A 461373-nucleotide genomic window follows, 5' to 3' on the forward strand; every position below is an offset into this window, starting at 1 on the left:
CTTTCACTCTATTATCCATTACCCCAAAGAAAAAGCCGCAGGCAAGCCTGCGGCAAATCACGACAATGAATCATAACGTAGCCGTTACGAGGAAGTCCGGAATACGAGGCTGACTCTATCGCACTCTTGCCGGGAGGAGAAATGCCCATTTCGGCAATAGGTTGTTGAAAATAAGCTATTCATGGCGTGTCGCGGGGAAATGATTTCGTCCGCCGTGGCTTCTGGATACAATAGCCACACCTTTTGTAATGCTACTGGATAAGCCCGATAGAATGCGCCAGCAGAACGCTCATCTTGAACTCCTCAGTCCGGCTCGTGATACGGCTATTGCCCGCGAAGCCATTCTCCACGGTGCCGATGCGGTTTACATTGGCGGGCCGGGTTTTGGTGCCCGCCATAACGCCAGCAATAGCTTGCAGGACATTGCTGAACTGGTGCCGTTTGCCCACCGTTATGGTGCCAAAATCTTCATCACCCTGAATACCATTTTGCATGATGATGAGCTTGAACCCGCGCAGAAGCTGATTACAAACTTATATGAAACCGGTGTTGATGCGCTGATTGTGCAGGACATGGGGATCTTACAGCTGGATATTCCACCTATCGAACTGCATGCCAGCACCCAGTGCGATATTCGCAGCGTTGAGAAAGCAAAATTCCTCTCCGATGTTGGATTTAGCCAGATTGTGTTGGCGCGGGAACTGAATTTATCGCAAATTAACGCCATCCATGATGCCACTGATGCCACCATTGAATTCTTTATTCACGGTGCGTTGTGCGTGGCGTATTCCGGTCAGTGCAATATTTCCCACGCGCAGACCGGGCGCAGCGCCAACCGGGGGGACTGCTCGCAGGCTTGCCGACTGCCATACACCCTGAAAGATGATAAGGGGCGCGTGGTTGCTTTTGAAAAACATCTGTTGTCGATGAAAGATAACGATCAGAGTGCGAATTTGGCTGCACTTATAGACGCAGGTGTTCGCTCCTTCAAAATTGAAGGACGATATAAAGACATGAGTTACGTAAAAAACATCACCGCGCATTATCGTCAGATGCTGGATGCGTTGATTGAAGAACGTGGCAATCTCATGCGTTCTTCAGCCGGGCGCACCGAGCATTTCTTTATTCCATCCACGGATAAAACCTTCCATCGCGGCAGTACCGACTATTTTGTTAACCAGCGGCAGATGAATATCGGTGCGTTCGATTCACCAAAGTTTATTGGTTTACCGGTAGGTGAAGTCCTGAAGGTCAATAAAGATACGCTGGATGTTGAAGTGAGCGAACCGTTAGCCAATGGCGATGGACTGAATGTGCTGATTAAGCGCGAAATTGTCGGTTTTCGTGCGAATACGGTGGAATTAATCGGTAAAAATCGTTACCGCGTTAAGCCCAATGAAATGCCCGCCGATCTCTACAAAGTTCGCCCAAATCAGGTACTGAATCGCAACCTTGACCATAACTGGCAACAAGCGTTACTCAAAACGTCCAGTGAACGACGGATTGCGGTTGATATCGCGCTGTCTGGCTGGCAGGAACAGCTCGTCCTGACGATGACCAGTGAAGACGGTGCATGCGTGACTCATAGCTTAGAAGGTGATTTTGCGACGGCCAGCAATGCTGAAAAAGCATTAAGCCAACTGCAAGATGGTCTCGCAAAACTGGGGCAAACGCCGTACTACGCCCGCAACGTGGAAGTGCTATTGCCGCAGGCGCTGTTTGTACCAAACAGTATGCTCAATCAACTGCGACGTGAAACGGTTGAAATGCTCTGCCTGGCGCGACTGGATCGCTATCAACGCGGCAGTCGTAAGCCAGTAACCCATCCAGCGCCGGTTTACCCGGATAGCCAACTGAGCTTCCTCGCCAACGTCTACAACCACAAAGCGCGCGAGTTTTACCATCGCTACGGTGTACAACTTATTGACGCGGCTTATGAAGCTCACGAAGAGAAGGGCGAAGTGTCGGTGATGATCACCAAGCACTGTCTGCGCTTTGCCTTTAATCTTTGCCCGAAACAGGCGAAGGGATCGATTAAGAGCTGGAAAGCTACGCCGATGCAGTTGATTAACGGCGATGACGTGTTGACGCTGAAATTTGATTGTCGGCCCTGTGAAATGCACGTCATTGGTAAAATGAAAAATCACATACTAAAAATGCCGCTGCCAGGAAGCGTCGTGGCCTCAGTGAGTCCGGATGATTTGCTTAAAACGTTGCCTAAGCGCAGAAGCTAATCCAGAGCTACAAACGGCCGGTAAGCGAAAGCGTTTCCGGCCGTGTATTCACGTTATTCAGGATTTAAAGCCCGCGGCGGTCATTAATACTCGAAACAGACCGCCCACTACGGTCAGCGCCAGCACGCTGCCGCCCCATAAGATAACCAGCCACATCAGACGCGATAACCAGATATTTTTCATCAGTGATACCCCTCATCTTGCGGAACTTTGCCGCGAAATACGTAGTAGCTCCAGAAGGTGTAAACGAGGATGACCGGGATAATAAACAGCGCGCCAATCAGCATGAACTCCTGGCTTTGTACGGGCGCAGCGGCCTGCCATAGGGTGATTGAGGGCGGTATAATCGCCGGCCAGATGCTGATCCCTAATCCACTAAAGCCGAGGAAAACCAGTACCAGCGTCAGAATAAACGGTTGTGCGTGGCTGACTTCTTGTCCCAGATGCCGCCAAAGCAACGCGCTGGTGGCGACGACAAGCAGCGGAACCGGAAGCAAGTAATAGAGATTTGGCAGACTAAACCAACGCCTTGCAATTTGGCTGTGTAGCAGCGGCGTCCACAGGCTGATGACGGCGATAATGGCTAATAATGCCAGCAGCAGAGAACGGGCGTTTTTGCGCATCGTGTTTTGCAGCGCAGATTCGCTTTTCATCACAAGCCAGGTCGCCCCTAATAGGGCATAAGCGACAACCAAACCTACGCCGCAAAATAAGGTAAATGGCGTGAGCCAATCGAACGGGCCGCCACTAAAACTGCGCCCGCTCACCTGGAAGCCATTAATCACTGCGCCCACCACGATACCCTGGCAGAAGGTGGCCAGTATGGAGCCGCCCATAAAAGCCTTATCCCAGAACGGGCGATGCGATGGCGTTGCGTTAAAGCGAAACTCAAAGGCCACACCGCGGAAAATCAGACCGACCAGCATCAGCGTCAGTGGGATCGTCAGCGCATCAATAATCACCGCATAAGCTAGCGGGAACGCACCGAACAACCCCGCACCGCCAAGTACTAGCCAGGTTTCGTTACCGTCCCAGACGGGTGCAACGCTATTGACCATCAGGTCTCGCTGCTGGGCATTGCGGGTAAAGGGAAACAGGATCCCAATTCCTAAATCGAACCCATCCATGACGATATACATCAGCGTGGCAAATACGATAATGACGAACCAGATAACGGATAAATCGAGAGTCATGAGCGGTTCTCCAGTTGTTCATTCGGGGTGATTGCCGCAGACAACGGACGGGATGGCGTGCCGTGAGGAGGCGGCGTGAACGGCTGAGGGCCTTTGCGAATCAGGCGTACCATGTAGCTGTACCCAACGCCAAATACCGAGGTGTAGACCACGAAAAACGTCAATAAGCTGATACTCATATGCAACGTTCCGTGGGCCGAAACGGCATCGGCCGTCCGCTGAAGTCCATACACTACCCAGGGTTGGCGGCCCACCTCTGTTGTGACCCAACCGGCAAGGATAGCGATCAGACCCGATGGCCCCATCAGCAACGCAAACCACAAGAACGGACGTGAGGTATACAGCGTTTGTCGCGAGCGTAGCCAGAGCGCCATCACGCCTAACAGCAACATCAACATGCCCAACCCCGCCATAATGCGGAATGACCAGAAAACGATGGTGGAGTTAGGCCGGTCTTCTTTGGCGAATTCTTTTAATGCCGGAACCTGTTTATCCAGGCTATGAGTGAGGATCAGGCTGCCGAGAGCCGGGATCTCCAGTCCATAACGTGTGCGTTCCTGTTCCATATCCGGCCAGCCGAATAGCAGTAACGGTGTTGGTTCACCGGGCTGATTCTCCCAATGTCCCTCAATTGCCGCAATTTTTGCGGGTTGGTGTTTAAGCGTATTCAGCCCGTGCATGTCGCCAACCATCGCCTGAATTGGCGCGACAATAAGTGTCATCCATAGCGACATTGAGAACATAATGCGCACGGCGGGAGTCTGATTGCCGCGCAGCAGATGCCACGCTGCCGACGCACCGACAAACAGTGCGCTACTCAAAAATGCGGCGATGGACATATGGAACAATCGATAGGGGAATGATGGATTAAACACCACCGCAAACCAGTCAACCGGCACCACCTGACCGCCCACAATTTCATATCCTTGCGGTGTTTGCATCCAGCTGTTTGAGGCGAGGATCCAGAATGTCGAAATAATGGTGCCCAGCGCAACCATACAGGTCGCGAAGAAGTGCAGCCCCGGCCCGACACGATTCCAGCCAAATAGCATGACGCCCAGAAAACCCGCTTCGAGGAAGAAGGCAGTCAGCACTTCGTAAGTTAACAGGGGGCCGGTAATGCTGCCTGCAAACTGGGAGAAACCACTCCAGTTGGTACCAAACTGATAGGCCATCACCAGGCCGGACACCACGCCCATACCAAAGTTAACGGCAAAAATCTTCGACCAGAACTGGTACAAGGAACGCCAGACCGGATTGCGGTTTTTTAACCATAAGCCTTCCAGCACCGCCAGATAACTGGCAAGACCGATGGTGATGGCGGGGAAGATAATATGGAATGAAACGGTAAACGCAAACTGAATTCTTGCGAGGTGAAACGCATCAAGACCTAACATGCAAACTCCGTGGAGATGAAAAACTCGGCCTGATTTTAAGCGGCTGGGGAAGTAGGGGGGAGAGACAGTCGGGCAGTATTAAGTGATAACAGTTGGGGAGTTTGGGATTTAGCAGGAAACATTGTTTGCACTGCGTAGAAATATTGCACGATTCAGTCCCCTCTCCCTGAAAAAGGGAGGGGGGGCGTCAGTAGCTAGAGGAATGGTTCAACAAACGTAATGATCAGTCGTCTTCTTCGTCATCCATCTCGACAGGCGTCTGGTAGTCATTCGGCTTAATCACCAGCAGATCACAACGCAGGTGATCAATGACCTGTTCTGCCGTGTTGCCAAGGAATGCCGCAGAAATCCCGGTACGGCCAACGGTACCCAGGACAACAATACCTGCATCAAGATGTGCCGCAAGGTCAGGGATCACCTCTTCCGGTAAGCCTTTTTCAACGTGGGTGAATTTCTCATCGATGCTGAATTTTTGACGTAGCGACTTCATCGCTAGCAGGTGCTGTCCGCGAATCGCATCGTTATAAACACTTGGATCAAAATCAGGCAGTTCAATGGCAATATTGATTGGCGTAACCGGATAGGCGCCAATCAGGTGGACTTCGGTATGGTTGACCTGATCGGCAAGTTCCAGTGTCTCTTTGACCAGTTTTTCATTCAACGCATTGTGGTATGTCTCTTCGCTGGCAAGGTTAACCGCAACCAGCGCCTTGCCACCTTCCGGCCACGGTTGGTCTTTTACCATCCACACCGGACATGGGCATTTACGCAACAGGTGCCAGTCGGTTGGCGTGAAGATAACCGACTCAAGCTTATCGTGCTGGTGTGCCATTTTCAGCAGTAAATCATGACCTCCGCTGATGACTTCCTGGATAATGGCTTCGAACGGACGGTTGTGCCAAACCACTTTGATATCAAGTGGTATACCGGCATCCAGATAATATTTCGCCTGCTCGCGGATCCATGCGGTGCGCTGGCTAATGACGCCCTGACGCATTGCGGTGCGTTCGTCAGGAGAAAGAAGGGTGGTCATCTCATAGGAAAAATCATAGATCGGCAAAAATGCCTTGATGCGACCGCCAATCCGTTGATGTAGATAAACAGCGCGTCGCAGCGCGGGTTGATCGTCCTGATTGGGATCGATAGCAACGAGCATGTTCTGATACTTGGCCATACAGGGTCTCCTTACAGCTGTAACCACAGTTTGTCAGTAAAAGATAACTCATATAATGCGATTGAAACAGGGGGGAATCATTGCCAGATCAATAAATCAGGATAAATACTCATTGAGCAGAATCTGTTTAATGGGCAAAGCTTACGGCATTCTGAAACGGTGAGGAAGAGGGTGACAGGAGAATCAGCGGGGCTGGAAGACGCATTTTTCTGGCAATAAAAAACCCCGAATTACCGGGGTTTTTTGCACACTGACAGTAAGCGAGAATCGTTATGCGACGTTGCGAGAATGTCCCGCCAACACCGCCAGCGCATCGCTATTTTCAATAGTGATGTATTTACCTTTCACCGCCAGCATGCCGCTTTTCTGGAAACGCCCCAACAAACGGCTGATGGTCTCAACGGTCAGACCGAGGTAGTTGCCGATATCGCCACGAGTCATTGTCAGACGGAATTCACGCGGAGAGAAGCCACGCTGAGCAAAACGACGAGACAGGTTATAGATAAATGCCGCCAGACGTTCTTCCGCATTTTTCTTCGACAGCAAAAGGATCATATCCTGATCGCCTTTGATCTCACCGCTCATCAGACGCATCATCTGCTGACGCAGATTTGGCATTTTACCGGAAAGGTCATCCAGCGTTTCAAATGGAATTTCGCAAACCATTGAAGTTTCCAGCGCCTGCGCGAAACTCGGGTGATGTCCGGTGCCAATGGCATCGAAGCCCACCAAATCACCTGCCAGATGGAAGCCGGTAATTTGCTCATCACCTTGCTCGGTGATGGTATAGCTCTTGATCGTACCGGAGCGAATCGCGTACAGAGATTTCAGTTCATCACCGGCTTTGAACAAGGTCTGCCCTTTCTGAATGGGCTTTTTGCGCTCGATAATATTATCCAGCTGATCAAGCTCATGCTCATTAAGAGTGAACGGGATGCAAAGCTGACTGATGCTGCAATCCTGACAATGGATAGCGCAACCGCCAGACTGAATGCGTCGTATAATTCTCTTTTCCGGGATCATAGGTTTGCTCAAGCCGTAATTGATATTAGTCAATTTTAACATCTTTTTGGTGAGCAAGTAAGTCTCGGCGTGGGGATTCACCCAAGATTAAAAAGGGATACTCTTTTTTGGCATGTATACATTTGATATATATCAAAAAATCCAAAAGCGCATCATAAACCCACGTTGCAGATCGCGGCGAAAAGGGCACAGAACATCAAAGTAGCAAGTAGCCTTCATGACGTAAAAGCCACTCTTTACGCTGCACGCCACCCGCATAACCCGTCATTGTACCGTTGCGGCCAATGACGCGATGGCAAGGCACCACGATACTCACCGGGTTCGAACCATTCGCTGCGCCCACGGCCCGCGCAGCACCGGGACGTCCTAACTGCTCGGCAAGCTGACCATAATGCATCACCTGACCGCAGGGAATCGAACGCAGTGCTTGCCATACTTCGCGCTGGAAGGCGGTTCCCGCAGTCGCTGTCGGTAGCGTTTCAATAATTGCCAGATCGCCCTCAAAGTATTGCGCTAATTGCTGGCTTAAATCCCCCGGATTGCTGGAGGCTACTCGCGTGTATCCCTCAGCACGATAATGGATATCCAACAATTGTTCCATACGATCGCTATGCTCTTCCCACTCCACGGCACGGAGATGGTAATCTTCATCACAAAGGATCCACAGCGGCCCAAGCGGAGTGGCAATTTTATCTTCGAGCAACGTCAACATGCGCATTCTCATTCGGTTAAGCGAAATATTCTTGCCTGACACCTTATCACGCAAAGGGACGTCGGCCCTATACCTCAAACGTATAACCTTATAAAAATAACGGAATTATTATAGCTTTATATCAATGACAACAATTAAATTTAAAAATAAACAATATGAAATAAGGTTATCGAATAATGGTTAATTAACAGGGTTTTTGAATTAACAGGTTGAAGTGCAGAGGAAAAATAGGTTTCTCAATAATAAAAAAACGAGGCCTGTCGACATCGCCAGACCCCGCAGCAACCACACAGTTGTATCCGTCCCATTTCCCACATTTTGCTCCGCACAGCGGGTATTACTATTTATAACGGTTCTTTGCGTAATTTCCAGATAAATCTAAGTGATATATTTCACGAAGTTGTCAGACAGGACTTATTTTAATGAACGGTTTATTATCTTTAAGCGGGGGTTAATATATTCGCTTTGAAAATATCCCTTGTGGTGCTTTTTTGACCATCGGCAAAACGAATTGAGCGAGTCTTACTACGCGGCTATAGTATCGGTCAGTTGTTACGGGGGATCTCACATGAATTTTGACGAAAAATCACTGTTTCTCGATGCCATGGAGAATGTCCAGCCGCTGAAGCAATGCCATGATGTTCATTGGCAGCCTGCCCGTAACCTTCGCACTCGTCAGCAGATAGATTTATTACAGCTGGATAATTTCCTCACCACCGATTTTCTGGACATCATACCGTTGGGTACGCCGCTCGAATTTAAACGTGAAGGGCTGCAAACTGGCGTTCTCGACAAACTGCGCTTGGGTAAGTACAGCCAGCAGGCCAGTCTTAATCTGGTGCACCTGCCGGTTGAAAAGTGCCGCCAGCAGGTGTTTGCGTTTATCCATCAGGCCCAGTGCGATAGCTTACGCAACCTGTTGATTATCCATGGTAAGGGCAGGGAGGATGGTTCGCATGCCAATATTATCCGCAGCTATCTGGCCCGCTGGCTAAGCGAATTTGATGATGTGCAGGCCTTCTGCTGTGCCCTGGCACATCATGGCGGCAGCGGAGCGTGCTATGTCGCGTTACGAAAATCGGCGGCCGCCAGTCAGGAAAATGGCGAGCGGCACGCCAAACGCAGCCGCTAACGCATTAACAATGTCAATTCAGCGGCCGCTTTTTGCAGCTCTGGTAGCACCCGCTCCAATAGCTCGGCAGCGGAAACTTGCCCGGCGTGAACGCCCACGTTGAGGGCAGCCTCCACTTGTCCCTGCGTATTAAAAAGCGGTACCGCCAGCGAACGTAAACCCATCTCCAGCTCTTGATCATTCAGCGCATAACCCTGCTCGCGCACGGTTTTTAACTCACTGCGCAACTTGCTGACGGACGAAATTGTCTGTGGGGTATAGCGGATCATGGTTACGCGGGCCAGCATATCGTTGAGTTTTTCTTCGGGTTGGTGACTTAATAGAACGCGTCCCATCGAGGTTGACCATGCGGGCAGGCGGCTGCCGATATCCAGATCAATGGTCATAATGCGCGAGCTGGATGCTCGGGCAATATAGAGAATATCGTCGCCATCAAGTGTGGCAATTGAACATGATTCATTTAGCATTTCGCTTAAATGTTTGAGTACCGGCTGGGCCGAACGCGCCAGCGGCGTAGAGGCCAGCCAGGCATGACCAAGCGCTAAAATACGTGGGCGCAGCTGAAAATTCTTGCCGTCTTCTGCATAGACAAAACCGAGTTTACCCAGCGTATACAGGCAGCGGCGCACCGCCGCGCGTGGGATCCCGGTCTTCTGACTGATCTGTGAAATCGACAGTACCCGACGCTGCGGGGTAAAAGCCTGGATAACCTCAAGCCCCCGTGCCAACGAGGCCATATAGTTAGGATCGCCTTTAAACGGGTCTGTATCGCCCGTCAAAATATCATCAGGATGCTTCTCCATTTTTCTCTCCGTTTATGCTGCCGATCACATTCTTACGCTAAACATACATGATGTTCGATTATCGCACCATATTTCGATTATCGCCCTTGACCGACATCGTTAAGCGGGTCACATTTTGTGCGAACAACGAAAATTAGTGCGATAACCGCACATCAAGGAGCACCTGATGATTGATAAAAGTGTATCGACGCTGGCGGATGCCGTCGCCGGAATCAACGATGGAGCCACCGTCATGATTGGTGGCTTCGGGCCTGCGGGGCAGCCGACACAGCTTATCGACGCTTTGATTGAACAGGGCGTGCGTGACCTGACCATTATCAATAACAATGCGGGCAATGGTGAGATTGGTCTGGCGGCGCTACTGAAAGCCGGGCGAGTACGCAAGATGATCTGCTCGTTTCCCCGTCAGGTCGACTCGCAGATTTTTGATGCGCTTTACCGTCGTGGTGAAGTTGAGTTGGAGCTGGTGCCGCAAGGTAACCTTGCGGCACGGATTCAGGCCGCTGGCGCAGGACTTGGCGCTATTTTTACCCCCACAGGCTACGGTACTCCGCTGGCAGAAGGCAAAGAAACGCGCGAAATTGACGGTCGCCACTACGTGCTTGAATATCCGATTAAAGCCGACTTTGCGCTAATCAAAGCCCATCAAGGCGATCGCTGGGGCAATCTGGTGTATCGCAAAGCGGCGCGCAACTTTGGCCCCATCATGGCCACCGCGGCGACAACCACCATTGCTGAAGTGACTAATCTGGTCACCCTGGGCTCTCTGGATCCGGAAAATATCATCACGCCTGGCATTTTCGTCCAGCGCGTTTTCTCGCTGGAGTCTCTCACTTGCCAGGCGTTGCGCGCCTAAGGAACCTATGATGCAAAAACTCTCTCGTGACGACATGGCCAAGCGTGTGGCTCAGGATATTCCGGAAGGCGCTTACGTCAATCTGGGCATCGGGCTGCCAACGCGTATTGCGAACTACCTGCCGAGTGATAAAGAAGTATTCCTGCACAGTGAGAACGGTCTGCTGGGAATGGGGCCAAAACCGTTGCCCGGCGAAGAAGACCCGGAGTTGATTAATGCGGGTAAGGAGTACGTCACGCTGTTAGAAGGCGGCTGCTATTTCCACCATGGTGATTCTTTCGCCATGATGCGCGGTGGTCATCTGGATATCTGCGTGCTGGGGGCCTATCAGGTCTCGGCGATGGGCGATCTTGCTAACTGGAGCACTGGCGCACCCGATTCCATTCCCGCAGTAGGCGGGGCGATGGATTTAGCGGTGGGCGCACGACAGGTATTTGTCATGATGGATCACCTGACCCGCGATGGCGAATGCAAACTGGTTGAACACTGCACCTATCCGTTGACCGGCGTCGGCTGTGTAAGTCGTATCTATACTGACCTCGCGGTGATTGACATTACCGCCAACGGCCCGGTGGTTCGCGAAATCTTTAATGGCCTCTCTTTTGAAGAATTACAACGCATCACACCTGTGTCTCTGTCCTATGACGCCGTGGCGGAAACCGCTTAAGGAACTATGATGAATCAAGCATTTATCTGCGACGCAGTGCGCACCCCTTTTGGTCGTTTTGGTGGTACGCTGGCAAATGTTCGTGCCGACGATCTGGCGGCATTGCCGTTGAAAGCATTACTCGAACGTAATCATGGGCTGGATCCCGCACGTATCGACGATGTTATCTACGGCTGCGCCAATCAGGCCGGGGAAGATAACCGTAACGTCGCACGAATGGCGTTGTTACTGGCAGGCCTCCCGGACACGGTGCCAGGCAGCACGGTAAACCGTTTATGCGGTTCTAGCCTTGATGCCATTGGTATCGCGGCGCGGGCCATTAAAAGCGGTGAAACGCAGTTGATGATTGCCGGTGGTGTTGAAAGCATGTCACGTGCACCGTTTGTGATGGGCAAAGCAGAAAGCGCCTTTAGCCGCAGCATGAAAATGGAAGACACCACCATTGGCTGGCGCTTTATCAATGCGCAAATGAAAGCCTTGTATGGCGTTGACTCCATGCCGGAAACGGCAGAAAACGTCGCCACGGATTTTGCGATTTCACGTGCTGACCAGGATGCATTTGCCGTGCGAAGCCAGCTGCGTACCGCGCAATCACAGGCGGCAGGTATTTTTAATGATGAGCTGATCCCGGTGTGGATCCCGCAGCGCAGAGGTGAAGCGCTCTGTTTTAGCCAAGATGAACATCCGCGTAGCACGTCCCTTGAGGCGCTCGCAAAACTCAAAGGCGTGGTACGCCCAGATGCTACTGTCACCGCAGGAAACGCCTCTGGAGTCAATGATGGCGCATGCGCGTTGTTATTAGCGAGCGAACAAGCGATGGCGCAAAACGACCTCCAGCCGCTGGCCCGCGTGGTCGGTATTGCAACGGCAGGCGTTGCCCCACGCATTATGGGCTTTGGCCCGGCACCGGCGGTGCGCAAAGTTCTGGCGCAAACCGGGCTGACGCTGGCGCAGATGGACGTGATTGAACTGAACGAAGCCTTTGCGGCTCAGGCGCTGGCGGTGCTGCGAGATTTGGGCCTGCCGGATGATGCGGCCCACGTTAACCCACACGGGGGCGCAATTGCTCTGGGGCACCCGCTAGGCGCATCCGGTGGACGGTTGGCGATGAGCGCGGCCTATCAGCTGCGTCGCAGCGGGGGCCGTTATGCGCTATGTACCATGTGCATCGGTGTCGGTCAGGGGATCGCGCTGATTATTGAACGCGTTTAAGGAGCTTGAATGAGTTTATTGACCCCGCTGTTGCGCACCCATGCTCTGACCGATTTTTTTAGCGATAAGCAAAGCGTACAGGGGATGCTGGATTTTGAAGCGGCGCTGGCCACGGCACAAGCGCAATGTGGTGTCATCCCTGCGTCAGCGGTCAAACCCATCGTTGATGCCTGTCGGGCAGAGACCCTCGACTTTACCGCGCTTGCCAAAGCAGCGGCTAACGCGGGCAACCTGGCCATCCCGCTGGTTAAACAACTTACACAGAATGTCAAAAAGCAGGATATGGACGCCGCCCGTTACGTACACTGGGGCGCGACAAGCCAGGACGCCATAGATACCGGCATGATTTTACAGCTGCGCAGCGCGCTGGATGAAACAGAACGTCGCCTTCAACAGCTAGTACAGGTGTTAGCAGAGCAGGTGGTTTGTCATCAGCATACGCTGATGCCGGGTCGTACCTGGTTGCAGCACGCGCTGCCGATTACCTTTGGTCTTAAACTGGCGGGTACGCTGGATGCGTTATTGCGCTGGCAACAGCGGTTAAGGGAAATGCGTCCGCGCGCACTGGCGCTACAGTTTGGTGGTGCCGCAGGTACGTTGGCGTCGCTCAAAATGGCAGGCCCAGAAGTCGCGCAGCATCTGGCGGTGACGTTGAATTTAACCCTCCCCGATACCCCCTGGCACAGTCAGCGCGACCGCCTGATTGAAGTGGCGGGCTGGTATGCAGGCGTGTGTGCAACGCTTGGCAAATTCGCCAATGATTTTTCGCTCCTGATGCAAACCGAAGTTGCGGAGGTGAGTGAACCAATTGCCGAAGGGCGCGGTGGCTCATCTGCGATGCCGCATAAGCGTAACCCGGTGAGCTGCGCCGCGATTTTGGCTGCGGTACAACGCACGCCAGGCTTGATGGCGACGCTATATGCCAGCCAGATTCAGCAACATGAGCGTGCGCTTGGTGGCTGGCAGGCGGAATGGGAAACGCTGCCGCAATTGGTCATGCTGGCGGGCGGCGTGCTGGAAAATAGCCACGACTTGCTGCGCGGTATGCAGGTTAACACGCAGAAAATGCGTGCTAATTTAGATATAACCCATGGTTTGATTATGGCGGAGTCGGTGACTCAAGCGCTGGCTTCCTGTATTGGTAAAGCCGATGCCCATCATCAAATTGAGCAAATTTGCCACCGGGCAATCGCGCTGGAATGCCCGTTACAACCGCTGCTGGAAAACGATCCGCTGGTGAGTCAGCATCTTTCTTCAGCGCAAATCACGCAGTTGCTGGATCCGGCGAATGCTATCGGCAGCACGGACTATTTTGTGCGTCAGGTTTTGGCGCGCTTTCAGGAGCAGGGAAATGAATATCCACTATCGTCTTGATGGACCCGAAAAGGCACCGGTACTGGTGTTATCAAACTCGCTGGGCACAACGCTAACTCTATGGGATGCCCAACTCTCTGAATTAACCCAACGTTTTCGTGTTCTGCGTTATGACACCCACGGTCATGGGCAAACGACTAAACGCGGAAAGGTGACGTTGTCACAATTAGGTGAGGACGTTATTACGTTGCTCGATCATCTGAATATCGAGAAGGCCCACTTCTGTGGTATTTCAATGGGTGGTTTGACCGGCCTGTGGTTGGCTCGTTTTGCCCCAGAACGTTTCTACTCCATTGCGGTGGCCAATACCGCAGCCAGGATTGGCGAGCAAGCGAACTGGCTTTCACGGGCGCGGACGGTGCGTAATGAAGGGATGGACGTGGTGGCAGCTGGCTCGGTCGATCGCTGGTTTACCCCAGATTACCGTCAACACCAACCCGCAACGGTCGAACAATTGTGCCATCAACTGGCACACTCAGACGCGCAAGGTTATGCCGAGTGCTGTGAGGCATTGGCGGCGGCAGATTTGCGTGCAGAAGTGGCGGCTATTACGCTACCGATGCTGATTATTGCGGGTGAACACGATCCTGTGACTACCGTGGCGGATGCGGATTATCTGCATCAACAAATTAATGGATCTTTCCTCATCGAACTACCCGCGTCACACCTGTCAAACGTGGAGGCCAGTGACGAATTTACCGCGGCAATAGTTGCATTTTTTTGGAGAGAGCATGAGCAATAATGAACGCTACCAACAAGGTATGGCGGTGCGGCGCAAAGTGTTGGGTGATGCCCACGTTGAGCGCACGCTGGAAAAATTATCGCCGCTGAATGAAGAATTTCAGGACTTTATCACTCGTTATGCGTGGGGAGAAACCTGGACCCGTCCTGGACTCGATCATCACACGCGGAGCATGATAACTATCGCCATGCTGATTGCGCTAAACCGTGAGGCCGAGCTGAAAATGCACCTGCGTGCCGCATTTAATAATGGCGTCACTCGCGATGAACTCAAAGAGTTGATTATGCATTCGGCACTGTACTGCGGACTGCCTGCGGCGAATGCCACGATGCATCTGGCTCAACAGGTCTTTGATGAGCTTGACGCAGAGAAAGCGTGATCGCCAGGTTATAAATTAAAATCTAGTTCCATTATTATCGGTTCTTTGTTTCTATTTTGAGAAAGCCCAGGCATCGTCATTATTGATGTCAACTGGGTAGACTTTAACGTGGTGAATGGAGATCCGATGATAAGACTACCTTTCCTGGGCATGTCGACCTTGCTTTGTATGCCGTTAGTGCTGCAAGGCTGCGCGGCGCCCTTATCAACAGGAACGGCAAGCAGACCACTGCTGACGGCACAGGAAGCGGCACCTTATACCGTTGAAAACTACTTTGCGCAGGGCGGTTTATTGAGCCGTCCGAAAGGTGCGTGGCAACCCCCTGTAATCGAACTGACTCATATTGAAACCCCATGGCGCGTGGCACCGACCGGCGCTCCGTTTACCCGAGTCCAGCAAGCGGTTGATGCCGCACTGGCTCAGCATCAGGGTAACGAACGTATCTATATCCGCCTTGAACCCGGCGTTTATACCGGCACGGTTTACATCCCCGATGATGCGCCGCCTATTACCCTTTTTGGCGCCGGAGCTCAGCCGGAAGCGGTTCGAATAGAACTGGCGCTAGACTCACAATTTAGTCCAGCACAGTATCGCCAGACGGTCGATGCCAGCCACTATCCTCCAACGTCCCCAGCCTATTATCTGTATGCGCTGTGTGCTGGCAAAACGACGGCGCTGATTGGCACTAACTGTGCCGCCGTCGTCTGGTCACAGAGCAACGATCTCCAGTTGGTTAACCTAACCATTGCCAACAGCTTGCTGGACACGGTTGATGGCGGCACGCATCAGGGGGTAGCGCTGCGTACCGATGGCGATCGTATCCAGTTGCAAAATGTGCGGCTTTTAGGACGTCAGGATACGCTGTATCTCAACGTGAGCAACCGTCATAACGATGCGCTGACCGACAGAGTTCATCGCGTTCACGTGCAGGATAGCTATATCGAGGGTGATGTCGATTACGTTTTCGGCCGTGCCAACGTGGTGTTTGACGGTGTGCATTTCCATACGGTATCCAGTCGACAATCGCCGGAAGCATACGTCCTGGCGCCGAATACGCTGCCGGACAATCCGTACGGTTTCCTGGTGATAAACAGCCGCTTTACAACCGACGAGGGTTACAAGGGCACGTTCAAAGCTAAGCTGGGACGAGCCTGGGATCAGGGGGCAGGGAAAACCGGTTATCTACCGGGTAAAACAGCGAATGGGCAGGTTTTGATTGTGAACAGCTCAGTCGATAGCGGCTATGACAGCCTGTCTCCGTGGGGTGCAGCGGCCACTACCGGTAGACCGTTTAAAGGGACTATCGATAGCGCGCGCCAACTAAACGATGTGCATTATAACCGCCTCTGGGAGCGGTGACATACCACTTACAACGGTCTATAGCAGGGTTGCCCGGCAGATCAACGCGACGCCAGGAAACCCTTACACCGCATTTAATTCCGGACTCCAGCGACTCGCTTTGATCCCCCTGAAGATCAGCATCCATGCCAGCACGATAGCCACCATCATAATCGGGAATAGCGTCATCGGCGGGAAATGCGTCAGAATTTGCCCGGTCAGCAGCGGATTTAGCGCCGCACCCAGCCATCCCAACGCTTGTGCAGAAAAGTAGCTGGCCTTCATACCCGGCGGCGCGATGTTATCGATAAGCATATATTCGCCCGGGGCATAGATAATCTCGCCAATCGTGAAGACCGCCGCCGCAAGCCCCCAGAAAATGAGGTTGTTGCCTGACATCATAAATCCTGCCAGGCCAATAACATAACACACGGTGCCAAAGGTCATTAACGGACGCAGGTTGTTAGCCGTCAGTTTCCGGCCAATGGCATATTGCAAGGAGACCACCACGGCGGCGTTAACCGGCAAGATCACCGCCACCACTTTCTCGGCAAAGGTGCTATCGCCAATGGTCAGCACGTACTGTGACAAACAGGAGGCAAACGAACCACCCACGAAGGAAGCCAGCAGCCCGGAGAGCGTAAACCACTGCAATGCCCGGTCGTGCAGCAGCACCGATGGCGACCACGCGACGGGTTTTTCCGTCATCTCGCCGGGCGTCACGCGCTCGACATATCGCTGGATAAACCACAGCGGGAACGCCGCACACAGCGCCGCCAGCCAGAATGGCAGATTGATGCTCTGCATTACCAGCAGCGTGCCGATAGGAGGGCCGATCGTCCAGCCGATATTTAAGAAGGAATAGTTAAGTGAAAAAACGCGCGCTTTCGTACTGGCCGCCAGGGTATCGGAGAAATAGGCCTTCAGCACGGTTGAGAAAACCGAATATGAGCAGTTAATCAACGAGAAAAAGAACACCACCAGCGTCACGCTGTTGACTAAAGGAATCGCCACAAAACCACAAATAAAGAAGGCGATGGCAATCAACATATAGCGTTTTTTATCGAACTTATCCGCCAGAATGCCGAAGCCGAGACTGAAGATGACGCCGATGACTAAGGCAATCGACATCGCGTAGCCAATGGTGTCCACCTTCATGGCATATTGACGTGTCAGGTAGATGGTCATGAAAGGGAGAGTCGCGCCGCGGCCGATAGTTAACAGTAAAGACGATACCAGCAGCGCAATCGTGGATCGTCTGGTCGTTGGTTTCATTTTCTTGCCCAGTTGTGTCGTTGTATTTGTTTTTGTTATCTCTTTCACAAATATCACGCCATCGGAGGCTTGTATAGGCGTTGTCGTGTCAGTTTATGCGATTTCGGCCTGCCAAAAATAATGATCTATTCCTGGCGTGATTTTTTCGTTACTTTGAATGTGTTTACATAAATTTAAAAAACATTGAGGCGAGAATGACGCGTAAAGATGGGCTACTGGCATTGCTGGTCGTGGTGATATGGGGGCTGAACTTTGTAGTCATTAAAGTGGGTTTACACGGTATGCCACCGCTACTACTGGCCGGGCTACGCTTTTTGTTTGTCGCCTTTCCCGCGCTCTTTTTTGTACCGCGCCCACGAGTGCCGCTCTCACTGCTGCTGGGTTACGCGCTAACAATTAGTTTTGGTCAGTTTGCTTTCTTATTCTGCGCCATTAATTTCGGCATGCCTGCTGGACTTGCTTCCCTGGTCCTGCAAGCACAAGCATTCTTCACCATCATTCTTGGTGCTTTCGTCTTCGGTGAACGACTACAGCGCAAACAGCTGGTGGGTATTTCACTGGCGGTATTTGGTGTCCTGGTGCTGGTAGAAACCAGTATGGGTGGGCAAAACGTTAAGCTACTCGGCTTTGTGCTGACGTTAGGGGCAGCGATGTGCTGGGCGTGCGGCAATATCTTCAATAAAAAGATTATGCTTCATCCGTCAAAAACGGGCGTGATGTCGCTGGTTGTCTGGAGCGCTCTGCTGCCGATTATTCCTTTCATGCTCAGTTCGTGGATTTTTGAAGGCCCACAGGTGATGGCGCAAAGCCTGATTCATATCGACACGTCAACGGTGCTGTCGCTGGCCTATTTATCCTTTATGGCGAGTATTGTCGGCTATGGTATTTGGGGATCGTTATTAGGGCGTTATGAAACCTGGCGGGTCGCACCACTTTCTTTACTGGTGCCGGTGGTTGGGCTGGCAAGCGCTGCGCTGCTATTGGGAGAGACGCTGTCGATAATGCAACTTGCCGGAGCGCTGCTTATCATGGCGGGGCTGCTGATTAACGTCTTTGGTTTTCGTTTACCGGGAATGCGCCGGGCGGTGAAAGGGTAAAAAAAAGCCCCGCGCAAGCGGGGCAATGCTAATTAGCGATTATTCTCGTTGTAATATGCGACACCCAACTCATCAGATTTATCGCTACCGGCGGCCATGTGATTAAAATCAAACGGGGCCTGATTACTAACCGATGGCATCAGCATGGTCTGTTGGGTGTGAGTTTGTGCTGGAAGTTGCTCCGCGTAACTCGAACTTGAGGCCATCGCCAGCAGGGCGAAAGCAACGCAAGCGAACAGTTTCATTATTTCCTCGATACGTCTTATTGCAGGCGATTAACAAACACAGTGATCAATGGGATGCAGGTAGCGGGATTCCCCGCGCATATTGGTAACGCGATACTTATGCGGCGGCACGTCGAAGTAGTTTTTAAACGTGCGCGTCAGCGTCTGCTGTGATTCAAAACCGTAACGCTCGGCCAGATAGAGAATCGGTTCGTTGCTCTCTTTTAATTTCTGGGCAATTTCCGTCAGCTTACGGGTGCGGATGTATTGACCTAATGAATGACCGGTCTCTTTTTTGAACATCCGTTGCAGGTGCCATTTGGAATAACCAGAACGCTCGGACACTTTCTCAAGTGACAGCGGGGATTCCAGGTTATCTTCGATCCAGCCCAAAATGCTATGAATTGTAATAGCGTCGGTGTTGCGTCTGGACATCGTCTTACCTCTTCTTCTGTTTACGGCAATATTTTTTTAAGGAGAAGTTCGAGTGTTGCAACTTCATTTGCCGTTAAGTTTTTTGTTAATTCCTGGTGCAGGTTTTGCCCAACAAGCTGATGACATTGCTCACATATCGCCGCGCCTTCGGGTGTTAGCTGAATCAATACTCCACGCTTATCGTTTGGGTTAGGTAACCGGGCGATCCAGCCCCGACACAGCAAACGATCGAGCATGCGAGTCAGTGCGCCTAAATCCACTGACAAGGTTTTTTTCAATTCCACGGGCGTGATACTGCCCTGGCAGCGAATAGAGCACAGGACGCGGAATTGTGAGGCGGTAATGTCTTCAGGCGACAGATGCTCGTTGAGTAAGCGATCTTTTTTCTGGTTAACCATGTGAATTAAATGCCCAAGTGGAATCATTTCATTGAAGAGATTGCTTGTGCTGTTCACAATGGTTGCCCTGGCAAGTACTTTAGTTGCTGAGGATATTATTTCTCACGCAATCATAAGTCAACTGAATGGATCGTGAGATGCCACGAATTGCTAAAACGCTTCGGCTGGCGGTAAATAGGATATCCTGTACTCAGCCGTATAGAGCAAGAGATACGGTGCTGAACGGCTATCCCTTGTATTCAGCACATTTTTTTCGTTAAACAGACAGGATTTTTGAGCGCTTATGAAGGAACTTTTTCAAGCAATAGGGCTTGGGCTGGTGGTATTGCTACCGCTGGCGAACCCGTTAACCACCGTCGCCCTGTTCCTCGGGCTGTCGGGTAATATGAACAGCGCCGAGCGAAACAGGCAATCGCTGATGGCTTCTGTTTATGTGTTCACCATCATGATGGTGGCGTACTACGCGGGCCAGGTGGTGATGAACACATTCGGAATATCAATACCTGGGCTGCGTATTGCCGGGGGGCTGATCGTGGCTTTTATTGGTTTTCGCATGTTGTTCCCGCAGCAGAAGGCGCATGAGTCGCTGGAAGCGCAAAGTAAATCGGAAGAGTTAAAAGAAGAACCTACGGCCAATATCGCCTTTGTCCCGTTAGCAATGCCAAGCACTGCGGGGCCGGGGACGATAGCGATGATCATCAGTTCGGCATCGACGGTAAAACATGGCGCAAATTTCCCGGATTGGGTGATTCTGGTGGCGCCACCGATTATTTTCGCGCTCGTCGGCGTCATTCTTTGGGGCTGCTTACGAAGCTCCGGGGCGATTATGCGTCTGGTGGGGAAAGGGGGGATTGAGGCTATTTCCCGTCTGATGGGCTTCCTGCTGGTATGTATGGGCGTGCAGTTTATTATTAACGGCGTGCTGGAGATTATCTCGACCTATCACGCATGATGTTTCCCGGGGCGGCGTAAACGCCTTGGCCGGGCTACGACTGTGTAAATGTAGCCCGGCCAAGCGCAGCGCCGCTGGGACGCTTTTAATGCCGCTGTGCCTGTGCGCCTAAAGACGCATCGGGCCAACGGCGGAAAATAACCACCGACCAGATAAGCGCCGCGACCGCAGGCACCGCGCCAACATAACCAATCGACGACATCGACAGATGTGTACTGATCTGGCTGCCCAGCAGCGCTCCCGCCCCAATCCCGATATTGAAAATCCCGGAGAACAGTGACATCGCCACGTCGGTGGCATCCGGCGCCAGCGCCAGCACCTTAACCTGCATACCCAGGCCAATCACCATGATGGCAATTCCCCAGAAGATACTGAGTATCGCCAGATGAGTGACGTCTTGCGCTGCGGGCAGCAGTAATAACAAGCAGGCCAGCAGCAGGCCGATTGCCCCGCTGATTAACCCGGAAGCATGTTTATTACCCAGCTTACCGAATAGCACACTACCAATAATTCCTGCGCCGCCAAGAATAAGCAGCAATACGGTCGCCATATTGCCACTGAGTCCGGCAACGGTTTGTACGAATGGCTCAATATAGCTGTAGGCGGTGTAATGGGCGGTCACCACCACCACGGTCAACAGATAGATGCTGACCAACGCCGGACGACGGAACAGCACCGGCAGGCTTTTCAGTGAACCAGAATGTTCGCTTGGCAGACGTGGCAGCAGTTTAACCAGCGCCAGCAGCGTAATCAGCGCGCCCACACCAATCGCGAAGAAGGTCGTGCGCCAGCCGAAATACAGCCCGACAACGCGACCAATAGGAATGCCAAAGACCATGGCCAGCGCGGTACCGGTGGCTAAAAGGCTCAGGGCCTGAGCGCGTTTTCCAGCTGGAGCCATACGAATAGCCAGCGATGCCGTGATTGACCAGAAAACCGCGTGGGCGAAGGCAATCCCGATACGACTCGCGACAAGCACGGTAAAGTTCCACGCCAAAAACGACAATACATGGCTGGCAATAAACAAAATGAACAATCCAATGAGCAACTTGCGTCGCTCCATCTGGCTGGTCAGCAGCATAAACGGCAGCGACATCAACGCGACAACCCAGGCATAGATGGTCAACATAATACCGACTTCAGCGGTTTTCATGCCGAAGCTGTTGGCGATATCTGACAGTAAGCCCACCGGCACGAATTCAGTGGTATTAAAAATAAAGGCAGCGATAGCCAGCGTGACTACCCGAAGCCACGCGACCCGACGAGAGACCGTGTTTGTTGTCATATATAAGGAACCAGGGGCGTAAAAGGACAGGGTGATGGATGATCTTAAAGCTATTAATGCTGCAAATACAATCATTATGTGACCAATCTCTCACTTTTCATATGGGTGACAACGTCACGTATAAATAGCAAAGAAACTTGTCGCTGTTCATTTTTTATGTCAGTTTGCCTAAAAGCATATAGAGGGTTGGTGGGACATGCACGAGATTGATTTTTATATGGTTGATGCCTTTAGCCGCGACGCTTTTGGCGGTAATGCGGCGGCCGTTTGTCTTCTTAATGACTGGTTACCTGATGAGATGCTGCTTAAAATGGCGCGTCAGCATAATCAATCAGAAACGGCTTTTATGGTGAAGCAGCAAAGCGGCTTTGCGCTGCGCTGGTTCACCACCCAAAACGAAGTCAATCTCTGCGGTCATGCCACGCTTGCCAGTGCGCATGTTGTGTTTAACCATCTTGACTACCCGGATGCTCGTATCCATTTCGACACCCTCTCCGGGCGTCTCACCGTCACGCGGGCCGGCGAATGGATGACGCTGGATTTTCCTGCCTGTGATACGAAAGCCGCGACGCCACCGCCGGAAATGTTGCAGGCGTTGGGCATTAACCATTATCTCAGTGCGCATAAAGGTCGCGCATGGGTCATTGAGCTGGAAAACCGTCAACAGGTTGAAGCGCTGGCGCCGAATATCGGTGCCATGACGCCTGGCGAACATAAAGTTTCGATCACCGCTAAGGGGGATGGTGAGTATGATTTTGTCAGCCGATTCTTCTCACCGGGTGAAGCCGTCTGGGAAGATCCGGTCACCGGCTCCGCGCATACCATGCTCATCCCATACTGGGGGGCGAAACTGGGTAAAACACAGATGCTGGCGCGGCAGGTATCAGCGCGCGGCGGCGATATTCGCTGTGAATGGGTGGGTGATAGGGTGCTGATGAGCGGGACGGCGAGAACCTATTTGCAGGGGAAAGCGCGGCTGGGATAATCCGGAAGCAGGGCTGCATCTGGTTTAGGTGTCGCCGACAGTCGTATAAGCGCTGCTACGGCAGCAGCGTAATATTGTTTTTGATAACCTCAACGGAATGGGCGAACTTCTCACGTTCCTCAGGCGCTAGCTGCAACTCAATGACCTGCTGAACGCCATTTTGCGCCAGTACCGCGGGCACGCCAATAGCCACACCCTCGACACCGTACTCCCCGTCCAGAATGCAGGAGATCGCCAGCGCCCGATGACTGCCGGTGAAAATATTGCGGCAGATTTCGGCGATGGTGCCCGCAATACCGTACTCGGTACAACCTTTGCCCGCATAAATCTCAAACCCAAGTTTACGAACCTGGTCGGCCATTGCCTGACGGTCAAGACGTTTCCCTGTGCGGTGTTGATAAACCTGCTCGATGGGCGAACCGTATACCGAAGAGTGTGACCACACCGGGAACTGGCTGTCGCCGTGTTCGCCAAGAATAAAAGCATCGATGCTCTGAGCGCCAATATCCAGTTCCTGCGCTAGGGTACGACGAAGACGTGTGGTATCAAGCCACACGCCGGTACCGATGACCTGGTGACGTGGTAGGCCAGAAAGCTGCCAAACCTGCCAGGTGATAATATCGCAGGGGTTAGTGGCTATCAGGAAAATCCCGTTAAACCCGCCGGCCATCATCTGCGGCACGATGCTGTGAACAATGTTGGCAGTGCTTTTCAGCTCATCAAGGCGAGTTTGACCGGGTTTGAGCGCGCCTCCGGAAACGGTGATGACAGCAATATCGACGTCCGCACAGTCGCTCGCCTCGCGGCAGGAGATGTTTATCATACCAGGCATATAGGCTGCGGGATCGCTCAGATCCTGAGCGTGGGCCTGTGCGCGCGTCGTATTCAGATCGACCAGGATCAACTCTTCACAAATCGTCTGGTTTAACAACGCATAGGCAGCCGACGCGCCGACATTACCGGCACCGATTATCATCACTTTTCGAGCTTTGGTGTTCATGCTGATTCCAATTAATGGGCAAAAAACTGCTGATAAAGTTACTCGTTAACAAGGTGTTATCGCAAGAGATTGCCCATATTATAAGTTAATGCTATGAGACAACACGTCGGGGAATACTCGAGTTGATTAATTTCCACTGAGCGGGAACTGCCAATGCATTTATGATGAAACCGCTTGTTCATCGAGCAGTGCGATAAATGCTTCCAGTTGTCGGCTCATTGCCCCGCGACGCCATACCAGCCAGGTGGTTAACCAGCGCCATTGCTCCGCCAGCGGCCATGCACGAACCTGATGATGTCCGGGCATACTTTCCAGCATACTGCGCGGAATCAGCGCCAGACCGGCACCGGCGACCACACAGGCGAGCATGCCATGATAAGACTCCATTTCGTGGATCCGCCCAGGGGTGGCTTTATCCGCATGGAACCAGCTTTCGAAATGACGACGATAAGAGCAATTGGCGCGAAAGGCGTAAATGCTCGCGCCATTCACCTCGCTCGCGCGGGTAATAGGTGGGTGTCCAAGCGCTGCGACAATCATCATCTCCTCCGGATAGACCGGCATACCGTCAAGCCCCGGGTGCACGACCGGCCCGTCAACGAAAGCCGCGCTAAGTCTACCTTCCAGCACGTCATCGGTCATGGTGCCGGATGGCCCGGTGGCTAAATCAAACTGGATGCGCGGGTAGAGCTGGTTATAGCGTGCCAGGGTCTGTGGAATACGGACGGCAGCGGTACTTTCCAGCGCGCCGAGTGAAAACAATCCCTGCGGCTCATCACCGGCGACGACCATTCGGGCTTCATCAACGAGGGCCAGGATCTGCTGGCTATAACGCAGAAAGCTATGTCCAGCGGGCGAAAGACGCAGGCGCTGGTTCTCGCGGATAAACAGATCGACGCCGAGATCGGCTTCAAGCTTGCGGATGCGTGTCGTCAGATTTGAGGGGACACGATGCACTATCTGCGCCGCTTGCGTAATACTGCCCGTCTGGGCGACAGCGTTAAACATTTCCAGTTGCGTTAAATCCATGTCTTTCTCATATCGTGAATGGTTCGGTTAATATTATTCAGTTTTCATAAACGAAAGAATAGGCCAGGATGATATCACTGCGCAATCGACAAGAGAGAAAGTCTATGAACTTACCTGCAACCCATGCCAACTCTATTAATCCTGCTAACGGTGAAACGATCGCTTCGTTGCCGTGGGCGACGACCGCAGAAGTTGATGCAGCCATGGTGCTGGCACAAAGCGGTTATCGTCAGTGGCGCAAAACCGCGGTGACGCAACGTGCCGACGCGCTGCGTGCTATAGGTCGTGTGCTGCGGGAGCGGGCTGAAGAGATGGCGCAATGCATCACTCGCGAAATGGGAAAACCAATTAATCAGGCGCGCGGGGAAGTGACCAAATCAGCCAATCTGTGCGACTGGTATGCGCAACACGGCCCCCAAATGCTGGCGACTGAAGCGACTCAGGTTGAAAATAATCAGGCGGTTATTGAATACCGTCCACTTGGCCCCGTGCTGGCGATAATGCCGTGGAACTTTCCGTTGTGGCAGGTGCTGCGTGGTGCGGTGCCCATTATGCTGGCGGGTAACAGCTATATTCTCAAACATGCGCCGAACGTGATGGGCTGCGCGACGTTGATTGGCGATATCATCACTCAGGCAGGTATTCCGGCGGGTATCTTTAACGTAGTGAATGCCACCAATGAGAGTGTTTCGCAGATGATCGACGATCCGCGTATTGCGGCGGTGACCGTCACCGGCAGCGTGCGCGCCGGGAAGGCGATTGGTGCTCAGGCCGGTGCCGCGCTGAAGAAATGTGTGCTGGAACTCGGTGGCTCCGATCCGTTTATCGTCCTTAACGATGCAGATATCGAGATGGCGGTTCAGGCGGCGGTTACCGGACGTTATCAGAATACCGGGCAGGTTTGCGCCGCCGCCAAGCGTTTTATCGTGGAAGCGGGCATTGCCGAACAGTTTACCGCCAGGTTTGTCGCGGCGACTGCTGCGCTGAAAATGGGGGATCCTCGTGATGAAGCAAACTATCTGGGGCCGATGGCGCGTTTTGATTTGCGCGACGAATTGCACGGTCAGGTGATGGCGACGGTCAATGAAGGCGCTACCTTACTGTTAGGCGGAGAGATGCATAGCGGTGAGGGTAATTATTATCCGGCGACCGTGCTGGCGAATGTGACGCCTGAAATGACGGCATTCCGCCAGGAAATGTTTGGCCCGGTGGCGGCAATTAGCGTTGCTCGTGATGCAGAGCACGCCTTAGCGCTTGCTAATGATAGCGAGTTTGGTCTGTCTGCGACGGTCTTTACTGCCAACAATGAACAGGCTCAACGTTTTGCCGATGAGCTGGAGTGTGGCGGTGTGTTCATTAACGGCTACAGCGCTAGCGATGCCCGAGTGGCGTTTGGTGGCGTGAAGAAGAGTGGGTTTGGTCGAGAATTATCGCATTTCGGCCTGCGTGAGTTCTGTAATGTACAGACAGTGTGGAAAGATCGTCACTAAGCAAAACACCTGGCCGCTGCGCTCTGCTATAATCCCAGGCCGAAAATGCCTGTGGGCAAGGAGTGTAAGTGGCTACGGTTATCAATAATGCCATGCTGGCGTCGATTCTTAACGACGTCCGACCGTTGATTGGGCAAGGTAAAGTGGCGGACTATATTCCGGCGCTGGCCTGCATCAGCGGCAATAAATTAGGGATCGCTATCAGCACCGTGGACGGCCAGCATTTTTGCGCTGGCGACGCCCAGGAACGATTCTCGATTCAGTCAATCTCAAAAGTCCTGAGTCTGGTGGTGGCGATGAACCACTATCAGGCTGAGGAAATCTGGTCACGAGTCGGGAAAGATCCTTCCGGTCAGCCGTTTAATTCTCTTTTGCAATTAGAAATTGAACAGGGCATTCCGCGTAACCCGTTTATCAATGCCGGGGCGCTGGTGGTCTGTGACATGCTGCAAGGGCGATTAAGCGCGCCGCGTCAGCGAATGCTGGAGATCGTGCGTAAACTCAGCGGCGTAGATGATGTTGGTTATGATCTCGCGGTGGCGCGTTCTGAATTTGAACATTCGGCGCGTAATGCGGCGATTGCCTGGCTGATGAAATCTTTTGGTAATTTTCATCACGATGTCGCTACCGTACTGCAAAACTATTTCCATTACTGCGCGCTAAAGATGAACTGCGTAGAGTTAGCGCAGACTTTCTTGTTCCTGGCGAATCAAGGTCGGGCAGCTCATCTTGATAACCCCGTGATTTCGCCGATGCAGACACGACAAGTCAATGCGCTGATGGCGACCAGTGGGATGTATCAGAATGCTGGGGAGTTTGCCTGGCGCGTGGGTCTGCCCGCGAAATCGGGTGTCGGCGGTGGCGTGGTGGCCATTGTGCCACATGAAATGGCTATTGCCGTGTGGAGTCCGGAACTTGATGACACCGGGAACTCGCTTGCTGGCGTCGCGGTGCTTGAGAAACTTACGCAACAAATAGGACGTTCAGTCTACTGATGGACACTCTGGAAGGTGTATTTTTACGTTTGCAGCGCTCCCCATTTCGCAGCCGGTTTCGGCTTGGCGTGAAAGAGCGGCAATACTGCCTGGATAAAGGGGCTGAGGTGATTGACCGACATGCGGCGGATTTCGTTGCCGGTCGTCTGGCCCCGGCGTTACCTGTTAATGATGGGAAACAAACACCTATGCGCGGACACCCGGTGTTTATTGCTCAGCATGCCACGGCGACGTGTTGTCGCGGCTGTCTGGCCAAATGGCATCATATCCCGCAAGGGGAAGCGTTGAGTGAGGCACAGCAGCAGTATATCGTGCGTGTGATCCATCACTGGCTGGTTATCCAGATGAACCAAAAGGTTTAGGTATAATCTGAAAAACTATCTATTTTGATAGCTTGCCGAGACTGTCGCCTCTGAATATGATATGGCGGGCGACGTATCGGAATAAATTGTGTTATGAATGGTTTTGGCAAACTAATTGCGAATAATGGGGTGGCGGGAACCCGGTTTGTCAGACGAATGTATCTGATGCGGATCCTCGGCACCTTTCTGTGTTTCCTGCCTATCTTTTCTGTCCTTGTTGAGCGTCAGCAGCCGCTTTTTTTAATGATACTGCTCGGCGTTAATGCGTTTATCTGGCCTACAGTGGCTTTCCTGCGTGCTCGTCGTGCGCCGATCCCCCGGCAGGTTGAAGAACAAAATCTCCTCATTGATGCGGCAGTCGGTGGCTTCTGGATTGCGATGATGGCATGCAACCCACTGCCGTCGGTGACGATCGCGACGATCCTTCTGACGGATAGGCTATCGGCGGGCGGTATGCCGCTGATGCGTAAGGCCGCGGGCATGCTGCTGGCAGGCTTTGCCGTGAGCTGGGCGTTGACCGGTATGCCATTTGAAGCCTTTGTTTCTCAGCGCACCATGCTGGCAACGTTACCGCTTATTTCGGTCTATGTGCTGGCGCTGAGCCTGCTGACCGACAATATTGCCGTGAAACTGCGTATCAAAAGTCAGGAGCTTGAGCGAATCGCCATGTTAGATCCGCTGCTGGACATCGCCAATCGGCGCTTACTTGAGCAACGCATAGACTGGGAACTTATTCGCCTTAAGCAACATTGCGGACATTCACTCCTGATGTTTATCGATCTGGATAATTTCAAAGAGGTCAACGATCGGTTTGGCCACAAAGTGGGTGATGTCATGCTCAAAACGGTTTCACAAATTATGCAGATGGCGACCCGCCCAACGGATACGCCTGCGAGATTAGGTGGTGATGAGTTCGTGATCCTGCTTCCTGATACTTCACTGGAAGAGGGGCGCTCTATTGCCCAGCGTATTATGGATGCCACCGCCGTGGTTATCGAACGACCGGATATTCAGCAGACCTTGACGCTCAGTATTGGCATTGCGAACGCACAACCAGAAATGTTTGAAGTGGCTGATTGGCTTTCTGCTGCGGATAGCGCGCTGTATGAAGCCAAGCGTCGCGGTAAAAATCAAATCTTTGCCCATTGAGGCATAAGAAAACACAATGATTAAGTCAGTTGTGTTATCAAATAGTTAAAGTGATAGTGGTCTCTTCAATCTCTGGAGAGCAAGATGAGCGCATCCTTTACCCTACATACTTTTTCCGATGCCGATATTCTGGCAAATCTTGATGCCTTAGCTGATGTATTAAGCAACTGTGTAAATGGCGGTGCATCAGTGAGCTTTATGCTGCCATTTTCAACTGAGTCCGCATTAGCATTCTGGCGACGTACGGCACAAAGCGTTGCGCGCGATGAGCGGGTGGTGCTGGTGGCAAAAGATGCCGGGCAGCGGGTCGTTGGCACGGTGCAACTGATTACCGATCAGCCTGAAAACCAACCGCATCGCGCCGATGTCGCCAAGCTGTTGGTACATGAATGTGCTCGCCGCAGCGGTATTGCTCGGGCGCTGATGCAGCGCTTAGAAGAGGTGGCCTCAGATGCACATAAAACGGTATTGGTGCTGGATACCGCAACCGGAAGCGGGGCTGAACATTTCTATCAGCAGTGTGGCTGGCAGAAAGTGGGAGAGGTGCCACGTTATGCGTTAATGCCGGATGGCGCGTTAACGGCGACCTCCATTTTTTACAAATTTTTATAGACTCGCTATTTATTGTCGCACTCTTGATCAAAACACGGTTTCATAAGCGGAAAATCTGATAAGTTATTAGACCAATTTAGCAGGTTGTATGACTAATCCAGAAAGGAACCCATTGTGAAAACACTGAACCGCCATGATTTCCCCGGTGCCCAATACCCTGAACGCATTATTCAGTTTGGCGAAGGCAACTTCCTGCGCGCCTTTGTTGATTGGCAGATCGATCTGCTCAACGAGAATACCGATCTCAATTCCGGTGTGGTCATCGTGCGTCCAATCGCAAGCGACTTCCCGCCGTCACTCAGCACTCAGGATGGTTTGTACACGACGATCATTCGTGGCCTGAATGAGAAGGGTGAAGCAGTGAGCGATGCGCGCCTGATCCGTTCAGTAAACCGTGAAATCAGTGCATACAGTGATTACGCTGAGTTCCTGAAGCTGGCACACAATCCAGAGATGCGTTTTGTCTTCTCGAATACCACCGAAGCAGGTATCAGCTACCATGCCGGTGACAAATTCGACGATGCTCCGGCGGTAAGCTATCCGGCAAAATTGACCCGTCTGCTGTTTGAGCGTTTTAGCCACTTCAACGGTGCGAAAGATAAAGGCTGGGTGATCATCCCTTGCGAGTTGATTGACTACAACGGTGAAGCGCTGCACGAACTGGTGATTCGCTACGCGACAGAGTGGGCGTTACCGGCAGAATTCATGACCTGGTTGAATGAATCTAACGCCTTCTGTTCAACGCTGGTGGACCGTATCGTGACCGGTTATCCGCGCGATGAAGCGGCAAATCTTGAAGCTGAACTGGGCTATAAAGATGGTTTCCTCGATACCGCAGAACACTTCTATCTGTTTGTTATTCAGGGGCCAAAATCACTGGCAAGCGAGCTGCGTCTGGATAAATTAGCGCTTAACGTGCTGATTGTTGACGACATCAAACCGTATAAAGAACGTAAAGTGGCCATCCTTAATGGCGCCCATACCGCTCTGGTTCCGGTGGCGTTTCAGGCCGGGATTGATACTGTCGGCGAAGCGATGAATGACGCTGAGATTTGCGCCTTTGTTGAGAAAGCGATCTATCAGGAAATCATTCCGGTATTGGATCTGCCAAAAGACGAGCTGGAATCGTTTGCCAGCGCAGTAACAGGGCGTTTCCGTAACCCGTATATCAAGCACCAATTGCTCTCTATCTCTCTGAACGGGATGACCAAATTCCGTACCCGTATTCTGCCGCAATTGCTGGCAGGGCAGAAGGCGAGCGGCAAACTGCCTGCCCGTTTGACATTTGCACTGGCAGCGCTGATTGCTTTCTATCGCGGCGAGCGTGACGGTGAGTCCTACCCGGTACAAGATGATGCGCACTGGATTGAGCGCTTCCAGCGGTTGTGGTCTCAGCATCATGACAACGTCATCAGCACCACCGAACTGGTAAAAGACGTTCTGGGTGTGAGCGAACATTGGGAACAAGATCTTACACAGGTTTCGAGATTGGTCGAACAGGTTTCTGCTGACCTCGACGCTATTTTGGTTAATGGCATGCGTAAAGCCGTACAACCTCTGTGTTAATCGTCATATTTTAATGTTGAACCCGGCCCCGGCCGGGTTTGTTGTTTCAGCGCAGTGAGATACTCATTCCACAAACCACATCGTGCTCTTTATTAGTTACAACATCCATAATATGTATTGTGGTTATCCCAATGAAACCTCGTGCAAATACGCGTAGTCTGGCATTAAAGAGGGGCCTGAAGTGTATCACCAGCTCGCTAGCCGTGCTTGAATACATGATGAAGATCACGTTTAATACACAACTCGTTAACCAGATTGAAAAAAACATGATCGTTCGTCCTCACCAACATTGGTTGGCCCGCATTTTTGTATGGCACGGCTCCGTACTGCCGAAGATTTTCTCCCGCTTATTGCTCAATTTCCTGCTATCGATAGTGGTCATTTTGATCCTGCCCTGGTATTCATCACTGGGTTTTAAACTTACCGTTGCGCCATTCAGTATTCTTGGTGTGGCTATCGCTATTTTCCTCGGTTTTCGCAACAATGCATGTTATTCGCGCTATGTAGAAGCAAGGCAGTTGTGGGGGCAATTGATGATTGCTTCGCGTTCGTTACTGCGGGAAGTCAAAAATACGCTGCATAATGATACGCATCTTAATGAGTTTGTGGATCTGCAAATCGCCTTTGCCCATTGCCTGCGGCTGACCCTTCGTCGTCAGCCAACGCGCGCGGTGATGGCAAAGTACCTTTCTGAAGAGCACTTGGCTCAGGTAATGGCGGCGCAATCGCCGGCTAACCGTATTTTGTTAATCATGGGCGACTGGCTGGCGGAGAGAAGACGGGCAGGGGAACTGTCGGATATTTTGTATCACAGCTTGAACATCCGTCTTAACGACATGTCCATCGTGCTGGCAGGGTGTGAACGTATTGCCAATACACCGGTGCCATTTGCCTACTCGCTGATACTGCATCGTACCGTTTATCTATTTTGCATCATGTTACCGTTTGCCCTGGTGGTCGATTTGCATTACATGACGCCGTTTATCTCGGTATTGATTTCGTACACCTTTATTTCGCTGGATACGCTGGCAGAAGAACTTGAAGAACCTTTCGGTCTGGAAAATAATGACTTACCGCTGGATGCTATCTGTAATGCCATCGAGATTGATTTGCTACAAATGAATGATGCGCCGCAGATTCCCACCCGCATTACCGTCGATAAGTACTACCAACTCAGCTAAGAGGTGTCACGTGACCGTAAAATTTCGTTCCCTGGATAAACAAGATAAGACGCAATGGTTGTCATTGTGGAAAGGATATAACGACTTTTACGGTAGTGAATTAGCCGACGAGGTGACGGAGTATACCTGGACGCGGCTGCTTGACCCGGCTTCATCCATGTTTTGTCGTGTCGCTGTGCTGGACGGTACGGTGGTCGGTTTTGCGCATTGCGTGCTGCATGAAGGAACCTGGGTCACCTCACAGATGTGTTATCTGGAAGATCTGTTCGTTGACCCTGCCTGGCGTGGCAAAGGGATCGCCCGTCAGCTCATACAATTCGTGCTAAATGAAGCTAAAGAACAAGGATGGTCTCGTTTCTACTGGCATACTCGTATTCATAACCCGGCGCGTAAGCTTTATGATGAATTTGTCGCAGCCGATGATTTCGTAAGATACTGTGTTAGTCTTTAAGCGCTAACGCAGAATAAATCATTAAGGTTTTCCGTGTTTAATGGTTTTACCGACATAGGGAGAATCAAAATGGAAAAGAGAATCGAAACGGCCGTTAATATTATTGTCTTCATTTCGCTGTTTGCGACCGCCTGGGATTTATCACTGGTACGTGCTTTCAATTGGTAAGCATCAGGTTAGGCGCAGATGACTGCTGCGCCTTTAAGCTGACCTTCAATCCTCGCGTCATCAACGACTTTTAGGCCTATTATCCACAGGGTTGCGCACCGTTTCTGTGGATAACATTTCAGGAATCCACGCTCATCATTCCCTGAAACGTTCGGCGCCATTCAAGTGGGCTAACGCCGAATTTCTCGCGAAAGGTCTGTCGAAAGGTGATGGCGGACTGAAATCCTGACTCTTGTGCAACCCGTTCTATCGAGAGTGAACTCGTTTCCAGTAATGCCTGACTACGGCGTAACCGCTCGGTGGTTATCCATTCGCCTATCGTTAAGCCGGTAGCCTTGTAAAAATGGCGGGTCAGCGTTCGGCGACTCATGGCGGTTCGTGTCGCCAGTGATTCAATGCTGTGCGGCTGGTGTAAATTTAGCTGGAGATATTCCAATAACGAGTTGATGCGGTTATCACTGGTGCTGTGCGGCACGACGTGTTCAATGTATTGCGCCTGACCGCCTTCGCGGTAGGGCGGCGTCACCATCCGCCGGGCTACCTGATTCGCCATTTTTGCACCGAAACGTTTGCGAATAACATACAGGCAGCAGTCCAGCGCCGCAGCCGTACCGGCCGATGTAATCAGACCACCGTCATCGGTATAAAGTACATTGAGGTCAAGGCTGACCTTAGGAAAAAGCTGCTGGAAGGCTTTCTCATATTCCCAGTGCGTAACTGCCCGGCGGTTGTCCAGTACGCCGGCGTAAGCCAGCGCAAAAGTGCCCAAACAAAGTCCAACCAGGGTTGCGCCATTTTCGCGAGAGCTGACCAAAGCCTTCAGCAGGGCCGGTGATGGTTTTTCGTCCACTTGCCGCCAGAAGGGCACAATGACAATATCGCACTGGGCTAGCGTGGTAAAATCGTGGGTTGCCTGAACAGCTGTTCCTTCCTTTGACCACACCAGCCCCGGTTTTTCCGCACAGATGTAGCGCGTAAATTTCAGCTGTTCGTTGGCGGTATCACCAAATAAAATCAACGGCACAGAGAAGTGAAAAGTGCTGAATCCTTCGCTGGCGACGATCGCAACGGTAGTAGACATAGCCGGATTTCCCCGTTAAAACGTGACGCTGTCACCATCTTCTGGTGCGCTAACAAACGCCTGAATTTCATTATCGTGCGCATACTCCAGCAGTTCACGACGTGTGACCAGACAATGGTTTACCGCTTCCATATGGGTGGCGACAATTTGGGCCTGCGGCAAAATATTGTGCGCTTTTAGTACATCTTCTTTACTAAAGATAATTGCGCCAAAACCTAACAGATGTGCCCACCCGGTATTCATGATCACTACGCCGGGCTGATAGTAGCGCATATTTTTAGCAACGCCATCAATCCAGATTGAGTCACCCACCAGATAGAGCGTTTTTTCTGTGGGATGGTGGAAAATAACACCGCAGGCTTCCCCAAGCCGCTCCGCCAATTGGGGGACAGCATAGGCCTCATCGGAACCATGCTGACCATCCGTTTTAATGAGCGCAATGTCTTCAAAGTGGCTATCGGCCGACAGCTGGCGCAATTGCGTAAACCCTTGTTCACGCAGAATGGCTTCGTCGCCTTCGTTCTGCACATAAATCAACATCGATTTTGGTATTAACGTTGCAGCAGCATCATCCCAATGATCAGAATGCGTATGGGTCACAATAATGGCATCAACATCCAGTAGCGTGTCGATATCAACCGGCAGTTCAACCATCGGGTTACGAATATGCGATCGCGCACTACCGCTGAAGCCCGGCCAGGCGTTTTTATTTGATAGCATGGGGTCAACCAGGAAACGTTTTCCGGCATAGGTGATGACCTGGGTGGCATTACGAATTTGAGTGATGTTCATGGCAGTGTTCCTGTCAGTTATTTGCGATAACAACAGTATGCGGCAATGACAATTTTACGCCGCTGACCAAAAGACAGCTTTCGATGAGAATGGGCCAATATCGATTGATGGCCCTTTAATAACCCGAGGGGGGAACCCCAAACGCCTGACGAAAAGCGTAACTAAACGCCGCCGTGCTGGAATAACCCACTTCCAATGCCACAGCCGTAACATTTTTGTTCTTTTTCAGGATCATCACGGATTCCAGAATACGCATTTTCTGCTTCCAGGCGCTAAATGGCATTCCGGTCTCTTTTTTGAAATGGCGAGAAAACGTACGGGCAGACATACCAAGATGGCTGGCCCACAGTTCCATTGAATGTTCCAGTCCTGGTGACTCCTGGATTGTCCGGCATACCTTCATTAGCGCCGCGTTTTGTGGCCATGGCAGCACCAGTTCCACTTCTGGCAATTTGAGAATGACATCAAGTAATACGCTAACCAGTTGTCCCTCTTTGCTATTGATATCGTAATGGGCTGGCGTATTAGTGGTGGCGTAGTGAATAAACTCGCGAACAAAATCACTGATGGCGACGACCCGGCATTCATCAATCGGTTGTGGGATAAAATCTGGCTCAATATCGAGGTTTTCCAGATACACATCATCCAGCGCCCATACCGCATGGGCGGTATTATGCGGGATCCATATGCCGTAATGCGCGGGAATGACCCAGCATTTTCCCGCAACATCAATACGCATACTGCCTTGACGGGCAAAATGGAACTGAGCAAATGTATGGCTATGCTGGTCGACATGATTGTTTGCGGCAAGCACGAAGGAGCGAAAATAGACCGATTGCGGCAGCTCTTTCATCGAGTCATCTTGCGATGAAATCCACTGTTTCGCCTGCGCGGTCGTAAAAGAAGGGCGATCGTCCATCATTATGACGTCTATTCGATAAATATTGTCCTCACATCATAATACATACCATCACGTTATCAATAATAATCACAGTCAGATTATACTGACTCAATTATGGATAGGGATCATGGCAACGGTTTGTTCAGACGTAATAAGTTTTGAAGAATTAAATGATAACTGGTCCCGGATGGGTAATGATCTTCTCCTCCAGGCAGATATTAAAATTAACGGAACCCGACCGTGGGATATTCAGATTCACCATGCCGATTTTTTCAAACGCGTTTTCCAGCAAGGCTCTTTGGGATTGGGTGAGAGCTATATGGACGGTTGGTGGGATTGTGAACGTCTGGATATCCTGTTTTATCGAATTCTCAAGGCTAAACTGGACAAGCAAATGCCAGGAAACCTGAAAGATATTTTACGAATTGCCAGCGCCCGTCTATTTAACCTTCAAACTCGCCAGCGTTCATGGATTGTTGGGAAAGAACATTACGATATTGGTAACGATCTCTTTACCCTGATGCTCGACCCACATATGCAGTACTCCTGCGGCTACTGGAAAGAAGCACAAACGCTGGAAGCGGCGCAGAATGCTAAGCTTAAAATGATCTGTGAGAAGCTTCAGCTAAAGCCAGGCATGCAGTTGCTGGATATTGGCTGTGGCTGGGGTGGGCTCGCAGCCTATGCAGCACGTCATTATGGCGTGAGCGTGGACGGGGTGACTATTTCTGGCGAGCAACAAAAATTGGCTCAGCAGCATTGTGAGGGCCTGAATGTTTCTATTTTACTGCAGGACTATCGCGATCTGGATAAAACCTACGATCGCATTGTTTCAGTAGGGATGTTTGAACACGTCGGCCCCAAAAATTACGACACCTATTTTAGCGTGGTTGACCGCTGCCTGAAATCGAATGGATTATTTCTATTACATACCATCGGTAGCAATGAAACTGGGGTTAATGTCGATCCATGGATTAACAAATATATTTTCCCAAACGGTTGCCTGCCGTCTATTCGCCAGATAGCCAATGTCAGTGAATCACGGCTTATAATGGAAGACTGGCACAACTTTGGCACTGATTATGATAAAACACTGATGGCGTGGCACCAGCGTTTTAACGCCGCATGGTCAACGCTTGCGCCAAACTACACGCTACGTTTTCGGCGGATGTTTAACTATTATCTTTGTGCCTGTGCAGGTGCGTTCCGCGCCAGAGATATTGAACTTTGGCAGGTGCTATTTAGCCGGGGGCATGAAGGTGGGTTGTATGTGTACCGCGGATAATATGCATGGGCTGGCAGCCCTTGTGGCTTAACTCAATAAGTCGTCATTTTCAGCCAATAATAGACTGGCGCCGCCCCGGCAGCGCCATAGTCAGCGATTATTCACCGCTTCTCAGATAACTTATTTTCCCCAGCGATCTCGTAGATAATTGACGGCATCCTGAGTCTGCGGCTGCTCAAGATAACCTTCGCGGAACAGAATCGTACCGTTAATGTTCGATACCGATTCATTAAGATCGATCTGTTTTTTCAACTCCGGCACGCCACCTTCAATCATCCAGTCCGGTTCGTTCTTCGACGGTTCACCGATTTTATACAGTGCAATACCAATATAAAGGCGGGTGTTTGTCGGCTTCACGACATCGGCCCACCATTTTGCGAGCACATCATAACGCGCCGCGTCGCGGGCGAACGGCCAGTATAGCTGTGGCGCAATATAGTCCAATAGACCTAGCTGCACCCACTGACGGGTATCGGCATATGACTCATCATAAGCGGCCGCGCCACGGGTATCGGAACCGGCAGGATCGTGCGAGCGGTTGCGCCAGACGCCCGCCGGGCTGACGCCAAATTCTACATTGGGATTAAGCTGCTTTATGGTGTGCGAAACCTGCGCAATCAACTGTTGGGTATTGTGCCTGCGCCAATCGGCTTTTGAAGCAAAACCTTGGCCGTACTGACGGAAAGTCGCATTGTCGTTGAGGGCTGAGGTGCGCGTTTCGGTATAGAAATAATCGTCAAACTGCACGCCGTCGATAGGGTAGCGAGACACTACTTCCGCAACAATGCTGGTTATCCAGTCACGCGCCTCTGGGATGCCCGGGTCGACGACAAAACGATCGCCTGACGTGCGAATCCAGTCGCGATGCAGGACGTACACGCTAGAAAGTGTTTGCGTGAGCGTATTGTTGAGTGCCGTAATCGTCGACGGTTTAATGTTCACCGAAACACGATAAGGGTTAAACCAGGCGTGAACTTTCATGCCACGCTTGTGGGCTTCATCCAACACGAACTGTAACGGGTCGTAGCCCGGGTATTCACCAATATTTCCGGTCATCATATCCGACCACGGCAAAATGTTTGATTGCCACAGCGCGGTGCCATCGGGCTTAACCTGGAAAAAGATCGTATTGATGCCAAGACTTTTGAGTTTATCGAGCTTAGCGCGCATCGCAGTTTGCTGCTGATTAACCCGTAGCGTTGTGCTACCGGCGTTAATGGAGCTTATCGGCGGCCAGTCCAGACGCGAAACCGTGGTCAGCCAGACGCCGCGCATCGGCTCATTGCTGTGTTCAGATTTGCCCGGCGTTGAGGTGGACGGTGATTTAACCGGCGTCTTTGAATCGCAGCTGACCAATAACAGCGCAGCCACGATCAGCGCGCTGGCTTTCTTCATTTTCGACATGCGGGAAAAGCTAAAAGAACTGAGAGTCATAAGTGCCGTTGTTCGGGTTGTCACGAGTGGAGAACATTTTCGTACTATTGGCGGCGAAGTCAATCGGTTAGCTAACTAGGTATGGGTATTGCCACGCTTTATCATCGCAAGATCAAAAAATACGATCTGATCATCGCTTAGATCCTGGGGTAGGCGGGGTAGGGATCCTTCGCCTATGCCCATATCTGGCTGCGCTGAAGTGTTTGTAAGTACTTACTATTTACTGTGAATACAGTGTGAGAGTAAGCGATTTACTTTCAACACAGATTTAAAGCGTCATGCTACTTCTTCATCCGGCTGTTAGCCCACGGGTCAATGTCCGTTTCGCCGGCTTTATCCGCAGTAAAATCTTCAAGCGAATCCAGATAAAGAGCTTCAACCTCCGCGCGAGCCCACGGGGTACGACGCAAAAACTTTAGGCTGGATTTCACACTGGGGTCTTTTTTAAAGCAGTTGATACTGATGATCTTTCCTAACTTTTCCCAACCGTAATGCGCAACCAGTGCGTTTATCTGCATCTCAAGCGTTACGCCATGCAGAGGATCTTTGGAACTTTGCGCTGTCATATTGGGTCCGTGTTTTCAATTTCTTTGGCTAGGGAAGATTACAAGAAAGTCAGATCGCCAGCAATGATGAAGAGGCATTTTTGCCTCTTTTTTGGCGCTTGTACGTGAAATCTGACGCACAGTGACGCTGCTGAAATAGTAGAATTTACGTAGATCACGATTATTCAATAAAGTTTTTATAAATCATATTGTTGAATAGATACTTGATGCGCTATATGCAAAGTTTAGAGCGAGCGATTCGCCTGGCACGTGAATAACGGGGAAAATGGAAGCCTTCGGTAACGCGCTGGAAGTTTTTTGCCCCTAGGAACAGGCATCGGAAATGTCGACCAAAATATATGTGTGCAGATTCGCCACCCACAGCATGATGTGAATAGTGTCTCGGAAAGAAATTGGTCTGATAGCTAATGCATTAGAGGATAGGGAAGTCTGATATTTCAACTTGTCGATTTGTGAGTTCGAGGAGGTGATTCATGGATTTATAATCATAATATTAAATTTAACATAATATACATTATGCGCACTAATGTTGTAGTAGCAAAGTTGTAATGTCCGATAATGGCTAAGTTAAGATGTCCGGCGTGTATAATCAAGTAAGGATTACCATGACGGCTCTCGCAGCGGAGTTTTTCACATTGGATGAAGTTAACCGACTCAAAATCATTCAGGATGTCATCGACCGGCGTCTGACAACACAAATGGCAGCTCAGCGGCTTGGTATCTCCGACCGTCAGTGCCGTCGTCTGCTTGCGCGTTATCGTGAAGATGGTCCGATTGGCATGACCAGCCGCCGTCGTGGTAAATCCAGTAACAACCAGTTGCCTCAGGGACTGGCCGCATACGCGCTGAACATTATTCGCGAACGCTATAACGATTTCGGTCCGACGCTGGCCTGTGAAAAACTGTCTGAGGTGCACGGTGTTCATCTTTCCAAAGAAACCGTCCGTAAGCTGATGACTCAGGCCAGTCTGTGGGTCCCACGTAAGCAACGTGCGCCAAAAATTCAGCAACCTCGTTACCGCCGTGCCTGTGCCGGTGAACTCATACAAATCGACGGCTGCGACCACCACTGGTTTGAAAATCGGGGACCTAAGTGTACGGCACTGGTTTACGTTGATGACGCAACCAGTCGTTTAATGCAGCTTCTTTTCGTGAAATCTGAGTCTACTTTCACCTATTTTGAAGCGACCCGGGGCTATATTGAAAAACATGGCAAACCGCTTGCGCTGTACAGCGACAAAGCCAGCGTATTCAGGATCAACAATAAAAATGCAACCGGCGGCGACGGCGATACCCAGTTTGGCCGTGCGATGCATGAACTGAACATTCAGACCATTTGTGCAGAAACCAGTGCTGCCAAAGGCCGCGTTGAACGGGCGCACCTGACGCTTCAGGACCGACTGGTCAAGGAGCTCAGGCTCCAGGGCATCAGTTCCATGGAAGCTGCGAACGCATTTGCCGAAGAGTTCATGAACGATTACAACCGTCGTTTCGCAAAAGCGCCTCGCCAGGAGTTTGATGTTCATCGGGAACTGGATGTCGATGACGATCTTGATATGGTATTTAACTGGCGTGAAGCTCGTAAAGTGTCGAAATCACTCACAGTGCAATACGACAAAGTCCTTTATCTGATTGAAGACAGCGAATTCAGTCGTCGGGCGATTGGTAAATACATCGATGTCTGGCATTACCCGGATGGACATAAAGAGCTCCGGCTTAATGGCGTATCACTTCCCTACTCCACCTATGACAAGCTTTCTGAAATCGATCAGGGGGCCATTGTGGATAACAAACGTCTGGGGCGGGCCCTGGAAATGGCGCAGCTGGTCCAGGCCGAGCGGGATAATAACCGGTCGCAATCCGTACCATCCGGAGACGGCCCTTCTCGCAGGCGTAAAGCTCCCACGACGAAGAAATCCCAGCGTTCCCTGGATCAGGACGATATGTTCAATGCCCTGGTGAAACTTCAGTCACGCTCTGAAGAGATATTTGGGAAGAAACCGATTTAAAGCCCGGTAATCCATCCGGGCATGCCTGGCTGTCAGATTTTGGCCTGATTGACCCGTGCCGCGAGCTCCTGATGACTCTCTTTCCTTTCGCTGTAGCGGTCGGACAGGTAGGCTGTGTGCCCTTTCAGGAGTAACGTCATTTTGAACAACTCTTCGGTAACGTCGACAATCCTGTCATACCAGGGTGAGGGTTTCATGCGCCCTTCATCATCAAATTCCTGCCATGCCTTTGGCACTGACGACTGATTGGGGATGGTGAACATCCGCATCCAGCGGCCAAGTATCCGCATCTGATTGACCGTGTTAAACGACTGTGAACCACCACAAACCTGCATGACGGCCAGCGTTTTACCCTGGGAAGGACGAACAGCACCTTCACTCAGGGGTATCCAGTCAATCTGGGCCTTCATCACCGAGCTCATGGCGCCATGTCTTTCCGGAGAACTCCAGACCATTCCGTCACACCACCTGACCAGCTCGCGGAGTTCAAGCACTTTGGGGTGACTTTCGGGCGCATCATCGGGTAACGGCAGACCGGATGGGTTAAATATTTTCACCTCAGCCCCCATCTTTGCCAGCAACCGCCCGGCCTCTTCCGCTGCAAAACGACTGTAGGACCGCTCTCGTACTGAACCGTACAGGATGAGAATTCGCGGCATGGTTTCGTTGTTGCCCGTAAGTTTGCTGGCAAGCGCATCATCAAAATAAGCCGGTTCGATTGCTGGTAAGTCGGTCATAAAAAATCTCCATTTCATAAGCTATGCTTTAAAAGTTATCACATATGAAATACCATATGTATTGTTATTTTTTTACGAGGTTAAGCATGCTACAGCCTGTTCAGCTTTTTAAACTGCTCGCCGACGAGACCCGTTCAACTATCGTGATGCTTCTCAGGGAGTCCGGTGAAATGTGCGTCTGTGACATCTGTGCGGCAACCGCAGAGTCTCAGCCAAAAATTTCTCGCCATATGGCCCTTTTACGTGAAGCCGAGCTGGTCATCGACCGTCGCGAAGGAAAATGGGTGCATTACCGACTGTCGCCACACATGCCAGCATGGGCTGCGGGTATTATTGATACAGCCTGGAACTGTGAACGAGAAAACATACGCAACAAGCTCAGTAGCGTGGCATCTGTCTCCTGCTGATGGCGATATATATATCCGAATAAACAAATGTGAATGGAGTTTCTGATGTTACTGGCTGGTGCTATCTTTTTATTCACGCTCGTCCTGGTTATCTGGCAACCCAGAGGGCTGGGGATTGGCTGGAGTGCCTCACTGGGCGCAATTCTGGCATTGCTGACTGGCGTCGTTCATCTGGGGGATATTCCGGTGGTCTGGCAGATAGTGTGGAATGCGACCGCCACCTTTATCGCCGTGATCATCATCAGTCTTCTGCTCGACGAATCCGGCTTCTTTGAATGGGCCGCGCTGCACGTTGCCCGTTGGGGGAATGGCCGGGGGCGGCTGCTCTTCACCTGGATCGTCCTGCTTGGTGCGATGGTTGCGGCACTGTTTGCCAACGACGGTGCGGCACTGATCCTGACACCTATCGTTATCGCGATGCTGCTGGCGCTGGGATTCAGCCGGGGGGCAACCTTAGCGTTTATCATGGCCGCAGGGTTTATCGCTGACACGGCAAGCCTGCCACTGATTGTCTCAAACCTGGTGAATATCGTCTCGGCGGATTTCTTTAAGCTTGGTTTCTCAGAATATGCCGCCGTGATGGTCCCGGTTAACCTGGCCGCGATTGCGGCTACGCTGGTGATGCTGCATCTGTTTTTCCGTAAGGACATTCCCGCCGTTTACGACGTTTCTCTGTTGAAAGAACCGAAAGACGCTATACGTGATGTGAATACCTTTAAAACCGGCTGGCTGGTTCTGGTGTTGCTTCTGGTGGGATTCTTCGGACTGGAGCCGCTGGGCGTACCGGTCAGTTTGGTCGCAGCCGCTGGTGCATTGCTTCTGTTTGCTGTTGCGAAAAAAGGGCATGCCATTAACACCGGTAAGGTGCTGCGTGGTGCGCCCTGGCAAATCGTTATCTTCTCGCTGGGGATGTACCTGGTGGTCTACGGCTTACGAAATGCCGGTCTGACCCACTATCTCTCTTCCTTGCTGAATCAGCTGGCAGAGCAGGGATTGTGGGCGGCAACGCTGGGTACGGGCTTCCTGACGGCCTTCCTGTCATCAGTGATGAACAATATGCCGACCGTGCTGGTCGGGGCGCTGTCGATTGATGGCAGCACTGCGACCGGTGTTATCAAAGAAGCGATGATTTACGCCAACGTCATCGGCAGCGACCTGGGGCCAAAAATTACCCCTATCGGCAGTCTGGCAACGTTACTGTGGCTGCACGTTCTGTCGCAGAAAAATATCAAAATTACCTGGGGATATTACTTCCGGGTGGGCATTGTCATGACAATCCCCGTGCTGTTTGTCACGCTTGCAGCACTGGCGCTTCGTCTGTCTTTCACTTTGTAATGAGATACTGATATGAGCAACATTACCATTTATCACAACCCGGCCTGCGGCACGTCACGCAATACCCTTGAAATGATCCGCAACAGCGGTACAGAGCCGACCGTTATTCATTATCTTGAAACCCCACCATCACGAGCTGAGCTGGTAAAACTCATTGCGGATATGGGGATCACGGTACGAGCGCTGCTGCGTAAGAATGTCGAACCTTTTGAAGCGTTAGGGCTGGCGGAAGACCGCTTTACTGACGAGCAGTTAATCGATTTTATGTTGCAGCACCCTGTTCTGATCAATCGCCCTATCGTGGTAACGCCGCTGGGTACCCGGCTATGCCGCCCTTCTGAAGTCGTGCTGGATATTCTTCCCGATGCGCAGAAAAGCGCGTTCACGAAAGAGGACGGTGAGAAGGTAGTTGATGAAAAAGGTAACCGGCTGAACTAAACGTGTTCTTGTGACGAAGGGCGAGAGAACTCGCCCTTTTTTATTTAAGATAATCAGTGCTAACGGAGGATAAGAAGCGGTTGTTGCGTCTTTTGCAGCATTTCGGAGGTATGACTACCGATAAAGAACTGCCGCAACCTGGAATGACCGTAGGCCCCCATCACTATCAGATCGACAGCATTTTCCTCGGCGTAACGAATAAGCGCGTCCCCGACTGATTGCCCGGTAAGATGTGTTGTGCTGTTTTCTATATCCGCGTCACGTAAAATTTGCTGTGCGGTCAGCAGCTCTTCCTTCTTACCGTTTACCATGACAAGGTGGCACTCCAGCCCCCTGAGTAAGGGACTCATCGTCAGACGTTCCAGGTTACTCCTGCTTTCTTCACTGCCATCATAAGCCAGCATGACTCTGGAAGGCACTGAGTAGTTCTCCGGAACAACCAGTAGGGGTTTCTTTTGCAGACGAATAACGCTTTCCAGATGAGAGCCTACCGGATGCTGGCTACCCCGACGCCCCAGCACCATGAGACGAAGGTCGCTCAGCTCTGCCAGAACTTCATCCGGTGTACCGTGTTTTTGCATCAAAAGCACATCCGGGCTTCCCTGTTTTTGAAGCAGTTCAGCACAACTTTCCAGTATTGCTTTCCCCTGGGCCATCAGCAGGCGATTACGTTGCCCTTCAATTTCTACCAGCTCATCGGTCAGCAATTGCTGACTGTCTATGCCGAGAGTGCCGGTCAGGTCTGACACTACCGGGGTGCTGTCTTTTTCGATAACGTGCAACAGTGCTAGCTGTGATTGCAAAGTGCGGGCTGCCCACGCCGCATATTCACACACTGACCGCGTTGAAAGTGAACCGTCCACACAAGCTGTAACAGTATTATTCATAGTTTTCCCTCCAGTCTGTTAATGACCGCCCATCAGTTTTTCGACTTCTTCAGGTTTATCGTGAACACCAAACCGGTCAACGATGGTGCGGGTGGCTTCATTCATCCCACGTATTTCAACCCCGGCGCCCTCTCTGCGGAACTTAATGACCACCTTATCCAGGGCGCTGACGGACGTGATGTCCCAGAAATGGGCATGTGAAACGTCTATCACCACATTCTCAATCGCTTCACGGAAATCAAAGTGGCTCGTAAAGCGGTCTGCTGATGCAAAGAATACCTGGCCGGTGACGGTATACGTCCGGCTCGTCCCCTCCAGAACTGAGGTTACACGCATGAACCGGGATACTTTAGTGGCAAAATTGAGCGAAGCAATCAGTACACCGGTCAGCACACCGAAGGCCAGATTATGTGTTGCCACCACAACCGCTACGGTGGCAAGCATGACCACGCTGGTTGAAAGGGGGTGTGTCCGCAGGTTGGCAATGGAGCGCCAGGAGAATGTCCCGATGGAAACCATAATCATCACCGCGACCAGCGCTGCCATCGGAATTTGGGAGACCCAGTTGCGCAGGAACACAATCAGGCAAAGCAGCACCACGCCCGCCGTGAGGGTTGAAAGTCGTCCGCGTCCACCGGATTTTACGTTGATAACAGATTGCCCAATCATCGCGCAGCCTGCCATTCCTCCGATAAAGGATGTGCAGATGTTCGCGATGCCCTGAGCTTTGCACTCCCTGTTTTTGTCGCTTGGCGTGTCGGTCATGTCATCCACGATAGTGGCGGTCATCATCGACTCAAGCAGGCCAACCACCGCAAGCCCCGCAGAATATGGCAGGATGATGAGCAGCGTCTGAAGATTTAAAGGCACGTCCGGGAGCAGGAAGACCGGCAGACTGTCGGGAAGTTTCCCCATATCCCCGACGGTTCGCACATCCAGATGCAGCCACATGGCAATCCCAGTCAGCACCACGATGCACACAAGCGGTGAAGGAATGGTTTTGTTGATATAAGGGAAGAGATAGATGATCCCCAGCCCTGCCGCAGTCATGGCATAAACATGCCATGTCACATTGGTCAGCTCAGGCAACTGGGCCATAAAAATCAGTATTGCCAGTGCATTAACAAACCCCGTGACCACTGAGCGTGAAACAAAACGCATCAGCCCGCCAAGCTTCAGATATCCGGCTATCAGCTGGAATACCCCGGTCAGTATGGAGGCAGCCAGTAAATACTGTAAGCCATGATCTTTCACCAGCGTCACCATCAGGAGAGCCATTGCACCGGTGGAGGACGAAATCATCGCCGGACGTCCGCCAAAGAAGGCCATAACGAGAGGAATACAGAACGCCGAGTAGAGGCCCACCTGGGGATCAACACCGGCGATAATGGAAAAGGCGATCGCTTCTGGAATGAGTGCGAGCGCGACAACAATACCGGCCAGAACGTCACCACGGACGTTACCCAGCCAGTCCTTACGCGTCGAGGACAGCAACATAGTAATTTCTCAGTTTTTAGATACAGTCAGCCCTGGAGGGCTACATTTTTACGTACGGTAAAGCACATCCGCAGACGGGATGTTATTGAGTGCGTGCTGAGGCTTGCTCAGTACGACAGAGGAAGGAAAAACTCAGGGTGGCGTAATACGCATAGCGGTTGTCAGATTCTCCATAGCGGATGTGTATATATTGTCGGCTCTGTTGTCAGGAAGAACTTACAGAACACGTCGCGTTTGAACATGAAACACTTCAAAGCAGCCCAATACTACAAATAAAGCGAATACGGGGTCAACCCAACAAGGTACTCAAACGAAGAGGTTAAGATGCGATTTTTATCCAGGAATTCAATATTATCAAAGGACATTTGAACTTTGCCCCACCCCGGACATCTCTACTTAGCCTTGACAATGTCATCCCAGATAGAATCCGCAGTTTTTCGGTCATACTGCTGATGATCCCCGTAAGCTCTTTCCCCAGCGCAGACACCATCACGTTGGCATCTCAGTTGTTCGTGTCATTCTGCTTTCTTAGATTATCGTCACCGGTCCGACTTTGCCGTGCGATTATGTCCATCAGTTATCCGATACTTTCACATTTTCGCATGCAAAAAATCATACGGGATTCGACGGAGAACAATGGCCTTTTCACCCACCCAATTCTCAGCCAGAACGCCACTAAACACGGTAAAAGTGTTGCTTATCCAGCGCAATATCAGCGTGATGCAAACTGAACGTATCCGCCCGAATCTAGATATCTTCTCTTTCAGCCTGTCTCAAAATGATTGAAAAATTGAGACCGGTGAATGTAGCTCGGTTTAGCGTCAGCATGGCTGGTTTTAGTCCGATTACTGCCAGCGAAAAAAAAGTCCAATTCCACTCGCCGATATCTTGCATGAGAATCTCCCTCATTTTGCCCTTATCTCACCCCAAATCTGGTAGGCCGATCCACACAGAGTTTTATTGTAAATGGTTACCATTCCCATTATCATCTTTCTTTGTAAAATTTTGCAAAGGAAACTTACATGTCTACAAAAACCGTACAAAAAACGGCATTACGCGCCCTCGCCCTTTCTTTGGCAATCAGCTCCTGCTTCGCACTGGCCAAAGACTTTACCGAGAAGGATTTTCAGTCTCAGCCTCTAGGTCATGGGGTTTATGAACTGGCCTACGATAAAGGACAGCAAGCAATTTACGCGGCGTCCGCTCCCTCCTTTGATAAAGATAAAACAGCGGGAATGGTCTATTTATTGAATGCTCACACCCTGCAAATTAATGACAAAATCGCGACAGAACGCCGCACGTTTGCCGTTTCTCTCGACGAAGAAAATCATATTCTCTATCTGGGAAATGCCCTTGATGGATCGATTGCACTGCTGGATACACGCACTAACAAGGTTATCAATACTATTCAGTTAAGTGACAGTTCTGACCCGAAGAAGACCGCTCATGTTCGAGAAGTGGTGTTGGATAAGAAACATCATCGACTATATCCCTCCGCACATCAGAGCTACTTAAAATAATTTCCAGATCAGGATGGGACTGATAAAACGCCGGTAATTGGGGAACCACAATTTGACGGGCAAAGGCAATGGGCATATCGACACGAAGCTGGCCATTTAAGGGGCGTTCCGGGGCAAAAGACTCCAGTAAATCGTCAGCTTGCGACAGCAACGGTTTGCTGCGGCGATAAAATTCTTCACCTTCCGGCGTCAAATAAAGCCGGCGTGTTGTGCGTTGTAATAGACGAACTCCGCTTTGCTGCTCCAGTTGCTGGAGTGCTTTTGTGACCGCTGGCCGATGAATCTGCAAGTTCTCTGCTGCCTGAGTGAAGCTCCCTGAATCGACGATCTCGATAAAAATTTTAATATTTTCAAACAGATTCAGTTGCATGATGCGTTTCCTGACAAAGCGATCAAGATGATTATTATCAATTTAATAATAGTGAAGAATATTATTCACTATTTTTCTGACTAATAAAGCCCTCTACACTGCATGCAATCCAGCACACTCCTGCTGCAACAAGGTAATAACATCATGAAAACAAATCGTATTTGTCAGATTTTAGGTATTGAAAAACCCGTTATTCAAGGGCCCCTCTCGTGGCTAACCGACGCACGCCTGGTTGCCGCCGTAAGTAATGCCGGTGGACTAGGTGTGCTTGGACCAAATGCCGGATTAACTGCACAAACGGCGGTTTCTACCCCTGAGGCTACAGCAGAAAAATTGCGTGAAGAGATCCGTAAAACCAAGCTGCTGACGGAGAAACCCTTTGGCGTGAATCTAATCCCTACGGCTCAAAACGATATCTGGACGCCACCTATTCTCAAGGTTATTAAGGAGGAAGGTGTTAAAGCGGTGGTCTATACCGGCTACGGTGAAGGGGCAATTATCCCCGCATTGTTCGATGAACTTAAGACTGCCGGAATTACCATAATCTATCGTGATATTAATCCGACGCCTGCCAACACGCGCGAAGCGGAACGCTCCGGTGCCGATATCATTGTGGCCACCGGGTTCGATGAAGGCGGAACGTTACCAGGAACCGTCCTGGGGACATTCTCTATTGTCCCCATGATCGTGGATGCGGTTGAAAATGCGCCAGTGCTTGCCGCTGGCGGCATCGTCGATAAACGCACCGCCAGTGCCGCTCATGCACTGGGCGCGGAAGGTGTCTTTGCCGGTTCTGTATTTATCGGCACTCTGGAAAACCGCGTGCCACAGTCGATAAAAGATAAAATCGTTGCGGCCAACGGACTGGACTTAAGCTTGTTCCGCACCCTTCCCGACTTTTACCGTTCGCTGCCAGGAAAACTGACCGACAAACTGGTGGAAATGGATAAAGCGGGCGCCAGTAAGGAAGCCATTGACCAGGCAATGGGTGGATTGCGAGGGTTACGTCTTGGTATGCTTGAAGGCAATACTGACGAAGGCTATATCTCACTAGGCACCGGCATTGGCGGGATCAAGCAAATTGCCAGTGTTGCTGATGTCGTTTTGCAACTCTCAGTTTAAAATAGCGGGCAGCGTCGGTTGCCCAAAATCGTTTAGCATCACGCACCTGACTTTTCAGGAACCAGCATAATCATCTTTAACGCCCGATTACTCGCCAACTGCCAGCTCAATTGTCGATAGACTAGATCCCCTTTTTCAGCATGATGAAAAAGTCGTTGTCCTCCTTCACGCACAATGACCTGCTGTTGTGACCAGAAATCACGGAAATCAGGACTGTTATCGCTCATCTGCTGCACAAACGCGTTCAGAATATTGTCATTGGGATAATGAACAGCATCGGAACGCAGCTCGGCAACGATGCGTCGGGCGCGCGCTTCCCAGTTATCAACTAACTGACGTGCCAGCGGATTCTGGAACATAAAGGTCATCATATTCGGTGAATCTTCGCTGCCCAGCCAGCCGGAAAATAAAGCTTCAGCGCCTTTGTTCCATGCCAAAACTTGCCAGGTCAAATCCAACAAATAACAAGGTTCAGAAACATGATTAACCGCTGCCAGAATTGTCGGCTCAACGGCAGGAACCGACTCGTTTAAAGGATCGCTCTTATGCGCCAGTAAAAACAAATACTCCCGCTCTGCTGCGGTTAACTGCAACGCTAACGCAATACCTGATAGCGTCTGTGCGGAAACAGTGATATCTCGGCCCTGTTCAAGCCAAGTATACCAGGTAGTGCTGATAGCACTCATCTGCGCCACTTCCTCCCGGCGCAATCCTTTTGTACGGCGGCGGGAAATAATCGGAATCCCCACCCTTTCTGGCGAGGTATTCTCTCGTTTCACGCGTAAAAATGCGCCCAACGCCTGTGGCCCATTCAACCCTGACTTTTCCATGGTAGTTACTCTATATACCAGTATAAATGGCAATATTGTACCCGTATTAATCCCGGCGTATAGTCCGTTTTAACAAGAACATAACAACAGAGGAAGACCGGTATGAGCAACCATCATGAAGCCTTAGTCAAGTCACAGTTTAGCGGTCAGGCGGCAGCCTATTTACAGAGCAATGTTCATGCGCAAGGCGCTGATTTACAACGTCTGGGAGAGTGGTTAGCTGACGATAAGCACGCAAACCTGTTGGATATCGGCTGTGGCGCAGGACACGCCAGCTTTACAGCCGCACCCAGGGTCGCAAAAGTAACGGCTTACGATCTTTCAGAAGGCATGTTGGCAGTCGTTGCCGAAGAGGCCGAAAAACGAGGGCTGAGTAATATCAGCTGTACTCAGGGGCCTGCGGAAGTTTTGCCATTTACCGATAACAGCTTTGATATCGTCATCAGCCGTTATTCGGCGCACCATTGGCATGATATTCAAGCGGCACTGATGGAAATCCGTCGCGTACTGAAACCCGGTGGCCGTTTCATCATGATGGATATTGCGACACCAGGAAAAGCGATTTTCGATGTCTGGTTGCAAACCATCGAAATGCTGCGCGATCCTTCGCATATTCATAACTATTCACAGGGGCAATGGCTGACGATGGTCAACAGTCGTGGGATGGTGGTTGAGAAACTGGTTGGCGATAAACTGCACCTGGAGTTCTCTTCCTGGGTCGCGCGAATGAAAACCCCGGAAAATATCGTTGAGGCGATTCGCTATCTGCAAAGTAAAGTTTCAGATGAGGTAGGCGCGCATTTTGCTATTGCTGATGATGGCAGTTTTGTAAGCGATACCATCATGTTTGAGGCACGATAATAAAACGTAGCCCGGCCGAGCATGGCGACGCCGGGATTTGACGTGACAACGTCACCTAAAATCCCTTGTAGAACTTTCATTGGTGAAATTACCATCATTCGCACGCTTTTTTGTGCCCTTACCTCCAATTTGTCACCATCGTGTTAATCGTTGCTCTATAATCTTGCGCGCTGCAGTTTCTGACAGCCCCTACGGGGTCTGAAGTGAAGACAACGGAGTTAACGTAAGATGTTATCAGGCAATAAAAATCGTTCCCTTTATATCCCCTATGCGGGGCCGGTTCTGTTGGAATTTCCCCTGCTGAATAAAGGCAGTGCGTTCAGCATGGAAGAACGCAGCAACTTCAATCTGCTTGGGCTATTGCCTGAAGTCGTCGAAAGTATTGAAGAACAGGCCGAGCGCGCCTGGATCCAGTATCAAGGTTTCAAAACTGAAATCGATAAGCACATCTATCTTCGTAATATCCAGGATACCAACGAAACGTTGTTCTACCGTTTAGTGGAGAGCCATCTCGATGAGATGATGCCGGTCATCTATACCCCAACCGTTGGCGCGGCCTGTGAACGCTTCTCCGAAATTTATCGCCGGGCGCGCGGTGTCTTCATTTCCTACCAGAATCGTCACAACATGGACGATATTCTGCAAAACGTTCCAAACCATAACATTAAAGTGATCGTGGTGACCGACGGTGAACGTATTCTCGGTCTTGGCGACCAGGGCATCGGTGGCATGGGAATTCCTATCGGTAAGCTGTCGTTATATACCGCCTGCGGCGGTATTAGCCCAGCGTATACGCTGCCGGTGGTGTTGGATGTTGGTACCAATAACCAACAGTTGCTCAACGATCCGCTGTATATGGGCTGTCGTAACCCGCGTATCAGCGATGATGAGTATTATCAGTTTGTTGACGACTTTATCCAGGCAGTAAAACAGCGCTGGCCAAACGTGCTGTTACAGTTTGAAGATTTCGCACAGAAAAACGCTATGCCGTTGCTTAATCGTTATCGCGATGAGATTTGTTGCTTTAACGATGATATTCAGGGCACAGCGGCTGTCACCGTCGGCACGCTGATTGCCGCCAGCCGCGCGGCGGGCAGCCAACTCAATGAGCAGAGGGTTGTCTTCCTTGGCGCAGGTTCTGCCGGTTGCGGTATCGCCGAACAGATTATTTCGCAAATGCAACGTGAAGGGCTCAGCGAAGAGCAAGCACGCAGTCGCGTGTTTATGGTTGACCGGTTTGGTCTGCTGACCGATCAAATGCCTAACCTGTTAGCTTTCCAGAGTAAACTGGCGCAGAAGCAGGAAAAAATTGAGTCCTGGGAGCATGAGAACGACGAAATCTCCCTGCTCGATGTTATTCGTAATGCGAAACCGGATATCCTGATTGGCGTTTCTGGCCAGACAGGTTTGTTCACCGAAGACGTTATCCGTGAAATGCACAAGCATTGCCCACGTCCTATCGTGATGCCGTTGTCTAACCCGACTTCGCGCGTTGAAGCCACCCCGCAAGATATCATTAGCTGGACTGATGGCCAGGCACTGGTCGCCACCGGTAGCCCATTTGCGCCGGTGGTCTGGAAAGATACGGTGTACCCTATTGCACAGTGCAATAACTCGTATATCTTCCCGGGAATCGGGTTGGGCGTGATAGCATCTGGTGCTTCACGTATCACCGACGAGATGTTGATGTCCGCAAGTGAAACGTTAGCGAAACACTCACCGCTTGCAACCCACGGCGAAGGTTTGGTGCTACCGGAGCTTAAGGATATTCACAAAGTCTCGCGGGCAATTGCATTTGCGGTCGGCAAAATGGCCCAACAGCAAGGTGTCGCGACGAATACGTCAGCGGATGCGTTGCAAGAAGCCATTGATGATAACTTCTGGCAGCCGGAATACCGTAACTACCGTCGAACCTCCATCTAACGAGTCGGCAATGTGCGCGCCATCAGGCATAGCCGCGCACATTGCCGGATGGCGGCGTTTCCTTATTCGGCCTACGACCGGCTGAGCGAATGCGACGCCGGTTTATTTCCGCTTCACCCCACTATTGAGTCTTTTTAAGCACGATGCTTGAGGTGACGATATTAAAAACCCATAACATGTATGTTGTAACTAATACTTTTCTTTTCTGGCGAAATAACATCCGCAACGCTACACTGCATTCAACGTTCAACCTGACAACAAAATAAGGAGGCTAATTATGCTGTACTGTGAAAATATTAATATTTCACATACCCTTGGTGATCGCACCAGCTCAAGCGTTATCGATATCGTGCTGCGATAACTTCGGCTTGAGCGAAGACACCCACTCTTAATCCCTTCCCTCGGGCTTACAAGGTTATCGTCAGCTATGTTTGACGAGGCATTCTTATGCCAGTAACTCTTGAGTAAGCAAATGAGCACATTACTAACGGCACAATCTCTTCACGTTGAGACGGCGTTCGGCCCTCTTTTCACCCAACTCTCCTTTACCCTGAAAAAAGGCGACCGCATTGGCCTGATTGGTTATAACGGCTGCGGGAAAAGTACCTTATTACAGGTGCTTGACGGTACCATTGCCCCCTCTTCAGGCGTAGTGTCTCTTGCCGGTCACTGCTTAATGGCTCGTGTAGAGCAGCACTTGCCCCAGGCATTGCTAAATCAATCACTGATGCAAGCCGTTTTAGCGCAGCTCCCGGTTTCTGCTCGCGAAAGTCAACGCTGGCAGGCTGAGCGACTATTACTGGAAATGGGCTTCATCCCCGCCGAGCGAGAACAAACGGCATCAACGCTAAGCGGTGGGCAACACACTCGCCTGCTGCTGGCTCGCGCGCTGATTCTGCAACCGGATCTCCTTTTGCTTGATGAACCCGGCAACCACCTCGACCTGCCGACGTTGTTATGGCTGGAAAGTTTCCTGAATGGCTGGAACGGCAGCTTTGTGCTGGTGTCGCACGATAACACCTTGCTGGATGCCGTCACCAATACCAGCTGGATTTTACGTGATAATACCCTGCACGCCTTTTCTCTTCCGTGCAGCGCGGCACGGCAAGCATTAGAGATTCAGGATGAAAGCGATACGCTACGCCATAAGGCAGAGCAAAAGGAAATCGACCGCGTCACCGCCAGCGCTAAGCGGCTCGCTACCTGGGGCCGGGTGTATGACAACGAAGATCTCTCACGTAAAGCCAAGCAGATGGAAAAGCAGGTATCGCGCCTAAAGGAAAGCCAGACCGAACTCACTCAGGGAACGCCTTGGAAACTGGCGCTAAACGGCGATGTTCTACGCGCAGACAGATTACTTGAAATGGAACAGTTGCCTGTCCCACCGGCCCCTGGCTTAACGCCGTTGTTTACCACGGGAGTAGCGAGGTTACAAAGCGGCGACCGTGTGGCCATTATGGGGCGCAACGGCGGCGGAAAATCGTCATTACTGCGTCTATTATGGCGGCAGATGCGACAAGGTGTGGACACTGCTGGGCTACGACTCCATCCCCGTCTGAATCCCGGTTATTACGACCAAACGCTGCATCAATTATCAGATAATGCCTGCCTGCTTGATGCACTGGAAGCATTCGAGCCGTCGACAGAAATACGCAAACGGGCGCTTATTTCTTCGGGATTTAACTGGGCACGTCACGGGCAAAAAATCAGCACACTCAGCGGCGGCGAACGCTCGCGCCTGCTGTTCGTGGGATTATCTCTTGCCCGTTACAGCCTGCTGTTACTCGATGAGCCGACCAACCATTTGGATATGGACGGTAAGGAAGCGCTGGCGCAAACGCTGTGTGACTATCCTGGAGGGTTACTGCTCGTCAGCCATGACCGTCAGTTAATTAGCCAAAGCTGCAATCGTTTTTGGTTAATCGATGACAACGGACTTAGCGAATGGCACGACGCAGATGAGGTTTACGCACAACTCAGAAATACCGTTCGCCACCCTGTTGTTGATGAAACGCCCACGCTTGCCGCAGAGAATAACCTCAATGGCGATGATCTCCTTGAGCGGTTGATTAGCCTGGAACAACTGTTAGCGGAGGACATGGCGCGTAAACCAAAACATCAAAAACGGCATTTACAGCAGCAATGGCAAAAGGAGATTGCAGAGCTTAACCACCAGTTAAGTTAACCCAAACAAAGCTAAACCGATCCCGGCCGAGCATCGCGACGCCGGGATAATACTGAGCATCAGAATTTATTCCTGGCGATAAGACCATGATGAACAGAAGGTAACCGTTTAATGGCATATTTATGAACGGTTAGCGCTATTTAACTGTAAACCCACCAGATTATCCCCTCTTGCTACCTTGCAATTTTGCCCTTAATGACTAATCATTAATGAGTATTATTATCAAATACATAATCCAGGAGTAAGGCTATGAAGGCTGCTGTTGTCACTCACGATCATCAGGTTAACGTTACCGATAAAAAGCTGCGTCCTCTTCAGCACGGTGAAGCCCTGTTAAAAATGGAGTGTTGTGGTGTCTGTCACACCGATTTGCACGTTAAAAACGGCGATTTCGGTGATAAGACCGGTGTCATTCTCGGCCACGAAGGTGTCGGCGTTGTCACTGAAGTCGGCCCAGGTGTGACCTCACTTAAAATTGGCGACCGTGCCAGCGTGGCGTGGTTCTTCCAGGGCTGTGGTCACTGTGAATATTGTAATAGCGGTAACGAAACCCTTTGCCGCTCTGTCATCAATGCCGGTTACACCGCAGATGGCGGGATGGCAGAAGAGTGCATCGTGACCGCTGACTACTCGGTCAAAGTGCCGGACGGTCTTGACTCGGCCGCCGCGAGCAGCATCACCTGCGCAGGGGTTACCACCTACAAAGCGGTGAAGATTTCCGGTATCAAACCGGGACAATGGATTGCTATTTACGGTCTTGGTGGACTGGGCAACCTGGCGCTGCAATACGCCAAAAACGTCTTTAACGCCAAAGTTATCGCGCTGGATGTCAACGATGCACAGCTGGCGCTGGCAAAAGAGATGGGCGCCGACCTGGTCATCAACTCACGCAGTGAAGATGCCGCCAAAATCGTGCAGGAGAAAACCGGTGGCGCACACGCTGCGGTGGTAACAGCCGTTGCGAAAGCCGCATTCAACTCTGCGGTTGATGCCGTTCGTGCCGGTGGCCGCGTGGTCGCCGTGGGTCTGCCGCCAGAATCGATGAGTCTGGATATTCCACGCCTGGTGCTGGACGGTATTCAGGTCGTTGGTTCTCTGGTAGGTACTCGTCAGGATCTGATCGAAGCCTTCCAGTTTGCCGCTGAAGGCAAAGTAGTACCAAAAGTCACGATGCGCCCGCTTGGTGACATCAACGCCATCTTTAAAGAGATGGAGCAAGGCCAGATCCGTGGCCGTATGGTTATTGATTTACGCCATTAATGCTCAGCGCCTCTCCCGCTACGGGAGAGGCTTTATTCCTTTAAACACACGGCCCCGTCGCACAACCATACATCATCACCAAAGGGAAAACTGGCAGTAACAGCACGCCAGCATACGGTGACATCACCTTCGTCTTATCATTAATGCTGACCACAATCGGCGATTTTAGCTTGTAGCTATCATCGAGTTCCTGTGGCGAAATCTCTGTCCAAAAACCGTCGGTCTTGAACAATACGCCAAAGTAACCCTGATCCATTTTCGTGGCTTTATACACGCTCGTTAACTGTGTACGTTGTGTATCATCCAGTCGTCGCCCATCGACAATCGCCGTATATTCCGCCACCACTTCGTGATTGGTCACGTTGAAATTGACCCGCACACCCAGGATTTGCTGCTGAAAACTCTCATAGAAGGTTTTATAGCGCTGAAATTCGGTACGTAGGCCCGTGCGAAAAAATCGATAACTGTACTTGTCGGAGTTGGCAACAATACTGCTGTCGCTCGTCTTAATTTTGACGATAGTATCGGTGGTAGGTAATGAGGGTTGGCTGACGCAACCGGCCAGTAAAACCACCAGCGCGACGATCGTAGATTTTAACATGCCGATCCTTTGTCTTTAAACACGACGCAATTGTCAGCGTTAACGGTACTCGTCATCGGCGGTCAGGTTAAATACCAAATCTGGTAGGGTTAGACGGCTGGCGAATGCTCTCCACCAGCCGTCATATTCAGGCTACCGCCACGCGTTGCTGGTAACGGGCGTAAAGCAGCAGTGACGACATCGCCAGAAACGACAGCGCTGCCGCTGGTAACGCCACCGAATTCCAGCCAAAATTGAGCGTAATCATCAAACCACCAAAGAAGGCACCAATCGCACTGCCGAGGTTAAAGGCAATTTGCCCTCCCGCCGCCCCCAGCATTTCGCCGCCCTTCGCATTTTGCAGCAACATAATCTGCAATGGTGCCGACAGCGCAAACAGCCCAGCGCAGCAGATAAACGCCAGCGTCAGAGAAGCCACTTTCATGCCACCGAGCAGAAAAATCAGCAGCAATGCCACAACGATAACGCCGTCAGTGGTCGCCGCAATTCGCAGTGGGCTGTAACGCCCTGACAGCTTCCCGCTGAGAATATTACCGAGAACCATCCCCAGCCCCACCAGCATCATGATGAACATCATCGCGCCCTCCTGAAAACCGGACACATTCATCATAAATGGCTTGATATAGCTAAACCACGCAAAGACCCCGGCGTTACCGAACATGGTCGCGGCGAAAATCAGCCACGGCGCTGGGCTTTTCAGGAAGTGGAATTGTTCACGCAGTCGGGCGTCTGACTTATCAAACAGCGTCGGCACCCAGGCAACAATCGCCACCAGCACCGCCACATCAAAAATGGCAATGGCGAGGAAAGTATAACGCCAGCTAAACTGATGCCCCAGCCACGTACCGGCAGGAACCCCCACCAGATTGGCTACCGTCATACCGGCAATCATCCCGGCAACGGCCGCGGTCACCCTTCCTCGTGGCGCAATCTTTGACAGAATAATCGCCCCGACACCAAAGAAAGCGCCATGGGGAAATCCCGACACCAGTCGGCCCAACGCCAGCATCGTATAGCTTGATGAGAGCGTGAAAATCGCATTGCCGAGAATACACAGCGCAGCCAGCAACAGCATGATAGATTTCAAAGAAAAGCGCGTTGAGAACAGCGCGATAATCGGTGCGCCAATCACCACGCCAAAGGCATACCAGGAGATCATATTACCGGCCGCCGGGATCGAAATCCCCACATCATGCGCAAGTTCGGGTAACACGCCCATAATGCCAAACTCAGCCATTCCCAGCCCAAAAGTGCCAAGCGCCAATGCAAAAATTGTCTTTTTCATCCCTCTAATCACTTGTTTATGTTGCCTTTGCGGGATGGCATTATTGACCATTCGTTAAAGGCAGACCAGACAAAATCTCCCGACAACATGTTTATCCATAAAGACAGTATGAATAACCCATGTCTTCACAACTTTGACGAGTGATACGAGAATTGAGGTGACGTGATAGCGTGTATTACGACGCTGTTAAGGCTAATTCCAGTTGGTTCACTAAAGATGCAACCCGCTCATCATTGTGGTAAACACTTACAGTGCTTTGAACTAAACAGGCATTTTCAGGATCCGGCGTTAATTCGATGTTGAATCGCAAAACACTCCCAGCCCCGATAAGTTTATCCGCCGACAACTGCGTTTCCTGTACGCAGAAACGTGTTCCGGCACCATATTTTCTCACCAGTAATTCGCCGGTCACCTGAAATGCGGTTTGCGAAATAATAGCGACCGGCCAGCATGGATAACCTGCAAAATGACCCGCACATTGGGAAGGAGACAAAGGACCTGCATAGGCATCGAGCGTATCATGCTGGAAATTAAGGTTATAAATAGGCACTGGATGTTGATAAGGAGAATGGATGTGTGCTGACGGGCTATCATCCGTGTAGTGTCGGAAGTTACGTTGAAATAACGCTGGAGAAAGAATGGTATACTCGCATATCAGTTCTGCCACCGGCTCCTGGTTCCATACCTGCGCCGTCACTTTCAACGAGCGTTTATCAATATTCAAAACCCTGGCGCTGGCATGAAAAACATCGAGCACCGTGGCCTGGTTATTTTGCTTGCGCGTAAAATGCGCTTTGGTTGCAAGATAATAACCCTCAGGCCCATTATGGAGTGCAACGGCTGTACAGCTTCCCAGAATCGCCATATGCCTTCCCAGTTCACCCGCCGTGATGAGACCATTTTCATAGACAAGAGGCTGTTCAGAAGTAAACGTCCCCGTCAATGAATCGTCATCAAGCCAAAGTTGCTGAAAAGCAAAATAGGGCTTTTCAACATTAACGCGTTGAGATATTTCAGTAATATCAACCAACTGCTTTTGATGTTTATTGTCCATATTCCCCCTCCGTACTGCGAAGCCAGAACCAACTTAATAAAGACAACCTAATCATAGTTGGGCTTTATGACGTTGCGACGTAAAGTATTAGAAGGGTTAGTTATGGTATGGGCGATTTAAACAGGTCGATTAGTTGCGTTTTGTGGTCAAAAAAAAGCGGTTCAACGTTTCCTGAATGGAAATGTCAAACCGCTCTCTGTTCTCAGAAAAGAACGTTACTTAATACCTTCCTGATTCTCTCTCTTCGCCTCTTCGCGCTCAACTTCACGATACCAGCGAGGATGGTGTTTCTGCGCCCAGCGACGACTCACCTTGCCCTCAATCATCCCTTTAATCGACCCTTTGACCCAGAATGCCATATACATATGGATGAGGATCGCATGGATCAGAATGATTGCCGTCGTAGCATGAATCAGTAATGCGTAGCGAATGACCTGAATCGGGAAATACGGCGCAAAGTAAGGACGCCAGATAATCACCCCGGTCACCAGCAGCACGAAAATCATGCTCATAATGGTCCAGAACATCATCTTTTGCCCGGCGTTATATTTGCCGACCTTCGCGACCTTATGCTCGTTGCCTTTCAGCACTTCAACAATCCCCAATACCCACGGAATATCTTTCTTATCCGGAATATTGTGGTGAACGAAGCGGACGAACATAAACATCAGCACCACGAAAATCAGTACGCCGAAGAATGGGTGCAGAATACGCCCCATCTGCGGTGTCCCGAAGGTTTCGGTCAGCCATTGCAGCGTCGGGAAGAAGAACGAAATCCCCGATACCGCCACCAGGAAGAAGCAGATAACCACCGTCCAGTGACAGGCGCGATCGACAAACTTAGTGCGCACAATCATTTTCGACTTACTCATGGCCATCCTCCTCTTCGTCATCGTCCACTTCTTTGTTCGGGCCAATACCAATGTAGTGATAGATAAGCCCGGCAAAGGTGGCGATAAAGCCAGCGGCAGACAGCGGCTTCAGCGCGCCCTTCCACAGGTTGATGCTGGTATCGATAGCCGGATCTTTTGGCAGCTTATGATAAAGCTCCGGTTGATCCGCATGATGCAGGACATACATCACGTGTGTGCCACCCACCCCTTCGGGGTTGTAAATACCGGCATTCGGATAGCCGCGTTTTTTGAGCTTATCCACGCGTTCCTGCGCCACGTCCAGCATCTCTTTCTTAGTACCGAAATGGATGGCACCAGTCGGACAGGTTTTCACACAGGCCGGTTCCATACCCACGCTAACGCGGTCTACACACAGAGTGCATTTATAGACGCGGTTATCCTCTTTATTGAGGCGCGGAATATTAAACGGACACCCGGCAATGCAGTAACCACAACCGATACAGCTATCCTGCTGGAAATCGACGATCCCGTTGGCGTACTGAATAATTGCCCCGGCGGACGGACAAGCTTTCAGGCAGCCCGGATCCTCACAGTGCATACAGCCGTCTTTACGAATCAGCCATTCCAGCTTACCGTTCTGTTCGGTTTCACTAAAGCGCATCACCGTCCAGGATTTGGCGCTCAAATCGGCTGGATTATCGTAAACCCCAACGCAATGCCCTACCTCGTCGCGGATATCATTCCACTCGGAGCAGGCCACCTGGCAGGCTTTACAGCCCACGCAGGAGGAGACGTCGATAAGCTTGGCAACTTCTTCCTTATAATCCCGCGCACGAGGCGCGGGTGTAATCGGGTTCGTTGCAGAGCGTTTGATAATGTCTTGTGTTTCCATCGCCATTTAAACGCTCCTTACGCTTTCTCGATGTTAACCAGGAACGCCTTGTACTCTGGCGTTTGCGAGTTGGAATCGCCGACGTTTGGCGTCAGGGTATTGGCGATATAGCCTTTACGCGCCACGCCTTCATAACCCCAGTGCAGCGGGATCCCGACAGTTTCCACCTGCTGACCGTTAACGTTCAGCGTTTGCAGACGACGAGTTACCACGGCAACCGCGCGGATAAAGCCACGCTGGCTGCTGACGGTCACGCGATCGCCATTAGCAATGCCTTTCGCCTTCGCCAGCCCTTCGCTGATTTCAACAAACTGTTCCGGCTGTGCAATCGAGTTCAGACGCGCATGCTTGGTCCAGGTGTGGAAATGCTCGGTCAGACGATAGGTGGTACCCACGTACGGGAACTTATCTTTTTTACCCAGACGCACTGCATCTTCTTCATACAGACGTACAACCGGACTGGAGATAACGTTCGGGTGCAGCGGGTTAGTCCCCAGCGGCGTTTCCATCGGCTCGTAGTGTTCCGGGAACGGCCCTTCTGCCAGCTTATCGATGGCAAACAGACGACCCAACCCTTCTGGCTGCATGATAAACGGCATGGTAGCGCTACCCGGAGGCGCGGTATTAAAGTCCGGGATATCGTTACCCGTCCATTTACTGCCGTTCCACTGGATGAGCATCCGTTTTGGATCCCACGGTTTACCATTCACATCCGCAGATGCGCGGTTATACAGCACGCGACGGTTGAGCGGCCACGCCCATGCCCAACCCAGCGTATTCCCCAGACCTGACGGATCCGAGTTATCGCGGTTAGCCATCTGATTACCCTGCTCAGTCCAGCTACCGGTATAAATCCAGCAGGAAGATGAGGTGGTACCGTCATCACGCAGCAGTGCGAAGCTGTTCAGCAACTGACCTTTCTTCGCGACCAGCACGCCGTTGGCATCATAGATATCGGCCAGTGCATAGCCGTTATTCTCTTTTGCCACTTCTTCGGACTCTGGATGGTCAGGTTGCTTATAGTTCCAGCCCATTTTCAGCAGCGGCTCAACACCTTTACCGCCTTCGTTGCGATACATCTCGCGCAGACGATGATAAATACCGGCAATGATCTCGCCGTCGTTACGCGCTTCACCTGGTGCATCCTGACCTTTCCAATGCCACTGCAACCAGCGACCGGAGTTGGCAATAGAGCCATCTTCTTCCGCAAAGCAGGTGGACGGCAGACGGAAGACTTCGGTCTGAATGGTTGACGAGTCGACATCGTTTGATTCGCCGTGGTTCTGCCAGAAGGTCGAGGTTTCGGTCACTAATGGATCGATAACGACCATGTACTTCAATTTACTCAGGCTACGGACAACTTTGTTTTTATCCGGGAACGACGCAACCGGGTTAAAGCCCTGGCAGATGTAGCCAGTCACTTTGCCGTTATCCATCATGTTGAAGTATTTAATAACGTCATAGGCCTGATCCCATTTCGGCAACCAGTTAAAGCCCCAATCGTTATCTTTATTCGCCGCATCACCGTAGAACGACTTCATCAGGCTGACGAAGAACTTAGGATAGTTACCCCAGTAGTTCACCTGGTCGGCCATCGTCGCTTTCGGTGTATTGGCGGTCAGATAGGTTTGCAGGTCAGCCTGTTTTTCTGACGGCAGCGTCAGATAACCCGGAATGCTCGTCGACAGCAGACCTAAGTCAGTTAAACCCTGAATGTTAGAGTGGCCGCGCAAGGCGTTCACACCGCCGCCTGCCATCCCCATATTGCCCAGCAGCAGCTGAATCATCGCCATGGTACGGATGTTCTGCGCCCCGACGGTATGCTGAGTCCAGCCCAGCGCATACAGGAAGGTGGTGGTACGGTTAGCGGCACTGGTTGAGGCCAGCACTTCACACACTTTCAGGAAATCGGCTTTTGGCGTCCCGCAGATGTTTTCAACCACATCCGGCGTATAGCGAGAAACGTGCTCTTTGAGCAGGTTCCACACACAACGCGGGTGAGTCAGCGTTTCATCGCGTTTAGCATAGCCGTTTTCGTCGAACTGATAGTTCCACGACGACTTGTCATATTGACGTTTTTCGGCATCGTAACCACTGAACAGACCGTCATCGAAAGCAAAATCATCCCGCACCAGTAGCCCGGCGTTGGTGTAATGCTTCACGTATTCGGCGTTGATCTTATTGTTTTCGATAAGATACAGCAGCACGCCCGACAGGAAGGTAATGTCGGTACCGGAACGAATCGGCGCATAAATATCCGCCACCGACGCCGTACGCGTAAAGCGTGGGTCGACAACAATCAGCGTCGCATCGTTATTGTTTTTCGCTTCCATCGCCCAGCGGAATCCCACTGGATGGGCTTCAGCGGCGTTACCGCCCATCACCATCACGACGTTTGCGTTTTTGATATCAACCCAGTGGTTGGTCATCGCACCGCGACCAAATGTTGGAGCAAGACTTGCTACCGTTGGTCCGTGTCAGACGCGCGCCTGGTTATCTACCGCCAGCATGCCAAGTGAGCGCACAAACTTCTGCGTCAGCATACCGGTCTCATTACTTGCCGCAGATGCACACAGCATCCCGGTGGAGAGCCAGCGATTAACCGTTACGCCCTGTTCGTTCTTTTCAATAAAGTTGGCGTCGCGGTCGGCCTTCATCAATTTCGCAATGCGATCGAAGGCATCATTCCAGGAGATACGCTGCCATTTGTCAGAACCCGGGGCACGATATTCCGGATAACGCAGCCGGTTTTCGCTATTCACATAGTCCAGCAACCCAGCGCCTTTTGGACACAGAGCACCACGGCTTACCGGATGATCCGAATCGCCTTCAATGTGGTAAATCGCTTCACGGGTATTTTTCGCCCCATCACCCAGGCTATACATCAAAAGCCCACAACCTACGGAGCAATATGTGCAGGTATTACGAACTTCTTTGGCGCGCAGTAATTTAAAATTACGCGCCTGAGCCAGCGCTAATTTTGGGGCAAACCCCAGCGCCGCAGCCGTCGTCCCAGCCATACCGCCCGCGCAGATTTTAAAAAACTTTCTGCGGCTGACGTCCATTGTTTTCCTCATTGTATGGATGTACTTCGGGGGTGAAACTAACAGCAATGTCCCTGATTTTTTTGCGTCAAATCAATGTCGAAAACGGTGGCCCCCTTAATAGTCAGGGGTGGCGATTTTTACTAACCCTTAAGGGTTAGACAGCAAAGAGAAATATCACCGACCGCAAAGAAAAAATGCTATAAACACAAATTCGTTTGTAAAAGCATCAGGTTAGACATGGATAAGAAACGAGCCACGCTCATTGGACTCACCGCCATTGTGTTATGGAGCACCATGGTGGGATTGATTCGTGGCGTCAGCGAAGGGCTGGGCCCGGTGGGCGGCGCGGCAATGATTTATAGCCTCAGCGGTTTGCTGCTGATCTTCACCGTTGGATTCCCCCAACTGCGTCAAATCCCCCCGCGATATTTAGTAGCAGGCAGCGTGTTGTTTGTCAGCTATGAAATCTGTCTGGCCCTCTCGTTAGGCTACGCAGGTAATCGCCAACAGGCGATTGAAGTGGGAATGGTGAATTACTTATGGCCGAGCCTGACCATTTTGTTTGCCATTGTGTTTAATGGGCAAAAAACAACCTGGTTAGTTATCCCGGGATTATTATTGTCACTGGTTGGCGTGGTCTGGGTATTAGGCGGCGAACACGGCCTTGATGTTGACGAAATTACCCGCAACGTTATTTCCAGTCCACTGAGTTATATTCTGGCGTTTGTCGGTGCTTTTATCTGGGCGGCCTACTGTACGGTCACCGCTAAATATGCCGAAGGTAAAAACGGCATTACGCTGTTCGTTTTGTTAACGGCACTGAGCCTGTGGGTGAAATTCCTGGCAAGCGATCAACCGCCGATGGCCTTTAGCTGGCCGGTTGTGATTAAACTGGTGATGTGCGCACTGTCTTTAGGATTAGCCTATGCGGCATGGAATGTCGGGATTTTACACGGCAACGTCAGCTTACTGGCGGTGGCATCCTACTTCACGCCAGTACTGTCATCGGCATTGGCCGCTATCCTGCTAAGCGCGGCACTGTCGTGGTCTTTCTGGCAAGGTGCGGGGATGGTCTGTGTGGGCTCCCTGCTATGCTGGCAGGCAACCCGGCGTTAAATGAGTTCAGGGGCAATGAACGTGCTCATTGCTCCCTCTAAGCGTCATGCCCCATCGCCGTACAGCTTAATACTCAGAATGTTGATAATCGCCCGTCCATTCCAGTGATATTCCAGATGTTCAGCCTGCACCACGTTTTTCACCAGACAGGGGCGATAAAGCACATAGCAGGTATGGTCGGTATGGCGAACAGAACAGTAGTGAATACCATCCCTGCTCTCTGATTTTTGCTTTTGTGCAAAGACCTTAGACTGGCTGTAATCGGTCGCATGGTAGAGTGCTGAAGACACGAAGGGTTCGTGGGTGATATCGGCTAAGGTGGCATCAAATTGGGTAAACAGCACGCGCATTTGCACTTTTTGCGCCGGTTCGTTGGTGTAACCGAAAATACGCTCCTGATGGTACACCGTCTCTTTAATCGCAGTATCCAGCAAGGGTGCGCAGTAATAACCGCCAAAATCACCGGTCGTGAACCGCGCCCCTTCCGGATTAATGTGCGTAAAGGCGGCCATCACATAGCTGCTGCCATTAAGCCCAACAAGCCAGTCTTCTTTGGGTACGCGCATCAATTCACCCGCGTATTCCATTAACCGCTCATTGGTCAACGCTTCAACCGCCCAGACCGCCTCTAGCTCATCGCTGCTAGCAACATCTTCAAAGAGACAAATGGTCGGATAACGGCTGGGGATGATGCGATACGCCGTTGCGCAATTGAATGCCACCAGCGGCGGAGTTTCTGTACTCACGCCATTCCTCCCCGCCAGGCCTGCAGACGCGTCGCAACCTCATACAGGTCGGCCACACGGCCGCCGTTCATCACGTCCATTGCTGAACGTCCGGCAAAGAAAGGATGGGAATTCGGTTTGCGAACCCAGCCATAGATGCTGTCGTCGGCAGAGAACAGAATACGCAGGCATTTGTGGATATTCAGGATATAGCTCATCCGTTCCTGGATATCGACGTTCAGACGGATCCCACCCTTCGACTCTTTGTATTTGTTCAATGTTGAACGTGAACTAATACCTAACAACCTTAATTGTTCATCTGTGTTGCACTGCCACTTCTCGAGGATCCGGAAGACCACCGGCAGCGCTTTGCTGGTGTCAATATTCCCGTCGAGATGACTTTGTTGTACTGTGGCCATATTCCCTCCCGTCTCGTGCCTTTGTGCATCACCTGGCATTCTGGGTGCGTGCATTTACTGACAATATTAGCGTAATTGTTCAATAATGTACACACCCAGGAGAAAGGCTCATCGCTGCACAAGTGGCTGTCGGGTTCACCTATTCCACGGATTAAATGGCATCAGGGACCTTTGCCAGACCGCGCCAGATTCCCCCGGCCAACAGCAGCAGTAATACCCCAGCCGTCCCCAGCGCCACGCTATGCGCGCTGATAAATGCCGTCTGCGCCGCTTCAACCAACGCACGGGCCGGAATAGCCGGTAATGACTGCGCAAGCTGCATCGCTTCGCCAATTGATGACGCAGCGCGAGTCGCGGCTTCGTTATCCAGAGTCTGCGGCAATACAATTGCAGCACCGTAGCTACGGGTAAGGATAAGACCAAACAACGCAATCCCTAACCCTGCCCCCAACTCATAGGCCATCGTTTCAATAGCCCCTGCCGCCGCTGCTTTCTCTTTTGGTGCCGCCGCCATAATCGCTGATGTTGATGCTAATAAAGCGCTAGCAGCACTAAAGCCCAGCAACGCCATCAGTCCCCAGGCCTGCCATTGTTGTGTACTAAAATCAGTGACCGACAGACCAAGGAAGCTGAATGCGCTTAGCAACATCCCACCGGTCGCCACCTGGCGCAGACCAAGACGCGAGACCAGGATCCCAGCTATTGGCCCACTAAAACCGCTCGCCACCATCACCGGCAGCATAAACATTCCGGCTTCAAACGGCGTTTTCTGGTGCACAAACTGAAGCTCCTGCGCCATCAATAACTCAAAACCGACCAGCGTGATAAGCGCGGTCATGGCCATGACTACGCCGCTTAAGATGATGCGATGCGTAAACAGACGCATATCGATCATCGGTCGGGTCGCCGCCAGTTGTTGACGGACAAAGGTCACTAACAGCGCCATACCGAGTAGCGCAACCAGGCCGACAATCCACAGCGCCATCTGCCCTTTCAAGGCTGATTTTGCGCTATAGACCAGCATCAGGATCGCCGCAATCAACATTAATGCCTGTGTCAGATTTAAAGGTTGCTCTCGACGAGCCGGTTGCCGTGGAACCAGGCGCGCGCTAAAGACCATCACCACCAGCACAATCGGCACGTTAATCAGGAATACCGATCCCCAGTAGAAATGCTCCAGCAGCAAACCACCGACTAATGGGCCAAATGCGGCCCCGCCGGAACCCACTGCCGCCCACAGGCCCAGCGCCATATTACGGTGTTTAACTTCAGCAAAAGTGCTGCGGATCCCCGCAAGGGTCGCCGGAACAATCATCGCCGCGCCCACCGCCAGCAGCGAGCGGGAAGCGATAAGCGTCAGCGCCGTCGGCGAGAACGCCGCCGCCAGCGAAGCGATACCAAAGATGCCGCTGCCGATCAGCAGCAGACGTTTAAAGCCGATTTTATCGCCGAGCGCACCCATCGGCAGTACCATACCGGCCATCACTAATGAGTAAATATCAATGATCCACAGCAGTTCATTACCGCTGGTACCCAGCGCGACACTCAGCGTCGGTGCCGCAACGTGCAGCACGGTCGCATCAATCGCCACCGGAATATAGACCATCAAAATTGCCATAAGCGTTAACCATTGGCGTGACATTGTTTCCTTCCTCATATTCTCAATACTGGACACCTGTCCAGGAAAAGGATCCTGCCGGAATGTTGAACGCATGTCCAATTTTTTGTTATTCTCATCTAAACCCCACTTAAACGAAGCGATATGAACTATTTATCAAGGGACGAACGGCGAGAAGTGATTCTGAAAGCAGCGATGCAGGTCGCATTGGCCGGCGGCTTTAATGCGATGACCGTGCGTCATATTGCGACCGTTGCCGGTGTCTCTAGCGGTCAGGTACACCACCACTTTACTTCCGTCGGCGAACTTAAAGCCCATGCGTTCGTGCGACTTATCCGCGAAATGCTGGATATGCCTCTGGTGTCAGATGACGCCAACTGGCATGAACGCCTGTTTGCGATGCTGGGCAGCGACGATGGGCGCCTTGAGCCTTATATTCGACTTTGGCGGGAAGCCCAACTGTTAGCCGACAGTGACCACGACATTAAAGGCGCTTACCTGCTGACGATGGACATGTGGCACAAAGAAACCGTCACGCTCATTTTGCAAGGCACGGAAGCGAATCAATTCCGACCAATTGATAGTGCAGACAATATTGCCTGGCGTTTAATTGCACTGGTCTGTGGACTCGACGGTATTTACGCTCTTGGCATGAGCGAAATAAGTGATGAGGTCTTTACTCGCTATATACAACATTATATTACCCTCGAACTCAACCCCGCTTAATTTACATTTAGTAACAATTAACAACGTTTTATTCACAGCGCGTTTTCTTACAACGCGTTTTTTTTATCTATTCTTCAACGATAAAGAGATAAAACGGCCAGGCGACATTTATTCCTCACTCCTTACTTCGCTGTTTTTCCTTACTTTATTTTATTGACGCATCTTTCGAGGGTATCATGGTAAATAATGAGAAAGAGAATCATTATCTTTTAAAAGAATGGAAACCGGAGAATCCTGCTTTCTGGGAAAATAAAGGGAAAGCCATTGCAAGACGGAATCTATGGATCTCTGTGGCGTGTTTATTGCTCGCGTTCTGCGTCTGGATGTTATTTAGTGCCGTTGCGGTCAATCTCAATAAAGTGGGTTTTAATTTTACCACCGACCAACTCTTTTTATTAACCGCACTCCCCTCTCTTTCAGGGGCAATATTACGTGTGCCCTACTCCTTTATGGTACCCATGATAGGAGGCCGTCGCTGGACGGTCATCAGCACCATCATCATGGTGGTTCCCTGTATCTGGCTTGGGATCGCCATTCAAAACACCGCTACTCCATACTGGGTATTTATTACCATCGCTCTCCTGTGCGGTTTCGCTGGAGCCAACTTTGCGTCCAGCATGGGTAATATCAGCTTCTTCTTCCCGAAAGCCAAACAGGGCAGCGCACTCGGGGTGAACGGCGGGCTGGGTAATCTCGGCGTGAGCGTGATGCAAATGGTGGCACCGGTGGTGATTTTCCTGCCCATGTTTACCTTTATCGGCATTCAGGGTGTGACTCAGGAAGATGGCTCGACGCTAGCACTCAGCAACGCCGCCCTGATCTGGGTACCGCTATTAGTGATTGCCACACTCGCGGCCTGGTTTGGCATGAATGACATCGCCAGTTCAAAGGCTTCCGTACGCTCTCAATTGCCGGTGTTAAAGCGTCCGCATATGTGGCTGCTGAGCTTACTCTACCTGGCAACGTTCGGTTCATTTATCGGCTTTTCAGCCGGCTTTGCGATGCTGGCGAAAACCCAGTTCCCGGACGTTAATATCCTCAAACTGGCTTTCTTTGGGCCATTCATCGGCGCGCTGGCACGTTCATTTGGCGGCGTGATTTCCGACCGGCTGGGCGGTGTAAGAGTTACTCTGGTGAACTTTATCCTGATGGCACTATTTACCGGCCTACTCTTCCTGACCTTACCGGGCAGCGGCTCCGGCAGTTTCATCGCCTTCTACGCGGTATTCATGGGACTGTTCCTGACCGCCGGGCTGGGAAGCGGCTCCACCTTCCAGATGATTGCGGTGATCTTCCGCCAAATCACCATCGACAGCGTGAAAAAACGCGGGGGTACCGATGAACAAGCTCAGCACGAAGCGGTGACCGACACTGCCGCTGCACTCGGTTTCATTTCGGCCATCGGCGCTATCGGCGGTTTCTTTATTCCAAAAGCCTTTGGCACCTCTTTAGCAATGACCGGTTCCCCGGTCGGCGCGATGAAAATTTTCTTTGTCTTTTACGTTGTCTGCGTGCTGGTGACCTGGCTGGTCTACGGCCGTCGCCAACCGACGTCTAAATAAACACATCTTTGCCGGATGGCCGCTAACGCCCAATCCGGCCTACGGGATCGTGCAGCCTTGTCAGCCGGATAAGACGCGCCAGCGTCGCCATCCGGCAACGGCATGATGCCAGACATAATTGAAGCAGGAGGAATGTCATGAGTAAACTACTGGATCGCTTTCGCTACTTTAAGCAGAAAGGCGAGACTTTTGCCAACGGTCACGGACAGGTCTATGACAACAACCGTGATTGGGAAGATAGCTACCGTCAGCGCTGGCAGTTCGACAAGATTGTCCGCTCGACGCACGGGGTGAACTGTACAGGCTCATGCAGCTGGAAGATTTATGTCAAAAATGGCCTCGTCACCTGGGAAACCCAGCAAACCGACTACCCACGTACCCGCCCCGACCTGCCCAACCACGAACCTCGCGGCTGCCCGCGCGGTGCAAGCTACTCCTGGTATCTCTACAGCGCTAACCGCCTGAAATATCCGCTGGCGCGCAGAAAGCTGATTGAGCTGTGGCGCGAGGCGCTGGCACAAAACCCGGATCCGGTACTGGCCTGGGACAGCATCATGCAAAGCCCGGAAAAGACGCTGAGCTACAAACAGGCTCGCGGAAAAGGCGGTTTTGTCCGTTCGTCGTGGAAAGAGCTCAATCAGTTAATTGCCGCTGCCAACGTCTGGACTATCAAAAACTTCGGCCCTGACCGCGTAGCAGGCTTCTCACCTATCCCGGCCATGTCGATGGTCTCCTACGCCGCCGGGACACGTTATCTGTCGTTGATTGGTGGTACCTGTCTGAGTTTCTACGACTGGTACTGCGACCTACCGCCCGCCTCGCCAATGACCTGGGGCGAACAAACCGACGTCCCGGAATCGGCCGACTGGTACAACTCCAGCTATATCATCGCCTGGGGATCCAACGTTCCACAAACCCGTACGCCTGACGCCCACTTCTTTACCGAAGTGCGCTACAAAGGCACTAAAACGATCGCCATTACCCCCGACTTCTCCGAAGTCGCCAAACTCAGTGACCAATGGTTAGCGCCAAAACAGGGTACCGATAGCGCGCTGGCGATGGCCATGGGCCACGTTATCTTAAAAGCGTTCCATCTTGATAACCCAAGCGACTACTTTATCAACTACTGCCGCCGTTATACCGACATGCCGATGCTGGTGATGCTCGATAGCCGCGACGACGGTTCTTACACCGCGGGTCGAATGCTGCGCGCCTCCGATCTGGTCGATGGCCTGGGCGAGAGCAATAACCCCGAGTGGAAAACCGTGGCCTATAACAGCGCAGGCGAGCTGGTGGTGCCAAACGGCTCTATCGGATTCCGCTGGGGCGAGAAAGGCAAATGGAACCTCGAAACGCTGGCAGCCGGTAACGAAGCTGAGCTGACGCTTTCGCTGATGGAGAATCGTGATACCGTCGCGGGCGTGGCGTTCCCCTACTTTGGCGGCAATGAAAACCCGCACTTCCGCAGCGTGAAGCAAGACCCGATTCTGGTGCGTAAACTGCCCGCCAAAACGCTGACCTTTGCCGATGGTAGCAGTCGTCTGGTCGTCAGTGTTTATGACCTGGTACTGGCAAACTACGGGTTGGATCGCGGCCTGGATGATGAACTGGCAGCGAAGAGTTTTGACGAAGTGAAAGCCTACACTCCGGCCTGGGGTGAACAAATCACCGGCGTATCGCGCCACCATATCGAACAAATCGCCATGGAATTCGCCGACACCGCGCACAAAACGCACGGTCGCTCGATGATCATCCTCGGTGCCGGGGTCAACCACTGGTACCACATGGACATGAACTACCGTGGCATGATCAACATGCTGGTGTTCTGCGGCTGCGTCGGTCAAAGCGGCGGTGGCTGGGCGCACTACGTGGGCCAGGAGAAGCTGCGTCCACAAACCGGCTGGTTGCCGCTGGCATTCGCCTTGGACTGGAACCGTCCACCGCGCCAGATGAACAGCACCTCCTACTTCTACAACCACGCCAGCCAGTGGCGTTACGAAAAGCTCACAGCCAAAGAGCTGCTCTCACCGCTGGCTAACGCGGAAAAATACACCGGCCATCTGATCGACTTCAACGTTCGCGCCGAACGCATGGGCTGGCTACCGTCCGCACCGCAGCTCGACATGAACCCGCTGAGCGTCAAAGCGAAAGCCGATGCGTTGGGAATGACCCCACAGGAATACACCGTTCAGGGGCTGAAATCTGGTGATATCCGTTTTGCCAGCGAACAGCCGGATAACGGCAAAAACCACCCGCGCAACATGTTTATCTGGCGCTCCAACCTGCTGGGTTCATCCGGTAAAGGCCATGAGTACATGCTGAAATACCTGCTCGGTGCCGACAGCGGGATCCAGGGTGAAGAGTTTGGTTCGACCGAAGACGTGAAGCCGGAAGAAGTGGAATGGCAGACCGCAGCACTTGAAGGCAAGCTCGACCTGCTGGTGACGCTGGATTTCCGCATGTCCAGTACCTGTCTGTTCTCCGATATCGTCCTGCCGACCGCCACCTGGTATGAAAAAGACGATATGAATACCTCGGATATGCATCCGTTTATTCACCCACTTTCGGCCGCGGTTGACCCGGCATGGGAATCCAAAAGCGACTGGGAAATCTACAAAGGTATCGCCAAATCTTTCTCAGAAATTTGTCAGGGCCATCTGGGCACCGAAACGGATGTGGTGCTGCAACCGTTGCAACACGATTCCCCGGCAGAACTGTCTCAGCCATTTGATATCCAGGACTGGCGTAAAGGCGAATGTGACCTGATCCCAGGTAAAACCGCGCCCAACATTATTGCCGTTGAGCGTGATTATCCGGCGACCTACGAGCGCTTTACCTCGCTCGGCCCGCTGCTGGACAAACTGGGTAACGGCGGCAAAGGCATTAACTGGAAAACCCAGAGCGAAGTCGACTTCCTCGGCAAACTCAATTACATCAAGCTGCACGGCCCGGCAAAAGGTCGCCCTTGCATTGAGACAGCAATTGACGCTTCAGAAGTGATCCTCGCCCTCGCCCCGGAAACCAACGGCCAGGTGGCGGTTAAGGCCTGGCAAGCGCTGGGCGAATTTACCGGTCGCGACCACACCCATCTGGCGATCAACAAAGAAGACGAGAAAATCCGTTTCCGCGACATCCAGGCGCAGCCGCGCAAAATCATCTCCAGTCCAACCTGGTCAGGTCTAGAAGATGAACATGTCTCTTACAATGCAGGCTACACTAACGTCCATGAGCTTATCCCATGGCGCACCGTGTCCGGGCGTCAGCAGTTGTATCAGGATCACCCATGGATGCGCGATTTCGGTGAAAGTCTGGTGGCCTATCGTCCGCCAATCGACACCCGCAGCGTCAGCCACATGAAGGAAATTCCGCCTAACGGTTTCCCGGAAAAAGCGCTGAACTTCCTGACGCCGCACCAGAAATGGGGTATTCACTCGACCTACAGTGAAAACCTGCTGATGCTAACCCTATCGCGCGGCGGCCCTATCGTCTGGCTTAGTGAAACTGACGCCAAAGAGCTGGGCATTGCCGATAACGACTGGATTGAAGCGTTCAACGCCAACGGTGCACTGACCGCACGTGCGGTGGTCAGCCAGCGTATTCCGCCGGGGATGACCATGATGTACCACGCCCAGGAACGCATCATGAATATTCCAGGCTCGGAAATCACCGGACGACGCGGCGGGATCCACAACTCCGTCACCCGCATCTGCCCGAAACCAACCCACATGATTGGCGGCTATGCGCAACTCTCTTACAGCTTTAACTACTACGGAACGGTCGGTTCGAACCGTGATGAGTTCATTATGATCCGCAAAATGAAAAACATTAATTGGCTGGATGATGAAGGCAATGATCAGGTACAGGAGGCGTCAAAATGAAGATACGCTCACAGGTTGGGATGGTTTTGAACCTCGACAAATGCATTGGCTGCCACACCTGCTCGGTGACCTGTAAAAACGTCTGGAGTAGCCGTGAAGGCATGGAATACGCCTGGTTTAATAACGTCGAAACGAAGCCGGGTATCGGTTTTCCGAAAGATTGGGAAAATCAGGAAAAATGGCAAGGCGGCTGGGTACGCGGGATCAGCGGCAAGCTGACGCCACGCATGGGCGGCCGCCTGGGCGTGCTGTCTAAAATCTTCGCCAACCCGCTGATTCCGGGCATTGACGATTATTACGAGCCGTTCACCTACGATTACCAGCACCTGCACAATGCGCCGGAAGGCAAAAACCTGCCCACCGCCCGCCCGCGTTCGCTGATTAGCGGTCAGCGGATGAACAAAATCGAATGGGGCCCGAACTGGGAAGAACTGCTCGGCGGCGAGTTTGAAAAGCGCGCTCACGACCAGAACTTTACCGCCATGCAAAAAGAGATGTACGGCCAGTTTGAAAACACCTTCATGATGTATCTGCCGCGCCTGTGCGAACACTGCCTGAACCCAAGCTGTGTCGCCACCTGCCCAAGCGGCGCCATCTACAAGCGTGAGGAAGACGGTATCGTACTGATTGATCAGGACAAATGCCGCGGCTGGCGTATGTGCATCACCGGCTGTCCGTACAAAAAAATCTACTTCAACTGGAAGAGCGGCAAATCAGAAAAATGCATCTTCTGCTACCCACGAATTGAATCCGGCCAGCCAACCGTCTGCTCGGAAACCTGCGTGGGGCGTATTCGCTACCTCGGCGTACTGCTTTATGATGCCGACCGTATCGAAGAAGCGGCCAGCACCGAGCATGAAACCGATCTCTATGAGCGCCAGTGCGACGTGTTCCTCGACCCGCACGACCCAGCGGTCATTGAAGAAGCGCTCAAACAAGGCATCACCCAGAACACCCTCGACGCCGCCCAGCGTTCACCGGTGTACAAAATGGCGATGGACTGGAAGCTGGCGCTGCCACTGCACCCGGAATACCGCACCCTGCCGATGGTCTGGTACGTGCCGCCGCTGTCACCGATTCAGTCAGTAGCCGATGCTGGTGGTCTGCCTAAAACCGACAGTATTCTGCCTGCGGTCGAAAGCCTGCGCATCCCAGTGCAGTATCTGGCGAACATGCTCAGTGCGGGCGATACCGGCCCGGTTCTGCGCGCGCTCAAACGCATGATGGCCATGCGCCACTATAAACGCTCACAAACGGTAGAAGGCGTCACCGATACCCGTGCGATTGAAGAAGTCGGGTTAACTGAAGAACAGGTAGAAGAAATGTACCGCTACCTGGCGATCGCCAACTACGAAGACCGCTTCGTTATCCCAACCAGCCACCGTGAAATGGCGGAAGATGCCTTCCCGGAAAGCAAGGGCTGCGGTTTCACCTTCGGCGACGGTTGTCACGGGTCGGACACCAAGTTCAACCTGTTTAATAGCCAACGCATCGACGCCATCAACATCGGGGAGAAAAACTAATGCGGATCCTGAAAATCATCGGGCTGCTGCTGGAATATCCCGATGAGCTAAGCTGGGAGAACAAAGACGAACTGTTCTCCCTTATCGACAGCGACGCTCCGGCGCTGCGTCCGTTCCTGGAACAGCATCTGGCAGTGTCACTACTCGATAAACAGGCCGAATGGTGTGAAATCTTCGAGCGCGGACGCGCCACCTCGCTACTGTTATTTGAGCACGTGCACGCGGAATCCCGTGACCGGGGTCAGGCAATGGTGGAGCTGATGGCGCAGTATGAGCAAAATGGTTTGCAGCTGGATTGCCGCGAACTGCCCGATCATCTTCCGCTGTATCTGGAATATTTGAGCATTTTGCCAGAAGACCAGGCGCGGGAAGGTTTACAGAATGTTGCGCCGATTCTGGCGCTGCTCGGCGGCCGCCTGAAACAACGTGAAGCGCCGTGGTATCAGCTGTTCGACACCCTGCTGATGCTGGCTAAAACTTCGCTATCAAGTGACAGTGTCACGAAACAGGTGGCGGGTGAAGAACGCGATGACACCCGCCAGGCGCTGGATGCAGTATGGGAAGAGGAACAGGTGAAGTTTATCGAAGATAACGCCACCGCCTGCGACAGTTCTCCGCTGCAAAGCTATCAACGACGCTTTAGCCAGGACGTGGCGCCACAGTATGTGGACGTCATTGCGGGAGGCCCGAAATGATACAGTACCTCAACGTCTTCTTTTACGATATCTACCCTTACCTGTGCGGTACGGTTTTTTTGCTGGGCAGTTGGCTACGCTACGACTACGGTCAGTACACCTGGCGTGCTTCCTCCAGCCAGATGCTCGATAAGCGCGGGATGGTGTTATGGTCCAACCTTTTCCACGTCGGTATTCTGGGGATCTTCTTCGGCCACTTCTTCGGCATGTTAACGCCGCACTGGGTGTATGAATCCTGGCTGCCGATGGCGCAAAAACAGATTATGGCCATGGTCTTGGGCGGAATTTGTGGCGTGTTAACACTGGTGGGCGGTGCGGGTCTGCTGATTCGTCGGCTTACCAACCCGCGCATTCGCGCCACCTCAAGCACCGCCGATATTCTGATCCTCAGCATTCTGCTGATTCAGTGCTGCCTCGGACTGTCCACCATTCCGTTCTCTGCCCAGCATCCGGACGGCAGCGAAATGTTAAAACTGGTCGATTGGGCACAGGCAGTGGTCACCTTCCACGGTGGCGCGTCCGCGCATCTTGACGGTGTCGCCTGGATCTACCGCGTGCACCTGGTGTTGGGGATGACCATCTTCCTCATCTTCCCGTTCACCCGTCTGGTACACGTCTGGAGTGCGCCGATAGAGTATCTGACGCGCCGCTACCAGGTGGTACGTTCAAGGCGCTAAGACACCTGGCGGCTATTTACCGTCATGACCGCTCTTCGAATCTAGCCCGGCCAAGCATCGCGCCGCCGGGTTTTTTATCCCGCAAAGAAAATACTAAACCTAATCTCAACCACTTTATCTTTTGCCACCAAAATTAAAAATACCACGCTATATTACGCCCGTTGAATTTATCTTTACCGCGTAGGAAAAATAAATTCACACTGCATCGTAATTAATAATCTTGTTAAGGCGAGGCTCCTGAATAAACATAAGTTATCGCCCTGATGGTATCGAGAGAGACCATAACAGGGAAATACAGGCATCCATCGAATCAAGGTGTTGCCAAGATAACTTCTGACGGTTCAATACCGGGCAGATACGTTGTTCAGTGCTAAAACCGGGACGTAGGGATTCATCTCAGATCTTCCAGTTTTGTTCGCCCTATAAGCGTATTTTTCTATAGGGAAATCCAATGTCACACATCAATGCAACCGTACCGTACTACCCAAACGACCAATACGCTGGGGATAATATCTTAGGCTATATGTCACGAAATTTTATTTCTCTGCCTGAGCACCTGAATGTAAAAGAGGCCCGAGAACTCTTCTTACAACAATTAAATGACGATCATTTCCCCTGCGCCGTATTTGTCGTTTCCGGCGATAACTTGCGTGGAATATTATCGACACGCAAACTGTTGCAGGCACCCGATGATAATCATCCTATGTCGCAGCTTATGGATACGGCGTTCTATCACGTTAGCCCAGATGACGCTCGTGATGTGGCCGCTGGGTTAATCGGCAAACACCATCTGACGCTTCTCCCGGTCATTGAAAACGGCAAACTTATCGGCTGTCTGAATGAAAAAGAGATAGACCAGATGTTAGCCGATGAAGTCACCGAAGACGCACAGCTCCAGGGCGCCACCCTACCGCTGGAAAAACCGTATCTGGAGATAAGCCCGGTTACGCTTTGGAAAAAGCGTGCCGTCTGGCTGCTGCTGCTGTTTATCGCCGAGGCTTACACCAGCACCGTGATCCAGCACTTTGAAGAAGCGCTGGAGTCGGCTATCGCGCTAGCATTCTTTATTCCACTACTGATTGGCACCGGGGGCAACAGCGGTACGCAGATCACCTCAACGCTGGTGCGCGCCATGGCGCTGGGTGAAGTGGGTATGCGCGATATTGGGCGTATTCTGCGAAAAGAGATGTCGACGGCGATGCTGGTCGCCATCACGCTGGGCGCGGCAGGCTGCCTGCGTGCGTGGATGATGGGCATTGGCCCGGAAATTACCTTTATCGTCAGCCTGACGCTGGTCTGCGTGACAATCTGGAGCGCGGTGGTGTCATCAGTGATCCCACTGGTCATTAAGCGCCTGGGCATCGACCCGGCGGTTGTCTCCGCACCCTTTATTGCGACACTGATTGACGGCACCGGGCTCATTATTTACTTCAAAATCGCCCAGCATTTCTTAGGCTTAAACTAACGCGCAGCCTCCCATTCCGTAGCCCGGCTTCGCTGCGCGCCGCCGGGGTTTGGCATCTTGCTCATTCCCGGCGGCGCGCAGCGAAGCCGGGCTACAGGATAAATGTGTCGCCGGTTGCCGGAGAGAGAACCTCCGGTAACCACAGTTTGCCCCACGCGCCGGTGCAGTGGCAGCCCATGATTTTATCGGGTTTTAGCTGCTGCAAAAACTGCCTGACCTGCCAAAGCGTGCGCGGTGAAGCGCTACGCAGATGAAAGCCACCGATGAGCGCATGAACCCTCTCGATGCCGGTGATCCTCTGGCAGTGCCGCACAATGTTAACGATCCCCCGATGCCCGCAGCCGGTAATAATTACCAGCCCACGCTCCGACAGATAAATCAGCACGCCTTCATCAATCACGTAATCCGTTTTATCGCCCGTTACGCCGTAGGCTTTGGGGTTATCAACAGCAATCTCACCTGACCAGATAAAACGCTCGCTAATTTGCAACGGCGCACGGGTGTATTCCATGCGGTGACGCGCGTAATCAATATCCAGTGAGAGTTTTTTGATTTTATGGCTGCGCCCCGCCACCTTTAGTGCGGCGTAGCGCGCGTTGCCGATGGTCGGGTGACAGATAATGCGGCTGTTGTCCGGCAGCGAGGGGACACCGCCGCAGTGGTCGTAATGACCATGTGAAAGCACCGTGGCGGTAAGGTTATCCAACGAAATCCCCATCCGCGCGGCATTATGTTGAAAACTGTCATCGGGGCCGGTGTCGAATAGAATAGAGGTGCTTTCATCCTCAAGCAGCAAACATAATCCGGCTTTAGCGCGCAGCCCGCTGTCTGCACTGCGGGCAAGCTGGTTTTCAAGTAACACGCGAATCGTTAATGCCATGTCATCTCATCCCTGACAGTTTTGTAGCCCGGCCAAGCGCAGCGCCGCCGGGGTTTGGCTCCTGGCTGCCCCGGCGGCGCTGCGCTTGGCCGGGCTACCGGTACCGGTTATTTTCCGGCATCTGGATGGGTATCAAATGCCGCCATCACCGCCGCTAACTCAGCCACGCTAAAGCCATATTTCGGATCGTCCACGCCAAGCCCAAAACGGCTTTGCAGCGCCTCATACAGTGCAGGAACGTCCTGAAAATCCACCTTTTCTACCACGTGGTTTTTATCCCAATGGGTAAAATGGAAATTGGTCAGCGTCATCTTACCGCCGTCAGGCAGATGGCGGCACATCAGCAGATGATGACGGAAATGTGACTGCGGCCAATGTGCTGACCAGAAGTTGCCCATCACATAATCCGACGCGTACTGGCGACCTAAATCAAAATGGTACATCGACTGCCAATGATCGTGGTGACTGAATTGCAGGATCCACTCCTGGTTCTCATACAGCAGACGATAATCGCCGTGCGGCGTCGACTGCGTAATATCCGCCAGCAGCTTAATGGGGGCGGTCAGGGTCTGGCCGCCGAAACCGACATCCGCAATCCAGCGTTCGCCGTCCACTTCCACCAGCAACAGTCGGTGGGTACGCGGCGGCATCTGCGGCGGATGCGCCAGCACCACGCGCCCCAACAGGCTACGGACATGAAAACCTATTTCGCGTAACGCACGCTCAAACAAGCCATTTTGCTCAAAGCAGTAACCGCCGCGACGGGCATTGACCAGCTTGTCTTCCAGCGCCCTGTCGTCAAGATGCATCTCACGCGGCAGAAGCACGTCGAGGTTCTCAAACGGAATCGCGCTATTGTGATGAATATGCAGGCTCCGCAGCGTCTCAATGGACACATCCGGCGTACCCGTCCAGCCCAGACGGGCAAAATACGCATTTAAAAAGGGGGTCATCAATGGCTCCAGCATTTGGTTTGCGTTCTTTATAGCGTATTTTTGCCCCTGCACTGACTGTTTTGTGCGATCGGTTGAGGTATTGATTACGTTTATATTGCGATTTAATGTGTTGCCAGACACACGCCCTTCTACACTAAGGATCCTCCATGAGCCGTTTTCGCCCCGTCGAACTACAGCACGCCAGCCGTTTACTTAACCACGGCCCGACTATTCTGATAACCAGTTATGACGCGGATTCAAAGCGCCGCAACGTGATGGCTGCCGCCTGGTCGATGCCGGTCGAATTCGATCCGCCGCGCATCGCTATCGTGGTGGATAAAGGGGCATGGTCGCGGGAGATTATCGAGCGCAACGGCACATTTGGCATCGTGGTGCCGGGCGTAGCAGCGGCGAGCTGGACCTACGCCGTCGGCAGCATCAGCGGACGCGAAGAGGATAAATTTAACGCCTACGGTATTCCGGTCATCACCGGGCCGGTGCTTGGCCTGCCACTGATTGAAGAGAAATGTCTGGCGTGGATGGAGTGCCGTTTACTGCCCGCCACGGCAGCGGCAGCCCAATACGATACGCTGTTTGGCGAAGTGGTTGCGGCATCCGCCGATGCACAGGCGTTTGTCGCCGGTCGCTGGCAGTTCGACGACGATAAGCGCAATACTCTGCATCATCTCGGCGCGGGAACGTTCGTTGCCAGCGGCAAGCAGATCCGCGCGAATACGCCAGATTAATGCAAAGCGTTGTAGGCCAGATAAAGCGAAGCTGCCATCCGGCAATCTGCACGCCTGTGCCAGATGGCGCTATGCTTATCAGGCCTACAGGGGGGATCGCTAAAGCGGATTACATGCTATAACCTGGTTTCTTGATTAGCGTATCCATCTGCGGCGCAATTTCATTATCCCACACCTGCTGCCAGTCGCTTTCCTGCACTTGATTAAGCGCCACGCTGACCGAGCGGTCTTTGGTGCTGAGATGACGGATGAGCACTTCGGTGATGTCCGCCGCCAGCGCGGTTTTCTGTTCTTCACTCAGCTCGCGGGGGAAACATTTAATATCAACGTGTGGCATGGGCAGGACTCCTTATGATTAGAGTCTTAAAGCTACCATAGCATGGCAAAAACGGCTGTCATTTCGTGCGCTAATCCCACGAATTATTTCACTTTTTCGGCCAACAAATTCGCCAAAAACGCTTTGGTCTCCCGCTGGTTTTTTAGCCGTACAAAACGGATATGCTGCCACTGTGGATCGTGCATATCACGTAGATAACGTTCACGGTTTTGCCGCCAGGTTTTTAACGTCCACAAAATGATTGAATCGCGGCTGGCAAACGAACGGCGGAAGCTTTCCCGGTTGCCCGTCCCAGGCCACAACTCCTGATGCCGTAAGGCTCTGGACGCCGCGCGGCAGACCGCCTGCCGCAAAGTGCGCCAAAAGCTGTAATCCACCCACACCACCATATCCACGTCGCGCCACTTCACCGGGCGGCTGCGATTATAATTGCCGTCCAGCACCCAACCCGGGGCAACGGTCGCCAGGCGGATTTTCTCGAACAGTTCGTCATCGGGCGTACCCTGCCAGTTTGGCCGCCAGTAGAGCGTATCCATTTCGATATAAGGCACAGACAACGCCTGCGCCAAACGTCGCGCAAGCGTCGACTTACCGACACCACTGGTTCCTACTACGTTGATTTTCATCGCTGACTCGCTTGCGTTTAAGGAGTTGCATCTAAACCTGCGACTATTACACTAAATTAATCAACTAAATACCATGAACCAGATTTATCAATGGCCACCATTACATGCTGAAAGACAATATTAACGATCTCATTTCATTCATGGTCGTCGCCCGCGAGCGCAGTTTTACCCGCGCCGCCGCACAGCTTGGCGTGTCGCAATCGGCATTGAGCCACGCGATGCGCAATCTGGAAAGCCGCCTCGATGTGCGTCTGTTGACCCGCACCACACGTAACGTTGCGCCGACCGAAGCGGGTGAAAAGCTCTATCAGCGTCTCAGCCCGCTTCTGCAGGATATTGATCTGGAGCTGGCTGCACTGCGCGATACGCGTGACCGCCCGGCGGGCAATATTCGCCTTACCGCTGGTGAACATGCGATGGATACCGTGCTGTGGCCGCGCATTAAGCCGTTTATGCAAACCTACCCGGATATCAATATTGAGGTTACCGTCGATAACGGTCTTACCGATATTGTCGACGAACGTTTTGATGCCGGTGTGCGGTTAGGCGAGCAGGTGGCGCGAGATATGATTGCCGTGCGCATTGCGCCGGATATGTGCATGGCGGTAGCGGCTTCACCGGCGTATCTGGCGGCCAACGGTATTCCCGAAACGCCGCATGATCTCCAGCAGCATCGCTGTATCAATATGCGTCTGCCTACCCGAGGCGGGCTGTATGCTTGGGAGTTTGAGCGCGATGGTGAACCCTTACGTGTACGGGTTGAAGGTCAGTTGATCCTTAACTGCCTACCCCAGCGGATAGATGCCGCCGAGGCCGGGTTGGGGCTGGTTTATGTACCGGAAGATTCGGTCAGCGAAGCCATTGCTGCCGGACGATTGCAGCGCGTACTGACCGACTGGTGTGTACCGTTTCCGGGGTATTATCTCTATTACCCGAGCCGTCGCCAGCACACCACGGCGTTTGCATTACTGGTCGAGGCGCTGCGCTATTCTGACGCTAACTAGCCGACTTCGGCTTCAAATCTTCATCAAACTCCAGCCGCTTACGGTCGGGCTCCGCCTCGGTCAGCGGTTGCACTTCAGAAAGCGTGTTTTGGCAGCGCTCTACCAGTACCTGGTACTCACGTGTGCCCTGCTTTTTCCACGTCAATTCTTGCTCGGTTAAGGTGCGAATCGCTTTTGCCGGGCTACCGACAATCAGATGGTTGGCGGGCATCTCAGCCCGGGCTTTCACAAACGCCGACGCGCCGACAATACTGTTTTCACCAATCGTCGCCCCGTCGATAATTACTGCGCTCATACCGACCAGCGCATTACGACCAATCACACAACCGTGCAGAATGGCACCGTGGCCGATATGCCCGTCTTCTTCCACCACCGTGTCCTGACCCGGAAAACCGTGCATCACGCAGTTATCCTGAATGTTGGCCCCATCTTTCACCACGATACGACCAAAGTCGCCGCGCAAGCTGGCGTTAGGGCCAACGTAAACCCCTTTGCCGAGGATCACGTCACCGATCAGTACGGCGGTCGGGTGAACGTAGCTTTCGTTAGGTACGACGGGGATCATTCCGTCCATCTGGTAAATCGGCATGGCTTCTCCTGTATTGGCGCGGTGTGCTCCCTCTCCCCAAAGGGGCGAGGGAACAGTGCGGCAATGTTTTCTCTTACAGTGCAAATAGTTGGCATCTTTTTTAGACTAATCCACCAAAGCGTTGGTAATAGAGCAGCCCCGGCGCGGGCAGTTCGCCCACCGAACTTTCGCCTTTTTCACTGACGAAAATCTGCGCACCGGGAGCAACGCGTTGATAGATGTTGATACACAGCTGACGCGCGGTTTGCCCCAGCCAGTGAGCAGGCAGCAGCTCCTCCGGCAACAGCGGATCTTTTAGCACCACGCGGCGATAAAAATGAATCAGCAGTAAACGAATCTGGAAGCAGCGTTCCGGCGTAAGATCTTCCGGCTCAGCATCACGTAGCAGCGGCAACAACGGACGAAACAGGGTGATAAACGCCTCGTACATGGCGTTCTGTTCGGTCAGATGCCAGCACTCTTCCACCCGCTCACGCAGCGCTGCACGGGAAAGCGCCAGCGGCGAGTGGGCTTCAAAGCAGATAACGTTTTCCGCCACGCCCGCTTCATGCAGCAACGATTGCACGTCCGCCAGCTTTTGCGACGGCGAGGCCAGCAGACTTGGCGCGAGGACGCCGAAACCCTGCCAGATCAACTGCTTTTTGACCTCAGCGAGGGTGTTTTTCTCCAGCCCTTCCGAGAGTAACAGCAGCCAGGTGCCGTCCCATTCGGGCGCACTGGCGCGATAAATTTTGTTCTCGGCGCGGCGCGTCAGGCGCAGACCTTTGTCGCTCAGGCGATAGAAGCTGCGGCGGCCAATGCGCACCACGTCCAGCCACTCTTCTTTGTTGAGGCGAAACAGCGCAGTGCGTACAAAGCGCTCGCCAAAGCCGAGTCCTTCAAGCAATGCCGCCACGCTGCCGAGCCACACTTCGCCGCCGCGCTGGGATAAGCAGTCGCCATATAACGAAGCGATAAGCGAGGTGCCGCTAATGGGCATCGCGGTCACCGCCTGCTGAATAAAGCTGTCGAGTTTGTCCATATGATTCATTCTGTTGTTATTTTTGTCCTTTTTGAATCATAGCACAGGAAATCCCGGAGGCGGTGCTACGCACCTGTCCGGGCTATGGGCTTGAGGCATCGGGTAGCCCGGACAGGCGCAACGCGCCGCCTCCGGGAGAAGGTGTTAACCATTAGCGGCGGCTTTACGCAAATCAAACACCCGGCACGCTTTGCCTTCGGAGCGTGGAATGCTGCCGCAGTTAACGATGCTGACATCGGTAGAGATCCCAACCATCGACTTAATACGGTGACGCAGATGGTGGCAAATCTGGCAGCGCTGCTCGTGGCTCAGCGCCAGACCGCTCTCTTTTAGCTCCACGCGCACGGAAAGTGAATCAAGATGCCCGCGGCGATCCACCTCCAGCTGGTAATGCGGCGCCAGATGTTCAATCTTGAGGATCTCTTCCTCCAGTTGCGATGGGAAGACGTTAACGCCGCGAATAATCAGCATGTCATCGCTGCGCCCGCTGATGCGATCCATCCGGCGCATGGTGCGGGCGGTGCCCGGCAGCAGGCGCGTCAGGTCGCGGGTGCGATAGCGGATCACCGGCAGCGCTTCTTTGGTCAGGGTGGTGAACAGCAGTTCGCCGTGCTCGCCGTCGGCCAACGGCGTGCCGTCTTCCGGGTTAACCACTTCCGGGAAGAAATGATCTTCCCAGATAGTCGGGCCGTCGCCGGTTTCAATACATTCCATCGCCACGCCCGGCCCCATCACTTCAGACAAGCCGTAAATATCCAGCGCGGTAATGCCGAGGCGACGTTCAATTTCGGCGCGCATTCCCGCCGTCCACGGCTCGGCGCCAAACACGCCGGTACGCAGCGAGCAGCCGCGCGCGTCGCCGCCCATCTGGCGTTCGAGTTCTTCAATCAGGTTCAGGCAGTAAGACGGCGTCACCATAATCATGTCAGGCTTGAAATCACGAATCAGCTGCGCCTGTTTCTCGGTTTGCCCGCCGGACATCGGGATCACCGTGGCCCCTAAACGTTCCGCGCCGTAATGTGCGCCCAGGCCGCCGGTAAACAGGCCATAGCCGTAGGCGACGTGGATTTTGTCTTTCGCCGTGCCGCCCGCCGCCCGCAGGGAGCGCGCCACGATATTGGCCCAGGTATCGATGTCGTTTTGCGTATAGCCAACGACGGTCGGTTTGCCGGTGGTGCCGGACGACGCGTGGATACGCACCACCTGCTCCATCGGCACCGCGAAGGTGTCGAACGGATAGTTATCACGCAGGTCCTGCTTGGTGGTGCAGGGAAACTTGCTTAGGTCACTCAGCTCACGGAAATCATCCGGATGAACGCCCGCCGCATCGAACTTACGGCGATACATCGGCACATTTTCATAGGCGTGTTTTAACGTCCACTTCAGACGTTCGGTTTGCAGAGCCTGTAATTCGTCACGCGATGCAGTTTCAATCGGATCTAATGTTGTTGTAGTTGTCATTTTGTAGGGTATCCGCAGGTCAATTAGCTCACACTCGCTCGAGGATCAGGGCAATGCCCTGGCCCACGCCAATACACATCGTACACAGCGCATAGCGTCCATTGCGTCGTTCCAGTTCCAACGTTGCCGCCAGCGCTAACCGCACGCCGCTCATTCCCAGCGGGTGGCCTAAGGCGATGGCGCCACCGTTGGGATTCACGTGTTCAGCATCATCTGCCAGACCGAGCTGGCGCATCACGCCCAGCGCCTGAGCGGCAAAGGCTTCGTTCAGCTCAATCACATCCATATCGTTAATATTCAGCCCGGCACGCTCCAGCACTTTACGCACTGCCGGCACCGGCCCCAGCCCCATAAACTTCGGCTCCACACCCGCCGTCGCCATCGCTACGATGCGTGCTCGCGGCGTCAGCCCCTGTACCTTTGCCTGTTCTGCGCTGGCAATAATCATCGCCGCCGCACCGTCGTTCACGCCGGAGGCGTTCCCGGCGGTAATTACGCCGCCTTTACGGAACGGGGTTTTCAGTGAAGAGAGTTGTTCGAGGGTGGTTTCCGCACGCGGATGTTCATCATCACGCACCGCGCTGACCGCGCCCTTCTTGCCGATAATCTGCACTGGCACAATTTCCTGCGCCAGAATGCCGTCGCGCTGAGCTTGTGCCGTGCGCTGCTGGCTGCGATAAGCAAAGGCGTCCTGGTCTTCGCGGCTGATATTTAACAATTCAGCTACATTCTCCGCCGTTTCCGGCATGCTGTCAGTTCCAAATTGTTGCTGCATGAGCGGGTTCACAAAACGCCAGCCGATGGTGGTGTCAAACATCTCCGCCTGACGCTGAAACGGCGAGGTGGCTTTGCTCATCACAAACGGCGCGCGGGACATGGATTCCACGCCACCGGCAATCAGCAGATCCGCATCACCGGCTTTAATCGCCCGAGCGGCAAAGCCAATCGCGTCCAGCCCGGAACCACACAATCGGTTGATGGTGGTGCCCGCCACAGAGTGCGGATAACCCGCCAGCAGCGTCGCCATATGCGCCACGTTACGGTTATCTTCCCCCGCCTGATTGGCGCAGCCGAAGATCACATCGTCGATGGCGCTGGCATCCAACTTCGGATTCCGGTTGAGTAATTCCCGCAGCGGAATGGCAGCCAGATCGTCGGCGCGAACGCCGGCCAGCGCGCCGCCGTAGCGACCAATCGGGGTACGAATGCCGTCACAAATAAACGCGTCACGCATTAGACTTCTCCTGTAATAGTGCCGCCGATGCGGTGCGATTTGCCGCGAAACAGGGCCACGATTTTTTGCTGCTGATTGATAATTTCAATGTCGTAAACGCCGGTCAGTTTGCCCTGCTGCTTGACCCGCGCGGTGGCGGTCAGCAGTTCACCAACAAAGGCCGGACGCAGGAAATCGATACTGGCGGCAGACGCCACCGCCGCCAGCCCCTGACTGTTGCAGGCGTAGGCGAATGCGGTATCTGCCAGCGAAAACAGTTGTCCGCCGTGGCAGGTTTGATGGCCGTTCAACATATTCGGTGACACCGCCATGGTCATCTGCGCGTAGCCTTCGTCCATTTCGATAATCTTGATACCCAGCGTTTTGGCGCAGGTATCGTTCTCATACATGGCGCGGGCGTTGCGCCAGGCTTCATTACTCATGACGCATCTCCAGTAGCGCTTTTTCGCGCAGCAGCGCACTCGGGCGATAGCGTTCTTCGCCGTAATGCTGTTGCAGGTTCTCCAGCAGACGCAGGACGCGCCCCCATCCCAATGAGTCACCCCAGCCAATCGGGCCGTGCGGGTAATTAACGCCCAGACGCATGGCGGTATCGATATCCTCGGCGCTGGCAACGCCTTTTTGCAGCGCGTCCAGCGCTTCATTCGCCAGCATCGCCACCGTGCGCCACACCAGCAGGCCGGGGTAATCGGCGATGTGCAGCACCTTTTTGCCCTGCTGCTGGAAGAAATAAACCGCTTTATCGGTGGCGGCTTGTGGATTGGTGGCAGCACTCGCCAGCACCACCGTGTCGCCCGCCGCGTAGTCGTACACCACCACCGGGCGGTTGTGCTGCACACTTAAGGCCAGCGCGGTTTCACCCGTGGTTTCCAGTAGCAGCACATCGTCTAATTCAGTGACAACGTCACGCTTGATATTTTCCGCAGCACAGTGCGCTGACACCACAGCCAGCGCCAGTTCCGGCTGTGCTTCAACAGGCCAGCGATAAACACCGTGACCGCTTTTCTTACCCAGACGCCCGGCAATGGCCAGCTCCTGTTGCAGCAGCGACGGCAGAAAACGTCGGTCCTGCCAGAAAGCGTTAAACACCGAACAGGTCACCGCAAAATTCACGTCCTGGCCGATAAGGTCGGTCAGCGCCAGCGGCCCCATCGGGAACCCGCCGCCGTCGCGCAATGCGGCGTCAATCACTTCAGGCGCCGCCACCTGCTCTTCCAGCGCTCGCCAGGCTTCGGCGTAAAACGGCCGCGCCACGCGGTTGACGATAAAGCCCGGCGTTGAACGACAGCGCACCGGCTGTTTACCCCAGGCGCTCACACACTGGCACAGTTGCTCAACCACTTCGGCTGAGGTTGCCAGCCCGCTGACCACTTCGACCAGCTTCATCACCGGTGCCGGGTTAAAGAAATGCAGACCCGCTACGCGCTCGGGGTGTTTAATGCCAGCGGCAATGGCGGTAATGGAAATCGACGAGGTATTGCTGGTCAGCAGCGTCGACGGGGAGCAGATCTCCGCCAGCTGGCTGAACAGCGCCTGTTTGATCTCCAGACGCTCGGACGCCGCTTCAATCACCAGTTGCGCATCCGCAAGCTGATTCAGTTCAGTTGCCGGAGTAATACGAGCCAGCAGCATCTGTGCTTGCTCGGCGCTGATTTTCCCGCGACTGATGCGGGAATCCAGACGCTGGGCAATACCGTCGATGGCGCGAGTAATCGCGTCGGCGGAAATGTCATACAGCAGCACCGAATGCCCGGCGCTGGCAGCCACTTCAACAATGCCCGCGCCCATGGTGCCGCCGCCAATCACGGCGACGGTGTGGAGTGTTTGCGTCATGAGTTATTTCCCGCTGAACTGTGGAGGACGTTTGCCGAGGAAGGCGCTGACGCCCTCGCGATAGTCGTCGCTGCGCCCGGCAAGGCGCTGGAAATCGCGCTCAACGTCAAGCTGGTCATCCAGGGAGTTGGTTTCCGCCAGCTGCAACGCTTTCTTGATGAGCCCTAAACCGTAGGTGGGCTGAGAGGCCAGATGGCGCGCCAGCGTCAGGCTGGTGTCTTTCAGCTCTGCGTCATCCACCAGTTGCCAGATCATGCCCCACTGCGCGGCTTGTTCTGCGCTCAAGCTGTCGCCCAGCAGCATCAATCCCATAGCGCGGGCGCGGGTGGTGACGCGCGGTATTACCCAACTTCCGCCGCAGTCCGGTACCAGGCCTAGCTTGCTGAAAGCCATCACAAATTTCGCAGAACGCGCCGCCAGCACGATATCGCAGCCCAGCGCCAGCGTGGCACCGGCACCTGCCGCTACGCCGTTGACCGCGCAAATCACCGGTTTCGGTAACGCAGCTAAGCGGCGCACCAGTGGGTTATAAAAACGCTCCACCGACATGCCTAAATCCGGTGCGGGGCCGCTTGGGTCAACGTTACGATCGTTCAGATCCTGTCCGGCACAAAAACCGCGCCCGGCACCGGTAATCAGCAGGCAGCGAATGGTCTCGTCGCGTTCAGCCTGCTTCAGGCAGTCGGACAACTGCTGGTGCATGGCGTCGTTAAAGCTGTTGAGTCGGTCCGGGCGGTTCAGGGTGATGGTCATCACGCCCTGGTCGATATCGCTAAGAATGAATGCGTCCACGGTTAACGTCCTTTGAAGGCTGGGGTGCGTTTTTCTAAAAAGGCAGCGATGCCTTCGCGACGGTCTTCGGTGGCGCTCAGCACGGTAAACAGCTGGCGCTCCTGGGTTAGCCCGGCCTGCAAACTGACCTCCTGCGCCAGACGTAACGACTGTTTGGCGGCACGCAGCGCCAGCGGTGAGTGACGGGCGATGGTCGCCGCCAGTGTCAGCGCGTATTCGTCAGAAAGGTTGGCTGGATGGATATCGCTGACCAGCCCGGCCTGCTGTGCCCGCTGGGCGTCAATGCTTTCACCGCTGAGCACCATGCGGCTGGCCAGCGCTTTTCCGACGCTACGAATCAAACGCTGGGTGCCGCCCGCCCCCGGCATGGTGCCGAGGGTGATTTCCGGCAGACCAAAGCGGGCGTTATCCCCGGCAATCACCAGGTCGCACAGCAGCGCCAACTCGCAGCCCGCGCCCAGCGCGTAGCCGTTGACCACCGCAATCAGCGGCTTGTTAAAGGCATCGATACGCGCCCATAAGCGCGGGCGAATATCATCAAAAGTGGCGGGCAAATCTTTTTCTGCCATTTCGTTGAGATCGGCACCTGCCGCGAAATAACGGGTATTACCGCTAATCACGCAGACACTAATGCTCTCGTCCGCCGCCGCACTTTCCAGCGCCTCGGCAAGCTGGGTCAGCATCGCGTTATTCAGCGCATTACGCGCCTGCGGACGGTTTAGCGTCAGTTGTAAAACGCGGTCGTGACGGGTAATGAGGAGTTCGCTCATGCCATCCCCCGCGCATCAAAATCCACCACCACATCGCCGCTGGTTGGCAGCGCCTGACAGCTCAGCACATAGCCCGCCGCCAGTTCGTCGGCTTCGAGGCTGTAGTTGGCGGCCATCGCCACTTCGCCGCGCACCACTTTGCATTTGCAGGTGGCGCAGACGCCGCCTTTGCAGGCGAACGGCAGGTCGGCCCCCTGGCGCAGTGCGGCGTCGAGGATGCTGTCGTCTTCGGCAGAGAGTGAAATCAGACGCTCGCGACCGTCCTGACGCAACGTCACCGTGCGCCCTTCGGCCTGTACGCCGGTGGCGCGCTTGACGCTGGTGCCTGGCGTATTGAAACGCTCCAGGTGAATGGCTTTTTCCGGCATTCCCAGCGCACGCAGCGTGGTTTCAGCATCGTCCATCATCGCCGACGGGCCGCAGATAAAGGCGTCGTCAAAGCGGCTAAAATCGAGCAGATGCTCAGACAGCGCGCGCAGTTTGTCGCCGTCGATGCGCCCCTGTAACAGGTCACTGTCCATCGACTCCTGGCTGAACAGATGAATCACTTGTAAACGCTGCGGATAGCGGTCTTTCAGATCGGCCAGCGCCTGACGGAACATCATGCTGTGGCTGCTGCGGTTGCCATAGATCAGGGTGAAGCGGCTGTCGCTTTCCATCGCCAGCGTGGTTTCGATAATCGCCATCATCGGCGTGATCCCGGAACCGGCGGCGATCGCCAGATAGTCCGCGCTGCGATCGACCTGTGGCTGGTAGCCAAAGTGACCCTGCGGCACCATCACCTCAAATTCCATGCCCTGCTGGATATCGCTCTGGGCGAAGCGTGAAAAACGGCCACCGTCGATGGCTTTCACCGCCACGCTAATTTCTGCCGGTGAGCGGCTGCGGCAGATGGAGTAGCAGCGACGCAGTTCTTCGCCACCAAGACGGGTTTTCAGCGTCAGATGCTGGCCCGGACGGAAGGCGTAGGCGCTGCGTAGCGCGTCGGGTATGGCAAAGGTGATGGTCACCGCATCGCGGGTTTCCGGCTCAACATTTGCCACGGTAAGCGAATGAAATGTTGTCATCGCGACCTCAAATACATTTAAAGTAATCAAAGGGTTCACGGCAGCTTTCGCAGCGATACAGCGCTTTGCAGGCCGTGGAACCGAATTCGCTAATCAGCGAGCTGTGGGTGCTGCCGCAGCGTGGACAGAGCACATCCTTCGGCATTTCGTCGGCGTGACAGGCGTGGGCCTGCGGCGGGCTGATGCCGTACTGGCGCAGGCGCTCGCGGGCGTCCGGGCTCATCCAGTCGGTAGTCCACGGCGGGTCAAGCTGCAACACAATGTGCACCGGGGTGTAGCCGTGCTCGGTCATCACCGCGCGAATTTCACCTAACAGATGTTCGGTTGCCGGGCAGCCGGAATAGGTTGGCGTGAAGCCAATCACCCAGCCGTCGCCGTGACGATCTACACTGCGGACCATGCCGAGGTCGGTAATGGTCAGCACCGGGACTTCCGGGTCGGGGATGGCGCTTAGCAATCCCCAAACGGTATGCACCTCAGCGGGCGCGATGGTGGCAAGACGTTGCATAGCGACCTCCGTTTACCACTGCTGACCGGGGTAAGCACGTTGCAAGTACTGCATCTCTGCCAGCATCGGCCCCAGATGTTCACTGTGCAGCCCCTGTTTCCCGCCGCTACGGAACGCCGCTTCTTGCGGGATCTGCAAACCGGAATCGAGCAGCGCGGTGTGCACCGTCGCCTGCCATTCGGCCTGTAGTTCACGCGGATCGACGGCGATCCCCTGCGCAATTAATTCGATCTCTAGCTCATCGGCCTGGAACAACTCGCCGGTGAAGCGCCACAGGCTGTCCACCGCTTGTTGCATCAGGTTTGCCGAGTGTTCGGTGCCGTTACCCAGACGCTCCAGCCAGCCGCGGCTAAAACGCTGGTGATAGCGCACTTCTTTCAGCCCTTTGGCGGCGATAGCGGCAAGCTGCGCGTCACGGCTGTTGACCAGGCGGCTGAACAGCGCCACGTGCCAGACGTCGATAAAGAACTGACGGGCGATGGTGTCGGCAAAGTTGCCGTTCGGCTGTTCGACCAGCAGCAGATTGCGGAACTGACGTTCATCGCGACCAAAGGCCAGCGTGTCTTCGTCGCCGCTGCCGTTGAGTTCAGCGGCATAGCTGAGAAAATTGCGCGACTGACCCAGCAGGTCGAGTCCGATATTAGCCAGCGCCAGGTCAATCTCCAGCTCCGGCGCATGACCGCACCACGCGCCTAAACGCTGGGCCAGCACCAGGCCGTTATCGCCCAGACGCAGGGCATAGGTGGCAACGGGATTCAGGTTATTCATCGTTGCCTCACATATGTTCCATGCCGTCCGGCACGGTGTAGAACGTCGGATGGCGGTAGACTTTGCTCTCTGCCGGGTCGAAAAACGCACCGCGTTCTTCCGGTTGCGAGGCGACAATTTCGCTCGCCTTCACTACCCAAATCGAACAACCTTCGCTGCGACGGGTGTAGGCATCGCGCGCGTTTTCCAGCGCCATCTGGTCATCGGCGGCGTGCAGACTGCCGACGTGACGGTGAGACAAACCTTGTTTGCTGCGGACAAACACTTCGTATAACGGCCAGTATGTTTTGCTCATCTTTATTCTCCTTAGGCGGCGCTGCGGGCCTGCTGTTTTTCGGCATGCGCCAGCGCGGCTTCGCGCACCCATGCCCCCTCTTCCCAGGCTTTGCGTTTTGCGCCCAGACGTTCGTGGTTACAGATGCCACGCCCGTTGATGACTTCATTAAGTTCCTGCCAGTCAATTTCGCCGTAGCGGTAGTGACCGGTAGCTTCGTCAAGCGTCAGGTCAGCGTCCGGCACCTGCATGCCGAGGATTTCCACCTGCGGCACGGTGTTGTCGACAAAGCGCTGACGCAATTCGTCATTCGAGTGCAGTTTGATTTTCCACGCCATGCTGCGGGCGCTGTTCGGCGAGTTGTCATCGCTCGGGCCGAACATCATCAGCGCTGGCCACCAGAAGCGGTTGATGGCGTCCTGCAGCATCTGACGCTGTTCTTCGCTCCCTGCCGCCAGCGCCATGCAGGCTTCAAAACCCTGACGCTGGTGGAAGCTCTCTTCTTTGCAGATTTTGACCATCGCCCGGGCATACGGGCCGTATGAGGTGCGGCACAGCGCCACCTGATTGACGATCGCAGCGCCGTCGACCAACCAACCGATGACGCCGATATCCGCCCAGGTCAGGGTTGGATAGTTAAAAATGGAGGAGTACTTCATCTGCCCGTCGAGCATCTTCTGATACAGATCTTCACGCGCGCAGCCGAGGGTTTCGGCGGCGCTGTAGAGGTACAGGCCATGTCCGGCTTCGTCCTGAACTTTCGCCAGCAGAATCGCTTTGCGGCGAAGCGTTGGGGCGCGGGTTACCCAGTTACCTTCCGGCAGCATGCCAACAATTTCCGAATGCGCATGCTGACCAATCTGACGAATCAGCGTTTTGCGGTAGGCATCCGGCATCCAGTCCTGCGGTTCGATGGCGGTATCCTGCGCGATGCGCTGGTCAAAGCTATGTTCTTCTGTCACGTCATCACCTTATGATTCCGATAAATTCAACAAATCAATTTTTGCGAATCACTTTGTTTTATAAAAGTTACATCTTAGTTAAATAAAACCACAAATTTTGTTTGTGAATTTTGTGATGAGTACCGCAAAGGGTTTTATTAATCCTTTTATAAACAGGCTTGTATCACTATCAGGGATAGTGTCCTCGATCGCATTGTTAACAAATTATTAAAATCAGGCTTGCATTTTATGATTCAGAAAAGAACTATTTATAGCGAGATTACGTAACATATCTGGAGAATAACCATGCAGCAGTTAGCCAGCTATTTATCCGGCGCCTGGCAGACCGGCCGGGGCCGCACCCGCACCATTCATCACGCCATCAGCGGAGAAGCGCTGTGGGAAGTCACAAGCGAGGGGCTGGATATGGCGCAGGCGCGCCGGTTCGCCATCGAGCACGGCGGCAAAGCGTTACAGGCGATGACCTTTATTGAACGCAGCGCAATGTTAAAAGCGGTGGCGAAACATCTGCTGGAGCTGAAGGCCGATTTCTACGCGATTTCCGCCGAGACCGGCGCGACGCGTGCGGATAGCTGGGTGGATATTGAAGGCGGTATCGGCACCCTCTTCACCTACGCAGGTCTCGGCAGCCGTGAACTGCCGGACGATACCCTGTGGCCGGAAGATGAGCTGATCCCGCTGTCCAAACAAGGCGGCTTTGCCGCGCGTCACGTGCTGACCTCCAAATCCGGCGTGGCGGTGCATATCAACGCCTTTAATTTCCCCTGCTGGGGCATGTTAGAAAAGCTGGCCCCCACCTGGCTTGCCGGGATGCCCGCGATCATCAAACCGGCCACCGCCACCGCGCAGCTAACCCAGGCGATGGTCAAAGCGATTGTAGATAGCGGGCTGGTGCCGGAAGGCGCGATCAGCCTGATTTGCGGCGGCGCGGGCGACCTGCTCGACCAGCTTGATCATCAGGACGTGGTGACTTTTACCGGCTCAGCAAAAACCGGGCAGCAATTGCGCGTGCATCCAAATCTGGTGGCGAAATCTGTTCCCTTCACCATGGAAGCGGACTCGCTGAACTGCTGCGTGCTGGGCGAGGATGTGACGCCGGAACAGCCTGAATTTGTGCTATTTATCCGTGAAGTGGTGCGTGAGATGACCACCAAAGCCGGGCAAAAATGTACCGCTATTCGCCGGATTATCGTGCCACAGGCGCAGGTGAAAGCGGTGAGCGAAGCGCTGATTGCGCGTCTGCAAAAAGTGGTGGTCGGCGACCCGGCGCAGGAAGGCGTGAAGATGGGCGCGCTGGTCAACAGCGAGCAGCGTCAGGACGTGCAGGACAACGTGAATCGTCTGGTGGACGCCGGATGTGAAGTGCTGCTGGGTGGCAAAGCCGATCTCAATGCTGCCGGGGCATTCTTCCCGCCGACGCTGCTGTTCTGCGCGCAGCCGGATGAAGTGGCGGCGGTTCACGCTATTGAAGCGTTTGGCCCAGTGGCGACGCTGATGCCGTATCAGAATAGCGAGCATGCGATGCAGCTGGCACGCGCCGGTGAAGGTAGCCTGGCGGGAACGTTAGTGACGGCAGATGGTGCACTGGCGCGTGCGTTTATTCTCGGTGCTGCCCGCGCCCACGGGCGAATTCAGGTGCTGAACGAAGAATCTTCCGTCGAATCTACCGGCCACGGTTCACCGCTGCCGCAGCTGGTACACGGCGGCCCGGGACGTGCGGGCGGCGGCGAAGAACTCGGCGGCCTGCGGGCGGTAAAACACTACATGCAGCGCACCGCGATTCAGGGCAGCCCAACCATGCTTGCGGCTATCGGCCAGCAATGGGTGCGCGGCGCGCAGGTGGCAGAAGACCGCATCCACCCGTTCCGCAAATATTTTGAAGAGATCCAGCCCGGTGACAGCCTGCTGACCCCACGCCGCACGCTGACCGAAGCGGATATCGTCAACTTTGCCTGCCTGAGCGGCGATCACTTCTACGCTCACATGGACAAAATTGCCGCCGCCGAGTCGATTTTTGGCGAGCGCGTGGTACACGGTTACTTCCTGATTTCTGCCGCCGCGGGGCTGTTTGTTGACGCGGGCGTCGGCCCGGTTATCGCCAACTACGGCATGGAAAACCTGCGCTTTATCGAACCGGTAAAACCGGGCGATACCATCCAGGTGCGCCTGACCTGCAAGCGCAAAACGGTGAAACGCCAGCGCAGCGCCGAGGAGAAAGCCACCGGTGTGGTGGAATGGGCGGTGGAGATTTTCAACCAGCATCAGCAGGCGGTGGCGCTGTACTCCATTTTGACGCTGGTCGCGCGTCAGAACGGGGATTTCCCCCAACAGTAACTCGAACGGGCGCCCCCCTTGTGGACCCTCTCCCTTTTGAAGGGAGAGGGTTACGGCTTCATAATTAAAAAGAGTTTTCTTCATGTTTATATCCTGCCAGCCCCCTCACCCTAGCCCTCTCCCCAAAGGGGCGAGGGAATCGTACTGTGCACCGAGTTAGCACCTTCATTGAACCCGTAAAAATAACTGGCATAACTGACCAATAACCTGGCAAGCGTGAGCAAACGTATCGTGACGTTTGGCTGTTAGGTTAAGAGACTGGAACCGAAAAGCCTGGCACGGCACAACATAACGATAAGATGAGGTCACAATGTCTAACGCTTTGATTCAAAAGACACGCAAAACCGCACTGGCGCTGGCTATCGCCCTGTGTTGCGTCGGGACTGGCCCCGCGTTCGCCCACGGTGGCGAAGCGCATATGGTCCCTATGGACAAAACGCTGCAGGAGTTTGGCGCTGACGTTCAGTGGGATGATTACGCGCAGGTGTTTACCCTGATTAAAGACGGTGCCTACGTGAAGGTGAAGCCGGGCGCGAAAACCGCGATCCTCAACGGCAAATCACTGAACTTACAGGTGCCGGTAGTGATGAAAAACGGCAAAGCGTGGATTTCTGAAACCTTTATCAACGACGTTTTCCAGTCCGGGCTTGATCAGACTTTCCAGGTCGAAAAAGTCCCTCACCCGCTGAACTCGCTGTCATCAGCAGAGATTGGCGAAGCGGTCACGATTGTTAAAGCCGCACCGGAGTTCCAGGCCAATACGCGTTTCACCGAAATCTCCCTGCATGAGCCGGATAAAAAAGCCGTATGGGATTTTGCCCTCAACGGTACGCCGGTTAACGCCCCGCGCACCGCCGACGTGGTAATGCTCGACGGCAAGCACGTGATTGAAGCGGTGGTCGATCTGCAAAACAAAAAGATCCTCTCCTGGACACCGATCAAAGACGCCCACGGCATGGTGCTGCTTGATGATTTCGCCAGCGTGCAGAACATCATTAACGCCAGCACCGAGTTTGCTGACGTGCTGAAAAAACACGGTATCCAGGACACCAGCAAAGTGGTCACCACCCCGCTCACCGTCGGTTACTTCGACGGTAAAGACGGCCTGAAACAGGACGCACGCCTGCTGAAAGTGGTCAGCTACCTCGATACCGGCGACGGCAACTACTGGGCGCACCCGATTGAAAATCAGGTCGCCGTCGTTGACCTTGAGCAGAAAAAAATCATCAAGATTGAAGAAGGTCCGGTGATCCCGGTACCGATGCAATCCCGTCCATACGATGGCCGCGACCGCGTCGCAAAATCGGTGAAACCGCTCGAAATTATCGAACCGGAAGGCAAAAACTACACAATCACCGGCGATATGGTTGACTGGCAGAACTGGGACTTCCACCTGCGCCTGAACTCGCGCGTCGGGCCGATTCTCTCCACCGTGACCTATAACGACAACGGCAAAAAACGTCAGGTGATGTACGAAGGATCGCTCGGCGGGATGATCGTGCCTTACGGCGACCCGGATGTGGGCTGGTACTTCAAGGCGTATCTGGATTCCGGCGATTACGGCATGGGCACCCTGACCTCGCCAATCGTGCGCGGCAAAGATGCGCCGTCTAACGCCGTGCTGCTGGATGAAACCATCGCCGATTACACCGGCGCGCCGTCCACCATTCCACGCGCCGTCGCCATCTTCGAACGCTACGCCGGGCCTGAGTATAAACACCAGGAGATGGGCAAACCGAACGTCAGCACCGAGCGCCGCGAACTGGTGGTGCGCTGGATCAGCACCGTCGGTAACTACGACTATATCTTCGACTGGGTGTTCCACGAAAACGGCACCATCGGCATTGACGCCGGGGCCACTGGCATTGAAGCGGTGAAAGGCGTGCTGGCGAAAACCATGCACGACCCGAGCGCCAAAGACGATACCCGCTACGGTACGCTGATCGACCATAATATTGTCGGCACCACCCACCAGCATATTTACAACTTCCGCTTAGACCTCGATGTCGATGGCGAAAATAACAGCCTGGTGGCGATGGACCCGGAAGTGAAGCCAAACACCAGCGGCGGCCCGCGCACCAGCACCATGCAGGTGAATCAGTACAGCATTGAAAGCGAGCAGAAAGCGGCGCAGAAGTTTAACCCGGGCACCATCCGCCTGCTGAGCAATACCACGAAAGAAAACCGCATGGGCAATCCAGTGTCCTACCAGATTATCCCTTACGCAGGCGGCACGCATCCAGCAGCGACCGGCGCAAAATTCGCCCCTGACGAGTGGATTTATCACCGTCTGAGCTTTATGGATAAGCAGCTGTGGGTCACCCGCTATCATCAGGATGAGCGTTACCCGGAAGGGAAATACCCGAACCGCTCGATTCACGACACCGGTCTGGGGCAGTATGCGAAGGACGATGAGTCGCTGGATAATAATGATGATGTGGTGTGGATCACTACCGGTACCACCCACGTGGCGCGCGCCGAAGAATGGCCGATTATGCCGACGGAATGGGCGCATGCGTTGTTGAAACCGTGGAACTTCTTTGACGAGACGCCGACGCTGGGTGAGAAGAAGAAGTAAGGTGATTTGAGCGCTAAACGGCGATAAATCCGGGGGATGGGTTTATCGCCGTTTTTTTGTTTGAGGGGCTGGTTTGTGCCAAGAGCGGACGTAGATTGAAGCTAGCCTGCAAAAATGACTTTTATCCTTTTAGTTAACTTAACGTGCCGTATTGCTTGTTGAAGAACAATGTTTACGCAAAAAATGAATGAGCGTTCATTCATATCTGAGTTATGATTCACTCAATTCAGTCTGTTATCAAAGCAAACAAAGGCAAATTATGACCAGTACAACGCTCAGACTTTTATTTCCTCAATGGCAAGGAGGCAATAATCCCCCCTATCATCTTGGGTCGCTTCTTCTCTCGTATCTTTCCCCCGGATCGGATGGCCCTATTGAGTCTGTTCCGGTCGATGAGCCCACAACGGAGCCACAGCCCGTAGTGGATGGCATTACCGCTAAACCCCAAATTATCAGGCAACTCAACGATGCAGCCACTCTGATTGAGAAACATAATCCCGATTCAATTGTCGTTTTTGGTGGCGATTGCCTGGTATCACTGGCTCCTTTTGCCCATCTGCTTAATAAATACGGTGATAAACTGGGTGTGCTCTGGATTGACTCTCATCCTGATGTGCAGACTGCAAAACAATATCCGAATGCCCATGCCCATGTTCTTGGAGCGCTAATTGGAACGGGTGATAAAGATTTAGTTGCTCATGTATCAACCAGACTCAACCCTTCAAAAATAATGATTGCAGGTATCCACGATCCACTGCCTTATGAAGCTGAATATCTTGCTAGTCATAGCATTGAGACGGTAGGTCCTGAAAAGGTTAAAAACGACGCGAACGATGTCACTGAATGGATCGAGAGAGAAAATATTGAACATCTGGCAATACACATTGATCTGGACGTTCTCGATCCGTCACTTTTCCGTTCGGTTCTTTTCGCCAAGCCTGGCAGAGGAGAACATGACTTTGGTGACGTCGCAGAAGGTAAACTATCCATGGAAGATGTTCTAAATCTGATAGATCAGGCAACCTCAAAAGCGGAAGCTGTCGGCCTTACGATTGCGGAACATCTGCCGTGGGATATGCTGAATCTCAAGAATATGCTCAGTGCGTTACCGCTGATGAAGTAACATCTGATTCCTGGAGCCAGACTACCGAGTTCAACACTGGCTCCAGGAATAAAAGCGCGCTACAGTCCGGATACCAGATTAAACATAATAGTCAACATGTTAAAGAAAACCGAAACCTACCGTAAACTGATTACCGCTGCTGCTGCCTGCTTTGCAGAAAAAGGCTTTAGTGCGACAAGCGTGCGTGAAATTTCTACCCGGGCTGGGATCAGTCAGGGAGCGATGTACACGTATTTCAAAAGCAAGGATGACCTCATCAAGGCAATCGTTCTTGAAGAGCAAAATTCTGCATTAACAGCCCATAATGCTCCTTATAACGGCACTTATTTCGACCGCCTTTGCGAGCAGATTACTTCGTGCATAAGCGATGTAGGATACCCAGTCACGCATCAACTGTGGGTTGAAATCATGGCGGAGTCTGCGCGGAACCCTGAATTGCAAAAAACGTATATTTCCAGTGATACCATCATGCGGCAAAGTATTGCAGGGATTATCGCAGAAGGTATTGCTGCGGGAGAGTTTCGCCGGGGCATTAGCCAGGAAGAAACCACGATTATACTTTTTGCCTTTATCGATGGTTTAATCGCACGCAAAGCCATAAACGCGTCCTTCTCTTTTAGCCGTGACCTGCCTATGTTTTTTGAGCTAATGTCAAAATTATTGAAATAATGCCAAACAGGTTTAGTCAAAACGATAACCCACGAATCGCAAATGTCTGTTCCTAGCTCATAGCAGACCTTCAGCGCCACGAGTTTGTCTGCTGTGTGCCAGAAGCTGACATCACTGCTTTACGGCTGCAGCAGCAACGTCGACTTGATGTGCAAACATGCCTTATTTATTTAAGAATGACTGAACCGCGCTGGAAAACCGTTCTGGCTGATCAAGCATGATAAAGTGAAAACTGTCATCGATTCGTGTGAAATGGATATCGGGCGTATTGGTATAGGCTCGACGGTACATTTCATCCACGCCGGATGCAGGCACCCCGAATAAGGCGTCATACGCATAAACGATCTCAATCGGTGCTTTAATGCGGCCAAGTTCGGGGCGCAAATCGGTAATCATCAATTCATACACAGCATCTGCAATGGTTCTGCGATCGGAACTGAGCCCGGCAGCCACCAGAGCAGGCCTCACCGCCTCGGTCCTGGCTAAACGGGCTATGGATGTTTTCTGAAACGCTACAAATTCTTCCGGCGATTGCGCCAGTATCCAGTCCCTTGTAGCAACAGCACGCTGGGAAGCTGTTTCGCTGGTCGCCGCAGGGTCAATCATTAACGTATAGAACGGCAAAGCATCGACAATCATTAAGCGACCAACCAGGTCAGGATGCCGCGCACCTAACATCAATGCAATCTCCCCGCCAAGTGAATGACCAATGATCGCCGGAGCTTTGATGTGTTGGGTGCGGATGTATTCAGCGATGGCGTCAACGACTGGAGCGATGATTTTACCGTCCCGGTTGGAAATAGCAGGCGTACTCGCAAAGCCCGCTAGCTCTAAAATGTGAACGCGGTGGCTCAACTGTAAACCTGATACTAAATCGGTCCAGATTGCGCGAGACGACGCCAGCCCTGGAATCAATATGACATCCGTTCCTGAGCCTTGCGTTTGAACGGAAATAAGCTGCAAGTTCGGATGTTCTGATGATAGGGGCAGAGATTGAGCTTTGACCATCGGGATGAAGACAGACGCCAATAATAAAGCCCCTCCGAGCATCGCACGAATAGAACCTGTAAAAGACGGTTTTCCATGATGCATTAAAATAATTTCCATAAAGATCTTCGTTTTTGGAGTTTTATAACGCAGACAGACTAACGCGATGAAGGTAGGGGGCACTACCACCATATTTAGGGTTGACCCCGGTCGATGAGGGAAGGTATCAGATAAAGATCGCTGCGCGCAGAAACAGATAAATTATGCAGCCGTACAGATCTGATGTCCGCTCCTCGCTCATAGCAGCATGATGGTGTTGCAAAGCCGTTAGCTGGACGCCGCCTGATAACAGGTTTCCATTTCATCGAGTGCAGCCTGGTTTTCTAACCCCCATTGGTACATTTGCTCAATGGGTTCGGCAAAGGTTCTGCCTAGTGGGGTCAGTCGGTAGTCGACTTTGGGTGGGATCACGTCGTACACATGGCGGGCAATCAAACCTCGCAGTTCCAACTCTTTCAGCGTCTGGAACAGCATTTTCTTAGAAATCCCCTGCAGGCTACGCTGTAACTCGCCGGTGCGCGCGCGTTCATCCGGCCAGTGATACAGCGCGTGCAGCACCATTGTGCTCCATTTAACGGAAAAGAGTTCCATCAGACGGCGCGGCGGCGAGTCCGCATAGAAATAAAGTTTACCTTCAACCCAGGCTGGCACTGTTCTGTCCTCTGCTTATGGTCACCAAATGGTAACTACTATCAATATGGGATCCTGTTGACTATAGTCTGCCCTCTTGAGTTAGCCTAAACCAGTACATTCTTGAGGTGAGATGAAGATCAATGCATTAGTCGCACATGACGCGACACAACCCTTACTATCAGGCCAGATTTCGCTGCGCCCGTTACAGAAACAGGATGTCAAAATTGAGATCCTCTATTGCGGCGTGTGCCACTCCGATCTCCATATGGCGCGTAACGAATGGGCGGTAAGTCAATATCCACTGGTGCCAGGGCATGAGATTGTCGGGCGAGTGATAGACGTTGGCGACGAGGCCACCCATTTTAAACCCGGTGATATCGTCGGTGTGGGCGTGATGGTCGACTCTTGCCGCGAGTGCCATTTCTGCAAGAACCATGAAGAACAGTACTGTGAAGCCGGCTTTACGGCTACTTACAATGGCATGGATAAATATACCGGCGAAAGAACCCGGGGCGGCTATGCCCAGAGCGTGATTGTCGATCAACATTTTGTTGTTTCTGTACCGCGCAACCTGTCTCTTGCCGGGGTTGCTCCGCTGTTATGTGCGGGGGTGACTGTCTGGTCGCCGCTGCGCCATTTCAACGTTACTGCAGGCGATCGCGTTGGTGTTGTGGGCCTGGGAGGGTTAGGCCATATGGCCGTGAAACTGGCCAGTGCGATGGGGGCGGAAGTGACGCTGTTTACAACCTCCCCGGAGAAGGGAGAAGATGCCCGTCGTCTGGGTGCAAAACGGGTCGTGGTATCGCGCGATGCCACGCAAATGGCGGCCTGCCAAACCTCGCTGGATTTTATCATTGACTGCGTGGCGGCACCGCACGACCTTAATCCTTATCTGGCCACGCTGAAAACCAATGGCCGCCTGGTGTTGGTAGGTATTCCAGACCAACCACACGACTCGCCGAATATTACGTCCATGGTGTTTCGGCGTTTAAGCATCAGCGGCTCGTCGATTGGCAGCATTCGGGAAACCCAGGAGATGTTGAACTTCTGCGGCGAGCATAATATTACCGCCGATATTGAAATGATCGGTGGCGAAGATATTGAGGCTGCCTTCGCCCGTATGCTTAAGGGAGACATTAAGTATCGCTTTGTCATCGATATGCAGGCCACGCGCTGGTAGTGGAGCGACAGGCCCATAGCCGTTCCGGGCCGCCATTTCTGGCCGCTTAGCGTCAAAGCGGACCTTCTGCTCAGTTAGTTCGGCTGCTGTGTGCCAGGAACGGACGTTACTACTAGCTCAAGCAAACCGCTCCTTAGCCCTTAATGAAGAATGGAGGTATTGGTATAAATAGGTGAATATCGGAATATCTCCAACAGGGAAAGGGACGTTTTTAGGGGATAACTATATTATCACCTAGTGGCCGTAAGAATATGCGCAGAGAGAACATATTTCACAACAGCCACCTTAGTTTTATGAAAAGTCATAAACCGTAGGAATATTTAAACGCATTTAAACGTCAGGCGAGCAACGCCATTAACAAGTAAGTGTGTATCAATATCAGTTCTGACTTCTTTCATAGATTTATTTTGTACCCTACAGAAATCAGAAGCCTTTTTTGTTGCAGTGCCAATAGCGCCTCGTATACGACCTGCAGCAGGAGCAGCTTCTACCTCAGTGAGGTAGTTCCCATTATCCAGTTTTTTGACATCGGACTGATATGTCAGACCCAGGCCTTGAAACTGTGTTTTATCATTTTGCACAGAGCAACCGCTTAGAAAAGTACCAATTAAAATGGTGGTGGCAATTACTAGTGTTTTCATGTAAAGAACAATCCTTATGTATTTGGTTAGTCTCTATTCTACAAACTGAAATACAACATAAATTAAACCAATTGCTATTTATAGATTTGCATACAGCTATCGTATTGAATATTTAGAGAAATAAATCACACTAACCGAAAAACAAGAACGTCAGGTGAACTGTTCAATATGATTCAGAACACATCGATGTAAATATGGATCCTTAACTTCCACTTCTTGCTCTTAGCAGTCGTTATGCCCCCTTCAGGCATGTCTGGTTCGAAACAACAGCCCACCATCACAGAATATAAAAGCATGAGTTCAACGCTTTACCCGCTGCATTACCGTGGTATTTCGCTCATTTCTGCGAGCCGCCTTCCAGCAAACGGTATTGCCCGGCGTCGGTAAGCGTTGTATCGTATTGTTGTACCTGCAAAATCAGGTACCAGGATTGGAACCCTGTCCCAACTTCATCGACGACATAATGCGCGTTAGCGCTTTTTTTATGTCGTGCGCACGGTCACATCTCAATGGTGGGCCAGGCGGGGGCATCGCAAGATGCGCCGGTGTCGATGAGGCCGGTAGTTCCAACCCCGTCTGGTTCCACCACCAACGAGATTGGAACCTCTGGTAGTGGCCATCACCACAACTCATCGGAGGCTGCCCCATGGCGACACCCCTCACCCCTGTCTGCACTTCAGACTCCGTCCCAGATTTTACCCACTGCGAGTTCTATTCACAGGTTGAAGCACGCGCGATCCCTTTATACGGCGAGTGGATGGCTCAAGCCGGTTTTATTAACGGGATGCCGGTTAAAATTCGCGTGATGAAAGACTGCATTGTGATTACCCCGCAAAATACCCGCGAGCTTTGGGGCTGTCTTGAAGGTATGAGCGCAACCTATATCAATCAGCGAAAAGTCAAAGCATGGCTGAAAACCTTTCCCGGCGCGCTGCAGGATACCGGGGATATTACGCTGATTAAGCGACGTAAACGCTTCTGACAACAGGGGCAAATGTTCGCCCCTGACGAGTGGGAAAAGTCGCGCGTCTTTAGCGGATCAACGGCGATAAAACCGGGTTAGGTTTATCGCCGTTTTTTTGATAGGCGAGTTTGTATCAGCCCCAGACATCAAACATGGTTTTATGTAAGGGATCGTGCGATTAGTGCAGTTGCAATACTCATAAGATTTCGCTCGCTGCCGAATAATGAGCAAATCAAATACTCGACTGTTGGAACTACGTGCAGCGATACCGCTCCGGCCGGTCGTCAACAATTTGCGGCTTTACGCACCTTCACGAGCCTGGCGCCATTCTTCGTGGATCTTCTGTACTTTAACCCACAGTTTTTTAAGCGACGTCTCAGGAATGTTTTCGAAAGTCAGACCGAATTCATCTCCCAGCACGTCTTGCCACTCTGGTAAAGATGTTGAGGTGTGAGTCGTCACGGCTTCGCCATCGGTTTTTGTCAGCACACAACCTCGCATAATCGTTTTGCCATGTGGTTTCCGAAGCTGTGCCGTAACAACTTTGGCATATCCGGATTCTGGGGAATGCATATTAAAGTGATGCCGGTCTACGAAATCACTCATAGAAGCGCATTGCTCAGCCATATTCACGCCCGCGATCCAACACGATGGATCGGCAATGAGATGCCAATCACCCACGCCGCCCTTGCCCACGGCTTCCATACCAAACTGCATCGAATCCTGGCAAACGGTCGTATTCATCAGAGGCATTTGTTCATGGAGCGCATCACCAAGGCCGACATCCACCCACCATCTCCCGTTAGGATTCGTTTCACTCGGCAGTCCCTCAGCGATGATAGCTGCATGGTTTTCCAGTTTTATATGCTCAGGGCCTTCTGCACCGTGGACGTTTGCTGGGTGAAGACTCACACGATAACCAAGGTGGGTAAGTAGCGTATGTAAGCCGCCATTCAACTGAAAACAATAACCCCCCCGTCGGGTTGTTGCCGCTCTCCTGAAACTTTCCATGGCGTCAATTCCCCAATCCTGCCCAAGGTGGATCCAGAATGTTTCGTAAGGGATCCGCTCTACATGCGCTTGATGTAAACGGGTAAGTGCCTCGATGGAGGGTTTTTCGGCGTCAAGGCCAAGGCGAGCCAGATAGGCTTTTACTAAATCGTTCATGATAATGTCATATTCCTAAGTCTGTGCGAGGTTGCTCAGCGATATCATCGTCAGATTAACAGTCTGTAGATATTGTCTTGTCATTTTTGAGAGTTTATCAGCACACAGATTTTGTGTTTTAAAAGTCCTGATGGCGTCAGATACATGCTGAATCGACTCCATATTAGACATCTTTCTATCAATACAGGCATTTACAACTGAAAGTGACTGTATTTTAATATCCACATTCAGTACTGTGTAGCGTCTAAATTGAGAATGATGCTTTCATATTTGAGAGGACTGGATGGACTTAAATGCCTTAAAAATGTTTGTTCTGACAGCCCGCTGCGGTAGCCTTTCTGCAGCAGCGCGGGAAAACAACATACCGCTTCCGACGCTAAGCCGTAGGATCGCTGAACTTGAACATGAGCTGGATGTTGTTCTGCTCGAACGAACGGTAAAAGGTTGCAGAGCGACAGAGGCGGGGAAAAAATTGCTGGATCAGGCCAGTTCGGCCATTGATACGCTTAATGATGCCGAGCAATTCCTCACCACTGCCGATTCCCGCATTACAGGCCGATTACGCCTGACAATGCCTCAATCACTTGAACCGTGGTGGGAGATCATCAGGCAGTTCCAGCGGATATATCCGGGTATTGCCATTAATGTTTATACGACTGAACGTCGAGTGGATTTAGTGTCTGAAGGTATTGATGTTGCACTGAGGGTTGGAAGCATCTCTGATGATGATGTCGTTGCGAGCCATCTCATGGATTTCAGGCATATTCTGGTCGCCAGCCCGGCGCTTTTTCAGGGCAGTGAACACCCCAAAGAGCCGTCAGACCTGATGAAGTACCCCTGTGCCGCCTGGGGTTCGGTGATAGGCGCGCGCCCGGTGTGGATGCTCGGTGAACATACCTATGATGTTCCAGCGACCTTCATCGTCAATGATTATCTTCATCTGCGCTCAGGAGCCCTTGCGGGTGACTACATTACCGAGTTACCTGCTTTTTTTGCTGCGGAATACATTCATAGTGGAAAACTGATTGAGGTTTTACCTAAGACACGCTTGCCCTTCTCATCATTGAATCTGGTTTATAAAAAACACAGACATGTTTCCACCGCGGCCAGAGCCTACATAGAATTCTGCAAGGATAATGTGAATGTGTTAAGGGAAAAAAGCCGCGTTCCCTCAGATAATGAAAATGTGGTTCCTTAAGCTTATTTTTCAGTTAATCAAACCGATGGCGTAGAAATTATCAATATCGTTAACTTTCGGTTATTTCTACGAGTCGCATAACAGCAAACTGAAGAGTTTCTTGCCCTCCTCCTTTGACTTTACAAATATGTATCACATAAGTTCTAATTGTGTGAATAACCCTGCAAAGGCACTTCACCGTGAGGATTTCAAAATGGCTCCCTTTCACCAACTGACTGCCACCAGTCTACGTGGCGAACTCATCCCCATGTCAGACTATGCTGGCAAGCTGGTACTGGTGGTGAATACCGCCAGCCATTGTGGTTTCACGCCACAATACGCAGGGCTTGAAGCGCTATACAAGAAATACGCCGCACAGGGTCTTGTGGTGCTGGGTTTCCCCTGCAACCAGTTCGGCAAGCAGGAACCCGGCGGTACTGATGAAATCGCGCAGACCTGCCACATCAACTACGGCGTGAGCTTTCCGGTGTTCGAGAAAGTCGAGGTCAACGGCGCAGCAACGCACCCGCTGTTTCGTTATCTGAAAGAGGAATTGCCCGGCGTACTGGGTGGGCGGATCAAGTGGAACTTCACGAAGTTTTTGATTGGACGCGACGGTAAACCGCTTAAACGTTTTGCCCCCATCACGACCCCGGAGAAGATGGAAGCTACAATCGTTGCTGCGCTTAAACGCTAAGCATTGCTGTCTTCGCGTGATGATGAAGTTCGCGCCAAACGCTAATCAACAAAGGGATGCGACATGCGGTTTAACTCTTGCAAAGCATTAATTCTTTGCAAAATGGTTGCCGGGGCTACTGTCGTCATTTTTCGCCATATCCATTAATAACGCGATACCAATATAATTGCTCCAGTTAAAGGTATTTTGCAGTACCACTACCGCATTGCCTTTTTCCTTATCAAAACCGATAAAACTGGAATAGCCCCCAATATACCCTACCTGATAAGTGATTTTTTCCTGTTCGATAAAGTCGGTGGCCCAGGCAATCCCCTGTAAACCGCCTGGTCTTTGAATATCGGTATTGCTGACTTCGTTAAATACGCTATCCAGTAAGCGGTTGTTGGTCGTCGATACATGATAGCGGGCATAGGTGGCCAGATCTTCGGCGTTACTGTATAAACTCGCAGCCGCCACCATGTTGTTGGAAAAATGCCAGTCTGGAGTGAGTTGTCCGCGCGCAATGAATTTAGGCTGGTCACCCGCGTGGCCAAGCGCACGCTGCGGATATCCTTTTAACTTCTGCGGCGTAAAACTGCTATTAGCCATGTGCAACGGTCGAAATATATAGTGCGAGGCTAAACTCTGTATATCTTCGCCGGTTTTATGTTTCAGGATATAGCCGATCAAAGCGTAGCCAATATTGGAATATTCCGGCGTTTTATGCTGTGGTGCCCGCCAGTTGGCCAGATAACGCAGCACGTTATCGCTATCCAGTTCACCATAAAAATTCTCCCCGCTGCCCAAATAACCGATGAATTTTCCCAACATCGGAATATCCATATTCTGACGCGGCAAGCCGGAGGTGTGAGTCACCAATTCCAGTAGAGTAATTTTTTGTGCATCCGCGCTAAGCGGTGCATCCGCGCTAAGCGGCGTATCCGGCGCAAGCAATGTCGCCAGATTATCATCCCAATGCAGTCGGCCTTCATTCACCAGACAAGCCACCACTTCCGCCGTAATCCCTTTGCTGAGCGAGCCGAGGGCAAACAGAGTATCAGGCCTGACCGGGTAGCGATGAACCGCATCAGTTACGCCCCAGCTGTAAAACTGCGGTGAACCGTGGTTGTGGATCACCGCGACCGTCATCCCAGGAACAGATTTTTGCGCCATATAGTGACGCACCACGCTATCAACGTCGCCGTCCAGCGACTGATGAGTGAGGAGTTCCTGGGTACCTGCCGGGGATGACATTTGCGAAAGCGTACCGCAACCGCTTAGTGACGGGATAACAATCACAAGCCAGCGAAATGATTTAAGTCTGTTCTGCATACTTCTTAATGTGAGCGGGGGCGTTTGTGTGCCGGAAATGTACCACACTTAGCCTGCCGGAAAGCAAGAAAGGATAAGTTACACAACGGAGTTAGCCTATTAGCGCCTTCGCCCTGGCTTTAATATCCGCTAACTCCAACTGCGTTATCGTGCCTTTTTTTACCACTTTCCATGCTCGCCAATCCACACTGGTGACCTGATCCGCGAGCGCAAATGAATCACGGTTTCCGGAGAGTGCGACTTCGAAGGGATAGCCTTTCACCTGCGTGGTACAAGGAACGGCCCCACTTTATTGCTATAGGCAAACGGGGTCAGCACGACAGCAGGTCGGTGACCACCTTGTTCATGTCCTGCGACGAGGTCAAAGTCTATCCAGATTAAATCCCCGGAATCCGGGACGAAGCGAGAAACCATCAAATGAGTTCCTTACCAACCGGCTTACCGAAGTCGACCTTGTCATGCACGTTCTCAGGCGTGATGCCAGAAAGCAGCGCATCCATTTGTTTAAACATGCCCCGTGTAGACATTACGCTGCCATCGTGCATCGTCATGCCCGATGGCGCTTCGCTTATCGGGCCTACAACTCAGTTAATACCGCACACACACCGACTTCGTTTCACACCAGTCATTCAGCCAGTCCGGACCAAAATCACGCCCGGTTCCCGACTGTTTCATGCCGCCAAACGGCAGGTTGGCGTCGATAAGCGTATGGCTATTAACCCACACCGTACCTGCTTGCAAACGGTCGGTATAGCTCAGCGCCTGCGTCAGATCTCGCGTCCACACGCTGGCGGTCAGGCCAAAATCACTGTCGTTGGCGAGGCGCAGCGCTTCTTCGCCGTCGGCAACGCGCACCAGGTTAACCACCGGGCCAAACACCTCCTCACGGGTCAACCGCAGGTTCGCGTCCGGGTTAATCACCAGCGTCGGCGGAACATAGAAACCCTGTGCATCCGGGCCGACATTGCCGCTGATCAGTTCCGCATTTTGCTGCCGGGCTTCGTCGAGATAAGCCGCCACTTTGGCGCAGTGTGCTTTCGATACCACTGGGTTAATCTGGGTAGTTTCCAGCATCCCAGGTCCGACTTGCATCGACTTCACCGCCTGTTCAAAACCGCTTACCAGCGTGTCAAACAGCGGCGCTTCAATATAGATACGCGAACTGGCAGCGCACACCTGCCCTTGGTTCAGGAAGCTACCGGTCATCAGCCCTTCGATTACCCACTGCGGGTCGGCATCTTTGAGCACGATAGCCGGGTTTTTACCGCCTAATTCCAAAGTCACGCGGGTCAGGCGGTCAGCCGCAACGCGGGCAATCTGCTTGCCGGTAGCGGTGGAGCCGGTAAAGCTGACTTTTGCCACCTGCGGATGCGAGGTTAACGCCGCGCCGCATTCCGCACCGCTGCCGGTGACCACGTTGAATACGCCATCCGGCACGCCCGCTTCTGTCGCCAATTCCGCCACACGCAGCAGGGTCAGCGGTGTGGTTTCCGACGGTTTGATGACGATGGAACAGCCCGCCGCCAGCGCAGGCATCACTTTCCACATGCCAATCATCAGCGGGAAGTTCCACGGCACAATCCCGGCCACCACGCCAACCGGCTCTTTTTTAGTCCACGCCTGATAGCGTGCGCCCTGCGGGAACGGAATCGACACGTCCAGCGTACGGCCGCTGATCTTGGTGGTCAGCCCAGCGGTGTAGCGCATCCAGTTCAGGGTGCAACCCACTTCAAAAGCGCGGGAAATATTAATTGATTTGCCCTGCTCCAGCGTTTCAAGCTGCGCCAGTTCTTCGCCATGCTGTTCCACCAGGTCGGCAAAACGTAGCAAGATACGCTCACGATCCGCAGGCGTGCGCCCGGCCCAACTGCGAGAAACAAACGCCCGCCAGGCGGACATCACCGCACGATCGACGTCGCCTGCATTCGCGTCCGCCGTGCTGGCAATTTCCTGCCCGGTGGCCGGGTTCCAGACGGTCAGGCGTTTTTCACTGTGAGCTGCCTGCTGTGCACCATCAATAAACAGGCCATGCTGGCGGTCGAGGAATTGTTGTACGCTTTCGAGCAGTGCCACTTGTTGTGCAGACATATCGTCACCTTATTCTTCACGAGGAGTGATTTCAGTCTACGGCGGGTGAACAGATACCGCTTTCGTCTCTGTGACATTCGCTGTTGCGGCTGTGACAGACACCGCAAATCGACAGATTGCGTTGGCAGAAATGTGTGGCAGGTAATAGTTCTTTCCTATATTCCACACTTCAGCCTTTTTTAATGCAACATAAATGCAACAATAACCATACATTTTTATTTCAGAGATGACTTATGGCGGCGGTAGATAGCGGCGAGAAGTACCAGGACTGGCTAGCGAAGATTAATCAGGTCTGCGGGCAGTTTGCTGCGCGTCAGCTGGACGGTGATTTTCATGGGGAAATTGATACCAGCTATGCGGGCAGCCTGAAACTGAGCACCGTCACCTCGCGCAACGTCAATTTATATCGTACGCGTCAAGAGATTGGTCGCGGCAACGATGCCTGGTTCTACACTGTTTTTCAACTCTCCGGCCAGGCCAGTATTGAACAAGACGATCGCCAGGTGAAGCTGGAAGCTGGCGATATGACACTCATCGACGCCTCGCAGCCGTGTTCTATTCTCTGGCAACAAACCTCACGCCAGGTTTCCCTGCTCCTGCCTCGTCAGTTACTGGAAAACCAGCTGCGCGGAAGTGCAATAAGTGTTGCCACGCGTCTGGATAAATCCTTACCAATGGTACAACTTAGCCAGCGTTTACTGCATGAAAGCATGAGCAGCCCCATGTTGTCCGCCAGCGAAAGTGAAGCCGCGCTTGATGCGATTGTCTGCCTGCTGCGTCCCATGTTGCATCAGCAGGATGTGCAGCCCTCGCGCCGAGAGAAACAGTTTTCGCGCATTATGGCGCTGATTGATGATGCAATTCAGGAAGAGCACCTGCGCCCGGAGTGGTTGGCAGGCGAAACGGGGATGTCGCTGAGAAGTTTGTACCGGCTGTTTGCCGACCAGGGTCTGGTGGTTGCGCAGTACATCAAAAATCGACGTTTAGATTTGTGCGCCCGCGCGCTGCAAAGCGCGCGTGATGATGAAAAGCTGGCGGGAATTGGCTATCGCTGGGGGTTTAGCGACCACAGTCATTTCTCGACCGCCTTTAAGCAGCGGTTCGGCATGTCGCCGGGCGAGTATCGTAAACGCGGTCGCTAAACGGCAATCGCATTAATTATCTTTAATCAACTGTGCGACATCGCTGCTATTGATTTGACGCTCATTGCCATTCTGATCGGTATAGCGCGTCATACCCGTTTCTTTATCCAACTGCGGTTTACCCTCTGTGACAATCGTCTGGCCGCTTTTGGTGGTCATGACATAGTTGGTCGTGCAACCTGCCAACGCCAGTAACATCGCGCCCATTCCCAGAACGTAAAATGTCTTTTTCATGCTCTCTCCGTTTTTATCCCCACACCATGTGGGCTTAAGTCTGTTTATTGTATGCCGGAACCTGTCTTTGCAGGTATAAACGGGATGTAACAGGAGATAAATCTGCCGTTCCGGGAGGCACATCGCACCTCCCGGCTTGTGGCTTACAGCGCGATACGAATCACATCGTCAGGCGCAGTGGCCTCTTTTTGACGGGTAGATTCCTGCTTCACGCTAACGTAGAGCGTTTTACCATCGGCGGAGAGCGCCAGGCTGTTCGGGAAAGTTGGCGTCTGAATGGTTTTCGTCACTTTGTAATTTTTGGCGTCGATAACCGTTACCGTACCCGCTTTACGCTGGGTCACGTAAACTTCGTTACGGGTTGGGTTGAACAGCACAGCCAGCCCTTCCTGGGTATCCACTTTCGCCAGTACTTTGCCGTCTTTCAGGTTCACCGCCAGGACTTCCGGCTGTTTTGCATCGGTAATGAATGCGCGCTGGCCGTCTTTATCCAGGCTGATGTTCATGTAGAAATGCTCTTTACCATCGTCCAGTAGCTTCTGGCGGCTCACGATTTTATTCGCCGCCGTATCGATGGTGATCAGTTCGCCATCGGCGTTGGTGACGTAAAGACGCTGTTTATCAGCATCTACCGCCAGGCCAGTCCCGAAGCTGCCGGTGCCTTCGATGGTGGTTTTCAACGCAATTTTGTCGCCGTCAACAACCCACACCGCACTGCCATCTTTACCAATACCGGTGATGTACACGGTGTTGGTCTTCTCATCAACCGCCAACTGGCGTGGCTGCAACGGCTTAACGGTTTCGCTGCGCTTACGGCTGTCCAGTAACAGACGGCCTTTTACTTCGCCAGTTTTGGCGTCAATCGCGGTAACCGCGCCGTTGGTGGTGTTGCCAAACCACAGGGTTTGCGTCTGCGCATTGATCGTGGCGCCAAACGGTTTGAGATCGTTATGGATAGCCTGAGTGACTTCCAGCGTTATCGGGTCAAGACGATAAACCACACCGCCTTTATCGGTTTTACGGCTCTGTGAGGTGGCCAGCCACAGCGCGTTTTCCTGCTGGCTGTAGGCCATTTCATATGCCCCTTTACCGACCGCTTTACGCAGCATTTCGTCTGCGGCATGTGCGCTAAAGCTCCCCGCCAGCAGTAAAGCACTTAACAGCAGAGAACGGCGCAGGCGCGGTGCGGACAATTGACGTAATGACATGACGACTCCCTTTGATGACTGATTTTTTACGCTTCACATGCTTCTGGCTTCGCGGCGTCGTTGCACCACGTTTTATAGATGCGAATAGTAATCATTAATTTATGTAAAGTGGAGCTTTTCTTTGTTCCGACAACGAAATAGTTGCCATTTCATTACCTGCAATTAACGATTTATGCTGCTAAAGTTTTCAATATATTTACAAAAGTATTACCCTATTCGAGTTGTTCCATTTGGTACATTTGCGAGTTTTCCATGAAAATCATTACTGTTCGCGCAGTGACGCTGCCTGCGTTGCTGCTACCGCTTATTTTTTCGCCATTATCCTGGGCTGATGACGAACAAACGCTAATTGTGACGGCGGCCCCGCAGACCGTGTCCGAACTCGATACGCCTGCCGCCGTGAGCGTGGTCGATGGCGAAGATATGCGCCATGCCACCCCGCGCATCAACCTGTCTGAATCGCTGGGCGCCGTACCTGGTTTGCAGATCCAAAACCGCCAAAACTATGCTCAGGATCTCCAGCTCTCTATTCGCGGTTTCGGCTCCCGTTCCACCTACGGCGTGCGCGGCATCCGTATGTACGTTGATGGCATCCCGGCCACCATGCCCGATGGTCAGGGGCAAACCTCGAATATTGATATCGGCAGCGTCGACAGTATTGAGGTGCTACGCGGCCCCTTCTCTGCCCTGTACGGTAACTCGTCCGGCGGCGTGGTCAATGTGAGCACCGAGAAAGGCAAGCAGCCAACCACAATTGAAGCCAGCAGCTACTACGGCAGTTTCGGCACCTGGCACTACGGCATGAAAGCCAGCGGTGCCGTGGGCGACGGCACGCAGTCGGGCGATGTCGACTACACCGTCTCCACAAATCGCTTTATTACTCACGGCTACCGAGACCACAGCGCAGCACGCAAGAACCTCGCCAATGCCAAACTGGGCGTACGCATCAACGACGCCAGCAAGCTGACTCTGCTGTTTAACAGCGTGGATATTAAAGCCAACGATCCGGGTGGTCTGAGCTACGGCGAAATGCATCAGAACCCGCAGCAATCACCACGTGGCGATCAGTACAATACGCGCAAGAGCGTGAAGCAGACGCAGGCGGGATTACGCTATGAGCGTCAGTTGAGCGAGCATGATGATCTTAGCGTCATGATGTATGCGGGTGAGCGCCAAACCACGCAGTATCAGTCTATTCCGCGCGCGCCACAGTTGAAGCCAACTCACGCCGGTGGCGTTATCGATCTCGACCGCCATTATCAGGGTATTGATACGCGCTGGACGCACCGTGGCGAACTGCTGGTACCGGTGACCTTTACCACCGGGCTGGATTACGAAACGATGAGCGAAAAACGCCACGGTTACGAAAACTTCGTGATGAACGGCAACACGCCGGAGTATGGCGAGAAAGGTAATCTGCGTCGTAACGAACGCAATTTGATGTGGAACCTCGATCCCTATATCCAAAGCCAGTGGCAGTTGACCGACAAACTGAGTCTGGATGCGGGTGTGCGCTACAGTTCAGTATGGTTTGATTCCAATGACCATTACGTGACTGCGAAAAATGGCGATGACAGTGGCGACACCAGCTATCACAAATGGCTACCTGCGGGCTCGTTAAAGTATGCGGTAAGCGATGCCTGGAACGTGTATCTCTCCGCCGGCCGGGGTTTTGAAACACCGACGATTAACGAACTTTCTTACCGCTCTGGCGATCAAAGTGGGCTCAATTTTGGTCTACAACCGTCGACAAACGAAACCGTGGAGATTGGCAGTAAAACGCGTATTGGCAATGGTCTCTTAACCGCGGCCCTGTTCCAGACAGATACCGATAACGAGATTGTTGTGGACAGCAGTAGCGGCGGACGTACCAGCTATAAAAACGCCGGGAAGACCCGTCGTCAGGGCGCGGAGCTATCTCTTGATCAACAGTTCGCTGAGAACTGGCGCGCCAAGGCGGCATGGACCTGGCTTGATGCCACCTACCGGACGAACGTCTGTGATGATGCCAGCTGTAACGGCAACCGCATTCCGGGTATTGCCCGCAATATGGGCTTTGCCTCGCTGGGCTATGAGCCTGAAAGCGGCTGGTACGCCGGGGCGGATATTCGTTATCTGAGCGATATTATGGCAAATGACGAAAACACCGCGCGCGCGCCATCATGGACAGTGGTCGGTCTCAATACCGGCTACAAGTTTGATGCGGGCAACTGGAGCCTGGATCTGTTTGGTCGCGTCGATAACCTGTTTGACCGCGAGTACGTCGGCTCAGTTATCGTTAATGAGTCTAACGGTCGTTATTACGAACCCGCTCCGGGCCGTAACTATGGCGTCGGATTGAATGTTGCTTGGCGTTTTGAATAAGTGATTTGATGTATCCGGGAGACTCCCGGATACATCTTTCTTGCCAGAGGACTAGTGTTGATACTGCTGCTGTAAAAAAGTCGCTGACTCATCAATAATCTGGCATATCGCCATTTGGCTGGCAGAAGGTTCTTTCTTTTCCAGCGCTGAAAGTAAAGGTTGGTAAACATTTATTTGCTGAAACGGTTCTATTGAGTTTGAATATAAATAATGAAAACTTGGCCCCGCACGAACCCATAATTGTTCAATAAGTGTCATAAGCGTCGGCATTTCAGCATATTCATAGATCCTAAAGCGAAATTGGTAATTAGCTTGCAGCATTTTAGTGATATCACCAGAAGCTTTAGCCTCGTGAAATAATAACGCGAGGTGATTTAATTCCCCTAACTTCTGCGAGGTTAAACGCCGTGAGGCCATCGCCGTCGCCATGCCCTCGAGATTCTTACGAATCTGGCTGATTTCACGATAGCTTGAATGCGTCAGCACCGGCACCATAAATGCCTGAGCTGGCGCGGCCTGTAGCGCCCCTGAAGAGACCAGTCGTAATAACGCTTCACGGACAGGGGTAATACTGATCCCCTGACTCACAGCCAATTCTCGCGTCACCAGCCGCTCACCTGGTTTCAAAGCACCGACAATGAGCGCATTCCTGATATTATTCTCTACTTGCTGCGTTAAACTGATACGTCGTGCTTTTGCAAAATCCAGCATTTTTATTATAACTCCAATTATTAGAGACCCAGAGCTCTATAATAATTAATAGCTGGCGTTTTGTTTTTTGCTCATAAAATACAACATATATTTCTATATTAGCTTCATAATAGCGCTACAGCGCAACGTTCAGGCGTACAACCAGGTAAATACAAGGTTCATCCCGTTCGTTAATAAAGCGGCAGTCATTCGGTGGCCCAAGCTCCAGGCAATCCCCCGCCTGCATACGATGCGCGACACTCCCTTCCATAAACAGCAGTTCACCGCCTTGCACCCAGATAAGCTGACGCGCCATCGCATATGCCGAGGCGGGCATGGGGATATCGCTGCCCGCAGGCAGTTCTATCTGCACTAAATCAATCGGCAACTCACCGCGTGGTGACACGTGGCGGCGCAGATAGTGGGTTTGTGGATCGTGCCATACCGGTTGGTCGGCAAAGCGCAGCAGTTTACCTTCCTGCATTTCCGCACGCGCTATCAGCGTTGACATGCTAATGCCGAACGCGCCGGATAACTTTGCCAACAGCGTTGCCGTCGGGCTACTTTCCCCACGTTCAATTTTGTGGATCATCGCCCGGGACACACTGGCACGGTCAGCCAAATCGCTCAGCGACCAGCCGCGTGATTCACGCTCAATGCGAATTCTTGCACCGATCCGCTGATTTAGGTTGTCTTCAATAGTATTCATGGCGTAATAATATAGTGAACAACATACAGGGTGCAACTATGTCTATTCGCTTTGCGACAAAAGAAGACTGCGCCGCGATTGCGGCAATCTATAACCATGCGGTAGTCAATACCGCGGCAATCTGGAACGACAAAACCGTCGATACCGACAACCGTATTGCGTGGTTTGAAGCGCGTCAGTTTGGTCACTTCCCGGTTCTGGTCAGTGAAGAAGATGATGTCATCACCGGCTACGCCTCTTATGGTGACTGGCGCGCCTTTGAGGGTTTTCGCCACACCGTTGAGCATTCGGTTTATATCCACCCGGAACATCAGAGTAAAGGGTTGGGCAATATTTTGCTGGGCGCGTTAATTGATGAAGCCCGACGTCGCGGTAAACATGTGATGGTGGCGGGTATCGAATCGCAAAACCACGCCTCTTTGCATCTGCACGAGAAGCACGGTTTTATCACCACCGGGCAAATGCCGCAGGTCGGCACGAAATTTGGTCGCTGGCTGGATCTTACTTTTATGCAGCTTCAGCTGGATAATCGTCACGATCCGGACGGTAAGGCATGAACCACTCCCTCACGCTGACGTTCCTGATAGCCGCCGGAATTGGCCTAGTTATCCAGAACACGCTGATGGTGCGTATTACCCAGTCGGCCTCCACTATTCTGGTGGCGATGCTGCTGAACTCACTGGTCGGTATCGTGCTGTTTGTCACTATTTTGTTGATTAAGCACGGTATGTCAGGCGTGAACGAGCTGGTGTCGACGATTAAATGGTGGACGCTCATTCCTGGTTTGCTGGGATCGTTTTTTGTGTTTGCCAGCATCAGCGGTTATCAGTACGTGGGAGCCGCCACAACGATTGCGGTGCTGGTGGCGAGTCAGTTAATTGGCGGGTTGGTGATGGACGTAGTACGAAGTCACGGCGTGCCGTGGCGCGCGCTGGTGGGTCCGGTATGCGGTGCGGTGATGTTGATTGTTGGTGCGTGGTTGGTGGCGAAACGACAGTTTTGAGGCAGCGCTACGCTTATCAGGCCTACACGTGCTACAAAAATGCGAAAATGTAGCCCGGCTGAGCAAATACGCCGCCGGGTACAAAACAGCCGACAAACTAAAGAATGGTGCCGCCCTGGCTGAGCAGTTCGCGACGCGCTTCTTCCAGCTCTTGCTGGTTTTTACCGTGATGTGCAATGGCAACCCGCAGACGCTGCTGTTGGGTAAAACGATCTTCGCGGCTTAACTCTGCGTCCTCGCTCAACACCAGCAGTAACTCATTCATATGGGTAATCACGTTTTCCGCAAGCGCGGCTTCGACGCGTTCAATAACCTCATCCAGATGCGACATCTTCACTCCTTAATTAATTTTCACTTTCGAGAAATCACTGCCCATCAGGCTGACGCTGTAACCGCTGATATTGCTACGGGTGGCATAGAAGGTTTTGCCATTCGCCAGCGCAATCCACGGGGCCTGCTGATAGAAAATTTCCTGAGCCTGGCCATAAAGCGCGGCGCGTTTAGCCGGTGCGCTTTCGACCAATGCTTTCTTCATCAGACCATCATACTCTTTATTGCACCAGCGCGCGGCGTTAGAGCCGGATTTTATGCTGCCACAGCCAAGCAGCGTATTGGCAAAGTTGTCAGGGTCGCCGTTATCTGACATCCAGCCATACAGGGCGCTGTCGTGTTCACCTTTGCGGATCCCCGACAGGTATTCACCCCATTCATAGCTGACGATCTTAGCCTTCACGCCCACTTTCGCCCAGTCGCTTTGAATCATCTCAGCAATTCGGCGCGAGTTCGGGTTGTATGGACGTTGCACCGGCATCGACCACAACGTCACGTCAACGCCCTTCTCCAGCCCCGCCTGCTTCAGCAGCGCTTTGGCTTTCTCTGGGTCGTAGCCGTAATCCTGCAGATCTTTTTTGTAGCCCAGCATATTTGGCGGGATCGGCGATTTCGCCACCGTCCCGGAGCCCATAAACACCGCGTTAACGATCGCTTGTTTGTCGGTCGCGTAATTCAGCGCCTGACGGACCAATACATTATCAAACGGTTTTTTCTCGGTATTAAACGCCAGATAACCAACGTTCAATGCTTCAACCGCGTGCAGCGCCAGGTCATGATTCTTTTTAATCACATCAAACTGGACCGGAGAAGGTGCCGGGATAATCTGGCATTCGTTGGTCTGCAGTTTTGCCAGTCGTGTTTCGACGTTTGGCGTGATGGAGAAGATCAGATGCTTGGTTGGCACCGCGCCATCCCAGTAGTTTGGGTTGGCGAGATAGCGAATTTGTGAATCCACTTTGTACTGCTGGAGTACATACGGGCCAGTACCGATTGGCCAATTATCGACGTTTTCCGGCGTGCCTTTTTTCAGCATGACATCAGCATATTCTGCGGAGAGAATTGACGCGAAGTCCATCCCCCAATCCGCGAGAAACGCGGCATTTGGCTCACTCAGCACGAACTGCACGTGATAATCATCGACCTTTTTAACCTCTTTAATCAGCTTATCCAGGCCCACGTCGCTAAAGTATTCATAGTTACCCTGCGATACGTTGTGATACGGGTGGTCTTTATCTTTCTGACGCAGCACGGAGAAAACAACGTCGTCGGCATTGAAATCACGGGTCGGTTTAAAGAATTTATTGCTGTTGAATTTCACGCCCTGACGCAGCGTAAAGGTGTAGGTCAGCCCGTCCGGCGAAATCGTCCACTCGGTAGCCAGTGAAGGTACCGGCGTGTTTTTCACCGGATCGAAGTTTATCAGGCGGTTATACAACACCTGAGAACTGGCCACAAAACTCGGGCCGGAGCTGGCAATCTGCGGGTTAAAAGATTCCGGTGAGGCTTCGGAACAGTAGATCAGCGTGTCGTTGTTTGCCGCTATAGCAGCACTTGCCGGTAACAGCGCGCTAAGTGCTAGCGCGAGGAGCGTTTTCCCTGTGGTCATGGTTATATGCCTTTCGATTTTATTATAAGGACGGTCGTACTAATAACAGCACAGCACTACAAAGCTGGCAAATAACCAATCGGCATAAATCATAAATTAATCCATTAACATCAATTAAATACCCCAACGCCCTGCGACGCTGGAGTATTTGTCAGAGCACTTCCTCCATCACCCACACGCTGACGCACCCGCCATTGCAGGTAAAGGTCGCGCTGCCTTCACTGTCGGTTTCGACGATCTCTTGCCGATTGTTGAGAAAATCTTTCCAGCGTTTATGGCCGTAATTCTCCCCAAGGGTCAGCGTTTTCTCCCCGTCATCGCCATTCGAGAGCATGACCACGCAGCCTGGCATTTCGTCAGTTCCGCTACGGCTAAAGGCAATGCAGTTCGGATGATCGAACCATAGCGTTTGTACCCCATGGGCGAAACGCTGACGGGCGTCGATCAATTCATGCAACTGCGCAATAACCGGCATGTCGATGGTATAGGTTTCGCCATCGCTGCCGGTATCTTCGTAATGTGCGCCAAACAGATCGGGATAGAAGACCGACGGCACGCCGTTTTCACGCAACAGGATCAACGCATAAGCCAGCGGCTTAAACCACGCTTCTACCGGGGCTTCCAGTGCCTGAAGCGGTTGCGTATCGTGGTTGGCAACCAGCGTCACCGCGTGGAACGGGTCAGCTTCCACCAGCGTACCGGTGAAAATCTGACTCATGTCGTAATCACGGCCCATCCGCGATGCTTCATGGAAATGCAGCTGCAAAGGGGCATCGAACAGCATCGATTTGCCATCAACCTGGTGAAGATATTGCTGCAATTTATCGACTTCATGTGACCAGTATTCTGCAACGATAAACAGCGGTTTAGGCGCGACTTCCTGTACGTGTTCAATCCACTCTTTATAGAACCACGCGGGAATATGTTTCACCGCATCGAGACGGAAACCGTCGCAATGAGTTTGCTCAAGCATCCAGCGCGCCCAGTATTTAATCTCTTCAGTCACCGAATGATTACGGAAGTCGATATTTTCACCCATCAGGTAATCAAAATTACCCATTTCGTTATCGACCTGATCGTTCCAGCCTTCGCCGGTGTAGTCATTTACGATTTTGAAAATGCCGTCTTCATCAGGATTTTCGATATGGTCGATACCGCTAAAGCATTTGTAATCCCAGACAAACTGCGAATATTTCCCCGCACGAGCCGGAAACGTGTAACGCGTCCACGCTTCGCACTCAATAATTTCCTCGTCAATTTGCGTGCGATCGTCTGCATTGACGCGCTGAACACGAATATGCTCTTTTTCATCCGCTCCCATCTTGTGGTTGACGACCACATCCATCAGCACCGCAATTTCGTGCTGCTTTAGGGCATCAATAGCTTCCAGCAACTGGGCTTTATCACCGTATTTGGTCGCGGTCGTCCCTTTTTGATCAAACTCGCCAAGGTCAAAAAGATCGTAGTTGTCATAACCGACGGAATAGCCGCCGGACGCGCCTTTAGTTGCAGGCGGCAGCCAGATCATATTGATACCAATCTCTTGCAGATTCGGTGCGAGCGCCGCCACTTCCGGCCACAGTTCACCGCCCGTCGGGTAATACCAGTGAAAGCATTGTAATAAGGTGTGGTTGCGCATACCTGTTCTCCGTGTAAAGCGACACAAGAACTATAAATGGGAAATACGCGGTCCGCGATGTTCTATGACCTTAAGTCGCTAGAATGTATGACCGGTGTTGTCACTATAGGAAAAAACCACAAGATTTAACTTAAGTAAAAACATTCAATGCCACGAGAATTACCCTATTTACCCCTTTCATCCGCCGTTTGTTGCATTTCGCTTTGCGTAAAGTAATGCCGTGAAGAAGTCTATGGGACAAGAACGTGGCAAAAATTCTTTTACGCAGCGGAAGTCTTGATGATTTCCAGGCCGTAGGCGGCGGCGGGCAAACCGTATTTCATCTGGCGTTGCAGGTGCGTGAAACCCTGCGTTTACGCAAACAACTCGCTCTGGCTGATTGTCTGGCGATCCCGCAGCTTAACGATGAGGGCGACCGGGTAGACTGGTATTCGCCTGTTCATGGCGAGGTGGTGAGCTGGAAAGCCGCCGACGAGACGCTACGCACTCGCGCACTACATTATTTAGAAGGGTTGCAGGAGAGCGCTCGCACGCTCAGCAAAAAGTGCCTGCAATCTGACAAAACCGCGCAGCAGCTGTTCGGTGCGCTGTTGGAAAAATCGCTCCAGTTTCCCGGTGAAAACCACCTTTTTCTGGTCGATGGCAAGCCCGTTATCAGCTTCTGGGGGTTCGTGAACCTAAACGAAGCCGCGCGTGAAGATACGCTGGATTGCTTGCGCTATGTTGAGCCGGAAGCCGTAGAGGAGCCGGTGATTGACGACGTTCCGGTCATTGAAGAGCCGGAAACTCCGGCTATCGTCTTCCAGCAAGCGGACGCACCGCTGCTGGCGTCAGATGAGCCGCTGATTAACGCGTATACGTTACCGGATGAAGAGCCAGCTGAAACGCCAGCGCCTGTTTTGCCGATCGTTTCCGCCCCGCCATCTCCGGCGCGTCGTATCCGTTGGATGTGGGGGATCCCGCTCGCGGCAGCCGTCGCTGCCGTCGCTATTGCGGTGCCATTAATGATCCCGACGTCACAGGCAGAATCAGAGCCGGTTGCCCAGACCGTTGCCGTGCCGGAAATACCCGACTCCGCCCCCCTCCCTGTGTTAACCGCTTCGCTACCGTTGCATCAGGCCAGTTTCAAGCCCGAGCCGGTGGTTAAAGAAGAAGAGAAACCGGTAGTGATTGCGGCTATCCCGAAAGACGCTATGGTGATGGATGCCACGCAAATGCGCACCGGCACCACCCGTTTTCTCAACGGCAACTGGCGTCTGCAGATGGATATCAGCGACGCGCATAGCGGTAAAGCGCCAAGTCTGCGCTATCAAATCCAGAATAATAAAGGCACTGCCCGCGTGGTGCGCGAAGGTAATATTATCTGCAAAGCAGCAATATTCTCAGGCTTACACCAAAACGGCGAACTGATGATTAAAAGCCGCGGCAATGCCCAGTGCAGCGACGGTACGCGCTATCCGCTACCGGAAGTCAGCTGTAAACCCGGAAACAGCAATGTGGCCGTTTGTACCGCACGGTTTGACGCCAAAACGGTTGTCCCGTTGACCTTTAAAAAGACGGGAGCGTAAACCATGCTGGTGACCCTATGTGATTACAAACAGAGCGTGACGCTGATTGCCAATAGCGGCGTTCAATTCCTCGACTTTGGCCTGAGCCCGCAAGAGTCGCTGCAGCACGGCCGTTTTGTGCGTAAAACCGCCAACGGCCCGCTATTGCGTCTGGACTATGATGTTGTCAACCAACGTCATACCTTGCCCGGCGAAGCAGGCCGTCCGCCTGAAGTGGTGAAACCCGAATCCACCTTGCCGCTGCATCAATCACTCACCCTGTTGGACGGCGTCTGGCTGCCGCTGCCTTTTTTACGTTTTAACCCGCCGCGCACCTTTGTTGAAGGGCCGGACAACTGGGCTCGGGTGCAAATTCGTAAACTCGCCACGCCAGATAGCACGGGTAATACGCACCGCGTCACGCTGGCGTTTGACAGCCAGGTTAGCGATGACGTCGCAACCGCGTTGTCGCCCGTGACTAACGATCTGCTGAACGGCACGCGTTTTGCCCTGGCCTGGCGCGATCATGAAGTGAATGATTTCCTGGATCAGACGTGGATTGACGGCTGGCTGCGCGAAGTGTTCCAGCAAAGTCTTGCCACCCATGAGACCCGCAGCGAACGTGATGTCAGCCAGGCGCTGAGAAGTTTTGAATATCAGGGCCACTGGCTCAATATTCTGGCGCTGCTGGGTGAACAGTTAACGGTGCCGGAGATTAAAATCGTCACCGCCACCCTCAGCACGCCGGCAATTCCAGTGGATCTGATTCTGGACGTTGGCAATACCCACACCTGCGGCGTCATCATTGAAGATCACGGCGATGCGAACGACGGCCTGCGGCAGACCGCTGAATTACAAGTACGCTCGCTGAGCGAGCCGCAATATCTCAACGAACCGCTGTTTACCAGCCGCGTAGAGTTTTCAGAATCACGCTTCGGCAAACAACATTTCTCCGTGGAAAGTGGACGCGAAGATGCGTTTATCTGGCCTTCCCTGGTGCGCGTCGGCGATGAAGCCCGCAAACTGGCGATGCAGCGTTTGGGTACCGAAGGTTACACTGGCATCTCCAGCCCACGCCGCTACCTGTGGGATGAAACGCCAACCGTGCAGGACTGGCGCTTTAGCCAGATGAACGGCAAAACCCAACGTGAACCACTGGCGACCGCCTTCCCGTTGATGAACCTGATGAATGACGAAGGCCAGCCGCTGTTCACCCTTCCTGCGGATGAGCGCATGCCGGTCTTCTCGCCGCAGTACAGCCGCAGCACCCTGATGACCCATATGCTGTGCGAGCTGCTGTCGCAGGCGTTGGGGCAAATCAACAGCGTGGCGACGCGTCTGCGTTTAGGTTTCCCGGCCTCACCGCGCCAGTTGCGGACGTTAATTTTGACCCTGCCATCGGCGATGCCAAAGCAGGAGCGTGAAATCTTCCGCCGTCGCATGTTCGAAGCCATCGCCCTGGTGTGGAAAGCGATGGGTTGGCATCCGCAGGATGACGATTTTGCAAATGTGCGCTTGCAGGAAAAGAGCGTCGTGCCTATCCCGAAAATTCACATGGAGTGGGATGAAGCCAGCTGTGGTCAATTAGTGTGGCTGTATAACGAAGCCATCTCTCACTTTGCCGGGCAGACCGAGGCGCTGTTTGCCTCGATGGCGCGTCCTGATCGCCTGCCGGAAGCGGGGGTTACGGCGGGACGAGCCTTGCGCATTGCCTCGCTGGATCTCGGCGGCGGCACCACGGACATGGCGATTGCCCAATATCAGCTTGACGATGGTATTGGCGGCAACGTCAAAATCACCCCGCAACTGCTGTTCCGTGAAGGCTTTAAAATCGCCGGTGATGATGTGTTGCTGGATATCATCCAACGCTGCGTGTTGCCTGCGCTGCAAACCCAACTGCAAAAATCCGGTGTTGCCGATGCACAAGCGCTGATGGCGACGCTGTTTGGCGACTCCGGGCGACTGGATACTCAGGCTGTATTGCGTCAACAAACCACGTTACAGCTGTTTATGCCCATCGGCCACGCCATCCTGGCGGCGTGGGAGCAAAGCGATGTCCAGGACCCGCTGGCCGGGCTACACGCCACGTTTGGCGAATTGCTCCCGCAAACGCCGACCCGTAATGTGATGAACTATGTCGGCCAGGCGATTGAGCATGCGCTGCCCGCAGCAAGCACACCGTTTGATCTGCTGGCAGTGCCAATTGAGGTCACCTTCAGTACCTTACAGCAAGCGATGCTCGCCGGTGAATTTACCCTGGCCGGGCCGCTACATGCCCTGTGCGAAGCCATTTCTCACTATGCCTGTGACGTACTGCTGGTCACCGGGCGACCGGGCTGCTTGCCTGGTGTGCAGGCGCTGATCCGCTATCTTCAGCCGGTACCGGTCAACCGTATGGTGTGGCTGGATAAATATCACGTTCATGAATGGTATCCGTTTAGCCAGCAAGGACGTATCGGTAACCCGAAATCAACCGCCGCCGTCGGTGCGATGCTGTGTAGTCTGGCGCTGGATCTGCGCCTGCCGCACTTCAACTTTAAAGCGGCCGATATTGGTGCATACTCGACCGTACGCTATCTCGGCGTGCTGGATAAAACGGTTAACACGTTGCGCGACGAGAATATCTGGTATCACGACCTCGACCTGGATAAGCCCGGAGCCAAACTTGATGCTCGCCTGCACTTCCCGCTGCGAGGCAACGTCACGCTGGGCTTCCGCCAACTGGCTAACACCCGCTGGCCAGCGACTCCGCTCTATACGCTAAGCATTAACTCGCCAGAGCTGGCGAAAGCCATCGCCGGTGATGGCGTGCTTCAGGTTCGCCTGAAACTTGAGGGCGGCAGCAAGCATGAAGCGCCGCAGGCGTTTGTTCTGAGCGAAGCCTGGCTTCAGGACGGTACGCCCGTCTCACCGGATGCCCTGACCTTAAAACTGAACACTCTGGCTGACCGCCGCCACAGCGGTAGCCACTACTGGATTGATAGCGGGAGCGTATTCCTCAAATGACCCCATTACAAAACGTTATCGATTGGCTCGCCGCCGCCCGACAAAGCAATCCGCTGCTGGACGATGATGCTGACGCCCTGCTGACGCGCTTGCTGGCGCTTGATGCCCAGCAAGCCTCTCAATTAGCAAGCAGCAAACTCCGACCCAGCATTGCGCTTTTCGGTCATTCACAAGCGTCAAAGGCGCATCTCCTGCGCACGCTGTGCGGCAACGGTGATGAACGTTTATCGGTGCAAGCAGGCAGCAAGACGCTTGATTATTTCAGCCATATCAATCCAGGACACTGTCTGACGCAGATGGCCGTGCGCTTTAGTCGAACGCCTGCCACCGCCGACGATGCATTCCCCCTGCGCCTGACGCTGCTCAGCGAAGCGGCTTTGGTGCAATTGTTTATCGCCCATGCGTGGCAGCGCGGCGACGTGCGTGCCCCCGACGCGACCGTTATTGCCCAGCGCCTGCGTGGTTGGCAGAGTCTACGCCAGCCGCAGCCTGTACCGGGCATTACGCCCAAAGAGATTGCTGCTATTGCGCGATTCTGGCGCGATACCCTACCCACGTCATACCAGCAAATTGACGATGGTTTGTGGTATCAGTTTGCGCAACTGCTGCCCTCTTTGGATCTCACCGCACGAGCGCGGGCATGGTCGTTATTATGGGGAGAACAGCAAGAGCTCACGCAGCAATGGCTGACGCTTGCGCATACGTTGCATCAGTTGGGGAATCGTCGGGAAGTTTTGGCGCCGCTTAGCCTGTTGGTTGATGCCTTCACGCTACCAATGGACACCTTTTTAATGCCGGGAGGAGAAAGCGATGACGCCGTATTGGTTCATCCGCTCTCCGACGATGGCTATCAAAATGCGGTGAGTATTCCAGTCGCGGGATTGGCGCTGTTGACGGTCGAACTGGTGCTCAGCACCGAACATGGCGTGCTGGATGACGTTGATATTATTGATATTCCCGTACCTCCCGCCAGCACCGACGCGCCACTGTGGGCCTGTAAATGCCGGTGGCTACTTGATCATTATCGTCAGCATCAGCAGCCTGATATTGTACTGGTGTGCAACGCAACCGCCCAACGCGCAGCGATTCCGTCAACCGCCAAAGCGCTACTGCGCTGGGTCAATGAAACGCAGCCTAGCCAGGAAAATAAACTGCCCGGACTGGTATGGGCCATTACCCCGCAAGACGATCGTTTTATTCATAAATGTCATTTTGATGAAACCGTTCAGCAACTGGTCGGTAAGCCGGGTCTGCACTGGGGCACCTTGCAGGCGTTGGATCACAGCAGCCTGCAGCGGTTGATTGAATGGTTATCGCAGGCCACACAACCGGCATTACGCCAACGCCGTTTCGCCGCGATGATCGCGGGTTATCAGCAACAATTGCGCACCCTATGCCAGCCATTGTTGACCCGCGCCGAGCGGGATACCGTGCAAATAGAAACCGCCATCCGTGAACTGCAAACCCATGCATCACGCCACGGTGAATTGCTGGAAAGTTTGCTGCCGGAATTGGCTGCGTTTGAGGCGTTGTGTCAGGTACAACAGCAGCGGGAAGAAAAAGTGAGCGGGTTGTTTAATGATTCGGTGGATCTGTTCGCCGTGCAGGAGGCACCGCAATACCACGCGCTTTCGCATCAGGATCCTGGTTCTCTGGCCTACACAATGTGGTGTAAGCATTTGCGCCAATGGAGCCGTCAACCGCATGCCCAGTTAACCTCCGCGACCCAGCAGCAACTGGTGCTCACGCTCATCACCGCGAGCCAAAGGCTGGCGCTGGCGCAGCAGTTGCGCCGCGTTAGCGCTGAACAACAGGCAGGTGCCGCTCAGCTTCGCGCAACTCTGGGGAATTTTATTAACTGGTTGGGCTATGCCGAACTGCCGATCGCGCAGCGTCCAGCTAGCCGTATCGCTAAAGGCAGCACCATTTTTGCGCAAACCTCGGCCACCAGCAGTGCCCGTCTGACCCAGCTTGGCGAACAGCCAGTGCATGCCGCTTCCCGCTACGTCTACGACTGGCTGGTGGCACTGTATACACGCAGTACTGAGCCGGGTGAAGAGATAAATGCGTGGCATTTAGACAAAGAGGTTCAGCACCAGCTTCAGGAGTTGCTCCGGTTTTAGTTCTGAGCCTGTCCCGGACTCGGCGTCGCCTCGTCCGGGCTACCTAGGGGTGTAGTCGGTACTCTGTCATAGTCGCGCCGTGCATAAAGTCGATACTGTGAGCATCTGCGACATACGCTTCGCGCCATCAGGCGGTCTACCAGACCTGTGCAGCTATTCCCGTGACCAGACGCACTTTATCCCACTGCTGCTGCTCGCTGAGGCTGTTTCCCTCTTCGGTAGAGGCGAAGCCGCACTGCGGGCTCAGGCAAATTTGATCTAAGGAGACAAAGTTGGCGGCTTCCGCCACGCGGGCTTTCACGCCTTCCGGGTTTTCCAGCTCGCCATTTTTGGTGGTGATTAATCCCAGCACCACTTTCTGTTCTCCCTTAGGGACAAAGCGTAGCGGCGCGAAATCACCCGAGCGATCGTTGTCATATTCGAGGAAGAATGCGTCAACCTTCACGCGGCCAAAGAGGATCTCCGCGACCGGCTCATATCCCCCTTCCGAAATCCACGTTGAGCGGAAATTACCGCGACAGACGTGCAGGCCAACAATCAGATCATCAGGCTTGCCTTCCAGCGCACGGTTCAGCACGTTGGCGTAGATAGCTGCCAGCTCATCCGGACAGTCACCCCGCTCACGTACCTGACGGCGTTGCTCATCAGAGCACAGATAGGCCCAGACGGTGTCATCGAGTTGCAGATAACGACAACCGGCATCGTAAAAAGCGCGGATCGCGTCACGCCAGGTGTCAGCCAGATCGTTGAAATAGTCCGCCAGATTCGGATATACCGTCGCATCAATGTCCTTACGACCGCCCCGGAAGTGCAATACACTCGGGCTTGGGATGGTCATTTTTGGCGTAGCATCGCCGCTGATGCTTTTCAGAAAGCGAAAATCTTCCAACATCGGATGTTCGCCAAAGCCCAGTTTACCGGTCACGCGAACGCCATGAGCGCGAGTCTGCACACCATTAAACTGGATGCCTTGCTCGGAATCGTAGCGTTCTACGCCCTGTAATCCATCGAAGAAATCAAAATGCCACCAGGCACGGCGAAACTCGCCGTCAGTCACCACATGCAGACCACAATCACACTGGTGCTGTACCACGCGGCGTATTTCAGCATCCTCTACGGAACGCAGTTGCTGCGCATTGATTTCACCGTCAGCAAACTGCAGGCGAGCCTGTTTAATCGCCTGTGGGCGTAAAAAACTGCCAACGATATCGGCGCGATATGGAGCGTGTTGATGTGACATGCGTTCTCCTTACTCCCTCAGACAAACTGGTTGCCTTGAGTGATAATTTATTATTTGAATTATTTAGCCATCTGGACGGCTACATGTCTGAATAGTGACATCCGTGACCCTCGCAGGCAAACGAGAAAAATTCATCACTCATGAAAAAAATTCATCATGGTGTGGAAAACGCAAAACCTTCATCTTGCCAGCCGGTGATCCCGCCGATCATTACCTTTACCGGACGACCAAGAATGGCCAGTTTAAGCGCAGCACGGTCAGCTCCGTTACAGTGCGGCCCTGCGCAATAGACGACAAAGACCGTATCTTCTGGCCATTCCTGCATCCGCTTAGCGGTGATATCGATATGTCGCAGGTGTATGGCGCCGGGAATATGGCGACGTGAATACATCTCAGGACTTCCCACCACATGCAGCAGCACAAAATCAGGGGCAGGTTGTTGCAATGATGCGTAAACGTCCGCGCAGTCGGTTTCACACGCCAGGCGCTGGCGAAAATGCGCAGCGGCTTCCACTGGGTGGGCGGCTGGAAATTCAGTTACGTAACTCATCGTTAATTCTCCGGTTATATGTTACCTGTATGGCAACGACCGAATGAGTATAAACAGGTAACCCTGGTGAGGACCGCCCGCAGTGATGACTGAAAACAGCCCTAATATGACAAAATGCTCCCCGCTGGTGGTGGTATTAGCCTATGACGGCTTATGTACTTTTGAATTCGGGGTCGCGGTGGAGATCTTCGGTCTGCCACGTCCGGAAATGGGCGATGACTGGTATCAATTTGCGGTGGCCGCCATCGACGAGGGTGAGCTACGGGCAACCGGCGGCGTGCGGATAATGGCAGATGGCGATCTCAGTCTGCTTGAGCGAGCCGATACCCTCATCGTTCCCGGCTGGCGTGGCGTTGAGAGTACGGTACCCGACGCGTTGTGTCAGGCGCTACGCCGGGCCAGCGCGCGAGGTTGCCGGGTATTATCTATCTGTTCTGGCGTGTTTGTTCTGGCGGCCGCGGGATTACTGGATGGAAAGCGGGCAACGACCCACTGGCGCTACACCGAGCAGCTGCAACAGCGCTATCCGGCGATAAACGTCGTCGAGGATGTGCTGTATATCGCCGATGACACGGTATTGACCTCCGCAGGCAGCGCAGCAGGTATTGATTTATGTCTGCATGTGGTGCGGCTGGATTATGGTCTGGACGCCGCAAACCGGGTTGCCCGTCGTCTGGTTATTCAGCCTCATCGTGACGGCGCACAGAAACAGAGTGTGGTAAAACCCGTCGCGCGCACACGGGAAAGTCAGCGTTTAGGGACACTTTTCGATTATCTGTATCAACATCTTGCCGAGACTCACTGCGTGCAATCGCTGGCCGAACGGGTTGGAATGAGTGAGCGGACTTTTTTGCGGCGCTTTCAGGATGCAACTGGCAAAACCCCTGCCCGCTGGCTACTCGATGAACGCCTGCGGCTTGCGCAACATCATCTGACCACCGGTCGTGACAGCATCGAAAAAGTGGCAGAACTCACCGGTTTCGGCCACGCAAAAAACCTACGCCTGCGCTTTCAGCAACATTTAGCAATCAGTCCGCTGGCTTACAGAAAAAAGTTTACTGCAACAAATAATTAATTTAACAGAATACGCCGTTAGCCTACGTTTAAATCAGTAGTCTGGAGAATGTTTGTCATCATCAGCGTGGAGGTCATTATGCCGGATAATATGCAGGTATTTGTGATTGCGACGGGACTCATTCTTTTTTCCGGTTTTCTGACAGCTTATCTGAGCGGAAAGTGGAATGATTAACGCTAAAAAAAACCGCCAGAAAACTGGCGGTATAAATGCTTGCATGGATAGATTTTCTTTCTACGGTAACCCTCTCTCCTTGATTGGGTCACTGTTACTTTGAATTACCCTAACACCGCAATATTCAACTAATGCTAAACGGCCAGAGCATTATTCAGTGCAAAATCTTTCCACGCTTTTTTACTCAAGCAGCTGGCTTGCCGCAAAGCCCACGCTCTACCGGAACGCGACTCCTGTAAATTCTGATGTTCAGGACGAGTAGACCAGGCAGATTCACGGCGTGACGTATGCTGGAACTTTTTCATTGTTACCTCCGGGTAAAGCGCTGACATTAAATCCATTAACTCAATAAGTTATAAACTCATCGTAGCAAAGCGAATGACCAGTTCCGTCAACAACTGCACGCATTTGTAAAGACGGGATAAGCTCGTGAAAATCCCTACGTTGAACTGCCCCCCTACCGAATCTGCCAGGTTGCGTTGTTGTAATCATTACGTAAAAATCAGCACAGTTATCTTCCCTCCAGGAAAGATAACAAGAATGCTCTATCTATTGCTCTGCTTAACCCGCCAACCCTGTGTGCGGGTTTTTTTTATATTTTCCCGGCGTCGCATCGCTTAGCCGGGAAAATACAGGCCAAAGGGTTATTCAGATAACCCGCGATTTTTCAGCATCGGCGCAATATACGGTTCGTGACCGCGCCAGTCACGATACAACTGCTCTAAATCACTGCTGTTGCCGCGCGACAATATGGCCTCGCGGAAACGTTGGCCGTTCTCACGATTTAACCCACCTTGTTCAACGAACCACTGATAACCATCGTCCGCCAGCATTTGCGTCCACAGGTAGGCATAATAGCCCGCCGCATAGCCGCCGCCGAAAATATGCGAGAAATAACTGCTGCGATAACGTGGCGGAACGGCGGCAAGGTTGAGGTTTTCCTGCTGTAATGCCTGTGCTTCAAACGAGTCAACGTCTTGCGGTAATGCTGTGGTGGAAACACGATGCCAATTCATGTCCAGTAAGGCTGCACTAAGCAACTCGGTCATGTCATAGCCCTTGTTGAAGTTTGCCGCGCGGAACAAACTTTCGCGCAGTGCTACGGGCATTGGCTCGCCGCTCTCGTAGTGACGCGCATAATGCTCGAACACCACTGGATGACTGGCCCAATGCTCATTAATTTGCGACGGGAATTCCACAAAATCACGCGGTGTATTGGTGCCCGACAAGGTTGCATAGCGCTGATTGGCAAATAACCCATGCAGCGCATGGCCAAACTCATGGAATAACGTGATCACATCATCCCAGGAGATCAGCGCCGGTTTACCGGTAGCAGGTTTGGCATAGTTGCAAACGTTATAGATAACAGGACGGGTGCCCAGCAGCGTAGACTGTGGCACAAAATTATCCATCCATGCCCCGCCACTCTTGCTGTCACGGGCAAAGAAATCACCGTAAAACAGCGCCATGCCTTTACCATCGGCATCAAAAATCTCCCAGACACGAACATCCGGATGATAGACCGGGAGATCAAAACGCTCGACAAAACGAATACCGAACAACTGACTTGCTGACCAAAACACGCCGCCCAGCAAAACGTTGTCCAGCGCGAACCACGGTTTAATTTGCGCTTCATCGATGGCATATTTTTCCCGGCGCACCTGCTCGGCGTAATAGAGCCAGTCCCAGGCCTGAGCGGTGAAAGCGTCGTCGCCGCTATCAATCAGCTTCTGAATATCAGCCAGTTCACTTTGCGCGCGAGCACGCGCCGCAGGGGTGATTTCTCGCATAAACTCGAGCGCGGCTTCCGGTTTTTTCGCCATCTGGTCAGCCATACTCCAGCTCGCGTAATCGGCGTAACCTAACAGTTCCGCCTGTCTGGCACGAATCGCCACTAGCTTGAGCAGGCGTTCGCGGGTGTCATTAGCATCACCTTGCTGGTTTCGTTGCCAGCCCGCTTTAAACAATTTTTCACGAGTATCACGTTGGCAAAGAGAGGCAAGTGCGGGCTGTTGCGTGGTGTTAACCAAGGGAATCAACCAGCGGTCGGATAATCCACGCTCATGGGCTGCGGCGGCCGCATGGGTGATTTCATCTTCGCTAAACCCCGCCAATTGTTCTTCACTGTCCAGCAGTAATCCGCCCGATTTTGCGGCGGCCAGTAAACACTGATGAAACTGGCTGCTCAACGTTGCGGCTTCGGTATTAAGGGTTTTCAGTTCGGCCTTCTGTGCATCGCCAAGCGTGGCGCCAGCCAGAATAAAGCGCTGATGTATCACCTCAATTAAACGCAGCGACTCCGCGTCCAGGCTGAGCGTATCCCGCTGTTGCCAGATAATTTCAATGCGCTTGAAGAGAGCATCATTGAGATAGATATCATTCGCCAGCCCGGCTAACTCCGCTGAGAACGCCTCATCGAGGCGCTGGATTTCATCATTGCTGTGCGAAGCCGCCATGGCGAAGAATACCGACGTCACACGCGAGAGCATCTCACCACTTTTTTCCAGTGCCACAATCGTATTGTCAAAAGTTGGCGTTTGCGGATTGTGCGCGATATCAGCAATTTCCTGACGTTTGCGCTGAAGTGCTGCATCAAACGCTGGACGATAGTGCTCGTCGTTTATCAGATCAAACGGCGGGGCCTGGTAAGGGAGTGTGCTGCTAGCAAAAAAGGGGTTTGTGGCCGTCATGGTGTGCTCCTGATAAAAACATTCTCCTAGAGTAGCAAGCCGCTCGGAGACCGCAATGGTTTCGGTAGCTTCCCCCTGATAAAGATAGCGTGCTATCGTGATGAAACATTAAAGCGTTGAAGGAACTAAGAGATGATCGTACTGGTTACCGGAGCAACGGCGGGTTTTGGCGAAAGCATCACACGTCGTTTTATTGCGAATGGACATAAAGTGATTGCTACAGGCCGTCGCAGCGAACGTTTGAAATCGCTGAAAGAAGAGCTGGGCGATAGCGTACTGACCGTGCAGCTGGATGTGCGTAACCGCGCAGCCATTGAAGAAACCATTGCCAATCTGCCTGCCGAATGGCGCGACATTGATATTCTGGTCAACAACGCCGGTCTGGCGCTGGGCCTTGAACCCGCGCATAAAGCCAGCGTGGATGATTGGGAAGACATGATCGACACCAATAATAAAGGTTTGGTGTACATGACTCGTGCCGTGCTGCCGGGAATGGTTGAACGTAACCGTGGCCATATCATTAATATCGGCTCTACCGCCGGTAGTTGGCCTTATGCGGGGGGGAACGTTTATGGTGCGACCAAAGCGTTCGTTCGCCAGTTTAGCCTGAACCTGCGTACCGATCTGCACGGTACCGCCGTGCGTGTGACCGATATTGAGCCGGGCCTGGTGGGCGGTACTGAGTTTTCCAACGTGCGCTTTAAGGGTGATGACGCCAAAGCGGGTAAAACTTACGAGAATACCGACGCACTCACTCCAGAAGATATCACCGAGGCCGTATGGTGGGTCTCAACGCTGCCAAAACATGTCAATATCAATACGGTTGAGATGATGCCGGTTAGCCAAACATTTGCAGGACTGAGCATTCATCGCCAAAGTTAGCATTTTATCCCAACCCGACCGCCGGTCGGGTCTGGGCTAGCAGGTAAAAAAAGCGTAAAATAACAGCTTAATCAGCTGATAAGAACGACTCAATGGCCGCCGAAACCCAACTGAACCCAACACAGCCCGTCAACCAACAGATTTATCGCATTCTTCGCCGCGATATCGTGCATTGTCTTATTCCGCCAGGAACGCCGCTGTCTGAAAAAGAGGTCTCTTTGCGTTTTGAGGTCTCCCGTCAGCCGGTACGAGAAGCATTTATTAAACTTGCCGAAAATGGTCTGATTCAGATTCGACCTCAGCGCGGCAGTTACGTGAATAAAATCTCGCTTTCGCAGGTGCGTAACGGTTGTTTTGTTCGCCAGGCTATTGAGTGCGCCGTCGCCCGTCGCGCCGCACTGCTTATTACCGATTCCCAAAGCTATCAGCTGGAACAAAATCTGAATCAACAGCGAACCGCAATTGATCGCCAACAATTAAATGATTTCTTCCTGCTCGATGATGAATTCCACCAACTGTTGTCGAATATTGCCGATTGCCAGTTAGCCTGGGACACTATCGAGAATATTAAAGCCGCCATTGACCGCGTGCGTTATATGAGCCTTGACCACATTTCTTCCCCTGAAATGTTGTTAAGCCAGCACTACGAAATTTTCGACGCACTGCAAAAGCGTGACGTCGATGCGGTAGATAAAGCGATGACGTTGCATCTACAGGAAATTAGTGAGTCGGTGTTGTTAATTCGTCAGGAAAATCGGGACTGGTTCAGCGAAGAATAGTCAAAAAATGTCGCCCGTTAAGGCGACATATTCAAACTCACGCGTAGCTCGGACGAGGTGTGATAACGCCGACTCCGGGATGACCCCGGTGTCACTTCGTTCGACCGGGCTACCGATTGGTGTAGGCCGGATAAGGTGTACCGCCATCCGGCAATGTGTGGGTGCTGATATTAGCGAACCACCATAGTAGGAATATTCGCGTAACGCAGAATCGACTCTGCGTTCGAGCCTAGCAGATGGGTGCTCATACCACGCTGACGAGAGCCAATCACGATGACATCGTAGTCGCCGCTTTTGCTCATCGCTAAAATTTCATCACGAATATTGCCAAAACGAACTTCATTGCACATACGCTCACGGGGAAGGTCAAATAAGCGCTGGAGCTCATCCATTTTCTTTGAGGACTCCCGTAGCATGTACTCCTCAAACTTTTTAATATCAGAGGCGAAACCGCGTAAAATAGAACGATTGCTGTTAGGCAATACGTTTAAAAGCGTAATCTCACCTTTCTCACCCGCCAGATAAACGGCATGGCGAATCGCTTTATCACTTAAGTCCATTTCAAATACATCAACAGGCATGAGAATTTTTTTGTACATCGCCCAGACTCCTTATTCCAGAGATTCCATTATCTTCTGGGGATAACCATGCCATATTTAACCCACCGGTCATAGCATTCATTTATCATAATACTACCGCGACGATGAAAATATTCGTCCATTATTTCAATATGCTTGAGTTATTTCAAAGAAGTGTAATAGTGGAAAATAATGGCAAAAAAAAGCCGCCTGTTAAGGCGGCATTTAGAATAACTAATGTCGTTATTTGATTACAATGCGCTAAATTGCGCTACGGTCGCTTTTGCGCCTTTACTCAATAAAGACAGATAGGCATTTGTCACCTGATCAACAAACTGACCGTTTTGCGGCAGATCCTGACCAAAGATAGCCTCGATAGCCAGCAGTGCTTTCACACGAGACTCGCCCTCTTCACTCCCCTGTACCGCCGCCTGAATGACCGGCAGCAGCGGATCGCTGACTTCAATCTTATTGCCCTTCTCATCCACGCCACCCACGTAGCGCATCCAACCTGCAACACCGAGCGTCAGCAGTGTGAAACTGCTGTTGTCAGCCAGATGCCAGCGAACGGAGTCCAGCATACGCTGAGGCAATTTCTGACTGCCATCCATCGCGATTTGCCAGGTACGGTGACGCAGCGCTGGGTTGGTATAGCGCGCGATTAACAGATCGGCATAACGTGCCAGGTCAACGTTCTGCACCTTCAGGGTCGGTGCCTGCTCGTTGAGCATCAGATCATGTGCCGCACGGCGATAGTTTTCGTCGCCCATGCAGTCATTGATATGCTCATAACCCGCCAGATAACCTAAATAGGCCAGGAATGAGTGGCTGCCGTTTAGCATACGCAGCTTCATTTCCTCAAACGGGATCACATCACTGACCAACTCGGCGCCGGCTTTTTCCCACGCAGGACGTCCCGCCACGAAGTTATCTTCAATCACCCACTGACGGAACGGTTCGCAGGCCACACCTGCCGGATCGCGAACGCCGGTCAGTTGTTCAATTTTATCCAGCGTATCGGGGGTAACGGCCGGAACAATACGGTCAACCATGGTGGACGGGAACGTCACATGAGATTCAATCCAGTCCGCCAGTCCCGCATCAATCGCACGCGCGTAAGCACATACCACGTTACGCATCACATGACCGTTTTCTGGCATGTTGTCGCAGGACATCACGCTAAATGCAGGCAGCCCAGCGGCCCTGCGACGCGCTAGCGCTTCAACAACGACGCCCGGCGCGGATTTCGGCTGGTGTGGATTCTGGATATCAGAGGCGATGAATGGATGATCGAGCATCAGTTGGCCGCTTGCCGGAGAGTGGCAATACCCTTTTTCGGTGATGGTTAGCGAAACAATCGCCACCTGCGGTTCACACATTTTGGCCAGTACAGTTTCCAGGCCATCAACCTGGGCGTGCAGCGCTTCTTTGACCACTCCCACAACGCGGGCAGTCCAGGCATCAGCAGACATTTCGGCCACGGTGTATAAATTGTCCTGATGATTCAGGTCAGCAATCTGCTGCTCCCCGCCGATCAGGTTAACTTCGGTATAACCCCAATCGCTGCCATGTTCTGCGGCAAGGATATCGGCATACACTGCCTGGTGAGCACGATGGAACGCACCAAAACCCAGGTGCACAATGCGTGACACCAGTTTGCTGCGGTCGTAGGTTGGGAGAGTTGCCTTTGCGGTTAATAGCTTATTCTGCATCTTTTTGACTCACTGTAGAGAACGTTGATTGCCATACTAGATTAACGAGTTCATCAAGAGAGATTTTGATTTGCATTAATTTATGGCTAATTGGTATGACATGATTTTTGAGTTGTGTGACAACATAGACAAAAAATCCGCTATGTTGTCACAGCCCGGTTTAATGCACGCGCACAGTACGATTCAATTTACTGTCTGCGGTTTGCGGTTCATTCCACAGTTCGTCGTAAGAATAACCGGTGAGGTCTTCCACGACAGCGCGCGCTTGCGGCGTCACATCCTGTTTTGAACCGTTCGCTTTTAAACGCTCGACTTCATCAACAAAAATCTTGTGTGTCTGCTTATTCAAACGGAACGTAACCGCCTGCCACAGGGCTATCAGCAACAGAACGGATGTCCCGATAAACAGCATCATCGCGATGGTATTAACCGCACCTTCCGGCTGAACCTGACTGCCTTTGACGAACCCGCCTTCCTGCAACATGACGCCCACGGCGAAGGTGGCAATCGCCACGGTGGTTTTACGTGAGAACGTCATTACCGCAGCAAACAGCCCTTCCCGACGCTGGCGCGTGATCATCTCATCAATATCAGGAATGAAGGGGAAGACGTTCCATGGGGTAAATTCCAGTACGCAACGCCCTACCTGATACACCGCCGCCAGAATCACCAGAATGGTGACTTTATTATCCGTTGGGAACTGATACACCATAAACAGACCCGCAAGACACAGCAGCATCAAGGTATAAGCAAAGACATACAGGCGAGATGGGCCGTATTTAATAATCCCCACGCCCGCCAGCAGCGTCACTGGCAGACCGACGATACTCATCGACAACAACGTACCGGACAGCGACGAAGAGACGTTCAGGCAATACACGCAGAAGAATACAAATACCGTGTTGTAGACATCTTTCGCCGTAAATGAGAACAGATAAATCGCCAGATGCTTTCTGAACGCGCGGACTTTCAGCGTCGAGTAGTATTCTTTGAACAACTTACCGACCATCGCCACTTTCTCGATAAGTGAAGTCGGTTTGCGGTCCTGCTCAAGCTCAGCCTGCATTTCCGGCGTTAATTCACGTTCCCACGTCACTTTCCAGGAGATAAAGACGCAGAGCATAAAGATAACTGAGAAGACCACGCCGTTAATAAAGTAGGCGTGTGGGTCGTGCTCACCGAAGTGGCTGATTAACAATCCTGGGATAAAGGTTGCCAGGAAAGTGCCGGATGCAGACAGGAACATACGACAGGTAGACAGTTTGGTACGGGAGTTGAAGTCCTTAGTCATTTCTGACGGCAGCGTTTCCCATGGGATCAGCACCATCGCGGCAATGATTTCAAAGGCCAGATACACTGCCAGATAGAACCAGAAACTCATGCCGGTCACCCACAACAGGGTGTAGACCAGCATTAACGGTGCGCCAATTAATAAGAAGAAGCGGCGACGGCCAAATCGCTTACCTAATGCATTTTTATAGAAGTGATCGGTAAAGCTGCCCATAAACAGGCTGACAATCGCATCGACAATGCGCGCAATCGCCACAATAGAAGCCGCTTCTACCGGGGATAAACCGACAAACGTGGTGTAAAAGAATAACAGCCAGGCCCCGATGACGGTAAAAGCACCGCCCCCCATAATATCTGTTAAGCCATAGCCAATACTGACGGGAATTGTTATTTTTCTATTGGTACGAGACATGTTCTACCCTCATTTAAGGAAGGACGTTAGAATCTAAAATAATTAACCGCGTTATCGTGACAAATATTTCTTACCATCCGCGTTAAAATTCTGTTGTCATCAGGGATTTCACCACGGTCAACCCAACCACCAATTAAATTACAGAGAATACGGCGGAAATAATCATGACGGGTGTAGGACACCAGACTACGGGAATCCGTCAGCATACCGACGAAATGCATTAATAAGCCCTGGTCTGCTAAAATATTAAGCTGATTTTCCATGCCGCGACGGGTATCGTTAAACCACCAGCCAGAACCAAATTGCATTGGTGATTTCACACCGTCATCTGCCGATTGGAAATTGGCAATGGTGGTGGCGACAATATCGTTATAACCGCCATTCAGATTATAGAGAATGGTCTTCGGTAACCCATTAACCTGTGCCATAGCATCCAGCAATTGATTCAGACCAGCGGCGAGATTGCTTTGATCGGCAATCGAGTCAAAACCCGTATTGATGCCGAGTTTATGTAGCATTTTGCTGTTGTTACTGCGAATGGCGCCAAAGTGGATCTGCATCGCCCAACCGCGTTTCTTGTACTCTTTAGCCAGCATCACAAACATCGCGCTGTGCAATTGCGCAGTCTCGTGTGCCGTCAAAGCTTCGCCGCCCGCTTTTCGACAGAACAAGGTGTTGATCGTCTGCGCATCAGCAGCCTGATATTCAACGGTGACCGGCCCGTGATCGGAGATGCGACATCCCACTTCATGAAACCAGTCAATACGCTGAGCTAGCGCCTGAGAAAATTCAGTAAAGGAACCAATTTCCTGATTCGTTAACTGTGCCAGCTTGTCAACGAAGGCCGCAAAATCAGTGGCGCTTTCGGCAAAAATGTCATCCGGACGGAACGTCGGCAACACTTTGGTTGCAAAGGTTGGATCTTGTTGTAATAAACGATGGTATTCCAGAGAATCCAGCGGTGCATCGGTGGTACAGATCACTTCAACGTTAGAGCGGGAAATTAAACGACGTGGTTTAAAATCATCCCCTTTCATTTGTTGATTACAGATATTCATTATTTCCTGCCAGTTTTCACTGCTGAGCATTTCATAACAGGAAAAGTACTTATTTAATTCCAGATGTGTCCATTGATATAGCGGATTGCCAAATGATGATTCAACCGTTTCAGCCCATGCTTTAAATTTTTCTTCGGCACTGGCATCACCTGTAATAAAATATTCATCAATACCGTTTGCACGCATCGCACGCCATTTATAATGGTCACCCGCAAGCCAAAGCTGGGTGATATTTTCAATGCTTTTATTTTCGTAAATTTCTTTGGCATCAAGATGACAGTGATAGTCGATGATCGGTAATTGGGCTGCAACTTCTTTATATAACCGAACACCGACTTCACTATCGATCATAAAACGATCGTTAATGAAGTCCATGTTATTTCTCTTTAAAAAGTGAAGATGGGTTTACTAAAATAGTGTCTTACCAGTTCCACAGCGTGCCGTCTTCCAGACGCGCAACCGGCAGGTAGGCCGGGTCATACGGATATTTCGCCGCCAGTTTTTCGTCAAACTCGATGCCTAAACCCGGTTTTTCACCTGGGTGCATATAACCGTTATCGAAAGTCCAGTTGTGTGGGAACACTTCAAGCATTTGCTCGGAGTAGCCCATATATTCCTGAACGCCGAAGTTTGGTACCCACAGGTCGAAGTGCAGCGCCGCCGCCATACATACCGGTGACAGATCCGACGGGCCATGTGAGCCGGTGCGTACCTGGTAAAGCGAGGCAAAGTCAGCAATGCGGCGCATTCCGGTAATCCCACCCGCATGGGTAATGGTGGTACGAATATAATCAATCAACTGCTCTTCGATCAGTTGTTTGCAATCCCAGATGCTATTGAACACTTCACCTACGGCAATTGGCGTCACGGTGTGCTGGCGAATCAGACGGAAGCACTCCTGGTTTTCAGCAGGCGTTGGATCTTCCATCCAGAACAGACGGTATTGTTCGATGCTCTTACCAAAACGCGCGGCTTCAATTGGCGTCAGGCGATGGTGCATGTCGTGCAGCAGATGTTCATTAAAACCAAACTGGTTACGTACCGCATCAAACAATTTTGGCGTGAAGTCGAGGTATTTCTCCGTCGACCACAACTGCTCTTCCGGCCACTGCCCTTTGGTCGCAGGCTCATATGCCAGACCTTTGCCTTTTGACATTCCGTAGGTGGTTTTCATACCCGGTACGCCGCACTGTACGCGAATCGCTTTGAAGCCCATTTCTTGATGACGCGCATAATCTTCCAGCACTTCATCAATGGTGCGACCGGTGGTGTGGCAGTAAACCATTACACCTTCACGTGACGCCCCGCCCAGCAGCTGATACAGCGGCATGTTGGCCGCTTTGGCTTTGATATCCCACAGCGCCATATCAATGGCGGAGATGGCTGAGATGGTTACCGGCCCACGACGCCAGTAAGCACCTTTGTAAAAGAACTGCCAAATATCTTCGATACGATGCGCATCACGTCCCAGTAACTGTGGGCACAGATGATCCTTTAAGTAGGAGGCAACAGACAGTTCGCGGCCATTCAACGTAGCGTCACCGTAGCCGACTAATCCACTGTCGGTGGTAATTTTCAACGTGACAAAGTTACGGCCAGGACAGGTTACAAAAACCTCAGCACCTACAATTTTCATTCTTAATCCTTACATCTCATCGGTTAGTGGGGGAAATTTACGCTCCAGATAACTACCATACAAGTATAATTATCTCGTTTTCCGGATTACGATCACAAAAAAAAGGGGATTACATCAGGGGATAGGGATATGGAGAGTTGTCGTCATTACCGGGCGATAAATCTGCGAACGCTCAGGCACAAAAAGGCCCATCGCATTCACGATGGGCCTTTAGGTTAAGCATATTGACGCTTGGTTCTCTGTTGCGTCGTGTCAGCGCTGTCGGCAGCGTCACCGGCGATACTCAGATCACGGTCGCATACTTCAGGCATCAACAACGCAGAAATCAGGCCAATCAGTGAATAGCAGATGAGCATGATGACAATGGGGTACCACGAGCCAGTCATATTGCAGAAAATTCCCGCCAGCACTGGGCCGAACCCAACAGCAACCAGACCTCCAGCCTCTTTTGAAATGGCCATCCGGGTAAAGCGATTACGGGAGCCGAACATTTCTGCCATCGTGATATTTTCCAGGGCAAACAATCCCAGCACAGCAAAATTATGGATGATGATAATAGACATCATCACGACGCTGGCGCTGTAGGTTTTATCGACAATGATTGCCAACATGGGATAGGCCAGAACAATGGCTGAGATGCTCAGTAAGATATAAGGAAGACGGCGGCCATACTTATCTGACAACCACCCTAATAACGGAATGGTTACAAAGCCAATAACGGAACTCAGCATCAAGGCGTCAGTGGGAATACCTTTATCGAAAAGTAGCGTTTGCACCAGGTATCCCGCGAGGAATGTCTGAATTAAACCAGAATTACCTGCCTGCCCAAAACGCAAACCCGTGGCTAACCAGAATGACTTACTTTTGAACATCGCCCCCAGGGTATTGTCCGCGGAGGATGATTCGCAATCCATCGCCTCCCCTTCGTTAACATGCTCGAATACCGGGCTTTCTTTCAGATTTAGTCGCAACCAAATTGCGAATATCATCACCACTACACTTGCCAGGAAAGGAATACGCCATCCCCATGCAACCAGTTGCTCACGTTCAAGTAAAAAGAACATCCCGGCCCAGATAGCCGTAGCCGTCAACGTTCCGCAATTAGTGCCCATAGCCACCAGGGATGAAATGAGCCCTCGTTTCCCTTTGGGGGCATATTCTGCAAGCATCGTCCCGGCACCGGATATTTCAGCACCCGCGCCTAATCCCTGAATAATGCGTAGCGCCACCAACAGCACCGGAGCGAAAATACCAATTTGGGCATAGGTCGGTAACACCCCAATGAGAGTGGTACAAATCCCCATCATGGTGATAGTAATAAAGAGGACTTTTTTACGCCCCACTCTATCACCCATTTTACCGAAAACAACGGCACCAATAATACGCGCAATATACCCTGCGCCATAAGTTCCCATTGCAAGAATTAATGCCATCGCCGCGGATTGCTCTGGGAAAAATATTTCATGGAAAACGAGTGCAGCACCCAATGAGTAGAGTTGAAAATCCATAAATTCCAACGCAGTTCCGAGCCAACCGGATACCGCAGCCCTCACCAGATCAGAGGTGGTACGTTCATTATTTATTTGCGTCATTGCATTCATACCCAGGTAAGATGCGAACAGCTTAATCGCATAATTTAATTATTATTCACTAAATGTTAGTAGAACTTTGCAACATGATTTTTGGTCATGTTCGAAGAGTTCGATGGCATTGACAACATGCTGATAGTTGAATTGATGTGTAATTAATTTATCCGGATCAATAAGACCTTTTTCCAGCCACTCAAGAACTACAGGGAATTTATTCGCATTCAAACGAGAGGAGTACAGTGAAAGTTCTTTACCCGTTATGCTTTGTTGTGTAATGGCAGACGCCTCAGTGGAAAAGCCCATCATAACAATACGTGCAGCTGGAGACGCCAGCATAATAGCTTCCTGCAAAATTGCAGGATGACAGGCTGCATCAACGATTAAAGTCGGTTTTATTCCTTTTTCTTCCAGCGTTTCGGCTAGCGATTTCTCACTATTGTTAATGATCCAATCAGCCCCGCAGCGTTCAGCCATTGCAAGTCGTTCATCGATGCGGTCAACAACAATGACCTGCCTTACGTTGTATACCCCTTTTAACGCTTGCAGGGTCGTTAACCCCATCGGCCCAGCGCCGTATATTAATGCAATATCCGTTTCAAGAGGATTAACCTGACCCGTTACATTAGCTGCAATGGTGAAGGGTTCAACCATTACAGCATGGCGGTCTGATATTGTGTCAGCGACAAGCCATGCATTATGGGCAGGAACCACTGAATATTCAGCAAATCCACCATCACGGTGTACACCTAAAACCACCAAAGAAGTACAGACATTTGGTTTCCCGACGGAGCATGGATAACAGTGCCCACAACTAATGACAGGATCAATGCAAACCCGCTGCCCAATCGATTTATCTGTTACACCTTCACCTATCGCATCAATAATACCGAAGAATTCATGACCAATAACACGTGGATAACGCGCGAAAGGGTTATGCCCCCGATAAATATGACTATCCGATCCACAAATACCTGCAATCTTAATCTTTACCCGAACCTCGCCCGCGCCGGGTTCGGGTATTGTTCCCTCCTGAATAACCAACTCATTCGGTTTTTTAATCACAATACTTTTCATTATAATTTCCTTATTACTCATTCCAAGCAGAGCCATCTTTCAGATGTGTCAGGAATAAGTTAACAGATCGATTCGGATATTTTATCAACCGTGTGGATACCACTCGGTGTGTGAGAGGAATTTACGTGTGGAGCATCTACCATACAAGTATTATAGATGAGATTTACTGAGAGGGATCACAAAAATAAAGCATCAATAAACCAGTGATATATATATCAACAAATATAAAACCACCGGCTATATTATAATAATTTATTGAGCTAAGCTCGTCCCCAGCCTGCGACAATAATCAACATTCCGCACAGAGCGACCGCCGCCCCCAGCCAGTCATACATCGTGAGCTTTTCGCCTTCAACTACCCGCAGCCACAGCAACGCAGTAAAAATATACACGCCGCCGTAAGCGGCATAAACGCGCCCACTGGCAGCAGGATGTAGCGTCAGCAGCCAGACAAACATTGCCAGCGCTAATCCGGCAGGCAGCAATAAGAGTGGGGTTGCCCCCCGCTTTAGCCAAAGCCAGGGTAAGTAGCAGCCGACGATTTCACACAGCGCGGTTGCGAAAAACAGCAAAGAGGTTTTTAACATTATGTTCCATCATCACAGTAAGCATCGCGCTATCATACGCATAAACCATGAGGATTCGACCCCACATCGCTTGCCGGTATGCCGCCCGTAAGAGATGTAGTAAACTGGTTTGCAGGAGTGATTGTATTCACCACATCAAAGGAAGCTGCTAATGAAAATGAAACCTGGCAAACGCCTGTGCCTGACGGTGATGTTTGCGCTGGGTGCCATCGTGTACACCGCCACCGCCTCCGCGACCACCAATAAACTGGTTATCGAGTCCGGCGATAGTGCGCAAAGTCGCCAGGAAGCGGCGATGGATAAAGAACAGTGGAATGACACGCGTCAACTGCGCCAGAAGGTTAACAAACGTGCTGAAAAAGAGTGGGATAAAGCCGACGTTGCTTTTGACGCGCGCGATAAATGCCAGCAGAGCCCAAATGTCAACGCATACTGGGAGCCGAACACACTACGTTGCCTTGACCGCTCAACCGGGCGTTCAATCAATCCATAGTGTTATCAGGGCGCCGTCGGCGCCCTTTTCATATCAGTAATACTCAATCGTATTTTTAATCGTATATCGCTGAGTCACTGGGGGTTTTGCGCTTTCATCAACGATCAACAGATCGCAGCTCAACGGGTTATCGTGCTTGTCATAATCACAATTCTGCGTCACGTTGCCAATGGGCTGTTTATTCAGCAGACTAACCGCAGTGTAATCAAGCTTTTTACGGCTATCCTGCGAAGGTGTCGAGATTACCGACAGCGTTTTATCCTTCACCGTCGAGGTTTTTCCTAACGGATAACCTTCGCTATCATAACGGTAGTCCACCTGACTCTCTTTACCGACCGCTTTCACCACAAAACCGTTATCGTCCGTTTCCCACGCCACTCCGGCAGAAGGAAATTCCGCAAGCTGACATTTGCCCTGCAAACGCACCCGCTTTTCATGCGTAACACCATCCACATAATAGTTCGCATCGAGCACTAAAAGCGCGCCGGTGTCCTCTTCTATATTGTGGAATTCGAGGAGATCAAAGCAACCTTCAGGCGATAGCTGCCCGCTCACCCGTTTCGCCACTTCTCCTTTCTCGTTTAGTAGCGTTTGGCTCAAATCCTTTACCGGGCCGCGCAACGGGTCGAAATCAAACTCATTGGAGAAGCTGGCCATTTCCGGAGTGAACGCGGCGGGAGTATCATTGTTATCGCACCCGCTGAGAACCGTCATCATTGACGCCACAAAAATCAATTTCTTCACACCGTATTCCTGTTTCGGGAGTTTTCTCAATCATATTAGTAAATACAATTGTTTACACTACCGCTGCTATACTTTTTACTCGTCTACGGAAAAGGAGTCTTTCATGAGAAATTCACGTTGGTTACTGGCGCTACTGCTTGCGGGATCCCTGCCTGCGTTTGCAGCCGTACCGGATTCCTGTGAACGTGTCAGAAGCGACATTCAGCAAAAAATCGTGCACAACGGTGTTGCCGAAAGCGCCTTCACCCTGGATATTGTGCCAAACGATCAGGCCGACCAGCCTGGTGCACAGGTGGTTGGGCACTGCGCTAACGACACCTTCAAAATCCTCTACACCCGCACAGATACGCCGCAATAACCTTACGTCGCCTCTTCCCCGAGGCGGCGCTTCACGCCTTATCCTGTGGTAATGCACTCAATTTTGCCGCCTAAAAAAATCCCTCATTCGGATTAATCCCTCCTTGACCAGGGATAATACTTGCGTACCCCTTACCAGGTATCATCCGCTCCATTATTAGCCTGTTTTTAATTTCGTATTGAAACAATAAAAATAATGGAGTGAGCGATGTCTAATCAGGAAAAGCCAGAGGGGCTAAGCCGACGTACCCTTATTAAATCGTCAGCCATCGGATCTTTCGCGTTAGCGGCGGGCGGCCTTTCGCTACCCTTCTCTTTACGCGCAACTGCCGCCGCGGTGCAACAGGCTGCACGCCCGGAAGATAAAGTGGTCTGGGGTGCATGTTCCGTCAACTGCGGCAGCCGCTGCGCACTGCGTCTGCACGTCAAGGGTGATGAAGTTTATTGGGTTGAAACCGACAATACCGGGCATGACATCTATGGTGATCACCAGGTTCGCGCTTGTCTGCGTGGACGATCGATTCGTCGCCGTATTAACCACCCCGACCGTCTGAATTATCCGATGAAGCGCGTGGGCAAACGCGGTGAAGGAAAGTTTGAACGCATCTCCTGGGATGAGGCACTCGACACTATCGCCAATAATCTCCAGCGGGTTGTGAAAGACTACGGTAACGAAGCGGTTTATATCAATTACTCTTCAGGCATCGTCGGCGGCAACATTACCCGTTCGTCACCCTCCGGTTCAGCGGTGATGCGTCTGATGAACTGCTACGGCGGTTCGCTCAATCAATACGGAACCTACAGCACCGCGCAGATTGCGTGCGCCATGCCCTACACCTACGGTACCAACGACGGCAACAGCACCTCAGATATCGAAAACAGCAAACTGGTGGTGATGTTCGGCAATAACCCGGCGGAAACGCGCATGAGCGGCGGCGGGATCACTTATTATCTTGAGCAGGCCCGCGAACGTTCGAATGCACGGATGATCGTTATAGACCCGCGCTATACCGATACCGCCGCCGGACGTGAAGATGAGTGGATCCCTATTCGCCCAGGCACCGATGCCGCGCTGGTGGCCGGTATTGCCTGGGTATTGATTGACGAAAACCTCGTCGACCAACCGTTCCTCGACAAATATTGTGTCGGCTATGACGAGAAAACCCTTCCGGAAGGCGCACCGGCCAACGGCCATTACAAAGCCTACATTCAGGGCCAGGGCGACGATGGCGTGGCAAAAACGCCGCAGTGGGCTTCACGCGTTACCGGAATTCCTGCGGACCGAATTATTAAACTCGCCAGAGAAATCGGCAGTACCAAACCAGCCTATATCTGCCAGGGCTGGGGGCCACAGCGTCAGGCGAACGGTGAATTGGCGGCGCGCGCCATCGCGATGCTTCCCATTTTGACCGGCAATGTGGGGATTAACGGCGGCAACAGCGGCGCACGTGAATCGACCTACACCATTACCATTGAGCGCTTCCCGGTGCTGACTAACCCGGTGAAAACCGCCATCTCCTGCTTTACGTGGACCGACGCTATCGACCACGGTGCGGACATGACGGCCACTCGTGACGGCGTGCGTGGTAAAGACAAGCTCGACGTGCCTATCAAGTTCTTCTGGAACTATGCGGGCAATACCATCATCAACCAGCACTCGGACATCAACAAAACACACGAAATTTTGCAGGATGAAAGTAAATGCGAAATGATCGTGGTGATTGAAAACTTTATGACCGCGTCGGCCAAGTACGCTGATATCTTGCTGCCTGACCTGATGACCGTCGAACAGGAAGATATTATTCCTAACGACTACGCCGGGAACATGGGCTATCTGATCTTTATTCAGCCTGCCACCGCGCCGAAATTCGAGCGTAAGCCGATTTACTGGATATTAAGTGAAGTGGCAAAACGACTGGGTGACGATATCCACCAGAAATTCACCGAAGGCCGGACGCAAGAACAGTGGCTCCAGTATCTTTACGCCAAGATGCGTGCCAAAGACGCAGACCTGCCAGACTACGATGCGCTCAAAAAAATGGGCATCTATAACGCAAAGATCCAAACGGACACTTCGTCGCGTATAAAGATTTCCGCAACGATCCACAAGCCAACCCACTGAAAACGCCATCGGGTAAAATTGAGATCTACTCAGCCCGCCTCGCCGATATCGCCGCCAATTGGCAGCTTGAAAAAGACGAAACCATCAGCCCACTGCCGGTCTATGCCTCAACCTTTGAAGGCTGGGACGATCCGCTGCGCGATAAATTCCCATTACAGCTGTTCGGTTTCCACTACAAGGCACGTACCCACTCCAGTTACGGTAACGTCGATGTACTGAAAGCCGCTTGTCGTCAGGAAGTGTGGCTGAATCCTATTGATGCCGAAAAACGCGGTATTCAAAACGGCGACATGGTGCGCGTATTCAACGGGCGCGGTGAAGTACGTATTGCCGCCAAAGTGACGCCGCGCATTATGCCGGGAGTAAGCGCAATGGGCCAGGGAGCCTGGCATGACGCACAGATGGACGGCGATCGTATTGACCACGGTTCCTGCATCAACACGTTGACCACTCATCGCCCATCACCATTGGCGAAAGGTAACCCGCAGCATACCAACCTGGTTGAGATCGCGAAGGTATAAGGACTGATTTATGAGTACGCAATACGGATTTTTTATCGATTCAGCCCGTTGTACCGGCTGCAAAACCTGTGAACTGGCCTGTAAAGACTACAAGAACTTAACTCCGGACGTCAGCTTCCGCCGTATTTATGAATACGCGGGCGGTGACTGGCAGGAAGATAACGGCGTCTGGAATCAGAACGTCTTTGCCTACTATCTGTCGATTGCCTGTAACCACTGTGAAGACCCGGCCTGTACCAAGGTGTGTCCAAGTGGTGCAATGCATAAACGCGAAGACGGTTTCGTGGTGGTAAACGAAGACGTGTGTATCGGCTGTCGTTATTGCCATATGGCCTGCCCTTACGGCGCACCGCAGTACAACGAAGCGAAAGGTCACATGACCAAATGCGACGGCTGCCATGAACGTGTCGCCGACGGCAAGAAACCGATTTGTGTGGAATCATGCCCGCTGCGTGCGCTCGACTTTGGCCCGATTGAAGAACTGCGCAAGAAACACGGGACGCTTGCTGCGCTGGCGCCGTTGCCGTCTGCGCATTTCACTAAGCCGAGCATTGTGATTAAACCGAACGCCAATGCACGTCCGTGCGGCGATACCACTGGCTATCTGGCCAACCCGAAGGTGGTGTGAGATGGGAAGCGGATGGCATGAATGGCCGTTGGTACTGTTTACGGTACTGGGACAATGTGTTGTTGGGGCGACAATTATCACCGGCATGGGCTGGATGGCTGCGCGTAATGAACTGGCAGACAGACGTCGGATCGTGCTGAATATGTTTTTCCTGTGGGTCATCATGGGGATTGCCTTTTTTGCGTCGGTATTACACCTCGGCTCACCGCTGCGCGCATTTAACTCGTTAAATCGCATTGGCGCATCAGCACTCAGCAATGAAATCGCCAGCGGCTCGGTATTTTTCGCCGTGGGCGGTTTCTGGTGGCTGTTGTCAGTCCTGGGTAAAATGCCCATGGCGTTGGGTCGCATCTGGTTGGCCGTCAGTATGCTGCTCGGGTTGGTTTTTGTCTGGGCGATGACGCGTGTTTATCAGATAGATACGGTGCCAACCTGGTATAATGGTTATACGACGGCCTCGTTCTTCTTAACCGTGGTGCTCACCGGTCCACTCTTTGCAGCCCTGTTGCTAAAGCTGGCGAAGGTCCCGTTCAACGGAAAGTTCTTCGTGTCGCTCAGCGTACTGGCATTTTTAGCAAGCGTCGCGGTCGTAGTAATGCAGACCGCCGAACTGGGGCTAATCCACAGCTCAGTCCAACAGGCCAACGCCCTGTTACCTGATTGGGGTAGCTTACAGGTATGGCGTTTCGGCTTACTGGCTGCGGGTTTAGGCTGCTGGATCTGTCCCTTGCTGCGTCGGGTTTCTCCAAGCGCAATCGGACTCACGTGCGGTCTGCTGCTAATGCTGGCGGGTGAATGCATCGGGCGAGGTCTTTTCTACGGCCTGCACATGACCGTCGGAATGGCGATTGCCGGATAATTTATTGGTGCGGGAAATTTCCCGCGCCCTTTTGAGGAAATGCAGTAATGAATGACGTTCAGCGCAACGATGCTTTAGCTTTCTCCGCCCGCGTTCTTGGGGCGCTGTTTTACTTTGCGCCGGATAGCGCGCTCGCCGAGCCGCTGGTTGCCGCTTTTACCGACGGTGAATGGCAAACCCAATGGCCGTATCCTATCGATAATGCTGATGCCCTCTCCAGCGCCTTTTCAGCCCCTGCTGATGAGCCCCTGACCGAAGCCTGGCAACGGTTGTTTATTGGCCCGTCAGCGCTGCCATCACCACCGTGGGGTTCCGTCTGGCTGGATCGTGAAAACGTCCTGTTTGGTGACTCCACTCTGGCATTACGTCAGTGGATGCGCGATAACCAGATTGCATTTGATGTACAGCAAAACGAACCTGAGGACCATTTCGGCACTCTGCTCCTGCTGGCCGCATGGCTGGTTGAGAACGATCGTCAGGAAGCATGTGACCAGCTTCTGGCCTGGCATTTACTTCCATGGGCTCAGCGCTTTATTGCCGAATTTATCGAAAAGGCTAACCATCCTTTCTTTAGCGCGCTGGGGCAACTAACTCAGCAAACGTTGGGGCATTGGCAGTCGCATCTGTTGATCCCAGTGGCTGATAAAAAGCTCTATCGCTAAATCACCATGCAGCGTCTTCATCACTTTCCCGATATTAAGGCGATGGTTCGCCGATTACTCATCGCCACCGTGGTCGGCGTACTGGCCGCGCTGGCGGTGGCGCTGTTTCGCCATGCCATGTACTTCCTGGAATGGCTCTTGTTAAGCAATGACAGCGGCAGTCTGGTCAACGCAGCACAAGGGTTAGTCTGGTGGCGTCGCTTGCTCACTCCTGCGCTTGGCGGGCTGGCTGCCGGTATGTTGCTATGGGGCTGGCAGCGCTATACGCGCCAGCGCCCGCATGCGCCAACCGATTACATGGAAGCGCTGGAGAGTGATGAGGGTAAATTTGATACCAGCGCGAGTCTGGTAAAATCCACCGCTTCCCTGTTGGTCGTCGCCAGCGGTAGCGCAATTGGCCGGGAGGGTGCCATGATCCTGCTGGCCGCCCTCGCCGCCTCACTTTTTGCCCAGCGTTTTACCCCTAAAGATGAATGGAAACTTTGGATTGCCTGTGGTGCCGCAGCGGGAATGGCGAGCGCCTATCATGCACCGCTCGCAGGCAGTTTGTTTATTGCTGAAATTCTGTTTGGCACCTTAATGCTGGCCTCTCTCGGGCCGGTGGTCATTTCAGCGGTCATCGCGTTGCTGGTGACGCAGATAATGAACGGCGGTGCGCAAGTACTGTATCAAGTGGGCGATTTGCCGACATTAAAGGCTATCCATTACGCGCTGATGTTAGCAACCGGTGTGGTCTGTGGGTTGAGTGGGCCATTGCTGATGTGGTTAATGGACAGCAGCCATCGCGTTTTCCTGAAGCTGAAACTCTCACCGCCCTGGCAGCTCGCGCTGGGCGGGCTTATCGTCGGTATGTTATCTCTGCTAACACCTGCGGTGTGGGGAAATGGTTACAGTGTGGTGCAGGGCTTTTTATTGGTGCCACCAACTTTAGCCATTATGGGCGGGATCTTTTTATGCAAACTATTGGCAATTCTCGCCAGTAGCGGTTCGGGTGCGCCCGGTGGGGTCTTTACGCCGACGCTGTTTATCGGTTTAGCGCTGGGGATTCTATTTGCAGATGCAGGAGGTCTGGTCTTTGCCGGACAACAGGATATCGCCATTTTATTGGCTATAACGGGGATGGCAACGCTGCTGGCAGCTACCACGCATGCGCCCATCATGTCGACGCTGATGATTTGTGAAATGACCGGACAGTATACTCTGCTGCCCGGTTTGCTTATTGCATGTGTGTTGGCTTCGGTACTGTCGCGCACCTTACGCCAGGATTCTATCTACCGTCAGCATGTTGCTGAGCATCGCTAAATCCACATACTGACTGAGCTCACGCTGTTCAGGGCGCGGCAGATAAGGCAGCTCACCAATGCGCGGCGCGGGGAGTTTTTTGCTCAGTACTTCTATGATCTCAGCATAGTGCGCAAGACCCGGGTTGATACGGTTTGCCACCCAACCAATCAGCGGAAGGCCGTCGTTCGCAATGGCCTGAGCGGTCAGAAGCGCATGGTTAATGCACCCTTCCTGAATACCCACCACCATCACTACCGGCAGTTGCTCCTGCACGACCCATTCGGAAAGAGGACGCAGATCATTCATCAGGCTACGCCAACCTCCCGTCCCCTCAACCACGACGTTGTCTACCTGCTGGCTTAAATTCGCCAGGCCATCAGACAATAAGGTGTAGTTAATCGGACGACTGTGCGCGACGCTACTTTCTTCTTCACTAAGCGCAATAGGATTGATTGCATCATAAGGTAACGCCAGCGATGAAACGCTTTGCAGCACCAGCGCATCTTTATTGCGCAGACCATCCGCCGTTTCCTTGCTGCCTTTTGCCACCGGCTTATAACCCGCCACCCGTTTCCCGCTGGCGGCGAGCGCCTGTAATAGCGCACGAGAAACCACCGTCTTACCGACGGAAGTATCAGTTCCAGTAATAAAGAAACGATTAAGCATGACTCACTAACCCCACGGCGACGTCGATAAAATTTCAAAGCGATGAATAGTTCAAGCAGGTGAAAGTTTACGTGATGCACAGGATCGTCGGATTGAGGTAGCGCAATTTTTTGCAAAACTGATAAAAATTGTTAACCCTGTAACAGTCTGATCAGTAATGTTCCGTTATAGAGCGCATCTTTCACCAGTGCGGCCCCTGCCATTGTGCCCCGGTTAGAAAACTGAGTCTGTTCAACGGCAATGTGTTTACTGTAGGCAGGTAACGATTGCTGACGGATACAGTCGGCGATGGCCGGGAAAAGGATATCGGAGGCGGCGTTGAACGGCGAACCGATTAGAATTTTTTGTGGATTAAACAGATTCACCATAATGGCGAGAATACGTCCAACGTTAGTGCCGATGCTGCTGACGATGTCTTTAGCCAGCAAATCGCCCTGCAGCGCGGATTGGCATAACCAGTCAACCGTCAATGGCTGCTGATGCAGCATTGAACTCATGGATTGCTGCATACGCGCCTGAGTCAACTCCAGTACACTTTGCACACTGGCAATGGTCTCAAGGCAACCGTGATTACCGCAATAACAACGCTTACCGAACGGATCAACTTGCGTATGTCCAATCTCGACCAAACTGCTACTGCCCGCGTGCAGCAAACGTCCGTCGGTAATAACGCCCGCACCGACGTTATGATCGATAACCACCTGAATAACATCACGCGCACCGCGAGAGGCACCAAAAAGCGCTTCGGCCATGGTCCAGGCGCTAATATCGTGTTGAATATACACCGGCACACCGGTATGCGCTTCAAGCGTCGCGCCGAGCGGAACATCGGTAACATCATAAAACGGCATGCGATGGATGATGCCGTTTTCGGTATCGATAATCCCGGGCAGCGTAATAGCAACCGCCGTTAAGCGTTCCAGTAAGTTTTGATGGCGAATAAAGAATTGGTCGATATGAATCAGCACGCGGTCAAGAAACGAGGTTTCGTGCTCCAATGCCAATTCCAGTTGTTCTTCTACGACCAGCTTACTGCTGAGATCGCGTAGCGCAAGATGGATGTAGCCCCGGCCAATGCGTACAGAGAGATAATGCCAGGCCTCAGTTTCGACCATCAGGCCAACGGCAGGACGCCCACGACTGCCCACATCCTGAATTTCAGTCTCCTGAACGAGGTGCGCTTCGAGCAGTTCACGAACAATTTTGGTGATACTGGCCGGCGCCAGTTGTGCCAATCGGGAGAGGTCGATACGGGAGACCGGGCCGAGCTGATCAATGAGGCGATAAACGGCCCCCGCATTGGTCTGCTTGATTTGATCGATATGGCCTGGCTGACTATCCGCTACCACCGTGAAACTCCCTTATTTTCGCGCTTCGAAATAAACTTTGGGCTATGGTGAAGTACTTCAATGGCCTACGTCAAATTTTTACTTAGCCTTGTGATTTACTGCACAATTTTTTACGCTTTTGTCGCAGAAACGCTCACCTTTGCGGCACTCAGAAGATGCTGTTTAAAACGTTCCGCTGACTGACTTAACTCATGATGTTTTGACCACACCAGCCACATTTCAGACACCGCATCCGCTTCTATGATAGGAACCCAACGCATTTCCTGTAGCTGTACGCGCCGAAATGACGCGGGCAAAATTGAGACACCTAAACCCGAAGCCACGAGGCCAATAATCGTCATCGCCTCGCCCACCTCTTGCGTGATGGTCGGCATCACGCCATAACGGCGCATCAGACCCAGGATATCGTCATACAGCCCGGTACCGACGTGGGGATCAAAAAAAACGAACGGTTCTTTGCTTAAATCAACCAGGCTCACCGCGTCCTGGCTTGCCAACGGGTGATCGCGATGAATCATCGCCAGCAAGGGTTCACGCAAAATCACCTGCCAGTTAAGGGTGTCAGGAAGCTGCGTATTTCGCATCAATCCCAGATCTAGCGTCCCTTCGGTGAGTGGCGATATCTGCTCACGGGTATTAGTTTCACGCGTCTGAATATGCACATCCGGGTAACGCCGGCGAAAAGTCGACAACGTATCTGAGACAGCCTTAATAAACGGTGCCGATGAGGTAAAGCCAATATTCAGCTCACCCGTTTCGCCATGATGTAAGCGGCTTGCTCTGGCAGCGGCTTCATTCACCTGGAGTAAAATTTGTCGGCTATCGGCCAGAAACTGACGACCCGCAGCGGTCAGGCTGACGCTGCGGTTTGTCCGGGCGAACAGGCGTGCGCCCACCTGTTGTTCCAGAATCTGAATCTGCTGGCTGAGCGGCGGCTGGGAGATGTTTAAGCGCGCGGCAGCACGGCCAAAATGCAGCTCTTCTGCGACAGCGACAAAGTAGCGCAGGTGTCGAAGCTCGATATTCATATTTTAAAGGTCTTAATTAAGATTATTAATATATTAGACAGAATATTTACAATTTCCTACCCTGATGTTGTGACCTATGTCGTTATTACCAAGGATTTTCTCGTGAGCCGTACAACAACCGCAGACCATACTCCCGTTAATGATGTCCGCGATGATACCCCCTCTCCTTCAAACGTTTTTATTCGCCGCGGTACCCCTTCGTTTATCCGCGTGACGCTTGCTCTGTTCTCTGCCGGTCTCGCGACCTTTGCGCTGCTCTATTGTGTACAGCCCATTCTGCCCATCCTTTCTCATGAATTCGGTATTTCTCCCGCTCAGAGCAGTATTTCGCTGTCTATATCAACCGCGATGCTGGCGATTGGTCTGCTGTTCACCGGCCCGCTCTCTGATGCGATTGGTCGTAAACCGGTGATGGTGACCGCACTGCTGTTGGCGGCCTGTTGTTCACTGCTATCAACTATGATGACGAGTTGGCATGGCATTCTAATTATGCGCGCGCTTATTGGCCTCTCGCTGAGTGGCGTGGCAGCAGTCGGGATGACCTACTTAAGCGAGGAGATCCATCCCAGCTTCGTGGCATTTTCAATGGGGTTGTACATCAGCGGGAACTCTATCGGCGGCATGAGTGGACGTCTACTCACTGGGGTAATAACCGACTTCTTTGGCTGGCGCGCCGCGCTGGCTGTGATCAGCGCTTTTGCATTAGGTGCGGCAATTATGTTCTGGCGTATTCTGCCGGACTCTCGCCACTTCAGGGCCAGTTCATTAAAACCAAAATCCTTGCTGATTAACTTCCGTCTGCATTGGCGCGATCGCGGTCTCCCGCTGTTGTTCGTTGAAGGTTTCCTGCTGATGGGTGCGTTTGTGACGCTGTTTAACTACATCGGCTACCGCCTGATGCTGTCGCCGTGGTCACTCAATCAGGCCGTCGTCGGCCTGCTCTCTGTCGCCTACCTGACCGGTACGTGGAGCTCGCCAAAAGCCGGGATGATGACCACCCGCTACGGGCGCGGCCCGGTGATGATCTTCTTTACCGGTATTATGCTGTTGGGTCTGCTGTTAACGCTGTTCTCCTCTCTGTGGGTTATTTTCCCCGGTATGCTGTTGTTCTCCGCCGGTTTCTTTGCCGCTCACTCAGTCGCAAGCAGTTGGATCGGCCCACGCGCACGCCGCGCCAGAGGCCAGGCTTCATCGCTTTATCTGTTTAGTTACTATCTGGGTTCAAGTATTGCAGGGACGTTAGGCGGGGTATTCTGGCATCAGTATGGGTGGAACGGCGTTGGTGGGTTTATTGCACTGCTGCTGGTGGGGGCGTTGTTGACGGGGTTGATGCTGCATAGGCGGTTGCGATAAAAAGAAAAGGGGAAGGTTATCGCCTTCCCTTATATTAAGTACTTATGTTATTGACATAAAATGCCTTCCCACCTCGCCATACTAGCTGGCAATTCCTATAATGAGCCCACGTTTGTCTTACCTGCTTAGCGTTATGACCTCCTACAGCAACAACACACAGCTCAACCTACGCATTATCTCGATAGTCGTCTTTACCTGTATCTGCTATCTCTCAATCGGCCTACCTCTGGCGGTGCTTCCCGGATTTATTCACTATGACCTGGGTTACAGCACGCTGGTCGCCGGTGCCGTCATCAGCCTGCAGTACATTTCCACGCTGGTGAGTCGTCCTCATGCTGGCCGCTATACCGATGTCTGGGGCCCTAAAAAAGTTGTCAGTCTGGGGATTGTCTGCTGCATGCTGAGCGGGCTGTTCACGCTGGCTGCTGCCGTCTTGCAGGGTCGCCCTATGCTTGCCGTGGGACTATTGCTGATCGGCCGCGTTTTCCTCGGCATCGGTGAAAGTTTTACCTCCACCGGTTCCACGTTATGGGGGATTAAAACCGTTGGTGCGATCCATACGTCGCGAGTGATCTCCTGGAACGGCGTAGCCACCTATGTAGCCATGGCTGCCGGTGCACCGCTTGGCGTACTGCTTAATGATAAATTTGGCATCAGCGGGTTTGCGGTACTGATTATCATCATTGCAGTCATCGGTCTGCTGTTCGCACGTACTCGTGCTGATGTCAGCGTCAGTGCCGGAGTCAGAGCCCCCTTTCACGTGGTGGCACGAAAAATATGGCCCTACGGTCTGGGCTTAGGGCTGGGGACCGTCGGCTTTGGGGTTATCGCGACCTTTATTACCCTTTACTTCGCCTCGCATAGCTGGCAAGGCGCAGCCTTTACGTTGTCACTGTTTAGTATTGGCTTCATCTGTATTCGTTTGGTGCTGGGAAATACGATTACCCGATTTGGCGGCCTGCGCGTGTCGCTTGTCTGCTTCGTGGTTGAATGTCTGGGGCTACTGATCATTTGGTTTGCCCCAAATGCCTGGATGGCCGGTGTCGGCGCATTCCTGACGGGGTCGGGCTTCTCACTGGTGTTCCCGGCACTGGGCGTTGAAGCCGTTAAACAGGTTGAGGAACAAAACCAGGGCACGGCACTGGGAACCTATTCCGCGTTCCTGGATTTGGCGTTAGGCATCACCGGTCCGGTAGCGGGTTGGATTGCCGGATATTATCAGTTGGACAGTATTTATTTGATTGCCGCAATCGTAGTGGCATTAGCCTTTATCCTCATCCTGCGCGTTCATTTAGCACAGCGAAAACAGCTTATCTTGCAGAGCTAACCTGGTGTGGGGTGGTGAAAAACCACCCTGTTACGCCGACACAACAAATCTCGTACATTACGTTACACAGCGATACCAATGACTCACGGAAAGCCGAGTACCCCGCAGGTATAGTTCTTTCAACGGCCCCGCAGTGGGGTTAAATGAAAAACCAATTCGAGGGTATGAGAATGAAAAAAGTATTAGCTCTGGTTGTTGCCGCTGCTATGGGTCTGTCTTCTGCTGCATTCGCTGCTGACGCTGTCGCTACACCAGCTCCAGCTGCCACCGCGACAACCACTCACGCGGCTCCAGCGAAAACGACTCACCACAAAAAACACAAAAAAGCGGCACCTGCACAGAAAGCTCAGGCTGCTAAAAAACACAAAAAATCCGCTGCTAAAGCGACAACCCAGCCTGTAGAGCAGAAAGCTCAGGCTGCAAAGAAACACAAAAAAGCAGCCGCTAAACCTGCCGTTGCGCAGAAAGCACAAGCCGCTAAAAAACACAAAAAAGCAGTAAAACACGAAGCGGCTAAACCAGCAGCTCAGCCAGCAGCGTAAGCAAAGGTTGATAATGGATCGCGGCGATAAACGCCCCGGTTCAGGTGGTAGCTCAGAACGGTGAAATAACATCGGCTCTGGGGCCCCACCCAGTGTCGATACACCTGCCTGGGCTACCCCAACATTATCCGCATCGGCGCTTTTATAGCGCCGATTTTTTCCTGGAGAGCAATCATGATGCGGCGCTATCGTTTTGAGCTCATCCTGGCTTTACTGATTGTCTGTGCGCTCGTCGCCACTCAGTTTTTCTTTTACTGAGTGTAGTTCGCTGATTTTGCTCCCACTTTCCATTCCTCCCGTCTATAGTAGTCTCATTGGGTATTTCTTTTATAATCATAATTGCCCCTTCAGAGAGTGATATGCGTACAGCCTTTGTGTGTTGTTTACTGGGATCGTTGTCTGTACTACCTGCATTTGTGCACGCTGATGATGGTGATAGCGACATCAGTGCCAAAGATATAAAAACGCTGTTCTTTGGGCAGGACGAACGAGTCCTGGTGAAGGATCCCACACAGTCCCCCTGGGATGCGATTGGACAGTTGGAAACAGCCAGTGGCAATCTGTGCACCGCGACGTTGATTTCCCCTCACCTGGCCTTAACCGCCGGGCATTGCCTACTGGAACCGCCGCGCGGCAAGCAGGACAAAGCCGTCGCCCTGCGTTTCATTTCGCAAAAAGGCGTCTGGCGCTATGAAATTCATGGCATTGACGGACGTGTTGATGCGTCTTTGGGCAAGCGATTGAAACCTGACGGCGACGGCTGGATTGTTCCTGCGTCCGCCGCACCGTGGGATTTTGGTCTGATTGTATTGCGTTACCCCCCTTCAGGCATCACGCCAATTCCGTTGTTTAGTGGCGATAAAGCGGATCTCACCGCAGCGCTAAAGCAAGTAGAGCGAAAAGTGACGCAGTCAGGTTATCCGGTCGATCACCTTGAATCACTGTACAGCCACGAGGACTGTGTAGTCACCGGATGGGCGCAAACGTCAGTGCTTTCACATCAGTGCGATACTCTGCCTGGCGATAGCGGCTCTCCCCTGTTACTGAAAACCGACACCGGCTGGCAAGTGATTGCGGTACAAAGCTCAGCGCCAGCAGCAAAAGATCGCTGGCGGGCGGATAACCGCGCGATATCGGTAACCGGTTTTCGTGACAAGCTGGAAGCCTTAGCCGCCGGCAACTAACTTTGTCGCTGCTGGTGCCTTAACGCCAGCAGCGATGACAACGGCATTGGCTCGCTAAAGTAGAATCCCTGCAACTGATCGCATCCCGCCAGACGCAGTAACTTCATCTGAATTTCCGTCTCTACCCCTTCAGCCACCACCGTCATGCCCAGTGCGCTGGCAATACGAACGGTGCCGCCGACCAGTGCCGCCGCCTGTTCATCATTGTCCACCAGTCCTGCCAGTGATTTATCAATTTTGATGGTGTCGAAATTAAAGCGGCGCAAATAGCCAATGCTGGAATAGCCGGTACCAAAATCATCCAACGCCACCGCCGTGCCCAAGGCCTTGAGCGCGGCAATGGCCGTCCGCGCACGCTCCGGTTTTTCCAGAACGTAGGTTTCAGTCACTTCCAGCTGTAATCTGGCAGGTGGGAAACCTGACGACTTCAGCACGCTGGCGACCTTGTCTTCAAATTTAGGATCGCGGAACTGCGCCGGGGAGATATTGACGGATAGCTTCAGGTCGTGTTGCGCCAACAGATCCCGACAGGCGCGCGCCAGTACAAATTGTCCTAGTGAATAGATAAGCCCGCTGGTTTCAGCAATGGCGATAAACGCATCGGGCATCAGCTCGCCTTTTTCCCGACGCGGCCAGCGAACTAACGCCTCTACACCCACCATCTTCTGCGTGCGCGCGCACACTATCGGCTGGTACCACACTTCAAATTCATCATGCTCCAGCCCGTGGCGAATATCATTTTCGATAGATAGCTGATATTCGCGGACGCTATTCAACTCGGCGTCATAATAGGTAATTCGCCCTTTGCCGGTAATCTTCGAGTGATACATCGCAATATCCGCCTGACGAAACAGTTCCGTGCTTGAACTGGTTTGTAACGTTCCGCTGGCAATACCAATGCTGGCGCTGATATGCAGCGTCCGTTCACCGATACGTATCGGGATATTAAGATACTCAAGCGCACGACTGGCAAAAGTTGATGCACGGGCTTCAGAATCACTGCCACCCACGGTCATGGCAAATTCATCCCCTCCCATCCGAGCCAGCATTCCGCCCTCAGGCACCAGGTTTTTCAGCATATCGGCTAGTCGGATAATCAGGATATCGCCAACATCATGGCCATAAATGTCGTTAACATCCTTGAATCCGTCGACATCAATAAACACAACTGTGATGGTATCCCGATTGCCACGCTGGCTCACCCGATCCAGTAACTCGATAAGCGCCCGTCGATTTGGCAGATGGCTGAGCCAATCGGTCAGCGCAATCTCCCGCGCCTGCCTTTCGCCACGCGCCAGCTTCCAAAGCCCGAGGCTACTGAGCAAAATAAAGAGCAGGATAAGACCTGCGGCCAGAAGGACAATTTTGCGAATCTGTGGTGATGCCGCATTGGCCGCCTCGACTCCCGGCTGGCGAAGTTGCCAATCGAGCCAACCGACCACCTGACCGCTCCCGGTCTCCATAGGAATATTGTATTTATTGCGCGGCGCATCGGCGTAAGTAAGGTTTTCAATCTGGAAGGTGTGACCCAGTGTACGCAAAAGCGTTGGGTTGATATGGCTTGTGATCACCAGGTAACGGCGCGTGGCATCATAAATCTGCAGTCGCCCGGTCATAGGACGAATTAATCCAATACCGACAAAAGCGACACCCTCTCGGGTACGGGTAATACCGGCAAACATGTTTTTACCCTCGCTCAACGGCACTTTATTTTGCGCGATCAGGGCACGTAATCCATCACCAAAAAAACTGAGATTTTGCTCGTTAAACGGCGTGCTGCGAAACGAACCCCATAGCACGTGGAATTTTTCGTCCAGCACAAAGGTGCCGTCATAAAGATTATTGATCTTAAAACCTGCGCCCCAAGTATTGTAAAGCCAGGTTGTATCAAGCGTCGGCGGATAAACTTTCCGTACCGCATCGTCCCAGATAGCATTATCTATCACCAGCGACATCACGCGGTTAATTGAAGTTTGAATGGCCCCATCAACGGAAAGCGCGGAGCGGCGGGCATCAATATCGTTAGTTTGGGTGCTGATGAGCTGCTGGGAGAGATACAACAACGAAACAATAGAAAATATCAGGCCAATACCCGCCAGAAAAATCATCACAAATAACGTTCTGGCCGTGGCGATATTACGCCAGCGTGATGGATTTAACATGTATCACCCTCGCATATACTCTGCTAACCCGTTGTTACAAGCGTAATACAGGTGGGCGATTTCGCTGCCCGATTTCTCAGGCAGCGATCACATCAAGCGAGCTTAATCAGTACCATTCCGACCAAAAGCAGACCCAAACCGAACCAACCCTTATTATTTAAGCGTTGTCCAAAGAGGATCCACCCCGCCGCCAGCGTCGCGGCGACCCCGAAGCCCCCCCAGATAGCATAAGCTACCGAGAGGTCAATACCTTCAACCGCCTGTGACAGCGCACTAAATGCGGCCAGAACGGCAACCAGCGAAAGCACGCCGTACAATTTACGGCGGAAGCCATCTGAGAATTTAAGGAAAATATTAGCGACAATTTCCAGTACAATTGAGCCTGCCAGCCACGCGCCGTGAACCCACTCAAACTGTTGCATGGTCCACCTCTTTATTCATGGCGTTGCGTTTTGTTGGCGCTTTGCGGGTGCCTGATTTAATCAGCACAATCCCGGCCACCAGCGTCAGCAAACCTGCGACTTTCATCACCGTCAGACTTTCATCAAACAACAGAACGCTAAACAGCGTGATCAGCAAAATACCGACCCCTTCCCACAGCGCATACGCTACGCCAAGAGCGATCTTTTTTATTGCAAACGAAAGGAAAATATAAGACAGCGAGATCATCGCCAACATCAAAATATAACCGGTGCTGCCATCACTTACGCTTGCCCATTTCATAGACAACGTACCTGTAATTTCAGCAACAATGGCGAGGGCTAATAAAATCCAGTAAAACATGGTGCTTCTCCTGCATGAGAATATAATCCATCGCAGCTTGCGAGAAACGCAAACTGATAAAAATGATTAAAATTTAGCTCAAACGAAGAAGACGACTAAAGCGCGTTGCGCCAGTGCTGCTCACCACAGAAGGCAGAAAAGGAAGGTAAAACAGAAGGTTTGGTAGAAAGGTAGAACCTGAACATATTGTCCATAAAATTACAATTATCCGCGGTATTGCTTCTCATCGTTGCGGAGTAAAATTGTCCTCAGTAGTTAAACACAGCTAATTTCTAGCATAGATGTCGAAATATCTCAAAATGTTTTCAAATCTTTACTAATATTGTTTGATATGAATGCATTTATTATCAGCTAAATCCCAATTATGATATCAGTAATAGTTTTTGCTGGAGTTAACTCAACATGTCCAGGCCTGTCATTACGCTTAATGGATTAAAACTTGTCATCATGCTGGGCATGCTGGTGATCATTCTTACCGGTATCCGCTTTGCCGCCGATATCATTGTCCCGTTCGTGTTGGCGCTGTTTATCGCCGTGGTTCTCAATCCGGTGGTGATGCTGCTGGTGCGCTGGCGCGTGCCTCGCGTGCTGGCTATTTCGCTACTGATTGGTGTCATCATTATGGCCGCCGTACTGCTGCTCGCCTCACTGGGTACATCACTTAACGAACTGACGCGCACCCTTCCGCAGTACCGTTCCTCACTTGCCGTCCCGCTGTATAACCTGCAACCGTGGATGCAACGATTCGGCATCAGCGTCAGCCCTGATGAGTTAATTAAGTATATCGATCCTAATGCCGCAATGACGTTGGTTTCCCGTTTGTTAAGCCAGCTTTCAAACGCGATGTCGTCCATCTTTTTACTGCTGTTAACGGTGGTCTTTATGCTGCTTGAAGTCCCGCAGTTGCCGTCAAAATTACAGCAGGTCATGACGCGGCCCGTTGAGGGAATGGCGGCCATTCAGCGCGCACTGGACAGCGTCTCGCATTATCTGGTGCTGAAAACGGCTATCAGTCTGGTGACCGGTCTGGTGGCCTGGGGGATGCTGGAGCTGCTGGACGTTCGTTTCGCCTTTATCTGGGGACTTTTGGCCTTTGCTCTTAACTACATTCCCAATATCGGTTCGGTGCTGGCAGCGATCCCCCCTATCCTTCAGGTTCTGGTATTTAGCGGTTTTTATGATGCGCTTATCGTACTTGCGGGGTATCTGGTGATTAATCTGATTTTTGGCAATATTCTCGAGCCTCGCATCATGGGACGCGGCCTTGGACTTTCTACGCTAGTGGTATTTTTATCGCTTATTTTCTGGGGTTGGCTACTCGGGCCTGTGGGAATGTTACTGTCCGTACCGTTAACCATCATCGTCAAAATTGCACTTGAGCAAACGGAAGGCGGTAAAAGTATCGCTATTTTGCTAAGCGATATGAGTAAGTAAGGATCAGAATAACGACAGTAACAGCGCAACGGGAAAGCTAAACGGCCACGTTGCGCCAATCAACAACGCCGCAATTAAACGAATCGGGGCGCTTTCCTTGGTAAGAAACCAGGTAATAAAGGCGCAAATAACGCTCATCACGGCATAAAAGATGAGCATGTGTTGATACAGCGTCACCAATTGAGTCCTTATAATTGATAGTTAAAGCCGCGCAATATGCTACGTTTTTTGACGCACATCAAGTTTTTCGCCGCTTTTCGCTCGAAACAATTCACCGCGCAATCAATTCACTCCAAATGAATTGATTGCATGAATGATTTAATGCAGAAGTAGGTTATGCCGCTTTAGATGTTAATTCTGTGATTTGTCTTACGCTTAGCGTTTTACTTTGGAAACGGCAAAGATACTGTCGGCCGTAGGATCACTGACATAACTGTCCGGATCGTACTGGGGAACCAGATTAACCTTTTCAGTATCCCAGGCTTGCGCCAGGCAGGCCGCTGTAATCTGGCTGTTATTACCATCGCAGGTCGCGATTCGACTTGCCGAATACCAGGTGCCGATAGCGATCGCTGCTGCAATTAACGCCGTGGTACAAATCAGACTTTTATTCATCACTCTAACTATGCTCAGTTTTTCAACGGCGCGGATCCTCGCACGTTGTTCCCGGCATGTCAAAAAAGAGCCGGCGCGCGGCAGGCATGACGCCTACCGCGAAGGGGGTAATTAGTGCTTTATCATCACATGCCGCACCACGGTGTAATCCTCCAGCCCAAACACAGACATGTCCTTGCCATAACCCGACAACTTCTGCCCGCCGTGAGGCATTTCGCTGACCAACATAAAATGGGTGTTAACCCACGTGCAACCATATTGCAGCCGAGCGCTAAGGCGATGCGCACGTCCGACATCCTGCGTCCATATTGACGATGCCAGACCGTATTGGGAATCGTTAGCCCATCCCAGCACCTGATCTTCATCATCGAAAACGGTTATGCTGACAACCGGGCCGAAAACTTCACGTTGCACGATGTCATCCTCCTGCCGCGCGCCTGCCAGCAGCGTCGGCTGGAAGTAATAACCCTTCCCCTCGACTTTATCGCCTCCGGCTACCACCTTAATGTGTGGCAACAATTTTGCCCGTGATACCGCCTCGCTAACCCGAGCAAGATGAGCCTGCGAACTTAATGACCCCAGCTCGGTCGCCGGATCGTCAGGTGCACCCAGCGTAATGCTGGAGACGGCTGCGGCCAGCTTTTCCACTAGCTTGTCGTAAACACCCTTCTGCGCGTAGATACGGCAAGCAGCGGTGCAATCCTGACCGGCATTGTAATAGCCGAACGTTCTGACTCCCTCGACAACGGCATCAATATCAGCATCATCGAAGACGATCACCGGCGCTTTGCCGCCCAGTTCCATATGGGTACGCTTAATTGAGGGCGCCGTGTGGGCAATAATATGCTCTCCGGTAGCTATAGAACCGGTTAGCGACACCATTCGTACCAGACAATGTCCGGTCAAGGGATCGCCAACGGTTTTGCCACGACCAAAGACCACATTCAGTACGCCTGCCGGGAAGATATCCTTCGCCAGTTCCGCCAGTTTTAACGCGGTAAGCGGCGTAATTTCCGAAGGTTTAATGACCACGCAGTTGCCCGCAGCCAGTGCCGGGGCTAGCTTCCATGCGGCCATCATCAGCGGGTAGTTCCACGGCGCAATCGAGGCCACGACGCCAACCGGATCCCGACGAATCATCGAGGTATGCCCTTCAAGATACTCACCGGCCGCCAGTCCGTTCAGGCAGCGTGCCGCCCCGGCAAAAAAGCGAAAAACATCGGCCACTGCGGGAATTTCGTCGTTGATAACGCAGTGCAGCGGTTTTCCGCAGTTGAGGGACTCCAGTTTGGCAAAGGTTTCCGCATGTTCTTCAATGACATCAGCGAGTTTTAATAAACATTCCGCGCGATGTTTCGGCGTGGTTTGCCCCCAGTGTACAAACGCGCGGTCGGCTGCGTGAACCGCAGCATCAACCTGCGCGGCGGACGCTTCGCTAATATTCAGCAGGATCTCCCCCGTAGCCGGGTTATACACCGGCTGCGATTCGCCTTCACCCGCCACCAGTTCACCATTAATCAGTAACTTCTGTTGCATAGCATGATCCTGTTTTATTTAAACGTGGTACTTCCGTTGGTGGATCCCTCGTCTTCGCGAGTCAGCCACCACGCCCCTAAAATCGGTATCATTGTCAGTAACATCACCAGCAGCGCCACAACGTTAGTCACCGGTACATCGCGCGGTCGCCCCAGTTGGTTAAGCAGCCACAGCGGTAACGTGCGCTCATGACCGGCGGTAAAGGTCGTGACGATAATTTCATCAAACGACAATGCAAACGCCAGCATGCCGCCCGCCAGCAGCGCTGAACTGAGGTTGGGCAACACGATATGGCGGAAGGTTTGCCAACCGTTCGCGCCTAAATCCATCGATGCTTCCACAAGGTTCCAGGAAGTACGGCGAAAGCGCGCTACGACATTGTTAAACACCACCACGACACAAAAGGTGGCGTGCCCAATCACAATGGTTAACAACCCAGGCTCCAGACCAACGGCCTTGAAGGCGGTCAACAATGCCAGCCCGGTGACAATTCCCGGTAACGCAATGGGCAAGAGGAGCAATAGCGAAATGGCGCTTTTACCAAAGAATTCCCGCCGCCAGAGTGCTGCTGCAGCAAGCGTGCCAAGAATTAATGCAATCGCGGTCGATAGCGCGGCGATTTTAAGTGACAACGTCACTGATTCGAAAATATCGCCACGCCCCGCCGCCTCGCTAAACCAGCGCAGCGTCAGGCCTTGCGGGGGGAAACTGAACGCCGCATCTTCAGTGTTGAACGCATAAAGGGCGATGATAACCAACGGGAAATGCAGGAAGATAACCCCACCCCAGGCGGCAATTTTGAGAAACAGCGGTGCCCGTTCAGAGTGCATCGAATGCTCCCAGGCGCTTCACGAACGCCAGATAAAGGGCAATAAGAACAATGGGAACCAAAGTAAACGCCGCCGCCATCGGCATATTGCCAATCGCCCCTTGTTGGGAATAGACCATATTGCCGATAAAGTAACCCGGCGGCCCAACCAACTGCGGAACAATAAAATCGCCGAGCGTGAGCGAAAAGGTGAAGATAGAACCGGCTGCAATACCGGGGATCGCCATCGGTAACACCACATGACGAAAGGTCTGGCGTGGCAATGCCCCAAGATCCGCAGAAGCCTGAAGCAACGACGAAGGAATACGCTCCAGCGCCGCCTGTAAAGGCAAAATCATAAACGGCAGCCAGATATAAACGAAGACAAGGAAGCGGCCTAACCCGGAGGTTGACAGCGTATTACCGCCAATGCCCGGCACCGTCAAAATCGCATTCAGTACCGCCTCAAGCCCCATATGATTGAGAAACCACTGCGCTACCCCATCCCTCGCCAGCAATAGCGTCCAGGCATAGGCTTTGACGATATAGCTCGCCCACATCGGCAGCATAACCGCGACGTAGAAAAATGCTTTTTGCTTGCCACGGGTATAGCGCGCCATATACCACGCCATCGGAAAGGCCAACAGCGCGCTGGCGACGGTCACGGCTAGCGACATTGTCAACGTGCGCAGGATAATGTCGTAGTTGGCCGGGTTAAATAGCGCGTACAGATTGGCCAACGTGAGCGTTGGCGTGACGAACATCGTAAAATCATCGAAAGTGTAAAATCCCTGCCATAGCAAAGTCAGCAACGATCCAAAATAGACGATGCCAAACCACATCAACGGCCCAAGGAGCAGCAGGAACAACCCTAGTGCGGGACGCCGCCAGAACAGGCCAGAGACTCGGCTTAAGCTGCGCGAGGGAGTATTCATCGCATCACCTCCCGGCGTCCAGCGCAACCATCGCATCGCGCGCCCACGATACCCGCACCGTGTGACCCACGACGGGGCCATCCGCAATCAATCCGGCTGACAAATTAGCCTGGCTAACGAGTAACTTTTCACCGCCTTCAAGCTGCAATTCATAGCGCGTCGCCGCCCCCTGATACTGTACCGCCTGCACCCGCCCCTCAACCTGCACTTCGCCACCTTCATTGAGACGAATATGTTCCGGACGCAAGGCCCAGCTCCCTGCCATGCCACACAGCTTTTCCGCCATTGACGGGGTAAAAACGTTAGAGGTACCGACGAAGCTTGCAACAAACGGCGTTCGCGGCCGCAAATAGAGCGCACGTGGGGTATCGACCTGCTCGATGCGCCCGTTGTTGAATACCGCCACCCGGTCGGACATCGATAGCGCTTCGCTCTGATCGTGGGTGACGAAGATAAAGGTAATCCCCAGCTCCTGTTGCAGCTTTTTGAGTTCAAGCTGCATCTGCTCGCGCAATTTAAGATCAAGCGCGCCCAGCGGCTCATCCAACAGCAGAACCCGGGGTTCATTCACCAGCGCGCGGGCAATCGCCACACGCTGACGCTGACCACCGGAAAGCTGCGACGGTTTGCGTCCACCGACGAAACCCAGCGCCACCTTTTCCAGCGCCAGCGCGGCTTTTGCCAGCCGCGCTTTCTTCGCCATGCCTTTTACCATCAGCCCGTAAGCGACGTTATCAAGCACCGACATATGCGGAAACAGCGCGTAGTCCTAGAAGACGGTATTCACGTCACGTTCCCACGGCGGCAGTTCACTGGCATGGCGACCAAAAATGGAGATTGCGCCACCGGAGAGTTGTTCGAATCCGGCAATCAGGCGCAGACAGGTGGTTTTGCCGGAGCCTGATGGCCCCAGCATGGAGAAGAATTCTCCGTCGTGGATAGCGATACTGACACCGTCCACTGCCCGAACGTCACCATAAAGTCGTGAGACGTCATGAAATTCAACCGTATACGTCATGAGGGACTCCCGGAAAATTATCGGCCGCCCATGATGGCGATATAGTCCTGCGTCCAGCGGCTATACGGGACGTACTTGCCACCTTCGGCGATAGGTGTTTTCCAGAAAGCAATTTTGTCAAAGAAACCATAACCGTTGGTTTCACACCCTTTTTCGCCCAGCAGAGGACTGGCTTTACACCCTTCAGCCACCACCGGCAGCGAGCCAAACCAAGCCGCAACATCCCCCTGAACTTTCGGCGTCAGCGACCAGTTCATCCACTTGTAGGCACAGACGGGATGCTTCGCCTCAGCGTGAAGCATGGTGGTGTCAGCCCAGCCGGTGACGCCCTCTTTTGGGAAGACGGTGCCGATCGGTTGCCCTTCACCTTTCAGGCCGTTGGCCTGATATGGCCAGGCACTTGAGGCAACGACTCCTTCGTTTTTGAAATCGCTCATTTGTACGGTGGTGTCATGCCAGTAGCGGTGGATTAATCCATGCTGATCGCGCAGCACTTTCAGCACCGCCTGATACTGCTGTTCCGTTAACTGGTACGGATCGCTGATACCTAACTGCGGTTGAGTCGCTTTGACGAATAACGCCGCGTCAGCGATGTAAATCGGGCCGTCATAGGCCTGCACACGCCCCTGATTCGTTTTTCCATCCGGCAGATTTTGCTTAACGAAGACCACACTCCAGGAGTCAGGCGGTGTCGGGAATGTTTTGCTGTTATACATCAGCAGGTTTCGGCCCCACTGATACGGCGTGCCGTAGACTTTGCCGTCGACGTTAAACCAGGCGCCTTTGGCCAGACGCGGGTCGAGGTTTTTCCAGTTTTCAATCAATGCTGTATTAATCGGCTGTACGCGCTTGCCCATGATCAAGCGCAGTGAAGCATCGCCAGAGGCGGTAACCAGGTCATATCCGCCTTTCGCCATCAGACTGACCATTTCGTCCGACGTCGCCGCCGTTTTAACGTTCACCTGGCAGCCGGACGCTTTCTCAAAATCGCTGACCCAATCGTACTGTTTGTCACTCTGACCGCGCTCGATATAGCCCGGCCAGGCGATAATATCTAACCGCCCCTCGCCTTTATCCAGAGAGGCTGGCGGTTCGGCGGCATGGACTGTCGCCACGGTCATCACCAGGGCGCATAGGCTGCTGCGGGCAAATTTCTTGCTCATAAAAATTTACTCCTGTCACAATGAATTTGAGCGGCAGCCATGCCGTTAAAAATATCTCCCTGTTTAAAAATAGACGTCGCCATGCCCGCCACCTGTGCGGATGTTAAAAATTTGTACAGGTTGTGACCAAGGGCGCATTCCAGAAAAATGCCCATTCAGGGATGGATAATTTGGATTATAGACAAGGAGTTACTGGTCATAGGCGCTATTTGAATTTCCTATGACCAGGTACGAATTGAAAGGTCTGTGATTACTTTATGAGTTGACGAATAAGATGCCCCAGCGTCTCCACTGCATTATCTTCCCTTTCGCCCCAGCCCCAGGCGGTATTAAAACGGAAAAAGGATGCCCAGTTATCGGTTGTGGAAAACATCTTGCCCGGCGCGATACTGATATGGTGCTCCAGCGCTCTGGCACTAAGTTGACCGGCATCAACCCCCGCAGGGAGCTCCAGCCAGAGGAAGTAGCCGCTGTCGTTATGATGAATCTGCACTTCAGGGGGTAACGAACGCAGCAGCGACTGCCAGGCCAATTGCTTGCGTTCCGCCAGTTGGCGACGCAGGCGACGTAGATGCGCGTCATAGCGCTTGGTCGCCAGATAATCCACCAGCGCCAACTGCATCGGCGAACTGGTCGATAACGTACTCATCAGCTGTAAATGTTGAATGCGCCGCGCATGTTTCCCCGCCGCGACCCAGCCGATGCGAAATCCCGGCACCAGACATTTTGAAAACGAACTGCAATGCAACGTCATGTCCGTCTTGTCCCACGCCTTAGCAGGCAACGGTTTCTCGCGGCCAAAATAGAGCTCGCTGTAGACGTCATCTTCAATCAAGGTGACGTTGTGCTCGCTTAGAATTTCTATCAGCCGGGCTTTCTTTTCAGGCGTCAGCGTAAAACCGAGCGGGTTCTGGCTATTGGTCATCAACCAGCAGGCTTTTACCGGATAGGTTTGCAGCGCCTGCACTAACGCATCCAGATCGATACCTTCTTTCACGTCGGTTGCCACCGATAAGGCTTTCAGCCTCAGCCGTTCCAGCGCCTGTAATGCTCCGTAAAAACACGGGTTTTCGACAATAACCCAATCGCCCGGTTCGGTTACCGCTTGCAAACTCAGGTTCAACGCTTCCAGCGCGCCGGCGGTAATCACAATCTCATCCGGTGAAATGGTCATGCCTTGCAACGCATAGCGCCGGGCAATGGCATGACGTAGTTCATCGTTTCCCGGCGGCAGATTCTCAATCACGCTCATTGCGGTGGCGGTTTTACTGACCTGCGCCAGCGAGCGGTTGAGTTGTGGTAAAGGGAACAATTTTGGGTCAGGAAACGCGGAAGCGAACGGCAATACTGAAGCATTGCGGCTGGCCTGCAAGACTTCAAAAATGTAGGTATTGATGTCAACAGCGTTATCCGGCATTACCTGCGCTGGCGCCGAACTCTGCCGCGTAGCCACCATACGCGGGGCCACATAGTAACCGGACTGCGGGCGCGCCACTATACGCCCCTGGCTTTCCAGGAGCTGATAAGCATGGCTGACAGTCATAAAACTCATCCCGCTGTTCGCCACCTGCTCCCTTAGCGAGGGCAGCTTATCACCCGGCTGCCACACTCCGTGGGCAATCTGTTCCGTCATCTGCTGGGCGAGTTGCTGGTACTTTTTCATGGCTTGTCCCGGTTACGTACTGAATCACCGTTATATTATATCAGCGTTAAGAAATATGCATTTTTATGTAACTGATATGAATTGGCTCGTAACCTCGGAATTCAATGTGGGCTAAAAAATTATTTCGATTATTTTGCATCCGTTTTCTTTCCTCAATCGTATTACTTCATGAGGGCTTATGAAGTCCTTCCCGAAAATACTTATGAGGAAGTGAAAATGAAAAAAATTCTGCCATCTCTTCTTTTTTCTGCACTGGTAATCAGCGGTGTGACCCAAGCGGCAATGATGGACAATAACACCGTCATGGTGGGCGGAGCCGCGATGTATCCGTCCAAAAATATTGTGCAAAATGCGATGAACTCAAAAGATCACACCACCTTGGTTGCAGCGGTAAAAGCCGCGGGACTGGTATCAACGCTTGAAGGTAATGGCCCTTTTACCGTTTTCGCACCGACTAATACCGCATTCGAAAAACTGCCCCCTGGTACCGTAGACTCCCTGCTTAAACCTGAAAACAAACAAAAACTGACTGCCGTATTGACCTATCACGTGGTCGCCGGGAAATACGATATGAAAGCCCTTGAGAAGAAAATTAAGGCCGGTGGCGGAAAAGCCGAATTGAAAACCGTCAATGGCGAATCGCTGTGGGTTATGGCAAATGGGCCGCACAATATTCAGCTCAAAGATGTTCGCGGTAATATCGCGAATATCAGCACCTATGATGTTAATCAGAGTAATGGCGTGATTGATGTTATTGATACCGTGCTGATGCCGTAAATTGTTGCCTATACTGTGTGCAGCCATCCATTCGGTGGCTGCACCTTTATCAGGGACACCAATGACAATCAACTCAGCGCATATCCATGCAGGATTAATGAGCCAGATTGCTTGTGGCGATAAACAGGCTCTGGAATTGCTCTATAAAACAATATCACCGCGTTTATTCGGTATTATTTTGCGCATTGTCAGACGCCGTGACTGGGCCGAAGAGATTCTGCACGATACTTTCATCCACATCTGGCAGTCGGCACTCTACTACGACGACAAGCGTAGCGAACCGCAAATCTGGCTTAACCATATTGCCAGAAATCGCGCGATCGATTATCTGCGTAAGCATGAGAATCGCTGTTGTTCCGTGGAGGATATTAGCGAAGCTGAAGACATGCTGCGTTCGCCATTAGCGGCGGAAGACGTTCACCTGGAAGCAAAAAAACTGCATGACTGCATGGAGCATCTTCCGGCAGAACAGCGTCAAAGCATCGCCCTGGCCTATTATCGCGGGTTATCGCAAACTGAAATTGCGCTGTCATTGAACCAGCCTGAGGGCACCGTCAAAAGTTGGATCCGACGTGCACTTATCCATCTCAGGGAGTGCATTGGCTTATGAACACACAGAATAATGATGCCATCCTGGCCGCTGAATATGTTCTTGGGCTGGTCGATGAACCCACTCGTCTGCTTCTCGACAAGCGGCTCAATGAAGACGAGGATTTTGCTAAACAGGTCTGGCACTGGCAAAAAGCCTTTAGCGGTGTCGATGCCCTCACCCCGGATAGCGTGCCATCACCTGAAATTTGGCAAAAAATCGCGCATAAATTACAGCAAGAAAAATCGCCCCCCGTCACGCTACGCCCTACGACATGGCTTGGTTGGGCACTGGCAGCCGCACTCGCTGGCATTCTGATATTCACCTATGTACGAAAACCCGACTCCCCCGCAATGATGCGCCCGATCGCCATCCTCAGCGGTAGCCAATCAAATTCACAATTTGTGGTGAGCCTGGATAAATCGACCCGCCTGATGCAAGTTGTGGCGTTAAACGCCACGCTTCCCGAAGACAAAAATCTGCAATTGTGGCTGATTAAAGGCAATAGTCCGCCACGTTCAATTGGGCTGATAACACATCAGAAGCACAACGATTTCCAGCTACCGTCAGGACTACTGGATAACCAGACAACGCTGGCAATCAGTCTTGAACCGGTTGGCGGTTCCAGGCTGCAAGGGCCTTCAGGGCCGGTGATTTTCGTCGGAAAAGTGGATTTGCCGGGTTAGCGAGTACAGGTTATAGCGAAGGCAGGAAAAACTAAGTTCGTTCACTCTGAATCCTTAAGCGAACGAACTGCGACATTATCCGTTTAACACGCGGCTAGCACGGGACGGAATAACGAGGGTTTTGCGGGAATATTAGTGCAGCCCAAGGCGCCAGGCAAAATCGATCTCTTCTTTGAGTTCAATTGAGGAGAGCGACATCAGGTCGGCAAATTCCAGCTCAAGCTGTTTTACACGTTTCAGATACTGCGCGGGGCTTAATGGTGCGGTTTCACGACGGAGATATTCGATGGCCAGTTGTGCAGGTGTAAACAAGGTTTCCATAACTTCCTCTTAGGTGTGGGCGACTAAGAGACAGTATAACACGCTTGCTTGATTGTTTTTTGACCAAAAGCAATCAGCGACCATTAAAAAAGCCGCCGGGGTGAAAATACCCCGGCGGCTTAGCGGTCATAACGGAAAATTAGAGCGCTTTCAGAATGGCGTCAACGCTAGCTTTCGCATCACCGAATAGCATCTGCGTGTTCTCTTTAAAGAACAGCGGGTTCTGCACCCCAGCGTAACCGGTGTTCATTGAGCGTTTGAAGACAATAACGTTCTGCGCCTTCCACACTTCAAGCACCGGCATCCCGGCGATTGGACTTTTCGGGTCGTCCAGCGCCGCAGGGTTTACGGTATCGTTCGCGCCGATAACCAGCACGGTGTCGGTATCGGAGAAGTCATCGTTGATTTCATCCATTTCCAACACGATATCGTAAGGAACCTTCGCTTCCGCCAGCAGCACGTTCATGTGGCCTGGCAGACGCCCGGCAACCGGGTGAATACCAAAACGTACCTTGATACCGCGCGCACGCAGTTTTTCAGTAATTTCAGCAACCGGATACTGGGCCTGTGCCACCGCCATACCGTAGCCTGGGGTGATAATGACCGAGTGCGAATCCTTCAGCATTTCTGCCGTTTCTTCCGCGCTGATTTCACGGTGCTCACCCACTTCTTCGTCACTCCCCGTAGAAGAACCGTCGGTACCAAAACCACCGGCAATCACGCTGAAGAAGGAACGGTTCATCGCTTTACACATGATGTACGACAGGATCGCACCTGAAGAACCCACCAGCGCACCGGTCACGATCAGCAGGTCGTTGCTGAGCATAAAGCCCGCTGCTGCTGCTGCCCAACCGGAGTACGAGTTCAACATGGAGACCACAACCGGCATATCCGCACCGCCGATAGACGCCACCAGATGCCAGCCGAAAGCCAGCGCGATGACGGTCATGATCAGCAGACACAGTACCTGAGTACCGGTGCTATCGGTGCGCACAAAAGCAATCAGCAGCAGCAGAGAAACCACCAGCGCCGCCAGATTCAGCTTGTGACGATTTGGCAGCATCAGCGGCTTAGAGGACATCTTGCCGCACAGTTTACCGAACGCCACGATGGAACCAGTAAAGGTTACCGCACCGATGAAGATACCGAGGAACACTTCCGTCAGATGAATATTGACCAGAATTTGATCCATACCGGTTTCATGCTGCAGGTAGCTGTTGAAACCGACCAGCACCGCTGCCAGACCAACAAAGCTGTGTAGAACCGCCACCAGCTCTGGCATTTCGGTCATTTCAACTTTCTTCGCCAGACGAATACCGATAGCACCACCGATAACCATCGCCAGCAGGATCCAGCCAACGTTATGGCTATCTGGCCCCAAAATAGTGGCAATTAATGCAATCGCCATCCCGGCAATACCGAAGTAGTTGCCGCGTTGAGACGTTTCGTGTTTTGACAGCCCTGCAAGACTACAAATAAACAAGATCGCGGCAACAATGTATGCAGCTGTAACTAATCCACCAGACATTTGTTACCCCTTATCCTTTGCGGAACATTTTCAGCATGCGCTGAGTGACGGTGAAACCACCAAAAATATTGATGCTGGCGATCAGTACCGCGATAAAACTCAGGAAGCTTACCCAGCCACCATGGCCAATTTGCAGCAGCGCGCCAACCACGATAATGCCCGAAATGGCATTGGTGACCGACATCAACGGCGTATGCAGCGCATGCGACACGTTCCACACCACGTAGTAACCCACCACGCAGGAGAGCGCAAAGACGGTAAAGTGACCAAGGAACTCTTTTGGAGCGACGTTTGCCAACCAGCCGAACAGAATGATAGCCAGCGCCATCAGCGCATATTTGCGCCACGGCGAAGCCGGTTTTTCTGCTTCTTTCGGTGCTTGCGCCACTTTTGGTGCAGCCTGTGGCTGTGCTGAAACCTGGATAGGTGGCGCAGGCCAGGTCACTTCGCCTTCACGAATCACCGTAACGCCGCGAATAACCACATCGTCAAAATCGATAGTGACATTGCCGTCTTTTTCTTTGCATAGCAATTTCAGCAGGTTAACCAGGTTGGTGCCGTAGAGCTGGGATGACTGCGTTGGCAGACGGCCCGCAAGGTCGGTGTAGCCAATCACCTTCACACCGCTGGCGGTAGTGATGATTTTATTCGCCACGGTGTATTCGCAGTTACCGCCGTTTTGCGCAGCCAGATCGACAATCACGCTGCCTGGGGTCATCGAATCAACCATTTCACGGGTGATAAGTTTCGGTGCCGGTTTACCTGGGATTAACGCGGTAGTGACGATGATATCGACTTCTTTCGCCTGTGCGGCAAACAGCGCCATTTCTGCGGCGATAAATGCTTCGGACATCACTTTCGCGTAACCGTCGCCGCTACCCGCTTCTTCTTTGAAGTCCAGTTCAAGGAACTCGGCGCCCATACTCTGCACCTGTTCTTTCACTTCCGGGCGGGTGTCGAACGCACGCACGATAGCACCGAGACTGTTTGCCGCACCGATAGCGGCAAGGCCAGCAACACCGGCACCAATCACCATAACTTTAGCCGGTGGGACTTTCCCGGCGGCAGTGATTTGTCCGGTGAAGAAGCGACCAAATTCGTGGGCGGCTTCAACGATAGCGCGATAACCGGCAATGTTTGCCATCGAGCTTAACGCATCGAGCGACTGGGCGCGGGAGATACGCGGCACCGAGTCCATCGCCATCACGTTAATCTGACGTTCGGCCAGTTTTGCCATCAATTCGGCATTTTGCGCCGGCCAGATAAAGCTGATTAATGTCGTGCCTGGATTGAGATTTGGGATCTCTTCATCCAGCGGCGCGTTAACCTTCAGGATAACATCTGATTGCCAGACCGCTTCGCCTGAGACAATCTCTGCGCCAGCCTGCACAAACGCGTCATCATCAAAACTGGCGAGTTTTCCCGCGCCACTTTCAATTGCCACGCTAAAACCGAGCTTAAGCAGCTGCTCTACCGTTTTCGGCGTCGCTGCGACTCGCGTTTCCTGGGCCCACCTCTCTTTTGGTACACCAATACGCATAACTATTCCCTTCCATCGGTTCTTATAGGATGGTTTGCCATTTTGCCAGTTTGTTGCGTCTGACGCTTTGTGAGCTAACAGGCGAACAACCTGAATAAATAAAACAGTAACAAACTGACTATAACCTACTGAAAATACCGACTGTGATCTAGCGCCAAAAAATACTATTTTTGCATTAATTGCCAAATAATGAGTTCAGCGGCCTACAAACAGCGATATTTACCCCGATTTGCTCAGCGAGCCTCATAATTCGCTTCATCAATACGGGAAAACATGATTTTTCGCGGGCACGATCGGCAAATTAACATCCCATTAACTTAAAAAAGTCATATGGTTGACCGCTTTTAGTGGTCAAGCGCCCGTTTTTTCAACATATCAGGAAAAGTTATTCAAAACCGTCACTGGGTTCGCATCTGACATTAAAAATGACGCAGACAGTCGCATCGTTTCAATGCCATAATCGGATGTTTTCCCATAATTAACATTTCCCGAATTTGGTTTGCGCAAGGCGAAGGATTATTTTTATGAAGCTTAAGAACACCCTCCTCGTGTCCGCCATGTTGTGTGCCGCGGCGATGTCCGCTCATGCAGCCACTGAGCTGACCCCGGAGCAAGCGTCCGCACTGAAACCTTATGACCGCGTTGTCATCACCGGTCGTTTTACCGCCATTGGCGATGCTGTGCAGGCGATATCCCGCAAAGCAGACAAAGAAGGCGCAGCCTCTTTTTATGTTGTCGACACCTCAGATTACGGTAACAGCGGTAACTGGCGCGTTACGGCCGATTTCTATAAAGAAGATGCTGCCAAGTCCGAAGCCCCGAAAAACCGTGTGATCAACGGCGTGATGGAACTGCCAAAAGACCAGGCCGTTGCGTTAGTGCCTTTTGATACCGTGACCGTTCAGGGCTTCTACCGCAGCCAGCCGGATGTTAACGCTGCTATCACTAAGGCGGCGAAAGCGAAGGGAGCAGCCTCCTTCTTTATCGTGCGTCAGGTTGATGCAAACGACGGCGGCAACCAGCGCGTGACGGCGTATATCTATAAAGCCGATGCCAAAAAACGCGCTCTGCAAAGTGCCGACGTAATTCCTGCTGATTCCGATGCCGGGCGTAAAGCGCTGGCAGAAGGTGGCGAAGCGGCGAAACAAGTTGAGATCCCAGGCGTGGCAACCACTTCTGCTGTCGGCGCGGGTACTGGCGTTGGCCTGTTCTTCGAAACCCAGTCTTCTAAGGGTGGACGTTACAGTGTCACACTGCCAAACGGTACGAAAGTTGAAGAACTGAACAAAGCTGCCGCTGCGCAGATGGTGCCTTTCGACAGCATTAAGTTCACCGGTAACTACGGCAACATGACCGAAGTCTCCTACCAGGTGGCGAAACGTGCCGCGAAGAAAGATGCGAAGTATTACCACATTACACGTCAGTGGCAGGAACGTGGCGGCAACGTCACTATCAGCGCAGACCTGTATAAGTAATCTAGTTTCAAGCCTGGCCTACGTTCAACGGTAGCCCGGACGAGGCGTCGGCCGACTCCGGGGAAGCATCGAATACTAAGGCGACACTCGTCGCCTTTTTTACGCCTTTCCACCATACATTGTTGCATGTATGCATCGCTCTCCGTAAAATCGCCGCCTCAGCGCAATCCCCCATGTTTATGCGATTTCGCCAAATAAATATTCTCCTTCTTCTCTTTCCACGACAGGAATCACATGGAAAAGAAATTAGGGCTTAGTGCCCTGACTGCTCTGGTTCTGAGCTCTATGCTCGGCGCGGGCGTGTTTAGCCTTCCTCAGAACATGGCACAGGTTGCCAGCCCCGCCGCACTGCTGATTGGCTGGGCGATTACCGGCGTCGGCATTCTGTTTCTCGCTATCGCCATGCTGGTACTGACCCGCATTCGTCCTGACCTGGACGGCGGTATCTTTACCTATGCGCGTGAAGGGTTTGGCGAGTTGATTGGTTTTTGCTCGGCCTGGGGTTACTGGCTTTGCGCGGTAATCGCTAACGTTTCCTATCTGGTTATCGTGTTCTCTGCCTTGAGCTTCTTTACCGACACGCCAGAGCTGCGCCTGTTTGGCGACGGCAATACCTGGCAGTCGATTGTTGGCGCGTCGGTGTTACTGTGGGTGGTTCATTTTCTCGTATTGCGCGGCGTGCAGACCGCCGCCAGCATCAATCTGGCGGCGACGCTGGCGAAACTCGTTCCCCTTGGATTGTTTGTCGTATTGGCAGCTATCGCCTTTAATAGCGATGTCTTCACCCTCGATTTCCACGGTATTGATCTAGGTGTGCCGGTATGGGAACAGGTAAAAAATACCATGCTGATCACTCTATGGGTGTTTATCGGTGTGGAAGGCGCGGTGGTGGTCTCCGCCCGGGCGCGGAATAAAAAAGACGTCGGCCGCGCTACGCTGCTGGCGGTTATCTCCGCGCTGAGTGTTTATCTGCTGGTGACATTGCTATCAATGGGCGTGGTTGCCCGTCCGGAACTGGCCGAAATGCGTAATCCCTCAATGGCGGGGATCATGGTGCGGATGATGGGCTCCTGGGGTGAAATTGTGATTGCCGCCGGGTTGATTGTCTCGGTCTGCGGCGCCTACTTAAGCTGGACGATCATGGCTGCAGAAGTCCCGCTGCTGGCGGCAACGCATAAAGCCTTCCCACGTATTTTCGCGCGTCAGAATGCCAATAATGCACCCGCGGCTTCGCTGTGGTTAACCAACCTGAGCGTGCAGGCGAGTCTGGTACTGATTTGGCTAACCGGTTCGGATTACAACACCCTGCTGACCATCGCTTCCGAGATGATTCTGGTACCGTATTTCCTGGTCGGTGCATTCTTATTAAAGACTGCCCAACGCCCCCTGCATAAGGTGATTGGTGTCGGAGCCTGTATTTATGGCTTATGGTTATTGTATGCTTCCGGGCCGATGCATCTGCTCCTGTCGGTCGTGCTCTATGCACCGGGACTCTTCGTGTTTATTTATGCGCGACGTACCCATGACGATAACGTCTTGTTGAAACGTCGCGAACTGGCTTTGATCGGTTTGCTTCTGGTTGCCTCGGTTCCGGCAACGTGGATGCTGGTGAGGTAATGTGTGCGGCCTCATCGTCAATGTGAAAAGGAAATAACGATGGAAAACAGGCTATCACGTCCGATCCTGATTACCGGTGGAGGCCGTCGCATCGGCCTCGCCCTTGCCCACCATTTTCTCACTCAGCAGCAACCGGTGATTCTGAGCTACCGCACCCACTATCCGTCGATTGACGTGATGCGAAAAGCTGGTGCGGCGTGCATTCAGGCGGATTTTTCCAGCGACGAAGGTATTTACGCATTCGCCGATAGCGTTCGCGCGCACTGCACCAGTCTGCGCGGCATTATCCATAACGCCAGCGGCTGGCTGGCAGAAAGCCCAACCGCCTCGCTAAGCCACGTCCTGAACGCGATGCTGCAAATTCACGTCCATGCGCCCTACCTGCTCAACCATACCCTGGAAGATTTGCTACGTGGTCACGGGCACGCGGAAGGCGATATTATCCATTTTACGGATTATGTGGTGGAACGCGGCAGCGACAAGCACATTGCCTATGCCGCCAGTAAAGCGGCACTCGACAATATGACACGTTCGTTTGCCCGCAAACTGGCGCCAGAAGTGAAGGTCAACGCCATTGCGCCAGCATTAGTGCTGTTCAACGAAACCGATGATGAAGCGTATCGCCAGAAGGCGTTGAACAAGTCGTTGATGAAAATCGCCGCCGGAGAAAAAGAGGTCATCGATCTGGTCGATTATATTCTCGGCAGTTGTTACGTCACCGGGCGGACCTTCGCCGTCGACGGCGGCAGACCGCTGGTTTAGTGAAAGCGTCCCCATAGGAAAATCAGCAACCAGGCACTGAGTCCCCAGCAGGCCACCGCGCCTGCTAGCGCCATCGGCAGGCGCATCATCCCGGTGAAATACCACAGCGACAGCAAATAGATAAAGTACGGAATTATCGACCACATGCCAAATACAATGGTGGCGCGCAGCGCCTCGGTTCCGCGTTCGCTGGCAACAATATAGTGTGCAATCAGCGCAAAGGTTGGGAAAAGCGGGATAAGCCCAGCAATGGCATAGTTTTTGGTTTTCGCCAGCACGCCTATCAACACCACCACCAGCGCACCAAGCAGCGCCTTTATTAACAACCCCATTTCATTATTCACTCAAAAACAACATGTGAGTCCAGCATAACGGAAGCACTTATCTTTATGAATAGAAAGCATCTATTTATCTTATTAACTTATTACCCAGAAAATTGATCCATCACAACCCAAAGGTATGATGAATCCATACAATCGTCATACTCATTTAGTCGTACCTCTCCATCATTAAGGCCACCGTTTTGTCCAGACTACGCCGCACCCTTATTGCGCTGCTAACCTGCGTCCCTCTCCTTGCTCATGCCTCAGCCCCGACCGAAATCACCACCGCATGGCCGGTCAACGTCGGGCCATTAAATCCCCATCTGTATACTCCCAACCAGATGTTTGCTCAAAGTATGGTCTACGAACCGCTGGTGAAGTATCAGGCCGATGGCTCAGTAAAACCGTGGCTGGCAAAAAGCTGGACCCACTCAGCGGACGGTAAAACCTGGTCTTTTATTCTGCGTGATGACGTAACCTTCTCAAACGGCGAAGTCTTCGATGCGAAGGCCGCAGCGGAGAACTTCCGTGCCGTGCTCGATAACCGTCAGCGCCATGCCTGGCTCGAACTGGTTAATCAGATTGTTGACGTCAAGGTACTGGGCAAAACTGAACTGCAAATTACGCTTAAGGATGCTTATTATCCTTTCCTGCAAGAGCTGGCGCTTCCGCGCCCATTTCGTTTTATCGCCCCTTCACAGTTTAAAAATAATGAGACGATGAACGGTATCAAAGCCCCCATTGGCACCGGGCCGTGGGTGTTACAAGCCTCGAAACTTAACCAGTACGATGTGCTGGTGCGAAACGAGCATTACTGGGGTGAAAAACCGCCACTGCAAAAGATTACGGTCAACGTCATCCCCGACCCGACGACACGCGCGGTCGCCTTTGAAACCGGTGATATTGACCTACTGTACGGTAATGAAGGTCTGCTGCCGCTCGACACCTTCGCGCGCTTTGCCCACAACCCGCAATACCGCACCCAGCTTTCTGCACCGGTTGAAACCGTGATGCTGGCGCTGAACTCCGCCAAAGCGCCCACCGACGAGCTATTGGTACGCGAAGCGCTAAACTATTCCGTCAATAAAAAATCGCTAATCGATAACGCGCTGTATGGCACTCAACAGGTCGCCGATACGCTGTTTTCTCCGACCGTGCCTTACGCTGACATCGGCCTTAAACCGCGTCAGTACGATCCACAACGCGCCTGCACACTGCTGGAGAAAGCAGGCTGGACGCTGCCTACCGGCAAGACAGTCCGTGAAAGATCGGGCAAGCCGCTACAAATTGAGCTGGCCTACATCGGTACCGATGCGCTCAACAAATCCATGGCTGAAATTGTGCAGGCCGACATGCGCAAAATTGGCATTGATGTGACGTTAGTGGGCGAAGAAGAAAGCAGCATTTACGCCCGCATGCGGGATGGCCACTTCGGCATGATTTTCTCCCGCACCTGGGGGGCACCGTACGATCCTCATGCCTTTATGAGCTCAATGCGTGTGCCGTCACATGCGGATTACCAGGCGCAACAAGGCCTGGCAGATAAGGCCATCATCGATAAAGAAATTAGTCTTGTGCTGACCACCACCGATGAAGCGCAACGCAAATCACTGTATCGCGATATTTTGACACGATTGCACAACGATGCGGTTTACCTGCCTATTAGCTATATGTCGATGATGATCGTGGCAAAACCAGAGCTGGGGTCAATTCCTTACGCCCCCATCACCTCCGATATTCCCTTTAAACAGATAAAACCGGTAACCCGCTAATGCTACGTTATATTGCGCGGCGTATTTTGCTGCTCATCCCCATGATTTTCGCCGCGTCAGTGATTATCTTCCTGATGCTGCGACTGGGTACCGGCGACCCAGCACTCGACTATTTGCGCCTTTCAAACCTGCCACCTACGCCTGATATGGTCGCGTCTACGCGGATTATGCTGGGGCTGGATCAACCGCTTATCGTGCAGTACGGCAGTTGGTTGTGGAAAGCGCTGCATCTGGATTTTGGCATCTCCTTCGCCACACAGCGTCCTGTGCTGGATGACATTTTAGCGTTCCTGCCCGCCACCCTTGAACTGGCCGGTGCCGCACTGGTGCTGATCCTGCTGACCTCTGTCCCGCTGGGAATTTGGGCGGCACGTCACCGTGACCAACTGCCCGATTTCGTTGTGCGGGTTATCGCCTTCCTCGGCGTCTCAATGCCCAATTTCTGGCTGGCCTTTCTGCTGGTGATGTTTTTCTCAGTGTACCTGAGATGGTTACCTGCACTGGGTTATGGCGGTTGGCAACATCTTGTTTTACCTTCGGTTTCCATTGCCTTTATGTCGCTGGCGATTAACGCCCGTCTGCTGCGGGCCAGTATGCTGGAAGTTGCCGGGCAGCGGCATGTCACCTGGGCGCGCTTACGAGGGTTAAATGATAAGCAAACCGAGCGTCGCCATATTCTGCGTAATGCCTCGCTGCCGATGATCACCGCCGTTGGCATGCATATCGGCGAACTGATTGGCGGCACGATGATTATCGAAAATATCTTTGCCTGGCCGGGCGTTGGGCGTTATGCCGTCTCAGCGATATTTAACCGTGACTACCCGGTTATCCAATGCTTTACGCTGATGATGGTGGTGGTTTTTGTGTTCTGTAACCTGATTGTTGACCTGCTAAACGCAGCGCTAGACCCGCGTATTCGCCGTCATGAAGGAGCGCACTCGTGAATTTTTTCCTTTCTGCGCGCGGGTCTGTCCGGTTAGCCCTCGTCATTATCATATTACTGGCGTTCATTGCCCTCACCAGTCAGTGGTGGCTCCCGTTTGATCCTCAGGCGATTGATTTACCGTCCCGTTTATTATCACCGAATAGCCGTCACTGGTTGGGAACAGACCATTTGGGGCGCGATATTTTCTCGCGTCTGCTGGCAGCAACCCGCGTGTCGCTCGGTTCCGTCATGGTCTGCCTGCTGCTGGTTCTGGGGCTGGGGTTAATCGTTGGCGGTAGCGCCGGGCTTATTGGCGGTCGCGTCGATCAGGCCACCATGCGCGTCGCCGATCTGTTTATGACCTTCCCGACTTCAATACTCTCTTTCTTCCTGGTTGGCGTGCTGGGAACCGGGTTGACCAATGTCATTATCGCCATCGCGCTCTCTCACTGGGCGTGGTACGCGCGAATGGTGCGCAGCCTGGTTATCTCGCTGCGCCAGCGGGAATTTGTGTTGGCTTCTCGTCTTTGCGGGGCGGGTCATATCCGCGTGTTTGTCGATCACCTGGCAGGAGCGGTGCTTCCTTCACTGCTGGTGCTGGCGACGCTGGATATTGGCCACATGATGCTGCACGTGGCCGGTATGTCATTCCTCGGCCTCGGGGTAACCGCCCCCACGGCCGAATGGGGCGTGATGATTAACGACGCTCGCCAGTATATCTGGACCCAGCCGCTGCAAATGTTCTGGCCGGGGCTGGCGCTGTTTATCAGCGTGATGGCCTTTAATCTATTAGGGGATGCACTGCGCGATCATCTGGATCCTCATCTGGACACGGAGCATGCTCACTGATGCCACAACACATCGAACTGCAGAATCTCGCTTTGCATGCCGAGCGCCCGCTGGTCAACGGTGTATCGCTGACACTGACGCGCGGACGCGTATTGGCGTTGGTAGGCGGCAGTGGGAGCGGAAAATCGCTGACCTGCGCCGCTACGCTGGGTATTTTACCCACCGGCGTCCGACAGACTGCGGGAACCGTTTTGCTAGACGGACACCCGGTTTCACCAGCTAGCCTGCGCGGGGTAAAAATTGCCACCATTATGCAAAACCCGCGGAGCGCCTTTAACCCGCTGCACACCATGGCCTCACATGCCCGAGAAACCTGCCAGGCGCTAGGTAAATCCTCTGATGAGCGCTCGCTTATCACCGCGTTAGAAGCCGTGGGATTAGATGATGCGGCTCGGATGTTGAAACTCTATCCCTTCGAGATGAGCGGCGGCATGCTGCAACGCATGATGATCGCCATGGCGATATTATGCGATGCGCCGTTTATCGTTGCCGATGAACCGACCACCGACCTGGATGTGGTCGCTCAAGCGCGTATTCTCGATTTGCTGGAAAGTATGATGCAAACACGTTCACCCGGCATGCTGCTGGTGACCCATGATATGGGCGTCGTGGCCCGGCTGGCTGATGATGTGGCGGTGATGGATTGCGGAAATATCGTCGAATTTGGCGCTGTTGAAACTATTTTCAGCACCCCCCAACATCCCGTGACCCGCAATCTGGTTTCTGCGCATCTGGCCTTGTACGCAATGGAGCTCACCTTATGACATTACTCTGCGTATCCGCCCTTTCACATCACTATACACACGCAAACCTGGGCGGGAAGCATCAGCACCATGCCGTGTTGAAAAACGTCTCTTTAACACTGCAACATGGTGAAACCGTTGCGCTATTAGGGCGTAGCGGCTGTGGAAAAAGTACGCTGGCACGCCTGCTGGTCGGGCTGGAGTTGCCCTCGCAGGGCAGCATTAGCTGGCGCGATGAACCACTCACTGGGCTAAACCGCGCAAAGCAAAAAGCCTTCCGGCGCGACATTCAAATGGTCTTTCAGGATTCGATAAGCGCAGTCAATCCCCGTAAAACGGTGCGTGAGATTTTACGCGAACCGATGCGCCACCTGTTGTCGCTCTCTAAGGCTGAACAATTAACACGCGCCCGAGAAATGCTCAATGCCGTGGATCTCGATGATAGCGTGCTCGACAAACGTCCTCCACAGTTAAGCGGCGGGCAGCTCCAACGCGTTTGTCTGGCTCGGGCATTAACCGTAGAGCCAAAGCTGCTGATTCTCGATGAAGCGGTGTCAAATCTTGATCTGGTGTTACAAGCGGGCGTCATTCGCTTACTCAAAAAACTCCAGCAGCAATTCGGCACCGCCTGTCTGTTTATCACCCACGATTTACGGCTGGTGGAACGTTTTTGTCAGCGGGTAATGGTGATGGATGAGGGGCAAATTGTTGAGACACAAACAATCGGTGACACATTAACCTTTTCCTCCAACGCCGGGCGTATGCTACAAAAAGCGGTCCTTCCCGCCTTCCCCACACGCCGAAATAAGGTTTAAGCCATATGCAACGTGTCACGATCACTCTTGATGACGACTTACTGGAAATGCTGGATGCGTTGAGTCAGCGCCGAAACTACAACAACCGATCCGAAGCGATTCGCGATATTTTGCGAGACGCCCTGGCGCAAGAAACGACGCAGCAACACGGCACCCAGGGTTTTGCTGTGCTCTCATATGTTTACGAACATGAGAAACGCGATTTAGCCAGCCGCCTCGTATCAACCCAGCATCATCATCACGATCTTTGCGTTTCCACGCTTCATGTTCATATTAACCACGATGACTGCCTGGAAATTGCGGTACTGAAAGGAGATATGGGGAATGTGCAGCATTTTGCCGATGATGTCATCTCGCAGCGCGGCGTACGTCACGGTCACTTACAGTGTCTGCCAGACAGCGAATGATTTGCACCTGTGATGTTTGCGGTTTTTTCGGTATCGTAGCGTTTTTCCCTCAGTGCGTAGAGTAATGAATAAGATCGTTTATGTTGAGGATGATCCCGATGTCGGGGCGTTGATCGCCGCGTATCTGGGCAAGCATGATATGGATGTCATCGTTGAACCGCGCGGTGATAATGCCGAAGCAACTATTGCCCGCGAAAAACCCGATCTGGTGCTGCTGGATATTATGCTGCCGGGAAAAGACGGAATGACGCTGTGCCGCGATCTGCGCGGGCAGTGGCAAGGGCCGATTGTGCTGCTCACCTCGCTGGACAGCGATATGAACCATATCCTGTCGCTGGAAATGGGCGCGAACGACTATATCCTGAAAACGACCCCACCCGCCGTGCTATTGGCCCGCTTGCGTCTGCACCTGCGTCAGAATCCGTCGAGCAATAATAATGCCGCCACGACACTCTCGTCCTTAACGCCGCACAAAGCGCTGCGCTTCGGCGCGCTATCCATAGATCCGGTGAATCGTCAGGTTCTCCTGAGCGGCGAAAATATTGCGCTCTCAACCGCTGATTTCGATCTACTGTGGGAAATGGCAACGCATGCGGGTCAGATTATGGACAGGGATGCGCTGTTGAAAAATCTGCGCGGGGTAAGCTATGACGGGATGGACAGGAGCGTAGACGTGGCCATCTCGCGCCTACGTAAGAAACTGCTCGATAGCGCCACGGAACCTTATCGTATTAAAACCGTGCGCAATAAAGGCTATCTTTTTGCCCCGCATGCCTGGGAATAAGGTCATCGCCAACAGCATTTTATGCTAGTGATGAAATTACAACCCTCGAGAACTTTCTCACCACCCCATGCTGAAACAGCGTATTCATGCTGTCAGTTGCGTTATTTTTCCGCAACCGGCAGCATTTTATAAAATTTAGCTAGCCGAGTAACTCAGCCGCATTCACGCCGCGAGCAAAACCGGCTTCCAGCAGGCCTAACGTCACGTCATAAATCGCTTTTGCCCCAAGGTTTTCCCCTTCTAGCGGGAAACTTAACACCGCGTCACGCACCACCGTCATCACCAGGCCTAAATCTGTCCCCGAACGAATGGTCGAGTTTACGCAGAATCCGGCCACAGCACCGATGACCGTCACTTCGTTTATTTGCGCCTCCTACAACCAGGCATAAAGATCGGTTGAACTAAAGGCCGATGACGTCGTTTTTATAAACACGGGTTCACCTTCGCGCTCTTCAAAACCGCTGACCGGTGAGAATGGAACTGCCTGTCTGTGCATCGGCGAACCGGGCTCAAGCGTTTCATGGCGGACGTGAAGCACCGGTTTTCCCGCCGCCCGAAACGCCGCTATCACTGACAGCATATTTGCCATGCTATTGGTTGGATAAAACGCCATCCCACCCTCAATTCGCTGAGCCACAAACTCTTGCATATCGATAACCAGTAATGCCTGCATAGCGCCTCCCTGTATGTTAAAAACCAATTTACGCAGGCTGTACCGTGATAACAAGCTGCTGATATTAATATGTGAATATGATAATCCAGCTCAGATAACAAAACGGTACAAAGACACATTTTTTGTATGCCAATATGGTGTTTTTATCTTTATAATCCGCCTCGGACTCTTATCCATACTGGATAAGGGGTAATTTACCGAAAACAACTCTTTCCGGCATTTCAGGTGCTGAATGGGGCAAGAGGCTTACAAGATGTTCACCACGCTCGCCTATGTTGTGCTTTTTTTAATCTGTTGCTGGGGTATATTCCAGATAGACCGCAAAAGCCAATCATTATCCCGCGCTGTTTTTATCGCCATTTTTATTGGCGCCGCTATTGGCCTATCGCTACATTTTATCGCGACCGAGAACAGTAAAATCGTCATTGACTGGTACAGTATTATCGGTAATGGCTATGTGAATTTATTAAAACTGGTCGCGGTTCCGCTGATCTTTATCTCCATTCTTTCTGCTATCAATAAACTCGACAATAATGCCGGGATTGGCAAAATGTCCCTGACCATCGTCGCCTGCATGTTGCTGCTGGTGATGGTTGCAGGCTTTGTCGGTCTGGTGACCGCACACGTTATCGGTTTAGACGCCAGCGCCTTTGGACATATGCAGTCGACGCTCACCGCCGATGATGTCAGCAAAACCGCTGCCGTATCATTACCACAGCTGCTGACCTCGCTTATTCCAACAAATGTATTCCTCGATCTTACCGGAGCCCGTAGCGTGTCGGTCATTGGCATCGTGATATTTACCCTGCTGGCCGGTATTGCTTTACTGAAAGTGAAGAAAGATGCTCCAGAAGAAGGAGAAAATTTAAGCGCGGGCATTAATGCTATTCAGATTTGGGTCATGAAGATGGTGCGTATTGTTATTGCGCTGACGCCTTATGGTGTCATGGCTTTAATGGCTAAAGTCTTCTCCACGTATCAGCTTGCGCAATTTACCAGTCTGCTCGGGTTTATTGCCGCCTGTTATCTGGCGGTTGCCATGATGTTTATTGTACACGCGATAATTCTTGTCCTGAGTGGTCATAATCCCCTGCATTATTATAAAACCGTCTGGCCAGTACTGACCTTCGCCTTTGTTTCACGCAGCAGCGCCGCCGCTATTCCGCTGGCTATTTCCGCACAGGAAAAATTCGGCGTTCCGAGCACTATCGCGAATATTGCGGCGTCGTTTGGTTCAAGCATGGGGCAAAACGGCTGTGCGGGGATTTATCCGGCGATTATGGTCGCCATGATCGCGCCAACGATGGGTATCGACCCGCTCTCATTCCACTTCCTGGCAACCTTGCTACCGGCCATTGCGCTGGGTTCAATCGGCGTTGCCGGCGTTGGCGGTGGCGGCACCTTCGCCGCGCTGATTGTGCTGTCGACGTTGAACTTCCCGGTTGCGCTGGTCGGTATTTTCATTGCCATTGAACCAATTGTCGACATGGCGCGTACTGCGCTTAACGTCAATGGCTCGATGATGTCTGGGGTTATTGCCAGCCGGGTGCTGGATACCAAAGAACAAGAGAAACAGTCGAGCGTCACGCTCAATTGATAGTCAATGCCTCAGCGCCCTGAACGCTGAGGCATTATTCTTAGTGGCTATGTAAGTATGCCGTTGAAGCTGAAAGCGCTGTTTCCGCCTTTTTATCCGCCCGCATAAAGTAGAACGTCACCAGGAACAGCCCAATCATAAACGGCACTTCATATAACTCTTCCATCAGATCGGCATAGTGCACATCACGCACAAAAAGTGGCGCCAACAGACGATGATGCTCGACCGTATCGGAAATTAAGAAAGCTAACGCCGTTACCGCCAACAACCACACCGGAAGTGAATTCTCTCGCATTCTGCGGGCAATTTCCTGGCGCAACGATGATGACAGCAAACACAGCAGCAGCCCACCCACCAAAACTACCGAGATAATTCTAAAGACGGTATGCGGCATTTCCGGGAAGTACACGCGCCCCCAACTGGTGCTACGCCCCAGCAAGACCACCCACCACATCACCGCCCACAGCCAGAATTGCTTTTCGCCCTTCGGCCTGGAAAAAGGTTTGATGTACCAGGCGGTAAATAGCGCCCCAAACAGCAGCCATAATGCCTGCAAATTTTCAATTTGCGAGACAACCGCGCCGCCAAGCAATGGAATATGCCAATCAGCCGCCCATGGGAACAGCACTGATAGCACAACAAGCCCAATCGCCGGTGTTGTTATTTGCGTATCGAATTTCATAGATTAATAGCCACATTGAGAATCTGCCTATCATCATAAAATTTTACTTTGGTTAGCCATTAGCAACGCATGCGCTTTTCTTAAGGTTATCTTAATGTTCGCATGAAAGGTGAAACGTCTTGCTGAGAAATGCAGCAAAAGCATCTCAATTCACCATTCACGGCTGCAGAAATGACCGCTCAAAACCATATGGTCATTGTGGGTATCTTATCAATGGCTGGTGACAGCGGCTGCAGCGACAGGATGATCGGACGAAGCAACAATAGTTGCCCTGGCGACCGGATGGTAACCGTTATCACTGGTTGCCGCCGCAACTGCAACCGGGTGATCGGCAGTCGCAACCGTGGTTGCTCTTGCAACAGGATGACGACCATTATTTCCTGTTGCCGCAGCTACTGCCACAGGATGGTCAGATGAGGCAACAACCGTGGCTCTCGCCACTGGATGATAATTAGCAAATGCAGATACAGAGGCGGAAGCTAAAACTAAAGTTAATATCATTTTTTTCACAGTATTCTCTCAGTAATTTCTGGTTTTTATTTTCTGGCGAGCCCCCTACTTTGAACAAATTAAAAAGAAATGTGCAATATGAAACCATACTGTTCTCAATTTAATTAATCATTAGACGAGCAAGATTGATTATCAAAGGTAATACGCCGTCATGAAAAGTCATTTTTAGTTTAATTTTGGATAACGACAACCACCTTAATAAATAGTGTATTTATTTCAATTAGTTCCAGTCTGGTGACTTCTTCATCCATAGAAATGGTGACAGAAATTCCACACCTGTAGGGACAAAGAAATACAAGAAGCGGCCTGCAAAACATCTATTTAACACCGCCGACCGAATCAAACACGCCACACTTATGCATGTAGCATATTGTCAGCCGGTGCAAACCCTGCTTTCATAGCAACACAAATAGGTCATGAAATTGCGGAAATGATTCACACTATTTATTCGACCTGGATACAAGAACTTGATGGGGATCAGATTGATTTCCTGAATCAGAGGATTGGGGGTTATGCTATCGCCCCTATTGAACAAAGTGATATGGCTAGCCAATTGAATTTCGGTGATATTTTATGAAGAAGCTGTTTGTGCAGTTTTACCTGCTACTGTTTGTCTGCTTCCTGGTCATGACCATGCTTGTCGGCCTGGTCTACAAATTCACCGCCGAACGCGCAGGCCGCCAATCTCTTGACGACCTGATGAAAAGCTCCCTCTATCTTATGCGTAGCGAGCTGCGCGAAATCCCGCCCCGTAACTGGAGTAAAACCCTTAACGAGTTGGATTTGAATTTGTCGTTTGACCTGCGTATTGAGCCACTGAATAAATTCAAGCTTGAAGACAGCGCCATGCGACATTTGCGGGCCGGTGATATCGTCGCCCTCGATGACCAGTACACCTTTATTCAGCGCATCCCTCGCAGCCACTACGTCCTGGCGGTTGGCCCCATTCCTTATCTCTACTTTATGCATGAGATGCGGCTTTTGGATATTGCGCTGATGGCCTTCATCGCCATATCGCTGGCCTTCCCGGTATTTATCTGGATGCGTCCGCACTGGCAGGACATGCTGAGGCTGGAAAGTGCGGCGCAACGTTTCGGTGATGGGCACCTGGGCGAGCGAATTCACTTTGATAGCATGTCGAGTTTCGAGCGTCTCGGCGTCGCGTTTAATCAGATGGCCGACAATATCAACGCGTTAATTGCCAGCAAAAAACAGCTGATTGACGGTATCGCCCACGAACTGCGCACACCGCTGGTGCGTTTACGTTACCGCCTGGAGATGAGTGAAAACCTGACCGAGCCGGAATCGCAGGCGTTAAACCGTGATATCGGGCAACTGGAAGCGCTGATAGAAGAGTTGCTGACCTACGCTCGTCTCGACCGGCCGCAAACCGAACTGTCGTTGACGTCCCCCGACCTGCCGGGCTGGATCGCCGCGCACGTAGAAGATGTGCAATCCGTCACACCACAACGTGAAGTGGTGCTGGGTCAATTGACGCGCGGTGATTATGGTGCACTGGATATGCGTTTAATGGAGCGCGTGTTGGACAACCTGATTAATAACGCCATGCGCTATAGCCAGAGCAAGATCCAGGTCAGTCTCACGCTAAGCGGCAGCACAGCCTGTTTACAGGTTGAAGATGATGGCCCGGGCATTGCCGCCAGCGAACGTGAACGGGTTTTTGAGCCGTTTGTACGTCTTGATCCCAGCCGCGATCGGGCAACCGGTGGCTGCGGATTAGGTTTAGCCATCGTACACTCTATCGCCGTCGCAATGGGCGGACATGCCAACTGTGTCGAAAGTTCGCTGGGCGGCGCCTGTTTCCGTTTGTCGTGGCCTATTTACCATCACATTTCCATCCCCGCCGCTAGCTGACCGGGGTTTGCACGGCGGTTAATCCCGGCGTAGAATAAAACCAGAAACAGTATGTTGTAACTAATTCGATTATTTGGGGATAACGATGGCCAGCTACGACCTCGCGTTACGCTTAACCGATACTTTTCGTCAGATGGAACGCGATCTCGCTATGCTGCGTGATGAGCTGGCCGAATGTCGCCTGTTAACCGCGCGGGTGTTTGAACTTCCCGAGGTGAGTAAGACGACCGAAACCGCGCCGATGTCGCAAATCAAGGTGGTGCAGCATATCGGACAATCGGCCTTCACCCGTGCACTACAGCATTTTGGCCACCTGTTTATTCAACAGCAATCAGAAAATCGCAGCAGTAAAGCCGCCGTGCGACTGCCCGGCGCCATCTGTTTACAAACCAGCGCCGAGCAGCACCAGTCTCTTGCCGCCCGCGTTGCCCGCATTAATACGCTGAAGGCCGAGTTTGAACAGCTAATCACCGTCGAATCAGGCCTTCCCGCAGTGGCGCGTTTTGAATGGGTACACCGTTATATTCCAGGCTTGATTACGCTCAATGCCTATCGCTCACTCACCCTACTATCCGACCCAAGTACCATCCGCTTTGGCTGGGCGAACAAGCACATCATCAAAAATCTGACTCGCGATGAAGTCATGGCGCAGTTGGAAAAAAGCCTGAAATCACCACGTGCCGTACCGCCGTGGACGCGGGAACAGTGGCAGGCCAAACTGGAACGCGAGTATCAGGATATTGCCGCCTTGCCTCAAAACGCCCGTCTGAAGATTAAGCGCCCGGTGAAGGTACAGCCGATTGCCCGCGTGTGGTATGCAGGGGAACAAAAACAGGTGCAGTACGCCTGCCCCGGCCCGTTGATTGCCATCATTTCAGGCAGAAACGGGGTCAGCGTACCGGACCTGGGTGAATTGCTGAATTACGATGAGGATAACGTGCAGCACCGACATAAACCTCAGGCGCAGCCACTGCAATTAATCATCCCGCGGCTGCACCTTTGGCTGGCAACCGATTAATCACCGCTTATCTGACTGCCGACCATCTCCTGTGGCCGCACCCAGCGGTCAAACTCCTCGGCACTGAGATAGCCCAGCGCCAGCGCAGCATTTTTCAATGTCAGCCCCTCTTTATGCGCTTTTTTGGCTATCTCCGCTGCTTTATCGTAACCAATATGGGTATTGAGCGCGGTAACCAGCATCAGCGACTCATTCAGCAGTTGGTCGATACGCTCACGGTTAGGCTCAATCCCGACCGCACAGTGTTCATTGAAACTCTCCATTCCATCCGCCAGCAGGCGAATAGATTGCAGCACGTTATGAATGACCATCGGGCGATAGACGTTCAGCTCAAAATTGCCCGAGGCTCCGCCGATATTCACCGCCACGTCATTGCCGATAATCTGGCAACATAGCATGGTCATCGCTTCGCACTGCGTCGGGTTGACTTTGCCCGGCATGATGGAAGAACCCGGCTCGTTTTCAGGAATGGACAATTCACCAATCCCGCACCGTGGGCCAGAGGCCAACCAGCGTACGTCGTTGGCAATTTTCATCATTGAAGCGGCCAGCCCTTTTAGCGCACCATGTGTGTGGACCAGCGCATCGCAGGTTGCCAGCGCTTCGAATTTATTTGGCGCGGTGACGAAGGACTGCTGGGTGATGGTTGCCAATTCCTGCGCCACCCGCACTGCATATTCTGGATGGGTATTAAGACCGGTTCCCACCGCCGTACCGCCCAGCGCCAGTTCGCTCAGGTGTGGCAAACTGTGTTCGATATGCTGACGGTTGTGCTCCAGCATCGCCACCCAACCGGAAAACTCCTGCCCCAGCGTTAACGGAGTCGCATCCTGCAAGTGGGTGCGGCCAATTTTAACGATATCGCGGAAACGCTCTGATTTCTGACGAAGCGTTTCTTGTAACACCGCCAGTTGCGGCAACAAATGCTCACGCACGGCGATGACGGCGGCAACGTGCATCGCCGTTGGAAACACATCGTTGGAGCTTTGGCTTTTATTCACATCATCATTCGGATGCACCAACCGTAACATACCGCGCTCGCCGCCCAGCAGTTCACTGGCGCGGTTAGCCAGCACCTCGTTCATGTTCATATTGCTTTGCGTGCCAGAACCGGTTTGCCAGATAGCCAGCGGGAACTCGTCCGGGTGTTTGTTTGCCAGCACTTCATCGGCAGCGGCAATAATGGCTCCCGCTTTGTCGGGCTGAAGCAGACCTAAATCCTGGTTTACCTTAGCCGCCGCACGCTTGGTGAGCGCGAGAGCATGGATCAGCGAAAGCGGCATTTTCTCAGTCGAGATGCGAAAATGCTCCAGTGAGCGCTGGGTTTGCGCGCCCCACAGTTTATCGGCCGGAACCTCGATAGGCCCCATTGAATCGCTTTCACGGCGTGACGTTGTCATTACCTTCTCCTTGAATTCAAAGTGATTGTGAAGTGACATTGCTCATGCGAAAAAGATAAGTATGGTCGTAGAAATGAAAACCGCCCCGAAGGGCGGTGAAGATTATTTTACGCAGTGGTCGCACTGTGACGACTGAATCTGCTGGAAGAAGTCGTTACCTTTGTCATCCACCAGGATAAACGCCGGGAAGTCTTCCACTTCAATTTTCCAGATGGCTTCCATCCCCAGTTCCGGGTATTCCACACATTCCAGGCTCTTGATGCTGCTCTGCGCCAGAACGGCGGCCGGGCCGCCGATGCTGCCGAGGTAGAATCCACCATGCTTATGACACGCGTCGGTCACCTGCTGGCTCCGGTTGCCTTTCGCCAGCATGATCATACTGCCGCCTTCAGACTGCAATTGATCAACGTAGGAGTCCATGCGCCCTGCGGTCGTTGGTCCCAACGAACCTGACGCGTAGCCTTCCGGCGTTTTTGCCGGGCCCGCATAGTAGATTGGGTGATCTTTAATGTACTGCGGCAAGCCTTCACCGCTGTCCATACGCTCTTTCAGCTTCGCGTGTGCGATGTCGCGTCCCACGATGATGGTGCCGCTCAGCGACAGACGTGTAGAAACCGGGTACTGAGACAGTTGCTTCAAGATGTCGGTCATCGGACGGTTGAGGTCAACTTTAACAGCTTCACCCTCACCGGCTTTACGCAGCGACTCCGGAATGTACTTCCCTGGGTTGTTTTCCAGCTTTTCAATCCAGATTCCGTGACGGTTAATCTTGGCTTTGATATTACGGTCAGCAGAGCACGACACCCCCATACCGACCGGGCACGAGGCGCCATGACGCGGCAGACGCACCACGCGGATATCGTGGGCGAAGTATTTACCGCCGAACTGCGCGCCCAGACCGAGGTTCTGTGCTTCCACCAACAGCTCTTTTTCAAGCTCAACATCGCGGAATGCCTGGCCGTGTTCGTTACCTTCCGTTGGCAGGCCGTCGTAGTATTTGGTCGACGCAAGTTTAACGGTTTTCAACGTGGCTTCTGCTGAGGTACCGCCAATCACAAAGGCGATGTGGTACGGCGGGCAAGCCGCAGTGCCGAGGGTACGCATCTTCTCAACCAGGTAATTTTTAAGCTTCGCCGGGGTGATCAGCGCTTTGGTTTCCTGATAGAGATAGGTTTTGTTCGCCGAGCCGCCGCCTTTGGCGATGCATAGGAACTTATATTCATCGCCGTCAACACTATACAGGTCAATCTGCGCCGGCAGGTTGGTGCCGGTGTTGACCTCTTTGTACATATCCAGCGGGGCGTTTTGCGAATAACGCAGGTTATCTTCAATAAAGGTGTCATAGACGCCACGTGCCAGCGCGGCTTCGTCACCGCCGCCGGTCCAGACGCGCTGGCCTTTTTTACCCATGATTATCGCCGTGCCGGTGTCCTGACAGGTTGGCAGAATGCCTTTGGCGGCGATATCCGAGTTACGCAGGAATTGCAGCGCCACGTACTTGTCGTTTTCGCTGGCTTCCGGGTCGTTCAGGATATCAGCCACTTGCTGCTGGTGTGCGGGGCGGAGCATAAAGGAGGCGTCGTGGAAGGCATGTTTGGCGAGAAGCGTCAGCGCTTGCGGGGCAACTTTGAGGACTTCCTGCCCTTCAAATTCTGCGACGGAAACGTAGTCATTACTCAACAGATAGTATTCGGTTTCATCCTTTTTTAACGGAAAAGGATCCTGATAGTAAAAAGGTTTATTCGACATTGTGCTCTCACTTACTGCTTTGATGATTTTATGAAAGGGCAGGTTTTCCATGTGCCCATGTAAAAGCGAGTTACCCTATCGTACACAATTTTTTAACAAAAACTGAGACTAGTACGACTTTTTATTTCTCCAGCATACGTCACCGCATTTTTTTGCTTTAATACAGCCAAAAGAATCCACATTGAATCAGGGCTTGATAATGCAAAAACTCATCAACTCAGTGCAAAACTATGCCTGGGGCAGCAAAACTGCGTTAACGGAACTCTATAAAATGGCCAATCCCGACGGTCTGCCAATGGCAGAACTGTGGATGGGTGCACACCCTAAGAGCAGCTCACGCGTACTGGACAGTCATGGCAAGGAGCAGTCGCTACGCGACGTGATTGACGCCAACAAAACCACCTTGCTGGGCGCAAACGTCGCCGAGCGTTTTGGTGAACTCCCTTATTTGTTTAAAGTCCTTTGCGCCGCTCAACCGCTCTCTATTCAGGTGCATCCGAGCAAAAAATCTGCCGAAGTGGGTTTTGCGAAAGAGAATGCCGCCGGTATCCCACTGGACGCCGCCGAACGTAACTACAAAGATCCAAACCATAAGCCTGAGCTGGTTTTCGCCCTCACCCCTTTCCTGGCGATGAATGCCTTCCGCGAATTTGACGAAATTGCCGCACTGTTGACGCCGGTTGCTGAGGCAAACCCGCTCATCGCGCAGTTCATCGCCGCGCCCACCAGCGATAATCTCAGCGCCCTTTTTGCCGGTTTACTGAATTTGCAGGGTGAAGCGAAAGAGCACGCGTTGCGCATACTTCGCACGGCGCTGGAGAACCAACACGGTGCTGCCTGGGACGCTATCCGCCTGATTGCTGAATTTTATCCCGATGACAGCGGGCTGTTCTCACCTCTGCTGCTAAACGTGGTGCAATTAAACCCGGGCGACGCGATGTTCCTGTTCGCCGAAACCCCGCACGCTTATCTGCGTGGCACCGGCCTGGAAGTGATGGCCAACTCTGACAACGTCCTGCGCGCTGGGCTGACGCCAAAGTATATTGATATCCCGGAACTGGTGGCGAACGTGCAGTTTACGGCCAAACCGGCGAATACGCTGTTAACTCAGCCAGATACGCTTGGCGATACGCTTGATTTCCCGATTCCGGTTGATGATTTTGCCTTCTCCTTGCACCGTCTGCATGCGCAAGAAACCGAGCTGACACAGGACGGCGCAACCATTGTGTTCTGCGTCGATGGCGAAGCGGTATTGCGCAAAAATGATCAGACGCTGGTCTTAGCACCGGGTGAGTCCGCATTTATTGCCGCCGATGAATCACCAATCCAGGTCAGTGGCAGCGGTCGTTTAGCGCGGGTATACAATAAGCTGAAGTAATTACTGCAGTTTCAGGACAGGCTTGCTACTCTTTTGCTTAGCCTTATGACTCAACCAGGCGGCTTCCCCGCCTGGTTTCATTTTATGGATAAATATGATGAAAAAATCGCTGGTTGCCGTAGGTGTTATTGTTGCTTTAGGGGTTGTCTGGACGGGAGGCGCCTGGTACACGGGCAAACAACTGGAGACCCATATTGCTGATATGGTGTCGCAGGCCAACACGCAACTTAAGCTGAGCGCACCAGAAGCTGGCCTTGAAGTGAGCTATCAGGATTATCAGCGCGGCGTGTTCAGCAGCCAACTGAAAATGGTCGTAAAACCGATAGCAGGCGCGGAAAAATCCTGGTTGAAAGCGGGTCAGAGCGTGCTGCTTGATGAGACCGTCAGCCATGGTCCTTTCCCACTGGCTTCACTGAAATCATTCAACCTTGTCCCAGCAATGGCGGCAGTGAACACGCGTTTGGTGAACAACGACGTCACTAAACAACTGTTTGAGATAGCCAAAGGTGAATCTCCGTTTGATATCAATACCCGCATTAGCTACAACGGCGATACCAAATCAGACATCTCACTCAAACCGCTGGATTACGAAAAAGACACCGACAAGGTCAGCTTTAGCGGTGGCGAATTCACCGTGTCCGCCGACAATCAGGGTAGTCTGGTGGCCTTAACGGGCGAAGCGAAAAGCGGCCAAATCAACGCCGTTAACGAATACGATCAGAAAGTTCAGGTGACCTTTAATAACCTGAAAACTGATGGCACCAGCAGCCTCGCCTCTTTTGGCGAGCGTATTGGCGACCAGACGATTGACCTGGAACGTCTGGCGATTGCCGTCGAAGGTAAAGACCTGGCTGAACTCAAAGGAATGCGTATTGCCGGTAAGTCCGATCTGAGCGCTGACAAGAAGAAGATCAACAGCCAGCTTGAATACTCGTTGAATAACCTGAAACTGCAAAACCAGGACTTTGGTAGCGGTCAGTTGATGTTCAAAGTTGATGGTATCGATGGTGCAGCGATGCATCAGTTCAGCCAGCAGTATCAGGCTCAAACGCAGGCCTTGCTGGCGGATCCGGATCTGGCGCAGGATCCCGAGCAGTATCAGCAAAAAGCGGTAGAAGCACTGTTCAGTTCACTGCCAATTCTGATGAAAGGCGACCCGGTTGTGACACTGTCACCATTAAGCTGGAAAAATGCCAAAGGTGAAAGCGCATTCAATCTGTCGCTGGCGCTGAAAGATCCGGCTCAGGCAACCGGGGAAGCACAGACTCTGACGCAGCAGGTTGATCGCAGCGTGAAATCACTTGATGCGAAACTGACCATCCCAATGGATATGGCGACTGAGCTGATGACCCAGGTTGCGCGTCTTGAAGGCTACCAGCAAGAAGATGCCGCCAAGCTTGCAAAGCAGCAGGTACAAGGTCTGGCAGCAATGGGGCAGATGTTCCGTCTGACCACCACTGCTGACAACGCTATCAGCAGCAGCCTGCAGTATGCGAATGGCCAGGTCACGCTGAATGGTCAGAAAATGTCGCTGGAAGATCTGGTGGGCATGTTTGGTATGCCGGGTTTGACTGAACCAGCCGTACCGGCGCCTTTACCAGCACCATAACTAATATTTCCGTTATCAAATGCATACAGCGCCTCTTCGAGGCGCTTTTTATTTCCACGCCACCAGCCGCGGCGGCATGATCACGTTTCTGGCACCACCCTGAACATTATCAATACGTTGCAATATCCTCTCAGCGACGCTCTGGCCCATTTCACGCGCGGGTATGGTCACCCAGGTCAGCGGAACATCATCTAGCGCACGCTCTGGTACATCAGCAAAAGCCGCCAGTGCTACCCGCTGTTCGAAGTAGCTTTCTACGCTGCCTTCACCGCTCTGAATACCAGCACGCATCAAACCAAACCATGCGCCCATGGCAATCACGCTGTTGTAACAGAGCACGGCGGAAATGGTTGGATTATGCCGCAGTAATCCGCCAATGGCCTCGGCGGCCTGCTTCTGGCTTGACTCACACTCCAGCACCCACTCACTGTGAAAAGGCAGGCCGTACTTGATGAGTGTGGCGCAATAACCGCCTACCCGCTCTGCACGCGTCAGCGACGAGCTTTGTCCTCCAAGCCAGGCGATTCGCTGATGTCCACGACGAATCAGATGCTCGGTCACCAATTGCGCCGCTTGCATGTTATCCGGGCGGATAATATCGACCTCATCGAGATAGCTCGCGCGCGACGCAAACACCAGCGGCGTTTGTGTCTCTCCGGCTTTTGCCCGCAATTCAGCCGCCTGATCCACGGAACCGGCAATGACCACACCATCTACGCCTTGCGACACCAGCGTGTCAAAACGCTGGAGCATCTGTTCGCCGCGTTTCCCTCCTTGCGTCAGGAAAACCATTTTTCCCTGTGATTCCAGGGCGGCGGTCAATCCTGCCGTCAGCTCGGCATAAAACGGGGAAGAGAGATCGCCAACAATCAAGCCGATAACCCCGGTTTGCCCACCGCGTAGCGACACCGCCTGACGATTACGGACAAACCCCAGGTGATCGATGGCCTGGTAAACCCGTTCGCCGGTGGCCGAAGAGATGCGTCCCTTACCACTGAGCACCAAAGAAACGGTACTTACAGACACGCCCGCCGCCAGCGCGACGTCGTTAATGGTGACTTTTTTTGCAATCGCCATGACTTCTGCGCGACTCCTTTTGCTCATTCGATAAAACGTTTTATCAATACTCGTACTTTATAAACCGTATTATCACTTGCTTTTGTGATTTGTTTCTCACTAAAAAATGGTAAAACGTTTTATCTTCCTGTCCCAGAATTAAATGAAACCCATTTTTCAGGATTAAGGAGTCGTTTGATGACGGCCAAAACAGCACCTAAACTCACCCTCTGGGAATTTTTCCAGCAGTTGGGCAAAACGTTCATGCTGCCGGTTGCCCTGCTTTCCTTTTGCGGGATCATGCTTGGGATCGGCAGTTCATTAAGCAGTCACGACGTCACGACGCTGCTGCCATGGTTGGATACGCCATTCCTGCAAGCGCTGTTTATCTGGATGAGCAAAGTCGGTTCCTTTGCGTTTAGCTTCCTGCCCGTGATGTTCTGTATCGCCATCCCGCTGGGTCTGGCACGAGACAACAAAGGCGTCGCTGCTTTTTCCGGTTTCGTCGGTTATGCGGTAATGAACCTGGCGGTTAACTTCTGGCTCACCGCCAAAGGTATTCTGCCCACCACCGATGCCGCAGTCCTGAAAGCCAATAACATTCAGAATATTATCGGTATTCAGTCCATTGATACCGGGATCCTTGGCGCAGTTATCGCCGGGATTATCGTCTGGATGCTGCACGAACGTTTCCACACCATCCGCCTGCCAGATGCCCTGGCATTCTTTGGCGGCACCCGTTTTGTGCCGATTATCACAACCGTCGTCATGGGACTTGTCGGTCTGGTGATCCCATTGGTCTGGCCCGTCTTTGCGATGGGGATTACGGGTCTGGGCTGGATTATTAACAGCGCCGGAGACTTTGGCCCCATGATCTTCGGTACCGGCGAACGTCTGCTGCTACCGTTTGGTTTACAACATATTCTGGTCGCGCTGATTCGCTTTACTGAAGCCGGTGGCACCATGGATGTCTGCGGTCATAGCGTAAGCGGTGCCTTAACAATCTTCCAGGCGCAGCTAAGCTGCCCAACCACCCACGGTTTCTCTGAAAGCGCTACACGCTTCTTGTCACAGGGTAAAATGCCTGCATTCCTAGGCGGTTTGCCGGGTGCAGCGCTGGCAATGTACCACTGCGCTCGTCCTGAAAATCGTCATAAAATTAAAGGGCTGCTGATTTCAGGTGTCATCGCATGCGTCGTGGGTGGCACCACCGAGCCGCTGGAATTCCTGTTCTTATTCGTGGCGCCAGTGCTGTATCTCATCCATGCGCTGTTAACCGGTTTAGGCTTCACCGTGATGGCTATTCTGGGTGTCACTATCGGTAACACCGACGGCAACGTTATCGACTTTGTGGTCTTCGGGATCCTGCATGGCCTGTCGACCAAATGGTATATGGTACCCGTCGTCGCTGCCGTTTGGTTTGCCGCTTACTACCTCATTTTCCGCTTTGCTATTACCCGCTTTAATATCAAAACGCCGGGTCGCGATATCGATACCGCACCAGCGGCTGAACACACCACCAGCGGTGTAACCGGTAAGTCGGGTTATAATGTTCCGGCGATTCTAGCGGCGCTGGGCGGAAGTGAAAATATTGTCTCTTTAGACAACTGCATCACCCGTCTGCGTCTGTCGGTCAATGATATGAGTAAAGTGGACGAGGCCGTCCTGAAAGCCAACCGCGCCATTGGCGTCGTGAAGCTTAATCAGCACAACCTGCAAGTGGTCATCGGTCCGCAGGTGCAGTCGGTGAAAGACGAAATGTCCGTACTGATGAATACCGTTCAAGCCTAAAACCCTTTGCCCCTGTGTATTGCAGGGGCAAAATAGTCCCCATCTTCTCTTCTGAGGCTCCTCACATGTTTGACTTCTCAACGGTGATTGACCGACACGGCACATGGTGTACCCAATGGGATTATGTTGCCGACCGGTTTGGCGACGCTGACCTGCTGCCCTTTACCATCTCAGATATGGACTTCGCCACCGCGCCCTGCATTCTCGACGCCTTGAGCAAACGTCTTTCGCACGGTGTCTTCGGCTACAGCCGCTGGAAAAATGACGAGTTTTTGCCCGCCATTGCACACTGGTATGCTCAACGTTTTCATACGCCAATTGACACTGACAGCATCGTCTATGGGCCATCGGTGATTTATATGGTTGCCGAGATGATCCGCCAATGGTCAGCCCCCGGCGACGGTATTGTCGTTCACACCCCCGCCTATGATGCATTCTTTAAAACCATTGAAGGGAATCAGCGTCAGGTTGTGGGTGTCCCGCTTGATAAGCAAGACGGCCAATGGTTCTGTGACATGACCAAACTGGAGGCGGCGCTTTCACAGCCTCACAACAGCGTGTTGCTGCTGTGTAGTCCGCAAAACCCAACCGGTAAAGTTTGGACGCGAGAAGAGTTGCAGACCATGGCGGCGTTGTGTGCAAAACACAACGTGCGGGTCATCAGCGATGAAATCCACATGGACATGGCGTGGGCAGGCCACACGCATATCCCGTGGTGCGACGTGGCGCAAGGGCCATGGGCGCTGTTCACCTCCGGTTCGAAAAGCTTCAATATTCCCGCTTTCACCGGTGCCTATGGGTTAATTGCAGATAACGGTGACCGCGATGCGTATCTCAACGCCCTGAAAGGACGCGATGGCCTCTCTTCGCCGTCCGTTCCGGCGCTGGTTGCGCATATTGCCGCCTATCAACACGGAGAATCCTGGCTGGATGCATTACGTCAATATTTGCAGGACAATATGCGCTACATCGAAAAGACATTGAACGCCGCATTCCCGCAACTTCAGTGGGTGATGCCGCAGGCAACGTATCTGGCGTGGATTGATTTGCGACCGTTGAATATTTACGATCGCGCATTGCAGGATACACTCATTAAGCAGCAAAAAGTCGCCATTATGCCGGGTTATACCTATGGCGAAGAAGGCAACGGTTTTATCCGGCTGAACGCGGGCTGTCCGCGCGTGAAGCTTGAGGCTGGCGTCGAACGGTTGATTGCGGCGATTAACAGCCTGCGCTAATGGATATCTGCGCAATGTCGCCAGGCGTTGCGCAGTATTGGTAGCATCGGTTTTCAACAACAGAACATTGAAACCGGAACCCGCATAACGTAGACATAGCACCATGAGTCAATATAAAATCACGCCTGGCAACTATCCTGCCCCCCTCATTCCCGGCCCTGAAGATAATTTAAAATTTAACAAGTATGATAATCTCCCACCAACAAACTACTGCGGTCTTTCTGACTGTGTTTAGCCTTTTGGTTTCATCTGGCGTATTAGCAGAGAAAACAGAAACAACGACAGCCAATCTTCAAGTGCATTTGACGGTGGAGAGATCGTGCGAAGTTCGCGTAAGTGATATGGATTTTGGAACGCACACCCGAGATAGCGGCCCGCTTAATGCTTCAGCAAACACCATCATCACCTGTTCTTCCGGCACGCCATTCAACATCACCAGTACCTCCGATCATAGCTACACGATGAAGAATACGGCGACCGCTGAGAAGGTGGACTATGCCCTGTATAGCGACAACGCAGGGGCAAGCGAGCTCTCAACCACGCCGATTCCGGGTACAGGAACCGGTTCTGCCGAAGTGATTCCCATCTACGGCAAAGTGACCGCCCGCGCGCTGTCACAGGCATCGCCGGGAGACTATAGCGACACCGTTACCCTGACTGTCGCCTATTGAAACCACTTTTCAGCGCGTAATAGATTTACTCATATTGATACCCGTTACCCCAAATCCGCTGGTTTCATAGATATGTTGGGCGCGAGTATTATCGCCAGCGACCCGCAACCGGATCTCTTTGAAATTTTTATCCCGCAGAACTTCTTCAAAAGCACGTAGGGACTGCTTACCCAGCCCCTGTCCCTGGCTGGCGTTGAAGATATGGAAATCATAAATAAAAACCGTGCGCAGAGCCGTATCGGGTTTGTACCAGAGATAACCAACATGGGTGCTAACCTCATCTGAGTGCGCAATAATACACAAAAGAACCTGCCCATGTGTATTCACCCCGTCGGCAAGCAATTCTGTTATTTCCTGTTTTGCTCTTGCCAGAGAATCAGGTTGTGAGAGCCCGTAGTTTGATTCGATCTCATCGGCATAATCTTGAGCAAAATAATCCAGATAAGCAGGAAACTCATTTTCCGTCATGGCGCGGAAAGAAATCATCGCTGACACCTTATGTAGAGTATTGATTGCCCCATAGTGCCCCCAAATGCTTGTATAATCATATTTTTTTCAATACTTTTAACTGGTTATAACCCTGTTGTATAATGGTTTGCACTTTAACTAAAAAAATGAGTGCAACCATGATTGATACTAACCTGCCTTTAACCGACGTCCACCGCCATCTCGACGGTAATATCCGTGCCCAGACCATCCTTGACCTCGGTCGCCAGTACAATCTTGCACTCCCTGCCACAACGCTCGATACCCTGATCCCGCACGTACAGGTCACCAGCAATGAACCTGACCTGGTAAGCTTCCTGAGTAAGCTCGATTGGGGCGTGAAAGTGCTGGCTTCTCTGGATGCCTGCCGCCGCGTCGCTTTTGAGAATATTGAAGATGCGGCCCGTAACGGCCTGCATTACGTCGAACTACGTTTCTCGCCTCGTTATATGGCCATGGCTCACCAGTTGCCGGTAGACGGCGTGGTAGAAGCGGTGATTGCCGGGGTGAAGGAAGGCTGTAAAACGTTTAACGTTGAGGCGCGACTGATTGGGATTATGAGCCGTACCTTCGGTGAAGCGGCCTGTGAAGAAGAACTGAATGCACTTCTGGCGCACCGTGACGGAATTACCGCCCTTGACCTTGCTGGCGATGAATTAGGTTTCCCTGGACACCTGTTCCAGCGCCACTTCACCCGCGCACGAGATGCTGGCTGGCGGATCACCGTTCATGCCGGCGAAGCCGCAGGCCCGGAAAGCATCTGGCAGGCGATTCGTGAGCTTGGCGCAGAGCGTATTGGTCACGGCGTGAAGGCAGTCGAGGATCCGGCATTGATGGATTTCCTGGCGGCCAAACGTATCGGTATTGAATCGTGCCTGACGTCCAACATTCAAACCAGCACCGTAGCCTCTCTGGCACAGCATCCGTTGAAAATTTTCCTGGAGCACGGTGTTCTGGCAAGTTTGAATACTGACGACCCAGCAGTTCAGGGCATTGATATTCAACACGAATACCATGTTGCCGCCCCGGCAGCGGGTTTAAGCACAGCGCAGATTCGTCAGGCGCAGATTAACGGGCTGGAGATGGCCTTCCTGACAGCTGCGGAAAAACAGGCGCTCACTGCTCGCGTGTCGCGCAGATAATAGAGTGCCTTGAGCGTTCCCGGGGTCGACGCGTCGCGTTTCTCCCGGGCTGCGTTTTGGTTCGGTGATTTTCCGGGCGATCGCTGAGCGTAGGCCGGATAAGGCATAGCCGCCATCCGGCGATATGCCAAGACTCCCTGACGGCGAACACCGACATGTTTCAGGTGTGCGCCGTCTCTACTTCACACCAGCGATAATGTCGCACGATGTTTAGCCGACTCAATACCCAGCTCAATCAATTCCATGATCTGAATCGCCTGGCCTGCCGGTACCGGGTTCTCGCCGAGACCGTTTAAAGCATCACGAATGCCCGCGTAGTACGCCGGATAGTTACCCGGCAGCGTCAGCCAACTCTCTTCTACACGAGTGTCACCCTCAACCGTGGTTAAGACACCGTCACGCATGTCATAACCCCAATCTTCCTGCGGCAGACGTTCGCCACTTTTCAGACGGTCTTCCTGCGGATCCAGGCCGAATTTGACGTAGCTTGCCTGCGTGCCGTGTACGATGTAGCGCGCGGTTTCCGCTGCCGCCAATAGCGTGCCGTGCAGGACAACTCGACGCTGTGGATAGGTCAGAATAGCGTGGAAGTAATCCGTCGCCTGTGCCCCCGGACGCATCTGCCCCAGATCAACCGACAGGCTTTGCGGCAAACCAAACAGATTGACCGTCTGATCCAATAGGTGTGAGCCTAAGTCATACCAGATACCGCTTCCCAGCCCCGGCAGTTCACGCCAGCGGGCACGTACCTGCGGACGGTAACGATCAAAATGTGACTCAAAGTAGGCAACATCACCGAGTTTACCTTCGTTAATCAGCGCCTTAACGGTCAAAAAATCGCTATCCCAGCGGCGGTTATGGAAAACAGACAGCAATTTGCCCTGCTGTTTTGCTAGGGTATCCAGCTCGCGCGCTTGTGACAGTGTCACCGTAAAGGGTTTATCGACGACCACATTCTTCCCTGCTTCCAGCGCCGCTTTAGCTAACGGAAAGTGGGTGTCATTCGGCGTCGGGATAACGATGAGGTCAATATTGGGATCGGTAAACAACGCGTTGGGATTGGACACCACGCTCACCGACGGCCAGTCAGCATGAACTTTACTGGCATCGCTACTGGAAACCACAGCCAGTTCCATACCCGGCGTCCCGCTGATGAGCGGCGCATGAAACGTCTTACTGGCAAAGCCATAACCCACGAGTCCGACTCGGATTTGGTCACTCATATCACAGCCTCATTTCTGATTTAAAGCAGTTGGAATAATTTTGTAATCGATTTCATATTTGACCTTATCTCAATGCAAGGCACAACACTTTAATAACATTATGGCCTACGCAAGCCATTATTGGTTAAATAACCATCGCTTGTAGAATCGATTCTGCTGAAAACTTGCGTTGTGATATAAGCACGCTAAGATCTTGCTCTCGCTTTATTTTTCAATGGACTGTTTGCTGACTTTTATGACTTCCGTATTGACGCGTATTGTTGAATTAATTGGTTGGGTTGTTCTGGGTTTCTCCGTACTGCTTTTGTTTATCGCGCATCACATCGATAACTATCAGTCACCGGAACCTACCGCGACGGCATCACTGCAAAAAAAGTAACCTCTCCGGGCTAAAAAAGTGATTCGGATCGCATCTGTGCAACCGGTTTCTGAAACCGGTTGCACAGAGTAAGCCTGCTCTTTACACTCGCCTTATCATCAAGATAAGGAGTGTTATATGTCTGCTTTTCCCCAAAATTTTCTCTGGGGTGCTGCCACGGCGGCATATCAGGTTGAAGGTGCATATAATGAAGACGGCAAAGGGCCGTCCATTTGGGACATTTTCTCTCATCAACCCGGGACAACTTACCAGGGCACTAACGGTGACATCGCCGTCGACCATTACCATCGCGTAAAAGAAGATGTAAAACTGATGGCTGAAATGGGCCTGCAAAGCTACCGTTTCTCTATCTCCTGGCCTCGCCTGCTGCCTGAGGGCCGTGGTGAAGTTAACGAAGCCGGACTCAAGTTTTACAGCGATTTAATCGATGACCTCATTGCCCATAATATTGAGCCGATGATTACCCTTTATCATTGGGACCTGCCGCAAGCGCTGCAGGATGAAGGTGGCTGGGAGGCACGCTCAACGGCGGAAGCGTTCGAAGAGTATGCGCGTCTGTGCTACGCCCGATTTGGTTCACGGGTGCAAAAATGGGCCACTTTCAATGAAACCATCGTGTTTATTGGGCACGGCTACATCACCGGTAACCATCCGCCGTCAGTGAAAAATCCGGCCCGCGCAATTCAGGCCTGTCACCACGTGTTTATTGCCCACGCCCTGGCGGTGAAGGCATTCCGTGGAATGAAGATTAACGGCGAAATTGGCTTTGTGAACGTGCTGCAACCACACACGCCTCTGACGGACAGTGCAGAAGATAAAGCCGCAAGCGACCTGGCTGACGCCATCCACACTCACTGGTTCTACGATCCGATTTTAAAAGGTCACTACCCTGATGAGCTGTTAGCGCAGTCGCAGTCACTTTGGGGTGTTCCACGTTTTGCGCCGGGCGATGATCAACTTTTGCGTACAAGCCGTTGTGACTTTATCGGTCTGAATTATTACCGTCGGGAAACGGTATCCGCGCAGCCACCGGTTGAGGAAGTTAGCGGCGAGCAAGGCGTTGATGGCCTGTTCTACTTTGTGCGAAATCCACAAAGTACCTATACCGAATGGGGCTGGGAAATCTGGCCGCAGGGGCTGACCGACGGCATTATGATGGTTAAAGAGCGTTACGGCGATATTCCTATCTATATCACCGAGAACGGACTGGGTGCTGTCGACCCGATTGTTGATGGCGAAGTGGTAGATGACCCGCGTATTGATTTTCTGCGCATGCATATCGATGCTCTGGAAAAAGCCATTGAACTGGGTGCGGACGTGCGCGGCTATTATCCATGGTCGTTTATCGACCTGCTGAGCTGGCTGAACGGCTACAAGAAGCAGTACGGTTTTGTCTATGTTGACCATAAAAAAGATCTTGCTCGCCAACGGAAGAAAAGTTTCTTTTGGTATAAAGAAGTGATCGCCAGCCGCGGCGAGAACCGCTAGTCATCTCCTTTTCAGGGCGCCGCCCGGTGCCCTGCCTGCCTAAACCGCACAAATTATGGTGCTAAATCAATAAGCACATTTTCTGTTATTGAAATTCATTCGTATAACCCAAATAATCTATGACATCCTTGTTGGGGTTTAGCTTGTCGCTGAATACTCAAGTAAAATGGATACCAAAAATCATAAAAACTGCAACCACCGGATTATTTTCCTCGCGTCAGCTCGGCTGTAAAACGCGATACGGTGGTTTAAACATTATAAATGGATACCCTCAAATGACCGTTCTGGATTATTTATTAAAATTTCGCAAAATCAGCTCACTCGAAACGCTTGAAAAACTGTATGACCACCTTAACTATTCGCTGACCAATAACGAAGAGATCATTAATATGTACCGCGCTGCTGACCATCGTCGCGCTGAGCTGGTCTCCGGTGGTCGGTTGTACGATGTGGGTCAGGTACCAAAATCCGTTTGGCGTTTTGTGCAATAAGGGTTTTCTCCCAAGCGCCAGTTGCTTATACTCCTCGCCCTATATTTTATCGCACTACTGGCGCTGATTTTCAGGAGACACCATGTCAGATAATTCTGCTGAACGTATTGGCGGATGGTTGCTTGGCCCATTGGCCTGGCTCATTGTGCAGTTAATAAGCGTCAGTGTGACCTTATTTAAATTCGCCACCGTACTGTTTGCGCCACAAACGCTCTCACTGCTAAAAGACCTTGGGACAAGCAACATCGTCCTGTTGGCACTGTCGTTTATCTCATTTATTGCCATGTGGTATTACACCCTGTGGCTGACGTTTGCGTTCTTTAAACGTCGCAGTAAGGTACCGAAACACTACATTATTTGGCTTATGGTGGGTGTGCTATTGGCGGTAAAAGCCTTCGCTTTCTCGCCTATTGCCGACGACCTGGCCGTGCGTCAGCTGCTGTTACCGTTGCTGGCTGCTGCGCTAATCGTGCCTTATCTCAAGCGCTCAACGCGGGTAAAACGGACCTTTACGCGTACGTAATAACCCCACAGTTAACCTGTTGTCGCTTGATGTTCTTTATCAGATAATAGGCCGCTTTTTTTGTTACAGGTCGAATGATGGCTGACTATTTATTGCTCTTTATCGGTACGGTTCTGGTAAACAACTTCGTTCTGGTGAAGTTCTTGGGGCTATGCCCTTTTATGGGCGTTTCCAAAAAACTGGAAACGGCCATGGGAATGGGCCTGGCAACGACATTTGTGATGACCCTCGCCTCTATTTGTGCCTGGCTTATCGATAACTGGATCCTTATCCCGCTGGATTTAATCTACCTGCGGACGCTGGCCTTTATCCTTGTCATCGCCGTGGTAGTACAGTTCACCGAAATGGTGGTGCGTAAAACCAGCCCGGCGCTGTACCGTCTGCTGGGAATTTTCCTGCCGCTGATTACCACCAACTGTGCCGTTTTGGGCGTAGCGCTGCTGAACATCAACCTTGGTCACAACTTCCTGCAATCGGCCCTGTATGGTTTCTCCGCCGCTGTCGGTTTCTCGCTGGTGATGGTGCTTTTCGCTTCTATCCGCGAACGTCTGGTTGTATCCAATGTGCCAGCGCCTTTTAAAGGAAATGCGATTGCCTTGATCACCGCAGGTTTAATGTCGTTGGCCTTTATGGGCTTTAGCGGGTTGGTGAAGTTGTAATGATGACCTTTTGGATTGCTGTCGCTGCAATCAGCCTGTTGGGGCTGATTTTTGGCGTCATTCTCGGATACGCCTCACGTCGATTTGCCGTTGAGGACGACCCGGTTGTCGAAAAAATTGATGAATTGTTACCGCAAAGCCAGTGTGGTCAATGCGGCTATCCGGGCTGTCGCCCCTACGCCGAAGCCGTCAGCAACGGCGAAAAAATTAACTGCTGCGCCCCTGGTGGCGAAGCGGTCATGCTCAAAATTGCCGAATTATTAAACGTTGATCCGCAACCCATCGGCGCAGATGAAGCCGCAGCGGAGCCGGTACGGATGCTGGCGGTGATTGATGAAGCCAACTGTATTGGTTGTACTAAATGCATTCAGGCCTGCCCTGTGGATGCCATTATTGGCGCAACACGCGCCATGCATACCGTCGTGAGCGACCTGTGTACTGGCTGTAACCTTTGCGTAGCGCCTTGCCCAACACAGTGCATCGACATGCGTCCGGTAGAAACGACCACCGACAGCTGGAAATGGGATTTGCAAACCATCCCGGTACGAATTATTCCTGTGGAACACCATGTTTAAGTTATTTTCCGCGTTCAGAAAAGACAAAGTCTGGGATTTCGACGGTGGGATTCATCCACCGGAAATGAAAACGCAGTCTAATGGCACGCCATTGCGTCAACTACCGCTCGCTCAACGTTTTGTTATTCCGCTGAAACAGCATATTGGTGCCGAAGGTGAACTCAACGTTCAGCCTGGCGATCGTGTACTCCGCGGCCAGCCGTTAACACGCGGTTGGGGAAAAATGCTGCCGGTTCATGCACCAACATCCGGTACCGTTACCGCCATTGCACCACACGCAACCGCTCACCCTTCCGCACTGCCAGAAATGAGCGTGATTATTGATGCGGATGGTGAAGACACTTGGATTACTCGCGAAGGCTGGGCCGATTATAAAAATCACAGCCGTGAAGCACTGATTGAGCGTATTCATCAGTTTGGCGTTGCCGGTTTAGGCGGCGCGGGTTTCCCGACCGGCGTAAAACTACGCGGCGGCGGCGACAAAATTGACACCTTGATTATCAACGCCGCCGAGTGTGAGCCGTATATCACCGCAGACGATCGTCTGATGCAGGACTGTGCGGCGCAAATCCTTGAAGGGATCCAAATCCTCGCGCATATCCTGCAACCTCAGCAGGTGCTGATTGGTATTGAGGATAATAAACCGCAGGCCATCTCGATGATGCGTGCGGTACTGGCAGGCTGCCATAATATTCACCTGCGCGTTATTCCAACGAAATATCCGTCCGGCGGCGCAAAACAGCTGACGCAAATACTTACCGGTAAACAGGTTCCGCATGGCGGACGTTCATCGGATATCGGCGTCCTCATGCAAAACGTGGGTACAGCTTATGCGGTGAAACGAGCAATCGTCGACGGCGAACCGCTAACCGAGCGCGTCGTCACCCTGACAGGCGAATCCATCGGCCAGCCGGGAAATGTCTGGGCGCGTCTTGGCACACCGGTACAGCACCTGTTAACGCAGGCTGATTTTTGTCCATCCAGTGAACAGATGGTGATTATGGGCGGTCCATTAATGGGCTTCACCCTGCCCTGGCTGTACGTACCGGTGGTTAAAATCACCAACTGTCTGCTGGCACCGTCACTATCAGAAATGGGCGAGCCTGAAGAGGAAAAAGGGTGCATTCGCTGTAGCGCCTGCGCCGATGCCTGCCCAGCCGATCTTCTGCCTCAGCAGTTGTACTGGTTTAGTAAAGGCCAACAGCACGACAAAGCCACGGCGCATAATCTCGCCGACTGCATTGAATGCGGCGCCTGCGCGTGGGTATGTCCAAGCAGCATTCCGCTGGTGCAGTATTTCCGCGAAGAGAAAGCCGAGATTCACGAAATTCGCCTCGAAGAACAGCGGGCAACTGAAGCCAAAGCGCGTTTCGAGGCTCGTCAACTGCGCCTTGAGCGTGAGAAAGCGGCGCGAGAAGAGCGGCATAAGAAGGCTGCGGTTCAACCTGCGGCGAAAGATCAAGATGCGATTCATGCCGCCCTGGCGCGCGTGAAGGATAAACAGCAGCAGGCGACACAGCCGATTGTCATTCAATCTGGCGCACGCCCGGATAACAGCGCGGTTGCCGCGGCGCGTGAGGCCCGCAAAGCCCAGGCTCGTGCCGCGCAGGCAGAAAAACAGCAACCGGCCGAAAGCGGTACTGATCCCCGTAAAGCGGCTGTCGAGGCCGCTATCGCTCGCGCTAAGGCGCGTAAAGCTGAACAGTCTTCGTCAGAGGTTGCGTCTACCGACGTGGAAACCATCGACCCGCGTAAAGCCGCCGTCGAAGCCGCTATCGCTCGCGCTAAAGCGCGTAAAGCAGAACAGTCTTCGCCAGAGGTTGCGTCTACCGACATGGAAACTATCGACCCGCGTAAAGCCGCCGTCGAAGCTGCTATCGCTCGCGCTAAAGCGCGTAAAGCTGAACAGTCTTCGTCAGAGGTCTCGCCAGTGGAAGTGGAAACCATCGACCCGCGCAAAGCCGCCGTCGAAGCCGCTATCGCTCGCGCTAAGGCACGTAAATCGGTACCGCAAGATATCAATGAACCTGCCGCCAACGACGCCCCACGCAAAGCGGCCGTCGCGGCGGCGATTGCCCGTGCTCAAGCCAGGAAAGCCGCTCAGGCCGTTAACGAGGATTAAATGGTTTTCAAAATCGCAAGTTCCCCTTACACCCACAACCACCGCCAAACTTCACGTATCATGATGTTGGTGGTGATTGCCGCCCTGCCAGGTATCCTGGTACAGAGCTGGTTTTTCGGCTGGGGAACCTTTATTCAGCTTATTCTGGCCATTGTGACCGCCTGTCTTGCCGAGTCTCTGGTGCTCCGCCTGCGTAAACAGAACGTCAGGCAGACGCTCGCGGATAATTCCGCCCTGCTGACCGGTTTGCTGCTGGCTATCAGTATTCCGCCGTTTGCCCCTTGGTGGATGGTGGTGCTCGGCACCGTTTTCGCGGTGATCATTGCGAAACAATTGTACGGCGGTTTGGGTCACAACCCATTCAACCCAGCGATGATTGGTTATGTCGTCTTGCTTATCTCTTTCCCGGTACAAATGACATCATGGCTGCCACCGCACGATATCGCCGCGACCACTCCGGGATTGATGGATGCGGTGCAAATGATTTTCACCGGCCACACCGCTGCGGGTCCGGACATGAATGCGCTGAAGCTAGGGATCGATGGCATCAGCCAGGCTACGCCGCTTGATACTTTTAAAACCTCGCGCCACGCCGGGCAGTCGGTCGACAATATTCTCAGCGCCAGTATCTACCACGGCGCACTGGCGGGAATCGGCTGGCAGTGGGTCAATATCGCCTATTTAGTTGGCGGACTGTTCCTGCTTTGGCAAAAAGCCATCCGCTGGCATATCCCCGTTAGCTTCCTGATAAGTCTTGCCGTGTGTTCAACGCTGGGTTGGCTGCTGCACCCGGAAAACGTCGCGTCACCACAGATGCATCTCTTGTCCGGCGCAACGATGCTCGGGGCGTTCTTTATTCTTACCGATCCCGTCACCGCCTCGACGACCAATCGCGGACGCCTGATTTTCGGCGCTCTGGCTGGCCTGCTGGTCTGGCTGATTCGTAGCTTTGGCGGCTATCCGGATGGCGTGGCATTTGCCGTTTTGCTGGCAAATATCACTGTGCCGCTGATTGATTACTACACGCGCCCACGCGCATACGGACACCGCTAAGGAGCGAGCATGCTACAAACCATGCGTAAACACGGTGTCACGCTGGCGCTGTTTGCCGCAGGCTCAACCGGGCTGACAGCGGCAATTAACCAGTTAACAAAGCACACCATCGACGAGCAGGCGGAAAAGCAACAAAATGCGCTGTTCCAGCAGGTTATCCCCGCTGACAGCTATAATAATGCACTGCTGAAAAGCTGTTTTGTGGTCAACGCCCCTGAGTTGGGTAAAGGCCCACACAAGGTATATATCGCCCGGATGGACGATAAACCCGTTGCCGCCGTACTGGAAGCCACCGCACCCGACGGCTACTCTGGTGCCATTCAGCTTTTGGTCGGTGCCGATTTCACTGGCACCGTGCTCGGAACCCGCGTGACCGAACACCATGAAACACCCGGTCTGGGTGATAAAATCGAACTTCGTTTGTCGGACTGGATAACCTTCTTTGCGGGTAAGAAAATTAGTGACGCAAATGATAGCCAGTGGGCAGTTAAAAAAGACGGCGGTCAGTTTGACCAGTTTACGGGCGCCACAATTACCCCGCGCGCGGTGGTTAACGCCGTTAAGCGTGCCGGACTGTATGCCGAAACGTTGCCAAATCAACTTTCACAACTGCAAGCCTGTGGAGAGTAAATCATGAGCGAGGTAAAAGAGGTTATTGTCCAGGGACTCTGGAAAAATAACTCGGCGCTGGTACAGCTGTTAGGGATGTGCCCGCTATTAGCGGTAACCTCCACCGCCACCAACGCCCTGGGGCTAGGATTGGCCACCACGCTGGTACTGACGCTAACCAACCTAGCAATCTCAAGTTTGCGCCGCTGGACACCTGCGGAGATCCGAATCCCGATTTACGTGATGATCATCGCCTCGGTGGTCAGCGCCGTACAGATGCTGATTAACGCTTACGCATTCGGGCTTTATCAATCACTTGGGATCTTTATTCCGCTTATCGTGACCAACTGCATCGTCGTCGGACGTGCTGAAGCGTTTGCCGCCCAAAAAGGCCCAGCGTTCTCAGCGCTGGACGGCTTTGCTATCGGCATGGGGGCAACCTGCACCATGTTCGTCCTGGGTTCTATCCGCGAATTATTAGGCAACGGAACGTTGTTCGATGGAGCCGACGGTTTACTCGGAAGTTGGGCGAAATCGCTGCGTATCGAACTTTTCCATACCGATACCCCGTTCCTGTTGGCGATGCTGCCACCGGGCGCTTTTATCGGCCTTGGCATGCTGCTGGCCATCAAGTATCTGATTGATGAACGCACGAAACAGCACCGTGCTCAGGCGGTGGCTGCGGAAAACGTCGGCGTTGATACGGCAGAGAAAGCGTAATGAATAAACAAAAACGTCTGGAAATTTTAACCCGTCTGCGTGATAACAATCCGCATCCCACGACGGAGCTAAATTTCACCTCTCCGTTTGAGCTGTTGATTGCCGTCCTGCTTTCAGCGCAAGCCACCGACGTAAGCGTCAATAAGGCGACGGCGAAACTCTATCCGGTGGCGAATACGCCACAGTCGATGCTGGATCTGGGCGTGGATGGGGTTAAAAATTACATCAAGACCATTGGCCTGTTTAACGGCAAGGCTGAGAACGTCATCAAAACCTGCCGCCTGTTGCTTGACCTGCATGGCGGTGAAGTACCAGAAGACCGTGCGGCACTGGAAGCACTTCCTGGCGTGGGCCGCAAAACCGCCAACGTGGTGCTTAATACCGCGTTCGGCTGGCCGACCATTGCCGTCGATACCCATATCTTCCGCGTTTGCAATCGCACAAATTTCGCCCCCGGCAAGAACGTCGAGCAGGTTGAAGAGAAGCTGCTGAAGGTGGTACCCGCTGAATTTAAGGTGGACTGTCACCATTGGCTGATTCTGCATGGACGCTACACCTGCATCGCACGTAAGCCTCGCTGCGGGTCATGCATTATCGAAGATCTTTGTGAATTCAAAGAGAAGGTCGACATATAGACTATGATTTGCGGTGTGGCAAGTCGCTCACCGCCACGCCATCAATGCTTAAGCCCTCTTAAATCCCATATAATTATTCAGTATTTGGCATTTATCACGCCTATATAACGTTTATATAGGTTAAACATGTCATCGCACGCGAAAATTTCTATACAATCGCTGACAAGATCATGAAAGTAACACAATGTTGCATTTATGTTTCTTTACGGTCAAATCACCGACACCATTACAATGAAACGCCACCACAGCACAAGATGATCATCCAGCAATTTTTCAGAATCCAGCCTATATCACTACATATAAGCGAGATTAGCAGAAGATATGGTTACAGCGCCCTTTTCGCCCCCATTTTTTAGAATAAAAAACCGTCAATTTTTAAAGCATGAAATTTAACGCTAAATAACAATTAGAATGCTGGTCGATTGTACCAGTCTTTTTATTTGTAACGGAGTATTACAAAGCACTTGTCTGAAAGCGCAGGATAGTGAACATTACTTCCCGTTTCCCTCCAGAATAACTATAAGGTGGATGCCAAAACGAGCACTCCACCCAGTACACCCCCCATTAAGATGGGATGTAAATAAGAGGTATATGTGTCTACTGCAAACAATAAACCAACAGAAAGCGTAAGTTTAAACGCCTTCAAACAACCTAAAGCGTTCTATCTCATCTTCTCTATCGAGTTATGGGAACGTTTTGGCTTCTACGGCCTGCAAGGCATTATGGCCGTTTACCTGGTTAAACAGCTGGGGATGTCTGAAGCAGATTCCATCACCCTGTTCTCTTCCTTCAGTGCATTAGTTTACGGCCTGGTCGCTATCGGCGGCTGGCTGGGCGATAAAGTGCTGGGTACGAAACGTGTGATTATGCTGGGTGCCGTTGTACTGGCAATCGGTTATGCGCTGGTCGCCTGGTCTGGTCACGACGCCGCTATCGTTTATATGGGTATGGCGACTATCGCCGTGGGTAACGGTCTGTTCAAAGCTAACCCGTCTTCCCTGCTCTCGACCTGCTATTCCAAAGACGACCCGCGTCTGGACGGTGCATTTACCATGTACTATATGTCCGTCAACATTGGTTCGTTCTTCTCTATGCTAGCAACACCATGGCTCGCCGCAAAATACGGCTGGAGCGTTGCGTTTGCGCTGAGCGTTGTAGGGATGTTGATTACCGTTGTGAACTTCGCTTTCTGCCAGCGTTGGGTTAAACAGTACGGTTCAAAACCTGACTTCGAGCCGATCAATTTCCGTAACCTGCTGCTGACCATCATCGGTGTCGTTATCCTGGTCGTTATCGCGACCTGGCTGCTGCACCACCAGGACGTCGCACGTATGGTTCTGGGCGTTATTGCCCTGGGTATCGTCTTTATCTTCGGTAAAGAAGCGTTTGCAATGCAGGGTGCGGCTCGTCGTAAGATGATTGTTGCCTTCATTCTGATGCTGGAAGCGATTATCTTCTTCGTGCTGTACAGCCAGATGCCAACATCGCTGAACTTCTTCGCCATTCGTAACGTTGAGCACTCTATCCTGGGTATCGCGTTCGAGCCTGAACAGTATCAGGCGCTGAACCCATTCTGGATTATCATCGGTAGCCCGATTTTAGCCGCAATCTACAACAAGATGGGCGACACGCTGCCAATGCCAACCAAGTTTGCTGCCGGTATGGTGTTGTGCTCCGGTGCATTCCTGGTGCTGCCGCTGGGCGCAAAATTCGCGACTGATGCAGGTATCGTCTCCGTGAACTGGCTTATCATCTGCTACGCTCTGCAGAGTATTGGTGAACTTATGATCTCCGGCTTGGGTCTGGCGATGGTGGCTCAATTGGTTCCACAGCGCCTGATGGGCTTCATCATGGGTAGCTGGTTCCTGACTACCGCAGGCGCAAACCTCATTGGTGGTTATGTCGCGGGTATGATGGCGGTACCGGAAAACGTCACCGATCCGGTGATGTCTCTGGAAGTCTATAGCCGCGTATTCATGCAGATTGGTGTCGCCACTGCCGTTGTCGCGGTGCTGATGTTGTTGACTGCACCAAAACTAAACCGCATGACGCAGGACGATCCTACACCTGCTGCGGACGGTAAAGCCGCCTCCGTGTAATGTCATCGGGAAACATAAATTTTTGGGCCGCTAACTTCTGTTAGCGGCTTTTTTTTTATTGGCGCAGGCACTAACATACGTTGATATCCCCCAGCCGCCCTTCTGCTGATGGACCACAAAAATAATCAAAGTCTGAAGGAGTTACCCATGAAATTGTTCTACAAACCCGGCGCGTGTTCCCTGGCATCGCACATCACCTTACGGGAAAGCGGAAAGGATTTTTCGCTGATTGGCGTCGACCTGATGCAAAAACGTATGGAAAACGGTGACGACTTTCTGAAGGTGAATCCGAAAGGCCAGGTTCCTGCACTGTTGCTGGACGATAACACGCTGCTGACCGAAGGCGTGGCTATCATGCAATATCTCGCGGATGGCGTAGCCGATCGTCAGTTGCTGGCACCGGTAGGCAGCATCAACCGCTATAAGACTCTTGAATGGCTGAATTTTATCGCCACCGAACTGCACAAAGGCTTTACGCCATTGTTCCGCCCGGACACGCCGGAAGAGTACAAACCCACGGTGCGGGCTCTTTTAGATAAGAAGCTGGCCTTTATTGATGAGTCTCTGGCAAACGCCGAGTGGATTAGCGGCTCACGCTTCACCATTGCGGATGCGTACCTGTTTACCGTGCTACGCTGGGCATTTGCTGTGAAGCTGGATATGGCGGGATATAAGCATATAGCGGACTATATGGCTCGTGTTGCAGCGCGTCCTGCCGTCGCGGCAGCTCTCGCGGCTGAAGGCCTGAAATAGCCGCAGATTCGTGATTCCCCGGCGTCGCTGCGCTCGGGCCCGGGCTACAATTTTATGTAGCCCGGGCAAGGTGTTTACGCCGCTCTCGGGGGTGGTTCGCCGCCTGTTCCGTCCGAGCGAATGCGACGACGGGAAGCGCAGGTTAATTATAACAATGTTGCGCTAAATACATGCACCGGCTTCGCAATACGATCCTGTGCGGCAACGACCTGCAACTCGTACTCGCCCATCTCTTTTGTCGTGACCATAATTTCGTAAACCGCAGCGGTCACATGCTCTAGCGCATCACGTAGGGTCGCGCCTTGCAGCAGCTTCACCAACAACAAACCGCTAGTCACATCGCCCACACCAACCGGATGTCGTGCGCCAAAATCAATCAGCGGGCGGCTGATATGCCAGGCTTCATCGGCCGTCACCAACAGCATTTCAAAACGGTCCAGGCTATAACCCGCACGCGCCAGATGTTTAACCAACACAATTTCCGGGCCAAGCGCAATAAGTTCGCGGGCAGCGTCAACGGCACCCGCCACATCGTTAATCTGGCGGTCAGAGAGCATTTCCAGCTCAATCAGATTCGGGGCAATAATGTCGCTTGCCGGCAGCGCATAGCGCTTGTGAAATTCCGCTACGCCTGGAGCAACGATACAGCCCTTTTCCGGATGACCCATGACCGGATCGCAGAAATACTTCGCCTGTGGGTTCGCCGCTTTCACCTGACGAACAATACCGAGAATATGCTCACCCTGTTCAGCCGAGCCCAGATAACCACTCAGTACGGCGCTACAACGCGATAACTGGTCTATTTCCGCAATACCCTGTACGATCTCCGTCAGGTGCGCTGGCGGCATCACACAACCCGTCCACTTCCCGTACTGCGTATGATTTGAGAATTGTACGGTATTTAAGGGCCAAACATTCGCGCCAAGACGACGCATAGGAAACTCAGCGGCACTGTTGCCCGCATGACCGAAAACAACGTGGGATTGAATGGCGAGGATATTGTTCATTCGTTCTACTCAGACGACAAAAAAGAAGGGGGCGTAGTTTCCCACGCCCCCCTGTTTTGGAAGATTACTTCCAGCAGATCAAACAGTAATTTTTCTTACCACGACGAAGCAACGTGTAGCGACCGAACAGAATGTCATTCTCGTTAAAGACGTATTCTGGGTCAGCTTGCTTTTCGCCGTTGATGGTCACCGCGTTAGACGCGATAGTTTTGCGTGCCTGACCACGGGATGGCTGAAGCTCGGAGTCCACCAGCGCCTGCATCAGATCAGCACCTTTTTCCATCTCAACCATTGGCACACCATCTTGCGCCAGCTGTTCGAAGTCCGCTTCGCTAAGTGCGTTAAGAGAACCACTAAACAGGCTGTCGGTAATGCGTTTTGCCGCCACCAGACCTTCTTCACCGTGCACCAGACGGGTCACCGTTTCAGCCAGAACATACTGGGCGCGAGGCGCTTTGCCGCTAGTTTTGTCTTCTTCTTCCAGTGCATTGATCTCGGCAATGTCCATAAAGGTGAAGAACTTCAGGAAGCGGTAAACATCAGCGTCAGCGGTGTTAATCCAGAACTGGTAGAATTTGTACGGGCTGGTTTTCTTCGGATCGAGCCACACCGCGCCACCTTCAGTTTTACCGAATTTGGTGCCGTCAGCTTTGGTGATCAGCGGAACGGTCAGACCGAAGACCTGGTTTTGATGCAGGCGACGGGTCAGGTCGATACCTGAGGTGATGTTGCCCCACTGGTCAGAACCGCCAATCTGCAGCGCCACGCCGTGCAGCTCGTTCAGGCAAGCAAAATCATAACCCTGTAACAGGTTGTAGGAAAACTCGGTAAATGAGATCCCCTGATCATCACGGTTCAAACGCTGCTTCACCGCTTCTTTGTTGATCATCTGGTTAACAGAGAAATGCTTGCCGATATCACGCAGGAAAGTCAGCACATTCATGCCGCCAAACCAGTCATAGTTATTCGCGGCAATGGCCGAGTTGTCGCCACAGTCGAAGTCGAGGAACGGTGCAACCTGTTTACGGATTTTTGCGACCCATTCCTGCACGGTATCTTCGGTGTTCAGTTTACGCTCGGCGGCTTTAAAGCTAGGGTCGCCAATCAGACCCGTTGCACCGCCAACCAGTGCCACAGGTTTATGCCCTGCCTCCTGGAAGCGTTTCAGGCATAACAAAGGAACAAGATGCCCCAAATGCAAGCTGTCAGCGGTAGGATCGAAGCCGCAATAGAGCGCGATCGGGCCTTGCGCCAGTCTCTCTGCTAACGCTACCTCGTCCGTTACCTGGGCGACTAGCCCCCGCTCTTGCAGTTGTTTAATCAAGTTACTGCTTGCCATCAAATTCTCCATCTCTATCCGACTGCACCTTTGCCGGTACACGACTTTTCGCCAGACGCGAAAGCTATATAGAATAAAGCGCTGGCGCACTCAGCGCTAGCGCTTAAAACAACAAATTTAGTCCTTTATGGCGCCAGTCGGTCGATTTTCCAGGCGTCGGCTTCACGTTGGTACAAAAAACGATCGTGTAGACGGTGTTCACCGCCCTGCCAGAATTCCATCTGTTCCACGGTGACGCGAAAACCGCCCCAGAAACTCGGCAGCGGCACATCACCTTGCTGGAATTTCTGTTTCAGTTCGAGGAATTTGCTTTCGAGGATCCCACGGGCAGAAATGCGGCTGGATTGTTTGGAAACCCAGGCACCGATCTGGCTGTCGCGAGGACGGCTGTGGAAATATTTCATCACTTCAAGGGTCGAAAGACGTTCTGCTTTACCAATCACCATCACCTGCCTGTCCAGCATATGCCAGGGAAACAGCAGGCTGATTTGCGGATTTTGTTCAAGCTGATGCGCCTTGCGGCTACCGAGGTTGGTGTAGAACACCAAACCTTTCTCATCATAATGTTTGAGCAAGACAATACGCTGGTATGGCTGACCGTTTTCATCAACCGTGGCCACAACCATTGCCGTTGGGTCAGCTAATCTAGCTTCACAGGCTTGGGCAAGCCAGCGTTCAAAAAGCGGCAGAGGTTCGGCGGGAAGATCGTGGCGACGCAGGCCGCCACGGGTGTACTCTCGGCGCAGATGCGCGATTTGCTGCAGATCGTCGTTATCAGACATGGCGTTTTTGAAGGTAGTCAGTAGGTGGCGTTATTGTGCGCCGCCCGTGTGAAAATCTCAACGCTTAGGGTTTTGTAACTGACAGTTATTCAAAACAATATGGTCGCGTTTGTAGACGGTGGCCTCATTGCCTTTCGACCAAAATACATAGATGCCATCGGTATAGCGTGCGCCGGAAGCGGAAACACCCTGAATCAGATTCAGCTGTTTATTATCATAAATAAAGCCCACCTGCTGGCGAGGATTATTCAAATGTACCGTCAGGGGCTTTTCTTCACACTGATACTCGAGGGTATCGGTTTGCATACGTTCCATAAACTGGTTGTAGGTGCTACACCCGGCCAGCATCAAAGGGACTACAGCGATCAGTATTTTTTTCATTTTTTGGGCCTTACGACTTTCCAGGTCATGGAGCTATTTCACACTCCTCTTTTGGTTAAGTCTACAGGCCCGCTGTAAAAGATGATTTCAGTTAACTCTTATTATTCTGAGGGTTTGCCGGGAAAATGGCACCCAGTACGCTGGCTTCCGATGCCCCTGTCACTGACGGTAAATTACCCGGTAATCCGGCCACGGTTCGCCACGCCAGCCAGGCAAAGGCGAGTGCTTCCATGTCGTCACCGCTAATACCGTATTCGTCGGTCGCTGCCACTTCTGTGCCCGCTAACAACCCGGCAAGACGCGCCATCACCAATGGATTACGGCTTCCGCCTCCGCACACCAGAAGACGATCGCAGCCGCCGCTCAACATCACCTGCTCGCTGATAGTCACTGCCGTCAACTCTGTTAAAGTGGTCTGCACATCTTGCGGACGCAGCCCCGGATAACGGGTAAGGAACTGTGCCAGCCAGGCATAATTAAAGTATTCACGTCCGGTACTTTTTGGCGCGGGTGCCGCAAAATAGGGGTCACTCAGCATATCCTGTAATAACGGCAGGATAACCTTACCGTCGTTTGCCCACTCGGCATCTTTATCATACGGCTTACCGAGGTTTCGCCAGATCCAGGCATCCATCAGCATATTACCAGGGCCTGTATCGAACCCGCGTACCGGCTGACCGGGCACCAATAATGAGAGGTTAGCGATGCCACCAATATTGAGGATCATCCGCCGCTCGATAGGGTGCATGAGCAATGCCTGATGAAATGCCGGAACCAGCGGTGCGCCCTGCCCGCCAAGCGCCATATCGCGACGACGGAAATCACCGACCACGCTAACGCCAGTCCGCGCGGCAATAATATTGTTGTCGCCAATTTGCATCGTATGCGGTGCATCACCTTTCGGCTCATGCCAGACGGTTTGTCCGTGACAGCCAATCGCTACAATATCCTGCGCCTTGAGATGTTCCCGTTCCATTAACGCAAGAATGGCATCGGCAAATAGGTTACCCAGTCGATTATCCAGTTGCCCGAGCTGTGAGAGTGTGAGCGGTTGTCCCTGACAGATAGCCAGTACGGCCTCTTTAAGCGCTATAGGAATGGGCCAGGACATGCTGGCGAGCTGCGCGACGCGGCTTTCATCTATCGCGGCAAGCACCACATCCACACCGTCAAGGCTGGTTCCCGACATGACGCCAATGTATCGCCCGGATTTCATACGCTGTCCTTAGTCAACTATGCAAAGTCAACACTCCAACATAAAGCGACATGTAATGCCATTGACTAATAATATTTTTTAACAACAAGGCTGACATTTGGACCAATGCCCCAGGAGAGTTGATGACACGTTTAGCGTTGGTTAAGCCTGCATAGATTATTCTCGTTAATAATAAATGCGGAGTATATGACCGCTTCGACCAAATACCATATAATTGTTCAGTATGGATGCTCATAAGAGCAATTCTCGTGAACTGGAGATTCATAATGATGTTACGTGTATTGGCTGTTTCAATGATTGGTTTATCCCTGGCCGGGTGTGCCGGCAACAGCGGCCTGTCTGGCGATGTTTACTCGGCATCCGAGGCGAAACAGGTCCAGAACGTGACCTACGGTACAATCGTCCATGTACGTCCTGTTCAGATTCAGGGCGGCGATGAAAGTAACGTGATTGGTGCTATTGGCGGTGCGGTACTGGGTGGCTTCCTCGGGAATACCGTCGGTGGTGGCACCGGTCGTTCACTGGCAACCGCTGCAGGTGCTGTAGCTGGCGGCGTAGCTGGTCAAGGCGTTCAGGGTGCGATGAACAAGACCCAGGGTGTTGAGCTGGAAATCCGCAAAGATGACGGTAACACCATCATGGTTGTGCAGAAACAGGGGGATACCCGTTTCTCTGCTGGCCAACGCGTCGTCATGGCAAGCAACGGCCGCCAGGTTACCGTTTCACCACGTTAAAATTTACTGAATACGTGGCCTTTTTGGCCACGTATTCTCGCCTTCACTCCCATCACTCTCCTCTTATTTTAATATTCACCACATGAATATAATATTGGCATTTGGCTAATCTATTATTTGCGCCCGGACAATATTTCTTTACGACTAATCAAGTAAACTAAAGCCATAGAGGGCCAGGAAGCCCAGAATTGAAGCGTTTAGCGTAAAAGGACACATCTATGCTTTTAAAATTCCCATTACAACGATTTTTGATTTATCTGACCATTACGCTTATTGGTACATTGTTACTCAATCATTTTTCTAATGTCGTCATCAAACATGTTCCGGCTATTGCGCCTATTCTATTTCCAACGCTGACTATTTTTCTGATGGTCTTTCATACCATGATCGCCGTCTTTATGGTCATGAAATATTCCTGTGACAAAAGCCGTCTGTATCTGGTGCCGATAGCGCTGGCCTTCGCCTCTTCAGCCTTGCTCATGCTTGGTACGTTAAAAAGCTATCCTGACTGGTTTTTATGCGGTGGCTTAAATATCACCAATTATAATGACGCGCTGATATTTTTCTCATTCCGTAATATCCTGATGGCGGTCCTTTTTATTACTTCGGTTATTCTGTATGCCTTTAAAACAAAATCCATGCATACTCGAAAAATCCATTTTATAATCATTAGTGCCATTATCCTATTTAGTCTCTCAACTATGTGGCTAGCTTGGCTATACTCGAGTAACAATCCCCTATTAAGCGTAGACTTCATTGATAATAATACCTTTAAATATTCTAATATTTGGATAACGGTTATCAACTGGTCCTTAATTGGCATATGGATACTGGCGCTGCTGATCATTTTAGTTATCACGCAATTACGCAATATCTTTTGGTATAGCGGGGCTTTCTTTTGCTCCTGCTATATATTTACGCTATTCGTGCTGATGACAGGCCAGGACACCGCCAGCTACAGCTGGTATCAGGCTCGCCTGTTTGAAACCATTTCAACACTGTTCCTTATCTTTGTTCTGTTCTGTGATGTGTTCACACTGTACCGTCAGTCCAACACCAAATACCTGAACTCATACCAAAATTCTATCCGTGATCCATTAACACGACTGTACAATCGTAGCTATTTCTATGACTCATTCACCGCTTTGCAGCCGTCTATTGCGAACGGTCATCCGGTTTCGGTTATCGTCAGCGATCTTGACCATTTTAAGCGTATCAACGATAAGTACGGGCACCTACAGGGCGATAAGGTGATTCAGTTTGTCGCCAAAGTGCTCCAGGATTCCGTCCGTCAGAACGACATTGCCGCACGCATTGGTGGGGAAGAATTTGCGCTTCTGCTGGTGAACACCTCGGCTGATGTCGCACAGTCTGTGGCTGAACGTATCCGACTGGCAATTAGCCAGCACGATACTGAGAGCAGCCAAAGTCGGTTACCGGAGTCAATAACCATCAGTATGGGTGTGTTTACCGCAATTGATCTGTCGATACCGGTTGAAGAGTGTGTACGCCGAGCGGATGAAGCAATGTACCGCGCGAAAGCAGCAGGTCGAAACCGGGTCGTTATCTGGGAATAAGAAATAAAAAAACCCGCGAACTTCGCGGGTTTTTTGGGGTTATCAATCGCGTGATTGTAACTCGATGATGTTTTGTTCCAGTTTACGGATAAGCGAGGTCAACAGCCCCAACTCCTCAGCAGAAATGCCCGCCAGGATATCACCACGCGTGTGGCTAATCACCGCTTCCATCTCTTGAATCAGGGGCTCCGCTTTCTCCGTTAACTTAATACGTTTGGCACGACGGTCATTCGCACAGGTCTGGCGAGAAATCAGGCCCTTCTCTTCCAATTGGTCCAATGTACGAACCAGTGACGGCTGCTCAATGCCGATCGCTTTAGCCAGTTGGATTTGCGATTGATCGGGTGGTAGCTGATGAATATTATGCAGCGTCACCCAGTGCGTTTGCGTCAGTTCCAGAGGTTTTAGGCGATGGTCAATCAGAGCACGCCAAATGCGCACCAACCGTGCCAGATCAGAACCTAATGGCGATTCCAATTTCATCTCCTTATAATTAGCTTGCTAAGTTATTATGCTGATTTTAGAATAGTGTGCAGTATTTAAATTAGCAAAACAAATGAATTGCCACGTGCACGTAAAACCGCTTCATGGATTACACTGTTACAAATGATGTTTATTTATTTCAAAACAAGACACCATGGCGAACTATAACGTCATAATTGCAAAGGATTTTTGCTTGTGAAGTCGAATTTCTACATTCCCGGACTGCCGCTACAAGATCTCGTCGTGGGCGCATCAATTTATTTTCCACCTCTATTCAAAGCAGTCCTTCTCGGCTTCTTGTTATGGTTGCTTATCCACCGAATCTTGCGTGACTGGATGTATGCCGGTGATATCTGGCATCCGCTGTTAATGGATCTCTCCTTTTTTGCCCTTTCCGTCTGCCTTGCGCTGATGATTCTGGTCTGGTGGTAACGTCATTCAATGAAAAAGCTTAAATATTTCTCCACGCTGTTAATTGCTGCCATCGCGATCCTCGCAGTTTGGTTCGTCTGGAACTACTACATGCAGTCGCCGTGGACCCGTGACGGTAAAATTCGCGCCGAGCAGGTCGATGTTACACCGCAGGTTTCCGGCAGCATCCTCAGTCTCAACGTCAAAGATAACCAGTTCGTGAAAGCGGGTGAGACTTTGTTCACCATTGATCCCACGCCGTGGAAAATTGCGCTTATGAACGCCGACGCAAAACTGGCGAAAGCGCAGTCCGAACTGTCCCGGGCCAGCAATGAAGCCGCGCGTCGTCGCGGCCTGTCCGCGAATGCTATCTCCGCTGAAGATCGTGAGGCCTCCAGTATGGCGTTAAAAGTGGCTCTGGCTAACGCTGACGCAGCCAAAGCCGAGCGCGCGCACGCCCACTGGCAGCTTTCACAAACCGATGTCAAAGCACCCGTTGACGGCTGGGTGACCAACCTGACCACCCGCGTGGGCAACTACGCCGCCATGGGTCACCCGGTTTTCGCACTGATCGACAGCCATTCATTTTATGTCGTGGGATATTTTGAAGAAACCAAGCTGCGCCATATCCGCGAAGGGGATCGCGCGGATATTGTGTTATACAGCGACAACAAAAAGTTACAGGGTCACGTATCCAGTATTGGTCGGGCAATCCACGACCAAAGCCTGACGGCTGACGGTTCGTTAGTGGCCGATATCAAACCCACCATTCCCTGGGTTCGTCTGGCGCAGCGCGTTCCTGTGCGTATTCAGTTTAAATCCGTTCCGGCAGACACGTTGTTGGTTGCCGGTACGACCTGCACTGTGTCTATCGTCGGTAAAACACAATGATCTCTCCCGCATTGACGTGGGCCTCATTGCCTTGGGTCAAAGCAACGTCTCCGCAGTGGCGCTATGCGCTGCGTAATACTATCGCCATGTGCCTGGCACTGAGCATCGCCTACTGGCTGGATCTTGATGAGCCCTACTGGGCGATGACCTCGGCAGCGGTCGTCAGTTTTCCCACCGTAGGCGGCGTTATCAGTAAAAGCCTCGGCCGCATTGCCGGGAGCTTATTGGGCGCCGGCGCCGCAATTCTTATTGCCGGACACACCTTAACCGACCCTTGGTTTTTTCTGTTCGCGATGTCGGGTTGGCTGGCCTTCTGCACCTGGGCCTGCGCGATGTACACCAACAACGTCGCCTATGCATTTCAGTTAGCGGGCTACACATGCGCTATCATCGCCTTCCCAATTATCAATGTGGTCGACGCCACTAAGCTTTGGGAAATTGCCCAAGCGCGCGTTTGCGAAGTCATTGTCGGCATTCTGTGCGGTGGGTTGATGATGATGATCCTGCCCAGCACCTCTGACGGCAGCACCCTACTAACGGCACTGAAAAATATGCACGCCCGCCTGCTGGAGCACGCCAGCATGCTGTGGCAACCGGTCACGACCGACGCTATTCGTTCAGCACATCAGAGCGTTATCAGCCAGATTCTGACCATGAACCTACTACGCATTCAGGCGTTCTGGAGCCACTATCGGCTTCGCCGACAGAATACGCTGCTCAACTACCTGCTTCATCAGCAGCTACGCCTGACCAGCGTTATCTCCAGCCTCCGCCGTCTGATGATGAACTGGCCCGACGCGCCACCCACAATTCGTCCGGTGCTCGAACAATTACTGCAGGCGCTGGCGCAGCCCAACTGTGATGCCTATACGGTCGCCCGTATCATTGCGCCACTGGCTCCCACGGATCCGCAAAACTACCGCCACCACGCCTTCTGGCACCGTCTGCGCTACTTCTGCCGACTGTATCTCACCACCAGCCACTGGCTGCATCGGCTGGAAAACGCCTCTGTGGTTACCGAATTTTCCGTTCCTGCGGCTCCCGCGCTGATGCGACACACGGATCATGCAGAAGCCGCCTGGAGCGGTATCCGAACGTTCTTTGCTTTAGTTAGCGTTGGCGCTTTAAGTATTAGCACCCAATGGGAATCAGCCGCGGCGGCATTAACGCTGGCGGCAATCTGCTGCGTGTTGTACTCCAACGTACCGTCCCCCTACAGTTCATTAACCTTATTGCTTCGCACGTTGGTACTGCTCTCCATTTTCAGCTTTGGCGTCAAATTTGGTCTGATGGTGCAGATAAGCGACCTGTGGCAATTTATGCTGTTCTTGTTCCCGCTACTGTTGACGATGCAGTTGCTGAAGCTACAAATCCCTAAACAAGCCAGGCTGTGGGGATCGCTCATTGTCTTTATGGGGTCGTTTATCGCCGTCACCAATCCGCCAGTCTATAACTTTGCCGATTTTCTCAATGATAATCTGGCGAAAATTATCGGCGTCGGACTGGCCTGGCTGGCTTTTGCCGTGCTAACACCGGGTTCAGATGCACGTAAGAGTCGTCGGCATATCAGAGCGTTACGGCGTCACTTTGTTGACCAGTTGAGTCGCCATCCCGACAACAGCGAGCATGACTTTGAATCCCTCGTTTATCATCATGTTAGCCAATTAAGCAGCAGCCAGGATGAACCGGCGCGCCGCTGGTTATTACGCTGGGGAGTCGTGTTGCTGAACTGTTCGCACGTGGTGTGGCAATTACGCAGTTGGGAAGCACGCTCGGATCCGCTTTCGCAGGTACGTGATATGTCTATTAGTCTGCTGCGGGATGTGATGAGTGAACGTGGGGTGCAACAACGTCCATTGGCTGCCACTTTGCAGGAATTACAGCGAATTTGCGACTCACTCTCGCACCACCATCAACCGGCTGCCCGTGAGCTGGCTTCGATTCTGTGGCGGCTTTACTGTTCACTTTCGCAGCTTGAAACGGCGCCGACGCCCGGTACGCTAACCGAGCAAACAGCGTAAGAGAAGAGAGGCAGGCGAGGATAACCGTCTGCCTTTTTATTTTTACGGAACGTCGTAACCTAGCGCGGCTTTACGAATGCGGAACCACTGCTGACGCGTCATATCGAGAGATTGCGCGACAATCGCCGAACGAACGCGTTCAATTTTACCGGAGCCGATAATCGGTAAAGGCTGCGATGGCAGACGCATAATCCACGCATACACCACCTGTTCAATGCTACCGGCATTCAGCTCATTGGCCACCTGCGCCAGCTCATCGCGTAGCGGCTGGAATTCGTCATCATTAAACAGACGTCCACCGCCTAAACAAGACCAGGCCATCGGACGAATGCGCGCCTGTTGAAGCTGATCCAGGGTACCGTCGAGCAACGTTGGCTGGTGAATTGGTGAGATTTCAACCTGATTGGTTGACAGCGTAAACGGCAAGCGCGATTGCAACAACGCGAACTGGGCTGGGGTGAAGTTGGACACCCCAAAGTGTCGCACTTTCCCGCTCTGGTGCAGCGAGAGGAACGCCTCAGCAACCTCATCCGCATCCATTAACGGATCCGGGCGATGGATCAGCAGCAAATCAAGCACGTCGGTCGATAAATTGCGCAGCGACTGTTCCGCACTGTGAATGATATGGTTGCTGTCAGTGATGTAGTGCCCGAGTGCGTGTTCAGGTTTTGCGGTGGTTGCAATGCCACATTTAGTGACAATCTCCATCCGTTCACGTAGATGCGGTGCCAGCTTCAACGCCTCACCAAAAGCTGCCTCACACTGATAGCCACCGTAGATATCCGCATGGTCAACGGTCGTCACTCCTAGATCCAGATGCTCTTCAATAAAGCTCACTAGCTGCCGAGCGGACATGTTCCACTCCATCAAACGCCAGTAACCCATCACAAAGCGCGAGAATTCTGGGCCCTGCGGCGCCAGAGTAATACGTTGAACCATAACCATTTCCTCTAAAAAAATTGCTATCGAGTATACGCACTTTTGCGTCTAAAACAGTGAGGGCTGCTGAGGTTCTTCAACATCAGTGGGTTTGCCTGCGCGTAATTTGCGCAACAAACGTTGGCGACACAGCCGCAGGACGTCCTGCTTTTGCACATCGCTCAGGTTTTGCCAGTTGAAGCGTTCATCCCGGCTACGAAAACAGCCGCGACAAAATCCCCGCTCATCTGACTGACATATTCCCCGGCACGGACTCTGAACCGGGAAAAACTCCAGTTGCTCCGCCACGTTAGCCCCCTTTTACCTCGTCATACTCTCATTGAAGACGTTTAATCACACGCACGCAACTTTTCTCAGCATTCATGCAACTCAGGTAACCTTTTCAAAAATTCATTTGCATTAGACCAATCGGTCTATTATAGTTCACCGCATGAGCAAATCTATTGAACATGATACCCGTGAACACATTCTGGCTACCGGCGAGCGTCTTTGTATGCATCGGGGTTTTACCGGAATGGGCTTGAGCGAACTGCTGAAGACGGCCGAGGTGCCGAAAGGATCGTTCTATCACTATTTCCGTTCAAAAGAAGCGTTTGGCGTGGCGATGCTGGAACGGCACTTTGCCGATTACCATCTGCGTTTAATCGAGCACTTCACGCAGGGTGCCGGCAACTATCGTGATCGTCTGCTGGATTACTACCAGCATACGCTGACCCAGTTTTGTCAGCAGGGATTAATCAGCGGTTGTTTAACCGTCAAACTCTCTGCTGAAGTGTGCGATCTATCAGAAGATATGCGCGCTGAAATGAATAAAGGTGCCAACCAGATTATGGTTTTGTTGGCACAAGCGCTGGAAAATGGTCGCCGCGAAGGCTGTCTTAACTTCTTTGGTGAAGCCAATGCCACAGCTCAGGTACTTTACTCACTGTGGTTAGGGGCAAATTTACAGGCCAAAATGGCCCGTAGCTCCGCCCCGCTCGAGAGCGCACTGACGCACGTCAGGAATCTGATTGCCGCGCCGGACTGATCCCGGCGTTTTTATTTCTTATATCACTAGACGACCGGTCTACTCAGGAGTCATTATGTCACAAGAAAAACTGTTCACCCCACTTAAAGTGGGTGCGGTGACCGCCCCGAACCGCGTGTTTATGGCCCCACTGACGCGTCTGCGTAGCATCGTCCCAGGCGATATTCCCACTCCCCTGATGGGTGAATATTACCGCCAGCGTGCCAGCTCTGGCCTGATTATCTCTGAAGCCACCCAGGTCTCCGCTCAAGCGAAAGGCTACCAGGGCGCTCCGGGTCTGCACAGCCCAGAACAAATTGCCGCATGGAAGAAAATCACCGCGGGTGTTCATGCTGAAGATGGCCGTATCGCCGTACAGTTGTGGCACACTGGGCGTATCTCTCACAACAGTCTGCAACCTAATGGGGAAGCACCTGTCGCGCCTTCTGCCCTGAGCGCCAATACTCGTACCTCGCTTCGTGATGAGAACGGTCATGCTATTCGTGTCGATACCTCCATGCCACGCGCACTGGAAACCAGCGAAATTCCAGGTATCGTTAACGATTTCCGTCAGGCGATTGCTAATGCGCGCGAAGCTGGCTTCGATTTGGTTGAGCTGCACTCCGCACACGGCTACCTGCTGCACCAGTTCCTGTCACCTTCTTCTAACCATCGTACCGATGCCTATGGCGGCAGCGTAGAAAATCGTGCCCGTTTGGTACTGGAAGTGGTTGATGCCGGGATCAAAGAATGGGGCGCTGACCGTATCGGTATCCGTGTTTCGCCAATTGGCTCCTTCCAGAACGTCGATAACGGCCCGAACGAAGAAGCGGATGCCCTTTATTTAATCGAAGAGCTGGGTAAACGCGGAATTGCTTATCTGCACATGTCCGAACCGGACTGGGCTGGCGGCGAACCGTACAGCGATGCATTCCGTGAAAAAGTCCGTGCCCGTTTCCACGGCCCAATCATTGGCGCTGGCGCTTACACGCCGGAAAAAGCAGAAGAACTTATCGAAAAAGGGTTAATTGACGCCGTTGCCTTTGGTCGCGCGTATATTGCCAACCCTGACCTGGTTGCGCGTCTGCACCACAAAGCAGATCTGAATCCACAGCACCCAGAAAGCTTCTATGGCGGCGGTGCTGAAGGTTATACCGACTACCCTACGCTGTGATCCTTCATTGATAGCGGCGGCCATCCGCCGCTATACTAGGACATTATTCATAAGTTAGGACGAGGGATATCATGCGTTTACTGCATACCATGCTGCGTGTCGGCGACCTGCAACGCTCCATTGAATTTTACACCAACGTTCTGGGCATGAAGCTGCTGCGCACCAGTGAAAATACCGAATATAAGTACTCTCTGGCATTCGTCGGTTACGGTGATGAAAGTGATACTGCGGTCATTGAACTGACCTATAACTGGGGCGTCGACAAATATGACCTCGGTACCGCATATGGCCACATCGCCCTGAGCGTGGATAATGCGGCACAAGCCTGCGACCGCATTCGCAAAAATGGCGGCAACGTCACGCGCGAAGCCGGCCCGGTAAAAGGCGGTGCTACCGTCATCGCGTTTGTTGAAGACCCGGATGGCTACAAAATCGAGCTAATCGAAGAGAAAGATGCCGGCAAAGGTCTTGGCAACTAATCTCCCACGGGTGCCAAAAGGCGCCCGTTTTTTTCTCCCGCCTTTCCAAGCCACGGCAAAATTTGCCATAATGCGCGCTACTTTTTCTAAGTTAAGAGATTCAGATGTCCGACAATGTGCAGCTTAATGGTCTATGCGACCGTTTTCGTGGGTTTTATCCCGTGGTGATTGATGTTGAAACCGCAGGATTCAATGCCAAAACGGATGCTCTGCTCGAAGTAGCAGCAATCACGTTGAAAATGGATGAGCAAGGCTGGTTGATGCCGGACAACACGTTACATTTCCACGTTGAACCGTTTGAAGGTGCCAATCTTGAACCAGAAGCGCTGGCGTTTAACGGTATCGACCCGAATAACCCGCTGCGTGGTGCGGTCAGCGAATATGACGCGCTGCATGCTATCTTCAAGATGGTGCGCAAAGGGATTAAAGACAGTGATTGCAATCGGGCAATCATGGTGGCGCATAACGCCACATTTGATCATAGCTTTATGATGGCCGCAGCCGAGCGCGCCTCGTTAAAGCGTAACCCGTTCCACCCGTTCGTTACCTTTGATACCGCCGCGCTTAGCGGGCTGGCGCTGGGGCAAACCGTGCTGTCAAAAGCCTGTGCCGCAGCCGGTATGGATTTCGACAGCAGCCAGGCCCACTCGGCGCTGTACGACACCGAACAGACCGCGACACTGTTCTGCGAAATCGTCAACCGCTGGAAGCGTCTCGGCGGCTGGCCGCTACCGATAGCCACCGAAGAATAATCGTATAAAAAAAGCGCCTTAAAGGCGCTTTTTTGTTTTCGGTACCCGACCTACACAAACCAGGCAATTATTCTGCTTTTGGCTCTTCAGCGTATTTCGCCGCGGTCTCTTTAATGAGAGGCTGCAGTTCACCGCGCTGATACATTTCAATAATGATGTCACAGCCACCAACCAGCTCACCATCCACCCACAGCTGTGGGAAGGTTGGCCAGTTTGCGTATTTTGGCAGCTCAGCGCGAATATCTGGGTTCTGCAGGATGTCAACATAAGCGAAGCGCTCGCCACAGGCAGACAGCGCCTGAACCGCCTGAGCGGAGAAGCCGCAGCTTGGCAGTTTTGGAGAACCTTTCATATACAGCAGGATTGGGTTTTCAGCGATCTGGCGCTGAATTTTTTCAATTGTCTCGCTCATTGTCTTGCTTCCTCACACTTCTTTTTACGACAGTAGTCCGCCATTGTAGCGTTTCAGGCTGCGAACCGAAAATAACATTTTGTTCACGCTTTACTATTTTATCGTCTGTTCTCTTAAGTTGCTTTATAAATATGTCTTTATCGGCAGCAACCGGGAAAATGTGTTCATTTTTTAGCTCAAGTTGTATCAATTGATGTTTTTTTTTGCAGTTGCTAACGAAACAACGTTTTAGACCTAAAAACAGTATTAACATTTCGTGTTTTTATAGATTAGAATCGTTGGGTTTTGTAAACCATACCCAGGCAAGGATGTATCGCCTGATTACTCAGAGGGTTGTTCAGTGGCGCAGATAAAAAAATGGTCGTTCACGCTCTGTGCATTGTTGTTTACATCGTTATCTTTCACGCCGTTGGCGCATGCAACCGGGCATGCCAAAACACCCACGGCGCAAAAATCGCTTCCCGTAAAAGGCAGTGAACGTAAGAAAAAAAGCACAGACACCAAATCCACCACCAAGAAAAAAACCACCGCGACTACTACGAAGAAAAAAACCGCAACCGCCGTGGCGAAAAAATCAACATCAACCACCAGCCGCAAAAAATCCGCTACGCGTACCGCAAAAGCCAGCAGAAAAGGCAGCACGCTGAAAACTGCCAACCTCGTCACGACCTGCAAACCCGCGCGTAAAGGCCACAAAAAATCCTGTACCACCAGCCCTGCCGAAAGCCAACCCACTACCATTGCCCAGGCACACAAAGTTCGCGTGCAAAAAGCGCAGAAAACGGCGATGAACAAACTGATGGGTCAGCTAGGTAAGCCTTACCGTTGGGGCGGCAACTCCCCTCGTACCGGTTTCGATTGCAGCGGTCTGGTGTATTACGCCTATAAAGATCTGGTCAATATTCGTATTCCGCGCACCGCCAATGAAATGTACCACTTGCGTGACGCCCGCCCGGTAAACCGTGGCGAGCTGGAAAGCGGCGATCTGGTCTTCTTCCGCACCCAAGGTCGTGGTACAGCTGACCATGTGGGTGTTTACGTCGGCAACGGTAAGTTCATTCAGTCGCCTCGCACCGGTCGTGATATCCAAATCACCTCATTGAGCGAAGATTATTGGGTGCGTCATTATGTCGGCGCTCGCCGCGTGGTAACCCCTAAGACCATTCGTTAATCACTTACCCCGTTTGTTAATAAACGGGGTAAGCTTATCTTTTATCTCACCTTTTAATTTGCTACTCTATCCTCACTCAATACAAGGTTATTGAGTGGATAAACTATAATAAGGAGAGTAGCAATGTCGTTCGAATTACCTGCATTACCGTATGCCAAAGACGCTCTTGTCCCACACATTTCTGTGGAAACGCTTGAGTACCATTATGGTAAACACCACCAGACTTATGTCACTAACCTGAACAACCTGGTTAAAGGCACCCCGTTTGAAGGCAAAACGCTCGAAGAGATCGTGCGCACGTCTGAAGGCGGTGTGTTCAACAACGCGGCTCAGGTCTGGAACCACACTTTCTACTGGAACTGCCTGGCCCCTAACGCTGGCGGCGAACCGACCGGTGCAGTTGCTGACGCCATCAACAAAGCGTTTGGTAGCTTCGCTGAGTTCAAAGCACAGTTTACTGACGCGGCAGTCAAAAACTTCGGTGCGGGCTGGACATGGCTTGTGAAGAAGGCTGACGGCTCGCTGGCCATTGTCTCAACGTCTAACGCGGGTACGCCTCTGACCACTGATGCAACGCCACTGCTGACCGTGGATGTGTGGGAACATGCTTACTACATTGATTACCGCAATGCGCGTCCAAACTATCTGGAGCACTTCTGGGCTCTGGTGAACTGGAAGTTTGTGGCTGAAAATCTGGCCGCATAAGTTGTAAAACCCGACCATATTGAGCCGGGTTTACTCTATTACGCAGAAGAGTCAATCTTCTGCGTTTTTGTTTTTACTGGCTCGCCAGCGCCTCTTCACCTCGGCGACGGCTGCTTACCACCACAACTAACAATGCCAGCCCCGCCACAATTGCGCCCATCACGGGAACAAAAGCGTAGCCCATCCCGCCTGAAATCACGGCACCACCAGCAACCGCACCCAGCGCATTACCAAGATTAAATGCCCCGATATTGACCGATGATGACAGACCTGGCGCTTCATGCGCTACCCGCATCACGCGCATCTGCAACGGTGGCACCACCGCGAAGGTTGCCGCACCCCAGACCACCATGCTCACTGCGGCCCCTAACTGGGTTTGCGCAAGGAACGGAATCGCCAACATAATAACCATCAACAGCAGCAAGAAGCCTTTCAACGTGCCGCTGACGGAGCGGTCAGCAAATTTACCGCCCAGGTAGTTACCGATGGAGAAACCAACGCCAATCAACACCAGCATCAGTGTGATAAAACCTGACGATGCGTGGGTGATGGTGTGCAGTACCGGAGAAATGTAGGTATAGAGCGTGAACATGGCGCCCGCACCTAATACGGTCGTTAACAGCGCAGACAGGACCTGCGGACGGACCAGTACCGACAGCTCGCGCTTAACATCCGGTTTCTCCCCCGCCCCACCTTTTGGAAGAGAAAACCACAGACTGATGATGGCAATCACACCAAGCCCCGCGGTTGCCATAAACGACATACGCCAGCCGATAGTTTCCCCAAGCCATGTTGCCGCAGGCACTCCGCCAATGTTAGCAATGGTCAGCCCCATAAACATGGTTGCAACGGCGCTGGCCTGCTTGTGCTTTGGTACCACGCTCGCCGCCACCACTGAGCCAAGACCAAAGAAAGCGCCATGGTTGAGGCTGGTGATAATGCGCGAGAGCATTAAGGTGGTGTAGTCCGGCGAGATAGCGGACAGTACGTTGCCAAGGGTAAAGATAGCCATCAGGAAAATCAGCGCATTACGACGACCGCGATGTGACAGTAATAGCGTCATCAGCGGCGCGCCAACCATCACGCCAACCGCATAGGCGCTGATCAACATACCGGCGGCGGGAATTGAGACATCAACCCCTTTCGCGATAACCGGCAATAAGCCCATCGGCGAGAATTCGGTCGTACCAATACCAAAGGCCCCAATGGCTAAAGCCAATAAGGGAAAATTAATTTTCATACAAAAGCTCCGCTAAGCCACACGCAATACGCGGCATGACAACATGGGGCAAAAGCATGACATTAATCACAGAAAAACAGAAGTGTACAAAACAGCAAAAGATTATTGCTAATTGGGTAACAATAATACGAGAGGGAGCGGATGCTCCCTCACAGAGGGATTAATGCAATATAGCGGTGAAACTTGCTGCGACGATCAGAGCAAGCGCAATAAAGGTAGTACCGAGTGACAACTTAAGATCGGTGCTCATCAATTTTTCTCCTTTTGATTTCCACAGTAAAACTGCGTTTAATCATTTTTGCACAGTTAATCGTAAAAATCTTCACAGATTTAGCAGGATGTTTGTTTTTGTTCTTCCACTTTGCGCCAGGATAAGTCAAAATTCGACGCTTATTTATAAGCGTACCGGCCATTGACCCCCTCCTGTCGTCCTGTATCGTTTTCCCGGCGAAATGCAATCTGCAAGATTGTACCAGGGTGTGTGAAGGCAAACGTTTTCCTTTCGGTTTTATCAGGGGCAGGCCAGGGTCTGGAGTGAGATGGAATGGCAACAATTAAAGATGTAGCGAAGCGCGCAAACGTTTCCACTACAACCGTATCACATGTAATTAACAAAACCCGTTTTGTCGCTGAAGACACGCGTGAAGCGGTTTGGGCAGCCATTAAAGAGCTGCACTACTCGCCAAGCGCCGTGGCGCGTAGCCTTAAGGTTAACCACACCAAATCGATCGGTTTATTGGCAACCAGTAGCGAGGCGGCGTATTTTGCTGAAATCATCGAAGCCGTTGAGAAAAACTGCTTTGAGAAAGGCTATACCCTAATTCTTGGCAACGCGTGGAATAATCTTGAGAAACAGCGCGCGTATTTGTCGATGATGGCGCAAAAGCGCGTAGATGGCCTGTTGGTCATGTGCTCAGAGTACCCGGAATCTCTGCTCACGATGCTCGAAGAGTATCGCAACATCCCGATGGTGGTGATGGACTGGGGAGAATCCAAAGCTGACTTTACTGACTCCGTGATTGATAACGCCTTTGAGGGCGGTTATATGGCGGGTCGTTATCTGGTGGAACGCGGGCATCGCGATATCGGCGTGATCCCAGGGCCGCTGGAGCGTAACACTGGTGCGGGTCGTCTGGCGGGCTTTATGAAAGCCATGGAAGAGACGATGATAAACGTCCCAACCAACTGGATTGTACAGGGCGATTTTGAGCCTGAGTCTGGCTATCGTGCGATGCAGCAAATCCTGTCCCAGCACCCTCGTCCAACCGCAATCTTCTGCGGTGGCGATGTCATGGCGATGGGCGCACTGTGTGCTGCCGATGAAATGGGTCTGCGGGTTCCGCAGGATATTTCGCTTATCGGTTACGATAACGTGCGCAACTCCCGTTTCTTTACCCCGGCGCTGACGACGATTCATCAGCCAAAAGATTCACTGGGTGAAACGGCCTTCAATATGTTGATGGACCGCATCGTAAGTAAGCGTGAGGTGTCTCAGTCGATTGAGGTGCATCCGCGCCTCATCGAACGCCGCTCCGTGGCCGACGGCCCGTATCGCGACTATCGCCGCTAAGTCCTGATGCGGACGCCTTATTCCGGCGTCCGCAGCCACTCATCGTTTAACGTCTCACTGTCTCCCAGATACTCTAACAACCAGCTTAATGCCGGTGAGGCTTCGCTTTGCTGCCAGGTGAGACAACAGGCTGCATCCGGGAAGGGATTTTCCAGTGTTAATGCGACCCACTCCCCGCTCTCAAGCCACGGTTGCGCCCGATGTCCGGGTACCATTGCCGCGCATAGTCCAGCAGAAATGCAGGTTTCCGACGACGCCCAGTCCGGTACCACCACTCTTTTTTGGTTATCCAGAAGCCAGGTCGTCCGCTTGGGTAGCGAGCGAGAGGTATCCTCAAGCACCAATGAAGGCCAATTGCGCAACACATCATCGCTGAGCGGCCCTTCCATCTTTGCCAGCGGATGCGAACAGGCGACAACGCAGTGCCAATTAAGCTTACCCATGTCGCGAAAGGCAAAACGCCCGCCGATTGGGATGGCCTGGGTCGCGCCAATCGCCAGTTCCACGCGACCATCCGACAACGCATCCCACACGCCGTTGAAAACTTCCTGAAATACGATCAGCTCAACATCGTTAAAGTGGCGATAGAAATCAACAATCATCTGGCGAGTCCGTTCCGGTTTAACGATGTTATCTACCGCAATAGCCAACTGCCCACGCCAGCCGTTGGCAATCTGCTGACACTGTTGGCGGGTGATCTGCATTTTTTTGATAACAGATCGCCCTTCTTTCAAAAACCATGCACCGGCAGGCGTTAGCTCAACGTCCCGGTGCCGCCGTTCAAACAAAGGCACCGCAAGCCATTCCTCTAACTGACGGACGGTATAGCTCACCGCCGAAGGCACACGGTGTAATTCCTGCGCCGCGGCGCTAAAGCTGCCGTTGCGCGCAACGGCATCAACCACTTCTAAGGAATATTCAGACCACATTTTTTGCCTTCAAATATTTTGAATCCATGACTCAAATATTAGCGTTTCACAACCACCATTGCACTCTCTACACTCTGCGCAATTGTTTATTCATGAGAAAAAGGTCGATTTATGCAACCGGGGAAAGGATTTTTAGTCTGGCTAGCAGGACTGAGCGTGCTGGGTTTTCTGGCGACAGATATGTATTTACCTGCCTTTGCGGTTATTCAGGAAGATCTGCAAACACCAGCATCCGCAGTGAGTGCCAGCCTGAGTTTGTTCCTCGCCGGTTTTGCCCTCGCGCAGCTTTTGTGGGGGCCGCTGTCAGACCGCTACGGCCGTAAACCGATTCTGCTGACCGGGTTAACCATTTTTGCGCTGGGCTGCATAGGCATGTTGTGGGTGCGTGATGGTACCACACTGCTGGTACTGCGCTTTGTACAGGCCGTAGGCGTTTGTGCGGCGGCCGTAACCTGGCAGGCGATGGTGACTGACTATTATCCTGCGCAGCGCACTAACCGTATTTTCGCCACGATTATGCCACTGGTCGGCCTATCTCCAGCCCTCGCCCCGCTTCTGGGTAGCTGGTTATTAGTGCATTTTGATTGGCAGGCCATTTTTGCGGCATTATTTATCATTACCCTGGTGCTGATGTTACCCGCATTTCGCCTGAAGCCGGCACACAAGAAAAATGCCACCAGCGAAGAAAAGCTGACCTTTATGCGCCTGCTGCGCAGTAAGGACTATCGTGGCAACGTTCTGATTTACGCCGCGTGCTCTGCGAGTTTCTTCGCATGGCTGACAGGTTCGCCATTTATTCTGCATGAAATGGGTTATAGCCCAACCGTCATTGGCCTGAGCTACGTTCCTCAGACCATCGCTTTCTTGATTGGTGGCTACGGTTGCCGTGCCGCACTGCAAAAATGGCAGGGTGCTCAACTTCTGCCATGGCTTTTGGTGGTCTATGCCCTCAGCGTTATTGGTACCTGGGGCGCTGGTCTGGCAGAGAATGCCTCGCTGACTGCGTTACTGATCCCCTTCTGCGTGATGGCTATCGCCAACGGGGCGATTTATCCTATCGTCGTCGCTCAGGCTTTGAAGCCCTTTCCGCAGGCAACCGGGCGCGCCGCTGCGTTACAGAATACGTTGCAGCTGGGCCTTTGCTTCCTGGCAAGCCTTGCCGTGTCGACGCTCATCGCCACCCCGCTGCTGACTACCACCTGTGTGATGCTTGTCACCGTGGTGCTGGCGACGATAGGTTACAGAATGCAGCTCGCGGCACGCCGTGAAGAACGTGCTGCCGAACAGACCACATCTCACGCCTAATCATCAGGCATATCAATGCCATGATAAATCGTTAGGACGCTAAGATTTTTAGTTGAATCAATAAACTTAGCGTCCTATACTGGATCGGCATCACATAATTAATATACAGTGCAGTTATTGAGCGGCGGCAGGATGCCACCCATTAAACCATGGATTGGCTTTCAGCAAGGGACTCCTCCCTTTCTCTATGTTACGTCGGATAGCAGGCTCACGAATTATTCGTGACATTTCTCACAAACCAAGAAAAGCGTCTACGCTGTTTTAAGGTTCTGATCAACAGGTCGGGATGGAGAGGCTATGAGCTCATCGTGTATAGAAGAAGTCAGCATACCGGAAGACGACTGGTATCGTATCGTTAGCGAGTTGCTCGGACGAGCAGGCATCGAAATTAATGGCAATGCCCCCAGCGATATACGAGTCAGAAATCCCCGGTTTTTCAAACGTGTTTTACAAGAAGGTTCGTTGGGGCTTGGCGAAAGTTATATGGACGGTTGGTGGGAATGCGACCGGCTGGATATCTTTTTCGACCAGGTACTGAGAGCCGGACTGGAAAACCAAATCCCCCACCATTTAAAAGATACGCTGCGAGTCGCAGGGGCACGTATTTTCAACTTACAAAGTCGCAAACGTGCCTGGCAGGTCGGCAAAGAACACTACGACCTTGGCAATGATCTTTTCAATCGTATGCTTGACCCCTACATGCAGTATTCCTGTGCTTACTGGAAAGAGGCACAAACTCTCGAAGAGGCGCAGCAGGCAAAACTTGAATTAATATGCCAGAAATTGCAGCTTGAGCCGGGTATGCAGGTGTTAGATATCGGCTGCGGCTGGGGCGGACTTGCCGCTTATATGGCAAAAAAACACGGTGTCAGCGTGAAAGGCGTCACCATTTCCGCCGAACAACAAAAATTGGCTCAAGCCCGCTGTGAGGGGCTGGACGTAGAGATTCTGCTTCAGGATTATCGCGACCTGCACGCTCAGTTTGACCGTATTGTTTCCGTTGGCATGTTCGAACATGTCGGCCCCAAAAACTACGATACCTACTTTTCGGTTGTCGACCGTAATTTAAAACCCGACGGTCTGTTCTTATTGCACACAATAGGCTCGAAGATAACCGACAACAACGTTGATCCGTGGATTAACAAATACATCTTTCCGAATGGCTGTTTACCCTCAGTACGCCAGATTGCGCATGCCAGTGAACCCCATTTTGTGATGGAAGATTGGCACAACTTTGGCGCTGACTACGATACGACGCTGATGGCCTGGCATGAACGTTTCCTTGCCAGTTGGCCGGAAATCGCAGACAACTATTCCGAACGATTCAAACGCATGTTCAGCTACTATCTCAACGCCTGCGCGGGTGCTTTCCGCGCGCGTGATATTCAGCTATGGCAGGTCGTGTTCTCCCGCGGAGTTGAACAGGGTCTGCGCGTCGCGCGTTAGTCACCTACCGCCTGCGTCGTTCTGGCGCAGGCGTTTTTCATTACGACTTAGGGTATCTGGCTTTACTCCGCCGCAGCCTGCTGCGCCGCTTCTTTCGCCGCCATCACGCGCTCAACGGTATCGACGACCGCCTGCGTTTGCGGATCGATTTCGATATTCACGCGGTCACCCAGACGCTTCTTACCGAGCGTCGTGCGCTCCAGCGTTTCCGGGATTAGGTGCACGCAGAAACGAGTCGCCGTCACTTCACCTACCGTCAAACTAATACCGTCAATGCCGATGAAACCTTTATACAGCACGTATTTCATCAGCGCCGGGTCCTGGATTTTAAACCAGATCTGCTTATTATTTTCCGAGGTCAGGATCTTCGACACTTCTGCGGTGGTCATAATATGGCCGGACATCAAATGACCGCCAATTTCATCGCTGAACTTCGCCGCGCGTTCAACGTTGACGAGGTCACCCTCTTTGACATCGCCCAGGTTGGTGATGCGCAGCGTCTCTTTCATCAGGTCGAAGCTTATCTGTTCGCCATTAATTTCTGTGACCGTTAAGCAGCAGCCATTATGGGCAACCGAGGCACCGGTCTCCAGACCCGCCAGCATGTGTTCCGGCAGCGCCACCACGTGAGTGCGGAAGTTTGGTTTTTCATCAATGGACACGATTTTTGCCGTGCCCTGCACAATACCAGTGAACATGCAGTTAACTCCTGTTAATCGTCTATTTCAGTACGTGTACCGATTCATCTGCTAGGCACAATAGCAGTTGATAAAACAGGTTGCTACCTTCCACACCCTACCGCTGATTTTTTGACTAGATTAATAGCAAATCCTCGCTACAATAACGGAGAAATTCCTCTATTTATTCTTCTTGCTGCCGGTTAAGGCGGTTTTTCTGTCTCCCGTACTCGCTGTACGGCGAGAATAAATAACAACAATACAGGTGTTCACGTGCAGAAGTACTTTGTCGAAGCGCGTCAGTTATTAGCTCTGGCAATCCCGGTTATCCTTGCGCAGGTTGCCCAAACGGCAATGGGATTTGTCGATACCGTCATGGCTGGGGGTTACAGTGCCACCGACATGGCCGCGGTCGCCATCGGGACATCAATCTGGCTCCCAGCGATTCTTTTCGGCCATGGTTTGCTGCTGGCGATGACACCGGTCATTGCTCAGCTTAATGGTTCAGGCCGACGCGAACGTATTGCCATGCAGGTCCGTCAGGGCTTCTGGCTCGCAGGATTTGTCTCTGTGCTCATCATGGTAGTGCTATGGAACGCGGGTTACATTATTCGTTCAATGCACAATATTGATCCGGCGTTGGCAGATAAAGCCGTCGGTTATTTGCGCGCACTGCTGTGGGGCGCACCGGGCTACCTGTTCTTCCAGGTCGCGCGTAATCAGTGTGAAGGGTTGGCAAAAACCAAGCCAGGCATGGTAATGGGCTTTATTGGCCTGCTGGTCAATATCCCAGTGAACTACATCTTTATTTACGGCCACTTCGGTATGCCGGAATTGGGCGGCGTAGGCTGCGGTGTAGCGACAGCATCGGTCTATTGGGTGATGTTCTTTAGCATGCTTTATTATGTGCGTCATGCTGGTTCTATGCGCGATATTCGTAGCCCGGAGCGCTTTACCCGCCCTGACCCCGTTATTTTGAAGCGATTGACAACGCTTGGCTTACCTATCGCGCTGGCGCTTTTCTTCGAGGTGACGCTATTCGCCGTGGTTGCACTGCTGGTTTCGCCATTAGGCATTGTCGATGTTGCCGGACACCAGATTGCGTTGAACTTCAGCTCGCTGATGTTCGTCTTGCCAATGTCACTTGCGGCAGCGGTCACGATCCGTGTGGGCTTTCGTCTTGGACAAGGCTCGACGCCTGACGCGCAGGTTTCCGCGCGCACCGGTATTGGCGTAGGGATTTGCATGGCAATGTGTACCGCGATATTCACCACCCTGATGCGTACGCACATTGCACTGTTGTACAACGATAACCCCGAGGTCGTGACGCTGGCGGCACAGCTGATGTTACTGGCGGCGTTGTATCAGCTTTCTGATTCCATCCAGGTGATTGGGAGCGGGATTTTGCGCGGGTATAAAGATACGCGTTCGATTTTCTTTATTACCTTCATCGCTTATTGGGTATTAGGTCTACCGTGCGGCTACGTGCTGGCGTTGACCGATCTGGTTGTCGACAGAATGGGCCCTGCGGGATTCTGGTGGGGCTTTATCATCGGCCTGACCTCTGCGGCAGTGATGATGATGTTGCGCATGCGCTTCCTGCAACGCCAACCGGCGGCGGTTATTCTCCAGCGCGCGGCACGTTAAAGATGCAGACTGTCGCCCGGTAATACACCGCCGGGCGACATCTCATACTTTAGTGATGTAGCATCTCATCCACCACCTGCTGTTGGGTCAGCTGGTACGGATAATACGTCGGCCAGTTGTCCATCTCTTCAAGCAATGCTTCCTGCGATTGATTACCCATAAAGATATGGAAATGTGCCGATTTACGCGGTGCAATAGTGTGATCGCTAAACTGTACGAATTTCGGTGCCCCGGTGTTGGCTTGCTGACATTCGAACAGATAACGCACGCCCTGTTTGCCGGAGGCGTAAGTCAGGACTTTATGTCCGGCATAGCGATACTGGCAGGTACTGACCTTCTCCCCGACATGAAACTCCATCACGCCGTTTTCGATACCAATCATGTTCACATCGGTGGCGTAACCCTTGCGGTAGTACTCTTTAATCTCGGCAAAGGTTTTACTTTTATCTTTTTCTGCCTTCTGCTTAAACACCGGATCCAGAGCGCCTGATAACAGATAACCATTAACCGACTCCCATATTCCATCCCAATCTGAAAGCGAGCGGTCTTTCACATCGCTGAGGTTAAAAATTCCCTCTGCCGCTTTCTGTTCTGTTGGGGTTAACGGCACACCGTGATCGTGATGCCCGTGCGCAAATGCCTGACCACTGATCATTAACGCCGCAACTATCACTGCAATTTTAGCTGACTGTTTCACCCGTAAATTTCCTTCGTCGAGATATGAGACGCATAACGTTATAACATAACATTTCAATTTTCAACAATGAATGTCAAAATGTATTCGCCGTGAGCAAGGATAAATCAGGATAAAAAACAGTCGCTAAAAGCCTGCGAGATCAACGCAATCCCGGGTATGGCAGGAAAATACTTCTGAGGTGGGTAAAAGTTCTCCAGTCGGGTGAAATCAAACATTTTCCGCTTGCCACAACCCATGAGTGCCGCTAATATTCGTTCCCGTTGCCACAAGCAACAATGCGTCTGTAGCTCAGTTGGTTAGAGCACCACCTTGACATGGTGGGGGTCGATGGTTCGAGTCCATTCAGACGCACCAATTATGCGTTTATAGCTCAGTTGGTTAGAGCACCACCTTGACATGGTGGGGGTCGTTGGTTCGAGTCCAATTAAACGCACCATTATGCGTCTGTAGCTCAGTTGGTTAGAGCACCACCTTGACATGGTGGGGGTCGATGGTTCGAGTCCATTCAGACGCACCATATCTTTCTGATATGGTGCATATTCCCTTCTATTCTCGTTTCCCGCTAAAGTTTCGTTAAGCGCTGTACGTTCAAGTTTTCTAATTTACCGTCGAGTATTTCAAGAAAATCATCGTGATATGACATCGCGACGTGCTTCACCAGATCATCTTCAGATTTCCAGCGCTCGATAAACACAAAAGAGACGGCCCCTTTATTCGCCAGGTTGCGTACATCCGGAACCGCATGACTTTCATGCAGATCGTATTGCAAACATCCCGCCTCCTGATGGGTGAGTGGCACCATGGTTTGCGCGGCTTTTCTGATGGTGTCGATATGTTCCGGGAAAGGCGTAAGGGTGGCTACTATCTTCACTTCGCTCATTGGAGATCCTTGATTTGTCGATGATAAACCCGGCGTTTGCACCGGGTACCTCAACTATTCAGGCTAGCAGCCTGCGCGATTTTATGCCACCAATGCGGTGTTATGGCAACTGCGCGTACTCTTCTTCGCTCACCGGTTCGAGCCACTCATTTGAAGCGCCTTCCGCTGGGACTTCTACCGCAATGTGGGCGAACCAGCTATCGTGTGCGGCGCCGTGCCAATGCTTGGTTCCCGCTGGAATATTGACCACATCGCCCGTTTTCAACTCGCACGCCGGTTGACCCCACGCCTGATACCAACCACGACCGCCAGTTACCAGCAGAATTTGACCGCCTTTGTGGTGGATATGCCAGTAGTTGCGACAACCGGGCTCAAAGGCCACGTTGCCAATCGTAACCCCTTCACGCGATAGCATGGTCAGATAGCTATTTCCGGTGAAATATTTCGCATAGGCCTCGTTTTTTTCACCACGAGGGAACACGCTATTACCATCAAATTTCTCGTTCATATTCGCTCCAGAGTGCGTACTCATAGAAGTTGAGTCGTTTAGATACTGAGCCAGTACCGCGTGCGCATTTGTCGCGATATCCACAGGACACTTTGCCGCAAGTACAGCCACAAAAGCGTGCAACTGCTCGGTTGTGATGCCGTTATGTTGGCTGATAGCAAAATGGCTTTTCAGCTGGCCTTCTGCACCAGGAATAGCCGCTAACGCGGAAACGCTGGCCAGCTCACGTGCCGACCAGTCCAGGGCATCGCGCTGGAAAATATCGCCAAACAGATGGGCCTTCAGGTAAACATCGATGGCAGGTGCAAAGTCGAATAGCGGGCCGCTCACCGGCTTGCCCACCAGCTGTGTCTGAGTGGTTGTGCCCGAGGCCAGGCTATCCCAATGATCGGGCTGTGGTGTGGATACAGCCCCCTCCTCGTCCTCAATACCCTGGCCCCGACGGGCGTTAACCACCGCCATAAAACAACCCAAGCCGTTCAAGCTGCGTGGGAAACCACAATAGGCATAAAGCTGAACCAGTATTTCTTTGATTTCATTAATCGTAAGCCCCGCATCCAGCCCCTCATTAAGCGCAAGGGTTAGCTTTTCCATGTCGCCACGTGCGGTTAATGCCGCAATCGGGATCATCGCTTGCTGGCGTATATTCAGTGGGTTTTGCATGATGTTATCTCCGGCTGGGATGGCGTGTCCCAGTGAATGGGTGAATGCGGAAATTATAACGAGCTAAAACGAGATTGATTAGACGGGGAAATCAGAACTGACCTATGAGTGAATTTCATTAATTGATTAGACCGACATTCAGCCACACCTCAACAAGCGGCGGTAAATCAATGAAGCATGCTCATCATTTAGCTAACCAATTCATTCACCACAATAATTCAGAGAATAAATAATGCACTTCATACCTTTCTCGCGGCATTTCATTCCTGTTTTCAGGCAATTAATACCAATAACTCCCGGTAACGGCTAAAAAGGTCTACAGTCGTGTTTATTTGCAGGGCTCCCCTATGCTGACTCTCCGCTTCACGCGTGAAAACCTATTGTCCGGTTTCCAGTGGTTTTTCTTCATCTTCTGCAACACCGTAGTCGTTCCGCCGACGCTGGTTTCCGCCTTCCATCTGCCAGAAAACAGTCTGTTGATGCTGACGCAGTACGCCTTTCTAACCACCGCTGTGGCCTGTTTGTTGCAGGTCTTATTCGGCCACCGCCGCGCTATTATGGAAGGGCCGACAGGCCTGTGGTGGGGAACTATTCTGACGATTACCCTTGCCGAAGCCTCACGCGGCACACCGCTAAATGATATTGCTAGCAGCCTGGCGGTGGGGATTGCTATCTCGGCGGTGATGACAATAGTGATTGGTATCAGCGGACTGGGGAGCCGTCTGGCGCGATTATTCACGCCATCAGTGATGGTGGTCTTTATGTTGTTGCTCGGCGCCCAGCTCACCACCATCTTTTTTAAAGGCATGCTGGGATTACCTTTCGGCATGGCTACATCGACCGTCAGCCTTTCACTGGCCCCGTTCGCAATGGCGGTCGCTGTGATGTTTTTTGTCATCGGGCTTATCGTCTTTTTACCCCAGCGCATCTCACGCTATGCGCTGCTTATTGGTACCGTGATCGGTTGGGCCGTCTGGAGACTCTGTTTTGGCGGTTCCGCCATCGATACGGGCAGCCTGCACTGGCAATGGTTCCCGCTGGGGAGTCATGGCACGCTGTCGCCTGGCATTATCCTGACCGCCGTGATCACCGGTCTGGTGAACATTAGCAATACCTACGGCGCGCTACGCGGGACAGATACGTTTTATCCGCAAACCGTTCCCGATAACGCGCATTATCGGCGCAGTTTTGTCGTCTCGGGGGTTATTACCTTACTGAGCGTACCCTTAGCGGTGATCCCTTTTTCACCGTTCGTATCCTCGGTTGGACTGTTGACCCAAACGGGTGACAGCTCGCAGAAATCATTTTTATATGGCGCGTTGCTATTCCTGCTGGTCGCCATTGTGGCCCCGCTCACCCGCTTCTTCTGTGCGATTCCGCTGGGCGTCAGCAGCGCGGTAATGTTGGTTTCCTATCTGCCGCTGCTCTTTTCCAGCCTGGTCTTTAGCCAGCAGGTCAAACTGACCTCACGGAATATTTACCGTCTGGCATTACCGCTCTTTATCGGACTGTTTTTGATGAGTTTACCGCCGGTGTATTTACAGGATATCCCGCTGACCATTCGCCCTTTGCTCAGTAACGGCCTTCTGGTCGGGATTTTACTCGCGGTAGTGGTGGATAATCTGATTCCGTGGGATCGGCTTAAATAGGTATTTCTGAATAACACCGCTTTCTGGAAACAACAACGGGCACCTCGGTGCCCGTTAACGTTTAACACACTTCAAGCGCTCGCTCTTTTGCCTTTTCAGCCTGCTGTTTGTATATCTCGTACCGTGCTTCAAACCAGGTTCTCTGCTGCTCGTTCATGTTTCCCGTGACTGCATGGATATCGACAGGTTGGCCAAGCGACTGCATACGGGCAAAACTGCGAGCCAAAAAATCAAAATTGGTTAATGCCTGTGGGTCCTGTTTCTGCATTGCATATCCCTCCGAGCTGGTGATCATTTTCAAGGTTATATGCTTTCCTGTTTCCAGTATTCGCCTGTTATCGATTCTTTTTTGTACACTGCGTGCGCATAACACCGCGTGACTTCACACTTCAGCCTTTCACCGAAGGGCAGGAAGCGGTTCGTGCGAAATACGAGACCGGCATCACAACCGGGTACATTCCTCAACATTTTTGCAATATACTGTGTTAAGGGTAGAACAGTAAAAACACAGGTGATGAATGGAAATAGATCTCGAAAATCTGGTCTTTGACGGACTGGATGAAGCGCAAGAACGTAATGCAGAACGTCTGGACGACGCAGACAAGAAGGCACAAGCGATTATTGCCGACGATGACTGCGGCGACGCCTGCAAAATCTGATAAAAAAAACCGACATTAATGTCGGTTTTTTTTTGCGATGAGATGCGTTTCCATTTTAATCAATTCACTCACTCTCGCCCTTGAGAGTTGAGAAATGGCCCGATACACAGATACGCGGCCATAAATGAGCTGTACTCAGCGATGTAGCAATTTCGGGTTGCTCTGTTTACTACGCCGACACAGCCATTCCATTGCCGGTTATCCTTAAACCTGACCCGCGTTATCAAGCCAGGCATACACCGCCGCCAGATCCTGCTCGGCAAGTCCTCCCTCTGCCGCCTGCGCCCACAGTTGGGTGATATCCTGCATCATCGGCATCGTTCCTTCAGAGGCATTCGCCAGCGCCAGACGTGCATCTTTAAGCGCATGCTGAAGCTGCATCTGCGGGGTGTAATCGTCTTTGCGGATCATCTCCAGCTTTCCCTTCACATACGGAGCCGCCAGCGGACCGCCTTCCAGCGTTTCCCACAGCTGTTCAGGCGTAAAGCCAAACTGTTTTGCCAGTTGCATACTTTCAGCGACGCCCTGCATCATCGTAATCAACCAGGCATTGACAACCAGCTTCATTTTCTGGCTGTTGCCCGCCTCTCCGTACCACTGGGTGCCGCGAGAAATCGCGTCAAAGACCTGTTGCGCCGCAGCTGCACGCGCCTTATCACCGCTCGCCATCACCAGAATCTGCGCATTCTCCGCCGGCGCTTTAGTGCCGGATACCGGGGCATCAAGATAGAGCATATCCGGACGCAACGTTTCCAGCAGTGCGATGGCCTCGGCGGTTTCATGAATACCGATAGTCCCCATCTGGCAGAATGTTGCCCCTTGTGGGCAGGACGGCGCAATGGCGCGAATGCTGGCAAGCGTGGCATCGCCATCGGTCAACATGGCGATAATAACCCCGGCATCTGCCACCGCCAGTTGCGCATCATTACACAGTTGCAGACCGTGAATCTGGAGATCTTCACCGCGTCCCGGCGTTCGGTTCCAGCCGTAGACCGTGAAGCCTTTTTTTAGCAAGTTGGCGGCAAATGCGTGCCCCATTGCCCCTAATCCCAACACCGCTACCGCAGGCAATGCCTTCATTTCGCTCTCCTCATAGACTCGGTCATTTTAGCTAGCCTGATGATTTTCAGAACAAAATGCAACCGGATAATCATGCGGATGATGAATGATTCTTTTGATGGGCGAAAACCACATTCAGCCTTTTCTACCGCCCGATTTACCAATGGCTTTGTGCAGATCGTTCACGCGTTTCATCGACCGAAGGGTGCGCTGAGAGGTCGTTGAAGCGACTGACAGCACGAGCATTTCCAGGCACACCATCACCGTTCCGTGGAGCGGCACCCGGCCATTTTCACCCCGAGGAACATGAACCACCACCTGCGACATTTCGCTAAATCGTGAGTCGGTCGCCTGAGTGAGTAAAATTGTTGGGATGCCCAATCTTGCCGCTTCGCGCAGCGTGGTCAACCCTTCCCTATGCGGCGATTTCTGCGCCATCATAATCAACACGTCGCCACGTTGCAGACAGACAAGCTGCTCCGCCAGACTAAACCCCGTGCGGTTTAAAACGTACGAGGGTAAACCGATACGGCTAAACAGCCGCGCGGTATATTCGCTTAAGATGCCCGATGCGCCGATACCAAACAGCGCCACCTGTCGGGCATCAGTGAGCAAGGCCACCGCTTGTGCAATTGCCGCCCGGTTCTCGGTACTTGCCAGCATTTCACAGGCACGGAGATGCCCTTCAAGGACAAAATCGATGCTGGCGTTCACATCGCTGGTCAATGCCCCCACCGTGGAGGCCATTTTTTCAGATGAGGTAATGGTCGGGCCAAACCAGTGCTGAAGAGTATGTTTAAGATCGCGTAGCCCGGCAAATCCCAGCGCCTGTATTGCCCGCACCACCGTGGCATCAGAGGTTTGCGTCGCATGGGCAATTTCCAATGCCGTGTGGTCGAGCACCGCTTCACGATTATTATCAATCCAGTTCACCACCCTCAGCAGACGCGGTGACAACTGTGCGCTGCGGCTCTTTAAACGTTCGCCTAGCAAATCGACCCGTCGTTTTTCTTTTCGTGCCGCCACCGGGTTCATTTAGCCTCCTGCGGAATCGGGCGTCCGGCAATGTGTGACTGCACTTGCGCCACCAGTAAACTCAATGCTGCATAGGAGTTAGAAATCACCTCCTCACGCGGCAACAAGATGTAGTGGCCGGTTCGGCAGGCACGCATAAAATCACACCAACCCGGCATGACTTTTTCCATATCGTTGAGTTCATCCTGAGGTTTTCCGCCGGTATCCGAGCGCCAGGTGGCGAACAGGAAGTCGGCATCGAGGTCGGGCAATTGCTCGGCGCTGACATCAATACGTTCGCCATCAGGAATACTCTCAATCAACGGCGGGAAACGAAAGCCCGCATCACGTAGTACGCGTCCCAGCGAGTGATACGAGTGATGGACGGTCACCTTGCCGTTGTTAGCCTGAATCACTGAAACGCTGATCTTGTTCGTTTGGATGGTACGTTTAAGCTGCTGAATTTGCGCCTGATAGCGGTGATCGAGCACCGCCAACCGTACCTGGGTGCCGGTTAATTGCGCCAGTTTGCCGTAAATACGCGGCGCGCTGCCCAACAGGTGATCAATACTGACCGTCGGGGCAATTTTCGCCAGTTGCTCAATAGGCACATTTCGATTGGGTTCGGTAATGATAAGGTCTGGTTTCACCGCCGCAACCGCTTCCAGGTCGATATCGGCGGTGCCGATAAACTGGATATCACTGTTATCAAAATCAACGCCGGTCAACTCGGCGCTGGAGCGTAGATAGTGACTGCCGTCAGAACGCGTGCGTCCATGGCTGGCTACAGGCGGCACGCCGAGTTCAATCAGCGGAATGGTAATATCGAGATCGTGCATCGATACAATGCGCTGCGGATGCAGCGGAACCTGCACCACGCGCCCGAGATCGTCGGTAAAAGCCTGCGTTTGCGCAAACGTCGAGGCGCTAAACAGACAGAAAAAAGATAACAGTCCACGTACAGTCATCGATATCCTCATAAAGCGTCGCGGCGACGCCACAGCAGTAAAATAAAGAACGGACAGCCAATCAGCGAAATAATGATCCCGGCCGGAATTTGCAGCGGCGCAAAGGCCAACCGTCCGATGGTATCAGTGAGTAACACCAGCAGTGCCCCGATAAGCGCACTGCCGCTGAGCAGCGCGACCTGACCACCTCGCAGTAAAAAGCGGGCCATATGCGGGGCCATCAGGCCGACAAAGCCCAGACTACCGACACACGACACGCTGGCCGCCGTGAGCAGAACCGGGGCGAAAAAGCGCAACAGTGTCAGACGTGATAACCGCACGCCCAGCCCGCTCGCCATTTGATTGCCCAGCAGCGCCACATCGGCCGCGCGGGCTGTGAGATAAAGGATAAGCACGGCCGGAAGTGCCCACACAACGGCGACCGCCAGCAGTGGCCAGGTAGCAGCGTGCAAACTCCCCGCAAGCCAGGTCATCGCCGTTTGCACATCGCGAATATCCGCGGTAGTGACAAACAACCCCATGGCCGCCGAGAGTGTCCAGGAGACGCCGATGCCAATTAAAATAAAGCGCGGGCGAGAGAGATCGCGCGCCAGTACTATTACCAACAGCGCCACCAACATGCCACCAAGCATCCCGGCCACCGGTCGCCAGACCAGACTTAACGACGGAAAGACAAGGATCAGCGTCAGCACCACCATGCTGGTACCCTCCTTCACCCCGATAAGCCCGGGATCGGCCAGGCCGTTACGGGTTATCGACTGCATCGCAGCGCCAGCCAACCCCAACATTCCGCCGCAGAAGATAGCCATCAGTAGCCGAGGCAGGCGAATATCGCGCACGATATAGATCTGCTGGGCGCTTAACGCTTCCGGGTAAAACAGCGCCCGACCAATCACACTCGTCGGGATGGGCAGCGTACCGCGTGTCACACTGAAAACCAGCAACACGATGATCAACGCTGCCAGAACAGCGGCAATCTTCACCATTCGTGGATTCAGCAGCACGCGCAACGGCCCAAGCGCTACCGGGCGGAATCCAGCTTTTCGCACCGCGCGCATCATTTAAAATACCTCACTGCAATGGCGATAAAGAGCGGTGCACCCACCAGCGCAGTCATCACTCCGGTCGCCAGTTCCTGAGGGGCCAGCAGCCAACGGGCAAGAATATCCGCCAATAACAACAGCAGCGCCCCGGTCGGGAGCGCCAGTAATAATCCTGTACGGACATCCTGCCCGGCCCAGCGACGTATCGCGTGCGGAACCACCAGACCAATAAAACCCACCGGGCCGGCTATCGATACCGCCGCACCGCACAACAGCGCAATGGCGATAACACCCAGCACGCGGGTACGGGCGACCGCCACGCCCAGACCGCTTGCAACACGGTCGCCAAGCGCAAGAATCGTCAATCGGGGAGCGAGATAAACCGCCAGTAGCACGCCGAGCAGTGCCGGAATACTGGCGATTTGCAACGTCATAAGGGAGATGCCCGCCAGATCGCCGGCAAGCCAGGTGCGCATCGCCTGAAGCGTCTGTTCATCAAGAATAAGGATGGAGGCAGTGATTGCCGAGGCAAACGCGGAAAGCGCTACGCCGCACAAGGTGATTTTCATCGCCGTCGCTCCGGCACGTCCGGCGCTCGCCAGTAGCATCACCAGGCCAAAGAGCAGTGCCGCACCAAAAGCGGCCGTTAGCGGGCGATTAATCCCCCACTCACCAAACGACACGCCAGCCGCCGAACAGGCTACCACCGCCAGCGTAGCCCCAGCGTTCAGCCCCAAAATGTGCGGCTCACCCAACGGATTGCGCACCACATTTTGTAACAGCAGGCCTGCCGCCCCGAGCGCCGCTCCTGTTAGCAGCGCGGCCAGTAAACGGGTCAGACGCAGACTGACGATAATACGATGCTCAAAATTACGCGGGTCATAATGCACTAACGCCTCGATCACCACGCGAGGCGCAATGGCGCGGGCGCCCAGTCCGAGATGGATAATCGCCCCGCAGCACAGCAACATGCTTATCAGCAGTAATGCCAGAGTGGGCCGCGCATTGTGACGGCGCTGTAGAGTTTGTGTCACCATCAGTCAGGTTCCACGCGGGTGCTAGAGGGCATAAACAGCGGCTTACCGGTTTGCGGGTTTTGCAGCATCTGCACCTCAACATCGAAGACGTGCTTGATGATTTCTGGCGTACATGGCTGGCTGCCGTCAACAATATGCGCAATACGTCCCTGTTTCATAAAGACCAGCGTATCGGCGTAGTTTACGGCGAAATTGAGGTCGTGAAGCACGGTGACAACCGTGCGTCCATGCTCACGGGTAAGAAATTGCAGCAGCTCGAGGATCTCCACCTGATAGCGCAAATCAAGCCAGGTGGTCGGTTCATCCAGCAAAATAGTGCCGGTTTGCTGTGCCAGAGCCATCGCTATCCAGCAACGCTGACGCTGACCACCGGACAGGCTGTCTACCGGCAGATGCGCGTATTCGAGCGTACCGGTCAGGCGTAATGCTTCCTCTACCGCGAGTTCATCCTCCGCTGACCACTGGCGAATCAATCCCTGCCACGGATAACGTCCGCGTGATACCAGTTCAAATACCGTGAGTCCTTCCGGGGTGAGCGGCGATTGCGGCAACAGACCAAGCTGGCGCGCGACCTGTTTAGTCGGTAGCGAGTGGATATCGCGGCCTTCTAAACGCACGCAGCCCGCGAGCGGTTTGAGCATCCGCGCCATGGTATTCAGTAAGGTCGATTTTCCCGAACCGTTCGCCCCTGCCAGCACCGTCATTTTGCCAACGGGTATTGTCAGGCTGATATTTTCAACGATGCGCTGGCTGCCGTATCCGGCGCACAGGGACTCCAGCACAATCCCACGTTCCTGCTGTGGCATGTTTCTCTCTCTTTGGGGCAACGACGTGGTATCGTGCTGCACTATAAATAAATCTCATTCTCTTTTGATCATGCAATGCCGTAATGTAGTAGTCAAGCGCACTACATTACCGTTTCATTTCACAGGGTCTTTGCCTTTCCTTGCACATCCCCCCTCTTCAGAGATGGCAATAAAAATAATAAAAATCAATAAGAAATCAATATCACCCTGATCAAAAACCGTCATCTAAAACTGGCCCCGATACGTTTTACAAATTTATTGTCGACTGCATTTACTACTACATCCTGTCATGTTTGAATGATTCTCAATTAGATATCCAGAGCATCACCGTGTGATGTGCATGGAAACATATCATCAATCAGGGCAATGATTTTTATCACTTTTTACCGCCGAAACTCGGTGGTTTTATGGGAAACAGACAGATGACACAGCACTCCCCGACGTTCACGGGAAAAACCGGGCGCGCCCTCTTTTCGCTACTTTTTGTGGGGGCGGCGGTTAGCTCCCCGTCGCTGATGGCGGCAGAAACTAAAAACCGTGGTGATAGCGCGCAAAAAGAGGAAGCGATGACGGTGGTTGGCACCTCGCAGGCCGACCAGACGGTCACCGACGGCTACCAGCCGCTAAGCAGTTCGACGGCTACACTCACCTCAATGCCACTGCTGGATATTCCGCAGGTGGTGAATACCGTCAGCGATAAAGTCCTCGCCGACCAGCATGTCACCACGCTTGATGAAGCGTTGTATAACGTGGCAAACGTCGTGCAAACCAATACGCTGGGCGGCACCCAGGATGCCTTTACACGCCGTGGTTTCGGCGCAAACCGCGATGGTTCCATCATGACCAACGGGCTGCGTACCGTACTGCCACGCAGTTTTAACGCCGCGACATCGCGGGTGGAAGTGCTGAAAGGACCAGCGTCAACGTTGTACGGCATTCTCGACCCCGGCGGGCTGATTAACGTCGTCACTAAACGCCCGGAGCGCACGTTTTCCGGCGACATCTCCGCCACCTCCAGCAGTTTTGGCGGCGGTACTGGACAGGTTGATGTCACCGGCCCAATAGAAGGTACCCAACTAGCATACCGGCTGGTCGGTGAGTATCAGAATGAAGATTACTGGCGTAACTTTGGTAAAGAGCGCAGTAGCTTTATCGCGCCTTCCCTGACCTGGTTTGGCGATGACGCCACGGTGAATGTGTCGTGGTCTCACCGCAGCTACCACACGCCGTTCGACAGGGGCACCATATTTGATTTAAACACCGGACGTGCGGTCGACGTTCCCCGCGACGAGCGATTTGATGAACCATTCAACGTCACCAATGGTGATTCCGATTTGGCGCAGGTGAACGCCGAGTATCGCCTTAACAGCCAGTGGACCGCCCGCTTTGATTATGGATTCAGTCAGGATAAATACAGCGATAATCAGGCGCGAGTGATGGCCTATGACGCGAAAACGGGCAATCTAACGCGCCGCGTTGACGCAACACAAGGTTCCACCCAGCGGATGCATTCAACCCGCGCAGATTTACAGGGTAATGTGGTAATCGGTGGCTTTTATAACGAAATTCTCGGCGGTATTGCCTATGAGAATTACGATCTGCTGCGTACTGATATGATCCGCTGTAAGAACGTCAAAGGCTTTAATATCTACAACCCGGTGTACGGTACGCTGGATAAATGTACCAGCGTGTCTGCCGCCGACAGCGACCAGCGTATTCAGCAGGAAACCTATGCCACCTATTTGCAGGATGCGCTGTATCTGACTGATAAATGGATCGCCGTTGCGGGCGTGCGCTACCAGTATTACACCCAGTACGCCGGTAAAGGCCGTCCTTTCAACGTTAATACCGACAGCCAGGATGAGAAGTTAACGCCTAAGTTCGGCATGGTCTACAAGCTCACGCCAAGCGTATCGCTGTTCGGTAACGTCGCGCAGTCGTTTATGCCGCAGTCATCCATTGCGAGCTATATTGGCGACCTGCCGCCGGAAGAGTCCACGGCTTACGAAGTAGGTGCAAAATTCGACTTGTTTGAGGGGGTTACGTCCAATATCACCTTCTTTGATATTCATAAACGCAACGTGATGTATACCGAAACTATCGGTGATGAAACCTACGCTAAAACGGCGGGTAAAGTCCGCTCGCAAGGGATTGAAGTCGACGTTGCCGGTGCGCTAACCGACAACCTGAACGTGATTGCCAGCTACGGTTATACCGATGCGAAGGTCATTGACGACCCTGATTATGCTGGGAAACCGCTACCAAATGTGCCGCGCCACACCGGTTCTTTGTTCCTGACTTACGACATCCATAACGTCTATGACGACAATACCCTGACCATCGGCGGTGGCGGGCACGCGCTGAGCCGCCGTTCCGGTACCAACGGCGCAGATTATTATCTGCCAGGTTATGCGGTTGCCGATGTCTTTGCCGCTTATAAAATGAAGTTGCAGTATCCGGTCACGCTACAGCTCAACGTCAAAAACCTGTTTGATAAGACTTACTACACCTCGTCCATCGCCAGCAACAATTTGGGCAACCAGATTGGCGATCCACGTGAAGTGCAAATGACGGTCAAAATGTCCTTCTAAACCACCAGCGGCCCCACATCGGGGCCGCATTTACGTAATCTTTCAATCCTGTGTCCCTTCCCTACAGTTTATTTCCGCATAATAGTCGCTTTAACTTTTAAGTAACATTTTGCAACTTTGGGGATTAGCGTGATGCATCAAACTCTGCGACTTACACGCTGGCTGCTGGGATTCGCTCTCGCCGCTAGTATTGTGTTACCGGTCAGCGCCAACACCTGGCCCTTACCGCCACCGGGCAGCCGCCTGGTGGGTGAGAACCGTTTCCATGTGGTGGAAAATAACGGCGGCTCGCTGGAAGCCATCGCCAAGAAATATAACGTCGGCTTTCTGGCACTGTTACAGGCCAATCCCGGCGTCGATCCTTACGTTCCTCGCGCTGGCAGCGTGTTGACCATCCCACTGCAAACCCTGCTGCCAGACGTGCCGCGTGAAGGGATTGTGCTCAATCTGGCGGAGCTGCGTCTTTACTATTATCCGCCGGGCAGCAATAAGGTGACGGTCTACCCTATCGGTATCGGCCAACTGGGCGGCGATACAATAACCCCGACGATGGTCACCACCGTGTCCGATAAGCGGGCAAACCCAACCTGGACGCCGACCGCTAATATTCGCGCACGCTATAAAGCACAAGGCGTTGATCTCCCGGCAGTGATGCCAGCCGGCCCGGATAACCCAATGGGCCACCATGCCATTCGCCTCGCGGCCTACGGTGGCGTCTATCTATTACACGGAACCAACGCCGATTTTGGTATCGGGATGCGCGTCAGCTCAGGCTGTATTCGTCTGCGTGACGGTGATATTAAAGCGCTGTTTGATGAAGTGAAGCCGGGCACCAAAGTGAATATCATCAACACACCGATTAAAGCGTCAATTGAGCCCAATGGCGTGCATTGGGTGGAAGTCCATCAGCCGCTGTCAGAGCATATTGATGACGATCCGCAAACGCTACCAATCGTCCTCAACGCCGGTATGAAAGCGTTCAGTCAAAATGCCAATACCGACGGTGAAGTGATGAATAAAGCAATGGATGTGCGTTCAGGCATGCCGGTTGATGTCAGCCGCCATGACGCGGTTTCCCAGCAGAATATGTAGTAAATAGCCTATAAAAGAAAAGGCCCTGAGCGGGTTACGCTCAGGGCCTTTTTTATCGCAGTGGTATATTAAAGCATTATGAGGGTTTTAATGCTTATTTATAGATAACCGCGGTACCGTGGAGGGTATTCGGACCGCTTACTGAAGTGATACGGAATGATTTCGCACCCATCGCATCAGCTTTCTGTGACAATTCTTGTTCCAGCGACGCCAGGTTTGGACCCGCAGTTGCAGCGATGCTGCCGACTTTTTGCTGATCTGCTGGAGTGGACTGCACTTCAACAGCGGCGAAACTTGCAAATGACAGTGAACTTAGAACGGCTGCGATGGCCAGAGTTTTTACGTTTTTCATAATTATTACCTTTGCAGATGATTTTTGTAGGTCAGACGTCATTAACTTAACGATCGATAAGATAATCATAATGAGATCTGCATCACACGTCAACGCTATTTTTATAACGATCGTTTAGTTAATTAAAATTCATATATATTTCATATGAATATGTTTCATTTATTTTTGTCACGGAAGCGCTAGCCCCTGCCGACGATTATTTTTATAATGGACGTTCACTAAAACCGACTAAGGTAGGCGGCACGATGACAACTGACACGCAAAGTTGCGCGAAAAAAGGCCGTGGTCGACCGAAAGTATTCGACCGGGAAGCGGCGCTTGATAAAGCGATGACGCTTTTCTGGCAGTATGGCTATGAAGCAACGTCTCTCTCTGACCTTGTCGAGGCGACGGGTGCGAAAGCGCCAACGCTGTATGCTGAGTTTGCGAACAAAGAGGGGCTCTTTCGCGCCGTTCTCGATCACTATATTTCGCACTTTGCCTCGAAAAATGAAGCTTGCCTGTTTTGCGAAGAGCAGACGGTCACTGAAGCGTTAAGAAATTACTTCACCGCTGTGGCGACCTGCTTTACCAGCAAAGACACTCCTGCGGGCTGTTTTATGATCAACACGTCAGCGGCGCTCGCGGCATCGTCTAAAGAGATTGCAAAAACCATCAAGTCCCGTCATGCGGTGCAAGAACAGACGCTATGCCAGTTCCTGCAACTGCGTCAGGCACGCGGTGAAATCCCGGCTGAGAAAAACGTCAAAGAACTGGCGCTGTTCCTGGGCTGTATTTTGCAGGGAATGTCGATAAGCGCTCGTGAAGGGGCAAGCTTTGAAACGCTGATGCAGATTATTGAAACAACGCTGCGTCTGTGGCCACAAATGATTATACAATCCTAAAAAAAACGCCCCGCTATCAATATGGCAGCGGGGCGAATACTATTGTAACGCTATTTTAGGCTTTATTAAGAACAAGCTGGCCATTGTTATCCAACGGGATTTGGCTGCCTGGGTTCTTATCCATACGGATTTTCCCCTGCTGGTCGCCAATTTTATAGGTGACATCATACCCGAGCGTTTTCTCAGACTTGTCATACACCGTTTTACAACGCTGTTCGGTCGTAGTGTAAGTATCATTATTCTGCATCGCGCCCTGCGCCTGGTTACCGGCATAGCCGCCCCCTAACGCACCGACAACGGTGGCAACATCTTTACCGCGACCACCGCCAAACTGATGACCAATGACCCCACCGGCAACGGCACCGAGGACGGAACCAGCGATACGGTTTTCATCTTGCACCGGTCGACGGTGCGTCACCGTCACGTTTCGGCACTCTTTACGGGGATTTTTAACGGTTTCCGTGATGGGTGTAGAAGAGACGACCTGGGCATACTGTGGGCCACGGTCGAAAACGTTCATACTCGCTACGGCAGCAACCCCAAGTGCGGCTGCGACGCCAATACCCATACCCGCCAACATAGATTTATTCACGGGACTTCCTCCTTTGTTGCAATTACTGACAATTGTGCAACGATTTGTTAGCACAGCCAATCAGACAAAGACGCAAAAGAAGTGTTTTATAGGGGGGAGTGAGGGTTTCAGAGGATTCTGAGCCACCCGGCGGCGCTGCGCTTGGCCGGGCTACTCTATCAACCTGTGGGCCTGATAAGGCACAGCGCCGCTGGAAAACCAACGGCACAAACAGTAACCCGGCCAGGCACATCGCCGCCGGGAAACAACAGCACAAACAGTAGCCCGGCCAGGCACATCGCCGCCGGGAAACAACAGCGAAATTAGTGAAGCTTAAGACGCGGACGAATGACCCGGTTAATACTACCAACCAGCATCATCAGCGCAGTTTTGCAGTAACCGTGCAGCGCAATCTGGTGCATACGGTACAAGGAAATGTAAACCATACGCGCAATACGCCCTTCAATCATCATCGAGCCACGCATCAGGTTACCCATCAGGCTGCCGACGGTGGAATAATTGGAGAGTGAAACCAGAGAGCCGTGATCTTTATAGCTGTAGGCTTTAAGCTCTTTGCCCTTCATCTGCGCCAGAATGTTATTCAGCGCACAGCTTGCCATCTGATGCGCAGCCTGAGCACGTGGCGGAACAAAACCGCCTTCTGGACGCGCGCAAGATGCACAGTCGCCAATGGCATAAATATCCGGATCGCGCGTAGTTTGCAACGTCGGCTCAACCACCAATTGGTTGATACGGTTCGTTTCCAGACCGCCGATATCTTTCATAAAGTCCGGCGCCTTGATCCCTGCCGCCCAAACCATCAGATCGGCCTCAATGTATTCACCGTCTTTCGTATGCAGACCGCCTTCATCAGCGCTGGTAACCATCGTTTGGGTTAACACGCGCACACCCATTTTGGTCAACTCGCTGTGCGCCGCGCCTGAAATACGCGGTGGCAGCGCAGGCAGAATTCGCTCACCGGCTTCCACCAGCGTGACGTTCAACGCATCGTTGCTTAAACCTTTATAGCCGTAACTGTGCAGCTGTTTCACCGCATTATGCAGCTCAGCCGACAGCTCAACGCCGGTTGCCCCGCCGCCGACAATCGCGATGTTAACCTTACCGTTCGCGCCCAGATTGGCAGAATATTTAAGGAACAGGTTCAGCATTTCCTGGTGGAAACGGCGCGCCTGATGCGGGTTATCGAGGAAGATACAGTGTTCTTTCACGCCCGGGGTATTGAAGTCGTTAGAGGTGCTGCCCAGCGCCATAATCAGCGTGTCGTAGGCCAGTTTGCGCTCAGGCACCAGCAATTCGCCCTTCTCATCGCGCAGTTCCGCAATGGTCAGCGTTTTCGCTTCACGGTTGAGATCCATCACCGATCCCAGCTGGAACTGGAAATGATGATTACGCGCATGAGCCAGGTAGCTCAACGCGTCAACGCCTTCATCCAGAGAACCGGTGGCCACTTCGTGCAGCAGCGGTTTCCACAGATGGCTATGGTTACGATCCACGAGGGTGATTTTTGCTTTTTTGCCGCGCCCCAGCTTTCTACCCAGTTGAGTAGCCAGTTCCAGGCCGCCCGCACCACCACCGACAATGACAATTTTCTTGATTGGCGTAGTCATGAGACCCCCTTAAAATTTATTAACCAATTGTTAATTAAAAGTTATAGACATAGCCTTTAATTAACAACAAGTTACTTACGCGAAACCATTCAGCTGCAATGAGAATAACATGAATGGTGCATTGGTCATACCAAAATTGATATGCATCAAGTTTTATCGCACATAAGTTGAGCGAATACCTTTTATTATCAAAAATGCCAACGCTATCACATTAAAAATTAACAAAAAAAAGCCCCGGCTAGCAAAACGCTAGCCGGGGCTCTGATATCTCAATTAGCCTAAGGTTTTAAAGGCTTTGATTCGCTGCAGGTGCGGCGAAATATTCTTAAACTTGTGCCCCTGCTCTTCGTCCCAGATTATCTCGTAGTAATGATGCAACTCTTCGGCGGTACGCTTACTGTCTAACGCATCATCATGACGTGAAAGGATAGTCAGACAGCGGTCGCGGTTCTTCTCACGGAAGTTATTCACGCATTTTGTGCCGATATCCATGTACTCTTCCGGGCGATCAATCTTGCCGTCCATATTCTCATACGGGAACAGGTTCGGATTCAGCACCACCTGACGGATATCGCACAGGAAACCAATCCGCTCCGCCCAGTAGCCGCCTAAACCCACACCGCAAATCAGCGGGCGTTCGTCGGCGTTTAATTGCAACATCTTGTCCACTTCCTTGAGCAGATGCTGCATATCATGTTTCGGGTGCAGCGTACTGTAGCTAATCAGCCGGACATCCGGGTCGATAAACTGCAGTTGCAGCACCTTTTCATGGTTACCAGGGCTATTTGAGTCAAAACCGTGTAAATAGATAATCATCGTATCCTCACCACACCATTACTCCCACACCGGGAGGGTTAATGACCAGCCTTCACTTCCTGCCAGCGTTCGTGGAGTTGTTCCAGTTCTGCGCTAACCGTTTTCCAGCGGGCGGAGTCCATCAGTTCCTGACGGCTAAATGAACCTTTATGATACAACTTCTTAACACGTTCAGCGTTGATCGGCGACAGGTTATCCAACACGCTCACCGCCCCTTTACGATTATTGCAGACGAGGATCATATCGCAACCTGCATCCAGAGAAGCCTGCCCACGTTCGGCATAACTGCCCATAATCGCCGCGCCTTCCATTGACAGATCGTCAGAGAAAATCACGCCATCAAAGCCAAGCTCACCGCGCAAGACGGTCTTCAGCCAATGCGGTGAACCGCTGGCCGGTCGAGGGTCAACCGCATCGTAGACCACGTGCGCGGGCATAATTGCATCTAGCGCATTCTCGGTAATTAATGTCTGGAATACCGCCATGTCTTTAGCACGAATTTCGGCCTCTGAACGTGCGTCATGCGGCGTCTCTTTATGCGAGTCGGCGATGACCGCACCGTGCCCCGGGAAATGCTTGCCGGTGGTTTTCATCCCCGCGCTGTGCATGCCATCAATAAAGTGACGCGCCATATCCAGCGCTTTATGCGGATCAGCATGATAAGAACGCTCGCCAATTGCGGTACAGATATGCCCCACATCCAGCACTGGTGCAAAGCTGATGTCGATATCCATGGCGATCATCTCGCTTGCCATCAACCAGCCCGCCTCTGCCGCCATGCGACCACCCGCCTCACAGCCCAGCACCGCCGCAAAAGATTGCGCCGCCGGTAAGTGGGTAAAGCCTTCACGGAAACGCTGAACGCGTCCGCCTTCCTGATCGACCGCCACTACCAGGTGATTATGCGATGCGCTACGTATCTGGCGTACCAGTTCGCGCAGTTGGGCAGGGTCATGATAGTTACGGGTAAATAAAATTAAGCCGCCCACCAACGGATGCGCGAGGATTTCACGTTCCTCAGCATCCAGTTCGTAGCCTTCGACATCCAACATTACTGGGCCCACACGGCCTCCCTTTTGTGCTTAAGCTGACACCAAACGTCGTTTGCCAGCGTGATAAATTGTTCGTCGCCGGTTTGTTGCCAGCGACACTCAAACCAGCCCGCCATCAACATCAACACCCACGGCCGCCAGCGCATCACCTGCTGCCATAAAAGCGGCGGCGCGATATTGGCTTGTTCGGCGTAGGCCATCGTTAGCTGATGACGCTGTAAATTGTCTTGCGTCCAAACCGCCGCCAGCTCCAGCGCGACATCGCCATCACCGGCATACTCCCAGTCGATAAGCCGTGGCCCTTGTGAGGTATGCACGATGTTGCCGGCATGAATATCCATATGCAGCGGCACCAGGCGTAACGCGCGCGGCTCCCCTTGCCTGGATAGATGCTGTAAGCGTCGAAGCCAGAACGGCGTTCGGCGGGCCGGGTCGCACTGCTGCCAGTACTGCTCCAGTAGCGGCCGTAAAGCGAGCGGCCAGCCGAATCGGCGCTGTTGGTGCAAATCATACAGGAGAGTGGCTAACTGGCGATGTGTCGGCAGCACGCTTTTGATCTCACCGACTAAAAATTCAACCGCCATCCAGCCTGGCGTATAAAAAACCGGCTGAGGCGCAAGTGTTGCGGGAAGATGACGGAGCGCATGATATTGCCGAAGAAAATCACTTTCCGGCGCATCGGGGGCATGATGATGACGTAGCACCAGGCGTCTTTCGTCGTGCTGAATAATGCAGCTACTGCCGCTCAGCCCCGAGGTCTCGGGGCTGGCGACGATGCGATAGTGCGGAAAATAGCGTGACAGTACCGCGTCACGATCTCGCTTATTGTTGCGCAACCGCACCCTTTCCTGACCAGACAATTTCGCCGGTCTGCACCAGCATCAGCTGCATTTGAAGGGTTGGCGAATTGACGTTACCGGTGGCATTGGAATACAGCACGTACTGTGCGCCAACGTTACGAGCGATACCCATCGCTTTACTGCGCGACCCCAGGCTGTCCTGTGGTGACAGACCAAGCTGTTGTTTTGCTACCGCCAGTTGCTGCGGAGAAACCAGGGTAAATTTGCCGTTACCGGCCAGCGCGTTATGCAGTGCATTGGTCGCTTCACCGGCGTTTAAGGTTCCGTTAGTCCGGTTGTTGACGCTGTCTACCAGCAAAATACTGCCAGCATTCACCCCGCTTGCCTGCAACATCTTGCCCACCATCGGCTGTGCGGCACCGTTCCAGTCGTAGTGACGAACGCGCGGCGTTGGCTGCGCGGTTGCATCACCGCCATGTTCAATCGGCCCCGGCTGCGCTGGGATTGTCGGTACACTAGGTACAGTGGGTACCGGCGGCTGTGGCTCTACCGGTTGCTGTGGTTGTTGTGGATTTGCCGTATCAACCGGCGCAGGTTGTTCACGAACCACACACCCTGCCAGCAACATTGCCAGGGAGGCAATAAGCGCATAGCGACCCAATTTACTCATTCGAGTTTACCCCTTAAAGATAAAGATAAAGCCGGGCTTTATGTGCGCCCAGACCGTTGGCGGTGCCGTACAGCGTTACAGAACCCATTGGGGGAACCGTAATACTGCGCGGAGCTTCCAGCGGGTGCATTTCCAACCCACGGGCGTCATACCAATAAAAACGATAATGTACGGTGACCGGCTCTCGCCTTTCATTAAAAAGCTTCGCGTTCGCGGTGGTCTGAATATCCGATGACGTTAATTCAGGTTTTTCCGCGCTGATCCCAGCGGCCAGGAGATTCGACTCCATCACCAGCGTTTGCTCTTCATTAACGGCGATTTCCGGGCGCGAATGGCACCCGGCAAGCAGCGTTGCGCAAAGCACAAGACCCAGACATGCCGATTTCATAGTTTAGCCTTTATGCGCCAGCATCGGCCCCAGTGGCCGACCGCCCAGCAAGTGCATATGGATATGGTAAACTTCCTGTCCACCGTGACGGTTGCAGTTCATGATCAGACGATAACCGTCTTCAGCAATGCCTTCGTCCTGTGCGATTTTCGATGCCACAGTAATCATTCGACCCAGCGCCTGTTCGTGCTCGGCAGTGACGTCGTTGGTGGTGGCAATCAGGATATTAGGGATAATCAGAATATGCGTCGGCGCTTGTGGCGAAATATCGCGGAAGGCGGTGACCAGATCGTCTTGATAAACGATATCTGACGGAATTTCACGACGGATGATTTTGCTGAAAATTGTTTCTTCTGCCATTGGGTATTCCTTTATTATTCTCATATAGGTCGGTAAAACCGTTACCGGCGAACAGGTTACATGCGAGAGTATGAGCGAGTTACAGCTACTCTTTCAACCGGAATGCACTTTTTCTTACATCAACCGGCTCTTTACTTACGTAGCCACTGACCGTTAATGCCCTGTACGAATTCACCCGGCTGCGCTTTCTCGATAAGTTTCTTACCGGCAAGCCTTGCGACCTCTTGCTGCGGCAGATTATTGCTTAGCGCAAGCTGACGATAGCTTTCGCTACGCGCCTCGTTAATTTGCTTAACCAGTGCCTGGGTTTCGCGGTCGGGCTTGATGGCCGCCAGATAGCCACTCTGACTCTCCCCGACGCGACCCTGAAGACGCGCGTCGGCAAGCGTCAACGCCTGTACTCCCGTGCTAAACAACCCTAACGCCAACAGCGCGGCAACCCCTATTTTTCGCATCATGACCTCAGAATAAATCACTACGGGATTTCAGTAGATCCTCAACATCCTTATCGGCCTTGATATGGATCTCATGTTCAATCTTCACATTCATATTGATGGTAATCGGCTCTTTCGGCGCCGCCACTTCAATGCGCGGGACGCATCCTGACAACAGGCCACAGCTCATCACTGCCATCATGGCGATGGATAATTTCATTGTTGCTCCTTACATTCCGTGCCGCTGCGACACGGCGCACCGGGAAGGGTCGCGTGTTGCTCAAGCCATGACTGAAGTTTGTCGCCAAAGCGCAAGCTTCGCCACAAATCAAAAACATTCTCCTGGTGCGTGTAGTTTAACTGCACCGTACTGCGTTTTTCGTCCATCACCCCGGTACCGGTAACCGTTGCCGTAAGCGTCAATAATCCCAAACTGTCGAGATTAATGCGCGTCCAGGAGCGGGTAATTTCCAGATAGCGTAGCCAGTTAATGGCGGCACCGGCGGCAATATTGTCGTCGGCTACCGCGTCGGCGGTGTCTTTATCCAGCCTTAGGGTCATCGGGCCAGGGTTGTGCAACCAGCCGTCTTTGATAATCCATTTACTGTCGTTGAGCCACAGCGGCAAGGCGCCATCTACCGGGCCAGACATAGCAAATTGTTTTGGGTTCACCGCACCGACCAGTTCGCTCATCGAAATATGGTGCAGTCGCAGTAACGCCGCGTCATGCTGTGGCATCCGCAATTGCTGCATCGTGACCTTCCCGCCCAGCACATCCACGCTGACGTCGCTTAGCTGTAAAGGTTCAGCCTCACTCCAGGGCCAGGTATCCTGGAGATCCGCGGTAATATTGCGGGCGGTAACCTGATTGACGATTTCGGCAATCCGCAATGAAACAGGATGCCGGGTACCCAGTTGCCAGATACCTTCTTTTAAACGAAACGGCAGCACAAAATCGACGCCGTTCACCTGATTATCCGGCGTCCACGCGCTGCCATTTTTCAAAACACCATGGCCGCCCGCCTCAAAACCTTGCCCGGCGGCAGCTGAAAATGCCACCTGCGCATAGAGAGAGCCGCCACGCAGTTTCATTTTCCAGTTTGGCGGAAGCAGCGGCTGGAATACGGTTAACGACTGTTTCGGCCACCAGGCCTCACCGCGCAGACGCTCGCCATCCCAGCGCCCGTTCACCCGAACAGGGCCGATCTCCTGGGCTTTGAGGTCGCCTTTGAACTGGAAGAATGTGGGATCGCGTCCGTCCACGCTGAACGTCAGCGCGGAGGCTGGCAGCACGCTACCCCCGGTAAAGCGCGTCTCACGGGCATCCAGTGCCAGTGCGCCAGTAAAGGAGGGATGCTGTTCATCGCGGATCCAATGGATAGGCTTTTCGAGCTTCAGGCGCGGTTTGTCGATGGTCATCGTGCCGTACTGCAATTTGTCGAAACCGGTAGACAGCGTGTTTAGTACAATCGCACTGTCGCGCCATACTCCGGTACCCGTCACATCCCAACGCGCCTGCATCGGTGTGAAATGACCGTCACCCCAGTAGCGCCACTGCCAGGTGCCTTTATCCGGCATAAAATTATCGGCACGCCCGTCAAGGTGCAGCACAAAATCGCCAGTTTGCTGCTCATGGGCCCGAAGAATCGCCTGTAACCGCCCATCAATGCCTTCTGTGGAGATTTTCACCCCGGCGAGCGGCCAGCGAACCTCATCAATATTCAGCGAATCAATCACCCGACCACGGGAACGCAGCAGTGCGCCGGGCTGGAAATCCAGTACCGGCGTCATTAATGGGCCACTAAGACGAGCCGGAAGCTTGGCGTAGAGGATCAGATCGCCCTGCTTCGCCTCACCGACCAGTTGCAATGGCATATCGCTCTTATCCATGCTGAGCGTGCCCGGCCCAACGGTTAGCACCGCGTTTCCCTTACCGGCATCACCGGAGGTCAGCACGTTCAGACGACCAGAAATCAGCGTTTTATCAATACCCTGCTGCCAGTTGTTCAACTTGAGACCGACTCGCCCACTGAGCGGCAATCCCGGTTGGAACGGCCAGCTCCAGCGACCGTCGCTGATGGTGAGCTGTTGCTCGGTTAACTGCCATGGGAAATCGACGATAGGATCGCCTTCACCGCGAGCCAGCATGATCAGTTGCCCCTGATTGCCATTCCAGTTCAATTCAGCATCAACGAGCGTGGGGACCTGTGGTACTTGAAGCGTTGAGGTGAGATGACCTTCAATAGGTAAGCCGTCCGGCACCAGCGGCATGGTGAACTGCCCAACCAACTTCACTGGCTGCTCGCCATCCACCAGACTGGCCTGAAATTCACTGATGGTTAGCGCTTGCCCGTGCAGGCGGGCATGCAAGGTGACGTGCTCACCTTCATATTGCAATTCCTGGCGTCCTGGCGTGAGGGCCACATCCAGTTTACCCTGCCATTTTTCCCACGGCGAAACGCTCAATGCGTCAATCGTCAGCCAGGTGTTAGGCAGCATCGACTGCCATTCTGCGAGAGTACGCGGTGCGCCAGGCACCGTATCGTTTTGCGGCAATTTGGCGAAACAGACAGAATTCAGATTGGCAGATGCCGCATGCAGCTTCCAGCGGCTGGGATGCGACAGGGTGACATCTTTTAACGTTGCCAGTTCGCAGTCACCCGCAAGGTAGCGCAGATCGGGGATATGCAGTGAGGAACGCGTTAAGCGAGGGCTTTCATTTAAGGCAATGCGTGTCCCTGCCGGGAGCCAGATGCCCACCAGCGTAGGAACCCAGTACCCCAGCGTCATCAGTAACGTCAATGGCAGGAGTAGCAATAGCAGAAGTAGCGCAATTACAGCTTTATATTTACCCTTCATGGGTGCAGTGATATCCAGATGAGTGCATGCAGTGTTGCCGGACAGCTTAACGGGCAGTCCAAAGGCGCATATTGTGTCATGTCAGACCAGAGAGTGAAAGCCGCTGTGGTGCTATTAAGCATAGTGTTTAAAAAATAAAATGTGAGGAATTTCAGTTGATTCTGATTGAAACTGTGACTATCGCCCCTCATTAAAGCGCGTATACTGGTAATAGTTTCTTTACATAAACTTAGCATTCAAAACATTTTTACATTTTGTATGATAATTTGAATTATGCTAGTTTGACTCTAAAATCACTGGAGTAAAGCTTATGAAAATCGCCGTCTACAGCACCAAGCAGTACGACAAAAAGTATCTGCAAAGTGTGAATCAGGCATATGGCTTTGAACTTGAGTTTTTCGATTTTCTGCTGACGGAAAAAACCGCCAAAACCGCACATGGTTGTGAAGCGGTCTGTATTTTCGTCAACGACGACGGTAGCCGTCCGGTCCTTGAAGAGTTGAAAAATAACGGCGTGAAGTACATCGCGCTGCGCTGTGCGGGCTTTAACAACGTTGACCTTGACGCGGCAAAAGAGCTCGGCCTGCGCGTAGTACGCGTTCCGGCCTATTCTCCGGAAGCGGTCGCAGAACATGCCATTGGTATGATGATGACCCTGAACCGCCGAATTCATCGTGCTTATCAGCGCACCCGTGACGCCAACTTCTCGCTTGAAGGGCTGACCGGCTTTACCATGTACGGTAAAACGGCTGGCGTGATTGGTACCGGCAAAATCGGTATTGCCGCGCTGCGGATTCTGAAAGGTTTTGGCATGCGTCTGTTAGCCTTTGACCCGTATCCAAGTGCCGCAGCGCTGGAGCTGGGCGTGGAGTACGTCGACCTGCCAACGCTGTTTGCCGAGTCTGATGTTATCTCTCTGCACTGCCCGCTCACCGCGGAGAACTACCATCTACTTAACACCAGTGCGTTTGAGAAGATGAAAAATGGTGTGATGATCGTCAACACCAGTCGCGGTGCGTTAATTGATTCTCAGGCCGCAATAGAAGCGTTGAAAACGCAGAAAATTGGCGCGCTGGGGATGGACGTGTATGAGAACGAGCGCGATTTGTTCTTTGAAGATAAGTCTAATGACGTGATTCAGGATGATGTGTTCCGCCGCCTTTCCGCCTGCCATAACGTGCTGTTTACCGGCCATCAGGCATTTTTGACCGCGGAAGCCTTAACCAGCATTTCTGAAACGACGCTGGAAAACCTGCGTCAGATTGACACGAATAGCGATTGTCCAAACGCCATCGCTTAATTAACCCGCTCCCTGGCACCCGCCGGGGAGCATTTTCAGATAACCCCCACAGACAGCATTCACAGTACAGTTACACTTCGACATTATTAATCCAAATATAAGAATTCCTGCACATGAAGAAAACCTTATTCCTCCTGGCAGCAGCCACGCTCATTTCCGGCTGCGTTTACAACAGCAAAGTGTTTACCGGCGGCGATCAGCTACAGCATCATCGCTTTGTCCTGGAAAGCGTTAACGGTCAACCGGTGAAAGGCAATGGCACACCGCTGGAACTCAGCTTTGGTGAAAAGCAGTTGCTGAACAAAATTTATATCTCCGGCACCATGTGTAATGGTTTTTCCGGTACTGCGACTCTCGCCAATGGTGAGCTGACCGCAACGGATCTGGCGATGACCCGCAAGCTGTGTACCTACGCCAAGCTCAACGAACTGGATAGAACGCTGACCACCATGTTACGTCAGGGCGCTCAGATTGATTTAACCGAATCACAGCTGACACTTGCCACCGCCGATCAGACGCTCAGCTACAAGCTTGCCGATCTGGTGCACTAACCGTTAGTAGCTTCCGCAGCTGCCGACCGCAAGAGATTGCTCGCTGCATCGCTTGCCATTAGGCAGCGCGCACATGCCGATGCTGGAGCCATCGAGCTGGCGTGCAGCAGAGAGCGTACCGCCAATCATGGCGCAATTCGCGTCGCCTGAACTCGACATTGCCGCTCTCATTCCCGGCGTAACGTGTGCCGCGGTGGCCTGCTGAACAGGTTCACTGCTGCACGCAGACAATAACAACGCCGCACACCCAACTAAAAACGCAGCTCGCATCTCTTCTCTCCCAATCGCAAAAATAAGAACAAACCTAAGCATCATAGGCATCACGGCGCGGTACGTCGAGAGACCAAACGCGCATTTATGCACTGTAGAAACATTTTCTGGCAATTTTGTTGGCCGAATTATCCATCACATTGATGTGAAGCCCGGTGAAGGACACAAAAGCAAAAATGATTCAGCGTGGGGTTTGCTAGACTTCAGTCATACCAGAAGAACAGATTCCCGGTTTGCGGCAATCCGTAAACCTCTATTTTTTGCGCAATGTAAGGTGTCAATCAATGATCACAATTGACGGTAATGGTGCGGTCGCCTCGGTTGCATTTCGCACCAGCGAAGTCATCGCCATTTATCCGATTACGCCAAGCTCTACCATGGCGGAACAGGCTGATGCCTGGTCGGGTAACGGGCTAAAAAACGTGTGGGGTGACGTGCCACGCGTCGTCGAGATGCAGTCAGAGGCCGGTGCCATTGCCACCGTGCATGGCGCATTGCAAACCGGCGCGCTATCGACCTCGTTCACCTCATCGCAGGGTCTGCTGCTGATGATCCCGACGCTGTACAAACTGGCCGGTGAGTTGACGCCATTTGTTCTGCACGTCGCCGCGCGTACGGTTGCCACCCACGCCCTCTCCATCTTTGGCGATCATTCCGACGTGATGGCGATTCGCCAGACCGGCTGCGCCATGTTGTGCGCCGGGAGCGTGCAGGAAGCACAGGACTTCGCGCTGATTTCCCATATTGCAACGCTCAAAAGCCGGGTGCCTTTTATTCATTTCTTCGATGGTTTCCGCACTTCGCACGAGATTAATAAAATCGTGCCGATGTCTGATGACACCATTCGTAGCCTGTTGCCGCACGATGAAATTGCCGCCCACCGCGCCCGGGCGCTAAATCCTGAACACCCGATTATTCGCGGTACTTCGGCGAACCCGGACACCTACTTCCAGTCTCGCGAAGCGACAAACCCATGGTACAACGCGGTCTACGACCATGTTGAGCAGGCCATGAATGATTTTGCCGATGCGACGGGCCGTCACTACAAACCGTTCGAATACTACGGTCATCCACAGGCTGAACGCGTTATCGTGATTATGGGTTCCGCCATCGGCACCTGCGAGGAAGTGGTCGATGAACTGCTAAGCCAGGGTGAAAAAGTCGGCGTGCTAAAAGTGCGTCTCTATCGTCCGTTTTCCGCCGAACATCTGCTGCAAGCGCTACCAGACAGCGTACGTAGCGTGGCGGTTCTCGACCGCACCAAGGAACCGGGCGCTTTGGCTGAACCGTTGTATCTTGATGTGATGACCGCGCTCGCCGAAGCCTTTAACCAGGGACTGCGGAAAACGCTGCCACGGGTCATTGGTGGCCGTTACGGCCTCTCGTCGAAAGAATTTGGCCCGGACTGCGTGCTGGCGATTTTCAATGAGCTATCGTCAGCGAAGCCAAAATCCCGCTTCACCGTCGGGATTTATGATGATGTGACTAACCTCTCCTTGCCGCTGCCGGAAAATACCTTACCGTCAACTGCGCGCCTGGAAGCGCTGTTCTACGGCTTGGGCAGCGATGGCAGCGTGTCAGCGACCAAGAACAACATCAAGATTATCGGTAATTCGACCCCATGGTTTGCGCAGGGTTACTTCGTTTATGACTCCAAAAAGGCCGGTGGCCTGACGGTATCGCACCTGCGCGTGAGCGATAACCCGATTCGATCCGCGTATCTGGTGGCACAGGCGGATTTCGTGGGCTGTCACCAGTTGCAGTTTATTGATAAATACCAGATGGCCGAGCGCTTGAAGCCCGGCGGTATTTTCTTGCTCAATACGCCTTACAGCGCCGATGAAGTGTGGGCACGCCTGCCACAAGAAGTTCAGGCGGTGCTGAACCAGAAAAAAGCGCGTTTTTATGTTATCAACGCCGCTAAAATTGCCCGCGAATGCGGCCTGGCGGCGCGTATCAACACCGTTATGCAGATGGCATTCTTCCATCTGACGCAGATTCTGCCGGGTGATAGCGCGCTGATGGAACTGCAAAACGCCATCGCCAAAAGCTACAGCAGCAAAGGGCAGGATCTGGTTGAGCGTAACTGGCAGGCCCTGGCGCTGGCTCGTGAATCACTGGCTGAGGTACCGTTGCAGCAGGTTAATGCCAGCAGCCCGAATCGTCCGCCCGTGGTCTCCGATGCGGCGCCAGACTTTGTCAAAACCGTCACGGCCGCGATGCTCGCAGGGCTTGGCGACGCTCTGCCGGTTTCCGCGTTGCCACCTGACGGGACCTGGCCGGTCGGCACCACCCGCTGGGAAAAACGCAATATCGCCGAAGAGATCCCTATCTGGAAGGAAGAGTTGTGTACCCAGTGTAACCACTGCGTCGCCGCCTGCCCTCACTCAGCTATTCGCGCGAAAGTTGTTTCACCAGAGGCCATGGAGAGCGCACCTGATTCCCTGCATTCGCTGGACGTGAAATCGCGCGATATGCGCGGTCAGAAATACGTGCTGCAGGTGGCTCCGGAAGACTGCACCGGCTGTAACCTATGCGTAGAGGTTTGCCCGGCGAAAGACCGTCAGAACCCGGAAATCAAGGCCATCAATATGATGTCGCGCCTCGACCACGTTGAAGAAGAAAAAGTGAACTACGACTTCTTCCTCGACCTACCGGAAATCGACCGCAGCAAACTTGAGCGCATTGATATTCGTACCTCGCAGCTTATCACCCCGCTGTTTGAATACTCCGGCGCCTGCTCCGGCTGCGGTGAAACGCCGTATATCAAACTGCTGACCCAGCTATACGGCGACCGTATGTTAATTGCTAACGCCACCGGCTGTTCATCTATTTACGGCGGTAACCTGCCTTCCACGCCGTACACCACCGACATCAACGGTCGTGGCCCGGCATGGGCCAACTCGCTGTTTGAAGATAACGCCGAGTTTGGTCTGGGCTTCCGTTTAACGGTCGATCAACACCGTCAGCGCGTGATGCGCTTGCTGGAGAGTTTCACCGATAACATTCCCGCTGAGCTTAACGACGCGCTGCATAGTGAGGCGACGCCGGAAGTCCGTCGTGAACAAGTTGCCGCACTTCGGACGGCGCTGGCTGGCGTTGAAGGTGCAGAAGAACTGTTGACCGATGCGGATGCGCTGGTCGATAAATCCATCTGGCTGATTGGCGGCGACGGCTGGGCATACGATATTGGCTTTGGTGGGCTGGATCACGTGATGAGCTTGACCGAGAACGTCAATATTCTGGTGCTTGATACCCAGTGCTACTCCAACACCGGCGGACAAGCTTCAAAAGCCACCCCGCTGGGTGCGGTCACCAAATTTGGCGAGCATGGCAAGCGCAAGGCGCGTAAAGACCTGGGCGTAAGCATGATGATGTACGGTCACGTTTATGTCGCCCAGATTTCACTGGGAGCGCAGCTTAATCAGACGGTGAAAGCCATTCAGGAAGCAGAGTCTTATCCGGGGCCGTCGCTGATTATCGCTTACAGTCCATGTGAAGAGCACGGTTACGATCTGGCGCTGAGCCACGATCAGATGCGTCAGTTAACCGCTACCGGTTTCTGGCCGCTGTTCCGCTTTGATCCTCGTCGTGCTGATGAAGGGAAAATCCCACTGGCGCTGGACTCCCGTCCACCATCAGATGCGCTTGCTGAGACACTGATGAACGAACAGCGCTTCCGTCGCCTGAACAGCCAGCAGCCTGAAGTGGCCGAGCAGCTGTGGAAGGACGCGGCAGTAGATCTGCAAAAACGCTACGATTTCTTAGCGCAGCTTGCAGGTAAGGCGGAGAAAGCGACGCCGCAGGAGTAACCCGTTAAAGTTATTTATTAAGCATAAAAAAAGCCCGAATATTTATTCGGGCTTGTCATTTTATAAATGACGAATGAAATAAATGACACACGACAACATGAATTCAATGTGTGACAAAAAGGCATATAACTGCCGTAGAGTACGTCAGCCGTTTTTAATTGTATAATTTTTATTTTGTATATTTCGTTGGTGATATATTCATGAAATCCATCATGATTTCAATAGAATTATCTACTTGAGATTTTACTTATATCGTAACAAATGTTATTTACCATCTGTCATAACTCTCCTTTAGCATTAACTCACTTCCTTCATGTGGAAGTGCGCGAATATAAAAATTCTAAAGGAATGATTTCAATGAACAGAAAAGTACTGGCCCTCGTAATTCCTGCTCTGCTCGCAGCAGGCGCAGCTCATGCCGCAGAAATTTATAATAAAGACGGCAACAAATTAGATCTCTACGGCAAGGTAGATGGTCTGCATTATTTCTCCAGCGATTCCAACAGTGATGGTGATCAAAGCTATGTCCGCTTTGGTTTCAAAGGTGAGACTCAAATTAACGATATGCTGACTGGTTATGGTCAGTGGGAATATAACGTTCAAGCTAATGATACCGAAAACACAGATGCAAGTACTGCCTGGACTCGTCTGGGCTTTGCAGGTATCAAAGTTGGTGATTACGGTTCATTCGATTACGGTCGTAACTATGGCGTACTATACGACGTAGAAGGCTGGACTGACATGTTGCCAGAATTCGGTGGTGACTCCTATACCAAAGCTGACAACTACATGACCGGTCGTGCTAATGGTGTTGCAACCTACCGTAACAATGATTTCTTCGGGCTTGTGGATGGTCTGAACTTTGCTCTGCAGTATCAGGGTAAGAATGAAAACCCAGGCAGCGGTGAAGGTACTAACAATGGCGACCGTAGCGTACGTAACGCGAATGGTGATGGTTTCGGCATCTCTACTTCATACGATTTAGGTATGGGCGTAAGCTTTGCTGCAGCGTATGCATCTTCTGATCGTACTAATGATCAGATCAATGCTTACGACATTAACCGCCAAAATGCTAATGGCGACAAAGCTGACGCATGGACAACAGGCCTGAAGTACGATGCTAATAACGTCTATCTGGCCGCTATGTATGCTGAAACTCGTAATATGACCCCATATGGTAGCTCTACCAGCCTCAATGGTGGCGGTATTGCAAACAAGACGCAGAACTTTGAAGTTACTGCTCAGTACCAATTTGATTTTGGCCTGCGTCCAGCCATTTCTTATCTGCAGTCTAAAGGTAAAGACTTGGATCTGGTTAATGGCGGAACCACTGATAAAGATCTGGTTAAATACTTAGATCTGGGCGCAACCTATTATTTCAACAAAAACATGTCCACCTACGTTGATTACAAAATCAACCTGCTGAACGATAACGATAACGGAAACTTCTACGCTGACAACGGTATCAACACTGATAACGTTGTTGCGATGGGTCTGGTTTACCAGTTCTAATCCGATAAAAAACCCGCTGGCGACGGCGGGTTTCTTTTTACTGCACAGCCCAAACATCACTGCACCACGCTTTCTCCGTGGATCTCGCCTTTAAACCCGGTTTTGGCAATCGCCGCCAGTAGCTGCTGATTATCAAAATTCTCCGGCACCACGACCTGCGCCTGACGTGTTTTTAAAGACGCTTTCGCCTTAATTACGCCATCGGTAGTCCGTAGAGCCTGGTTAATCGAAATCACGCATAGCGGGCAATTCATCTCGCCAACATCAATGGTTACCAGCTTATCGGCCGCCCAGCCAAACGGCGTTACCATCATTAATGCCAGAATTACGGCCTTTTTCATTCCATCCACTCCCAAATCCACGGCAGAACATACGGATAGGTAATTAATGCCACTACCAGCGGCACCGCCAACCAGTACAGCCACACCAGCACCCGACGGCTGACCACGTTTACGCACACCGGTTTAGCCGATAAATGTAGCCGCCAGAAACCGCGTGCCATCAGCCCTATAGCCACAATCACCATCGGGATCTGTAGCCAGGTCGCGCCGGGAATACCGACCAGCCCTGCCGCAGAGATGCCAAAAAGCAGATACAGTAGCGGCCCAATGCAACACAGGGTTGATGCGCCAGCGGCAATGACCGCCGCCAGCAACGTCAGTAATCCGCCCTTAATGCTGTTCGATGCTGACATAATCGTAGCTAAATGCAGCAGGATCGTAGAAATTCAGCGGATCGCCGTCGACTTCAGCGTATGGATAGCCGAGATTATTGATATCGCCCTGCTCAGCTGCCGGCGACAGCGCAAAGTCGCGACCGTGGTTAAAACCAACCCAGTTCATTTCCCAGTTACCGAACAGGTAATCGTTCACCGCCGTCACCGCCGGATCGCCGTTTTCTTTCTTCTCGGTCAGACGCATTTTCGTCACATCAGCCGGATCGGCTGGCATCCAGCCAAAACCGGCCAGCCAGAACATGGCGCGGCAGTGTTGACCACCACTGACTTTCGCCACGCCCTGCGCATCGGCGCTACCGAACGCTTTTTTGGAGTAGCTATCAAGCTTACGGCTGGCCCCTAAACGAATGCCGAACATTTCACGCGCCGGAATACCCACCGCGCGGCACAGCGCCACGAATACGGAGTTAATGTCGGTGCATTTACCGCCAAGTTTGCCGGTTTTGAGGATTTCGCCGACATCACCAGTACCGCAGCCAATCACCGCATCATCGCGATGCATATGGGTACTGACCCAATCATGAATCAAGCGAGCTTGTTTTAGCGGTGCTTTTTCACTCCCGATAATTTTCAGCGCGGTCTCTTTTACCAGGCCGTCAACGGGAATATGCGGGGTGGCATGCAGGAACGGTTTGATCTCATCTGGGATCACCACACCATCGACCGGCAGTTGCCAGTCGGCCAGGCGATTATCCTTCAGCACTTCCCAATCGCGGGTTTCGATTTCCATCTCAACCTTAATCTCGAGCGGGCCGCTGGATGCGGGCCAGGTGACAAACAGAACTTTTGCACCGTAGCGATTATTGGCGTTAAGCGCCGCAGTCTGGTAATTCCCGCTAAATGAAAGCGCCAACAGTTGCTGGAAGGCTGTCTCTTCCGGGATGGGGATCCACAAATTCACCTTGCCGGAAGAACCCTCTGGCGCTTTCAGGCTATAGGTTTGCGTCATCACAAAACGGCGGTATTTCCCCGAAGACGAAACCGCAGGCTGCGCTTTTGCTTCTGTTTTCGCAAAGACCGGGCTAACCAGACCAAGCGTAGAGAGTGCCGCAGCACCTTTTAGAAAGTGACGCCTTTCCATTGTGTATCCTTCATCACCAGAAAAAGCTGGCGCTTAACCCCGCACCTGCGGAGGTTGGGCGTTATTATGCGACCACGTATGCATCGGAACAATGAATATGAAGGGGTAAAATTAGCAAAATGCGGGCTTTAGGCTATCTCCACGATAAAGAGTGACAGGGTTACCCCTTTTTGCCACAAAACTTTCTGGCATTCGTCGCCGTAATCCGTACCATACACGCCACACATTCGCGGGTTGGCTCTTGTTGACCAGCGCGAGACAGGTCTTTATCGCAAATCAAATGGACGAAAGACGCTGTATTCGGCCTGAATTTTCCATTTCGATTTTTGAGTAACTATTAAATGCAACAAAATCAAGAAGCTAACAAAAAAGAACAATACAACCTGAATAAATTACAGAAGCGTCTGCGTCGCAACGTGGGCTCGGCCATTGCTGACTTCAATATGATTGAAGATGGCGATCGCATTATGGTTTGCCTGTCCGGTGGTAAAGATAGCTACACCATGCTTGAGATCCTGCGTAATTTGCAGCAGAGCGCGCCCATCAGTTTTAGTCTGGTCGCCGTTAACCTCGATCAGAAGCAACCAGGATTCCCTGAGCATATTCTGCCGGAGTATCTGGAAAAACTGGGTGTCGAGTACAAAATTGTCGAAGAAAACACTTACGGCATCGTGAAAGAGAAGATCCCGGAAGGCAAAACCACCTGCTCACTGTGCTCACGTCTGCGTCGTGGCATTCTTTACCGCACGGCGACGGAACTGGGCGCGACCAAAATTGCGCTTGGTCATCATCGCGATGACATTTTGCAGACCCTTTTCCTCAACATGTTCTACGGCGGCAAGATGAAAGGCATGCCACCGAAGCTGATGAGTGACGACGGTAAACACATCGTTATCCGCCCGCTGGCCTACTGCCGCGAAAAAGACATCGAGCGTTTTGCACAGGCCAAAGAATACCCGATTATTCCATGCAACCTGTGCGGTTCACAGCCGAACCTTCAGCGTCAGGTTATTGGCGACATGCTGCGCGACTGGGACAAACGTTATCCGGGTCGTATCGAAACCATGTTCAGCGCCATGCAGAATGTGGTGCCATCGCACCTGAGCGATACCAGTCTGTTTGATTTCAAAGCGCTGACGCACGATTCTGAAGTGGTTGACGGTGGCGATCTGGCGTTTGACCGGGAAGAGTTGCCGTTACAGCCTGTAGGCTGGCAGCCTGAAGAAGAAGACGGTCAGTTAGATGAACTGCGTCTGAATGTCGTTGAAGTGAAGTAAATGTTATCGCGTCTCAGGCACCCGCCTGAGACGCATTTTACAGGATTATTTCAGCAAACGCGCACGACACGCCTTGCCTTTAATCTTGCCTTTCTGTAACAGTTTAAACGCCTGGTGAGCCACGCCTGCACGTACAGCGACGTATACGTGCGCCGGATGGACATCAATCTTACCGATATCAGCCCCCGCCAATCCCATATCGCCGGTTAATGCACCCAACACATCGCCAGCGCGCATTTTGGCTTTTTTACCACCGTCAATGCACAAGGTCGCCATTTCAGGCTCCAGCGGCACGATGCGCGCTTTTGCCGGTTCTGGCATCCAGTTCAGCTTAATATTCAGCATTTCAGCGAGGATATTGGCACGCTGTGCCTCTTCCGGTGCGCAGAAGCTGACCGCCAGACCGCTGTTACCCGCACGAGCAGTACGACCAATACGGTGTACGTGGACTTCCGGATCCCATGCGAGTTCGTAGTTCACGACCATCGCCAGCGATTTAATATCCAGACCACGCGCGGCCACATCGGTTGCCACCAGGATGCGTGCACTGCCGTTGGCAAAACGCACCAGCGTCTGGTCACGGTCGCGCTGCTCAAGATCGCCGTGCAGCGCAATGGTGCTTTGCCCTGCGGCATTCAGCTCTTCATACACGGCCTGGCAATCTTTTTTAGTGTTGCAGAAGACGACGCATGATGCTGGCTGATGCTGACTCAGCAGCTGTTGCAGCAAGGCGATTTTCCCGTGACGTGGAACATCGAAAAACTGTTGCTCAACCGCAGGCAGTGCATCAACAGAGTCGATCTCAATGGTTTCCGGTTCGCGCTGCACGCGTCCGCTGATTGCCGCAATCGCCTCCGGCCAGGTAGCGGAAAACAGTAGCGTCTGACGTGATGCCGGTGCGAAGCGAATAACTTCGTTAATGGCATCACTAAAGCCCATATCCAGCATGCGGTCCGCTTCATCCATCACCAGCGTTTGCAATGCTTCCAGTGACACGGTGCCTTTCTGTAAATGGTCAAGCAGACGGCCTGGCGTGGCGACAATAATGTGCGGCGCATGCTGCAAAGAGTCACGCTGCGCGCCAAACGGCTGGCCGCCGCAAAGCGTCAGAACTTTAATGTTTGGCAGAAAACGCGCCAGACGGCGGATCTCCCCCGCAACCTGGTCGGCCAGTTCACGCGTCGGGCACAGCACCAGCGACTGGGTCTGGAACAGGCTGGCATCGACGTGTTGTAGCAGGCCAAGACCAAACGCAGCCGTTTTACCGCTGCCGGTTTTTGCCTGCACACGCACGTCCTTGCCAGCAAGGATCGCGGGTAGCGCAGCCGCCTGAACCGGGGTCATGGAGAGATAGCCAAGGTCGTTCAGGTTGTCTAGCTGGGCGGCTGGCAGTGCATTGAGGGTGGCAAAAGCGGTCACAATATTTTCTCGCGAATTAGGGGCTGACGTTCAGCAGGCGCGTATCCTCGCAGATCTCGCAGGCTGATGCGACATAATAATCGATAGGAGGTGTAAGGGTAGCGGAAAACAGGCAAAAAAAAAGCCGACTCTATTAAGCCGGCGTCGTACGAATCAATTGTGCTATGCAGTAATTCAAAAAAAGGAAGTAAGACAATATGGAGCGCAACGCCCATCGCTTGACGTTGCATTCACCTGCGGGAATGATATTGCCTCTATTAAGCTGCTGGTTTATTGACCTCGCTCAAATTAAACCTCGATTTCAGGCTTAAGCGGTCATAAAAAGGTGATTTTTTACAACCATTTACTGCGGTGTAACCACCACGTAACACCACCAATGAGTAATACCAGCATAATACAGAAGAGGGAGAAGCCCATGTGCCAGCCACCGCCTGGAATTCCGCCGAGGTTCACGCCAAACAAACCGGTCAGGAATGTGCTCGGCAAAAATACCATTGCCATCAGCGACATGTTATAGGTTCGCCGGGATAGATTCTCTTGCAGCATCTGAGCAATTTCATCGCTCATAACAGCGGTACGCGCAATACAACCGTCAATCTCATCCAGCCCACGTCCCAGACGCTCTGCAATATCCTGCATCCGCCGACGCTGATCGTCGGTCATCCACGAAAGACGTTCACTGGACAGTCGTGCATAAACATCGCGCTGCGGCGCCATATAACGGCGCATCACAATTAACTGTTTACGCAGCAGCGCCAGAAAACCGCGCGGCGGCACTTCCTGCTCCATCAGATTATCTTCCAGATCGATGATCTTATCGTGTAACTGTTCGATAAATTCGCTCGCGTGATCGGTGAGCGCATCACACACATCCACCAGCCAGGAGCCACAGTCGGTTGGGCCGCTCCCCTCTTGCAGATCGCTAATCACATCATCCAACGCCAGCACTTTACGCTGCCGGGTTGAAACAATAATGCGTTCATCAATATACAAGCGCATTGCCACTAATTGATCGGGGCGCTCATCGGTACTGCCGTTGATACAGCGCAGCGTAATCAGCGTCCCTTCGCCTAAACGCGTTACGCGAGGACGAACGCTTTCCCCAGCCAGCGCTTCACGAACTATAGCGGGTAACAAAGGGGTGTTAGCCAGCCACTGCGCGCTATCAGGATGAGTGTAATTCAGGTGCAGCCAGCATGGGTTCTCTTTGCTGACAATCGCAGTATCGGTTAACGGCTTTACGCCGCCCTGCCCATCCAGCAGCCACGCAAATACAGCGTCCGGCACGTTAAGATCTGATCCCTTTATGGCTTCCACATCGCCTCCGGTGATAACTATTTATCCTGATAGTCTAGCCATCTGCTTATGTTAAGCAACCAGCGGCGGTGCCATCGCGCTGAAATTATTCGTAAAAACACATGTCGCAGCATGATGAAGCCTGAAACTTTGGCAGATTTTTTTCAAAAAAAAGCCCGGCAAATATGCCGGGCGATGTGGGATAGACTGTCAGAAGGATTGCCAGAAATGCCGGTCATTGGCTCCGGCTATGGAAGGCTGTAACGGCTGGGCGGCGGACGGTTCGCCAGGATGGCGCGTCTCGTTGCCGATACGGAAGCTTTGCGTCCGTGACTGCAGTTCAATCACCTGACGTTTAAGAATATCGGAGGAACCCGCCAGCTCCTCCACCACACCGATATTGCTTTGCGTCACGGTTTCCAGCTCCGCCAGTGCCATCGTAATCTGGTCGATGCCTTTTTCCTGCTCGGACGTCGATACCGCAATCTGCCCCATCAGGCTATTAAGCTCACCGGAGCCGGTCACAATCTCCTGCATATTTTTTTCAGCCTCAGCGACAATATTAGCTCCCTGCGTCACGTTTTCACTGGTGACGTTGATAAGGCTTTTAATACTCTTCGCCGCTTCCGCACTGCGATGGGCCAGATTACGCACTTCGCCTGCCACCACCGAGAATCCTTTACCGTGATCGCCCGCCCTCGCCGCCTCTACTGCCGCATTCAGCGCCAGAATATTGGTCTGGAAGGCAATACCATCGATCATGGCGATAATTTCCGTCATCTGCCGGGCGCAGTCGGTAATGGATTGCATATTAGTAGCAACGTCGCCCATTAACGCCCCACCTTTGCGCGCGCACTGCGTTGCTTCGCCGGCTCGTTCGCTCGCCAGACGGGTATGATCGGCGTTATTTTTTGTACTTGCCGCAATCTGTTCCATACTGGCCGCCGTTTGCATTAACGTTGCCGATTGCTGCTCGGTTTTCACCGACAATTCTGCGCTACGATTCGCAAGCTGCTCCGATAGCGTCATTGCCGTATCCGATGACGAACGAATTTCCGCCACCAGTGTTGAAATATTATTGGATAAACTGTTGATCCCTGGAATTAAGCGCCCCGCACAGTTATCACCGAAAATGGGAATTCGTACCGCCAGGTTACCGTCGTTAACCTCATCAATACTGCGTTTAACCGCATTGATTGGCGTCACCAGATATTTAGTCATATACAGCCACAGCAATGCTAACGAAGCAACCCATACAATATTAATCGCCAAATGCAAGAATATATTCTTTGATAATATTAAGCAGATCACATCTGCTATAACGAAGACCGATAAAGTAAATATCAGGATAAACGTTCGGACGCTAATGTTTTTAAACATAACTCTTTCCCAATTCCTGGTGTGTATTTTTGTTATATCACCAGAAGTTGTATTTTCCAGACCATTTTAACGATTTTCAATACTTTAACCGTTAGCTGCGCCAGTTTAACTTTCTTCAGACACTTATCTCAACCTAAACCAAATTTATGATGACAAATCCATAAAAGCAACTTAACCACATGGATTGCAAGAATAACATAAACCTTCGCCTCTCTTTGTTTACCCGTATTTCATCTTGATTAAGCATGGCTAAATAAAGGAAGCCAGATTTTTAATCCGTTAAAAAGAATAGATTTATGCCATTATTTATCTGGCTTAAATTCGGATTATACTGATAGATTAATGAGAATCTCTTTATGAAAAGGTATGGATTGCATGATGCTGCACGCCTCGTGGGACCCGATACTCGTCGGTATTTCATTTCTGGTCGCTTTTATCGCGTCTTTTGTCGCACTGGATAGTGCGGCAAAAATTGCTGCATCAAATAAAAAAGCGGCACTATTCTGGCGAATAACAGGCGGCGCCACCCTGGGTATTGGTATTTGGTCAATGCATTTTATCGGCATGCTGGCGATGAAAATGTCGATGCCGATGAGCTATCACCTTGAACTTACCCTTATTTCGTTGCTGGCGGCAATCTTTGCTTCATCACTGGCGATTAATATTGCCGTTTCTGGGAATACGCTTTCGCTAAAACGTCTGTGTCTTGCTACCGCCCTCTTAAGTAGCGGCGTGGTGACAATGCACTACGTGGGAATGGCGGCGTTGATGGCACACGATGAAATTACGTGGAGCATCCCGTTAATTATCGCATCAGTGGTGATTGCTATTGTCGCATCATGGGTTGCCCTGTGGCTGGCATTCAGCCTGCGACTAAACAGCAAGGGCGTCCTGCTGACGCGCATCGGCGCAGCGCTGGCGATGGGTGTGGCGATTGCCGCGATGCACTACACCGGCATGAGCGCCGCGACATTTAACGGTCATGGCCACGCGATGGTTCACCACGCGGCGATGATCAGTGAAGAAGGCTTGTCTATTTGGGTCTCGGTGACCACACTGCTACTGCTCGGACTGATGCTGATGATCTCGATGGTCGACTCCCAGGTTCGCACCACTCGCCTGACGGAGAATCTGCAGCGGCTCAACCAGCAACTTGAACAGCAGGCCCGTTTTGATGGTTTAACTGGCCTGGCAAACCGCAGCCAAATTGATATGCGACTGCTCGCCTGCCTGCACCAATCGCGACTGGCGGGAACTTCATTTGCGCTGGTATTGATGGATCTTGACCGTTTTAAGCTGGTGAATGACGCCTGGGGGCATCACGTTGGCGATAATCTACTGGTTTCGGTAGCCAATCGCATGAGCGCATGCCTGACCGCAAAAATGACGCTTGCGCGTATCGGCGGAGATGAGTTTATTCTGCTGGCACCGGACTGTAGCGAAGCCGAAATTGCCGATATCTGTACCCGTATGGTCGAGAGCATTCGCCGCCCGTTTTATCATTCCGGCCAGATACTGCAAATTTCACTGAGCGTGGGTATCAGCCTTTATCCAAAGCATGGCGAAACGCCGCAAGAACTAAAGTTATCGGCGGATACTGCCATGTATCACGTCAAGCATAGTGGTCGTAACGGCTGGGTTTTTTATCATGAATCAATGCTCGACAGCACCTGGCAAGGCGCGCATTTTCTCCAGGACCTCACTCAGGCACTCGAGCGCGGGCAGTTTGAACTGTGGTATCAGCCTAAGTATCACGTCAAAGAAAAACGTATTTACGGATTTGAAGCACTGCTGCGCTGGCGGCATCCTAAGAAAGGCGTGTTGCTACCTGATTTGTTTTTGCCGACGCTGCAAAATACCGGGCTAATTACCCCAGTCGGTAACTGGATTCTGGAAAAAGGCTGTGAGCAACTGCATAAATGGAGCCTTGCTGGACACGATGACTGGACGCTGTCGCTTAATATTTCCCCCGTGCAGTTTGAGCAACAAAACTTTTACGAACTGGTGTGTGAAGCGCTTGTCCGTCATCGCGTGTCACCGACCCGCTTAATTATCGAGCTAACGGAAACCACCGCGCTGCATGGTTTTGATCGCAGCGCACAGATATTTGATGATTTTTGTCGGATAGGCATTACCTTGTCGATTGATAATTTCGGTGTGGGGTATTCGAATATGCTGGCGCTTCAGGATTTGCCTGCCAGAGAGTTAAAAATTGATAAAAGCTTCATGAAAGATATGCGCGAGAACAGCAAAAATATCAAAATCGTCTCAACCATCATCAACATAGCGCATTCCATGAATATGGACGTAGTGGCAGAAGGCGTTGAAACCTCCGAACAACAGCGGATCCTTTCCGGGCTTGGCTGCGATGCGCTACAGGGGTTCTGGTTCTCTGACCCGGTGCCGGAAGAAGATATTGATATCATGCTCAGTAATTTGCCACTGAGTGGCGACCCCAACGCGCCAGCGGCTATCCGTCGGGATATCTCATCGGGGAAAAAGCGCCAGGCTTAAAAATGACGGTCAACAAGATGTTGACCGCCGCTTCAGACTTACGCCGCTTTATTGCTTGAATAGATAAAGTAGAGTGCAATGCCCAGACATGCCACCGCCGCCAGACGGGTGAATGAGAAGGCGATGGTGGCATTATGCAACCAGCCAAAATGATCAATTAACATACTCATGGCAAGCTGTCCGAAGATGACCGCCACGGTGGCAACACCGGTGCCAATTCGCTGCACGGCGATAACCATAATCACAATATACGGCACACCCAACATGGCGCCTAAAAGCTGCCATTTGGGCACATCCCGTAACGTGATGGCCTGTTTAGGTTCAAAATAGATAATCAATAATGCGGTGACTATCGCCCCCACCGAGAAAGTTAAAAAGGCACATTTCAGCACCCCGACTTGCCCCCCGAGTCGGCCATTGATCGCGGCCTGTACGCTCAACGTTGCGCCACCGATAACGGCCAGTAAGATCATCAATATCGTCATCATTTATCCCTTTGCGACCAGCAATAGCGCGGCCAAAATGAAAACCAGCGCATAGACGCGGCGGACATTAATTTTACGGTGTGGGGTACCAAACAGACCGTAATGGTCAATCAACAGGCTTTTGAAAACCTGTCCTGCAAGGACGCCAATCATGGTCATCGCCACGCCGATAATAGGTGCGGCGACGGTTAACACCACCACATAGATGGGGCCTAGCACGCCACCAAGCAGCGTCCAGCCTGGCTGCGTGAAGTACGACGGCGCACTGCGTGGGCTAAAGAACAGCATCAGTAAAAAGGTCAAGATCGTTCCTATGCCGAAAATGCTGAAGGTCGCCCATAGGTCACCAACTTCACCGCCCAACGGCCCCAAAATCCCCGCCTCCACGGACAGCCCCATTCCTCCGGCTATCGTCAGTAATATCAGTACAAATTGCATCAATCACTCTCCCGTATAAATTGACGAGGAAGATAGGTGATTCGGACTAACTTAAAAATGGTATAAGTGAGGAAACACTTTTTCAGGATCTGCATTAATGCTCGATCTCAGCAGCATCAATATCCGTACACTTTTATTCTTTATCGCCGTTTATGACGCGCAGAGTTTCTCGCGGGTCGCGCGCAAAGATGGCGTTTCCGCGTCGATGATTTCTCGCACCATGCAGCAGTTTGAAGAGGCTGTTGGACAGCAGTTGTTCTATCGCAATACCCGCTCGGTTATCCCGACAGAAGCCGCCCATCAGTTGATTGAGTACGTTAGGGCTGTAGCTGATGAGCTAGCTCGCGCGAAAGAAGTGCTGCAAAACCGCGCAGCCACTCCGTCCGGTACGGTGCGCATCAACGCCCCCGTCTTCTTTGGGCAACGCCACATTGCCCCATGGCTCAGCGGTCTGATTGAACGCTACCCGGCGCTACACGTGGAACTGATCCTGACCGATGATTTTATCGACCCACATCGTGAAGCCGCTGATGTTATCTTTCGCATTGCCGCTCTCTCCGACTCAGGGCTTCACGCCCGTACTCTGGGTTTCCAGCAGTATCATCTGGCGGCCTCACCCGGCTATCTGCAGAAACACGCCATGCCGCAGACGCCTGACGATATTTCACAGCACCAATGCCTTGTGTACAAAGGCTCTTCCGGCGCTAACCGCTGGTTGATAAAACAAGGCGCAGAACCCTGGACGCACTATCCCGTTGCCGCCCGCATGACTTCTAACAACGCGGAGGCGCTGCTGACTGCCGCATTAAGCGATATGGGGCTGGTGCTGTTCCCGGATTGGTTGATTGGCGACTGCCTGAAGAGTGGGACGTTGGTGAAAATTCTCCCGGACTATGAAGTGGCGATACACGCCGAAGCCCAGCAAATATCCGCTATCTACCCGAATGCGCGCCATCCTCCGCTGAATGTACGAGCAGTGATTGATTACTACCTTGAGGTGTTTGGTACGCCACTCTATTGGCAAGTGTCATCGCCGGACTAACACGAGATGCCCCGTCATGTTTAGCGCCCAAATAACGCTAAATTTGTCTTCTATACTCCTTCTGGCAGCGTCAATTGCCGAAACCCAGCGTCGTCTTAGGACACACTTATCAGGAGTATTCTTATGACCCTGTTTCATAACAAATCCGTACTGGTTTTAGGGGGCAGCCGCGGTATTGGCGCAGCCATCGTCAGACGTTTTACTGCTGAAGGGGCTTCGGTGGTGTTCAGCTATGCCGGGTCACGTGAAGCGGCAGAGCAGATTGCCACCGAGACTGGAAGTCAGGCTGTCCATGCCGACAGCGCTGACCGGGATGCCGTCATTAAGCTGGTCAGCGATAGCGGCCCTCTGGATATTCTGGTCGTTAATGCAGGGATCATTTTGTTTGGTGATGCACTAGAGCAAGATCCCGATGACGTAGACCGGCTGTTTCGCATTAACATCCACGCGCCCTACCATGCTGCCGTAGAAGCCGCGCGGAAAATGCGCGACGGTGGGCGGATTATTGTCATCGGTTCGGTCAACGGCGACCGCATGCCATTACCAGGGCTTGCGGCTTATGCCGTAAGTAAATCCGCCTTGCAGGGATTAGCACGCGGGCTGGCGCGTGATTTTGGCCCGCAGGGCATTACGGTGAATGTGGTTCAACCTGGTCCGATAGACACCGATGCCAATCCGGAAGACGGCCCGTTAAAAGAGTTAATGCACAGCTTTATGGCAATAAAACGTCATGGACGAGCAGAAGAAGTGGCGGGAATGGTCGCCTGGCTGGCAGGGCCTGAGGCTTCGTTTGTGACGGGAGCGATGCACACTATCGACGGCGCGTTTGGTGCCTGATGAAATAAATACGCTGGCATGAATTAACGCCAGCGTAAGATTATTTACCGATAAAAATCAGTGTTTCACCAAATACATCGTATGCGTATACGCCACATCTTCCGGGTTGGTTATCGGATATCCTTTCACCCACGGCTTAATTAAGCGCCCGTTGGTATACTGATAAATAGGCGCAATCGGGGCTTTCTCCGCGAGGATTTTTTCCGCTTCGTTGTAATCAGCATTACGTGCCGCAGCGGTATTTTCCTGCGAAGCCTGACGGATAACTTTATCGTAAGCCGGGTCATTAAAGCGTGAGATATTGCCGGTATTGGTTGAGGTCAGCAGCGACAGGAAGGTTGACGGTTCGTTGTAATCACCGACCCACGAGGCGCGGATCACATCGAAATTACCGGTATTACGGCTATCGATGTAGGTTTTCCACTCCTGGTTTTGCAGCTTCACATCGACGCCCAGATTTTTCTTCCACATCGACGCTACCGCAATGGCAATTTTCTGATGGTTTTCTGACGTGTTGTACAACAGCGTCAGGTTCAGAGGACGACCAGGGCCATACCCTGCTGCCTGCAACAGCGTTTTCGCCTGCGCATTGAGCTCAGCCTGGCTGCTTTGTTCCATCGCAGACGGTTGCGGCTTAAAACCCGCCGTCACGTCTGGCGTTAAACGCCACGCCGGTTTTTCACCCGTCCCCAGCACCTTCTCTGCAATAATACGACGGTCGATAGTCATACTGAGCGCCAGGCGCACACGTGCATCGGCGGTCGGCCCTTTCTGGGTATTGAATGCGTAATAGTAAGTGCCCAACTGCGCGGGAGTATACACCTGCCCCGGCAGCTCTTTTTGCAGCTTCTGGTACTGGTTTTTCGGGAACGACTCGGTGATATCGATATCACCGGCGCGATAACGTTTGGTCGCCGCTGACTCCTGGTTAATCGGCACGAAGGTCACTTTCTGGATAATCGTTTTAGCGTTATCCCAATAATGCTTGTTTGGCGTAGCGACCAGTTTTTCGTTAACCACACGATCGACCAACACGTATGCGCCATTCCCCACCAGTTTCCCCGGACGCGTCCAGTTTTTATCACTGTCAACGTTGGCTTTGTTGACCGGGAACAGCGAGAAGTTGGCCGTCAAATTCACAAACCACGGCAGCGGTTTATCAAGCTGGACGCGCAGCGTGTGCACGTCAACTGCGGTCACCCCCAGAGTCTCTGGCTGGGCTTTACCGTCGATGATGTCTTGCGCATTCGTCATACCTGCCAGTGCCGCAAACCAGGCAAAAGGCGACGTTGTTTTTGGGTCAACCAGCCGCTGCCAGCTGTAGACAAAATCCTGCGCGGTCACCGGCGTGCCGTCTGACCATTTCGCATCATTACGCAGTGTAAAAGTCCAGATTTTCTGATCGTTGGTTTGCCAGCGAGTCGCGACACCCGGAATGATATTGCCGTTGGCATCCTGATTGACTAACCCTTCAAACAGGTCGCGGATCACCTGAATTTCAGGCAGGCCCACCGCTTTAGCAGGATCGAGTGAAGCCGGTTCATCTTTAATATGGCGCACCAGCTCCTGCTGTTTAGCCAATACAGTCCCGGCGGGAACGTCGGCCGCCGCAGCGGCAAAACTCAGACCTGACAGTAACGCGGCGCTACAGGCCAGGGTGATAGGATACTTCATGACATCCCCTTAAAAGTAAAAATCCCAGATAACTTAATGAAAATATTATTTGTTTCACTTTCCATAAATGCAAATGTCATATCACAGAAAGTTGATTTGTGCCGTCAATTACTTCTCAGGAAACTATTTGATTCGCGGCGATTTTTGCACAACACTGCACAGTATCTCCGTTTAGCATCAGGAATCGACGCATGTCTGCACTCCGCCCTCGCGCCCAGCGCGGCGCGTTCCCGCAGGGGACACAACATTACGGCCGTTCCATTCTGGGCGCGCCACTCATCTGGTTTCCCGCGCCTGAGGCTAGCCCACAGAGCGGTCTGATTATTGCCGGTACCCACGGGGATGAGAATTCGTCCGTCGTCACCCTCTCCTGCGCCCTGCGTGCGCTGGCCCCTGAACTCCGTCGCCATCACGTCATTCTGGCGGTGAATCCGGATGGCTGTCAGCTTGGCCTGCGGGCAAATGCCAATGGCGTTGATTTGAACCGCAACTTCCCCTCGGCTAACTGGAAGGCTGGCGAAACGGTGTATCGCTGGAACAGTGCTGCACAACAGCGCGACGTGGTACTGACGACCGGCAGCCGCCCAGGCTCCGAACCGGAAAGTCGCGGGTTATGCCAGCTCATCCATCAAATTAACCCGGCATGGGTGGTGTCGTTCCATGATCCGCTGGCCTGTATTGAGGATGCTCGTCGCAGCGAGCTGGGGCAGTGGTTATCCACGGCCTTCGCCCTGCCGCTGGTCAGCAGCGTCGGTTATGAAACGCCGGGATCGTTTGGCAGCTGGTGCGATGATATTGGTCTGCATTGCATCACCGCCGAGTTTCCACCGGTCTCTTCAGACGAGGCCAGCGAGAAATATCTGGCCGCGATGACCGATTTGCTGCACTGGCAACCTGCCGGTCACAAATGAAGCGTTCCGCAGCTAAAACGTAGCGCAGGCTGCGCGTCGGCGGCAAGCCACGTCGGGCCGTCGAGGTCGGCAAACCTGACCAGTGGCGCCAGCGGCAAAGCGGCGGAAATGGCTCTGGATGTACAGAGCATACAGCCCAGCATCAGGCCAAAACCCTGTGCTTTAGCCTCGGCGGCGAGCGCCAGCGCCTCCGTTAATCCGCCCGTTTTGTCCAGTTTGATATTGACCATCTCGTAACGCCCCCGTAGCACCGCAAGGTCTTCGCGGGTATGGCAGCTTTCATCGGCGCAAATAGGCAGCGGATGAATGAAGTTATCCAGCGCCTCATCTTCGCCCACGGGAAGCGGTTGCTCCAGCATGGCAACATTGAGATCGGCCAGCAGTTGGCAGCGTGCCGCCAGACCATCGCCTCGCCACGACTCGTTAGCATCAACAATCAGCGTGGCATCTGGCGCGGCCTTGCGAATGGCAACCATACGTTCGCTGATAAAATGGTTATCCAGTTTGACCTTCAATAACGTCGCCCCGCTGTCAAACAGCGCTTTCGCGCTGGCGGCCATCTGTTCCGGTGTACCAATCACCACCGTCTGCGCGGTGATGACTTTCTTCGGGAGCGTGACGCCTAATTGTGTGACAACGTCACCGTTAACTAATCCACTCTCGAGACTCCACAACGCGCAGTCCACCGCATTGCGCGCGGCACCGGCGGGCAGCAAGTTCGCCAGTTGTTCACGCGTTGCTCCATGCTCAAGCTGTTCGCCAATCACCATAATTTGTGCCATGACGGAGGCAATACTTTCGCCATAACGCGGATAAGGAGTGCATTCACCGATGCCTTTCACCCCGTCCTGCTCCAGCTCAACCACCACCACTTTGGCCTCACTGCGGCTTCCACGTGCAATGACAAACGGCGTGTGTAGTGGCCAGGCTTCTTCGAATACGCGCAGCTTTCTCATTCTCAGTCCTTTTATTGAGGCACAAATAGGGTTTGCCGTGTTAACACCTGATGTCATACACTAGGGCAGACGTTAACTATATGTAAACAGGAAGATAATCATGTCGCAAACCGTACATTTCCAGGGCAACCCTGTTGCCGTTCAAGGTTCTATCCCAAAGGCGGGCGATAAAGCTCAACCGTTTACGCTGGTGGCAAAAGATCTGTCTGACGTCACCCTAGGTCAGTTCGCTGGCAAACGTAAAGTGTTAAACATTTTCCCAAGCATCGATACCGGCGTTTGCGCCGCATCTGTGCGTAAATTCAACCAGCTGGCAAGCGAACTGGAGAACACCGTTGTTCTGTGTATCTCCGCTGACCTGCCGTTTGCCCAGTCCCGCTTCTGCGGCGCTGAAGGCCTGAGCAACGTGGTTACGCTGTCCACCCTGCGCGCCCCTGAGTTCCTGCAGACCTACGGCGTCGGTATCGCTGACGGCGGTCTGAAAGGCCTGGCAGCTCGTGCTGTTGTAGTTGTCGATGAAAACGACAACGTGGTGTACAGCGAGCTGGTGAACGAAATCACCAACGAGCCAGACTACGATGCGGCACTGGCAGCGCTGAAAGCGTAATCGCCTGACCGCCAAACAAAAACAGCCTCTTTTCAGAGGCTGTTTTTTTATCACTCTTCGCCCTTCTTATTGCTCAGGCTATATTCACGTAATTTATTCGCAATCGCGGTATGCGAGACGCCAAGGCGTTTCGCCAATTTACGCGTACTTGGATAACTGTGATAAAGCTGGGCCAACACCGAGCGCTCAAAGCGGCGCGTGATCTCGTCCAGTGAACCTTCCATTGCCTCTTCACCCACCGCGGCACTGGTCACATCGTTATCCGGCAACAGCACGTCCTGCGGACGCAGTTCGTACCCTTCAAGCTGAGTCAGCGCGCGATAGACCGCATTTTTCAATTGGCGCACGTTGCCAGGCCAGCCGTAGCGCGTTAATACGGTGTTGAGATCGCTTGAGAGTTTCGGGCGCGAAATACCTTGCTCATCGGCAAAGCGGGCAACAAACAATTCCGTCAGCGGCATGATGTCCTGTGGACGATCGCGCAGCGGCGGCAGATTGAGCGTCAATACGTTGAGGCGATAGTAGAGGTCTTCACGGAACAACCCTTTTTGCACCAGCTCGACGAGATTTTTTTGCGTCGCGCAGATAACACGGACATCAACATGCACTTCATGATCTTCGCCCACGCGGCGGAAAGTGCCGTCATTGAGGAAGCGCAGCAGTTTAGTCTGCATACGCGGCGACATTTCACCGATTTCATCCAGCAGCACCGAACCGCCGTTAGCCTGCTCAAAGAAGCCTTTCTTGCCTTCTGCTGCATCGCCAAACAGTTCGCTCTCCACCGCATCTTCCGGAATCGAACCACAGTTCAACGCCAGATACGGTTTCGCCGCCCTTGGGCTGGCAAGGTGGCAAGCATGTGCCAGCAGATCTTTCCCGGTCCCCGTTTCACCGACAATCAGTAACGGCGCGGTCAGCAGGGCCAGTTTACGCGACTGTTCCACCACCTGACGCATGCGTGGGCTGACGGCAACAATCTGGCTGAATGCGCTAACGTCCTGCGTCGTCATGGTTTGCAGCTGGCGACCCATTCGTAGCGTCGAGCGCAGCATGATCACCGCCCCGCCAAGAATACGGGTATCATTTTCGCCGTTCAGATAGACCGGCGTGGCTTCCAGCAGGAAATTCTGCCCCTGAATCACCACGTGTTCGGCAATAGATTCAACATCATCACTTTCCAGCCAACGCGGAAAGTTAAACCCGCTTATCAGCTGCGTGACGTTATGATTGCGCATCTTCTCCTGGCTCATGCCAAAAAGCTGGCAACTTGCCGGATTAGCGCGTTCAATTTTACTGCGCGTGTCCAGCGACAGCACCGGCTCCGGCATCGCTTCCAGCAGGGCGCTTAGCGCCAGATGCTCGCGTTCAGAAGGCATCCACGGTACGGTGCGGACATCCGTCACTCCGTCGATACGGCGGATTTCTGCCATCAGGCTGCTGAAGCTGGTGAATTCCAGCTCCGCGAAATTAAGATAGATTCGGCCAACAGGGTCGATATCGATACCGCGCAGGTCAATGCCGCGCAGTACCAGTAAATCGAGCAGTTCACGTGTCAGACCGAGACGGTCTTCACAAAAGACTTCAAGACGCATGGGAGTTTTCACCCTTAAAAGCCAAAGACGTATGAATAATAAGACAGTTCTTCGCTGGCGGGAAGATGACTGTCAACAATTATTGACAGTATGGCGGAAAAACAGCGGGTTTGCTGTAAAGATATACGTTTGAGAGCATAAAATGCGAAGTAGCGACAACGGAGCAGTCCCGGCGGCGCTTCGCTTGGCCGGGCTACTCATTGGTGTAGGCCGGATAAGGCAAAGCCGCCATCCGGCAATCTGCACGATTAATTTATTGCGCCGCTGATTTACCTTTCTGCAGTGTCTCTTTCAACTGCCCAATCAGTTCACGGCGGAAATCGCCTAAACGGGGTTTATCGTTATCCAGCCACGGTAACGGGCGACACAGTTCCATAGCTTTAATCCCCAGGCGCGCCGTGAGCAACCCGGCACCGATGCCTTGTGCCGCACGGGTGGACAGGCGCGCGGCAAGATCCTGCGACATCCAGTCCATACCGATTTCACGCACCAATTCCGTGGCACCGGCAAAGGCGATGTTGATCAACACCAGACGGAACAGGCGCAGTCGGCTGTAATAGCCCAGCTCAATACCGTACAGGTTTGCAATGCGGTTAATCAGGCGCAGGTTACGCCAGGCGATAAAGGCCATGTCCACCAGCGCCAGCGGGCTAACGGCAATCATCAAAGTCGATTCTGCCGCAGAGCGGCTAATTTCTCGCCGCGCCTGGGCGTCCAGCACCGGCTGCACCAGGTGGGCATACAGACTCACCACCTCCCGGTCGCTCTGAGTTTCATGAATCGCCGCGTACCAGCGCTGAAGCGCCGGATGCGATTGATCCAACCCGGCCTGGCGGGCTAATCCCTCACAGAACGCTCGCCCCTGGCCCACGCCATGGCTGTGCATCAAAGTGCGCGCTTCATCACGCTCTTGTGCCCGCTGACGTAAACGCCACAGTCTGCGCCATTCGGTGGCAACCGATCCAACACCGGCCCCAATAATCAGCGCACCCGCCACGCAACCGCCCAGCGACACCCAATCCTGAGTCTGCCAGGCATTTGCCGTCCACTGCACGCCTTGAGCAACGACGCTAAGACCAAACAACCCAAGACCCGCACCGACCATTTTACGCCATAGGCTACGTTTTGGACGCAGCGCAGCTTCAATACTGGCCTCGGCTTGCCCTTCGTTTTCGGCTTCATCAAGGCTCACCGGCGCGAATTTCTCTGCCGCCTCGCCGTCAAACGCCTGCGAGGTTTTAAACTGTTCGAGTTTGGCCTCTTCGAGAGGGCCTGCAAAATCAATCCGTGGTTTAAAAGAATCACTCATCGCAGTTTATCTCCTATCAAAAACTCCAGCGCGGCATCCAGACGGATATGCGGCAACGGCTGGTCAACGTCCATGGATTGCGGACGGAAATTCTCAAACTGAAAGCCCTGCTTATCCCAGAACGCTTGCCCCGGCAGACGTGCCGGTACTTCGCCGGGATAAACGGTCAATGGCTCACCATCGCTTAAACGGTGACCACGCAGTGCCGGGATTTTCTCGCCGTTAACTTCAATCAATCCGCTTTGCGTTGCCTGCACCGACGCGAGTCCCAGACAGTCCATGGTGATGCCTTCAAAAGCCGCATTCTGCCAGGCGTCCTGAATTAACTGCTGCAATAACGACACCATATTGCCATGCTGATCGACCGTCACATGATCGGCCTTGGTGGCAGCAAACAGCAGTTTGTCGATAACCGGGGAAAAGAGTCGACGAAACAGCGTGCGCTGCCCGTAGTGGAAGCTGTGCATCAGTTGCGTCAGCGCCAGGCGCATATCGTTAAACGCCTGTGGGCCGCTGTTGAGCGGCTGTAAACAATCGACCAGCACAATCTGCCGGTCGAAGTGCAGGAAGTGATCTTTATAGAATCCTTTGACCACTTTCTCGCAGTAGTAATTAAACCGTTCGCGCAGCATACCGGCATTGGTGCTTTTGCTCGCCTGCGCCAGCTTAGTTTCGCCGACACCGTCCACGTCCGGCCATGGGAAGAACTGGAGCGCAGGCGCACCGGCAAGCTCGCCGGGCAGCACAAAACGCCCCGGCTGAATAAAATGCAGCCCTTGCTGTTTGCACTGATGTAAATAGTCGGTCCAGGCCTGCGCAATCTCGGCTAGACGGTTTTCGTCGGCGGGCGCCAGCGGATCCAGCCCTTCACAGAGCTGCCGCCATTTTGCCGACCACTCGGCGCGCTGGCCGTTCAACAGCCCGGTCATCTGCCGCGACCAGCTTAAATAATCCTGGGTTAACATCGGCAGGTCGAGCAACCACTCGCCGGGATAATCGACAATCTCCAGGTACAACGTGGAGGTTTCTTTAAAATGGCGTAGCAGAGAGTCGTTGGATTTATAGCGCAACGCGAGGCGGATTTCGCTCACGCCTCGGGTCGGCGTAGGCCACATTGGCGGCTGCCCGTAAAGCTGCACCAGTCCTTCATCGTAGGTAAAACGGGGAACACCGAGATCGCGCTGAGGAATACGTTTCACCCCCAGCAGACGCTCATCTCTGACCGCACTCAGTAGCGGCAAACGCGCACCGGTGTGAATATTCAGCAGTTGATTGACCATACCGGTGATAAAAGCGGTTTTGCCGCTGCGGCTTAAGCCGGTCACGGCAATACGAAGATGCCGGTCAACGCTACGGTTGACCAGCGCATTGAATTCAGTTTTAAGTCGCTTCATTGCTTATTACATACTCCTGTCAACGCCAGAGTTTATTTTGCCATGGGGAAATACCGTTTGGCGAGGCGCGACAACAGCGGTTCCAGCACCACCGCCAGGACCATTTTCAGCGGGCGGCGAGCAACAGACTTAATCGCCCACCCGGCAACGCCTGCCGGGCCGTAGCGTAACGCAGTCAGCAGCGCTAACTTGCCGACGATTTTCAGACCCGGTTTCACTTTCTGCCCTGCTCGCTGCCATTTATTGTTCATCATTAACCTCTTACTCAGAGTTGACGGAACCGGCTGCGCAAGCTGAAAACATCCGATGTCACATAGCGTTCCATCTCGCGCAGACGCTGTTCCCCAGCGGCCAATTCGGCATCTACCGCATCCAGCAAATCACGGTTGGACGGTTGGTGTTCATTATAGTTCGCCCCTTCCGGCATCGGGTCTAAGGCAAACGTCAGAATAATGTAGGCGACCACCACAAAGAAAAAGAGACCAAAGATCATCGCCAGAACGGTAATAATGCGCACCAGCTTCACCGGCACGTCAAGGTACTGCGCAATCCCGGCGCACACCCCTTTCACCATACCTTGCTGCGGAATACGCCAGAGCTTTTTATTGAAATCCCATGCGGCCATTATTTGTCCCTCCAGTTCGGATGCTCTGCATCAAGAATGGCTTCCAGCGCCTGAATACGCTCGCGCATCCGTTTTGCGTCATCGGTTAATTGCATCAACCGCTGCTTTTCACCCTGGGAGAGTTCACCCGAGCGGGAACGGTTGCTGTAATGCAGCCACAGCCAAATCGGCAACACAAACAGCACAAACAACGTCAGGGGAATGCCAAGAAAAAGCGCGCTCATAGATACTCCTTATGATTTATGAGCAGCGGTACTCTACGTACCGCCGGATTTATTATTCGTTGTCTTGCTTCATTTTGGCTTTCAACGCGGCCAGCTGATCGCTAATTTCATCATCAGCTTTCAGTTCGGCAAACTGCTGGTCCAACGACGGTTGTTTACCAAAACCGTGGCTTTCTGCTTCGGCTTCCATATGGTCAATGCGACGCTCAAAGGATTCGAAACGTGCCATCGCTTCATCCAGTTTACCGCTGTCCAGTTGGCGACGCACATCGCGGGAAGAACTCGCCGCTTGATGACGCAGAGCCAATGACTGCTGACGCGCACGGGTTTCGCTGAGTTTATTTTCCAGCTCGCCAATTTCTTTTTTCATGCGAGACAGCGTTTCATCCACCAGCGTCACTTCATGCTCAAGGGTGGCAATAACGTCGGTCAGCTTCTGTTTTTCAATCAGCGCCGCACGCGCCAGATCCTCTTTATCCTTACGCAGCGCCAGTTCAGCTTTCTCCTGCCACTCATGCTGCTGTGCCAGTGCTTTCTCAACGCGACGGCTCAGTTCTTTCTTTTCCGCCAGCGCACGTGCGGAAGTAGAGCGGACTTCAACCAGCGTATCTTCCATTTCCTGGATCATCAGACGCACCAGCTTTTGCGGGTCTTCCGCTTTTTCCAGCAGTGAGTTGATGTTAGCGTTCACGATGTCGGCAAAACGAGAAAAAATACCCATAATTCAATCCTCATAGTTCTGTGTTTCGGGCTAAGCCCTGCGTAGAGACTATTACAAGTTCCATGCCAACTTTTTATCTTATTGATTATCAAAGAAGTGATTGAATTTCACTCGGTTAACACCTACAGTGAAATGGCGAATTACACCAACTAGTGGCGAATTTCATCATGGCAGATTACAAAGATAACCTTCTCGGCGAAGCGAACCGCTTTCTCGAGGTGCTTGAGCAGGTTTCACGGCTGGCCCCTTTGAGTAAACCGGTGTTGATCATCGGTGAGCGCGGTACCGGCAAGGAGCTTATCGCCAACCGTCTGCACTACTTGTCTTCGTGCTGGCAAGGGCCGTTTATCTCGCTTAACTGTGCGGCGCTCAATGAAAATTTGCTCGATACCGAACTGTTCGGCCATGAAGCCGGCGCGTTTACCGGCGCGCAAAAGCGCCATCCGGGACGTTTTGAGCGCGCAGATGGCGGCACCCTCTTTCTTGATGAGCTGGCGACCGCGCCAATGCTGGTGCAGGAAAAGTTGTTACGCGTGATTGAGTACGGTGAACTTGAGCGCGTCGGCGGCAGCCAGCCGTTGCAGGTTAACGTGCGCCTGGTGTGCGCCACCAATGCCGATTTGCCGCAGTTAGTCGACGATGGCACCTTCCGTGCCGATTTACTGGATCGTCTGGCGTTCGATGTCGTGCTGTTGCCGCCGCTGCGCGAGCGCCAAAGCGACATTATGTTGATGGCGGATCACTTTGCCATTCAGATGTGCCGGGAGCTAAAGCTGCCGCTGTTTCCCGGTTTCACCGAGCGCGCCCGCGAGACGCTCTTACATTACCGCTGGCCGGGGAATATTCGTGAACTGAAAAATGTGGTGGAACGTTCGGTGTATCGCCATGGCAGCAGTGAAATCCCGCTCGACGAAATTGTTATCGATCCCTTCCATCGCCAAATCACGCGCGAACCCCAGCCGACAAATGAAAGCGTGGCGCTGCCGCTTGATCTTCGTCAGTTCCAGCTATCACAGGAAAAAGACCTGTTACAGCAAAGTCTGCAACAGGCCAGGTTCAATCAAAAACAGGCGGCGGAACTGCTGGGCCTCACCTATCATCAGCTACGCGCGCTATTGAAAAAGCATCAGCTTTAACGCGTCTTTGGCAGCATAACGGCGCTGACCAGCATCGCTCCCAGACATAAGGCACAGTTAAACCACAGCGCGTACTGTGCCGCCGTCGCCATCCCTTTCGGCAAGAACAGAGCGTATAGCGAGGCGGTAATGGCCAGACCAAACGCACCGCCCAGCGAACTGCCCATCTTATAGACGCCTGAAGCCACTCCCACCTTGTTTTCCGGCGCATTGGTTACGGCGGTATCCGTTGATGGCGTGGCGTAACATCCTAGCCCCAAACCGAACAGCACGTTGCTGAAGAACACCGTGATGATGTAGACACCGGTGTCGAGGAAGGTGCAGGAGATCAGGAATATCCCCACCATCGCAATCAGTGGCCCGCCCATCATCGGCAATCGAGCGCCATAGCGTTGCAGCAACTTTTCACCAACCCGAATCATCAGCAGCACGGTGACCAGATACCCCAGCGTCATCATTCCCGTCTGGAAGGGGCTCAGATGACGTCCTTGCTGAAGCCAGATACTGGTGATCATCATGGTGCCGATTGCGCCATTGAGCATAAAATTAGACAGCACCGCTGCACCATAGGCACGATTTTTAAACAGCGCAAAGTCAATCAGCGCGGCGTCCTTTTTACGCATTTCCGTACGCAGGAAAAGGAGAACCGCGACCACCGCCCCCAGTAACAGGGTCAGTGCTAACGGACTGGTCCATCCCCAATGATGGCCTTTCGAGATAAACAGATTGAACAGCACCAGCGCCACCACCAGACTGAGCAACCCGCTGACGTCCAGTTTATGCTGTCCCGCCGTTTCACTGCGGCTTTCCGGGGTGGTGCGAATCAACATCAGTGCCGCTAACGCAGTCACGATAGAAAAGACAAAAATCCATCGCCATCCCAGCCCGGTCGCAATAGCACCGCCCACAAAGGAGCACAAACCGCTGCCGCCCCATGAGCCAATGACCCAGAAACTGACGGCCCGCTGACGCGCTTTGCCGGCATACCAGGTTTTAATCAAGGCAAGCGTTGCGGGCATAATACAGGCAGCAGAAAGCCCCTGTATCACCCGTCCCGCCAGAAACAGCACCGGACCTTGCGAAACCACCAGCATCGCGCTGCCAACCATGCTTAACATCAGACCAATGGTTGTTAGACGAACGCGGCCAAATTTATCCGCCAACCCGCCGCTCACGACGACAAAACAACCGCTGAACAGCGCGCTCAGACTGACGGCAAGCGTGAGCGTTTCAAGCGAGATATCAATACTGCTTTTGACGACCGGCACGACGTTAATCACCGACTGGGCAAATAGCCAGAAGGTCAGGACGCTTAATACAATTCCCGCTAGCAGGCGGTCGGTGCCGACGTACGGCGCGGCATTTATCGAAACGCTACTCATGGTTCGCCCTCTTTCACATGGCGCTAGGCGCGCAGATAGTGTTCGGTGAGGCCACACCACAACGCGGCACCGGTGAGCAGGATTTTGTCGTTAAAATCGTAACCCGGGTTATGTACCATGCAGCGGTCCGGCTCATCGCCCGCCCCGATGGTGAAGTAGGCGCCTTGTGGATTTTTCTCGAGCATAAAGGCGAAATCTTCGCTGCCCATAAACGGTGAAACGGTACCTACCGCCTCTTCGCCAAATAATGTCGTCGCGACCTGGCGCACCATCGCATTGGCGAGAGGGTCGTTTTTCAACACCGGGCTACCGTTGACATGGGTGAGCGTGGCGCTCGCGTTGAAGCTTTCGGCCTGGGATATCGCGATAGCATGAATGCGTTGTAGTACGGTTTGACGAACCTGCTCATTGAGCGTGCGCACCGTCAACTTCATCAGCACTTTGTCGTTAATGATATTCGGCGCATGACCCGCCTGAATGCTGCCCACGGTGACCACTGCCGGGTCGAACGGGCTGATATTGCGCGAGACAATAGTTTGTAGCGCCAGCGTGATATGACAAGCCACAACGGTTGCATCGACCGTATGCTCCGGTACCGCGCCATGTCCACCTACGCCCTGGACCTCAATGTGTAGCGTGTCCGAAGAGGCCATCATCGCGCCATCACGCAGGCCAATTCGGCCAAGTTTTTGCCCCGGCATATTGTGCAGGCCAAAAATCTGGTCGCAGGGAAATTTATCAAACAAGCCGTCTTCCAGCATCACCCGACCGCCGTACAGCAACTCTTCTGCCGGTTGAAAAATCAGGTGTAGCGTGCCGTTAAACTGTCGGGTTCGCGCCAGATATTCCGCGGCATACAGCAGCGTTGTCGTGTGACCATCATGGCCGCAGCCGTGGAAGCGGCCATCGGTTTGGCTGGCCCACGCTTTACCGCTATTCTCTTGCATCGGCAATGCATCCATATCAGCACGAAGCCCCAACCTTTTCTTGCCGTCGCCCACTTTGAGCGTCGCCACCACACCGGTTCCCGCCAGGCCATAATCGACCTCATATCCCCACTCTTTGAGCAACGTCGCCACCTGCTGACTGGTGCGATGTTCCTCAAAACCGATTTCCGGCTGCTGATGAAACTGGCGACGGAGTGCGGTAAAACGCGCTTCCTGGGTCTGTAATGCTTCAACGATAGGATGTGTCATTTTTGTTATCCCTTTATTGCTTCACAGTGATAACGTCGAGTTTATGTCGCCCACCTGGCTTTAAAATGCAGATTTTTGTTTTATATTGACGAATAATGAAGTGACTATTTTCCATACTGTTTGGTTATGACAAAAATCACCTGTTGTTTTTTGTCTATAGGGGACGTACCACCATGACGCAGCACGCCAACGACTTCGCCATAGAAGTGAGCGATATTCGTCATCTGACGCTGGAGGAACCGCAGCGTCTGACGCTGCTGTGGTTATTGCAGGGGCACGTAGAGTTGCAAACCTCCGAGAGCACGGCGGTTCTGTCGGAAGGTGATGTCGCTATCATTAACCCAGGCCAGCGTGAGCACCTGCACAGCGCGCAGGCCAACACGGTCATGATATTGCGCATTGCGAGTCATTGGTTAACCCGACTGGATGCCCACTTTTTTGCATTTGACTATCGAGTGGCCCCGCCCTCATCTCACGGGCTGGCACATGACGGAAAACTGCGGGCGCTGATGCGTCAACTGCTGGTCACTCACCTGCTAAACCATGAAACGCAGTCACGACTGGAAGCTAACCGCTGGCTCGGTGAAATGGCATTGCTGCTGGCAACACATTTCCAACACCCTTCGACACAGAGCGTGCCGTATAGCGACGCAGATTGGAGTCAGCGGATCCGTCAGGTGGTAACGCGCATCGAGTCCCGGTACCACGAGCGGGTATCGCTTGCGGAAATAGCTCGTGCGGAGCGGGTTTCGGAAGCGTGGCTTTCCCGGCTGTTTCACAAAGAAGTCGGCGTGAGTTTTATGCAATACATTACGGCGCTGCGTTTAAAAAAAGCGGAAGAGCAGTTGCTCGGCAGCACGCATTCCCTGCAACGTATTGCGCAGGAACAGGGCTTTGCCAGCGCACGTGTGATGAGCGATCTATTCAAGCGCCGTCATGGTATGACGCCTCGCCAGTACCGCTTGCGTCCCGCAACCGCAGGAAAACGCACCCGCCATCCTGAACCTATTTCTGATGATCGCCACCCGGTATCCGCTGAAATTCTCTACACGCTGCTTAATCGTGCTGAAAAACTCGATTGGGAGGAACCTTCTCAGCCCCTGCACTGTTCGCCGCTGCGGGAAATCGCCTTGCACCAACCCTTGCGCCGCCGCACCGCGTTGCGTCAAATCCCCGTGGTCATCACCTTGCGTGAAATTGACGATTTGCTGCGCTATGACGTGCGCCGTTCTCTGGAAGCGCTGCATGCGCAGATCCCTATCGACGGAATTGATATTCACGAGCCCTTCTTAAGCAGCCGATTGTTTAGCGAAGGTTGGGATTCTCCACTTACCACTGAGTGCGCCTGTTGGTATCCGCTGCAACAGGTGTTCACCTATCTTGCTCGAATGGGCTGGCGGGTTTTACTGCACACCAGCATGACGACTCGCCCGGATCTGCTGCGGCAATTTTTGCGGCTGAGCGCTCAGCACTTTCCCGCCGCAACGCTCGCAAGCTGGCACTTTGTCTGGCATTGGTCGCCGCAGGCAAGCGTTGCTTCGCGGGAGAAAATCTGGCATCAGCAAAAAGCCATTATTCATGGCGCGTCGCCCGATTCGTTGCTGGGCATCTGGCATCGGTTCTCCGCGTCGCTTGAGGCAACGGCAGACGATCCTATTTTTCAATCTGCACCGCTCAAAGAGGCCGATTTTCTGGCCTGCTCCGCGAATGCCAATGAATGCCTGCAGACGCAGCCGCTTGACCGCGTTCGGCTGGCGGCGACGGAGGATTACCCGGTCGAGAAAGTGGGTCAGATCCAGCGCGCACTGCGTCAACACCATCTTTCACTGCCTGTTTGGTTGCTGTCGTGGAACACCCTGACCGGTAGCACTCGCCGCACTAACGGGGATTTTTTCCGCGGCGCGCTGCTCATCAATACGCTTTTGGGCGTGGCCGATCAGGTTGCGCTGACCGGTTTCTGGTTGAACTCAAGCCTACAGGGCGAGGCCCGCAGTAACGGCACCTTTGATACCACAAGCTTGGCCTTGCTTTACCACCACGAATTGCCCCGGCCAATTTACTGGGTGCTGTGGTTCTGGCAGCGCTTAAAAGGGGACGTGGTGGTCAACGATAAGCAGACCTTACTGCTCCACCATCGCGGACGTTATCAGTTGCTGTTGCGTAATCCGGTGGTATTCAACCCATGGCTTTCCAGCGAAGAGACCTTTATTCAGCGTTTTCGTCAGTCTTGTCCGCTCGAACTTGTCGGGTTACGCGGACGCTGGAAAATAAAACGCCTCCAGTTTGACCAGCATCACGGCGCGATATTTCCCCGTCTGGAGGCGATTGAAAGTAGCAGCGGCCCAGACGAAGAGACCTGGACATGGCTGGCCCACACAACGCGCCCCGCTCTTAGCGTCCGGGAAGTCGATATGACGGAAAACTGGCAGGTACTTGATGCTCTGGAGAGCAATGGACTGGTTTTATATGAGTTAACCCCACTGAATTGATGACTTTTACAGCGGTTGGCCGCAGACATTTGTACCTGATAGCCGTAAGTGCGATACACTTTGCAGATCAATCGAAAATATAACGAAACTATGCGCCTGAACTTGTCATCATTTCTGGCGGCGCTGGGGTTACTTTGCGGTCAGGCCTTTGCCGCACCGCAACCGCTCGCCCCACCCCGTGCCGACATTCGCGACAGCGGCTTTGTCTACTGTGTTAGTGGGCAGGTCAATACTTTTAACCCGCAGAAAGCGGGCAGCGGGCTGATTGTCGATACCCTGGCGGCTCAGCTTTATGACCGCCTGCTCGACGTCGACCCGTATACCTATCGTCTGGTGCCAGAGCTGGCAGAAAGCTGGGAGGTACTGGACAACGGCGCAACCTACCGCTTCCACCTGCGCAATAACGTGAAGTTCCAGACCACCCGCTGGTTTACGCCGACGCGCGCCTTAAATGCTGACGATGTGGTATTCACTTTTGAGCGCATTTTCGACCGCAATCACCCCTGGCACAACGTCAACGGTGGCGCGTTCCCGTATTTTGACAGTCTGCAATTTGCCGATAGCGTTCAGAGCGTACGCAAACTTGATAGCCACACGGTTGAATTTCGTCTGACCCGTCCGGATGCGTCGTTCCTTTGGCATCTGGCAACGCACTATGCTTCAGTAATGTCAGCCGAATATGCCGACAAGCTGGCGAAAGAAGATCACCAGGAATTGCTCGACCGTCAGCCGGTAGGCACCGGGCCGTTCCAGCTTGACGAATACCAGTCCGGGCAGTACATCCGCCTGCAGCGTCACGAGAAATTCTGGCGCGGCACCCCGCTGATGCCACAAGTGGTGGTCGATTTGGGTTCCGGCGGCACCGGGCGTTTATCGAAACTCCTCACCGGTGAATGTGACGTTCTTGCCTGGCCTGCGGCCAGCCAGCTGACTATTCTGCGCGACGATCCGCGTCTGCGTCTGACGCTGCGTCCTGGAATGAACATCGCTTATCTGGCATTTAATACCGATAAGCCGCCGTTAAATAATCCCGAAGTCCGTCATGCGTTGTCTTTGGCTATCAATAACCAACGTCTCATGCAGTCGATTTATTACGGTACTGCGGAGACCGCCGCCTCTATTTTGCCTCGCGCCTCCTGGGCATACGATAACGAAGCTAAAATTACTGAATACAATCCGAAAGAAGCCCGCCGCCGGTTACAGGAACTGGGGCTCAGCAAGCTCACGTTGCGTCTTTGGGTGCCAACCAGTTCTCAAGCCTGGAACCCGAGCCCACTGAAAACCGCCGAGCTTATCCAGGCGGATATGGCGCAGATTGGCGTGAAAGTGATTATTGTGCCGGTCGAAGGTCGCTTCCAGGAAGCGCGGTTAATGGACATGAACCACGATCTGACGCTCTCCGGCTGGGCCACCGACAGTAACGACCCGGACAGCTTCTTCCGGCCATTACTCAGCTGTGCTGCGATTAACTCACAGACCAACTTTGCGCACTGGTGTAATCGCGAATTTGATGACGTATTAAGAAAGGCGCTGGACTCGCAGCAACTGGCCTCACGCATTGATGCCTACGATGAAGCCCAGCAGATCCTGGCACGTGAACTGCCGATCCTGCCGTTGGCCTCTTCGCTGCGTTTGCAGGCATATCGTTACGATATGAAGGGGCTGGTGTTGAGCCCATTTGGCAACACGTCATTCGCCGGGGTATCACGGGAAAAAGAAGAGAACAAGGTGCAGAAGCCATGATTATTTTCACCCTTCGTCGCTTGTTACTGCTGATGGTCACCCTCTTTTTTCTGACGGTGGTGGGTTTTTGCCTAAGCTACTTTACCCCGCACGCGCCGTTACAGGGTGCCTCGCTTTGGAATGCGTGGGCATTCTGGTTTGACAGCGTCATGCACTGGGATTTTGGTGTTTCAAGCATTAATGGTCAGCCGATTTCAGAACAGCTTCGCCAGGTCTTTCCAGCCACCATGGAGCTGTGCATCCTCGCTTTTGGTCTGGCGCTGTTAGTCGGCATTCCGGTCGGTATGCTGGCGGGGATCACCAACAATAAGTGGCAGGATAAGGTCATTAGCTTCTTTGCCCTTCTCGGCTTCTCAATTCCGGTGTTTTGGCTGGCACTGCTGCTGACGCTGTTCTTCTCACTGACGCTCGGCTGGCTCCCGGTTTCCGGGCGCTTTGATTTACTGTATGAAGTCAAAAACGTGACCGGCTTTGCGCTCATTGACGCCTGGCTGTCTGACTCGCCGTGGCGTCATGAGATGATCATAAGCGCCCTGCGCCATATCGTGTTGCCGGTGCTGACGCTGGCCGTCGCGCCAACCACCGAAGTGGTGCGCCTGATGCGTATCAGTACGATCGCCATTTATGACACTAACTACGTAAAAGCCGCCGCCACTCGCGGGGTTTCGCGGCTGACCATATTGCGTCGTCACGTCCTGCACAACGCACTGCCGCCGGTCATCCCTCGCCTTGGGCTGCAATTTTCCACCATGCTGACGCTGGCGATGATCACTGAAATGGTCTTTAACTGGCCGGGGCTGGGGCGTTGGATGATTAACGCCATTCGTCAGCAAGACTACGCCGCAATATCGGCGGGCGTGATGGTGATTGGTGCCCTGGTGATTATTATTAATGTGATCTCCGATATTTTGGGTGCGATGGCTAACCCGCTGAAACATAAGGAATGGTATGCCTTACGATAGCGTCTACCTCGAGAAGCGCCCGCCAGGTGCTCTGCGAACCGTGTGGCGTAAATTCTACGGCGACACCGTCGCAATGGTCGGTTTTTATGGTTGTATCGGGCTGGTGCTGCTGTGCGTGTTCGGTGCATGGTTCTCCCCGTACGGCATCGATCAACAGTTCCTCGGTTATCAACTGCTGCCGCCGTCGTGGTCACGTTACGGTGAAGTCTCCTTCTTCCTCGGTACCGATGATTTAGGACGCGATGTGTTAAGCCGCCTGCTAAGCGGCGCAGCGCCGACCGTCGGTGGCGCATTTGTCGTCACTCTGGCAGCGAGCGTATTTGGTCTGGTGCTGGGTGCATTCGCGGGTTCCACTCGCGGCCTGCGTTCAGCGATGCTCAACCATATCCTCGATACTCTGTTGTCGATTCCGTCACTGCTGCTGGCGATTATCGTGGTGGCGTTTGCCGGACCACATCTGTCTCATGCGATGTTTGCCGTTTGGTTGGCTCTTCTGCCACGTATGGTGCGCTCGATCTACAGCATGGTTCACGATGAGCTTGAGCGGGACTATGTCATTGCCGCCCGTCTCGACGGCGCAACCACCTTAAACATTCTGTGGTTCGCTATTCTGCCTAATATCGCCGCCGGGCTGGTGACTGAGATCACTCGCGCCTTGTCGATGGCCATTCTTGATATCGCTGCGCTGGGTTTTCTCGATTTGGGCGCGCAGTTACCGTCGCCGGAATGGGGAGCAATGCTGGGCGATGCGCTGGAATTAATTTATGTGGCACCGTGGACCGTCATGTTACCGGGCGCGGCCATTATGGTGAGCGTCCTGCTGGTTAACCTGCTGGGCGACGGTATTCGTCGTGCCATTAACGCGGGAGTGGAATAATGCCGTTACTGGATATTCGCAACTTAACCATCGAGTTTAAGACCAGCGAAGGCTGGGTGAAGGCCGTTGACCGCGTTAGCATGACGCTGGCCGAAGGCGAGATTCGTGGTCTGGTCGGTGAATCCGGCTCAGGCAAAAGCCTGATTGCGAAAGCGATTTGTGGCGTCACCAAAGATAACTGGCGCGTCACCGCTGACCGTATGCGTTTTGACGATATCGACCTGCTGCGCCTGTCTAATCGCGAGCGCCGCCGCCTGGTCGGACACAACGTGTCGATGATTTTCCAGGAGCCTCAGTCGTGTCTTGATCCGTCCGAACGTGTCGGTGAACAGCTCATGCAGAACATCCCTGGTTGGACCTTCAAAGGCCGCTGGTGGCAGCGATTTGGCTGGCGTAAGCGTCGGGCCATCGAGCTTTTGCACCGAGTCGGCATTAAAGATCATAAAGACGCGATGCGCAGCTTTCCGTATGAGCTGACCGAGGGTGAGTGTCAGAAAGTGATGATCGCCATCGCCATCGCCAATCAGCCGCGTCTGTTGATAGCCGATGAGCCGACCAACGCCATGGAACCGACCACGCAGGCGCAGATTTTCCGTCTGTTGACCGGTCTTAACCAGAACAACAACACCACCATCCTGCTGATTTCTCATGATTTGCAGATGCTGACCCATTGGGCTGACAAAATTAACGTGATGTATTGTGGGCAGACGGTAGAGAGCGCTCTCAGCGAAGAGCTGGTGTCTGTGCCGCATCATCCATATACCCAGGCATTAATTCGCGCGATCCCTGATTTTGGCCGTTCAATGCCGCATAAAAGTCGCCTGAATACCCTCTCCGGCGCAATCCCGCTGCTGGAGCAACTGCCAATGGGCTGTCGTTTGGGGCCCCGTTGCCCTTACGCCCAGCGAAAATGTATTGAAACCCCGCGCCTGACGGGAGCGAAGAATCACCTGTTCGCCTGTCATTTCCCGCTCAATATGGAGAAAGAGTGACATGGTCGAAACCTTGCTTGAAGTCCGCAATCTGAGTAAGACCTTTCGCTACCGCACCGGATGGTTCCATCGGCAAACATTGCAGGCGGTAAAACCGCTGAGCTTTACCCTGCGCGAAAAACAGACGCTGGCGATTATTGGTGAAAATGGTTCGGGTAAATCTACGCTGGCGAAAATGCTGGCGGGGATGGTGGAACCCACCACCGGCGAGCTGCTGATTGACGACCATCCGCTGGAGTATGGCGATTACTCGTTCCGTAGCCAGCGTATCCGCATGATCTTTCAGGACCCGAGTACCTCGCTAAACCCGCGCCAACGTATTTCGCAGATCCTCGATTTCCCGCTGCGCTTGAATACCGACCTTGAAGCGGAAGACCGGCGCAAACAAATTATCGACACGCTGCGTCTGGTCGGCCTGCTGCCGGATCACGTGAGTTATTATCCGCATATGCTGGCACCGGGGCAGAAACAGCGTCTGGGGCTGGCGCGCGCGCTGATTTTACGCCCTAAAGTGATTATCTGTGATGAGGCTTTGGCCTCGCTGGATATGTCGATGCGTTCGCAACTCGTTAACCTGATGCTGGAGTTACAAGAGAAACAAGGTATCTCGTATATCTATGTCACACAGCATTTAGGGATGATGAAACATATCAGTGACCAGGTGCTGGTGATGCATCAGGGTGAAGTGGTGGAACGCGGCAGTACCGCCGATGTTCTGGCCTCCCCGCTGCACGATTTAACCAAACGTTTGATTGCAGGCCACTTTGGTGAAGCCCTCACCGCCGATGCCTGGCGTAAAGACCGCTGATCAATCACGTTTTACGCAGGCCTGCGTTTTGGCAGGCCGCCATAACCATGACGAGAAGGATGAATAGCGATGGGTTTTCTTTCCGGTAAACGCATTCTGATTACTGGCGTGGCCAGCAAATTGTCTATCGCCTACGGTATCGCTCAGGCGATGCACCGTGAAGGCGCTGAACTGGCGTTCACCTATCAGAACGACAAGTTGAAAGGCCGCGTGGAAGAGTTTGCCGCCGCGCTGGACTCCAGCCTTGTCCTACCATGCGATGTGGCTGAAGATGCTAGCATTGAATCTCTGTTTATCGACTTAGCCAAAGTCTGGCCGAAATTTGACGGTTTCGTGCACTCAATTGGTTTTGCTCCAGCCGATCAGTTAGACGGCGATTATGTGAATGCCGTGACGCGCGAAGGCTTTAAAATCGCCCACGACATTAGCGCCTATAGTTTTGTCGCCATGGCAAAATCCTGTCGCAGTATGCTAAACCCAGACTCTGCCCTGTTGACCCTGTCTTACCTGGGCGCAGAGCGCGCCATCCCTAACTACAACGTCATGGGTCTGGCAAAAGCCTCTTTGGAAGCAAACGTGCGATATATGGCGAATGCGATGGGCCCGGAAGGGATCCGCGTAAACGCCATCTCTGCGGGCCCGATCCGTACGCTGGCCGCCTCCGGTATCAAAGATTTCCGCAAAATGCTCGCGCATTGCGAAGCGGTGACGCCAATCCGTCGCACGGTGACGATTGAAGATGTGGGCAATTCCGCGGCTTTCTTGTGCTCCAATCTGTCCGCCGGTATTACCGGTGAGATTGTGCACGTTGACGGCGGTTTCAGCATTGCGGCGATGAACGAGCTGGAATTAAAGATGCATGGAGCAGAGTGATTCCCGGCGGCGCTGCGCTTGGCCGGGCTACCTAACCTGTAGCCCGGCCAAGGCATTTACGTCGCACCCGGGATACACATCTGTCCTGTAGCCCGTGCGAGGCGTTTACGCCGCCCCCGGGAGTGGCACTTATGCCTCCCCAGTCTCACTCACCTTCCCCCCTTGTTATTCCTGTAAGTTATTAATTATCACCGAACAATATTTTCTCCCTCGTCACGCATGCGCCAGGATACTTACTTATAACGATCCGGCAACATCACTTTTGAAGCGGCTGGCTCGCCACCTTCAAATCAAGGAACACCCATGGAGCCACGCCAGGTTTCCGGCAAAAACCACTGGTATCACGAAACCCAGTCGAGAACTCAACATAGCGATGTGATGCCGCTGGTTCCCGAGGCCGCGTACGTAGACGACCGATTTTTACTGGATCTGACATTGCCTGATGCACTGCTGAGCGCGAGCCAGACGTGGTTGCGTGCCGCGCGACGGCTGGCTAACACGCTGTTCCCTAATACCGTCCCCACCAATCGACTGCACACCTTCAGCGCATATGACAGACTCAGCACGGCGTTAACGGTCGCGCAGGTTTCAGGCGTACAGCGTTTATGTAATCACTATGCTGCTCGACTGGCGCCACTGCCCGGCCCGGACTCTTCGCGCGAGAGCAATCACCGACTGGCACAAATCACCCAGTATGCTCGTCAGTTGGCAAGCTCGCCGTCAATTATCACGCCACGCGCTCGCCAGCAGCTTGATGATGTTGGGCTGACTCTGCACGATATTATTACGATTAATCAGGTCGTTGGCTTTGTCGGTTTTCAGGCGCGTATTATCGCCCTATTCCAGGCACATCTGGGTTTCCCGGTGCGCTGGATCCCCGGTATGCCGGTGCAGGAAGATGCGGACGCGGAGCTCTTTAGCCATGACGGATCGCACTGGCGTACCGATCTCAACGGCATTGAGCCCCATCAGGCGAATACGCCTCAGGGCGAAGCGTTGAATCGCTGGCAACACATCCCTGAACTTGAGGCGCTCGCCCCGGTGCTGGCACAGGAAGACGCGCTGTTAAACGGCCTGGGTGAACTTATCGACACTCTCTCCTTTGCTCACCCACTGCAGCCGCTGTCTTCGCTTATCCCAGCGCGGATAAATGGAAGTGTTAGCTGTTTTAATTACTACAGTACTCAGTGGCAAGGCGCGAGCGGTCTGCCAGAAGCCGTACGCAACGGCGAACGCGCGCTGCAAGCCTGGAGCCATCACTATCCCTGCGAGCGTGTGGTGGCTCAGGCAACACAGCTGCTGACCCGCGCACCAGACCGCTTTAGCGCCGCACAGCTTGCGCCGCTGATGGAGCACGGATTATCAACGCCGGATGCGGTGACTTTACTGGCCTGGAGCGCGTTAAGCGGCTGGCTAAATCGACTGCGCATCGCGCTCGGTTGCGGGCAACAAGTTACGTAAAAGGGTGAAACAGCGCTTGCTGCCACCCCTCGATTCGCGTAACAATGTCAGCCGCTCTTTTGGCCACGAAAATAGAACATTATGCTTCAGGATAACCCGCTGCTCGCGCAGCTAAAACAGCAACTTCATTCCCAAACGCCACGTGCAGAAGGGGTCGTTAAAGCCACGGAAAAAGGTTTCGGTTTCCTCGAAGTCGATGCACAAAAAAGCTACTTTATTCCGCCGCCGCAGATGAAAAAAGTGATGCACGGCGACCGCATTATTGCCGTAATCCATTCTGAAAAAGAAAAAGAGAGCGCTGAGCCAGAAGAACTGGTTGAACCGTTCCTGACCCGTTTTGTTGGCAGAGTCCATCGCAAAGATGACAGGCTGTCTATCGTGCCCGATCATCCTCTGCTTAAGGATGCAATTCCTTGCCGCGCTGACCGCGATGTCACGCACGATTTTAAAGAGGGTGACTGGGCCGTTGCGCAAATGCGCCGTCATCCGCTGAAAGGCGATCGGACGTTCTACGCCGAACTGACCAAATTCATCACCTATGGTGACGATCACTTCGTGCCATGGTGGGTCACCCTCGCCCGTCATAATCTTGAAAAAGAAGCGCCAGACGGCGTGGCGACCGAGATGCAGGACGAAGGCATTGAGCGTCGCGATCTTACCGCGCTTGATTTTGTCACCATCGATAGCGCCAGCACCGAAGATATGGACGATGCGCTGTTTGTTGAAGAATCAACCGACGGCAAACTGCTGCTGACCGTGGCGATTGCGGATCCTACCGCGTGGATCGTCGAAGGCAGCAAGCTCGATGATGCAGCCAAAATTCGTTCCTTCACCAACTATCTGCCGGGCTTCAACATTCCAATGCTGCCGCGCGAACTGTCAGACGACCTGTGCTCTCTGCGTGCCAACGTAGTTCGCCCGGTACTCGCTTGTCGTATGACTCTGTCTGCTGACGGTACGATTGAAGACAATATCGAATTCTTCGCCGCCAACATTGAGTCCAAAGCCAAACTGGCCTACGACGACGTCTCGGGCTGGCTGGAAAACAGCGGCAACTGGCAGCCACCAAGTGACGCAATTGCGCATCAGATTACGCTGCTGGAACGTGTCTGCAAGCTACGTAGCGAATGGCGTAAAACTCATGCGCTGGTGTTTAAAGACCGTCCGGACTACCGCTTCGTGCTGGGCGAGAAAGGCGAAGTGCTGGACATTGTTGCCGAACCACGTCGCATTGCTAACCGCATCGTGGAAGAGTCCATGATCGCCGCCAACATCTGCGCCGCACGCGTGCTGCGTGATAAGCTCGGTTTTGGCATTTATAACGTGCACACGGGCTTCGCGCCAGACAACACCGAAGCGCTGGCTGCGTTACTGAAAAACCATGACGTTCACGTTGATCCGGTTGAAGTCCTGACGCTGGATGGTTTCTGTAAACTTCGTCGCGAACTGGATGCTCAACCAACCGGATTCCTCGACAGTCGTATTCGTCGTTTCCAGTCGTTTGCCGAAATCAGCGTCGAGCCGGGCCCGCACTTTGGCTTAGGTCTGGAAGCTTACGCAACCTGGACCTCGCCTATCCGTAAATACGGTGACATGGTCAACCATCGTCTGCTGAAAGCCATCATCAAAGGCGAAACCGCTGCACGTCCGCAAGATGATATCACCGTACAGATGGCCGAACGTCGTCGTCTGAACCGTATGGCTGAACGCGATGTCGCTGATTGGCTGTACGCACGCTACCTCAGCCCGCAGGCGGGTACTGAGACACGTTTTGCCGCCGAGATTATCGACGTCAGCCGTGGCGGGATGCGCGTACGTCTGGTTGATAACGGCGCGGTTGCCTTTATTCCGGCACCGTTCCTGCACGCCGTGCGTGACGAGATGGTTTGCAGCCAGGAAAACGGCACCGTGCAGATCAAAGGTGAAGTGGCCTATAAAGTTACCGATGTCATTGATGTCACCATCGCGGAAGTCCGTATGGAAACCCGCAGCGTGATCGCACGCCCGGCCGCGTAAGTACAGCGTTTCCCCTGTAACCCGGGCGAGGTATTTTGCGCCGACCCCGGGTGATCAACGCCACATCTCCTCTCTTTTTCCCTGCGAAATTTCGAAAACCGTTCACACTAAATACTGTGATTGGGTTTTCGGGCAAATGCTAACGCGGATGAACCAGGGAGCGTTGATGACAAAATCTTTAGCACAAAACCTTCTTGATCCAAATTCAGGCAAAACCAGTCTTTTCTGGCGCTTATCCCGCGATAATCCAACATTACATTTAAGCGTAGATCCTGACACTCAAGCAGAGTTAACCGTCACTCTCAGTCAGGAAAATACTCAACGCATCCATGCCATGACCGTGACAACATCAAGTGTGGCGGTCAATATTCCACTCAACGGCCACGACGTCCCCGTGCATCTCATCGGTCGCAAAGTTAGCGGTACCGAATGGGCCGGAACCGCCTCCTCCTGGTTTGATACCTCCTCCGTCGCTCGCGATCTCTTGCAAGGGCTGCTTTTTGCTGAGCAGGTGGTATCAGAAGCCAATGCGGTGATTGTTATTCTCGATCGTGACGGCAAGATCCAACGTTTCAATCGGTTATGCGAAGAATATACCGGACTCAAAGAGCAAGACGTGATTGGTAAAACCGCGTTTGAGCTGTTTATGACCGCCCCGGAAGCCGCCGCCGCCCGGCAGAACGTCAGCCGTTTTTTCAGCAACGGTGGCCCCTATGAGGTCGAGCGCTGGATAAAAACGCGTAAAGGCCCGCGCCTGTTTGTATTTCGTAACCGCTTTGTACACAGTGGCAGCGGCAGAAACGAGATTTTCCTGATCTGTTCCGGCACGGACATTACCGAGGAACGGCGCGCCCAGGAACGGCTCAGGGTGTTGGCAAATACTGACACCATTACCGGTCTACCTAACCGTCATGCGATTAATGAGATGATTGGCGAGGCACTTCTCAGTCGTGGGCCCGAGGAACAAATTGGTCTGGTCTATTTCGACCTGGATAATTTTAAGAAGGTTAACGACGCCTACGGTCATGTTTTTGGCGACCAACTCCTGCAATCCGTCGCGCTTTCGATTTTAAGCTGCCTGGAAGAAGATCAGACGCTGGCACGGCTCGGCGGTGACGAGTTTATCGTTTTGGCAACCGACACCTCGCAGAGCGCGCTGGAAGCGATGGCATCACGCGTACTCACGCGTCTGCGTGACCCCTTCCGAATCGGTCTGATTGAAGTCTACAGCGGCTGCTCGTTAGGTATCTCAATTGCGCCGCAGCACGGCGAAGACAGGGAAAGTTTGATCCGCAATGCGGATACGGCGATGTATACAGCCAAAGAAAATGGTCGCGGACGTTTTAGTCTCTTCACACCGGAGATGAATCAGCGGGTGTTTGAGTATTTGTGGCTTGATACCAACCTGCGCAAGGCGCTGCAAAGCGATCAACTGGTGATTTATTATCAGCCCAAGGTCTCGCTGGATGGTGAAGTGCGTAGCCTGGAAGCTTTAGTACGCTGGAACTCCCCCGAGCGAGGGCTTATCCCACCGATGGATTTTATTTCATACGCCGAGGAGTCTGGATTGATTGTGCCGCTCGGACGTTGGGTGATGTTGGATACCATTCGGCAGGTTGCCCTATGGCGGGATAAAGGCATTCACCTGCGCGTGGCGGTTAACGTATCCGCCCGTCAATTGGTCGATCAATCCATCTTTTGTGACCTGCGCCAGGCCCTTAAAGAGCAGGGTTTTGAGCAATGCCCAATCGATATTGAACTGACTGAAAGCTGTTTAATTGATAACGCCGATCAGGCGCTGACGGTTATACAGCAGTTTCGTGAGCTTGGCGCACAGATCCATCTGGATGACTTTGGCACCGGTTACTCCTCGCTATCGCAGCTCACTCGCTTCCCTATCGACACCATCAAGCTCGACCATTTTTTTGTCCAGCGGGTTCACAACCAGTCGGTCTCACAGTCGCTGGTTCTCGCCATTATCGCCGTGGCCAGAGCGCTGAATTTGCATATTGTGGCCGAGGGCGTTGAGGATGCTGACGACGATGCGTTTCTCACCCAACACGGTGTGGATGAACGTCAGGGCTACCTTTTTGCACATCCAATGCCTGCCGCATTGCTTGAACGCTGGCTGGATGCGCGTTCACGGTTATAAGGTAAGCCGTTTTTTTCACTTCTCTTTTGTCAGTAAATTTTGCATCATTGATTTAAATCGAATTTATCAACAGGATCCCACTATGTCCGAGCTCGATGCGCGCCAGGTTGCCCAACGTATTGATACCGTACTCGATATTCTGGTCGGCGGTGACACTCATTCCGCCATCAATAACCTGGAAATACTAAAAGCGGAATTACTGAAGCAGGCTGCCGAAGAACGTGATAATAAAACAGGTCAGCCTAAATCCCCTTGGGAAATCTAACCCTTTCGCCCTGCGAGTGACGCCGCGTCCTCGCACAGAGATATTGATGCATTGATTATGAATTCCCGACAGCAAACCATATTACAATTGGTCATTGATAAAGGCCGAATGAGCGTTACCGAGCTGGCCAAAATGACCGGCGTGTCAGAAGTGACGATTCGTCAGGATTTGAATCTGCTGGAGAAGCAGAGCTACCTGCGCCGTACTCACGGTTTTGCCGTGCCGCTGGACAGCGAAGACGTTGAAACGCGGATGATGAATAATTTCGCCCTTAAGCGTGAGCTGGCGGCGTTTGCCGCTTCGCTGGTGCGTCCCGGTGAAACCGTGTTTATCGAAAACGGCAGCAGCAACGCGCTACTGGCGCGCGAGCTGGCAACCCAGCCGGATGTCACCATTATTACCGTCAGCAGCTATATCGCTCACCTGCTAAAAGAGACGCCAGGGGAAGTTATCCTGCTCGGCGGTATCTATCAAAAGAAAAGCGAAAGCATGGTGGGGCCATTGACCCGCCAGTACATTCAGCAGGTTCATTTTAGCAAAGCGTTTATCGGGATTGATGGCTGGCAGCCGGAGACCGGCTTTACCGGACGTGACATGATGCGTTCCGATATCGTCAATGCGGTGCTGGAAAAAGGGACTGAGGCGATTGTGCTCACCGATAGCTCGAAATTTGGCGCAACTCATCCGTACCCGCTGGGGCCGATGCGCCAATTCAATCGAGTGATTACCGACGACCATCTGGCGACTGAAAAACAACTTCAACTTGAACAAGCCGGGCTGACGGTTAACATCGTCAAACGCCCTTAACGCTTTAGCCCGATGCCCATGCGCATCGGGCCTCTCCTTCCGTTCTCACACAATAACCCGCCTCGCTATGAGAGTTTTCTGACCCCGGATTTAAGACTTTTTACCTGCCGATTACATCACAAAATCGTAAACTTAATGTTAGCGATATAACAGGAAGTAACTATCACTTGCGTGACTTTTAGCAACAAATTTACAACCTGCGCAACAAGCTTCATGGAGAACACTCAGGCCCGAAGACAGCGGCTATAATTAAAGTGCTTTTTCCATGAATAGAGAATTCAGGAGAAATAAAATGACTTCAATGAACAAAAAAATGACTGCTGCTGTTTTAGCTGTAACGCTGGTAATGTCGCTGAGCGCATGTTCGAACTGGTCCAAACGTGACCGTAATACCGCGTTAGGTGCGGGTGCCGGTGCTATCGGTGGTGCGGTGTTAACAGATGGCAGCACGCTGGGTACGCTGGGCGGTGCCGCTGTCGGTGGGATTATTGGCCACCAGGTTGGCAAATAAGTTTTTTGATGAATATAAGGGCTCCGATGCAAATCGGGGCCCTTATATCATTCATGTGTGGTTCCCGGCGTCGCGTTGCTCTGACGAGCTACCGTCGGTAGGCCGGATGAACGCATGTACGACCGGGGAAGCAAGCCGCTTAACCACCCGCTAATTTCACCTTCATGCCCTTCGCCTCAAGCAGGCTTTTCAACAGATCCCGCTTGTCGCCCTGAATCTCAATCACGCCGTCTTTCAGCGAACCGCCGCAGCCACATTTCTTTTTCAGCTCAGCCGCAAGCTTTGCCAGCGCATCATCATCAAGGTCGATTCCGGTAATCAGGCACACGCCTTTACCTTTACGACCACTGGTCTGGCGCTGGATACGAACGACACCGTCGCCCTTTGGTCGCTCTGCGACAATTTTGGGTTCATCAATACGCCCGCTTTCGGTCGAATAGACCAGGCGGCTGTTTGCGTCACTCATTACGCCCCCAGATTCAATGATGTATTAATGTCACGCAGGGTCTGCGCCGGATCGGCAGACTGCGTCACAGGACGGCCAATAACCATATAGTCAACGCCCGCAGCCTGCGCCTGTTCAGGGGTCATGATTCGACGCTGATCGCCGGCTTCACTGCCCGCAGGGCGAATCCCCGGCGTAATCAGTTTAAACGCCTGACCGAGCTCTTGCTTAAAACGCACCGCTTCCTGCGCGGAACACACTACGCCATCCAGGCCACAGTTTTTGGTCAATGCTGCCAATTTCGCTGCATAATCCGCAGGTGACAACGTCACGCCGAGATCGAGTAAATCGCTGGACTCCATACTGGTCAAGACGGTAACCGCAATTAACAGCGGTGCATCCTGACCGAACGGGACCAGCGCTTCGCGTGCCGCCGTCATCATTCTCGCCCCACCAGAAGCATGTACATTTACCATCCAGACGCCTAACTCTGCTGCGGCCGCTACCGCGTGCGCGGTGGTATTCGGAATATCGTGGAATTTCAGATCCAGGAAGATATCAAAGCCGCGCTGCTGCAGGTCACGTACCAGCTGTGGACCAAATAACGTGAACATCTCTTTGCCGACTTTTAAACGGCAGTCACGCGGGTCAATCCGGTCAACGAAAGCCAATGCCTTATCGCGATTATTATAATCGAGAGCGACAACAACGGGCGAGGAAGTAACGACACGAGAAGAAGATGAAGCAACTGACATGACTGGACCTTCTTATTGATGGGCACGCAGGGTGCGGAAAAGGTAAACGGGCAGCATTCTACCTGCGCGACCCGGCAGGCACAATGCCGGTGTCTGCTGCAGGGAAGAAATGAGAGAGGATTATCACTTAGAGTGATGCTTTACACCGATTACTGACCGTCAAGGCCACGAATAGGTTTAATCGTCGACCACGCACGGCAAGACGGGCAATGCCAATACATGGTGTAGGCGGTAAAGCCACATTTCTGGCAACGGTAGCGCGGCTTGCTCCGCACCTGTTCACCCACCATATCACGCAGCACCATCAGGCTCTCTTTCGCGCGTCCTTCTTCCGCTTCGTTCAGGTGGTAATCCATCAGCTTGTGGAACACGCGCATCGTAGGATGGCGCTGAAGTTGACGCGTGACGTAAGTCTGTGCAACGTCGCTGCCTTTGTTTTGCTCCATTACCTGCGCCAGCATTAATTCCGCGGTCGCACCGGTGTTCTCTTCCACGCAGCGTTGCAGGAAATGTTCCCACTCGGCGGTTCTGTCCAACTGCTGATAGCAGGTTTGCAGCATTTCTAGCGTTTCGCTGACCAGTTCTTTATCCTGGTTAATGACTTTTAGCAGGCTATCCATGGCTTTGGCATAATCACCTTTCGCCATCCAGGCGCGCCCCATCATAATCGAGACGCGGGCGCTGGACGGGTCTGCCGACGCGCCGCGTTTTAGCAGCGACAGCGCCTTATCCAGCTCATCATTGCCCATTTGCTGCAACGCCAGCTCACACCAGAAATGAGCGATTTCGCCGCGGTGCTTATCTTTGCCAAGTTTAACCAGGCGCTCTGCGGTATCAATGGCTTTCTGCCAGTCGCTGGTTGCCTGATAGATTTGCAGTAATTGTTGCAGTGCGCTAATGCGGAATTCAGTTTCATCAACCAGTTGGTTGAACATGTCTTCCGCGCGGTCGTACATGCCAGCGGCCATATAGTCGCGACCCAGTTGCTGTACCGCCAGCAAACGCTGGTCATAGGTCAACGAGGCGCTTTCCATGAGCGTCTGGTGAATGCGAATAGCCCGGTCTACCTCGCCACGCGAGCGAAACAGGTTCCCCAGCGTCAGGTGAGCTTCCACGGTACCGGTATCCTCTTTGAGCATGTCGAGGAACAGGTCTACCGCTTTATCCTGCTGGTTGCTTAAAAGAAAGTTAACCCCTGCCACGTAATCACGTGACAAGCGGCTCGCTTCGTCCTGTTTGGACTGTTGTGCACTTCTGCGCCCCATATACCAGCCATAAGCAGCGGCGACGGGTAAGAGCAGAAACAACAACTCCAGCATAAATGATTATTCCTTTGCCATTGGGGTCGCCGGCGTTACCGGTGCAACCGTTTCTGGCGCAATTTGATGTTCCAGTCGTTTAATCTTACGTTCCGCACGCAGCAGCGATACGCGCACGCGCAGCCAGAACAATCCGCAGACCAGCCAGCCAATAGCAAAGCCAACGGCAAACAGCACCGCCAACAACGTCGAAATTCTGAACTCACCCTGCGCCAGTAAATAATTGAAGGTCACAAGCTGATCGTTTTGCGCGCCCAGCGTCACTGAGATGACGAAAATCGCTAACACCAATAAAAAAATAAGTAGGTATTTCACATTACTTCCCTTTATGCGGCTTCAGCAGCGTGTATACAGCACCTAGCCTTATAAAATAACATCTTCACCGCGACGACGAAATGGAAAAGCGTGCCGTAAGACAAGGATCTGAGGGTAAGGACGATGAAAATCAACCCTTTCACCTATTTCACGTCGTCGCGCCCTTTTATTTATGTCTCTTTTTCCAGCGGCCCGCAATAACGGCGAACTATCCATAGCGCCAATGTAGCCAGCACCCACGAGATCGTTGTCGAGACCATAAGATCAAGCGGCCAGTGCATACCCAATAACAGACGGCTGCCCATCACCGTGATGGCCCAAACCATAATCACAGCAACCGTCAACACCCGACGCCTCGACCATAACAACCCCGCCGCCAGGAGTGCCCAGGTAGCAGCAAACATGGTGTGCCCGGATGGAAACGCAAAACCGGTCTCTTTTTGCCAATGATGGCGTAAAAACTTTGGAATATCCTGCTGTTGAGATAACTGTTCTTTCACCAGAGCCGCGCGTTCACTGCGTTTTAGAGCGTAAAAATGAGCAACCGGAATTTGCTGGCTATTTTCCAACCAAACAACAAAAGGCCGGGGTTCCTGCACCTGCGCTTTTATCAGCGATTTAACCCCTTGCCCCCCTACGACGGCAACACTGAGCGCTAACACCAGAATAACCGATGCACGTAAACCGGGCCGTAACAGCCATACACACAAAGCACACAGCAGGATATGCGTGATAATTCCCCACGGTTGCGTCACTGTTTCAGTCACCGCATACAACGCTTTCAACCATGCGCCGCTATGCCCCGGCAACCACTGCCATCCGGTGAGCCAAATCACCAGCGGCATGATAAACAGTATGGCTGCCGCCATGAACGTTCGTCCTGCAATGACGCGCATTTCTCTTCCTTTTTCCATCAATGTCACAACGTTAGCTGAAAATATAATGTCAAAATTGTGCGCTTTACGGGCGGTTGCCCGCGCACCATTAGGTGAAGTAAAGCACGTTGTGGCAAAATAAGGAAAACAGAAAGCGCCGCTGGCGCTGAGATAATCTGGAGAATCACATGCAGCTTAAACGTGTGGCAGAAGCCAAACTGCCAACCCCTTGGGGCGATTTCCTGATGGTGGGCTTTGAAGAACTGGCAACCGGGCACGATCACGTCGCGCTGGTTTTTGGTGATATTACTGGGCAAACGCCCGTGCTGTCTCGTGTTCACTCAGAATGTTTGACCGGTGATGCATTATTTAGCCTGCGCTGCGATTGTGGTTTCCAGCTTGAAGCTGCACTGTCGCATATTGCGGAAGAAGGCCGCGGGATCCTGCTGTATCATCGTCAGGAAGGTCGTAACATCGGCCTGCTGAATAAGATTCGTGCCTATGCGTTACAGGATCAGGGCTACGATACCGTTGAAGCTAACCACCAGCTTGGCTTTGCCGCCGATGAGCGCGACTTCACGCTGTGCGCGGATATGTTCAAACTGCTGGGCGTCGATGCGGTGCGTTTACTGACCAACAACCCGAAAAAGGTCGAGATTCTGACTGAAGCGGGTATCAACATCACCGAGCGCGTGCCGCTGATCGTAGGGCGTAACCCAAAAAATGCCCACTATCTCGACACCAAGGCGGCGAAGATGGGGCATTTGCTGAATAAATAATCCTCAGATCGCCGTTTAACTTTAAACGGCGGTTATCCTCTCTCCGTGGTTTTTAGCGCCATTTCTTCATAGCCTTACTGTTGCGGCTCTCTCAAAGGCGTATCTTCACTGTCAGCACCAATGCTTTTTTTAATGTCCAACGCCCTCTGCTTGCAAAGTGCTTCGGTTTTAGCGTAAACGGCACCAGAAGAAATAATGCTCGTTGAATCACATTTATAGTAATCGGTGCCCAGGGGGTGTATTAAAATGATGAATGATAGAACCGATCCTAATAACATAGCGCAAATACCATATGCAACCAACGGTACACTAAATTTTATAATAATAAACTTAGCCAGATTCATTGGCGGTGTGCCTATGGGGAACAGACCACAAATCAGAACAAAATCAGCGACGACAGCCGTGGGTAAGATTAGAAAAAGGGGGATAGCTTTTGGATCAAACGAAACATAATCGGCACTATGAATAAGATCGCTAACATCTTCAATGACGGTCGTATAAATTAAATAAATCATTCCAGTTACAAAGCAAATAATCAATGAAATCCTCAGAGCATCCGTAATAATTTTTATATTCATCACTGACCTGCATTAATCATTGACCATAAATATGGGTTGCTACGTTTGAGATTCCACGCCTGTATCTTATGATATTCTGCCAGTCCTTTCTTAATACTTTCTATTAATTTTGGCGACAATTGATATGCTTTATCCAAACTATATAAACCATAGGTTATCGCAACCCCTAAAGATACTACAAAAAATATACTTACTGATATGGGAACAATCGAGCTAAAGAACATTGACATTGCCGAACCACCAAATAAATTAACCGCAACCCTGGTTAAAAACAACGAAACAATCGCTTTAGCCACATCCATCGTAATATTACCAATAAACTGCGCAACGTCGTGTACAGAAGAGAAGATCAACTCAGCGATCCGTACCGCGCCAGCAAAATAAATGCAGAATCGTGTACCACTTATCACCCCCTCGGAAATTCCTGCTTTAGTAATACTAAGCTCAAGTATTTTTAGGTTATTTAAGCTGTAACGTGTTCCATTAATAATGCGCCTCAATGATGGATAGCCGGTCACTTTGATATAAATAGCCCCCTTATGGACATACGAGATAGCTTTAATCCCTAAACTCTTCAGTTTGAATACCAGTTTCCCTGAGTCACGATAACTGATAAGCTTGACAACATTTTTAGGTGATGCTGCCAACTTACTGATTTAGTGTATGATGGTGTTTTTGAGGTGCTCCAGTGGCTTCTGTTTCTATCAGCTGTCCCTCCTGTTCAGCTACTGACGGGGTGGTGCGTAACGGCAAAAGCACTGCCGGACATCAGCGCTATCTCTGCTCTCACTGCCGTAAAACATGGCAACTGCAGTTCACTTACACCGCTTCTCAACCCGGTACGCACCAGAAAATCATTGATATGGCCATGAATGGCGTTGGATGCCGGGCAACCGCCCGCATTATGGGCGTTGGCCTCAACACGATTTTCCGCCATTTAAAAAACTCAGGCCGCAGTCGGTAACCTCGCGCATACAGCCGGGCAGTGACGTCATCGTCTGCGCGGAAATGGACGAACAGTGGGGATACGTCGGGGCTAAATCGCGCCAGCGCTGGCTGTTTTACGCGTATGACAGGCTCCGGAAGACGGTTGTTGCGCACGTATTCGGTGAACGCACTATGGCGACGCTGGGGCGTCTTATGAGCCTGCTGTCACCCTTTGACGTGGTGATATGGATGACGGATGGCTGGCCGCTGTATGAATCCCGCCTGAAGGGAAAGCTGCACGTAATCAGCAAGCGATATACGCAGCGAATTGAGCGGCATAACCTGAATCTGAGGCAGCACCTGGCACGGCTGGGACGGAAGTCGCTGTCGTTCTCAAAATCGGTGGAGCTGCATGACAAAGTCATCGGGCATTATCTGAACATAAAACACTATCAATAAGTTGGAGTCATTACCCATTTTTACTTCCAGTAAGAGCATCTTTAATATTTCCCGCATACGTTGTGCCAATATCATAGAAACTATTAACAACTGCATAGGCTTCATCCAAGGTCAGCAATAGAACATGCTCTGTATTTTTGTTGAGAACATCTTCCAGCCCTAACGTATTCAGTAGATAAGGATGTTTGGGTGTTAGCTGGTTAATAGGCACATTGCCACGCAATGAATCACCCAAATATTCATCCCAGGATGAATTTCTTAATTCAGATTTATCAAACTTTCTCATTGGAGAATTACCCCATTCTTGATTGGATTCTTCTTTCCACTAACTGAATCCAGTTGTACCAGCAATACAACAACCTTTTCCAGGCATGAGAATTGTGGTTGAGTAAAGGTTAAACCAGTATCAGGGCAAATATCAGAATCAGGACTCTGCGATAATGCATTAAATTCGAGACAATTTAAGCTTGTCATTATCACTCCGTTAAATGCATTCACATCCTATATGAATATAAAGAATACATTACTAATTATTATTTAAAAAATAAAACTCAACGCGGATGATATTAACTTAATCACGATGGAATCTCAATCATCATTGCCGAAAACACCAATACAATCTGATAAATCGGGTTGGGAATGAAAAAAACAATCAGCAACGATATTAAATCTAGAGTATTTATAAGATTGGAAAATAATTTAAGCTTTCATTTCCCGCGTTAACTTTTATTCGAAACTATTTGTTCGATAGTTACATGTAGACAGATCGGTTAATGACTATTTTTGGTAGAACAACATCGATATATAAAAAATGGGGCCGCGAATACTGATATCCGAGACCCCATCCCATTATGCACTACACCAGCATATTACGAATCACATAATGCAAAATACCGTCATTCTGGTAATAGGTCAGTTCCGTAGCCGTATCAATCCGACAACGGCACGCCAACGTCAGTTGTTGCCCATCAGGTCGCGTTAACACCACCGGAATAGTCGCCCCCGGTTTGATGTGCTGCAGGTCAGCAACATCAATTCGCTCTTCCCCGGTCAATCGCAGCGTTTTACGATCCTCACCGAACGGAAACTCCAGCGGTAAAATCCCCATGCCGATAAGATTAGAACGGTGAATACGTTCAAACGATTCGGCAATAACCACCCGGACGCCCAATAAGCGCGGCCCCTTGGCGGCCCAGTCACGACTGGAGCCCGAGCCATACTCCTTACCCGCTATAACCGCCAACGGCGTTCCCTGAGCCTGATATTGCATCGCGGCATCATAGATAGACATAATCTCCGTGCCCGGCAGTAAACGCGTCATTCCGCCTTCCACGCCGGGGACCATTTCATTACGAATACGAATATTGGCAAAAGTCCCGCGCATCATCACCAGGTGATTACCCCGACGCGAACCGTAGGAGTTAAAGTCGCGAGCTGCAACGCCGTTTTCTTGTAGATAGCGCCCCGCCGGGCTGTCGACCTTGATACTGCCCGCCGGAGAAATGTGGTCGGTGGTGACCGAGTCTCCCAGCATCGCCAGCACGCGTGCGCCATGAATATCCTGCAACGGTTCGGGCGCAGCCCCCATCTCGTCAAAGAACGGTGACAGGCGGATATAGGTAGAATCTTCTTGCCAGTCATAAGTATCCGTCGCGGGAACATTTATTGCCTTCCACTCCGGCGTACCGGCAAACACCGCGGCATACTCTTTATGGAACATGTCGGTGGAAACTTGCTGGACGGCGTGCGCTATTTCTGCGCTGCTCGGCCAGATATCGTGCAAATAAACTGGCTGACCGTTGCCATCTAGCCCAAGCGGATCCCGGGTCAGATTGACATTCATATTACCCGCCAGCGCGTAAGCCACCACCAACGGCGGCGAGGCCAGCCAGTTGGTTTTCACCAGCGGGTGAATACGCCCTTCGAAGTTACGGTTACCAGAGAGCACCGCGCCGACCGTCAGGTCACCCTGCTTAATCGCCGTCTCAATCGGTTCCGGTAACGGACCTGAGTTACCAATACAGGTGGTACATCCATAGCCGACAAGGTTAAAGCCAAGCTTATCCAGATACGGTGTTAGCCCAGCGTGGGCCAGATAGTCAGACACAACCTTTGAGCCCGGAGCCAGAGAGGCTTTAACCCACGGTTTCGGCATCAGACCACGTTCGGCGGCTTTTTTAGCCAGTAGCCCTGCGGCCATCAGCACACTTGGGTTAGAGGTATTGGTACACGAGGTAATAGCCGCTATCACCACCGCCCCTTCAGGCAGTGCATGTTGTTGGCCCTCAAGGGTGAACGCGATGGCCGGTTTAACCTGTTTCACCACGTTAAGTTCAAGCTCTGTGGAAGCATTGAACGCCTGAGGCACATCGCCCAATGCCACGCGATCCTGCGGACGCTTAGGCCCGGCGAGGCTGGCTTCGACGTCAGACATATCGAGCGATAATGTCTGGCTAAAAACCGGTTCATCACCGGTATGACGCCACATTCCCTGCGCTTTGGCGTAGGCTTCCACCAGCGCCACCTGCTCATCGCTGCGCCCACTTAAGCGCATGTAGGAGAGCGTGACATCGTCGAGCGGGAAAAAGCCGCAGGTGGCGCCGTATTCTGGGGCCATGTTGGCGATAGTCGCCCGGTCAGCCAGCGGCAGAGAGTCCAGACCGTCACCATAAAATTCAACAAATTTCCCCACCACACCAAGCTTTCGCAGCATCTGGGTCACGGTGAGGACCAGATCGGTTGCGGTGATCCCTTCGCTCAATTTTCCGGTTAGCTTAAAACCAACCACGTCAGGTATTAGCATAGAGACCGGCTGTCCCAACATTGCGGCTTCAGCTTCAATCCCGCCCACGCCCCATCCCAACACGCCAAGACCGTTAATCATGGTGGTATGCGAATCGGTCCCCACCAGCGTGTCTGGATAGGCGACCCATTCATTGCCCTGCTGTTCACTCCACACCGCTTTCCCCAGATACTCGAGGTTAACCTGGTGACAAATACCTGTGCCCGGTGGCACGACGCGGAACTGACTGAAGGCCTGCTGGCCCCAGCGTAAGAATGTATATCGTTCGTGGTTTCGCGACATCTCCAGACGAACGTTATCGTCAAATGCTTCGTCATCACCAAAACGATCCACAGTGACTGAGTGGTCAATCACCAGATCGACTGGCGAAAGGGGATTCACTTTATGGGTATCTCCCCCGAGCCGTTTGACAGCTTCGCGCATGGCGGCAAGATCCACCACTGCCGGAACGCCGGTAAAATCCTGCATCAAAACGCGCGCCGGGCGATAGGCTATCTCCCGGTCAGCATGGGCATTTTTAAGCCATCCGGCCAACGCCTGAATATCCTCGGCAGTCACCGAGTCACCATCTTGCCAGCGCAGTAGATTTTCGAGCAGAACCTTCAGTGATTTTGGTAGGCGGGAGAGGTCTCCCAGAGTGCGGGTAGCAATTGCGAGGCTGTAATAACGGTAAGTTTTATTATCGACCTGGAGCGTATCCTTGCAGGTCTCTCGTAGGGTTAACGACATAGCTCCTCCTTAAATGGCGGGTACAGCAACTCTCCTTAGAGTATGTATAAAAGATAACACACCCAGCGGATATCGCCGGGAAAGGGCTCAGATTGATAAACGCGATCAACACGTTAATAGAAGTTACTACCGTCTGGAATTAATAGCAGGGGAAGATTATATTTCGTTTGAGGGCGGAAAATGAAAGGCGAATAATAACCATGAGGTTACTGTTTCTTATTCTCATCCTGATTGAACAGGTCAATAAAGTCTTTTTGCTCGGGCGTTAAATTCCACTCGTCAGGAACATCAACTTTTTTATTTTTGACCACCGGCGAATGCTTTTCAGCAGGTTGCTTGGGTTTAGTCGGTTTGATACGTTCAGACGTCAACATACTCAGCCCCAGTACGACCACGCCAGGAAAGCAATAATCACCCAGAACAGCGCCGAACCCAGGAACACGCTCAACCAGGCCTTACGTTTCGCGCGAGTCCCTTTATTTTCTGACGCCATTACCGCCCTCTCGAAATCGATATTACTTATCATTTTCACACCAATCAATTGTTACAACTAATCGTTAATGAGATAAATCCTAAGTAAATTTTAAGCAAAAATCCAGTGGTTTTGCGAATTCCTCGCAGAGATTTATTTATTCTTTTGACGACAGAGGAATATTTGAAGAGAGAAGTTTGCTTAACGTTAAATTTATTTCTACTTTTGCGTCGTTGTTACCAACGGGAACAATTATTAATCAAGAAATTCGCACAATCGAGGGGATTATAGAGGAGATAATTTGCTGGAGATATAAAAGACAAACCGCCTCTGGTGGTAGAGGCGGATAATTCGTAAGGTTATTTTTCTGGCAGCTTAATATCGTTAAACATGGCTTCGATGTCTTCATTTGAGCGCAACGCCACCGCAGTATCGACCACGTCGCGAGTCAGATGTGGGGCGAAGCGTTGAATGAAATCATACATATAGCTGCGCAGGAAGGTACTGCGGCGGAAGCCAATTTTGGTGGTGCTATGGCTGAAAATACCCTCGGCATCCAGTTTTACCAGATCGGGATCGGAGACCGGATCAACCGCCATGCTGGCGATGACCCCTACCCCTAACCCCAGACGAACGTAGGTTTTAATCACATCGGCGTCGGTGGCGGTAAACACGATACGCGGCGTCAGCCCCGCTCGGTTGAAGGCGGTATCAAGCTCAGAACGTCCGGTGAAGCCAAAGGTATAGGTGACCAGCGGATACTGCGCCAGTTCTTCAATAGTGACCGACGTTTTAGATGCCAGCGGGTGCTCAGGCGTCACGACAATGGAACGGTTCCAGTGGTAGCACGGCAGCATCACCAAATCGTCATACAGATGCAGCGCTTCGGTCGCAATGGCGAAGTCGGCATTGCCTTTCGATACCGCTTCAGCAATCTGCGTAGGCGAGCCCTGATGCATATGCAGGGAAACGCGCGGATAGCGCTCGATAAAGCCCTTAATCACGCCAGGAAGCGCATAGCGGGCCTGTGTGTGGGTGGTCGCAACATATAGAGAACCTTTATCCGGCCACGTGTGCTCGCCCGCGACAGATTTAATCGCATCCACTTTGGACAGCACTTCACGGGCAATACGGATAATTTCCTGACCTGCTGGCGTAACCTGCGTCAAATGCTTACCGCTTCGGGCAAAAATCTGGATACCCAGCTCATCCTCCAGCATCCTGACCTGCTTACTGATGCCCGGCTGCGAGGTATACAACCCTTCAGCGGTAGAGGAGACGTTAAGGTTGTGGTTGACCACCTCAACGATATAGCGGAGTTGCTGTAATTTCATGCGGTTGTATCCAGTCTGCACTCGGGAAACGGTTATAAAGACGATTTAATCATAAGAAATGCATCTTCTATAACCACTATATCATTTATAGCAAGTGTGTATAGATGGAAACAAAAAATAATAACCAGGTTATAAAAAAGGGCCGCTTAGCGGCCCTTTGTCAACGTTATCAACGATACGTTATTTTTTAGCTTCAACCCATTTACCGTCAACAAAGAACGCTGACCAGCCCGTTGCTTTACCGTCTTTTTCAGAGGAAACGTACTGTTGTTTGGTTTTACGGCTAAAGCGCACCATCGTTTTATTACCCGCCGGATCCTGCTGTGGCGCGTCGGCCAGATAGCGCAGTTTTTCCGGTAAACGATCGCGGAAGCGGTACAATTCTTCTACCAGCGGCGCACGCGTTTCGCGAGATTTCGGGAAGGTGTTGGCCGCGAGGAAGACCCCAGCCGCACCATCACGCAGAACGAAATACGCGTCAGATTTCTCGCACGGCAACTCTGGCAGTGGTACCGGATCTTCCTTCGGTGGTGCAACTTCACCACTGCGCAAGATTTTACGGGTGTTCTTGCACTCTTCGTTGGTACACGCCATGTACTTACCAAAACGCCCCATTTTCAGGTGCATTTCAGAACCACATTTTTCGCATTCCACGATAGGACCGTCATAACCCTTGATGCGGAACTCACCTTCTTCGATCTCATAACCGTCGCAGGTCGGGTTATTACCACAAACGTGCAGTTTACGTTTTGGATCGATGAGGTAGCTGTCCATTGCCGTGCCACATTTCTGGCAGCGACGTTTGGCACGCAGCGCGTTGGTTTCGGCATCATCGCCTTCCAGCACGTTCAGCACTTCGTTTTCCGGCACCAGGTTAATGGTGGTTTTGCAACGTTCTTTCGGGGTCAGAGCATAGCCGGAGCAACCGAGGAACACGCCGGTGCTGGCGGTACGAATACCCATTTTGCGACCGCAGGTTGGACAGTCGATGCTGGTCAGCACCATCTGATTTGGCTGCATGCCGCCTTCTTCTGGCGCTTTTTCTGCGGTTTCCAGCTGCTTGGTGAAATCACCAAAGAACAGATCCAGAACCTTCTTCCACTCGGCTTCATGATTCGCCACGCGGTCGAGATGATCTTCCATCTGCGCGGTGAAATCGTAGTTCATCAGCTCGCGGAAGTTCTCTTCCAGACGATCGGTTACGATCTCACCCATTTTTTCAGCATAGAAGCGACGGTTTTCCGTACGTACATAGCCCCTGTCCTGAATGGTCGAGATGATCGACGCATAGGTGGACGGACGGCCAATACCGCGTTTTTCCAACTCTTTAACCAAAGAGGCTTCGCTAAAACGCGCAGGCGGTTTGGTAAAGTGCTGTGCTGGCATCAGTTCAACCAGGGTCAAGCTATCGCCCTGTTTAACCACCGGCAGAACACGGTCTTCATCGCCTTTACGCAGCGCTGGCATCACCTTAGTCCAGCCGTCAAAACGCAGGGTACGACCGCGCGCTTTAAGTTTGAAATCGCCGGCTTTGACGGTCAAGGTGGTGGAATCATACTGCGCTGGTGTCATCTGACAGGCGACAAACTGGCGCCAAATCAGCTGATACAGTTTCTGCGCATCCGCTTCCATATCTTTTAACGACTCAGCCACCACATTCACGTCAGAAGGACGAATCGCTTCGTGCGCTTCCTGTGAGTTTTCTTTGCTGGCGTACTGATTAGCGTTTTCCGGCAGATACTTCTTACCGAAGTTGTCGCCAATGTAATCGCGAACCATGTTCACTGCGTCCTGACTCAGGTTAGTGGAGTCGGTACGCATGTAGGTGATGTAGCCCGCTTCATATAAGCGCTGCGCCATCATCATGGTTTTCTTCACCCCAAAGCTTAGACGCGTACTGGCCGCCTGTTGCAAAGTGGAGGTAATAAATGGTGCGCCAGGCTTGCTGCTGGTTGGCTTGTCTTCGCGTTCAAGAACGCTGTAACCGGCTTTTTCCAGCACGCTGACGGCTGCCATGGTTTCATCACGATTAACCGGACGGAACGGCTTGTCAGCTTTATGCGTTACCTGCAACGCCAGGGCGTCACCGCCCGGAGTGGTGGTGTTCGCGTTCACTTCCCAGAACTCTTCTGGAACAAACGCTTTAATTTCGCGCTCACGCTCAACCACCAAACGAACAGCCACAGACTGCACGCGGCCTGCGGATAAACCGCGGGCAATTTTTTTCCACAACAGTGGAGAAACCATGTAACCCACTACGCGGTCCATAAAGCGACGCGCCTGCTGAGCGTTTACACGGTCAATATTCAGTTCACCCGGCTTCTCAAAAGCCTGCTGAATTGCATTCTTGGTTATTTCGTTAAACACCACGCGGCTATAGCGAGACTCATCACCACCGATCACTTCCCGCAGGTGCCATGCAATGGCCTCCCCTTCGCGGTCAAGGTCAGTTGCGAGATAGATGTGGTCGGCTTTTTCCGCCAGCTGTTTAAGTTCCGAAACAACCTTTTCTTTACCCGGCAGCACTTCGTAATGTGCAGTCCAGTCATGCCATGGGTCGATACCCATGCGGTTAACTAGCGCGCCTCGTTCATCCTTTTTAGGCTTTTTGGCCGTTTTGGTGGAGGTAGAGTCAGCGCTCTTTTTGGCAGCTGAGCCACTTGTCGGCAAATCGCGGATATGACCGACGCTGGACTTAACCACGTAGTCATTACCCAGATACTTATTGATCGTTTTGGCTTTTGCCGGGGACTCAACGATAACGAGAGCTTTACCCATAATCACCTTACCTAATTTGATTCTTCCAGGAATACATCGCACATGTTCCACATTCCACTGGCGACAAGTCTTGTATGTTGCGGCAACGCCAAAGGATATCAACCCTTTACTGACCGGCATTTGATACAAGCAACCAGGTGGCTGAGTTTACAGACTTTTTTTCGTCAGATGTTATAGCACGAAGAATATTTGGTCGAATGTCAAGCAAATCTGTTGCCAGATCGCCGAAAGCGTCACACTGTACCTGATAAAATTCGTTACGCAACTTTATTAGCATGCAAACACCAATCATGCCAACTCTGAGGCAAAATCATTGTCCCTGGTAAACGTCGGGAAAATTTGCCCGAAATCAACACCCGGCGTAAACTAGCGGCGAAAATTTGAGGAGTTGAATATGTCAAATAATAGCCAACCTATCGATCGTCAGACACTGCTTGTTGAAGCAAACCGACTCATTCGTGAGCATGAAGATACTTTAGCGGGAATTGAAGCCACTGGCGTAGAACAGCGCAATGGCGTGCTGGTTTTCAGCGGCGAATATTACCTTGATGAACAAGGCCTGCCGACGCCGAAAAGCACGGCGGTATTTAATATGTTCAAGTATCTCGCCCACCAGCTGTCTGAAAAATATCACCTGGTTGACTGAGCGCGAGGCATTTGCCTGACCGCGTAAAAAATGCCCGGTTAACTCTCGTTACCGGGCATTGTTATTGATGGCGGTTCGTTTCTTTACAGCAAAGGTTTTTGCCCACGCTGCCACCAGCGCATCATAAGACGGTCAGCACTTTCCGCGGCGCTACCGGTAAAGCGGTCCATCATTTTCTTACGCTGCATATAGCGCACGCTAATCACATCCCGGTCATCCATCAGCCCCAGCAGTAGTTCATCACTGGTGCCTACTTCATCAACCAGACCTTTTTCTTGTGCCTGAGAACCGTACCAGTGTTCACCGGTAGCCACCTGGTCAATATCCAGCGTCGGGCGCATTTCTTTGACAAAGTCTTTAAACAGCAGATGAGTTTCGTTCAGCTCTTCGCGGAATTTTTGACGCCCTTCCTCTGTGTTCTCCCCCAGTAAGGTCAAGGTACGTTTGTACTGCCCTGCCGTGTGCAGCTCGACGTCGATGTCTTTATTCTTAAGGAAGCGGTTAAGGTTTGGGATCTGCGCCACAACACCGATAGAGCCTAAAATAGCAAATGGGGCAGCAACAATCTTGTTCGCCACACAGGCCATCATATATCCGCCACTGGCCGCGACTTTATCAACCGCTACCGTCAGAGGGATCTTTTTCTCACGGATACGCTGTAGCTGAGAAGCGGCCAGGCCGTAACCATGCACCACACCACCAGGGCTCTCCAGACGCACGACCACCTGATCCTGCGCAGTAGCCACCGTGAGCACGGCGGTTATCTCTTCACGCAACGAGGCGACCTCGTGTGCATCCATACTGCCTTTAAAATCAATGACCCACACGCGGGGTTTATTCGCCGAAGCCATTTCACCGTGCTTCGCCTTTGCTTTCGCCGCTTTGGCGTCCAGCTTCAATTTCTTCTTTTGCGCTTTATGCCAGAGTTTTTGCTGCGGCCCATCAAGGAGGGCGACCGCTAAATCTTCCTGCATCTCTTTGTGCTGCTCGCTAAGATTGGTGATTCGCAACTCACCGCGCTGCCGCTTGCGCTGAGTCAGATTAACGATGAGTACCGCAATAACGGCAATGGCGACGACAACAGTGACGATTTTCGCCAGAAACAGACCATATTGAAAAAGTAATTCCACACATCCACCTTGTACAAAAATCACAAAATCTGTCGCTCAGTGTACAACACCAAACCCGGTACGTCTTGATTGCAGTATCAGGCCACGAGGCGGCTTCCAGTTTACTTTTTTGCTGATGAAATCATTGCAAATTGTTAATTATTCGTTGTCTCTCCTGCTCGCTGATTGAAATAGCGCGAATATTCAGGCATAAAGCCCAAACGCCCTGAAAAGTACATAAAATATGGCATTTCTTATGCCAACAGGAGTCACCGTGCACTATCAACCTCAACTTGACTTGTTGCAGAACCGTATCATTCTGGTGACCGGTGCCAGCGATGGTATTGGTCGCGAGGCCGCTTTGACCTATTCTCGTCACGGCGCCAGCGTCATTTTGCTCGGCCGCAATGACGATAAACTTCGTGCCGTCGCGCAGGAAATTGACCACGCAGGTGGAATTCCCGCCCGCTGGTATACATTAGATCTGCTCACCTGTACGCCACAATCCTGCCAGCAGATTGCTCAACAAATTCGCCTGGACTACCCGCGCCTCGATGGTGTTCTGCACAATGCCGGGTTATTAGGCGACGTCGTATCGATGATGGAGCAGGATCCAGACGTCTGGCAGCAGGTGATGCAGGTTAATGTCAACGGCACCTTTATGCTGACCCAAGCGCTGCTGCCGCTGCTGCTGCAATCCGAATCCGCATCGTTAATTTTCACCTCCTCAAGCGTTGGCCGTGAGGGCCGGGCTAACTGGGGCGCCTATGCGGTATCAAAATTTGCCACTGAAGGCATGATGCAGGTACTGGCTGAAGAGTATAAGAGCCAGCATTTGCGCGTAAACTGCATTAACCCAGGCGGTACGCGCACCGGCATGCGCGCCAGTGCCTTCCCCACAGAAGACCCGCAAAAACTTAAAACTCCCGCCGATATTATGCCGCTGTATTTGTGGCTAATGGGCGATGATAGCCGCCGTAAAACCGGTATGACTTTTGATGCCCAGCCCGGGCGCAAACCAGGAATTGCCCAATGAGTGATGAACGTTATCGTGAGCGCCAGCAGCGCGTAAAAGAGCGCGTTGCCGCCCGTGTCGCCGCAGCCCAGGACACCCGAGGAATTGTGATTGTGTTTACTGGCAACGGTAAAGGCAAAACCACCGCCGCGTTCGGCACCGCCACCCGCGCGGTAGGCCACGGTCATAACGTCGGCGTTATCCAGTTTATTAAAGGTACCTGGCCCAACGGCGAGCGCAATTTGCTGGAGCCGCTGGGCGTCGAATTTCAGGTGATGGCGACCGGTTTTACCTGGGATACTCAAAACCGTGAAAGCGATACCCAGGCGTGCCTGGCGGTGTGGGAACATGCCAAACGCATGCTGGCAGACGAAACGCTCGATATGGTGCTGCTCGACGAGCTGACCTATATGGTGGCCTACGATTATTTACCGCTTGAAGAGGTGTTAACGGCGCTGAAAAACCGTCCAGAGCACCAGACGGTCATCATCACCGGGCGCGGCTGTCACCGGGATATCCTTGACTATGCCGATACGGTCAGCGAACTGCGTCCGGTAAAGCATGCGTTCGAAGCCGGAATTAAGGCGCAGATTGGTATTGATTATTAAGCGTTAGTTTTTTGAGGAGTGTGGCGTTGAGCGGCAGACACAAACAGTCCTCGCCCAGTGCCAGCTCGCTTTCAATCACGTTTTGACGTGAGATAAAGCGCTTACGGTACTCGGTCGGCGTCAGCCCGCAGTACTTATTAAACGCGGCTATCAGATATTTATGTTCCTGAAAGCCGCAGCTGTGGCTGATGTCGGTAATCGGCGTGCGCGTATCACGTAGTAAGGTGCGCGCTTTATTGAGCCGAACCAGCGTTAAGTACTCTTTAAAATTGTGCCGACTCACCTTTTTAAACAATCGCGAAAACCATGAGTAACTCATCCCGGTATGGCTGGCGACGTCACTGAGGGTCAGCGGCTGATCAAAATTCTGGTTAATAAAATCGATGCCTTTTTTGATCATTGCCTCTTCGCGCAACGAATTTTCGGCACGCCATGTCGGCTGTCCGGCACTGACTAGCGCATCCAGCAAGAGATAGATGGCGGCAATACGCTGAAACGGTGCGCGGTTGTCAATAATCTGCTCCAGTAGCACCGTGAGGCGTTGCCAGACCTGATCTTCACCCTCAACCTGTAACCCAGAGTGAGTTTGCCAGGTTAACGACGGTGCCGGATGCAGTTCATCAAATAACCCCGGTGAAAACTGCACCGTTAACAGTTGGCTGCCCGGCTCTTGTGCATTCAGCGAGTGAACCTCCTCGGCGTTGATATAAAGCATTTCCCCACATGATAGTTCAACACTTTGCTGGCCCACCGCGAGAGAAAAACGCCCCATCAGCACCGTAATCAACTCCGGTGCAGGGTGCCAGTGAGGCTCGCAGTAGCGAACCTCAGCGGCAAACACGTTCAGCTTCTGGGCATCAAAAGCAATCAGCTCATAGCCGCCAGTGACCGATGGTGGCACCGACCGTGGATGAGTCACTGAAAAAGGAAACACACGTCATCTCCTGTCGTTTATCATTATTGACGTCCCGCCAGCACCGCATTAAGTTCATCGCGCTCAATGTCCAGCGCCAGAAATTCAGTCAGCGCAATCAGCAAGCCGCAGAACAGATCGGGCGCCAGGCGAATCAATTTCTCACGCACCTGCTCTGCCGGTCGCTGGCTTTTCGCTGCAATCAATTCCACCACCCGGGCGAATGCCTCCGGCTGCTGAATCAGTTGTTGCAGCGAATTATCATCCCGCAACGGGACGTATCGGACCGGGCAATCAACGGTAATGTCCACGCGCAACGGCAGGTCGCGAGAGGAGCTGCCAATATGCATTTTCCAGGTCCCCGGTGTCACCACCCAATCTGCCAGCCCTGGATGATAACAAGCCAGTTCGGCTATCGGCAGTTGCAGGCTAACCCGGCGGGTTTCACCGGCCGCCAGCGCCACCTTGGTGAAAGCTTTAAGCGCACGAACTTCACGAATCAATTCACCGTCCGGCGTACTAACGTACAGTTGGACAATCTCTTTCCCATCCCGGCGACCGGTATTAGTCAGATCAAACGATAGCGTGAGCGTTTCGTCCTCTCTAAGGCGGTCTGCTGAAATGGCCAAGTCTGAATAGGTAAATTGCGTATAGCTTAAGCCAAAACCGAACGGAAATTGCGGCGTCAAACGACGTTTATCATAATAGCGATAGCCTACAAACAGCCCTTCACCATAATGATGACGCAAATTCTCACCCGGGTAGTTCAGCCAGGCAGGCGTCTCTTCGAGCGTATTGGGCACCGTAACCGTGAGTTTGCCGCAAGGGTTACGTTTACCAAACAGAATCTCAGCCACCGCACGCGCCATGCCCTGCCCGGCAAAAAAGGTTTCCAGCAGAGCGTTACATTCACTCAGCCACGGCATCACGACAGCATCACTGTTGGCTAAGACCACAATCACATTCGGCTGTACCGCAGCCACTTCGCGAATCAGACGTTCATGTACCGCCAGGATATTAAGATCCTGACGATCGCCATTTTCACCGTCTTCCCCTACGGCGGTACTGACAAAGATAACGGCAACATCGGCCTCTTGTGCCACAGCACGCGCTTCAGCCAGCGCGTGCTCATCACAGCGAAGATCGTCGGGCGCGCCCACCGCCCAGGTCACGTTAAAGTCATCACCGGCAAGGTCGAATATTTCATCAAGCGGGCGGTCAAGGAGATACGGCACCGTTGTGGCACACCCCGAACCCTGAATCACCGGTTCTTGCGCAGGTTTGCCCAATACGGCAATCCGCCGGTTCTTTTCCGGACGTAGCGGCAGAAGATCCTCTTCATTTTTAAGCAATACGATAGACTCGGCGGCCAGTTGCTGGGCAAGCATATGATGCGCCGGGAAATCGGCCTGTGTCTGCGGGCGACGATGGCGCTGAACTTTATCCAGCAGTTCCAGCATACGATGACAAGCGCGGTCGACGACATCCATCGATACCTCCCCAGCCTCAATGGCGGCGAGTAACGTCAGCTTATCGCGTCGGGTTTCCGGCATGGCCAGATCGTTACCGGCCATCAATGATGCGGGGCGATCTTTAATGCCATACCAGTCGGACATCACCAGCCCATCGTAACCCCACTCCTCTCTTAGCACCTGCGTCAGCAAGAAAGGATCCTGCGACGTTTGCACACCGTTTAGCCGGTTATAAGAAGACATCACCGTCCACGGCTGCGATTTCTTAATTGCCCGGTGAAAACCGGCCAGATAGATTTCGCGCAGCGCGCGCTCTTCAATAATTGAGTCCATTTCGGTGCGGCGGTACTCAGAGTTATTCGCCGCGAAGTGCTTCAGACTGGCGCCAACGCCTTCATCCTGTAAACCGTTGATCAGCGCGGCGGCAATATCTCCGCTCACCACCGGATCCTCGGCGTAATACTCATAGCCACGTCCTGCCAGTGGTGTGCGGCGAATATTAATCCCCGGCCCCAGCAGGATGCCCACGCCCATATGCTGACATTCACGGCCTAGCGCCTGCCCCATTTGATACACCAGCTCGGTGTCCCAGCTACAGGCAAGGCTTGAACCATTCGGGAAACAGGTCGCCGGAAGCGAGGTGCTGAACAGCGCTTCACTGCCCCCTTTCGCCGCTGGTTCCTCGGCGCTCGCCTGGTCTGCCGTTTGCGTAATCACCGAAATGAAGTCATCCATACTCCACTTCTCACTACCGTCAATTTGCGCACTGCTGTAGCGAACTCCATAGGTGCCGTCTGTCATAACAATATCGGTAATGCCATGTTGAGGCAGGCTCGCCGTCCGCCACAGGCCGCTGCCGGTCAACAGAGCCACTTTTTCTTCAGCGTTCATCGCGCTAATAATGCGGTTAAAATCACGATTCATATCTCGACTCCCTGAGGTTAGTGCGCGTTTTGTTTACGCAGGCTGATTTTTTGCACAATATCGCGGTAGGTTTTTTCATCCAGCGAATAGGCTGCGATGAAAATAGCGCTGATAGCAAACATCGCGCCGGGGAATAACGTCATCAGAATATTGATACCGCTCAGCGCACTGGCGCTAATGTCACCAGCATCATAGTGGTAGTAATCCAGCATCCAACCCGCACAACCGCCGCCAATAGCCATCGCCAGTTTGGTAATGAAATTAAAGAAGCCGTAAATCGCACCTTCTGTACGCACCCCATGATGCCATTCAGCATATTCCACCGTATCGGCAATCATCGACCACATAGCCACAAATCCCATCCCTAGCGTAATACTGAACAGACACACGCCGCTCATCACCAGCCAGATATTATCGCCAGCAATAAAGTACTGCATTAATACGCCCAGCACGCCAATCAATAGGGCCACCAGCGCCATTTTCTTCTTGCCCATCAAGGCAATGATTTTCCCTGAAATCACGGTACCGAAAATATAGGCCGCCGATTGAATCATGAAGAATGTCGCGGTAAACCCTTCATTGCCGATAATGTATTTAATGAAGTAAATCGCAATGGCCATCCACACGGTGTAAGCAATATAGAAAAAGACGGTGAACAGCGACAAATTAATCAGCGGCGCATTCCCCATTACCGCACGCAACATTTCACGCAATGTCGGTGCGGGCGTATCCTCTTCTTCACCCACGCGTTCTTTCGTCATACCAAAGCAGGCAAGAAACAGGAAGGTCGCCAGCAATGCAAAGCAGGAAACGGCAAAAACGTAGCCCATCTGCTTATCGTTAAACGGTGAAATAAGTAAATCTGCGGTAGTTGAAACGATAAGATAGCCGACAATCGCCAGGACAAATCGATAAACGGAAAGCGATGAACGTGAGGCTTCATGCTGCGTCAGGCGGTTAGTTAATGCTGAATATGGCGTATTCACTGCCGTATAGGCCAGGCAGTAAATGGTGTATGAGATTAGCGCAAAAAAGAATTTCGCCTCGCCGCCAAAGGGCACAAAACAGAGCACCGTCAGGAAGCCAAGCGGAATAGAACCGTATAATAACCAAGGCCGCAATTTGCCATAACGACTGCGGGTTTTATCAATCGCAAAACCAATCAGGATATTAAAGATAGCATCAATAACACGGGCGATAACAAATATCAAACTAGCCTGCACAGCGCTAATGCCATAAATATTGGTGTAAAAAAACAATAGAAAAAGAGAGACAAAACCAAAGGATAAATTAGAGGCTAAATCACCAAAACCATAACCAATTTTTTCTTTAACGCCGATAACCACATAGCTTGCCGAGAGTTTTTTTGTTGTATCCATTTCGGGCTACCTTTTCAGTATCTGTGGCAACAGTATATGGCGTTGGCTAATTTATCACTTTGCGTTATTTGTCTGGGAAATTCCTGTTTTTTGTCTTTATGTGAAAGTGTGAAATAAATCACAGGAGAGAAAGAAGAGAGAGGGAGAGCAGGTTCCGGCGGGTGGCCGCCGGAACCGACGTCGTTACGCTTTACCGCTGTTGCGGGTGCTGGAACGACGATTAGGATTACTTTTCGGGCTGGCGCTCGTGGTGCCATGACGCTTCACGGCACGACGGATCTGGTTCGCCTTCATGCGACGGCGATCTTTTTCCACCGCGACTTTTGATTCAGTTTCGGCTGGCAGTTCAACCAGCTTACGCAGGTAGTTGGTCTGCGCAAGATCAAGCTCGGTATAGCCGCCACGTGGCAGGCCTTTAGGCAGTTGAATGTCGCCATAGCGAACGCGAATCAGACGGCTAACCTGCACGCCTACGGCTTCCCACAGGCGACGAACTTCACGGTTACGGCCTTCGGTCAGGGTCACGTTGTACCACTGGTTGATACCTTCACCGCCGCTGAATTTGATGGTTTTGAACGCCGCAGGGCCATCTTCAAGCTGTACGCCACGAGACAGCTGACGCACTTTATTGTCATCAACTTCGCCAAACACGCGCACTGCGTATTCACGTTCCACTTCACGGCTTGGGTGCATCAGGCGGTTCGCCAGCTCACCATCGGTCGTGAACAACATCAGACCACAGGTGTTAACGTCCAGACGACCCACGGCAATCCAGCGCGCGCCGCGCAGTTTTGGCAGACGGTCAAAGACGGTCGGACGCCCTTCCGGGTCGTTACGGGTACACAACTCACCTTCCGGCTTGTAGTACGCCAGAACGCGACAGATTTGTTCTACGGATTCTTTAACGGAGATGAGATGTCCGTCGATACGAATTTTGAGGCCTGGGATCACTTCAACACGATCGCCCAGCTTGGCGATTTTGCCGTCCACGCTGACGCGGCCCGCTTCAATAATGGTTTCAATTTCACGGCGGGAACCGTGGCCAGCACGCGCCAGCACTTTTTGCAGTTTTTCGCTTTTATCGCTCATCGAGCTTCCTTCAGGTGTCGCCTTCACAGGCGTCTTACAGACTTTATTAGCAACCGCGGGAATGAGTCACCGGGTTGCATAAGCAGGCGGACAGCGACGTTAAACAGCAACGCAGGCTACCCACCCGGAATTGTGACCGCACATAGTACACGAATTTTAGGATAAAAGGGCAGCTTGTTCCTGCCCTTTTATCTTCATCAGAGCGGAGAAGAACATTAAAGGTGCGTAGATTACGCAAGAAAGCCTGCTCAGAAGGGATACCCGACAGGCAAATACCGCCGGGTCATCAGGCATTACAGGAAAGGTTTAACGTCGCCCACGCCTTCGCGAATCACGACTGGCGCGTCATCAGTCAGATCGACAACCGTGGTTGGCTGCTGGCCCAAATAGCCCCCGTGAATAATTAAGTCCACCTGTTTTTCCAGACGGTCTTTAATCTCTTCCGGGTCGGATTCGGTGAACTCACTACCCGGCAGCATCAACGAGGTAGAAAGCATCGGCTCGCCGAGGGTTTCCAGCAGCGCTTGCGCTATCGGGTTAGACGGGACGCGCATACCGATAGTTTTACGTTTTTCTTGCAGCAGACGACGCGGTACGTCTTTGGTGCCTTTCAGAATGAACGTATAGTTGCCCGGCGTGTTGTTTTTGATTAAACGAAATGCCACGTTATCGACGTAAGAATAGGTCGACAACTCCGACAGGTCGCGACACATGAGGGTGAAGTTGTGACCGTCTGGCAGATGACGGATGCGGCAAATTCGCTCCATCGCGCCCTTATCTTCAATTTTACAACCCAGCGCGTAGCCGGAATCGGTCGGATAAACGATAACGCCGCCCTTACGCACAATTTCAACCGCCTGGTTAATCAGACGCGCCTGTGGGTTATCCGGATGGATATAAAAAAACTGACTCATGCTTCCCTCTCAATTGAATTCTGCGGCTGCTCCCAGCGCTGCCAGACTCCCTCGACGCCTGCGGGTAACCACAGTTTACGGCCCAGTTCAATCCACGGGCAGGGTTGATGGAAATCCGACCCTTGAGATCCCATTAAACCGTATTCGCGAGCATAGGTGGCAAGCTGAGTGCGCTCGTGAGGCGCCTGCTGACACTGGGAGACTTCCATCGCGTCGCCGCCGTGTTCACTAAAGTGTGCCAGCAATCTTTTCAGCCACTTGGCGGACAAATTGTACCGCCCCGGATGGGCGATAACAGCAACCCCACCCGAATGATGAATGACATCAATAGCTTCCTTTATTGTACACCACTGTGGCGGAACGTAACCGGTTTTCCCACGTGCGAGATATTTTTTGAAAACATCGCCAATATTGGAAGCCTTACCTTGCTCAACAAGGAAACGCGCGAAGTGACCACGCGTCACCGCCCCGCCATCGGCCATCTTTAGCGCCGCTTCCCACGCACCGGGGATTTGCGCCTTTTCCAGACGCTCGGCGATCATTTGTCCACGCTGCTGACGACGTTCTATCTGCGCGGCCAAAAATGCGGTTAACGCTGGGTTTTCAATATCAATATTGAGCCCGACAATGTGAATCTCGTGGTTCTCCCACTGGGTTGAGATTTCAACCCCGGTAATCAATTGCAACGCCAGACCGGCGCGCGCAATTTCCGCCTGTGCGCGAGGAATGGCATCGACGGTATCGTGATCGGTAATCGCCAGCGTCCTCACGCGCATTTCACCTGCACGGTGTACCAGCTCTTCCGGCGTCAGATGACCATCAGAGGCGACGGTATGGCTGTGAAGATCGTAAATCACTGCGTAATTGGTGTCGCTCAAAACGGCTCCCGTTGGACTGCTCATTATGTTTCGCGGCCTATCATAACGGTATTGCGCTTATTTCTAAAATCAGGGGTTGACTTTGCTTCGCCGAACCAGTTAACTAGTACGCAAGTTCACTTAGTAAAGGTATCTGAAAATGACACGTAAAATCATTGCTTTGCACGGCGGTTGGTGGCGTACTTCCCAGTAGGGCGGAGTCATCACGTCTGCGTTAAGCAAACAGATACCCAGCCCGCCAATGCGCGGGCTTTTTATTAAGCAAAAATAATACAGAATCAGGCGAGAACAACGATGCAAACACAAAAACCCCTGCTCGAGCTTCTGACCAGTGACGCGATTTATCGTGAGAACCCTACCGCGCTATTTCACCAACTGTGTGGCGCGCGCCCGGCGACTCTGCTGCTTGAGTCCGCAGATATTGATAGTAAAAACGATTTAAAAAGCCTGCTGCTGGTCGATAGCGCGTTGCGCATCACCGCGCTGGGCGATACCGTTACCATTCAGGCTCTGTCTGATAACGGCGCGTCATTACTGCCTCTGCTCGACGCTGCGCTGCCTTCCGGCGTTGAAAATAACCGTCAACCGAATTGTCGCGTGCTGCGCTTCCCGGCGGTCAGCAACCTGTTGGATGAAGATGCCCGCCTGTGCTCATTGTCGGTATTTGATGCTTTTCGTCTGATGCAGGAGCTGGTTGTCGTCCCGCAAGATGAACGCGAAGCGATGTTCTTCGGCGGCTTGTTCGCCTACGACCTGGTCGCCGGTTTTGAAGATTTACCGCAGCTTGAAAGCGATAACGCTTGCCCGGATTACTGCTTCTATCTGGCAGAAACGCTGCTGGTGATTGACCATCAGACCAAAAACACTCGTCTTCAGGCAAGCCTGTTCACGCCGTCCGAAACGGAAAAAGAGCGCCTGCTGCAACGTCTTGCTCAGGTTCGTCAGCAGATGAACGAACCGCCGATGGCACTGCCGGTCCGCGAAATTAAAACCATGCGCTGCGAGTGCAATCAGAGCGATGAAGAGTACGGCGATGTGGTGCGCAAGATGCAAAAAGCGATCCGCGCGGGAGAGATTTTCCAGGTGGTACCATCACGTCGCTTCTCCCTGCCCTGCCCGTCACCGCTGGCAGCCTACGACGTGCTGAAAAAGAGCAACCCAAGCCCGTACATGTTCTTTATGCAGGATAACGATTTCACCCTGTTCGGCGCATCACCTGAGAGTTCATTAAAGTACGACGCCACCAACCGTCAGATTGAAATTTACCCCATTGCCGGGACTCGTCCACGCGGTCGCCGCGCTGACGGCACGCTGGACCGCGATCTCGACAGCCGCATTGAACTTGAAATGCGCACCGATCATAAAGAGCTTTCCGAACATCTTATGTTGGTCGATCTCGCACGTAACGACCTCGCCCGCATCTGTACCCCGGGCAGCCGCTACGTCGCTGACCTGACCAAAGTGGATCGTTATTCCTTCGTCATGCACCTCGTCTCCCGCGTGGTGGGCGAGCTGCGTAAAGACCTTGATGTGCTGCACGCTTACCGTGCCTGCATGAACATGGGCACCTTAAGCGGTGCGCCAAAAGTCCGCGCCATGCAGCTTATCGCCGCAGCAGAAGGCAAGCGACGCGGCAGCTACGGCGGCGCAGTGGGCTACTTCACCGCCCATGGCGACCTCGACACCTGCATCGTTATCCGCTCAGCGTTTGTCGAAAACGGCATTGCTACCGTACAGGCTGGCGCTGGCGTGGTGCTGGACTCCGTACCGCAATCTGAAGCCGATGAAACCCGAAATAAAGCCCGTGCCGTTCTGCGCGCCATTGCTACCGCCCATCATGCACAGGAGATTTTCTGATGGCTGACATTCTGCTGCTCGATAATATCGACTCTTTTACTTACAACCTGGCAGATCAGCTGCGTGCAAACGGTCACAACGTGGTGATTTACCGCAACCATGTTCCAGCGCAAACCTTAATCGAGCGTCTGGGCACCATGGCGAACCCGGTGTTGATGCTGTCTCCCGGCCCCGGCGCGCCGTCTGAAGCGGGCTGCATGCCTGAACTGCTGACACGTATGCGCGGCAAGCTGCCGATTATCGGCATCTGTCTCGGTCATCAGGCAATTGTTGAAGCGTATGGCGGTTATGTGGGTCAGGCCGGTGAAATTCTGCACGGTAAAGCATCGAGCATTGAGCATGACGGTCAGGCGATGTTCGACGGTTTGAGCAACCCGCTGCCGGTCGCGCGTTATCACTCTCTGGTGGGCAGCAATATTCCGGCGGGTTTAACCATTAATGCCCATTTTAACGGCATGGTGATGGCCGTTCGTCACGATGCGGATCGCGTTTGTGGCTTCCAGTTCCACCCGGAGTCCATTCTGACCACTCAGGGCGCACGCCTGCTGGAACAAACTCTGGCATGGGCGCTACAGAAACTGGAGCAGAGCAACACCCTGCAACCGATTCTGGAAAAACTCTACCAGGCCCAGACGCTGACTCAGCAAGAAAGCCACCAGCTATTCTCCGCCGTAGTTCGCGGTGAAGTGAAACCTGAACAACTGGCCGCCGCGCTGGTCAGTATGAAAATTCGTGGCGAAAGCCCGAATGAAATTGCTGGCGCCGCCACCGCGCTGCTGGAAAACGCCGCACCGTTCCCGCGTCCGGACTACCCGTTTGCCGATATCGTGGGTACCGGCGGTGATGGCAGCAACAGTATTAATATTTCCACCGCCAGCGCCTTTGTGGCCGCCGCGTGTGGCCTGAAGGTCGCCAAGCACGGGAACCGTAGCGTCTCCAGTAAGTCTGGCTCTTCTGACCTGCTGGCGGCTTTTGGCATCAATCTGGACATGAACGCCGACAAATCGCGCCAGGCGCTGGATGAGCTGAACGTCTGCTTCCTGTTTGCACCGAAGTATCACACCGGTTTCCGCCACGCGATGCCGGTACGTCAGCAGTTGAAAACCCGGACCCTGTTTAATGTGCTGGGGCCGCTGATTAACCCGGCTCACCCGCCACTGGCGCTGATTGGCGTCTACAGCCCTGAACTGGTACTGCCGATTGCTGAAACCCTGCGCGTTCTCGGTTACGAGCGTGCCGCGGTGGTTCACAGCGGTGGCATGGATGAAGTCTCATTACATGCGCCGACCGTTGTGGCTGAGCTGCATAACGGCGAAATTAAGAGCTATCAGTTAACCGCAGATGACTTCGGCCTCACCCCGTACCATCAGGCCGAGCTGGCAGGTGGTACGCCGGAAGAAAACCGTGACATTCTGACGCGCTTACTACAAGGTAAAGGTGAGACTGCGCACGAGTCCGCCGTCGCGGTAAACGTCGCTATGTTGATGCGCCTTTACGGTCACGAAGACCTGAAAGCCAACGTCCAGCAGGTGCTTGATGTACTGCACAGTGGTGCAGCTTACGACCGCGTGACCGCATTAGCGGCAAGAGGATAAAAAATGCAGACCGTATTAGCGAAAATCGTGGCTGACAAGGCAATTTGGGTAGAATCCCGTAAACAACAACAACCGTTAGCCTCGTTCCAGAATGAGGTGCAGCCAAGCCAGCGTCATTTCTACGATGCACTGCGTGGCACCCGCACCGCCTTTATTCTGGAGTGCAAGAAAGCCTCTCCGTCGAAAGGCGTGATCCGTGAGGATTTCGATCCTGCGCATATTGCCAACGTTTATAAACATTACGCCTCGGCCATTTCCGTTCTGACGGATGAAAAGTACTTCCACGGCAGCTTTGATTTCCTGCCGATCGTTAGCCAAATCGCACCACAGCCGATTTTGTGCAAAGACTTTATTATCGACGCTTACCAGATTTATCTGGCGCGTTACTACCAGGCTGATGCCTGCCTGTTGATGCTGTCGGTGCTTGACGACGAGCAGTATCGCCAGCTTGCCGCCGTGGCGCACAGTCTGAGTATGGGCGTGCTGACCGAAGTCAGTAATGAAGAAGAACTCGAACGCGCGATTGCGTTGAAGGCCAGAGTGGTCGGCATTAATAACCGCGACTTGCGCGATCTTTCCATCGATCTTAACCGTACACGCCAGTTAGCACCGCGTTTGGGTCATGAAGTCACGGTAATCAGTGAGTCAGGCATCAACACCAACGCGCAGGTCCGTGAACTGAGCCACTTCGCCAACGGCTTCCTGATTGGCTCGGCGATGATGTCGCATGACGACCTTAATGCTGCCGTTCGCCGCGTGCTGCTGGGCGAGAACAAAGTCTGCGGCTTGACCCGTCCGCAGGATGCACAGGCCGCTTTCGAAGCCGGTGCCATTTATGGTGGTCTGATTTTCGTCCCAACCTCGCCGCGTGCTGTAAGCGTTGAGCAAGCGCAAGAGGTGATTAAGGCCGCGCCGCTCTCCTACGTCGGCGTATTCCGCAACGCGCCGATCGCGGACATTATCGAACGCGTCACGACGCTACAGCTGAGTGCCGTTCAGCTACACGGCGACGAAAGCCAGGCCGATATCGACGCCCTGCGCGCTGTCTTGCCCGCAGAGGTTCAAATCTGGAAAGCGCTGAGCGTGGCGGACACGTTACCCGAACGTCTACTTAACCACGTCGACAAATACGTCTTCGACAATGGTCAGGGCGGTACGGGTCAGCGTTTTGATTGGTCTTTATTACAAGGTCAGGATCTGAGTAACGTGATTCTGGCCGGTGGATTAAGCGCAGATAACTGTGTGATCGCCGCCAAAAGCGGCTGCGCCGGGCTGGATTTCAACTCAGGCGTAGAATTAGAACCCGGCATTAAAGATGCCAGCAAACTGGCCTCGGCATTTCAAACGCTGCGCGCATATTAAGGAGCAATAATGAGCACTTTACTGAACCCCTATTTTGGTGAATTTGGCGGGATGTACGTTCCGCAGATTCTGATGCCTGCCCTGCGCCAGCTGGAAGAAGCTTTTGTCAGCGCGCAGAAAGACCCTGAATTCCAGGCAGAATTTACCGACCTGTTGAAAAACTACGCCGGGCGTCCAACCGCTCTGACCAAATGCCGCAACCTGACGGCGGGCAGCAAAACCACGCTGTACTTAAAGCGTGAAGACCTGCTGCACGGCGGCGCACACAAAACCAACCAGGTATTGGGCCAGGCATTGCTGGCAAAACGGATGGGCAAAACCGAAATCATCGCTGAAACCGGCGCAGGTCAACATGGTGTCGCGTCAGCGCTTGCCTGTGCTCTTCTGGGCTTGAAGTGTCGCATCTATATGGGTGCAAAAGACATTGAACGTCAGTCACCAAACGTATTCCGTATGCGTCTGATGGGCGCGGAAGTGATTGCAGTACACAGCGGCTCCGCTACGCTTAAAGATGCCTGTAACGAGGCACTGCGTGACTGGTCTGGCAGCTATGAAACCGCGCACTACATGCTCGGCACAGCAGCAGGCCCGCACCCGTTCCCAACCATTGTGCGTGAATTCCAGCGCATGATTGGTGAAGAAACCAAAGTGCAGATTCGCGAAAAAGAAGGCCGTCTGCCGGATGCCGTTATCGCCTGCGTCGGCGGGGGTTCCAACGCCATCGGCATGTTCGCCGACTTTATCGAAGAGACCAGCGTCGGCCTGATTGGCGTTGAGCCTGCTGGCCATGGTATTGAAACCGGCGAGCACGGCGCACCGCTCAAACACGGTCGCGTGGGTATCTATTTCGGCATGAAATCGCCGATGATGCAGACCGATGAAGGCCAGATTGAAGAATCTTACTCAATCTCCGCCGGGCTGGACTTCCCGTCCGTTGGACCGCAGCACGCCTTCCTCAACAGCATCGGCCGCGCGGAATACGTGTCGATTACCGATAACGAAGCGCTGGACGCGTTTAAAGAACTCAGCCGCCATGAAGGAATTATCCCGGCGCTGGAATCTTCTCACGCGCTGGCTCACGCACTGAAAATGATCCGTGAAAACCCGGAAAAAGAGCAACTGCTGGTAGTTAACCTCTCCGGTCGCGGCGACAAAGACATCTTTACCGTACATGATATTCTGAAAGCGCGAGGGGAAATCTGATGGAACGCTATGACAACCTGTTTGCAACACTGAAGGCCCGCAAGGAAGGCGCATTCGTTCCCTTCGTGACCCTTGGCGATCCAAACCCTGGCCAATCGCTGAAAATCATCGACACGCTGATTGAAGCCGGAGCCGATGCGCTTGAGCTGGGCATTCCGTTCTCCGATCCATTGGCTGACGGCCCTACCATCCAGAATGCGACCTTGCGCGCTTTTGCCGCGGGCGTGACGCCAACTCAGTGTTTTGAGATGCTGGCGGCGATTCGTCAAAAACACCCGACCATTCCAATTGGCCTGTTGATGTACGCCAACTTGGTCTTCAGCGGCGGGATTGACGAGTTCTATGCGCAGTGTGAGCGCGTAGGCGTGGATTCCGTTCTGGTCGCCGACGTGCCGGTCGAAGAGTCTGCACCGTTCCGCCAGGCAGCATTGCGTCACAATGTGGCACCGATCTTTATCTGCCCACCGAATGCTGATGACGAGTTGCTGCGTCAGATTGCTGAGCACGGGCGTGGCTATACCTATCTGCTGTCCCGCGCAGGCGTTACGGGTACCGAATCACGTGCCGCGCTGCCGCTGCACCATCTGGTGGAGAAACTGGTCGAGTACAACGCCGCGCCGCCGTTACAGGGTTTTGGTATTTCAGCGCCCGATCAGGTTAGCGCTACCATCGAAGCGGGTGCGGCTGGGGCGATTTCTGGTTCAGCGATTGTTAAAATTATCGAACGTAACGTCGAGAACCCACAGGCAATGCTGGACGAGCTTGCAAGCTTTGTGAAGGGCATGAAAGCGGCCACCCTAACCGCATGATGTTAAGGCCGCCTGATACCCGTCAGGCGGCCTATTTTTGTTGCAGGCTGTCAGCGTACTTACGCGTAAGCGTAAACAGCGCCTCCACTTCTTCCGGCGACCATGCCACCAGCACCTGATTCATCAGCTTCTGCCTTGCTATCGCTATCGCATCAAAAATAGCCCGTCCTTGTTCACTTAGCGTCACTTCGCTTATCCGCCTGTCCTGCGCGTTCGGCTGTTTATGCGCCAGTTCTAACGCCTCTAATTTCTTCACCTGTCGGCTGACAGTGGTGTAGTCACGACCGAGGTTATCCGCCAGCTCAACCACCCCTATCGGCCCTCGGCGTCCAATGGCGACCAGTAACGGGAAGAGGATTTGATCCAACTTTACGCCCGCCGCCTGTAACAACTGTTCGTCACGAACAGGTTGGTTCATCACGCCGATGATATCGAGCAGCGCACCGTGGAATTCGGTGATGTCATAATTATTATGTGCGTATTGCATATATTATCCAGCCGAGTATAGTGCCGTTATCTGATATGTGCATTTTACACATAAATACTTTGTGGAGACAGAACAATGAAAGCAGCCGTGGTTTTTGACCTTGCACAAGGACCGGTATGGGCCGACTTTACCGACCCACAACCTAACGAACATCACACGCTGATACAGGTGCGCGCCGCCGCTATCAGCCACGTGGTGAAAAGCCGGGCTTCCGGCAAGCATTACAGCTTTGACGACACCCTACCATTTGGCGTCGGTATCGATGGCATCGGTACGCTACCTGACGGCCAGCGTGTCTACTTCGCCTTCCCTACCGCTCCGTGGGGTAGCATGGCGCAGTATGCGCCCGTCGCGTTGCAACACTGTTTACCACTGCCTGAGGCGTTAGACGATATTACCGCCGCTGCAATGGCAAACCCGGGAATGTCGGCATGGGCAGCGCTAGTTCAACGTGCAGGATTTAAAGCGGGTGAAACGGTGCTGATTAATGGTGCCACTGGTACCGCCGGGCAGTTGGCTATTCAAATTGCACGCCATCTGGGGGCGAAGAAAGTGATAGCCACCGGGCGTAACCCTCAGGTATTGGCATCTCTCGGGGCTGACGCAAGCGTACTGTTAACTGCCGATGATAGAGCACTTAGCGCGCAGTTTGCCGAGCTGGCAAGCCAGCAGATTGACGTGGTGGTGGATTATTTATGGGGACACAGTGCGGAATTACTGCTCCCGGCGCTGGCAAAACACAGCCCAGGGCGCTCACCTGTTCGCTATGTGCAGGTCGGTTCACTGGCTGGCAGTGACATTACTCTCAACAGTGCGATATTGCGCTCCTCGCCGTTGCAGCTGTTGGGCAGCGGAATCGGCAGTCTGAGCTTACAGCAGCTTTTACAGGCGACAGGTGAAATGTTACAGGCAGCCGTGGTAGGCAGATTTACCATCGCCGCCACACCGGTGTCAGTGCAAGAAGTGGCCACAGCATGGCCTTTAGATAACAGTCAGAAAAGAACCGTTTTTCTCATCAAGTAAAAAAAATCGCTTTCACACAAAAGGTGGGGTTGATATCTTAGATGAGAACTATTATCTTTCTCATTACCGAATGGTTGAGTAAATCACTCAGGTATTCGGTACGACATTGCTCACATTGCTTCCAGTATTTTTGCCCGCATATAATGCGGGCTTTTTTTTGGCGCCAACAATAGCTATTGGCGCAAGCGCGCGCTTTCTTATGCAAAACCTCGTCGTCGGGCACGATCAGACCATCATCAATTCATTCTCTCATCGCTACGTGTCAGGGGCCGTTGATGCGAGTATTATCGCTAACCTCAGGAAATAATATGACGTGCTCTTAATCACTTTTCAGGTGTGAAATGAGAAAAGATATACCGACCACCTTAGCTTTTTTGCTGTTGCTTTCCGCCGGTTCCGCTAAAGCCGCGCCCTCAATCGAAGCAGGATTTTCCCCAGAGGGCAGCGCGCAGAAGCTGGTGCTGGAAACCATCAACAGTGCGCATTCTTCTATCCAGATGGTGGCTTATGCATTCCAGGCTAAAGATATTACAAAAGCCCTGGATGCCGCGCAGCAGCGAGGGGTTAGCGTACAGGTCGTCATTGATAAACATCGTAACAGAGGTCACGCCTCTCTGGCTGCAATGCGGGATGTTGTCAGTCATGGTGTAGCATTACGTATCGACGGGCATTATCACATCCAGCATGACAAGATGATGATAGTGGATGGTTCCACTCTTGAGACGGGGTCATTCAATTACGCTAAGTCTGCGGAATATGATAACAGTGAGAACGTCCTGGTTATCAAAAACATGCCAAAAGTAGTGGCGCAATATCAGCAACATTTTGCTTCTCGCTGGGCGATTTCTCAACCGTTTGATCTTAAGGCGCAGGGGTAGCAACTTCCCCTCCTTCCTGTAGGAAAGCGTGCAAGGCGGGCCAAGTCATGGCTCGCCTTGCAATCAATCAGAAGCGGTAACCGGCTGAGAACATAAACACCCACGGATCCAGACGCGTACTCACACTCTGGTTCACGCCACCCGCTTTAAACTTCACGTTGGTGTCGATATCCATGTACCAGACCGACATATTCAGCAGCCAATCACGGTTAATCAAATAATCCAGCCCCACCTGCCCTGCCGCGCCCCAGGAGTCGTCGAGACTCAGATCGGAAAGTCCTGCTTCTTTGCCCGTGTCGTTAAAATCACTGTCAAAGAACGTAGTGTAGTTAATCCCTGCCCCCACATATGGGCGGAATTTGCTTTGCGCGTCACCGAAATACCACTGCGCCATCAGCGTGGGCGGCAGTTGATGAACAGTGGCGATATTGCCGGTTGGCCCTGTACCGACTTTGTGACGGAATGGGCTGGCAGCCAATAGTTCGATACCGATGTTATCGGTCGCCATATAGGTAAAGGTTAAGCCAAGCTGCGTATTGTTGCTGACGTTAAAGCTACCGAGACTTCCCAGAACGTTATCCGACCCTTCGGTTGGACGCACCGTCGCAGAACCCGCGCGAATGAAAAATTCCCCTGCCTCATGCGCCCAGACGCTTCCGGATAAGGTACTTAACGCTAATGCAACCACTGCTAACTTTTTCATATCCACTTCCTCGTTATGGTTTTTCAAACGCGGCAAATATACCTATAACGAGTTACTTTTGATCATCTATAGATCACACAAAGTCATTAGATTTAACCTTTATTGATCTAGATTAATTTTTACGACTTTGTAACATAACGTGATTAATACTCGGATCAATTTTCCGCAATCGAAAAAGAAACTCTTCGTCGGGTAAATATTGAATGATTAATCGGCAATGAAAACAGGCTATGTTCATCTTATGTACACATCACTGTACTGAGTTGCTCATTAAGGCTTCCTCTTTACAAAGATATACTTAGCGGGTGTCTTGCGAAGAGTGCTACGGCCACGAGATTTGCGGTACAATTGCCGACTAATTAACACCTGCAATACTCAAGGAGAGTGCATGTCTATCACGGCGCAGTCTGTATACCGTGACACGGGTAATTTTTTCCGTAATCAGTTTATAACCATCTTACTGATTTCATTGCTCTGTTCATTTATCACGGTGGTGCTCGGCCATGCCTTCTCTCCCAGCGAAGAGCAGCTTGCTACGCTGACGGTCGGCGAGCATCTCACCGGAAGCACCGGTCTGTTTGATTTGGTTCAGAACATGACGCCGGAACAACAGCAGATCTTGTTACAGTCTTCTGCGGCCTCAACGTTTGCTGGGCTGATTGGTAATGCCATTCTGGCGGGCGGTGTGTTGCTGATGATTCAGTTAATTTCCGCCGGGCAACCGGTAAGCGCTTTGCGCGCCATCGGGGCTAGCGTACCGGTGCTGCCAAAGCTGTTACTGCTTATCTTTATCAGCACCTTCCTGATTCAGATGGGCGTGATGCTGATTGTGGTGCCGGGAATTTTGCTGGCTATCGTGCTGGCCTTCGCGCCGGTGATGATGGTGCAGGATAAACTGGGCGTATTCTCTGCCATGCGCAGCAGTACGCGTCTTGGCTGGGCCAATATGCGCCTTATCGCGCCGGCGGTAGTCGGTTGGATGCTGGCAAAAACGCTACTGCTGTTGTTCGCATCCAGCTTTGCCGTGCTCACGCCATACCTGGGTGCCGTGGTGCTCAATACGCTGAGCAACCTGATTTCAGCATTGTTGCTGATTTATTTATTCCGCATGTATATGCTGATTCGTAACTAATCTGATGCTGCCCGCTCGCGGGCAGTGCTGAACGACGGAATCGAAGTATGAAGCAGTTTCTGGATTTTTTACCGCTGGTGGTTTTCTTCGCCTTTTACAAGATTTATGACATCTACACCGCGACTGCCGCGCTGATTGTCGCCACCGCAGTGGTGCTGATTTACAGTTGGGTCCGCTATCGCAAAGTCGAAAAAATGGCGTTGATCACCTTCGTCCTGGTGGCCGTTTTTGGTGGCCTGACCCTGTTCTTCCATAACGATGAATTCATTAAGTGGAAAGTGACCGTTATTTACGGACTGTTCGCCGGTGCCCTGCTGGTCAGCCAGTGGGTGATGAAAAAACCGCTGATCCAGCGGATGCTGGGGAAAGAGTTAACCCTGCCACAAGCGGTCTGGTCAAAACTTAACGTCGCTTGGGCGGTCTTTTTCATCCTCTGTGGGTTAGCAAATATTTATATCGCCTTCTGGTTACCACAAAACATTTGGGTCAACTTTAAGGTGTTCGGTCTGACGGCGCTGACGCTAGCATTTACCGTGCTAAGCGGGGTTTACATCTATCGCCATATGCCACAAGACGACCATAAGTAAGCACAGAGAATAAGAATGACACTACAAAATGACGCTCCTCAGGGTGAGCTGGTATTACGCACATTAGCGATGCCTGCGGATACCAATGCCAACGGCGATATTTTCGGCGGTTGGATCATGTCACAAATGGATATTGGTGGCGCCATTATGGCGAAAGAAGTGGCGCATGGTCGCGTGGTCACCGTAAGGGTTGATGGCATGACATTTTTGCGGCCTGTGGCGGTTGGCGATGTCGTGTGCTGCTACGCGCGCTGCGTAAAACGCGGTAATACGTCGATAACCATCAACATTGAAGTGTGGGTGAAGAAAGTTTCTTCCGAACCGATTGGACAGCGTTATAAAGCGACCGAGGCACTGTTTATCTACGTCGCGGTCGACCCTCAAGGCAAACCGCGCGCCATTCCCACTGCGTAATCACAAGCCCGGCATCGCCGGGCTTGCTGCATTCAGAGGAAACCCAGAACTTTTAATACGAAGTAGCCGACAACAATCACGATAATCGGCAGAACGTAAAGCGGGAAAAACTGAACGAAAATAGTATGGCGCGGCACTTCGATACGCGCTTCCAGTGCTTCACGGCTTAATCCTTCCGTCCCTTTCGCTTTCTCCAGAATCAGCTGATCGTTCACCCCTTCACGTAAGAACTTCGCCTGGCGCGACATACGCGCTCCAGAATCCTGTAACGCTAATGCCACAAAAATCAGCGCAAAGATAACCCAGAACAGGACGTTCAGACTGTTGCTGAAATCTGGCTGCGGTGAGTTGTACCAGAACACATTCAAAAACGGCGTATTGAATCGCATCATTTCGACCATCACATGGACAAAATCCATCATGACAGCATCGATTCCTGGCTGCTTAGCGCTGTGCTCATACATAAATTTAAGCAGTGAAATCAGTGTCGAAATCAGCGCGGGAATAAAAATAATCCACCCGGCAATGCGCTTAAGTATGGCAATGCGTCCAGCTTGTTGATACGTCATGGGTTCCCCTTGTTGAGACGCTTTATTTCGGGACTCAGCCTCAGTCTATCTGCTGATGGCGACTTTCGCCCGACTTTACCTCCGATATGATATACCATTCCCCTGCATTCGTTATCCTAAAGGAGAGGTTGTTATGTCCGCCGAGCGCCAAATACGTGCTGCGATTTTTGATATGGATGGTTTACTGATCGATTCTGAACCGTTGTGGGATCGTGCTGAGCACGAAGTCCTGGGTGAACTGGGCGTCGATTTTAGCCGTCGTCATGAGCTTCCTGATACCCGTGGTTTACGTATCGACCTGGTAGTGGATTTGTGGTTTGGACAGCAGCCGTGGAGCGGTCCTGACCGCGCGACTGTAGTGAAACGCATCATCGCCAGCGTCATCTCACAGGTAGAAGCCACGCATCCGCTGCTACCTGGGGTACGCGAAGCCGTTGCGTTGTGCAAAGCCTCTGGATTAAAAGTGGGCCTCGCCTCTGCCTCACCGCTGTATATGCTCGAAAAAGTGCTCGCCCTATTTGACCTGCGCGACCAGTTTGACGCGCTGGCCTCCGCCGATACGCTGGCGTACAGTAAACCGCACCCGCTGGTGTACCTTAACTGTGCCGCTGAGCTTGGCGTCGACCCGCTGTGCTGCGTGGCGCTGGAAGATTCCGTCAACGGCATGATTGCCAGCAAAGCCGCGCGTATGCGCTCTATTGTCGTTCCGGAAGCGGCAAGCCAACAGGATCCACGTTTTAGTCTGGCTGATGTAAAACTGCTGTCGCTCGAATCCCTAACCCGCGAAAATCTGTGCGGCTAATCGCTCTGCGGGCACGTATTGTGCCCGCAAATGCTAGCCACATCATAAAAATGAAACGCTGTTTTAAAATTATTTGAATTTTTGCTTTCCCCCTTCTATGCTTCGCCCTGTAGGTCATCCATCAAAACGATAAAAACCGTATACAGGGGTCGACATGATTCTGAATGCTTTCAATTTGCAAGGTAAAGTTGCGCTCGTGACCGGGTGTGATAAAGGTCTGGGCCAGGGAATGGCGCTGGGATTAGCGGAGGCGGGTTGTGATATTGTCAGCGTCAGCCGACGCGTGCCGCAGGAAACGGCAGAAAAAGTGAAGGCCCTTGGGCGTCAACTTTTTGCCATACAGGCCGATCTCAGCCGCCATGACAGCATTGCCGATATCGTCCCTGCTGCTGTGAAAGCCGCAGGACGGATTGATATTCTGGTCAATAATGCTGGCACCATTCGTCGCGAAGATGCACTGACCTTTAGCGAAAAAGATTGGGACGAGGTGATGAACCTGAATCTAAAATCGGTCTTTTTCCTCTCTCAGGCAGTAGCGAAACAGTTCCTGGCGCAGGGTGGCGGCGGCAAAATCATTAATATTGCCTCAATGCTCTCTTTCCAGGGCGGTATACGCGTGCCATCCTACACCGCCTCAAAAAGCGGGGTATTAGGCCTCACCCGTTTGTTAGCCAACGAATGGGCCCAGCATAACGTCAACGTTAACGCGATTGCGCCAGGCTATATGGCAACCGATAATACGCAGCAGCTTCGCGAAGACAGCGAACGAAGTAAGGAAATCCTCGACAGAATCCCCGCCGCACGCTGGGGTACCCCCGAAGATCTCAAAGGCCCGGTGGTCTTCCTGGCCTCCCCAGCTTCTGACTACATCAATGGCTATACGGTCGCCGTCGACGGTGGCTGGTTGGCGCGTTAATTTTTTGACAAAGAGTTACACTGTAACCACTTCCGCCTACTGTACAAAAACCCTATACTGTATGAATTTACAGAACAATGGGTTTTATCATGACGGCGGAAGGTCATCTGCTCTTTTCCATCGCCTGCGCGGTGTTTGCTAAAAATGCCGAACTGACCCCTGTGTTAGCACAGGGTGACTGGTGGCACGTCGTGCCGTCGGCCATTTTGACCTGTCTGCTTCCTGACATCGATCATCCCCGCTCGTTTCTCGGTCAGCGGCTAAGCTGGCTGTCAAAACCCATTGCGCGTATGTTTGGCCATCGGGGCTTTACCCACAGTCTGCTGGCGGTGTTCGGCTTGCTTACCGTGTTCTATCTCAAAGTGCCTGAGAGCTGGATTGTCCCCGCCGACGCGCTGCAAGGGATGGTGCTGGGTTATCTGAGCCATATCCTTGCCGATATGCTCACGCCCGCAGGCGTCCCACTACTGTGGCCCTGCCGCTGGCGCTTTCGTTTTCCTATCCTCGCGCCGCGTAAAGGCAACCAGCTCGAACGCGTGCTGTGTATGGCGTTATTCGCTTACGCGGTGTTTATGCCCCAGTCACTGCCAGAAAATAGCGCTGTTCGCTGGTCATCCTCAGTGATTAATATGTTGCAAACCGACTTCAATCGCTTTATCAACCGGCGGGCTGAACAATAATTCGGCACAAATCGCACTTTTGGCATAATCAATTCCATTTGGATATAAGCGTGTTATTCGAGTTCTGTTAACCTTCTCACATCCAGACAAATCTTTACGGATTTGTTCAAAAAAAAGACTCGCCGCAGCGCGGTTTATCGCTGCCGGACGGCGTGGATAAATTTCAGGAGAACGGGGATGAACTTTCCACTAGTTGCGAACATTATCGTGTTCGTCGTATTGCTGTTTGCGCTGGCCCAGACTCGCCACAAACAGTGGAGTCTGGCCAAGAAAGTGCTGGTCGGCCTGGTTGTCGGCGTGGTCTTTGGCCTTGCCCTGCAGATGATTTATGGCTCCGATAACCCGGTGCTGAAGGATTCTATTCAATGGTTTAACGTGGTCGGAAACGGCTATGTGCAACTGCTGCAAATGATCGTTATGCCGCTGGTATTCGCCTCTATTCTGAGTGCCGTTGCCCGTCTGCATAATGCTTCCCAGTTGGGTAAAATCAGTATTCTGACCATTGGTACCCTGCTGTTCACGACGCTGATTGCCGCACTGGTCGGCGTGCTGGTGACAAACCTGTTTGGTCTAACCGCCGAAGGTCTGGTTCAGGGCACCGCAGAAACGGCGCGCCTGAACGCAATTCAGAGTAACTACGCAGGCAAGGTCGCTGACCTGAGCGTACCGCAGTTGCTGCTGTCGTTTGTACCGAAAAACCCGTTTGCTGATCTGACCGGCGCGAACCCGACGTCAATCATTAGCGTGGTTATTTTCGCCGCCTTCCTGGGTGTGGCTGCACTGAAACTGCTGAAAGACGATGCGCCGAAAGGCCAGCGTGTTCTGACCGCTATCGATACGCTGCAGGGTTGGGTGATGAAGCTGGTACGTCTGGTCATGCAGTTGACCCCGTACGGTGTGCTCGCGCTGATGACCAAAGTGGTCGCGGGTTCGAACCTGCAGGATATTATTAAGTTGGGCAGCTTCGTGGTCGCGTCTTACCTCGGCCTGCTGATTATGTTCGTGGTACACGGCATTCTGCTCGGCGTAAATGGCGTCAGCCCGCTGAAATACTTCCGTAAAGTCTGGCCGGTGCTGACGTTTGCGTTCACCAGCCGCTCCAGTGCTGCGTCTATTCCACTGAACGTCGAAGCGCAAACTCGTCGTCTTGGCGTACCAGAATCTATCGCCAGCTTCTCTGCATCCTTTGGGGCAACCATTGGTCAGAACGGCTGTGCAGGTCTTTATCCTGCGATGCTGGCGGTCATGGTCGCGCCAACCGTGGGAATTAACCCGCTGGATCCCCTGTGGATTGCCACGCTGGTAGGGATGGTGACCGTTAGCTCCGCAGGTGTTGCAGGCGTGGGTGGTGGTGCGACCTTTGCTGCGCTGATTGTACTGCCTGCAATGGGTCTGCCGGTGACGCTGGTTGCTCTGCTGATTTCCGTTGAGCCACTTATTGATATGGGGCGTACCGCGCTGAACGTCAGCGGTTCGATGACGGCCGGTACGCTGACAAGCCAGTGGCTGCGTCAGACCGACAAAGAAATTCTCAATAGTGAAGATGATGCGGAATTAGCACACCGCTAAGCTAATCTCCACAACTTCCATAAAAAAACCGCTGATAAATCAGCGGTTTTTTTATTCCTCAACATCTTATGCGTCAATTTCCCCTTCCTGCCGCATCTGTAGCGCCCAGCGCTGTGCTGCTTCCGGAATAGAGAACGCCTGCGAACGTTGAAACGCGCTGCCCATCAGCACAAACGCCACGTACTTACCACGCAATATCCAGACATCGCGAAAGCCTTCGACTTTAACGGCGTGGTCGGGTGGAGCGGGTTCAAGACGCGGAACATAGCTGACAATCTGTCGGTTTTGTTGGCGAAACGGTTTCATAAGCGGTGAAATTCACAATCAATAATGATGACTCAGGAAAACCCTATGATAGCAGGATTCCCGTATCACCGTCATATACAAAAAAGCCCGGCAGAAAGCTGCCGGGCAAAAGTTGAGGGGGGTAAATCTCTAACACTACACGTCGCGGTAAGTCCCGAGACGATAACCTCGTTCCGCTATCGCATATTTAAGCGTTGCCGAGGTCAGAACATCCAGTTCCGCCAGGCGCGGGTAGCAATATGCGCTACCCATAATCGTGTTATCCACAAACGCCGGGTGGCACATCACTTCCACAGACTGTTCATTATGAGCGGCAGAAGCATCCAGAACCTTCAGGAACAGCTCATCTGAAATCGCCTCTCCATAAAACTCACTGCTGAACGCCTCTGTGCTGCGCAACCCTTCCGGAATGTCAAACGGATAAGGGATAGTGCGATCAATACGCATCGCAATGCCTTTTGATTTCGCAAATGCCGCTACTAACGGGAAGATTTGCGGGATCATGTGTACATGATGGTGACTATCAAAATGCGTCGGCTCTGCGTCAAACAGTTCAACGAAACGGTTGTACTGACATTCCAGTTCACGCGCAATCTCGTCTAGCGGCAACGTACCCTCTTCCGCCATCTGCCAAATCCACTTACCGAGTTTCCCTTCGCGGGTCAGCCCCGGCATTGGCGTTAGCGGTTCGCCCAACGTCAGCACGAAGTGCATCCCCACGGCCAATTCTGGCGTGCGGCGACTCATTTGCGCCGCGTGGTTGATAGCCGCGCCGTTAACCAGCGCGGTAGTGGAGGTGACCACACCATTCTTACAGGCGTCGAGAATGCCGTAGTTCTGGCCTTTACTCAGGCCAAAATCATCCGCGTTCACGATTAACAAACGTTCCATCATGCCTCCTGTCACTTTTTCAGTGTCTCCACGGTGGCAGCGAAATTCGGCAACCATTTTTCATGAGCCAGAATCATTTCTCGCGCCAGAATCTCTGCATCCTTATCAGAGTGGATAAGCGGGCTCAAGTTCAGTGCCAGGAGTACGTCGTTAAACTCACCGCTCAGCGCTGCATTGCTCGCCGCAATCTCAAATCCTTTGATGGTGTGGATAAGGCCCAATACTTTCTCATCGAAATGGGTCACGCGTGGGTGCGGTTTCGCGCCGTCACGTCCGAGGATGGAGGTCACTTCAATGGACCAGTCCGCCGGAATATTGTCGATATGACCGTGGTGCGGAATATTAACGTAGTGTTCAGTCTGCTTATCGTTGTAGATGGCGTTGATGACTTCACAGGCCGCATCCGAGTAATACGCCCCGCCGCGCAGCTCCAGCTCTTTTGGCTTAACGTTCAGATCTGGGTTCTTGTACAGCTCAAACAGCTGCTTCTCGACTTTCTGAACCACCTGAGCGCGCGCGCCGCCTTTGTAGTACTCGCCCATTTCGATAGCCAGCATCTCTTTTTGCTTGAAGTAATACAGCAGATAAGAGCACGGCAACAAGTTCAGAGAGCGGATCAGCCCTTCACTGAACGGCATATCGAAAATGTTCTTCACGGTGTTGGCAGACAGCGTACCAGAGGCCACGCCATCAAGCAGTTCGGCAAAGCGAGATTCACCATTCACCAGCACGTCGCGAATAAAGACCATGTGGTTCAGACCAAACAGGTCGATAGAAAGGTCATCTTTTTCGCTCAGGCGCAGCACGTCGGTAATGAACATTTTCATCCCGATAGGGATGTTACACACGCCGATGAAGCGTTTGAAATTGGTATGGCGGTAAACCGCTTCGGTCACCATGCCGGCCGGGTTGGTGAAGTTAATCACCCACGCATCCGGGCAGATTTCCTGCACATCTTTAATAATGTCGAAAATCACCGGAATAGTACGCAGACCTTTAAACAAGCCGCCAGCACCGTTGGTTTCCTGCCCCAGATAACCGTGGCTCAGCGGAATACGCTCGTCTTTTTCACGCGCCTGCAGCTGGCCTACACGCAGCTGCGTGGTCACGAAATCTGCACCTTCTAGGGCTTCACGGCGATTCAGTGTTTTATAAACTTTCAGCGGTACGCCGGCTTTTTCTACCATGCGCTCGCATAATGCGTGGATAATATCCAGCTTGGCCTGGCCATCCTCTACGTCCACCAGCCACAATTCGCTGACCGGCAATTCGTGATAACGTTTGAGAAAACCTTCCAGTAATTCCGGCGTATAGCTGCTACCACCACCAATAGTAACGACTTTTAATTTCTGGCTCATATCTTTTCTCCCTGGAGATCCACAAGCTAAACGTGGTTGACCCTCCGCAGAATATGCGGCGAGCTAAATAATTCGTGTCAGAACTACGAACTTGATTCGTAGCGCGTTATTTAATAACCGTCAGCTGCTTCCGATAATTACTTGGCGTGAATGAGGTCAGTTTTTTGAATGTTTTAATAAACAAACTCGGGCTGCTGTAACCTGATTCATACGCAATATCAGTAACTGAATAGTTGGTTATTTCAAGCTGTTTTTTGGCAAAATTGATGCGGATGTCATTAATAATCTGCATCGGCGTTTTACCATAATAGCGCTGGGTAGCACGAGTTAAATATTCCTGGGTTTTCCCGGATAACTCGACCATATTTTCCAACGCGCCTTCACCAAATTTTAATTTATCGTGCATGGCTTCTACGGTGGATTTTAACCACTGTGGCATAACATCCTGTGACTGCTCTTCGCGATGATGACGCAGGCGGTTAATGACGTAGAAGGAGACCAGTTCAATAAATTCGTCAAATTCAGTTTCGCGAAAATGCAGTGACGAAATAACCGACTCAATGTAGCTAAGAAAAGTGCTTTTGATCGAATAGACTTGTGAAGCAACCAACGCAAACGGCACCAGTGACTGGTAGTGAGTATCGAAGAAATCTTTGCTGATCCCAACATTGAGAATTCGCGTCGCGCCAAACTCGTAGAAGCTCTGGTGGTGAGAACCCATCGGGATGAAGACAAAATCTCCACGCTCCAGCATCACCCGTTTGCCATTTATCACCTGATAGTAGCGACCGGTCAGTACGATTGTGAACTCGTAATAGTCATGCTGGTGTAACCCACTGATACTTTCCGTTTTATTGTAGATGAAGACATGAAAATTCTTACCGTTGAAGAGCTGTTGTTCTCGGGCGGTGTTGATTTCCATGCTGATCATCTTCGGTTGCCTCATAGGGAAAAGCCTATTATACCTTCTCGTGAAGTTCGATCAATTCAGCAACCAGTTCACGGGCCAACATTGATGTCATTAGATGATCTTGCGCATGAACCAGCACCAGGCTCACCTTTATACGTCCTTCGCCTTCATCGCTTTCGATAAGCTGGGTCTGGACGCGATGCGCTTCACTCAGTGCGACGCGGGACTGTTCCATGGTGGTTTTGGCAGTTTCAAAATCTCCCTGCTTGGCTTGCTTTAACGCGGTGTACGCCAGGCTACGCGCCTGCCCAGAATTGATAATCAGGCCCATCACCACTTCTTCGAGATCGTTTTCCTGCACGTCCTCAGCAACAACATTATCCAGATCGAACATATTTATTCCCTTCTTGTTGAGGGCGGTATGGAGGATGGCTCCATACCGCATTGGCATTAGAATTTCAGTGCGTTAGCGATGTCTTCTTCGCTCTCTTCTTCTTCGATTTTAGCCTGCGCCTTGTTCGAGATAATCACGAATGGCATGTAAACCAGTGTCGCAACACCCAGGTTGAACAGGGCCAAAATCAGTGCAGCGATACTGCCGTTGGTGTTAAAGAACGCACCCAGACCGGTAGGCATTGTCCATGGCGCCACGTTGGTGATTGGCGGGATGATGCCTAAGGTGTACGCGGTCATGGTGATTGCAGCCAGCAGCGGTTGAATCAGAATGAACGGGATGAACATGACTGGGTTCATGATAATTGGCAGGCCAAACAGAATCGGTTCGTTAATCTGGAACAGACCTGATGGCAGAGCCAGTTTTGCTACCTGACGGTGATCTTCGCGGCGTGAAGCGATGAAGATGGCGATGATAAGACCCAGAGTCGCACCGGTACCACCGAGGAAGATGTAGGAATCCAGCATTGGTTTTGCCCACATGTGGAAGCTATGACCTGCTGCCACTGCGGCTTCAACGGAACCGTACTGCTGATAAAGAGAGATGTTTTCCAGCGCCCATGGGGTCATGATGCCGCTATCAAGCGCGGAAAGCGCCAGAGAACCGTGCACACCAAAGAACCACAGCAGCGAAGTAAAGATAACGTAAGCCCAGCCTACAACGTGGCCCATCGATGCCAGCGGCGTAGAGATGGTATCCATGATGATCTGGTGGAAGTTAGTTCCCCAATGGGTCAGAGCCCAGGAGATAACACCCATAATGGTCAGAATGATGAAGCCTGGGATAACCGCCGAGAAGGAACGTGATACCGATTCAGGTACGCTGTCCGGCAGACGAATAACCCAGTTACGACGAACCACAAAGGTAAACAGTTCGGCGACAACCAGACCAATAACAATACCGGAGATAATGTTCGCCCCGCCCAGCCAGTTAGCGCCTACCGCGTAGGCTTCACCGACGCTGTATGGGGTAACGGTCATAAACGCTGCGATAGCAATTAAGCCTGCGGCCATGGAGTCAACTTTGCGTTCTTCCGCAAGCGCTGCGCCAATAAAGAAAGGCGCCATCAGCGACATAATGCCTAAGGTACCGTTATAAACGTTACCGCCGATGGCTTTAAAGCCGTTTAAAGTATCAATGGTGGATGCATCCAGACGAATGCCCATTGAATAGAAGAAGGAACCCTCACCAAAACTCAGAAAAACGTTGTTGATTAATACAAACATGGCCCCCGCAAGGGTCAGTGGCATTAATTTAATAAAACCGTTTTTAATCGCATTAACGTGAGGCTGCTTTCCTATTTTAACAGCAAAAGGAAGGAGTACCTTTTCAAGCGAATCGATCACTTTACTCATATAAAATACCCTTAAAAGGCCGCAATAAATTTGCGGCGATTAAATATGAAATAACTCTTTGACGGGAAAAATAAATAAAATTACTGCGAAGCTGACTTCTTAATAGCAGCAACGGCTGCTTTTAATACACCTAAACCATCTACTTTGCCATATAAGGTTGAGTCAATAACTTCAACCGGCTTATTCGGTAAAATCTTTTTGATATCGTCGAGCATATAGGCGATTTGTGGGCCAAGTAAAACCACGTCAGCCTGTGGGCCTTTTTCTGCTGCAAACGTTTCTGAGAATGCTTCGATAACAACCGGTACTTCGTATTTTTCAGCTTGCGCACGCATTTTGGATACTAACAATGACGTGGACATCCCTGCTGAACAAAATAGGTAGATATGTTTCTTTTCCATTCACGCTTCCTCAACTTGTGAAATCTGCCATCATCGGGCGATGTTCCATGTGCCCACTACCCTCGTATGTAACAGATGAGTTATCTTCTGTTTATGCCTTGAGTATACGGCAACATTTTGGGTACGGATAATTCTCAATGCCCCAAAATTGTCTCTCATTGACCTCCCATCTTGATTGCCCTCACACTTTGGTCAAAATAATTCGCGACAAGAAATAAGCATGATGGCTCATAAAAAAACCCGACACAGTGGTCGGGTTTTCGTAGACATCCGATAAATACACGATTATTTCTTAGCGGCCTGCGGGTCAGTGTCGTACTGCGCACAGGTTTGGTAACCGGAGTTGATCACATGCCCGGTATCATCTAACGCCACAAAGTAGGTTTCTGTTTTACCATCACGTTGACCCAAGATATAGGTCTGGCAAGTGCCTCGAGCGTGAATCATTGATACTTCTGATGATGGTTTACCCGCAACCTGGGCGACCTGCGCACGGCTCATCCCTTTCTTCACATCTTTAACAACCGGTTGGGTGAACTGGTCTGCTGTGCGATCATAAGCGGTACAGCCAGCCAGCATGGTGAATACAGCGGCAGCGCCCAGAAGCCCGATTACATTCTTATTCATCTTCCCTCTCCTTTTTTATGATGTGCATTAAGCCTGGAATAAATATCGCTATTTATCAACTAATACGGCCAAATGAACCCAAACATAGGCTAGATTCGGATTAATTTACATCAGGCAAAACTGTGATCCTTGTCGTTTTAGCGTCAAAGAGGTAGCTTTAACACATTGTTCTGGTGGGTAATCGGTACGGCTGACACACACATTCCGGAGGGGTAAATGGCGTTACAACAAGAAATTATTCAGGCGCTTGGCGCAAAACCGCAGATTGATGCAAAAGAAGAGATCCGCCGCAGCGTAGATTTTCTCAAGGCTTATCTAAAAACCTACCCGTTTATCAAGTCATTAGTACTGGGGATCAGTGGAGGTCAGGACTCGACCCTGACCGGAAAGCTGTGCCAACAGGCAGTCAATGAACTGCGTACTGAAAGCGGTGATAGCGCGCTGCAATTTATTGCCGTTCGCCTGCCCTACGGCGTGCAGTTCGACGAACAAGACTGTCAGGATGCGATTGCTTTTATCGAGCCAGACCGTGTGCTGACAGTGAATATTAAGGGCGCAGTACTGGCCAGCGAGCAGGCGCTGCGCGAAGCGGGTATTGAACTCAGTGACTTTGTTCGCGGCAATGAAAAAGCCCGTGAGCGCATGAAAGCACAGTACAGCATTGCTGGGATGACTCACGGCGTGGTGGTCGGCACCGACCATGCAGCGGAGGCGATTACCGGTTTCTTCACCAAATATGGCGACGGTGGCACCGACATCAACCCGATTTTCCGTCTCAATAAGCGCCAGGGTAAGCAACTACTGGCCGAACTCGGCTGCCCGGAGCATCTTTATAAGAAAGCGCCAACCGCAGATCTCGAAGACGACCGCCCTTCTTTGCCTGACGAAGTGGCATTGGGTGTGAGTTACGACAATATTGATGATTACCTTGAAGGCAAAACGCTGGCACCGGCACTGGCGCAGACGATTGAAGGCTGGTATCTGAAGACCGAGCACAAACGCCGCCCACCGATTACCGTATTTGATGATTTCTGGAAGAAATAAAGAAGAAAACCGCCGGGTCTGCCCATAGCCTGTTGGCGTTTATGAGCAGACCCGGCGGTCTTAAGACTGTGTGCCGTTAAACTTATTCGGCAGGCGCAGATGGCATTTTACCTTCTGGCGCGTGGTGTTCTGTCAGACGCTTCTCAAAATTGGCATTAAATTGCTTTTTCTGTTCCGGCGTTAAGATGTTGTAGATCTTGTTCTGGGTTTCCAGACGAGACAGCGTCATCCCTTTATGCTGCTCTTCCATTTTAGTTACCTGAGCTTCTGCTTTCGCTTTGTCGAAGGTATCGCTAGCAATCAGGTTATGCATCGCACGCATCTCTTCTTGCGGCGGACGTTTCATCTCATCGCGACTCGCTTTACGAATGTCACGAATCTGTTGTTTCTGAGCATCGGTCAGGTTTAAACCCTGGAACATCATGTCGTGGCGTGGGCCCATATGACCTTTGTGATGCTGCATCATTTTACCGTTCGGCTGCGCCGCTTCGGTGGTGGTAGAGGTCGTGGTATCAGCAGCGTGCGCCACACTTGCAGCACCCAGAGCCAGCGTAGAAGCAACGAACAGAGCAGTTAATTTTTTCATTATTGAGTCCTTACTTTCAATTATTCTGACGGCGTAGTGCCGTGTTGACGAGATTAACTTTACGAGGTTTATCGTCAATTAATCAGAGCCTGCGTAAAACAATGAAAGTGTAAAAAACGTTTTCTAACCAATTATGAAGAAATTAAGGATAAACTGTGGAGAGTTGCAAGAGAAATAGACAATTGACTGATTAAGAAGGGATTTTGAAGAAGTATAAAGCACCGAAGATTAATAATAAAGCAATAACCCAGGAATAATCTGTAATAACGTCAGGTGAACAATATATGCCACCTGCTTGCGCCGGTGGCATCGTGAATTAATCCGCTATCAGCAACGCTCCAGCATTAACCCGGCGCGTAATCCAATTGCCACATCGGGGTTGGGGAACAGTACGTATTCACAAGGTGATGTCACCACGTAGCGCGTTTCCCCATCCTCAGCAAGCAATGTGCCTTTAGCAAACGGCGTGAAATTTAACGTTTGCGCCGACATATGCAGTTGGAAATCCTCGCTGCGTCGGGTGATTTGCTGCACGACACGGTAGTAAAGCGGTGTCATCGCCGACCCTCCCCCGAGTTCTCCCGCCAGCAAATTTGCCAGTTGACGCGCCACCAGCGCGAACCGTGAGAGATCGTTTTGCCCAAACGGTCTGGCTTTGCCTAATTCCAGCGTGCAGGCCTGAGCATCAAAAGATTCACAGGTGAAATGGGTAAACGTCCCGCCAGGCGCCTGATGAAATACCAATGCCTCAAGTCCCGCCGAACCTAGCCAGCCCAGAAACTGCGGATCCCACGGCGTTTCACGCGCGGGCATGACCCCAAAACGCATATGATGCGAGCCACGAATCGCGGTATGCAAATCCAGATGCCAGCGAACCTGTGCCGGGCAGCGTTGATAAAAAGCCGCCACGGTTTGTTCGAGGCTGGCCGCTCGCACCGTTTCATCACTTACCGGAAAATGACGCCAGCGGGCGCCAAACATACGGTTGAGATCGCTGTGCAGATAGCGCTTGTTATCACGCAGTGCCGGTGGGTTACCCAATACCACCAGCAGATGCCAGCGCAGTGATTGTTTGCCGCTAAGTAGCGCGGCTAAAACAGTATCAACCATCTCCACCGGTGCCGTTTCGTTGCCGTGGATCCCGGCCGACAGCACCATCGCCTGAGAACACGGTTCATGCGGCGTCAGTTGTAATACGCCCGCCTCGCGCCACTCCCAATGAAAATGGTCGCAATCCCCTTCAGGCTCAGGCGGCAATCGCCCCGCCAGCGTGTACGCCAGGAACTGTTTCATTGCATCTCCTTAGCGCTGAAAAGTGTAAAGTGAGCCCAGTTTCAGGATCTGCGTGAGTCTGTCCAACGCCTCTCGACCTTCCTGCAACAGCTGCGGATCGGCAAGGTCGGCTACGGTCAACCGGTCGCGATAGTAACAATCGACCCAATCATTCAGGGTAGCAAACAACGTATCATTCATCATTACCGCCGGATTAAGCGCCTGACGTTCGGCTTCATTTAACACCACCCGTAAACGTAAACAGGCCGGGCCACCGCCGTTCGCCATGCTCTCACGCAGATCGAAAACCTGAAGCGTATCAATGGGATTATCCTGCGCCACCAGCTCGTTGAGATAGCGCCAGACGCGCGGGTTTTCCCGTGCTTCGCCGGGTAATACCAGCATCATGCTGCCATCCGGCTTGCTCAATAGCTGGCTGTTAAACAGATAGGTGGCAACCGCTTCAGCGACCGTCACTTTTGCCGCAGGCACTTCAATGGGCATAAATTCCGGCACCCGTTCGGCCAGCTGCTGCATCAGTTGCGTTTGATGAACAAACGCCTCGGCATGGCAAAAGAGCACCTGCCGATTACTGACGGCAATCACATCATTATGGAATACGCCTTGATCGATAACCTGCGGATTCTGTTGGGCAAAAATCATCTGCTTCGGATTGAGCTGGTTGAGCCGTGCTACCGCTTCACTGGCGGCACGAGTCTGCCGCGCCGGATAGCGATGTGGACTCGTACCGTTCGCCGTGTCCCGACCATAAATGAACAGTTGCGTACCCGGCAGGCCATAATCGCGTCCTAACCGATTGTGGTTTGCCGCACCTTCATCTCCCCACGCCGCAACCGACGGCAGTGGGCCGTGGACGGCAAAGTGATCGGTATCGTGGAAAATAGCCCGCAATATCGCCTCGGTGGTTGGCGCTTCACTGGCCCGATGCAGCAGACTGCTAAGATTCGCCACGGTCAGGTGTACCTTACCATCCAGCGCATCGGCAGAAGGACATACCGTTGCCGCATTCGCCACCCACATCGCCGACGCCGAGCTTGCGGCACTGAGCAATTCAGGGGTCTGTACGGCGGCTTTGGCGATAACCTGTTCATCGCGCCCGCTAAATCCCAGTTGGCGCAACAACGCCACATTCGGGCGCTCCTGCGGTGGGATCACGCCCTGAGCGAATCCAGCATCCGCCAGCGCCTTCATTTTCAACAGCCCCTGCTTCGCCGCCAGCTGCGGATTCGATACCTGATACTGATGTTTCGTCGAGGCTTCATTACCAAATGATAACCCCGCGTAATGATGCGTCAGCCCGGGTAAACCATCAAAGTTCACCTCCCAGGCGTTCATGATTTCACCTCATGCTGAAAATCAAGCCCAGGACTTAGCGCTGCGGGTAGCGTGAGCGTCGGTGATTCCAGGCTTGCCATCGGCCAGGCGCAGTAATCTGCTGCGTACCACGCGCCAGGACGGTGATTACCGGAAGCGCCGGTTCCACCAAATGGCGCACTGCTTGCAGCACCGGTGAGCGGTTTGTTCCAGTTAACGATCCCTGCACGCGCTTCCACTAACAGACGTTCAAATTTTTCGCGGTCTGGAGAAATCAGCCCACAAGAGAGGCCGTAACGCGTAGCGTTAGCAAGCTCAATCGCCTGGGTAAAATCATCATAGCGCCAGACGCCCAACAGCGGCCCGAAAACCTCTTCATCGGCGATATCATGCGCCTCGGTCAGTTCGACAATTCCAGGCGTCAGTAACGAAGTCCCTGCTTTAAGCAGACGTGGAGCCAATAGCGTGGTGCCGCCCTTTTCCACCTGCATTTGCCAGGCCTGATAGACCCGCTCGGCGGCCTGCGCGGAAATCAGGCCGCCAATAAACGGCTGCGGCTGCGCATTCCACGCATCTGGAACAATGCGCCCGGTCACTTCCACTAATCGTTGTAAGAACGCATCCCCGACGGAACCGCGTTTGACCAACAGGCGACGTGCGCAGGTACAACGTTGTCCGGCGGTGACAAACGCCGACTGAATGGTCAGATGCACGGCAGCGTCAATATCGTCCGGTTCGTCAACAATAAGAGGGTTGTTCCCGCCCATTTCAAGGGCCAGCATTTTTTGCGGCTGACCGGCTAACTGACGATGCAAATGAAAACCGGTGGTTGAACTCCCGGTAAACAACACCCCGTCCAGACCCGATTGACTGCTCAGCGCTTCTCCGGTTTCCCGGCCACCCTGTAGCAAATTCAGAACCCCCGGCGGCAGTCCGGCTTGCTGCCACAGTTTCACCACCGCCTCGGCACAGTTGGGGGTTAATTCGCTGGGTTTAAACACCACCGTATTGCCTGCCAGAAGCGCTGGAACAATATGGCCGTTCGGGAGATGTCCCGGGAAATTATAGGGACCAAAGACGGCGAGCACGCCGTGTGGACGATGATGAAGCGTCGCCGCCCCATCAGCCATCTCGGTATGGCTTTCACCGGTACGGCTGCGGTAGGAGGCCAGTGAAATGGCGATTTTGTTGATCATCGCGCCGACTTCCGTTGCCGCCTCCCATTGTGGTTTACCGGTTTCGCGCGCGATAACCTCCGTTAATTCGGCTTTATGGCTTTCAAGAAATCCGGCGAACGCTTCAACAATATGCCGACGCTCAGCAAAGGGGCGACGCGCCCACGCAGGGAAAGCTGCACGTGCTGCCGCCACAGCCAACTCCACCTGCAAAGATGAAGCATCATGACCCGCCCAGCAGGCTTCGCCGGTCACCGGATTTGCGCTCTGGCGCGCTGCACCGCCGCCAACCTGCCACTCTCCATTAATCCATAGGCTCATGATTTTTTCTCCTCAGGGCACAGGCGCACCAGGCGCACGCTGTCGCCAGGATGGCAGTTCAGCGCATCAAGTTGCTCAGCGTTCAAGATAAGGTTTTCCGTCTGCGGGTCAGCATGAACCAGCATGGCGCGGAAGTGTTGGTATTGTTCGTTTGCGACCACGCACAGCGGTAAATCTGAACCGCGAGTTTCCCCTTCAGACACCGCAACCAGGCGGCTTTTACGCACGGCGCGGACCCGGTCAATTTCGCACTCAAGCGTTGGGCCTCCATCGAAGATGTCGACATAATCGCGATAGCGAAATCCCTCTTTTTCCAGGACCGCGCGCGCCGGTGCCGTTTGCGGGTGCACCTGGCCTATCACCTCACGCGCCTCTTCGCTTAAAAAATCAGTGTAGATAGGATGCTTTGGCATCAGTTCGGCAATAAACGCTTTTTGCCCGGTGCCACACAAATAGTCGGCGCGGGCGAACTCCATTGAGAAGAAACGTTCTCCCAGGCTCTTCCAGAACGGCGAATAACCGTGCTCATCAATCACGCCGCGCATCTCGGCGACCACTTTGTGGTTGAAGCAATCCCGGAAGGCCGCCATAAACAGAAAGCGCGAGCATGACAGCAGATGACCGTTACTTTCTTTACGCCAAGCCGGGTCCAGAAATAGCGTACAGAGTTCACTGCTGCCGGTGTGATCGTTGGTGAGAAACAGTGTCGGCAGCGCGTTATAGACGTTAAGTTCTTTTGAGGCGTGGACCAATGTCCCGACGCGATAGTTATACCAGGGGTCATTGATGCCCACCGCCACCTCAATGGCGCAAACGCCGACAACCGCGCCACTGTGGGTATCTTCCAGCACAAAGACATAGCCTTGATCGCCGCGCGGCAGCGCCCCCTGCCAGGTGGCTTGTGAACGGGCAATTCGTGCCGCCAGGGTTTGTTCGTCAGCAGGTAGTGAGGTCAACCCGCCGCCCGTTCCCCCGGCAAGCGTAAGCAAACCAGGGAGATCTCCACTGGCGATTGGACGGATAATCATCATGATGACTCTCCTTTGATAAAGCGTGTGCAGGCGGCCTCGAAGCGGTTGAGGCCCAGCGTGACATCCTCTTCGTTGATAATCAGCGCGGGGGCAAAGCGCACAACACTCGCTCCGGCTATTAGCACCATCAGACCTTCTTGTGCCGCCAGCAGGCTTATCTGTTTGGCTTTCCCGGCATATTCATCACGCAGCGCGCAGCCAATCAATAACCCCACGCCGCGAATCTCGCTGAATAACCCAAGTTTCTCGTTAATGGCCTGCAAGCGTTCTCTGAACCATTGCTCACGCTGCTTCACACCGTTCAGAACCTGAGGCGTATTAATCAACGACAGCACCTCTCCTGCCACCGCGCAGGCCAGTGGATTCCCACCGTAGGTCGTGCCGTGAGTGCCAACGGTCATGACGCTGGCCATTTTTTCACAGGCCAGCAGCGCGCCAATCGGGAAGCCACCGCCGAGTGCTTTTGCGGTAGAGAGCAAATCTGGGGTGATGCCATAGTGCTGATAGGCGTACAGTTCACCGGTACGCCCTACGCCGGTTTGCACTTCATCAAAAATCAACGCCGCATGATGACGATCGCAGAGTTCACGCAGCTCTCGCAGAAATTCCACGGTCGCCGGGATCACCCCGCCTTCCCCCTGGATAGGTTCAACAATCACGGCGCAGGTGTCGTCATCAATCAGCACGCGGGCCGATTCGATATCGTTATAAATGCCATGGTGAATATCCGGCGGCAGCGGCGCAAAATCCTGAGAATAAGCCGGTTGCCCACCGGCGGTGACGGTAAACAGCGTGCGCCCATGAAACGCGTTTTTAAAAGCGACAATACCGGTTTTATGTTCACCAAAATGGTCATGCGCATATTTACGCGCAGTTTTCAGTGCCGCTTCATTTGCCTCCGCCCCGGAGTTACAGAAAAAAATGCGGTCAGCAAAGGTGGCGTCAATTAACTGCTTCGCCAGTCGCAGCGCCGGTTCGTTGGTATAGCCGTTACCGGTATGCCAGAACTGGCTCGCCTGCTCGGTGAGCGCACGGATCATCGCAGGGTGCGCGTGTCCCAGTGCATTTACCGCAATACCACCGGCAAAGTCGATATACCCTTTCCCTTCCTGGTCCCACAACCACGCCCCCTCACCGCGTACAGGAATAAACGTTGCCGGTGCATAAACCGGCATCATCCATTGATCAAAGTTTTGACGGCTGATTGACTGAGACATAGCGACCTCGATAAGTAAACGAATAGTTTATTTTATGTTAATGATTTTGGTGTTTTCCCTATTAATGTAGATTGCACAGTTCGTGCCAGCGAGAGAAGAAAATGCATAAACGGGGAGTGAGAACGGAATATCAATGAGTTATGAACACCAGTTATTCATACAAATTGCATACAAAGTGAATATCAATGACATTTCACGACCTTGCAGAGTAAAATTTAGAAAATTTATGCAGCAACAAAATATCATTCTGGATTTGTGATCGACTGCGAAATTTATCGTACATTTACGCCTCATGACGGCGCAGATTGCCCAAACCTGGTGCAATTCTTGCTCGGCAATACGGCAGCAGCGATAAAAGAAATTGGCAATACCGCCGTCTCAGAGCAGCGGGCAGGGTTAAATTCTGCTACTATCCCGTCACAATTCATCCTGCAAAGTGGCAACGACTATGAAATTTGTCTCCTTTAATATCAACGGCCTGCGTGCCCGCCCTCATCAACTGCAAGCCATCGTTGAAAAACATCAGCCTGATGTGATTGGTCTGCAGGAGACAAAGGTGCACGACGATATGTTTCCGCTTGAAGAGGTCGCAAAGCTCGGTTACCACATTTTCTACCACGGGCAGAAAGGCCACTACGGTGTCGCCATCCTGACCAAGGCCGAGCCGATTGCGGTGCATCGCGGTTTCCCGACCGATGCCGAAGACGCCCAGCGCCGCATTATCATTGCCGAAGTGCCGTCCGAGTTTGGTAACGTCACGGTGATTAATGGTTACTTCCCGCAGGGAGAAAGCCGCGATCACGAAACGAAATTCCCTGCAAAAACCAAGTTCTATCAGGACTTGCAGGATTATCTGGAAACCCGTCTGAATAAAGACAATCCGGTGCTTATCATGGGTGATATGAACATCAGCCCAACTGATTTAGACATCGGTATCGGTGAAGACAACCGCAAACGCTGGCTGCGCACCGGTAAGTGTTCATTCCTGCCGGAAGAGCGCGAGTGGATGCAGCGCCTCTTGGGCTGGGGTCTGGTGGATACCTTCCGCAATGCCAACCCGGAAACCAACGACCGTTTCTCGTGGTTTGACTACCGCTCTAAAGGTTTTGACGATAACCGCGGTCTGCGTATCGACCTGCTGCTGGCAAGCCAGGGTTTGGCAGCGCACTGTGTTGAGACCGGGATTGATTACGAAATCCGCAGTATGGAAAAGCCGTCAGATCACGCGCCGGTATGGGCGACGTTTAAATAGGCTGAAAAATCGGTGTGCAATCCCGGCGGCGCTGCGCTTGGCCGGGCTACGACACTACGATACTAGTAGCCCGGCCAAGCGCAGCGCCGCCGGGGGCATTTCGGTGATCGGAAGGAAATCCTGAGCAAAATCAATAAACCGGCGCTAAGCTCTTGCTGTAGTGGCTAATCTGTAATACCGTCGCGCGCACTTTTTCTTCCCGGCAGGAGGACCCCCATGCAAAAGAAGTCGGTATTACGCAGCCTCTAAGCTCCTGCTCATTGTGGCTGTTATCTACGCACTTTATCTCCTTATTCACCATTTTGGTCTGCTCGATCTGGTGACCCATTTTCGCCACCTTCAACACCTCATTTTGCAAAGCGGCACGCTCGGCTATGGTCTTTACATCGCTCTGTTTATTGTCGCCACGGTGTGTTTGATGCCGGGTAGCATACTGGTATTAGTCGGCGGTATTGTCTTTGGCCCGTGGGTCGGCACGCTGCTGTCGCTGGTTGCCGTCACCCTTGCTTCCGCGCTGTCGTTTCTACTCGCACGCCTGCTCGGCCGCACGCTCTTGCTGAATTATGTCGGGCATACTGCAACCTTCCAGGCCATTGAGCGCGGCATTGCCAGAAACGGAGTCGACTTCCTGATCCTAACCCGGCTAATTCCACTATTTCCCTATAATATTCAGAACTATGCTTACGGCTTAACCGCCATCCCGTTCTGGCCTTATACCCTGATATCCGCACTGACAACTTTGCCCGGTATCTTTATTTATACGTTTATGGCCAGCACGCTTGCTGTTGACGGAATCACCCTTTTCTTTGTTCTGAAGCTCAGTCTCGCCGGGCTGGCACTGTTTGCACTGGTGCAGGCAGCAAAGTGGTACGCCCGACGTAAACGCGTGGAATTACCGCAAGAGTCTCACCAATGACGCCCCAAAATCGCACGGTCTGGTACATTCGCGGACTGATTGCCGGCGCTTTCGTCGCCCTGTTGCTGGCATGGCTGTTCGTGCCCGCCGTCAACAGCTTTATTGACCACAGCCTGAGCGCATTTTTAGCCCTCGACCCACGCGAGATTGAACGCTTTATTTACTCCTACGGTTCACTGGCAGCGGTTGTTTCATTCCTGCTGATGATTTTCCAGGCCATTGCTGCGCCGCTTCCGGCATTTGTTATCACCTTTGCCAATGCCTCACTGTTTGGCGCCTTCTGGGGGGCGCTGCTGTCATGGAGCAGTGCGATGGTCGGTGCCGGATTATGCTTTTATATCGCGCGCATGATGGGCCGCGAGGCGGTTGAAAAGCTCACCGGCAAAGCGGTGCTTAACAGCGTCGACGGTTTTTTTGACCGGTATGGCAAACATACCATCTTAGTGTGTCGGCTACTGCCCTTTGTCCCATTCGATCCGGTAAGCTATGCCGCTGGGTTAACCTCAATACGTTTTCGCCAGTTTATGCTCGCCACCGGCCTCGGTCAGCTTCCCGCTACGCTTGTGTATTCTTGGGTCGGCAGTCTGCTGACCGGAGGAACCTTCTGGTTTGTTAGCGGACTGTTTATCTTGTTCGCACTGACTATCGTTATCATCGCGGCGAAAGCCTTTTACCAAGAACGACTAAAGAGGAATTCCTGATGCGTTTTCATGGAGAGATCCTGCGCCATGCCCTGCTGGGGCTGGCGATACTGTCTCCGTTCGCCGCAAGCGCCAGTAGCTGGCAGCAAATACAGAATGACGCCAAAGGCCAGACCGTATGGTTTAACGCCTGGGGCGGCGATGAAGCAGTGAACCACTATCTCGATTGGGTGAGCGGTGAAGTGAAGCGAGATTACGCCATCGATCTGCGCATTGTGCATATTGCTGATGCCGCCGATACGGTGAAACGTATTCAGACCGAAGCGCGCGCCGGGCGCAAAACGAAGGGTTCAGTCGATCTGTTGTGGGTTAACGGCGAGAACTTCCGAGCCTTAAAAGAGGCCAACCTGCTGCAAACCGGCTGGGCGGAGCAACTGCCAAACTGGCGCTATGTTGATACCAGCAAACCCGTGCGTGAAGACTTCTCCGTACCGGTTGACGGTGCGGAATCACCGTGGGGCAGCGCGCAGTTAACCTTTATCGCCCGCCAGCAGCAAACGCCTGAACCACCGGCATCCCCGCAGGCGCTTCTGGACTATGCCAAATCCCACCCCGGCACGGTCACCTACCCTCGTCCGCCAGATTTCACCGGTACGGCACTGCTTGAGCAGTTGCTGATAAACGTCACGTCACAGCCTGACGCGTTAAAACAACCACCGAATGCGCAAAATTTCGCCGCCGTCACCGCGCCGCTGTGGGCCTACCTCGACATACTGCACCCGCTGCTGTGGCGTCAGGGTAAAGACTTCCCCCCTTCCACCGCGCGAATGGACAGCCTGTTCAGCCATGGCTCGTTGCGCCTGTCGCTGACATTCAACCCGATGCACGCCAAGCAAAAAGTAGCGAAAGGTGAGTTGCCGAAAGACAGTTACAGCTTCGGCTTTGCGCAGGGAATGATTGGCAATGTCCACTTTGTCACCATTCCCGCAAACGCTGCCGCCAGCGCGGGAGCACAGGTTGTCGCGAATTTCCTGCTTTCTCCAACCGCTCAGTTGCGCAAGGCAGACCCGGCAATCTGGGGCGATCCGAGCGTTCTTGATGCACACACATTAGAGCCTGAACAGCAAAATGCGTTACAAGCGCTTATCCCGGAAAATTCACCGCCGGTACTGGCGGAGCCCCATGCCGCCTGGGTTAATGCACTGGAGCAGGAATGGCTGCGCCGTTACGGTACGCATTAATCACCCTGTGCTGGGGCATGATGCTGATTATCTATCTGCCCCTGCTGCCCGCCGCAGGTATCTTACTGACGCCTGCGTTTTCGCTATTCCACTGGCAACAGTTGCTCGGCGACCCGCAGCTCGCCCAGGCGCTTATTGCCACCCTGATTTCCACAATCATTGCCGTTAGCGGCGCATTGTTGCTGACACTGCTGGTCATTGCCACCCTTTGGCCGTCACCCGGCTGGCAGCGGCTAGCGTCACGATTGCCCTGGCTGCTGGCACTTCCGCACGTAGCATTCGCGACCTGCGCCCTGCTGCTGTTTGCCGAAGGTGGCGAGTTATATCGTCTGCTGCCTATATTAAGCCCCGTGCAAGACAGCTACGGTATCGGTCTTGGTCTGGTGCTGGCTATCAAGGAAAGTGGCTTTTTAATGTGGGTGTGCTGGGCAATCCTCGGCGAACGCCAGTTAGCCGAACAAACGGTGGTATTTAAAAGCCTGGGATTTGGACGAGGGCAATGTCTTAAACACGTGATTCTCCCGGCCCTTATGCCTTCGCTCAGCATCGCCCTGCTGGCGACGACGGCCTGGACGCTATCGGTGGTTGATGTCGCGATAATAATCGGCCCCGGGAATCCCCCCACGCTCGCCGTGCTGGCATGGCAGTGGCTCAATTCAGGCTCCCCCGATGACCAGACCAAAGGCGCTTTGGCCTGTCTGTTACTGCTTGCTATCCTCGCCGCGCTGGCTGGGATTGCACGTAAACTGTGGTGCGGATGGCGGGCACATTCCGCCCACCCGGACGGGTGTCGCAAGCCCGATTTCCCCACCGTTCCGGGGAAATGTGTTGCCCTGATGCTACCGTTAAGCGGCCTGATATGTACCGCCTTTCTGGCATATCTGGCGCACGTTTCGCTGCCCGCGACAAATACCGTTAACCACAGTCTGTGGCTGGCGCTGCTGTCGGCAGGGTTAGGTGCTGCCGTGTGTTTAATGTGGCTGGAATGGGGGCCTGTGACACATCAACGTTGGGTCGATTTCCCCTTGTTACTGCCCGCGCTCCCACTGGCTGCCGGGCAGTATCAACTGGCGCTTTACGGCTGGTTTGATGGGCTCTTTAGTACCGTACTGTGGGGCCATTTGCTGTGGGTGGTGCCGTGGATGTTGTTTGTGCTGCGCCCCGCCTGGCGGCGGATAGACTCGCGCCAGGTCGTACTGGCGCAAACCCTGGGCTGGACGCGGGGGCGCATTTTTCTGCGGCTGAAATGCCCGCTCATTATCCGTCCGCTGCTGTCAGCGCTGGCGGTGGGATTTTCGGTGAGCATTGCGCAATACCTGCCCACCCAATGGCTGGGGGGCGGTCGTGTACCGACACTGACCACCGAGGCCGTCGCGTTAAGTAGCGGGGGCGCAACCGCCACTCTCGCAGCTCAGGCGCTATGGCAACTGATTCTGCCGATGACCTTCTTCTTGTTGACCGCGCTAATCGCGCGTTGGATAGGTCATCTCCGCCGAGGATTACGCTGATGTTACAAGTCCAGGACCTGACGCTAACGCTGGGCGACACCCCGCTACTCCGCCGCGTCAACTTTACCGTGCAACCAGGCGAGATCCTCACGCTAATGGGTCCCTCCGGCAGCGGCAAATCCACCCTTTTTGCCTGGATGATCGGCGCGCTGGGCGGTGAGTTTCGCGCCAGCGGCGAGCTATGGCTGAACGAACGTCGCTGCGACCTGCTGCCTACGGAAAAGCGGCGCATTGGCATTCTGTTTCAGGATGCACTGCTGTTTGACCACCTGAGCGTTGGCGAGAATCTGAAGCTGGCGCTCCCGGTCACTGTGGGTCGTCATGAACGTCAGACGCAGGTGTTACAGGCGTTAGACCACGCGGGGCTGACCGACTTTTACGCTCGCGATCCTGCTACCCTTTCCGGCGGTCAGCGTGCCCGCGTGGCGTTGTTACGTGCGCTGCTTGCACAACCAGACGCTCTGCTGCTGGATGAACCGTTTAGCCGACTTGACCAGCAGCTTCGCAACAGCTTTCGTCAGTGGGTATTCAATGAATTGCAACACAGACAGATTCCGGTCGTTCAGGTCACGCACGATGCCGATGATGTTCCGTCTGGCGCCCGCTGTTTGCAGCTTGAAAACTGGCGGTGACGCGGGAAAGAATGCGTTACCGCAAGGTAATTACCCTACTTGAGGTGCAGAATAATGCTCCAATTTTCTTCGTCGGATGATTTGATGAAACGTGTTTCTCAACTGACCGCGCTGGCTCTTGCGCTCGGTCTAGCCTCTTCTGTATCTGCTGCACAAACAGCGAAAACCTTAACCTTTACGCATCTGTTACAGCAAAAAGGCACTGCTATTGATACGCGTGTCAGCGCATTTTATAACGGCTGGCCACAGCAGATTAACGGTACGCAAGGTCACGAACCGGGCGCGCTGAATCTTTCCGCCAGCTGGCTGTCTGCAATGAATAACGAGCAGTTGAGCACGTGGGCGCAGCAGCATCAGTTACAGAAAAATACCGACATCGCACTCTACGGCGACAGCAAAGATAACGACGCAGTCGCCAAGCGGCTGAAGGAAGCAGGTTATACCAATCTCTCTACCCTGAGTGACGCACTGCAACAGCCTGACCGCCTGCAAAAGCTACCGCACTTTGAGCAGCTGGTTTACCCGCAGTGGCTGCACGATCTCCAGCAAGGTAAAGATGTTCCGGCGAAACCCGCAGGTGATGTCAAAGTGATTGAAGCCGCCTGGGGCGCGCCGAAACTGTACCTGGTCAGCCATATCCCTAATGCTGGTTATATCGACACTAACGAGGTCGAAAGCGAACCACTGTGGAACAAAGTCTCCGATGCACAGCTAAAAGCCCTCCTGGCGAAACACGGTATTCGCCATGACACCACCGTCGTGCTTTATGGCCGTGACGTATATGCGGCAGCGCGCGTGGCGCAGATTATGCTGTATGCGGGTGTCAAAGACGTGCGTATCCTCGATGGCGGCTGGAAAACCTGGTCTGACGCAGACCTGCCGGTCGAACGTGGTTTACCTAAGAACGTCGAGCCCGCGCCTGATTTTGGCGTCACTATCCCCGCTCAACCGCAGCTGATGCTGGATATGGAACAGGCTCGCGGACTGTTGCATCGCAAAGATGCCTCACTGGTGAGTATTCGTTCCTGGCCAGAATTTATCGGCACCACCAGCGGCTATAGCTACATCAAGCCAAAAGGTGAAATCGCAGGCGCACGCTGGGGCCATGCGGGCAGCGACTCAACCCACATGGAAGACTTCCACAACCCGGACGGCACCATGCGCAGCGCCGACGATATCGCGGCTATGTGGAAAGCGTGGAATATCCTGCCGACTCAACAGGTATCCTTCTACTGCGGTACCGGCTGGCGCGCGTCAGAGACCTTTATGTACGCCCGCGCGATGGGCTGGCAGAACGTCAGCGTGTATGACGGCGGCTGGTATGAGTGGAGCGCCGACCCGAAAAATCCCATTGTGACGGGTGAGCATAAAGTGGATAGCACGCTTTAATCCGTCTGTTAATGACGCCGTTTTTTAATTCCAGCTACATCTGAAAAGATTATTTTAAATGGGGAAATTCGTTTCCCCATTTAACTCACTAACCTAAACGCAGATGATCGCCCACTAACCTCTTTTAAGCCCAGAGGACCTTCCCACATAAACATAAAAACGATGATGGTGATTGCAGTTCAAAATTTACAGGATATCTGATCTGTTAATGAATATATCCTCAAACAATTCGCCGTCGCTGGTCTTAAGCTTAAATTCAACTTCCCAATCATGCTCAAAAAGCATTTTCACATCCTTATCGCTTTTATACTCAAAAATCATATGTTCTTTACCATCTTTCTCAGCGTCCGCAAGTTCAGAAACTTTTAGTTTACCTAAAGAGTCCTTGGTGACATCCGGGGCTGTCGTGTTAATAATTAGCCTCTTTCTATCCTCGTCAACAAGCATTGAGTCCATTCGCACATAAGCATTTAACATCTCACCGCCATGTTTCTGGCTGTAATATGCAGCTTCCGTTTTCATATGGTCGATAGATGTTTCATATGCCGTTTTTGCATAACTAGCACCGCCAAATGCCCCACCAAAAATTGCACCAATGAACGCAGTCTTTGCAACAAGCTTCACAACCAGAATAGCCCCAACAGCCATACCGCCAGCAGCCATTTTACTATTTTTCATTATATTACCCTTAGCGAAAAAACCCGCGCATGATGCGCGGGTTCAGGTGCTAATTTGTGAGTAATGGTGCTATTTGGGGAGGACTAGGCCAAATGCCGTGGCGGCTGTCTTAAGTGACTCTATTACTTGAGAATTTCTATCTGAATGTCTAACACAGAATTTATTTACCTGACGAGTTAAACCCTTTCAGCGTCACATACCCACCCCACACCCGGTTAAACGTCGTCAACCAGCACAGCGAGCCAAACACCCACGCCATCCACGCGAACCACGCCGGAAACAGGCAGCCCAGAACAAACAACAGGATAGTCTCAGTGCCTTCGGTTAGCCCGCCCAGATAGTAAAACGATTTATGCGCATAACCGGGGTTATCAATTTGATGCTTCGCCTCCAGGGCGGCAAACGCCAGAAAACTGCTGCCGGTGCCCATAAAAGCAAATAACAGCCAACCTCCCGCTACCGCATTTGCCGCAGGGTCAGCCAGAATAAAACCGAACGGCACCAGCGCGTAAAACAAAAAGTCGAGAGCGATATCGAGAAAACCGCCCGCATCCGTGAGCCCTCGTCGTCGGGCAAGCGCACCATCGAGGCCATCAAACAGTCGGTTTACCACAATCGCCACCAGCGCTGCGCCGTACCAGCCTAGCGCCAGAAAAGGCAGTGCCAGTACGCCAATGGCAAATCCCACAAGGGTAATACCATCTGCCGAGATGCCGGGACTGTCCAGCGCATCAGCCGCCCGATTCAACCACGGTTTCAGACGGGGGTGCAGGTGTTTATCAAGCATCAGTTTTGTCCCCAACCGGACACAGGCCCTGCGATGGGATCTCCAGCGCACTGTTAAAACGTGCGGATAAATTCTGAAACGCCACCAGCGCGGTCATTTCGGTTATCTGCGCATCGTTAAAGTGACAGTGTAACTCATTTTTAAGGGTTTCTGTGATGTGTGGCGGCGTCGCGGTCATGCCATCCGCGTAAGCAAGCGCGGCACGTTCAGCCGGGGTAAACACCGTGGCAGCCTGCCAATCGCTAAGCGCCAGCACCTTATCCATGGCGCCACTGCGCTGTGCCAGACGCAGACTATTGGCATCGATGCAAAACGCATAGTCGCATTGCTGTGACACCCGAGTCAGCAGTAATGCCCGCAGCGTAGGCTCAAGCCGGGCCTTCTTACGTTCGAGGTATCCCACGAACAGCGCCACCAGCCAGAAAAGCCGCGGCATTCGCCCCCACCAGCGGGTAGGGTTGAGCACGCTGCCATAATGTTTTTGCTGCATCGCAACGAGAGGTTTCAAACTAAGCGGTAACTTATCGAGCGGCTGCACCCAGGGTTGTTGATTTTTCACCCGCAGACTCCTGCAAAACTTGGGTAAACGACAAAGCAGAGATAATATTGCATTCCATTCATCACGTCTTTGACCACTATGCTGAAAACTATTGATGTTGTTGCCGCCATTATCGAACAAGACGGCAAAATTCTCCTCGCCCAGCGCCCTACCCATGCCGATCAGGCGGGGCTTTGGGAATTTGCAGGAGGCAAAGTTGAGGCTGGTGAAAGCCAGCCAGAAGCGCTCGTGCGCGAGCTACATGAAGAACTGGCGATCCACGCTTATCCCGGTTGCTACATTGCCAGCCACCAGCGCGAAGTTTCCGGACGAATGATTCATCTGCACGCCTGGCATGTGCCGCGCTTTGACGGCGAAATTATCGCGCGTGAGCATAGTGCGCTGGCATGGTGTACGCCGCTAGAGGCGCTCAATTATGAGCTTGCTCCGGCCGATATCCCGCTTCTTCATGCGTTTATGGCTTTACCCGCCGCCACACAAGCGGATTCGTGCTAATGGCGCGTTCGTCACGCTGGCATTGTAAGAGCACACCATCGGTTTTAATGACTGCGCCTTCCGAATAGTTCTGATCCTGATAAATGCAGCACTGTGCGCATGGCTGCGCGCGCTGGGTATTGCCATTGCTGCTAAAGACTTCAGGCGGAACGTTAACTTCCACCTGCGGCCTCGCCTGCACGGTCTGGCAAAACAGCACCATTACCCCCACAATCCATAACATTTTCATTCGCTATCTCCTTAAAAAATCTCTTCTTATAACTATCGACCAAATGGGTAGTGAACTTAACTTTTTTCCACCATCGCTTTTAGTTATGACCCTACCCTGAATATTAATTTTATTACGCCTGGGGAAATTCCTTGTCATCCGTTAGCAGGGTAGTGATATAGTCGAAATAACGCACTGTATTAAACACAACCATAACAACTACATACATCCACAATCATAAGAGGTACTTATACTTATGGACAAGGTTTGCTCCCTGGACTCCTTCCTGGCTCATGTTCAACAACGCGACCCACACCAGACCGAATTTGCTCAGGCTGTACGCGAAGTCATGACAACGCTCTGGCCGTTCCTCGAACAGAACCCGCACTATCGCCAGCTTTCTTTGCTGGAGCGATTGGTTGAACCTGAGCGTGTTATTCAGTTCCGCGTCGTGTGGGTAGACGACCGCAACCAGGTTCAGGTTAACCGCGCATGGCGCGTGCAGTTCAGTTCGGCTATCGGGCCGTACAAAGGCGGGATGCGTTTCCACCCTTCCGTTAACTTGTCCATTCTGAAATTCCTCGGCTTCGAACAGACCTTTAAAAACGCGCTCACCACCTTGCCTATGGGCGGCGGTAAAGGCGGTTCTGATTTCGATCCGAAAGGTAAAAGCGAAGGCGAAGTCATGCGCTTCTGCCAGTCGCTGATGACCGAACTGTATCGTCATCTGGGTGCGGATACCGACGTGCCTGCCGGTGATATCGGCGTAGGGGGTCGTGAAGTCGGCTTTATGGCCGGGATGATGAAAAAACTCTCCAACAACACGGCCTGTGTTTTTACCGGCAAAGGGCTTTCTTTCGGCGGCAGTCTGATTCGTCCGGAAGCAACGGGTTACGGTCTGGTCTATTTCACCGAAGCGATGCTCAAACGCCATGGCCTTGGTTTTGAAGGTATGCGCGTGGCCGTTTCCGGTTCCGGCAACGTGGCACAGTACGCTATCGAAAAAGCGATGGAGCTGGGCGCGCGCGTCATTACAGCCTCCGACTCCAGCGGTACCGTGGTAGATGAAGCAGGCTTCACCACAGAAAAACTGGCCCGTCTGTGCGCAATCAAAGCCAGCCGCGACGGTCGCGTCGCCGACTATGCGCGTGAGTTTGGTCTGGTGTATCTGGAAGGCCAGCAGCCGTGGAGCGTGCCGGTCGATATCGCCCTGCCATGCGCAACCCAGAACGAGCTAGATGTTGAAGCTGCCCGGGTGCTTATCGCCAACGGCGTGAAAGCTGTAGCCGAAGGTGCCAACATGCCAACCACCATTGAAGCAACCGATTTGTTCCTCGATGCAGGCGTGCTGTTCGCACCGGGTAAAGCGGCGAATGCCGGCGGTGTTGCCACATCCGGTCTGGAAATGGCGCAAAACGCCGCGCGTATGGGCTGGAAAGCGGAGAAGGTTGATGCGCGTCTGCATCACATCATGCTGGATATCCACCACGCCTGCGTTGAGCACGGTGGTGAAGCGAAACAAACCAACTATGTTCGCGGCGCGAATATCGCCGGATTTGTGAAAGTGGCCGATGCGATGTTGGGACAAGGCGTAATTTAATCACGGTCAGGGGTGCCTGATGGCGCTACGCTTATCAGGCCTACAGGTTGTGAACGATGTAGGCCGGAAAAGGCATCGCCGCCATCCGGCACCACAGCGCAACGACCTCACCTTATACGGCCTATGCGTCAGGCGCCGGGCTTGCTGCCCGCTTCTTCCCTTTGCCTTTGCTGAACGTTTTCTTCGCCCCTCCTGCCGGGGCCGCTAATCCTCTGAATTGTCTTACCGGCGTACTTCGCGCTTGGTCAATCAACTGGAACAACGTCCCCACCAGCGGCTGCATAAAGTCCTGGTAGCGGCACTGCTTTTCGCTGATTTGCGTCAGGGTCGATTCCCAATGTGCAGTCATATCCGGGCGGGTGGCCATCTCAGGTAGGGAATGGAACAGCGCGCGACCGGGATCGGTTGAGATAATATAGCGCCCTTTCTTACTCAGAAAACCGCGCTTAAACAACAACTCGATAATCCCTGCTCGGGTGGCTTCGGTGCCTAAACCGTCGGTGGCACGCAGGATCTTCTTCAGATCCTTATCCTGCACAAACCTGGCGATACCGGTCATCGCTGACAGCAGCGTTGCATCGGTAAAATGGCGCGGCGGCTGGGTTTGACGTTCAACCACTTCACCGTTTTCACACAGCAGTTCATCGGCTTTTGCTACCACCGGCAACGGTGTGCCATCGTTCTCTTCATCGCGTTCTTTTGCCCCCAGCAGCCCGCGCCAGCCGGCTTCGGCCAGGAAACGGGCTTTAGCGACAAACTTACCGTTGGCAATGTCCAGATCGATCTGGCACTTGCGGTACACCGCGTCAGGGCAAAACTGCATCAGATACTGAGTGGCGACCAGACGATAAACCTTGGCTTCGTTTTCCGTAAGATTCACATTACTGGCTCGCGCGGTGGGAATGATCGCGTGGTGAGCATCGACCTTTTTGTCATCCCAGCAGCGGTTGCGGATATCAGGATCGACCACCGGTTGCGGCAACAGATCCGCTGCATGTACGCTGATGGCATTCATCACCGCCTGTCGCCCGGCGAAATGCTCTTCCGGCAGGTAACGGCTATCGGAACGGGGATAGGTAATCAACTTGTGGGTTTCATACAGCTTCTGGCAGATATCCAACACATTCTGCGCACTAAAGCCAAAGCGCTTAGCGGCCTCAATCTGCAAGGCCGACAGCGAGAATGGCAGCGGGGCCGGTTCTGAATCCCGTTTATCGTTATAAGCAGTAACCAACGCAGGCTGGCCGCTAATGCGCTTCACGACGTGCTCCGCCAGCGTTCGGTTAAGCAAGCGTCCTTCTTCATCCTGATGCGGTTCGCAGGCTTCGCTCGGCTGCCAGGTAGCGGTAAAGCGCTCGTCTTTAGGCGTCACGATATGCGCCTTCACTTCAAAGAAGTCTTTCGAGACGAAGTTTTCAATCTCTTCATCACGGCGCACCACCAGCCCAAGCACCGGCGTCTGCACGCGGCCCACGGAAAGTACGCCCTGATAGCCCGCGTTACGCCCCAGAATGGTGTAAGCGCGGGTCATGTTGATGCCGTACAACCAGTCGGCGCGAGCACGAGCCAGCGCTGATACGCACAGCGGGATAAATTCGCTGTTAGCGCGCAGGCGAGAAATCGCCCGCTCAACCGCCTGAGGATTAAGGTCGTTTATCAAACAACGCTGTACCTGACGGCGTTTGTCGGCCGCCAGATCCAGGTAGTCCAGCACTTCATCCACCAACAGTTGCCCTTCGCGGTCGGGGTCACCGGCATGGACGACTTCACTGGCCTCATGAATAAAACGCTTAATGACGTTAAGCTGCTTGGTCACCGACGCGCGCGGCTGAAGCTGCCATTTTTCCGGAACAATCGGCAAATCCTGAAGGTTCCAGCGCGCGTAGCGGCTGTCATAGGCGTCCGGCTGCGCCTGCTCCAGCAGGTGACCAATACACCAGGTCACCACCTGACCATTACCACATTCAATAAAACCGTCGCCTTTGCGATGAGGCTTAGGCAGGACGTCGGCAATGGCGCGTGCCAGGCTCGGTTTTTCCGCGATAAACAGGCGCATCGGTTTAGCGCAGCTCGATCATCGGACGGCCACCGCGCGCGGTCACCAGTTCGCCGATGGCGGTCAGGTTAATACCAAATTCAGCCGCCGCTGCGTGAACAGCGTCCTCAGCATCAGGCGTCACCGCGATAAGCAGGCCGCCGGAGGTTTGCGGATCGCACAGCAGCGCACGTTGGTCATCGCTCATGGCACCCATCATGTGACCGTAGCTGGCAAAGTTACGTTCGGTACCGCCAGGCACTGCGCCCAGCGCGATATACTCTTCCACACCCGGCAGTTTCGGCACGGCATTAAAGTCAATTTGCGCCTGCACACCAGCACCCTGACACATTTCGCTCAGGTGACCCAACAGACCAAAGCCGGTGACATCGGTCATCGCCTTCACGCCGTCGATGTTAGCAAAAGCAGAACCGACCAGGTTCATCTGGCACATCACTTCTGTCGCCAGCCCCTGATGTTCAGGTTTTAGCAGCGATTTTTTCTCAGCGGTGGTCAACACACCGATACCCAGCGGCTTGGTCAGGAACAGTTTACAACCGGCCTGGGCGGTGCTGTTTTTCTTCACCCGTTCCGTCGGTACGATACCGGTGACCGCGAGACCGAAAATCGGCTCAGGCGCATCGATAGAGTGACCGCCCGCCAGCGCAATACCGGCCTGTTTGCAGGCAAAACGCCCGCCTTCGGTGACTTCACGGGCAATTTCGGGTGCCAGTTTATTGATTGGCCAGCCGAGGATGGCAATCGCCATAATCGGTTTACCGCCCATCGCGAAGATGTCGCTGATGGCGTTCGTGGCGGCGATACGGCCAAAGTCGAACGGATTGTCGACAATCGGCATAAAGAAATCGGTGGTGCTGATAACGGAGGTGCCGTTACCCAGGTCATAGACAGCAGCATCATCGCTTGTTTCGTTGCCAACAAGCAGGTTCGGGTCGATAAACTTCGTTTGATCGCTGTGCAGGATGGTCTGCAACACCTTTGGTGAAATTTTACAACCGCAACCCGCTCCGTGGCTGTACTGGGTTAAACGAATGGCCTGCTCGCTCATGGACAACTCCTGTCATTGCTCTGGCATATGCGTAAGGGCTGTATGTTAACGCCAGAACCGGGCGGTGATAAGTACGACTGTCTGAATTCGAGGGTATTTGCCTGGAATCCAGACAATCGTCGCGGATTTTCAGAGATAACGGACAAATGGGGCAGTATCCGGCGCGACAATCGTGGTCGACGCTTTCAACTGTGGCGTTCCCAGATACAGGAAACCGACGATTTTATCCTGTGCACCGCAGTCAAGGCCTTCACGCACGACTGGACTCTCCGTCAGCGCGCCGCTGCGCCAGATGCCGTTAAAGCCCTGCGCCACCGCCGCCATTTGCATCGCCATCACCGCGCAACCCGCCGACATTTCTTGTTCCCAGACAGGTACTTTGGGGTGATCCTGGCATTTCGCGATAACCGCAATAATCATCGGCGCACGAAACGGTGCGTTGCGCGCTTTTTCAATCGCCTTCTCATCACTTTGCGCCGCAATCGCGCCCTGCTCCAGCAAGTTGCTAAAACGTGCACGCCCTTCGCCTTCAATGATAACGAACTGCCACGGCTGCAAGGTGCCGTGATCCGGTGCACGCATGCCGGCGCGTAGAATATTTTGCAGCGGCTCACCGGCCGGTGCGGGTTCCGCCAGACGCGAAGCGCTACGGCGATTTACCAGTAATTCCAGGGCATCCATTAGGTCACTCCTCTCACGTTATTTTTCATAAAATTAACATGCGCGAGGAATTTGTTACAGCGCAGAAGGCGATTCCTGCTGACAACGGGCAACGGTCTATTTAGGATAGCCAAACGTTTTACCGTTTCGGTGAACCTTTTTCGTTATTGCAGGGAGAATACATGCGAACCGTATGGCGCTTTATTGCCGGATTCTTTAAATGGATGTGGCGATTACTTAATTTCGTCCGTGAACTGGTGTTTAACCTGGTCTTTATTTTACTGGTGCTGGTGTGTGTCGGTATCTGGATGCAGGTTAGCTCCAGCAGCACCGCAGAACGTAGCAGCCGGGGTGCATTGCTGATGGACATCAGCGGCGTGGTGGTGGATAAACCGTCTACCAGCAGCAAGCTTAGCGTTATCGGCAAACAGATTTTTGGCGCTTCCTCAGATCGCCTGCAGGAAAACTCCCTGTTTGATATTGTGCAAACTATTCGCCAGGCGAAGGATGACCGCAATATCACCGGTATCGTGCTGGATCTGAAGAACTTTGCCGGTGGCGATCAGCCGTCTATGCAGTACATCGGTAAAGCGCTGCGCGAGTTCCGCGACAGCGGCAAGCCGGTCTACGCAATTGGTGACAGCTACAGTCAGGGTCAGTACTACCTTGCCAGCTTCGCCAATAAAATCTGGTTATCGCCACAGGGCGTGGTGGATCTACATGGTTTCGCGACCAACGGTCTGTACTACAAAACGTTGCTGGATAAGCTGAAAGTCTCCACCCACGTGTTCCGCGTCGGCACCTACAAGTCCGCCGTTGAGCCGTTTATTCGCGACGATATGTCCCCGGCCGCGCGTGAAGCGGACAGCCGCTGGATTGGCGAGCTGTGGCAGAACTACCTTAATACTGTAGCGGCTAACCGTCAGATCACCGCGCAACAGGTCTTCCCTGGCGCGCAGGCGATGCTTGATGGCTTACGTCAGGCTGACGGCGATACGGCAAAATACGCACTGGATAACAAACTGGTCGATACGCTGGCCTCCAGCGCCGATATCGAAAAAGCGATGACCAAGGCGTTTGGCTGGAGTAAAGCGGAAAATAACTTCCGCGCCATCAGCATGTACGACTACGCGGTGAAAACCCCGGCAGATACCGGCTCAAGCATTGCGGTCGTCTTCGCAAACGGTGCCATCATGGACGGCGAAGAAACTCCGGGTAACGTCGGCGGCGATACCACGGCAGCGCAGATTCGCGATGCGCGTCTGGATCCAAAAGTGAAAGCCATCGTGCTGCGTGTTAACAGCCCAGGTGGCAGCGTCAGCGCCTCTGAAGTGATTCGTGCGGAACTGGCTGCGGCGAAAGCGGCAGGTAAACCGGTGGTCGTTTCAATGGGTGGCATGGCGGCCTCTGGCGGTTACTGGATTTCAACACCTGCAGATTACATTGTGGCTAGCCCAAGCACGTTGACTGGTTCTATCGGCATCTTTGGGGTGATTAACACCGTAGAAAACACGCTCGATTCAATCGGCGTGCACACCGACGGTGTTGCTACCTCTCCGCTGGCAGATATGGCGGTGACCAAAGCATTGACACCTGAAGTTCAGCAGATGATGCAGCTCACCATCGAGAATGGCTACAAACGCTTTATTACCCTTGTCGCACAGTCGCGTAAGAGCACGCCGGAAGCTATCGATAAGATTGCTCAAGGCCATGTGTGGACAGGACAGGACGCTAAAGCCAACGGGCTGGTCGACAGTCTGGGTGATTTCGATGATGCGGTGGCAAAAGCCGCGGAACTGGCGAAGGTGAAAACCTGGCACATTGACTATTATCAGAGCGAACCGACGTTCTTCGATATGGTGATGGACAGCATGTCCGGTTCGGTACGCGCGGCCCTGCCGCAGGCATTGCAGGCGTATCTGCCGGCCCCGCTGGCCTCTGCTGCCAGTGCGGTCAAAGCCGAAAGCGATAAGCTCGCCGTGTTTAATGACCCGCAAAATCGCTATGCAATTTGCCTAACCTGCGCCAATATTCGCTAATCGCAATCCCCTCCTTAACGGAGGGGATTTTCTTTAGATTAATCATTCGACGACCTCATGCAAAAAAAATCCATTTACGTCGCCTACACCGGCGGGACCATCGGGATGCAGCGCTCAGAACACGGCTACATTCCGGTTTCCGGTCATCTTCAACGCCAGCTGGCGCTGATGCCTGAATTCCATCGGCCAGAAATGCCGGATTTCACCATCCATGAGTACGACCCGCTGATGGACTCTTCCGATATGACGCCGGAAGACTGGCAGCATATTGCCGATGATATTAAGGCCCATTACGACGAGTACGATGGTTTTGTCATTCTGCACGGCACCGATACCATGGCTTTCACCGCCTCGGCGCTGTCGTTTATGCTGGAGAATCTGGGTAAGCCGGTTATCGTTACCGGGTCGCAGATCCCGCTGGCCGAACTGCGTTCCGACGGACAAATCAACCTGCTGAACGCGCTGTATGTTGCGGCGAATTATCCGATTAACGAAGTGACTCTGTTCTTCAATAATCGCCTGTATCGCGGTAACCGCACCACCAAAGCGCATGCCGACGGTTTTGATGCGTTTGCTTCGCCGAACATGGCGCCGCTGCTGGAAGCCGGGATTCATATTCGTAAACTAGGGACACCGCCCGCACCGCACGGTGAAGGCGAACTGATTGTGCATCCCATCACCCCGCAGCCCATTGGCGTGGTGACGATTTACCCGGGTATTTCCGCCGATGTGGTGCGCAACTTCCTGTTGCAGCCGGTGAAAGCGCTGATCCTGCGTTCCTATGGCGTCGGTAATGCGCCGCAGAACGGCAATTTTATTAAAGAGCTGACCGAAGCCAGCCACCGTGGGATCCTGGTGATTAACCTGACCCAGTGCATGTCCGGCAAGGTGAATATGGGCGGTTATGCCACCGGCAATGCGCTGGCGCAGGCGGGGGTAATTAGCGGTTCCGATATGACGGTAGAAGCGACGCTGACCAAGCTGCACTACCTGCTGAGTCAGGGGCTGGATACTGAGACCATCCGTCAGGCGATGCAGCAGAACCTGCGCGGCGAACTGACGCCGGACGACTAAGGAGAAATCATGACGCAACGTGCTCTGTTATTGGTGGATCTACAAAACGATTTTTGCGCCGGCGGCGCGCTCGCTGTCGCCGAGGGTGACAGCACCATCGATGTGGCGAATCTGATGATCCGCGCCAGTAAAATCCTCGGTGATGTGGTAGTGGCAAGCCAGGACTGGCACCCCGCCAACCACGGCAGTTTCGCCAGTCAGCACGGCGTTGCCCCCTTCACCCAGGGGACGCTGGAAGGATTACCGCAAACTTTTTGGCCGGATCACTGCGTGCAGAACAGCGACGGTGCCGCATTCCATCCGCTGCTGACAACGCAGGATATTGATGCCGTGTTCCATAAAGGTGAAAGCGCCAATATCGACAGCTACAGCGCCTTCTTTGACAACGGTCACCGACAGAAAACCGGGCTCGATGCGTGGCTTCGTGAGCACGATATCAACGAATTAATCGTGCTGGGACTGGCGACCGACTATTGCGTGAAGTTCACCGTCCTTGATGCATTGCAGTTGGGATACACGGTTAACGTGATAACCGACGGCTGCCGCGGCGTAAATATACAGCCGCACGACAGCGCCAACGCTTTTATGGACATGGCCGCAGAAGGTGCGACGCTCTATACGCTGGATGACTGGCTCGAAACACAAAGTTAATACCTTACCGTAGCCCGGACGAGGTGCGCCAGCGCCGACTCCGGGGATGCACCAGCGTCCCCCCTTGATTTAACCTTCCATTCACGTGAACCCCCTCTCAGATTTAACCCAGCGGCAATGCTATGTTCAAACGGTTGTTTTTTCGCCACGCCTTGCTGTGGCGTGTTGGTTTTTTTAATGTCAAAGAGGACCGTGTATGAAAATTTTGCCTTTGCTGGCAGCATTACCCCTGCTCTGCGCGTCGGTTGTTTCCGCTAATTCCCTGATGTCCGTTGGCTATTTCAACGGTGGTGGTGATGTCACTGCAGGCCCTGGCGGCGATATTGATAAGCTCGATGTCCGCCAGATAACCCACCTGAACTATTCGTTTGGTCTTATCTATAACGATGAGAAAGATGAAACCAATGACGCGTTGAAAGACGCCACAAAACTGCACCAGATTTGGTTATCGCCGAAGGTGCAGGCCGATTTAGCAAAAATCCCCGTCTTGCGTAAACAGAACCCGAATCTGAAGGTATTGCTTTCCGTCGGCGGCTGGGGCGCGCGCGGCTTCTCAGGTGTCGCGGCAACACCTGAAGCGCGAGCGGTATTTATTCGCTCCGCGCAGGAGGTGGTGGCGAAATATGGTCTCGATGGGATCGACCTTGACTGGGAGTATCCGGTCAACGGCGCATGGGGTTTGGTTGCCAGCCAGCCTGCGGATAAAGATAACTTCACCACGCTGCTGAAAGAGCTTCGCACCGCGTTTGGTCACAACAAACTGGTGACGATCGCCGTCGGCGCCAACGCCGAAAGCCCGAAAAGCTGGGTGGATGTGAAGGCGATTGCCCCACTGCTGGATTACATCAACCTGATGACCTACGACATGGCGTATGGCACCCAATATTTCAACTCCAATCTGTATGATTCAACCCAGTGGCCCACCGTCGCCGAGGCGGATAAATACAGCGCTGATTTTGTAGTGAATAACTATTTAGCTGCCGGTTTGAAACCAAGCCAAATGAATCTGGGTATCGGTTTTTATGGACGCGTGCCGAAACGTAGCGTTGAACCTGGCATTGACTGGACTAAGCCGGATGCGCAGAACAATCCGGTAACGAAACCGTATTTTGGTCCACAGCAGGTAGACTTGTTTAAATCGCTGGGCGTCGATTTGAGCAAGGATACCTATCTGAAATATAACGATATTGTCGCAAAACTGCTCAATGACCCGCAGAAGCGTTTCACCGAGCACTGGGATGACCAGGCGAAGGTGCCGTATTTGTCGGTGAAGTCGAGCGATGACAAGTCGTTGTTTGCGCTCTCCTATGAGAACCCGCGTTCGGTCAGTATCAAAGCTGATTACATCAAGAGCAAAGGGCTCGGGGGCGCGATGTTCTGGGAGTATGGCGCAGATGACAACAACCAACTGGCAAAACAGTTGGCGGAGTCGCTCGGGATTAAACACTAGCGCTCGTCCCGGCGGCGCTGCGCTTGGCCGGGCTACCATATTGTGCCCGGCCGACGGATATTGCGGCGGGTAGCCCGGACGAGGCGGTTACGCCGACGCCGGGGAGGCTCGGTGCAAAGGACTATACCGGCGTCAAAATCCCACTGTTAGTGTGAATACGATAACCGGCCCCCGGATGCGGGGCCTGCAAACGCGCACTGCCGCCAAACAGCTTCTCACGTAAGGTTCCCTCACGGTATTCCTGCTTGTAGACGCCGCGTTTTTGCAATTCCGGGATCAGCAATTCCACCACGTCGGTAAAGGTTTCATGTGTCACCGCATAGGCGAGGTTAAAACCATCGACATCCGTCTCTTCAACCCACGACTGTAGCTCATCGGCAACGGTTTCGGCGCTGCCGACGGTCAGCGGGCCAAAACCACCAATACCCACCCAATCGGCCATCGCTTTCACCGACCACTGCCTGTCAGGGTCAACCGTGGAGAAGGTATCCACCACCGACTGAATGGCGTTGGTTTTCGAATAGGTAAATACTTCATCCGGTTGATACTGGCTAAAATCAATCCCCGTCCAGCCAGAAATCAGCGCCAGCGCACCTTCGTAGCTGGTCCAGTTTTTATATTCCTGCCATTTGGTCTGCGCCGCTTTGTCGGTTTCCCCCACAATCGTGGTCTGCATATTAAATATCAGAATACTGTGCGGATCGCGTCCGGCCTCTTGTGCGCGGCGGCGAATATCCGCCACCGTTTTTTTCAAGGCGCTTTTCGACGGTGATGCGACAAAAACACACTCAGCGTGGCTCGCAGCAAACTGCTTACCACGGCTGGAGGCCCCGGCCTGATACAACACCGGCGTACGCTGAGGTGATGGTTCGCACAAATGATGGCCCGGGACATCGAAGAATTTACCATGATGATTAATCGCGTGGATCTTACTCGGATCGCTAAAAATACGACGTTCACGGTCGCGTAGAATCGCCCCCTCCTCCCAACTGCCTTCCAGCAGTTTGTACACCACTTCGAGATATTCATCGGCGTAGTCATAGCGCGCATCGTGCGCCGTTTGCGCTTGCTGGCCGATATTGCGCGCGCCGCTTTCCAGATAGGAGGTGACGATATTCCAGCCCACGCGCCCTTTGGTTAAATGGTCGAGCGTCGACAAGCGACGAGCAAACGGATACGGATGCTCAAACGACAACGATGCGGTGAGACCAAAACCCAGATGCTCAGTCACCAGCGCCATTGGTGTCACCAACGCCAGCGGATCGTTGACCGGCACCTGCGCCGCCTGGCGAATCGCCGCGTCGCCATTACCGTTAAAGACGTCATACACGCCAAGCACATCGGCAATAAACAGGCCGTCAAACTTTCCACGTTCCAGTAACCGTGCCAGATCGACCCAATACTCCAGATCTTTATACTGCCAGGAACGATCGCGTGGGTGCGCCCACAGGCCTGGCGATTGATGGCCGACACAGTTCATATCAAAAGCGTTCAGACGAATTTCACGTTGTGATGGCATAACGGTCTCCCGATGCACCCGGCATATGACCCGGCGCAAACAATAGTGATGATGGATTTACGATAAGACGAGCTGACGGCAGCCCAGCGTTTCCAGGACGTTTCGCGCAACCTGTTGCGCATGGTCGGCGACCTGCGGCAACCCCATTAGCTCGCCAAAACGTCCGCGTGCGGCGGGCCCGGCCACCCAAACATTCGCTGAAGCCTGTGACACTGTATTCACGTCAATGCCCATTCCTAGCGGGTCGGGGCGAATCAAACTGGCCTGCTGTAAAGCCTGTAAGAAGGGCTGACTGGCAATCAGATCCGTATGATCGGGGCCAGTGGTCAGCACCAGGTAATCCACCGTTTCCTGCAGCGGCTTTCCACCACGTAGCGTCAGGTTGAGACAAAAACCCTGCGCAAGTACGTCGAGGGTGTGTAGACGTGCGGCAAGCGGACGAAACATTCCCGCACGGCGCTTGTCGGCAATCGACTGGGCGACCTGCGGGGCAATACGGTAGCGATGAACATCCCAGAAACGCCGAAGATGACGTAAGAATTGGCGCTTCTCCACCTCACTGAACTGTTGCCAGATAGCCTGTCCCTGCTGACGTACGGCATCCAGCACCACCTGCCACGGCAAACCAGCCGCGCTGGCGCGTTGGATGTCAGCGCGGACCTGGCGTAAACGCTGGCGTAAGGTGCCGGATTGATAATCTCCCGACCACTTCGGCAGATTTGTCGGGGCATTGGGTCGAGACAGTAAGCCGTGGCGTGAAAATGCCACTATCTCGCCCTGATGACCAAGACGTACCAGCGATGCCACGACGTCCGCCATACTAAGCGCGGTTCCCATAATGGCCACCTTCGCGTGAGTCGGGATCGCCGCCAGCGCCTCTGCCCGCCACGGATTGGCAATCAAACGCGGGTGATGGGCTAACGCGCGCATCGCAGCTGGTAAACGTGGCGGTGGATGGCTGATGGCAAGGACAACGCTATCGGCCCGCAGGCGTCGTCCTGTGCTGGTCACGACGTAGCCTGCTTGCCAATCCACTGCACGTTCCTGAAGATGCGCCACACGATTGCTCTGCGCTTTTGCCGCGTGGACGAACGCGGCCTCTACGTAGCGACCAAACGCCCCACGCTGTGGGTACACGCTACCGTCAGCCTGCTGCGCGAGCGGATCCTGTGGAAAATCACCGTGTCGGCGATACCAGCGGTCGAAGGCGCCGTCATCGTCTCCGGCCAGTTGCATCCGCGCGGCGGGAACGTTAATCCTATGGGCAGGGTCGGTTGCCGAGTAGGCCACGCCCTCTCCCAGATGTTCACGCGGTTCAATCACGCTGATACGCACCGGGCGTGTGGCCTCACGCATTAAATGAATCGCCACCGCCGTACCGCTAAAACCGCCGCCGACAATCACAATATGGGGCTCTGACATATGCCCTCCCTCAGCTCGCGCTGACGTGTTTGGCAGGGCGCGTCGCCCCACCGATGGTTTCACCAAACGGCCCGGTGTTCACCTGGCCTTTCGCCGAACGCGGCTGCGTGCTGACCGGCAGCAGCGGCATCACCAGTTCCGCAAATCGATGCGCTTCTTCCAGATGTGGGTAGCCGGAGAAGATAAAGTTCGTCACGCCCAGCGCCTGATATTCACGGATGCGATCCGCCACCTGCTGTGGGCTTCCCACCAGCGCAGTTCCAGCACCGCCGCGTACCAGGCCAACGCCCGCCCATAGATTAGGGGCGATACGCAGTTTGTCGCGGTTACCGTTATGCAATGCACTCATTCGCGCCTGACCGGTAGAATCCATCCGGGCAAAAATCTGCTGCGCCTGGGCGATGGTGTCATCATCCAGATGGGCAATCAGCTTGTCTGCCGCAGCCCAGGCCTCTTCTTCCGTTTCACGCACAATCACGTGCAGACGGATACCGTATTCCAGTTCACGCCCTTTTTCTTCGGCACGGGCTTTCACCACCGCCAGCTTTTCGGCAACCTGCGCTGGCGGCTCGCCCCAGGTCAGGTAGGCATCAATATGGTCAGCTGCCACGTCAATAGCCTGTTCAGAGGAACCACCGAAATACAACGGTGGCCCATTTTTTTGTACCGTGGGGAACAGCACTTCGGCACCTTCGACCTGTAGGTGCTTTCCGTGATAGTCGACCTTTTCACCCGCCAGCAGGCGGCGATAGACCTCAAGAAATTCGTGCGTCACTTCGTAACGCTCACCGTGGCTTAGGAAAATACCGTCACCTTTGTTCTCCACCGGATCGCCACCGGTGACAACGTTTATCAGCAGTCGGCCTTCAGAAAGACGATCCAGCGTTGCAGCCATCCGTGCCGCCAGCGTCGGAGGCTGAAGACCTGGTCGAACCGCCACCAGATAACGCAGATTACGAGTAATAGGTGCCAGGGCGGCAGCCACAAGCCAGGAATCTTCACAGCTTTTCCCCGTGGGGATCAAAACGCCGTAGTAGCCGAGGCTGTCAGCCGCCAGCGCAACCTGCTGGAGATACGGTAAATCTACCGGACGACCGCCCTCGGTGGTGCCCAGATAGCGCCCATCGCCATGGGTAGGTAGAAACCAGAAGACCTTAATTTTCTCGGCGGCTTGTACTGTCATTATCCATTTCCTTTATAACTATATTTGGTATTTATAGAAGCGGTTATTTAAGTCAGTTATAAAGACAATAGCGAAATACGTGCCAGTTTTTAAAAATTAAAATAGTGTTATTTTTCATTGCATTACTTTCATTCCACAATGCTAGAACCTGTTGCAAACGCAACACATTGACGGCGGCAACTGCCGCAATGGCAACAATCTGCGCCTTTCCCCCTCTGGCAAAGAGCGACGGCAAAAGATACCGTCCTGAAAGGAATTCGCTGGAGACGACTCATGCTCAATACAGAACTCACCTCAACCGGCCCGGCGCTGGTTGACCCCGCTTCACAGGCCTTTCAAAAGGTGTTGGCTCGTCTTGCTCCCACCGATGCGACAGTACTGATCATCGGCGAAACAGGCACCGGTAAAGAGGTCGTTGCCCGCTATCTTCATCACCACAGTCCACGCGCCAATGCGCCGTTTCTGGCGGTGAACTGCGGAGCATTAACTGAATCACTGGCTGAGTCCGAACTGTTCGGTCATGAGAAAGGCGCTTTCAGCGGGGCAACGCATACGCATCAGGGATGGTTTGAGGCCGCAGACGGCGGTACGCTGCTGTTGGACGAGATTGGCGAATTGAGCCTGGCGTTGCAGGTCAAGCTGCTACGTGTACTGCAGGAACGCGAAATCACTCGTGTCGGTTCCCATAAGCCTATCCGCATCAACGTCCGGGTTATTGCCGCCACGCACGTCGACCTGGCACAGGCGATCCAGGCACGACGCTTTCGCGAGGATCTGTTCTATCGCCTCAATATTGCCGCTGTCACCTTGCCGCCGCTGCGTCAGCGTCAACAAGATATCCCCGTGCTGGCCCAGCACTTTGTCGAGCTGTATGCCACGCGCTTAGGGCGTCCGGTGCCGCAGTTGGGTCCAGGTACGCTTGAGCGGTTGCTCAGCTATCCGTGGCCGGGCAATATCCGCGAACTGGAGAACGCCTTGCATAATGCGGTGTTGCTTAATCTGGACGAGGTGATTAGCCCTGAGCATCTGCGCTTAACATCCGTCATGTCAGCCCCCTCCTCATCAATCGATGAAGGCGATGAACTCGCCAGCTTTATGCGCCGCCAGATACAAATCCATAGCGGTGCGCTATACGACCGCCTGCTGCGCACCATGATCCACACCGCAATGAGCCACAGCGATAACAACCAAAGTCAGGCCGCCTCTTTACTGGGTATAAGCCGCCACACCTTGCGTACACAGCTTGCTCATCTGGGGGTGATTAAACAACGTCGGAAATCCACGGAATTGCCCCTGCCCGCGCCACGCGAGCGGGAACTGCGAATTGGCTACCAGCGCTTTGGTAATCTGGGCGTGCTGAAAGCGCGTCAGCTGCTGGAGCAATCTTTCGAGACGCTGGGGGTAAACGTGCTGTGGAGCGAGTATCCGGCAGGCCCGCAGCTGCTTCAGGCGCTGAGCAACGATGAAATTGATTTTGGTACCACCGGCGAGGCGCCACCCATTTTCGCTCAAGCTAAAGATAATGCGCTGTTGTACGTCGCCTGGGAGCCACCGGCTCCGCGCAGCGTGGCAATGGTGGTTCCTAACGCCAGCGATATCCGCACGCCAGAACAGCTACGCGGTAAGCGGATTGCGCTAAACAAAGGATCAAACGTTCACTGGCTGTTAGTGCAAATCCTGGAAGAGGCCGGGCTGGGGCTTGATGACGTAAAAGTGGTGTATGCGCCACCCAAGTATCCGCTAACCGCCAGTGACTACCTGGCTGCCGACGCCTGGATGATGTGGGATCCGGTACTGAGCGCCGCCGAGCGCAGTGGCACGCTGCGGGTGCTTGCTACTGGCGAAGGTCGCGTTAACAACCATCAGTTTTACATTACCCGCCGTGAGTATGCGCAGCACAATGAGGAGATCATTGCCGGAATTGTGGCCGCGCTGGTCAAAACCGGCAAGTTTATCGACCGCCACCGCCATGAAGCGGCGCAGCTACTGGCAAGCGAGCTGGGGTTAGATGTGGCTTCGCTGACCTGCGCACTGGCGCGACGAAGCCATCAGACACGGGAGATGGACATGCAAGCGCTGCGAGCGCAACAAACCATCGCCGACCGTTTCTACGCGCTGGGCCTGCTGAACAGGCCCGTCGCGGTCAGAGAGGCGATGTGGTACGCCCGGGAGCGGTTAATTGAGCCGTGGGCCGCCGCTTAATGCTGCTTGAAGGTGGCAATCGGCTTCGGTGAAATGCCGAAGTCTTCTTTGAGTTGCTGCTTGCTCTTCATCACCATCTGACCCTGGGTATCGATAGTCATGTGCTGCGCATCATCGTTATTTCGCGATTGCCAAAGCATGACGAGTTGCAGGCAGTTTTCTTTTTGCTCGGCGGTCAGTGCGACACCATCAGGCCATTTTCCCAGTTCAACGGCGGTGACTAAACGCTGGTAAATTTCCGGCGTCATATTGTCGATCATTTGCTCAATACTCATGTCCAGCTCCTTCTCCTCAGGAATAATTTGCTGAATCGTTTTTTCAACCTTTTGTTGAGGTACCGCTTTCGTCATCCGTGAAGTTCAGCGAGGCGGAATTGACGCAAAAACGTTCGCCGGTTGGCTGTGGGCCATCTGGGAAAACATGCCCCAGGTGCGCATCACAATTTCCACACCGGATTTCAGTACGTTGCATGCCGTGCGAGTAATCGTTGAGATAACGAATGGCCGTGTCGCTGACCGGCTCAAAAAAACTCGGCCAGCCGCAACCGGAATCAAATTTACTTTGGGAATGGAAAAGCGGCGCATCACACACCAGGCAGTGGTAAATCCCGTCACGCTTGTTGTGCAGCAAACGCCCGGTGAATGGGGGTTCCGTGCCATGTTTCTGCGTGACATAGAACTGCATTTCACTGAGGGTATTTTTCAGATCATCTGGGGTGGGTTTGTTCACCATTTTGCTCACATCTCACTATGAAAAATACAATTAACAGTCGATTCTAACAAAACATTAACAATGAAGTGCGAACTTTTGTTCTAAACTTAATCGGCGTGAAAAGGCAGCTGGTTAATTGTGACGAACATCACATTTTTATCTTCTCCGCCCTTTAAAATTCCCGACGCCGCCCTCATGTGGTTTCAAGCTCATAGGAAGAGTGAGACAGGTCAGTCGTGCAAAGCTTAGGCAGAGGATTGATTTGTCGCAATGATTGACACGATTCCGCTTGACGCTGCGTAAGGTTTTTGTAATTTTACAGGCAACCTTTTATTCACTAACAAATAGCTGGTGGAATATATGACTATCAAAGTAGGTATCAACGGTTTTGGCCGTATCGGTCGCATTGTTTTCCGTGCTGCTCAGGAACGTTCTGACATCGAGATCGTTGCAATCAACGATCTGTTAGACGCAGAGTACATGGCATACATGCTGAAATATGACTCCACTCACGGCCGTTTCAACGGTACCGTTGAAGTGAAAGACGGTCATCTGGTCGTTAACGGTAAAAAAATCCGTGTTACCGCTGAGCGTGATCCAGCTAACCTGAAGTGGAACGAAGTCGGCGTTGACGTTGTTGCTGAAGCAACTGGTCTGTTCCTGACTGACGAAACTGCTCGTAAGCACATCGCTGCTGGCGCTAAAAAAGTTGTTCTGACTGGTCCTTCCAAAGACAACACCCCTATGTTTGTTAAAGGCGCTAACTTTGACAAATACGAAGGCCAGGACATCGTTTCTAACGCGTCTTGCACCACTAACTGCCTGGCACCGCTGGCTAAAGTTATCAACGACAACTTCGGCATCGTCGAAGGTCTGATGACCACCGTTCACGCGACCACCGCAACTCAGAAAACCGTTGATGGCCCGTCTCACAAAGACTGGCGTGGCGGTCGTGGCGCATCCCAGAACATCATCCCATCTTCTACCGGTGCTGCTAAAGCAGTAGGTAAAGTACTGCCAGAACTGAATGGCAAACTGACTGGTATGGCGTTCCGCGTTCCAACTCCTAACGTGTCTGTTGTTGACCTGACCGTTCGTCTGGAAAAAGCTGCTTCTTATGAAGAAATTAAGAAAGCACTGAAAGCTGCTTCCGAAGGCGCAATGAAAGGCGTTCTGGGCTACACCGAAGACGACGTTGTATCTACCGATTTCAACGGTGAAGTTTGCACTTCCGTGTTCGATGCTAAAGCTGGTATCGCACTGAACGACAACTTCGTGAAACTGGTTTCCTGGTACGACAACGAAACTGGTTACTCTCACAAAGTTCTGGACCTGATCGCTCACATCTCCAAATAAGTTGAGATGAGAATCTGATCCAAAAAGGCGACTTCGGTCGCCTTTTTTTATGACCAAAAAAATAAAACACCAAGGATTGCATCATGATTAACAAAATTTTCGCTCTCCCGGTCATTGAACAGCTTACCCCTGTCCTCTCTCGTCGCCAGCTTGATGAGCTTGAGCTTATCGTTGTCGACCATCCAAAAGTCAAAGCCTCTGTCTCTTTCCAGGGCGCACATCTGCTGTCCTGGAAACCCGCTGGCGAAGACGAAGTGCTGTGGCTGAGCGACAACACGCCATTTAAAAACGGCGTGGCGATTCGTGGCGGTGTGCCTATTTGCTGGCCGTGGTTTGGCCCAGCTGCGCAGCAGGGCTTCCCGGCGCACGGTTTTGCCCGTAACCTGCCGTGGGAGCTGAAAGCCCACAATGAAGACGATAACGGCGTAACGCTGACCTTTGAGCTGAAAAGCAGCGACGTGACTCGTCAGTATTGGCCGCATGAGTTCAGCCTGCTGGCTCGCTTCAAGCTGGGTAAAACCTGTGAAATGGAACTGGAAGCGCACGGTGAGTTCGAAACCACCACCGCGTTGCACACCTATTTCAACGTGGGTGATATCCATGCGGTGAAAGTCAGCGGTCTTGGCGATCGTTATATCGATAAAGTGCAGAATGCTGAAATTGGCGTACTGACCGACGGTATCCAGACCTTCCCGGATCGTACTGACCGCGTCTACCTGAACCCAGAAGCGTGCAGCGTGATCCACGATGCATCCTTAAACCGCGCGATTGATGTGGTGCATCATCATCACGTAAACGTCGTAGGCTGGAACCCTGGCCCGGCGCTGTCAGTCAGCATGGGCGATATGCCTGATGACGGTTACAAGACGTTCGTTTGCGTAGAAACAGCCTGTGCAAGTAGTACGCAAAAAGCAACGGAAGAAAAACCGGCACGTCTGGCGCAGACGATTAAAGTCGCCAAACGTTAAGTTTCATGCCGTTAGCCGGATGAGGGTTTACACCGCCATCCGGCTACATACCAGCCTTACACGACATCCAGCGCCACTTTTCTGCCTGGTGCAGGAAACGCCTTATCCAGTCGGGATAAATCCTCTGCCGTTAAAGCAATATTGAGCGCCGCGGCATTTTCTTCAACATGCGCCACCGTCGCCGCTTTCGGGATAGCCATCACCCCTTGATGGTGAATCACCCATGCCAACAGGATCTGCGCCGCAGTCGCCCGATGAGCGCTGGCAATATCCAGCACTGTCGAATCTGCCAGTAAGCCGCTGCGTAAACGTCCTGCCTGAGCCAATGGACAGTAAGCCATCACCGGTATCGCGTGGGACTGGCACCATGGCAGCAGGTCATATTCAATGCCGCGAGAGGCCAGATGATACAGCACCTGATTCGCGGCACACGCTGCACTTCCATCGACCTGGAAAAGTTCGTGCATATCTGCCAGGTCAAGATTCGATACGCCCCAATGACGAATTTTGCCCTGTGCCACCAGCGCCTGCATCCCCTCCACCGTCTCCGCAAGCTCAAAACCACCGCGCCAGTGTAATAGATAGAGGTCAATAGTTTCCGTGCCTAGCCGACGCAGGCTGGCCTCACAAGCCGTGACTATTTTCTGCCCTCCGGCATTCCAGGGATAAACCTTAGACACCAGGAACACTTCATCACGTTGGCCGCGTATGGCCTCGCCCACCACCTCTTCTGCGCCGCCTTCAGCATACATTTCGGCGGTATCAATCAGCGTCAGCCCCTGCGCAATCCCGGCGCTCAATGCCGCAACTTCCTGACGGCGATTGGCGGCATTTTCCCCCATATACCAGGTTCCCTGCCCTATCGCCGGTAAACGCATGCCACAAAATTGAATATTACTGTCGGTCATCGCTTCCTCCTGTTAGCTGCCCCTACCGTAAAGGATAACCCACTGCCGATACGTTGTTACACTGCACAAATCTCACGCACCGTTACTGGGCATTGCACTAACGTTGCATGATTACAGGGCACAAAAAAAGCCCGCCAGGCTGGCGAGCTTCAGGTACAGAAATATGACTGCGATTTAGAAGGTGTAGGTCACGCCGGTTGAGAGCAGACCTGTCCAGCTTTTGTCGACCATTGGGCTGTCGGTAATCTCGTCGGAAAGGCGAGTGTAACGTGCGGTACCGTACACGCTCCAACTGCCGGCAAAGCGGTAGTTCGCGGTCATTTCCAGATACGGGTTAAAGCTGCTGTTTGGATCGTAGCTGCGCAGGCCGCTGCGTGACGATTCACGATGCGACACGCCGTAATAGTACTGGTTCTGGTTTTCGCTGTTCCATTCTACACCGATACCCGGCGTTAAGGTCAGACCGCCGTTGGTGTAACGGTAAACCCATCCCAGATCGCCCACGATGCCGTTACTTTTGTCCAGCGTATCGCCTGCCAGGGTGGCTCGCAGAGAACCATACTGGGTATGGTGGAACCAGGATAGCCCAGCCATCATCGTCGACTGGCGACGATCGAGTTTGCGAAGTTGGCTGTTATCGCTGTCACCCGGTTTGAAGAACATCGGTGACCAGTATGCGGTCAGGGAAAGCTGGTCTGAGCCATCGTTCCACAAATAGTAGCCGCCACCTAAACCATGGAACCAGAAGTTATCCCCTTCATAGCTGATAACCGGAACAGGGTAGATATCGTGGTCATACTGTTTGTATGGGTGTTCAACAATCCCCACGCCAGCACCCAGCGTGAATTTGTTTTCGGCCTGAGCCGCCGTGGCAGAAGCGGCGATCAGTACCCCCAGGGTTAGAAGTTTGATTCGATTCACAATCCTTAATTCCTTTTTATTCAACATATCAGCGGCAGAAGTTTACCTCCCGTACTGGCTTATCACAAATTTTTTACCTGTGATGACAAAATATGACCGGCCATTATCTTGCTGGCTTATGGCAACACTTTTGCAAATTCGTGACGGCTATATGAAAGCGCAAAAAAGTTTAAATAAATGAATGCCGGTAAATTTTGATGAGTTGTTGATATGTCATTGAAATTCGATTTTATCGCCATGCAAGTTTTGCAAATGCCATCTACGCTTATTTTTAGAAGGTGTCATTGCCACGCACGATAGCGTTAATTATCCAACAATCTGGCACGCGGGTTGCTGGATTAGAGAGCGAGCGTCGTTCGGCTTACCCCTTCCGGGAGCCCCTACTACTCATACCAATGGCTCTTAACCTGTGCTAAAAAAATGAAAGGACGGCATGCCATGAATATATTCGATCACTATCGCCAGCGCTATGAAGCTGCCAAGGACGAAGAGTTCACACTGCAGGAGTTTCTTGCTGTCTGTAAGCAAGATCGCAGTGCCTATGCTAACGCAGCAGAACGGCTATTAACGGCTATTGGCGAGCCGATAATGGTTGATACTGCTCAGGAACCCCGGCTTTCCCGTCTCTTTTCTAACCGCGTTATTGGGCGCTATCCTGCGTTTGAAGAGTTTTATGGCATGGAAGAAGCCATCGAACAGATTGTTTCCTACCTGAAACACGCAGCCCAGGGACTCGAAGAGAAGAAACAAATCCTCTATTTACTCGGGCCCGTCGGCGGTGGTAAATCCTCTCTTGCCGAGCGCCTGAAAGCGCTGATGCAGCGTGTTCCCATTTATGTGCTGAGCGCCAATGGCGAGCGCAGCCCGGTCAATGACCATCCTTTGTGCCTGTTTAATCCGCAGGAAGACGCGCAGATTCTGGAAAAAGAGTACGGCGTCCCAACCCGCTATCTTGGCACTATCATGTCGCCGTGGGCAGCAAAACGTCTGCATGAGTTTGGCGGTGACATCACCAAATTCCGCGTGGTCAAAGTGTGGCCATCCATCCTGCAACAAATTGCCATTGCCAAAACCGAACCGGGTGATGAAAACAACCAGGATATTTCGGCGCTGGTCGGTAAAGTCGATATCCGTAAACTGGAACATTTTGCGCAAAACGACCCGGATGCCTACGGCTATTCCGGCGCGCTGTGCCGCGCAAACCAAGGGGTGATGGAATTCGTCGAGATGTTTAAAGCGCCTATCAAGGTGCTGCATCCGCTGCTGACCGCCACTCAGGAAGGTAACTACAACGGTACCGAGGGGATCTCCGCCCTGCCGTTTAACGGTATTATTCTGGCGCACTCCAACGAATCTGAGTGGGTGACCTTCCGTAATAACAAAAATAACGAGGCGTTCCTTGACCGTGTTTACATCGTCAAAGTGCCTTACTGCTTACGGATCTCCGAAGAGATCAAAATTTACGAAAAACTGCTGAATAACAGTGAGCTGACTCATGCACCATGCGCGCCGGGTACGCTGGAAACGCTATCTCGTTTCTCAATTCTTTCGCGTTTGAAAGAACCTGAGAACTCCAGCATCTATTCGAAAATGCGCGTCTACGACGGTGAAAGCCTGAAAGATACCGATCCGAAAGCCAAGTCGTACCAGGAATATCGTGATTACGCCGGTGTCGATGAGGGGATGAACGGCCTTTCCACTCGTTTCGCTTTTAAAATTCTCTCTCGCGTCTTTAACTTCGATCACGCCGAAGTGGCGGCAAACCCAGTGCATCTGTTCTACGTGCTGGAACAGCAGATTGAGCGCGAGCAGTTCCCACAAGAGCAGTCAGAACGCTACCTTGAGTTCCTCAAAGGCTATCTGATCCCGAAATATGCTGAGTTTATCGGTAAAGAGATCCAGACGGCGTATCTCGAATCCTATTCAGAGTATGGTCAGAACATTTTTGATCGTTACGTGACCTATGCTGATTTCTGGATTCAGGATCAGGAGTATCGCGACCCGGATACCGGTCAGCTGTTCGACCGTGAATCGCTGAACGCAGAACTGGAAAAAATCGAGAAACCTGCCGGGATCAGTAACCCGAAAGATTTCCGTAATGAGATTGTCAACTTTGTGCTGCGCGCCCGCGCCCATAATAACGGTCGCAACCCGAACTGGACTAGCTACGAGAAGCTGCGCACGGTTATCGAGAAGAAAATGTTCTCCAATACCGAGGAGCTGCTGCCGGTGATTTCGTTTAACGCGAAGACCTCAACCGATGAGCAGAAAAAACACGATGATTTTGTCGATCGGATGATGGAAAAAGGCTATACCCGCAAACAGGTTCGCCTGCTGTGTGAATGGTATCTGCGTGTGCGTAAATCATCATAACACCGCGCCCGGTAGCGTTACGCTTACCGGGCCGACAATAATGTCCCGTAGGCCGGATTGGCGGCAGCCCGTCCGGCACTTACAGGCGCTGTAAGTTGGCGTAAAGCAGTTCAGGAGGGGCTTATGACCTGGTTCATTGACCGGCGTCTGAACGGCAAAAACAAAAGCGCGGTGAACCGCCAGCGCTTCTTGCGTCGTTATAAAGCGCAAATAAAGCAGTCGATCTCCGAAGCCATTAATAAACGTTCGGTGACCGACGTTGACAGCGGTGAGTCTGTCTCGATTTCGACGGATGATATCAGCGAACCGATGTTCCATCAGGGACGCGGCGGATTACGTCATCGGGTGCATCCCGGTAATGACCATTTCGTGCAAAACGACCGTATCGAACGCCCTCAGGGTGGCGGCGGTGGTGGCGGTAGCGGACAGGGACAAGCCAGCGCCGATGGCGAAGGCCAGGATGAGTTCGTTTTTCAGATTTCCAAAGATGAGTATCTGGATCTGCTGTTTGAAGATCTGGCGCTCCCCAATCTTAAACGTAACCAACAGCGGCAGTTGAACGAGTATAAGACGCACCGCGCCGGCTATACGGCCAACGGCGTTCCCGCCAATATCAGCGTTGTACGTTCGCTGCAAAATTCGCTCGCCCGCCGCACCGCCATGACTGCGGGCAAGCGCCGCGAGCTTCACGCGCTGGAAGAGACGCTGGATGAGGTGGCGAAAAGCGAGCCTGCCCAGTTGCTGGAAGAAGAACGGTTACGTAAAGAGATTGCTGAATTGCGGGCAAAAATCGATCGTGTGCCGTTTATCGATACCTTCGATCTTCGCTTTCGAAACTACGAAAAACGCCCGGAGCCTTCCAGCCAGGCTGTGATGTTTTGCCTGATGGACGTTTCCGGTTCGATGGATCAGTCCACCAAGGACATGGCTAAACGCTTTTATATCCTGCTCTATCTGTTCCTGAGCCGGACGTATAAAAACGTCGAGGTGGTCTATATCCGCCACCATACCCAGGCCAAAGAAGTCGACGAACACGAGTTCTTCTACTCCCAGGAAACGGGCGGTACGATTGTCTCCAGCGCGTTGAAACTGATGGATGAGGTGGTGAAAGCCCGCTATGACCCATCGCAATGGAATATTTACGCGGCCCAGGCTTCGGATGGGGATAACTGGGCAGATGACTCACCGCTGTGCCACGAAATTCTGGCGAAAAAAATTCTGCCCGTGGTGCGTTATTACAGCTATATCGAAATTACCCGCCGGGCGCATCAGACTCTGTGGCGCGAGTATGAACATCTGCAAGCGTCATTTGATAACTTCGCCATCCAGCATATCCGCGATCAGGAGGATATCTACCCGGTGTTCCGAGAACTGTTCCACAAACAAGGTTCTTCAATTAAGGACTAGGTAAGAGAAATCAGCCAGTTAAATTCCAATGCTGGCTGATTTTCTTTCAGCCCTTCCGTGGCAATGATTTCATTCCTTTCTTTTATCCGTATGTTGACGATATACTGTTTAAATAAACAGCAATCGGAGGCAGTTTGTCTAAACGCCCATCTCATCGCCCTGAGTTCACCCCTTCAGCCATTTACGAATATCCGGAACATCTTCGCCAATGGTTAAAGGAAATACCGGCACTACCCGGCGTCTATGTTTTTCATGGTGAAAGTGAAACGCTGCCGCTTTATATTGGCAAGAGCGTGAATTTGCGCAGCCGTGTGCTGTCGCACCTGCGCACCCCGGATGAAGCCTCAATGCTCTACCAGTCAAAGCGTATAAGCTGGACGCGGACAGCAGGCGAAGTGGGCGCACTGTTGCTGGAAGCCAAAATGATCAAGGAACACCAACCGCTTTTTAATAAGCGCCTGCGTCGCAGTCGCCAGCTTTGTTCGTTGCTTTTAACGGACAATAAGCCAGAAGTGGTCTATGCACGGGAAATTGATTTTGCCCATCAACCCGGTTTGTATGGTCTGTTTGCAAACCGTCGCGCAGCGCTTGAAACCTTAAAATCTATCGCCGATGAACATCAGCTCTGCTACGGATTACTTGGCCTTGAGTCACTCACCCGAGGACGCGGCTGTTTTCGTTCCGCACTGCATCGTTGCGCAGGCGCCTGTTGTGGGAAAGAGAGCCTAGAGTCCCATCAGCATCGACTAATTACCGCTCTTGAACGACTGCAACTTGTCTGCTGGCCGTGGGAAGGAGCCATTGCATTGAAAGAGGAAAGTGCGGATTTGACACAGTACCATATCATCCGCAACTGGATGTGGCTGGGTTCTGTGACGTCACTGGAGGACGCAGGATCGTTGTCACGACAACAGGCCGGATTTGATCACGACGGCTATAAAATCTTATGTAAGCCACTTTTATCGAATTCAACAGAGATTATCGCACTCTGAATCCAGCGGGTGTTTGATAGCGCTTAGTGCAACATATCACTATCGCTCATTTAACAAAATTTGCTTATTCGCCACGGTAACGTGCAATATTTATGAAAACTCGCCTTGCGAGTTCATTACAAAACATTTCCATTGCTAATGCATAGCTAGAGATGTAGCGCCCCCCATGTTAATATTCCGGCTGACATGGAAGAACAATTAATTTCATTATGAAACTGAAAAGTAACTTACTACGCTTCGTCATTTCCGCTGGCGTAGTCGTCCTCACCTCCTCATTCCTGATATATGAATTGGTGGTCAGTCATCAGGATATGTCTGATTATATGCGTTATATTGTCGATAAAGGTGAATCTGCCTTTCTCTATGAGAAATACGAGAACCAACTGATTATCTCCCAAATATCGCGATTCCAGGACGATACGCCATCGGCCGAGACCGCTGAGCGGGCTTGCGCCAATCTGCAACACCGTGGAAAGGTCAGCGGGCTCAATATTGACGGGGAATTCTATCCCGCGCTTCAAGGTTCGCTCACCGTTCGCAGAACACCCTGTACACAATGGGTTAACGACCTTCCAACACTTGAAGCCTTTGACACAGCGATTGCCAGTAATAATATCTGGAAGCCTATGCTTCCCCATGAACCCAAAAACACTCAACGCTTTCGCTATTATATTGATCTAATGAATCAATATATCTATTTTAATTCTCGCGTGGTTATTACCGACCCGACATTAACCAGCTGGAATTTTCTCTACGGCAAACGTCTGGGTATTTCTCCCGGCAGCCTGGAAAATTTATTTCTGGGCCGCACGGTGGTATCGAGTATTTATACCGACACCTTTACGCATAAGAATATCTTAACGTTTCTGACACCTGTTTATCATGATGAGCAGCTAAAGGGCATCGTCATGGTTGACCTTTTCCATCAGGATTTGCGTGATATTTTCTTTACCCGCGATCGCCCGCTGGTTTGGCGATATCTCGATATATCGTTTACCGACTCGGATAATAATGCCCGTATCGTTGTTCATCGCAGTGCCGCGCATCTGTTCAAGTACGTCAATTACCATCGCCCTATGGCAGAAAACATGCATGTGGAGGTGTCACTTGATGTGATGTACTTCCTGCTAAGTTCGTGGAAGCTGTTCCTTTTCTATCTGGTCACCACCATTGCCCTGTTGCAATTGGTGCGTACCCATTTTCGGATGTACCGAACGGTTAGTCAGGAGAACATCAGTGATTCACTGACCGGACTGTACAACCGTAAAATTCTCTCTGAAGTGCAGAACATGCGCCTTCAACGACTCACGGAACAAGGTGTTGGCATTGTCGTGATTGCGCTGGACTGTAATAAACTCAAGCACATTAACGATACCTGGGGCCACGATGAGGGTGACCGGGCCATTGTGCTACTGGCTGATGCCATCTCCGCCTCCATCCGTAAAAGTGATTACGGGGTCAGGCTGGGTGGCGATGAGTTCTCCATTATTCTCATCGATTATGATGAAGCGGAGGCTCGCGTGATTATCGAGCGGATCCAGGCGTATCTGACGCTCACTGATACGCATAAACGCGTGAGCTTCTCGTGGGGTGCTTATAAAATGCAAGCAGGTGACACGCTTGGTAGCGCGATGAAGATTGCCGACGAACGCCTGTATCAGGATAAAAAGCGGGGAGCAAACCGGAGAAAATCATGATTGAACCGATAACATTTAACATTCATCAACGCCTGTTGGCGTTGCTCGACGCACAACTTGCACGCTATCGCGTCATGGAACACGAGGCGGTTGGGAAATGCGAAGCCGTTTCCGAGATTCGGGGTACAGCGTTGGGTCAGGGCGCAAAAGCGCTGGTGTGTAAAGTGAAAGGCAATGGTGTGAACCAGCACGTGCTTGCCATCCTGCCTGCCGATCAGCAAGCGGATCTTGCCAGGCTCGCGCGGCATATTGGGGGATTAAAGGCGTCACTGGCAAGCCCGGCTGAGGTCGACGCCCTCACCGCATGCGTCTTCGGCGCAATCCCACCGTTCAGTTTCCACAACGCGCTGCGTCTGGTTGCCGATCCTTTACTGTTCGAGCGTTTTGACGAGATAGCCTTTAACGCCGGCAGCCTGGATAAATCAGTCATCCTGAATACGCAAGATTACCTGCGCATTGCCCAACCTGAGCTTGCGGCTTTCCACCGCGAAAGCTAACCCACCTTAAACTTAGCCTAATACATTCATTTGCCTGGTTAATTCAGGCAAATGAATTGTTGCTTTAACGTTGCGCATTTTTGTTACCGGTATCACGTAAAGCATTTTACGTAAGCCTGATACCGAATATCGCAATTGTTAACCTCCCTTCCTCATTCACACTATATGGCGTTTTCCCCTACTCTCGTACCTTAACGACGCCAGGTGACATGATGAATACAAAAGTTACCCGTAAAGAAAAGATCAGCTATGGATTAGGCGATATGGCCAGCCATATTGGGCTGGATAACGTCATTATTTTTCTCACATTTTACTATACCGATGTGGTCGGCCTGCCAGCTGCTTTCGTCGGCACCATGTTCCTGCTCGCCCGCACGGCGGATGCGATTATCGATCCGGCGATGGGTTATATGGCTGACCGAACCCGCTCACGCTGGGGCAAATTCCGCCCGTGGATGCTGTGGCTGGCGCTGCCATTCGGCGCAAGTTGTCTGCTCACCTATGCCGTACCTGAATCCCTGGATATGACGGGGAAAATGATTTTCGCCAGCGTCAGCTATACCTTCATGATGCTGATGTACACCGCCATCAACATTCCCTATTGCTCAATGGGGGCGGTCATAACGCCCGATAACAATGAACGAATCTCCTTGCAGTCGTGGCGTTTTTTCCTTGCCACGCTAGGCGGCGCGTTATCGACATTCTTTATGATGCCGCTGGCGGAGTTCCTGGGCGGTGCCGATAAACTGGCCGGATATCGCTGGGCGATGGCCATTATGTCCTGCGTGGCGGTGGCGATGTTCTGGATCTGCTTTGCCAATACTCGCGAGCGTATTAAAGCCCCGGCGACGCACAATAATTACCTCGCCGAATTACGCGATCTACTGCGTAACGATCAATGGCGCGTGGTGGCGGTTCTGGTGATGACCAACATTGGCTTTGGCGTGATTCGTCTGGGCGCAATGATGTACTTCGTCACTTACTATCTCGGCAGCGCTGCCTATTTTATGTGGATGCTGGCCGCACATATTATCGGCAAAGCAGCTGGTAGCGTGCTGGCGAAACGCCTGACGCGCGATGCCAACAAAGTACAGATGTTTGGCTATTGCGCCGTACTGGCGGGCCTGCTCAGCATCGGCCTGTTCTTCGCGCCGAAATCCGTATACGTCCTGGTACCGCTGACGTTTATTGTCTCCACGCTTTATCAATCTACCACCACTCTGATGTGGGTCATGATGGCCGACGTTGCCGATTACGCCGAATGGCGTCAGGGCAAACGGATGGACGGGGTAATTTTCTCAACCTTCCTTGCCGTGCTTAAGCTGGGTATGGCGCTTAGCGGCGCGATCGTCGGCTGGACGCTGGGCTTTAGTGGTTATGTGGCCAATGCGCCGGATCAAACATCGCTGGCGATGCACAGCATCGTGGCCCTCTTTACGATTGTACCGGGGCTATTGTCGCTGGGCGCCTTCGTGACGCTGCGCTGGTACAAGTTAGATGATCAGACAATGCACACCATTAATCTCGCGAAAAACCAATCTCTCGTAAAAGGATGAGCCCACAATGAGCGAACTAATTCAGCACGCTAACGCCATCGAATGGCGATTTGAACGACAGATTCTGCGCATCGAGCCCTGGGGTGAACATAGCCTGCGCGTTCGTGCTACCTGCGCGCCGCGCTTTAATGATGAAGCCCATGCGCTACTGTCATCCGTGAACGGCCAAACCACCATTGTGCAAGATGCGGAAACGCTGACCTTAACTCACGGCAATATCAGTGCGGTGCTAAACCTGAAAGGCCAACTGGCATTCTACAACCAGCGTGGCGAGTTGTTGCTGGAAGAAATGTGGCGTCAGCGTTCGACCGTTGGCATTGGCGCCAGCGAAAAAAGTCAGGACAAGTACGTCAGCGCATTGAAGCTTGATGGACGGGAATTCAAACCGCTCCCCGGTGGAAAATATCAGCTCACGGTACGTTTTGAAGCTCGCGACGGTGAACGATTTTATGGCATGGGCCAGTACCAACAGCCGTGGCTGGATCTTAAAGGCTGTTCACTGGAGCTGGCGCAACGCAATTCACAAGCCAGCGTGCCGTTCCTGCAATCGAATCTTGGCTACGGCCTGTTATGGAACAACCCAGCCATTGGTGAAGCGGTACTGGCGAAAAACCACACCGTATGGACCGCACGGGTGACTGAAGAGATGGATTACTGGATAACGGCAGGCGACAGCGTCGCGCAGGTGACCCGTCAGTACGCCAGTGCGACCGGGACTCCCCCGCCCGCCCCTGAATTCATCAGCGGATTGTGGCAGTGCAAATTGCGCTACCGCAACCAACAGGAGGTGCTGGAGGTGGCGCGCGAGTATCACCGCCGACATCTGCCGTTGTCCGTGATGGTTATTGATTTCTTCCACTGGCCGAATCAGGGCACCTGGTGTTTTGATCCGGTTGACTGGCCAGACCCAAAAGCCATGGTTGAAGAACTGGAATCTCTCGGCATTAAACTGATGGTGTCCGTCTGGCCGACGGTAGAAGCCCGCAGCCCACTCTTCCCACAGATGAAGGCGAAAGGCTGGCTGGTCACCAGCGACCGTGGCGTACAGGTCAACCTCGATTTTATGGGTAACACCACCTTCTATGATGCCACTCATCCGCAAGCACGGCAGTTTGTTTGGGAAACCGTTAAAAAGAACTACTACGACCTTGGCATTAAGCTGTTCTGGTTGGATGAAGCGGAGCCGGAATATCGCGCGTACGATTTTGATAACTACCGCTATCACGCAGGTCCGGTGCTGGAGGTCGGCAACCGCTATCCGCGTGATTTCGCCCAGGGGTTCTACGACGGTCTGCACGATGCAGGGGAAAAGGAGATTGTTAACCTGGTGCGCTGTAGCTGGGCGGGAAGTCAGCGCTATGGCGTGCTCGCCTGGTCAGGCGACGTACACTCGTCTTTCCATGCTTTTCGCAATCAGCTTGCCGCAGGTCTCAATATGGGACTGGCGGGGATCCCTTGGTGGACCACCGATATCGGCGGATTCCAGGGCGGCAACATTCACGACCCAGCATTCCATGAACTGCTGATCCGCTGGTTCCAGTGGGCAGTATTCTGCCCGGTATTGCGGATGCACGGTTACCGCGAACCTCGCGTTCAGCCCGCAGAAAGCTACCGCAACGGTATTCCACAATGTGATAGCGGCTCACCCAACGAGCTGTGGAGCTACGGCGAAGAAAACTACGCCATCATGCAGCACTGGCTTGGCGTGCGCGAAACGCTACGCCCGTATATCGATAAGTTGTATGAGAACGCACACAATCATGGTGATCCGCTGATGCGTCCGATGTTCTGGCACTACCCGGACGAACCTCAAAGCTGGCAGACAGAAGATCAATATCTGTTTGGTGAGGATTTACTGGTTGCACCGGTGATGCAGGCAGGCCAGCGCCAACGCGAAGTCTGGTTACCAGGGGGGCACTGCTGGGTCAGCCTGGACGGTGAACGCTATCAGGGCGGGCAACGAGTGACCGTCGCCGCCACACTGGAGACGATTCCCCTGTTTATTCGCGAAGGCAGCCCGTTAGTCACGAAATTAGTAAGATAATCAGGCAAATGCCTGAAATCCACGGCGAAAGTTGAAAAAGACCTGTTTACTGTGCGCAACTTGCGTACAGTAAACGGATTGAAGCACACGGCCTTAAGAGCATGGCGCCCCGGCGTCACGCTCTTAAGGCCGCGATAGCATTCAAACAGGCATTTTCTCTTTTTGGCAAGGATTACCTCTCTATGCTCGATACCACCCTGATTATTCTGCTGGGTTTGGCGGCACTTGGCTTTGTCAGCCATAACACCACCGTCGCCGTTTCTATCCTGGTTTTGATTATTATTCGAGTCACACCGCTCAGCACTTTTTTCCCTTGGGTCGAAAAACAGGGGCTGAGCATCGGGATTATTATTCTGACCATCAGCGTGATGGCACCTATTGCCAGCGGTACGCTGCCTGCCACCACGCTGCTGCACTCATTTGCCAACTGGAAATCACTGGTGGCTATCGCCGTCGGCGTGTTTGTTTCGTGGCTGGGTGGGCGTGGCGTTACGCTGATGGGAAGCCAGCCACATCTAGTGGCCGGGCTACTCATTGGTACCGTACTGGGCGTGGCCTTATTCCGGGGGGTGCCCGTCGGGCCACTGATTGCCGCCGGGCTGGTATCGCTGCTTATTGGGAAGTCGTAGTGAGTGAGGCCAGATAACGCCCAGGCGTCTGGCCGAGACCTTTGCGGAACATGGTGATAAAGGCGGTGGTCGAATCGTAACCCAGCGACAATGCCGCCTGCTGCACGCTCATCCCACGCACCAGCATTTGTAACGCAAGGATGAGTTGCAGCTGATGCCGCCAGCGGCGGAAGTTCAGGCCAGTCTCCTTGACCACCAGCCGCGCCAGGTTGCGTTCACTCATCGCAAAACGTCCGGCCCACTGCGTCAGCGTCTGCCAATGCGCAGGCTCACGCTCCATCATCTCGACCATCTGGCGAATTTTGGGATGCGCCGATACCGGTAACTGTAGCTGCTGCTCCGGCTGCTGGGGAAGCTCATCAAACAATACCTGCACAAGGCGCTCGGTTTCAGGCGTTTGACGTGACGCTTCATCTCGCAGCGCCAACGCCAGAATTAGCTCACGTACCAACGGCGAAATTTTTAACGTACAGCAATGTTCGGGCATGCGCGCGCAACCCGGCTCAATAAATAAAAAGCACAGCTCCGCTTGTGGCGTAGCACGATTACTGTGCGGCACTTCACCTGGAACCCATACCGCAAATTGCGGTGGTACCATCCACAGCGCATTTTCCACTTCGCAGGTTATTGCGCCATGCAACGCCAGGATCAGCTGTCCTTTACGATGCTGATGCACTGGAATATGCTGCTCACTTTCCATGACCTGAATACCAAAGGCCACGGCGGCATCCTGATGGCTATCCGGGTGATAACCGTCTAAACCTAATCCCAACATGATTTTGTCCGAACTTAGCGATAATCTGTCATTTTAGCTTGATTTCAACAAAGGCAAAAACAGGTATCGTTGTCTTCCCATTTCTTTGTTGAGTAAATGATGTCTTACTTATCCTCTTCTTCCAGCCAACGCGGGTTGTTGATTGTTGGGATCTTGCTGATTGCCTCCACGCTACGCGTGACCTTTACGGGCGCAGCACCTCTGCTTGATGCCATCCGTGCCGACTATGGTTTAACGACCGCCCAGACCGGGCTGCTAACCACCCTGCCGTTATTAGCCTTCGGGCTGGTGTCCCCTCTGGCGGCGGGCATTGCCCGCCGACTTGGGATGGAGCGAAGTCTGTTTATCGCCATGGGGCTGATTTGTGCCGGGATCGCCATTCGCTCCCTCCCCTCAGTTGCGCTGATGTTTATCGGTACGGCGGTCATTGGTTGCGGGATAGCGCTCGGCAACGTCCTGCTGCCGGGCTTGATAAAACGTGATTTTTCCACCCAGGTTGCCAAATTTACCGGCGCGTATTCGGTAACCATGGGGGCCGCCGCCGCGCTCGGTTCCGCCCTGGTCGTACCGATCGCCCTGAGCGGATTTGGCTGGCGCGGTGCACTGCTGACGTTGATGGTCTTCCCACTGCTAGCAATGCTGTTCTGGTTACCTCAGTGGCGAGCAACGCAGGCCACCACGGTTTCCAGTAGCGGTGCGGCGCACAATCGCGGGATCTGGCGTTCCGCGCTGGCCTGGCAGGTCACGTTGTTCCTCGGCCTGAACTCGCTGGTTTATTATGTGATTATTGGCTGGCTGCCGGCCATTCTGATAAGCCAGGGCTACAGTGAAGCACAGGCCGGTTCGTTGCACGGCTTACTCCAGCTGGCGACAGCCGCACCGGGCTTTGTGGTGCCGCTGATTCTGCATCGCTTAAAAGATCAGCGCGGAATTGCCATTCTTGCAGCGCTAATGTGTGCCGTCAGCGCGCTAGGCTATACGCTGTTTCCATCACAAGCGGTGGTCTGGACCATTGTCTTTGGTTTTGGCTCCGGCGCAACGATGATTCTGGGTCTGACTTTTATTGGGCTGCGCGCCAGCTCGGCGCATCAGGCCGCCGCGCTCTCCGGTATGGCTCAGGCTGTGGGGTATTTGCTGGCAGCCTGCGGGCCACCGCTGATGGGGAAAATTCACGATGCCAGCGGTGCATGGCATATTTCGCTGATTGGCGTGGCGGTGATTGCACTCGCGATGGCAGTATTTGGCGGGTTAGCGGGACGTGATAGAGAGATGCCCCGTTAAATTCTTTCCTAACGTGGTATTACACCGAACCCTTCGTGATATTCCCGGCATCGCTGCCGGGAATTGCATTTATTACTGTGCCGCGGTGTGCAGGAAAGCCTGAACTAACGGCGCTGGGCGACCGGCCAGGGCATTACGCTCGTGTTGGAACAGCGTCGCGACAAAGAAAGGATGCGTCACCAACTCGACTGCGCGGATATCGCCATTATCATCCCAACCGGTCACTCGCAGCGGTTGAACATCCAGTTCGGCAGCAAACTCAGGGGAAATACCGTAGTTACAGTGGTAACCCTCTTCAATACTGTCACGTCCGTAAGCGCGAGCAATCAGGGTATTGGCACGCAGTTCGATGGTGTCGGTTTTCTCCACCAGCGAACAGGTTAGCGGCGCAATCACCATACGCCCCTCGGTATCTGTTTCAGCGTGTGCGGCATCTTGCCAGCCCATCACATTACGCGCGTACTCCACAATCGCATGTTGAAAACCACCACAGGTTCCGAGGAACGGCACGCTATTTTCGCGGGCGTAACGTACTGCCGTCAGCGCGCCTTCCATATTCTGATAAGGGCTGGCTGGCACCAACCAGATGGCATTATAGTCGGCCAAATCCTCAGCGCTTTTAATATCCTGAGTGGGCAACCAATGGTATTCGACGGTCAGTTCCAGTACCGCAGCCGCGTCATCAATAGCCAAAGGAATCGCCTGATGCGCAATCACATCGGCATTATAGTCGCCCACCAGAGCGATACGAAGAGAGGGGGTCACAGCTGCGTTTTCCATGGAGGTCCTTATGTACAGACGATTACGAACGGCATAAGGAGCCTCACATTAGCGATCTGTGGACCGAATAGCAACACCCTGATAGCGAACCCGACGATTCTTTGTGGTATGGTCAAAAAAGGATAAAGGGAGGAAGGATATGATCCAGTGTAAACGCGTTTATGACGCCGCCGCATCCGATGACGGCTACCGTATTCTGGTTGATAGACTTTGGCCGCGTGGCATTAAAAAGGAGGCGCTTATCTTCGATGAGTGGTGCAAAGACCTCACCCCGTCAGCCGAGCTTCGCAAAGCCTACCACGGTGAAGTTATCGACTTTGCCACCTTTTGCCAGCACTATCGCGAAGAGCTTTCACACCATCGTGAAGAGGGCCAGCGCCTGGCTAAAATTGCGCAAGATAAGGGGCTGACGCTGATTTACGCCGCCACTAACACCACGCAAAATCACGCACGGGTGCTCGCCGACTGGCTGAAGAATCTGTAACTCACTACGACGCGACGTCATCTGTCGTCGCGTTACCCTATCAGCGCAACGCGTTCTTTTGCCGGTAGCACATCGGGCGTTAACGGTAGCAAATATTCCGCTCGCACAAACGCAAAACCATACTGGTTTTCACTCGCACTGACATCCCCGGTAACCAACCACAGCGAGCGAGGTGCGTCAGCAGCCAGCTCTGTCATCACGCCATTAACCGGATTCAAACAGCGTTCGCCTGGATTAATCAGTGCAAACAGTTCCACGCTCTTACCAATATTAGCGCGGCCGACAGGAGTGCGGGCACCGATGATGATGGCGGTGGTGCCCGGTTTAAGCGAATACATACATCTCTCGTTAATCAGAATTATCTTAGAGGCGTAGTGTACTGGAAGGATAATTTACTGTCATTTATTCTGTGGGTGATCGCGACGCCATAGCGCCCATTCCTCAATGGTTTCACCATTGGGCAGCTTACAAAGGCTTGATTCACCCTGCGCATTGACCTGGCGGAGGCTTTCTCCGCCCTTCTGCTGGCAGTAAACAGCAGCAGGATTGGCCATACCGATCTGTGGTGGTTTAGGCGCCTCTGGTTCGGCATGTGTTGCGCAGCCGATCAGGAATAACGGGAAGAGTAAGCACACACGATTCAACATTTTATCTCCATAGTTTCTGGCGAGAGTTTAGCTTTAAACTCCATAATTTCTTCAATTTAACTACACTTTTGCGACGTATTATCTGTCTCGTTCTCTACTGACCAGAGAACAGAACATTCCATAATCAATGAGTTATTTTTGCCCCATCGCCCCCGATGGGGCTTTTTTTTATCTGCTACAACAAGCCACCAACCTACGATATGCCACCTTTTGGTCACACAACGCTTACCTTCTCGATACATAATGTATAAAATTTAGTGAATCCAGTTTCGTTTAGGATCATACACTATCAAACACATTATCGTTGAGGGCCTTCGTTTTCATGTCAGATATCATTCTTGCACGAGTGTCGCAAACACTTGCCACTGAACAGTCGCTGGAAGGCCTTGTTCGACAACTGCTTGAGATGCTGGGATTGGTCACCAATATGGAATCAACCTATCTGACGAAAATTGATACCGAGGCTCAACTGCAGCATATTGTTTATTCGCGTAACAGCGGTGAGATGACCATCCCGGAGAATTTATCCGTACCGTGGGGCGATACGCTGTGCAAGCGTGCGATGGACGATCATTGCTTCTACAGCGACCACGTTCCAGATCAGTGGAGTGATTGCGATGCGGCAAAAGCGTTAGGGATCACCACCTTCCTCAGCACGCCAATTCATCTGACCGATGGTTCATTGTACGGAACGCTTTGTGCCACCAGCACTGCGCAAAAACCACTGAGCTTTAACAGTGAACATGTGCTTGCGCTGTTCGCGAGTATCATCGCGCGCTACATCGAAAAAGAATCTTTGGTGGCGCAACTGCAGGAAGCGAACGCGGCGCTTATTTACCACTCTTACACCGACGTGTTGACCGGCTTACCAAACCGTCGCGCCGTATTTGAGAATCTGGAAGTCTTATTCTCGCTGGCACGTCATTTAAACCATTCGGTACTGCTCGCCTTTATCGATCTCGATAAATTTAAGATGATCAACGATTGTTATGGGCACCAGGCGGGCGATGCATTTTTACAGCAGGTTGGGCAGCGGCTGAAATTAGGCATTACTGCTGAGGACCAGTTGGGTCGATTAGGGGGTGATGAGTTTATGGTCGCAACACTCTCACGTACGACTGAACAGCTTGAACAGTTTAGTCAAACGCTGCGCAAGCTCCTGATTGGTGATTATCTGTTGGGCGACACAATTATTCATTATCCTGGCGCCAGTATTGGCACGGTGGTGGTAGATCCCAATGAAATGAATCCAGACGCTGCGCTGCGTGCTGCCGATAGCGAGATGTATCAGGACAAAAAATTTCGCCATCGCCCGGAAATTAGCGCACAGCGACTGGGGTAATTACAGTATTATACGCGCTGTCTATTGATAACAATCAGGATGTCACCATGAGATTGGGTATCGCCTTCCCTATCGTTATTTTCTTTATCGCGGTTGTCTTTCTGGGTTGGTTCTTTATTGGCGGCTATGCGCTGCCAGGAGGAGCACAATGAGAAAGACCACGATAATCATGTTAGCCATCGCCATCATTACCGTAGTGGGTGTGGAGTTTGGTTGGTGGTAATGCAATGATAAGCCGGATATTTACCGGCTTATCGCCCTTCTCCGTGTTTTTTCTTCATCTCATACATCTGCGCATCAGCCTGCCCAATAGCATCATCCAGTGAGTCCACGCACGGCGCAACGCCCCAGGATACCGATAAGGGTACCGGATGCCCTTGCGGGCTAAAGGGATAAACGGCAATCCTGGCCGCAATTCGTTCAGCAATCATGTGCGTATGCGCAATATCCGTGCGGTTTAGCAGGATAATAAATTCATCACCGCCGCTGCGGATAACCCAATCAGCATTGGCGCGAACGTCTGTCAGCATACACTCTGAGATGGCTTGTAGCGCTTTGTCTCCAGCCGTATGCCCATAGTTATCGTTAATGGCTTTAAACTTGTTACAGTCGAAAAGGATCACCGTACTAAACGGCAATGAACGCTGCTGGACAAGGGCAAAAATATTCCTCGTAAAGCAGCCTGTCAGCGGGTCACGGTAGAAACGTAAGTCCGCTCGATTTAAGTGAAAACGGAAAAACAGGAACAGCAGAACCAATAGCACGGGGGCCAGAACCAACATCATTAATGCCCAGAAATCCTGAGTCACAAAAAGCCAGACAGGCTGCGCGTATTTGATTTCGTAGCGTAAAGATATTTGATGAATTCGATAGTTATCAAACCAATCGCAATTACCGACAATACACAGCAATTCCCCGGTCTGACGGCTCTGGAGTCCAAGAATTAATCCTTCAGGTATCTGGTGATTAAATGCCGACATGAGCATTCGTCGAATTTCGGCACGCGAAAGATCGTAGACAAGATAAGCCACAATATTATTGCTTGGCTCGCCTGCTGAAAGATCGTAGATGTAGCTGACGATACTATATCCCAGGTCACCGGTAATTTTATCACCGTAAAATTGAGTCGCACTCTGCGACTTTTTACGTAAGCTTTTTTGCAAGACACGGTCATAAAACATTTCCGGCTCGCTAAAAAAATGACGAGGGTTTTTCGCCATTTGCGAAGTCTCAAAATTAAATGGCGCGGAATCGGCTGGGTTAAACCAGTAAAACCAGCGGCCATCATTGGCGATAAGATAGCGATGAATATCGTGCTGTTCGGGGTTCAACGCCCGGACTTTGCTTCGTATGTATTCGGCAGCAGTGTAGATACAGCGAGCGCTGTCATCAGGTTTCCTGGTGATTAATGTGCCGTGTTCGGTATCAAAAGCGTTGGGATCGGCATTTATCCCCCATGCATCTCCTCGGGGAATAAACAACGAGTCATCACCGCACAAGCGATGACGGCTGATCTGCTGATAGCGCACGCCCGTCGCCTCTGCCATCAACTCATTGTCATTAAACATTGACACCATTTGGCTTTGTAGCGCGTTTATACCTTCGTTAACTCGCGCGACAGAGCGCTGGTAGAAGAAAAAAATGGCTGTACAAACAAGCAGACAGGTCACCGCTGCCGATGCAACGAGAGATTGTTTTTTGCGTAGACTATCCTGAATAATTCTCACTGATACCCCGTACCGATGGGTTAAATCCTTGAAACGCCACCTACGTGACTCATCGAGGCGTCACGGTACGTTTTCATTTCGTATCTGAATCATTATGGGTGATTAATACCGCAAGCGGGGATTTGATCGTGTCAGGCTTTGTTCACAATGGCAATAGGATTTCAGGAAGGCGAGCAGGATACTCGCCTGTCAGAATTAACGCTGGATTTCAGAGCCTAAAAATAAAAAGGCGAGCGGGATCGAAAAGAGCACCGTAAAAATCGAACTGTAAACCATGACCATGGCACCTTGCAGTACAAACATGCTCGTCGTCCATTGCGAATACGGTAAATTATATTCGCTGACTACACCACCAAAGGTCGCCCGTCCCACCACTATGACGGCAATAACAAATACCACTAAAGCGGAAAGCAGAAATTTTTTGCCATTCGGCGTCCGCAGTTTCTCAAGAATCATCGTATCCTCCCGACGCTGTTCTCACAATATTTCGCTGTATTTGTAACATTAATGAAGCATAAATTGAATGTTTTTTGTTGCCGGACTTTCACAAAGCCGCTGGTAAAAAGATCATAAATTTAACCCTAACCGTAAGTTGTATTTAAAATGCATTTTCCGATAAACAGCTCACTAAATTTGTGATTTAATACATTCAACGTATAGGGGGAAAACATGCTACGCATTCCGCAAAGTTGTATTCATACCCGTTCCACGCCGTTCTGGAACAAGGACACGGCGCCAGCCGGTATTTTCCAGCGTCACCTCGATAAAGGGACGCGCCAGGGAGTTTATCCACGACTCTCCGTTCATCAAGGGTCGATTCGCTATCTGGGTTTCGCGTCTGAAACGTCACCCGAACCGGAAAGTGAACTGATTATAGAAGCCGGTCACTTTGGCGTTTTTCCGCCAGAGAAATGGCATTACATCGAAACGATGACCGACGACACCGTATTTAACATCGACTTCTTCGTCGAAGCTGATGTGCTGAAATCTCTATAGGCCTGTAAAGCCATGTAGTAAGGAGCCATCTATGTTACGCATTCCTGAAAATTTTGTTCATTCGCGTTCGACACCGTTCTGGACCAAAGATACCGCGCCGAAAGCCCTCTTCACTCATCACAACACCAAGGCCCATGTTTATGGTCGTCTTTCTGTGATGCAGGGAGCCGTCCGCTATTTCGGTTTTCCTGACGGCGATGCAACCGAGCCGGATGTCGAAGTGGTCATTGAAGCCGGCTCCTTTGGTATCTCTCCACCGCAAAAATGGCACCGTATCGAAATACTGACCGATGATACTTACTTTAATATCGATTTCTTTGCCGATCCGGACGCGACGCTTGAGGGAAAAGGTCTGGGCAAAGTCGTTAATTCGCACAAGGGGCAATAAAATGGGCAAGGCAACCTACACGGTGACCATCACCAACAACAGCAACGGTATTTCTGTTGATTACGAAACTGAAACACCGATGGAACTGCTGATCCCTGATGTTGCGGCTGACGTTGTTAAAGATTTGATCAATACCGTTCGTGCTTACGATACCGAAAACGAACACGACGTGTGCGGGTGGTAGTGAGTTAAGCACAAAAAAACGGGAGTCTGAGACTCCCGTTTTTATTTTGGCAATCGCGAGAATGCCTGAAGGATATCAGACAGTTTCATACTTTTGTTGGAGTGCCCGGCCGGCCCGTTTTGCCATGTTTAATACATCGCTAACGGGAGATATTGCTATGGCCTGGCGTCCATTTCTCTATGTGATTACCAATAACACTGCGCAACGTACACCACGACGCGGAGTGCTAAAGTTGATTAAGAAAGGCTAGCCTACTCGAAGAAAACGCTCGGGTTTTCTGCCAGCGAGACGAATGATTTGCTGTTCTTATCCAGCGCGCGAATCGCTCCGCTCTCAATATCGTAGACCCAACCGTGCAAACGGATTGCCCCGTCACGCAGACCTACCGCTACGGATGGGTGAGTTTTGATATTGTTCAATTGAGCAATAACGTTCTCTTCGACCATCGCGTTAACTTTATCCGTTTCATTCTCAAAGGTTTTCTTCTCAACGACCGCTTTTGCGGCGTCCGAGTAACGCAACCAATGCGAAACGGCAGGCATCGGATCCAGGCACTGGCAGGTGGCGATAGCTTTCATCGCGCCACAGTTGGAGTGGCCGCAGATGACAATATCCGTCACCCCTAATGCAACCACCGCGTACTCAATCGTCGCCGACACGCCGCCGGGTTCGGGGCCGAAAGAAGGCACGATGTTACCCGCGTTGCGGATTACAAACAGCTGGCCCGGCTCTTGCTGTGTGACCAGTTCCGGCACCAGACGGCTATCTGAACAGGAGATGAAAAGTGCTTTTGGATTCTGACTGGAAGCCAGACTGCGGAAGAGTTCCTTACGCTCTGGAAAAACATCTTTCTGGAAGTTGAGGAATCCTTCAATGATATGTTGCATAGCAGTATCTCTTTTTTGTTTTTACGCAGGTCATGATTGAAATCACATTTTTAGTGTACCACTTGAGAGCAGAAGAGAAAGCGATCAATCCTGGTAACGCATTTGTTACTCGTTTGATAACTGCAATAGCGGGGGTAGATTCGGGCAGGCCTTAAGCGCTAAGGCCCTTGATATGCGTTTTTTCGGAGAAGTAAATATTAGCTTCCCTTATAGGTGGAGTACCCATACTGACTAAGTAAGAGCGGGATATGAAGCTTCTCATTCATCTTTGTCACCGTAAATAACACCGGCACTTCCGGGAAGAATGAAGACAGCTTCTCACTCTTAAAATAATCTCCCGTTTTGAATGTGACTTTGTACACCCCAGGTTGCATGTCCTGATTATCAGGATACAGAGACTTGATGCGGCCATCATTATCGGTTTTACCTTTCGCAAGCATATCCCAGCCAGCCGGGTTCTGCTTTTCCAACGTAACAGTAACCGCTTTTGAAGGAATCCCCGTTTGTTGGTTCAGAATATGAACGCTAAGTGTGCCAGCAGGAGCGCTAAATGCAGCAGGTGCAAAGACAGAGGATGATAACAATGTCAGGGTAACGAATTTGTTCATTTATTTCTTCCTGTAGTTGAAGGTACAGGTAAATCTTAATCATCTTTTATATAAATAATATTCAACTTTTCGTTATCAGGTGTGCAAAAAACAATCATGTAATTTTGGGTTCAGGCCAGGAGCGCCGGGGTTAATATGCATGTCACCGCGAAGGTTTGTCGAGGTGGTTATACCGCGAGAATAGGGTTCAAACTTAAATCCTGATGGGTTATAGCTGATTTTTTATAGCCAGTTTGGCAGGGCCTCGCTTTGCAGAGGAGATAAAAAGACTGCTGATTTTTTTATGAAAATTATTTGACTGATCGTTCCATAATCAATACTATGCCGCATCAACTCATTTCAAGCCCCCCATCTCTATGAGTGCTGAAAAACCAACCTTTCCAGGTCGTCCACGAAAGTTCGAAGATCAGGATGTCATTGATGCTGCCGTCGCTGTTTTCAGCGCCAATGGTTATGCAGGCACCTCTGCGCAAGATTTATGCAATGGTACGGGATTAGGGCGGGGAAGCTTATATAATGCCTTTGGTAGCAAGCAAGCTCTTTACGAGCAAGCGTTGTTGCGCAGCCATGAACAAACTATGTCAGCACAGTTAACAATACTCACACAATCAGGCCTGGTAAAAGAGCGACTGCATACCCTTCTGCTTTGGGGTATTGCCGAAGATCTTTCTCAGCCAGAGCAGCATGATGCGATGGTCTTATTTTCAGCCCTGGAGATGGGCAGTAAAGATGAAGCCGTTGCTAGCCTGAATAATGAATATCGTCAGCATTTAGAACAAACGCTGGTAGCGGTATTTATTGAAGGTCAACGAAGCGGTGAACTAAACAGTAAAGCATCAGCCGTCGAAATGGCGAGAGGCTTTATGGCAGGCTACTACGGTTTACGTGTACTGAATAAAAATATTTCAGATAGAAAAATCCTCGAAGATGTTGTCGCTGGTCTGTTAATCAACTTATAAATTCAAACGTAAAAATGCAATAATTACTTACATCCATTTTTGTAACGATCATTCCAATACAAGGGGAAAATAAAAAGCCATGCCATTAGTCGTGTATATTTTAGGGTTAGCTATTTTTTCATTAGGTACAGCAGAGTTAATGGTGGCGGGTATGATGACCACGCTATCTGAAGCATTTGGTGTTACAGTCGGTGAAGTCGGACATTTGATTTCATATTATGCATTCGGTGTAATGCTAGGTGGCCCGGTATTAACCTACGCCTTTCTTAAGTTTAAAGCCCCCTATCGCGCAACGTTATTATGGCTGTTAGGGTTATATGTTATCGTACAAGGATTTAGCGTCTTTGTTTCTGATTACAATGTGTTAGTTGCCATTCGAATCGTGACAGGTATTTTGTGTGCAGGATGTTTAAGTCTTTCACTCGCGACAAGCATGGCTCTTGTATCTGTAGAAAATCGCCCTCGTGCCGCATCAATAGTGATCGCAGGTTTTATGGTATCCAATGTCTTTGGTGTACCTATCGCGACCATCATAGACCAGTACTGGGGCTGGAAAATGAGTTTTGGTCTGGTCGCGGTCCTGGTTCTCATATGCCTGTTAGCATTAGTACGCTTATTGCCACAAATGAGCGGCGGCAGTGCTATCAAGATGGCTGAAGAGATTAAGGCATTTAGAAATAAAGCCTATTGGAAAGCCTGTGCAACCAGTTGTTTGATTTTGGGCGCAAGTTTTGCGGCATTCAGTTATTTTGTTCCCGTACTGACTGATGTCAGTGGATTTACAATGCAGACAGTGCCCTTCATTCTGATGCTTTATGGGTTAGCCAATATTATCGGAAATATGGTAACGGGACGTCTTGCATATCGTCATAGTTTAGCTGTTATGGTTGTCGGCTTAACAATATTAACTATTTCCTTGCTCGGCATGGCACTATTTGTGCAATATCAGGTTATTGCTATTCTGGCTGTCATACTCATCGGCCTATCAGGCGTACCGATGAATCCGGCAATGATGGCAAGAATTGTCAGCGTGGCGCATCCAGGCCCAATGGTCAATGCCGTTCATACTTCCGTTATCAATATTGGATTAGGTGGTGGTTCTTATTTAGGTGGAATGGCCATTTCGTCAGGATTTGGTTTACGTTCAGCTTTATGGATTGGAATGGTATTAGCGGTTCTGGCTTTATTATCCGTACTACCTTATACCCGTCGCAGTAAACAAGGCTGGAGTTAATAGGCTCTGAAGATAAAACGCCCTGATTATAAAAAATCACGGGGCATCGATTTAGCCGATAAACATCATTCAAAACTGACAGGCCTTTACCATCGAGTGGGAGCTGCATGCCGGGGGCTTTTTCCTTTCGGGATTTGCCCTGCTGAATCGCCGATGCGGTAAGTCACGTCGTAACCGATCATCTTCTCTGATTTATCATAAATCGATTCGCGGGGAAAAGATTGGAGAAGTTGGTTGTTTTATATCCAGCTTTGCAAAGAGGGAAAAATGGAGATAGCCGCCCGAAGGCGGCAACGGTAATTACTCACCGATTTCCAGCGCATCCTGGATAGCATCGGCCAGCGCCGCAACTTCCTGCGAAACGTTGCGCAGGTCCATCTGGGAGCGGATCCCAGAGTTTGCGGTGGAGGCTGAAACCGACGCTTTAGATATCTCTAACGCGGCTTGAACAGCCAGCAAGCGCTTACGGTTTTCAGAGGCGTCAGCGCCAGTGGCGTTGTCTAGATCGAAGTACCCTTCTAACATTGCTATCTCCTTATGTTAATCCCACCAGTTTAGGATGTTCATCGCTTGCAAGCCATCAAAATCATCGCCACAATAGAAACATTAAGTAACAATCTAAGCATTATTCCTATTGATCCCTTCCCTTAAAAACGGAATGGTGACGATATTTTTATTCTATTTTGTAATTGGCGACTATCTAATCATTCATTTCAGTAAAAAATATCAGGCGTAATACAACATTCATATTCAGGGAACGAAAATGGAATTTAATGAAATGCTCAACGGATTTTTTGAGCAAGTCAGATGTGAGTCAGACTTTCTTCAATTTTTGACAAAATTAAAACAAAACGATATTTCCTACTACATATACTTTGTCGCAACAGGGAACGTGCAAATTGTGACGACGGCAGACACCTATCTATCATTAAAAAGTGAGCGACGATTAATTAAAGTCACTCAGCACGCCAGTGAATCTTTAACACGCATTGCCGCCAGGCGCCATTTCAGCGGAGTTACTCTTTTTGATCAGTATTGTCGAGAGCTGGCCAACGCGGGAGTATTTAAATGGGTGGTCGATGTCGGCGAGGTAAACCGTCGTTATTGGTCGAAAGATAATCGGTTATTGCACTCGGAAAATTTTATCAACCCCACGGAATAATCATGATGAATTAAAAACGGGAACCCATAGGTTCCCGTTTTTAAATCCAGATTCTGGATTACATGTTTTTGATGATCGCGTCACTAAACTCTGAACATTTCAGCAGTTTAGCGCCTTCCATCAGACGTTCGAAGTCATAGGTCACGGTCTTAGCGGCGATTGCGCATTCGGTGCCTTTGACGATCAGGTCAGCGGCTTCGAACCATTCCATATGGCGCAGCATTACATTAAAGAAGCGTCACTAATATCATGAATAGATTGATAAAATAGCTGTTTTAAACTTGATAAACAACCACTCCTTCCCTTTCATAACTTACTGATTATCAATAGCTTGATTTTTGTTTTGGGGAAAGGGTTAGGCCCGATAAAAACGGGTTTTAAACGCACGTATTTTCTATAAAGATCATGCATATACGTTTGATTTTACTCACATACAATTTCTTACGCTGGATGTAAGCTCGTGGCTGCCCAGAGAAAACGTCCGCTTTGAGCGTGAAGCGGACATTGGCATTTCAGCTCATTAATCGGCAAAGTGATTAAGATGCCCTCATAACAGCGAATATTTTGATTAAACGTTCATACTCTGAACTGTTATTTCCCGCAATCGCGCAATATCTCGTGCTGGCGGTTCGCCATACTGGCGCTTGTAATCGCGACTGAAATGGGACTGGTCTTCATAACCAACACGATATGCAGCTTGCCCTGCATCGAAGCCTTCACTCAGCATAAGTCGTTGGGCCTCCTGCAATCGAAGCTGTTTCTGGAACTGAACTGGGGACATATTGGTTGCGGCTTTGAAATGAGCATGAAATCCTGAAATGCTCATCCCAAGCTGGTGAGCAATTGTTTCGATGCGAAGCGGCTGGGTATATTGATCTGATAATATCTTGACTGCTCTTACCATGCGGTGGTCCTGACCACCGAAACGAGCTAGTTGATTTAATCGGGTGGTCTGGGAACTTGTCAGAAGGCGATAAACGAGCTCACGGAAAATTAAGGGACTTAAAACCCGATACTCATCAGCCGATTTAGACGCCCTTACCAGCCGTAATGCTGCATCCAGCATGTCCACACCCAAGACGCCTACATCAACGGCTTTTGCACCTCCTGAGGATTTACCATGCTGGCGAATAATTCCTGAATCCAGAATGACTGAGGTGACTATAGCCGGGTCGAGAAGAAAGCGCATACTCAGATAGGGTTTCTCTGGGCTGGCGTTTACGATCCGGGCAAATGCCGGTACACCCATCGTGGCAATCAGGTAGTGAGCCGCGCCATAGTGAAATGATTCCCCTCCCAGTATCACCTCTTTGCTTCCTTCGGCCACCACGCAACAGGATGGTTCCAGAATACCGTGAACGGCATAATGAGGAGATGAGATACGATTAAGATATAAGCCAGGGCGGACTTCAACTTGTCCTTCATCAGGTTGTGCCTGCGCAATAAGTTCAACCAGCTCCGCCCGACAGGCCTCTAAACGACCTGGTTCCCAACTATTCATATTCCCCCCTCTCATACTTAAAATTCTAGAATTAAAGGCAACATCAAGTCCACATTTCTTCTGTAGATCTGGAGAATTAGACAAATATTTTAAAGGATCCTACTACTGCAATTTAAGCGATAACGGCTAGATTATTAGTCAAAATTCATGACAGTAGATAACTAACTTCCTGTTTTATCCGGAGCAACAATTCTCCAGAGGCTCTGGAATTAGCCACCCAAGTTACCTCTCCGCCGGGGTTCACCATAGACATACGTTAAACCTAAGTTCCAGAAGGGAATATACGCAATGACAACTCCTGACATTCCAGAAATCACATTAAACGATGGTGTAATGATTCCACAGATTGGTTTTGGCACCATGGATCTTGCTCCTCGTGACAATAGCCTACAAAGCCATGAAGTTACGGCCCAGGGCGTGCTGGCTGCAATCGAAGCTGGATACCGGCATTTCGATACGGCCCAGATGTATGCAAATGAAAAAGGTGTGGGCCTGGGTATTGCTAGAGCGGGCCTGCATCATGGCGATTTTTTCCTGACCAGTAAACTCGGTAACGGGAACCACCGCCCTGAGGATGTCCGGCGTTCATTTGAGGATACACTGACTTCACTGGGCGTCGATAAGCTCGATTTGTTCCTTATGCACTGGCCTGTGCCAACCCTTTACGACGGAGATTATGTCTCTACGTGGCGCGCTATGATCCAGCTTATCGATGAAGGAATGCTGCGTTCAGCTGGAGTATCAAACTTCCAGCCTGAGCACCTTCAGCGGATCATCGACGAGACCGGACACATCCCCTCAGTAAACCAGATTCAGGTTCATCCCTATTATGGGAAGCGGGAGCTTTTCACCGTATGCGCCGAAAAAGGTATCGCTATTGAGGCCTGGAGTCCACTGGGCCAGGCTGCGGTCCTGAACGACACAACACTCGCCGGAGTTTCAGAAAATCATGGACGCACGCCTGCCGAGATCGTTTTACGCTGGCATTTGCAGCAGGGTCGCATCGTGATCCCGAAAACAGCATCCCCTGCACGCATGGCGCAAAACATATCAGTCTTCGACTTCACTCTCTCGGCTGAAGAACTTTTGGTAATCGATAAGCTTAACAAGGACGAAGCTGGCCGACGTGGGCCGGACCCATACACCTTCGACTGGATACCAGCTGAAGAAAACGCAACTCCAGGACGGTAAAAACGATGTCCGGAACATACTTTTTCATTAGCTCAGGCAATAATTATTTCTAAGGTAAAGATATGAATATCAGATTTGATGGGAAGACTGCATTGGTGACGGGAGCGGCATCCGGAATTGGTCTGGCGACTGCCGTCGCTTTTGCGCAATCAGGTGCATCTGTTGTGCTCGCAGATCTGGATTTAAAGGCTGCTGAGTCTGAAGCGCAAAAACTGGTAGATGCTGGCTACAAAGCCGTCGCTGTACGTTGTGATGTCACCAGTGAAAGTGATGCAGCAAACGCGGTTGAAATGTGTGTGGCGACATTCGGCAGCCTGGATTTGGCATTCAATAATGCTGGATTACATGTTCCTGTGGAAAACACTGCCGATGCACAAGCAGCGGATTTCGATTTAGCTATAGCGGTAAACTTGCGCGGCGTCTGGAACTGTCTCAAGCACGAACTGAAACAAATGCGTAAGCAAGGAAGTGGTGCGATCGTAAACTGCTCTTCCAACAGCGGGTTAGCCGGCATTGCCAATCTGGGCGCTTATACCGCATCGAAGCATGGTGTCATCGGCCTAACTAAAAGTGCAGCTCTTGAGTATGCCCCAATAGGGATTAATGTGAATGCGGTATGCCCTGGACCAGTCGAGACCCCGATGGTGCAGAGGGCTCTCTCAACTGCGCCGGAACATATGGCCGCGGTAATAAAAGAGATCCCCGCAGGACGCCTTGGCCGTTCAGATGAAATTGCCAGTGCAGTACTTTGGTTATGTAGCGAACAGGCAGGATTTGTGGTTGGTCAGGCCATCGCCGTTGATGGTGGCTTCACTACCAAGTAAACCGGCAAAGCTGGATGTCAGGGCTGCTGTTGCAGCCCTCAAAAGTTAGGCCTCAATCGACTCTGAAATCCATGGTAAGTCTCAACCCATGGATAGTCTTACGCTTCTGGTGCAAGAAAACTGTCAGTACTTTGATAGTTCTTGGCGTATAAATGCACATCAGTTTAAAGGTTCAATATTTTATACAGCTCATCTGCTTCAGTACAAATTGACCCGCTTCGGTCGAAAAATCGGGTTCCATTAGCGCAGCCAAAGTAGACAGGGAAATGATTTCTACTCCAGCTGATTCAAGCTGTCTTAAAGCTACCGATTCAGTGCGCAGCGAACGACTTCCTATGCAGTCAACAGGTATGATGACTCTGAAGCCTGAGTGTACTGCGCTTATGGCTGTGAAATACACCCCTACCTCAGCGGAAAAACCACAGATAATAAGCGTCCTGCGGACGTTAACCCGGAGGCGAGATTCAAAGTCCGGAGTTAAGAATGGATCGGCGACATAGCGATAGTGCGTGTTGCTTTCCGTCTGGAAACGTAATAACTCGTCGATTAATTTTCCTGGCTTGCCTTGTACAGGTACTGTCAAAAAGTGATGAGGTAATCCGAAATGGCGACCAAGATGGTGCAGAATTTCAATGTTGGTTCGCAGCGCTGATAGTGAGACAGTCTGACTTTGAGCCAGCAATGCTTCATGTATATCGCAAAAAAGGATCTGAAAGTCCTCCCTGCGATGTTTCATATTGAAAGATTTCTCTTTCACTGGACCTCCGGGAGTCATTTTTGCATTTATCGAAGGCTCATGGAGCCTCCGGCCGATAAAAGAATCGAATTGATGGTGAGTTAAGTGCGAAAAATACGTGTACCTATAAACTTCACCCGCTCCGGGTCATCATGATTCACTATTAAGGGTTCGGCCTTATCCAGCGTCGTAATCTGCTCCATGCTTGTTTCATCTAGTGAGAAATCAAACACAGCAAAGTTTTGCTTAATTCGCTCCGGATTGGCAGATTTAGGTATGACAACCACTCCCCGTTGTAACAGCCAGCGCAGAATGACCTGTGCTACACTTTTTCCATATCTGCCAGCAATCGCAGACAAAACAGGGTTGTTGAATATGTCATTTTTTCCCTCCGCGAATGGCGCCCATGCTTCAATCTGAACACCATGCGCCTTCATAAATTCAGCGGGGATGATTTGCTGGCAAAAAGGATGTGTTTCAATCTGATTGACGGCAGGAGGGTAACGGTTAAATGTAATGAGGTCTGCCAGCCTGGCAGGTGAAAAGTTACTTACACCGATAGCTTTGATAAGTCCTTCCTCATAGAGGTCTTCCATGGCCCGCCAGGAACCATGCACGTCAGAATAGGGCTGATGAATCAGGTAGAGATCAAGGTAGTCCATCTTGAGTCTGTCAAGAGAACGATAAAAGGCTGCTTTGGTTTTCTCATAGCCTGTATCCTGAACCCACAATTTGGTGGTAATAAAAATTTCCGATCGTGGGATGCCGCTGTTCCGGACTGCGCTACCCACCGCCTCTTCGTTCTCGTAAGCAGACGCCGTATCCAGCAGGCGATACCCGGTCTCCAGAGCACTGGATACCGCCGCCTCACAAACTCCTGAATCGCTCATCTGGAAGACACCGAACCCCAGACGGGGGATTTCAACACCATTGTTCAGTTTATTTTTGAGCATGCGTCACCTGTTCAACATCGTCAGCGTTTTGCTTAATCGCTGTGTTAAAGTTTTCTGCAATGAACTTAGGCGTGAATTCACGCACGTCATACCGTGCAAACCCTGGATAATAGCAGTCTTCCTCAAGGATAGACTGCAACTCATCCCTGTTGCTGGTCTGTGCAAAAATAACACCCGCATGAGCGGGTGTGTCAATATAGGGACCAAACATCAGAAATTTGCCATTAGTAAAATACTTTTCCAGCCATTTTACGTGAGCTGGAAACATTTCACTTTGAGTTTGTTCGGTTACTTCAGAATTTACCGTGATATTAATTATAAACATTATTCACCCTTATAAACTGACAGTGCAGAATTTGTTGACCTACATCAGGCGGCGTTGCTTCTGATAGCATCAATCAAGCGAGCAGCATGTTCACGAGCGGAATATTTTTGCGCAGACCTTTTTTCCTCGCCATCCCGACTGGCGTAACTTACGCCATGAGTATAAATGGCGCCCACATACTCCAGATTGCACAAGGCTGCCGTAGTCTTAAACTGGGTCAGATATTCTTCAATTGTGTGGCCAAAGAACCCAGACGTGGTGTAGGCCACTTCCGGTGCTCCGGTTGTGAAAGAAAGCAGAAGCTTTTTACCACCAAGTTTTGCCATTGATCCGTGTGAAAATCCGTGAACAAATACTTCATCTACCCATAATTTCATAATGCCAGGCAGCGAATACCATGAAAAAGGGAACTGCCAGACAATCAGATCAGCCTCTAATAACGCCTGCTGTTCGGCATTAATATCAAACTGGTAAGTCGGATAAAGTTCATCAAGACGACGAATATTCACTTCCGGTAATTCTTTGGCCACTTCATCAAGAATAGTGGCATTTGCCAAAGAGTCGTTGAGATTCGGATGACCTGAAATAATAAGAACATTTTTCATTTAAATTATACCTGTAGTTTGATGATTAAATACTGAAACCACCGTCCACGGCGATGTCGGAACCCGTGATGAAGCAAGTATCATCTGATGCCAGATAGGCCACTGCGGAGGCAATATCCTGCGGGATTCCGAAGCGCCCGAGCGGCACCAGTTGTGTGACACGATCCTTGTGGGCCTGTGCGGCATCGTCTGAAAGTTCGGTTTTATCATATATCGATGTTTCAACCGGCCCTACCGCAACTGAATTAACCCGTATTCCGTCCTTTGCCAGTTCTTTTGCCCAGACAAACGTCAGACTCCTGAGGGCTGCCTTACTGGCGCAGTAAACAGACATCCCTGGAAGCGGGCGGCTGGCAACGGCAGAAGATATGTTGATGATGCAGCCCTTGCTTGATTTCAGAAGTGGCAGTGCACGAGAGCTGAGATCTACTACTGCCCGCACGTTTATATTGAACACATCATCGAATTCAGTCAGGGTCTGATCGGTGAGCGCTGTTACAGGTGCCATGCCAGCATTATTGATGAGGATATCAAGGCGGCCAAAATCCTTGCTGATGAGCTCCATAATACGAACCACATCAGGTGATTTGCCTACGTCAGCCACAATCGTGGTGATATTATTATGTGCGGATGTGGCACCGGCCAGGCTTGAATCAGACCGACCTGTGACGATGACATCTGCCCCCTCCAGGGCAAGAGTTAAGGCGATGCTAAGGCCTATTCCGGCTCCGCCACCAGTAACCAGAGCAGTTTTTCCAGTGAAGCGACTCATGCAATGACTCTCTATTACAGGGTTGATGAGCCCAATATAGATAATATTGGAAAGGGCGAGTAGACTGCATGCGTCACCTAAACTATTAACCAGAAGTTAATAATGGACAACTCAACTTACGGTCAGCTCACTATCTTCCATGTCATCGCCCGCGAGGGGAGCATTTCTGCTGCAGCACGTAAACTGAGCGTGACGACACCTTCAATCAGTAAATCACTGAGGCTTCTTGAGGCTAAAACCGGAGTTCCGTTATTTACGCGCACCACACGGAGAATCAGTCTTACTGAAGCAGGAAAGAATCTGTTACTGAAAACAGAAGATGCGATCGCTACGTTAAATTTGGCGATGGAAGACATACAGAGTCTGGGTGAAGTTCCCTCCGGACCGGTACGGATCACGCTTTCTCGCTTTGCATATCAGCTCATCGTAAAACCCCGTCTTGCCGAATTCAATTTGGCCTATCCGGACATTCAACTGGAGTTATCCATTAACGACGGAGCGGTCAGTCTTGTTGAAGAGGGCTTCGATCTGGGGGTTCGTTTCGGGGATACGGTCAGTGAAGGAATGGTCGTAAAAAAAATTCATCCCTCATTCAAAATGGGCCTTTACGCTTCAGAAGCCTACATCAGACGATATGGCCTGCCTGAACAGCCTGGCGATCTCTCTGCCCATCGGCTCATCACCTACAGGTTTACCACTTCGAATCGTCTTTCACCCTTAGTACTTATTGAAGAAGGTCTGTCAATAACACCCGCGATCACGCCAGTGATGATTTGTAACGATATTGATGCCGTATGCGATGCAGTTAGGGCTGGAATAGGTATAGGCCGTATATTTGAACCCCTGCATGCTGGTATGGTCAATTCCCGGGATTTAAAACCCATACTGCATGAATACTGGCCCATGTATCCGGCTGTTTATATTTACTATACGCAGAACTCGCAACGAGTAAAACGAGTACAGGCAGTTATCGGCTTCTTTACCTGTGCTGTAAAAAACTGAGTAGGTATTTTATCGCCCAGCGATCAAATCTCGTCGGCTGAGTGAACGTGACATTCACTACTGAAGTGGTTTACTGAATTGGGCCGCCTGAATAGAGAGACAAAATGTCCGCTTCTGGCACATAGCTGCCCTCTTAACTCAGATAAAATTTCCGTTAGTTCTATGCTGCCGGGGGTTCAAATCCCCCCAGCTCCACCAATCATGATTGGACAGTGATAGGACATCACTTGCAACAACAGTAAGTTAGCAGTCTCAGCAGGACACCGACCAGACGGTGAGGAGACAATAAAGGATACGTTAAGGAGCCGTGGCTCCTGAGTGTCATGACGGCCCGCTGATGCGGGCTTTTTTGTTCACTTCACCTGCAATAAATCGCTGAATCTCGTCGTATAGCAGGGTGACAACATTTCCCTCTTCATCTGTCATGGCAGTCTGTATTCCCTGCCCTGCAAAATACAATATTCCCTTTCCGTCCTTGGCATTGAGGCGATCCAGAACTTCCATCAACTTTTAGCTATTTTTCTGTGGCGCGCAATCATCAAAAAGGTTTAGCTGCGCTACACCCTGACTATAGAAATCACCAAGCATTACTCCAGCCTTTTGATAACGATGCCCATCCTGTCATATGACGTCGAGACAGCGTACAGCCGCCGTTATGATATCCCTGCTATCTTGCGTTGGTGTCAGTAGCTTTACCGAAACGCAATTACCGTAATAACGTTCATTAAGCGCAAACGGCGACGTTTTGACGAACACTGAAATATGACGGCAGTATTGATGCTCGCCGCGAAGCTTTTCCGCTGCACGACTTGCATAGGAGCAAATCGCCTGCCTCATTGCCTCATACTCGGTAATATGGCTACCAAGACTTATTTTTCATTTGAGCTGCCTAATGTCTCCCTTCAATTCACTATAATATTAAAACAAATCTGTGAATAAATGGGATACAACCCCTTCATGAGGTTTTGAAATTAACTATAGGGACGAGGAGCATACATTATGCAATCTCTTCCCGCTTTCTTAGCTCGATAAAGTGCATCATCAGCTGCGGAGATGACATCAGAAGATGTGTCGTTATGCTGTTTTATGGCTACACCAATACTTAAAGTAACACTAAGACTTCCGTTGCATCCATTTGAAACTGAAGTTTTTATATTTCTAACAATTTCGTCAGCATTGGTTTCGTCGAAAATAACAATTGCAAATTCCTCACCACCAGATCTAGAGATAAAAATACTATCACTCATAATATTTTTCAACCTCAAACCTATGTTTTTCAAAATGTTATCTCCAACCTCATGACCGTACGTATCATTTATTTTCTTGAAGTAGTCAATATCGGCAATGCAAATTACTCCAGATCTATCTTCTATCTCTCTGAGTTTGACATTCAGATGTCGTCTATTTGGTAATCCCGTCAGTTCATCTGTTAATGACAAACGAACCGCGGAATTATAATTAACATTCACATATGATATGAATTTTTTAAAAGAGTAAATAATCATGAGCATGGCGGGAACATAAAGAAGAGATGCCAGTACAGATGCTGTATCCCTCTCAATCAAGTTTAGACCTCCGGCCATAGAAGCCAGAGAGGAATTCAGGAGCAGGAATAAACTAATCCTGAACACCAATAAGTGCGTATCTCTTGAATTAATATTAAATGACTTTCTAATAAACCATGCCATTACTATTACTGTACAAGAGTTTATGAAAAAATAAAAATTCAATTTTGATGTATCACCTACAGCCAAAAATAGACCAATAATAAGCATGGACATACAACAGGTGTAAATGATTACCATTCGATAAAGCAGACCGTCAGGTGATTCGACTTCATGAATGAGTTTGTCATGCATCTTAAAATTCATCACATAATCCTGAGTTGGTTTAGGACGCGATAATACCACGAGATTGATACCAATGGTACATTTGTTATATTTAAGATAATAATTTGGTTTATAAATTAGAGATTTAGATGCAGACTGCTATGATACACCTACCGTTGTTAAATTAATCTCCTGTTAGTAATTTAGTATTTTCAGCGGAAACTCTCTCCTCTGATAAAATCGTGTGAGAGAAGCACAAACAAAATTGATGCAACCAAATTCAGGTGATATCTGAAGAAACTTAATACTGGCGATTGATAGATAATTGATAATACGATTATCTTCTTCCCAAAGACATTGGGACTATTTCAAACCACGTTTCAACAACGGAATAAAAAACCGCAATTGGATAGGTTTGATTATTTCATTACTATACATCAAGTGCTTACCACCCTCTTCAATGACTTAGCCCCTTTTCCCCATGCAATATACTAACAAAATTACATCAGCAATTGTCATCAGTCTCTGAAGGCAATTGCTGTTCGGCCCTGCTCTCCAGCAAACTCAGGTTATAAACAGAGTCGGTAGGCATCTCAACGCGCACCGAGATAAATACATCATCCAGGATATCTACTGGCTCACCATTCAACACTATTTCAGTAAAGTTCCCGGCATCGTCTTTCGTACCAATCAGGTTGCGGGCAAACGTGGGTGCATCTGAGTGAGTCCGGTGATAGGTGCGAAGGATGATAGAACCATCGGAATCGATATCATAATCAACCCACACTCGCGGCTGGCCGTTGATATCTTTCGGCACCTCAACGCCACCACCATTACCGCCCCAGGAGCGGTCGGAGTTCATACCCAGAACGCCGCTTATACGATATACCCCGATATCCTCACGGGTAACTGTTACTCCGTCAGACTCAGCATTAGTTTGCGATGCGCCGCCACCATAAAACTGCACGATTGGTGAAGCACGCTTAATAAAACCGTTTGAGTCGACTGTTGTGTTCTTATCACTTAATAATGCACACCAAGGCCGATAGGCTGCTGTACCATAGCGAATACGCAAATAGGCGTTACAACTGGCCTCATCTCCAACGTATAACTGGACGTTTGTTTCACTACCAGCTGCATATCTCGCCACAAATAAAGCGCCCCATCCGTATGCTTTATTTATAGTGCTCCAGGCCGCCATAGGCCAGTTTACAATACCGTGCATATTTGTAGCTCCAACAGTATAACATTCACCCGCTGTTCCCAGCGTTCCCTGATAATCATCCATAGATGCCGCGGTAGACCAAACGGATGCGTTGTTCATCAACAAAGTTCCCAATCCTGCAGCAGCAGCTGTTTTGGTTGTTCCTCCCGCCCCCCTGATTTACAGGAACTGCACCGCCTGATTTGGTGTCCATGTTATCGGAAAGATATTTCCATGATGGTCCTGTGAAAGTTGAGCCATCAGGAAGTCTTACTGTAATAGTGCCAATGGCGGTGAAAACCACCTGCCAGTTTTGTTTATCATAGTTCAGCCCACGCAGCGCCTCCGCGCTCTGAGTAACGAGTGCTGCGGTAACGAGGTTCATCGCAATGCGCGGCATGGCATACCACGCAGCCCCTCACTGACTCAGGCCAGTGAAATTACTCACCAGCATTAGTGATGTATTGCTGTTAACGCTTTTCACCGGGAGCGAGTAAGGAATACCACCTACAGTAACAACGGCGAAATCACCAGCCGCCAGTTCGGTTGTGAACGCCGTGCCGGAACCGGTAACAGCGGCTGATTTATTGGTCAGGGTTAATGTTCCTGCTAACATAGTGACTCCAGAATTTAGGAAATAAAAAACCCCGCCAGAGCGAGGTTTGCTGTATCAAGGATTGAAATCAGTGGCGGGTTGTTCGGATAACGTTATTTTAATCTAACCATTGCCAGTTTGAGGGTTAACTAGTTTTGTATTGAATCTCCCCTGCTACATTCCTGACGTTGTAGATTTCAATGTTTTCCCTGGCCCCCTTTAAGGGTAATTATAGTTAATTATTGTTTCTGTACCAGGGTATGAAGAGTCTTAGGGTTCCCCCCCAGAATACGCCATCAATAAGCCCTGTAACATAGCCAAACAACATAGTAAAACCTGCGGATGAACTTAATACTGGATGCAGGTATAGGGTTGATGTAAGGATAAATTTAGCACAAAAAGCAATTACAATTAGCGCTAGGGTCAAGGGTGTCCCAGCCCTAATAATCATGCCTGGATTATCAGAATTTTTAAGCGGTGGCAGTGAGCGCCACAATGTGAATCCAAGAGCAGTTCCTGTTAAAAGTCCTATTGCCATCATTGTAAGGCTTATGCCAGTCAATTCAGTCTCAACGATAACACCATATGCTCCCCATACAAGAAAAAGTATCGGGAGAAAAAAAAGCCTCCCGATTTTCATTTCCCGGTCATAAAGAGCAGCAAAACCACGTCGAATTAAAAAAGCCAGTAGAATCCATACCCATACGGGTGTACCTCTGAGAAAGAGTTCTACATCCATAAATCATCTCAATTAAAATGTTAATTTTTTTCGTACAGGGATACAAATACAAAATCATTTCTCAGTTTTTTTTGTTTTCCGCTCTCTTATTTCCTGACCGAAGAAGTTTCTGCAATCTACGTTTTTGCCATACGACTATTTTCCCGCGCATAACGAAAACTCTTACTCCCCTAAATATGACGAGCCCTCCCCATATAACTGCTACTACAACGGACCAGTAACTTTGGGGTGTGAATAGATAGTTGATAATCATTAAAGCGGTGCATATCAAAATTGCAGTAACTAGAATCCTATAAAACCGGGTTTCCTGCTCTACCTGAATTTTGGCTTCGCATATACGTTCATCAAGAGCCTGGTTGGTAACATAAGTATGTTCCGAGAGTTCAGAAACATTTACCTCAAAGGCTGAAGCAATCGCACTGAGTGTTTCCAGACTCGGTTTCTGGCCTTTCTCAGTCCTCTGCACAGTCCTTACAGAAAGAGAGGCGACTTCAGCCAGTTGTTCCTGTGACCAGGCTTTTCTCAGACGGTATATTTTCACTTTTTCAGCGACAGTCATCATTTTTTCCGTTATCTGCAATGTCTGAGTAATCCTTGCATATCAGCTCGGCTGCCGTATATGACACCACCGTGACAGCAAGGCGACACAGCTGCGACATCACACCGGAACCCAGCATGTCACGTACATAGTTAAGGTTCAGAATATACATTTTTATCTGATGCTGACAATGAGAATTGGATTCGAATGAGAGAGAAAACATTAACTCCCCTGCTGTGAGGATAGATGCTTCATCCAACCTACGCCGCTAAGGTGCATGATCGAATGCTGGAAATTGTTCTGCCGAGATGGTGTTGTCTATTTGAAATCATTGTACTCCCGGTAGGAGGTATAACAATTGCAAATCCCTATAGTTAGTAATCTTATGACAATCACCTGCATCAGGATAATTAGAAAAATAGCGATTAAAAACAGAATAGATGATTAATCTACTAACTCGGTTACATCATACTGAACGTTTGAAATCGAGCGGTTAGTCGTACATATCAACGCGCGTAATGATTACATTGCCATGCCCATCGGTAAATCCTAAATTCTCGACCCCGGTTGGAGAGCCTCCATCACCATAGGCGATAACCCGTGAACCACTATTTTCCGCATGCACGATTGCCCGATAATTAGATTGCCATGGCCTCGCCCCCCTGAATGTATAATCCCTACAGCAATTCCCATATATTGAGGTATGCATGCCCATTTTCCAGAATAACAGGCGTTAGTCCCTATTCCATTGTCCGATGCGATGCCACTCCCCCCTACTCGCACGAGATCGGCCAGAGTCTTTGTTTCATTTTTCAGAATGCAGGTGCCGTTTTTGTTGCCAGTAATGTAAGCGGGATACTCTCAGGCGACACGCACACATCACCCGTATCCGTCGTCAACAGAACACCGTATGACATAATTATTTCTCTATTGTGATAATCAGAAATGCACGCCCGGCCTGAAAGGTATCGGCCGCATATTCAGTATCTCCTGCAGCGGATACTGTCAGAGTATTTCCTGAAACCTTCACACGCCTGCGCCCACTTCCCATCCCACCAGAAAGGGTGTCTGAGTTATTCAGTACATGATAGAAGTTAAGGCGCAGGCCGGAAGGCACAGGTATTGTCCATGTCCCTGACTTTTGCCCATCAGTCAGTAACTGGCTCCCATATACTGACACGGGCTTGATACCGTAGTTATTAGGATTGCCATTCGCATCCCAAGTCTGGACTCCCCAGGCCATCAGAATACCCCTGTTATTTTACCAATCTGAACACGCAGTACGTTGTTTCCGTCTTTAACACTCTGGGTAGTGTTGGTGATTTTCATAGCCCCATCACCAGAAGTGCCTCCATTAATTTCAAACGTTCCGTCTGCTTTCATGATGGTGCCCGTTTTCCCTGGAACATAATTCGATGAACGAAGTTCACCAATTTTCGCAAGGGTAATACTGGCATACTGAATAAACGCATCACTGATAAATACCTGCCCATTAACCACGGCAAAAGGTGAATATTGCGTGGTTCCGCTGCCGCTCATCAGGACAAACTGGTTAGCATTAAACCCAATGCGGGTAACTACTGGCTTTCCGGCCTCTGCCAGCACCGCAATCGACATCCCGGCGTTATACATTATCCCGTTGATGCGAACCCCGGTTTTAAGGGTGTAAATCGCTGAGGCTCCGGTGGCGTCAACGGCGGCGGTCAACTTATCTTCCAGCGCCGCAGTTACGCCATTAAACTGCGCCTGCACCTACGTGGACATTTCCGCCATGGCCTTATCCACATCAGCGATAGTTGTCTTCACCACTAGGATATCGGCGCGAACCTCACCTAACTGAGCAAACTGATGCTCGACAGTTTCCGTGGTTCGCCAGCGCGTTCTGCATAATGCCTTCAAGGTTCGTATCAATGTCGCTCGTCAGGCGGTCGCCATCTTCTGAATTCAGGAAGTCATCTGCAATATCCCTGAAAGGTTGTACAGAGATCAAGGCATAGACACTCAAAAATTGTTGGGTCATAAAACAAGTAAAATGACTGATAAGTACAACGATGATAGAGGTAAAAATTGGGTTGTTATTGATTCTAAAACAGGATGATCAGGGTAGTTTTTTGGGGAGAGTTTTGGGGAAAATTTTTAGCGCACCTAAAATAACGGGAACCTACTGGCTCCCGTTATTTTCTAACCCAGAATCTGGATTACATGTTTTTGATGATCGCGTCACCAAACTCTGAACATTTCAGCAGCTTAGCGCCTTCCATTAGACGTTCGAAGTCATAGGTCACGGTCTTCGCGGCGATTGCGCCTTCGGTGCCTTTGACAATCAGGTCAGCGGCTTCGAACCATTCCATATGGCGGAGCATCATCTCTGCGGACAGGATGATAGAACCTGGGTTCACTTTATCCTGACCTGCGTACTTAGGTGCCGTACCGTGGGTCGCTTCAAACAGTGCACATTCGTCACCGATGTTCGCGCCTGGGGCGATACCGATACCACCAACCTGAGCAGCCAGCGCATCAGAAATGTAGTCGCCATTGAGGTTCATACAGGCGATAACGTCGTACTCAGCAGGACGCAGCAGGATTTGCTGCAAGAACGCATCGGCGATCACATCTTTAATGATGATCTCTTTACCGGTGTTCGGGTTCTTAATTTTCTGCCATGGGCCGCCATCAATCAGCTCGCCACCGAATTCGTCGCGAATCAACTGGTAACCCCAGTCTTTGAACGCGCCTTCGGTGAACTTCATGATGTTGCCTTTGTGAACCAGAGTCAGAGAATCGCGGTCATTGGTGATGACATATTCGATTGCCGCACGTACCAGACGTTTGGTCCCTTCTTCTGAACACGGCTTGATGCCGATACCGCAATGCTCTGGGAAGCGAATTTTCTTCACGCCCATTTCATCACGTAGGAATTTGATCACTTTCTCAGCTTCAGCAGAGTCTGCTTTCCACTCGATGCCCGCATAGATATCTTCTGAGTTCTCACGGAAGATAACCATATCGGTCAGTTCTGGGTGTTTAACTGGGCTTGGGGTGCCCTGATAGTAACGAACCGGGCGCAGGCAAACATACAGATCCAGTTCCTGACGCAGTGCAACGTTCAGGGAACGGATACCGCCGCCAACTGGCGTGGTCAGAGGGCCTTTGATTGCAACGCGGTAATCGCGGATGAGATCCAGCGTTTCGGCTGGCAGCCAGACGTCCTGGCCGTAGAGTTGGGTAGATTTTTCCCCGGTGTAAATTTCCATCCAGGAAATTTTACGCTCGCCTTTGTAGGCTTTTTCAACAGCGGCATCAACCACTTTAAGCATTGCCGGAGTCACGTCAATGCCGATACCGTCGCCTTCAATAAATGGGATAATCGGATTGTGTGGCACGTTCAGCTTGCCGTCTTTCAGGGTGATTTTTTGACCTTCCGCCGGAACAACTACTTTGCTTTCCATTCACCTCTCCTTCGAGCGCTACTGGTGTGCTCGTCATCCTTTACGCCACAGGTTGTTGCCGCTACTACGCCCACTCCATAAGCCTGGAGATGCACTGTCTTACCGTCTTCCTGCAACACAAAGAGTTAGAGCATTTTTGTTAATGTTTTGTAATAAGCCTGTCAATACTACCTGATTGTTTGGCGCCATGAAAGACTCTCGTTATTAGGCTATAATGCGCGAATCTATAAAGCCTGAAAATACTATGATTAAGACTTCATTTAGAAAAAACCAGCTTGAGCGATTCAGCTCACGACAAGCAACCAAACAACGTAAAGATAACCAACCAAAACGCGTTATCTTGTTCAATAAACCCTATGATGTTTTGCCGCAATTTACTGATGAAGCGGGTCGAAGCACCCTAAAAGATTTTATTCCCGTACAGAATGTATACGCTGCCGGACGCCTTGACCGAGATAGCGAAGGTCTGTTGGTGTTAACAAATGACGGTGCGTTACAAGCCAGGCTCACTCAGCCAGGTAAGCGTACGGGAAAAATCTATTATGTGCAGGTTGAGGGGCAACCGACGGATGACGCGATGGAAGCACTTCGCCTCGGTGTAACGCTAAACGATGGTCCTACATTACCCGCCGGTATTGAGTGTGTTGATGAACCGGAATGGTTATGGCCGCGTAATCCACCGATTCGCGAGCGAAAAGCCATCCCAACCGCCTGGCTAAAAGTGACTTTATATGAGGGGCGAAACCGGCAAGTCAGAAGGATGACCGCGCATGTTGGCTATCCGACGCTACGGTTAATCCGTTACTCAATGGGGGATTACACGCTAGATAATCTGCCAAATGGACAATGGCGAGATGCCTGAACATCAACAGATGAGTGCGGAACATGCTCCGCACTCATCCGCCGCTGCGGGTTAAGAGATATCTGGGACAATGATGCTCTTATATTTTTCCAGTACCGGTGAGTTGACGTCGGAGGCGTTTTTAAGCTGCCACAGATTGCGCGAGATCCCATCGTTTACCAGGTAGATAACGCCGGTTTCAATAGCCGACATCAGGCACAGCATCACCGGTTCATTCACCGTGTAGCCAATTTCCCCTTCCAGCAGGCGCTGGTAATCAATGTAGCGGAATACCCCTGCCTGGAATTCATAAGAGAGAATCGTTTTGCTGGTATTAACCGAGGATAGCACTTCACCGGTGCTAACATTGACCACACGTAAGTTAACCGCAATCTGATCGAGTTGGTATTGCGTGCTGGCCCCGATACCAAAGTACCGCGCCCCTGCCCCACCGGATTTCACATTGCTCTCATAACCGATTATCGACCCTTCAATCAGAATATTCGCCGCGACAAGTGAAGGGAGCGGCCCACGGTTATTGTCCGAGACCGTGCCATTTTCCTGCGCGGCGCGGATAATTTTGCGTTCGTTAAGCAGATTTTGCAGACCCTGGCGTTCTAACGGCGTGAACCAGTTTGAATCTTTCAAAGCGGAAACCAACATAGCCGTGGCACTTTGCGGTACTGACGTTGAAAAGTTACTGGCAGGATAGGGCTTGAACTGCCCGGTTTCATCCTGAATGTTGTAGACCGAGACAAACAGTTTCCCCACCGGTGGTGGCAGATGCGTTAGATCCTGATAGCTCTGCGAACGCGGCAACAACGTTGGTTTTGCCGCTTCTTTGGGTGCAGAGGTAATGCAACCTGTCAGCATGAACAGGCTAATAAGAATAGCCACTACGCCAGTTATCTTTTTCATGTCAGTATCTCGCCACGCTTTAATTCGATGAAATACTACTGAGTCCATCCACCTGGATGGTCGACGATTTCCCTGTGGTGCGGTCAAGAATATTCATCATGAGCTGCCCATCAGTATTTTTGATATCCACAATAAAATCTTTGGTAACGAGACGCCCTGGTTTCCCGGTTGAGATATTCCCCATTAAGTTTCCAAGTAGTTGGGATTGAATAGCAGAGGTAAAGTTATCCAGCGCCGAGGGTGTCGAAGACGTACTATTCCAGTCATAAGCATCTGGGTCTTTATAGGAATTTTGCGCATTAGCCTGCGACAGTAAAAAAGAACCGTTATTGGGGTTGCCGCCAAAGTTAGGGTTAACAAACTGGAAGGTCATGTTCCCTGCCTGGGCAGCGGTAGACAACAAACTCATACCAAGAATCAAAGAAAGCACTTTCATCGTACACTCCTAGAATTCGTCGTGGGTTAAATCACCAGTATTTAATAACGCTTTGTTGATGGCTCTTTTTTGCAAAGATTCATACACTGAGGCCAAAGCGATATTCACTTGTTTATCGAAGTCCCTTTTATTGGGGTATAAAAAAGTCTGATACAATAAATCCTGATCAACCTTTATAATGATCCAACTACCCCAACGGGCGCTGGGACGTTCATTAATCGTAATTGAGCCAGGGTACTCTTCTTCCCAATGGTCAGTAAATTCACGATAGAAATCATGACCAATACGGGTAATCGTGTTATCCGTCACGAGTCCTGGCACTTCAATTTCAGCAGAAATACTGGTGTGCGAAACCAATAGCATCATGACTGAAACTATTATACAGAGGTGATGTTTCATATTTATCGCCTGAGGTTTTCGTTAGCCCAGGTAACGGCCTGCGTCCTGTTTTTTACTTCTATCTTTCTAAAAAGATTATATAAATGGGTTTTAACGGTGTTTTCGCTAATAAATAGCAAACGCGCTATTTCAACATTCGATGCACCAATCCTGAGTTTATTGAGAATATCTTTCTCTCTTTGCGTCAGGCCGCTGGTATCATCATGATAGCGGTAATTTCCAGACTGATTAATAAGATAGCTAGTAAGATCATGAGGGAAGTGGCAGCCACCTTTTAATACATTTCGAATCCCTTCGATTAATGTGTGCTCGTCAACCGAAAGGTTGAATACGGCACTAATATCAGTCCAAAGTTCTACTTCGCGGAAAGAGTAGTCTTCAGGAACATTAAACAGCAGAACCTTCACTTTACCATGAAGACGGCGTAGTTCATTTTGCCACTGCAGGGTTCTTTTCTTCTCAAACTCACTTAAATCAACCAATGCCAGTATGCGTTCGGATTCCACTGGCTCCAGCATTTTTTGAATATTCTGTATCTTAACGTTAATCGCGAGTGCATTTTTTAGTTGATGAACAAGCGCGGTCGCTTGTAACGAAGGCCTTGTTATTAACAGTAAAATATCATTATTTACCGGATCTTTATCTGTCGGCATTATGTAAACCCCATCCACTTGCTGCTGGGAATGCGGCCCCTTTCTGGCACATATTAATAATACATATCAGAAAGGGCTGCTGTTCTGTGTAGTTGCTGATTAATAAGTATGACAATAAGGGGAGCGAATCCTATTCAATAAGATTTCGACTTCCAAAGTGCTGCAATACTGTTCAATCTAGACTTTGATATTTTTAGCGCAAGGGTTATTTGTGTGTCAAAATGTAACAGAGTGATGTCATTTTATTACAGAGGGCGATGTATTTCTCTTTGTTTTATATCTACTTTTTATTTTTAAATTATGTATTACTCATTTTCGTATGTGCTTATGCCACCTACGAAATCCAGGTTATATCTCCCTTTCGTAGCAAAAAAACAACAAGCGTAAATTTTCCCTTCCAACCATGGAGTGATGGATAGTGGCCTGCAGGGTAGGTGTAAACTTTTCCAGTAAAAAATCTGCTGTAAAAATAATATCAACCAAAAATGAATCCTAATCCTTAACATTCAATGATCATCACCCGCTAAAACTCATACTTTTCCCCGAGTCCTAAATTCAAAATACATCATCTGGGTGAAAAACATCATCGCTCTGGGCAGACATACTCAATCCAGAAATCAGATTCATCCAATATTAACCTTGTAGTTATGGCATGGCTGATTTAACTCCTGACTTTAACCGCAGGTTAAATCAAGGTGAAATTATGAAACGTTGTTATTTATTAATAGCCATATTGGGATATTCATGTCTTGCTTCGGCAGGTAGTGATTTAGCCGGTTCTGAATTTTCAGTCCTGGATAGATTATCACGAGGCTACGATATGACCGCAATCACAGGTCAGCAGGGCAATAATAATATTGCCGCTATTAACCAGTCTGGGGGTCATAGCGTTGCTGCAATATCACAAAACGGCGAGCATAACTCGGCCTTATTAAATCAGAATGGATTTAATAACCGTGCAGCGCTTGCTCAATATGGCCGCGGCAATAACGCCTCGGTGAACCAGTCAGGAACGAACAACACGGTTTATCTCGTTCAGGCTGGTATCGCTAACGACGCGGATATTACGCAAACCGGTTTTGATAATACTGCGGTAGTTATTGATAAAGGTAGAAATAACCTCACGCAGATTAATCAAACGGGCACAAACCGCAACGCGGGAGTTGTGCAGAACTCAGCTGGCATGGCAATTCGTATTACCCAAAATTAGTGTTTTTACTGGTTATCAATCTCTAAACCTATGGGGTATCTTCATGAAAACGTGGAAAATTGTTATTTTGTCATCGTTGTTAACGTCTGGTGTAGCCCTGGCAACCGGAGGGGGCGGCGGTCACTCTCCTGGCGGTGGTGGCGGTTATCCTCCAGGTGGTGGAGGCGGTGGTTCTGGCGTCACGATCCCGCATCTACCAACCATTACAGCCAAAACCCCCGTCGTACCGCAGAGCGGAAGATGGGATGAGGTTATCCATGTTTATCAACCAGGCACAGGCAACGGTTCTTACGTCAACCAGAACAACTCATCGTTGTCTGTGATTGATGTACACCAGACAGGCAACTATGGCAGCTCAACGGTCACTCAGAATGCGACCAGAAGCTCCATTACGCTTGATCAAAGCGGCTGGGGTAACCAATCAAACGCAACGCAGAGCGGAACCACCAGCTCAATTGGCGTGACTCAGAGCGGGATCGGTAATGCATCCGGTGTCAATCAATCCGGCTCGGGTAATGCTGTAGTCGTCGCACAAAGCGGCAATTACAACACCTCAGGCGTAACACAATCCGGCACCAAGAACTCAACCAACGTATCTCAGAGTGGCGGTTCTAACCTTTCCAGCGTCAGTCAGGCAGGTTCAAACAACATTGTTGATGTCGCGCAATCCGATCTCGGCAACAAATCTTACGTTAATCAGCAATATGGGGATGGCTCAGCTATTCTGGTTTCCCAGGTTGGCGGCTTTAACTACAGCAGCGTAGAACAAGGCCATGACCGTGCTCTGGCCGTTGTTCAGCAAGGCTACGGCACCGGTAACAGCTCGACTATCGTCCAGCATTAATAGGTACAGCCGGATGAATTCTCATCCGGCTGATTTTCCTTCTCGCACGAGGAATAGCGATGCACCTTCTGCTTATTGCCGCGGCGCTTAGCAACCAGCTCTGGTTTGAAACCGAACAGCACGCAAGCACCCTTGTAGTCAGCCCGATGGCAACGCTTCTTGATGACTGCCACTGTCGGTTGACGATTAACGTCGTGCATCAAGGCCAATCCGGGCAGAGCAATAGTAGCCAGAGCGGCGAAATCATGATCAAAGGAAAGCAACCGCTGCAACTGGCCAGCATGACGCTGGATATCCCCCACGGCGAATGGACACAAATTACCGTGACGCTAAGTGACAGCAAAGGCATTATTTTGCAGCAGAGCTGGCAAACATCGACACCAGTTTGATTTCGCCCTCCTCTTCTTTATATCCTTATCATCTATTCATTTATTCACCTGATAAGGATGCCGCATGTTCAAACCCCATGTCACCGTCGCCTGCCTGGTTCACGCACAAGGCAAATTCCTGGTTGTTGAAGAGACCATTAACAATAAAGCACTGTGGAACCAGCCTGCGGGCCATCTGGAGGCTGATGAAACGCTTGTGCAAGCCGCTCGTCGTGAACTGTGGGAAGAGACCGGAATTCACGCAACGCCACAGCATTTTCTCCGACTCCATCAGTGGATTGCTCCAGACAAAACCCCTTTCCTGCGCTTTCTGTTTGTTATTGAGCTTAGCGAAATGTGCGCCACTGAGCCGCACGACAGCGATATAGACCGCTGCTTGTGGGTCACCGCTGAGGAAATTCTCAACGCGAAGAATCTGCGTTCTGCGCTGGTTGCCGAAAGCATTCGCAGCTATCAGCAAGATGCCCGTTACCCACTGTCGCTTATCGGCGAATTTAACTGGCCGTTTACAGAGGGTGTCAAGTAAAAGGCTGCGTGATAGAATATGCCGCCTTGAAGTCCAATGTCGTGAGTATTCCAATGTCAGAAAGCCAGAAAAAAGTGATCGTCGGCATGTCCGGCGGTGTTGATTCCTCCGTTTCCGCCTACTTGTTGCTGCAACAAGGCTATAAGGTAGAGGGCCTGTTCATGAAGAACTGGGAGGAAGACGATGGCGAGGAATACTGCACTGCTGCGGCCGATCTTGCTGATGCACAAGCGGTATGCGATAAGCTCGGTATTGAGCTGCATACGGTGAACTTCGCCGCTGAATACTGGGATAACGTGTTTGAGCTCTTCTTAGAAGAGTACAAAGCCGGCCGTACGCCGAACCCGGATATCCTGTGCAACAAAGAGATCAAATTTAAAGCCTTCCTTGAGTTTGCTGCCGAAGACCTCGGCGCCGATTATATCGCCACCGGGCACTATGTGCGTCGCGCCGATGTTAACGGTAAGAGCCAGCTCCTGCGTGGTCTCGACGGGAATAAAGATCAGAGTTATTTCCTTTATACGTTGGGTCACGATCAGGTCGCTCAAAGCCTGTTCCCGGTGGGTGAGCTTGAGAAGCCGCAGGTGCGTAAAATCGCCGAAGAGCTGGATCTCATCACCGCGAAGAAAAAAGACTCCACCGGTATCTGTTTTATCGGCGAGCGAAAATTCCGTGAATTCCTTGGCCGTTATCTGCCTGCACAGCCGGGCAAAATCATCACCGTTGACGGTGATGAAATCGGCACCCATCAGGGGTTGATGTACCACACTCTGGGTCAGCGCAAAGGTCTTGGCATCGGCGGTGTCAAAGAAGGAAGTGAAGATCCATGGTACGTGGTGGATAAAGATGTTGAGAACAACATTCTGGTTGTGGCTCAAGGTCACGATCACCCGCGCCTGATGTCGGTTGGGCTGATTGCTCAGCAGTTGCATTGGGTTGACCGCGTACCGGTGACCGGCACTTTCCGCTGCACCGTCAAAACCCGCTATCGCCAGACGGATATCCCTTGCACGGTGACCGCACTGGACGCAGAACGTATTGAGGTTCGCTTTGATGAACCTGTTGCCGCCGTAACCCCAGGGCAGTCCGCCGTATTCTATAACGGTGAAATTTGCCTGGGCGGCGGCGTCATTGAGCAGCGCTTGCCGCTGCCGGTAGCCTAACCATAATTAGCAACGTGACCCCGCCGCGGCGGAGGTTTAACGTAGCCTGTCAGACGTTGCGACGTTTGTCAGGCGCCAACAAGGAGTGAGCGTGGCGAAGAATTATTATGACATCACCCTGGCGCTGGCTGGCATCTGCCAGTCCGCCCGTCTGGTGCAGCAACTGGCCCATCAAGGCCACTGTGACAGCGACGCGTTACACGTTTCGCTAAACAGCGTTATCGATCTCAACCCAGACTCTGCGCTGGGCGTTTTCGGTGGCAGTGAAGCCAATCTTCGTCTCGGCCTTGAAACTTTGCTTGCCGTGTTGAATGCCAGCAGCCGTCAGGGTCTGAATGCTGAACTCACTCGCTACACGCTGAGTTTAATGGTGCTTCAACGTAAACTTGCCGCCGCCAAAGGGGCGATGGATACGCTCGGGAACCAAATTAATGGCTTACAGCGTCAGCTCGATCATTTTGATTTGCAGTCAGAAACGCTGCTCAGCGCCATGGCGGGAATTTACGTTGATGTAATTAGCCCGCTCGGCCCACGCATTCAGGTCACCGGCTCCCCGGCCGTGCTGCAAAGCCCACAGGTGCAAGCGAAAGTTCGCGCCTCGTTACTGGCAGGTATCCGCGCGGCGGTACTGTGGCACCAGGTGGGTGGTGGTCGTCTGCAGCTGATGTTCTCTCGTAATCGCCTGACCACTCAGGCAAAACAAATTCTTGCTCATTTAACCCCGGAGTTATGATCTATGGAATTATCCTCACTGACCGCCGTTTCCCCTGTCGATGGACGCTACGGCGATAAAGTCAGCGCGCTGCGCGGGATTTTCAGCGAATATGGTTTGCTGAAATTCCGTGTACAAGTCGAAGTACGCTGGCTGCAAAAGCTGGCCGCACACGCAGCCGTCAAGGAAGTTCCTGCTTTTGCTGCCGACGCAAACGGTTACCTTGATAGCATCGTGGCTAACTTCAATGAAGAAGATGCTGCCCGAATCAAAACTATCGAGCGCACCACTAACCACGATGTGAAGGCTGTTGAGTATTTCCTGAAAGAAAAAGTCGCA

General features: G+C 52.2%; 449 protein-coding genes, 3 tRNA genes, 14 pseudogenes, 1 riboswitch and 1 other annotated feature (2 of these 468 cut by a window edge). Of the genes and pseudogenes, 224 read left to right on the forward strand and 242 right to left on the reverse strand.

Annotated elements, in window-relative coordinates; all coding sequences use genetic code 11:
- Positions 1-76, forward strand: partial view of a helix-turn-helix domain-containing protein gene (locus tag U0026_RS11385; RefSeq protein WP_062773701.1) — the final stretch only. It extends 500 nt beyond the left edge of the window; 76 of the gene's 576 nt are visible here — the last part of the coding sequence; the start codon falls outside the window, past its left edge; the stop codon is at positions 74-76.
- Positions 77-272: 196 nt separating this feature from the next.
- Positions 273-2234, forward strand: coding sequence for a peptidase U32 family protein (locus tag U0026_RS11390; RefSeq protein ID WP_062773700.1), 1962 nt, complete (start codon positions 273-275; stop codon positions 2232-2234).
- 57 nt (positions 2235-2291) lie between these two features.
- On the opposite strand, the gene U0026_RS11395 is transcribed toward U0026_RS11390, so the two are convergent.
- The 6 genes from U0026_RS11395 to ogt all read right to left on the reverse strand — a co-directional run bounded on the left by U0026_RS11395 (position 2292) and on the right by ogt (position 7733).
- A complete protein-coding gene (locus U0026_RS11395) occupies positions 2292-2417 on the reverse strand; it encodes a DUF2474 domain-containing protein (protein WP_370922489.1) in 126 nt (41 codons plus the stop codon).
- Positions 2417-3427: a cytochrome d ubiquinol oxidase subunit II gene (gene cydB / locus U0026_RS11400; RefSeq protein WP_062773696.1), complete on the reverse strand. Its 1011-nt coding sequence runs from the start codon at positions 3425-3427 to the stop codon at positions 2417-2419. Before cydB ends, U0026_RS11395 begins: the two co-directional genes overlap by 1 nt.
- Positions 3424-4824, reverse strand: a complete 1401-nt coding sequence (locus tag U0026_RS11405; RefSeq protein ID WP_062773695.1) for a cytochrome ubiquinol oxidase subunit I — start codon at positions 4822-4824, stop codon at positions 3424-3426. The genes cydB and U0026_RS11405 overlap by 4 nt, the downstream gene beginning before the upstream one ends.
- A 223-nt stretch (positions 4825-5047) precedes the next feature.
- The gene (uspE, locus tag U0026_RS11410; protein WP_062773693.1) at positions 5048-5998 is read right to left on the reverse strand and encodes a universal stress protein UspE; all 951 of its coding nucleotides are present in this window, start codon (positions 5996-5998) and stop codon (positions 5048-5050) included.
- Between the two features lie 270 nt (positions 5999-6268).
- Positions 6269-7021 carry a fumarate/nitrate reduction transcriptional regulator Fnr gene (gene fnr / locus U0026_RS11415; protein WP_122983151.1) on the reverse strand — a complete coding sequence of 251 codons (753 nt, stop codon included), beginning with the start codon at positions 7019-7021 and terminating at the stop codon, positions 6269-6271.
- 196 nt (positions 7022-7217) lie between these two features.
- Entirely contained in the window at positions 7218-7733 is a 516-nt protein-coding gene (gene ogt / locus U0026_RS11420; protein ID WP_062773691.1) for a methylated-DNA--[protein]-cysteine S-methyltransferase, read from the reverse strand.
- Positions 7734-8301: 568 nt separating this feature from the next.
- Between ogt and smrA the strand changes: the two genes are divergently transcribed.
- Positions 8302-8865: a DNA endonuclease SmrA gene (smrA, locus tag U0026_RS11425; RefSeq protein ID WP_062773689.1), complete on the forward strand. Its 564-nt coding sequence runs from the start codon at positions 8302-8304 to the stop codon at positions 8863-8865.
- Here smrA and U0026_RS11430 read toward each other — a convergent pair.
- Entirely contained in the window at positions 8862-9668 is an 807-nt protein-coding gene (locus U0026_RS11430) for an IclR family transcriptional regulator domain-containing protein (protein WP_062773687.1), read from the reverse strand. The two genes, smrA and U0026_RS11430, sit on opposite strands and share 4 nt — an antisense overlap.
- 166 nt (positions 9669-9834) lie before the next feature.
- Between U0026_RS11430 and U0026_RS11435 the strand changes: the two genes are divergently transcribed.
- From U0026_RS11435 to U0026_RS11465, 7 genes are all read left to right on the forward strand, one after another.
- Positions 9835-10524, forward strand: coding sequence for a 3-oxoacid CoA-transferase subunit A (locus U0026_RS11435; protein ID WP_062773685.1), 690 nt, complete (start codon positions 9835-9837; stop codon positions 10522-10524).
- 10 nt (positions 10525-10534) lie between these two features.
- Positions 10535-11191 carry a 3-oxoacid CoA-transferase subunit B gene (locus U0026_RS11440; RefSeq protein WP_062773683.1) on the forward strand — a complete coding sequence of 219 codons (657 nt, stop codon included), beginning with the start codon at positions 10535-10537 and terminating at the stop codon, positions 11189-11191.
- A 9-nt stretch (positions 11192-11200) separates the two neighbouring features.
- Positions 11201-12403 carry a 3-oxoadipyl-CoA thiolase gene (gene pcaF, locus U0026_RS11445; protein ID WP_062773681.1) on the forward strand — a complete coding sequence of 401 codons (1203 nt, stop codon included), beginning with the start codon at positions 11201-11203 and terminating at the stop codon, positions 12401-12403.
- Between the two features lie 9 nt (positions 12404-12412).
- Positions 12413-13777 (forward strand): 3-carboxy-cis,cis-muconate cycloisomerase, encoded by a 1365-nt coding sequence (locus tag U0026_RS11450; protein WP_062773679.1) that lies wholly within the window; start codon positions 12413-12415, stop codon positions 13775-13777.
- On the forward strand, positions 13755-14519 hold the full coding sequence (pcaD, locus tag U0026_RS11455) for a 3-oxoadipate enol-lactonase (RefSeq protein ID WP_062773677.1): 765 nt from the start codon (positions 13755-13757) through the stop codon (positions 14517-14519). Before U0026_RS11450 ends, pcaD begins: the two co-directional genes overlap by 23 nt.
- Complete coding sequence (pcaC, locus tag U0026_RS11460; protein ID WP_062773676.1) at positions 14509-14898, forward strand: 4-carboxymuconolactone decarboxylase; 390 nt, start codon at positions 14509-14511, stop codon at positions 14896-14898. Before pcaD ends, pcaC begins: the two co-directional genes overlap by 11 nt.
- A gap of 126 nt (positions 14899-15024) precedes the next feature.
- The gene (locus U0026_RS11465) at positions 15025-16257 is read left to right on the forward strand and encodes a putative acyl-CoA thioester hydrolase (RefSeq protein ID WP_082806302.1); all 1233 of its coding nucleotides are present in this window, start codon (positions 15025-15027) and stop codon (positions 16255-16257) included.
- Positions 16258-16320: 63 nt separating this feature from the next.
- Here the strand turns inward: U0026_RS11465 and ydeE are convergent, their stop codons facing one another.
- On the reverse strand, positions 16321-17511 hold the full coding sequence (ydeE, locus tag U0026_RS11470) for an efflux MFS transporter YdeE (protein WP_062773672.1): 1191 nt from the start codon (positions 17509-17511) through the stop codon (positions 16321-16323).
- Between the two features lie 194 nt (positions 17512-17705).
- On the opposite strand from ydeE, the gene eamA reads away from it, so the two are divergent.
- On the forward strand, positions 17706-18608 hold the full coding sequence (gene eamA, locus U0026_RS11475; protein ID WP_062773670.1) for an O-acetylserine/cysteine exporter: 903 nt from the start codon (positions 17706-17708) through the stop codon (positions 18606-18608).
- A 32-nt stretch (positions 18609-18640) separates the two neighbouring features.
- Here the strand turns inward: eamA and marB are convergent, their stop codons facing one another.
- The 3 genes from marB to marR are packed head-to-tail and all read right to left on the reverse strand — an operon-like array spanning position 18641 to position 19722.
- Entirely contained in the window at positions 18641-18853 is a 213-nt protein-coding gene (gene marB, locus U0026_RS11480; protein WP_062773667.1) for a multiple antibiotic resistance protein MarB, read from the reverse strand.
- A gap of 30 nt (positions 18854-18883) precedes the next feature.
- Entirely contained in the window at positions 18884-19267 is a 384-nt protein-coding gene (marA, locus tag U0026_RS11485) for an MDR efflux pump AcrAB transcriptional activator MarA (protein ID WP_062773664.1), read from the reverse strand.
- A gap of 20 nt (positions 19268-19287) precedes the next feature.
- Positions 19288-19722 carry a multiple antibiotic resistance transcriptional regulator MarR gene (marR, locus tag U0026_RS11490; RefSeq protein ID WP_052282595.1) on the reverse strand — a complete coding sequence of 145 codons (435 nt, stop codon included), beginning with the start codon at positions 19720-19722 and terminating at the stop codon, positions 19288-19290.
- A gap of 226 nt (positions 19723-19948) precedes the next feature.
- Here marR and U0026_RS11495 point away from each other — a divergent pair, with 226 nt between their 5' ends.
- The gene (locus U0026_RS11495; protein ID WP_062773661.1) at positions 19949-20617 is read left to right on the forward strand and encodes a MarC family NAAT transporter; all 669 of its coding nucleotides are present in this window, start codon (positions 19949-19951) and stop codon (positions 20615-20617) included.
- Between the two features lie 85 nt (positions 20618-20702).
- Here the strand turns inward: U0026_RS11495 and U0026_RS11500 are convergent, their stop codons facing one another.
- Positions 20703-21902, reverse strand: coding sequence for a sugar transporter (locus U0026_RS11500; protein ID WP_062773658.1), 1200 nt, complete (start codon positions 21900-21902; stop codon positions 20703-20705).
- Between the two features lie 196 nt (positions 21903-22098).
- On the opposite strand from U0026_RS11500, the gene U0026_RS11505 reads away from it, so the two are divergent.
- Complete coding sequence (locus U0026_RS11505; RefSeq protein ID WP_062773655.1) at positions 22099-22887, forward strand: PhzF family phenazine biosynthesis protein; 789 nt, start codon at positions 22099-22101, stop codon at positions 22885-22887.
- A 55-nt stretch (positions 22888-22942) separates the two neighbouring features.
- Here U0026_RS11505 and U0026_RS11510 read toward each other — a convergent pair whose 3' ends face one another.
- Both U0026_RS11510 and ptrR read right to left on the reverse strand, forming a co-directional pair.
- Positions 22943-23887, reverse strand: coding sequence for an L-lactate dehydrogenase (locus U0026_RS11510; RefSeq protein WP_062773652.1), 945 nt, complete (start codon positions 23885-23887; stop codon positions 22943-22945).
- A 159-nt stretch (positions 23888-24046) separates the two neighbouring features.
- Positions 24047-24916: a putrescine utilization regulator PtrR gene (gene ptrR / locus U0026_RS11515; protein ID WP_062773649.1), complete on the reverse strand. Its 870-nt coding sequence runs from the start codon at positions 24914-24916 to the stop codon at positions 24047-24049.
- Between the two features lie 104 nt (positions 24917-25020).
- Between ptrR and sad the strand changes: the two genes are divergently transcribed.
- From sad to U0026_RS11555, 8 genes are all read left to right on the forward strand, one after another.
- Positions 25021-26406: a succinate-semialdehyde dehydrogenase gene (sad, locus tag U0026_RS11520; protein WP_062773646.1), complete on the forward strand. Its 1386-nt coding sequence runs from the start codon at positions 25021-25023 to the stop codon at positions 26404-26406.
- A gap of 92 nt (positions 26407-26498) precedes the next feature.
- Entirely contained in the window at positions 26499-27401 is a 903-nt protein-coding gene (glsB, locus tag U0026_RS11525) for a glutaminase B (RefSeq protein WP_407658309.1), read from the forward strand.
- Positions 27401-27763, forward strand: a complete 363-nt coding sequence (locus U0026_RS11530; RefSeq protein ID WP_062773640.1) for a DUF4186 domain-containing protein — start codon at positions 27401-27403, stop codon at positions 27761-27763. Before glsB ends, U0026_RS11530 begins: the two co-directional genes overlap by 1 nt.
- A gap of 156 nt (positions 27764-27919) precedes the next feature.
- Entirely contained in the window at positions 27920-28912 is a 993-nt protein-coding gene (locus tag U0026_RS11535) for a sensor domain-containing diguanylate cyclase (RefSeq protein WP_062773637.1), read from the forward strand.
- 84 nt (positions 28913-28996) lie between these two features.
- Entirely contained in the window at positions 28997-29524 is a 528-nt protein-coding gene (locus tag U0026_RS11540; protein ID WP_062773634.1) for a GNAT family N-acetyltransferase, read from the forward strand.
- Positions 29525-29638: 114 nt separating this feature from the next.
- Positions 29639-31090, forward strand: coding sequence for a tagaturonate reductase (locus tag U0026_RS11545; RefSeq protein ID WP_062773631.1), 1452 nt, complete (start codon positions 29639-29641; stop codon positions 31088-31090).
- Positions 31091-31356: 266 nt separating this feature from the next.
- Positions 31357-32271, forward strand: coding sequence for a bestrophin family protein (locus tag U0026_RS11550; protein ID WP_062773765.1), 915 nt, complete (start codon positions 31357-31359; stop codon positions 32269-32271).
- A 10-nt stretch (positions 32272-32281) separates the two neighbouring features.
- Positions 32282-32722, forward strand: a complete 441-nt coding sequence (locus U0026_RS11555) for a GNAT family N-acetyltransferase (RefSeq protein WP_062773629.1) — start codon at positions 32282-32284, stop codon at positions 32720-32722.
- A gap of 286 nt (positions 32723-33008) precedes the next feature.
- On the opposite strand, the gene U0026_RS11560 is transcribed toward U0026_RS11555, so the two are convergent.
- The 3 genes from U0026_RS11560 to U0026_RS11570 form a co-directional block, all read right to left on the reverse strand.
- Entirely contained in the window at positions 33009-33971 is a 963-nt protein-coding gene (locus U0026_RS11560) for a GlxA family transcriptional regulator (protein ID WP_062773627.1), read from the reverse strand.
- Between the two features lie 15 nt (positions 33972-33986).
- Positions 33987-34763 (reverse strand): MBL fold metallo-hydrolase, encoded by a 777-nt coding sequence (locus U0026_RS11565; protein ID WP_062773624.1) that lies wholly within the window; start codon positions 34761-34763, stop codon positions 33987-33989.
- A gap of 115 nt (positions 34764-34878) precedes the next feature.
- Entirely contained in the window at positions 34879-35685 is an 807-nt protein-coding gene (locus U0026_RS11570; protein WP_082806300.1) for a helix-turn-helix domain-containing protein, read from the reverse strand.
- 166 nt (positions 35686-35851) lie between these two features.
- Between U0026_RS11570 and cfa (U0026_RS11575) the strand changes: the two genes are divergently transcribed.
- Positions 35852-36949: a cyclopropane fatty acyl phospholipid synthase gene (cfa, locus tag U0026_RS11575; RefSeq protein WP_412098977.1), complete on the forward strand. Its 1098-nt coding sequence runs from the start codon at positions 35852-35854 to the stop codon at positions 36947-36949.
- A 120-nt stretch (positions 36950-37069) separates the two neighbouring features.
- Here the strand turns inward: cfa (U0026_RS11575) and U0026_RS11580 are convergent, their stop codons facing one another.
- A complete protein-coding gene (locus U0026_RS11580) occupies positions 37070-38344 on the reverse strand; it encodes a glycoside hydrolase family 10 protein (protein WP_062773761.1) in 1275 nt (424 codons plus the stop codon).
- Positions 38345-38664: 320 nt separating this feature from the next.
- Positions 38665-38949 carry a VF530 family protein gene (locus tag U0026_RS11585; RefSeq protein WP_062773620.1) on the reverse strand — a complete coding sequence of 95 codons (285 nt, stop codon included), beginning with the start codon at positions 38947-38949 and terminating at the stop codon, positions 38665-38667.
- A gap of 605 nt (positions 38950-39554) precedes the next feature.
- On the opposite strand from U0026_RS11585, the gene U0026_RS11590 reads away from it, so the two are divergent.
- The gene (locus U0026_RS11590) at positions 39555-40958 is read left to right on the forward strand and encodes an ISNCY family transposase (RefSeq protein ID WP_011152984.1); all 1404 of its coding nucleotides are present in this window, start codon (positions 39555-39557) and stop codon (positions 40956-40958) included.
- Between the two features lie 32 nt (positions 40959-40990).
- Here the strand turns inward: U0026_RS11590 and arsH are convergent, their stop codons facing one another.
- The gene (arsH, locus tag U0026_RS11595; protein WP_000130816.1) at positions 40991-41695 is read right to left on the reverse strand and encodes an arsenical resistance protein ArsH; all 705 of its coding nucleotides are present in this window, start codon (positions 41693-41695) and stop codon (positions 40991-40993) included.
- An 86-nt stretch (positions 41696-41781) separates the two neighbouring features.
- Here arsH and U0026_RS11600 point away from each other — a divergent pair, with 86 nt between their 5' ends.
- From U0026_RS11600 to arsC, 3 genes are read left to right on the forward strand one after another with little or no spacing between them, the layout of a single operon-like run.
- Positions 41782-42102 (forward strand): transcriptional regulator, encoded by a 321-nt coding sequence (locus U0026_RS11600; RefSeq protein ID WP_000941305.1) that lies wholly within the window; start codon positions 41782-41784, stop codon positions 42100-42102.
- Positions 42103-42147: 45 nt separating this feature from the next.
- Positions 42148-43437 carry an arsenic transporter gene (locus tag U0026_RS11605; protein WP_000922628.1) on the forward strand — a complete coding sequence of 430 codons (1290 nt, stop codon included), beginning with the start codon at positions 42148-42150 and terminating at the stop codon, positions 43435-43437.
- A 12-nt stretch (positions 43438-43449) separates the two neighbouring features.
- The gene (gene arsC, locus U0026_RS11610; RefSeq protein ID WP_000065802.1) at positions 43450-43875 is read left to right on the forward strand and encodes a glutaredoxin-dependent arsenate reductase; all 426 of its coding nucleotides are present in this window, start codon (positions 43450-43452) and stop codon (positions 43873-43875) included.
- 59 nt (positions 43876-43934) lie between these two features.
- Here arsC and U0026_RS11615 read toward each other — a convergent pair whose 3' ends face one another.
- The 3 genes from U0026_RS11615 to U0026_RS11625 form a co-directional block, all read right to left on the reverse strand.
- A complete protein-coding gene (locus U0026_RS11615; RefSeq protein WP_001066652.1) occupies positions 43935-44762 on the reverse strand; it encodes a universal stress protein in 828 nt (275 codons plus the stop codon).
- An 18-nt stretch (positions 44763-44780) separates the two neighbouring features.
- Positions 44781-46259, reverse strand: a complete 1479-nt coding sequence (locus U0026_RS11620; protein ID WP_000927306.1) for a SulP family inorganic anion transporter — start codon at positions 46257-46259, stop codon at positions 44781-44783.
- A 747-nt stretch (positions 46260-47006) separates the two neighbouring features.
- The gene (locus tag U0026_RS11625; RefSeq protein WP_156484203.1) at positions 47007-47153 is read right to left on the reverse strand and encodes a hypothetical protein; all 147 of its coding nucleotides are present in this window, start codon (positions 47151-47153) and stop codon (positions 47007-47009) included.
- 128 nt (positions 47154-47281) lie between these two features.
- Here U0026_RS11625 and U0026_RS11630 point away from each other — a divergent pair.
- A pseudogene (locus U0026_RS11630) lies at positions 47282-47755 on the forward strand (YncE family protein); the annotation flags it as partial.
- Here the strand turns inward: U0026_RS11630 and U0026_RS11635 are convergent.
- A pseudogene (locus tag U0026_RS11635) lies at positions 47736-48143 on the reverse strand (LysR family transcriptional regulator); the annotation flags it as partial. The pseudogenes U0026_RS11630 and U0026_RS11635 overlap by 20 nt on opposite strands.
- A gap of 150 nt (positions 48144-48293) precedes the next feature.
- On the opposite strand from U0026_RS11635, the gene U0026_RS11640 reads away from it, so the two are divergent.
- Positions 48294-49271, forward strand: coding sequence for an NAD(P)H-dependent flavin oxidoreductase (locus U0026_RS11640; protein ID WP_062773618.1), 978 nt, complete (start codon positions 48294-48296; stop codon positions 49269-49271).
- Positions 49272-49309: 38 nt separating this feature from the next.
- Here the strand turns inward: U0026_RS11640 and U0026_RS11645 are convergent, their stop codons facing one another.
- Positions 49310-50101, reverse strand: a complete 792-nt coding sequence (locus tag U0026_RS11645) for a helix-turn-helix transcriptional regulator (RefSeq protein ID WP_062773616.1) — start codon at positions 50099-50101, stop codon at positions 49310-49312.
- Positions 50102-50203: 102 nt separating this feature from the next.
- Between U0026_RS11645 and U0026_RS11650 the strand changes: the two genes are divergently transcribed.
- From U0026_RS11650 to adhP, 4 genes are all read left to right on the forward strand, one after another.
- Positions 50204-50962, forward strand: coding sequence for a class I SAM-dependent methyltransferase (locus U0026_RS11650; protein WP_062773613.1), 759 nt, complete (start codon positions 50204-50206; stop codon positions 50960-50962).
- A gap of 228 nt (positions 50963-51190) precedes the next feature.
- Positions 51191-52885, forward strand: coding sequence for an NAD-dependent malic enzyme (locus U0026_RS11655; protein WP_062773610.1), 1695 nt, complete (start codon positions 51191-51193; stop codon positions 52883-52885).
- Positions 52886-53357: 472 nt separating this feature from the next.
- Entirely contained in the window at positions 53358-55070 is a 1713-nt protein-coding gene (locus U0026_RS11660) for an ATP-binding cassette domain-containing protein (protein WP_062773607.1), read from the forward strand.
- Positions 55071-55319: 249 nt separating this feature from the next.
- Positions 55320-56330: an alcohol dehydrogenase AdhP gene (adhP, locus tag U0026_RS11665; RefSeq protein ID WP_062773604.1), complete on the forward strand. Its 1011-nt coding sequence runs from the start codon at positions 55320-55322 to the stop codon at positions 56328-56330.
- Between the two features lie 40 nt (positions 56331-56370).
- Here adhP and U0026_RS11670 read toward each other — a convergent pair whose 3' ends face one another.
- The 6 genes from U0026_RS11670 to fdnG form a co-directional block, all read right to left on the reverse strand.
- Complete coding sequence (locus U0026_RS11670) at positions 56371-56931, reverse strand: hypothetical protein (protein WP_062773601.1); 561 nt, start codon at positions 56929-56931, stop codon at positions 56371-56373.
- A 127-nt stretch (positions 56932-57058) separates the two neighbouring features.
- Complete coding sequence (gene araJ / locus U0026_RS11675; protein ID WP_062773598.1) at positions 57059-58216, reverse strand: MFS transporter AraJ; 1158 nt, start codon at positions 58214-58216, stop codon at positions 57059-57061.
- A 175-nt stretch (positions 58217-58391) separates the two neighbouring features.
- A complete protein-coding gene (locus tag U0026_RS11680; protein WP_062773595.1) occupies positions 58392-59270 on the reverse strand; it encodes a hypothetical protein in 879 nt (292 codons plus the stop codon).
- Between the two features lie 215 nt (positions 59271-59485).
- On the reverse strand, positions 59486-60142 hold the full coding sequence (fdnI, locus tag U0026_RS11685) for a formate dehydrogenase-N subunit gamma (protein WP_062773592.1): 657 nt from the start codon (positions 60140-60142) through the stop codon (positions 59486-59488).
- Complete coding sequence (gene fdxH / locus U0026_RS11690; protein WP_062773590.1) at positions 60135-61022, reverse strand: formate dehydrogenase subunit beta; 888 nt, start codon at positions 61020-61022, stop codon at positions 60135-60137. The genes fdnI and fdxH overlap by 8 nt, the downstream gene beginning before the upstream one ends.
- An 11-nt stretch (positions 61023-61033) precedes the next feature.
- Complete coding sequence (gene fdnG, locus U0026_RS11695) at positions 61034-64081, reverse strand: formate dehydrogenase-N subunit alpha (RefSeq protein WP_126440747.1); 3048 nt, start codon at positions 64079-64081, stop codon at positions 61034-61036.
- A 219-nt stretch (positions 64082-64300) separates the two neighbouring features.
- Between fdnG and yddG the strand changes: the two genes are divergently transcribed.
- Positions 64301-65179: an aromatic amino acid DMT transporter YddG gene (yddG, locus tag U0026_RS11700; RefSeq protein WP_062773582.1), complete on the forward strand. Its 879-nt coding sequence runs from the start codon at positions 64301-64303 to the stop codon at positions 65177-65179.
- Between the two features lie 44 nt (positions 65180-65223).
- On the opposite strand, the gene U0026_RS11705 is transcribed toward yddG, so the two are convergent.
- The 3 genes from U0026_RS11705 to U0026_RS11715 all read right to left on the reverse strand — a co-directional run bounded on the left by U0026_RS11705 (position 65224) and on the right by U0026_RS11715 (position 67965).
- The gene (locus tag U0026_RS11705) at positions 65224-65925 is read right to left on the reverse strand and encodes an RES family NAD+ phosphorylase (RefSeq protein WP_062773580.1); all 702 of its coding nucleotides are present in this window, start codon (positions 65923-65925) and stop codon (positions 65224-65226) included.
- Positions 65922-66323 carry an MbcA/ParS/Xre antitoxin family protein gene (locus tag U0026_RS11710; RefSeq protein ID WP_062773577.1) on the reverse strand — a complete coding sequence of 134 codons (402 nt, stop codon included), beginning with the start codon at positions 66321-66323 and terminating at the stop codon, positions 65922-65924. Before U0026_RS11710 ends, U0026_RS11705 begins: the two co-directional genes overlap by 4 nt.
- Before the next feature lie 151 nt (positions 66324-66474).
- The gene (locus tag U0026_RS11715) at positions 66475-67965 is read right to left on the reverse strand and encodes an MFS transporter (RefSeq protein WP_062773575.1); all 1491 of its coding nucleotides are present in this window, start codon (positions 67963-67965) and stop codon (positions 66475-66477) included.
- A gap of 120 nt (positions 67966-68085) precedes the next feature.
- Between U0026_RS11715 and U0026_RS11720 the strand changes: the two genes are divergently transcribed.
- The 7 genes from U0026_RS11720 (at position 68086) to U0026_RS11750 (ending at position 78467) form a co-directional block, all read left to right on the forward strand.
- Positions 68086-68667 carry a TetR family transcriptional regulator gene (locus U0026_RS11720; RefSeq protein ID WP_062773572.1) on the forward strand — a complete coding sequence of 194 codons (582 nt, stop codon included), beginning with the start codon at positions 68086-68088 and terminating at the stop codon, positions 68665-68667.
- Positions 68668-68840: 173 nt separating this feature from the next.
- Positions 68841-70229 (forward strand): NarK family nitrate/nitrite MFS transporter, encoded by a 1389-nt coding sequence (locus tag U0026_RS11725; protein WP_062773570.1) that lies wholly within the window; start codon positions 68841-68843, stop codon positions 70227-70229.
- 137 nt (positions 70230-70366) lie between these two features.
- Positions 70367-74107 carry a nitrate reductase subunit alpha gene (locus U0026_RS11730; protein WP_062773567.1) on the forward strand — a complete coding sequence of 1247 codons (3741 nt, stop codon included), beginning with the start codon at positions 70367-70369 and terminating at the stop codon, positions 74105-74107.
- Positions 74104-75630, forward strand: coding sequence for a nitrate reductase subunit beta (gene narH / locus U0026_RS11735; RefSeq protein WP_062773566.1), 1527 nt, complete (start codon positions 74104-74106; stop codon positions 75628-75630). Before U0026_RS11730 ends, narH begins: the two co-directional genes overlap by 4 nt.
- Complete coding sequence (gene narW, locus U0026_RS11740) at positions 75630-76325, forward strand: nitrate reductase molybdenum cofactor assembly chaperone (protein ID WP_062773563.1); 696 nt, start codon at positions 75630-75632, stop codon at positions 76323-76325. The genes narH and narW overlap by 1 nt, the downstream gene beginning before the upstream one ends.
- Positions 76322-77002, forward strand: coding sequence for a respiratory nitrate reductase subunit gamma (narI, locus tag U0026_RS11745; protein ID WP_062773560.1), 681 nt, complete (start codon positions 76322-76324; stop codon positions 77000-77002). Before narW ends, narI begins: the two co-directional genes overlap by 4 nt.
- A gap of 212 nt (positions 77003-77214) precedes the next feature.
- A riboswitch (M-box (ykoK) riboswitch) is annotated at positions 77215-77398 on the forward strand.
- Between the two features lie 55 nt (positions 77399-77453).
- Positions 77454-78467, forward strand: a complete 1014-nt coding sequence (locus tag U0026_RS11750; RefSeq protein WP_062773557.1) for a magnesium transporter — start codon at positions 77454-77456, stop codon at positions 78465-78467.
- 91 nt (positions 78468-78558) lie between these two features.
- Here U0026_RS11750 and U0026_RS11755 read toward each other — a convergent pair whose 3' ends face one another.
- Complete coding sequence (locus U0026_RS11755; RefSeq protein ID WP_062773554.1) at positions 78559-79347, reverse strand: MBL fold metallo-hydrolase; 789 nt, start codon at positions 79345-79347, stop codon at positions 78559-78561.
- Positions 79348-79454: 107 nt separating this feature from the next.
- Entirely contained in the window at positions 79455-80300 is an 846-nt protein-coding gene (gene nhoA / locus U0026_RS11760; RefSeq protein WP_062773551.1) for an N-hydroxyarylamine O-acetyltransferase, read from the reverse strand.
- A gap of 149 nt (positions 80301-80449) precedes the next feature.
- Between nhoA and U0026_RS11765 the strand changes: the two genes are divergently transcribed.
- Complete coding sequence (locus U0026_RS11765; RefSeq protein WP_062773548.1) at positions 80450-81028, forward strand: flavin reductase family protein; 579 nt, start codon at positions 80450-80452, stop codon at positions 81026-81028.
- 109 nt (positions 81029-81137) lie between these two features.
- Here U0026_RS11765 and pptA read toward each other — a convergent pair whose 3' ends face one another.
- Together pptA and U0026_RS11775 are read right to left on the reverse strand one after the other, a co-directional pair.
- On the reverse strand, positions 81138-81365 hold the full coding sequence (pptA, locus tag U0026_RS11770) for a tautomerase PptA (RefSeq protein ID WP_062773545.1): 228 nt from the start codon (positions 81363-81365) through the stop codon (positions 81138-81140).
- Positions 81366-81448: 83 nt separating this feature from the next.
- Positions 81449-81991, reverse strand: a complete 543-nt coding sequence (locus U0026_RS11775) for an AAA family ATPase (RefSeq protein WP_062773542.1) — start codon at positions 81989-81991, stop codon at positions 81449-81451.
- A gap of 104 nt (positions 81992-82095) precedes the next feature.
- On the opposite strand from U0026_RS11775, the gene U0026_RS11780 reads away from it, so the two are divergent.
- Positions 82096-82995, forward strand: coding sequence for a LysR family transcriptional regulator (locus tag U0026_RS11780; RefSeq protein ID WP_062773539.1), 900 nt, complete (start codon positions 82096-82098; stop codon positions 82993-82995).
- Here U0026_RS11780 and paaY read toward each other — a convergent pair.
- The 13 genes from paaY to paaA form a co-directional block, all read right to left on the reverse strand.
- Positions 82988-83584 carry a phenylacetic acid degradation protein PaaY gene (gene paaY / locus U0026_RS11785; RefSeq protein ID WP_062773537.1) on the reverse strand — a complete coding sequence of 199 codons (597 nt, stop codon included), beginning with the start codon at positions 83582-83584 and terminating at the stop codon, positions 82988-82990. The two genes, U0026_RS11780 and paaY, sit on opposite strands and share 8 nt — an antisense overlap.
- 100 nt (positions 83585-83684) lie before the next feature.
- On the reverse strand, positions 83685-84605 hold the full coding sequence (paaX, locus tag U0026_RS11790) for a phenylacetic acid degradation operon negative regulatory protein PaaX (protein WP_164717396.1): 921 nt from the start codon (positions 84603-84605) through the stop codon (positions 83685-83687).
- Between the two features lie 144 nt (positions 84606-84749).
- Complete coding sequence (paaK, locus tag U0026_RS11795; RefSeq protein WP_062773531.1) at positions 84750-86066, reverse strand: phenylacetate--CoA ligase PaaK; 1317 nt, start codon at positions 86064-86066, stop codon at positions 84750-84752.
- A gap of 28 nt (positions 86067-86094) precedes the next feature.
- Positions 86095-87300 (reverse strand): 3-oxoadipyl-CoA thiolase, encoded by a 1206-nt coding sequence (pcaF, locus tag U0026_RS11800; protein WP_062773529.1) that lies wholly within the window; start codon positions 87298-87300, stop codon positions 86095-86097.
- On the reverse strand, positions 87300-87722 hold the full coding sequence (gene paaI, locus U0026_RS11805; RefSeq protein ID WP_062773526.1) for a hydroxyphenylacetyl-CoA thioesterase PaaI: 423 nt from the start codon (positions 87720-87722) through the stop codon (positions 87300-87302). The genes pcaF (U0026_RS11800) and paaI overlap by 1 nt, the downstream gene beginning before the upstream one ends.
- Positions 87715-89133, reverse strand: a complete 1419-nt coding sequence (locus tag U0026_RS11810) for a 3-hydroxyacyl-CoA dehydrogenase (protein WP_062773523.1) — start codon at positions 89131-89133, stop codon at positions 87715-87717. The genes paaI and U0026_RS11810 overlap by 8 nt, the downstream gene beginning before the upstream one ends.
- Before the next feature lie 3 nt (positions 89134-89136).
- The gene (gene paaG / locus U0026_RS11815) at positions 89137-89925 is read right to left on the reverse strand and encodes a 2-(1,2-epoxy-1,2-dihydrophenyl)acetyl-CoA isomerase PaaG (protein WP_062773520.1); all 789 of its coding nucleotides are present in this window, start codon (positions 89923-89925) and stop codon (positions 89137-89139) included.
- A gap of 2 nt (positions 89926-89927) precedes the next feature.
- On the reverse strand, positions 89928-90695 hold the full coding sequence (gene paaF / locus U0026_RS11820; protein ID WP_062773517.1) for a 2,3-dehydroadipyl-CoA hydratase PaaF: 768 nt from the start codon (positions 90693-90695) through the stop codon (positions 89928-89930).
- Positions 90692-91762: a 1,2-phenylacetyl-CoA epoxidase subunit PaaE gene (paaE, locus tag U0026_RS11825; protein WP_062773515.1), complete on the reverse strand. Its 1071-nt coding sequence runs from the start codon at positions 91760-91762 to the stop codon at positions 90692-90694. Before paaE ends, paaF begins: the two co-directional genes overlap by 4 nt.
- A gap of 7 nt (positions 91763-91769) precedes the next feature.
- Complete coding sequence (paaD, locus tag U0026_RS11830; RefSeq protein ID WP_062773512.1) at positions 91770-92270, reverse strand: 1,2-phenylacetyl-CoA epoxidase subunit PaaD; 501 nt, start codon at positions 92268-92270, stop codon at positions 91770-91772.
- A 12-nt stretch (positions 92271-92282) separates the two neighbouring features.
- Positions 92283-93038, reverse strand: coding sequence for a 1,2-phenylacetyl-CoA epoxidase subunit PaaC (gene paaC, locus U0026_RS11835; protein ID WP_062773510.1), 756 nt, complete (start codon positions 93036-93038; stop codon positions 92283-92285).
- 7 nt (positions 93039-93045) lie between these two features.
- Entirely contained in the window at positions 93046-93333 is a 288-nt protein-coding gene (paaB, locus tag U0026_RS11840) for a 1,2-phenylacetyl-CoA epoxidase subunit PaaB (RefSeq protein WP_062773507.1), read from the reverse strand.
- A gap of 11 nt (positions 93334-93344) precedes the next feature.
- A complete protein-coding gene (gene paaA / locus U0026_RS11845; protein ID WP_062773505.1) occupies positions 93345-94274 on the reverse strand; it encodes a 1,2-phenylacetyl-CoA epoxidase subunit PaaA in 930 nt (309 codons plus the stop codon).
- 285 nt (positions 94275-94559) lie between these two features.
- On the opposite strand from paaA, the gene paaZ reads away from it, so the two are divergent.
- From paaZ to U0026_RS11865, 4 genes are all read left to right on the forward strand, one after another.
- Positions 94560-96608, forward strand: coding sequence for a phenylacetic acid degradation bifunctional protein PaaZ (gene paaZ / locus U0026_RS11850; protein WP_062773502.1), 2049 nt, complete (start codon positions 94560-94562; stop codon positions 96606-96608).
- Between the two features lie 310 nt (positions 96609-96918).
- Complete coding sequence (gene tynA / locus U0026_RS11855) at positions 96919-99186, forward strand: primary-amine oxidase (protein ID WP_062773499.1); 2268 nt, start codon at positions 96919-96921, stop codon at positions 99184-99186.
- A 259-nt stretch (positions 99187-99445) separates the two neighbouring features.
- Positions 99446-100309 (forward strand): arginase family protein, encoded by an 864-nt coding sequence (locus U0026_RS11860; protein ID WP_062773496.1) that lies wholly within the window; start codon positions 99446-99448, stop codon positions 100307-100309.
- A gap of 96 nt (positions 100310-100405) precedes the next feature.
- Positions 100406-100978 (forward strand): TetR/AcrR family transcriptional regulator, encoded by a 573-nt coding sequence (locus U0026_RS11865; protein ID WP_062773492.1) that lies wholly within the window; start codon positions 100406-100408, stop codon positions 100976-100978.
- 162 nt (positions 100979-101140) lie between these two features.
- On the opposite strand, the gene U0026_RS11870 is transcribed toward U0026_RS11865, so the two are convergent.
- Positions 101141-102085: an alpha/beta fold hydrolase gene (locus tag U0026_RS11870; protein WP_062773759.1), complete on the reverse strand. Its 945-nt coding sequence runs from the start codon at positions 102083-102085 to the stop codon at positions 101141-101143.
- Between the two features lie 207 nt (positions 102086-102292).
- Positions 102293-102676 (reverse strand): winged helix-turn-helix transcriptional regulator, encoded by a 384-nt coding sequence (locus tag U0026_RS11875; protein ID WP_062773490.1) that lies wholly within the window; start codon positions 102674-102676, stop codon positions 102293-102295.
- Between the two features lie 112 nt (positions 102677-102788).
- On the opposite strand from U0026_RS11875, the gene U0026_RS11880 reads away from it, so the two are divergent.
- Complete coding sequence (locus U0026_RS11880) at positions 102789-103838, forward strand: NAD(P)-dependent alcohol dehydrogenase (protein WP_062773487.1); 1050 nt, start codon at positions 102789-102791, stop codon at positions 103836-103838.
- A gap of 320 nt (positions 103839-104158) precedes the next feature.
- Here U0026_RS11880 and U0026_RS11885 read toward each other — a convergent pair whose 3' ends face one another.
- Positions 104159-104479: a hypothetical protein gene (locus U0026_RS11885; protein ID WP_004197483.1), complete on the reverse strand. Its 321-nt coding sequence runs from the start codon at positions 104477-104479 to the stop codon at positions 104159-104161.
- A 509-nt stretch (positions 104480-104988) separates the two neighbouring features.
- Between U0026_RS11885 and U0026_RS11890 the strand changes: the two genes are divergently transcribed.
- On the forward strand, positions 104989-105285 hold the full coding sequence (locus U0026_RS11890; protein ID WP_126440749.1) for an ash family protein: 297 nt from the start codon (positions 104989-104991) through the stop codon (positions 105283-105285).
- Positions 105216-105461, forward strand: a complete 246-nt coding sequence (locus U0026_RS11895) for a SymE family type I addiction module toxin (RefSeq protein WP_303740920.1) — start codon at positions 105216-105218, stop codon at positions 105459-105461. Before U0026_RS11890 ends, U0026_RS11895 begins: the two co-directional genes overlap by 70 nt.
- Positions 105462-105743: 282 nt before the next feature.
- On the opposite strand, the gene U0026_RS11900 is transcribed toward U0026_RS11895, so the two are convergent.
- Positions 105744-106610, reverse strand: coding sequence for an arylamine N-acetyltransferase family protein (locus tag U0026_RS11900; protein WP_062773481.1), 867 nt, complete (start codon positions 106608-106610; stop codon positions 105744-105746).
- A 283-nt stretch (positions 106611-106893) separates the two neighbouring features.
- Between U0026_RS11900 and U0026_RS11905 the strand changes: the two genes are divergently transcribed.
- Together U0026_RS11905 and U0026_RS11910 are read left to right on the forward strand one after the other, a co-directional pair.
- Positions 106894-107808, forward strand: coding sequence for a LysR family transcriptional regulator (locus U0026_RS11905; protein WP_062773477.1), 915 nt, complete (start codon positions 106894-106896; stop codon positions 107806-107808).
- 193 nt (positions 107809-108001) lie between these two features.
- Positions 108002-108484, forward strand: a complete 483-nt coding sequence (locus U0026_RS11910; RefSeq protein WP_062773475.1) for a glutathione peroxidase — start codon at positions 108002-108004, stop codon at positions 108482-108484.
- Positions 108485-108571: 87 nt separating this feature from the next.
- Here the strand turns inward: U0026_RS11910 and U0026_RS11915 are convergent, their stop codons facing one another.
- The 4 genes and pseudogenes from U0026_RS11915 to U0026_RS11925 form a co-directional block, all read right to left on the reverse strand.
- On the reverse strand, positions 108572-109795 hold the full coding sequence (locus tag U0026_RS11915; RefSeq protein ID WP_062773472.1) for a serine hydrolase domain-containing protein: 1224 nt from the start codon (positions 109793-109795) through the stop codon (positions 108572-108574).
- 91 nt (positions 109796-109886) lie between these two features.
- Positions 109887-110209, reverse strand: a pseudogene (gene mazF / locus U0026_RS11920) (endoribonuclease MazF).
- A complete protein-coding gene (locus tag U0026_RS22840) occupies positions 110209-110322 on the reverse strand; it encodes an AbrB/MazE/SpoVT family DNA-binding domain-containing protein (protein WP_444979799.1) in 114 nt (37 codons plus the stop codon). The pseudogene mazF and the gene U0026_RS22840 overlap by 1 nt, the downstream one beginning before the upstream one ends.
- A 61-nt stretch (positions 110323-110383) precedes the next feature.
- Complete coding sequence (locus U0026_RS11925) at positions 110384-111883, reverse strand: aldehyde dehydrogenase family protein (RefSeq protein ID WP_062773470.1); 1500 nt, start codon at positions 111881-111883, stop codon at positions 110384-110386.
- Positions 111884-112116: 233 nt separating this feature from the next.
- On the opposite strand from U0026_RS11925, the gene feaR reads away from it, so the two are divergent.
- Positions 112117-113025, forward strand: coding sequence for a transcriptional regulator FeaR (gene feaR, locus U0026_RS11930; protein WP_062773467.1), 909 nt, complete (start codon positions 112117-112119; stop codon positions 113023-113025).
- 12 nt (positions 113026-113037) lie between these two features.
- On the opposite strand, the gene U0026_RS11935 is transcribed toward feaR, so the two are convergent.
- Positions 113038-113259: a YgdI/YgdR family lipoprotein gene (locus tag U0026_RS11935; protein ID WP_062773464.1), complete on the reverse strand. Its 222-nt coding sequence runs from the start codon at positions 113257-113259 to the stop codon at positions 113038-113040.
- A gap of 143 nt (positions 113260-113402) precedes the next feature.
- On the reverse strand, positions 113403-114467 hold the full coding sequence (gene yncE, locus U0026_RS11940) for a 7-bladed beta-propeller protein YncE (protein ID WP_062773461.1): 1065 nt from the start codon (positions 114465-114467) through the stop codon (positions 113403-113405).
- A gap of 252 nt (positions 114468-114719) precedes the next feature.
- Here yncE and pqqU point away from each other — a divergent pair, with 252 nt between their 5' ends.
- A complete protein-coding gene (pqqU, locus tag U0026_RS11945; RefSeq protein WP_062773458.1) occupies positions 114720-116831 on the forward strand; it encodes a TonB-dependent receptor PqqU in 2112 nt (703 codons plus the stop codon).
- A gap of 51 nt (positions 116832-116882) precedes the next feature.
- Here pqqU and U0026_RS11950 read toward each other — a convergent pair whose 3' ends face one another.
- Together U0026_RS11950 and U0026_RS11955 are read right to left on the reverse strand one after the other, a co-directional pair.
- Positions 116883-117542 (reverse strand): GntR family transcriptional regulator, encoded by a 660-nt coding sequence (locus U0026_RS11950; protein WP_062773455.1) that lies wholly within the window; start codon positions 117540-117542, stop codon positions 116883-116885.
- Positions 117543-117657: 115 nt separating this feature from the next.
- Positions 117658-118230, reverse strand: coding sequence for a helix-turn-helix domain-containing protein (locus U0026_RS11955; protein WP_062773452.1), 573 nt, complete (start codon positions 118228-118230; stop codon positions 117658-117660).
- A gap of 38 nt (positions 118231-118268) precedes the next feature.
- Between U0026_RS11955 and U0026_RS11960 the strand changes: the two genes are divergently transcribed.
- Positions 118269-118787: a GNAT family N-acetyltransferase gene (locus U0026_RS11960; protein ID WP_062773449.1), complete on the forward strand. Its 519-nt coding sequence runs from the start codon at positions 118269-118271 to the stop codon at positions 118785-118787.
- On the forward strand, positions 118784-119233 hold the full coding sequence (locus U0026_RS11965) for a DMT family transporter (RefSeq protein WP_062773447.1): 450 nt from the start codon (positions 118784-118786) through the stop codon (positions 119231-119233). Before U0026_RS11960 ends, U0026_RS11965 begins: the two co-directional genes overlap by 4 nt.
- A gap of 97 nt (positions 119234-119330) precedes the next feature.
- On the opposite strand, the gene U0026_RS11970 is transcribed toward U0026_RS11965, so the two are convergent.
- The 3 genes from U0026_RS11970 to amyA form a co-directional block, all read right to left on the reverse strand.
- Positions 119331-119564 carry a DUF2526 family protein gene (locus tag U0026_RS11970; RefSeq protein WP_062773444.1) on the reverse strand — a complete coding sequence of 78 codons (234 nt, stop codon included), beginning with the start codon at positions 119562-119564 and terminating at the stop codon, positions 119331-119333.
- A gap of 9 nt (positions 119565-119573) precedes the next feature.
- The gene (locus tag U0026_RS11975) at positions 119574-121172 is read right to left on the reverse strand and encodes an ABC transporter substrate-binding protein (RefSeq protein WP_062773441.1); all 1599 of its coding nucleotides are present in this window, start codon (positions 121170-121172) and stop codon (positions 119574-119576) included.
- Between the two features lie 151 nt (positions 121173-121323).
- Positions 121324-122811: an alpha-amylase gene (amyA, locus tag U0026_RS11980; protein WP_062773438.1), complete on the reverse strand. Its 1488-nt coding sequence runs from the start codon at positions 122809-122811 to the stop codon at positions 121324-121326.
- A 245-nt stretch (positions 122812-123056) separates the two neighbouring features.
- Between amyA and U0026_RS11985 the strand changes: the two genes are divergently transcribed.
- From U0026_RS11985 to U0026_RS11995, 3 genes are read left to right on the forward strand one after another with little or no spacing between them, the layout of a single operon-like run.
- Complete coding sequence (locus tag U0026_RS11985) at positions 123057-124379, forward strand: SrfA family protein (RefSeq protein WP_062773435.1); 1323 nt, start codon at positions 123057-123059, stop codon at positions 124377-124379.
- A 3-nt stretch (positions 124380-124382) separates the two neighbouring features.
- Entirely contained in the window at positions 124383-127364 is a 2982-nt protein-coding gene (locus U0026_RS11990) for a virulence factor SrfB (RefSeq protein ID WP_062773432.1), read from the forward strand.
- A complete protein-coding gene (locus U0026_RS11995; RefSeq protein WP_062773429.1) occupies positions 127361-129487 on the forward strand; it encodes a virulence factor SrfC family protein in 2127 nt (708 codons plus the stop codon). The genes U0026_RS11990 and U0026_RS11995 overlap by 4 nt, the downstream gene beginning before the upstream one ends.
- A gap of 136 nt (positions 129488-129623) precedes the next feature.
- Here the strand turns inward: U0026_RS11995 and U0026_RS12000 are convergent, their stop codons facing one another.
- Entirely contained in the window at positions 129624-130727 is a 1104-nt protein-coding gene (locus U0026_RS12000) for a cobalamin-independent methionine synthase II family protein (protein ID WP_062773426.1), read from the reverse strand.
- 154 nt (positions 130728-130881) lie between these two features.
- Positions 130882-131277, reverse strand: coding sequence for a rhodanese-like domain-containing protein (locus U0026_RS12005; protein ID WP_062773424.1), 396 nt, complete (start codon positions 131275-131277; stop codon positions 130882-130884).
- Between the two features lie 85 nt (positions 131278-131362).
- On the opposite strand from U0026_RS12005, the gene ftrA reads away from it, so the two are divergent.
- Together ftrA and mgtS are read left to right on the forward strand one after the other, a co-directional pair.
- A complete protein-coding gene (ftrA, locus tag U0026_RS12010; RefSeq protein ID WP_062773421.1) occupies positions 131363-132352 on the forward strand; it encodes a transcriptional regulator FtrA in 990 nt (329 codons plus the stop codon).
- A 90-nt stretch (positions 132353-132442) separates the two neighbouring features.
- Positions 132443-132526: a protein MgtS gene (gene mgtS / locus U0026_RS12015; protein WP_370922555.1), complete on the forward strand. Its 84-nt coding sequence runs from the start codon at positions 132443-132445 to the stop codon at positions 132524-132526.
- Positions 132527-132660: 134 nt separating this feature from the next.
- Here mgtS and U0026_RS12020 read toward each other — a convergent pair whose 3' ends face one another.
- Both U0026_RS12020 and dcp read right to left on the reverse strand, forming a co-directional pair.
- Positions 132661-132831 carry a hypothetical protein gene (locus tag U0026_RS12020; protein WP_156484202.1) on the reverse strand — a complete coding sequence of 57 codons (171 nt, stop codon included), beginning with the start codon at positions 132829-132831 and terminating at the stop codon, positions 132661-132663.
- A gap of 339 nt (positions 132832-133170) precedes the next feature.
- Positions 133171-135216 (reverse strand): peptidyl-dipeptidase Dcp, encoded by a 2046-nt coding sequence (gene dcp, locus U0026_RS12025; protein ID WP_062773418.1) that lies wholly within the window; start codon positions 135214-135216, stop codon positions 133171-133173.
- 132 nt (positions 135217-135348) lie between these two features.
- Here dcp and ydfG point away from each other — a divergent pair, with 132 nt between their 5' ends.
- Complete coding sequence (gene ydfG, locus U0026_RS12030) at positions 135349-136098, forward strand: bifunctional NADP-dependent 3-hydroxy acid dehydrogenase/3-hydroxypropionate dehydrogenase YdfG (protein WP_062773415.1); 750 nt, start codon at positions 135349-135351, stop codon at positions 136096-136098.
- A gap of 92 nt (positions 136099-136190) precedes the next feature.
- A complete protein-coding gene (locus tag U0026_RS12035) occupies positions 136191-136877 on the forward strand; it encodes a GntR family transcriptional regulator (protein WP_062773413.1) in 687 nt (228 codons plus the stop codon).
- A 170-nt stretch (positions 136878-137047) separates the two neighbouring features.
- Here the strand turns inward: U0026_RS12035 and U0026_RS12040 are convergent, their stop codons facing one another.
- The 8 genes from U0026_RS12040 to U0026_RS12075 form a co-directional block, all read right to left on the reverse strand.
- Positions 137048-137476, reverse strand: coding sequence for a universal stress protein (locus U0026_RS12040; protein ID WP_062773410.1), 429 nt, complete (start codon positions 137474-137476; stop codon positions 137048-137050).
- A 230-nt stretch (positions 137477-137706) separates the two neighbouring features.
- On the reverse strand, positions 137707-139167 hold the full coding sequence (locus U0026_RS12045) for a mannitol dehydrogenase family protein (protein WP_062773407.1): 1461 nt from the start codon (positions 139165-139167) through the stop codon (positions 137707-137709).
- Between the two features lie 160 nt (positions 139168-139327).
- On the reverse strand, positions 139328-140869 hold the full coding sequence (locus U0026_RS12050; protein WP_062773404.1) for an MFS transporter: 1542 nt from the start codon (positions 140867-140869) through the stop codon (positions 139328-139330).
- A gap of 26 nt (positions 140870-140895) precedes the next feature.
- On the reverse strand, positions 140896-142302 hold the full coding sequence (gene uxaC / locus U0026_RS12055; RefSeq protein ID WP_062773401.1) for a glucuronate isomerase: 1407 nt from the start codon (positions 142300-142302) through the stop codon (positions 140896-140898).
- A 46-nt stretch (positions 142303-142348) separates the two neighbouring features.
- Positions 142349-143563: a starvation-sensing protein RspA gene (rspA, locus tag U0026_RS12060; protein ID WP_062773398.1), complete on the reverse strand. Its 1215-nt coding sequence runs from the start codon at positions 143561-143563 to the stop codon at positions 142349-142351.
- Positions 143564-143778: 215 nt separating this feature from the next.
- On the reverse strand, positions 143779-145155 hold the full coding sequence (locus tag U0026_RS12065; protein WP_062773396.1) for an MFS transporter: 1377 nt from the start codon (positions 145153-145155) through the stop codon (positions 143779-143781).
- Between the two features lie 51 nt (positions 145156-145206).
- Positions 145207-146226, reverse strand: a complete 1020-nt coding sequence (locus tag U0026_RS12070) for a Zn-dependent oxidoreductase (RefSeq protein WP_062773393.1) — start codon at positions 146224-146226, stop codon at positions 145207-145209.
- A gap of 260 nt (positions 146227-146486) precedes the next feature.
- Positions 146487-146813 carry a YnfA family protein gene (locus tag U0026_RS12075; RefSeq protein ID WP_062773390.1) on the reverse strand — a complete coding sequence of 109 codons (327 nt, stop codon included), beginning with the start codon at positions 146811-146813 and terminating at the stop codon, positions 146487-146489.
- 151 nt (positions 146814-146964) lie between these two features.
- Between U0026_RS12075 and U0026_RS12080 the strand changes: the two genes are divergently transcribed.
- The gene (locus tag U0026_RS12080; protein ID WP_062773387.1) at positions 146965-147306 is read left to right on the forward strand and encodes a DUF1283 family protein; all 342 of its coding nucleotides are present in this window, start codon (positions 146965-146967) and stop codon (positions 147304-147306) included.
- A gap of 33 nt (positions 147307-147339) precedes the next feature.
- Here U0026_RS12080 and U0026_RS12085 read toward each other — a convergent pair whose 3' ends face one another.
- Entirely contained in the window at positions 147340-148050 is a 711-nt protein-coding gene (locus U0026_RS12085; protein ID WP_062773384.1) for a YnfC family lipoprotein, read from the reverse strand.
- A 103-nt stretch (positions 148051-148153) separates the two neighbouring features.
- Between U0026_RS12085 and U0026_RS12090 the strand changes: the two genes are divergently transcribed.
- The 6 genes and pseudogenes from U0026_RS12090 (at position 148154) to clcB (ending at position 154501) form a co-directional block, all read left to right on the forward strand.
- Positions 148154-148408, forward strand: a complete 255-nt coding sequence (locus U0026_RS12090) for a DUF1161 domain-containing protein (RefSeq protein ID WP_062773382.1) — start codon at positions 148154-148156, stop codon at positions 148406-148408.
- A 207-nt stretch (positions 148409-148615) separates the two neighbouring features.
- A pseudogene (ynfE, locus tag U0026_RS12095) lies at positions 148616-151050 on the forward strand (selenate/tellurate reductase subunit YnfE).
- A gap of 10 nt (positions 151051-151060) precedes the next feature.
- Complete coding sequence (locus U0026_RS12100; protein WP_126440750.1) at positions 151061-151678, forward strand: DMSO/selenate family reductase complex B subunit; 618 nt, start codon at positions 151061-151063, stop codon at positions 151676-151678.
- A 1-nt stretch (position 151679) separates the two neighbouring features.
- The gene (locus tag U0026_RS12105; RefSeq protein ID WP_062776930.1) at positions 151680-152537 is read left to right on the forward strand and encodes a dimethyl sulfoxide reductase anchor subunit family protein; all 858 of its coding nucleotides are present in this window, start codon (positions 151680-151682) and stop codon (positions 152535-152537) included.
- Positions 152538-152584: 47 nt separating this feature from the next.
- The gene (gene dmsD, locus U0026_RS12110) at positions 152585-153199 is read left to right on the forward strand and encodes a Tat proofreading chaperone DmsD (protein WP_062776928.1); all 615 of its coding nucleotides are present in this window, start codon (positions 152585-152587) and stop codon (positions 153197-153199) included.
- A gap of 6 nt (positions 153200-153205) precedes the next feature.
- Positions 153206-154501: a voltage-gated ClC-type chloride channel ClcB gene (clcB, locus tag U0026_RS12115; protein WP_062776926.1), complete on the forward strand. Its 1296-nt coding sequence runs from the start codon at positions 153206-153208 to the stop codon at positions 154499-154501.
- Here clcB and bioD read toward each other — a convergent pair.
- The 3 genes from bioD to U0026_RS12130 all read right to left on the reverse strand — a co-directional run bounded on the left by bioD (position 154454) and on the right by U0026_RS12130 (position 157526).
- Complete coding sequence (bioD, locus tag U0026_RS12120) at positions 154454-155149, reverse strand: dethiobiotin synthase (RefSeq protein ID WP_062776924.1); 696 nt, start codon at positions 155147-155149, stop codon at positions 154454-154456. The two genes, clcB and bioD, sit on opposite strands and share 48 nt — an antisense overlap.
- 131 nt (positions 155150-155280) lie before the next feature.
- Positions 155281-156498, reverse strand: coding sequence for a sugar metabolism global transcriptional regulator Mlc (gene mlc / locus U0026_RS12125; protein WP_062776923.1), 1218 nt, complete (start codon positions 156496-156498; stop codon positions 155281-155283).
- Between the two features lie 110 nt (positions 156499-156608).
- A complete protein-coding gene (locus tag U0026_RS12130) occupies positions 156609-157526 on the reverse strand; it encodes a LysR family transcriptional regulator (RefSeq protein WP_062776921.1) in 918 nt (305 codons plus the stop codon).
- A 102-nt stretch (positions 157527-157628) separates the two neighbouring features.
- Between U0026_RS12130 and U0026_RS12135 the strand changes: the two genes are divergently transcribed.
- The 5 genes from U0026_RS12135 (at position 157629) to U0026_RS12150 (ending at position 161932) form a co-directional block, all read left to right on the forward strand.
- A complete protein-coding gene (locus tag U0026_RS12135; RefSeq protein WP_062776919.1) occupies positions 157629-158879 on the forward strand; it encodes an MFS transporter in 1251 nt (416 codons plus the stop codon).
- A 133-nt stretch (positions 158880-159012) separates the two neighbouring features.
- The gene (locus U0026_RS12140; protein ID WP_062776938.1) at positions 159013-160206 is read left to right on the forward strand and encodes an MFS transporter; all 1194 of its coding nucleotides are present in this window, start codon (positions 159013-159015) and stop codon (positions 160204-160206) included.
- Between the two features lie 170 nt (positions 160207-160376).
- Complete coding sequence (gene asr / locus U0026_RS12145) at positions 160377-160748, forward strand: acid resistance repetitive basic protein Asr (protein ID WP_062776918.1); 372 nt, start codon at positions 160377-160379, stop codon at positions 160746-160748.
- 177 nt (positions 160749-160925) lie between these two features.
- Positions 160926-161006 carry a small membrane protein YdgU gene (ydgU, locus tag U0026_RS22845; RefSeq protein WP_455565173.1) on the forward strand — a complete coding sequence of 27 codons (81 nt, stop codon included), beginning with the start codon at positions 160926-160928 and terminating at the stop codon, positions 161004-161006.
- A gap of 101 nt (positions 161007-161107) precedes the next feature.
- On the forward strand, positions 161108-161932 hold the full coding sequence (locus U0026_RS12150) for a trypsin-like serine peptidase (protein ID WP_062776916.1): 825 nt from the start codon (positions 161108-161110) through the stop codon (positions 161930-161932).
- Here U0026_RS12150 and U0026_RS12155 read toward each other — a convergent pair.
- From U0026_RS12155 to mdtJ, 3 genes are all read right to left on the reverse strand, one after another.
- Complete coding sequence (locus U0026_RS12155; protein ID WP_062776914.1) at positions 161929-164094, reverse strand: bifunctional diguanylate cyclase/phosphodiesterase; 2166 nt, start codon at positions 164092-164094, stop codon at positions 161929-161931. The two genes, U0026_RS12150 and U0026_RS12155, sit on opposite strands and share 4 nt — an antisense overlap.
- Before the next feature lie 92 nt (positions 164095-164186).
- Positions 164187-164516 (reverse strand): multidrug/spermidine efflux SMR transporter subunit MdtI, encoded by a 330-nt coding sequence (gene mdtI, locus U0026_RS12160; protein ID WP_062776912.1) that lies wholly within the window; start codon positions 164514-164516, stop codon positions 164187-164189.
- The gene (mdtJ, locus tag U0026_RS12165) at positions 164503-164877 is read right to left on the reverse strand and encodes a multidrug/spermidine efflux SMR transporter subunit MdtJ (RefSeq protein WP_062776910.1); all 375 of its coding nucleotides are present in this window, start codon (positions 164875-164877) and stop codon (positions 164503-164505) included. Before mdtJ ends, mdtI begins: the two co-directional genes overlap by 14 nt.
- 402 nt (positions 164878-165279) lie before the next feature.
- Here mdtJ and U0026_RS12170 point away from each other — a divergent pair, with 402 nt between their 5' ends.
- Positions 165280-166311, forward strand: coding sequence for an AI-2E family transporter (locus U0026_RS12170; RefSeq protein ID WP_062776908.1), 1032 nt, complete (start codon positions 165280-165282; stop codon positions 166309-166311).
- Between the two features lie 3 nt (positions 166312-166314).
- Here U0026_RS12170 and U0026_RS12175 read toward each other — a convergent pair whose 3' ends face one another.
- The 8 genes and pseudogenes from U0026_RS12175 to U0026_RS12210 form a co-directional block, all read right to left on the reverse strand.
- Complete coding sequence (locus U0026_RS12175; RefSeq protein WP_073971163.1) at positions 166315-166488, reverse strand: GhoT/OrtT family toxin; 174 nt, start codon at positions 166486-166488, stop codon at positions 166315-166317.
- A gap of 198 nt (positions 166489-166686) precedes the next feature.
- A complete protein-coding gene (locus tag U0026_RS12180; RefSeq protein WP_062776906.1) occupies positions 166687-166926 on the reverse strand; it encodes a hypothetical protein in 240 nt (79 codons plus the stop codon).
- Positions 166927-167037: 111 nt separating this feature from the next.
- The gene (gene patD, locus U0026_RS12185; RefSeq protein WP_062776905.1) at positions 167038-168462 is read right to left on the reverse strand and encodes an aminobutyraldehyde dehydrogenase; all 1425 of its coding nucleotides are present in this window, start codon (positions 168460-168462) and stop codon (positions 167038-167040) included.
- A gap of 14 nt (positions 168463-168476) precedes the next feature.
- On the reverse strand, positions 168477-169292 hold the full coding sequence (locus U0026_RS12190) for an ABC transporter permease (protein ID WP_062776903.1): 816 nt from the start codon (positions 169290-169292) through the stop codon (positions 168477-168479).
- Positions 169282-170205: an ABC transporter permease gene (locus U0026_RS12195; RefSeq protein ID WP_062776902.1), complete on the reverse strand. Its 924-nt coding sequence runs from the start codon at positions 170203-170205 to the stop codon at positions 169282-169284. Before U0026_RS12195 ends, U0026_RS12190 begins: the two co-directional genes overlap by 11 nt.
- A gap of 4 nt (positions 170206-170209) precedes the next feature.
- Positions 170210-171223: pseudogene (locus tag U0026_RS12200) on the reverse strand (ABC transporter ATP-binding protein).
- A 17-nt stretch (positions 171224-171240) separates the two neighbouring features.
- The gene (gene ydcS / locus U0026_RS12205) at positions 171241-172386 is read right to left on the reverse strand and encodes a putative ABC transporter substrate-binding protein YdcS (protein WP_062776900.1); all 1146 of its coding nucleotides are present in this window, start codon (positions 172384-172386) and stop codon (positions 171241-171243) included.
- 250 nt (positions 172387-172636) lie between these two features.
- Complete coding sequence (locus U0026_RS12210; protein ID WP_062776899.1) at positions 172637-174049, reverse strand: aminotransferase-like domain-containing protein; 1413 nt, start codon at positions 174047-174049, stop codon at positions 172637-172639.
- A 216-nt stretch (positions 174050-174265) separates the two neighbouring features.
- On the opposite strand from U0026_RS12210, the gene U0026_RS12215 reads away from it, so the two are divergent.
- From U0026_RS12215 to U0026_RS12225, 3 genes are all read left to right on the forward strand, one after another.
- Positions 174266-174826 (forward strand): fasciclin domain-containing protein, encoded by a 561-nt coding sequence (locus U0026_RS12215; protein WP_062776897.1) that lies wholly within the window; start codon positions 174266-174268, stop codon positions 174824-174826.
- Between the two features lie 61 nt (positions 174827-174887).
- Complete coding sequence (locus tag U0026_RS12220) at positions 174888-175436, forward strand: sigma-70 family RNA polymerase sigma factor (RefSeq protein ID WP_062776896.1); 549 nt, start codon at positions 174888-174890, stop codon at positions 175434-175436.
- A complete protein-coding gene (locus U0026_RS12225; protein ID WP_062776894.1) occupies positions 175433-176101 on the forward strand; it encodes an anti-sigma factor in 669 nt (222 codons plus the stop codon). The genes U0026_RS12220 and U0026_RS12225 overlap by 4 nt, the downstream gene beginning before the upstream one ends.
- A gap of 132 nt (positions 176102-176233) precedes the next feature.
- Here the strand turns inward: U0026_RS12225 and U0026_RS12230 are convergent, their stop codons facing one another.
- The 3 genes from U0026_RS12230 to pntA all read right to left on the reverse strand — a co-directional run bounded on the left by U0026_RS12230 (position 176234) and on the right by pntA (position 179490).
- A complete protein-coding gene (locus U0026_RS12230; protein WP_062776892.1) occupies positions 176234-176422 on the reverse strand; it encodes a YdiH family protein in 189 nt (62 codons plus the stop codon).
- Positions 176423-176561: 139 nt separating this feature from the next.
- Positions 176562-177950, reverse strand: coding sequence for a Re/Si-specific NAD(P)(+) transhydrogenase subunit beta (gene pntB, locus U0026_RS12235; protein WP_062776890.1), 1389 nt, complete (start codon positions 177948-177950; stop codon positions 176562-176564).
- Between the two features lie 10 nt (positions 177951-177960).
- Complete coding sequence (gene pntA / locus U0026_RS12240) at positions 177961-179490, reverse strand: Re/Si-specific NAD(P)(+) transhydrogenase subunit alpha (protein WP_062776888.1); 1530 nt, start codon at positions 179488-179490, stop codon at positions 177961-177963.
- A 524-nt stretch (positions 179491-180014) separates the two neighbouring features.
- Here pntA and ydgH point away from each other — a divergent pair.
- The 3 genes from ydgH to folM all read left to right on the forward strand — a co-directional run bounded on the left by ydgH (position 180015) and on the right by folM (position 183344).
- A complete protein-coding gene (ydgH, locus tag U0026_RS12245) occupies positions 180015-180965 on the forward strand; it encodes a DUF1471 family protein YdgH (RefSeq protein WP_062776886.1) in 951 nt (316 codons plus the stop codon).
- Between the two features lie 234 nt (positions 180966-181199).
- Positions 181200-182582 (forward strand): amino acid permease, encoded by a 1383-nt coding sequence (locus U0026_RS12250; protein WP_062776884.1) that lies wholly within the window; start codon positions 181200-181202, stop codon positions 182580-182582.
- Positions 182583-182621: 39 nt separating this feature from the next.
- Positions 182622-183344, forward strand: coding sequence for a dihydromonapterin reductase (gene folM / locus U0026_RS12255; RefSeq protein ID WP_062776882.1), 723 nt, complete (start codon positions 182622-182624; stop codon positions 183342-183344).
- On the opposite strand, the gene U0026_RS12260 is transcribed toward folM, so the two are convergent.
- Positions 183341-183676 carry a GlpM family protein gene (locus U0026_RS12260; RefSeq protein ID WP_062776880.1) on the reverse strand — a complete coding sequence of 112 codons (336 nt, stop codon included), beginning with the start codon at positions 183674-183676 and terminating at the stop codon, positions 183341-183343. The genes folM and U0026_RS12260 overlap by 4 nt on opposite strands.
- A 176-nt stretch (positions 183677-183852) precedes the next feature.
- Here U0026_RS12260 and nikA point away from each other — a divergent pair, with 176 nt between their 5' ends.
- From nikA to rstA, 7 genes are all read left to right on the forward strand, one after another.
- Entirely contained in the window at positions 183853-185439 is a 1587-nt protein-coding gene (gene nikA, locus U0026_RS12265; protein ID WP_164717437.1) for a nickel ABC transporter substrate-binding protein, read from the forward strand.
- Entirely contained in the window at positions 185439-186383 is a 945-nt protein-coding gene (nikB, locus tag U0026_RS12270; RefSeq protein WP_062776876.1) for a nickel ABC transporter permease subunit NikB, read from the forward strand. Before nikA ends, nikB begins: the two co-directional genes overlap by 1 nt.
- Positions 186380-187213: a nickel ABC transporter permease subunit NikC gene (gene nikC / locus U0026_RS12275; RefSeq protein WP_062776874.1), complete on the forward strand. Its 834-nt coding sequence runs from the start codon at positions 186380-186382 to the stop codon at positions 187211-187213. The genes nikB and nikC overlap by 4 nt, the downstream gene beginning before the upstream one ends.
- Positions 187213-187977, forward strand: a complete 765-nt coding sequence (gene nikD / locus U0026_RS12280) for a nickel import ATP-binding protein NikD (RefSeq protein WP_062776872.1) — start codon at positions 187213-187215, stop codon at positions 187975-187977. The genes nikC and nikD overlap by 1 nt, the downstream gene beginning before the upstream one ends.
- Positions 187974-188771 (forward strand): nickel import ATP-binding protein NikE, encoded by a 798-nt coding sequence (gene nikE / locus U0026_RS12285; RefSeq protein ID WP_062776870.1) that lies wholly within the window; start codon positions 187974-187976, stop codon positions 188769-188771. Before nikD ends, nikE begins: the two co-directional genes overlap by 4 nt.
- Before the next feature lie 5 nt (positions 188772-188776).
- A complete protein-coding gene (nikR, locus tag U0026_RS12290) occupies positions 188777-189178 on the forward strand; it encodes a nickel-responsive transcriptional regulator NikR (RefSeq protein WP_062776868.1) in 402 nt (133 codons plus the stop codon).
- A gap of 64 nt (positions 189179-189242) precedes the next feature.
- Complete coding sequence (gene rstA / locus U0026_RS12295) at positions 189243-189962, forward strand: two-component system response regulator RstA (protein WP_062776866.1); 720 nt, start codon at positions 189243-189245, stop codon at positions 189960-189962.
- Between the two features lie 139 nt (positions 189963-190101).
- Here the strand turns inward: rstA and U0026_RS12300 are convergent.
- Positions 190102-190635, reverse strand: a pseudogene (locus U0026_RS12300) (isochorismatase family protein).
- 277 nt (positions 190636-190912) lie between these two features.
- Here U0026_RS12300 and U0026_RS12305 point away from each other — a divergent pair.
- A complete protein-coding gene (locus U0026_RS12305; protein ID WP_164717438.1) occupies positions 190913-192232 on the forward strand; it encodes a cation:dicarboxylate symporter family transporter in 1320 nt (439 codons plus the stop codon).
- A gap of 40 nt (positions 192233-192272) precedes the next feature.
- Here the strand turns inward: U0026_RS12305 and U0026_RS12310 are convergent, their stop codons facing one another.
- Both U0026_RS12310 and U0026_RS12315 read right to left on the reverse strand, forming a co-directional pair.
- On the reverse strand, positions 192273-192914 hold the full coding sequence (locus U0026_RS12310; protein ID WP_062776864.1) for a hypothetical protein: 642 nt from the start codon (positions 192912-192914) through the stop codon (positions 192273-192275).
- Between the two features lie 210 nt (positions 192915-193124).
- Positions 193125-193415 (reverse strand): hypothetical protein, encoded by a 291-nt coding sequence (locus U0026_RS12315; protein ID WP_228552213.1) that lies wholly within the window; start codon positions 193413-193415, stop codon positions 193125-193127.
- Positions 193416-193997: 582 nt separating this feature from the next.
- Here U0026_RS12315 and rstB point away from each other — a divergent pair.
- Together rstB and tus are read left to right on the forward strand one after the other, a co-directional pair.
- Positions 193998-195299 (forward strand): two-component system sensor histidine kinase RstB, encoded by a 1302-nt coding sequence (gene rstB / locus U0026_RS12320; RefSeq protein ID WP_062776859.1) that lies wholly within the window; start codon positions 193998-194000, stop codon positions 195297-195299.
- An 85-nt stretch (positions 195300-195384) separates the two neighbouring features.
- A complete protein-coding gene (gene tus / locus U0026_RS12325; RefSeq protein WP_062776857.1) occupies positions 195385-196317 on the forward strand; it encodes a DNA replication terminus site-binding protein in 933 nt (310 codons plus the stop codon).
- Here tus and fumC read toward each other — a convergent pair.
- Together fumC and fumA are read right to left on the reverse strand one after the other, a co-directional pair.
- A complete protein-coding gene (gene fumC / locus U0026_RS12330; RefSeq protein ID WP_062776855.1) occupies positions 196314-197717 on the reverse strand; it encodes a class II fumarate hydratase in 1404 nt (467 codons plus the stop codon). The two genes, tus and fumC, sit on opposite strands and share 4 nt — an antisense overlap.
- A gap of 102 nt (positions 197718-197819) precedes the next feature.
- Positions 197820-199466 (reverse strand): class I fumarate hydratase FumA, encoded by a 1647-nt coding sequence (gene fumA / locus U0026_RS12335; RefSeq protein WP_062776934.1) that lies wholly within the window; start codon positions 199464-199466, stop codon positions 197820-197822.
- A gap of 199 nt (positions 199467-199665) precedes the next feature.
- Between fumA and manA the strand changes: the two genes are divergently transcribed.
- Both manA and U0026_RS12345 read left to right on the forward strand, forming a co-directional pair.
- Positions 199666-200844: a mannose-6-phosphate isomerase gene (gene manA / locus U0026_RS12340; RefSeq protein WP_062776853.1), complete on the forward strand. Its 1179-nt coding sequence runs from the start codon at positions 199666-199668 to the stop codon at positions 200842-200844.
- 97 nt (positions 200845-200941) lie between these two features.
- Positions 200942-202453, forward strand: a complete 1512-nt coding sequence (locus U0026_RS12345; protein WP_062776851.1) for a YdgA family protein — start codon at positions 200942-200944, stop codon at positions 202451-202453.
- 48 nt (positions 202454-202501) lie between these two features.
- On the opposite strand, the gene U0026_RS12350 is transcribed toward U0026_RS12345, so the two are convergent.
- Positions 202502-203530 (reverse strand): Mal regulon transcriptional regulator MalI, encoded by a 1029-nt coding sequence (locus tag U0026_RS12350; RefSeq protein ID WP_062776849.1) that lies wholly within the window; start codon positions 203528-203530, stop codon positions 202502-202504.
- Between the two features lie 177 nt (positions 203531-203707).
- Here U0026_RS12350 and malX point away from each other — a divergent pair, with 177 nt between their 5' ends.
- From malX to U0026_RS12365, 3 genes are all read left to right on the forward strand, one after another.
- On the forward strand, positions 203708-205300 hold the full coding sequence (malX, locus tag U0026_RS12355; protein WP_062776847.1) for a maltose/glucose-specific PTS transporter subunit IIBC: 1593 nt from the start codon (positions 203708-203710) through the stop codon (positions 205298-205300).
- Positions 205301-205365: 65 nt separating this feature from the next.
- Positions 205366-206538: a MalY/PatB family protein gene (locus U0026_RS12360; protein ID WP_062776845.1), complete on the forward strand. Its 1173-nt coding sequence runs from the start codon at positions 205366-205368 to the stop codon at positions 206536-206538.
- 341 nt (positions 206539-206879) lie between these two features.
- Entirely contained in the window at positions 206880-207209 is a 330-nt protein-coding gene (locus U0026_RS12365) for a Csu type fimbrial protein (protein ID WP_062776843.1), read from the forward strand.
- A gap of 9 nt (positions 207210-207218) precedes the next feature.
- Here the strand turns inward: U0026_RS12365 and U0026_RS12370 are convergent, their stop codons facing one another.
- The gene (locus U0026_RS12370) at positions 207219-207695 is read right to left on the reverse strand and encodes a GNAT family N-acetyltransferase (protein WP_062776841.1); all 477 of its coding nucleotides are present in this window, start codon (positions 207693-207695) and stop codon (positions 207219-207221) included.
- 140 nt (positions 207696-207835) lie between these two features.
- On the opposite strand from U0026_RS12370, the gene add reads away from it, so the two are divergent.
- On the forward strand, positions 207836-208837 hold the full coding sequence (gene add / locus U0026_RS12375) for an adenosine deaminase (protein WP_062776839.1): 1002 nt from the start codon (positions 207836-207838) through the stop codon (positions 208835-208837).
- A 182-nt stretch (positions 208838-209019) separates the two neighbouring features.
- Here the strand turns inward: add and U0026_RS12380 are convergent, their stop codons facing one another.
- Positions 209020-210060: an oxidoreductase gene (locus U0026_RS12380; protein WP_062776837.1), complete on the reverse strand. Its 1041-nt coding sequence runs from the start codon at positions 210058-210060 to the stop codon at positions 209020-209022.
- A gap of 235 nt (positions 210061-210295) precedes the next feature.
- Here U0026_RS12380 and blr point away from each other — a divergent pair, with 235 nt between their 5' ends.
- From blr to gstA, 13 genes are all read left to right on the forward strand, one after another.
- Positions 210296-210439 (forward strand): division septum protein Blr, encoded by a 144-nt coding sequence (gene blr, locus U0026_RS12385; RefSeq protein WP_062776835.1) that lies wholly within the window; start codon positions 210296-210298, stop codon positions 210437-210439.
- A 117-nt stretch (positions 210440-210556) separates the two neighbouring features.
- Positions 210557-211927 (forward strand): GH1 family beta-glucosidase, encoded by a 1371-nt coding sequence (locus U0026_RS12390; protein ID WP_062776833.1) that lies wholly within the window; start codon positions 210557-210559, stop codon positions 211925-211927.
- Positions 211928-212202: 275 nt separating this feature from the next.
- The gene (gene ydgT, locus U0026_RS12395) at positions 212203-212418 is read left to right on the forward strand and encodes a transcription modulator YdgT (RefSeq protein ID WP_062776831.1); all 216 of its coding nucleotides are present in this window, start codon (positions 212203-212205) and stop codon (positions 212416-212418) included.
- Between the two features lie 82 nt (positions 212419-212500).
- The gene (locus U0026_RS12400; protein WP_062776829.1) at positions 212501-212941 is read left to right on the forward strand and encodes a DUF2569 domain-containing protein; all 441 of its coding nucleotides are present in this window, start codon (positions 212501-212503) and stop codon (positions 212939-212941) included.
- A 77-nt stretch (positions 212942-213018) separates the two neighbouring features.
- Positions 213019-213600 (forward strand): electron transport complex subunit RsxA, encoded by a 582-nt coding sequence (rsxA, locus tag U0026_RS12405; RefSeq protein WP_062776827.1) that lies wholly within the window; start codon positions 213019-213021, stop codon positions 213598-213600.
- On the forward strand, positions 213600-214175 hold the full coding sequence (gene rsxB, locus U0026_RS12410) for an electron transport complex subunit RsxB (protein ID WP_062776825.1): 576 nt from the start codon (positions 213600-213602) through the stop codon (positions 214173-214175). The genes rsxA and rsxB overlap by 1 nt, the downstream gene beginning before the upstream one ends.
- Complete coding sequence (gene rsxC / locus U0026_RS12415) at positions 214168-216297, forward strand: electron transport complex subunit RsxC (protein WP_062776823.1); 2130 nt, start codon at positions 214168-214170, stop codon at positions 216295-216297. Before rsxB ends, rsxC begins: the two co-directional genes overlap by 8 nt.
- Positions 216298-217350 carry an electron transport complex subunit RsxD gene (gene rsxD / locus U0026_RS12420; RefSeq protein WP_062776821.1) on the forward strand — a complete coding sequence of 351 codons (1053 nt, stop codon included), beginning with the start codon at positions 216298-216300 and terminating at the stop codon, positions 217348-217350. It begins immediately after the preceding gene.
- 9 nt (positions 217351-217359) lie between these two features.
- A complete protein-coding gene (gene rsxG, locus U0026_RS12425; protein WP_062776819.1) occupies positions 217360-217980 on the forward strand; it encodes an electron transport complex subunit RsxG in 621 nt (206 codons plus the stop codon).
- A gap of 3 nt (positions 217981-217983) precedes the next feature.
- Positions 217984-218679: an electron transport complex subunit E gene (locus U0026_RS12430; protein WP_062776817.1), complete on the forward strand. Its 696-nt coding sequence runs from the start codon at positions 217984-217986 to the stop codon at positions 218677-218679.
- Complete coding sequence (nth, locus tag U0026_RS12435) at positions 218679-219314, forward strand: endonuclease III (RefSeq protein WP_062776815.1); 636 nt, start codon at positions 218679-218681, stop codon at positions 219312-219314. Before U0026_RS12430 ends, nth begins: the two co-directional genes overlap by 1 nt.
- Before the next feature lie 593 nt (positions 219315-219907).
- Positions 219908-221413, forward strand: coding sequence for a dipeptide/tripeptide permease DtpA (gene dtpA, locus U0026_RS12440; RefSeq protein ID WP_062776813.1), 1506 nt, complete (start codon positions 219908-219910; stop codon positions 221411-221413).
- A 147-nt stretch (positions 221414-221560) separates the two neighbouring features.
- Positions 221561-222166: a glutathione transferase GstA gene (gstA, locus tag U0026_RS12445; RefSeq protein WP_062776811.1), complete on the forward strand. Its 606-nt coding sequence runs from the start codon at positions 221561-221563 to the stop codon at positions 222164-222166.
- Between the two features lie 146 nt (positions 222167-222312).
- On the opposite strand, the gene pdxY is transcribed toward gstA, so the two are convergent.
- From pdxY to anmK, 5 genes are all read right to left on the reverse strand, one after another.
- The gene (pdxY, locus tag U0026_RS12450; protein ID WP_062776809.1) at positions 222313-223173 is read right to left on the reverse strand and encodes a pyridoxal kinase PdxY; all 861 of its coding nucleotides are present in this window, start codon (positions 223171-223173) and stop codon (positions 222313-222315) included.
- A 64-nt stretch (positions 223174-223237) separates the two neighbouring features.
- A complete protein-coding gene (gene tyrS, locus U0026_RS12455; protein WP_062776807.1) occupies positions 223238-224512 on the reverse strand; it encodes a tyrosine--tRNA ligase in 1275 nt (424 codons plus the stop codon).
- A 125-nt stretch (positions 224513-224637) separates the two neighbouring features.
- Positions 224638-225294, reverse strand: coding sequence for a pyridoxamine 5'-phosphate oxidase (pdxH, locus tag U0026_RS12460; protein WP_062776805.1), 657 nt, complete (start codon positions 225292-225294; stop codon positions 224638-224640).
- A gap of 57 nt (positions 225295-225351) precedes the next feature.
- Positions 225352-225675, reverse strand: coding sequence for a C-type lysozyme inhibitor (mliC, locus tag U0026_RS12465; protein ID WP_062776803.1), 324 nt, complete (start codon positions 225673-225675; stop codon positions 225352-225354).
- Positions 225676-225766: 91 nt separating this feature from the next.
- Positions 225767-226891 (reverse strand): anhydro-N-acetylmuramic acid kinase, encoded by a 1125-nt coding sequence (anmK, locus tag U0026_RS12470; protein ID WP_062776801.1) that lies wholly within the window; start codon positions 226889-226891, stop codon positions 225767-225769.
- A gap of 266 nt (positions 226892-227157) precedes the next feature.
- Between anmK and slyB the strand changes: the two genes are divergently transcribed.
- Together slyB and U0026_RS12480 are read left to right on the forward strand one after the other, a co-directional pair.
- Complete coding sequence (gene slyB, locus U0026_RS12475) at positions 227158-227625, forward strand: outer membrane lipoprotein SlyB (RefSeq protein ID WP_062776800.1); 468 nt, start codon at positions 227158-227160, stop codon at positions 227623-227625.
- A 218-nt stretch (positions 227626-227843) separates the two neighbouring features.
- Positions 227844-229202, forward strand: coding sequence for a sensor domain-containing diguanylate cyclase (locus U0026_RS12480; protein WP_062776798.1), 1359 nt, complete (start codon positions 227844-227846; stop codon positions 229200-229202).
- Between the two features lie 42 nt (positions 229203-229244).
- Here the strand turns inward: U0026_RS12480 and slyA are convergent, their stop codons facing one another.
- Positions 229245-229685 (reverse strand): transcriptional regulator SlyA, encoded by a 441-nt coding sequence (slyA, locus tag U0026_RS12485; RefSeq protein WP_062776796.1) that lies wholly within the window; start codon positions 229683-229685, stop codon positions 229245-229247.
- 195 nt (positions 229686-229880) lie between these two features.
- Here slyA and U0026_RS12490 point away from each other — a divergent pair, with 195 nt between their 5' ends.
- From U0026_RS12490 to U0026_RS12500, 3 genes are read left to right on the forward strand one after another with little or no spacing between them, the layout of a single operon-like run.
- Positions 229881-230117, forward strand: coding sequence for a DUF1656 domain-containing protein (locus U0026_RS12490; protein ID WP_062776794.1), 237 nt, complete (start codon positions 229881-229883; stop codon positions 230115-230117).
- A gap of 9 nt (positions 230118-230126) precedes the next feature.
- Positions 230127-230987 (forward strand): efflux RND transporter periplasmic adaptor subunit, encoded by an 861-nt coding sequence (locus U0026_RS12495; RefSeq protein ID WP_062776792.1) that lies wholly within the window; start codon positions 230127-230129, stop codon positions 230985-230987.
- Positions 230984-233008, forward strand: coding sequence for an FUSC family protein (locus tag U0026_RS12500; RefSeq protein ID WP_062776790.1), 2025 nt, complete (start codon positions 230984-230986; stop codon positions 233006-233008). The genes U0026_RS12495 and U0026_RS12500 overlap by 4 nt, the downstream gene beginning before the upstream one ends.
- A 42-nt stretch (positions 233009-233050) precedes the next feature.
- On the opposite strand, the gene U0026_RS12505 is transcribed toward U0026_RS12500, so the two are convergent.
- Complete coding sequence (locus U0026_RS12505; RefSeq protein WP_062776788.1) at positions 233051-233947, reverse strand: aldo/keto reductase; 897 nt, start codon at positions 233945-233947, stop codon at positions 233051-233053.
- Positions 233948-233995: 48 nt separating this feature from the next.
- Entirely contained in the window at positions 233996-234235 is a 240-nt protein-coding gene (locus U0026_RS12510) for a DUF1289 domain-containing protein (protein WP_073971161.1), read from the reverse strand.
- A 142-nt stretch (positions 234236-234377) separates the two neighbouring features.
- Between U0026_RS12510 and U0026_RS12515 the strand changes: the two genes are divergently transcribed.
- The 4 genes from U0026_RS12515 to rnt all read left to right on the forward strand — a co-directional run bounded on the left by U0026_RS12515 (position 234378) and on the right by rnt (position 237358).
- Positions 234378-234974, forward strand: a complete 597-nt coding sequence (locus tag U0026_RS12515) for a TetR/AcrR family transcriptional regulator (RefSeq protein ID WP_062776786.1) — start codon at positions 234378-234380, stop codon at positions 234972-234974.
- 55 nt (positions 234975-235029) lie between these two features.
- Positions 235030-236127 (forward strand): alkene reductase, encoded by a 1098-nt coding sequence (gene nemA, locus U0026_RS12520; RefSeq protein WP_062776784.1) that lies wholly within the window; start codon positions 235030-235032, stop codon positions 236125-236127.
- Positions 236128-236198: 71 nt separating this feature from the next.
- On the forward strand, positions 236199-236606 hold the full coding sequence (gene gloA, locus U0026_RS12525) for a lactoylglutathione lyase (RefSeq protein WP_062776782.1): 408 nt from the start codon (positions 236199-236201) through the stop codon (positions 236604-236606).
- 104 nt (positions 236607-236710) lie between these two features.
- A complete protein-coding gene (rnt, locus tag U0026_RS12530) occupies positions 236711-237358 on the forward strand; it encodes a ribonuclease T (protein ID WP_062776780.1) in 648 nt (215 codons plus the stop codon).
- 67 nt (positions 237359-237425) lie between these two features.
- Here the strand turns inward: rnt and U0026_RS12535 are convergent, their stop codons facing one another.
- Positions 237426-237770, reverse strand: coding sequence for a Grx4 family monothiol glutaredoxin (locus U0026_RS12535; RefSeq protein WP_035896299.1), 345 nt, complete (start codon positions 237768-237770; stop codon positions 237426-237428).
- A 340-nt stretch (positions 237771-238110) separates the two neighbouring features.
- Between U0026_RS12535 and U0026_RS12540 the strand changes: the two genes are divergently transcribed.
- On the forward strand, positions 238111-238941 hold the full coding sequence (locus tag U0026_RS12540) for a C40 family peptidase (protein WP_062776776.1): 831 nt from the start codon (positions 238111-238113) through the stop codon (positions 238939-238941).
- Positions 238942-239064: 123 nt separating this feature from the next.
- The gene (gene sodB, locus U0026_RS12545; protein ID WP_062776774.1) at positions 239065-239646 is read left to right on the forward strand and encodes a superoxide dismutase [Fe]; all 582 of its coding nucleotides are present in this window, start codon (positions 239065-239067) and stop codon (positions 239644-239646) included.
- Between the two features lie 73 nt (positions 239647-239719).
- On the opposite strand, the gene U0026_RS12550 is transcribed toward sodB, so the two are convergent.
- The 3 genes from U0026_RS12550 to U0026_RS12555 form a co-directional block, all read right to left on the reverse strand.
- Positions 239720-240886 carry an MFS transporter gene (locus U0026_RS12550; RefSeq protein WP_062776772.1) on the reverse strand — a complete coding sequence of 389 codons (1167 nt, stop codon included), beginning with the start codon at positions 240884-240886 and terminating at the stop codon, positions 239720-239722.
- 160 nt (positions 240887-241046) lie between these two features.
- Positions 241047-241136: a cytochrome bd-I oxidase subunit CydH gene (gene cydH, locus U0026_RS22775; RefSeq protein ID WP_126440753.1), complete on the reverse strand. Its 90-nt coding sequence runs from the start codon at positions 241134-241136 to the stop codon at positions 241047-241049.
- Positions 241120-241299, reverse strand: coding sequence for a hypothetical protein (locus tag U0026_RS12555; RefSeq protein WP_062776770.1), 180 nt, complete (start codon positions 241297-241299; stop codon positions 241120-241122). Before U0026_RS12555 ends, cydH begins: the two co-directional genes overlap by 17 nt.
- Positions 241300-241430: 131 nt before the next feature.
- Here U0026_RS12555 and purR point away from each other — a divergent pair, with 131 nt between their 5' ends.
- A complete protein-coding gene (gene purR / locus U0026_RS12560) occupies positions 241431-242456 on the forward strand; it encodes an HTH-type transcriptional repressor PurR (RefSeq protein WP_062776767.1) in 1026 nt (341 codons plus the stop codon).
- A 17-nt stretch (positions 242457-242473) separates the two neighbouring features.
- Here purR and punR read toward each other — a convergent pair whose 3' ends face one another.
- Positions 242474-243385: a DNA-binding transcriptional activator PunR gene (punR, locus tag U0026_RS12565; RefSeq protein ID WP_062776765.1), complete on the reverse strand. Its 912-nt coding sequence runs from the start codon at positions 243383-243385 to the stop codon at positions 242474-242476.
- Positions 243386-243496: 111 nt separating this feature from the next.
- On the opposite strand from punR, the gene punC reads away from it, so the two are divergent.
- Together punC and cfa (U0026_RS12575) are read left to right on the forward strand one after the other, a co-directional pair.
- Positions 243497-244690: a purine nucleoside transporter PunC gene (gene punC / locus U0026_RS12570; RefSeq protein ID WP_062776763.1), complete on the forward strand. Its 1194-nt coding sequence runs from the start codon at positions 243497-243499 to the stop codon at positions 244688-244690.
- 297 nt (positions 244691-244987) lie between these two features.
- Positions 244988-246136: a cyclopropane fatty acyl phospholipid synthase gene (cfa, locus tag U0026_RS12575; protein ID WP_062776761.1), complete on the forward strand. Its 1149-nt coding sequence runs from the start codon at positions 244988-244990 to the stop codon at positions 246134-246136.
- A 62-nt stretch (positions 246137-246198) separates the two neighbouring features.
- On the opposite strand, the gene U0026_RS12580 is transcribed toward cfa (U0026_RS12575), so the two are convergent.
- The gene (locus tag U0026_RS12580; RefSeq protein ID WP_062776759.1) at positions 246199-246834 is read right to left on the reverse strand and encodes a riboflavin synthase; all 636 of its coding nucleotides are present in this window, start codon (positions 246832-246834) and stop codon (positions 246199-246201) included.
- Positions 246835-247086: 252 nt separating this feature from the next.
- Here U0026_RS12580 and mdtK point away from each other — a divergent pair, with 252 nt between their 5' ends.
- Complete coding sequence (gene mdtK / locus U0026_RS12585) at positions 247087-248460, forward strand: MdtK family multidrug efflux MATE transporter (RefSeq protein WP_062776757.1); 1374 nt, start codon at positions 247087-247089, stop codon at positions 248458-248460.
- A gap of 49 nt (positions 248461-248509) precedes the next feature.
- Here mdtK and zinT read toward each other — a convergent pair whose 3' ends face one another.
- Complete coding sequence (gene zinT / locus U0026_RS12590) at positions 248510-249115, reverse strand: metal-binding protein ZinT (RefSeq protein ID WP_062776932.1); 606 nt, start codon at positions 249113-249115, stop codon at positions 248510-248512.
- 319 nt (positions 249116-249434) lie between these two features.
- On the opposite strand from zinT, the gene U0026_RS12595 reads away from it, so the two are divergent.
- The 3 genes from U0026_RS12595 to U0026_RS12605 all read left to right on the forward strand — a co-directional run bounded on the left by U0026_RS12595 (position 249435) and on the right by U0026_RS12605 (position 249674).
- Positions 249435-249511 (forward strand) — tRNA-Val (locus U0026_RS12595).
- 5 nt (positions 249512-249516) lie between these two features.
- Positions 249517-249593, forward strand: a tRNA-Val gene (locus U0026_RS12600).
- Between the two features lie 4 nt (positions 249594-249597).
- Positions 249598-249674, forward strand: a tRNA-Val gene (locus U0026_RS12605).
- Positions 249675-249719: 45 nt separating this feature from the next.
- Here U0026_RS12605 and U0026_RS12610 read toward each other — a convergent pair.
- From U0026_RS12610 to U0026_RS12620, 3 genes and pseudogenes are all read right to left on the reverse strand, one after another.
- Positions 249720-250037: a putative quinol monooxygenase gene (locus U0026_RS12610; protein WP_062777586.1), complete on the reverse strand. Its 318-nt coding sequence runs from the start codon at positions 250035-250037 to the stop codon at positions 249720-249722.
- Positions 250038-250137: 100 nt separating this feature from the next.
- A complete protein-coding gene (locus U0026_RS12615; RefSeq protein WP_241974022.1) occupies positions 250138-250545 on the reverse strand; it encodes a cupin domain-containing protein in 408 nt (135 codons plus the stop codon).
- A 111-nt stretch (positions 250546-250656) separates the two neighbouring features.
- Positions 250657-251208 (reverse strand): annotated as a pseudogene (locus tag U0026_RS12620) (carboxymuconolactone decarboxylase family protein); the annotation flags it as partial.
- A 347-nt stretch (positions 251209-251555) separates the two neighbouring features.
- On the opposite strand from U0026_RS12620, the gene U0026_RS12625 reads away from it, so the two are divergent.
- Positions 251556-252857: a uracil/xanthine transporter gene (locus U0026_RS12625; RefSeq protein ID WP_062777590.1), complete on the forward strand. Its 1302-nt coding sequence runs from the start codon at positions 251556-251558 to the stop codon at positions 252855-252857.
- A gap of 61 nt (positions 252858-252918) precedes the next feature.
- Here U0026_RS12625 and U0026_RS12630 read toward each other — a convergent pair whose 3' ends face one another.
- On the reverse strand, positions 252919-253125 hold the full coding sequence (locus tag U0026_RS12630; protein WP_062777722.1) for a glycogen synthesis protein GlgS: 207 nt from the start codon (positions 253123-253125) through the stop codon (positions 252919-252921).
- Between the two features lie 250 nt (positions 253126-253375).
- On the opposite strand from U0026_RS12630, the gene U0026_RS12635 reads away from it, so the two are divergent.
- Positions 253376-253516 (forward strand): hypothetical protein, encoded by a 141-nt coding sequence (locus U0026_RS12635; protein WP_126440755.1) that lies wholly within the window; start codon positions 253376-253378, stop codon positions 253514-253516.
- Positions 253517-253720: 204 nt separating this feature from the next.
- Here U0026_RS12635 and U0026_RS12640 read toward each other — a convergent pair whose 3' ends face one another.
- From U0026_RS12640 to U0026_RS12665, 6 genes are all read right to left on the reverse strand, one after another.
- Positions 253721-254596, reverse strand: a complete 876-nt coding sequence (locus U0026_RS12640; RefSeq protein ID WP_062777592.1) for an NAD(P)-dependent oxidoreductase — start codon at positions 254594-254596, stop codon at positions 253721-253723.
- Between the two features lie 114 nt (positions 254597-254710).
- Positions 254711-255610, reverse strand: coding sequence for a MurR/RpiR family transcriptional regulator (locus tag U0026_RS12645; RefSeq protein ID WP_062777594.1), 900 nt, complete (start codon positions 255608-255610; stop codon positions 254711-254713).
- Positions 255607-256557 (reverse strand): ABC transporter substrate-binding protein, encoded by a 951-nt coding sequence (locus U0026_RS12650; RefSeq protein ID WP_062777596.1) that lies wholly within the window; start codon positions 256555-256557, stop codon positions 255607-255609. The genes U0026_RS12645 and U0026_RS12650 overlap by 4 nt, the downstream gene beginning before the upstream one ends.
- A gap of 8 nt (positions 256558-256565) precedes the next feature.
- Positions 256566-257618, reverse strand: coding sequence for a FecCD family ABC transporter permease (locus U0026_RS12655; RefSeq protein ID WP_062777598.1), 1053 nt, complete (start codon positions 257616-257618; stop codon positions 256566-256568).
- Positions 257615-258637, reverse strand: coding sequence for a FecCD family ABC transporter permease (locus U0026_RS12660; protein WP_062777600.1), 1023 nt, complete (start codon positions 258635-258637; stop codon positions 257615-257617). The genes U0026_RS12655 and U0026_RS12660 overlap by 4 nt, the downstream gene beginning before the upstream one ends.
- Complete coding sequence (locus tag U0026_RS12665; protein WP_082806328.1) at positions 258637-259443, reverse strand: ABC transporter ATP-binding protein; 807 nt, start codon at positions 259441-259443, stop codon at positions 258637-258639. The genes U0026_RS12660 and U0026_RS12665 overlap by 1 nt, the downstream gene beginning before the upstream one ends.
- A 422-nt stretch (positions 259444-259865) precedes the next feature.
- On the opposite strand from U0026_RS12665, the gene U0026_RS12670 reads away from it, so the two are divergent.
- Positions 259866-262034 (forward strand): TonB-dependent siderophore receptor, encoded by a 2169-nt coding sequence (locus U0026_RS12670; RefSeq protein ID WP_062777602.1) that lies wholly within the window; start codon positions 259866-259868, stop codon positions 262032-262034.
- A 132-nt stretch (positions 262035-262166) separates the two neighbouring features.
- Positions 262167-263126, forward strand: coding sequence for a L,D-transpeptidase LdtC (gene ldtC / locus U0026_RS12675; protein WP_062777604.1), 960 nt, complete (start codon positions 262167-262169; stop codon positions 263124-263126).
- A gap of 94 nt (positions 263127-263220) precedes the next feature.
- Here ldtC and bhsA read toward each other — a convergent pair whose 3' ends face one another.
- Complete coding sequence (bhsA, locus tag U0026_RS12680) at positions 263221-263478, reverse strand: multiple stress resistance protein BhsA (RefSeq protein ID WP_062777606.1); 258 nt, start codon at positions 263476-263478, stop codon at positions 263221-263223.
- A gap of 245 nt (positions 263479-263723) precedes the next feature.
- Between bhsA and U0026_RS12685 the strand changes: the two genes are divergently transcribed.
- Entirely contained in the window at positions 263724-264362 is a 639-nt protein-coding gene (locus U0026_RS12685; RefSeq protein WP_062777608.1) for a TetR/AcrR family transcriptional regulator, read from the forward strand.
- 55 nt (positions 264363-264417) lie between these two features.
- On the opposite strand, the gene U0026_RS12690 is transcribed toward U0026_RS12685, so the two are convergent.
- The 11 genes from U0026_RS12690 to U0026_RS12740 all read right to left on the reverse strand — a co-directional run bounded on the left by U0026_RS12690 (position 264418) and on the right by U0026_RS12740 (position 273940).
- Positions 264418-264954, reverse strand: a complete 537-nt coding sequence (locus tag U0026_RS12690) for a glycine zipper 2TM domain-containing protein (protein WP_073971190.1) — start codon at positions 264952-264954, stop codon at positions 264418-264420.
- 302 nt (positions 264955-265256) lie between these two features.
- On the reverse strand, positions 265257-266561 hold the full coding sequence (locus tag U0026_RS12695) for an NAD(P)/FAD-dependent oxidoreductase (protein ID WP_062777612.1): 1305 nt from the start codon (positions 266559-266561) through the stop codon (positions 265257-265259).
- A 273-nt stretch (positions 266562-266834) separates the two neighbouring features.
- On the reverse strand, positions 266835-267377 hold the full coding sequence (gene ycfP, locus U0026_RS12700; RefSeq protein WP_062777614.1) for an alpha/beta hydrolase YcfP: 543 nt from the start codon (positions 267375-267377) through the stop codon (positions 266835-266837).
- A 38-nt stretch (positions 267378-267415) separates the two neighbouring features.
- Positions 267416-268441 carry a beta-N-acetylhexosaminidase gene (gene nagZ / locus U0026_RS12705; RefSeq protein ID WP_062777616.1) on the reverse strand — a complete coding sequence of 342 codons (1026 nt, stop codon included), beginning with the start codon at positions 268439-268441 and terminating at the stop codon, positions 267416-267418.
- Positions 268429-269271 (reverse strand): thiamine kinase, encoded by an 843-nt coding sequence (gene thiK / locus U0026_RS12710; RefSeq protein WP_062777618.1) that lies wholly within the window; start codon positions 269269-269271, stop codon positions 268429-268431. The genes nagZ and thiK overlap by 13 nt, the downstream gene beginning before the upstream one ends.
- Complete coding sequence (gene lpoB / locus U0026_RS12715) at positions 269252-269890, reverse strand: penicillin-binding protein activator LpoB (RefSeq protein ID WP_164717439.1); 639 nt, start codon at positions 269888-269890, stop codon at positions 269252-269254. The genes thiK and lpoB overlap by 20 nt, the downstream gene beginning before the upstream one ends.
- A 22-nt stretch (positions 269891-269912) precedes the next feature.
- On the reverse strand, positions 269913-270287 hold the full coding sequence (locus tag U0026_RS12720) for a YcfL family protein (RefSeq protein ID WP_062777622.1): 375 nt from the start codon (positions 270285-270287) through the stop codon (positions 269913-269915).
- 3 nt (positions 270288-270290) lie between these two features.
- Positions 270291-270647 carry a purine nucleoside phosphoramidase gene (gene hinT, locus U0026_RS12725; protein ID WP_062777624.1) on the reverse strand — a complete coding sequence of 119 codons (357 nt, stop codon included), beginning with the start codon at positions 270645-270647 and terminating at the stop codon, positions 270291-270293.
- Positions 270648-270778: 131 nt separating this feature from the next.
- A complete protein-coding gene (locus U0026_RS12730) occupies positions 270779-271102 on the reverse strand; it encodes a YdbL family probable chaperone protein (protein ID WP_062777726.1) in 324 nt (107 codons plus the stop codon).
- A 7-nt stretch (positions 271103-271109) separates the two neighbouring features.
- Positions 271110-271301, reverse strand: a complete 192-nt coding sequence (locus tag U0026_RS12735; RefSeq protein ID WP_062777626.1) for a YnbE family lipoprotein — start codon at positions 271299-271301, stop codon at positions 271110-271112.
- Entirely contained in the window at positions 271298-273940 is a 2643-nt protein-coding gene (locus U0026_RS12740; RefSeq protein ID WP_062777628.1) for a YdbH family protein, read from the reverse strand. The genes U0026_RS12735 and U0026_RS12740 overlap by 4 nt, the downstream gene beginning before the upstream one ends.
- A 310-nt stretch (positions 273941-274250) precedes the next feature.
- Here U0026_RS12740 and U0026_RS12745 point away from each other — a divergent pair, with 310 nt between their 5' ends.
- Positions 274251-275240: a 2-hydroxyacid dehydrogenase gene (locus tag U0026_RS12745; protein WP_062777630.1), complete on the forward strand. Its 990-nt coding sequence runs from the start codon at positions 274251-274253 to the stop codon at positions 275238-275240.
- 113 nt (positions 275241-275353) lie between these two features.
- Positions 275354-275791: a heat shock protein HslJ gene (hslJ, locus tag U0026_RS12750; RefSeq protein WP_062777632.1), complete on the forward strand. Its 438-nt coding sequence runs from the start codon at positions 275354-275356 to the stop codon at positions 275789-275791.
- Between the two features lie 3 nt (positions 275792-275794).
- On the opposite strand, the gene U0026_RS12755 is transcribed toward hslJ, so the two are convergent.
- A complete protein-coding gene (locus U0026_RS12755; RefSeq protein WP_061279594.1) occupies positions 275795-276061 on the reverse strand; it encodes a putative hemolysin in 267 nt (88 codons plus the stop codon).
- A 284-nt stretch (positions 276062-276345) separates the two neighbouring features.
- Between U0026_RS12755 and nifJ the strand changes: the two genes are divergently transcribed.
- Together nifJ and ompC are read left to right on the forward strand one after the other, a co-directional pair.
- Positions 276346-279873, forward strand: a complete 3528-nt coding sequence (gene nifJ / locus U0026_RS12760; RefSeq protein WP_062777634.1) for a pyruvate:ferredoxin (flavodoxin) oxidoreductase — start codon at positions 276346-276348, stop codon at positions 279871-279873.
- A gap of 357 nt (positions 279874-280230) precedes the next feature.
- Positions 280231-281385 (forward strand): porin OmpC, encoded by a 1155-nt coding sequence (gene ompC, locus U0026_RS12765; protein WP_062777636.1) that lies wholly within the window; start codon positions 280231-280233, stop codon positions 281383-281385.
- A gap of 56 nt (positions 281386-281441) precedes the next feature.
- Here ompC and U0026_RS12770 read toward each other — a convergent pair whose 3' ends face one another.
- From U0026_RS12770 to U0026_RS12780, 3 genes are read right to left on the reverse strand one after another with little or no spacing between them, the layout of a single operon-like run.
- The gene (locus U0026_RS12770; RefSeq protein WP_062777638.1) at positions 281442-281726 is read right to left on the reverse strand and encodes a heavy-metal-associated domain-containing protein; all 285 of its coding nucleotides are present in this window, start codon (positions 281724-281726) and stop codon (positions 281442-281444) included.
- On the reverse strand, positions 281723-282079 hold the full coding sequence (locus U0026_RS12775; RefSeq protein ID WP_126440756.1) for a hypothetical protein: 357 nt from the start codon (positions 282077-282079) through the stop codon (positions 281723-281725). The genes U0026_RS12770 and U0026_RS12775 overlap by 4 nt, the downstream gene beginning before the upstream one ends.
- Positions 282057-283202 carry a transglutaminase-like domain-containing protein gene (locus U0026_RS12780; RefSeq protein ID WP_062777640.1) on the reverse strand — a complete coding sequence of 382 codons (1146 nt, stop codon included), beginning with the start codon at positions 283200-283202 and terminating at the stop codon, positions 282057-282059. The genes U0026_RS12775 and U0026_RS12780 overlap by 23 nt, the downstream gene beginning before the upstream one ends.
- A 172-nt stretch (positions 283203-283374) precedes the next feature.
- Here U0026_RS12780 and U0026_RS12785 point away from each other — a divergent pair.
- Both U0026_RS12785 and ttcA read left to right on the forward strand, forming a co-directional pair.
- Positions 283375-283485 (forward strand): annotated as a pseudogene (locus U0026_RS12785) (site-specific integrase); the annotation flags it as partial.
- Positions 283486-283543: 58 nt separating this feature from the next.
- Positions 283544-284479, forward strand: coding sequence for a tRNA 2-thiocytidine(32) synthetase TtcA (gene ttcA, locus U0026_RS12790; RefSeq protein ID WP_062777644.1), 936 nt, complete (start codon positions 283544-283546; stop codon positions 284477-284479).
- A gap of 45 nt (positions 284480-284524) precedes the next feature.
- Here the strand turns inward: ttcA and dbpA are convergent, their stop codons facing one another.
- The 3 genes from dbpA to U0026_RS12805 all read right to left on the reverse strand — a co-directional run bounded on the left by dbpA (position 284525) and on the right by U0026_RS12805 (position 288574).
- Positions 284525-285898 (reverse strand): ATP-dependent RNA helicase DbpA, encoded by a 1374-nt coding sequence (gene dbpA, locus U0026_RS12795; protein ID WP_062777646.1) that lies wholly within the window; start codon positions 285896-285898, stop codon positions 284525-284527.
- A 333-nt stretch (positions 285899-286231) separates the two neighbouring features.
- Positions 286232-287215, reverse strand: coding sequence for a zinc transporter ZntB (gene zntB / locus U0026_RS12800; RefSeq protein WP_062777648.1), 984 nt, complete (start codon positions 287213-287215; stop codon positions 286232-286234).
- Positions 287216-287404: 189 nt separating this feature from the next.
- Positions 287405-288574, reverse strand: a complete 1170-nt coding sequence (locus tag U0026_RS12805) for a methyl-accepting chemotaxis protein (protein ID WP_062777650.1) — start codon at positions 288572-288574, stop codon at positions 287405-287407.
- Between the two features lie 375 nt (positions 288575-288949).
- Here U0026_RS12805 and U0026_RS12810 point away from each other — a divergent pair, with 375 nt between their 5' ends.
- A complete protein-coding gene (locus U0026_RS12810; RefSeq protein WP_241974001.1) occupies positions 288950-291088 on the forward strand; it encodes a putative bifunctional diguanylate cyclase/phosphodiesterase in 2139 nt (712 codons plus the stop codon).
- A gap of 38 nt (positions 291089-291126) precedes the next feature.
- On the opposite strand, the gene U0026_RS12815 is transcribed toward U0026_RS12810, so the two are convergent.
- Complete coding sequence (locus U0026_RS12815) at positions 291127-291573, reverse strand: DMT family transporter (RefSeq protein ID WP_062777730.1); 447 nt, start codon at positions 291571-291573, stop codon at positions 291127-291129.
- Between the two features lie 3 nt (positions 291574-291576).
- Entirely contained in the window at positions 291577-292011 is a 435-nt protein-coding gene (locus tag U0026_RS12820) for a DMT family transporter (RefSeq protein WP_062777654.1), read from the reverse strand.
- Between the two features lie 97 nt (positions 292012-292108).
- Here U0026_RS12820 and U0026_RS12825 point away from each other — a divergent pair, with 97 nt between their 5' ends.
- Together U0026_RS12825 and bdcA are read left to right on the forward strand one after the other, a co-directional pair.
- On the forward strand, positions 292109-293053 hold the full coding sequence (locus U0026_RS12825; RefSeq protein WP_062777656.1) for a LysR family transcriptional regulator: 945 nt from the start codon (positions 292109-292111) through the stop codon (positions 293051-293053).
- 123 nt (positions 293054-293176) lie between these two features.
- The gene (gene bdcA / locus U0026_RS12830; protein ID WP_062777658.1) at positions 293177-293890 is read left to right on the forward strand and encodes an SDR family oxidoreductase; all 714 of its coding nucleotides are present in this window, start codon (positions 293177-293179) and stop codon (positions 293888-293890) included.
- Positions 293891-293947: 57 nt separating this feature from the next.
- Here the strand turns inward: bdcA and U0026_RS12835 are convergent, their stop codons facing one another.
- Positions 293948-295564 (reverse strand): peptide ABC transporter substrate-binding protein, encoded by a 1617-nt coding sequence (locus U0026_RS12835; RefSeq protein WP_062777660.1) that lies wholly within the window; start codon positions 295562-295564, stop codon positions 293948-293950.
- 191 nt (positions 295565-295755) lie between these two features.
- Between U0026_RS12835 and mpaA the strand changes: the two genes are divergently transcribed.
- Positions 295756-296475, forward strand: coding sequence for a murein tripeptide amidase MpaA (mpaA, locus tag U0026_RS12840; RefSeq protein ID WP_062777661.1), 720 nt, complete (start codon positions 295756-295758; stop codon positions 296473-296475).
- Here mpaA and ycjG read toward each other — a convergent pair.
- Entirely contained in the window at positions 296466-297431 is a 966-nt protein-coding gene (gene ycjG, locus U0026_RS12845; RefSeq protein WP_062777663.1) for an L-Ala-D/L-Glu epimerase, read from the reverse strand. The genes mpaA and ycjG overlap by 10 nt on opposite strands.
- A 100-nt stretch (positions 297432-297531) precedes the next feature.
- On the opposite strand from ycjG, the gene tpx reads away from it, so the two are divergent.
- A complete protein-coding gene (tpx, locus tag U0026_RS12850; RefSeq protein ID WP_062777665.1) occupies positions 297532-298038 on the forward strand; it encodes a thiol peroxidase in 507 nt (168 codons plus the stop codon).
- Between the two features lie 50 nt (positions 298039-298088).
- On the opposite strand, the gene tyrR is transcribed toward tpx, so the two are convergent.
- From tyrR to pspA, 7 genes are all read right to left on the reverse strand, one after another.
- Entirely contained in the window at positions 298089-299630 is a 1542-nt protein-coding gene (tyrR, locus tag U0026_RS12855) for a transcriptional regulator TyrR (protein WP_062777667.1), read from the reverse strand.
- Positions 299631-299883: 253 nt separating this feature from the next.
- On the reverse strand, positions 299884-300939 hold the full coding sequence (locus tag U0026_RS12860) for a YcjF family protein (protein WP_062777668.1): 1056 nt from the start codon (positions 300937-300939) through the stop codon (positions 299884-299886).
- Entirely contained in the window at positions 300936-302333 is a 1398-nt protein-coding gene (locus U0026_RS12865; protein ID WP_062777670.1) for a YcjX family GTP-binding protein, read from the reverse strand. Before U0026_RS12865 ends, U0026_RS12860 begins: the two co-directional genes overlap by 4 nt.
- 32 nt (positions 302334-302365) lie before the next feature.
- The gene (pspD, locus tag U0026_RS12870) at positions 302366-302584 is read right to left on the reverse strand and encodes a phage shock protein PspD (protein WP_062777672.1); all 219 of its coding nucleotides are present in this window, start codon (positions 302582-302584) and stop codon (positions 302366-302368) included.
- Between the two features lie 14 nt (positions 302585-302598).
- Complete coding sequence (gene pspC, locus U0026_RS12875; protein ID WP_062777674.1) at positions 302599-302958, reverse strand: envelope stress response membrane protein PspC; 360 nt, start codon at positions 302956-302958, stop codon at positions 302599-302601.
- Positions 302958-303182 carry an envelope stress response membrane protein PspB gene (pspB, locus tag U0026_RS12880; RefSeq protein WP_062777676.1) on the reverse strand — a complete coding sequence of 75 codons (225 nt, stop codon included), beginning with the start codon at positions 303180-303182 and terminating at the stop codon, positions 302958-302960. The genes pspC and pspB overlap by 1 nt, the downstream gene beginning before the upstream one ends.
- Positions 303183-303234: 52 nt before the next feature.
- Positions 303235-303903 (reverse strand): phage shock protein PspA, encoded by a 669-nt coding sequence (gene pspA / locus U0026_RS12885; protein ID WP_062777678.1) that lies wholly within the window; start codon positions 303901-303903, stop codon positions 303235-303237.
- 152 nt (positions 303904-304055) lie between these two features.
- Here pspA and pspF point away from each other — a divergent pair, with 152 nt between their 5' ends.
- Positions 304056-305039 carry a phage shock protein operon transcriptional activator gene (gene pspF, locus U0026_RS12890; protein WP_164717400.1) on the forward strand — a complete coding sequence of 328 codons (984 nt, stop codon included), beginning with the start codon at positions 304056-304058 and terminating at the stop codon, positions 305037-305039.
- On the opposite strand, the gene U0026_RS12895 is transcribed toward pspF, so the two are convergent.
- Together U0026_RS12895 and U0026_RS12900 are read right to left on the reverse strand one after the other, a co-directional pair.
- Positions 305036-306421 carry an MFS transporter gene (locus tag U0026_RS12895; protein ID WP_062777682.1) on the reverse strand — a complete coding sequence of 462 codons (1386 nt, stop codon included), beginning with the start codon at positions 306419-306421 and terminating at the stop codon, positions 305036-305038. The two genes, pspF and U0026_RS12895, sit on opposite strands and share 4 nt — an antisense overlap.
- 23 nt (positions 306422-306444) lie before the next feature.
- A complete protein-coding gene (locus U0026_RS12900) occupies positions 306445-307617 on the reverse strand; it encodes a M20 aminoacylase family protein (RefSeq protein WP_062777683.1) in 1173 nt (390 codons plus the stop codon).
- A 173-nt stretch (positions 307618-307790) separates the two neighbouring features.
- Here U0026_RS12900 and U0026_RS12905 point away from each other — a divergent pair, with 173 nt between their 5' ends.
- The 13 genes from U0026_RS12905 (at position 307791) to osmB (ending at position 323573) form a co-directional block, all read left to right on the forward strand.
- Entirely contained in the window at positions 307791-310106 is a 2316-nt protein-coding gene (locus tag U0026_RS12905; protein WP_062777685.1) for a helix-turn-helix domain-containing protein, read from the forward strand.
- A gap of 90 nt (positions 310107-310196) precedes the next feature.
- Positions 310197-311849, forward strand: coding sequence for an ABC transporter substrate-binding protein SapA (gene sapA, locus U0026_RS12910; protein ID WP_062777687.1), 1653 nt, complete (start codon positions 310197-310199; stop codon positions 311847-311849).
- On the forward strand, positions 311846-312811 hold the full coding sequence (gene sapB, locus U0026_RS12915) for a putrescine export ABC transporter permease SapB (protein ID WP_062777689.1): 966 nt from the start codon (positions 311846-311848) through the stop codon (positions 312809-312811). Before sapA ends, sapB begins: the two co-directional genes overlap by 4 nt.
- On the forward strand, positions 312798-313688 hold the full coding sequence (gene sapC / locus U0026_RS12920) for a putrescine export ABC transporter permease SapC (RefSeq protein WP_062777691.1): 891 nt from the start codon (positions 312798-312800) through the stop codon (positions 313686-313688). The genes sapB and sapC overlap by 14 nt, the downstream gene beginning before the upstream one ends.
- A complete protein-coding gene (sapD, locus tag U0026_RS12925) occupies positions 313688-314680 on the forward strand; it encodes a putrescine export ABC transporter ATP-binding protein SapD (protein ID WP_062777693.1) in 993 nt (330 codons plus the stop codon). Before sapC ends, sapD begins: the two co-directional genes overlap by 1 nt.
- A gap of 1 nt (position 314681) precedes the next feature.
- The gene (gene sapF / locus U0026_RS12930) at positions 314682-315488 is read left to right on the forward strand and encodes a putrescine export ABC transporter ATP-binding protein SapF (RefSeq protein WP_062777695.1); all 807 of its coding nucleotides are present in this window, start codon (positions 314682-314684) and stop codon (positions 315486-315488) included.
- Positions 315489-315557: 69 nt separating this feature from the next.
- Positions 315558-316361 carry an enoyl-ACP reductase FabI gene (gene fabI / locus U0026_RS12935; RefSeq protein ID WP_062777696.1) on the forward strand — a complete coding sequence of 268 codons (804 nt, stop codon included), beginning with the start codon at positions 315558-315560 and terminating at the stop codon, positions 316359-316361.
- 303 nt (positions 316362-316664) lie between these two features.
- On the forward strand, positions 316665-317822 hold the full coding sequence (locus U0026_RS12940) for a carboxymuconolactone decarboxylase family protein (RefSeq protein ID WP_062777698.1): 1158 nt from the start codon (positions 316665-316667) through the stop codon (positions 317820-317822).
- A gap of 81 nt (positions 317823-317903) precedes the next feature.
- On the forward strand, positions 317904-319838 hold the full coding sequence (locus tag U0026_RS12945) for an exoribonuclease II (RefSeq protein ID WP_062777699.1): 1935 nt from the start codon (positions 317904-317906) through the stop codon (positions 319836-319838).
- 166 nt (positions 319839-320004) lie between these two features.
- On the forward strand, positions 320005-321990 hold the full coding sequence (gene pdeR, locus U0026_RS12950; RefSeq protein WP_062777701.1) for a cyclic di-GMP phosphodiesterase: 1986 nt from the start codon (positions 320005-320007) through the stop codon (positions 321988-321990).
- Positions 321991-322072: 82 nt separating this feature from the next.
- Complete coding sequence (locus tag U0026_RS12955; protein ID WP_062777702.1) at positions 322073-322255, forward strand: YciZ family protein; 183 nt, start codon at positions 322073-322075, stop codon at positions 322253-322255.
- Between the two features lie 57 nt (positions 322256-322312).
- Positions 322313-323062, forward strand: a complete 750-nt coding sequence (gene yciT / locus U0026_RS12960) for a DNA-binding transcriptional regulator YciT (RefSeq protein ID WP_062777704.1) — start codon at positions 322313-322315, stop codon at positions 323060-323062.
- Between the two features lie 292 nt (positions 323063-323354).
- Entirely contained in the window at positions 323355-323573 is a 219-nt protein-coding gene (gene osmB / locus U0026_RS12965; protein ID WP_062777706.1) for an osmotically-inducible lipoprotein OsmB, read from the forward strand.
- A gap of 139 nt (positions 323574-323712) precedes the next feature.
- Here the strand turns inward: osmB and yciH are convergent, their stop codons facing one another.
- From yciH to pgpB, 5 genes are all read right to left on the reverse strand, one after another.
- Positions 323713-324039: a stress response translation initiation inhibitor YciH gene (gene yciH, locus U0026_RS12970; protein ID WP_062777707.1), complete on the reverse strand. Its 327-nt coding sequence runs from the start codon at positions 324037-324039 to the stop codon at positions 323713-323715.
- Positions 324039-324773: an orotidine-5'-phosphate decarboxylase gene (pyrF, locus tag U0026_RS12975; RefSeq protein WP_062777709.1), complete on the reverse strand. Its 735-nt coding sequence runs from the start codon at positions 324771-324773 to the stop codon at positions 324039-324041. Before pyrF ends, yciH begins: the two co-directional genes overlap by 1 nt.
- A gap of 149 nt (positions 324774-324922) precedes the next feature.
- Positions 324923-326092, reverse strand: coding sequence for a lipopolysaccharide assembly protein LapB (gene lapB, locus U0026_RS12980; protein WP_062777711.1), 1170 nt, complete (start codon positions 326090-326092; stop codon positions 324923-324925).
- A 6-nt stretch (positions 326093-326098) separates the two neighbouring features.
- The gene (locus U0026_RS12985; RefSeq protein ID WP_062777713.1) at positions 326099-326407 is read right to left on the reverse strand and encodes a LapA family protein; all 309 of its coding nucleotides are present in this window, start codon (positions 326405-326407) and stop codon (positions 326099-326101) included.
- Positions 326408-326577: 170 nt separating this feature from the next.
- Positions 326578-327303 carry a phosphatidylglycerophosphatase B gene (gene pgpB, locus U0026_RS12990; RefSeq protein WP_062777715.1) on the reverse strand — a complete coding sequence of 242 codons (726 nt, stop codon included), beginning with the start codon at positions 327301-327303 and terminating at the stop codon, positions 326578-326580.
- 167 nt (positions 327304-327470) lie between these two features.
- Here pgpB and ribA point away from each other — a divergent pair, with 167 nt between their 5' ends.
- Positions 327471-328061 carry a GTP cyclohydrolase II gene (gene ribA / locus U0026_RS12995; protein WP_062777717.1) on the forward strand — a complete coding sequence of 197 codons (591 nt, stop codon included), beginning with the start codon at positions 327471-327473 and terminating at the stop codon, positions 328059-328061.
- A gap of 74 nt (positions 328062-328135) precedes the next feature.
- Here the strand turns inward: ribA and U0026_RS13000 are convergent, their stop codons facing one another.
- Together U0026_RS13000 and U0026_RS13005 are read right to left on the reverse strand one after the other, a co-directional pair.
- Positions 328136-328639 (reverse strand): hypothetical protein, encoded by a 504-nt coding sequence (locus U0026_RS13000; protein ID WP_062777719.1) that lies wholly within the window; start codon positions 328637-328639, stop codon positions 328136-328138.
- A complete protein-coding gene (locus tag U0026_RS13005) occupies positions 328639-329286 on the reverse strand; it encodes a hypothetical protein (RefSeq protein WP_126440758.1) in 648 nt (215 codons plus the stop codon). Before U0026_RS13005 ends, U0026_RS13000 begins: the two co-directional genes overlap by 1 nt.
- Positions 329287-329327: 41 nt before the next feature.
- Here U0026_RS13005 and U0026_RS13010 point away from each other — a divergent pair.
- Positions 329328-330025, forward strand: a protein-coding gene (locus tag U0026_RS13010) for an IS1-like element IS1B family transposase (RefSeq protein ID WP_095033700.1) whose coding sequence is annotated in 2 segments (ribosomal slippage) — positions 329328-329577 and positions 329577-330025 — 699 coding nt in all. Because the reading frame shifts where the segments join, the coding sequence is not laid out codon by codon here.
- 10 nt (positions 330026-330035) lie between these two features.
- Here U0026_RS13010 and U0026_RS13015 read toward each other — a convergent pair.
- The 6 genes from U0026_RS13015 to topA all read right to left on the reverse strand — a co-directional run bounded on the left by U0026_RS13015 (position 330036) and on the right by topA (position 338141).
- Positions 330036-330311 (reverse strand): hypothetical protein, encoded by a 276-nt coding sequence (locus U0026_RS13015; RefSeq protein WP_126440760.1) that lies wholly within the window; start codon positions 330309-330311, stop codon positions 330036-330038.
- A 570-nt stretch (positions 330312-330881) separates the two neighbouring features.
- Positions 330882-333557 carry an aconitate hydratase AcnA gene (acnA, locus tag U0026_RS13020; RefSeq protein WP_062774625.1) on the reverse strand — a complete coding sequence of 892 codons (2676 nt, stop codon included), beginning with the start codon at positions 333555-333557 and terminating at the stop codon, positions 330882-330884.
- Positions 333558-333763: 206 nt separating this feature from the next.
- Entirely contained in the window at positions 333764-333931 is a 168-nt protein-coding gene (locus tag U0026_RS13025; RefSeq protein WP_153743030.1) for a hypothetical protein, read from the reverse strand.
- Between the two features lie 2 nt (positions 333932-333933).
- The gene (locus U0026_RS13030; RefSeq protein WP_218017072.1) at positions 333934-334050 is read right to left on the reverse strand and encodes a YmiA family putative membrane protein; all 117 of its coding nucleotides are present in this window, start codon (positions 334048-334050) and stop codon (positions 333934-333936) included.
- A 338-nt stretch (positions 334051-334388) separates the two neighbouring features.
- Positions 334389-335363 carry an HTH-type transcriptional regulator CysB gene (gene cysB, locus U0026_RS13035; RefSeq protein WP_062774627.1) on the reverse strand — a complete coding sequence of 325 codons (975 nt, stop codon included), beginning with the start codon at positions 335361-335363 and terminating at the stop codon, positions 334389-334391.
- 180 nt (positions 335364-335543) lie between these two features.
- Positions 335544-338141, reverse strand: coding sequence for a type I DNA topoisomerase (gene topA, locus U0026_RS13040; protein WP_062774628.1), 2598 nt, complete (start codon positions 338139-338141; stop codon positions 335544-335546).
- Between the two features lie 394 nt (positions 338142-338535).
- Here topA and U0026_RS13045 point away from each other — a divergent pair, with 394 nt between their 5' ends.
- Entirely contained in the window at positions 338536-338787 is a 252-nt protein-coding gene (locus U0026_RS13045) for a YciN family protein (RefSeq protein ID WP_062774630.1), read from the forward strand.
- Between the two features lie 83 nt (positions 338788-338870).
- Here the strand turns inward: U0026_RS13045 and sohB are convergent, their stop codons facing one another.
- Positions 338871-339917, reverse strand: coding sequence for a protease SohB (sohB, locus tag U0026_RS13050; protein WP_062774632.1), 1047 nt, complete (start codon positions 339915-339917; stop codon positions 338871-338873).
- Between the two features lie 253 nt (positions 339918-340170).
- Here sohB and U0026_RS13055 point away from each other — a divergent pair, with 253 nt between their 5' ends.
- Positions 340171-340932 carry a YciK family oxidoreductase gene (locus U0026_RS13055; RefSeq protein WP_062774633.1) on the forward strand — a complete coding sequence of 254 codons (762 nt, stop codon included), beginning with the start codon at positions 340171-340173 and terminating at the stop codon, positions 340930-340932.
- Positions 340929-341519, forward strand: coding sequence for a cob(I)yrinic acid a,c-diamide adenosyltransferase (cobO, locus tag U0026_RS13060; protein WP_062774635.1), 591 nt, complete (start codon positions 340929-340931; stop codon positions 341517-341519). Before U0026_RS13055 ends, cobO begins: the two co-directional genes overlap by 4 nt.
- Here the strand turns inward: cobO and U0026_RS13065 are convergent.
- The 6 genes from U0026_RS13065 to rnm form a co-directional block, all read right to left on the reverse strand.
- The gene (locus U0026_RS13065; protein ID WP_062774637.1) at positions 341491-342453 is read right to left on the reverse strand and encodes a helix-turn-helix transcriptional regulator; all 963 of its coding nucleotides are present in this window, start codon (positions 342451-342453) and stop codon (positions 341491-341493) included. The genes cobO and U0026_RS13065 overlap by 29 nt on opposite strands.
- Positions 342454-342476: 23 nt before the next feature.
- Positions 342477-344828, reverse strand: a complete 2352-nt coding sequence (locus U0026_RS13070; RefSeq protein WP_062774638.1) for a beta-glucosidase — start codon at positions 344826-344828, stop codon at positions 342477-342479.
- 17 nt (positions 344829-344845) lie between these two features.
- Positions 344846-346207 (reverse strand): MFS transporter, encoded by a 1362-nt coding sequence (locus U0026_RS13075; protein WP_062774639.1) that lies wholly within the window; start codon positions 346205-346207, stop codon positions 344846-344848.
- 183 nt (positions 346208-346390) lie between these two features.
- Positions 346391-347296, reverse strand: a complete 906-nt coding sequence (gene rluB / locus U0026_RS13080) for a 23S rRNA pseudouridine(2605) synthase RluB (protein ID WP_062774641.1) — start codon at positions 347294-347296, stop codon at positions 346391-346393.
- A 293-nt stretch (positions 347297-347589) separates the two neighbouring features.
- Positions 347590-348210: an L-threonylcarbamoyladenylate synthase gene (locus tag U0026_RS13085; RefSeq protein ID WP_062774643.1), complete on the reverse strand. Its 621-nt coding sequence runs from the start codon at positions 348208-348210 to the stop codon at positions 347590-347592.
- A complete protein-coding gene (gene rnm, locus U0026_RS13090) occupies positions 348207-349112 on the reverse strand; it encodes an RNase RNM (protein WP_164717401.1) in 906 nt (301 codons plus the stop codon). The genes U0026_RS13085 and rnm overlap by 4 nt, the downstream gene beginning before the upstream one ends.
- Before the next feature lie 142 nt (positions 349113-349254).
- Positions 349255-349347 (forward strand) — a sequence feature (Trp leader region).
- 35 nt (positions 349348-349382) lie between these two features.
- Here rnm and U0026_RS13095 point away from each other — a divergent pair.
- The 5 genes from U0026_RS13095 to trpA are packed head-to-tail and all read left to right on the forward strand — an operon-like array spanning position 349383 to position 355914.
- Positions 349383-350945, forward strand: a complete 1563-nt coding sequence (locus U0026_RS13095; RefSeq protein ID WP_062774646.1) for an anthranilate synthase component 1 — start codon at positions 349383-349385, stop codon at positions 350943-350945.
- Positions 350945-352540, forward strand: a complete 1596-nt coding sequence (gene trpD, locus U0026_RS13100) for a bifunctional anthranilate synthase glutamate amidotransferase component TrpG/anthranilate phosphoribosyltransferase TrpD (RefSeq protein ID WP_062774648.1) — start codon at positions 350945-350947, stop codon at positions 352538-352540. Before U0026_RS13095 ends, trpD begins: the two co-directional genes overlap by 1 nt.
- A gap of 3 nt (positions 352541-352543) precedes the next feature.
- Positions 352544-353902 (forward strand): bifunctional indole-3-glycerol-phosphate synthase TrpC/phosphoribosylanthranilate isomerase TrpF, encoded by a 1359-nt coding sequence (trpCF, locus tag U0026_RS13105; RefSeq protein WP_062774650.1) that lies wholly within the window; start codon positions 352544-352546, stop codon positions 353900-353902.
- A gap of 9 nt (positions 353903-353911) precedes the next feature.
- Positions 353912-355105, forward strand: a complete 1194-nt coding sequence (trpB, locus tag U0026_RS13110; protein WP_062774651.1) for a tryptophan synthase subunit beta — start codon at positions 353912-353914, stop codon at positions 355103-355105.
- A complete protein-coding gene (gene trpA, locus U0026_RS13115) occupies positions 355105-355914 on the forward strand; it encodes a tryptophan synthase subunit alpha (protein ID WP_062774653.1) in 810 nt (269 codons plus the stop codon). The genes trpB and trpA overlap by 1 nt, the downstream gene beginning before the upstream one ends.
- Positions 355915-355945: 31 nt before the next feature.
- Here the strand turns inward: trpA and U0026_RS13120 are convergent, their stop codons facing one another.
- On the reverse strand, positions 355946-356401 hold the full coding sequence (locus tag U0026_RS13120; protein WP_062774655.1) for a MarR family winged helix-turn-helix transcriptional regulator: 456 nt from the start codon (positions 356399-356401) through the stop codon (positions 355946-355948).
- A 75-nt stretch (positions 356402-356476) separates the two neighbouring features.
- Between U0026_RS13120 and U0026_RS13125 the strand changes: the two genes are divergently transcribed.
- Both U0026_RS13125 and U0026_RS13130 read left to right on the forward strand, forming a co-directional pair.
- Positions 356477-357424, forward strand: coding sequence for a quinone oxidoreductase family protein (locus U0026_RS13125; RefSeq protein ID WP_062774657.1), 948 nt, complete (start codon positions 356477-356479; stop codon positions 357422-357424).
- A 341-nt stretch (positions 357425-357765) separates the two neighbouring features.
- Positions 357766-358302, forward strand: coding sequence for a phospholipase D family nuclease (locus tag U0026_RS13130; protein ID WP_062774659.1), 537 nt, complete (start codon positions 357766-357768; stop codon positions 358300-358302).
- Positions 358303-358369: 67 nt separating this feature from the next.
- Here U0026_RS13130 and ompW read toward each other — a convergent pair whose 3' ends face one another.
- On the reverse strand, positions 358370-359005 hold the full coding sequence (ompW, locus tag U0026_RS13135; RefSeq protein WP_062774661.1) for an outer membrane protein OmpW: 636 nt from the start codon (positions 359003-359005) through the stop codon (positions 358370-358372).
- Positions 359006-359393: 388 nt separating this feature from the next.
- Here ompW and U0026_RS13140 point away from each other — a divergent pair, with 388 nt between their 5' ends.
- From U0026_RS13140 to yciA, 3 genes are read left to right on the forward strand one after another with little or no spacing between them, the layout of a single operon-like run.
- Entirely contained in the window at positions 359394-360137 is a 744-nt protein-coding gene (locus tag U0026_RS13140; protein WP_062774663.1) for a YciC family protein, read from the forward strand.
- A gap of 47 nt (positions 360138-360184) precedes the next feature.
- Positions 360185-360724 (forward strand): septation protein A, encoded by a 540-nt coding sequence (locus U0026_RS13145; RefSeq protein ID WP_062774665.1) that lies wholly within the window; start codon positions 360185-360187, stop codon positions 360722-360724.
- 15 nt (positions 360725-360739) lie between these two features.
- Positions 360740-361138: an acyl-CoA thioester hydrolase YciA gene (gene yciA / locus U0026_RS13150; RefSeq protein ID WP_062774667.1), complete on the forward strand. Its 399-nt coding sequence runs from the start codon at positions 360740-360742 to the stop codon at positions 361136-361138.
- Between the two features lie 32 nt (positions 361139-361170).
- Here the strand turns inward: yciA and U0026_RS13155 are convergent, their stop codons facing one another.
- Positions 361171-361707: a YniB family protein gene (locus tag U0026_RS13155; RefSeq protein WP_062774668.1), complete on the reverse strand. Its 537-nt coding sequence runs from the start codon at positions 361705-361707 to the stop codon at positions 361171-361173.
- A 133-nt stretch (positions 361708-361840) separates the two neighbouring features.
- Between U0026_RS13155 and hxpB the strand changes: the two genes are divergently transcribed.
- From hxpB to tcyP, 4 genes are all read left to right on the forward strand, one after another.
- Positions 361841-362509, forward strand: coding sequence for a hexitol phosphatase HxpB (gene hxpB, locus U0026_RS13160; RefSeq protein WP_062774670.1), 669 nt, complete (start codon positions 361841-361843; stop codon positions 362507-362509).
- Positions 362510-362663: 154 nt separating this feature from the next.
- A complete protein-coding gene (gene kduD, locus U0026_RS13165; protein ID WP_062774672.1) occupies positions 362664-363425 on the forward strand; it encodes a 2-dehydro-3-deoxy-D-gluconate 5-dehydrogenase KduD in 762 nt (253 codons plus the stop codon).
- An 89-nt stretch (positions 363426-363514) separates the two neighbouring features.
- The gene (locus tag U0026_RS13170) at positions 363515-364105 is read left to right on the forward strand and encodes a metal-dependent hydrolase (RefSeq protein WP_062774673.1); all 591 of its coding nucleotides are present in this window, start codon (positions 363515-363517) and stop codon (positions 364103-364105) included.
- 177 nt (positions 364106-364282) lie between these two features.
- Entirely contained in the window at positions 364283-365674 is a 1392-nt protein-coding gene (tcyP, locus tag U0026_RS13175) for a cystine/sulfocysteine:cation symporter (RefSeq protein WP_062774675.1), read from the forward strand.
- 66 nt (positions 365675-365740) lie between these two features.
- Here tcyP and cedA read toward each other — a convergent pair whose 3' ends face one another.
- The 8 genes from cedA to osmE all read right to left on the reverse strand — a co-directional run bounded on the left by cedA (position 365741) and on the right by osmE (position 371976).
- Positions 365741-365980, reverse strand: a complete 240-nt coding sequence (gene cedA / locus U0026_RS13180; RefSeq protein ID WP_062774677.1) for a cell division activator CedA — start codon at positions 365978-365980, stop codon at positions 365741-365743.
- 135 nt (positions 365981-366115) lie between these two features.
- A complete protein-coding gene (gene chbG / locus U0026_RS13185; protein ID WP_062774679.1) occupies positions 366116-366871 on the reverse strand; it encodes a chitin disaccharide deacetylase in 756 nt (251 codons plus the stop codon).
- Between the two features lie 11 nt (positions 366872-366882).
- Entirely contained in the window at positions 366883-368229 is a 1347-nt protein-coding gene (locus tag U0026_RS13190; RefSeq protein WP_062774681.1) for a 6-phospho-beta-glucosidase, read from the reverse strand.
- Between the two features lie 106 nt (positions 368230-368335).
- Positions 368336-369160, reverse strand: coding sequence for a transcriptional regulator ChbR (chbR, locus tag U0026_RS13195; protein WP_126440761.1), 825 nt, complete (start codon positions 369158-369160; stop codon positions 368336-368338).
- A gap of 28 nt (positions 369161-369188) precedes the next feature.
- Positions 369189-369533, reverse strand: a complete 345-nt coding sequence (gene chbA, locus U0026_RS13200) for a PTS N,N'-diacetylchitobiose transporter subunit IIA (RefSeq protein WP_062774684.1) — start codon at positions 369531-369533, stop codon at positions 369189-369191.
- 56 nt (positions 369534-369589) lie between these two features.
- Entirely contained in the window at positions 369590-370948 is a 1359-nt protein-coding gene (gene chbC, locus U0026_RS13205; protein WP_062774686.1) for a PTS N,N'-diacetylchitobiose transporter subunit IIC, read from the reverse strand.
- A gap of 80 nt (positions 370949-371028) precedes the next feature.
- Positions 371029-371349: a PTS sugar transporter subunit IIB gene (locus U0026_RS13210; protein ID WP_062774688.1), complete on the reverse strand. Its 321-nt coding sequence runs from the start codon at positions 371347-371349 to the stop codon at positions 371029-371031.
- Positions 371350-371634: 285 nt separating this feature from the next.
- Positions 371635-371976, reverse strand: a complete 342-nt coding sequence (osmE, locus tag U0026_RS13215) for an osmotically-inducible lipoprotein OsmE (RefSeq protein ID WP_062774690.1) — start codon at positions 371974-371976, stop codon at positions 371635-371637.
- A gap of 216 nt (positions 371977-372192) precedes the next feature.
- On the opposite strand from osmE, the gene nadE reads away from it, so the two are divergent.
- Positions 372193-373020, forward strand: coding sequence for an ammonia-dependent NAD(+) synthetase (gene nadE / locus U0026_RS13220; protein ID WP_062774692.1), 828 nt, complete (start codon positions 372193-372195; stop codon positions 373018-373020).
- A gap of 82 nt (positions 373021-373102) precedes the next feature.
- On the opposite strand, the gene spy is transcribed toward nadE, so the two are convergent.
- The 6 genes from spy to U0026_RS13250 form a co-directional block, all read right to left on the reverse strand.
- The gene (gene spy / locus U0026_RS13225) at positions 373103-373609 is read right to left on the reverse strand and encodes an ATP-independent periplasmic protein-refolding chaperone Spy (RefSeq protein WP_169802389.1); all 507 of its coding nucleotides are present in this window, start codon (positions 373607-373609) and stop codon (positions 373103-373105) included.
- Positions 373610-373933: 324 nt separating this feature from the next.
- The gene (gene astE / locus U0026_RS13230) at positions 373934-374899 is read right to left on the reverse strand and encodes a succinylglutamate desuccinylase (protein ID WP_062774696.1); all 966 of its coding nucleotides are present in this window, start codon (positions 374897-374899) and stop codon (positions 373934-373936) included.
- A gap of 9 nt (positions 374900-374908) precedes the next feature.
- Positions 374909-376234 (reverse strand): N-succinylarginine dihydrolase, encoded by a 1326-nt coding sequence (gene astB, locus U0026_RS13235; protein ID WP_062774698.1) that lies wholly within the window; start codon positions 376232-376234, stop codon positions 374909-374911.
- Complete coding sequence (gene astD / locus U0026_RS13240) at positions 376231-377709, reverse strand: succinylglutamate-semialdehyde dehydrogenase (protein ID WP_062774699.1); 1479 nt, start codon at positions 377707-377709, stop codon at positions 376231-376233. Before astD ends, astB begins: the two co-directional genes overlap by 4 nt.
- The gene (gene astA / locus U0026_RS13245; protein ID WP_062774701.1) at positions 377706-378740 is read right to left on the reverse strand and encodes an arginine N-succinyltransferase; all 1035 of its coding nucleotides are present in this window, start codon (positions 378738-378740) and stop codon (positions 377706-377708) included. Before astA ends, astD begins: the two co-directional genes overlap by 4 nt.
- Entirely contained in the window at positions 378737-379957 is a 1221-nt protein-coding gene (locus tag U0026_RS13250) for an aspartate aminotransferase family protein (RefSeq protein WP_062774703.1), read from the reverse strand. Before U0026_RS13250 ends, astA begins: the two co-directional genes overlap by 4 nt.
- 448 nt (positions 379958-380405) lie before the next feature.
- Between U0026_RS13250 and xthA the strand changes: the two genes are divergently transcribed.
- The 7 genes from xthA (at position 380406) to U0026_RS13285 (ending at position 387536) form a co-directional block, all read left to right on the forward strand.
- Positions 380406-381209 (forward strand): exodeoxyribonuclease III, encoded by an 804-nt coding sequence (gene xthA, locus U0026_RS13255; protein WP_062774705.1) that lies wholly within the window; start codon positions 380406-380408, stop codon positions 381207-381209.
- Between the two features lie 253 nt (positions 381210-381462).
- Entirely contained in the window at positions 381463-382125 is a 663-nt protein-coding gene (locus U0026_RS13260; protein ID WP_062774707.1) for a TVP38/TMEM64 family protein, read from the forward strand.
- Entirely contained in the window at positions 382122-382826 is a 705-nt protein-coding gene (locus U0026_RS13265; RefSeq protein WP_062774709.1) for a TVP38/TMEM64 family protein, read from the forward strand. The genes U0026_RS13260 and U0026_RS13265 overlap by 4 nt, the downstream gene beginning before the upstream one ends.
- 20 nt (positions 382827-382846) lie before the next feature.
- Positions 382847-384007 (forward strand): ABC transporter substrate-binding protein, encoded by a 1161-nt coding sequence (locus U0026_RS13270; RefSeq protein ID WP_062774855.1) that lies wholly within the window; start codon positions 382847-382849, stop codon positions 384005-384007.
- Positions 383980-385515, forward strand: a complete 1536-nt coding sequence (locus U0026_RS13275) for an ABC transporter permease subunit (RefSeq protein WP_062774711.1) — start codon at positions 383980-383982, stop codon at positions 385513-385515. Before U0026_RS13270 ends, U0026_RS13275 begins: the two co-directional genes overlap by 28 nt.
- On the forward strand, positions 385515-386147 hold the full coding sequence (locus U0026_RS13280; RefSeq protein WP_062774712.1) for an ATP-binding cassette domain-containing protein: 633 nt from the start codon (positions 385515-385517) through the stop codon (positions 386145-386147). The genes U0026_RS13275 and U0026_RS13280 overlap by 1 nt, the downstream gene beginning before the upstream one ends.
- Before the next feature lie 84 nt (positions 386148-386231).
- Positions 386232-387536, forward strand: coding sequence for a rhodanese-like domain-containing protein (locus U0026_RS13285; RefSeq protein ID WP_062774857.1), 1305 nt, complete (start codon positions 386232-386234; stop codon positions 387534-387536).
- 186 nt (positions 387537-387722) lie between these two features.
- On the opposite strand, the gene U0026_RS13290 is transcribed toward U0026_RS13285, so the two are convergent.
- The 3 genes from U0026_RS13290 to U0026_RS13300 all read right to left on the reverse strand — a co-directional run bounded on the left by U0026_RS13290 (position 387723) and on the right by U0026_RS13300 (position 389560).
- Entirely contained in the window at positions 387723-388214 is a 492-nt protein-coding gene (locus U0026_RS13290) for a hypothetical protein (RefSeq protein WP_062774714.1), read from the reverse strand.
- 160 nt (positions 388215-388374) lie between these two features.
- A complete protein-coding gene (locus tag U0026_RS13295; RefSeq protein WP_062774716.1) occupies positions 388375-389001 on the reverse strand; it encodes a CDP-alcohol phosphatidyltransferase family protein in 627 nt (208 codons plus the stop codon).
- Entirely contained in the window at positions 388994-389560 is a 567-nt protein-coding gene (locus U0026_RS13300; protein ID WP_241974004.1) for a carboxymuconolactone decarboxylase family protein, read from the reverse strand. Before U0026_RS13300 ends, U0026_RS13295 begins: the two co-directional genes overlap by 8 nt.
- Before the next feature lie 78 nt (positions 389561-389638).
- Here U0026_RS13300 and U0026_RS13305 point away from each other — a divergent pair, with 78 nt between their 5' ends.
- A complete protein-coding gene (locus tag U0026_RS13305; protein WP_062774861.1) occupies positions 389639-390055 on the forward strand; it encodes a pyrimidine (deoxy)nucleoside triphosphate diphosphatase in 417 nt (138 codons plus the stop codon).
- On the opposite strand, the gene U0026_RS13310 is transcribed toward U0026_RS13305, so the two are convergent.
- Positions 390015-390284, reverse strand: a complete 270-nt coding sequence (locus tag U0026_RS13310) for a DUF1496 domain-containing protein (protein ID WP_062774717.1) — start codon at positions 390282-390284, stop codon at positions 390015-390017. The two genes, U0026_RS13305 and U0026_RS13310, sit on opposite strands and share 41 nt — an antisense overlap.
- Before the next feature lie 235 nt (positions 390285-390519).
- Here U0026_RS13310 and gdhA point away from each other — a divergent pair, with 235 nt between their 5' ends.
- Complete coding sequence (gene gdhA, locus U0026_RS13315) at positions 390520-391863, forward strand: NADP-specific glutamate dehydrogenase (RefSeq protein WP_062774719.1); 1344 nt, start codon at positions 390520-390522, stop codon at positions 391861-391863.
- A 121-nt stretch (positions 391864-391984) separates the two neighbouring features.
- Here the strand turns inward: gdhA and U0026_RS13320 are convergent, their stop codons facing one another.
- The 3 genes from U0026_RS13320 to U0026_RS13330 form a co-directional block, all read right to left on the reverse strand.
- Positions 391985-393919: a DNA topoisomerase III gene (locus tag U0026_RS13320; protein ID WP_062774721.1), complete on the reverse strand. Its 1935-nt coding sequence runs from the start codon at positions 393917-393919 to the stop codon at positions 391985-391987.
- A 4-nt stretch (positions 393920-393923) separates the two neighbouring features.
- Positions 393924-394967 carry a selenide, water dikinase SelD gene (selD, locus tag U0026_RS13325; protein WP_062774723.1) on the reverse strand — a complete coding sequence of 348 codons (1044 nt, stop codon included), beginning with the start codon at positions 394965-394967 and terminating at the stop codon, positions 393924-393926.
- Between the two features lie 129 nt (positions 394968-395096).
- Entirely contained in the window at positions 395097-395648 is a 552-nt protein-coding gene (locus U0026_RS13330; RefSeq protein ID WP_062774724.1) for an NAD(P)H nitroreductase, read from the reverse strand.
- A 161-nt stretch (positions 395649-395809) separates the two neighbouring features.
- Between U0026_RS13330 and sppA the strand changes: the two genes are divergently transcribed.
- From sppA to chiD, 4 genes are all read left to right on the forward strand, one after another.
- On the forward strand, positions 395810-397666 hold the full coding sequence (gene sppA / locus U0026_RS13335; protein ID WP_062774726.1) for a signal peptide peptidase SppA: 1857 nt from the start codon (positions 395810-395812) through the stop codon (positions 397664-397666).
- A gap of 57 nt (positions 397667-397723) precedes the next feature.
- The gene (ansA, locus tag U0026_RS13340; RefSeq protein ID WP_062774728.1) at positions 397724-398740 is read left to right on the forward strand and encodes an asparaginase; all 1017 of its coding nucleotides are present in this window, start codon (positions 397724-397726) and stop codon (positions 398738-398740) included.
- 9 nt (positions 398741-398749) lie between these two features.
- Positions 398750-399391 carry a bifunctional nicotinamidase/pyrazinamidase gene (gene pncA, locus U0026_RS13345; RefSeq protein ID WP_062774730.1) on the forward strand — a complete coding sequence of 214 codons (642 nt, stop codon included), beginning with the start codon at positions 398750-398752 and terminating at the stop codon, positions 399389-399391.
- Between the two features lie 196 nt (positions 399392-399587).
- Positions 399588-400841, forward strand: a complete 1254-nt coding sequence (chiD, locus tag U0026_RS13350; RefSeq protein ID WP_062774731.1) for a chitinase ChiD — start codon at positions 399588-399590, stop codon at positions 400839-400841.
- 121 nt (positions 400842-400962) lie between these two features.
- Here chiD and U0026_RS13355 read toward each other — a convergent pair whose 3' ends face one another.
- The 3 genes from U0026_RS13355 to ssuD are packed head-to-tail and all read right to left on the reverse strand — an operon-like array spanning position 400963 to position 404965.
- Positions 400963-402360: an LLM class flavin-dependent oxidoreductase gene (locus U0026_RS13355; RefSeq protein ID WP_062774733.1), complete on the reverse strand. Its 1398-nt coding sequence runs from the start codon at positions 402358-402360 to the stop codon at positions 400963-400965.
- A gap of 57 nt (positions 402361-402417) precedes the next feature.
- Positions 402418-403782 (reverse strand): FAD/NAD(P)-binding protein, encoded by a 1365-nt coding sequence (locus U0026_RS13360; RefSeq protein ID WP_062774735.1) that lies wholly within the window; start codon positions 403780-403782, stop codon positions 402418-402420.
- Positions 403783-403792: 10 nt separating this feature from the next.
- Positions 403793-404965, reverse strand: a complete 1173-nt coding sequence (ssuD, locus tag U0026_RS13365; RefSeq protein ID WP_062774737.1) for an FMNH2-dependent alkanesulfonate monooxygenase — start codon at positions 404963-404965, stop codon at positions 403793-403795.
- 273 nt (positions 404966-405238) lie between these two features.
- On the opposite strand from ssuD, the gene U0026_RS13370 reads away from it, so the two are divergent.
- Positions 405239-407167, forward strand: a complete 1929-nt coding sequence (locus U0026_RS13370) for a sigma-54-dependent Fis family transcriptional regulator (RefSeq protein ID WP_062774739.1) — start codon at positions 405239-405241, stop codon at positions 407165-407167.
- Here U0026_RS13370 and U0026_RS13375 read toward each other — a convergent pair.
- Together U0026_RS13375 and msrB are read right to left on the reverse strand one after the other, a co-directional pair.
- The gene (locus U0026_RS13375) at positions 407164-407442 is read right to left on the reverse strand and encodes a YeaC family protein (RefSeq protein ID WP_062774741.1); all 279 of its coding nucleotides are present in this window, start codon (positions 407440-407442) and stop codon (positions 407164-407166) included. The two genes, U0026_RS13370 and U0026_RS13375, sit on opposite strands and share 4 nt — an antisense overlap.
- 43 nt (positions 407443-407485) lie before the next feature.
- Entirely contained in the window at positions 407486-407899 is a 414-nt protein-coding gene (msrB, locus tag U0026_RS13380; protein ID WP_062774742.1) for a peptide-methionine (R)-S-oxide reductase MsrB, read from the reverse strand.
- A gap of 339 nt (positions 407900-408238) precedes the next feature.
- Between msrB and gapA the strand changes: the two genes are divergently transcribed.
- Positions 408239-409234: a glyceraldehyde-3-phosphate dehydrogenase gene (gene gapA / locus U0026_RS13385; protein ID WP_062774744.1), complete on the forward strand. Its 996-nt coding sequence runs from the start codon at positions 408239-408241 to the stop codon at positions 409232-409234.
- A gap of 83 nt (positions 409235-409317) precedes the next feature.
- Positions 409318-410202 carry a D-hexose-6-phosphate mutarotase gene (locus tag U0026_RS13390; RefSeq protein ID WP_062774746.1) on the forward strand — a complete coding sequence of 295 codons (885 nt, stop codon included), beginning with the start codon at positions 409318-409320 and terminating at the stop codon, positions 410200-410202.
- A 56-nt stretch (positions 410203-410258) separates the two neighbouring features.
- Here the strand turns inward: U0026_RS13390 and U0026_RS13395 are convergent, their stop codons facing one another.
- Positions 410259-411110: an aldo/keto reductase gene (locus U0026_RS13395; protein WP_062774747.1), complete on the reverse strand. Its 852-nt coding sequence runs from the start codon at positions 411108-411110 to the stop codon at positions 410259-410261.
- Positions 411111-411284: 174 nt separating this feature from the next.
- Positions 411285-412031: a MipA/OmpV family protein gene (locus U0026_RS13400; protein WP_062774749.1), complete on the reverse strand. Its 747-nt coding sequence runs from the start codon at positions 412029-412031 to the stop codon at positions 411285-411287.
- Positions 412032-412469: 438 nt separating this feature from the next.
- Here U0026_RS13400 and yeaG point away from each other — a divergent pair, with 438 nt between their 5' ends.
- The 8 genes from yeaG (at position 412470) to U0026_RS13440 (ending at position 423226) form a co-directional block, all read left to right on the forward strand.
- On the forward strand, positions 412470-414404 hold the full coding sequence (gene yeaG, locus U0026_RS13405) for a protein kinase YeaG (protein ID WP_062774751.1): 1935 nt from the start codon (positions 412470-412472) through the stop codon (positions 414402-414404).
- 123 nt (positions 414405-414527) lie between these two features.
- Entirely contained in the window at positions 414528-415811 is a 1284-nt protein-coding gene (locus U0026_RS13410; RefSeq protein ID WP_062774753.1) for a YeaH/YhbH family protein, read from the forward strand.
- A 134-nt stretch (positions 415812-415945) separates the two neighbouring features.
- Positions 415946-416803, forward strand: coding sequence for an excinuclease Cho (gene cho / locus U0026_RS13415; protein WP_062774755.1), 858 nt, complete (start codon positions 415946-415948; stop codon positions 416801-416803).
- A gap of 209 nt (positions 416804-417012) precedes the next feature.
- Positions 417013-418500 carry a diguanylate cyclase DgcJ gene (gene dgcJ / locus U0026_RS13420; protein ID WP_062774757.1) on the forward strand — a complete coding sequence of 496 codons (1488 nt, stop codon included), beginning with the start codon at positions 417013-417015 and terminating at the stop codon, positions 418498-418500.
- The gene (locus tag U0026_RS13425) at positions 418497-418997 is read left to right on the forward strand and encodes a YbaK/prolyl-tRNA synthetase associated domain-containing protein (RefSeq protein WP_062774758.1); all 501 of its coding nucleotides are present in this window, start codon (positions 418497-418499) and stop codon (positions 418995-418997) included. Before dgcJ ends, U0026_RS13425 begins: the two co-directional genes overlap by 4 nt.
- Before the next feature lie 212 nt (positions 418998-419209).
- Positions 419210-420553 (forward strand): glycoside-pentoside-hexuronide (GPH):cation symporter, encoded by a 1344-nt coding sequence (locus U0026_RS13430; protein ID WP_073971118.1) that lies wholly within the window; start codon positions 419210-419212, stop codon positions 420551-420553.
- 7 nt (positions 420554-420560) lie between these two features.
- Positions 420561-422597, forward strand: a complete 2037-nt coding sequence (locus tag U0026_RS13435; RefSeq protein ID WP_062774762.1) for a glycoside hydrolase family 31 protein — start codon at positions 420561-420563, stop codon at positions 422595-422597.
- Between the two features lie 182 nt (positions 422598-422779).
- A complete protein-coding gene (locus tag U0026_RS13440) occupies positions 422780-423226 on the forward strand; it encodes a DUF441 domain-containing protein (protein ID WP_062774763.1) in 447 nt (148 codons plus the stop codon).
- Here the strand turns inward: U0026_RS13440 and U0026_RS13445 are convergent.
- Positions 423210-424004 (reverse strand): AraC family transcriptional regulator, encoded by a 795-nt coding sequence (locus tag U0026_RS13445; protein ID WP_164717440.1) that lies wholly within the window; start codon positions 424002-424004, stop codon positions 423210-423212. The genes U0026_RS13440 and U0026_RS13445 overlap by 17 nt on opposite strands.
- Before the next feature lie 93 nt (positions 424005-424097).
- Here U0026_RS13445 and U0026_RS13450 point away from each other — a divergent pair, with 93 nt between their 5' ends.
- Positions 424098-425282, forward strand: coding sequence for a CynX/NimT family MFS transporter (locus U0026_RS13450; RefSeq protein ID WP_062774767.1), 1185 nt, complete (start codon positions 424098-424100; stop codon positions 425280-425282).
- A 72-nt stretch (positions 425283-425354) separates the two neighbouring features.
- On the opposite strand, the gene U0026_RS13455 is transcribed toward U0026_RS13450, so the two are convergent.
- On the reverse strand, positions 425355-426062 hold the full coding sequence (locus tag U0026_RS13455; protein ID WP_062774769.1) for a CTP synthase C-terminal region-related (seleno)protein: 708 nt from the start codon (positions 426060-426062) through the stop codon (positions 425355-425357).
- A gap of 139 nt (positions 426063-426201) precedes the next feature.
- Between U0026_RS13455 and U0026_RS13460 the strand changes: the two genes are divergently transcribed.
- Entirely contained in the window at positions 426202-426546 is a 345-nt protein-coding gene (locus U0026_RS13460) for a DUF488 domain-containing protein (RefSeq protein WP_062774771.1), read from the forward strand.
- Between the two features lie 32 nt (positions 426547-426578).
- On the opposite strand, the gene U0026_RS13465 is transcribed toward U0026_RS13460, so the two are convergent.
- A complete protein-coding gene (locus U0026_RS13465) occupies positions 426579-426884 on the reverse strand; it encodes a hypothetical protein (protein ID WP_062774772.1) in 306 nt (101 codons plus the stop codon).
- A gap of 60 nt (positions 426885-426944) precedes the next feature.
- Complete coding sequence (locus U0026_RS13470; protein WP_062774774.1) at positions 426945-427193, reverse strand: putative hemolysin; 249 nt, start codon at positions 427191-427193, stop codon at positions 426945-426947.
- 322 nt (positions 427194-427515) lie between these two features.
- Between U0026_RS13470 and U0026_RS13475 the strand changes: the two genes are divergently transcribed.
- Positions 427516-428535 (forward strand): GGDEF domain-containing protein, encoded by a 1020-nt coding sequence (locus U0026_RS13475; RefSeq protein ID WP_062774776.1) that lies wholly within the window; start codon positions 427516-427518, stop codon positions 428533-428535.
- 47 nt (positions 428536-428582) lie between these two features.
- Positions 428583-428687 carry a YoaK family small membrane protein gene (locus U0026_RS13480; protein ID WP_126440770.1) on the forward strand — a complete coding sequence of 35 codons (105 nt, stop codon included), beginning with the start codon at positions 428583-428585 and terminating at the stop codon, positions 428685-428687.
- Between the two features lie 99 nt (positions 428688-428786).
- On the opposite strand, the gene U0026_RS13485 is transcribed toward U0026_RS13480, so the two are convergent.
- Together U0026_RS13485 and U0026_RS13490 are read right to left on the reverse strand one after the other, a co-directional pair.
- Positions 428787-430103, reverse strand: coding sequence for a GGDEF domain-containing protein (locus U0026_RS13485; protein WP_228552153.1), 1317 nt, complete (start codon positions 430101-430103; stop codon positions 428787-428789).
- 354 nt (positions 430104-430457) lie between these two features.
- A complete protein-coding gene (locus U0026_RS13490; protein WP_062774779.1) occupies positions 430458-430718 on the reverse strand; it encodes a DUF2534 family protein in 261 nt (86 codons plus the stop codon).
- 213 nt (positions 430719-430931) lie between these two features.
- Here U0026_RS13490 and U0026_RS13495 point away from each other — a divergent pair, with 213 nt between their 5' ends.
- From U0026_RS13495 to U0026_RS13505, 3 genes are read left to right on the forward strand one after another with little or no spacing between them, the layout of a single operon-like run.
- Positions 430932-431258 (forward strand): DUF1971 domain-containing protein, encoded by a 327-nt coding sequence (locus U0026_RS13495; protein ID WP_062774781.1) that lies wholly within the window; start codon positions 430932-430934, stop codon positions 431256-431258.
- A gap of 31 nt (positions 431259-431289) precedes the next feature.
- Entirely contained in the window at positions 431290-431646 is a 357-nt protein-coding gene (locus U0026_RS13500) for a DUF1971 domain-containing protein (protein WP_062774783.1), read from the forward strand.
- Between the two features lies 1 nt (position 431647).
- Positions 431648-431830 (forward strand): DUF1869 domain-containing protein, encoded by a 183-nt coding sequence (locus U0026_RS13505; protein WP_062774785.1) that lies wholly within the window; start codon positions 431648-431650, stop codon positions 431828-431830.
- 251 nt (positions 431831-432081) lie between these two features.
- Here U0026_RS13505 and U0026_RS13510 read toward each other — a convergent pair whose 3' ends face one another.
- Positions 432082-432717 (reverse strand): carbonic anhydrase, encoded by a 636-nt coding sequence (locus U0026_RS13510; RefSeq protein WP_062774787.1) that lies wholly within the window; start codon positions 432715-432717, stop codon positions 432082-432084.
- 197 nt (positions 432718-432914) lie between these two features.
- The gene (uraH, locus tag U0026_RS13515) at positions 432915-433325 is read right to left on the reverse strand and encodes a hydroxyisourate hydrolase (RefSeq protein ID WP_062774789.1); all 411 of its coding nucleotides are present in this window, start codon (positions 433323-433325) and stop codon (positions 432915-432917) included.
- Positions 433326-433681: 356 nt separating this feature from the next.
- On the opposite strand from uraH, the gene U0026_RS13520 reads away from it, so the two are divergent.
- A complete protein-coding gene (locus U0026_RS13520; RefSeq protein ID WP_062774790.1) occupies positions 433682-434284 on the forward strand; it encodes a TetR/AcrR family transcriptional regulator in 603 nt (200 codons plus the stop codon).
- Between the two features lie 79 nt (positions 434285-434363).
- Entirely contained in the window at positions 434364-435518 is a 1155-nt protein-coding gene (locus tag U0026_RS13525; protein ID WP_062774792.1) for an MFS transporter, read from the forward strand.
- Positions 435519-435582: 64 nt separating this feature from the next.
- Here the strand turns inward: U0026_RS13525 and U0026_RS13530 are convergent.
- Together U0026_RS13530 and U0026_RS13535 are read right to left on the reverse strand one after the other, a co-directional pair.
- Positions 435583-435727 (reverse strand): annotated as a pseudogene (locus tag U0026_RS13530) (glycine zipper 2TM domain-containing protein); the annotation flags it as partial.
- Between the two features lie 91 nt (positions 435728-435818).
- Positions 435819-436043 (reverse strand): hypothetical protein, encoded by a 225-nt coding sequence (locus U0026_RS13535; RefSeq protein ID WP_062774794.1) that lies wholly within the window; start codon positions 436041-436043, stop codon positions 435819-435821.
- Between the two features lie 238 nt (positions 436044-436281).
- Between U0026_RS13535 and U0026_RS13540 the strand changes: the two genes are divergently transcribed.
- Positions 436282-436680, forward strand: a complete 399-nt coding sequence (locus U0026_RS13540; RefSeq protein ID WP_062774795.1) for a DUF1398 domain-containing protein — start codon at positions 436282-436284, stop codon at positions 436678-436680.
- Positions 436681-436738: 58 nt separating this feature from the next.
- Here U0026_RS13540 and U0026_RS13545 read toward each other — a convergent pair.
- Both U0026_RS13545 and U0026_RS13550 read right to left on the reverse strand, forming a co-directional pair.
- Positions 436739-436906, reverse strand: a pseudogene (locus U0026_RS13545) (NADP-dependent isocitrate dehydrogenase); the annotation flags it as partial.
- A gap of 342 nt (positions 436907-437248) precedes the next feature.
- Positions 437249-438181: an AraC family transcriptional regulator gene (locus tag U0026_RS13550; protein WP_062774797.1), complete on the reverse strand. Its 933-nt coding sequence runs from the start codon at positions 438179-438181 to the stop codon at positions 437249-437251.
- 288 nt (positions 438182-438469) lie between these two features.
- Between U0026_RS13550 and U0026_RS13555 the strand changes: the two genes are divergently transcribed.
- Positions 438470-439372 carry an aldo/keto reductase gene (locus tag U0026_RS13555; RefSeq protein ID WP_062774799.1) on the forward strand — a complete coding sequence of 301 codons (903 nt, stop codon included), beginning with the start codon at positions 438470-438472 and terminating at the stop codon, positions 439370-439372.
- Between the two features lie 62 nt (positions 439373-439434).
- The gene (locus tag U0026_RS13560; RefSeq protein WP_062774801.1) at positions 439435-440196 is read left to right on the forward strand and encodes an SDR family NAD(P)-dependent oxidoreductase; all 762 of its coding nucleotides are present in this window, start codon (positions 439435-439437) and stop codon (positions 440194-440196) included.
- Between the two features lie 172 nt (positions 440197-440368).
- Here U0026_RS13560 and U0026_RS13565 read toward each other — a convergent pair whose 3' ends face one another.
- The 5 genes from U0026_RS13565 to U0026_RS13585 form a co-directional block, all read right to left on the reverse strand.
- Positions 440369-440953: a cysteine hydrolase family protein gene (locus tag U0026_RS13565; protein WP_062774802.1), complete on the reverse strand. Its 585-nt coding sequence runs from the start codon at positions 440951-440953 to the stop codon at positions 440369-440371.
- A gap of 80 nt (positions 440954-441033) precedes the next feature.
- A complete protein-coding gene (locus U0026_RS13570) occupies positions 441034-441885 on the reverse strand; it encodes an aldo/keto reductase (protein ID WP_062774804.1) in 852 nt (283 codons plus the stop codon).
- Complete coding sequence (locus U0026_RS13575) at positions 441872-442210, reverse strand: YciI family protein (RefSeq protein ID WP_062774805.1); 339 nt, start codon at positions 442208-442210, stop codon at positions 441872-441874. The genes U0026_RS13570 and U0026_RS13575 overlap by 14 nt, the downstream gene beginning before the upstream one ends.
- 44 nt (positions 442211-442254) lie before the next feature.
- Positions 442255-442815 (reverse strand): NAD(P)H-dependent oxidoreductase, encoded by a 561-nt coding sequence (locus U0026_RS13580; protein WP_062774807.1) that lies wholly within the window; start codon positions 442813-442815, stop codon positions 442255-442257.
- 25 nt (positions 442816-442840) lie between these two features.
- The gene (locus tag U0026_RS13585; protein ID WP_062774809.1) at positions 442841-443587 is read right to left on the reverse strand and encodes an SDR family NAD(P)-dependent oxidoreductase; all 747 of its coding nucleotides are present in this window, start codon (positions 443585-443587) and stop codon (positions 442841-442843) included.
- A gap of 102 nt (positions 443588-443689) precedes the next feature.
- Between U0026_RS13585 and U0026_RS13590 the strand changes: the two genes are divergently transcribed.
- Complete coding sequence (locus tag U0026_RS13590) at positions 443690-444589, forward strand: LysR family transcriptional regulator (protein WP_062774811.1); 900 nt, start codon at positions 443690-443692, stop codon at positions 444587-444589.
- Positions 444590-444942: 353 nt separating this feature from the next.
- Here U0026_RS13590 and U0026_RS22780 read toward each other — a convergent pair.
- From U0026_RS22780 to U0026_RS13635, 7 genes and pseudogenes are all read right to left on the reverse strand, one after another.
- A pseudogene (locus U0026_RS22780) lies at positions 444943-445459 on the reverse strand (DinB/UmuC family translesion DNA polymerase); the annotation flags it as partial.
- Positions 445460-445560: 101 nt separating this feature from the next.
- On the reverse strand, positions 445561-446460 hold the full coding sequence (locus U0026_RS13605) for a GGDEF domain-containing protein (RefSeq protein WP_062774813.1): 900 nt from the start codon (positions 446458-446460) through the stop codon (positions 445561-445563).
- Positions 446461-446923: 463 nt separating this feature from the next.
- Positions 446924-448238, reverse strand: a pseudogene (locus U0026_RS22850) (phage tail fiber protein).
- 214 nt (positions 448239-448452) lie between these two features.
- Positions 448453-448956, reverse strand: coding sequence for a DUF6622 family protein (locus tag U0026_RS13620; protein ID WP_062774817.1), 504 nt, complete (start codon positions 448954-448956; stop codon positions 448453-448455).
- 61 nt (positions 448957-449017) lie between these two features.
- Positions 449018-449518, reverse strand: a complete 501-nt coding sequence (locus U0026_RS13625) for a helix-turn-helix domain-containing protein (RefSeq protein WP_307154006.1) — start codon at positions 449516-449518, stop codon at positions 449018-449020.
- Positions 449519-450413: 895 nt separating this feature from the next.
- The gene (locus U0026_RS13630; RefSeq protein WP_062774823.1) at positions 450414-450737 is read right to left on the reverse strand and encodes a hypothetical protein; all 324 of its coding nucleotides are present in this window, start codon (positions 450735-450737) and stop codon (positions 450414-450416) included.
- Positions 450737-451460, reverse strand: a pseudogene (locus U0026_RS13635) (phage tail tip fiber protein); the annotation flags it as partial. The pseudogene U0026_RS13635 and the gene U0026_RS13630, both read right to left, overlap by 1 nt.
- On the opposite strand from U0026_RS13635, the pseudogene U0026_RS13640 reads away from it, so the two are divergent.
- Positions 451455-451592, forward strand: a pseudogene (locus U0026_RS13640) (integrase); the annotation flags it as partial. The pseudogenes U0026_RS13635 and U0026_RS13640 sit on opposite strands and share 6 nt — an antisense overlap.
- Before the next feature lie 100 nt (positions 451593-451692).
- On the opposite strand, the gene icd reads toward U0026_RS13640, so the two are convergent.
- A complete protein-coding gene (gene icd, locus U0026_RS13645; RefSeq protein ID WP_062774826.1) occupies positions 451693-452943 on the reverse strand; it encodes an NADP-dependent isocitrate dehydrogenase in 1251 nt (416 codons plus the stop codon).
- 214 nt (positions 452944-453157) lie between these two features.
- Between icd and rluE the strand changes: the two genes are divergently transcribed.
- Positions 453158-453805: a 23S rRNA pseudouridine(2457) synthase RluE gene (gene rluE / locus U0026_RS13650; RefSeq protein WP_062774828.1), complete on the forward strand. Its 648-nt coding sequence runs from the start codon at positions 453158-453160 to the stop codon at positions 453803-453805.
- 51 nt (positions 453806-453856) lie between these two features.
- On the opposite strand, the gene csgG is transcribed toward rluE, so the two are convergent.
- From csgG to csgD, 4 genes are read right to left on the reverse strand one after another with little or no spacing between them, the layout of a single operon-like run.
- Positions 453857-454702, reverse strand: a complete 846-nt coding sequence (gene csgG, locus U0026_RS13655; RefSeq protein WP_062774829.1) for a curli production assembly/transport protein CsgG — start codon at positions 454700-454702, stop codon at positions 453857-453859.
- A 19-nt stretch (positions 454703-454721) separates the two neighbouring features.
- Positions 454722-455138 carry a curli production assembly/transport protein CsgF gene (csgF, locus tag U0026_RS13660; RefSeq protein WP_062774831.1) on the reverse strand — a complete coding sequence of 139 codons (417 nt, stop codon included), beginning with the start codon at positions 455136-455138 and terminating at the stop codon, positions 454722-454724.
- A gap of 9 nt (positions 455139-455147) precedes the next feature.
- Entirely contained in the window at positions 455148-455537 is a 390-nt protein-coding gene (gene csgE / locus U0026_RS13665) for a curli production assembly/transport protein CsgE (protein WP_062774833.1), read from the reverse strand.
- 2 nt (positions 455538-455539) lie between these two features.
- A complete protein-coding gene (gene csgD, locus U0026_RS13670; protein ID WP_062774835.1) occupies positions 455540-456190 on the reverse strand; it encodes a biofilm master transcriptional regulator CsgD in 651 nt (216 codons plus the stop codon).
- Positions 456191-456842: 652 nt separating this feature from the next.
- Between csgD and U0026_RS13675 the strand changes: the two genes are divergently transcribed.
- From U0026_RS13675 to purB, 7 genes are all read left to right on the forward strand, one after another.
- Positions 456843-457400, forward strand: coding sequence for a hypothetical protein (locus U0026_RS13675; protein ID WP_082806309.1), 558 nt, complete (start codon positions 456843-456845; stop codon positions 457398-457400).
- A gap of 43 nt (positions 457401-457443) precedes the next feature.
- On the forward strand, positions 457444-458244 hold the full coding sequence (locus U0026_RS13680) for a hypothetical protein (RefSeq protein WP_062774838.1): 801 nt from the start codon (positions 457444-457446) through the stop codon (positions 458242-458244).
- Positions 458245-458303: 59 nt separating this feature from the next.
- On the forward strand, positions 458304-458633 hold the full coding sequence (gene csgC, locus U0026_RS13685; protein WP_062774840.1) for a curli assembly chaperone CsgC: 330 nt from the start codon (positions 458304-458306) through the stop codon (positions 458631-458633).
- Between the two features lie 64 nt (positions 458634-458697).
- A complete protein-coding gene (locus tag U0026_RS13690; RefSeq protein WP_062774842.1) occupies positions 458698-459159 on the forward strand; it encodes an NUDIX domain-containing protein in 462 nt (153 codons plus the stop codon).
- 53 nt (positions 459160-459212) lie between these two features.
- Complete coding sequence (mnmA, locus tag U0026_RS13695; RefSeq protein ID WP_062774844.1) at positions 459213-460322, forward strand: tRNA 2-thiouridine(34) synthase MnmA; 1110 nt, start codon at positions 459213-459215, stop codon at positions 460320-460322.
- Between the two features lie 91 nt (positions 460323-460413).
- The gene (gene hflD / locus U0026_RS13700) at positions 460414-461055 is read left to right on the forward strand and encodes a high frequency lysogenization protein HflD (protein ID WP_062774846.1); all 642 of its coding nucleotides are present in this window, start codon (positions 460414-460416) and stop codon (positions 461053-461055) included.
- Positions 461056-461058: 3 nt separating this feature from the next.
- Positions 461059-461373, forward strand: the 5' end (the start) of a protein-coding gene (gene purB / locus U0026_RS13705) for an adenylosuccinate lyase (protein ID WP_062774848.1). Its footprint extends 1056 nt past the window's final position; only the first 315 of its 1371 coding nucleotides appear in the window; its start codon is at positions 461059-461061; its stop codon lies beyond the right edge, outside the window.

Source organism: Kluyvera intermedia, assembly GCF_034424175.1.
In the GTDB taxonomy this organism is placed as follows: Bacteria; Pseudomonadota; Gammaproteobacteria; order Enterobacterales; family Enterobacteriaceae; genus Kluyvera; species Kluyvera intermedia.

Excerpts from the sequence above, each read along its gene's own strand:
- U0026_RS11390 (WP_062773700.1), top strand. The coding sequence starts at position 273 with ATGCGCCAGCAGAACGCTCATCTTGAACTCCTCAGTCCGGCTCGTGAT.
- U0026_RS11395 (WP_370922489.1), bottom strand. The coding sequence starts at position 2,417 with ATGAAAAATATCTGGTTATCGCGTCTGATGTGGCTGGTTATCTTATGG.
- cydB (WP_062773696.1), bottom strand. The coding sequence starts at position 3,427 with ATGACTCTCGATTTATCCGTTATCTGGTTCGTCATTATCGTATTTGCC.
- U0026_RS11405 (WP_062773695.1), bottom strand. The coding sequence starts at position 4,824 with ATGTTAGGTCTTGATGCGTTTCACCTCGCAAGAATTCAGTTTGCGTTT.
- uspE (WP_062773693.1), bottom strand. The coding sequence starts at position 5,998 with ATGGCCAAGTATCAGAACATGCTCGTTGCTATCGATCCCAATCAGGAC.
- fnr (WP_122983151.1), bottom strand. The coding sequence starts at position 7,021 with ATGATCCCGGAAAAGAGAATTATACGACGCATTCAGTCTGGCGGTTGC.
- ogt (WP_062773691.1), bottom strand. The coding sequence starts at position 7,733 with ATGTTGACGTTGCTCGAAGATAAAATTGCCACTCCGCTTGGGCCGCTG.
- smrA (WP_062773689.1), top strand. The coding sequence starts at position 8,302 with ATGAATTTTGACGAAAAATCACTGTTTCTCGATGCCATGGAGAATGTC.
- U0026_RS11430 (WP_062773687.1), bottom strand. The coding sequence starts at position 9,668 with ATGGAGAAGCATCCTGATGATATTTTGACGGGCGATACAGACCCGTTT.
- U0026_RS11435 (WP_062773685.1), top strand. The coding sequence starts at position 9,835 with ATGATTGATAAAAGTGTATCGACGCTGGCGGATGCCGTCGCCGGAATC.
- U0026_RS11440 (WP_062773683.1), top strand. The coding sequence starts at position 10,535 with ATGCAAAAACTCTCTCGTGACGACATGGCCAAGCGTGTGGCTCAGGAT.
- pcaF (WP_062773681.1), top strand. The coding sequence starts at position 11,201 with ATGAATCAAGCATTTATCTGCGACGCAGTGCGCACCCCTTTTGGTCGT.
- U0026_RS11450 (WP_062773679.1), top strand. The coding sequence starts at position 12,413 with ATGAGTTTATTGACCCCGCTGTTGCGCACCCATGCTCTGACCGATTTT.
- pcaD (WP_062773677.1), top strand. The coding sequence starts at position 13,755 with ATGAATATCCACTATCGTCTTGATGGACCCGAAAAGGCACCGGTACTG.
- pcaC (WP_062773676.1), top strand. The coding sequence starts at position 14,509 with ATGAGCAATAATGAACGCTACCAACAAGGTATGGCGGTGCGGCGCAAA.
- U0026_RS11465 (WP_082806302.1), top strand. The coding sequence starts at position 15,025 with ATGATAAGACTACCTTTCCTGGGCATGTCGACCTTGCTTTGTATGCCG.
- ydeE (WP_062773672.1), bottom strand. The coding sequence starts at position 17,511 with ATGAAACCAACGACCAGACGATCCACGATTGCGCTGCTGGTATCGTCT.
- eamA (WP_062773670.1), top strand. The coding sequence starts at position 17,706 with ATGACGCGTAAAGATGGGCTACTGGCATTGCTGGTCGTGGTGATATGG.
- marB (WP_062773667.1), bottom strand. The coding sequence starts at position 18,853 with ATGAAACTGTTCGCTTGCGTTGCTTTCGCCCTGCTGGCGATGGCCTCA.
- marA (WP_062773664.1), bottom strand. The coding sequence starts at position 19,267 with ATGTCCAGACGCAACACCGACGCTATTACAATTCATAGCATTTTGGGC.
- U0026_RS11495 (WP_062773661.1), top strand. The coding sequence starts at position 19,949 with ATGAAGGAACTTTTTCAAGCAATAGGGCTTGGGCTGGTGGTATTGCTA.
- U0026_RS11500 (WP_062773658.1), bottom strand. The coding sequence starts at position 21,902 with ATGACAACAAACACGGTCTCTCGTCGGGTCGCGTGGCTTCGGGTAGTC.
- U0026_RS11505 (WP_062773655.1), top strand. The coding sequence starts at position 22,099 with ATGCACGAGATTGATTTTTATATGGTTGATGCCTTTAGCCGCGACGCT.
- U0026_RS11510 (WP_062773652.1), bottom strand. The coding sequence starts at position 23,887 with ATGAACACCAAAGCTCGAAAAGTGATGATAATCGGTGCCGGTAATGTC.
- ptrR (WP_062773649.1), bottom strand. The coding sequence starts at position 24,916 with ATGGATTTAACGCAACTGGAAATGTTTAACGCTGTCGCCCAGACGGGC.
- sad (WP_062773646.1), top strand. The coding sequence starts at position 25,021 with ATGAACTTACCTGCAACCCATGCCAACTCTATTAATCCTGCTAACGGT.
- glsB (WP_407658309.1), top strand. The coding sequence starts at position 26,499 with ATGCTGGCGTCGATTCTTAACGACGTCCGACCGTTGATTGGGCAAGGT.
- U0026_RS11530 (WP_062773640.1), top strand. The coding sequence starts at position 27,401 with ATGGACACTCTGGAAGGTGTATTTTTACGTTTGCAGCGCTCCCCATTT.
- U0026_RS11535 (WP_062773637.1), top strand. The coding sequence starts at position 27,920 with ATGTATCTGATGCGGATCCTCGGCACCTTTCTGTGTTTCCTGCCTATC.
- U0026_RS11540 (WP_062773634.1), top strand. The coding sequence starts at position 28,997 with ATGAGCGCATCCTTTACCCTACATACTTTTTCCGATGCCGATATTCTG.
- U0026_RS11550 (WP_062773765.1), top strand. The coding sequence starts at position 31,357 with ATGATCGTTCGTCCTCACCAACATTGGTTGGCCCGCATTTTTGTATGG.
- U0026_RS11560 (WP_062773627.1), bottom strand. The coding sequence starts at position 33,971 with ATGTCTACTACCGTTGCGATCGTCGCCAGCGAAGGATTCAGCACTTTT.
- U0026_RS11565 (WP_062773624.1), bottom strand. The coding sequence starts at position 34,763 with ATGAACATCACTCAAATTCGTAATGCCACCCAGGTCATCACCTATGCC.
- U0026_RS11570 (WP_082806300.1), bottom strand. The coding sequence starts at position 35,685 with ATGATGGACGATCGCCCTTCTTTTACGACCGCGCAGGCGAAACAGTGG.
- cfa (WP_412098977.1), top strand. The coding sequence starts at position 35,852 with ATGGGTAATGATCTTCTCCTCCAGGCAGATATTAAAATTAACGGAACC.
- U0026_RS11580 (WP_062773761.1), bottom strand. The coding sequence starts at position 38,344 with ATGAAGAAAGCCAGCGCGCTGATCGTGGCTGCGCTGTTATTGGTCAGC.
- U0026_RS11585 (WP_062773620.1), bottom strand. The coding sequence starts at position 38,949 with ATGACAGCGCAAAGTTCCAAAGATCCTCTGCATGGCGTAACGCTTGAG.
- U0026_RS11590 (WP_011152984.1), top strand. The coding sequence starts at position 39,555 with ATGACGGCTCTCGCAGCGGAGTTTTTCACATTGGATGAAGTTAACCGA.
- arsH (WP_000130816.1), bottom strand. The coding sequence starts at position 41,695 with ATGACCGACTTACCAGCAATCGAACCGGCTTATTTTGATGATGCGCTT.
- U0026_RS11600 (WP_000941305.1), top strand. The coding sequence starts at position 41,782 with ATGCTACAGCCTGTTCAGCTTTTTAAACTGCTCGCCGACGAGACCCGT.
- U0026_RS11605 (WP_000922628.1), top strand. The coding sequence starts at position 42,148 with ATGTTACTGGCTGGTGCTATCTTTTTATTCACGCTCGTCCTGGTTATC.
- arsC (WP_000065802.1), top strand. The coding sequence starts at position 43,450 with ATGAGCAACATTACCATTTATCACAACCCGGCCTGCGGCACGTCACGC.
- U0026_RS11615 (WP_001066652.1), bottom strand. The coding sequence starts at position 44,762 with ATGAATAATACTGTTACAGCTTGTGTGGACGGTTCACTTTCAACGCGG.
- U0026_RS11620 (WP_000927306.1), bottom strand. The coding sequence starts at position 46,259 with ATGTTGCTGTCCTCGACGCGTAAGGACTGGCTGGGTAACGTCCGTGGT.
- U0026_RS11625 (WP_156484203.1), bottom strand. The coding sequence starts at position 47,153 with ATGCAAGATATCGGCGAGTGGAATTGGACTTTTTTTTCGCTGGCAGTA.
- U0026_RS11640 (WP_062773618.1), top strand. The coding sequence starts at position 48,294 with ATGAAAACAAATCGTATTTGTCAGATTTTAGGTATTGAAAAACCCGTT.
- U0026_RS11645 (WP_062773616.1), bottom strand. The coding sequence starts at position 50,101 with ATGGAAAAGTCAGGGTTGAATGGGCCACAGGCGTTGGGCGCATTTTTA.
- U0026_RS11650 (WP_062773613.1), top strand. The coding sequence starts at position 50,204 with ATGAGCAACCATCATGAAGCCTTAGTCAAGTCACAGTTTAGCGGTCAG.
- U0026_RS11655 (WP_062773610.1), top strand. The coding sequence starts at position 51,191 with ATGTTATCAGGCAATAAAAATCGTTCCCTTTATATCCCCTATGCGGGG.
- U0026_RS11660 (WP_062773607.1), top strand. The coding sequence starts at position 53,358 with ATGAGCACATTACTAACGGCACAATCTCTTCACGTTGAGACGGCGTTC.
- adhP (WP_062773604.1), top strand. The coding sequence starts at position 55,320 with ATGAAGGCTGCTGTTGTCACTCACGATCATCAGGTTAACGTTACCGAT.
- U0026_RS11670 (WP_062773601.1), bottom strand. The coding sequence starts at position 56,931 with ATGTTAAAATCTACGATCGTCGCGCTGGTGGTTTTACTGGCCGGTTGC.
- araJ (WP_062773598.1), bottom strand. The coding sequence starts at position 58,216 with ATGAAAAAGACAATTTTTGCATTGGCGCTTGGCACTTTTGGGCTGGGA.
- U0026_RS11680 (WP_062773595.1), bottom strand. The coding sequence starts at position 59,270 with ATGGACAATAAACATCAAAAGCAGTTGGTTGATATTACTGAAATATCT.
- fdnI (WP_062773592.1), bottom strand. The coding sequence starts at position 60,142 with ATGAGTAAGTCGAAAATGATTGTGCGCACTAAGTTTGTCGATCGCGCC.
- fdxH (WP_062773590.1), bottom strand. The coding sequence starts at position 61,022 with ATGGCGATGGAAACACAAGACATTATCAAACGCTCTGCAACGAACCCG.
- yddG (WP_062773582.1), top strand. The coding sequence starts at position 64,301 with ATGGATAAGAAACGAGCCACGCTCATTGGACTCACCGCCATTGTGTTA.
- U0026_RS11710 (WP_062773577.1), bottom strand. The coding sequence starts at position 66,323 with ATGGCCACAGTACAACAAAGTCATCTCGACGGGAATATTGACACCAGC.
- U0026_RS11715 (WP_062773575.1), bottom strand. The coding sequence starts at position 67,965 with ATGTCACGCCAATGGTTAACGCTTATGGCAATTTTGATGGTCTATATT.
- U0026_RS11720 (WP_062773572.1), top strand. The coding sequence starts at position 68,086 with ATGAACTATTTATCAAGGGACGAACGGCGAGAAGTGATTCTGAAAGCA.
- U0026_RS11730 (WP_062773567.1), top strand. The coding sequence starts at position 70,367 with ATGAGTAAACTACTGGATCGCTTTCGCTACTTTAAGCAGAAAGGCGAG.
- narH (WP_062773566.1), top strand. The coding sequence starts at position 74,104 with ATGAAGATACGCTCACAGGTTGGGATGGTTTTGAACCTCGACAAATGC.
- narW (WP_062773563.1), top strand. The coding sequence starts at position 75,630 with ATGCGGATCCTGAAAATCATCGGGCTGCTGCTGGAATATCCCGATGAG.
- narI (WP_062773560.1), top strand. The coding sequence starts at position 76,322 with ATGATACAGTACCTCAACGTCTTCTTTTACGATATCTACCCTTACCTG.
- U0026_RS11750 (WP_062773557.1), top strand. The coding sequence starts at position 77,454 with ATGTCACACATCAATGCAACCGTACCGTACTACCCAAACGACCAATAC.
- U0026_RS11755 (WP_062773554.1), bottom strand. The coding sequence starts at position 79,347 with ATGGCATTAACGATTCGCGTGTTACTTGAAAACCAGCTTGCCCGCAGT.
- nhoA (WP_062773551.1), bottom strand. The coding sequence starts at position 80,300 with ATGACCCCCTTTTTAAATGCGTATTTTGCCCGTCTGGGCTGGACGGGT.
- U0026_RS11765 (WP_062773548.1), top strand. The coding sequence starts at position 80,450 with ATGAGCCGTTTTCGCCCCGTCGAACTACAGCACGCCAGCCGTTTACTT.
- pptA (WP_062773545.1), bottom strand. The coding sequence starts at position 81,365 with ATGCCACACGTTGATATTAAATGTTTCCCCCGCGAGCTGAGTGAAGAA.
- U0026_RS11775 (WP_062773542.1), bottom strand. The coding sequence starts at position 81,991 with ATGAAAATCAACGTAGTAGGAACCAGTGGTGTCGGTAAGTCGACGCTT.
- U0026_RS11780 (WP_062773539.1), top strand. The coding sequence starts at position 82,096 with ATGCTGAAAGACAATATTAACGATCTCATTTCATTCATGGTCGTCGCC.
- paaY (WP_062773537.1), bottom strand. The coding sequence starts at position 83,584 with ATGCCGATTTACCAGATGGACGGAATGATCCCCGTCGTACCTAACGAA.
- paaX (WP_164717396.1), bottom strand. The coding sequence starts at position 84,605 with ATGGACAAACTCGACAGCTTTATTCAGCAGGCGGTGACCGCGATGCCC.
- paaK (WP_062773531.1), bottom strand. The coding sequence starts at position 86,066 with ATGACAACTACAACAACATTAGATCCGATTGAAACTGCATCGCGTGAC.
- pcaF (WP_062773529.1), bottom strand. The coding sequence starts at position 87,300 with ATGCGTGACGCGTTTATTTGTGACGGCATTCGTACCCCGATTGGTCGC.
- paaI (WP_062773526.1), bottom strand. The coding sequence starts at position 87,722 with ATGAGTAATGAAGCCTGGCGCAACGCCCGCGCCATGTATGAGAACGAT.
- U0026_RS11810 (WP_062773523.1), bottom strand. The coding sequence starts at position 89,133 with ATGACGCAAACACTCCACACCGTCGCCGTGATTGGCGGCGGCACCATG.
- paaF (WP_062773517.1), bottom strand. The coding sequence starts at position 90,695 with ATGAGCGAACTCCTCATTACCCGTCACGACCGCGTTTTACAACTGACG.
- paaE (WP_062773515.1), bottom strand. The coding sequence starts at position 91,762 with ATGACAACATTTCATTCGCTTACCGTGGCAAATGTTGAGCCGGAAACC.
- paaD (WP_062773512.1), bottom strand. The coding sequence starts at position 92,270 with ATGCAACGTCTTGCCACCATCGCGCCCGCTGAGGTGCATACCGTTTGG.
- paaC (WP_062773510.1), bottom strand. The coding sequence starts at position 93,038 with ATGAATAACCTGAATCCCGTTGCCACCTATGCCCTGCGTCTGGGCGAT.
- paaB (WP_062773507.1), bottom strand. The coding sequence starts at position 93,333 with ATGAGCAAAACATACTGGCCGTTATACGAAGTGTTTGTCCGCAGCAAA.
- paaZ (WP_062773502.1), top strand. The coding sequence starts at position 94,560 with ATGCAGCAGTTAGCCAGCTATTTATCCGGCGCCTGGCAGACCGGCCGG.
- tynA (WP_062773499.1), top strand. The coding sequence starts at position 96,919 with ATGTCTAACGCTTTGATTCAAAAGACACGCAAAACCGCACTGGCGCTG.
- U0026_RS11860 (WP_062773496.1), top strand. The coding sequence starts at position 99,446 with ATGACCAGTACAACGCTCAGACTTTTATTTCCTCAATGGCAAGGAGGC.
- U0026_RS11865 (WP_062773492.1), top strand. The coding sequence starts at position 100,406 with ATGTTAAAGAAAACCGAAACCTACCGTAAACTGATTACCGCTGCTGCT.
- U0026_RS11870 (WP_062773759.1), bottom strand. The coding sequence starts at position 102,085 with ATGGAAATTATTTTAATGCATCATGGAAAACCGTCTTTTACAGGTTCT.
- U0026_RS11880 (WP_062773487.1), top strand. The coding sequence starts at position 102,789 with ATGAAGATCAATGCATTAGTCGCACATGACGCGACACAACCCTTACTA.
- U0026_RS11885 (WP_004197483.1), bottom strand. The coding sequence starts at position 104,479 with ATGAAAACACTAGTAATTGCCACCACCATTTTAATTGGTACTTTTCTA.
- U0026_RS11890 (WP_126440749.1), top strand. The coding sequence starts at position 104,989 with ATGGTGGGCCAGGCGGGGGCATCGCAAGATGCGCCGGTGTCGATGAGG.
- U0026_RS11900 (WP_062773481.1), bottom strand. The coding sequence starts at position 106,610 with ATGAACGATTTAGTAAAAGCCTATCTGGCTCGCCTTGGCCTTGACGCC.
- U0026_RS11905 (WP_062773477.1), top strand. The coding sequence starts at position 106,894 with ATGGACTTAAATGCCTTAAAAATGTTTGTTCTGACAGCCCGCTGCGGT.
- U0026_RS11910 (WP_062773475.1), top strand. The coding sequence starts at position 108,002 with ATGGCTCCCTTTCACCAACTGACTGCCACCAGTCTACGTGGCGAACTC.
- U0026_RS11915 (WP_062773472.1), bottom strand. The coding sequence starts at position 109,795 with ATGCAGAACAGACTTAAATCATTTCGCTGGCTTGTGATTGTTATCCCG.
- U0026_RS22840 (WP_444979799.1), bottom strand. The coding sequence starts at position 110,322 with ATGTCTACACGGGGCATGTTTAAACAAATGGATGCGCTGCTTTCTGGC.
- U0026_RS11925 (WP_062773470.1), bottom strand. The coding sequence starts at position 111,883 with ATGTCTGCACAACAAGTGGCACTGCTCGAAAGCGTACAACAATTCCTC.
- feaR (WP_062773467.1), top strand. The coding sequence starts at position 112,117 with ATGGCGGCGGTAGATAGCGGCGAGAAGTACCAGGACTGGCTAGCGAAG.
- U0026_RS11935 (WP_062773464.1), bottom strand. The coding sequence starts at position 113,259 with ATGAAAAAGACATTTTACGTTCTGGGAATGGGCGCGATGTTACTGGCG.
- yncE (WP_062773461.1), bottom strand. The coding sequence starts at position 114,467 with ATGTCATTACGTCAATTGTCCGCACCGCGCCTGCGCCGTTCTCTGCTG.
- pqqU (WP_062773458.1), top strand. The coding sequence starts at position 114,720 with ATGAAAATCATTACTGTTCGCGCAGTGACGCTGCCTGCGTTGCTGCTA.
- U0026_RS11950 (WP_062773455.1), bottom strand. The coding sequence starts at position 117,542 with ATGCTGGATTTTGCAAAAGCACGACGTATCAGTTTAACGCAGCAAGTA.
- U0026_RS11955 (WP_062773452.1), bottom strand. The coding sequence starts at position 118,230 with ATGAATACTATTGAAGACAACCTAAATCAGCGGATCGGTGCAAGAATT.
- U0026_RS11960 (WP_062773449.1), top strand. The coding sequence starts at position 118,269 with ATGTCTATTCGCTTTGCGACAAAAGAAGACTGCGCCGCGATTGCGGCA.
- U0026_RS11965 (WP_062773447.1), top strand. The coding sequence starts at position 118,784 with ATGAACCACTCCCTCACGCTGACGTTCCTGATAGCCGCCGGAATTGGC.
- U0026_RS11970 (WP_062773444.1), bottom strand. The coding sequence starts at position 119,564 with ATGTCGCATCTGGATGAGGTTATTGAACGCGTCGAAGCCGCGCTTGCG.
- U0026_RS11975 (WP_062773441.1), bottom strand. The coding sequence starts at position 121,172 with ATGACCACAGGGAAAACGCTCCTCGCGCTAGCACTTAGCGCGCTGTTA.
- amyA (WP_062773438.1), bottom strand. The coding sequence starts at position 122,811 with ATGCGCAACCACACCTTATTACAATGCTTTCACTGGTATTACCCGACG.
- U0026_RS11990 (WP_062773432.1), top strand. The coding sequence starts at position 124,383 with ATGCTGGTGACCCTATGTGATTACAAACAGAGCGTGACGCTGATTGCC.
- U0026_RS11995 (WP_062773429.1), top strand. The coding sequence starts at position 127,361 with ATGACCCCATTACAAAACGTTATCGATTGGCTCGCCGCCGCCCGACAA.
- U0026_RS12000 (WP_062773426.1), bottom strand. The coding sequence starts at position 130,727 with ATGTCACATCAACACGCTCCATATCGCGCCGATATCGTTGGCAGTTTT.
- U0026_RS12005 (WP_062773424.1), bottom strand. The coding sequence starts at position 131,277 with ATGAGTTACGTAACTGAATTTCCAGCCGCCCACCCAGTGGAAGCCGCT.
- ftrA (WP_062773421.1), top strand. The coding sequence starts at position 131,363 with ATGACTGAAAACAGCCCTAATATGACAAAATGCTCCCCGCTGGTGGTG.
- mgtS (WP_370922555.1), top strand. The coding sequence starts at position 132,443 with ATGCAGGTATTTGTGATTGCGACGGGACTCATTCTTTTTTCCGGTTTT.
- U0026_RS12020 (WP_156484202.1), bottom strand. The coding sequence starts at position 132,831 with ATGAAAAAGTTCCAGCATACGTCACGCCGTGAATCTGCCTGGTCTACT.
- dcp (WP_062773418.1), bottom strand. The coding sequence starts at position 135,216 with ATGACGGCCACAAACCCCTTTTTTGCTAGCAGCACACTCCCTTACCAG.
- ydfG (WP_062773415.1), top strand. The coding sequence starts at position 135,349 with ATGATCGTACTGGTTACCGGAGCAACGGCGGGTTTTGGCGAAAGCATC.
- U0026_RS12035 (WP_062773413.1), top strand. The coding sequence starts at position 136,191 with ATGGCCGCCGAAACCCAACTGAACCCAACACAGCCCGTCAACCAACAG.
- U0026_RS12040 (WP_062773410.1), bottom strand. The coding sequence starts at position 137,476 with ATGTACAAAAAAATTCTCATGCCTGTTGATGTATTTGAAATGGACTTA.
- U0026_RS12045 (WP_062773407.1), bottom strand. The coding sequence starts at position 139,167 with ATGCAGAATAAGCTATTAACCGCAAAGGCAACTCTCCCAACCTACGAC.
- U0026_RS12050 (WP_062773404.1), bottom strand. The coding sequence starts at position 140,869 with ATGTCTCGTACCAATAGAAAAATAACAATTCCCGTCAGTATTGGCTAT.
- uxaC (WP_062773401.1), bottom strand. The coding sequence starts at position 142,302 with ATGGACTTCATTAACGATCGTTTTATGATCGATAGTGAAGTCGGTGTT.
- rspA (WP_062773398.1), bottom strand. The coding sequence starts at position 143,563 with ATGAAAATTGTAGGTGCTGAGGTTTTTGTAACCTGTCCTGGCCGTAAC.
- U0026_RS12065 (WP_062773396.1), bottom strand. The coding sequence starts at position 145,155 with ATGACGCAAATAAATAATGAACGTACCACCTCTGATCTGGTGAGGGCT.
- U0026_RS12070 (WP_062773393.1), bottom strand. The coding sequence starts at position 146,226 with ATGAAAAGTATTGTGATTAAAAAACCGAATGAGTTGGTTATTCAGGAG.
- U0026_RS12075 (WP_062773390.1), bottom strand. The coding sequence starts at position 146,813 with ATGTTAAAAACCTCTTTGCTGTTTTTCGCAACCGCGCTGTGTGAAATC.
- U0026_RS12080 (WP_062773387.1), top strand. The coding sequence starts at position 146,965 with ATGAAAATGAAACCTGGCAAACGCCTGTGCCTGACGGTGATGTTTGCG.
- U0026_RS12090 (WP_062773382.1), top strand. The coding sequence starts at position 148,154 with ATGAGAAATTCACGTTGGTTACTGGCGCTACTGCTTGCGGGATCCCTG.
- U0026_RS12100 (WP_126440750.1), top strand. The coding sequence starts at position 151,061 with ATGAGTACGCAATACGGATTTTTTATCGATTCAGCCCGTTGTACCGGC.
- U0026_RS12105 (WP_062776930.1), top strand. The coding sequence starts at position 151,680 with ATGGGAAGCGGATGGCATGAATGGCCGTTGGTACTGTTTACGGTACTG.
- dmsD (WP_062776928.1), top strand. The coding sequence starts at position 152,585 with ATGAATGACGTTCAGCGCAACGATGCTTTAGCTTTCTCCGCCCGCGTT.
- clcB (WP_062776926.1), top strand. The coding sequence starts at position 153,206 with ATGCAGCGTCTTCATCACTTTCCCGATATTAAGGCGATGGTTCGCCGA.
- bioD (WP_062776924.1), bottom strand. The coding sequence starts at position 155,149 with ATGCTTAATCGTTTCTTTATTACTGGAACTGATACTTCCGTCGGTAAG.
- U0026_RS12130 (WP_062776921.1), bottom strand. The coding sequence starts at position 157,526 with ATGAATATCGAGCTTCGACACCTGCGCTACTTTGTCGCTGTCGCAGAA.
- U0026_RS12140 (WP_062776938.1), top strand. The coding sequence starts at position 159,013 with ATGACCTCCTACAGCAACAACACACAGCTCAACCTACGCATTATCTCG.
- asr (WP_062776918.1), top strand. The coding sequence starts at position 160,377 with ATGAAAAAAGTATTAGCTCTGGTTGTTGCCGCTGCTATGGGTCTGTCT.
- ydgU (WP_455565173.1), top strand. The coding sequence starts at position 160,926 with ATGCGGCGCTATCGTTTTGAGCTCATCCTGGCTTTACTGATTGTCTGT.
- U0026_RS12150 (WP_062776916.1), top strand. The coding sequence starts at position 161,108 with ATGCGTACAGCCTTTGTGTGTTGTTTACTGGGATCGTTGTCTGTACTA.
- U0026_RS12155 (WP_062776914.1), bottom strand. The coding sequence starts at position 164,094 with ATGTTAAATCCATCACGCTGGCGTAATATCGCCACGGCCAGAACGTTA.
- mdtI (WP_062776912.1), bottom strand. The coding sequence starts at position 164,516 with ATGCAACAGTTTGAGTGGGTTCACGGCGCGTGGCTGGCAGGCTCAATT.
- mdtJ (WP_062776910.1), bottom strand. The coding sequence starts at position 164,877 with ATGTTTTACTGGATTTTATTAGCCCTCGCCATTGTTGCTGAAATTACA.
- U0026_RS12170 (WP_062776908.1), top strand. The coding sequence starts at position 165,280 with ATGTCCAGGCCTGTCATTACGCTTAATGGATTAAAACTTGTCATCATG.
- U0026_RS12180 (WP_062776906.1), bottom strand. The coding sequence starts at position 166,926 with ATGAATAAAAGTCTGATTTGTACCACGGCGTTAATTGCAGCAGCGATC.
- patD (WP_062776905.1), bottom strand. The coding sequence starts at position 168,462 with ATGCAACAGAAGTTACTGATTAATGGTGAACTGGTGGCGGGTGAAGGC.
- U0026_RS12190 (WP_062776903.1), bottom strand. The coding sequence starts at position 169,292 with ATGCACTCTGAACGGGCACCGCTGTTTCTCAAAATTGCCGCCTGGGGT.
- U0026_RS12195 (WP_062776902.1), bottom strand. The coding sequence starts at position 170,205 with ATGAATACTCCCTCGCGCAGCTTAAGCCGAGTCTCTGGCCTGTTCTGG.
- ydcS (WP_062776900.1), bottom strand. The coding sequence starts at position 172,386 with ATGAGCAAGAAATTTGCCCGCAGCAGCCTATGCGCCCTGGTGATGACC.
- U0026_RS12210 (WP_062776899.1), bottom strand. The coding sequence starts at position 174,049 with ATGAAAAAGTACCAGCAACTCGCCCAGCAGATGACGGAACAGATTGCC.
- U0026_RS12215 (WP_062776897.1), top strand. The coding sequence starts at position 174,266 with ATGAAAAAAATTCTGCCATCTCTTCTTTTTTCTGCACTGGTAATCAGC.
- U0026_RS12220 (WP_062776896.1), top strand. The coding sequence starts at position 174,888 with ATGACAATCAACTCAGCGCATATCCATGCAGGATTAATGAGCCAGATT.
- U0026_RS12225 (WP_062776894.1), top strand. The coding sequence starts at position 175,433 with ATGAACACACAGAATAATGATGCCATCCTGGCCGCTGAATATGTTCTT.
- U0026_RS12230 (WP_062776892.1), bottom strand. The coding sequence starts at position 176,422 with ATGGAAACCTTGTTTACACCTGCACAACTGGCCATCGAATATCTCCGT.
- pntB (WP_062776890.1), bottom strand. The coding sequence starts at position 177,950 with ATGTCTGGTGGATTAGTTACAGCTGCATACATTGTTGCCGCGATCTTG.
- pntA (WP_062776888.1), bottom strand. The coding sequence starts at position 179,490 with ATGCGTATTGGTGTACCAAAAGAGAGGTGGGCCCAGGAAACGCGAGTC.
- ydgH (WP_062776886.1), top strand. The coding sequence starts at position 180,015 with ATGAAGCTTAAGAACACCCTCCTCGTGTCCGCCATGTTGTGTGCCGCG.
- U0026_RS12250 (WP_062776884.1), top strand. The coding sequence starts at position 181,200 with ATGGAAAAGAAATTAGGGCTTAGTGCCCTGACTGCTCTGGTTCTGAGC.
- folM (WP_062776882.1), top strand. The coding sequence starts at position 182,622 with ATGGAAAACAGGCTATCACGTCCGATCCTGATTACCGGTGGAGGCCGT.
- U0026_RS12260 (WP_062776880.1), bottom strand. The coding sequence starts at position 183,676 with ATGGGGTTGTTAATAAAGGCGCTGCTTGGTGCGCTGGTGGTGGTGTTG.
- nikB (WP_062776876.1), top strand. The coding sequence starts at position 185,439 with ATGCTACGTTATATTGCGCGGCGTATTTTGCTGCTCATCCCCATGATT.
- nikD (WP_062776872.1), top strand. The coding sequence starts at position 187,213 with ATGCCACAACACATCGAACTGCAGAATCTCGCTTTGCATGCCGAGCGC.
- nikE (WP_062776870.1), top strand. The coding sequence starts at position 187,974 with ATGACATTACTCTGCGTATCCGCCCTTTCACATCACTATACACACGCA.
- nikR (WP_062776868.1), top strand. The coding sequence starts at position 188,777 with ATGCAACGTGTCACGATCACTCTTGATGACGACTTACTGGAAATGCTG.
- rstA (WP_062776866.1), top strand. The coding sequence starts at position 189,243 with ATGAATAAGATCGTTTATGTTGAGGATGATCCCGATGTCGGGGCGTTG.
- U0026_RS12310 (WP_062776864.1), bottom strand. The coding sequence starts at position 192,914 with ATGAAATTCGATACGCAAATAACAACACCGGCGATTGGGCTTGTTGTG.
- U0026_RS12315 (WP_228552213.1), bottom strand. The coding sequence starts at position 193,415 with ATGATATTAACTTTAGTTTTAGCTTCCGCCTCTGTATCTGCATTTGCT.
- rstB (WP_062776859.1), top strand. The coding sequence starts at position 193,998 with ATGAAGAAGCTGTTTGTGCAGTTTTACCTGCTACTGTTTGTCTGCTTC.
- tus (WP_062776857.1), top strand. The coding sequence starts at position 195,385 with ATGGCCAGCTACGACCTCGCGTTACGCTTAACCGATACTTTTCGTCAG.
- fumC (WP_062776855.1), bottom strand. The coding sequence starts at position 197,717 with ATGACAACGTCACGCCGTGAAAGCGATTCAATGGGGCCTATCGAGGTT.
- fumA (WP_062776934.1), bottom strand. The coding sequence starts at position 199,466 with ATGTCGAATAAACCTTTTTACTATCAGGATCCTTTTCCGTTAAAAAAG.
- manA (WP_062776853.1), top strand. The coding sequence starts at position 199,666 with ATGCAAAAACTCATCAACTCAGTGCAAAACTATGCCTGGGGCAGCAAA.
- U0026_RS12345 (WP_062776851.1), top strand. The coding sequence starts at position 200,942 with ATGAAAAAATCGCTGGTTGCCGTAGGTGTTATTGTTGCTTTAGGGGTT.
- U0026_RS12350 (WP_062776849.1), bottom strand. The coding sequence starts at position 203,530 with ATGGCGATTGCAAAAAAAGTCACCATTAACGACGTCGCGCTGGCGGCG.
- malX (WP_062776847.1), top strand. The coding sequence starts at position 203,708 with ATGACGGCCAAAACAGCACCTAAACTCACCCTCTGGGAATTTTTCCAG.
- U0026_RS12360 (WP_062776845.1), top strand. The coding sequence starts at position 205,366 with ATGTTTGACTTCTCAACGGTGATTGACCGACACGGCACATGGTGTACC.
- U0026_RS12365 (WP_062776843.1), top strand. The coding sequence starts at position 206,880 with ATGGATTTTGGAACGCACACCCGAGATAGCGGCCCGCTTAATGCTTCA.
- U0026_RS12370 (WP_062776841.1), bottom strand. The coding sequence starts at position 207,695 with ATGATTTCTTTCCGCGCCATGACGGAAAATGAGTTTCCTGCTTATCTG.
- add (WP_062776839.1), top strand. The coding sequence starts at position 207,836 with ATGATTGATACTAACCTGCCTTTAACCGACGTCCACCGCCATCTCGAC.
- U0026_RS12380 (WP_062776837.1), bottom strand. The coding sequence starts at position 210,060 with ATGAGTGACCAAATCCGAGTCGGACTCGTGGGTTATGGCTTTGCCAGT.
- blr (WP_062776835.1), top strand. The coding sequence starts at position 210,296 with ATGACTTCCGTATTGACGCGTATTGTTGAATTAATTGGTTGGGTTGTT.
- U0026_RS12390 (WP_062776833.1), top strand. The coding sequence starts at position 210,557 with ATGTCTGCTTTTCCCCAAAATTTTCTCTGGGGTGCTGCCACGGCGGCA.
- ydgT (WP_062776831.1), top strand. The coding sequence starts at position 212,203 with ATGACCGTTCTGGATTATTTATTAAAATTTCGCAAAATCAGCTCACTC.
- U0026_RS12400 (WP_062776829.1), top strand. The coding sequence starts at position 212,501 with ATGTCAGATAATTCTGCTGAACGTATTGGCGGATGGTTGCTTGGCCCA.
- rsxA (WP_062776827.1), top strand. The coding sequence starts at position 213,019 with ATGGCTGACTATTTATTGCTCTTTATCGGTACGGTTCTGGTAAACAAC.
- rsxB (WP_062776825.1), top strand. The coding sequence starts at position 213,600 with ATGATGACCTTTTGGATTGCTGTCGCTGCAATCAGCCTGTTGGGGCTG.
- rsxC (WP_062776823.1), top strand. The coding sequence starts at position 214,168 with ATGTTTAAGTTATTTTCCGCGTTCAGAAAAGACAAAGTCTGGGATTTC.
- rsxD (WP_062776821.1), top strand. The coding sequence starts at position 216,298 with ATGGTTTTCAAAATCGCAAGTTCCCCTTACACCCACAACCACCGCCAA.
- rsxG (WP_062776819.1), top strand. The coding sequence starts at position 217,360 with ATGCTACAAACCATGCGTAAACACGGTGTCACGCTGGCGCTGTTTGCC.
- U0026_RS12430 (WP_062776817.1), top strand. The coding sequence starts at position 217,984 with ATGAGCGAGGTAAAAGAGGTTATTGTCCAGGGACTCTGGAAAAATAAC.
- nth (WP_062776815.1), top strand. The coding sequence starts at position 218,679 with ATGAATAAACAAAAACGTCTGGAAATTTTAACCCGTCTGCGTGATAAC.
- gstA (WP_062776811.1), top strand. The coding sequence starts at position 221,561 with ATGAAATTGTTCTACAAACCCGGCGCGTGTTCCCTGGCATCGCACATC.
- pdxY (WP_062776809.1), bottom strand. The coding sequence starts at position 223,173 with ATGAACAATATCCTCGCCATTCAATCCCACGTTGTTTTCGGTCATGCG.
- tyrS (WP_062776807.1), bottom strand. The coding sequence starts at position 224,512 with ATGGCAAGCAGTAACTTGATTAAACAACTGCAAGAGCGGGGGCTAGTC.
- pdxH (WP_062776805.1), bottom strand. The coding sequence starts at position 225,294 with ATGTCTGATAACGACGATCTGCAGCAAATCGCGCATCTGCGCCGAGAG.
- mliC (WP_062776803.1), bottom strand. The coding sequence starts at position 225,675 with ATGAAAAAAATACTGATCGCTGTAGTCCCTTTGATGCTGGCCGGGTGT.
- anmK (WP_062776801.1), bottom strand. The coding sequence starts at position 226,891 with ATGAAATCCGGGCGATACATTGGCGTCATGTCGGGAACCAGCCTTGAC.
- slyB (WP_062776800.1), top strand. The coding sequence starts at position 227,158 with ATGATGTTACGTGTATTGGCTGTTTCAATGATTGGTTTATCCCTGGCC.
- U0026_RS12480 (WP_062776798.1), top strand. The coding sequence starts at position 227,844 with ATGCTTTTAAAATTCCCATTACAACGATTTTTGATTTATCTGACCATT.
- slyA (WP_062776796.1), bottom strand. The coding sequence starts at position 229,685 with ATGAAATTGGAATCGCCATTAGGTTCTGATCTGGCACGGTTGGTGCGC.
- U0026_RS12495 (WP_062776792.1), top strand. The coding sequence starts at position 230,127 with ATGAAAAAGCTTAAATATTTCTCCACGCTGTTAATTGCTGCCATCGCG.
- U0026_RS12500 (WP_062776790.1), top strand. The coding sequence starts at position 230,984 with ATGATCTCTCCCGCATTGACGTGGGCCTCATTGCCTTGGGTCAAAGCA.
- U0026_RS12505 (WP_062776788.1), bottom strand. The coding sequence starts at position 233,947 with ATGGTTCAACGTATTACTCTGGCGCCGCAGGGCCCAGAATTCTCGCGC.
- U0026_RS12515 (WP_062776786.1), top strand. The coding sequence starts at position 234,378 with ATGAGCAAATCTATTGAACATGATACCCGTGAACACATTCTGGCTACC.
- nemA (WP_062776784.1), top strand. The coding sequence starts at position 235,030 with ATGTCACAAGAAAAACTGTTCACCCCACTTAAAGTGGGTGCGGTGACC.
- gloA (WP_062776782.1), top strand. The coding sequence starts at position 236,199 with ATGCGTTTACTGCATACCATGCTGCGTGTCGGCGACCTGCAACGCTCC.
- rnt (WP_062776780.1), top strand. The coding sequence starts at position 236,711 with ATGTCCGACAATGTGCAGCTTAATGGTCTATGCGACCGTTTTCGTGGG.
- U0026_RS12535 (WP_035896299.1), bottom strand. The coding sequence starts at position 237,770 with ATGAGCGAGACAATTGAAAAAATTCAGCGCCAGATCGCTGAAAACCCA.
- sodB (WP_062776774.1), top strand. The coding sequence starts at position 239,065 with ATGTCGTTCGAATTACCTGCATTACCGTATGCCAAAGACGCTCTTGTC.
- U0026_RS12550 (WP_062776772.1), bottom strand. The coding sequence starts at position 240,886 with ATGAAAATTAATTTTCCCTTATTGGCTTTAGCCATTGGGGCCTTTGGT.
- cydH (WP_126440753.1), bottom strand. The coding sequence starts at position 241,136 with ATGAGCACCGATCTTAAGTTGTCACTCGGTACTACCTTTATTGCGCTT.
- U0026_RS12555 (WP_062776770.1), bottom strand. The coding sequence starts at position 241,299 with ATGGCCGGTACGCTTATAAATAAGCGTCGAATTTTGACTTATCCTGGC.
- purR (WP_062776767.1), top strand. The coding sequence starts at position 241,431 with ATGGCAACAATTAAAGATGTAGCGAAGCGCGCAAACGTTTCCACTACA.
- punR (WP_062776765.1), bottom strand. The coding sequence starts at position 243,385 with ATGTGGTCTGAATATTCCTTAGAAGTGGTTGATGCCGTTGCGCGCAAC.
- punC (WP_062776763.1), top strand. The coding sequence starts at position 243,497 with ATGCAACCGGGGAAAGGATTTTTAGTCTGGCTAGCAGGACTGAGCGTG.
- cfa (WP_062776761.1), top strand. The coding sequence starts at position 244,988 with ATGAGCTCATCGTGTATAGAAGAAGTCAGCATACCGGAAGACGACTGG.
- U0026_RS12580 (WP_062776759.1), bottom strand. The coding sequence starts at position 246,834 with ATGTTCACTGGTATTGTGCAGGGCACGGCAAAAATCGTGTCCATTGAT.
- zinT (WP_062776932.1), bottom strand. The coding sequence starts at position 249,115 with ATGATCAGTGGTCAGGCATTTGCGCACGGGCATCACGATCACGGTGTG.
- U0026_RS12610 (WP_062777586.1), bottom strand. The coding sequence starts at position 250,037 with ATGAGCGAAGTGAAGATAGTAGCCACCCTTACGCCTTTCCCGGAACAT.
- U0026_RS12615 (WP_241974022.1), bottom strand. The coding sequence starts at position 250,545 with ATGAACGAGAAATTTGATGGTAATAGCGTGTTCCCTCGTGGTGAAAAA.
- U0026_RS12625 (WP_062777590.1), top strand. The coding sequence starts at position 251,556 with ATGCTGACTCTCCGCTTCACGCGTGAAAACCTATTGTCCGGTTTCCAG.
- U0026_RS12630 (WP_062777722.1), bottom strand. The coding sequence starts at position 253,125 with ATGCAGAAACAGGACCCACAGGCATTAACCAATTTTGATTTTTTGGCT.
- U0026_RS12635 (WP_126440755.1), top strand. The coding sequence starts at position 253,376 with ATGGAAATAGATCTCGAAAATCTGGTCTTTGACGGACTGGATGAAGCG.
- U0026_RS12640 (WP_062777592.1), bottom strand. The coding sequence starts at position 254,596 with ATGAAGGCATTGCCTGCGGTAGCGGTGTTGGGATTAGGGGCAATGGGG.
- U0026_RS12645 (WP_062777594.1), bottom strand. The coding sequence starts at position 255,610 with ATGAACCCGGTGGCGGCACGAAAAGAAAAACGACGGGTCGATTTGCTA.
- U0026_RS12650 (WP_062777596.1), bottom strand. The coding sequence starts at position 256,557 with ATGACTGTACGTGGACTGTTATCTTTTTTCTGTCTGTTTAGCGCCTCG.
- U0026_RS12655 (WP_062777598.1), bottom strand. The coding sequence starts at position 257,618 with ATGATGCGCGCGGTGCGAAAAGCTGGATTCCGCCCGGTAGCGCTTGGG.
- U0026_RS12660 (WP_062777600.1), bottom strand. The coding sequence starts at position 258,637 with ATGGTGACACAAACTCTACAGCGCCGTCACAATGCGCGGCCCACTCTG.
- U0026_RS12665 (WP_082806328.1), bottom strand. The coding sequence starts at position 259,443 with ATGCCACAGCAGGAACGTGGGATTGTGCTGGAGTCCCTGTGCGCCGGA.
- U0026_RS12670 (WP_062777602.1), top strand. The coding sequence starts at position 259,866 with ATGACACAGCACTCCCCGACGTTCACGGGAAAAACCGGGCGCGCCCTC.
- ldtC (WP_062777604.1), top strand. The coding sequence starts at position 262,167 with ATGCATCAAACTCTGCGACTTACACGCTGGCTGCTGGGATTCGCTCTC.
- bhsA (WP_062777606.1), bottom strand. The coding sequence starts at position 263,478 with ATGAAAAACGTAAAAACTCTGGCCATCGCAGCCGTTCTAAGTTCACTG.
- U0026_RS12685 (WP_062777608.1), top strand. The coding sequence starts at position 263,724 with ATGACAACTGACACGCAAAGTTGCGCGAAAAAAGGCCGTGGTCGACCG.
- U0026_RS12695 (WP_062777612.1), bottom strand. The coding sequence starts at position 266,561 with ATGACTACGCCAATCAAGAAAATTGTCATTGTCGGTGGTGGTGCGGGC.
- ycfP (WP_062777614.1), bottom strand. The coding sequence starts at position 267,377 with ATGATTATCTATTTACACGGTTTTGACTCAAATAGCCCTGGTAACCAT.
- U0026_RS12720 (WP_062777622.1), bottom strand. The coding sequence starts at position 270,287 with ATGAAATCGGCATGTCTGGGTCTTGTGCTTTGCGCAACGCTGCTTGCC.
- hinT (WP_062777624.1), bottom strand. The coding sequence starts at position 270,647 with ATGGCAGAAGAAACAATTTTCAGCAAAATCATCCGTCGTGAAATTCCG.
- U0026_RS12730 (WP_062777726.1), bottom strand. The coding sequence starts at position 271,102 with ATGCGAAAAATAGGGGTTGCCGCGCTGTTGGCGTTAGGGTTGTTTAGC.
- U0026_RS12735 (WP_062777626.1), bottom strand. The coding sequence starts at position 271,301 with ATGAAATTATCCATCGCCATGATGGCAGTGATGAGCTGTGGCCTGTTG.
- U0026_RS12740 (WP_062777628.1), bottom strand. The coding sequence starts at position 273,940 with ATGAAGGGTAAATATAAAGCTGTAATTGCGCTACTTCTGCTATTGCTA.
- U0026_RS12745 (WP_062777630.1), top strand. The coding sequence starts at position 274,251 with ATGAAAATCGCCGTCTACAGCACCAAGCAGTACGACAAAAAGTATCTG.
- hslJ (WP_062777632.1), top strand. The coding sequence starts at position 275,354 with ATGAAGAAAACCTTATTCCTCCTGGCAGCAGCCACGCTCATTTCCGGC.
- U0026_RS12755 (WP_061279594.1), bottom strand. The coding sequence starts at position 276,061 with ATGCGAGCTGCGTTTTTAGTTGGGTGTGCGGCGTTGTTATTGTCTGCG.
- nifJ (WP_062777634.1), top strand. The coding sequence starts at position 276,346 with ATGATCACAATTGACGGTAATGGTGCGGTCGCCTCGGTTGCATTTCGC.
- ompC (WP_062777636.1), top strand. The coding sequence starts at position 280,231 with ATGAACAGAAAAGTACTGGCCCTCGTAATTCCTGCTCTGCTCGCAGCA.
- U0026_RS12770 (WP_062777638.1), bottom strand. The coding sequence starts at position 281,726 with ATGAAAAAGGCCGTAATTCTGGCATTAATGATGGTAACGCCGTTTGGC.
- U0026_RS12775 (WP_126440756.1), bottom strand. The coding sequence starts at position 282,079 with ATGTCAGCATCGAACAGCATTAAGGGCGGATTACTGACGTTGCTGGCG.
- U0026_RS12780 (WP_062777640.1), bottom strand. The coding sequence starts at position 283,202 with ATGGAAAGGCGTCACTTTCTAAAAGGTGCTGCGGCACTCTCTACGCTT.
- ttcA (WP_062777644.1), top strand. The coding sequence starts at position 283,544 with ATGCAACAAAATCAAGAAGCTAACAAAAAAGAACAATACAACCTGAAT.
- U0026_RS12805 (WP_062777650.1), bottom strand. The coding sequence starts at position 288,574 with ATGTTTAAAAACATTAGCGTCCGAACGTTTATCCTGATATTTACTTTA.
- U0026_RS12810 (WP_241974001.1), top strand. The coding sequence starts at position 288,950 with ATGATGCTGCACGCCTCGTGGGACCCGATACTCGTCGGTATTTCATTT.
- U0026_RS12815 (WP_062777730.1), bottom strand. The coding sequence starts at position 291,573 with ATGACGATATTGATGATCTTACTGGCCGTTATCGGTGGCGCAACGTTG.
- U0026_RS12820 (WP_062777654.1), bottom strand. The coding sequence starts at position 292,011 with ATGCAATTTGTACTGATATTACTGACGATAGCCGGAGGAATGGGGCTG.
- U0026_RS12825 (WP_062777656.1), top strand. The coding sequence starts at position 292,109 with ATGCTCGATCTCAGCAGCATCAATATCCGTACACTTTTATTCTTTATC.
- bdcA (WP_062777658.1), top strand. The coding sequence starts at position 293,177 with ATGACCCTGTTTCATAACAAATCCGTACTGGTTTTAGGGGGCAGCCGC.
- U0026_RS12835 (WP_062777660.1), bottom strand. The coding sequence starts at position 295,564 with ATGAAGTATCCTATCACCCTGGCCTGTAGCGCCGCGTTACTGTCAGGT.
- mpaA (WP_062777661.1), top strand. The coding sequence starts at position 295,756 with ATGTCTGCACTCCGCCCTCGCGCCCAGCGCGGCGCGTTCCCGCAGGGG.
- ycjG (WP_062777663.1), bottom strand. The coding sequence starts at position 297,431 with ATGAGAAAGCTGCGCGTATTCGAAGAAGCCTGGCCACTACACACGCCG.
- tpx (WP_062777665.1), top strand. The coding sequence starts at position 297,532 with ATGTCGCAAACCGTACATTTCCAGGGCAACCCTGTTGCCGTTCAAGGT.
- tyrR (WP_062777667.1), bottom strand. The coding sequence starts at position 299,630 with ATGCGTCTTGAAGTCTTTTGTGAAGACCGTCTCGGTCTGACACGTGAA.
- U0026_RS12860 (WP_062777668.1), bottom strand. The coding sequence starts at position 300,939 with ATGAGTGATTCTTTTAAACCACGGATTGATTTTGCAGGCCCTCTCGAA.
- U0026_RS12865 (WP_062777670.1), bottom strand. The coding sequence starts at position 302,333 with ATGAAGCGACTTAAAACTGAATTCAATGCGCTGGTCAACCGTAGCGTT.
- pspD (WP_062777672.1), bottom strand. The coding sequence starts at position 302,584 with ATGAACAATAAATGGCAGCGAGCAGGGCAGAAAGTGAAACCGGGTCTG.
- pspC (WP_062777674.1), bottom strand. The coding sequence starts at position 302,958 with ATGGCCGCATGGGATTTCAATAAAAAGCTCTGGCGTATTCCGCAGCAA.
- pspB (WP_062777676.1), bottom strand. The coding sequence starts at position 303,182 with ATGAGCGCGCTTTTTCTTGGCATTCCCCTGACGTTGTTTGTGCTGTTT.
- pspA (WP_062777678.1), bottom strand. The coding sequence starts at position 303,903 with ATGGGTATTTTTTCTCGTTTTGCCGACATCGTGAACGCTAACATCAAC.
- U0026_RS12895 (WP_062777682.1), bottom strand. The coding sequence starts at position 306,421 with ATGAGTAGCGTTTCGATAAATGCCGCGCCGTACGTCGGCACCGACCGC.
- U0026_RS12900 (WP_062777683.1), bottom strand. The coding sequence starts at position 307,617 with ATGACACATCCTATCGTTGAAGCATTACAGACCCAGGAAGCGCGTTTT.
- U0026_RS12905 (WP_062777685.1), top strand. The coding sequence starts at position 307,791 with ATGACGCAGCACGCCAACGACTTCGCCATAGAAGTGAGCGATATTCGT.
- sapA (WP_062777687.1), top strand. The coding sequence starts at position 310,197 with ATGCGCCTGAACTTGTCATCATTTCTGGCGGCGCTGGGGTTACTTTGC.
- sapB (WP_062777689.1), top strand. The coding sequence starts at position 311,846 with ATGATTATTTTCACCCTTCGTCGCTTGTTACTGCTGATGGTCACCCTC.
- sapC (WP_062777691.1), top strand. The coding sequence starts at position 312,798 with ATGCCTTACGATAGCGTCTACCTCGAGAAGCGCCCGCCAGGTGCTCTG.
- sapD (WP_062777693.1), top strand. The coding sequence starts at position 313,688 with ATGCCGTTACTGGATATTCGCAACTTAACCATCGAGTTTAAGACCAGC.
- sapF (WP_062777695.1), top strand. The coding sequence starts at position 314,682 with ATGGTCGAAACCTTGCTTGAAGTCCGCAATCTGAGTAAGACCTTTCGC.
- fabI (WP_062777696.1), top strand. The coding sequence starts at position 315,558 with ATGGGTTTTCTTTCCGGTAAACGCATTCTGATTACTGGCGTGGCCAGC.
- U0026_RS12940 (WP_062777698.1), top strand. The coding sequence starts at position 316,665 with ATGGAGCCACGCCAGGTTTCCGGCAAAAACCACTGGTATCACGAAACC.
- U0026_RS12945 (WP_062777699.1), top strand. The coding sequence starts at position 317,904 with ATGCTTCAGGATAACCCGCTGCTCGCGCAGCTAAAACAGCAACTTCAT.
- pdeR (WP_062777701.1), top strand. The coding sequence starts at position 320,005 with ATGACAAAATCTTTAGCACAAAACCTTCTTGATCCAAATTCAGGCAAA.
- U0026_RS12955 (WP_062777702.1), top strand. The coding sequence starts at position 322,073 with ATGTCCGAGCTCGATGCGCGCCAGGTTGCCCAACGTATTGATACCGTA.
- yciT (WP_062777704.1), top strand. The coding sequence starts at position 322,313 with ATGAATTCCCGACAGCAAACCATATTACAATTGGTCATTGATAAAGGC.
- osmB (WP_062777706.1), top strand. The coding sequence starts at position 323,355 with ATGACTTCAATGAACAAAAAAATGACTGCTGCTGTTTTAGCTGTAACG.
- yciH (WP_062777707.1), bottom strand. The coding sequence starts at position 324,039 with ATGAGTGACGCAAACAGCCGCCTGGTCTATTCGACCGAAAGCGGGCGT.
- pyrF (WP_062777709.1), bottom strand. The coding sequence starts at position 324,773 with ATGTCAGTTGCTTCATCTTCTTCTCGTGTCGTTACTTCCTCGCCCGTT.
- lapB (WP_062777711.1), bottom strand. The coding sequence starts at position 326,092 with ATGCTGGAGTTGTTGTTTCTGCTCTTACCCGTCGCCGCTGCTTATGGC.
- pgpB (WP_062777715.1), bottom strand. The coding sequence starts at position 327,303 with ATGCGCGTCATTGCAGGACGAACGTTCATGGCGGCAGCCATACTGTTT.
- ribA (WP_062777717.1), top strand. The coding sequence starts at position 327,471 with ATGCAGCTTAAACGTGTGGCAGAAGCCAAACTGCCAACCCCTTGGGGC.
- U0026_RS13000 (WP_062777719.1), bottom strand. The coding sequence starts at position 328,639 with ATGAATATAAAAATTATTACGGATGCTCTGAGGATTTCATTGATTATT.
- U0026_RS13015 (WP_126440760.1), bottom strand. The coding sequence starts at position 330,311 with ATGAGAAAGTTTGATAAATCTGAATTAAGAAATTCATCCTGGGATGAA.
- acnA (WP_062774625.1), bottom strand. The coding sequence starts at position 333,557 with ATGTCGTTAACCCTACGAGAGACCTGCAAGGATACGCTCCAGGTCGAT.
- U0026_RS13025 (WP_153743030.1), bottom strand. The coding sequence starts at position 333,931 with ATGTTGACGTCTGAACGTATCAAACCGACTAAACCCAAGCAACCTGCT.
- U0026_RS13030 (WP_218017072.1), bottom strand. The coding sequence starts at position 334,050 with ATGGCGTCAGAAAATAAAGGGACTCGCGCGAAACGTAAGGCCTGGTTG.
- cysB (WP_062774627.1), bottom strand. The coding sequence starts at position 335,363 with ATGAAATTACAGCAACTCCGCTATATCGTTGAGGTGGTCAACCACAAC.
- topA (WP_062774628.1), bottom strand. The coding sequence starts at position 338,141 with ATGGGTAAAGCTCTCGTTATCGTTGAGTCCCCGGCAAAAGCCAAAACG.
- U0026_RS13045 (WP_062774630.1), top strand. The coding sequence starts at position 338,536 with ATGTCAAATAATAGCCAACCTATCGATCGTCAGACACTGCTTGTTGAA.
- cobO (WP_062774635.1), top strand. The coding sequence starts at position 340,929 with ATGAGTGATGAACGTTATCGTGAGCGCCAGCAGCGCGTAAAAGAGCGC.
- U0026_RS13070 (WP_062774638.1), bottom strand. The coding sequence starts at position 344,828 with ATGAATCGTGATTTTAACCGCATTATTAGCGCGATGAACGCTGAAGAA.
- U0026_RS13075 (WP_062774639.1), bottom strand. The coding sequence starts at position 346,207 with ATGGATACAACAAAAAAACTCTCGGCAAGCTATGTGGTTATCGGCGTT.
- rluB (WP_062774641.1), bottom strand. The coding sequence starts at position 347,296 with ATGAGCGATAAAAGCGAAAAACTGCAAAAAGTGCTGGCGCGTGCTGGC.
- U0026_RS13085 (WP_062774643.1), bottom strand. The coding sequence starts at position 348,210 with ATGAGTCAGTTTTTTTATATCCATCCGGATAACCCACAGGCGCGTCTG.
- rnm (WP_164717401.1), bottom strand. The coding sequence starts at position 349,112 with ATGAGCAGTCCAACGGGAGCCGTTTTGAGCGACACCAATTACGCAGTG.
- U0026_RS13095 (WP_062774646.1), top strand. The coding sequence starts at position 349,383 with ATGCAAACACAAAAACCCCTGCTCGAGCTTCTGACCAGTGACGCGATT.
- trpD (WP_062774648.1), top strand. The coding sequence starts at position 350,945 with ATGGCTGACATTCTGCTGCTCGATAATATCGACTCTTTTACTTACAAC.
- trpCF (WP_062774650.1), top strand. The coding sequence starts at position 352,544 with ATGCAGACCGTATTAGCGAAAATCGTGGCTGACAAGGCAATTTGGGTA.
- trpB (WP_062774651.1), top strand. The coding sequence starts at position 353,912 with ATGAGCACTTTACTGAACCCCTATTTTGGTGAATTTGGCGGGATGTAC.
- trpA (WP_062774653.1), top strand. The coding sequence starts at position 355,105 with ATGGAACGCTATGACAACCTGTTTGCAACACTGAAGGCCCGCAAGGAA.
- U0026_RS13120 (WP_062774655.1), bottom strand. The coding sequence starts at position 356,401 with ATGCAATACGCACATAATAATTATGACATCACCGAATTCCACGGTGCG.
- U0026_RS13125 (WP_062774657.1), top strand. The coding sequence starts at position 356,477 with ATGAAAGCAGCCGTGGTTTTTGACCTTGCACAAGGACCGGTATGGGCC.
- U0026_RS13130 (WP_062774659.1), top strand. The coding sequence starts at position 357,766 with ATGAGAAAAGATATACCGACCACCTTAGCTTTTTTGCTGTTGCTTTCC.
- ompW (WP_062774661.1), bottom strand. The coding sequence starts at position 359,005 with ATGAAAAAGTTAGCAGTGGTTGCATTAGCGTTAAGTACCTTATCCGGA.
- U0026_RS13140 (WP_062774663.1), top strand. The coding sequence starts at position 359,394 with ATGTCTATCACGGCGCAGTCTGTATACCGTGACACGGGTAATTTTTTC.
- U0026_RS13145 (WP_062774665.1), top strand. The coding sequence starts at position 360,185 with ATGAAGCAGTTTCTGGATTTTTTACCGCTGGTGGTTTTCTTCGCCTTT.
- yciA (WP_062774667.1), top strand. The coding sequence starts at position 360,740 with ATGACACTACAAAATGACGCTCCTCAGGGTGAGCTGGTATTACGCACA.
- U0026_RS13155 (WP_062774668.1), bottom strand. The coding sequence starts at position 361,707 with ATGACGTATCAACAAGCTGGACGCATTGCCATACTTAAGCGCATTGCC.
- hxpB (WP_062774670.1), top strand. The coding sequence starts at position 361,841 with ATGTCCGCCGAGCGCCAAATACGTGCTGCGATTTTTGATATGGATGGT.
- kduD (WP_062774672.1), top strand. The coding sequence starts at position 362,664 with ATGATTCTGAATGCTTTCAATTTGCAAGGTAAAGTTGCGCTCGTGACC.
- U0026_RS13170 (WP_062774673.1), top strand. The coding sequence starts at position 363,515 with ATGACGGCGGAAGGTCATCTGCTCTTTTCCATCGCCTGCGCGGTGTTT.
- tcyP (WP_062774675.1), top strand. The coding sequence starts at position 364,283 with ATGAACTTTCCACTAGTTGCGAACATTATCGTGTTCGTCGTATTGCTG.
- cedA (WP_062774677.1), bottom strand. The coding sequence starts at position 365,980 with ATGAAACCGTTTCGCCAACAAAACCGACAGATTGTCAGCTATGTTCCG.
- chbG (WP_062774679.1), bottom strand. The coding sequence starts at position 366,871 with ATGGAACGTTTGTTAATCGTGAACGCGGATGATTTTGGCCTGAGTAAA.
- U0026_RS13190 (WP_062774681.1), bottom strand. The coding sequence starts at position 368,229 with ATGAGCCAGAAATTAAAAGTCGTTACTATTGGTGGTGGTAGCAGCTAT.
- chbR (WP_126440761.1), bottom strand. The coding sequence starts at position 369,160 with ATGATCAGCATGGAAATCAACACCGCCCGAGAACAACAGCTCTTCAAC.
- chbA (WP_062774684.1), bottom strand. The coding sequence starts at position 369,533 with ATGTTCGATCTGGATAATGTTGTTGCTGAGGACGTGCAGGAAAACGAT.
- chbC (WP_062774686.1), bottom strand. The coding sequence starts at position 370,948 with ATGAGTAAAGTGATCGATTCGCTTGAAAAGGTACTCCTTCCTTTTGCT.
- U0026_RS13210 (WP_062774688.1), bottom strand. The coding sequence starts at position 371,349 with ATGGAAAAGAAACATATCTACCTATTTTGTTCAGCAGGGATGTCCACG.
- osmE (WP_062774690.1), bottom strand. The coding sequence starts at position 371,976 with ATGAATAAGAATGTAATCGGGCTTCTGGGCGCTGCCGCTGTATTCACC.
- nadE (WP_062774692.1), top strand. The coding sequence starts at position 372,193 with ATGGCGTTACAACAAGAAATTATTCAGGCGCTTGGCGCAAAACCGCAG.
- astE (WP_062774696.1), bottom strand. The coding sequence starts at position 374,899 with ATGAAACAGTTCCTGGCGTACACGCTGGCGGGGCGATTGCCGCCTGAG.
- astB (WP_062774698.1), bottom strand. The coding sequence starts at position 376,234 with ATGAACGCCTGGGAGGTGAACTTTGATGGTTTACCCGGGCTGACGCAT.
- astD (WP_062774699.1), bottom strand. The coding sequence starts at position 377,709 with ATGAGCCTATGGATTAATGGAGAGTGGCAGGTTGGCGGCGGTGCAGCG.
- astA (WP_062774701.1), bottom strand. The coding sequence starts at position 378,740 with ATGATGATTATCCGTCCAATCGCCAGTGGAGATCTCCCTGGTTTGCTT.
- U0026_RS13250 (WP_062774703.1), bottom strand. The coding sequence starts at position 379,957 with ATGTCTCAGTCAATCAGCCGTCAAAACTTTGATCAATGGATGATGCCG.
- xthA (WP_062774705.1), top strand. The coding sequence starts at position 380,406 with ATGAAATTTGTCTCCTTTAATATCAACGGCCTGCGTGCCCGCCCTCAT.
- U0026_RS13265 (WP_062774709.1), top strand. The coding sequence starts at position 382,122 with ATGACGCCCCAAAATCGCACGGTCTGGTACATTCGCGGACTGATTGCC.
- U0026_RS13275 (WP_062774711.1), top strand. The coding sequence starts at position 383,980 with ATGGCTGCGCCGTTACGGTACGCATTAATCACCCTGTGCTGGGGCATG.
- U0026_RS13280 (WP_062774712.1), top strand. The coding sequence starts at position 385,515 with ATGTTACAAGTCCAGGACCTGACGCTAACGCTGGGCGACACCCCGCTA.
- U0026_RS13285 (WP_062774857.1), top strand. The coding sequence starts at position 386,232 with ATGAAACGTGTTTCTCAACTGACCGCGCTGGCTCTTGCGCTCGGTCTA.
- U0026_RS13290 (WP_062774714.1), bottom strand. The coding sequence starts at position 388,214 with ATGAAAAATAGTAAAATGGCTGCTGGCGGTATGGCTGTTGGGGCTATT.
- U0026_RS13295 (WP_062774716.1), bottom strand. The coding sequence starts at position 389,001 with ATGCTTGATAAACACCTGCACCCCCGTCTGAAACCGTGGTTGAATCGG.
- U0026_RS13305 (WP_062774861.1), top strand. The coding sequence starts at position 389,639 with ATGCTGAAAACTATTGATGTTGTTGCCGCCATTATCGAACAAGACGGC.
- U0026_RS13310 (WP_062774717.1), bottom strand. The coding sequence starts at position 390,284 with ATGAAAATGTTATGGATTGTGGGGGTAATGGTGCTGTTTTGCCAGACC.
- gdhA (WP_062774719.1), top strand. The coding sequence starts at position 390,520 with ATGGACAAGGTTTGCTCCCTGGACTCCTTCCTGGCTCATGTTCAACAA.
- U0026_RS13320 (WP_062774721.1), bottom strand. The coding sequence starts at position 393,919 with ATGCGCCTGTTTATCGCGGAAAAACCGAGCCTGGCACGCGCCATTGCC.
- selD (WP_062774723.1), bottom strand. The coding sequence starts at position 394,967 with ATGAGCGAGCAGGCCATTCGTTTAACCCAGTACAGCCACGGAGCGGGT.
- U0026_RS13330 (WP_062774724.1), bottom strand. The coding sequence starts at position 395,648 with ATGGATGCCCTGGAATTACTGGTAAATCGCCGTAGCGCTTCGCGTCTG.
- sppA (WP_062774726.1), top strand. The coding sequence starts at position 395,810 with ATGCGAACCGTATGGCGCTTTATTGCCGGATTCTTTAAATGGATGTGG.
- ansA (WP_062774728.1), top strand. The coding sequence starts at position 397,724 with ATGCAAAAAAAATCCATTTACGTCGCCTACACCGGCGGGACCATCGGG.
- pncA (WP_062774730.1), top strand. The coding sequence starts at position 398,750 with ATGACGCAACGTGCTCTGTTATTGGTGGATCTACAAAACGATTTTTGC.
- chiD (WP_062774731.1), top strand. The coding sequence starts at position 399,588 with ATGAAAATTTTGCCTTTGCTGGCAGCATTACCCCTGCTCTGCGCGTCG.
- U0026_RS13355 (WP_062774733.1), bottom strand. The coding sequence starts at position 402,360 with ATGCCATCACAACGTGAAATTCGTCTGAACGCTTTTGATATGAACTGT.
- U0026_RS13360 (WP_062774735.1), bottom strand. The coding sequence starts at position 403,782 with ATGTCAGAGCCCCATATTGTGATTGTCGGCGGCGGTTTTAGCGGTACG.
- ssuD (WP_062774737.1), bottom strand. The coding sequence starts at position 404,965 with ATGACAGTACAAGCCGCCGAGAAAATTAAGGTCTTCTGGTTTCTACCT.
- U0026_RS13370 (WP_062774739.1), top strand. The coding sequence starts at position 405,239 with ATGCTCAATACAGAACTCACCTCAACCGGCCCGGCGCTGGTTGACCCC.
- U0026_RS13375 (WP_062774741.1), bottom strand. The coding sequence starts at position 407,442 with ATGAGTATTGAGCAAATGATCGACAATATGACGCCGGAAATTTACCAG.
- msrB (WP_062774742.1), bottom strand. The coding sequence starts at position 407,899 with ATGGTGAACAAACCCACCCCAGATGATCTGAAAAATACCCTCAGTGAA.
- gapA (WP_062774744.1), top strand. The coding sequence starts at position 408,239 with ATGACTATCAAAGTAGGTATCAACGGTTTTGGCCGTATCGGTCGCATT.
- U0026_RS13390 (WP_062774746.1), top strand. The coding sequence starts at position 409,318 with ATGATTAACAAAATTTTCGCTCTCCCGGTCATTGAACAGCTTACCCCT.
- U0026_RS13395 (WP_062774747.1), bottom strand. The coding sequence starts at position 411,110 with ATGACCGACAGTAATATTCAATTTTGTGGCATGCGTTTACCGGCGATA.
- yeaG (WP_062774751.1), top strand. The coding sequence starts at position 412,470 with ATGAATATATTCGATCACTATCGCCAGCGCTATGAAGCTGCCAAGGAC.
- U0026_RS13410 (WP_062774753.1), top strand. The coding sequence starts at position 414,528 with ATGACCTGGTTCATTGACCGGCGTCTGAACGGCAAAAACAAAAGCGCG.
- dgcJ (WP_062774757.1), top strand. The coding sequence starts at position 417,013 with ATGAAACTGAAAAGTAACTTACTACGCTTCGTCATTTCCGCTGGCGTA.
- U0026_RS13425 (WP_062774758.1), top strand. The coding sequence starts at position 418,497 with ATGATTGAACCGATAACATTTAACATTCATCAACGCCTGTTGGCGTTG.
- U0026_RS13430 (WP_073971118.1), top strand. The coding sequence starts at position 419,210 with ATGAATACAAAAGTTACCCGTAAAGAAAAGATCAGCTATGGATTAGGC.
- U0026_RS13435 (WP_062774762.1), top strand. The coding sequence starts at position 420,561 with ATGAGCGAACTAATTCAGCACGCTAACGCCATCGAATGGCGATTTGAA.
- U0026_RS13440 (WP_062774763.1), top strand. The coding sequence starts at position 422,780 with ATGCTCGATACCACCCTGATTATTCTGCTGGGTTTGGCGGCACTTGGC.
- U0026_RS13450 (WP_062774767.1), top strand. The coding sequence starts at position 424,098 with ATGATGTCTTACTTATCCTCTTCTTCCAGCCAACGCGGGTTGTTGATT.
- U0026_RS13455 (WP_062774769.1), bottom strand. The coding sequence starts at position 426,062 with ATGGAAAACGCAGCTGTGACCCCCTCTCTTCGTATCGCTCTGGTGGGC.
- U0026_RS13460 (WP_062774771.1), top strand. The coding sequence starts at position 426,202 with ATGATCCAGTGTAAACGCGTTTATGACGCCGCCGCATCCGATGACGGC.
- U0026_RS13465 (WP_062774772.1), bottom strand. The coding sequence starts at position 426,884 with ATGTATTCGCTTAAACCGGGCACCACCGCCATCATCATCGGTGCCCGC.
- U0026_RS13470 (WP_062774774.1), bottom strand. The coding sequence starts at position 427,193 with ATGTTGAATCGTGTGTGCTTACTCTTCCCGTTATTCCTGATCGGCTGC.
- U0026_RS13475 (WP_062774776.1), top strand. The coding sequence starts at position 427,516 with ATGTCAGATATCATTCTTGCACGAGTGTCGCAAACACTTGCCACTGAA.
- U0026_RS13480 (WP_126440770.1), top strand. The coding sequence starts at position 428,583 with ATGAGATTGGGTATCGCCTTCCCTATCGTTATTTTCTTTATCGCGGTT.
- U0026_RS13485 (WP_228552153.1), bottom strand. The coding sequence starts at position 430,103 with ATGTTTAATGACAATGAGTTGATGGCAGAGGCGACGGGCGTGCGCTAT.
- U0026_RS13490 (WP_062774779.1), bottom strand. The coding sequence starts at position 430,718 with ATGATTCTTGAGAAACTGCGGACGCCGAATGGCAAAAAATTTCTGCTT.
- U0026_RS13495 (WP_062774781.1), top strand. The coding sequence starts at position 430,932 with ATGCTACGCATTCCGCAAAGTTGTATTCATACCCGTTCCACGCCGTTC.
- U0026_RS13500 (WP_062774783.1), top strand. The coding sequence starts at position 431,290 with ATGTTACGCATTCCTGAAAATTTTGTTCATTCGCGTTCGACACCGTTC.
- U0026_RS13505 (WP_062774785.1), top strand. The coding sequence starts at position 431,648 with ATGGGCAAGGCAACCTACACGGTGACCATCACCAACAACAGCAACGGT.
- U0026_RS13510 (WP_062774787.1), bottom strand. The coding sequence starts at position 432,717 with ATGCAACATATCATTGAAGGATTCCTCAACTTCCAGAAAGATGTTTTT.
- uraH (WP_062774789.1), bottom strand. The coding sequence starts at position 433,325 with ATGAACAAATTCGTTACCCTGACATTGTTATCATCCTCTGTCTTTGCA.
- U0026_RS13520 (WP_062774790.1), top strand. The coding sequence starts at position 433,682 with ATGAGTGCTGAAAAACCAACCTTTCCAGGTCGTCCACGAAAGTTCGAA.
- U0026_RS13525 (WP_062774792.1), top strand. The coding sequence starts at position 434,364 with ATGCCATTAGTCGTGTATATTTTAGGGTTAGCTATTTTTTCATTAGGT.
- U0026_RS13535 (WP_062774794.1), bottom strand. The coding sequence starts at position 436,043 with ATGTTAGAAGGGTACTTCGATCTAGACAACGCCACTGGCGCTGACGCC.
- U0026_RS13540 (WP_062774795.1), top strand. The coding sequence starts at position 436,282 with ATGGAATTTAATGAAATGCTCAACGGATTTTTTGAGCAAGTCAGATGT.
- U0026_RS13550 (WP_062774797.1), bottom strand. The coding sequence starts at position 438,181 with ATGAATAGTTGGGAACCAGGTCGTTTAGAGGCCTGTCGGGCGGAGCTG.
- U0026_RS13555 (WP_062774799.1), top strand. The coding sequence starts at position 438,470 with ATGACAACTCCTGACATTCCAGAAATCACATTAAACGATGGTGTAATG.
- U0026_RS13560 (WP_062774801.1), top strand. The coding sequence starts at position 439,435 with ATGAATATCAGATTTGATGGGAAGACTGCATTGGTGACGGGAGCGGCA.
- U0026_RS13570 (WP_062774804.1), bottom strand. The coding sequence starts at position 441,885 with ATGCTCAAAAATAAACTGAACAATGGTGTTGAAATCCCCCGTCTGGGG.
- U0026_RS13575 (WP_062774805.1), bottom strand. The coding sequence starts at position 442,210 with ATGTTTATAATTAATATCACGGTAAATTCTGAAGTAACCGAACAAACT.
- U0026_RS13580 (WP_062774807.1), bottom strand. The coding sequence starts at position 442,815 with ATGAAAAATGTTCTTATTATTTCAGGTCATCCGAATCTCAACGACTCT.
- U0026_RS13585 (WP_062774809.1), bottom strand. The coding sequence starts at position 443,587 with ATGAGTCGCTTCACTGGAAAAACTGCTCTGGTTACTGGTGGCGGAGCC.
- U0026_RS13590 (WP_062774811.1), top strand. The coding sequence starts at position 443,690 with ATGGACAACTCAACTTACGGTCAGCTCACTATCTTCCATGTCATCGCC.
- U0026_RS13605 (WP_062774813.1), bottom strand. The coding sequence starts at position 446,460 with ATGAATTTTAAGATGCATGACAAACTCATTCATGAAGTCGAATCACCT.
- U0026_RS13620 (WP_062774817.1), bottom strand. The coding sequence starts at position 448,956 with ATGGATGTAGAACTCTTTCTCAGAGGTACACCCGTATGGGTATGGATT.
- U0026_RS13625 (WP_307154006.1), bottom strand. The coding sequence starts at position 449,518 with ATGATGACTGTCGCTGAAAAAGTGAAAATATACCGTCTGAGAAAAGCC.
- U0026_RS13630 (WP_062774823.1), bottom strand. The coding sequence starts at position 450,737 with ATGGCCTGGGGAGTCCAGACTTGGGATGCGAATGGCAATCCTAATAAC.
- icd (WP_062774826.1), bottom strand. The coding sequence starts at position 452,943 with ATGGAAAGCAAAGTAGTTGTTCCGGCGGAAGGTCAAAAAATCACCCTG.
- rluE (WP_062774828.1), top strand. The coding sequence starts at position 453,158 with ATGCGCGAATCTATAAAGCCTGAAAATACTATGATTAAGACTTCATTT.
- csgG (WP_062774829.1), bottom strand. The coding sequence starts at position 454,702 with ATGAAAAAGATAACTGGCGTAGTGGCTATTCTTATTAGCCTGTTCATG.
- csgF (WP_062774831.1), bottom strand. The coding sequence starts at position 455,138 with ATGAAAGTGCTTTCTTTGATTCTTGGTATGAGTTTGTTGTCTACCGCT.
- csgE (WP_062774833.1), bottom strand. The coding sequence starts at position 455,537 with ATGAAACATCACCTCTGTATAATAGTTTCAGTCATGATGCTATTGGTT.
- csgD (WP_062774835.1), bottom strand. The coding sequence starts at position 456,190 with ATGCCGACAGATAAAGATCCGGTAAATAATGATATTTTACTGTTAATA.
- U0026_RS13675 (WP_082806309.1), top strand. The coding sequence starts at position 456,843 with ATGGCTGATTTAACTCCTGACTTTAACCGCAGGTTAAATCAAGGTGAA.
- U0026_RS13680 (WP_062774838.1), top strand. The coding sequence starts at position 457,444 with ATGAAAACGTGGAAAATTGTTATTTTGTCATCGTTGTTAACGTCTGGT.
- csgC (WP_062774840.1), top strand. The coding sequence starts at position 458,304 with ATGCACCTTCTGCTTATTGCCGCGGCGCTTAGCAACCAGCTCTGGTTT.
- U0026_RS13690 (WP_062774842.1), top strand. The coding sequence starts at position 458,698 with ATGTTCAAACCCCATGTCACCGTCGCCTGCCTGGTTCACGCACAAGGC.
- mnmA (WP_062774844.1), top strand. The coding sequence starts at position 459,213 with ATGTCAGAAAGCCAGAAAAAAGTGATCGTCGGCATGTCCGGCGGTGTT.